The organism is Pseudomonas putida, assembly GCF_050989985.1.
Lineage (GTDB): Bacteria > Pseudomonadota > Gammaproteobacteria > Pseudomonadales > Pseudomonadaceae > Aquipseudomonas > Aquipseudomonas putida_AI.
On the sequence record NZ_CP158815.1, the window covers coordinates 5,297,489 to 5,757,668 of the forward strand.

415 protein-coding genes, 4 tRNA genes, 2 pseudogenes and 1 riboswitch (2 of these 422 cut by a window edge) are annotated in these 460,180 nt (G+C 60.0%); of the genes and pseudogenes, 187 read left to right on the forward strand and 234 right to left on the reverse strand.

The genetic code is table 11. The annotated features are described in order from the left end of the window. Positions 1-943, forward strand: the 3' portion of a protein-coding gene (gene nadB / locus ABTV29_RS24245; protein ID WP_433767146.1) for an L-aspartate oxidase. The gene continues 674 nt to the left of window position 1, outside the view; the window shows 943 of its 1,617 coding nt (coding positions 675-1,617); its start codon lies off the left edge, out of view; it ends in the stop codon at positions 941-943. Here nadB and ABTV29_RS24250 read toward each other — a convergent pair. After that, entirely contained in the window at positions 912-1,364 is a 453-nt protein-coding gene (locus ABTV29_RS24250) for a protein YgfX (RefSeq protein ID WP_433767147.1), read from the reverse strand. The genes nadB and ABTV29_RS24250 overlap by 32 nt on opposite strands. Then, positions 1,348-1,602: a succinate dehydrogenase assembly factor 2 gene (locus ABTV29_RS24255; protein ID WP_003184348.1), complete on the reverse strand. Its 255-nt coding sequence runs from the start codon at positions 1,600-1,602 to the stop codon at positions 1,348-1,350. The genes ABTV29_RS24250 and ABTV29_RS24255 overlap by 17 nt, the downstream gene beginning before the upstream one ends. Positions 1,603-1,751: 149 nt before the next feature. Between ABTV29_RS24255 and ABTV29_RS24260 the strand changes: the two genes are divergently transcribed. After that, complete coding sequence (locus ABTV29_RS24260; protein WP_433767148.1) at positions 1,752-2,693, forward strand: YgfZ/GcvT domain-containing protein; 942 nt, start codon at positions 1,752-1,754, stop codon at positions 2,691-2,693. A 49-nt stretch (positions 2,694-2,742) separates the two neighbouring features. Next, the gene (locus ABTV29_RS24265) at positions 2,743-3,564 is read left to right on the forward strand and encodes an HDOD domain-containing protein (protein ID WP_433767149.1); all 822 of its coding nucleotides are present in this window, start codon (positions 2,743-2,745) and stop codon (positions 3,562-3,564) included. Positions 3,565-3,581: 17 nt separating this feature from the next. Here ABTV29_RS24265 and ABTV29_RS24270 read toward each other — a convergent pair whose 3' ends face one another. Next, on the reverse strand, positions 3,582-4,970 hold the full coding sequence (locus tag ABTV29_RS24270) for a sensor histidine kinase (RefSeq protein ID WP_433767150.1): 1,389 nt from the start codon (positions 4,968-4,970) through the stop codon (positions 3,582-3,584). Beyond that, positions 4,963-5,634: a response regulator gene (locus ABTV29_RS24275; protein ID WP_150717781.1), complete on the reverse strand. Its 672-nt coding sequence runs from the start codon at positions 5,632-5,634 to the stop codon at positions 4,963-4,965. The genes ABTV29_RS24270 and ABTV29_RS24275 overlap by 8 nt, the downstream gene beginning before the upstream one ends. 433 nt (positions 5,635-6,067) lie before the next feature. Between ABTV29_RS24275 and ABTV29_RS24280 the strand changes: the two genes are divergently transcribed. Genes ABTV29_RS24280 through ABTV29_RS24295 form a run of 4 tightly spaced genes read left to right on the forward strand, consistent with a single transcriptional unit; the run spans position 6,068 to position 10,111 of the window. Further along, on the forward strand, positions 6,068-7,045 hold the full coding sequence (locus ABTV29_RS24280; protein WP_433767151.1) for a Bug family tripartite tricarboxylate transporter substrate binding protein: 978 nt from the start codon (positions 6,068-6,070) through the stop codon (positions 7,043-7,045). Positions 7,046-7,103: 58 nt separating this feature from the next. Further along, on the forward strand, positions 7,104-7,562 hold the full coding sequence (locus ABTV29_RS24285) for a tripartite tricarboxylate transporter TctB family protein (RefSeq protein WP_175390294.1): 459 nt from the start codon (positions 7,104-7,106) through the stop codon (positions 7,560-7,562). Between the two features lies 1 nt (position 7,563). After that, positions 7,564-9,078, forward strand: a complete 1,515-nt coding sequence (locus ABTV29_RS24290; RefSeq protein WP_433767152.1) for a tripartite tricarboxylate transporter permease — start codon at positions 7,564-7,566, stop codon at positions 9,076-9,078. Beyond that, positions 9,071-10,111 carry an AbrB family transcriptional regulator gene (locus ABTV29_RS24295; RefSeq protein ID WP_433767153.1) on the forward strand — a complete coding sequence of 347 codons (1,041 nt, stop codon included), beginning with the start codon at positions 9,071-9,073 and terminating at the stop codon, positions 10,109-10,111. The genes ABTV29_RS24290 and ABTV29_RS24295 overlap by 8 nt, the downstream gene beginning before the upstream one ends. 126 nt (positions 10,112-10,237) lie before the next feature. On the opposite strand, the gene ung is transcribed toward ABTV29_RS24295, so the two are convergent. Then, the gene (ung, locus tag ABTV29_RS24300) at positions 10,238-10,930 is read right to left on the reverse strand and encodes a uracil-DNA glycosylase (protein ID WP_433767154.1); all 693 of its coding nucleotides are present in this window, start codon (positions 10,928-10,930) and stop codon (positions 10,238-10,240) included. 132 nt (positions 10,931-11,062) lie between these two features. On the opposite strand from ung, the gene ABTV29_RS24305 reads away from it, so the two are divergent. Beyond that, the gene (locus ABTV29_RS24305; RefSeq protein ID WP_433771997.1) at positions 11,063-12,175 is read left to right on the forward strand and encodes an enoyl-CoA hydratase/isomerase family protein; all 1,113 of its coding nucleotides are present in this window, start codon (positions 11,063-11,065) and stop codon (positions 12,173-12,175) included. Positions 12,176-12,291: 116 nt separating this feature from the next. On the opposite strand, the gene ABTV29_RS24310 is transcribed toward ABTV29_RS24305, so the two are convergent. Both ABTV29_RS24310 and ABTV29_RS24315 read right to left on the reverse strand, forming a co-directional pair. Continuing rightward, complete coding sequence (locus ABTV29_RS24310) at positions 12,292-12,735, reverse strand: hypothetical protein (RefSeq protein WP_433767155.1); 444 nt, start codon at positions 12,733-12,735, stop codon at positions 12,292-12,294. Between the two features lie 167 nt (positions 12,736-12,902). Beyond that, complete coding sequence (locus tag ABTV29_RS24315; protein WP_433771999.1) at positions 12,903-13,148, reverse strand: hypothetical protein; 246 nt, start codon at positions 13,146-13,148, stop codon at positions 12,903-12,905. Between the two features lie 276 nt (positions 13,149-13,424). Further along, positions 13,425-13,525, forward strand: a riboswitch (guanidine-I (ykkC/yxkD leader). 61 nt (positions 13,526-13,586) lie between these two features. Here ABTV29_RS24315 and ABTV29_RS24320 point away from each other — a divergent pair. From ABTV29_RS24320 to ABTV29_RS24390, 15 genes are all read left to right on the forward strand, one after another. Beyond that, entirely contained in the window at positions 13,587-14,654 is a 1,068-nt protein-coding gene (locus ABTV29_RS24320) for a putative urea ABC transporter substrate-binding protein (protein WP_433767156.1), read from the forward strand. 15 nt (positions 14,655-14,669) lie between these two features. Beyond that, on the forward strand, positions 14,670-15,485 hold the full coding sequence (locus tag ABTV29_RS24325) for an ABC transporter permease (protein WP_433767157.1): 816 nt from the start codon (positions 14,670-14,672) through the stop codon (positions 15,483-15,485). Beyond that, a complete protein-coding gene (locus tag ABTV29_RS24330) occupies positions 15,482-16,270 on the forward strand; it encodes an ABC transporter ATP-binding protein (protein ID WP_433767158.1) in 789 nt (262 codons plus the stop codon). The genes ABTV29_RS24325 and ABTV29_RS24330 overlap by 4 nt, the downstream gene beginning before the upstream one ends. A 12-nt stretch (positions 16,271-16,282) precedes the next feature. Beyond that, positions 16,283-17,008, forward strand: a complete 726-nt coding sequence (locus ABTV29_RS24335) for an urea amidolyase associated protein UAAP1 (protein WP_433767159.1) — start codon at positions 16,283-16,285, stop codon at positions 17,006-17,008. Positions 17,009-17,019: 11 nt separating this feature from the next. Next, a complete protein-coding gene (locus tag ABTV29_RS24340; RefSeq protein ID WP_433767160.1) occupies positions 17,020-17,673 on the forward strand; it encodes an urea amidolyase associated protein UAAP2 in 654 nt (217 codons plus the stop codon). A gap of 282 nt (positions 17,674-17,955) precedes the next feature. Continuing rightward, complete coding sequence (uca, locus tag ABTV29_RS24345; protein WP_433767161.1) at positions 17,956-21,603, forward strand: urea carboxylase; 3,648 nt, start codon at positions 17,956-17,958, stop codon at positions 21,601-21,603. Between the two features lie 25 nt (positions 21,604-21,628). Continuing rightward, entirely contained in the window at positions 21,629-23,407 is a 1,779-nt protein-coding gene (gene atzF / locus ABTV29_RS24350; RefSeq protein ID WP_433767162.1) for an allophanate hydrolase, read from the forward strand. Between the two features lie 219 nt (positions 23,408-23,626). After that, a complete protein-coding gene (locus ABTV29_RS24355) occupies positions 23,627-25,120 on the forward strand; it encodes a sensor domain-containing diguanylate cyclase (protein ID WP_433767163.1) in 1,494 nt (497 codons plus the stop codon). After that, positions 25,107-25,325, forward strand: a complete 219-nt coding sequence (locus tag ABTV29_RS24360; RefSeq protein WP_433767164.1) for a cysteine-rich CWC family protein — start codon at positions 25,107-25,109, stop codon at positions 25,323-25,325. The genes ABTV29_RS24355 and ABTV29_RS24360 overlap by 14 nt, the downstream gene beginning before the upstream one ends. A 34-nt stretch (positions 25,326-25,359) precedes the next feature. Then, on the forward strand, positions 25,360-26,052 hold the full coding sequence (locus tag ABTV29_RS24365; RefSeq protein ID WP_433767165.1) for a pseudouridine synthase: 693 nt from the start codon (positions 25,360-25,362) through the stop codon (positions 26,050-26,052). Between the two features lie 312 nt (positions 26,053-26,364). Beyond that, the gene (locus ABTV29_RS24370) at positions 26,365-27,249 is read left to right on the forward strand and encodes an alpha/beta fold hydrolase (RefSeq protein ID WP_433767166.1); all 885 of its coding nucleotides are present in this window, start codon (positions 26,365-26,367) and stop codon (positions 27,247-27,249) included. Positions 27,250-27,420: 171 nt separating this feature from the next. Then, positions 27,421-27,494 (forward strand) — tRNA-Gly (locus ABTV29_RS24375). A 205-nt stretch (positions 27,495-27,699) separates the two neighbouring features. Then, a complete protein-coding gene (locus tag ABTV29_RS24380; protein ID WP_433767167.1) occupies positions 27,700-28,002 on the forward strand; it encodes a type II toxin-antitoxin system HigB family toxin in 303 nt (100 codons plus the stop codon). Then, positions 28,002-28,361 (forward strand): helix-turn-helix domain-containing protein, encoded by a 360-nt coding sequence (locus ABTV29_RS24385; protein WP_433767168.1) that lies wholly within the window; start codon positions 28,002-28,004, stop codon positions 28,359-28,361. Before ABTV29_RS24380 ends, ABTV29_RS24385 begins: the two co-directional genes overlap by 1 nt. A gap of 262 nt (positions 28,362-28,623) precedes the next feature. After that, on the forward strand, positions 28,624-29,352 hold the full coding sequence (locus tag ABTV29_RS24390; protein ID WP_433767169.1) for a class I SAM-dependent methyltransferase: 729 nt from the start codon (positions 28,624-28,626) through the stop codon (positions 29,350-29,352). A 262-nt stretch (positions 29,353-29,614) separates the two neighbouring features. On the opposite strand, the gene tam is transcribed toward ABTV29_RS24390, so the two are convergent. Beyond that, positions 29,615-30,385, reverse strand: coding sequence for a trans-aconitate 2-methyltransferase (gene tam / locus ABTV29_RS24395; protein WP_433767170.1), 771 nt, complete (start codon positions 30,383-30,385; stop codon positions 29,615-29,617). Positions 30,386-30,526: 141 nt separating this feature from the next. Here tam and ABTV29_RS24400 point away from each other — a divergent pair, with 141 nt between their 5' ends. Further along, entirely contained in the window at positions 30,527-30,937 is a 411-nt protein-coding gene (locus ABTV29_RS24400) for a low affinity iron permease family protein (protein WP_433767171.1), read from the forward strand. Positions 30,938-30,987: 50 nt separating this feature from the next. On the opposite strand, the gene ABTV29_RS24405 is transcribed toward ABTV29_RS24400, so the two are convergent. From ABTV29_RS24405 to ABTV29_RS24440, 8 genes are all read right to left on the reverse strand, one after another. Next, a complete protein-coding gene (locus tag ABTV29_RS24405; RefSeq protein WP_433767172.1) occupies positions 30,988-31,491 on the reverse strand; it encodes a DUF4142 domain-containing protein in 504 nt (167 codons plus the stop codon). A 72-nt stretch (positions 31,492-31,563) separates the two neighbouring features. Beyond that, on the reverse strand, positions 31,564-31,728 hold the full coding sequence (locus ABTV29_RS24410) for a stress protein (protein ID WP_433767173.1): 165 nt from the start codon (positions 31,726-31,728) through the stop codon (positions 31,564-31,566). A 118-nt stretch (positions 31,729-31,846) separates the two neighbouring features. Continuing rightward, complete coding sequence (locus ABTV29_RS24415; RefSeq protein WP_433767174.1) at positions 31,847-33,193, reverse strand: diguanylate cyclase domain-containing protein; 1,347 nt, start codon at positions 33,191-33,193, stop codon at positions 31,847-31,849. A gap of 87 nt (positions 33,194-33,280) precedes the next feature. Further along, positions 33,281-33,919, reverse strand: coding sequence for a LysE family translocator (locus ABTV29_RS24420; protein WP_433767175.1), 639 nt, complete (start codon positions 33,917-33,919; stop codon positions 33,281-33,283). Between the two features lie 409 nt (positions 33,920-34,328). Beyond that, a complete protein-coding gene (locus ABTV29_RS24425) occupies positions 34,329-35,660 on the reverse strand; it encodes an MFS transporter (RefSeq protein ID WP_433767176.1) in 1,332 nt (443 codons plus the stop codon). 191 nt (positions 35,661-35,851) lie between these two features. After that, positions 35,852-36,778 carry a hydroxymethylglutaryl-CoA lyase gene (locus tag ABTV29_RS24430; RefSeq protein ID WP_433767177.1) on the reverse strand — a complete coding sequence of 309 codons (927 nt, stop codon included), beginning with the start codon at positions 36,776-36,778 and terminating at the stop codon, positions 35,852-35,854. Continuing rightward, on the reverse strand, positions 36,775-37,968 hold the full coding sequence (locus tag ABTV29_RS24435) for a CaiB/BaiF CoA transferase family protein (protein ID WP_433767178.1): 1,194 nt from the start codon (positions 37,966-37,968) through the stop codon (positions 36,775-36,777). The genes ABTV29_RS24430 and ABTV29_RS24435 overlap by 4 nt, the downstream gene beginning before the upstream one ends. 223 nt (positions 37,969-38,191) lie before the next feature. After that, entirely contained in the window at positions 38,192-39,100 is a 909-nt protein-coding gene (locus ABTV29_RS24440) for a LysR family transcriptional regulator (protein ID WP_150769827.1), read from the reverse strand. Between the two features lie 232 nt (positions 39,101-39,332). Here ABTV29_RS24440 and ABTV29_RS24445 point away from each other — a divergent pair. The 3 genes and pseudogenes from ABTV29_RS24445 (at position 39,333) to ABTV29_RS24455 (ending at position 42,864) form a co-directional block, all read left to right on the forward strand. Continuing rightward, positions 39,333-40,567: pseudogene (locus ABTV29_RS24445) on the forward strand (aminotransferase class I/II-fold pyridoxal phosphate-dependent enzyme). Between the two features lie 17 nt (positions 40,568-40,584). After that, entirely contained in the window at positions 40,585-41,751 is a 1,167-nt protein-coding gene (locus ABTV29_RS24450) for a multidrug effflux MFS transporter (protein WP_433767179.1), read from the forward strand. Between the two features lie 93 nt (positions 41,752-41,844). Then, positions 41,845-42,864: a DUF4917 family protein gene (locus tag ABTV29_RS24455; RefSeq protein WP_433767180.1), complete on the forward strand. Its 1,020-nt coding sequence runs from the start codon at positions 41,845-41,847 to the stop codon at positions 42,862-42,864. 165 nt (positions 42,865-43,029) lie between these two features. Here the strand turns inward: ABTV29_RS24455 and ABTV29_RS24460 are convergent, their stop codons facing one another. The 3 genes from ABTV29_RS24460 to ABTV29_RS24470 all read right to left on the reverse strand — a co-directional run bounded on the left by ABTV29_RS24460 (position 43,030) and on the right by ABTV29_RS24470 (position 44,455). After that, positions 43,030-43,374 carry a YegP family protein gene (locus tag ABTV29_RS24460; RefSeq protein WP_433767181.1) on the reverse strand — a complete coding sequence of 115 codons (345 nt, stop codon included), beginning with the start codon at positions 43,372-43,374 and terminating at the stop codon, positions 43,030-43,032. Between the two features lie 178 nt (positions 43,375-43,552). Continuing rightward, on the reverse strand, positions 43,553-43,858 hold the full coding sequence (locus tag ABTV29_RS24465) for a ribbon-helix-helix domain-containing protein (protein ID WP_433767182.1): 306 nt from the start codon (positions 43,856-43,858) through the stop codon (positions 43,553-43,555). Positions 43,859-43,873: 15 nt separating this feature from the next. Next, positions 43,874-44,455, reverse strand: a complete 582-nt coding sequence (locus tag ABTV29_RS24470) for a DJ-1/PfpI family protein (RefSeq protein ID WP_433767183.1) — start codon at positions 44,453-44,455, stop codon at positions 43,874-43,876. Between the two features lie 326 nt (positions 44,456-44,781). Between ABTV29_RS24470 and ABTV29_RS24475 the strand changes: the two genes are divergently transcribed. Continuing rightward, positions 44,782-45,696 carry a DMT family transporter gene (locus tag ABTV29_RS24475; RefSeq protein WP_433767184.1) on the forward strand — a complete coding sequence of 305 codons (915 nt, stop codon included), beginning with the start codon at positions 44,782-44,784 and terminating at the stop codon, positions 45,694-45,696. Here the strand turns inward: ABTV29_RS24475 and ABTV29_RS24480 are convergent. The 4 genes from ABTV29_RS24480 to ABTV29_RS24495 all read right to left on the reverse strand — a co-directional run bounded on the left by ABTV29_RS24480 (position 45,686) and on the right by ABTV29_RS24495 (position 49,262). Continuing rightward, positions 45,686-46,912 carry a class I SAM-dependent methyltransferase gene (locus ABTV29_RS24480; protein ID WP_433767186.1) on the reverse strand — a complete coding sequence of 409 codons (1,227 nt, stop codon included), beginning with the start codon at positions 46,910-46,912 and terminating at the stop codon, positions 45,686-45,688. The genes ABTV29_RS24475 and ABTV29_RS24480 overlap by 11 nt on opposite strands. 210 nt (positions 46,913-47,122) lie before the next feature. Continuing rightward, complete coding sequence (locus tag ABTV29_RS24485; protein ID WP_433767187.1) at positions 47,123-47,740, reverse strand: TPM domain-containing protein; 618 nt, start codon at positions 47,738-47,740, stop codon at positions 47,123-47,125. A gap of 28 nt (positions 47,741-47,768) precedes the next feature. Further along, positions 47,769-48,539, reverse strand: coding sequence for a TPM domain-containing protein (locus tag ABTV29_RS24490; RefSeq protein ID WP_433767188.1), 771 nt, complete (start codon positions 48,537-48,539; stop codon positions 47,769-47,771). 117 nt (positions 48,540-48,656) lie between these two features. Then, a complete protein-coding gene (locus ABTV29_RS24495; RefSeq protein WP_433767189.1) occupies positions 48,657-49,262 on the reverse strand; it encodes a LemA family protein in 606 nt (201 codons plus the stop codon). Between the two features lie 271 nt (positions 49,263-49,533). On the opposite strand from ABTV29_RS24495, the gene bglX reads away from it, so the two are divergent. Continuing rightward, positions 49,534-51,825: a beta-glucosidase BglX gene (gene bglX / locus ABTV29_RS24500; RefSeq protein WP_433767190.1), complete on the forward strand. Its 2,292-nt coding sequence runs from the start codon at positions 49,534-49,536 to the stop codon at positions 51,823-51,825. Positions 51,826-51,957: 132 nt separating this feature from the next. Here the strand turns inward: bglX and ABTV29_RS24505 are convergent, their stop codons facing one another. The 9 genes from ABTV29_RS24505 to ABTV29_RS24545 all read right to left on the reverse strand — a co-directional run bounded on the left by ABTV29_RS24505 (position 51,958) and on the right by ABTV29_RS24545 (position 61,509). After that, positions 51,958-53,115: a phospholipase D-like domain-containing protein gene (locus tag ABTV29_RS24505; RefSeq protein WP_433767191.1), complete on the reverse strand. Its 1,158-nt coding sequence runs from the start codon at positions 53,113-53,115 to the stop codon at positions 51,958-51,960. A 1-nt stretch (position 53,116) separates the two neighbouring features. Next, complete coding sequence (locus tag ABTV29_RS24510; protein ID WP_433767192.1) at positions 53,117-53,707, reverse strand: YceI family protein; 591 nt, start codon at positions 53,705-53,707, stop codon at positions 53,117-53,119. A 176-nt stretch (positions 53,708-53,883) separates the two neighbouring features. Then, positions 53,884-54,654: an IclR family transcriptional regulator gene (locus tag ABTV29_RS24515; RefSeq protein WP_433767193.1), complete on the reverse strand. Its 771-nt coding sequence runs from the start codon at positions 54,652-54,654 to the stop codon at positions 53,884-53,886. 100 nt (positions 54,655-54,754) lie between these two features. Next, positions 54,755-56,179, reverse strand: a complete 1,425-nt coding sequence (locus ABTV29_RS24520) for an amidase (protein ID WP_433772001.1) — start codon at positions 56,177-56,179, stop codon at positions 54,755-54,757. Between the two features lie 20 nt (positions 56,180-56,199). Further along, on the reverse strand, positions 56,200-57,510 hold the full coding sequence (locus ABTV29_RS24525; protein WP_433767194.1) for a citrate-proton symporter: 1,311 nt from the start codon (positions 57,508-57,510) through the stop codon (positions 56,200-56,202). Positions 57,511-57,591: 81 nt separating this feature from the next. Continuing rightward, positions 57,592-58,767 (reverse strand): M20 aminoacylase family protein, encoded by a 1,176-nt coding sequence (locus ABTV29_RS24530; RefSeq protein WP_433767195.1) that lies wholly within the window; start codon positions 58,765-58,767, stop codon positions 57,592-57,594. A gap of 282 nt (positions 58,768-59,049) precedes the next feature. Then, entirely contained in the window at positions 59,050-59,373 is a 324-nt protein-coding gene (locus ABTV29_RS24535) for an amidase (protein WP_433767196.1), read from the reverse strand. Next, the gene (locus tag ABTV29_RS24540; RefSeq protein WP_433767197.1) at positions 59,370-60,464 is read right to left on the reverse strand and encodes a serine hydrolase domain-containing protein; all 1,095 of its coding nucleotides are present in this window, start codon (positions 60,462-60,464) and stop codon (positions 59,370-59,372) included. Before ABTV29_RS24540 ends, ABTV29_RS24535 begins: the two co-directional genes overlap by 4 nt. A 157-nt stretch (positions 60,465-60,621) precedes the next feature. Then, complete coding sequence (locus ABTV29_RS24545; protein ID WP_433767198.1) at positions 60,622-61,509, reverse strand: acyl-CoA dehydrogenase; 888 nt, start codon at positions 61,507-61,509, stop codon at positions 60,622-60,624. A gap of 155 nt (positions 61,510-61,664) precedes the next feature. Here ABTV29_RS24545 and olsB point away from each other — a divergent pair, with 155 nt between their 5' ends. Next, positions 61,665-62,420: an L-ornithine N(alpha)-acyltransferase gene (olsB, locus tag ABTV29_RS24550; protein WP_433767199.1), complete on the forward strand. Its 756-nt coding sequence runs from the start codon at positions 61,665-61,667 to the stop codon at positions 62,418-62,420. After that, a complete protein-coding gene (locus ABTV29_RS24555) occupies positions 62,420-63,211 on the forward strand; it encodes a lysophospholipid acyltransferase family protein (protein WP_433767200.1) in 792 nt (263 codons plus the stop codon). Before olsB ends, ABTV29_RS24555 begins: the two co-directional genes overlap by 1 nt. A 126-nt stretch (positions 63,212-63,337) precedes the next feature. Here the strand turns inward: ABTV29_RS24555 and ABTV29_RS24560 are convergent, their stop codons facing one another. Continuing rightward, complete coding sequence (locus ABTV29_RS24560; protein WP_433767201.1) at positions 63,338-63,916, reverse strand: ACP phosphodiesterase; 579 nt, start codon at positions 63,914-63,916, stop codon at positions 63,338-63,340. 170 nt (positions 63,917-64,086) lie between these two features. On the opposite strand from ABTV29_RS24560, the gene ABTV29_RS24565 reads away from it, so the two are divergent. From ABTV29_RS24565 to ABTV29_RS24575, 3 genes are read left to right on the forward strand one after another with little or no spacing between them, the layout of a single operon-like run. Beyond that, positions 64,087-64,389: an ArsR/SmtB family transcription factor gene (locus ABTV29_RS24565; RefSeq protein WP_110966785.1), complete on the forward strand. Its 303-nt coding sequence runs from the start codon at positions 64,087-64,089 to the stop codon at positions 64,387-64,389. A gap of 35 nt (positions 64,390-64,424) precedes the next feature. Then, entirely contained in the window at positions 64,425-65,591 is a 1,167-nt protein-coding gene (locus tag ABTV29_RS24570; RefSeq protein WP_433767202.1) for an MFS transporter, read from the forward strand. 20 nt (positions 65,592-65,611) lie between these two features. Beyond that, positions 65,612-66,661, forward strand: coding sequence for an alkene reductase (locus ABTV29_RS24575; RefSeq protein WP_433767203.1), 1,050 nt, complete (start codon positions 65,612-65,614; stop codon positions 66,659-66,661). Between the two features lie 375 nt (positions 66,662-67,036). Here ABTV29_RS24575 and ABTV29_RS24580 read toward each other — a convergent pair whose 3' ends face one another. Then, on the reverse strand, positions 67,037-67,669 hold the full coding sequence (locus ABTV29_RS24580; RefSeq protein WP_433767204.1) for a TetR family transcriptional regulator: 633 nt from the start codon (positions 67,667-67,669) through the stop codon (positions 67,037-67,039). A gap of 268 nt (positions 67,670-67,937) precedes the next feature. Here ABTV29_RS24580 and ABTV29_RS24585 point away from each other — a divergent pair, with 268 nt between their 5' ends. From ABTV29_RS24585 to ABTV29_RS24600, 4 genes are all read left to right on the forward strand, one after another. Further along, positions 67,938-69,095, forward strand: a complete 1,158-nt coding sequence (locus ABTV29_RS24585; protein WP_433767205.1) for an efflux RND transporter periplasmic adaptor subunit — start codon at positions 67,938-67,940, stop codon at positions 69,093-69,095. Between the two features lie 3 nt (positions 69,096-69,098). After that, positions 69,099-72,260 carry an efflux RND transporter permease subunit EmhB gene (emhB, locus tag ABTV29_RS24590; protein WP_433767206.1) on the forward strand — a complete coding sequence of 1,054 codons (3,162 nt, stop codon included), beginning with the start codon at positions 69,099-69,101 and terminating at the stop codon, positions 72,258-72,260. Next, positions 72,260-73,720, forward strand: a complete 1,461-nt coding sequence (emhC, locus tag ABTV29_RS24595; protein WP_433767207.1) for an efflux RND transporter outer membrane subunit EmhC — start codon at positions 72,260-72,262, stop codon at positions 73,718-73,720. The genes emhB and emhC overlap by 1 nt, the downstream gene beginning before the upstream one ends. A 431-nt stretch (positions 73,721-74,151) precedes the next feature. Then, positions 74,152-75,411, forward strand: coding sequence for an OprD family porin (locus ABTV29_RS24600; RefSeq protein WP_433767208.1), 1,260 nt, complete (start codon positions 74,152-74,154; stop codon positions 75,409-75,411). A 129-nt stretch (positions 75,412-75,540) separates the two neighbouring features. Here ABTV29_RS24600 and pcaC read toward each other — a convergent pair whose 3' ends face one another. The 9 genes from pcaC to pcaR form a co-directional block, all read right to left on the reverse strand. Continuing rightward, the gene (gene pcaC, locus ABTV29_RS24605) at positions 75,541-75,933 is read right to left on the reverse strand and encodes a 4-carboxymuconolactone decarboxylase (RefSeq protein WP_121103636.1); all 393 of its coding nucleotides are present in this window, start codon (positions 75,931-75,933) and stop codon (positions 75,541-75,543) included. Positions 75,934-75,944: 11 nt separating this feature from the next. Further along, positions 75,945-76,736 (reverse strand): 3-oxoadipate enol-lactonase, encoded by a 792-nt coding sequence (pcaD, locus tag ABTV29_RS24610; protein ID WP_433767209.1) that lies wholly within the window; start codon positions 76,734-76,736, stop codon positions 75,945-75,947. An 11-nt stretch (positions 76,737-76,747) separates the two neighbouring features. Next, the gene (locus ABTV29_RS24615; RefSeq protein ID WP_433767210.1) at positions 76,748-78,112 is read right to left on the reverse strand and encodes a 3-carboxy-cis,cis-muconate cycloisomerase; all 1,365 of its coding nucleotides are present in this window, start codon (positions 78,110-78,112) and stop codon (positions 76,748-76,750) included. A 44-nt stretch (positions 78,113-78,156) separates the two neighbouring features. Beyond that, complete coding sequence (locus ABTV29_RS24620) at positions 78,157-79,461, reverse strand: MFS family transporter (RefSeq protein WP_433767211.1); 1,305 nt, start codon at positions 79,459-79,461, stop codon at positions 78,157-78,159. A gap of 211 nt (positions 79,462-79,672) precedes the next feature. Continuing rightward, on the reverse strand, positions 79,673-80,878 hold the full coding sequence (gene pcaF / locus ABTV29_RS24625; protein WP_175376261.1) for a 3-oxoadipyl-CoA thiolase: 1,206 nt from the start codon (positions 80,876-80,878) through the stop codon (positions 79,673-79,675). Then, positions 80,875-81,654, reverse strand: coding sequence for a CoA-transferase subunit beta (locus tag ABTV29_RS24630; protein ID WP_433767212.1), 780 nt, complete (start codon positions 81,652-81,654; stop codon positions 80,875-80,877). The genes pcaF and ABTV29_RS24630 overlap by 4 nt, the downstream gene beginning before the upstream one ends. Beyond that, positions 81,654-82,511 (reverse strand): CoA transferase subunit A, encoded by an 858-nt coding sequence (locus tag ABTV29_RS24635; RefSeq protein WP_110966770.1) that lies wholly within the window; start codon positions 82,509-82,511, stop codon positions 81,654-81,656. Before ABTV29_RS24635 ends, ABTV29_RS24630 begins: the two co-directional genes overlap by 1 nt. Before the next feature lie 267 nt (positions 82,512-82,778). Next, positions 82,779-84,125 carry an MFS transporter gene (locus ABTV29_RS24640; RefSeq protein WP_433767213.1) on the reverse strand — a complete coding sequence of 449 codons (1,347 nt, stop codon included), beginning with the start codon at positions 84,123-84,125 and terminating at the stop codon, positions 82,779-82,781. A 126-nt stretch (positions 84,126-84,251) separates the two neighbouring features. Further along, positions 84,252-85,094, reverse strand: a complete 843-nt coding sequence (gene pcaR, locus ABTV29_RS24645; protein WP_110966768.1) for a pca regulon transcriptional regulator PcaR — start codon at positions 85,092-85,094, stop codon at positions 84,252-84,254. Positions 85,095-85,712: 618 nt separating this feature from the next. Here pcaR and ABTV29_RS24650 point away from each other — a divergent pair. Both ABTV29_RS24650 and ABTV29_RS24655 read left to right on the forward strand, forming a co-directional pair. After that, entirely contained in the window at positions 85,713-85,913 is a 201-nt protein-coding gene (locus tag ABTV29_RS24650) for a hypothetical protein (RefSeq protein ID WP_008056863.1), read from the forward strand. 376 nt (positions 85,914-86,289) lie between these two features. Then, positions 86,290-87,765 (forward strand): inorganic phosphate transporter, encoded by a 1,476-nt coding sequence (locus ABTV29_RS24655; RefSeq protein WP_433767214.1) that lies wholly within the window; start codon positions 86,290-86,292, stop codon positions 87,763-87,765. A 265-nt stretch (positions 87,766-88,030) separates the two neighbouring features. Here the strand turns inward: ABTV29_RS24655 and ccoM are convergent, their stop codons facing one another. The 3 genes from ccoM to ABTV29_RS24670 all read right to left on the reverse strand — a co-directional run bounded on the left by ccoM (position 88,031) and on the right by ABTV29_RS24670 (position 88,908). Beyond that, positions 88,031-88,147 carry a cytochrome c oxidase subunit CcoM gene (gene ccoM, locus ABTV29_RS24660; RefSeq protein ID WP_433767215.1) on the reverse strand — a complete coding sequence of 39 codons (117 nt, stop codon included), beginning with the start codon at positions 88,145-88,147 and terminating at the stop codon, positions 88,031-88,033. Between the two features lie 145 nt (positions 88,148-88,292). Continuing rightward, positions 88,293-88,466, reverse strand: a complete 174-nt coding sequence (locus ABTV29_RS24665) for a hypothetical protein (RefSeq protein WP_433767216.1) — start codon at positions 88,464-88,466, stop codon at positions 88,293-88,295. 100 nt (positions 88,467-88,566) lie between these two features. After that, complete coding sequence (locus tag ABTV29_RS24670; RefSeq protein ID WP_433767217.1) at positions 88,567-88,908, reverse strand: aspartate-semialdehyde dehydrogenase; 342 nt, start codon at positions 88,906-88,908, stop codon at positions 88,567-88,569. Between the two features lie 230 nt (positions 88,909-89,138). Here ABTV29_RS24670 and rapA point away from each other — a divergent pair, with 230 nt between their 5' ends. Beyond that, positions 89,139-91,985 (forward strand): RNA polymerase-associated protein RapA, encoded by a 2,847-nt coding sequence (gene rapA / locus ABTV29_RS24675; RefSeq protein ID WP_433767218.1) that lies wholly within the window; start codon positions 89,139-89,141, stop codon positions 91,983-91,985. Between the two features lie 183 nt (positions 91,986-92,168). Here rapA and ABTV29_RS24680 read toward each other — a convergent pair whose 3' ends face one another. Continuing rightward, entirely contained in the window at positions 92,169-93,518 is a 1,350-nt protein-coding gene (locus tag ABTV29_RS24680; RefSeq protein WP_433767219.1) for a spinster family MFS transporter, read from the reverse strand. 303 nt (positions 93,519-93,821) lie between these two features. Between ABTV29_RS24680 and ABTV29_RS24685 the strand changes: the two genes are divergently transcribed. Then, positions 93,822-94,187 carry a YkgJ family cysteine cluster protein gene (locus tag ABTV29_RS24685; RefSeq protein WP_433767220.1) on the forward strand — a complete coding sequence of 122 codons (366 nt, stop codon included), beginning with the start codon at positions 93,822-93,824 and terminating at the stop codon, positions 94,185-94,187. Positions 94,188-94,332: 145 nt separating this feature from the next. Next, positions 94,333-96,549, forward strand: coding sequence for a putative bifunctional diguanylate cyclase/phosphodiesterase (locus tag ABTV29_RS24690; protein WP_433767221.1), 2,217 nt, complete (start codon positions 94,333-94,335; stop codon positions 96,547-96,549). Here the strand turns inward: ABTV29_RS24690 and ABTV29_RS24695 are convergent. Beyond that, positions 96,506-97,402, reverse strand: a complete 897-nt coding sequence (locus ABTV29_RS24695; RefSeq protein WP_433767222.1) for an NAD(P)-dependent oxidoreductase — start codon at positions 97,400-97,402, stop codon at positions 96,506-96,508. The genes ABTV29_RS24690 and ABTV29_RS24695 overlap by 44 nt on opposite strands. 198 nt (positions 97,403-97,600) lie before the next feature. Here ABTV29_RS24695 and ABTV29_RS24700 point away from each other — a divergent pair, with 198 nt between their 5' ends. Further along, positions 97,601-99,802 (forward strand): hypothetical protein, encoded by a 2,202-nt coding sequence (locus ABTV29_RS24700; protein ID WP_433767223.1) that lies wholly within the window; start codon positions 97,601-97,603, stop codon positions 99,800-99,802. A gap of 315 nt (positions 99,803-100,117) precedes the next feature. Here the strand turns inward: ABTV29_RS24700 and ABTV29_RS24705 are convergent, their stop codons facing one another. After that, complete coding sequence (locus tag ABTV29_RS24705) at positions 100,118-100,423, reverse strand: DUF2288 domain-containing protein (RefSeq protein ID WP_433767224.1); 306 nt, start codon at positions 100,421-100,423, stop codon at positions 100,118-100,120. A 348-nt stretch (positions 100,424-100,771) separates the two neighbouring features. Between ABTV29_RS24705 and ABTV29_RS24710 the strand changes: the two genes are divergently transcribed. From ABTV29_RS24710 to ABTV29_RS24730, 5 genes are all read left to right on the forward strand, one after another. Then, the gene (locus ABTV29_RS24710; RefSeq protein ID WP_433767225.1) at positions 100,772-101,899 is read left to right on the forward strand and encodes a branched-chain amino acid ABC transporter substrate-binding protein; all 1,128 of its coding nucleotides are present in this window, start codon (positions 100,772-100,774) and stop codon (positions 101,897-101,899) included. A 233-nt stretch (positions 101,900-102,132) separates the two neighbouring features. Beyond that, on the forward strand, positions 102,133-103,056 hold the full coding sequence (gene livH / locus ABTV29_RS24715) for a high-affinity branched-chain amino acid ABC transporter permease LivH (protein ID WP_175390687.1): 924 nt from the start codon (positions 102,133-102,135) through the stop codon (positions 103,054-103,056). Continuing rightward, positions 103,053-104,309 (forward strand): high-affinity branched-chain amino acid ABC transporter permease LivM, encoded by a 1,257-nt coding sequence (locus tag ABTV29_RS24720; protein WP_433767226.1) that lies wholly within the window; start codon positions 103,053-103,055, stop codon positions 104,307-104,309. Before livH ends, ABTV29_RS24720 begins: the two co-directional genes overlap by 4 nt. Beyond that, a complete protein-coding gene (livG, locus tag ABTV29_RS24725; RefSeq protein ID WP_433767227.1) occupies positions 104,306-105,073 on the forward strand; it encodes a high-affinity branched-chain amino acid ABC transporter ATP-binding protein LivG in 768 nt (255 codons plus the stop codon). The genes ABTV29_RS24720 and livG overlap by 4 nt, the downstream gene beginning before the upstream one ends. After that, positions 105,074-105,775, forward strand: coding sequence for an ABC transporter ATP-binding protein (locus ABTV29_RS24730; protein WP_015093834.1), 702 nt, complete (start codon positions 105,074-105,076; stop codon positions 105,773-105,775). It abuts the gene before it with no gap. Between the two features lie 196 nt (positions 105,776-105,971). On the opposite strand, the gene ABTV29_RS24735 is transcribed toward ABTV29_RS24730, so the two are convergent. After that, a complete protein-coding gene (locus ABTV29_RS24735) occupies positions 105,972-106,880 on the reverse strand; it encodes a LysR family transcriptional regulator (protein ID WP_433767228.1) in 909 nt (302 codons plus the stop codon). A gap of 105 nt (positions 106,881-106,985) precedes the next feature. Between ABTV29_RS24735 and ABTV29_RS24740 the strand changes: the two genes are divergently transcribed. Further along, positions 106,986-107,582, forward strand: coding sequence for a short chain dehydrogenase (locus ABTV29_RS24740; protein ID WP_433767229.1), 597 nt, complete (start codon positions 106,986-106,988; stop codon positions 107,580-107,582). 35 nt (positions 107,583-107,617) lie between these two features. On the opposite strand, the gene ABTV29_RS24745 is transcribed toward ABTV29_RS24740, so the two are convergent. Beyond that, complete coding sequence (locus tag ABTV29_RS24745; protein WP_433767230.1) at positions 107,618-107,986, reverse strand: SecDF P1 head subdomain-containing protein; 369 nt, start codon at positions 107,984-107,986, stop codon at positions 107,618-107,620. A 176-nt stretch (positions 107,987-108,162) separates the two neighbouring features. Between ABTV29_RS24745 and ABTV29_RS24750 the strand changes: the two genes are divergently transcribed. Both ABTV29_RS24750 and ABTV29_RS24755 read left to right on the forward strand, forming a co-directional pair. Then, positions 108,163-108,828, forward strand: a complete 666-nt coding sequence (locus ABTV29_RS24750; protein ID WP_433767231.1) for a COG3650 family protein — start codon at positions 108,163-108,165, stop codon at positions 108,826-108,828. A 95-nt stretch (positions 108,829-108,923) separates the two neighbouring features. Then, a complete protein-coding gene (locus tag ABTV29_RS24755; protein WP_433767232.1) occupies positions 108,924-110,537 on the forward strand; it encodes an NAD(P)/FAD-dependent oxidoreductase in 1,614 nt (537 codons plus the stop codon). Between the two features lie 144 nt (positions 110,538-110,681). Here the strand turns inward: ABTV29_RS24755 and ABTV29_RS24760 are convergent, their stop codons facing one another. Then, positions 110,682-111,776, reverse strand: a complete 1,095-nt coding sequence (locus ABTV29_RS24760) for a PLP-dependent cysteine synthase family protein (protein ID WP_433767233.1) — start codon at positions 111,774-111,776, stop codon at positions 110,682-110,684. Between the two features lie 240 nt (positions 111,777-112,016). Here ABTV29_RS24760 and nhaA point away from each other — a divergent pair, with 240 nt between their 5' ends. Then, positions 112,017-113,204 (forward strand): Na+/H+ antiporter NhaA, encoded by a 1,188-nt coding sequence (gene nhaA / locus ABTV29_RS24765; protein WP_433767234.1) that lies wholly within the window; start codon positions 112,017-112,019, stop codon positions 113,202-113,204. Positions 113,205-113,280: 76 nt separating this feature from the next. Here nhaA and ABTV29_RS24770 read toward each other — a convergent pair whose 3' ends face one another. Continuing rightward, positions 113,281-113,745, reverse strand: coding sequence for a glycine zipper 2TM domain-containing protein (locus tag ABTV29_RS24770; protein ID WP_433767235.1), 465 nt, complete (start codon positions 113,743-113,745; stop codon positions 113,281-113,283). A 165-nt stretch (positions 113,746-113,910) separates the two neighbouring features. On the opposite strand from ABTV29_RS24770, the gene ABTV29_RS24775 reads away from it, so the two are divergent. Continuing rightward, positions 113,911-114,147, forward strand: coding sequence for a hypothetical protein (locus ABTV29_RS24775; RefSeq protein WP_433767236.1), 237 nt, complete (start codon positions 113,911-113,913; stop codon positions 114,145-114,147). A gap of 5 nt (positions 114,148-114,152) precedes the next feature. Here the strand turns inward: ABTV29_RS24775 and pdxH are convergent, their stop codons facing one another. From pdxH to dinG, 5 genes are all read right to left on the reverse strand, one after another. Continuing rightward, a complete protein-coding gene (pdxH, locus tag ABTV29_RS24780) occupies positions 114,153-114,800 on the reverse strand; it encodes a pyridoxamine 5'-phosphate oxidase (RefSeq protein WP_433767237.1) in 648 nt (215 codons plus the stop codon). Between the two features lie 24 nt (positions 114,801-114,824). Next, positions 114,825-115,820 carry an OmpA family protein gene (locus tag ABTV29_RS24785; protein WP_433767238.1) on the reverse strand — a complete coding sequence of 332 codons (996 nt, stop codon included), beginning with the start codon at positions 115,818-115,820 and terminating at the stop codon, positions 114,825-114,827. A gap of 112 nt (positions 115,821-115,932) precedes the next feature. Continuing rightward, positions 115,933-117,078 (reverse strand): serine hydrolase domain-containing protein, encoded by a 1,146-nt coding sequence (locus tag ABTV29_RS24790; protein ID WP_433772003.1) that lies wholly within the window; start codon positions 117,076-117,078, stop codon positions 115,933-115,935. 208 nt (positions 117,079-117,286) lie between these two features. Then, complete coding sequence (locus ABTV29_RS24795) at positions 117,287-119,782, reverse strand: beta-agarase (RefSeq protein ID WP_433767239.1); 2,496 nt, start codon at positions 119,780-119,782, stop codon at positions 117,287-117,289. Between the two features lie 95 nt (positions 119,783-119,877). Beyond that, positions 119,878-122,022 (reverse strand): ATP-dependent DNA helicase DinG, encoded by a 2,145-nt coding sequence (gene dinG / locus ABTV29_RS24800; RefSeq protein ID WP_433767240.1) that lies wholly within the window; start codon positions 122,020-122,022, stop codon positions 119,878-119,880. 99 nt (positions 122,023-122,121) lie between these two features. On the opposite strand from dinG, the gene ABTV29_RS24805 reads away from it, so the two are divergent. Beyond that, positions 122,122-122,586: a CopD family protein gene (locus tag ABTV29_RS24805; RefSeq protein ID WP_433767241.1), complete on the forward strand. Its 465-nt coding sequence runs from the start codon at positions 122,122-122,124 to the stop codon at positions 122,584-122,586. 105 nt (positions 122,587-122,691) lie between these two features. On the opposite strand, the gene ABTV29_RS24810 is transcribed toward ABTV29_RS24805, so the two are convergent. The 4 genes from ABTV29_RS24810 to ABTV29_RS24825 form a co-directional block, all read right to left on the reverse strand. Beyond that, positions 122,692-123,450, reverse strand: a complete 759-nt coding sequence (locus ABTV29_RS24810; RefSeq protein WP_433767242.1) for a collagen-like protein — start codon at positions 123,448-123,450, stop codon at positions 122,692-122,694. Continuing rightward, positions 123,443-123,721: a DUF1145 domain-containing protein gene (locus tag ABTV29_RS24815; RefSeq protein WP_433767243.1), complete on the reverse strand. Its 279-nt coding sequence runs from the start codon at positions 123,719-123,721 to the stop codon at positions 123,443-123,445. Before ABTV29_RS24815 ends, ABTV29_RS24810 begins: the two co-directional genes overlap by 8 nt. A 148-nt stretch (positions 123,722-123,869) precedes the next feature. Continuing rightward, positions 123,870-124,586, reverse strand: a complete 717-nt coding sequence (locus tag ABTV29_RS24820) for an OmpA family protein (RefSeq protein ID WP_433767244.1) — start codon at positions 124,584-124,586, stop codon at positions 123,870-123,872. A gap of 89 nt (positions 124,587-124,675) precedes the next feature. After that, on the reverse strand, positions 124,676-125,371 hold the full coding sequence (locus ABTV29_RS24825; RefSeq protein ID WP_433767245.1) for an OmpA family protein: 696 nt from the start codon (positions 125,369-125,371) through the stop codon (positions 124,676-124,678). Positions 125,372-125,561: 190 nt separating this feature from the next. Here ABTV29_RS24825 and ABTV29_RS24830 point away from each other — a divergent pair, with 190 nt between their 5' ends. From ABTV29_RS24830 to ABTV29_RS24845, 4 genes are all read left to right on the forward strand, one after another. Then, positions 125,562-126,059 carry a DUF6231 family protein gene (locus tag ABTV29_RS24830; protein WP_433767246.1) on the forward strand — a complete coding sequence of 166 codons (498 nt, stop codon included), beginning with the start codon at positions 125,562-125,564 and terminating at the stop codon, positions 126,057-126,059. Between the two features lie 4 nt (positions 126,060-126,063). Beyond that, positions 126,064-126,540, forward strand: a complete 477-nt coding sequence (locus tag ABTV29_RS24835; RefSeq protein ID WP_433767247.1) for a YchJ family protein — start codon at positions 126,064-126,066, stop codon at positions 126,538-126,540. Positions 126,541-126,654: 114 nt separating this feature from the next. Continuing rightward, positions 126,655-127,140 carry an LEA type 2 family protein gene (locus ABTV29_RS24840; RefSeq protein ID WP_433767248.1) on the forward strand — a complete coding sequence of 162 codons (486 nt, stop codon included), beginning with the start codon at positions 126,655-126,657 and terminating at the stop codon, positions 127,138-127,140. Positions 127,141-127,145: 5 nt separating this feature from the next. Beyond that, positions 127,146-127,352: an SEC-C metal-binding domain-containing protein gene (locus tag ABTV29_RS24845; RefSeq protein WP_110966731.1), complete on the forward strand. Its 207-nt coding sequence runs from the start codon at positions 127,146-127,148 to the stop codon at positions 127,350-127,352. A 133-nt stretch (positions 127,353-127,485) separates the two neighbouring features. Here the strand turns inward: ABTV29_RS24845 and ABTV29_RS24850 are convergent, their stop codons facing one another. After that, a complete protein-coding gene (locus ABTV29_RS24850) occupies positions 127,486-128,037 on the reverse strand; it encodes a cysteine hydrolase family protein (RefSeq protein ID WP_433767249.1) in 552 nt (183 codons plus the stop codon). A 220-nt stretch (positions 128,038-128,257) separates the two neighbouring features. Here ABTV29_RS24850 and ABTV29_RS24855 point away from each other — a divergent pair, with 220 nt between their 5' ends. The 6 genes from ABTV29_RS24855 to ABTV29_RS24880 all read left to right on the forward strand — a co-directional run bounded on the left by ABTV29_RS24855 (position 128,258) and on the right by ABTV29_RS24880 (position 135,220). Then, positions 128,258-130,708 (forward strand): penicillin acylase family protein, encoded by a 2,451-nt coding sequence (locus ABTV29_RS24855; protein WP_433767250.1) that lies wholly within the window; start codon positions 128,258-128,260, stop codon positions 130,706-130,708. A 295-nt stretch (positions 130,709-131,003) separates the two neighbouring features. Continuing rightward, positions 131,004-131,786, forward strand: a complete 783-nt coding sequence (locus tag ABTV29_RS24860) for a transporter substrate-binding domain-containing protein (RefSeq protein ID WP_433767251.1) — start codon at positions 131,004-131,006, stop codon at positions 131,784-131,786. A gap of 56 nt (positions 131,787-131,842) precedes the next feature. Continuing rightward, positions 131,843-132,571, forward strand: a complete 729-nt coding sequence (locus ABTV29_RS24865) for an ABC transporter permease (RefSeq protein ID WP_433767252.1) — start codon at positions 131,843-131,845, stop codon at positions 132,569-132,571. Continuing rightward, on the forward strand, positions 132,568-133,278 hold the full coding sequence (locus ABTV29_RS24870) for an ABC transporter permease (protein ID WP_433767253.1): 711 nt from the start codon (positions 132,568-132,570) through the stop codon (positions 133,276-133,278). Before ABTV29_RS24865 ends, ABTV29_RS24870 begins: the two co-directional genes overlap by 4 nt. Positions 133,279-133,305: 27 nt before the next feature. Continuing rightward, a complete protein-coding gene (locus ABTV29_RS24875; protein ID WP_433767254.1) occupies positions 133,306-134,442 on the forward strand; it encodes a succinylglutamate desuccinylase/aspartoacylase family protein in 1,137 nt (378 codons plus the stop codon). 13 nt (positions 134,443-134,455) lie between these two features. Continuing rightward, positions 134,456-135,220 carry an ABC transporter ATP-binding protein gene (locus tag ABTV29_RS24880; RefSeq protein ID WP_433767255.1) on the forward strand — a complete coding sequence of 255 codons (765 nt, stop codon included), beginning with the start codon at positions 134,456-134,458 and terminating at the stop codon, positions 135,218-135,220. Positions 135,221-135,354: 134 nt separating this feature from the next. On the opposite strand, the gene ABTV29_RS24885 is transcribed toward ABTV29_RS24880, so the two are convergent. Further along, complete coding sequence (locus ABTV29_RS24885; protein WP_433767256.1) at positions 135,355-135,564, reverse strand: hypothetical protein; 210 nt, start codon at positions 135,562-135,564, stop codon at positions 135,355-135,357. A gap of 107 nt (positions 135,565-135,671) precedes the next feature. Then, complete coding sequence (gene dcd, locus ABTV29_RS24890) at positions 135,672-136,238, reverse strand: dCTP deaminase (RefSeq protein ID WP_007940589.1); 567 nt, start codon at positions 136,236-136,238, stop codon at positions 135,672-135,674. 353 nt (positions 136,239-136,591) lie between these two features. Here dcd and ABTV29_RS24895 point away from each other — a divergent pair, with 353 nt between their 5' ends. Then, on the forward strand, positions 136,592-136,801 hold the full coding sequence (locus ABTV29_RS24895) for a cold-shock protein (RefSeq protein ID WP_002554837.1): 210 nt from the start codon (positions 136,592-136,594) through the stop codon (positions 136,799-136,801). Between the two features lie 163 nt (positions 136,802-136,964). Here ABTV29_RS24895 and ABTV29_RS24900 read toward each other — a convergent pair whose 3' ends face one another. Next, positions 136,965-137,972, reverse strand: coding sequence for a DUF481 domain-containing protein (locus ABTV29_RS24900; RefSeq protein ID WP_433767257.1), 1,008 nt, complete (start codon positions 137,970-137,972; stop codon positions 136,965-136,967). Between the two features lie 171 nt (positions 137,973-138,143). Between ABTV29_RS24900 and ABTV29_RS24905 the strand changes: the two genes are divergently transcribed. The 4 genes from ABTV29_RS24905 (at position 138,144) to ABTV29_RS24920 (ending at position 142,942) form a co-directional block, all read left to right on the forward strand. Next, the gene (locus tag ABTV29_RS24905) at positions 138,144-138,497 is read left to right on the forward strand and encodes an MGMT family protein (protein WP_433767258.1); all 354 of its coding nucleotides are present in this window, start codon (positions 138,144-138,146) and stop codon (positions 138,495-138,497) included. 44 nt (positions 138,498-138,541) lie between these two features. Further along, a complete protein-coding gene (locus ABTV29_RS24910; protein WP_433767259.1) occupies positions 138,542-140,101 on the forward strand; it encodes an AmpG family muropeptide MFS transporter in 1,560 nt (519 codons plus the stop codon). A gap of 154 nt (positions 140,102-140,255) precedes the next feature. Further along, complete coding sequence (locus ABTV29_RS24915; RefSeq protein WP_433767260.1) at positions 140,256-141,971, forward strand: proline--tRNA ligase; 1,716 nt, start codon at positions 140,256-140,258, stop codon at positions 141,969-141,971. Positions 141,972-141,988: 17 nt separating this feature from the next. After that, positions 141,989-142,942 (forward strand): hypothetical protein, encoded by a 954-nt coding sequence (locus tag ABTV29_RS24920; protein ID WP_433767261.1) that lies wholly within the window; start codon positions 141,989-141,991, stop codon positions 142,940-142,942. A 111-nt stretch (positions 142,943-143,053) separates the two neighbouring features. On the opposite strand, the gene dinB is transcribed toward ABTV29_RS24920, so the two are convergent. Continuing rightward, on the reverse strand, positions 143,054-144,115 hold the full coding sequence (gene dinB / locus ABTV29_RS24925) for a DNA polymerase IV (RefSeq protein WP_433767262.1): 1,062 nt from the start codon (positions 144,113-144,115) through the stop codon (positions 143,054-143,056). 301 nt (positions 144,116-144,416) lie between these two features. Here dinB and ABTV29_RS24930 point away from each other — a divergent pair. The 4 genes from ABTV29_RS24930 (at position 144,417) to ABTV29_RS24945 (ending at position 149,024) form a co-directional block, all read left to right on the forward strand. Next, a tRNA-Met gene (locus ABTV29_RS24930) sits at positions 144,417-144,493 on the forward strand. A 238-nt stretch (positions 144,494-144,731) separates the two neighbouring features. Next, positions 144,732-144,808 (forward strand) — tRNA-Met (locus ABTV29_RS24935). Between the two features lie 278 nt (positions 144,809-145,086). Continuing rightward, positions 145,087-147,729: a bifunctional lysylphosphatidylglycerol flippase/synthetase MprF gene (mprF, locus tag ABTV29_RS24940; RefSeq protein WP_433767263.1), complete on the forward strand. Its 2,643-nt coding sequence runs from the start codon at positions 145,087-145,089 to the stop codon at positions 147,727-147,729. Then, complete coding sequence (locus tag ABTV29_RS24945) at positions 147,729-149,024, forward strand: AcvB/VirJ family lysyl-phosphatidylglycerol hydrolase (protein ID WP_433767264.1); 1,296 nt, start codon at positions 147,729-147,731, stop codon at positions 149,022-149,024. Before mprF ends, ABTV29_RS24945 begins: the two co-directional genes overlap by 1 nt. A 178-nt stretch (positions 149,025-149,202) precedes the next feature. On the opposite strand, the gene ABTV29_RS24950 is transcribed toward ABTV29_RS24945, so the two are convergent. Beyond that, positions 149,203-151,104: a potassium transporter Kup gene (locus ABTV29_RS24950; RefSeq protein ID WP_433767265.1), complete on the reverse strand. Its 1,902-nt coding sequence runs from the start codon at positions 151,102-151,104 to the stop codon at positions 149,203-149,205. Between the two features lie 288 nt (positions 151,105-151,392). Here ABTV29_RS24950 and rimO point away from each other — a divergent pair, with 288 nt between their 5' ends. The 6 genes from rimO to tsaA all read left to right on the forward strand — a co-directional run bounded on the left by rimO (position 151,393) and on the right by tsaA (position 156,630). Next, the gene (gene rimO, locus ABTV29_RS24955) at positions 151,393-152,730 is read left to right on the forward strand and encodes a 30S ribosomal protein S12 methylthiotransferase RimO (RefSeq protein WP_110966713.1); all 1,338 of its coding nucleotides are present in this window, start codon (positions 151,393-151,395) and stop codon (positions 152,728-152,730) included. A gap of 127 nt (positions 152,731-152,857) precedes the next feature. Beyond that, positions 152,858-153,331 carry a GNAT family N-acetyltransferase gene (locus tag ABTV29_RS24960; RefSeq protein ID WP_433772005.1) on the forward strand — a complete coding sequence of 158 codons (474 nt, stop codon included), beginning with the start codon at positions 152,858-152,860 and terminating at the stop codon, positions 153,329-153,331. A gap of 191 nt (positions 153,332-153,522) precedes the next feature. Beyond that, the gene (locus ABTV29_RS24965; RefSeq protein WP_433767266.1) at positions 153,523-154,233 is read left to right on the forward strand and encodes an rRNA pseudouridine synthase; all 711 of its coding nucleotides are present in this window, start codon (positions 153,523-153,525) and stop codon (positions 154,231-154,233) included. A gap of 75 nt (positions 154,234-154,308) precedes the next feature. Continuing rightward, positions 154,309-154,779: a DUF1456 family protein gene (locus ABTV29_RS24970; RefSeq protein WP_433767267.1), complete on the forward strand. Its 471-nt coding sequence runs from the start codon at positions 154,309-154,311 to the stop codon at positions 154,777-154,779. A 204-nt stretch (positions 154,780-154,983) separates the two neighbouring features. Further along, the gene (locus ABTV29_RS24975; protein WP_433767268.1) at positions 154,984-155,754 is read left to right on the forward strand and encodes an SDR family oxidoreductase; all 771 of its coding nucleotides are present in this window, start codon (positions 154,984-154,986) and stop codon (positions 155,752-155,754) included. A gap of 177 nt (positions 155,755-155,931) precedes the next feature. Further along, on the forward strand, positions 155,932-156,630 hold the full coding sequence (tsaA, locus tag ABTV29_RS24980) for a tRNA (N6-threonylcarbamoyladenosine(37)-N6)-methyltransferase TrmO (RefSeq protein ID WP_433767270.1): 699 nt from the start codon (positions 155,932-155,934) through the stop codon (positions 156,628-156,630). A 63-nt stretch (positions 156,631-156,693) separates the two neighbouring features. Here tsaA and fpr read toward each other — a convergent pair whose 3' ends face one another. Then, the gene (gene fpr, locus ABTV29_RS24985; RefSeq protein ID WP_003443014.1) at positions 156,694-157,473 is read right to left on the reverse strand and encodes a ferredoxin-NADP reductase; all 780 of its coding nucleotides are present in this window, start codon (positions 157,471-157,473) and stop codon (positions 156,694-156,696) included. A gap of 133 nt (positions 157,474-157,606) precedes the next feature. Here fpr and ABTV29_RS24990 point away from each other — a divergent pair, with 133 nt between their 5' ends. Further along, positions 157,607-158,533 carry a LysR family transcriptional regulator gene (locus tag ABTV29_RS24990; protein WP_096513132.1) on the forward strand — a complete coding sequence of 309 codons (927 nt, stop codon included), beginning with the start codon at positions 157,607-157,609 and terminating at the stop codon, positions 158,531-158,533. Here ABTV29_RS24990 and ABTV29_RS24995 read toward each other — a convergent pair. The 3 genes from ABTV29_RS24995 to ABTV29_RS25005 form a co-directional block, all read right to left on the reverse strand. Then, positions 158,530-158,892 (reverse strand): diacylglycerol kinase, encoded by a 363-nt coding sequence (locus tag ABTV29_RS24995; protein ID WP_433767271.1) that lies wholly within the window; start codon positions 158,890-158,892, stop codon positions 158,530-158,532. The two genes, ABTV29_RS24990 and ABTV29_RS24995, sit on opposite strands and share 4 nt — an antisense overlap. A 77-nt stretch (positions 158,893-158,969) precedes the next feature. After that, entirely contained in the window at positions 158,970-159,620 is a 651-nt protein-coding gene (erdR, locus tag ABTV29_RS25000; RefSeq protein WP_433767272.1) for a response regulator transcription factor ErdR, read from the reverse strand. 188 nt (positions 159,621-159,808) lie between these two features. Continuing rightward, positions 159,809-160,552, reverse strand: coding sequence for a tRNA-uridine aminocarboxypropyltransferase (locus tag ABTV29_RS25005; protein ID WP_433767273.1), 744 nt, complete (start codon positions 160,550-160,552; stop codon positions 159,809-159,811). A gap of 189 nt (positions 160,553-160,741) precedes the next feature. On the opposite strand from ABTV29_RS25005, the gene ABTV29_RS25010 reads away from it, so the two are divergent. Next, positions 160,742-161,164 carry a PA3611 family quorum-sensing-regulated virulence factor gene (locus tag ABTV29_RS25010; protein WP_433767274.1) on the forward strand — a complete coding sequence of 141 codons (423 nt, stop codon included), beginning with the start codon at positions 160,742-160,744 and terminating at the stop codon, positions 161,162-161,164. On the opposite strand, the gene ABTV29_RS25015 is transcribed toward ABTV29_RS25010, so the two are convergent. After that, entirely contained in the window at positions 161,165-161,365 is a 201-nt protein-coding gene (locus ABTV29_RS25015; protein ID WP_433767275.1) for a hypothetical protein, read from the reverse strand. 480 nt (positions 161,366-161,845) lie between these two features. Here ABTV29_RS25015 and ABTV29_RS25020 point away from each other — a divergent pair, with 480 nt between their 5' ends. After that, positions 161,846-162,970: a TIGR00730 family Rossman fold protein gene (locus ABTV29_RS25020; protein ID WP_433767276.1), complete on the forward strand. Its 1,125-nt coding sequence runs from the start codon at positions 161,846-161,848 to the stop codon at positions 162,968-162,970. Positions 162,971-163,012: 42 nt separating this feature from the next. On the opposite strand, the gene recX is transcribed toward ABTV29_RS25020, so the two are convergent. The 25 genes from recX to ABTV29_RS25145 form a co-directional block, all read right to left on the reverse strand. Next, complete coding sequence (gene recX, locus ABTV29_RS25025) at positions 163,013-163,477, reverse strand: recombination regulator RecX (protein WP_433767277.1); 465 nt, start codon at positions 163,475-163,477, stop codon at positions 163,013-163,015. 8 nt (positions 163,478-163,485) lie between these two features. Then, positions 163,486-164,544, reverse strand: a complete 1,059-nt coding sequence (gene recA / locus ABTV29_RS25030; protein ID WP_433767278.1) for a recombinase RecA — start codon at positions 164,542-164,544, stop codon at positions 163,486-163,488. 83 nt (positions 164,545-164,627) lie between these two features. Continuing rightward, the gene (locus ABTV29_RS25035) at positions 164,628-165,128 is read right to left on the reverse strand and encodes a CinA family protein (protein ID WP_433767279.1); all 501 of its coding nucleotides are present in this window, start codon (positions 165,126-165,128) and stop codon (positions 164,628-164,630) included. Between the two features lie 80 nt (positions 165,129-165,208). Further along, positions 165,209-165,745: a lysis system i-spanin subunit Rz gene (locus ABTV29_RS25040; protein WP_433767280.1), complete on the reverse strand. Its 537-nt coding sequence runs from the start codon at positions 165,743-165,745 to the stop codon at positions 165,209-165,211. Continuing rightward, on the reverse strand, positions 165,727-166,290 hold the full coding sequence (locus tag ABTV29_RS25045; protein WP_433767281.1) for a glycoside hydrolase family 19 protein: 564 nt from the start codon (positions 166,288-166,290) through the stop codon (positions 165,727-165,729). The genes ABTV29_RS25040 and ABTV29_RS25045 overlap by 19 nt, the downstream gene beginning before the upstream one ends. Positions 166,291-166,293: 3 nt before the next feature. Next, positions 166,294-166,698, reverse strand: a complete 405-nt coding sequence (locus tag ABTV29_RS25050; protein ID WP_433767282.1) for a phage tail assembly chaperone — start codon at positions 166,696-166,698, stop codon at positions 166,294-166,296. A 9-nt stretch (positions 166,699-166,707) separates the two neighbouring features. Further along, positions 166,708-167,922 carry a carbohydrate-binding protein CenC gene (locus ABTV29_RS25055; protein ID WP_433767283.1) on the reverse strand — a complete coding sequence of 405 codons (1,215 nt, stop codon included), beginning with the start codon at positions 167,920-167,922 and terminating at the stop codon, positions 166,708-166,710. Positions 167,923-167,941: 19 nt separating this feature from the next. Beyond that, on the reverse strand, positions 167,942-168,508 hold the full coding sequence (locus ABTV29_RS25060) for a tail fiber assembly protein (protein WP_433767284.1): 567 nt from the start codon (positions 168,506-168,508) through the stop codon (positions 167,942-167,944). An 8-nt stretch (positions 168,509-168,516) separates the two neighbouring features. Next, the gene (locus tag ABTV29_RS25065; RefSeq protein ID WP_433767285.1) at positions 168,517-169,611 is read right to left on the reverse strand and encodes a phage tail protein; all 1,095 of its coding nucleotides are present in this window, start codon (positions 169,609-169,611) and stop codon (positions 168,517-168,519) included. Between the two features lie 136 nt (positions 169,612-169,747). After that, the gene (locus tag ABTV29_RS25070) at positions 169,748-170,263 is read right to left on the reverse strand and encodes a phage tail protein (RefSeq protein ID WP_433767286.1); all 516 of its coding nucleotides are present in this window, start codon (positions 170,261-170,263) and stop codon (positions 169,748-169,750) included. Next, positions 170,260-171,417, reverse strand: coding sequence for a phage tail protein (locus ABTV29_RS25075; protein ID WP_433767287.1), 1,158 nt, complete (start codon positions 171,415-171,417; stop codon positions 170,260-170,262). Before ABTV29_RS25075 ends, ABTV29_RS25070 begins: the two co-directional genes overlap by 4 nt. 11 nt (positions 171,418-171,428) lie before the next feature. Further along, positions 171,429-172,028: a YmfQ family protein gene (locus ABTV29_RS25080; RefSeq protein ID WP_433767288.1), complete on the reverse strand. Its 600-nt coding sequence runs from the start codon at positions 172,026-172,028 to the stop codon at positions 171,429-171,431. Beyond that, positions 172,019-173,059 (reverse strand): baseplate J/gp47 family protein, encoded by a 1,041-nt coding sequence (locus ABTV29_RS25085; protein WP_433767289.1) that lies wholly within the window; start codon positions 173,057-173,059, stop codon positions 172,019-172,021. The genes ABTV29_RS25080 and ABTV29_RS25085 overlap by 10 nt, the downstream gene beginning before the upstream one ends. Beyond that, positions 173,049-173,447 (reverse strand): phage GP46 family protein, encoded by a 399-nt coding sequence (locus ABTV29_RS25090; protein ID WP_433767290.1) that lies wholly within the window; start codon positions 173,445-173,447, stop codon positions 173,049-173,051. Before ABTV29_RS25090 ends, ABTV29_RS25085 begins: the two co-directional genes overlap by 11 nt. Beyond that, entirely contained in the window at positions 173,447-173,956 is a 510-nt protein-coding gene (locus tag ABTV29_RS25095) for a phage baseplate assembly protein V (RefSeq protein WP_433767291.1), read from the reverse strand. Before ABTV29_RS25095 ends, ABTV29_RS25090 begins: the two co-directional genes overlap by 1 nt. 152 nt (positions 173,957-174,108) lie before the next feature. Then, positions 174,109-175,152 (reverse strand): phage baseplate assembly protein, encoded by a 1,044-nt coding sequence (locus ABTV29_RS25100; protein WP_433767292.1) that lies wholly within the window; start codon positions 175,150-175,152, stop codon positions 174,109-174,111. Between the two features lie 3 nt (positions 175,153-175,155). Continuing rightward, on the reverse strand, positions 175,156-176,391 hold the full coding sequence (locus tag ABTV29_RS25105; RefSeq protein ID WP_433767293.1) for a DNA circularization protein: 1,236 nt from the start codon (positions 176,389-176,391) through the stop codon (positions 175,156-175,158). Next, the gene (locus ABTV29_RS25110; RefSeq protein WP_433767294.1) at positions 176,378-177,928 is read right to left on the reverse strand and encodes a phage tail protein; all 1,551 of its coding nucleotides are present in this window, start codon (positions 177,926-177,928) and stop codon (positions 176,378-176,380) included. The genes ABTV29_RS25105 and ABTV29_RS25110 overlap by 14 nt, the downstream gene beginning before the upstream one ends. 130 nt (positions 177,929-178,058) lie before the next feature. Further along, positions 178,059-178,355 carry a phage tail assembly protein gene (locus ABTV29_RS25115; RefSeq protein ID WP_433767295.1) on the reverse strand — a complete coding sequence of 99 codons (297 nt, stop codon included), beginning with the start codon at positions 178,353-178,355 and terminating at the stop codon, positions 178,059-178,061. Beyond that, complete coding sequence (locus ABTV29_RS25120; protein WP_175375039.1) at positions 178,352-178,699, reverse strand: phage tail tube protein; 348 nt, start codon at positions 178,697-178,699, stop codon at positions 178,352-178,354. Before ABTV29_RS25120 ends, ABTV29_RS25115 begins: the two co-directional genes overlap by 4 nt. Before the next feature lie 67 nt (positions 178,700-178,766). Then, entirely contained in the window at positions 178,767-180,263 is a 1,497-nt protein-coding gene (locus ABTV29_RS25125; RefSeq protein WP_433767296.1) for a phage tail sheath subtilisin-like domain-containing protein, read from the reverse strand. Beyond that, positions 180,263-180,445 (reverse strand): DUF2635 domain-containing protein, encoded by a 183-nt coding sequence (locus tag ABTV29_RS25130; protein WP_433767297.1) that lies wholly within the window; start codon positions 180,443-180,445, stop codon positions 180,263-180,265. The genes ABTV29_RS25125 and ABTV29_RS25130 overlap by 1 nt, the downstream gene beginning before the upstream one ends. Next, positions 180,442-181,026, reverse strand: a complete 585-nt coding sequence (locus ABTV29_RS25135) for a phage tail terminator protein (protein WP_433767298.1) — start codon at positions 181,024-181,026, stop codon at positions 180,442-180,444. The genes ABTV29_RS25130 and ABTV29_RS25135 overlap by 4 nt, the downstream gene beginning before the upstream one ends. A gap of 128 nt (positions 181,027-181,154) precedes the next feature. Continuing rightward, entirely contained in the window at positions 181,155-181,502 is a 348-nt protein-coding gene (locus ABTV29_RS25140; protein WP_433767299.1) for a phage holin family protein, read from the reverse strand. Positions 181,503-181,997: 495 nt separating this feature from the next. Beyond that, positions 181,998-182,741, reverse strand: coding sequence for an XRE family transcriptional regulator (locus tag ABTV29_RS25145; protein WP_433767300.1), 744 nt, complete (start codon positions 182,739-182,741; stop codon positions 181,998-182,000). 477 nt (positions 182,742-183,218) lie between these two features. On the opposite strand from ABTV29_RS25145, the gene ABTV29_RS25150 reads away from it, so the two are divergent. From ABTV29_RS25150 to ABTV29_RS25160, 3 genes are all read left to right on the forward strand, one after another. Continuing rightward, positions 183,219-183,539, forward strand: coding sequence for a hypothetical protein (locus ABTV29_RS25150; RefSeq protein WP_433767301.1), 321 nt, complete (start codon positions 183,219-183,221; stop codon positions 183,537-183,539). 223 nt (positions 183,540-183,762) lie between these two features. Further along, entirely contained in the window at positions 183,763-184,914 is a 1,152-nt protein-coding gene (locus ABTV29_RS25155; protein WP_433767302.1) for a PIN domain-containing protein, read from the forward strand. Positions 184,915-185,044: 130 nt separating this feature from the next. Then, positions 185,045-185,740 (forward strand): DUF4145 domain-containing protein, encoded by a 696-nt coding sequence (locus tag ABTV29_RS25160; protein WP_433767303.1) that lies wholly within the window; start codon positions 185,045-185,047, stop codon positions 185,738-185,740. A 3-nt stretch (positions 185,741-185,743) separates the two neighbouring features. On the opposite strand, the pseudogene ABTV29_RS25165 reads toward ABTV29_RS25160, so the two are convergent. Continuing rightward, positions 185,744-185,959 (reverse strand): annotated as a pseudogene (locus tag ABTV29_RS25165) (lysis protein); the annotation flags it as partial. Between the two features lie 8 nt (positions 185,960-185,967). Between ABTV29_RS25165 and ABTV29_RS25170 the strand changes: the two are divergent. Next, positions 185,968-187,221 carry an Arm DNA-binding domain-containing protein gene (locus ABTV29_RS25170; RefSeq protein ID WP_433772007.1) on the forward strand — a complete coding sequence of 418 codons (1,254 nt, stop codon included), beginning with the start codon at positions 185,968-185,970 and terminating at the stop codon, positions 187,219-187,221. On the opposite strand, the gene ABTV29_RS25175 is transcribed toward ABTV29_RS25170, so the two are convergent. Next, positions 187,218-188,501 carry a PIN-like domain-containing protein gene (locus ABTV29_RS25175; RefSeq protein ID WP_433767304.1) on the reverse strand — a complete coding sequence of 428 codons (1,284 nt, stop codon included), beginning with the start codon at positions 188,499-188,501 and terminating at the stop codon, positions 187,218-187,220. The two genes, ABTV29_RS25170 and ABTV29_RS25175, sit on opposite strands and share 4 nt — an antisense overlap. 165 nt (positions 188,502-188,666) lie before the next feature. Here ABTV29_RS25175 and mutS point away from each other — a divergent pair, with 165 nt between their 5' ends. Together mutS and fdxA are read left to right on the forward strand one after the other, a co-directional pair. Beyond that, positions 188,667-191,234 (forward strand): DNA mismatch repair protein MutS, encoded by a 2,568-nt coding sequence (gene mutS / locus ABTV29_RS25180; RefSeq protein ID WP_433772009.1) that lies wholly within the window; start codon positions 188,667-188,669, stop codon positions 191,232-191,234. A gap of 142 nt (positions 191,235-191,376) precedes the next feature. Beyond that, positions 191,377-191,700 carry a ferredoxin FdxA gene (gene fdxA, locus ABTV29_RS25185; protein WP_433767305.1) on the forward strand — a complete coding sequence of 108 codons (324 nt, stop codon included), beginning with the start codon at positions 191,377-191,379 and terminating at the stop codon, positions 191,698-191,700. 484 nt (positions 191,701-192,184) lie between these two features. Here fdxA and rpoS read toward each other — a convergent pair whose 3' ends face one another. From rpoS to ABTV29_RS25225, 8 genes are all read right to left on the reverse strand, one after another. Beyond that, positions 192,185-193,192: an RNA polymerase sigma factor RpoS gene (gene rpoS / locus ABTV29_RS25190; protein ID WP_110966678.1), complete on the reverse strand. Its 1,008-nt coding sequence runs from the start codon at positions 193,190-193,192 to the stop codon at positions 192,185-192,187. A 104-nt stretch (positions 193,193-193,296) separates the two neighbouring features. After that, positions 193,297-194,154 (reverse strand): peptidoglycan DD-metalloendopeptidase family protein, encoded by an 858-nt coding sequence (locus ABTV29_RS25195; protein ID WP_433767306.1) that lies wholly within the window; start codon positions 194,152-194,154, stop codon positions 193,297-193,299. A gap of 212 nt (positions 194,155-194,366) precedes the next feature. Next, a complete protein-coding gene (locus ABTV29_RS25200; RefSeq protein WP_172901226.1) occupies positions 194,367-195,002 on the reverse strand; it encodes a protein-L-isoaspartate(D-aspartate) O-methyltransferase in 636 nt (211 codons plus the stop codon). 41 nt (positions 195,003-195,043) lie between these two features. Then, the gene (surE, locus tag ABTV29_RS25205) at positions 195,044-195,793 is read right to left on the reverse strand and encodes a 5'/3'-nucleotidase SurE (RefSeq protein ID WP_433767307.1); all 750 of its coding nucleotides are present in this window, start codon (positions 195,791-195,793) and stop codon (positions 195,044-195,046) included. Further along, positions 195,781-196,839, reverse strand: coding sequence for a tRNA pseudouridine(13) synthase TruD (gene truD, locus ABTV29_RS25210; protein ID WP_433767308.1), 1,059 nt, complete (start codon positions 196,837-196,839; stop codon positions 195,781-195,783). Before truD ends, surE begins: the two co-directional genes overlap by 13 nt. Beyond that, on the reverse strand, positions 196,836-197,309 hold the full coding sequence (ispF, locus tag ABTV29_RS25215; RefSeq protein WP_096513149.1) for a 2-C-methyl-D-erythritol 2,4-cyclodiphosphate synthase: 474 nt from the start codon (positions 197,307-197,309) through the stop codon (positions 196,836-196,838). The genes truD and ispF overlap by 4 nt, the downstream gene beginning before the upstream one ends. Before the next feature lie 42 nt (positions 197,310-197,351). Then, complete coding sequence (fghA, locus tag ABTV29_RS25220; RefSeq protein WP_433767309.1) at positions 197,352-198,200, reverse strand: S-formylglutathione hydrolase; 849 nt, start codon at positions 198,198-198,200, stop codon at positions 197,352-197,354. An 89-nt stretch (positions 198,201-198,289) separates the two neighbouring features. Further along, positions 198,290-199,402: an S-(hydroxymethyl)glutathione dehydrogenase/class III alcohol dehydrogenase gene (locus ABTV29_RS25225; protein WP_175375049.1), complete on the reverse strand. Its 1,113-nt coding sequence runs from the start codon at positions 199,400-199,402 to the stop codon at positions 198,290-198,292. A 107-nt stretch (positions 199,403-199,509) separates the two neighbouring features. On the opposite strand from ABTV29_RS25225, the gene ABTV29_RS25230 reads away from it, so the two are divergent. Then, a complete protein-coding gene (locus ABTV29_RS25230; RefSeq protein ID WP_433767310.1) occupies positions 199,510-200,409 on the forward strand; it encodes a LysR substrate-binding domain-containing protein in 900 nt (299 codons plus the stop codon). Here the strand turns inward: ABTV29_RS25230 and ispD are convergent. The 23 genes from ispD to rpsB all read right to left on the reverse strand — a co-directional run bounded on the left by ispD (position 200,406) and on the right by rpsB (position 226,540). After that, entirely contained in the window at positions 200,406-201,113 is a 708-nt protein-coding gene (gene ispD, locus ABTV29_RS25235) for a 2-C-methyl-D-erythritol 4-phosphate cytidylyltransferase (protein ID WP_433767311.1), read from the reverse strand. The two genes, ABTV29_RS25230 and ispD, sit on opposite strands and share 4 nt — an antisense overlap. Further along, complete coding sequence (gene ftsB / locus ABTV29_RS25240) at positions 201,110-201,388, reverse strand: cell division protein FtsB (RefSeq protein WP_007907178.1); 279 nt, start codon at positions 201,386-201,388, stop codon at positions 201,110-201,112. The genes ispD and ftsB overlap by 4 nt, the downstream gene beginning before the upstream one ends. A gap of 170 nt (positions 201,389-201,558) precedes the next feature. Beyond that, positions 201,559-202,848, reverse strand: coding sequence for a phosphopyruvate hydratase (eno, locus tag ABTV29_RS25245; RefSeq protein ID WP_433767312.1), 1,290 nt, complete (start codon positions 202,846-202,848; stop codon positions 201,559-201,561). 157 nt (positions 202,849-203,005) lie between these two features. Next, positions 203,006-203,851 carry a 3-deoxy-8-phosphooctulonate synthase gene (gene kdsA, locus ABTV29_RS25250; protein ID WP_433767313.1) on the reverse strand — a complete coding sequence of 282 codons (846 nt, stop codon included), beginning with the start codon at positions 203,849-203,851 and terminating at the stop codon, positions 203,006-203,008. Positions 203,852-203,856: 5 nt separating this feature from the next. Beyond that, positions 203,857-205,488, reverse strand: a complete 1,632-nt coding sequence (locus ABTV29_RS25255; protein WP_433767314.1) for a CTP synthase — start codon at positions 205,486-205,488, stop codon at positions 203,857-203,859. 274 nt (positions 205,489-205,762) lie between these two features. After that, a complete protein-coding gene (gene tilS / locus ABTV29_RS25260; protein WP_433767315.1) occupies positions 205,763-207,091 on the reverse strand; it encodes a tRNA lysidine(34) synthetase TilS in 1,329 nt (442 codons plus the stop codon). Between the two features lie 133 nt (positions 207,092-207,224). After that, positions 207,225-208,172: an acetyl-CoA carboxylase carboxyltransferase subunit alpha gene (locus ABTV29_RS25265; protein WP_433767316.1), complete on the reverse strand. Its 948-nt coding sequence runs from the start codon at positions 208,170-208,172 to the stop codon at positions 207,225-207,227. Positions 208,173-208,311: 139 nt separating this feature from the next. Then, the gene (dnaE, locus tag ABTV29_RS25270; RefSeq protein WP_433767317.1) at positions 208,312-211,833 is read right to left on the reverse strand and encodes a DNA polymerase III subunit alpha; all 3,522 of its coding nucleotides are present in this window, start codon (positions 211,831-211,833) and stop codon (positions 208,312-208,314) included. 76 nt (positions 211,834-211,909) lie between these two features. Beyond that, positions 211,910-212,536, reverse strand: a complete 627-nt coding sequence (rnhB, locus tag ABTV29_RS25275; protein ID WP_433772011.1) for a ribonuclease HII — start codon at positions 212,534-212,536, stop codon at positions 211,910-211,912. Positions 212,537-212,547: 11 nt separating this feature from the next. After that, on the reverse strand, positions 212,548-213,678 hold the full coding sequence (gene lpxB / locus ABTV29_RS25280) for a lipid-A-disaccharide synthase (RefSeq protein WP_433767318.1): 1,131 nt from the start codon (positions 213,676-213,678) through the stop codon (positions 212,548-212,550). A 2-nt stretch (positions 213,679-213,680) separates the two neighbouring features. Next, entirely contained in the window at positions 213,681-214,457 is a 777-nt protein-coding gene (gene lpxA, locus ABTV29_RS25285; protein ID WP_433767319.1) for an acyl-ACP--UDP-N-acetylglucosamine O-acyltransferase, read from the reverse strand. Further along, positions 214,454-214,894, reverse strand: a complete 441-nt coding sequence (gene fabZ, locus ABTV29_RS25290) for a 3-hydroxyacyl-ACP dehydratase FabZ (RefSeq protein ID WP_433767320.1) — start codon at positions 214,892-214,894, stop codon at positions 214,454-214,456. The genes lpxA and fabZ overlap by 4 nt, the downstream gene beginning before the upstream one ends. A gap of 108 nt (positions 214,895-215,002) precedes the next feature. Further along, positions 215,003-216,058, reverse strand: a complete 1,056-nt coding sequence (lpxD, locus tag ABTV29_RS25295; protein ID WP_433767321.1) for a UDP-3-O-(3-hydroxymyristoyl)glucosamine N-acyltransferase — start codon at positions 216,056-216,058, stop codon at positions 215,003-215,005. Positions 216,059-216,061: 3 nt separating this feature from the next. Beyond that, entirely contained in the window at positions 216,062-216,565 is a 504-nt protein-coding gene (locus ABTV29_RS25300; protein ID WP_110966657.1) for an OmpH family outer membrane protein, read from the reverse strand. 45 nt (positions 216,566-216,610) lie between these two features. Further along, positions 216,611-218,998 (reverse strand): outer membrane protein assembly factor BamA, encoded by a 2,388-nt coding sequence (gene bamA, locus ABTV29_RS25305; protein ID WP_433767322.1) that lies wholly within the window; start codon positions 218,996-218,998, stop codon positions 216,611-216,613. Positions 218,999-219,070: 72 nt separating this feature from the next. Then, on the reverse strand, positions 219,071-220,423 hold the full coding sequence (rseP, locus tag ABTV29_RS25310) for an RIP metalloprotease RseP (protein ID WP_433767323.1): 1,353 nt from the start codon (positions 220,421-220,423) through the stop codon (positions 219,071-219,073). Positions 220,424-220,476: 53 nt separating this feature from the next. Continuing rightward, positions 220,477-221,667 (reverse strand): 1-deoxy-D-xylulose-5-phosphate reductoisomerase, encoded by a 1,191-nt coding sequence (gene ispC, locus ABTV29_RS25315; RefSeq protein WP_433767324.1) that lies wholly within the window; start codon positions 221,665-221,667, stop codon positions 220,477-220,479. Next, the gene (locus ABTV29_RS25320; RefSeq protein ID WP_433767325.1) at positions 221,664-222,470 is read right to left on the reverse strand and encodes a phosphatidate cytidylyltransferase; all 807 of its coding nucleotides are present in this window, start codon (positions 222,468-222,470) and stop codon (positions 221,664-221,666) included. The genes ispC and ABTV29_RS25320 overlap by 4 nt, the downstream gene beginning before the upstream one ends. After that, positions 222,470-223,225: a polyprenyl diphosphate synthase gene (uppS, locus tag ABTV29_RS25325; protein ID WP_433767326.1), complete on the reverse strand. Its 756-nt coding sequence runs from the start codon at positions 223,223-223,225 to the stop codon at positions 222,470-222,472. The genes ABTV29_RS25320 and uppS overlap by 1 nt, the downstream gene beginning before the upstream one ends. Positions 223,226-223,238: 13 nt before the next feature. Further along, on the reverse strand, positions 223,239-223,796 hold the full coding sequence (frr, locus tag ABTV29_RS25330; RefSeq protein ID WP_433767327.1) for a ribosome recycling factor: 558 nt from the start codon (positions 223,794-223,796) through the stop codon (positions 223,239-223,241). Beyond that, entirely contained in the window at positions 223,793-224,536 is a 744-nt protein-coding gene (gene pyrH / locus ABTV29_RS25335; protein WP_011332683.1) for a UMP kinase, read from the reverse strand. The genes frr and pyrH overlap by 4 nt, the downstream gene beginning before the upstream one ends. Positions 224,537-224,748: 212 nt before the next feature. After that, positions 224,749-225,612, reverse strand: coding sequence for a translation elongation factor Ts (gene tsf, locus ABTV29_RS25340; protein WP_433767328.1), 864 nt, complete (start codon positions 225,610-225,612; stop codon positions 224,749-224,751). 190 nt (positions 225,613-225,802) lie between these two features. Beyond that, a complete protein-coding gene (rpsB, locus tag ABTV29_RS25345; protein WP_175375070.1) occupies positions 225,803-226,540 on the reverse strand; it encodes a 30S ribosomal protein S2 in 738 nt (245 codons plus the stop codon). Positions 226,541-226,857: 317 nt separating this feature from the next. Here rpsB and map point away from each other — a divergent pair, with 317 nt between their 5' ends. The 3 genes from map (at position 226,858) to dapC (ending at position 231,805) form a co-directional block, all read left to right on the forward strand. Then, positions 226,858-227,697 (forward strand): type I methionyl aminopeptidase, encoded by an 840-nt coding sequence (gene map / locus ABTV29_RS25350; RefSeq protein WP_433772013.1) that lies wholly within the window; start codon positions 226,858-226,860, stop codon positions 227,695-227,697. A 46-nt stretch (positions 227,698-227,743) separates the two neighbouring features. After that, positions 227,744-230,446, forward strand: coding sequence for a [protein-PII] uridylyltransferase (locus tag ABTV29_RS25355; protein WP_433767329.1), 2,703 nt, complete (start codon positions 227,744-227,746; stop codon positions 230,444-230,446). A 159-nt stretch (positions 230,447-230,605) separates the two neighbouring features. Further along, positions 230,606-231,805 (forward strand): succinyldiaminopimelate transaminase, encoded by a 1,200-nt coding sequence (gene dapC, locus ABTV29_RS25360; RefSeq protein ID WP_433767330.1) that lies wholly within the window; start codon positions 230,606-230,608, stop codon positions 231,803-231,805. Positions 231,806-231,913: 108 nt separating this feature from the next. Here the strand turns inward: dapC and ABTV29_RS25365 are convergent, their stop codons facing one another. Then, entirely contained in the window at positions 231,914-233,545 is a 1,632-nt protein-coding gene (locus tag ABTV29_RS25365) for a Na+/H+ antiporter (RefSeq protein ID WP_433767331.1), read from the reverse strand. Positions 233,546-233,905: 360 nt separating this feature from the next. On the opposite strand from ABTV29_RS25365, the gene ABTV29_RS25370 reads away from it, so the two are divergent. The 4 genes from ABTV29_RS25370 to ABTV29_RS25385 all read left to right on the forward strand — a co-directional run bounded on the left by ABTV29_RS25370 (position 233,906) and on the right by ABTV29_RS25385 (position 237,013). Continuing rightward, positions 233,906-234,214: an arsenate reductase gene (locus tag ABTV29_RS25370; RefSeq protein ID WP_433772014.1), complete on the forward strand. Its 309-nt coding sequence runs from the start codon at positions 233,906-233,908 to the stop codon at positions 234,212-234,214. 32 nt (positions 234,215-234,246) lie between these two features. Next, positions 234,247-235,281 (forward strand): 2,3,4,5-tetrahydropyridine-2,6-dicarboxylate N-succinyltransferase, encoded by a 1,035-nt coding sequence (gene dapD, locus ABTV29_RS25375; RefSeq protein ID WP_175388981.1) that lies wholly within the window; start codon positions 234,247-234,249, stop codon positions 235,279-235,281. Between the two features lie 125 nt (positions 235,282-235,406). Then, positions 235,407-236,612 (forward strand): aminotransferase class V-fold PLP-dependent enzyme, encoded by a 1,206-nt coding sequence (locus ABTV29_RS25380; protein WP_433767332.1) that lies wholly within the window; start codon positions 235,407-235,409, stop codon positions 236,610-236,612. Continuing rightward, positions 236,609-237,013: a SufE family protein gene (locus ABTV29_RS25385; RefSeq protein ID WP_433767333.1), complete on the forward strand. Its 405-nt coding sequence runs from the start codon at positions 236,609-236,611 to the stop codon at positions 237,011-237,013. The genes ABTV29_RS25380 and ABTV29_RS25385 overlap by 4 nt, the downstream gene beginning before the upstream one ends. Before the next feature lie 123 nt (positions 237,014-237,136). Here the strand turns inward: ABTV29_RS25385 and tcdA are convergent, their stop codons facing one another. Continuing rightward, positions 237,137-237,955, reverse strand: a complete 819-nt coding sequence (tcdA, locus tag ABTV29_RS25390) for a tRNA cyclic N6-threonylcarbamoyladenosine(37) synthase TcdA (protein WP_433767334.1) — start codon at positions 237,953-237,955, stop codon at positions 237,137-237,139. Between the two features lie 271 nt (positions 237,956-238,226). On the opposite strand from tcdA, the gene ABTV29_RS25395 reads away from it, so the two are divergent. From ABTV29_RS25395 to ABTV29_RS25410, 4 genes are all read left to right on the forward strand, one after another. Beyond that, positions 238,227-240,818 carry a glycosyltransferase gene (locus ABTV29_RS25395; protein WP_433767335.1) on the forward strand — a complete coding sequence of 864 codons (2,592 nt, stop codon included), beginning with the start codon at positions 238,227-238,229 and terminating at the stop codon, positions 240,816-240,818. A gap of 213 nt (positions 240,819-241,031) precedes the next feature. Then, entirely contained in the window at positions 241,032-242,183 is a 1,152-nt protein-coding gene (gene dapE, locus ABTV29_RS25400) for a succinyl-diaminopimelate desuccinylase (RefSeq protein WP_433767336.1), read from the forward strand. Beyond that, complete coding sequence (locus tag ABTV29_RS25405) at positions 242,183-242,992, forward strand: putative RNA methyltransferase (protein ID WP_433767337.1); 810 nt, start codon at positions 242,183-242,185, stop codon at positions 242,990-242,992. The genes dapE and ABTV29_RS25405 overlap by 1 nt, the downstream gene beginning before the upstream one ends. A gap of 81 nt (positions 242,993-243,073) precedes the next feature. Continuing rightward, the gene (locus ABTV29_RS25410; protein WP_433767338.1) at positions 243,074-243,451 is read left to right on the forward strand and encodes a hypothetical protein; all 378 of its coding nucleotides are present in this window, start codon (positions 243,074-243,076) and stop codon (positions 243,449-243,451) included. Between the two features lie 124 nt (positions 243,452-243,575). Here the strand turns inward: ABTV29_RS25410 and ABTV29_RS25415 are convergent, their stop codons facing one another. Further along, on the reverse strand, positions 243,576-243,785 hold the full coding sequence (locus ABTV29_RS25415; RefSeq protein WP_110966634.1) for a cold shock domain-containing protein: 210 nt from the start codon (positions 243,783-243,785) through the stop codon (positions 243,576-243,578). A 233-nt stretch (positions 243,786-244,018) separates the two neighbouring features. On the opposite strand from ABTV29_RS25415, the gene plsB reads away from it, so the two are divergent. From plsB to ABTV29_RS25430, 3 genes are all read left to right on the forward strand, one after another. Then, positions 244,019-246,520 carry a glycerol-3-phosphate 1-O-acyltransferase PlsB gene (plsB, locus tag ABTV29_RS25420; protein WP_433767339.1) on the forward strand — a complete coding sequence of 834 codons (2,502 nt, stop codon included), beginning with the start codon at positions 244,019-244,021 and terminating at the stop codon, positions 246,518-246,520. A 120-nt stretch (positions 246,521-246,640) separates the two neighbouring features. Further along, positions 246,641-247,039 (forward strand): YbaY family lipoprotein, encoded by a 399-nt coding sequence (locus ABTV29_RS25425; protein ID WP_433767340.1) that lies wholly within the window; start codon positions 246,641-246,643, stop codon positions 247,037-247,039. 42 nt (positions 247,040-247,081) lie between these two features. Further along, a complete protein-coding gene (locus ABTV29_RS25430) occupies positions 247,082-247,771 on the forward strand; it encodes a DUF4197 domain-containing protein (RefSeq protein ID WP_433767341.1) in 690 nt (229 codons plus the stop codon). Between the two features lie 112 nt (positions 247,772-247,883). On the opposite strand, the gene ABTV29_RS25435 is transcribed toward ABTV29_RS25430, so the two are convergent. The 3 genes from ABTV29_RS25435 to ABTV29_RS25445 form a co-directional block, all read right to left on the reverse strand. Next, complete coding sequence (locus tag ABTV29_RS25435) at positions 247,884-249,230, reverse strand: Fic family protein (protein ID WP_433772015.1); 1,347 nt, start codon at positions 249,228-249,230, stop codon at positions 247,884-247,886. Between the two features lie 168 nt (positions 249,231-249,398). After that, positions 249,399-252,485 carry an efflux RND transporter permease subunit gene (locus ABTV29_RS25440; protein ID WP_433767342.1) on the reverse strand — a complete coding sequence of 1,029 codons (3,087 nt, stop codon included), beginning with the start codon at positions 252,483-252,485 and terminating at the stop codon, positions 249,399-249,401. 6 nt (positions 252,486-252,491) lie between these two features. Next, positions 252,492-253,592, reverse strand: coding sequence for an efflux RND transporter periplasmic adaptor subunit (locus ABTV29_RS25445; RefSeq protein ID WP_433767343.1), 1,101 nt, complete (start codon positions 253,590-253,592; stop codon positions 252,492-252,494). Positions 253,593-253,685: 93 nt separating this feature from the next. Here ABTV29_RS25445 and ABTV29_RS25450 point away from each other — a divergent pair, with 93 nt between their 5' ends. Beyond that, positions 253,686-254,321, forward strand: a complete 636-nt coding sequence (locus tag ABTV29_RS25450) for a TetR/AcrR family transcriptional regulator (RefSeq protein ID WP_433767344.1) — start codon at positions 253,686-253,688, stop codon at positions 254,319-254,321. A 127-nt stretch (positions 254,322-254,448) separates the two neighbouring features. Here ABTV29_RS25450 and ABTV29_RS25455 read toward each other — a convergent pair whose 3' ends face one another. Continuing rightward, complete coding sequence (locus ABTV29_RS25455) at positions 254,449-255,231, reverse strand: class I SAM-dependent methyltransferase (RefSeq protein ID WP_433767345.1); 783 nt, start codon at positions 255,229-255,231, stop codon at positions 254,449-254,451. A 93-nt stretch (positions 255,232-255,324) separates the two neighbouring features. Between ABTV29_RS25455 and ABTV29_RS25460 the strand changes: the two genes are divergently transcribed. After that, complete coding sequence (locus ABTV29_RS25460; RefSeq protein WP_433767346.1) at positions 255,325-255,945, forward strand: energy transducer TonB; 621 nt, start codon at positions 255,325-255,327, stop codon at positions 255,943-255,945. Between the two features lie 47 nt (positions 255,946-255,992). On the opposite strand, the gene ABTV29_RS25465 is transcribed toward ABTV29_RS25460, so the two are convergent. From ABTV29_RS25465 to ppc, 6 genes are all read right to left on the reverse strand, one after another. Next, positions 255,993-256,814, reverse strand: coding sequence for an isocitrate lyase/PEP mutase family protein (locus ABTV29_RS25465; protein WP_433767347.1), 822 nt, complete (start codon positions 256,812-256,814; stop codon positions 255,993-255,995). A gap of 34 nt (positions 256,815-256,848) precedes the next feature. Continuing rightward, on the reverse strand, positions 256,849-257,709 hold the full coding sequence (locus tag ABTV29_RS25470) for a DUF72 domain-containing protein (protein WP_433767348.1): 861 nt from the start codon (positions 257,707-257,709) through the stop codon (positions 256,849-256,851). Continuing rightward, complete coding sequence (locus tag ABTV29_RS25475) at positions 257,709-258,011, reverse strand: hypothetical protein (protein ID WP_433767349.1); 303 nt, start codon at positions 258,009-258,011, stop codon at positions 257,709-257,711. Before ABTV29_RS25475 ends, ABTV29_RS25470 begins: the two co-directional genes overlap by 1 nt. Positions 258,012-258,243: 232 nt before the next feature. Then, the gene (gene tsaB / locus ABTV29_RS25480) at positions 258,244-258,918 is read right to left on the reverse strand and encodes a tRNA (adenosine(37)-N6)-threonylcarbamoyltransferase complex dimerization subunit type 1 TsaB (RefSeq protein ID WP_433767350.1); all 675 of its coding nucleotides are present in this window, start codon (positions 258,916-258,918) and stop codon (positions 258,244-258,246) included. A gap of 107 nt (positions 258,919-259,025) precedes the next feature. Then, positions 259,026-259,673, reverse strand: a complete 648-nt coding sequence (gene adk / locus ABTV29_RS25485; RefSeq protein WP_433767351.1) for an adenylate kinase — start codon at positions 259,671-259,673, stop codon at positions 259,026-259,028. 288 nt (positions 259,674-259,961) lie between these two features. Beyond that, positions 259,962-262,592: a phosphoenolpyruvate carboxylase gene (gene ppc, locus ABTV29_RS25490; RefSeq protein ID WP_433767352.1), complete on the reverse strand. Its 2,631-nt coding sequence runs from the start codon at positions 262,590-262,592 to the stop codon at positions 259,962-259,964. 215 nt (positions 262,593-262,807) lie between these two features. Here ppc and ABTV29_RS25495 point away from each other — a divergent pair, with 215 nt between their 5' ends. The 3 genes from ABTV29_RS25495 (at position 262,808) to ABTV29_RS25505 (ending at position 264,744) form a co-directional block, all read left to right on the forward strand. Continuing rightward, a complete protein-coding gene (locus tag ABTV29_RS25495) occupies positions 262,808-263,152 on the forward strand; it encodes a pilin assembly protein (protein ID WP_433767353.1) in 345 nt (114 codons plus the stop codon). A gap of 321 nt (positions 263,153-263,473) precedes the next feature. Continuing rightward, positions 263,474-263,887, forward strand: a complete 414-nt coding sequence (locus ABTV29_RS25500; RefSeq protein ID WP_433767354.1) for a DUF4398 domain-containing protein — start codon at positions 263,474-263,476, stop codon at positions 263,885-263,887. 44 nt (positions 263,888-263,931) lie between these two features. Beyond that, complete coding sequence (locus ABTV29_RS25505; protein ID WP_433767355.1) at positions 263,932-264,744, forward strand: OmpA family protein; 813 nt, start codon at positions 263,932-263,934, stop codon at positions 264,742-264,744. Positions 264,745-264,864: 120 nt separating this feature from the next. Here ABTV29_RS25505 and ABTV29_RS25510 read toward each other — a convergent pair whose 3' ends face one another. The 15 genes from ABTV29_RS25510 to ABTV29_RS25580 form a co-directional block, all read right to left on the reverse strand. Then, positions 264,865-265,194: a hypothetical protein gene (locus ABTV29_RS25510; protein WP_056856280.1), complete on the reverse strand. Its 330-nt coding sequence runs from the start codon at positions 265,192-265,194 to the stop codon at positions 264,865-264,867. Continuing rightward, positions 265,191-266,105 carry an alpha/beta hydrolase gene (locus tag ABTV29_RS25515; RefSeq protein ID WP_433767356.1) on the reverse strand — a complete coding sequence of 305 codons (915 nt, stop codon included), beginning with the start codon at positions 266,103-266,105 and terminating at the stop codon, positions 265,191-265,193. Before ABTV29_RS25515 ends, ABTV29_RS25510 begins: the two co-directional genes overlap by 4 nt. A 150-nt stretch (positions 266,106-266,255) precedes the next feature. Then, entirely contained in the window at positions 266,256-267,533 is a 1,278-nt protein-coding gene (locus ABTV29_RS25520; protein WP_433767357.1) for a flavohemoglobin expression-modulating QEGLA motif protein, read from the reverse strand. Between the two features lie 26 nt (positions 267,534-267,559). Continuing rightward, positions 267,560-268,114 (reverse strand): hypothetical protein, encoded by a 555-nt coding sequence (locus ABTV29_RS25525; RefSeq protein ID WP_433767358.1) that lies wholly within the window; start codon positions 268,112-268,114, stop codon positions 267,560-267,562. A gap of 123 nt (positions 268,115-268,237) precedes the next feature. Continuing rightward, positions 268,238-268,954 (reverse strand): TetR/AcrR family transcriptional regulator, encoded by a 717-nt coding sequence (locus tag ABTV29_RS25530; protein ID WP_433767359.1) that lies wholly within the window; start codon positions 268,952-268,954, stop codon positions 268,238-268,240. Between the two features lie 102 nt (positions 268,955-269,056). Next, positions 269,057-270,559, reverse strand: coding sequence for a lysine--tRNA ligase (gene lysS, locus ABTV29_RS25535; RefSeq protein ID WP_433767360.1), 1,503 nt, complete (start codon positions 270,557-270,559; stop codon positions 269,057-269,059). Between the two features lie 113 nt (positions 270,560-270,672). Beyond that, positions 270,673-271,768, reverse strand: a protein-coding gene (gene prfB, locus ABTV29_RS25540) for a peptide chain release factor 2 (RefSeq protein WP_433767361.1) whose coding sequence is annotated in 2 segments (ribosomal slippage) — positions 270,673-271,695 and positions 271,697-271,768 — 1,095 coding nt in all. Because the reading frame shifts where the segments join, the coding sequence is not laid out codon by codon here. Between the two features lie 211 nt (positions 271,769-271,979). Then, entirely contained in the window at positions 271,980-272,981 is a 1,002-nt protein-coding gene (locus tag ABTV29_RS25545) for a diguanylate cyclase domain-containing protein (RefSeq protein WP_433767362.1), read from the reverse strand. Between the two features lie 48 nt (positions 272,982-273,029). After that, positions 273,030-274,040: a chemotaxis response regulator protein-glutamate methylesterase gene (locus ABTV29_RS25550; protein ID WP_433767363.1), complete on the reverse strand. Its 1,011-nt coding sequence runs from the start codon at positions 274,038-274,040 to the stop codon at positions 273,030-273,032. Beyond that, a complete protein-coding gene (locus ABTV29_RS25555; protein WP_433767364.1) occupies positions 274,037-276,343 on the reverse strand; it encodes a hybrid sensor histidine kinase/response regulator in 2,307 nt (768 codons plus the stop codon). The genes ABTV29_RS25550 and ABTV29_RS25555 overlap by 4 nt, the downstream gene beginning before the upstream one ends. Next, positions 276,340-277,023, reverse strand: a complete 684-nt coding sequence (locus tag ABTV29_RS25560; RefSeq protein WP_433767365.1) for a chemotaxis protein CheW — start codon at positions 277,021-277,023, stop codon at positions 276,340-276,342. Before ABTV29_RS25560 ends, ABTV29_RS25555 begins: the two co-directional genes overlap by 4 nt. After that, a complete protein-coding gene (locus ABTV29_RS25565) occupies positions 277,020-278,303 on the reverse strand; it encodes a CheR family methyltransferase (RefSeq protein ID WP_433767366.1) in 1,284 nt (427 codons plus the stop codon). Before ABTV29_RS25565 ends, ABTV29_RS25560 begins: the two co-directional genes overlap by 4 nt. Continuing rightward, a complete protein-coding gene (locus ABTV29_RS25570; protein ID WP_433767367.1) occupies positions 278,300-278,836 on the reverse strand; it encodes a chemotaxis protein CheW in 537 nt (178 codons plus the stop codon). Before ABTV29_RS25570 ends, ABTV29_RS25565 begins: the two co-directional genes overlap by 4 nt. Next, the gene (locus tag ABTV29_RS25575) at positions 278,836-280,458 is read right to left on the reverse strand and encodes a methyl-accepting chemotaxis protein (RefSeq protein WP_433767368.1); all 1,623 of its coding nucleotides are present in this window, start codon (positions 280,456-280,458) and stop codon (positions 278,836-278,838) included. Before ABTV29_RS25575 ends, ABTV29_RS25570 begins: the two co-directional genes overlap by 1 nt. A gap of 326 nt (positions 280,459-280,784) precedes the next feature. Beyond that, positions 280,785-281,465 (reverse strand): tellurite resistance TerB family protein, encoded by a 681-nt coding sequence (locus tag ABTV29_RS25580; protein ID WP_433767369.1) that lies wholly within the window; start codon positions 281,463-281,465, stop codon positions 280,785-280,787. A 204-nt stretch (positions 281,466-281,669) separates the two neighbouring features. Between ABTV29_RS25580 and ABTV29_RS25585 the strand changes: the two genes are divergently transcribed. From ABTV29_RS25585 to ABTV29_RS25620, 8 genes are all read left to right on the forward strand, one after another. Continuing rightward, positions 281,670-282,584 (forward strand): LysR family transcriptional regulator, encoded by a 915-nt coding sequence (locus ABTV29_RS25585; protein ID WP_110966601.1) that lies wholly within the window; start codon positions 281,670-281,672, stop codon positions 282,582-282,584. A gap of 101 nt (positions 282,585-282,685) precedes the next feature. After that, on the forward strand, positions 282,686-284,173 hold the full coding sequence (locus ABTV29_RS25590) for a gamma-aminobutyraldehyde dehydrogenase (protein ID WP_433767370.1): 1,488 nt from the start codon (positions 282,686-282,688) through the stop codon (positions 284,171-284,173). Between the two features lie 83 nt (positions 284,174-284,256). After that, on the forward strand, positions 284,257-285,408 hold the full coding sequence (ydcS, locus tag ABTV29_RS25595) for a putative ABC transporter substrate-binding protein YdcS (RefSeq protein ID WP_433767371.1): 1,152 nt from the start codon (positions 284,257-284,259) through the stop codon (positions 285,406-285,408). A gap of 188 nt (positions 285,409-285,596) precedes the next feature. Further along, the gene (locus ABTV29_RS25600; RefSeq protein WP_433767372.1) at positions 285,597-286,634 is read left to right on the forward strand and encodes an ABC transporter ATP-binding protein; all 1,038 of its coding nucleotides are present in this window, start codon (positions 285,597-285,599) and stop codon (positions 286,632-286,634) included. 1 nt (position 286,635) lies between these two features. Continuing rightward, the gene (locus tag ABTV29_RS25605) at positions 286,636-287,583 is read left to right on the forward strand and encodes an ABC transporter permease (protein WP_433767373.1); all 948 of its coding nucleotides are present in this window, start codon (positions 286,636-286,638) and stop codon (positions 287,581-287,583) included. Next, positions 287,573-288,382 carry an ABC transporter permease gene (locus ABTV29_RS25610; protein ID WP_110966596.1) on the forward strand — a complete coding sequence of 270 codons (810 nt, stop codon included), beginning with the start codon at positions 287,573-287,575 and terminating at the stop codon, positions 288,380-288,382. Before ABTV29_RS25605 ends, ABTV29_RS25610 begins: the two co-directional genes overlap by 11 nt. A 160-nt stretch (positions 288,383-288,542) precedes the next feature. Then, positions 288,543-289,967: a gamma-aminobutyraldehyde dehydrogenase gene (locus ABTV29_RS25615; protein ID WP_433767374.1), complete on the forward strand. Its 1,425-nt coding sequence runs from the start codon at positions 288,543-288,545 to the stop codon at positions 289,965-289,967. A 272-nt stretch (positions 289,968-290,239) separates the two neighbouring features. After that, on the forward strand, positions 290,240-291,724 hold the full coding sequence (locus ABTV29_RS25620; protein WP_433767375.1) for an APC family permease: 1,485 nt from the start codon (positions 290,240-290,242) through the stop codon (positions 291,722-291,724). A 59-nt stretch (positions 291,725-291,783) separates the two neighbouring features. On the opposite strand, the gene ABTV29_RS25625 is transcribed toward ABTV29_RS25620, so the two are convergent. Both ABTV29_RS25625 and ABTV29_RS25630 read right to left on the reverse strand, forming a co-directional pair. After that, positions 291,784-292,410 (reverse strand): RloB family protein, encoded by a 627-nt coding sequence (locus tag ABTV29_RS25625; RefSeq protein ID WP_433767376.1) that lies wholly within the window; start codon positions 292,408-292,410, stop codon positions 291,784-291,786. 2 nt (positions 292,411-292,412) lie between these two features. Beyond that, on the reverse strand, positions 292,413-293,666 hold the full coding sequence (locus tag ABTV29_RS25630) for an AAA family ATPase (protein WP_433767377.1): 1,254 nt from the start codon (positions 293,664-293,666) through the stop codon (positions 292,413-292,415). A 439-nt stretch (positions 293,667-294,105) separates the two neighbouring features. On the opposite strand from ABTV29_RS25630, the gene ABTV29_RS25635 reads away from it, so the two are divergent. Both ABTV29_RS25635 and ABTV29_RS25640 read left to right on the forward strand, forming a co-directional pair. Then, on the forward strand, positions 294,106-294,618 hold the full coding sequence (locus tag ABTV29_RS25635; RefSeq protein WP_433772017.1) for a BRO-N domain-containing protein: 513 nt from the start codon (positions 294,106-294,108) through the stop codon (positions 294,616-294,618). A 150-nt stretch (positions 294,619-294,768) separates the two neighbouring features. Next, a complete protein-coding gene (locus tag ABTV29_RS25640) occupies positions 294,769-294,963 on the forward strand; it encodes a hypothetical protein (RefSeq protein ID WP_433767378.1) in 195 nt (64 codons plus the stop codon). A gap of 10 nt (positions 294,964-294,973) precedes the next feature. Here the strand turns inward: ABTV29_RS25640 and ABTV29_RS25645 are convergent, their stop codons facing one another. Next, on the reverse strand, positions 294,974-295,159 hold the full coding sequence (locus ABTV29_RS25645; RefSeq protein ID WP_433767379.1) for a hypothetical protein: 186 nt from the start codon (positions 295,157-295,159) through the stop codon (positions 294,974-294,976). A gap of 415 nt (positions 295,160-295,574) precedes the next feature. On the opposite strand from ABTV29_RS25645, the gene ABTV29_RS25650 reads away from it, so the two are divergent. From ABTV29_RS25650 to ABTV29_RS25700, 11 genes are all read left to right on the forward strand, one after another. Continuing rightward, positions 295,575-297,200: a glucan biosynthesis protein D gene (locus ABTV29_RS25650; RefSeq protein ID WP_433767380.1), complete on the forward strand. Its 1,626-nt coding sequence runs from the start codon at positions 295,575-295,577 to the stop codon at positions 297,198-297,200. A 276-nt stretch (positions 297,201-297,476) separates the two neighbouring features. Next, complete coding sequence (locus ABTV29_RS25655) at positions 297,477-298,391, forward strand: glutamate/aspartate ABC transporter substrate-binding protein (protein WP_433767381.1); 915 nt, start codon at positions 297,477-297,479, stop codon at positions 298,389-298,391. Positions 298,392-298,584: 193 nt separating this feature from the next. Next, positions 298,585-299,331 (forward strand): amino acid ABC transporter permease, encoded by a 747-nt coding sequence (locus ABTV29_RS25660; protein ID WP_433767382.1) that lies wholly within the window; start codon positions 298,585-298,587, stop codon positions 299,329-299,331. After that, positions 299,331-300,002 (forward strand): amino acid ABC transporter permease, encoded by a 672-nt coding sequence (locus ABTV29_RS25665; RefSeq protein ID WP_433772019.1) that lies wholly within the window; start codon positions 299,331-299,333, stop codon positions 300,000-300,002. The genes ABTV29_RS25660 and ABTV29_RS25665 overlap by 1 nt, the downstream gene beginning before the upstream one ends. Beyond that, complete coding sequence (locus ABTV29_RS25670; protein ID WP_433767383.1) at positions 299,999-300,733, forward strand: amino acid ABC transporter ATP-binding protein; 735 nt, start codon at positions 299,999-300,001, stop codon at positions 300,731-300,733. The genes ABTV29_RS25665 and ABTV29_RS25670 overlap by 4 nt, the downstream gene beginning before the upstream one ends. A 162-nt stretch (positions 300,734-300,895) precedes the next feature. Next, positions 300,896-302,797 carry a sensor histidine kinase gene (locus ABTV29_RS25675; RefSeq protein WP_433767384.1) on the forward strand — a complete coding sequence of 634 codons (1,902 nt, stop codon included), beginning with the start codon at positions 300,896-300,898 and terminating at the stop codon, positions 302,795-302,797. A 44-nt stretch (positions 302,798-302,841) separates the two neighbouring features. After that, on the forward strand, positions 302,842-304,122 hold the full coding sequence (locus ABTV29_RS25680; RefSeq protein WP_433772021.1) for a sigma-54-dependent transcriptional regulator: 1,281 nt from the start codon (positions 302,842-302,844) through the stop codon (positions 304,120-304,122). Positions 304,123-304,130: 8 nt separating this feature from the next. Beyond that, on the forward strand, positions 304,131-304,460 hold the full coding sequence (locus tag ABTV29_RS25685) for a GlpM family protein (protein ID WP_433772023.1): 330 nt from the start codon (positions 304,131-304,133) through the stop codon (positions 304,458-304,460). Between the two features lie 183 nt (positions 304,461-304,643). Next, positions 304,644-305,564, forward strand: a complete 921-nt coding sequence (locus ABTV29_RS25690) for an arginase (protein WP_433767385.1) — start codon at positions 304,644-304,646, stop codon at positions 305,562-305,564. After that, the gene (locus ABTV29_RS25695; RefSeq protein WP_433767386.1) at positions 305,561-305,935 is read left to right on the forward strand and encodes an EamA family transporter; all 375 of its coding nucleotides are present in this window, start codon (positions 305,561-305,563) and stop codon (positions 305,933-305,935) included. Before ABTV29_RS25690 ends, ABTV29_RS25695 begins: the two co-directional genes overlap by 4 nt. A 10-nt stretch (positions 305,936-305,945) precedes the next feature. Next, on the forward strand, positions 305,946-306,344 hold the full coding sequence (locus ABTV29_RS25700) for a transporter (RefSeq protein WP_433767387.1): 399 nt from the start codon (positions 305,946-305,948) through the stop codon (positions 306,342-306,344). Between the two features lie 114 nt (positions 306,345-306,458). On the opposite strand, the gene ABTV29_RS25705 is transcribed toward ABTV29_RS25700, so the two are convergent. Next, positions 306,459-307,220, reverse strand: coding sequence for a MipA/OmpV family protein (locus ABTV29_RS25705; RefSeq protein ID WP_433767388.1), 762 nt, complete (start codon positions 307,218-307,220; stop codon positions 306,459-306,461). A gap of 230 nt (positions 307,221-307,450) precedes the next feature. Here ABTV29_RS25705 and ABTV29_RS25710 point away from each other — a divergent pair, with 230 nt between their 5' ends. The 6 genes from ABTV29_RS25710 to ABTV29_RS25735 all read left to right on the forward strand — a co-directional run bounded on the left by ABTV29_RS25710 (position 307,451) and on the right by ABTV29_RS25735 (position 314,906). Beyond that, the gene (locus tag ABTV29_RS25710; protein ID WP_433767389.1) at positions 307,451-308,164 is read left to right on the forward strand and encodes an MtnX-like HAD-IB family phosphatase; all 714 of its coding nucleotides are present in this window, start codon (positions 307,451-307,453) and stop codon (positions 308,162-308,164) included. Further along, positions 308,157-309,551: an aspartate aminotransferase family protein gene (locus tag ABTV29_RS25715; RefSeq protein WP_433767390.1), complete on the forward strand. Its 1,395-nt coding sequence runs from the start codon at positions 308,157-308,159 to the stop codon at positions 309,549-309,551. Before ABTV29_RS25710 ends, ABTV29_RS25715 begins: the two co-directional genes overlap by 8 nt. Continuing rightward, positions 309,548-310,438, forward strand: a complete 891-nt coding sequence (locus ABTV29_RS25720; protein WP_433767391.1) for an alpha/beta hydrolase — start codon at positions 309,548-309,550, stop codon at positions 310,436-310,438. Before ABTV29_RS25715 ends, ABTV29_RS25720 begins: the two co-directional genes overlap by 4 nt. Positions 310,439-310,614: 176 nt before the next feature. Continuing rightward, positions 310,615-311,742, forward strand: coding sequence for a GNAT family N-acetyltransferase (locus ABTV29_RS25725; RefSeq protein WP_433767392.1), 1,128 nt, complete (start codon positions 310,615-310,617; stop codon positions 311,740-311,742). Between the two features lie 10 nt (positions 311,743-311,752). Beyond that, complete coding sequence (locus ABTV29_RS25730; protein ID WP_433772025.1) at positions 311,753-313,525, forward strand: ATP-binding protein; 1,773 nt, start codon at positions 311,753-311,755, stop codon at positions 313,523-313,525. Next, positions 313,515-314,906: a sigma-54-dependent transcriptional regulator gene (locus ABTV29_RS25735; protein ID WP_433767393.1), complete on the forward strand. Its 1,392-nt coding sequence runs from the start codon at positions 313,515-313,517 to the stop codon at positions 314,904-314,906. Before ABTV29_RS25730 ends, ABTV29_RS25735 begins: the two co-directional genes overlap by 11 nt. 118 nt (positions 314,907-315,024) lie before the next feature. Here ABTV29_RS25735 and ABTV29_RS25740 read toward each other — a convergent pair whose 3' ends face one another. Together ABTV29_RS25740 and ABTV29_RS25745 are read right to left on the reverse strand one after the other, a co-directional pair. After that, on the reverse strand, positions 315,025-315,690 hold the full coding sequence (locus ABTV29_RS25740; RefSeq protein ID WP_433767394.1) for a DsbA family oxidoreductase: 666 nt from the start codon (positions 315,688-315,690) through the stop codon (positions 315,025-315,027). A 170-nt stretch (positions 315,691-315,860) separates the two neighbouring features. Further along, the gene (locus tag ABTV29_RS25745) at positions 315,861-316,892 is read right to left on the reverse strand and encodes an alpha/beta fold hydrolase (RefSeq protein WP_433767395.1); all 1,032 of its coding nucleotides are present in this window, start codon (positions 316,890-316,892) and stop codon (positions 315,861-315,863) included. Positions 316,893-317,097: 205 nt separating this feature from the next. Between ABTV29_RS25745 and ABTV29_RS25750 the strand changes: the two genes are divergently transcribed. After that, the gene (locus ABTV29_RS25750) at positions 317,098-322,680 is read left to right on the forward strand and encodes a dermonecrotic toxin domain-containing protein (protein ID WP_433767396.1); all 5,583 of its coding nucleotides are present in this window, start codon (positions 317,098-317,100) and stop codon (positions 322,678-322,680) included. A 131-nt stretch (positions 322,681-322,811) separates the two neighbouring features. Here ABTV29_RS25750 and metE read toward each other — a convergent pair whose 3' ends face one another. Continuing rightward, positions 322,812-325,124 (reverse strand): 5-methyltetrahydropteroyltriglutamate--homocysteine S-methyltransferase, encoded by a 2,313-nt coding sequence (metE, locus tag ABTV29_RS25755; RefSeq protein WP_433767397.1) that lies wholly within the window; start codon positions 325,122-325,124, stop codon positions 322,812-322,814. 110 nt (positions 325,125-325,234) lie between these two features. Here metE and metR point away from each other — a divergent pair, with 110 nt between their 5' ends. Further along, the gene (gene metR, locus ABTV29_RS25760; protein WP_433767398.1) at positions 325,235-326,152 is read left to right on the forward strand and encodes a transcriptional regulator MetR; all 918 of its coding nucleotides are present in this window, start codon (positions 325,235-325,237) and stop codon (positions 326,150-326,152) included. 120 nt (positions 326,153-326,272) lie between these two features. Here metR and ABTV29_RS25765 read toward each other — a convergent pair whose 3' ends face one another. The 5 genes from ABTV29_RS25765 to ABTV29_RS25785 form a co-directional block, all read right to left on the reverse strand. Then, complete coding sequence (locus tag ABTV29_RS25765; RefSeq protein ID WP_433767399.1) at positions 326,273-326,770, reverse strand: N-acetyltransferase family protein; 498 nt, start codon at positions 326,768-326,770, stop codon at positions 326,273-326,275. 2 nt (positions 326,771-326,772) lie between these two features. Continuing rightward, positions 326,773-327,411: a LysE family translocator gene (locus ABTV29_RS25770; RefSeq protein ID WP_433767400.1), complete on the reverse strand. Its 639-nt coding sequence runs from the start codon at positions 327,409-327,411 to the stop codon at positions 326,773-326,775. 22 nt (positions 327,412-327,433) lie between these two features. Then, complete coding sequence (locus ABTV29_RS25775) at positions 327,434-327,868, reverse strand: NUDIX hydrolase (protein WP_433767401.1); 435 nt, start codon at positions 327,866-327,868, stop codon at positions 327,434-327,436. A 148-nt stretch (positions 327,869-328,016) separates the two neighbouring features. Next, positions 328,017-329,342: an APC family permease gene (locus ABTV29_RS25780; RefSeq protein ID WP_433767402.1), complete on the reverse strand. Its 1,326-nt coding sequence runs from the start codon at positions 329,340-329,342 to the stop codon at positions 328,017-328,019. A 191-nt stretch (positions 329,343-329,533) separates the two neighbouring features. Then, positions 329,534-330,355, reverse strand: coding sequence for a carbon-nitrogen hydrolase family protein (locus ABTV29_RS25785; protein WP_433767403.1), 822 nt, complete (start codon positions 330,353-330,355; stop codon positions 329,534-329,536). A 119-nt stretch (positions 330,356-330,474) separates the two neighbouring features. Between ABTV29_RS25785 and ABTV29_RS25790 the strand changes: the two genes are divergently transcribed. Next, the gene (locus ABTV29_RS25790; protein ID WP_433767404.1) at positions 330,475-331,275 is read left to right on the forward strand and encodes a response regulator transcription factor; all 801 of its coding nucleotides are present in this window, start codon (positions 330,475-330,477) and stop codon (positions 331,273-331,275) included. 162 nt (positions 331,276-331,437) lie between these two features. Then, the gene (locus tag ABTV29_RS25795; protein WP_433767405.1) at positions 331,438-333,057 is read left to right on the forward strand and encodes an FMN-binding glutamate synthase family protein; all 1,620 of its coding nucleotides are present in this window, start codon (positions 331,438-331,440) and stop codon (positions 333,055-333,057) included. 24 nt (positions 333,058-333,081) lie between these two features. Here the strand turns inward: ABTV29_RS25795 and ABTV29_RS25800 are convergent, their stop codons facing one another. Genes ABTV29_RS25800 through ABTV29_RS25810 form a run of 3 tightly spaced genes read right to left on the reverse strand, consistent with a single transcriptional unit; the run spans position 333,082 to position 335,904 of the window. Then, positions 333,082-334,590, reverse strand: a complete 1,509-nt coding sequence (locus ABTV29_RS25800) for a glucosyltransferase domain-containing protein (protein WP_433767406.1) — start codon at positions 334,588-334,590, stop codon at positions 333,082-333,084. Between the two features lies 1 nt (position 334,591). Further along, positions 334,592-335,533 carry a glycosyltransferase family 2 protein gene (locus ABTV29_RS25805; RefSeq protein WP_433767407.1) on the reverse strand — a complete coding sequence of 314 codons (942 nt, stop codon included), beginning with the start codon at positions 335,531-335,533 and terminating at the stop codon, positions 334,592-334,594. Next, positions 335,530-335,904, reverse strand: coding sequence for a GtrA family protein (locus tag ABTV29_RS25810; protein ID WP_433767408.1), 375 nt, complete (start codon positions 335,902-335,904; stop codon positions 335,530-335,532). Before ABTV29_RS25810 ends, ABTV29_RS25805 begins: the two co-directional genes overlap by 4 nt. A gap of 239 nt (positions 335,905-336,143) precedes the next feature. Between ABTV29_RS25810 and ABTV29_RS25815 the strand changes: the two genes are divergently transcribed. The 4 genes from ABTV29_RS25815 (at position 336,144) to ABTV29_RS25830 (ending at position 346,708) form a co-directional block, all read left to right on the forward strand. Continuing rightward, positions 336,144-337,271 carry an OpgC family protein gene (locus ABTV29_RS25815; protein ID WP_433767409.1) on the forward strand — a complete coding sequence of 376 codons (1,128 nt, stop codon included), beginning with the start codon at positions 336,144-336,146 and terminating at the stop codon, positions 337,269-337,271. 267 nt (positions 337,272-337,538) lie between these two features. Beyond that, the gene (locus tag ABTV29_RS25820; protein WP_433767410.1) at positions 337,539-337,997 is read left to right on the forward strand and encodes an REP-associated tyrosine transposase; all 459 of its coding nucleotides are present in this window, start codon (positions 337,539-337,541) and stop codon (positions 337,995-337,997) included. Positions 337,998-338,266: 269 nt separating this feature from the next. Then, the gene (locus ABTV29_RS25825) at positions 338,267-341,386 is read left to right on the forward strand and encodes a transglycosylase domain-containing protein (protein ID WP_433767411.1); all 3,120 of its coding nucleotides are present in this window, start codon (positions 338,267-338,269) and stop codon (positions 341,384-341,386) included. Between the two features lie 189 nt (positions 341,387-341,575). Further along, positions 341,576-346,708, forward strand: a complete 5,133-nt coding sequence (locus tag ABTV29_RS25830) for a dermonecrotic toxin domain-containing protein (RefSeq protein ID WP_433767412.1) — start codon at positions 341,576-341,578, stop codon at positions 346,706-346,708. A 134-nt stretch (positions 346,709-346,842) separates the two neighbouring features. On the opposite strand, the gene ABTV29_RS25835 is transcribed toward ABTV29_RS25830, so the two are convergent. The 5 genes from ABTV29_RS25835 to ABTV29_RS25855 form a co-directional block, all read right to left on the reverse strand. Continuing rightward, on the reverse strand, positions 346,843-347,343 hold the full coding sequence (locus ABTV29_RS25835; RefSeq protein ID WP_433767413.1) for a CS1 type fimbrial major subunit: 501 nt from the start codon (positions 347,341-347,343) through the stop codon (positions 346,843-346,845). Between the two features lie 33 nt (positions 347,344-347,376). Next, positions 347,377-348,120, reverse strand: coding sequence for a molecular chaperone (locus tag ABTV29_RS25840; protein WP_433767414.1), 744 nt, complete (start codon positions 348,118-348,120; stop codon positions 347,377-347,379). Positions 348,121-348,162: 42 nt separating this feature from the next. Then, the gene (locus ABTV29_RS25845; protein WP_433767415.1) at positions 348,163-349,386 is read right to left on the reverse strand and encodes a hypothetical protein; all 1,224 of its coding nucleotides are present in this window, start codon (positions 349,384-349,386) and stop codon (positions 348,163-348,165) included. A 3-nt stretch (positions 349,387-349,389) separates the two neighbouring features. Beyond that, complete coding sequence (locus ABTV29_RS25850) at positions 349,390-351,912, reverse strand: CS1-pili formation C-terminal domain-containing protein (RefSeq protein WP_433767416.1); 2,523 nt, start codon at positions 351,910-351,912, stop codon at positions 349,390-349,392. Positions 351,913-352,020: 108 nt separating this feature from the next. Then, positions 352,021-352,518 carry a CS1 type fimbrial major subunit gene (locus ABTV29_RS25855; RefSeq protein WP_433767417.1) on the reverse strand — a complete coding sequence of 166 codons (498 nt, stop codon included), beginning with the start codon at positions 352,516-352,518 and terminating at the stop codon, positions 352,021-352,023. Between the two features lie 510 nt (positions 352,519-353,028). Between ABTV29_RS25855 and ABTV29_RS25860 the strand changes: the two genes are divergently transcribed. Together ABTV29_RS25860 and ABTV29_RS25865 are read left to right on the forward strand one after the other, a co-directional pair. Beyond that, on the forward strand, positions 353,029-353,604 hold the full coding sequence (locus tag ABTV29_RS25860; protein ID WP_433767418.1) for a PadR family transcriptional regulator: 576 nt from the start codon (positions 353,029-353,031) through the stop codon (positions 353,602-353,604). Then, positions 353,601-354,392: a siderophore-interacting protein gene (locus ABTV29_RS25865; RefSeq protein ID WP_433767419.1), complete on the forward strand. Its 792-nt coding sequence runs from the start codon at positions 353,601-353,603 to the stop codon at positions 354,390-354,392. Before ABTV29_RS25860 ends, ABTV29_RS25865 begins: the two co-directional genes overlap by 4 nt. A 112-nt stretch (positions 354,393-354,504) precedes the next feature. On the opposite strand, the gene ABTV29_RS25870 is transcribed toward ABTV29_RS25865, so the two are convergent. Next, the gene (locus tag ABTV29_RS25870) at positions 354,505-355,149 is read right to left on the reverse strand and encodes a Pr6Pr family membrane protein (RefSeq protein WP_433767420.1); all 645 of its coding nucleotides are present in this window, start codon (positions 355,147-355,149) and stop codon (positions 354,505-354,507) included. A 2-nt stretch (positions 355,150-355,151) separates the two neighbouring features. Further along, positions 355,152-355,382: a VF530 family DNA-binding protein gene (locus ABTV29_RS25875; RefSeq protein WP_007903672.1), complete on the reverse strand. Its 231-nt coding sequence runs from the start codon at positions 355,380-355,382 to the stop codon at positions 355,152-355,154. A 244-nt stretch (positions 355,383-355,626) separates the two neighbouring features. Here ABTV29_RS25875 and lon point away from each other — a divergent pair, with 244 nt between their 5' ends. The 5 genes from lon (at position 355,627) to cmoB (ending at position 361,176) form a co-directional block, all read left to right on the forward strand. Next, complete coding sequence (gene lon / locus ABTV29_RS25880) at positions 355,627-358,044, forward strand: endopeptidase La (protein WP_433767421.1); 2,418 nt, start codon at positions 355,627-355,629, stop codon at positions 358,042-358,044. Positions 358,045-358,260: 216 nt separating this feature from the next. Next, positions 358,261-358,653, forward strand: coding sequence for a protease inhibitor I42 family protein (locus ABTV29_RS25885; protein WP_433767422.1), 393 nt, complete (start codon positions 358,261-358,263; stop codon positions 358,651-358,653). Between the two features lie 2 nt (positions 358,654-358,655). After that, a complete protein-coding gene (locus tag ABTV29_RS25890) occupies positions 358,656-359,291 on the forward strand; it encodes a lysoplasmalogenase (protein ID WP_433767423.1) in 636 nt (211 codons plus the stop codon). A gap of 188 nt (positions 359,292-359,479) precedes the next feature. Then, entirely contained in the window at positions 359,480-360,223 is a 744-nt protein-coding gene (gene cmoA / locus ABTV29_RS25895; RefSeq protein ID WP_433767424.1) for a carboxy-S-adenosyl-L-methionine synthase CmoA, read from the forward strand. Beyond that, positions 360,220-361,176, forward strand: a complete 957-nt coding sequence (gene cmoB / locus ABTV29_RS25900) for a tRNA 5-methoxyuridine(34)/uridine 5-oxyacetic acid(34) synthase CmoB (RefSeq protein WP_433767425.1) — start codon at positions 360,220-360,222, stop codon at positions 361,174-361,176. The genes cmoA and cmoB overlap by 4 nt, the downstream gene beginning before the upstream one ends. A gap of 132 nt (positions 361,177-361,308) precedes the next feature. Here the strand turns inward: cmoB and tadA are convergent, their stop codons facing one another. Further along, positions 361,309-361,806, reverse strand: coding sequence for a tRNA adenosine(34) deaminase TadA (gene tadA / locus ABTV29_RS25905; protein WP_433767426.1), 498 nt, complete (start codon positions 361,804-361,806; stop codon positions 361,309-361,311). Further along, a complete protein-coding gene (locus tag ABTV29_RS25910; RefSeq protein WP_433767427.1) occupies positions 361,806-363,182 on the reverse strand; it encodes a multicopper oxidase family protein in 1,377 nt (458 codons plus the stop codon). The genes tadA and ABTV29_RS25910 overlap by 1 nt, the downstream gene beginning before the upstream one ends. A gap of 197 nt (positions 363,183-363,379) precedes the next feature. Between ABTV29_RS25910 and ABTV29_RS25915 the strand changes: the two genes are divergently transcribed. Further along, the gene (locus ABTV29_RS25915; RefSeq protein ID WP_433767428.1) at positions 363,380-366,472 is read left to right on the forward strand and encodes a membrane-targeted effector domain-containing toxin; all 3,093 of its coding nucleotides are present in this window, start codon (positions 363,380-363,382) and stop codon (positions 366,470-366,472) included. A gap of 84 nt (positions 366,473-366,556) precedes the next feature. Here the strand turns inward: ABTV29_RS25915 and guaA are convergent, their stop codons facing one another. The 8 genes from guaA to ABTV29_RS25955 form a co-directional block, all read right to left on the reverse strand. Further along, entirely contained in the window at positions 366,557-368,134 is a 1,578-nt protein-coding gene (guaA, locus tag ABTV29_RS25920) for a glutamine-hydrolyzing GMP synthase (RefSeq protein WP_110966537.1), read from the reverse strand. Positions 368,135-368,232: 98 nt separating this feature from the next. Further along, positions 368,233-369,702 carry an IMP dehydrogenase gene (guaB, locus tag ABTV29_RS25925; protein ID WP_433767429.1) on the reverse strand — a complete coding sequence of 490 codons (1,470 nt, stop codon included), beginning with the start codon at positions 369,700-369,702 and terminating at the stop codon, positions 368,233-368,235. A gap of 239 nt (positions 369,703-369,941) precedes the next feature. Further along, entirely contained in the window at positions 369,942-370,490 is a 549-nt protein-coding gene (locus ABTV29_RS25930; protein WP_433767430.1) for a sugar ABC transporter ATPase, read from the reverse strand. A 196-nt stretch (positions 370,491-370,686) separates the two neighbouring features. Then, a complete protein-coding gene (purT, locus tag ABTV29_RS25935; RefSeq protein ID WP_433767431.1) occupies positions 370,687-371,868 on the reverse strand; it encodes a formate-dependent phosphoribosylglycinamide formyltransferase in 1,182 nt (393 codons plus the stop codon). Positions 371,869-371,968: 100 nt separating this feature from the next. Further along, complete coding sequence (locus ABTV29_RS25940) at positions 371,969-372,436, reverse strand: VUT family protein (RefSeq protein WP_110966532.1); 468 nt, start codon at positions 372,434-372,436, stop codon at positions 371,969-371,971. Between the two features lie 210 nt (positions 372,437-372,646). Beyond that, positions 372,647-372,862 (reverse strand): DUF1289 domain-containing protein, encoded by a 216-nt coding sequence (locus ABTV29_RS25945; protein ID WP_433767432.1) that lies wholly within the window; start codon positions 372,860-372,862, stop codon positions 372,647-372,649. Next, complete coding sequence (locus tag ABTV29_RS25950) at positions 372,859-373,383, reverse strand: gamma carbonic anhydrase family protein (RefSeq protein WP_027924900.1); 525 nt, start codon at positions 373,381-373,383, stop codon at positions 372,859-372,861. Before ABTV29_RS25950 ends, ABTV29_RS25945 begins: the two co-directional genes overlap by 4 nt. Positions 373,384-373,431: 48 nt before the next feature. Next, positions 373,432-374,031, reverse strand: a complete 600-nt coding sequence (locus ABTV29_RS25955) for a CoA pyrophosphatase (protein ID WP_433767433.1) — start codon at positions 374,029-374,031, stop codon at positions 373,432-373,434. A 147-nt stretch (positions 374,032-374,178) separates the two neighbouring features. Here ABTV29_RS25955 and ABTV29_RS25960 point away from each other — a divergent pair, with 147 nt between their 5' ends. The 7 genes from ABTV29_RS25960 to nagE all read left to right on the forward strand — a co-directional run bounded on the left by ABTV29_RS25960 (position 374,179) and on the right by nagE (position 382,905). Continuing rightward, positions 374,179-374,727 carry an NUDIX hydrolase gene (locus ABTV29_RS25960; protein ID WP_110966528.1) on the forward strand — a complete coding sequence of 183 codons (549 nt, stop codon included), beginning with the start codon at positions 374,179-374,181 and terminating at the stop codon, positions 374,725-374,727. A 49-nt stretch (positions 374,728-374,776) separates the two neighbouring features. After that, positions 374,777-375,280: a L,D-transpeptidase family protein gene (locus ABTV29_RS25965; RefSeq protein WP_433767434.1), complete on the forward strand. Its 504-nt coding sequence runs from the start codon at positions 374,777-374,779 to the stop codon at positions 375,278-375,280. A gap of 295 nt (positions 375,281-375,575) precedes the next feature. Then, positions 375,576-376,307, forward strand: a complete 732-nt coding sequence (locus ABTV29_RS25970) for a GntR family transcriptional regulator (protein WP_433767435.1) — start codon at positions 375,576-375,578, stop codon at positions 376,305-376,307. A 63-nt stretch (positions 376,308-376,370) separates the two neighbouring features. Then, the gene (gene nagA / locus ABTV29_RS25975; protein WP_433772026.1) at positions 376,371-377,477 is read left to right on the forward strand and encodes an N-acetylglucosamine-6-phosphate deacetylase; all 1,107 of its coding nucleotides are present in this window, start codon (positions 376,371-376,373) and stop codon (positions 377,475-377,477) included. Beyond that, positions 377,458-378,480, forward strand: a complete 1,023-nt coding sequence (locus ABTV29_RS25980) for an SIS domain-containing protein (protein ID WP_433767436.1) — start codon at positions 377,458-377,460, stop codon at positions 378,478-378,480. Before nagA ends, ABTV29_RS25980 begins: the two co-directional genes overlap by 20 nt. A 162-nt stretch (positions 378,481-378,642) precedes the next feature. Further along, a complete protein-coding gene (ptsP, locus tag ABTV29_RS25985; RefSeq protein WP_433767437.1) occupies positions 378,643-381,159 on the forward strand; it encodes a phosphoenolpyruvate--protein phosphotransferase in 2,517 nt (838 codons plus the stop codon). A 30-nt stretch (positions 381,160-381,189) separates the two neighbouring features. After that, positions 381,190-382,905, forward strand: coding sequence for an N-acetylglucosamine-specific PTS transporter subunit IIBC (gene nagE / locus ABTV29_RS25990; protein ID WP_433767438.1), 1,716 nt, complete (start codon positions 381,190-381,192; stop codon positions 382,903-382,905). A gap of 184 nt (positions 382,906-383,089) precedes the next feature. Here the strand turns inward: nagE and ABTV29_RS25995 are convergent, their stop codons facing one another. Further along, a complete protein-coding gene (locus tag ABTV29_RS25995) occupies positions 383,090-383,401 on the reverse strand; it encodes an NGG1p interacting factor NIF3 (protein ID WP_433767439.1) in 312 nt (103 codons plus the stop codon). Between the two features lie 5 nt (positions 383,402-383,406). Next, positions 383,407-387,303: a phosphoribosylformylglycinamidine synthase gene (gene purL, locus ABTV29_RS26000; protein WP_433767440.1), complete on the reverse strand. Its 3,897-nt coding sequence runs from the start codon at positions 387,301-387,303 to the stop codon at positions 383,407-383,409. 286 nt (positions 387,304-387,589) lie between these two features. On the opposite strand from purL, the gene mltF reads away from it, so the two are divergent. Next, positions 387,590-389,050, forward strand: a complete 1,461-nt coding sequence (gene mltF, locus ABTV29_RS26005) for a membrane-bound lytic murein transglycosylase MltF (RefSeq protein ID WP_433767441.1) — start codon at positions 387,590-387,592, stop codon at positions 389,048-389,050. 84 nt (positions 389,051-389,134) lie between these two features. Here mltF and pdxJ read toward each other — a convergent pair whose 3' ends face one another. The 8 genes from pdxJ to lptF form a co-directional block, all read right to left on the reverse strand. After that, entirely contained in the window at positions 389,135-389,881 is a 747-nt protein-coding gene (gene pdxJ, locus ABTV29_RS26010) for a pyridoxine 5'-phosphate synthase (RefSeq protein ID WP_433767442.1), read from the reverse strand. 49 nt (positions 389,882-389,930) lie between these two features. After that, positions 389,931-390,614, reverse strand: coding sequence for a DNA repair protein RecO (gene recO, locus ABTV29_RS26015; protein WP_433767443.1), 684 nt, complete (start codon positions 390,612-390,614; stop codon positions 389,931-389,933). A gap of 165 nt (positions 390,615-390,779) precedes the next feature. Beyond that, complete coding sequence (era, locus tag ABTV29_RS26020) at positions 390,780-391,682, reverse strand: GTPase Era (protein ID WP_433767444.1); 903 nt, start codon at positions 391,680-391,682, stop codon at positions 390,780-390,782. Continuing rightward, on the reverse strand, positions 391,675-392,364 hold the full coding sequence (rnc, locus tag ABTV29_RS26025) for a ribonuclease III (protein WP_110966515.1): 690 nt from the start codon (positions 392,362-392,364) through the stop codon (positions 391,675-391,677). The genes era and rnc overlap by 8 nt, the downstream gene beginning before the upstream one ends. A 185-nt stretch (positions 392,365-392,549) precedes the next feature. After that, positions 392,550-393,404, reverse strand: a complete 855-nt coding sequence (gene lepB / locus ABTV29_RS26030) for a signal peptidase I (protein WP_110966514.1) — start codon at positions 393,402-393,404, stop codon at positions 392,550-392,552. 5 nt (positions 393,405-393,409) lie between these two features. Continuing rightward, positions 393,410-395,209 carry a translation elongation factor 4 gene (lepA, locus tag ABTV29_RS26035; RefSeq protein WP_433767445.1) on the reverse strand — a complete coding sequence of 600 codons (1,800 nt, stop codon included), beginning with the start codon at positions 395,207-395,209 and terminating at the stop codon, positions 393,410-393,412. 171 nt (positions 395,210-395,380) lie between these two features. Beyond that, the gene (gene lptG, locus ABTV29_RS26040) at positions 395,381-396,442 is read right to left on the reverse strand and encodes an LPS export ABC transporter permease LptG (RefSeq protein ID WP_433767446.1); all 1,062 of its coding nucleotides are present in this window, start codon (positions 396,440-396,442) and stop codon (positions 395,381-395,383) included. Next, on the reverse strand, positions 396,435-397,553 hold the full coding sequence (gene lptF / locus ABTV29_RS26045; RefSeq protein WP_433767447.1) for an LPS export ABC transporter permease LptF: 1,119 nt from the start codon (positions 397,551-397,553) through the stop codon (positions 396,435-396,437). Before lptF ends, lptG begins: the two co-directional genes overlap by 8 nt. A gap of 371 nt (positions 397,554-397,924) precedes the next feature. Here lptF and ABTV29_RS26050 point away from each other — a divergent pair, with 371 nt between their 5' ends. The 3 genes from ABTV29_RS26050 to ABTV29_RS26060 are packed head-to-tail and all read left to right on the forward strand — an operon-like array spanning position 397,925 to position 400,302. Beyond that, complete coding sequence (locus ABTV29_RS26050; protein ID WP_433767448.1) at positions 397,925-399,415, forward strand: leucyl aminopeptidase; 1,491 nt, start codon at positions 397,925-397,927, stop codon at positions 399,413-399,415. Positions 399,416-399,475: 60 nt separating this feature from the next. Next, entirely contained in the window at positions 399,476-399,904 is a 429-nt protein-coding gene (locus ABTV29_RS26055) for a DNA polymerase III subunit chi (protein WP_433767449.1), read from the forward strand. Positions 399,905-399,912: 8 nt separating this feature from the next. After that, the gene (locus tag ABTV29_RS26060; protein WP_433767450.1) at positions 399,913-400,302 is read left to right on the forward strand and encodes a DNA polymerase III subunit chi; all 390 of its coding nucleotides are present in this window, start codon (positions 399,913-399,915) and stop codon (positions 400,300-400,302) included. Between the two features lie 125 nt (positions 400,303-400,427). Here ABTV29_RS26060 and ABTV29_RS26065 read toward each other — a convergent pair whose 3' ends face one another. After that, on the reverse strand, positions 400,428-401,195 hold the full coding sequence (locus ABTV29_RS26065; RefSeq protein WP_433767451.1) for a sulfite exporter TauE/SafE family protein: 768 nt from the start codon (positions 401,193-401,195) through the stop codon (positions 400,428-400,430). Positions 401,196-401,378: 183 nt separating this feature from the next. Between ABTV29_RS26065 and xseA the strand changes: the two genes are divergently transcribed. After that, on the forward strand, positions 401,379-402,758 hold the full coding sequence (gene xseA / locus ABTV29_RS26070; protein ID WP_433772027.1) for an exodeoxyribonuclease VII large subunit: 1,380 nt from the start codon (positions 401,379-401,381) through the stop codon (positions 402,756-402,758). A 3-nt stretch (positions 402,759-402,761) separates the two neighbouring features. Beyond that, complete coding sequence (locus ABTV29_RS26075; RefSeq protein ID WP_433767452.1) at positions 402,762-403,583, forward strand: peptidoglycan DD-metalloendopeptidase family protein; 822 nt, start codon at positions 402,762-402,764, stop codon at positions 403,581-403,583. Positions 403,584-403,702: 119 nt separating this feature from the next. Here the strand turns inward: ABTV29_RS26075 and ABTV29_RS26080 are convergent, their stop codons facing one another. Beyond that, complete coding sequence (locus ABTV29_RS26080) at positions 403,703-404,059, reverse strand: hypothetical protein (protein WP_433767453.1); 357 nt, start codon at positions 404,057-404,059, stop codon at positions 403,703-403,705. Between the two features lie 392 nt (positions 404,060-404,451). Between ABTV29_RS26080 and leuA the strand changes: the two genes are divergently transcribed. Next, positions 404,452-406,131 (forward strand): 2-isopropylmalate synthase, encoded by a 1,680-nt coding sequence (leuA, locus tag ABTV29_RS26085; protein ID WP_433767454.1) that lies wholly within the window; start codon positions 404,452-404,454, stop codon positions 406,129-406,131. A 200-nt stretch (positions 406,132-406,331) separates the two neighbouring features. Here the strand turns inward: leuA and ABTV29_RS26090 are convergent, their stop codons facing one another. The 21 genes from ABTV29_RS26090 to trmJ all read right to left on the reverse strand — a co-directional run bounded on the left by ABTV29_RS26090 (position 406,332) and on the right by trmJ (position 425,282). Then, complete coding sequence (locus ABTV29_RS26090; protein ID WP_433767455.1) at positions 406,332-407,123, reverse strand: amidohydrolase; 792 nt, start codon at positions 407,121-407,123, stop codon at positions 406,332-406,334. Next, positions 407,111-408,259 carry a pyridoxal phosphate-dependent aminotransferase gene (locus ABTV29_RS26095; RefSeq protein WP_433767456.1) on the reverse strand — a complete coding sequence of 383 codons (1,149 nt, stop codon included), beginning with the start codon at positions 408,257-408,259 and terminating at the stop codon, positions 407,111-407,113. Before ABTV29_RS26095 ends, ABTV29_RS26090 begins: the two co-directional genes overlap by 13 nt. Positions 408,260-408,482: 223 nt before the next feature. Beyond that, entirely contained in the window at positions 408,483-409,952 is a 1,470-nt protein-coding gene (der, locus tag ABTV29_RS26100) for a ribosome biogenesis GTPase Der (RefSeq protein ID WP_433767457.1), read from the reverse strand. Positions 409,953-410,169: 217 nt separating this feature from the next. Beyond that, the gene (bamB, locus tag ABTV29_RS26105) at positions 410,170-411,321 is read right to left on the reverse strand and encodes an outer membrane protein assembly factor BamB (protein ID WP_433767458.1); all 1,152 of its coding nucleotides are present in this window, start codon (positions 411,319-411,321) and stop codon (positions 410,170-410,172) included. Then, positions 411,314-411,955, reverse strand: a complete 642-nt coding sequence (locus ABTV29_RS26110) for a tetratricopeptide repeat protein (protein ID WP_433767459.1) — start codon at positions 411,953-411,955, stop codon at positions 411,314-411,316. The genes bamB and ABTV29_RS26110 overlap by 8 nt, the downstream gene beginning before the upstream one ends. A 42-nt stretch (positions 411,956-411,997) precedes the next feature. Next, positions 411,998-413,287 carry a histidine--tRNA ligase gene (gene hisS, locus ABTV29_RS26115; RefSeq protein ID WP_433767460.1) on the reverse strand — a complete coding sequence of 430 codons (1,290 nt, stop codon included), beginning with the start codon at positions 413,285-413,287 and terminating at the stop codon, positions 411,998-412,000. Positions 413,288-413,324: 37 nt separating this feature from the next. Beyond that, a complete protein-coding gene (gene ispG, locus ABTV29_RS26120) occupies positions 413,325-414,434 on the reverse strand; it encodes a flavodoxin-dependent (E)-4-hydroxy-3-methylbut-2-enyl-diphosphate synthase (protein ID WP_020795607.1) in 1,110 nt (369 codons plus the stop codon). A gap of 3 nt (positions 414,435-414,437) precedes the next feature. Beyond that, the gene (locus ABTV29_RS26125) at positions 414,438-415,487 is read right to left on the reverse strand and encodes a RodZ domain-containing protein (RefSeq protein ID WP_433767461.1); all 1,050 of its coding nucleotides are present in this window, start codon (positions 415,485-415,487) and stop codon (positions 414,438-414,440) included. Beyond that, positions 415,487-416,245, reverse strand: a complete 759-nt coding sequence (gene pilW / locus ABTV29_RS26130; RefSeq protein ID WP_433767462.1) for a type IV pilus biogenesis/stability protein PilW — start codon at positions 416,243-416,245, stop codon at positions 415,487-415,489. Before pilW ends, ABTV29_RS26125 begins: the two co-directional genes overlap by 1 nt. Before the next feature lie 16 nt (positions 416,246-416,261). Next, complete coding sequence (gene rlmN, locus ABTV29_RS26135) at positions 416,262-417,407, reverse strand: 23S rRNA (adenine(2503)-C(2))-methyltransferase RlmN (RefSeq protein WP_433767463.1); 1,146 nt, start codon at positions 417,405-417,407, stop codon at positions 416,262-416,264. Positions 417,408-417,436: 29 nt separating this feature from the next. Continuing rightward, positions 417,437-417,862, reverse strand: coding sequence for a nucleoside-diphosphate kinase (gene ndk / locus ABTV29_RS26140; RefSeq protein ID WP_110966494.1), 426 nt, complete (start codon positions 417,860-417,862; stop codon positions 417,437-417,439). An 88-nt stretch (positions 417,863-417,950) separates the two neighbouring features. Further along, positions 417,951-418,151 (reverse strand): Fe-S cluster assembly protein IscX, encoded by a 201-nt coding sequence (gene iscX, locus ABTV29_RS26145; RefSeq protein ID WP_110966493.1) that lies wholly within the window; start codon positions 418,149-418,151, stop codon positions 417,951-417,953. A 14-nt stretch (positions 418,152-418,165) separates the two neighbouring features. Beyond that, entirely contained in the window at positions 418,166-418,507 is a 342-nt protein-coding gene (gene fdx / locus ABTV29_RS26150) for an ISC system 2Fe-2S type ferredoxin (RefSeq protein ID WP_085715824.1), read from the reverse strand. A gap of 2 nt (positions 418,508-418,509) precedes the next feature. Beyond that, positions 418,510-420,372, reverse strand: a complete 1,863-nt coding sequence (gene hscA, locus ABTV29_RS26155; RefSeq protein WP_433767464.1) for a Fe-S protein assembly chaperone HscA — start codon at positions 420,370-420,372, stop codon at positions 418,510-418,512. Positions 420,373-420,423: 51 nt separating this feature from the next. Continuing rightward, positions 420,424-420,945, reverse strand: a complete 522-nt coding sequence (gene hscB, locus ABTV29_RS26160) for a co-chaperone HscB (protein WP_433767465.1) — start codon at positions 420,943-420,945, stop codon at positions 420,424-420,426. Positions 420,946-420,953: 8 nt separating this feature from the next. Next, positions 420,954-421,277, reverse strand: a complete 324-nt coding sequence (gene iscA / locus ABTV29_RS26165) for an iron-sulfur cluster assembly protein IscA (RefSeq protein ID WP_003227904.1) — start codon at positions 421,275-421,277, stop codon at positions 420,954-420,956. 34 nt (positions 421,278-421,311) lie between these two features. Continuing rightward, complete coding sequence (gene iscU, locus ABTV29_RS26170) at positions 421,312-421,698, reverse strand: Fe-S cluster assembly scaffold IscU (RefSeq protein ID WP_007974006.1); 387 nt, start codon at positions 421,696-421,698, stop codon at positions 421,312-421,314. Positions 421,699-421,781: 83 nt separating this feature from the next. After that, a complete protein-coding gene (locus ABTV29_RS26175) occupies positions 421,782-422,996 on the reverse strand; it encodes an IscS subfamily cysteine desulfurase (protein ID WP_433767466.1) in 1,215 nt (404 codons plus the stop codon). A 50-nt stretch (positions 422,997-423,046) separates the two neighbouring features. Then, the gene (iscR, locus tag ABTV29_RS26180; RefSeq protein ID WP_007903581.1) at positions 423,047-423,538 is read right to left on the reverse strand and encodes a Fe-S cluster assembly transcriptional regulator IscR; all 492 of its coding nucleotides are present in this window, start codon (positions 423,536-423,538) and stop codon (positions 423,047-423,049) included. Between the two features lie 194 nt (positions 423,539-423,732). Next, on the reverse strand, positions 423,733-424,509 hold the full coding sequence (cysE, locus tag ABTV29_RS26185) for a serine O-acetyltransferase (protein ID WP_433772028.1): 777 nt from the start codon (positions 424,507-424,509) through the stop codon (positions 423,733-423,735). Between the two features lie 2 nt (positions 424,510-424,511). Then, entirely contained in the window at positions 424,512-425,282 is a 771-nt protein-coding gene (gene trmJ / locus ABTV29_RS26190; RefSeq protein ID WP_110966487.1) for a tRNA (cytosine(32)/uridine(32)-2'-O)-methyltransferase TrmJ, read from the reverse strand. Between the two features lie 146 nt (positions 425,283-425,428). On the opposite strand from trmJ, the gene suhB reads away from it, so the two are divergent. Continuing rightward, the gene (suhB, locus tag ABTV29_RS26195; RefSeq protein ID WP_085724358.1) at positions 425,429-426,247 is read left to right on the forward strand and encodes a type III secretion system regulator SuhB; all 819 of its coding nucleotides are present in this window, start codon (positions 425,429-425,431) and stop codon (positions 426,245-426,247) included. 257 nt (positions 426,248-426,504) lie between these two features. On the opposite strand, the gene ABTV29_RS26200 is transcribed toward suhB, so the two are convergent. The 6 genes from ABTV29_RS26200 to queA form a co-directional block, all read right to left on the reverse strand. Further along, complete coding sequence (locus ABTV29_RS26200) at positions 426,505-427,056, reverse strand: glycine zipper 2TM domain-containing protein (protein WP_150769544.1); 552 nt, start codon at positions 427,054-427,056, stop codon at positions 426,505-426,507. 133 nt (positions 427,057-427,189) lie between these two features. After that, complete coding sequence (gene secF / locus ABTV29_RS26205; protein ID WP_433767467.1) at positions 427,190-428,104, reverse strand: protein translocase subunit SecF; 915 nt, start codon at positions 428,102-428,104, stop codon at positions 427,190-427,192. Between the two features lie 9 nt (positions 428,105-428,113). Then, positions 428,114-429,982 (reverse strand): protein translocase subunit SecD, encoded by a 1,869-nt coding sequence (secD, locus tag ABTV29_RS26210; protein ID WP_433767468.1) that lies wholly within the window; start codon positions 429,980-429,982, stop codon positions 428,114-428,116. Positions 429,983-430,047: 65 nt separating this feature from the next. Next, the gene (gene yajC / locus ABTV29_RS26215; RefSeq protein ID WP_110966483.1) at positions 430,048-430,386 is read right to left on the reverse strand and encodes a preprotein translocase subunit YajC; all 339 of its coding nucleotides are present in this window, start codon (positions 430,384-430,386) and stop codon (positions 430,048-430,050) included. A 43-nt stretch (positions 430,387-430,429) separates the two neighbouring features. Beyond that, positions 430,430-431,545: a tRNA guanosine(34) transglycosylase Tgt gene (tgt, locus tag ABTV29_RS26220; protein ID WP_168185069.1), complete on the reverse strand. Its 1,116-nt coding sequence runs from the start codon at positions 431,543-431,545 to the stop codon at positions 430,430-430,432. A 14-nt stretch (positions 431,546-431,559) separates the two neighbouring features. Then, positions 431,560-432,609, reverse strand: coding sequence for a tRNA preQ1(34) S-adenosylmethionine ribosyltransferase-isomerase QueA (gene queA / locus ABTV29_RS26225; protein ID WP_433767469.1), 1,050 nt, complete (start codon positions 432,607-432,609; stop codon positions 431,560-431,562). Between the two features lie 107 nt (positions 432,610-432,716). Here queA and ABTV29_RS26230 point away from each other — a divergent pair. The 11 genes from ABTV29_RS26230 (at position 432,717) to ABTV29_RS26280 (ending at position 441,752) form a co-directional block, all read left to right on the forward strand. Continuing rightward, positions 432,717-432,801: transfer RNA gene (locus ABTV29_RS26230), tRNA-Leu, on the forward strand. A 164-nt stretch (positions 432,802-432,965) separates the two neighbouring features. After that, the gene (locus tag ABTV29_RS26235; RefSeq protein WP_433767470.1) at positions 432,966-434,207 is read left to right on the forward strand and encodes a tyrosine-type recombinase/integrase; all 1,242 of its coding nucleotides are present in this window, start codon (positions 432,966-432,968) and stop codon (positions 434,205-434,207) included. 264 nt (positions 434,208-434,471) lie between these two features. After that, positions 434,472-435,335 carry a hypothetical protein gene (locus ABTV29_RS26240; RefSeq protein ID WP_433767471.1) on the forward strand — a complete coding sequence of 288 codons (864 nt, stop codon included), beginning with the start codon at positions 434,472-434,474 and terminating at the stop codon, positions 435,333-435,335. Between the two features lie 84 nt (positions 435,336-435,419). Continuing rightward, positions 435,420-435,668 carry a helix-turn-helix domain-containing protein gene (locus tag ABTV29_RS26245; protein WP_433767472.1) on the forward strand — a complete coding sequence of 83 codons (249 nt, stop codon included), beginning with the start codon at positions 435,420-435,422 and terminating at the stop codon, positions 435,666-435,668. After that, entirely contained in the window at positions 435,665-435,934 is a 270-nt protein-coding gene (locus tag ABTV29_RS26250) for a helix-turn-helix transcriptional regulator (RefSeq protein ID WP_433767473.1), read from the forward strand. Before ABTV29_RS26245 ends, ABTV29_RS26250 begins: the two co-directional genes overlap by 4 nt. Further along, positions 435,931-436,539 carry a hypothetical protein gene (locus ABTV29_RS26255; protein ID WP_433767474.1) on the forward strand — a complete coding sequence of 203 codons (609 nt, stop codon included), beginning with the start codon at positions 435,931-435,933 and terminating at the stop codon, positions 436,537-436,539. Before ABTV29_RS26250 ends, ABTV29_RS26255 begins: the two co-directional genes overlap by 4 nt. Continuing rightward, positions 436,536-436,841 carry a hypothetical protein gene (locus ABTV29_RS26260; protein WP_433767475.1) on the forward strand — a complete coding sequence of 102 codons (306 nt, stop codon included), beginning with the start codon at positions 436,536-436,538 and terminating at the stop codon, positions 436,839-436,841. The genes ABTV29_RS26255 and ABTV29_RS26260 overlap by 4 nt, the downstream gene beginning before the upstream one ends. A gap of 531 nt (positions 436,842-437,372) precedes the next feature. Continuing rightward, positions 437,373-437,654, forward strand: coding sequence for a hypothetical protein (locus ABTV29_RS26265; RefSeq protein ID WP_433767476.1), 282 nt, complete (start codon positions 437,373-437,375; stop codon positions 437,652-437,654). After that, on the forward strand, positions 437,651-437,923 hold the full coding sequence (locus ABTV29_RS26270) for a DUF3077 domain-containing protein (protein WP_433767477.1): 273 nt from the start codon (positions 437,651-437,653) through the stop codon (positions 437,921-437,923). The genes ABTV29_RS26265 and ABTV29_RS26270 overlap by 4 nt, the downstream gene beginning before the upstream one ends. Beyond that, the gene (locus ABTV29_RS26275) at positions 437,920-440,802 is read left to right on the forward strand and encodes a DUF927 domain-containing protein (RefSeq protein WP_433767478.1); all 2,883 of its coding nucleotides are present in this window, start codon (positions 437,920-437,922) and stop codon (positions 440,800-440,802) included. The genes ABTV29_RS26270 and ABTV29_RS26275 overlap by 4 nt, the downstream gene beginning before the upstream one ends. A gap of 95 nt (positions 440,803-440,897) precedes the next feature. Then, positions 440,898-441,752 (forward strand): hypothetical protein, encoded by an 855-nt coding sequence (locus ABTV29_RS26280; RefSeq protein ID WP_433767479.1) that lies wholly within the window; start codon positions 440,898-440,900, stop codon positions 441,750-441,752. Between the two features lie 473 nt (positions 441,753-442,225). Here ABTV29_RS26280 and ABTV29_RS26285 read toward each other — a convergent pair whose 3' ends face one another. Both ABTV29_RS26285 and ABTV29_RS26290 read right to left on the reverse strand, forming a co-directional pair. Beyond that, positions 442,226-444,145, reverse strand: a complete 1,920-nt coding sequence (locus ABTV29_RS26285) for a hypothetical protein (RefSeq protein WP_433767480.1) — start codon at positions 444,143-444,145, stop codon at positions 442,226-442,228. Next, positions 444,138-448,571: an esterase/lipase family protein gene (locus ABTV29_RS26290; RefSeq protein ID WP_433767481.1), complete on the reverse strand. Its 4,434-nt coding sequence runs from the start codon at positions 448,569-448,571 to the stop codon at positions 444,138-444,140. The genes ABTV29_RS26285 and ABTV29_RS26290 overlap by 8 nt, the downstream gene beginning before the upstream one ends. A gap of 653 nt (positions 448,572-449,224) precedes the next feature. Between ABTV29_RS26290 and ABTV29_RS26295 the strand changes: the two genes are divergently transcribed. The 5 genes from ABTV29_RS26295 (at position 449,225) to ABTV29_RS26315 (ending at position 453,884) form a co-directional block, all read left to right on the forward strand. After that, positions 449,225-450,205 (forward strand): ATPase, encoded by a 981-nt coding sequence (locus ABTV29_RS26295; RefSeq protein WP_433767483.1) that lies wholly within the window; start codon positions 449,225-449,227, stop codon positions 450,203-450,205. 252 nt (positions 450,206-450,457) lie between these two features. Further along, positions 450,458-450,787 carry a hypothetical protein gene (locus ABTV29_RS26300; RefSeq protein ID WP_433767484.1) on the forward strand — a complete coding sequence of 110 codons (330 nt, stop codon included), beginning with the start codon at positions 450,458-450,460 and terminating at the stop codon, positions 450,785-450,787. Between the two features lie 542 nt (positions 450,788-451,329). After that, on the forward strand, positions 451,330-452,007 hold the full coding sequence (locus ABTV29_RS26305) for a hypothetical protein (protein WP_433767485.1): 678 nt from the start codon (positions 451,330-451,332) through the stop codon (positions 452,005-452,007). Then, positions 452,000-452,824 (forward strand): ImmA/IrrE family metallo-endopeptidase, encoded by an 825-nt coding sequence (locus ABTV29_RS26310; RefSeq protein WP_433767486.1) that lies wholly within the window; start codon positions 452,000-452,002, stop codon positions 452,822-452,824. Before ABTV29_RS26305 ends, ABTV29_RS26310 begins: the two co-directional genes overlap by 8 nt. Continuing rightward, a complete protein-coding gene (locus tag ABTV29_RS26315; protein ID WP_433767487.1) occupies positions 452,817-453,884 on the forward strand; it encodes a beta family protein in 1,068 nt (355 codons plus the stop codon). The genes ABTV29_RS26310 and ABTV29_RS26315 overlap by 8 nt, the downstream gene beginning before the upstream one ends. Here the strand turns inward: ABTV29_RS26315 and ABTV29_RS26320 are convergent. Then, entirely contained in the window at positions 453,865-454,431 is a 567-nt protein-coding gene (locus ABTV29_RS26320) for a sce7726 family protein (protein WP_433767488.1), read from the reverse strand. The two genes, ABTV29_RS26315 and ABTV29_RS26320, sit on opposite strands and share 20 nt — an antisense overlap. Positions 454,432-455,308: 877 nt before the next feature. On the opposite strand from ABTV29_RS26320, the gene ABTV29_RS26325 reads away from it, so the two are divergent. Continuing rightward, a complete protein-coding gene (locus ABTV29_RS26325; RefSeq protein WP_433767489.1) occupies positions 455,309-455,620 on the forward strand; it encodes a DUF3077 domain-containing protein in 312 nt (103 codons plus the stop codon). A 286-nt stretch (positions 455,621-455,906) separates the two neighbouring features. Here the strand turns inward: ABTV29_RS26325 and ABTV29_RS26330 are convergent, their stop codons facing one another. Next, positions 455,907-456,275 (reverse strand): PH domain-containing protein, encoded by a 369-nt coding sequence (locus tag ABTV29_RS26330; protein ID WP_095193791.1) that lies wholly within the window; start codon positions 456,273-456,275, stop codon positions 455,907-455,909. Positions 456,276-456,733: 458 nt separating this feature from the next. Between ABTV29_RS26330 and ABTV29_RS26335 the strand changes: the two genes are divergently transcribed. The 3 genes in view from ABTV29_RS26335 to fdhF are tightly spaced (each overlapping or abutting the next) and all read left to right on the forward strand, a layout consistent with a single transcriptional unit that may run on beyond the window. Beyond that, a complete protein-coding gene (locus tag ABTV29_RS26335; protein ID WP_175388693.1) occupies positions 456,734-457,210 on the forward strand; it encodes a formate dehydrogenase subunit gamma in 477 nt (158 codons plus the stop codon). Next, on the forward strand, positions 457,210-458,766 hold the full coding sequence (locus ABTV29_RS26340) for a formate dehydrogenase beta subunit (protein WP_433767490.1): 1,557 nt from the start codon (positions 457,210-457,212) through the stop codon (positions 458,764-458,766). Before ABTV29_RS26335 ends, ABTV29_RS26340 begins: the two co-directional genes overlap by 1 nt. Beyond that, on the forward strand, positions 458,763-460,180 hold the start of the coding sequence (gene fdhF / locus ABTV29_RS26345; protein ID WP_433767491.1) for a formate dehydrogenase subunit alpha. The gene runs 1,480 nt beyond the window's last position; the window shows 1,418 of its 2,898 coding nt (coding positions 1-1,418); the start codon lies at positions 458,763-458,765; its stop codon lies beyond the right edge, outside the window. The genes ABTV29_RS26340 and fdhF overlap by 4 nt, the downstream gene beginning before the upstream one ends.

Sequence of the window (460,180 nt, forward strand, 5' to 3'; positions counted from 1 at the left end):
CGCCATGGCCTGGCGTTCCGGCTGCCGGGTGGCGAACCTGGAATTCAACCAGTTCCACCCCACCTGCCTGTATCACCCGCAAGCCAAGAGTTTCCTCATCACCGAAGCCCTGCGCGGTGAAGGCGCCCACCTGAAACTGCCCAATGGCGAACGCTTCATGCAGCGCTTTGACCCGCGGGCCGAACTGGCGCCACGGGATATCGTCGCCCGGGCCATCGACCATGAAATGAAGCGCCTGGGCGTCGATTGCGTTTATCTGGACATCAGCCACAAGTCCGAATCGTTCATCAAGACGCACTTCCCGACCGTGTACGAACGCTGCCTCGAGTTTTCCATCGACATCACCAAGGAACCGATTCCAGTGGTGCCAGCAGCGCACTACACCTGCGGCGGCGTCATGGTCGACCAGAACGGTCGGACCGATGTACCGGGGCTGTACGCCATCGGTGAAACCAGCTTCACCGGCCTGCACGGCGCCAATCGCATGGCCAGTAACTCGTTGCTGGAATGTTTTGTCTACGCTCGTTCGGCAGCGGCGGACATTCTGCAGCAGTTGCCTCAAGTCTCGGCCCCCGTCGCCCTGCCCGTCTGGGATGCGAGCCAGGTCACTGACTCCGATGAAGACGTGATCATTGCGCACAACTGGGATGAACTGCGGCGGTTCATGTGGGACTACGTCGGCATCGTGCGCACCAACAAGCGCCTGCAACGGGCCCAGCATCGCGTGCGCCTGTTGCTCGATGAGATCGACGAGTTCTACAGCAACTACAAAGTCAGCCGGGACTTGATCGAGCTGCGCAACCTGGCCCAGGTGGCGGAGCTGATGATCCTGTCAGCCATGGAGCGCAAGGAAAGCCGGGGCCTGCATTACACCCTCGACTATCCGAAGATGCTGCCGGTCGCCCTGGACACTATTCTGGTGCCGCCCACCTACGCCGACTGAACTTGAGTCGAACCCGCAGGCGGCGATGCACGTCCGCCGCCTGCGAATCCCGGGGCACGCAGATGGCCCGGACGCGCCGCTCACCCCGCAAGCGAAAACGCAGCACCACGATCAACGGCAGCGCCAGACTGTCCGGCCGCAACTGCACCGGTTGCCATCCTGCTGCCTCGTTCCATAACTGCCAGCCGTCGGCATCGCGCCGCAAACCGCGGTATGCCTGTGGGTGAGTCAACAGTATTTGACGCGGCAGGGCCCAGGCGGCATGCAGAAGACAGCCGAATGCGCCAAGCAGGCTGGCCCAAAACGTAATGGAGAGAAAAAACAGAGACCCCAACGCGAACAGCTGGGCCAGCAGATACGCCGCCAGCAACTGCCGTGAGGCATGCCAGCGGCATTCAAACGAATTACTTGGGCTGGACACGATCCAGGATCATGCGAACCATGCGCTGCAGCTCAGGATCTTCCGATTCGCTGCGTTCCATGAACCAGCCGAACATGTCCTGATCTTCGCATTCGAGCAACCTGACGTAGCAGGCGCGATCAACCTCGTTGAGGTGCGGATAAACCTCTTTCACAAACGGCACCAGCAACACGTCAAGCTCAAGCATGCCGCGGCGGCTGTGCCAGTAGAGGCGATTCAGTTCAACATCTTCGACCATGGAGCGCTCCTCAAATAGGCCGCAAGTATACAGCCCTGTGCCTGATCGAACAGTCGGCTTTGGTCGGTCACCGGCGATCCTTTGTGAACTACCCATTTCAAGGGCGCCCCCTTATCATGTCCGCCAGACTCTTTACCCTGCGATGACCCATGGCCGATTCTGCTTTTTTCTGCACGCTGTCTCATGAAGGTGTTCTGGCGGTCCGCGGCGCGGACGCCGCCAAGTTCCTGCAAGGTCAACTGACCTGCAACCTCAACTACCTGAGCGATACCCAAGCCAGCCTCGGCGCGCGCTGCACGCAAAAAGGCCGGATGCAATCGAGTTTCCGCATCCTGCTCGAAGGCGACGGCGTATTGCTGGCCATGGCCAGCGAGTTGCTGGAACCACAACTGGCGGACCTGAAAAAGTACGCGGTGTTCTCCAAGTCCAAACTGACCGATGAAAGTGCCGCCTGGGTCCGCTTCGGCGTCGACCACGGTGATGCTGCGCTGATCAGCCTGGGCCTTGAACTGCCGGCCGACACCGACAGTGTCGTTCGTAATGCCGGGCTGATCGCCATTCGCGTTTCGCCCGATCGCGCAGAACTCTGGACCGCCGCCGATCAAGCCGATGCCATCAAGGGCAAGCTCGGCGCCCTGCTGGCCGAAGGCGATCTGAATCAATGGTTGCTGGGCCAGATCCGCGCCGGGATTGGCCAGGTGATGCCCGGTACTCGCGAGCTGTTCATCCCGCAGATGCTCAATCTGCAAGCCGTCGGCGGCGTGAGCTTCAAGAAAGGCTGCTACACCGGCCAGGAAATCGTCGCGCGGATGCAGTACCTGGGCAAACTCAAGCGCCGCCTGTATCGCGTGCAACTGGACGCCAGTGAATTACCCGAGCCCGGCACCCAGCTGTTTTCCCCGGCTCACTCCAGCTCGATCGGCGAGGTCGTACTGGCTGCCCGTGCCGAACAGAACATCGAACTGCTGGCGGTCCTGCAAGCCGAAGCCGCCGAAACCGGTGACCTGCACGTGGGTGCACTCGACGGTCCGGCCCTGCACTTGCTCGATCTGCCTTACGAACTCGACCGCGACCGCGAAATCCAGCGCTAAACACGGCACTTTTCAGCGACACCTTTTTAGCAACACCTAGAGAAACGAAATGAGCGAGCTGGCGGAAAAGGTCCAAAGGGATTTGGTTGAGGCCATCGATAACGATGACCTGGTTCTGCCAACACTGCCGGAAGTGGCGTTGCAGATTCGCAAGGCCGCTGAAGACCCTGACATCGGCATCGGCGACCTGAGCAAAGTGATCGGTCGCGACGCGGCGCTGTCGGCGCGGCTGATCAAAGTGGTCAACAGCCCGCTGCTGCGCGCGACCCAGGAAGTCACCGACCTGCACACGGCGATCACCCGCCTGGGTATCAACTACAGCAGCAACCTGGCCATCGGACTGGTCATGGAGCAGATTTTCCATGCCCGCTCCGAGGTGGTGGAACAGAAGATGCGCGATGTCTGGCGCAAAAGCCTGGAAATCGCCGGTGTCAGCTACGCGTTGTGCCGCAGCTACACCCAGCTCAAGCCTGACCAGGCGGCGCTCGGCGGGCTGGTGCATCAGATCGGGGTACTGCCGATCCTCACCTATGCCGAAGATCACTATGAGCTGCTGTCCGACCCGGTCAGCCTCAACCACGTGATCGACCACATTCATCCGCTGCTTGGCGACAAGCTGCTCAGGGTCTGGGAATTTCCGGACATGCTGGTGCAGGTGCCGCAGCTGTACCTGAATTTCAAGCGGGAATCGGCGCAGGTTGATTACGCCGACCTGGTGCAAGTGGCCAGCCTGTATTGCCACAAGGACACCGACCACCCGATTGCGCGCATCGACCCGTTCAGCGTGCCGGCCTTCAACAAACTCGGGATCGATCCCGAGAACAAGGCGATGTGTGCCGACCTGGAAGAAAACCGATCGATGTTTTACTGATCGGCCAGAAAGCGCTCTCACTCCCCCGCGACAAAACTCACCCGCACCTTCAACCCCGCCTGCTCACCATCGTGCAGGCTGATCTGCGCCAGATGCGCGCGGCAGATTTCCCCGACAATTGCCAACCCCAGGCCTGAGCCGGCCACGTGCTGATTGCGTCGGTAGAAGCGCTCGAACACCCGATCTCGCTCATCCAGGGGAATGCCCGGCCCATCGTCCTCGACCTCAAGCACCGCCGGTGCCGACACCCGCAAAATGACGTTGCCGCCCGGTGGTGTATGGGCCAGCGCGTTATCCACCAGATTGCTCAACAGCTCGTTCAACAACGTCGGCTCGCCCCGCAGCCAGACCGGTTCGTCGGCTTCCAGCGCCAGCGCCACGCCGCGCTTGTGGGCCAGCGGTGCCATGGCCATGCCCAGTTCCCGAGCCAGCTGACTCAGATCCAGCAACTGTGCGCCACCCTCGGCAATCGCCCGCGCGCCATTTTCGACCCGCGCCAGCGAGAGCAATTGATTGGCCAGATGGGTCAGGCGATCCGTCCCCTGGGCCGCGGTTTCCAGGGTGTCGCGCCAGGTTTGCGGCTCGGTCGAACGCAAGCCCAGTTCCAGTCGTGCCTTGAGCGCCGCCAACGGGGTACGCAGCTCATGGGCGGCATCGGCAATGAACTGCGCCTGACGCTCGAACTGCCCGCGCAGGCGTTCGGTAAAGTGATTGAGCGCGCGAACCAGCGGCCACAATTCGTGCTGGACTTCCACCAGAGGCAGTGCGCGCAAATCGTCCGGCTGGCGCTCCTCCACCGCCGTGCGCAAGCGCTCCAGCGGACGCAACGCCGCACTCACCGCAAACCACACGATCATCAGCGCCCCCACGGCGAGCATGCCCAGACGCAGCAACGTGTCCGCCGCCAGGCTGCGGGCCATGCTGACGCGGGCCTCATCGGTTTCCGCCACGCGGATTTCCGCCATGCCGTTCATGTTCGGCTCACTGACGGGTTTGAGCAGGCTGACCACGCGAACATTCTGTCCTCGATAGGTCGCGTTGTAGAAACGCGCCAGCGCCGGATAGTCATCGGTACGCGGCGTGCCCGGCGGTGGCGCTGGCAAGTTTTCGTATCCGGAAATCAGCTTCTGGTTGATGTCGTTGACCAGATAGAAAATCCGCCCGGCGCTGTCGTAGGCGAAGGTATCGAGCGCCACATAAGGCACATCGGCGCTCAGCGTGCCGTCGCGCTGGGTAACGCCGGCGGCGATGGTTCGCGCCGACGCGAGCAAGGTTCGGTCATAGGCCGTGTCCGCCGCCTCGCGACCGTTCCAGTAGGCGCTCAAACCACTGGCCAGCATCAACACCACCAGCAACAGCGCCAGGTTCCACAGCAAGCGCCAGCGCAGGCTGCTGGGCTTATGCATCACGGCTTTCCAGCAGGTAACCCAGGCCACGGAAGGTCACGATAGCCACCGGCTGCCCGTCGAGTTTCTTGCGCAAGCGATGCACGTAGATTTCGATGGCGTCGGGGCTGGCTTCCTCGTCGAGGCCGAAGACCTGGGAGGCCAACTGCTCCTTGCTCATTACCCGACCGGGACGGGCGATCAGCGCTTCGAGCACCGCCTGTTCGCGGGACGTCAGGGTCAGCAGTTCTTCACCCAGGGTGAAGCGCCGGGTTTCGAGGTCATACGCCAGCACTCCGCAGCGCTGAATGCGCTCGCCACCCAGCACGCTGCGACGCAACAAGGCTTTGACCCGGGCCTCGAGTTCAGTGAGTTCGAAAGGCTTGGCCAGGTAATCGTCAGCGCCAAGGTTGAGGCCATGGACACGATCCTTGACGTCGCTGCGGGCCGTCAGCATCAGCACCGGGAGGTTCTTGCCCCGGGCACGCAAGCGCGCCAGCACTTCAAAACCATCCATGCGCGGCAGGCCGACATCAAGGATCGCCATGGCGTAATCCTCGCTGCCCAGCGCCAGGTCGGCCGCCACCCCATCGTGCAGCACATCCACGGTCAGACCGGTGCTCTTGAGCGCCTGGGCGACGCTTTCGGCGAGCTGCAGATGGTCTTCGACGAGCAGGACACGCATGGATTTTTACCTCGTTCAGGAGATGGTCGACGCCATTCTTTGGCGCGGAGTTTACAGCGGCATCCGCTGCTGTGAAGCCCGAAAACCCTTGAAAGCCCGATGAAAGGTTAGCGAAAGGTTCGCTGGTTAGAGTCGAGATACGGAATGTTTCGACCTGAGCATTCCACCCGCCGTTTGCTTTCTGTTCGTGAATGTAGCGCCCGAAAAACGCCATGAAGCGTTTTCACCAATAAGAACAATAAACGAGGTACTGCAGCATGCTGCCCACACAGCTCCAGGTTTGCCCTCCCCCGCAACGTCCGATGTCTACGCTTGCCAGCGCCGAAGCCGGCTGCCCGTCGTTCTGCCCCGGCAGAGTTGAACACGACGGCGCCTCGCGAAATCGTCGCATCTGAATCATCCCGAAAAACAATAACTCCGAAGGAGACAAAAAATGAATCGATCACTGCGCCGTTTCGCCCTCGCCGCCAGCTGCGTGCTGTTTGCCGGCCAACTAATGGCCGAGCCTAAACGCCCGGAATGCATTGCCCCGGCCTCGCCCGGTGGCGGCTTCGACCTGACCTGCAAACTGGCGCAAAGCGCGCTGGTCAACGAAAAACTGCTGACCAAACCGATGCGTGTGACCTACATGCCCGGCGGTGTCGGCGCGGTGGCCTACAACGCGGTGGTCGCCCAGCGCCCGGCGGATGCCGGCACGCTGGTGGCCTGGTCCAGCGGTTCGCTGTTGAACCTGGCGCAGGGCAAGTTCGGTCGCTTCGATGAAACCAACGTGCGCTGGCTTGCCGCCGTCGGCACCAGCTACGGCGCCATCGCGGTGAAAAGCGATTCGCCCTACAAGAACCTCGACGACCTGGTACAGGCGCTGAAGAAAGATCCGAGCAAAGTGGTGATCGGATCCGGCGGCACCGTGGGCAGCCAGGACTGGATGCAAACCGCGCTGATTGCCAAGGCCGCCGGGATCAACCCCCGTGACCTGCGCTACGTCGCCCTCGAAGGCGGCGGTGAAATCGCCACCGCCCTGCTCGGCGGTCACATCCAGGTCGGCAGCACCGACATCTCCGACTCCATGCCGCACATCCTGAGCGGTGACATGCGCCTGCTAGCGGTGTTCTCCGACAAGCGCCTGGACGAGCCGGAAATGAAAGACATTCCAACCGCCCGCGAGCAGGGCTACGACATCGTATGGCCGGTGGTACGCGGCTTCTATCTCGGGCCGAAAGTCAGCGACGAAGACTACGCCTGGTGGAAAGGTGCCTTCGACAAACTGCTGGCCTCTGAAGACTTCGCCAAGCTGCGCGACCAGCGTGAACTGTTCCCGTTCGCCATGACCGGTCCGGAACTGGACACCTACGTGAAGAAGCAGGTCGCGGACTACAAAGTGCTGGCCAAAGAGTTCGGCCTGATCCAGTGATCCTCTCTGTCTAGCGGCCACGGTCCCGTTTCGCGGGGCCGTGGCACAGGAGTTTCCCATGCTCTTACAACGCCTTTTTGCTTCGGTGCTGTTGCTGGCCTGCCTCAGCCTGGTGCTGATGGCCTGGCCCTACCAGGCACCTTTTTCCTACGAACCGATCGGCCCACGGGCATTCCCACTGCTGATGCTGGGGCTGATGGGCCTGGCGCTGGTGTACATGGTGTACCGCCCCTCGCCGATCAAGCACACCGACGAAGATCCGCCGATGGATCGCGAAACCCTGACCAAGATCGGCGTTTGCGTGCTGTTGCTGCTGGTCTTCGCCGGACTGTTCGAACCGCTGGGTTTCATCCTCAGCAGCATGCTGGTCGGCATCCCGATGGCGCGCCTGTACGGCGGGCGCTGGTTGCCGGGCGCGGTGATCATCAGCCTGATGAGCGTCGGCCTGTACCTGCTGTTCGACAAAGTCATGGACGTGCCACTGCCTCTGGGCCTGCTCGACGTTCTGGAGAACTGATATGGATACGCTTGGTTATTTGAGTCACGGCTTCGGCGTCGCACTGACCCCTTACAACCTGGTGACCGCGCTCAGCGGCACCCTGATCGGCACCATCGTTGGCCTGTTGCCGGGGCTGGGACCGATCAACGGCGTGGCGTTGCTGATCCCGATCGCCTTCGCCCTGGGCCTGCCGCCGGAATCGGCGCTGATCCTGCTGGCGGCGGTGTACCTGGGTTGCGAATACGGCGGCCGGATCAGCTCGATCCTGCTGAACATCCCGGGCGAAGCCTCCACCGTGATGACCACCCTCGACGGCTACCCGATGGCCCGCCAGGGCCTGGCCGGTGTGGCGTTGTCGCTGTCGGCCTGGAGTTCGTTCATCGGTGCTTTCATCGCGACCTGCGGCATGGTGGTGTTCGCGCCGATGCTGGCGAAGTGGGCGATTGCCTTCGGCCCGGCGGAATACTTCGTGCTGATGGTGTTTGCAATTGTCTGCCTCGGCGGCATGGCGGGCGACCGTCCCCTGAAAACGTTCATCGCGGCGTTGATCGGGCTGTTCCTGTCGACCGTCGGCATCGATGCCAACAGCGGCGTGTACCGCTTCACCGGCGATAACATCCACCTCACCGACGGCATTCAATTCGTGGTGCTGGTGCTGGGCCTGTTCTCCATCAGCGAAATCCTCCTGCTGCTGGAAAAAACCCACCGTGGCCAGGAAGCCTTCCAGGCCACCGGGCGGATGCTGTTCAACTTCAAGGAAGCCGCGTCGGTGTTCTGGGTGAACATGCGTTGCGGTGTGCTCGGTTTCATCATGGGCGTGCTGCCGGGTGCCGGTGCGACGCTGGCCAGCGCCGTGGCCTACATGACCGAAAAACGCATTGCCGGGCCGAACGGCAAATTCGGCCAGGGCGACAAGCGTGGCCTGGCGGCTCCGGAAACCGCCATCGGTGCCGAAGCCTGCGGCGCGCTGGTGCCGATGCTGACCCTCGGCGTGCCGGGTTCGGGCACCACGGCGGTGATGATCGGCGCCCTGTCGCTGTACAACATCACCCCGGGCCCGCTGCTGTTCCAACAGCAACCGGACATCGTCTGGGGCCTGATCGCGTCGTTGTTCATTGCCAACATCATGCTGGTGATCCTGAACATCCCGATGATCCGCATCTTCACCAAAATCCTCGCCGTGCCGAACTGGGCGCTGGTGCCGATGATCGCGATCATCACCGCCATCGGCGTGTACGCGGTGCATGCCACCACCTTCGACCTGTTCCTGATGATCGGCATCGGCATCTTCGGCTACATCCTGCGCAAGCTGGACTTCCCGCTGTCGCCCGTGCTACTGGGCTTCATCCTCGGTGGCTTGATGGAGCAGAACCTGCGCCGGGCCTTGTCGATCTCCAACGGTTCGCTGGATATTCTCTGGTCGAGCGGAATCACTGTCGGTGTCTGGGGGTTGATCGTGGTCATGTTGTTGGTACCGATTGTGCGGATCTGGCGCAAACGTTCGGTTTCACGGCGCGTTATCGCCGATGTCTGATCGAACACCCTTCAAAGCCTGGTGGGGCACACCACTGGTCGGCCTGCTGGGCGGTTACCTCGCCAGCCAGGTCGGCTGGCCGCTGCCATGGATGGTCGGCTCGTTGCTGGCGATCATCCTGGTGCGCTGCCTGACACCCTGGCAATTGGCGGAAATCCCTGGCGGGCGCAAGTGCGGCCAGTGGATCGTCGGTATCGGCATCGGCCTGCACTTCACCCCCCTGGTGATGGAGCAGGTGCTGAGTCATTTCGGTTTGATCTTCTTCGGTGCGTTGGTCACCAGCCTGTCCGCGGTGGTCGGGGTCTGGCTGATGCGCCGCACCGGGGAGGATCGCGCCACCGCGTTTTTCTCCAGCATGCCCGGCGGTTCCGGGGAGATGGTCAACCTCGGCGCGCGCAACGGCGCAGTGCTCAGTCGCGTGGCGGCGGGCCAGAGCCTGCGGGTGCTGGTGGTGGTGCTCTGTGTGCCGGCGGCGTTCAAATACCTGTTGGGCGACGGCGCGCCGATTTCCCACGCCGGCAGCATCGATTGGCGCTGGCTGGCGGTGCTGTTTCCTGCAGGTGCACTGGCCGCCTGGATCTGGGAACGCCTGCGTCAACCCAACCCCTGGTTGTTCGGACCGCTGCTGGTCAGTGCCGCTGTGAGCATCGGCTGGGACCTGCATATCGGTCTGCCCAATGGCGGCAGCCAGATCGGCCAATGGCTGATCGGCAGTGGCCTGGGTTGTCATTTCAACCGGCAGTTTTTCCGTCGCGCGCCCTCGTTCATGGGCCGGACCTTGATCGGCACGGTGTTGACCATGTTGATCGCGACTGCGGCGGCATTGGGCCTGAGCGCCCTGACCCACCTGGATTTGCGTTCGCTGACCCTGGGCATGATGCCCGGCGGTATCGCGGAGATGAGCCTGACGGCGGAGACCTTGCAATTGTCGGTGCCGCTGGTGACGGCGATGCAAGTGATGCGACTGTTGTTTGTGCTGTTTCTGGCGGAGCCGTTGTTCAAGTACTGGAACCGGAATCCGGATTCGGACTGAAAAACCGCGTCAACTTCATCGCGAGCAAGCTCGCTCCCACAGATTTTTGGGGTGTACACATAATTTGTGGCACCAACAGGAACCTGTGGGAGCGGGCTTGCCCGCGATGGGGCCCTCAGGCCCACATCAAACCGGTGGCAACCGCCAATCGATCGGCGTCTCGCCGTTCTGCTCCAGGAACTTGTTGGTCCGGCTGAAATGCCCGCATCCCAGGAAGCCGCGATAGGCCGACAGCGGTGACGGATGCACCGAGGTCAGCACCAGGTGCTTGGTGGCATCGATCAGCTTCTGTTTGCTCTGGGCATGGGAGCCCCACAACATGAACACCAGATGCGGCTGCTGCTGGCTGACCACTTCAATGATGCGGTCGGTAAAGAACTGCCAGCCCTTGTCCTTGTGCGCGTTGGCGTTGGCGCGTTCCACGGTCATGGTGGTGTTGAGCATCAACACACCCTGATCAGCCCAGCTTTGCAGGTAGCCGTGGTTGGGGATGTCGATGTTCAGGTCGCGTTTCAATTCCTTGTAGATGTTCACCAGCGACGGTGGCGTCGGCACTCCGGGCTGTACCGAGAAGCACAGGCCATGGGCCTGGCCCGGGCCGTGATACGGGTCCTGACCGAGGATGACCACCTTGACCTTGTCCAGCGGCGTCGAGTTGAGCGCGTTGAAGATCAACGGGCCCGGTGGATAGATTTCCTTGCCGGCCGCCCGCTCCTGTTGCAGGAAATTGCGCAACTCCGCCATGTAGGGCTGGTCGAATTCGGCACGCAGTGCCTCCTTCCAGCTCGGTTCGAGTTTGATACGGTCATCAGCAGTCATGGTTAGTCCCGGCAAAAACAATGGGGCGAACCCTAAGAAGGCCCATCGCGCTTGTCAATTGATCTGACACGGATCCGGCACTTTCCCACACAGCGATCATACTTAACCCTCAAATTCCCGATCGAGGTCATGATGAATCTGCACTTCGAAGAACTCACCGGCACCGACGGCGCCCGCATCGGCATTGCCAGTCTGGATGCCGAACAATCACTCAACGCCCTGTCCCTGCCAATGATCAACGCCCTGCGCGACCGGATGGGCGCCTGGGCCAAGGATCCGCAAGTCGTCTGTGTCCTGCTGCGCGGCAATGGCGCCAAGGCCTTTTGCGCCGGCGGTGAAGTGCGCAGCCTGGTACAGGCCTGCCGCGCCAACCCGGGGCAAGTGCCGCCTTTGGCCGCGCAATTCTTCAACGCGGAATATCGCCTGGACTTCAGCCTGCACACCTACCCCAAACCGCTGATCTGTTGGGGCCACGGCTATGTGCTGGGCGGCGGCATGGGCCTGCTCCAGGGGGCGAGCATCCGGATTGTCACGCCGAGCAGTCGACTGGCGATGCCGGAAATCAGCATCGGCCTGTACCCGGACGTCGGCGCCAGCTGGTTCCTGTCGCGCCTGCCCGGCAAGCTCGGCCTGTTTCTCGGCCTGACCGGCGCGCACATGAACGGTCGCGATGCGATCGACCTGGACCTGGCCGACCGTTTCCTGCTCGATGAACAGCAGCAGGATCTGATCGAAGGCTTGTTGCAGCTGAACTGGCAGGAGCAGACGCCCATGCAGCTCAACAGCCTGCTCAAGGCCCTGCAGCAGGAAGCTGTCGCGCAGATGCCGGAAGCCCAGTGGCTGCCTCGGCGCCAGCGCATCGATGAGTTGCTGGATGTCAGCGATGTGCGCTGCGCCTGGAAAGCCATCAGCGCGCTGCGCGATCACACCGATCTCTTGCTCGGCCGCGCGGCGCGGACCATGAGTGAAGGCTCGCCGCTGACCGCGCATCTGGTGTGGGAACAGATCATCCGCGCCCGGCATATGTCGCTGGCGCAGGTTTTCCAGATGGAATACACCCTGAGCCTCAATTGCTGCCGTCATCCGGAATTCAGCGAAGGGGTGCGCGCGCGCTTGATCGACAAGGATCAGAAACCACACTGGCATTGGCCGGATATCAACAATGTGCCGGATGCGGTGGTCGAGGCGCATTTCAAAAAGGTCTGGGAGGGCCGGCATCCGTTGGCCGATCTTTCCGAATACTGAACAAAACAACTGTAGGAGCGAGCCTGCTCGCGATGGTGTGTCAGTCACAGTGGAGTCAACTGACACTCCATCGCGAGCAGGCTCGCTCCTACAGGAAAGATCGCGTTCAGGTCAGGCTAGCGGTGATTCCACTGCCCATTATGATTACCGCGCCCATTGCGGTCGCCTCGACGGTCGTAATTGTTATTGCGTCCGCCACGATGATCGTTATCCCAGTTGCCACGGTTGCGACCGTCCCAACCATGATTCTGATGCGCCCGATAGTCTGGGCGTGACTGGTAGTAACGCGGGGCCGACTGGTAATAGCGCGGCGCTGGCTGATAGACCCGCGGCTGGTAGTAATAGCGCGGAGTCGGCTGGTAGTACCGGGCCGGCGGTGCGTAATACCGGCGAGGTGGCGAATAGTAGCTGTCGTTCGTGTAGTAAGCGCCGCTGGAGTAATAAGCAGGCGCTGGCGAGGTGTAGACCTCGGAACTGTAGTAACTGACTCCTTCATCGGAATAAGGCACGCATCCACCCACGGACAAACCCAACACAGCAATCAGTAGAATTCTATACATGGCGGCCTCCTGGACCGCGAGTGAGCCACACCAGCGACGCTGGCAGGCGGCAGTCGATGAATCGGTGACTGTCGAAATATCTGACACTGGATTCGGAATCTGGTGCGTTCCTGAAACAAGTTGAAACATCTCGCCGATGAAAGGTTTTTCATCTATTCACGCGCCGATTAATGGTGGCCATGGCGATATCCACCGCCGTAATAACGCGACCCGTGCCCGCAGCAGTAGTAATAGCGATAGCCCCCATAAAACCGCGGGCCGCCGTAGTAATAACGCGGGCCGTAGTAGTAGGAATAAGGCGAATAGTAGGGGTAGTAGTAAGGCGAGGAGTAGGAATCATAGTCACCGGCGTAGTAGTAGCAGCCGGACAAACCAAGACCCAGTACAGCAGCGAACAGCAATCGACGAAACATGGCGGCCTCCTGAAAGACCTCCAGCCGGCACAGGCCGACCGATACCTGTTTTGACTCACAATCGGCGATCAAGTGCACCGCACCGGCAACCTTCAGATCAGCGGCCGACACGTCCCATTGCAGTGCGTCCACGCACCATCAAAAGGCAACACGGCCTTCCCTTCCCGGGGCATCAAGCGCCCGATCCCCGCGCCAGAGCGTTTTCGTCGACTTGGCACGGCTCTCGCTTTAGTAGAACCGTGCAGGAGTCATCACAGGTTCGCGGCACCACAATTTGCAATGGCTGACTAGGGTTCCGGCTCGCAAGCGCGAGTGACTGGTCCGAGAGTTGGCGACCTCCAGTTGAGGTTACACGGCGGGATAAAAGCCCGGGAGACAAGCCACCGTTCGCGGTGCCGCTGCCTTCCTGCCCGCCCTTGATCAACTGGAGAATCCGATATGTCCCGACTACGTTTCCCCGCCCTCCTCGCCGCCGCGTTTACCGCGCTGCTCGCCACCCAATCCCAGGCCGCACAGAAAGACCACTTCAGCGTCTGCTGGACCATCTATGCCGGCTGGATGCCCTGGGAATATGCCGGCAGCCAGGGCATCGTCGACAAATGGGCGAAGAAGTACGGCATCAAGATCGATGTGGTGCAGCTCAACGACTACGTCGAATCCATCAACCAGTACACCGCCGGCCAGTTCGACGGCTGCACCATGACCAACATGGACGCGCTGACCATCCCGGCGGCCGGTGGCGTCGACAGCACCGCGCTGATCGTCAGCGATTTCTCCAACGGCAACGACGGCATCGTGCTCAAGGGCGAAGGCAAGAAAGTCGCCGACCTCAAGGGTATGGACGTCAATCTGGTGGAGCTGTCGGTCTCCCACTACCTGCTGGCCCGGGCCCTGGATTCGGTGGACCTCACCGAGAAAGACCTGAAGGTGGTCAACACCTCCGACGCCGACATCTCGGCCGCCTTCAACACCGATCAGGTCAACGCCGTCACCACCTGGAACCCGATGCTCTCGGACATCAAGGCCAAGCCTGCGGTGACCGAAGTCTTCAACTCCAGCCAGATCCCCGGCGAAATCATGGACATGATGGTGGTCAACTCCCAGACCCTTAAAGACAACCCGGCCCTGGGCAAGGCGCTGACCGGCGCCTGGTTCGAAGTGGTGGAGTTGATGAACGCGAAAAACGCTGCCAGCAAATCCGCCCTCGAACACATGGCCAAGGCCTCGGGCACCGACCTGGCCGGCTTCCAGGCGCAACTGGACACCACCAAACTGTTCGCCACCCCCAAGGAAGCCCTGGCATTCAGCACCAGCAAGCAACTGCCGGAAACCATGCGCAAGGTCGCCGAGTTTTCCTTCCAGCACGGTTTGCTGGGTGAAGGCGCCAAGGACACCAGCGCGGTGGGCATGGCCTTCGCCAACGGCGTGACCAGTGGTGACAAGGGCAACCTCAAGCTGCGTTTCGACCCCAGCTACGTACAGATGGCCGCCGACGCCAAGCTGTAACAAGAGGACTTGGCCATGCGCCTGATCAATCGCCACCCGGATCGCCCGAGTCGCCTGTTGCTGGTGATCCTGCCGTTCGCCCTGGTGCTGTTCGCCTACCTCATGGGCTCGGCCGAGCGGCTGACGGAAAACCCCAACGACAAGCTGTTGCCCAGCGTCGTGCAGATGACCGACGCGGTGAAACGCCTGGCCTTCGTCGCCGACAGCCGCACCGGTGAATACGTGCTGTGGCAGGACACCGCCTCCAGCCTGCGCCGCCTGGCCATCGGCCTGGGCATCAGTGCGCTGGCCGGGCTATGCCTGGGCATCGCAGCCGGCACCCTGCCGCTGTTCGGCGCGCCGTTGTCGCCGTTGCTGACGGTGCTGTCGATGGTGCCGCCGCTGGCGATCCTGCCGATCCTGTTCATCGTCTTCGGCCTCGGTGAGTTGTCGAAAGTGATGCTGATCGTGATCGGCATCACCCCGGCCCTGGCCCGGGATCTGGAACAGCGCGCCCGGGAGATTCCCGTGGAGTTGTTGATCAAGGCCCAGACCCTCGGCGCCTCGACCTGGACCCTGATGCTGCGGGTGGTGCTGCCGCAATTGCTGCCGCGCCTGTTGATCTCGCTGCGGTTGATGCTCGGCTCGGCGTGGCTGTTCCTGATTGCCGCCGAAGCCATCGCCTCCACCGACGGTCTCGGCTACCGGATTTTCCTGGTGCGCCGCTACCTGGCGATGGACGTGATCCTGCCCTACGTGGTGTGGATCACCCTGCTCGCCTGGCTGATGGACTGGGGCCTCAAGCGTCTCACTCAGCGTTCGTTCCCCTGGTATGAAGGAGCACGGGCATGAGCTTCATCACGGTGAACAACGTCTGGCAGCAATACGCCGATCAGGTGGTGCTCGAAGGCCTGAACCTGAGCGTCAACGAGGGTGAGTTCTGCACGCTCGTCGGCGCCTCCGGTTGCGGCAAATCGACCTTCCTGCGCTTGTTGCTCGGCCAGGAAAAAGCCAGTCGCGGCGAGATCCTCCTCGACGGCCAGCCACTGAACGCAGAACCGGACGCCAGCCGCGGCGTGGTGTTCCAGCGCTACTCGGTGTTCCCGCACCTGAGCGTGCTGGACAACGTCGCCCTGGGTCTCGAATTGCCGCGTTCGCCGCTGTTGGGCCGGCTGTTCGGCAGCGCGAAAAAGCAGGCCCGCGAACAGGCCTCGGCACTGCTGCACAAGGTCGGCCTCGGCCACTCGCTGGACAAGTACCCGGCGCAGCTCTCCGGCGGCATGCAACAACGCCTGGCCATTGCCCAGGCGCTGATCATGAAACCCCGCGTGCTGCTGCTCGACGAACCGTTCGGCGCCCTAGATCCGGGCATCCGCAAAGACATGCACGCCTTGCTGCTGGAGCTGTGGCGCGAGACGCAACTGACGGTGTTCATGGTCACCCATGACCTGTCCGAAGGCTTCAGCCTCGGCACCCGCCTGCTGGTGTTCGACAAGGTCCGCGTCGACCCGCACGCCCCCGGCGCCTATGGCGCGCGCATCACCTACGACATCCCTTTGAACAGCGACCGCCGCGCCAGCCGTGCCGCCGTCGACGCCCTGCCGGCACCAGCGGCAGGCACGCTTCGTATCGCTTAGAGGAATTTTGCAATGACTGATTCGACTCAACTGTTCCCGCCCTTCGCCGAAGAAATGCTCCCCGGTGGCGGCCACCGTTCATTCGTGCTCAAACGCGGCCAGTTGCTGCGTCTGACCGACATTCGCGGCGGCGCCAACGTCAGCCTGACACTGCTCAACGCCAACGAAAAAACCGAGCGCCTGAACCTGCCCGACAGCCTCAAATGCCAGCACACCGCCAAGCTCACCGCCGGCCATTGCCTGTACTCGGACATGGGCCGCGTGCTGGCGGCGATCACTGCCGACACCTGCGGCTGGAGCGACAGCCTCGGCGGCGTGCTCTGTGCCGAGGAAGTGGCGGAAAAATACGGCGCCGGGCGCTATCAGGAACTGCGCAACGGCTTCTTCCGCAACGGCACCGACAACCTGCTGGTGGAACTGGGCAAGTGGGGCCTGGGCCTGTCGGACCTGTTGATGACCCTCAACCTGTTCAGCCGGGTGAACGTCGATGAAGACGGGCGCTTCCACTTCGTCGAAGGCAACTCGAAGGCCGGCGACTACATCGAGCTGTACGCGCCGATGGACACCCTGGTGGTGCTCACCGCCCTGCAACACCCGATGGACCCGTCGCCGCAATACGCGCCGAAACCGCTGAAGCTCAGCTGGATGAACGCCGACCCCAGCGTCGCCGAACACTGCCGTACTTCGCGCCCGGAAAACGAGCGCGGCTTCATCAACACCGACCGTCTGTTCGCCTGAGGATCGCTGCCATGTCACTCGCCATCGCTACTGCTGCCGTCGCTACCAACAGACAGCCTGAAACAGCGGTCTACCGCGCCACCATCCCCGCCGGCGAACCCTGGCTGATGGAGGTCAAGGCCGGCCAGACCTTGCGCATCCTCGACCTGGAAGGCAACCAGGCGGTCGATACGCTGTTCTACAGCGTCGCCAACCCCAAGGAGCGCTACGACGTGCAGCGCACCCTGCGCCGGCAGAACAGCGTGTACCTGAGCACCGGCAGCGTGCTGTATTCCAACCTCGGCAAACCGATGCTGACCATCGTCGGCGACACCTGCGGTCGCCACGACACCCTGGGTGGCGCCTGCGCGCAAGAGAGCAACACCGTGCGCTACGCCCTGGAAAAACGCTACATGCACAGCTGCCGCGACAACTACCTGCGCGCCTGCGTCCACGATGGGCGACTGGGCAAGGGTGATATCGGACCGAACATCAATTTCTTCATGAACGTACCGGTCACCGCCGACGGCGGGCTGACCTTCGAAGACGGGATTTCCGCACCGGGCAAGTACGTCGACCTGCGCGCCGAAATGGACGTGATCGTGCTGATCTCCAACTGCCCGCAACTGAACAACCCGTGCAACGCCTACAACCCGACCCCTGCGGAGCTTTTGGTATGGAACTGAAATTCGCGCAGTTGCGCCGCTGGCTGTTCGCCTTGTGCCAGGCCCGTTCGGGGCAGTGCATCAAACCTCAAGAACACCACCACACACTGTAGGAGCGAGCCTGCTCGCGATGGCGTCAGCACATTCACCACTGATGTCGACTGATAGAACGCAATCGCGAGCAGGCTCACTCCTACAGGGGTTCGGCGGTGTGTTGAAGAGAATGGTTTTTTCCGCCGGGGACGACCCCGGCGCTCATCGAAAAACTGCGGGACGGCCCGCATCCCCTCCAGGGGTTTTGCCATGTTCGAAAAAGTCCTGATCGCCAACCGTGGCGCCATTGCCTGCCGCATCCTGCGTACCCTGCGCGAACTGCAAGTGCGAGGCGTCGCCGTCTACTCCGAAGCCGATGCCGCCAGCCTGCACATCCTGAAAGCCGATGAAGCCCATAGCCTGGGTGAAGGGGCCGCCGCCGGTACTTATCTGGCAGTAGAAAAGATCCTCGCCATCGCCAAAGCCAGCGGCGCCACGGCGATTCACCCCGGCTACGGTTTTCTCTCGGAAAACGCCGCGTTCGCCCAAGCCTGTGAAGCGGCCGGCATTGCCTTCATCGGCCCGACTCCCGAGCAACTGCGGGTGTTCGGCCTCAAGCACACGGCCCGCGCCCTGGCCAAAAAACACGGTGTACCGATGCTCGAAGGCACCGAGCTGCTCGACAGCCTCGACGCAGCGCTGATGGCCGGCGAACAGGTCGGCTACCCGGTGATGCTCAAGAGCACCGCCGGCGGCGGTGGCATCGGCATGCGCGTGTGCCGCAACGCGACCGAGTTGAGCGAATCCTTCGAAGCAGTGAAGCGCCTGGGCCAGAACAACTTCAGCGACGCCGGCGTGTTCATCGAGAAGTACATCCAGCGCGCCCGGCATCTGGAAGTACAGGTGTTCGGCGACGGCCAGGGCGAGGTGATCGCCCTCGGAGTCAGGGATTGCTCGGTACAACGCCGCAATCAGAAAGTCCTCGAAGAAACCCCGGCACCCAACCTGCCCGACGGCATGGCTGACGAACTGTGCGCAGCGGCGATCAAGTTGGCCAAGGCCGTGAACTATCGCAGTGCCGGCACCGTGGAATTCGTTTTCGACAGTGAAGATCAGCGTTTCTATTTCCTGGAAGTGAACACCCGCCTGCAGGTGGAACACGGCGTCACCGAACAAGTCTGGGGCGTCGACCTGGTGCGCTGGATGGTCGAACTGGCGGCAGGCGATTTGCCGCCGTTGAACGTACTGAGCCAGGGTTTGAAAGCCTGCGGCCATGCGATTCAGGCGCGACTGTATGCCGAGGATCCGGGGCGGGATTTCCAACCCAGTCCCGGCCTGCTCACCGCCGTGAATTTTCCCGTCGCCGATGGCAAGCGACTGCGCATCGACACTTGGGTCGAGGCCGGTTGCGAGATTGCGCCGTATTTCGACCCGATGATCGCCAAGGTCATCAGTTGGGCGCCGACCCGCGAAGAAGCCCGCGCCGATCTGCACCAGGCGCTGGGCGACAGCCTGCTCTACGGGGTGGAAACCAACCGCGATTACCTGCGGCAGATTTTGCTCGATGCACCGTTCGCCAGCGGCCAGCCGTGGACCCGTTGCCTCGAAGACCTGGTCTATCGCGCCAACACCTTTGAAGTGCTCAGTGCGGGCACCCAGACCAGCGTTCAGGACTACCCCGGCCGCCTCGGTTATTGGGCCGTGGGCGTGCCGCCTTCGGGGCCGATGGACAGTCGCGCCTTGCGCCTGGGCAATCTGTTGCTCGGTAACGATGAAGGCGCCGCCGCGCTGGAAATCACCATGAGCGGGCCCTTGCTGCGCTTCAATTGCGCGGCCGTGGTGGCAGTGACCGGCGCGGCGATCCCGCTGACGCTGAACGGTGAAAGCGTCGCCATGAACACCGCGCTACTGGTTCCCGCCGGCGCGACCTTGAGCCTCGGCACCATCGCCGGCGCAGGCGCCCGCAGCTATCTGTGCCTGCGCGGGGGCCTGCAAGTACCGGATTACCTGGGCAGCAAAAGCACCTTTACCCTCGGCCAGTTTGGCGGCCACGGCGGCCGCGCCTTGCGCACCGGTGATGTGTTGCATGTGCCGGCCTTGAGCGACTTTGGCGCCGGGCAACAACTGCCTGAAGAACAGCTCGGCGCGTTGCCGGCCGTGCGGCAGATCCGGGTGATTTATGGCCCCCACGGCGCCCCGGAATACTTCACGGAAAACTACATCGGCACCTTCTTCGCGACCCAGTGGGAAGTGCATTTCAACTCCAGCCGCACCGGCGTGCGCCTGATCGGACCGAAACCGGAATGGGTACGGGCCGACGGTGGCGAGGCGGGGCTGCATCCGTCGAACATCCATGACAATCCCTACGCGATTGGTGCCGTGGATTTCACCGGTGACATGCCGGTGATCCTCGGTCCGGACGGGCCGAGCCTGGGCGGGTTCGTGTGCCCGGTGACGGTGATCGAGGCGGATCTCTGGCAGTTGGGGCAGCTCAAGGCCGGGGACAAGGTGCAGTTCCAGCCCGTCGATCTCAAGACCGCCCGCACCCTCGCATTGAAATGGAATTCCCCCTGTGGGAGCGAGCCTGCTCGCGATGGGGCCATGTCAGTCGCCATCGATGAACCTGATGCACCGCAATCGCGAGCAGGCTCACTCCTACAAGGGATTGTGTCGCCTGTGGTGTTGGATATCGGTCAGGACGATACGAGGTTGGTGGCAAGGCTTTCCGGCGACACTCACCTGCTTCTCGAAATCGGCGCACCGGAACTGGATCTTGTTTTGCGCTTCCGCGCACACGCCCTCATGCAGGCTCTGGAAAGCAAGCACCTGCATGGCGTGATCGACCTGACACCCGGCATCCGCTCGCTGCAAGTGCACTACCAGCCAGAGCAATTGCCGCTGGCCGATCTGCTGGGCATCGTCGCCGGTGAATGGGACGCGGTGTGCGCCGCCAGGGACCTGCAAGTGCCGTCGCGCATCGTCCACTTGCCGCTGTCCTGGGACGACCCGGCTTGTCAGTTGGCGATCGAGAAATACATGACCACCGTGCGCAAGGACGCGCCGTGGTGCCCGAGCAACCTGGAATTCATCCGTCGCATCAACGACCTGCCGAACCTCGATGAAGTGCAGCGTACGGTGTTCGACGCCAGCTATCTGGTCATGGGCCTGGGCGATGTCTACCTCGGCGCACCGGTGGCCACGCCCCTCGATCCCCGGCACCGTCTGGTGACCACCAAATACAACCCGGCGCGCACCTGGACCGCGGAAAACTCCGTGGGCATCGGCGGCGCCTACATGTGCGTCTACGGCATGGAAGGACCCGGTGGTTATCAGTTCGTGGGCCGGACCTTGCAGATGTGGAACCGCTATCGCGAGGTCGCCGCATTCGATGGCAAACCCTGGCTGCTGCGCTTCTTCGATCAGATCCGCTTCTACCCGGTGAGCGCCGATGAACTGCTGCGCATCCGTCGGGATTTCCCCCTCGGTCGCTTCGATCTGAACATCGAGCACAGCCAGTTGAACCTCGCCGATTACCAGGCATTCCTGGCAAAAGAAGCCGAGGCGATAACCGCCTTTCGCCAGCAGCAACAGGGGGCGTTCAATGCCGAGCGCGAGCGCTGGATCGCCAGCGGCCAGGCGCATTTCGAGAGTGAAGAAGCAGCCGCGCCAACCACCGAAGATGCCCCCTTGGCCAGCGGTGAAATGAGCGTCGACAGCCACATCGCCGGCAACCTCTGGCAGGTGCAGGTGGACATCGGCAGCCGTGTCGAGGCCGGTGATGTGCTGGTGATTCTGGAGTCGATGAAGATGGAAATCCCGGTGCTTGCGCCCATGGCCGGCGTGGTCCGCGAAATCCGCGTGCAACCGGGTTCGGCGGTGCGCGCCGGACAGCGCGTCGTGGTGCTGGCAATCGACTGAACCCATTTTGAAAAGGACACACGCCATGAACATCAATCTGCAACTCGACGCCCTGCGCAGCGCCTACCGCGACGCCCGCATCACGCCCCGGCAATTGCTGCCTGCACTGCGTGACAAAGCCGCGGCGTTGAACCCGGACTATCACCTGTTCATTCATTTGCTCAGCGCCGAAGAACTGGAACCCTATCTCGCCGCCCTCGATGGCCGCGACATCGACAGCCTGCCGCTGTACGGGGTGCCGTTTGCGATCAAGGACAACATCGATCTGGCCGGCATACCGACCACCGCGGCGTGCCCGGCATTCAGCCATGTGCCACAGCGTTCGGCCACCATCGTCGAGCAATTGCTGGCCCTGGGAGCGATTCCGCTGGGCAAGACCAATCTTGACCAGTTCGCCACAGGCCTCAATGGCAGTCGCTCGCCCTACGGCGCGTGCCGCAACAGCGTGCTGCCCGAGTATCCGTCGGGTGGTTCCAGCGCAGGTTCTTCGCTGGCGGTGGCACTCGGCGTGGCGAGCTTTGCCCTTGGCACCGACACCGCAGGTTCCGGGCGCGTGCCGGCGGCGCTGAACAATCTGGTCGGGATGAAAGCGACCAAGGGGTTGATCTCCACCGCAGGTGTGGTGCCGGCCTGTCGCACCCTCGATTGCGTCACCACCTTCACCGCCACCGCACGGGAGGCCAGCCAGTTGCTGGCGCTGACCGCACGCCTCGACCCACGGGATGAATACAGCCGCAGCAACCCGCTGTGGAATGACGGCTCGGCGTTTGGTGCGGTGCGTCCTTTCCGCTTTGGCGTGCCTCGGACACAGGACCTGGAGTTCTTCGGCTGCACCCAGGGGCCGGCGTTGTTCGCGGATGCCATCGAGCAGCTCAAGACCCTTGGCGGCGAGCCGGTGGAACTCGATTTGTCGCCGTTCCTTGAGGCGGCACGTCTGCTCTATGAAGGCCCATGGGTGGCCGAGCGCTACAGCGTGGCCGGTGAATTGATGGAGCAAAATCCTGAAGCTGTGCTGCCGGTGATTCGCGCAGTCCTGGCCAAGGCGCCGGCGGTCAGTGGCGTGCAAACCTTCCGCGCGCAGTACCGCCTGCAGGCACTGAAAGCCTTGTGCGACAAGGCGCTGGAAAACCTTGATTGCGTGATTACGCCAACCATCGGCCGCCCTGTCACCCTGGCCGAGCTGGAAGCCGAGCCCGTGTTGCGCAACTCCGAGCTGGGTTACTACACCAACTTCATGAACCTGCTCGACTACGCCGCCATCGCCGTGCCCAGCGGTTTCATGGAAAGCGGCTTGCCCTGGGGCGTAACGCTGTTTGGCCGGGCGTTCACTGATCAGTATCTGTTGAGCGTGGCAGCAGGCCTGCAGCGCCAGCAAGGTTTGCCGCTGCCCGCGCCAACGGCCGTTGCTCGTAACGATCAGGCGCGACTGGTGGTCTGCGGTGCGCATCTGGATGGCCTGGCGTTGAACTGGCAGCTCAAGCAGCGTGGCGCGCGGTTGCTGGAAACGACCCTCAGCTCCCCCGACTATCAGCTCCATGCCCTGGCGGGCGGCCCGCCGTTTCGTCCGGGCATGGTGCGGGTCAAGGAAGGCGGCGTGGCGATTGCCGTGGAAGTCTGGGAATTGCCCAGCAGCGAGCTGGGCTCGTTCCTGACCGGCATTCCGGCGCCCCTAGGGCTGGGCAAGGTGCAACTGGCGGACGGGCGTTGGGAGAGCGGGTTCATTTGCGAGGCGTATGGGCTGGAGGGCGCGGTGGACATCAGTCATCTGGGGGGATGGCGGGCGTACCTGAAAACCCTGGGTTGACTCAGAACCTGTGGGAGCGAGCCTGCTCGCGATAGCGGTATATCAGTCGACATCAAATTTGAATGTGCTGACGCCATCGCGAGCAGGCTCGCTCCCACAGGGTCCACCAACAACCTTCATATTGTGTGGGAACGACCATTCGCGGCGCACATGGAGCAGCTATTTCCCGGCAGTTACCACTAGAATGCATGCCATCGGATTATTGCCAATGGAATTGCCATGCCGCTCCGCTCGCCGCTGTACTCTCAACGCTCGTTGATCCTCACACTGGTCGCATTGTTGGGCGCGGGTTTCCTGGCCACTTCCTTCCTCAGTTACTACGCATCGCGGGCGTCGATCCGCGACAACATCGTCAACACCGAACTGCCGCTGACATCGGACACCGTCTATTCGGAAATCCAGAAAGACCTGGTCCGGCCGATCCTGATTTCCTCGATGATGTCCCGCGATACCTTCATGCGCGACTGGGTGGTCAACGGCGAGCGCGACACCGACCAGATGACCCGCTACCTCAACGAGGTCATGACCCACTACGGCGCCTACACCGCCTTCTTCGTCTCCAACACCAGCCTGACCTACTACCACGCCAAGGGCGTGCTCAAGCAGGTCAAGGCCACGGAACCCCGCGATGCCTGGTACTTCCGCGTGCGCGACATGCAGGCCCCCTACGAGATCAACGTCGATCCGGACCTGGCCAACAAAGACAACCTGACCGTCTTCATCAACTACAAGGTCTTCGACTACAACAATCGCTTCATCGGTGCTGCCGGTGTCGGGCTGACGGTCGATGCGGTGATCAAGCTGATCGACAAGTACCAGCAGCATTACCAGCGCAGCGTGTACTTCGTCGATACGTTCGGGCGCCTGGTGCTGACCGGCGCCGAGGGCGGTCCGCAAGGCGCTCTGGCCGGGCAGCCGCTGAGCGATCTTGAAAGCATGAAAAACCTGGTCAGCCAGCTGCCCAAGCCCCACAGCGGCAGCTACGAATATTCCGGCCAGGGGCAGGGGCATTTCCTCAACGTGCGCTTCATTCCGGAACTGAACTGGTACCTGTTCGTCGACAAACTCGAAGATGGCGACCTCAGTGACATCCGCCGCTCGCTGTACCTCAACCTGCTGATCTGCCTGATCGTCACCCTGACCGTGCTGGTCCTGATCAATCAGGTGATCAAGCGTTATCAGGGCAAGATCCACGCCCAGGCCACCCTCGACAGCCTGACCGAACTGCCCAACCGGCGTGGCTTCGATCTGCTGGCCGCGCAGGCCATGCACGAGGCCCAGCGCGAGCCCAAACCGCTGACGGCATTGCTGCTGGACCTGGACCATTTCAAGGCCCTGAACGACACCTACGGCCACATGGCCGGCGACCAGGTGCTGATCGGTTTCGCCCGGGACCTGGAAAGCTGCCTGCGCCATTCCGACATCGTCTGCCGCTGGGGCGGCGAAGAGTTCATCGTGCTGCTCAAGGACACCGATGGCGAAACCGGCCTGATGATTGCCGAGAAAATTCGCCAGCATGTGGAACAACAGGCCTATGCCTACAACGGCAGCAGCCTGCATCTGACGGTCAGCATCGGCCTGACCACCCTGCAGAACGACGACACCTTGCACACTTTGCTGTCCCGGGCCGATCATGCGATGTATCGGGCCAAGCAAAGTGGCCGCAACCGTACCTGTGTGGAAAAGCCTCACTCCAGCTATGAGCCAGCCTGACCTCTGCCCCGCCTGCGGCGCCCCCAACGACTGCGCCCTGGCCGACCCCCGCACCGCCGATCGGGCGTGCTGGTGCTACGGCGTCAGCATCGACCCGGCGGTGCTGCAGGCGCTGCCGGCCGAACTGCGCAACGCTGCCTGCCTGTGCCCTCGTTGCGCCGAAGTCGAGGCGCAGTTGCAAGCAGCCGCCCAGCCGATCAAGTAAGATACGCGGCCTTTTCTTCATCGATCCTCAAGCCATGCGCGTCGACCGTTTCCTCAGCAATCTGCCCCGTTTCAACCGCAAACAGGTGCGTCTGTTGCTGGTGGAAAAACGCGTCAGGATTGACGGATCGATCATCAGCGACCCGCACGCCGAAGTTCGTGAGTTCAGCCGCGTCGAAGTCGACGACGAGGTGCTGCAGACCGGCAAGCCGCTGCGGCACTTCATGCTGCACAAACCCGCCGGTTGCGTCAGCGCCACTCGTGACCCGCAACACCCGACCGTGCTCGACCTTATCCATGAACCGGACAAGGATGAACTGCACATCGCCGGGCGCCTGGATTTCAACACCACCGGCCTGATGCTGATCACCAACGACGGCAGTTGGTCACGCCGCCTGACCCAGCCGCAGACCAAACTGCCGAAGGTTTATTACGTCGAGACCGAGCAGGAAATCGGCCCCGAGTACGCCCTCAAATTCACCGAAGGCCTGTACTTCGCCTTCGAAGACCTCACCACTCAACCGGCCGGGCTAGAGCTGCTGGGGCCGAAATCCGCACGGCTGAGCATCGTCGAGGGCCGCTACCATCAGGTGAAGCGCATGTTCGGCCACTTCGACAACAAAGTGCTGCGCCTGCACCGCGAACGCATGGGCCCTCTGGTGCTCGACGAAAGCCTGAAACCGGGCGAATACCGCCCACTGAGCGACGAAGAGATCCAATCGATCTAAGCAGCCTACCGCTGAGCAGAAGTTGTCGAACAATTTACCAACGGCACTTGCGCAATGATGTGACCCCTGCTTGAATCAGGACGTCGGCCGAAATGTGACCGACGAGTCACAACATACTTCTAAGAAACTTTTTGCCGGTAGGAACCCATGGGTTCCGGCCTCACCCGGCAGACTGCCCGCCAATAACAATACCCGTCGACCGGCTGCACTGGATCGACATGGGCCTCCAAAAATTCCAGGCATATGCCTACCTGTCACAAAGCTCGTGCAATCTCCATTGCGCGCATACCCGCTTGCCAGGAGTCTTATGACATGAGGCCAGAAATCGCTGTGCTGGATATACAGGGTCAATATCGGGTTTACACGGAGTTCTATCGCGCAGGCGCCGCAGAGAAGACCATCATTCTGGTCAACGGCTCGATGTCCACGACTGCGTCGTTTGCTCAAACCGTGAAAAATCTCTATCCACAGTTCAACGTGGTCTGCTACGACCAGCCCTACGCGGGCAAGTCAAAAGCCCACAACCGGCATGAAACGATGCTGACCAAGGAAATCGAAGGGCAGATCCTCCTGGAGCTGATCGACCACTTCGCAGCCGAACACGTGCTGTCGTTTTCTTTCGGTGGTGCCGCGACGCTGGTCGCACTGTCGCAACGGCCTCGCCGGATCGAAAAGGCCGTGATCAGCTCGTTCTCCCCGGTGGTCAACTCGCACATGCTCGACTACCTCGAGCGCGGCGTCGATTACCTCGGCAGCCGGGACGGCGACCGGGTCGGGCATCTGGTGAACGACACCATCGGCAAGCACTTGCCCTCGCTGTTCAAGCGCTTCAACTACCGTCACGTCAGCAGCCTGGCGGAACACGAATACGGGCAAATGCACTTCCACATCAACGACGTGCTCAACAGTGATCGGCAGTGCTATTTGAACGCGGCGCAGAAAATCAATGTGCCGGTGCTGTTCATGAACGGTGAATGGGACGAGTACACCGCAGCGGAAGATGCCCGCCTGTTCGCCGGTCACGTGCAACACAGTGCCTTCACCACCCTGCAGGCCACCGGCCACTTTCTCGACATGGAACACAAAGCCGCCTGCCGAGACAGCCGCAACGCACTGCTGGGGTTCCTGAAGCCGGCGCAGCATGAAAGCCGACCGCGTTTCCAATACGCCCAGGACCACCATGCATCGGCCATCTGAAACAGCGTCATCGCGAGCAAGCCGCGCTCTACAGCTTTAAACGCATTGCTGTATGAGCGAGGCTTGCCCGCGAACGACCGTCACCGCTGTTTCATTCAACGCCTGAGCCAACTGCCACAAAGAAAAACTTCATTTCCACCGCCACATCTGGTACAAAGTCAGCCGCTCCGAGCGGGTGTCGTATAATGGCATTACTCCAGCTTCCCAAGCTGATAACGAGGGTTCGATTCCCTTCACCCGCTCCAATCAAATTTCAGTCTCACGTTGTTCTTTGACGGGGGATGCAGGTACAGAAAAAACCGGCCTTGATGGCCGGTTTTTTTGTGGGAAGAATTTGAGTTTATGAGCCATTTCCCATCTCCCTCCTTTCTCTGCTGATCGCTGGACCACATCAGAGATTGCATCCCTCCTAAGCGAGGACTACCATCTCCCAAAACGGGAGGATGCGCGGTGCGAGTAATTGCAAAAGGGACTTTGCGGGAATTCTGGGAGAGCAGCCCAGCTTATGCTGACGCCGAAATACCGCTTGTTGAATGGTATCGACATATGGAAAGGGCCATCTATCGCACACCGCAAGAGGTCAAAGCGGAACTGAGGACGGCCAGCATTCTCAAAGGAGGCAGAGTTGTCTTCAACATCGGCGGCAACAAATACCGAGTGATCCTGGCAATCGACTATCAACGACAGCTTGGCTTCATACGGTTCGTCGGCTCCCATGCCCAATATGATCAGATCGACGCGGAGACCGTGTAATGAACATTAAACCTATTCGCAGCCAGGAAGATCTGAGCGCAGCATTTGCTCGCGTCGAGCAATTGTGGGGGGCAGAAATCGGATCGCCTGAAGGTGATGAGCTGGAAATTTTGGCGCTGCTCATTGAAAAGTACGAAGACGAGCATTACCCAATGCCACCCTCCGACCCGATTGAAGCCATCAAGTTTCGCATGGAACAGCAGGGATTAACCCCTCGTGACCTGGAACCCTTTATTGGTACGAGCGGGCGCGTATCCGAAGTTCTGAACCGCAAGCGCAAATTGAGCTTGTCGATGATCAAACGCCTGCATGACGGGTTGCGAATTCCATACGAGAGCTTGCTTGCAGGCGTTGCCTGAGGCATTAGGCCTGATTCAGTTTCAGCAGATGCAGCAAAAACCGGCCCGTTGTGGCCGGTTTTTTTGAGGTGAGATTTGGTAAGACTCCAGATCTCATGCGATGCAATGTCTAAACAAACGCAACGTTCTACCGAAGGTTATCGCTCGACACATGGATGCAGAACTGCCCTGACGCCACACCCCAAGAGTGAGCACGCTTGCACCGAAAAGTTTTGCAGTGTTTAAAGGCACATCAAACGATTTCGACAGAGCACTTGCGACCATGACCCAAAACATCTACGACGATCCCCAATTCTTCCAGGGCTACAGCCAGATGGCCCGTTCCATTGACGGCCTCGACGCCGCGCCGGAATGGCCTGCGCTCAAGGCCATGCTGCCGCCCACGCAAGGCTTGAAAGTCGTGGATCTCGGCTGCGGCTATGGTTGGTTTTGCCGCTGGGCCAGTGAGCAAGGCGCACAAAGCGTGCTCGGCCTGGATGTGTCGGAAAAAATGCTCGAGAAGGCGCGCGGCACAACGTCCAACAGCAACATCCGCTACGAACGCGCCGATCTGGAACAGCTCGACCTGCCCGTCGCCAGTTTCGATCTGGCCTACAGTTCCCTGGCCCTGCACTACATCAAGGACTTGCCGGGGCTGTTCAGCAAGCTCCACGCCGCCCTCAAGCCTGGCGCGTGCTTCGTGTTTTCCATCGAACATCCCATCTTCATGGCACCGCGCAACCCCGGCTGGATCACCGATGCCGAGGGCCGCAAGAGCTGGCCGGTAGATAACTATCAACTGCAAGGCGAACGCGTGACCAACTGGCTGGCGGATGGCGTGATCAAGCAGCACCGCACCCTCGGCACCTTGCTCAACACCCTGATCGCCGCCGGTTTCAGCATCCGGCATGTCAACGAATGGGGTCCGACCGATGCCCAGGTCGCGGCGCAACCGGCGCTGTCCGAAGAGCGCGAGCGCCCCATGATGCTGCTGGTCGGCGTTCAGTGCTGAGCCTGCATTCGTATGGTTTGCGTATAGATCGGAGCACGCCCGTAAAGATGTCGTAGCGCTGCGCTCAGCCCGACGAGAGTTGCCCTATTCTGCCGGCTCACCTTTCATTTTGGGGTCAGCATGGACAGTTCGGAGTTGGGGATCATGATCATTTCAATGATCGGGTTGTTCGGCTTTGCTTCGTTTGTATTTGAATACCTGAGCGCCAGGCGCGCAAAAAAAGGGGCGGATGACACCATCGTCATCCGCCCCTTTTTGCTCATCAGCGAGTCGCCACCAGAAACAGCCGCGGAAACGGTAGCAACACCGAACCATCGGGCAACGCCGGATAGGCCTGTTCGATGGCCGCCAGATACTGTTTCAGATACTGCGCCCGCTGCGCCTCATCCAGCGGATCGAGAAACGGCCGCAGACCGCTGCCCTTGAACCACTCGACCACGCCCGACGCACCACCCACCAGCGGATGATGGTAAGTGGTGCGCCACACGTCGACGCGGCTGCAACGGGCCTTGAGGATCGAGTAGTAACCGCTGGCACTTTCCATCTCGGTTCGCTGGCCGGCAGCGCCTGACAGCTTGCCTGCCCAGGGACCGTCAGCAGCCACTTCACGCATCAACCGGTGCGAAGGCTCATTGAGGTTGTCCGGCATCTGGATCGCCAGGCTGCCACCGGGCGCCAGTTTGTTCACCAGCGAAGGCAGCAAGGTGGCGTGATCGGGCACCCACTGCAACACCGCGTTGGCGAAGATCACGTCGAAGGGGCCCGTGTCCTTCCAGGTGTCGATGTCGGCGATATCGAACTGCACCTGCGGCAAGCGCTTGCGCGCGGCTTCGATCATGTCGGCCGAACTGTCCAGCCCGCGCACCGAGGCACCGGCAAAGCGCTCCACCAGCAATTCGGTCGAGTTGCCCGGACCACAGCCGATATCGACGGCCGAGCGCACCTCCCCGGGGGGTATCGCCGCCAGCAGGTCACGGGCGGGACGGGTGCGTTCATCTTCAAAAGCGACGTATTGCTTGGCGGACCAGCTCATTGCGTTCTCCTGTCGTGGATGCCGAAGCATCTTACTCCATGGCCGACCAAGGCTTTTGTCAGTGAAAGCGTAAATGTAAGTAGAATTTTCATCGCGCCGTCACTGTCTGAAATTCAGGCACCTCTCATAAGGAAAACGGCCATGAAATTCGCAAAAATCGCGCAGAAACTCGCCCTGTGGACCGGGAGTCCCGGGACGTTCCTGGGGGCGATCATCCTGATTTTTCTGTGGGGGTTGAGCGGGCCGATTTTTGGGTTCGATGACACCTGGCAACTGATCATCAACACCTCGACCACCATCATCACTTTCCTGATGGTGTTCCTGATCCAGAACACGCAAAACCGCGACACCGACATTTTGCATTTGAAGGTCGATGAGTTGCTGCGGGTAACGAAGGAAGCGCAGAACGCGATGCTGGGGCTTGAGGCCCTGGACCTCAAGGAACTGGAAGCACTGCGCAAGCACTATCGCGCCCTTGGCGAAGGCCAGACCGTTTCCATCGACGGCACCGTCGTCGAGGAAAAAGGCAAGCACGGCCTGAATGATTGCTGAGAGTTCGTGCGCGGGTGAGCCATGCGTTGCTCACCCGCGCACGCAATGAACTAGCGGCTGGCCTGCAAAGCCCTGGCCATTTGCAGGTGATTCTGCAGCTTGGGCAGGGTTTCCTCGGCGAACGCCTTGATCTCGGGCACGTCGGTGGTCTGTGCTGTTTGCTCAAGCTGTTCGATGGCTTGCTGGGTGGTTTTCACCTGACTGGCCGCGTAGGCCTCATCGAAGTTGCTACCGTCCATGACTTCGGGCATCAAGGCCTTGGCCTTATCCACCACCTCTTCGCGCGGGGCCACCGGTAGATCCAGCTGTTTAGCGATTTTCGCCAGGTGCTGATTGGCGGTGGTGCGGTCATTGATCACCATGATGGTGTAATCCTTGACCTCTCTGGATTCGGATTTCTGGTGTGCCAGACGGCTGGCTTCAATTTCGGCGACACCTTGCACCGAGGCATCATTGATGAATTCAGTCGGTGTCTGGGCCAAAGCGCTGCCAGCGAACAGGCCCAGTAGAGTGACAAAAACGCTGCTGCGAAAACGGGTGGCCACAGGGTTCATGGTCGCGCCCTCCTTTAACAATTCAAACGGGAGCTTTCGCCCCCGCTTCTCAATCAAAACCACCTGCAGCCACTAGCGGGATTTCTGCCCGCTCTGTCCACCTTTACGGTTCATATCGGTTTTTGGCTCTTTGTCGACAGTTGTGGTGGTGGTTTTCCCACCCTTGCGACTGGCTTCAGACGTTTTGGTTCGATCGTTGGCCATGTGGTCCGAGCCCGAGTTTCTTGAGTTAGGCATGATTCTCTACCTCTTGGTGATGATCTTTGGCGAACTTGCGCCCGCATAGATTCTGAATTTGCGCTGACCAAAAGGTTTAGAAAATTGCGTCGATACCGCGACGAACGGCAGCCGGCACTCAGACCAGGCGCAAGTGGTGCGCGCGCTTGGCGGTGTACATCGCCTCGTCGGCGTGCCGGAACAGCTGCTTTTCTTCCGTGCCGTTTTCCGGGTATTGCGCCACGCCGATGCTGGGCTGGATGAGCAGGCTGTGCCCGTCCAGGCGCAACGGCTGGGCCAGGACCTGGCGGATTTTGAGGGCCACCGTGTCGGCATCCCCCGAGGCGTGGATGCTGTGCAACAACACCACGAATTCATCGCCGCCAATACGCGCCACGGTGTCGGTTTCCCGCACGCAGCCCTTGAGCCGATTGGCGACGGTTTGCAGCAGCATGTCGCCTACCGCATGGCCGTGGGTGTCGTTGACCTGCTTGAACCGGTCGAGGTCGACATACAGCAGCGCCATGCGCCCACAGCCCTGGCGCGCCGCTTCCAGTGCAGCCTTGAGCCGGTCGCGCAGCAATTCGCGGTTGGGCAACTGGGTCAACTGGTCGTACTGGGCCATGCGTTGCAGCCGCGCATGCAACTGCTTGCGCTCGATCGCCGTCGCCACCTGGGCGCAGACATACTGCAACAGCTCTTTATCCTGCTCGGTGTAGCGCTCACCGCCTGGGATGCTTTTGACGATCAGCGCGCCGATGGTGCCGTTTTGCGAATTCAACGGCACCCCCAGCCAACAGGGCGAATTCTGCCCGGTCACCAGCGCCTCGAAACCCATGGGTGGCGTGTCCTGATCCGGCGTCAGCAAGATCGGCAAGCCCGTGTTAATCACCTCGGCACACAGGCGCCCGGTGATGGTGCCGGGCTGCTCGGGCTGCGGCTCGTGATCGTCGACGTGATAGGGAAAATTCAGCTGCGCACAGTGTTCGTCATACAGCGCCACGGAGAAATTCATGGCCGGCAGCCACTCGCCGATGATCAGGTGGATGCGCTTGAACAGCGCCAGCAAATCTTCCGCCGCATGGGCCGCTTCGGAAATCGCATACAGCGCCGCCTGACGGGATTCGGCCTGCTTGCGCTCGGTGATGTCGCGGGCCACGGCGATGCGCAACTGATCGACCTCCGACCAGCGCGCCGACCAGAGGATGTTCACCACCCGGCCATCCTTGCGCAGATAGCGGTTTTCGAAATTGAGCTTGGGCTCACCCCCCATGATCTCCCGCGCGGCATCGAGGGTGCGTTGACGATCGGCCGGGTGCACCAGGTCGATCATCTGGCGCCCGATCAACTCATCAGGGCTGTAACCGAAAATGCGCTCGCAAGCCGCACTGACAAATACGAAGCGACCTTGTTTGTCGACTGCGCAAACGGCGTCCAGCAACAAGTCGATGAAGCTCGCCAACGGAGCGGAATTACTGATGGTCATGGTGCCGAGAGCGTGTCCGAACGATGCCGCAAAAAGAAACCATCCCTGACCGAAACCCGTGCCACTGATGCAATCCTGCGATCAGCTTCAAGCCTTGTTCGTCACCAATCCCGGCAATGCATGCGCCAGGGCGTTGATGGCGAAACCGATAAACATCACCCCGCACAAGCGGGTAATCGCCAGCTCATGGCGTTGATACAGGGTGCGCACCCGGCGCGCCCCGACGATGCCGATGAGGATAGCGTAGGCGAAAAGCCCTCCGACGAAACTCAGGAAGATCAACCACGGCAACATCGACCAGGTCAGCAACTCGGCGCGGCTCGACAACAGGGCCGTGAACGTGGCGACCGCCACCGGGTACGCCTTCGGATTGGTCAGGCCAAACAGGATGCCATGCCAGAACGGCTGACGCGCCGGCCCTTGTGGCGCCTCTTCGGCACTGCGACGGGCCCGTACCGCACGCCAGCCAAGCCAGAACAGATACAGACCGCTGAGCATGCCCAGCACATCGAATGCGGTGCTGCCGATTTCCCGCGCACCGACAATCGCCACCAACGCCGTGCTGCACCAGATCACATCGCCCAGCAAGTGCCCGCAGAGAAACCCCGCCCCTGCCCGCCGCCCATGGGCCGCGCCAATTCCGAACACCGCCAGCACACCCGGCCCCGGGGTAATGCCATAGATGAAACCCGAGGCAAGAACGGCCATTAGCAGCGATGGGGTCATGGGAAGTCCTTTTGAACCGTTTGGTGAATGGTGGCCAGTCTATATCAGGTCACTGGGCATTGAATGACTGATCGTCGAAGAACTTTATCCCGACATGGGCTTCGAGGATCAAGGGAAGACACTGCCGGAGGCCCGGCAGAGAAAGGAAGGTATCCGCGTTAGTGATGGCGGGTGGAGGGAAAAGCAGACAGTGCGATGGCGATTGTTAGTCAGTCTTCGCGAGCAGGCTCGCTCCCACAGTGGTTTTGCGGCGAATGTACAGTTTGTGTCTGCCGCAGTCCCTGTGGGAGCGAGCCTGCTCGCGAAAGCAATCTACCTGTCCCGCAGATTTCAGTAGCTTGATCGCAGGCTGCACCAGCGCCTACAGGAATGCGTGGTCCCTGTAAGCGCTGGTGCGACATGCGAACCTTTAAATCTTGTCCAGCGTGCGCAGCTTCTGCGGCAGCCCCCACATCAACAGCGCCACGGCGATCAGTGCGCAAACGCCGATGACATACAGCGCTGGCGTAGTGCTGCCGGTCATGTCCTTGATGCGCCCGACCATGACCGGGCTGACGATCCCGCCGAACTGGCCGAGGGTGTTGATCACCGCGATCCCACCCGCAGCACCTGCACCGGCGCCGGCAAGCAGTTTCGGCGGCAGGGTCCAGAAGCTCGGGATCGAGGCGATGATCCCGGCGCCGAGCAGGCCCAGCGCGATAATCAGGAACGTCGTGTGGCTGGCGAAGATCCCCGCGCTGAAGAAGCCGAGCGCGCCCACCGCGACCAGGCCGGCAACAAACTTGCGTCGCTCGCCCGTGGCGTCGGACAAGCGCCCGATCACCACCATGCTGATAGCCCCGCAGATGTAGGGGATGGCGGTCAGCAGACCGATCATCACCGGGCTCTCGGTACCGGCGCTGCGGATCAGCTGCGGTGCCCAGAAGTTCAGACCGTAGGACGCCACCTGGATCAGGAAGTAGATCAGGCCCAGGGTCAGGAAGCCCGGGATCTTCAGGGCCGCGAGCAGCGAGCCGCCGGATTTGTGCGGCTCATGGTGCGCGATACGGCTGGCCAGCAGCGTCTTCTCCGAAGGCGTCAGCCAATGGGCGTCTTCGATGCGGTCCTTGAGCAGGGTCAGCACCAGCAGACCCAGGCCGATACAGGGCACGCCACCGAGCAGGAACAACCAGTGCCAGCCGCGCATTTGCAGCACGCCATCAAGGTGTTGCAGCACCAGCCCGGAGAACGGCGCGCCCACCAGCCCGGCGAAGGCCGAAGCCAGGAACAGCATCGAGGTGATGCGTCCGCGATAGTGCTGCGGGAACCACAGCGTCAGGTAGTACAGCACGCCCGGGGCAAAGCCGGCTTCCATCGCACCGATCACGAAGCGCAGCGCGTAGAACTGCCATTCGCTGTTGACGAACACCATCAAGGCGGTGGCCAGGCCCCAGGACATCATGATCCGGGCGATCCAGCGGCGAGCGCCGACCTTGTACAGCATCATGTTGCTGGGCACTTCGAAGATCACGTAACCGACCACGAACAACCCGGCACCGAGGCCGTAGGCGGTGTCGCTCAGGCTCAGGTCCGTCTGCAGCTGGAACTTGGCGAAGCTGATGTTGATGCGGTCGAAAAAGGCGAACAGGTAACAGACCATGATCAGTGGCATCAACCGCCAGGCGACCTTGCTGACCAGGGCTTTTTCTTCGTCGTGGCTGACGGCCGGGCTCGCCCCGGCCTCCATTGCATTCAGGCTCATTGCGTTTCTCCAGGCGGACTTCCCGTGGGGTGTCCGATTGTTTTTGTTGTCTGGTAAATGTTCGTTTACTGGCTTTCTGTAGGAGCGAGCATGCTCGCGATGAGCCTGAGAACGCCGCGGGGTATCTGGCATTCAGCGTTATCGTTAACGTCCATCGCGAGCATGCTCGCTCCTACAGGGGGCTGTGTGGGTCAGGTGGGGATCGGATGCAAATCGCAATTGCGTCCGGCCTTGGCCAGTTGGCCGGGCACTTCGTGACCGAGCAACGCCGGCAATCCTCGGGACAATTTCAGCAACAGTGGCAGGTCGATGCCGGTGTGGATGCCGACTTCATCGCACAGGTTGACCAGGTCTTCGGTGCAGATATTTCCCGATGCCCCCGGTGCGAAAGGGCAACCGCCGAGCCCGCCCAGTGCCGCGTCGAAGCGACGGGCGCCGGCCTCGTAGGCCGCCAGCACGTTGCACAGGCCCAGGCCACGGGTGTTGTGGAAATGCAGGGTCAAGTCCGCGGGCGATACCCGCTGCAAGACCCGTCGCACCAGGCGATCCACCTGTCGCGGGTTGGCCATGCCGGTGGTGTCGGCCAGGGTGATGCCCCGGATGCCGAGTTCCTGGTAGGCCTCGACGATCTGCAACACCCTGTCCTCATCGATCCTGCCTTCGAACGGGCAACCAAAGGTGGTGGCGATGCTGGCGTTGAGTCGCACCGACGAGCCCTGCACGAACCGGACGATTTCACCGAACGCGGCCAGCGAGTCTTCACAGCGCATGCGCATGTTCGCCAGGTTGTGGGTCTGGCTGGCGGACATCACCAGGTTCAGCTCATCGGCGTTGCAGGCCAGCGCCCGTTGCGCGCCCTTGAGGTTGGGGATCAGCGCAACATAGATCACCCCCGGTTGGCGGGTGATGCCCTTGAACACCAGCTCGCCATCGCGCAGCGCCGGAATGGCCTTGGGCGACACGAACGAACCGCCTTCGATACGGCTGAACCCGGCGAGGGACAATTGATCGATCAGGGCGATCTTGTCGACGGTCTCGACCCAGGTCGGCTCGATCTGCAAGCCGTCGCGCGGCGAGACTTCCTGCACGATGAGGCTATCGGAATAGTCGGTGATCATTGCACCACTCCTTCGACTTTCAGGCGCTCGATGTCAGCCAGCGTCAAACCAAGCTGCGTGAGGATTGCGTCAGTGTGCTGGCCAAGCCCCGGGCCTGACCAGTTCACACCGCCGGGGGTTTGCGAGAGTTTCGGCACGATGCCGGGCATTTTCACCTTGGCGCCGCCCGGCAGCTCGGCAGTGAGCAGCATGTCCCGCGCCTGATAGTGCGGATCGGCCACGATGTCGGCCACCGAATAGATGCGCCCGGCGGGTACTTCGGCTGCTTCCAGCGCTGTCAGCACGTCGTCGATCGGCAGGCTGCTGGTCCAGTGGGTGATGGCGGCATCGAGCAGGTTGCTCTTGGCGGCACGCCCGTCGTTATGGGCGAACTCGGGATCTTCGGCCAGATCCGCGCGACCGATGGTGTGCATCAGGCGACGATAGATCGGGTCACTGTTGCCGGCGATCACCACGTAGGCGCCGTCCGCCGTGAGATAAGTGTTGGAAGGGGCGATGCCCGGCAAGGCGCCGCCAGTGCGTTCACGGACATGGCCGAGCATGTCGTATTCCGGCACCAGGCTTTCCATGACGTTGAACACGCTTTCGGCTAGGGACACATCGACGATTTGCCCTACGCCCTGCCCGGTCTTGACCCGCAGCAGCGACATCAGCGCACCGATCACCGCATGCAGCGACGCCAACGAATCGCCAAGGCTGACGCCCACCCGTGCCGGCGGCGAACCCGGGGTGCCGGTGGTGTAGCGGATGCCGCCCATGGCCTCGCCAATGGCGCCGAACCCTGGACGATCGCGGTATGGGCCGGTCTGGCCGTAGCCAGAGATGCGCACCAGGGTCAGGTTGGGATTGAGCGCGTGCAGCACGTCCCAGCCCAGGCCGAGTTTTTCCAGCGCGCCGGGGCGCAGGTTTTCGATCAGCACGTCGGCGCTGGTCGCCAGTTGCTTGACCAGTTCGATGCCTTCGGCGGACTTGAGGTTCAGTGCCAGGGATTTCTTGTTGCGCGATTGCAGGTACCACCACAGCGAGGTGCCTTCGTGCAGCTTGCGCCATTTACGCAGGGGATCACCCTGCCCCATGGCTTCGATCTTGATCACCTCGGCGCCGAACTCGGCGAGCATGCGCGCGGCGAACGGCGCGGCGATCAGCGTGCCGATCTCGATCACTTTGATTGCACTCAAGGGGGCAGTCATCGCGGGGTACCTCTTGTTCTTGGAATATGTGCCAAGGCTAGAGGACCGGTGCCTGAGGAATCCAACCTTCAGTTGGCAACGAGCGTTCGCGAAACGCGAACGCTCCGGGAAATCACCGCGACCTCAAGGCCGCCATCGCGAGCAGGCTCGCTCCCACATTGGAATGCGTTCCCCTGTGGGAGCGAGCCTGCTCGCGATGAGGCCGGTCAAGACAACACAAATCTCAGACCTGCCCACGCAAATGCTCAAACAACATCCGGCTCACCGGCGACAACAGCGCCTCATCGCGCACCACCAGAATCAACGCCCGGTCCGACCAGTCATCGGTCAACGGCACCGCATGCAGCCCCAGCGCCCGGCCAAACAATTCATAGGCTCGTTGCGGCAGCACGCCAATGCCCATGTTGGCCTGGATCATGCGACACATGGCGTCGAAGCCCGGCACATGGATACGCACCCGCAAGACCCGGCCCGCCTGTCGCGCCGCGGCGTGGGTGCGCATATTGATCGAACTGGCCGCATGCAATCCGACGTAATCGCTGTCCAGCGTGTCGGCGAAAGCCAGGCTCGAACGACTGGCCAACGGATGATCCGGCAGCATCAGCACCATCAGCTTGTCCTGACGGTAGAGCACGCTGTGCAGGCCTTTGATGTCGCTGTCGATGGAACAGATCCCCAGGTCGGCCACGCCGTCGAGCACCCCTTGGATCACCCCGGAACTGGGTCGCTCCTCAAGGTCGGTTTTCACCTGCGGATGACGCTCGGAAAAGTCCCGCAGGTCTTCCGGCAGGAACTGGATGATCGCCGACAGGTTGGCGAGCATCCGCACGTAACCGCGCACACCGTGACTGTGCTCACCCAGTTCCAGGCCCATTTTCTCCACGTTGAACAGCATCTGCCGGGCATGGTGCAGCAAGGTTTCACCCGCCGGCGTCAGGGTCATGCCCTTGGCCTGTCGCACAAACAGGCTGATGCCCAACGCCTCTTCCAGCTCCATCAAGCGCTTGCTCGCCGCCGACACCGCAATCGCCTCGCGCGCGGCGGCACGGGTCAGGGTGCCTTCTTCATGGACGGCGACAAACAGTTGCAGGGTGATCAGGTCGAGGCGGCGGATCAGGCTTTTTTGCAGCATGGGGGGCTCGGCGGTGTCGGCTCAGGCAAGGTCGCAGCATAGCCCCGTATTCATGCGTCCCGTCAACGCAATCGACCCACAACTTCATAGGCATCCCCCTACACATTTAACTCTTGTAACACTCAGCATTGCCGGAATCCGCTGATACAAACCACCCTTTCCGCTCCGTAGAGTATGGAAGTGCACACGGTTTGCTTCAAAGCCAATGGATCTCTTTACTAAGGACAGACATATGAACCAGTCAGCGCGCGTAACAAATTCCTTCACAAATTATCGAAAAGTAATCTCACTAGCAGATCACGACTGGGAGACTGCCGAGGCAGGACGAATTGCGAGGCTCAATGTTGAGATCACCGGTACAAACCGAATGGTTGATCAGTTCGGGCGTTCGTTTCACCACTTCTGCACTACATCTTATTTAGGATTGGATCATCATCCCGACCTGCTTGATGGCGCCATAAATGCGCTTCGGGAAATTGGTACATTGCGCATCGCCAACTCGAAGAACCGCTGCAAACTCGCAGCGTTGGATCAGTATGAATACGAGCTTTCCGACCTGTTCGGTGCAAGTTGCCTGAGCACCTTGTCATGCAGTGCAGCGAGCTCTGGAATCTTGCCATTGCTAGCCAGCGGCGTATTCACACAAAACCGGCCCCCACTGATGGCTTTTGACAGACTGGCACATTACTCGATGAACCATCTGAAATCGGCGTGTGCAGACGAAACACGAGTGGTGACCTGCCCGCACAACGACATGGATCACCTCGAAAACTTATGTAAACAGCACGCCAAAGTTGCCTACATCGCTGACGGAGCCTACAGCATGGGTGGGGTAGCAGACATGGATGGCCTTTTGTACCTGAAAGAGCGCTACGGATTGTTTCTTTACCTGGACGATTCCCACGCACTTTCAGCTGTAGGAACTTTCGGTGCGGGTCTCGTACGCTCCAAGATCCAAGCCCTTGATGATGACAGTTTGATCGTCGCATCACTGGCCAAATCATTTGGCGCCAGTGGCGGGCTGGTGATGCTGGGCAGTGAACGACAAAAAAACTTATTCAGCGTTACGGCGGCCCAAGTAACTGGTCGCAAAGCCTGAACAGTGCAGCCATTGGTGCAGGCAGAGCCTCCATTCAACTACACCGAACACCGGAATTTGTCGCTTTACAGGAGAAGCTTCAAGTTAACATCCAGCTCTTTGACAGTTTGATCCGAACTGAACAATACGGCAGCAACATGGCGATTCGCCTTATTCACTGTGGTGAAGCCGAGCTAGCCAACAGTATTGCCATCACAATGGCAAATCTCGGTTTCTTTACTTCCGCAGTCTTTTTTCCGGTGGTAGCGCAAGGTAAGGCCTCCATCAGAATTACTCTACGTGCCGACATGGATTCCCTGCTCATCTGCCGCTTCTGTGAATTAGTCACCAACCTTTTACGTAAACACGCCGAAATCGTCAGAGATTGACGCCTAGAGAAGACTCCATGAAGAGCAGCACCACCCTCCTGATCACTTGCAGCACGGTTTTTCTAGCTCAATTAGGCATGAGTATTTACCTGCCAGCACTGCCGGAGATATCTCGGAATCTATCCACTGATGCCTCGCTGGTTTCGTGGGGGCTGGCGGTGTATTTGATCGGCATGGCACTACCGATGCTGTTCTGGGGCAGCCTCGGTCAGCGCCTTGGCCGAAAACCGGTGCTACTTGCTGCGCTCGGTATCTATGGCGTGGGCAATCTCACGCTTCCATTGAGCCAAACAATCGAGTCATTCCTGCTGTTTCGACTGATTCAGGGCATTGGTGCCAGTGGCATTTCCGTCATGGCGCGGGTACTGATTCGCGACAGCTTCAGAGGAGAATTTCTCGCCAAGGCACTGTCCTGGATTTCGATATCTTTCGTAGTGGCGTTGGGTATAGGCCAATACCTGGGTTCGATCATTCAAGTCGTGCTGGGTTGGCAAGCGATTTTCTGTCTGCTGGGTGGTGTGAGTCTATTGATGGCGGGGCTCGTAGCGCAGGTCACGTTCCCGGTTCTGACCGAGCACAACTTGCCCTCATCCGCCTTTTCCAATTACTGCCGCATCCTGCGTGATCGAGCCTTTCTGCTGCCAGCTCTCACCGGGGGTTTGGGTTACGGTGTGATCATCGCGTTCAACACTGCTGCACCGCTGATCCTGCAAGGACCGTACAACTGGTCTGTCGTGGAATATGGATTGCTGGGTTGGCCGATCAGTGCGGCGTATTTTCTGGGAGCGTTGGGGGTCAACAGGTTCGTTCTGCGTACCGGACAACGCTGGCTGATGACACTGGGTGTGGGGATTGTGTTGGCAGGGAGCGCGGTGATGTTGCTGGGTAGCCTCGCTGGAACCACCATCGCGTTGATGCTCTGGCTACCCTATTGCTTTGCCGTGTTTGGCCAATCATTGAATTACCCGATCAGCCTGTCCATGGCCAACGACGGCTCTCCGGTCGGCGGTGCTTATGCGATGGCTTTAAGTGGCTTCATTCACCAACTGATGGCCGCCGCCATTGGAGCAATTGCCAGTCTAATTGCCAGTGAGCAAGCCTGGCCACTTTCGCTGTTGTGCACTTTGCTGGCGGTGGGAGCAATGCTCTGTGTAGTGCTCACACCTGGCCGCAAACCCGCTTAAAGCGCGATGCAGCAATCTCGTTAATCAGGCTCAACCTGCGCACGTGATAAAGTCGCCGCCCATCAGACCTTTTGCTTTGAGACTGTGATCGCAATGACCGATTTCCTGGATGTCGACGCCCACCTTGAAGACTGGAACACCTTGCGCAGCAGCGCGGCGTTCGCCGGCTTGCTGGTGGGCAACGGCGCCAGCCGCGCGGTGTGGGACGATTTTGGCTACGACTCGCTGTTCGAGAACGCCCGCACCGTTGAAGAAAAGCCCCTGAGCCCATCCGAGCTGAGTGTTTTCGACGCGCTGCAGACACGCAGTTTCGAGCAGGTGCTGGGCGCGCTGAAGACCACCAGCCGGGTCAACAAGGCCCTGGCAGTCAGCTCCGCCGCCCCGCGCAACCGTTACTACGCGATCAAGGAAGCGCTGATCAACACCGTGCATGCGGTGCACATTCCATGGCGGCTGGTCGAAGCCTCGACCCTGGCGACGATCAATCGGGAACTGGCCAGCTATCGCACGGTATTCACCACCAATTACGACTTGCTCAACCACTGGGCCATCCAGCATCAGGCCGACACGATCAGCGACCTGTTCGAGGGCAGCGAGCCGTCTTTCGAGCTGAGCGCCAGCGCCACCGACAAGACCCGCCTGCTGTACCTGCACGGCGGCCTGCATCTGGTGCGCAATCAGGACGGTACGGCGCGTCGGCTGATGTCGACCGAAGGCACGCTGCTGGGCAACTTCGCCATCAACAACACCATCAAGACCCTCGACGACGTGCCGTTGTTCGTCAACGAAGGGCCGAGTGCGGACAAGCTCAAGACCATCCGCAGCTCGGATTACCTGTCGTTCTGCTACGCGCAATTGCTTGGTCATGGCGACGGCTTGTGCATTTTCGGCCACGCACTGGGCGAACAGGACAGCCATATCGCGCATGCCTTGCGCCAGGCGAAGCCGAAGGTCGTGGCGATCTCGATTTATCCGCGCAGCCAGGCGTTCATTCAGCATCAGAAGCGGCATTACGCGAAGGTGTTTGAGGGGACGGGGGTCGAATTGCGGTTTTTTGATTCGAAGACCCATGCGTTGGGTAGCCCGAGGTTGTCGGTTCCAGTCGAAGTTTAGTGTTGTTCGAGCTGACGCCATCGCGAGCAGGCTCGCTCCCACAGGTTCAGCGTGATTTCTGTGGGAGCGAGCTTGCTCGCGATGGCCGCCGGACAGTCAACATCTGCGTTGAATGTTATGGCCTCATCGCGAGCATGCTCGCTCCTACAGGGAAAGGTGTTGAGTTCAGAGGACGGGAAGGGTCTTGTCCTTGATCACCTTGGTCGGCCCATTGGCCTTGACACTGGCGATGCCTTTTTCCATCGCAGCCGCCGAGGAATAGGACTCGCTGCTGCCAATGATCTCGTGGTTTCCGGCCTTGAGATTGAAATAAGGGTGACCATCCTTGGTGGCTTTTTTCTCGTAGCGCTCATCCAGCGGGCTGTTGGCCTGGACCGATGCGATGCCTTTGTCGGCGGCCGCGCGGGTGGTGTACAGCTCACTGGTCAGAATGGTTTCGGCGTTCGCCGCCTTCAGCACAAATCTGAATTGACCATTGCTGCTTTTGCTCACTTCGTACCATCCGGACATGCTCTTTCTCCTTGGCGATTGAGAGGTTGTGCGCTTCAGAGTAAAGACCAGCCGGGGATTTCTGTCGCCTGAACCGCCGCCATCGCGGGCAAGCTCGCTCCCACAGTGGATATGTGTACACCAATCCATTGTGGGAGCGAGCCTGCTCGCGATGGGGCCCGAAAGGACATCGAGAAACTTACTTCACCAAACTCTTTACCACCGACAACTCCGGCGCCGCCACCCGCCGCTGGCTCAAATACCGCGTACAACTCACCCGCAGGAACGAGGCGAAGTTCACCACCTCGCCGCGGTAGTCCATCACCTCTTCATACAGCTTGGCGATCAATTGGTTGGTGGTCATGCCGTCGACCTCGGCGATTTCGCTGAGGATGTCCCAGAACTGATTCTCCAGGCGCAGGGTGGTCACCACACCGCAGATGCGCAGCGAGCGGGAGCGCGATTCGTAGAGAATCGGGTCGGCTTTGACGTAGAGCTCGCACATGAACAGGGTTCCTCGTTACAGGGTGATTTTGGTGCCCAGCAACCCGAGAAAACCCGCCAGCCAGCTCGGATGGGCGGGCCAGGCCGGCGCCGTGGCCAGATTGCCTTGAACATGGCCGTCCGTCACTGGAATGTCGATATATGTACCGCCGGCCAGGCGTACTTCCGGCGCACAGGCCGGATAAGCGCTGCACTCACGGCCTTCCAGAACCCCGGCCGCGGCGAGCAATTGCGCGCCATGGCAGACGGCGGCGATCGGCTTGCCGGCCTTGTCGAAGGCGCGCACCAGCTCCAGGACTTTTTCGTTCAGACGCAGGTACTCCGGTGCACGACCACCGGGGATCAGCACGGCGTCGTAATCCTCGGCCTTGACCTTGGCGAAGTCGAAGTTCAGGGCAAACAGGTGGCCGGGCTTTTCGCTGTAGGTCTGGTCGCCTTCGAAGTCGTGGATGGCCGTACGCACGGTCTGGCCGGCGCTTTTGTCCGGGCAGACGGCGTGCACCGTATGGCCGACCATCAACAGCGCCTGGAACGGCACCATCACTTCATAGTCTTCGACGAAATCGCCGACCAGCATCAGAATCTTTTTAGCGGCCATGGGGAGGACTCCTCTGGGAAATGCACAGGCATGCAGGAGTATTCAAGGTAGTCCTAATCCGGGAGGTCGGGTAACAGCCGGCTATTACTGAGGGGTACCCGATCCCTGTAGGAGCTGCCGAAGGCTGCGATCTTTTGATCTTGATCTTTTCTGCATCGGTCGAGGAGCAAAAGCAAAATCAAAAGATCGCAGCCTTCGGCAGCTCCTACGTTGGGGGCATTACCCCCAACTGTACGGATAACTCTGCACCTAGCTGTAACAGCGCGAAACTGCGGTTTGTGGCTAGATGAAGGCTCTTCCAATCACAACAAATTCCGGTTGCCATCATGTCCTCCCGCGAAAACACCGGCATGGCCCTGGGCCTGCTTGGCGTCGTCATCTTCAGCCTCACCCTGCCCTTCACGCGAATCGTCGTACAGGAGCTTCATCCGCTGCTCAATGGCCTGGGCCGCGCCTTGTTCGCGGCGGTGCCGGCGGCGATTCTGTTGCTGTGGCGTCGGGAAAAGTGGCCGACCTGGAAACAGGTCAAGGGCCTGGCCCTGGTCGCCGCCGGGGTGATTCTGGGTTTCCCGGTGTTGTCGGCCTGGGCGATGCAAACCCTGCCGGCGTCCCACGGCGCCCTGGTCAATGGCCTGCAACCGCTGTGCGTGGCGCTGTACGCCGCGTGGCTGTCCCACGAGCGCCCGTCGAAAGCCTTCTGGGCCTGCGCGGCGCTGGGCAGTGCGCTGGTGCTCGGTTATGCGCTGATCAGCGGTGCCGGCAGCATTCAGGTCGGTGATTTGCTGATGCTTGGGGCCATTGCCGTGGGCGGTTTGGGTTATGCCGAAGGCGGCCGGTTGGCCAAGGAGATGGGCGGCTGGCAGGTGATCTGCTGGGCGCTGGTGCTGTCGACGCCGCTGTTGATCGGCCCGGTGGCGTATCTGGCACTGCAACATCAGGGTGAGATATCCAGCAAAACCTGGTGGGCCTTCGGGTACGTCTCGCTGTTTTCGCAGTTCATCGGCTTCTTTGCCTGGTATGCCGGGCTGGCCATGGGCGGCATTGCCCGGGTCAGTCAGATCCAGTTGCTGCAGATCTTCTTCACCATCGCGTTTTCAGCACTGTTTTTCGGTGAGCACGTCGCGCCGATCACCTGGCTGTTCGCGGCGGGCGTGATCCTGACCGTGATGTTGGGGCGCAAGACCAGCGTACGCCCCGCACAACCAGGCACATTGCCGCAAGGTGTTCAGCTCAAGCCTTAGCGCCGAGCAATCCGTCGGCCCGCAGCAGGGTTTCCAGGCAATGTTCGGTGATGTGGTAGAAGTCCTTCAGCTCCTGGATTTTCGCCAACAGCTGGGTCGGGTCGATTGGCTCGGCGCGCTTGACCGCCAGGATCATCTTGTTCTTGTTGGTGTGGTCCAGTGAGATGAACTCGAACACCTTGGTTTCGTAACCGCAGGCCTCGAGGAACAGCGCACGCAGACTGTCGGTGACCATTTCCGCCTGCTGGCCCAGGTGCAGGCCGTATTGCAGCATCGGCTTGAGCAGCGCCGGGCTCTGGATTTGCAGGCGGATCTGCTTGTGGCAGCACGGCGAGCACATGATGATCGACGCCCCGGAACGGATGCCGGTGTGGATCGCGTAATCGGTGGCGATGTCGCAGGCGTGCAGCGCGATCATCACTTCCAGTTCGCTCGGCGCCACGCTGCGCACGTCACCACACTTGAACACCAGCCCCGGGTGCTCAAGCTTGGCCGCCGCCGTGTTGCACAGGGTGACCATGTCTTCACGCAGCTCCACACCGGTCACTTCGCCTTCGGCCTTCAGGGTGTTGCGCAGGTAGTCATGGATGGCGAAGGTCAGGTAGCCCTTGCCCGATCCGAAGTCCGCCACCCGCACCGGTTTGTCCAGCGCCAGCGGCGATGACGTCAGCGCATGGCTGAACACCTCGATGAACTTGTTGATCTGCTTCCACTTGCGCGACATGGCCGGGATCAGCTCATGCTGCTTGTTGGTCACCCCAAGGTCGGCGAGAAATGGCCGATTCAAATCAACGAAGCGGTTTTTCTCGCGGTTGTGCTCGGCGGACGGCGCTTCACGCAATTGCTGGGGTTTGCTCTTGAACAGTGAACTCTTGCCCTTTTTGCTGTATTCGAGCTGGGCTTCGTCGGTCAGCGCCAACAAGTGCGCATTCTTGAACGCCTCTGGCAACAGCCCGGCAATGGTCGCAACGCCTTCGGCTACCGGCAGGTTCTTGGTGATATCGCGGGTTTTATAGCGATAGACGAAGGACAGGCACGGCTGCGCCTTGACCGTCACCGGCTTGATGATGATGCGCTGCAGGTCCGCTTCTTCGCCGACATACTTGGCCAGCACCAGTTTGATAAAGGCGTTTTGCTCGAGACTGGTTTGCAGAAGATCGATGAACTGGGCGTGATGATCCGGCGCGAGGCTGGCGGGAGTAGCGGTAGCAGACATGGAAAAAACGGCCTCAGGGCGGTGCGGATCGGGAATGGCGGGTATTTTAGGGGGGATGGTCGTTCAGGACACGCAGTTATTTACGAACGGCGCCGCCCCTGTAGGAGCGAGCCTGCTCGCGATGGACTCAAGAACACCGCATTTATCCTGAAACCCCGCGTTATCGTTGACGACCATCGCGAGCACGCTCGCTCCCACAGGGGATAGGGTTCAGCCCAGGACCACCAACCGGTTCGGCAATTCATTGCGCACATGGGTCACCGGCACATGCACCTTGAGCAATTCGCCACAGGCCTCGACGCAGCGGACGAAGCCCTGCAAGGTCTGCCCCTGCCGTACCTGCCGGGTGAATTCGGCGACAATCGCGTCCCAGTTCCTGTTGTCGAGGCGGCTGGAAATGCCCTCATCCACCAGGATTTCCACATAACGCTCCGCTTCGGAGACGAAAATCAGAATACCGGTGCCGCCCACCGTGTGGTGCAGGTTCTGTTCGAGGAACTGCCGGCGCGCCAGGTTCGAGGCGCGCCAGTGACGCACTGAGCGCGGGATCAGGTGGGTGGTGATTTTCGGCAGCCGGAACACCAGGCACAGCACGATGAAGCTGATCCATTGCACCAGCAACAGGCTGTGCATGGTCAACCAGCCTGTCAGGTAATGCACGATACCCGGCACCACCAGCGCCAGCAGGCTGGCCCAGAGCAGCGGGATGTACGCATAGTCGTCGGCGCGGGCCGCGAGCACGGTCACCAGTTCGGCGTCGGTGTCGCGTTCGACCCGGGCAATCGCCTCGGCGACTTTGCGTTGTTCGTGTTCAGTCAGTAATGCCATGTCGTGAAGTGCCTGCTCATTATTATTGTTACCAGCCGCCGGACGAACCACCGCCCCCGAAACTGCCTCCGCCGCCGCTGAAGCCCCCGCCCCCGCCGCCACCAAAACCACCACCGCCGAAACCGCCTCCGCCGCCAAAACCGCCCCCCGAACCTCCGGAGCCGCCGCGACCGGCGGGAAGGATACCGAGCATCTGGCAGACAAACACCGTCAGGATGAACAACAACAGCAAAAACACGAACACCCCCGGATGCCGTGAAACGAAATCGTCATCTGGATCTCCGTGGGACTCATACACCGTCGACGGCTCGTCCAGGGGATTGCCGCCCAACACCACCAGCATCGCCGCCACGCCGTCGCTGATGCCCTTGCTGTAGTTGCCGGCCTTGAACGCCGGGGTGATCACCTGATTGATGATCACCGAACTCTGCGCATCGGTCAGGCGATCTTCCAGGCCATAACCGACTTCAATCCGCAATTTGCGCTCGTCACGGGCGACGATCAGCAATGCACCGTTGTTTTTGTCTTTCTGGCCGATGCCCCAATAGCGGCCAAGTTGATAGCCGAAGTCGGCAATGTCGGTGCCCTGCAGGTCCGGCAAGGTTACGATCACCAGTTGTTCACCGGTGACTTTCTCATGGGCCTGAAGTTGTTGCGTCAGTTGATCGCGCACCGATGGCTCGATCATCCCGGCGTTATCCACCACCCGCCCCGTCAACGCCGGGAACTTCAATTCCGCCTGGACCGCCAGGGCCAGCACCCACAGCAACAGCACCAGGCCCATCTTCATCACGCGCATTTGGCGACCTCATCCATCCCTGTAGGAGCTGCCGAAGGCTGCGATCTTTTGATTTTCAAAATATCAAGATCAAAAGATCGCAGCCTTCGGCAGCGCCTACAGGGTTATTCATCCAGATCAGAATTTGACTTCAGGCGGCTTCTCCGAGCCCGGCGTGGCCTCGAACGTCTCGCGAACCGGCAGATTGCTGTACATCACGCTGTGCCACAGGCGGCCGGGGAAGGTACGGATTTCGGTGTTGTACTTCTGCACCGCGAGGATGAAGTCGCGCCGGGCCACGCTGATACGGTTCTCGGTGCCTTCAAGCTGCGATTGCAGCGCGAGGAAGTTCTGGTTGGCCTTGAGGTCCGGATAGCGTTCGGACACCACCATCAAGCGGCTCAAGGCGCCACTGAGCTGATCCTGGGCCTGCTGGTATTGCTTGAGCTTCTCCGGGTTGTCCAGGGTGGAAGCGTCGACCTGGATCGAGGTGGCTTTGGCCCGGGCCTCGATGACGGCGGTCAGGGTGTCTTTTTCGTGGGCGGCGTAGCCCTTGACGGTTTCCACCAGGTTGGGGATCAGGTCGGCACGACGCTGATACTGGTTCTGCACCTGCCCCCAGGCGGCCTTGGCCTGCTCATCGAGGGTCGGGATGTTGTTGATGCCACAGGCGGTCAGCAACGTGGCCATCACCAGCAAGGTGGCGATCTGCAGCCTCGACCGGTAGGACTGTCGTACATTCATCACAGTGATGCTCCCTTCACATTTCATGGAAAAAACACCCGGCAACCCTCTCGGCGGGCTCTTGGGGCATAATCGGCCGCGCCACTGGATTGCATCGGGACAATGGGCTAAAAGATGCCCTGCGCAGAAAACGTCCGGCAGGCAGCTGCCGTTTTCGGCTCAGGCTTTTTGCCGGCCGTATTTGGAAAGCCACCCGAACAACAATAGACGCTCCCTAACTTTTGGCTGACCGGCGCCTCGAACGCCGTTTGGGCCCTTGAGAAAACTATTCATGAAGAAGCTGTGTTTGCTGGGTCTGCTCGTCAGCCTGGCCAGTCATAACGTATTGGCCGCTACGACACCCCCGCCGCTGGAAAACAAGGACGCCTTCATCAGCAACCTGATGAAGCAGATGACCCTCGATGAAAAAATCGGCCAGTTGCGCCTGATCAGCATCGGCCCGGAAATGCCCCGGGAGCTGATCCGCAAGGAAATCGCCGCCGGCAACATCGGTGGCACGTTCAACTCGATCACCCGCCCGGAAAACCGTCCGATGCAGGACGCGGCCATGCGTAGCCGCCTGAAGATCCCGATGTTCTTCGCCTACGACGTGATCCACGGCCACCGCACCATTTTCCCGATCCCGCTGGCCCTGGCGTCGAGCTGGGACATGGACGCCATTGGCCTGTCCGGGCGCATCGCCGCCAAGGAAGCCGCCTCCGACAGCCTCGACATCACCTTTGCGCCGATGGTCGACATCTCCCGCGACCCGCGCTGGGGCCGGACGTCCGAAGGCTTCGGCGAAGACACCTACCTGGTGTCGCGCATTGCCGGCGTGATGGTCAAGGCGTTCCAGGGCACCGGCGCCAACGCCGCCGACAGCATCATGGCCAGCGTCAAGCACTTCGCCCTGTACGGCGCGGTCGAGGGTGGTCGCGACTACAACGTCGTCGACATGAGCCCGGTCAAGATGTACCAGGACTACCTGCCGCCCTACCACGCCGCCATCGACGCCGGTGCCGGCGGGGTGATGGTTGCGCTGAACTCGATCAACGGCGTGCCGGCCACCGCCAACACCTGGCTGATGAACGACCTGCTGCGCAAGGAGTGGGGCTTCAAGGGCCTGGCCGTGAGCGATCACGGGGCGATTTTCGAGCTGATCAAGCATGGCGTCGCCGCCGACGGTCGCGAAGCGGCGAAGCTGGCGATCAAGGCCGGCATCCACATGAGCATGAACGACACCCTGTACGGCAAGGAGCTGCCGGGGCTGCTCAAGTCCGGTGAGATCAAGCAGAGCGACATCGACAACGCCGTGCGTGCGGTGCTGGGCGCCAAGTACGACATGGGCCTGTTCAAGGACCCGTACCTGCGCATCGGCAAGGCCGAGGATGATCCGGCCGACACCTACGCCGACAGCCGCCTGCACCGCGCCGAGGCCCGCGACGTGGCCCGCCGCAGCCAGGTATTGCTGAAGAACAGCAACGAAACCCTGCCGCTGAAGAAAACCGCGAAAATCGCCCTGGTCGGTCCACTGGCCAAGGCGCCTATCGACATGATGGGCAGCTGGGCCGCCGCCGGCAAACCGGCACAATCGGTGACGCTGTTCGATGGCATGAGCAATGTGATCGCTGACAAATCGACGCTGATCTACGCCCGTGGCGCCAACATCACCAGCGACCCGAAAATTCTCGGTTACCTGAACTTCCTCAACTTCGACGCCCCGGAAGTGGTCGATGACCCGCGTCCGGCCAAGGACCTGATCGATGAAGCGGTAAAAGCGGCCAAGGACGCCGACGTGGTGGTCGCCGCCGTGGGTGAATCCCGTGGCATGTCCCACGAGTCGTCGAGCCGTACCGACCTGAACATCCCGGAAAACCAGCGTGAACTGATCCGCGCTCTCAAAGCCACCGGCAAACCGCTGGTACTGGTGCTGATGAACGGCCGTCCGCTGTCGATCCTCGAAGAGAACGAACAGGCCGACGCAATCCTGGAAACCTGGTTCAGCGGCACCGAAGGCGGCAACGCCATCGCCGATGTGCTGTTCGGCGACTACAACCCGTCGGGCAAATTGCCGATCACCATCCCGCGCTCGGTAGGCCAGATTCCGACCTACTACAACCACCTGACCATTGGCCGACCGTTCACCCCGGGCAAGCCAGGCAACTACACCTCGCAGTACTTCGATGACACCACCGGTCCCCTGTTCCCGTTCGGCTACGGCCTGAGCTACACCGACTTCAGCCTCAGCGACATGGCGCTGTCGTCGACCACGCTGAACAAGACCGGCAAGCTCGACGCCAGCGTCACGGTGAAGAACACCGGCAAGCGCGACGGCGAAACCGTGGTGCAGCTGTACATCCAGGACGTGGCCGGCTCGATGATCCGCCCGATCAAGGAACTGAAGAACTTCCAGAAAGTGATGCTCAAGGCCGGCGAACAGAAAGTCGTGCACTTCACCATCACCGAGGATGACCTGAAGTTCTACAACACCCAGCTCAAATACGCGGCGGAGCCGGGCAAGTTCAACGTGCAGATCGGCCTGGACTCCAGGGACGTGACGCAGCAGAGCTTTGAGTTGCTGTAACCCCCGAAACACCGCAATAAACCTGTAGGAGCGAGCCTGCTCGCGATGGCGGCCTGACAGTCAACAAAGATGTTGAATGTGATGGCCTCATCGCGAGCAGGCTCGCTCCTACAGTTGTTTTTGGTGTGACGACTATCCGCGTTTATCCAACAGATTCACCACCACACGATCCACCCATCCCCACACCCTCTGCTTAACCCGCCGCCACAACGGCCGGCGTCGCCACTCCTCCAGGCTGACTTCCTGGCTCAACGTGAAGTCGCGCTCGAAACTCGCCGCCACCGCCTGGGTCAGTCCGGGGTCCAGCGCTTCGAGATTGGCCTCCAGATTGAACCGCAGGTTCCAGTGATCGAAATTGCACGAGCCGATGCTCACCCAGTCATCGACCAGGACCATTTTCAGGTGCAGGAAACATGGCTGGTATTCGAAGATCTTCACCCCGGCCTTGAGCAGGCGCGGGTAGTAGCGATGCCCGGCGTAGCGCACCGAAGGGTGATCGGTGCGCGGCCCGGTCAGCAGCAGCCGCACATCGACCCCACGGGAGGCCGCGCGACGCAGGGAGCGGCGCACTTTCCAGGTCGGCAGAAAATACGGCGTTGCCAGCCAGATGCGCCGCTGGCCGCTGTTCAACGCCCGAACCAGCGATTGCAGGATGTCCCGATGTTGACGGGCGTCAGCATAGGCGACCCGGCCCATGCCCTCGCCCATGGACGGCAAGCGAGGCAAGCGCGGCAAACCGAAATGCGCGGCCGGTTTCCAGGCGCGGCGATGACGGTTGGCGATCCACTGGCGGTCGAACAGCAGTTGCCAGTCGAGCACCAGCGGACCAGTGATTTCCACCATCACTTCATGCCACTCGCTGAAGTCCTCTCCCGGCGTCCAGAACTCATCAGTGACGCCGGTGCCGCCGACCACTGCCAGGCTCTGGTCCACCAGCAGCAGTTTGCGATGGTCGCGATAAAAGTTGCCGACCCAACGCCGCCAGCTCAGGCGATTGTAGAAACGCAGCTCCACACCGGCGCCCATCAGGCGCTGACGCAATGCCAGGGTGAACGCCAGGCTGCCGTAATCATCGAACAGGCAGCGCACCCGCACCCCGCGCTCGGCCGCCTGAACCAGCGCCTGCACCATAGCTTCGGCACAGGCGCCCGCCTCCACCAGGTACAACTCCAGTTCGACCTGCACTTCGGCGCGGGCGATTGCCACCAGCATGCGCGGGAAAAACTGCGGGCCATCGATCAGCAGTTCGAAGTGGTTGCCTTCACGCCAGGGAAAAATCGCTCCGGCCATGTCAGCGCGCCGTGAAAATCAGCACCGCACCCACGGGTACGGACAAGCTGATGGCCGACAGCCCGACTATCTTGCGCAGCGCTTCCACACCCGGCGCCATGTCGAAGTCTTCGGCATTGATCACCAGCGGCTCCAGGGTCACCACCTGGAAGCGCCGGTCATCCAGGCGCGTAGCCAGCAGTTGAGCGTTGTAGGTGCGCTGGCGACCGTGCAGGTCGACGGTCAGGGGCAGGCGCAGTTCCAGTTGCGCGCCGGAGGCCAGGTCGTTGATCGGGCGCAGATCGATTTGCGTGGTGATCAAGGCTTCGGGAAATTTCTCGATCTCGAACAGTTCCTTGCGCATGCGCTCATCGCGCAGCGGGACACCGCTGTTGACCGATTCGAGCTCTACCTCCACCTGCGCCAGCCCGCTGGGTTCGACCTTGCCGTGCAACACCAGGAAGCGTTGCACCTCGGAAAGGTTGGCGTTTTTGGTGCTGACGAAAGACAGCCGCGAGGATTCGCCGTCCAGATACCAATCGGCATGGGCCGACAGGCACGCGCCGCTCAACAGCAGGATGGCGAGGGTTTGAGTGACAGACCGCTTGAACATAGAAACCCGTGGGGCAAATAAACCTGTGCTGAACCTTAACTGCCCGTGAGCCAATTGCAAACTTGTAGGAGCGAGCTTGCTCGCGATGGTCGTCAACGATAACGCGGGGTTTCAGGATAAACGCGGCGCTCTTGAGTTCATCGCGAGCAAGCTCGCTCCTACAGGTTAAGCGTCAATCAGGCCATCGCCTGCTGCACCTCGCCAATGGTGGCAGCGAGACTATTGAGGTGCAGGCTCAGCACCCGCTCCACCGGCGCCTGGTCCATCGGCCAGTGCAGCGCCATGCTGCCGACCAGGCGGCCATCGGTGCGGATCGGCAGCGCCACTGCGCGGATCAGGAATGGCAGGCGCACCGGGTATTCCCAGTGGCCTTCTGTACGTTGGCCGAAGCCCTGATGCAGTGATTGTCCGGTGACACGGAACAGGGACTCGTCGCTGATGCGCTCACGGGCGGCCAGGCGCTCCACTTCATGGCTTTGCAGCTCGCCCAGGCAGGCGCGGCCCATGGCGGAATGAAACAGGCTGGCGTTGTGACCGACGATCTGGCAGTTGTTCGGATAGCGTTTGCGCAATGCCGACGGGATCGCGCTTTCCATGACCTCCACCCGTTCGCCGTCGAAGCACGACAGGTCCGCCACCAGGCCGGTGCGCTCGCTCAGCTCCACCAGCAACGGCGCGGCGCTTTCCACCAGGCGCCGCTTGAAGCGTTGCTGACTGTCGCCAAACAGGCGCTTGGCGCACAGTCGGTATTGCCGGTCGCTCAAGCCGCGATAGACCCAGCCCTGCTCCTGCAAGGTCAGCAACATGCGCGACACCGTGGCTTTGGGCAAGGCGGTCAGGTAATGCAGCTGCTCAAGGCCCAGCGCCTGATGCTCGCCGAGCAACTCGACGATCGCCAGGGCGCGCTCCACGGAACGTACGCTGCCGGTTTCTGCCTTGCTATCCATGTGTGCCACCTCCCAGAGCCCGGATTGGATGAACATTTGCTCCTGACGAACATAGGCTCTTTTTGCAAGTTACAGCAAGTTACAGGCCCATCCGGAATCCTCAAGCCAGTTGCAGACAAGCGGGCGGCCGACGCTTGACCCATTGCGTCAGTTGCTCATGGGCGTAAGCCAGTTGCAGCACCGCCAGGTCGGCCTGGGCCGGGCCAATGATTTGCAGCCCCATCGGCAGGCCGGCCGGGTTGAATCCCACGGGCACGTTCATGCTCGGCAAGCCGGCCAGGGTCGGGCCGATCACCACTTCCATCCAGCGGTGATAAGTGTCCATGTCCCGCCCTGCGACAGCCCGCGGCCATGGGGTTTGTGCATCAAAAGGGAACACCTGGGCGGTGGGCAACAGCAGGAAGTCGTAACGCTCGAACAGCTCGTTCAAGGCGCGATACCACTCGCTGCGACTGACCGAGGCCTGGTAAATATCCGCGGCGCTCAGGCGCAAGCCGCCTTCGATTTCCCATTGGGCTTCGGGCTTGAGCTGCTGGCGTTTGTGCGGATCGGCGTACAACCCGCCGAGGCTGCCCTGCACCAGCCAGTGCCGATGTACCAGCCAGGTCTGCCACAAGCGTTCCATGGAAAAATCCGGCTGACAGGCTTCGACCTTGCAACCCAGCGCCGCGAAGTCCTGCAACGCCGATTCGCAAAGGCTCATCACGCCGGGTTCCATTGGCAGGTAGCCGTTGTAATCGCCGAGCCAGCCGAGCCGGACCTCGCTGAAATCCTGCGCCAGTGACTGCTGGAAAATCTCCGGATTGCCGGTCAGCGACAGCGGCACGCGCGGGTCGTAGCCGGCCTGGGTGCCGAGCAAACGGGCGACGTCAGTGACAGTGCGGCCCATCGGCCCTTCGGTGGCCAGTTGCTGGACGAACACCTCCGGCGCCGGCCCGTGGGGCACGCGTCCCAGGGACGGACGAAAACCAAAGACGTTATTGAAGGCGGCCGGATTGCGCAGCGAGCCCATCATGTCGCTGCCATCGGCCACCGGCAGCATACGCAGCGCCAGCGCCACCGCCGCCCCACCGCTGCTGCCACCGGCGACTCGCGTTGGGTCGTAGGCATTGGTGGTGGTGCCGAACAGGGTGTTGTAGGTCTGCGAGCCGAGGCCGAATTCCGGGACGTTGGTCTTGCCAATGATGATCGCCCCGCTCTGGCGGACACGCGCCACACTGATCGCATCCTGTGCCGGCACCTGCTCGGCGAACAGCGGCGAGCCCATGGTGGTGCGCAAACCGGCGGTAGCCGCCAAATCCTTGATCGCCTGCGGCATGCCGTGCATCCAGCCACGGGACAGCCCCTGATCCAGTTGTCGGTCACAGGCATCGGCTTCGGCCAGCAGTTCCTCCTGCGGACGCAGGGACACCAGCGCATTGACCTGCGGGTTGAAGCGCTCGATCTGCGCCAGATACGCCTGCATCACTTCACGGCATGACACGTCCCTGGCATGAATGACCCGGGACAACGCATCGGCGTCCATTTCAACGATCGGATGGGTGCTCAAGATTTCACCTCAAGGTTCAGTGCGACAGAATGCTTTGCGCGCGGCTTCTCCTGCATGCAGTAAGTACTCAATAGCGTCAGCAGGCAAGTGAACAGCACATAGAAGGATGGGGCCACCGGCGTCGCCAGTACCTTGCTCAGCCAAGTGACGATCAACGGGGCAAACCCGCCGAAGACCATGACCGCGACGTTGTAGGCCACCGAAACGCCGGTGGAGCGCACTTCCACGGGGAACTGCTCGGCCAGCGCCGTCGGTGCCGGGCCGAAGAACCCGCCAATCGCGCTGCACAACAACAGTTGCATCACCAGCAGGCGCTCCACCGAAGGCGCTGCCGCGACCCACACGTACAGCGGATAGACCATCAGGAAGAACGCCAGGGTGAACGCCATCAATACCGGACGACGGCCGAGGCGATCGGACAGCGCGCCGGACAGCGGGATCACGACCGTCATCAGCGCCACCGCAAGCATCTGCACCAGCAGCACTTGGTCCAGGGGCAAACCGAGGTTCTTGTGGGCGAAGGTCGGCATGTTCACCAGCACCACGTAGAACGACACGGTCGCCCCACAGGCCAGCCCCATGGACACCAGGATCGCCTGCCGATGTTCGCGGATCACTTGCAGCAAACCGGGGCCTGCGCCTTTGGCTTGTTTGCGCGCTTCGAGGAATTCCTCCGGCTCTTCCATGTGTTTGCGAATCCACAAACCCACCGGGCCGATCAGCAGGCCGATCATGAATGGAATCCGCCAGCCCCAGCTGTCCAGCGCCTCGGGCGACAGCAGATGGGTGAACAACGCCACCATCCCCGCCCCGGAAAACACCGCCAGGCATTGCCCCACCAATTGCCACGAACCGTACAGCCCCTTGCGGTGCGCCGGTGCGCTTTCCACCAGGAACGCCGTGGCGCTGGCGTACTCACCGCCCGTGGCGAAGCCTTGCAGCATCCGCGCGACCACGATCAACAGCGGCGCCCCCATGCCGATGGCGGCGTAGTTCGGCGCTAAGGCGATCAGCGCGATGGACACCGTCATCAGGCGGATGATCAGCTGCATCGCCGCCTTGCGCCCTTTGCGGTCGGAATACATGCCCAACAGGATGCCGCCCACCGGGCGCATGAAAAAACCGACGCCGAAGGTCGCCAGCGCCATCAACAGCGAGGCGTACTCGTCGTCGGAGGGGAAAAATTGCCGGGCGATAATGCTCGCCAAGAAGCCGTAAACAATGAAGTCATACCATTCCAGCGCATTGCCGATAACGGCGGCGACCACCTGCCGGGTGCGCGAAACGCCTGTGCTTGAAGTGTGCATGGGGAACTCTCCAAAAACCTGTTGGGTGAGTGCGGGCGCGACTTGGCGCGCCCGGTCCAGCGGCAGTAGAAAGTGGGAAGGTCAGGCCGGCTTGAGCCAGCTCTCGGTGAGCGCGCCCCAATACGCCGCGCCAGTGATGAGGATGTCGTCGTTAAAGTCGTAGGCCGGGTTGTGCACCATCGGCCGCGACACGCCGTTGCCGATAAACAGATAGGCGCCGGGACAGCGTTGCAGCATCCAGGCGAAATCTTCGCTGCCCATGAGTTTGGCGGTGTTGCCGTCCACGGCGTCTTCGCCAACCAGTTCGACACCGACCTGGCGGGCGAACTCAGTTTCGGCGGCGTGGTTGACCAGCACCGGATAGGCCGGGCGGTGTTCGATGCGTGAGGTGCAGCCGAAACTGGCGGCCTGGGATTCGATGATCGCGCGCACGCGTTCGAGGGTCTGTTCACGCACCCGGGCATCGAGCGCCCGCAGGCTCAGGCGCAAGATGGCCTGCTGTGGAATCACATTGGCCGCTTCCCCGGCTTGCAACGCGCCCACTGTGACCACCGCCGCCTGCTGTGCATCGATGTTGCGCGCGACCACGGTTTGCAGGGCCATGACCACGCTGGCCGCCGCCACCAGCGGGTCCACCGCCAGATGGGGCATCGAGCCGTGGCCGCCGACGCCTTCGATGGTGACGGTCAGCAGGTCCTGGGACGCCATCATCGGGCCTGCGCGAAAACCCAGGTGCCCCGCCGGCAGACCCGGCATGTTGTGCATGCCGAACAGCGCATCGCAGGGGAATCGTTCGAGCAAACCATCAGCGAGCATTGCCTCGGCACCGCCCTGGCCTTCTTCGGCGGGCTGGAAAATCAGGGTCAGGGTGCCGTCGAACTGGCGGGTCGCCGCCAGGTAGCGCGCAGCCCCCAGCAGCATGGTGGTGTGGCCGTCATGCCCGCAAGCGTGCATGCAGCCCTGATGCTGGCTGCTGTAGGCCACGCCGGTGTTTTCGATGATCGGCAGCGCATCCATGTCGGCGCGTATCCCGAGCTTGCGCGAGCTGCTGCCGTTGCGCAGCACGCCAACCACACCGGTCTTGCCGATGCCGGTGTGTACTTCATAGCCCCATTCTGCAAGCGAGCGGGCGACCAGTGCCGAGGTGCGGTTTTCCTCGAAGCCGAGTTCCGGGTGGGCGTGAATGTCGTGGCGTGTGGCGTGCAGATCGCTGGCCACGTCGTTGAGCCAGGCAAGGATGTGCTGGTGTCGGGTCATGAAGTTGTCCTCGTGCCGGGTGAATTCCCGTTCTTTTTGTTCGCGGCGATTTCGCGACACATCAAGGCAGGTCGCGCTCACCGCCAGATAACCGCGAGTCGCGCACGAGGACAATCGAATGTGGTTCCACGGTGTGGAACCAGAGAGGCCGAAGATTTGAAACTCACCTGAAACCCTGTGGGAGCGAGCCTGCTCGCGATAGCAATTGCAGCCTCACTGCTTGTGTTGCGTGTGCCGACGCTTTCGCGAGCAGGCTCGCTCCCACAGGTGTTGTATCTGGTGTCAGGGGTTCAGGCGACAGCCCTGATGTTCGCCAATCCACACCGCACTGTTGCTGCGCCCCATGCCGCTGACGGTGACGCGCTTGCCCGCACTGTCATCGGTAAAACCACTGAACGGCAGCCACTGCTTCACATAGCCACGGCAATACTGCTCGTCGTTATTCATCACATACCGACACGAACAATATTCCTTGGCGGTGTAGGCGCTGATGATGTCGGGGAATGCCCACAAGGCCACTCGCTCGTGCCAGATCCAGCCGAGCAACGCGAGTAGCAGGATCAGCAGCAGCGAACGGATCGGATGGCGACGCAGGAAACCGCTCATGGCTGCACCTTCCCGGCGAACGCGTTGCGCGCGAGCTTGAGCAGTTCGTTGTGCCGATAACTGTCATCGCGGTCATCGGCGTAACGGACGATCACCAGGTTTTCGCTGGGGATCACGAACATCGCCTGGCCCCAATGACCCAGCGCGGCGAAGGTGTCGGCGGGTGCATCGGGCCAGGGTCGAGCCGCGCCATCCGCAGCGCGATTGAGCCACCAATGGCCACCCGGCACCGCGTCATCCTGATCGGCCCGGTAATGCGCGAACGGCTCGCGGTTGAATGCGACCCAATCCCTGGGCAGCAACTGTCGATCCCCCCAGCGACCGTCGCGGGCCATCAACAGACCGATGCGGGCCAGATCGCGCGCGGTGAGGTAGGCGTAGGACGAGGCCACGAAGGTGCCCGTGGCGTCGCTTTCCCAGACCGCATGGCGGATGCCCAGCGGCTCGAACAGTGCGGTCCACGGATAGTCGGCATAGCGCTGCGGACCGACGATGGTTTTCAACGCGGCGGATAACAGATTGCTGTCACCGCTGGAATAACGAAACGCCTGCCCGGGCGCGGCGTAGCTGTCATGACCGGCGGTGAACGCAGCCATGTCCGGGTGCCCACGGGTATAGAGCATGGCCACCACCGAGGATTTCAGCGGCGCGTATTCGTAGTCTTCCTGCCAGTCCAGGCCCGAGGCCCAGTGCAGCAGGTCGGCCATGGTCAGGTTCGGGTGTTTTTTCAGCGGCGGGTAATAGTTGGCCGCCGGGTCCTGCAGCTTGAACCGGCCTTCGCCATAGGCCACGCCGAGCACCGTGGCCATCAGGCTCTTACTGATCGACCAGGTCAGGTGCGGGGTGTCGGCGGAGGTTGGGCCGGCGTAACGTTCGTAGATCAACTGGCCGTCGCGAATCACCAGCAAGGCGTCGGTGCGGATGCCTTTGCGGGTGCTGTCTTCGCGGGGTGGGAAGGCGTAGGTCTCAAGTGCCGCAAGCGCCGGGCCGGTGATGGTCGGGGCGGTGGCCCATTGCTCGGCGGGCCAGTTTTCGGCCTGTGCCGAGAGGCTGAGCAGCAGGATGAAAAACAGGGACAAGCCTTTGAACATGGCGTGGGCTCTTGGGGATTAACCCGCTGAGCCTAGTCGAGGTTGATGACAGTTCCGGGATTTGTGTTGTCTGTCAGGCCGCCATCGCGAGCAGGCTCGCTCCCACAGGGGAATGCATTTCAAACTGTGGGAGCGAGCCTGCTCGCGATGGCGCCAGTCAATTCAATGAAGAGCCAGCCAGTGCCTTGGCCAACCGCTTGCCCCGCGCCCCCGCCGCCAGATCCATCACCGCCTGGTCGCGCTGCCACATCGTCGCCCACTGCGGCGCCCCCCCGGCCAGCGCTTGATTGATCTCACCCTTGAGCGCCTCGAACTGCGCAAACAACCCACCCAGCAACACATGCCCGGCCGGATTATTTGGCGCCTGCCGACTGGCTTCCGCACAACCGGCCAGCAATGCCAGCAAGCGCAATTGCAAAGTCTGCGGCCAGTCGCACTCCTGACCAACGCCATACAACCAGGCCGTCATCGCGCTCAGCACATAGATGTCTTCCAGGGTGCGGAACGGCTTGACGTAAGCATCCCAACCATCCCCCGCCAGCAACTCGCACAGCGCGTTATCGAGAAACACCCGGCCGTGGCTGATGTCTGGCATCAGCGCAATGGCCGGCAGCTTTTCCAGGCGCACGCCTGGCTCACCGGGATAGACCACGGCAAGGCTCAGGCGCGGATCCTCGCCGGGTTGCTCACAACGGGCGGCCACCAGCAGCCAGTCGGCCGCGTCCCCCGCGGTGACGAAATCCTTGCGCCCACTCAGGCGCAAACCATTCAGCCGGGTCTGCATGTCAGCCGGTCGCACGCTGCGTTGCTCGGTGGCGCACAGGGCGCCAAGGCTGGGTGGCGCGCTCGGCCAGAGCATGCGCAACGCCGCCTGATAGCCCACCAGAAACGCCAGCCCCGGCGTCGCCATCAAGCGTGCGCCAGCCACCGCCAGTTCAAACGCAGTGACGTTGCCCAACTGCTGCAACAAGGTCGCGAACCCCTCTCCCAGATCCGGGTCGGCGGGCAGGCGATCGCGGCGGTTCAACAGGGTTTGCCAGGGCATAAGAGGCTCCTTGTGGGCTGTCATATAAGCATCACCAAAGCTTAACGGCGATGACACCGGGGCTACATAGCCTGACTTTGCACAACAAGGCTGGATAAAGAAAGTCGATCCGCTGTAACCCACAGACGGGTGAGCAGCCCGCACGGAGAATCGCCATGACTCAGATCGCCCGCATCAGTGACACCGGCAATGAACGCCGCCTGCAAGCCGAACGCCTGGTTGGCGCCCAGGCTTTGCAAGAAGCACAGGCCTTGCGTTTCAACGTATTCAGCGGCGAATTTAACGCCAAGCTGAAGGGCGCGGAGCTGGGTCTGGACATGGATGACTACGACATTCACTGCTTCCACATCGGCGTGCGCGACCTGAATACCGGACGTCTGGTGGCGACCACCCGCCTGCTCGACCACGCGGCCGCCAGCACCTTGGGCAAGTTCTACAGCGAAGAAGAATTCAGCCTGCATGGCCTGGTCCATCTGAAGGGCCCGATCCTGGAAATCGGCCGTACCTGCGTCGACCCGGCCTACCGCAACGGCGGCACCATCGCCGTGCTCTGGGGCGAACTGGCCGAAGTCCTGAACCAGGGCGGCTACAGCTATCTGATGGGTTGCGCGAGCATTCCGATGCAGGACGGCGGCATCCAGGCCCACGCCATCATGCAGCGTCTGCGCGAACGCTACCTGTGCACCGAACACCTGCGCGCCGAGCCGAAAAAGCCGCTGCCCGCGCTGGACATCCCTTCCAACGTCATCGCCGAAATGCCACCGCTGCTCAAGGCCTACATGCGCCTGGGTGCGAAGATCTGCGGCGAGCCGTGCTGGGACGAAGATTTCCAGGTGGCCGATGTGTTCATCCTGCTCAAGCGCGACGAGCTTTGCCCGCGCTACGCCAAACACTTCAAGGCGGCTGTCTGATGAGTCGGTTGCGCGTTTACGCGCGAATCGCCCGGGTTCTGCTGGTGGTCGTGCTGGGCCTGTGCATGGCCAGTGTGTTCGGTGTATTCGAACGCCTGGGCCTGGCCCATTCGATGGTGCGACGCCAGCGCTGGTCGCGGTTTTTCATGGCCCGCCTGAGCAATGCCCTGCCCTTCGACATCAGGGTGCAAGGCGAGCTGCCAAAGACCCCGATGCTGTGGGTCAGCAACCACGTTTCCTGGACCGACATCCCGCTGCTGGGGATGCTCACGCCGCTGTCGTTCCTGTCCAAGGCCGAAGTGCGCACCTGGCCCGTCGCGGGCTGGCTGGCGGCCAAGGCCGGCAGCCTGTTCATTCGCCGCGGTTCGGGCGACAGCCAGTTGATCCGCAAACAGATGACGCGCCACCTGCAACAGGAGCATCCACTGCTGATGTTCCCCGAAGGCACCACCACCGACGGCCGCTCCCTGCGCACCTTCCATGGTCGCCTGTTGTCGGCGGCGATCGATTCCGAGGTGAAGTTGCAGCCGGTGGCGATCCGTTACCTGCGCAACGGCGAGCCCGATACGCTGGCGCCGTTCATTGGCGACGACGACCTGCTCTCGCACCTGATGCGCCTGTTTGCCAATGATCGGGGTGAAGTAGAGATCCACCTGCTCAAACCGATTGCCTGCGAAGGTCGTGAGCGCGCGGCACTGGCGTTCGAAGCGCAACAGGCGGTGCAGAAGGCGTTGTTCGGGGTGATTCCGGAAACCCAACGGGCGCCGATGCGTCCTGCGATTGCGGCCTGACGCAATTCTCCATGTAGAAATGCAAAACCCTGTGGGAGCGAGCCTGCTCGCGATAGCGGTTCAACATTCAATGAGGATGTTGAATCGAACACCGCAATCGCGAGCAGGCTCGCTCCCACATTGGTTTCATGCGCTTGGCGGGTTCTGGGCAAACGCCTGAAGCTGCGGATAGAACAACCGGAAGTCTTCACTCAACGGCTCATACAACACCCGCAATTCCTGCATCGCGGCCGCCAGTTCCTCCGGCCGGGTCAAGCGCCGCGAAATCCCCCCCAGCACCTGCTCCAGCACTTCAAATTCCCGATAAGACCCCAACCAGTCATTGGCCACCATGTGCGGCGCAATCCTCGCCAGGCGCTCCGGCAATTGCCGTTGGCTGGACAACACCCGGTACACGTCCGAAGTGAACTGCTCCAGCGGACGGTCGGCGTACAGCCGCCAGTCGCGGGCCAGGCAGTGGTCGAAAAACACGTCGAGGACGATCCCCGCGTAACGCCTGCGGGTCAGGGAAAAGCGCGACAGGGACGCATCCACCAGCGGATGGCGGTCAGTGAATACGTCGATGCTGCGATGCAACTGGATGGCCGTTTCGATCTCCGGCTCGAACTGCCCTTGCAGCCGTCCCTTGACGAAATCGCCATACAGGCTGCCGAGCAATTGACCGGGGCGCTGGCCACCGAGGTGAAGATGTGCGAGATAGTTCATCCGCGCAGCTTAGCACTGCCCCCTTGTAACGTTACAGCCAATGTATCGTTATAACCCGATATACCGATTTGCTCGGTCGTGAGATCGAAATCATATTTGTATATCGCGAAATAACGATTTAAATTTCGCCTCATCGCGATATAGCGTTTTACACATCACGAGCCCACATCATGACCATCAATCTCGACGAAATAATAAAAGCCCTGGCGCACCCGGTACGGCGAGAAATCCTGCACTGGCTAAAAGACCCGGACGTCGAATTCCCCGATCAGAGCCACAGCAATGAGCACGGCGTTTGTGCCGGGCAGATCGACCAACGTTGCGGTTTGTCGCAGTCCACGGTGTCCGCCCATTTGGCGACCCTGCAACGCGCCGGCCTGATCAGCAGCCGCAAAGTCGGCCAGTGGCACTTTTTCAAACGTAACGAGGAAACCATCCAGGAATTCCTCAAAACATTCAGCAAAGAGCTCTGACCCTTAACGTCAGCAAGCCGACAAGGAACAAACCCATGCCCCTCTCGCTACTCATACTGGCGCTAAGCGCCTTCGCCATCGGCACCACCGAATTCGTCATCATGGGCTTGCTGCCCAACGTGGCGGCCGACCTTGGTGTTTCGATCCCCGGCGCCGGCTGGCTGGTGACGGGCTATGCGTTGGGCGTGGCCATCGGTGCACCGTTCATGGCACTGGCGACCGCCAAACTGCCGCGCAAGGCCGCGCTGGTGGTGTTGATGGGCATCTTCATTGTCGGCAACCTGCTCTGTGCGGTGGCCACTGATTACAACGTACTGATGTTCGCCCGGGTGGTGACTGCCCTGTGCCACGGTGCGTTCTTCGGCATCGGTTCGGTGGTGGCCGCCAGCCTGGTGCCCGCCAACAAGCGCGCCTCGGCCGTGGCCCTGATGTTCACCGGCCTGACCCTGGCCAACGTGCTGGGTGTGCCGCTGGGTACTGCCCTCGGTCAGCAAGCCGGCTGGCGCTCGACCTTCTGGGCGGTGACCGTGATTGGTGTGATCGCCCTGATCGGCCTGATTCGTTTCCTGCCGGCCAAGCGCGATGAAGAAAAACTCGATATGCGCGCCGAACTGCGTGCCCTCAAAGGCGCCGGCATCTGGCTGTCCCTGAGCATGACCGCAATGTTCGCAGCCTCGGTGTTCACCCTGTTCACCTACGTCGCGCCGCTGCTGGGCGACGTCACCGGCGTCTCCCCTCGCGGTGTGACCTGGACCCTGATGCTCATCGGCCTGGGCCTGACCGTCGGCAACATCATTGGCGGCAAGCTGGCCGACAAAGGCCTGGCCGCAACGCTGATCGGCGTATTCATCGCGATGGCCGTGGTGTCCACGGTGCTGACCTGGACCAGCGTCGCGCTGATCCCGACCGAAATCACCCTGTTCCTCTGGGCCACCGCGTGTTTTGCCGCTGTGCCTGCCTTGCAGGTCAACGTGGTGACCTACGGCAAGGCCGCCCCGAACCTGGTCTCGACCCTGAACATCGGCGCCTTCAACGTCGGCAACGCCCTGGGCGCCTGGGTCGGCGGCAGCGTCATCGCCCACGGCTACGGCCTGACCAGCGTGCCTCTGGCGGCTGCCGCACTGGCGGTATTCGCCCTGGTCCTGACCCTGATCACTTTCCGTCAGAGCGGTAATCCCGAACTGGCTCCTGCTACCAACTGATACCTCACAAGGGTTTAGAAATGACGACTATTTTCGATCCGATCAAACTGGGCGACCTCGAGCTGTCCAACCGCATCATCATGGCTCCGCTGACCCGCTGCCGCGCCGACGAAGGTCGCGTGCCCAACGCACTGATGGCCGAGTACTACGTACAACGCGCCTCCGCCGGCCTGATCCTCAGCGAAGCCACCTCGGTCACCCCGATGGGCGTCGGCTACCCGGACACCCCGGGCATCTGGTCCAACGACCAGGTACGTGGCTGGACCAACGTCACCAAGGCGATCCACGGCGCGGGCGGCAAGATCTTCCTGCAACTGTGGCACGTCGGCCGTGTTTCCCATGAGTCGTACCTGAACGGCGAAAAGCCGGTCGCTCCGAGCGCCATCCAGCCTAAAGGCCACGTCAGCCTGGTTCGCCCGCTGGCCGACTACCCGACGCCACGCGCCCTGGAAACCGCTGAAATCGCCGACATCGTCGATGCCTACCGCGTCGGCGCGGAAAACGCCAAGGCCGCCGGCTTCGACGGCGTGGAAATCCACGGTGCCAACGGCTACCTGCTCGACCAGTTCCTGCAAAGCAGCACCAACCAGCGTACCGACCAGTACGGCGGCTCCGTGGAAAACCGTGCGCGCCTGTTGCTGGAAGTGACCGACGCCGCCATCGAAGTCTGGGGCGCCGGCCGTGTCGGCGTACACCTGGCACCACGCGCCGACTCCCATGACATGGGCGACGACAACCTGGCCGAAACCTTCACCTACGTCGCTCGCGAACTGGGCAAACGCGGCATCGCCTTCATCTGCTCCCGCGAGAAAGAAGGCGCCGACAGCCTCGGCCCACAAATCAAGGAAGCCTTCGGCGGCCCGTACATCGTCAACGAACGCTTCACCAAGGACAGCGCCAACGCCTGGCTGGCAGCGGGCAAGGCTGATGCAGTGGCCTTCGGCATCCCGTTCATTGCCAACCCGGACCTGCCCGCTCGCCTGAAAGCCGATGCACCGCTGAACGAAGCGCGTCCGGAGCTGTTCTACGGTAAAGGCCCGGTCGGTTACATCGACTATCCGACGTTGTAATCGTCAGCCGTTGAAATGCAGAAGCCCCGGACTCGTGAGAGCCGGGGCTTTTTGTTTGTTGCGGGTTTCACGCATCCCCCTGTAGGAGCGAGCCTGCTCGCGAAAAAACCAAGCTCGGCGCGGGGTATCTGGCTTTGCGCGTTATCGTTGACGACCATCGCGAGCAGGCTCGCTCCTACAGGGATCGACTCCGACCCTGGCATTCGCGCTTTCTCACAAGGGCGACACAAAATCCCTACAAAATACTGAGCTAACTGCCTGTCAACCGGTCAAACCTAAGTATATAAAAGCCCCCCACTGCCGCTGCGCCCGTGAAGAACTGTTCATCTACGGCTTCAGCGATTGACACCCGTGGAGCCGATTACGCATGTTGTTTCATTTACGCAGGCTGGGGCTCAGACGCAGCATGTCGATCGCGATATCGACCCAGCGCTCGGCCTCGGTGTGCAGTTCGAAGCTCTCGGGGGTCAGCAGCCACTGGTACAGCAGGCCGTCGATGTAGGCATGAATGCTGATGGCCGCCCGGGCAGTGTCGAGGTCTGCCGGCAGCTGCCCACGATTCACGGCATTACGCAGGGTCAGGCCAATGCGCATGTTGCAATCGAGGCTGGCGGTCTGGCGCTGCTGGCGCAGGTCGCACATTTCATCGGTGAATTCGCACTTGTGAAACAAAATTTCATTGATGCGCCGGGTCTTGGGGTCCAGTGCAACTTCATGAAACAAATGGATCAGCAACCTGCGCATACAGCCCAGGGGGTCGAGTTCGTCTTCGCTCTCGGCGGCCTTGGCCAGCTCGTCCAAAGGCTCATGCAGGGTGTCGAGCATGGCCTGGACCAGGTCGGCCTTGTTGCTGAAATGCCAGTAGATGGCCCCGCGAGTGACGCCGGCCAGAGTCGCGATATCCGCCAGCGTGGTACGGGCCACGCCCCGCTCGTAAAAGGCTTTTTCAGCCGCTTCGAGTATCTGGTTGCGGGTTTCTTGAGCTTCCTCTTTGGTGCGACGGACCATGGCAGTACAACCTCAATCAGGGTGCTTCAGCGATGTCTGAATATCAGCTGAATAAAAGTGGGGCGAGCGTTCTGGGGTCCCGTCCCCGGGCCTACAATTCGAACCTTGCGGCGGCTTCTGTAACGGTGAGGATACATAGCCAAGGTATTTACAAACAACCATGAACGTAAGTATATTCCTTAGCAAGCTACTTATCCACCCAGCACCCATTTTTTAACCTTCCATCTTTTCTTGTGCGTTCCCCAACGCGCCTGACCCGAGGATTTTCATGCAATTCAAGCCAGCTGTTACCGCTCTGGTCGCCGCCGTCGCCCTGGCATCGCTGCTTAGCGGATGCAAAAAGGAAGAAGCGGCACCGGCCGCACCACCGCCTCAGGTCGGCGTCGTCACCCTGCAACCGCAAACGTTTACGTTGACCTCCGATCTGCCGGGCCGCACCAGTGCGTACCGCATCGCGGAAGTGCGCCCACAGGTCAATGGCATCATTCTCAAGCGCCTGTTCAAGGAAGGCGGCGACGTGAAGGAAGGCCAGCAGCTCTACCAGATCGACCCGTCGGTCTATGAAGCGACACTGAAAAGTGCCGAGGCCAACCTGCGCTCCACCAAGTCGATTTCCGACCGCTACCAGCAACTGGTCAACGAGCAGGCGGTGAGCCGCCAGGAATACGACACCGCCGTGGCCAACCGCCTGCAATCGGAAGCCGCGCTGCAAACCGCCCAGATCAATGTGCGCTACACCAAGGTCTACGCGCCACTGACCGGCCGTATCGGCCGCTCTGCGGTGACGGAAGGTGCGCTGGTCAGCAACGGTCAGACCGAAGCGATGGCCGTCATCCAGCAACTTGACCCGATCTACGTCGATGTGACGCAGTCCTCCGTGGAATTGCTGCAACTGCGCCGCGAACTGGAAAGCGGTCGCCTGCAGAAGGCCGGCGACAACGCCGCCAAGGTCAAGCTGACCCTCGAAGACGGCAGCCAGTACAAGCAGGAAGGCAAGCTGGAGTTCTCCGAAGTCTCGGTCGACCAGACCACCGGCTCCGTGACCCTGCGTGCAGTGTTCCCGAACCCTGAGCACACCCTGCTGCCGGGCATGTTCGTCCACGCCCAGTTGCAGGCCGGTGTGAACAGCGCGGCGATTCTGGCCCCGCAGCAAGGCGTGACCCGCGACCTCAAGGGCACGCCGACCGCACTGGTCGTCGGTCCCGACAACAAGGTCGAACTGCGCCAGCTCAAAGCCAGCCGTACCGTCGGCAACCAATGGCTGATCGAAGACGGCCTGAAGGCCGGCGATCGCCTGATCACCGAAGGTCTGCAATTCGTCAAGCCAGGTGTCGTCGTCAAGCCTACAGACGCGACCAACGTCGGTGCGAAGAATCCGGCCCCCGCCAAGGCAGCTGAACAGGCTTCCAGCGGCAAAGGGGAGTAAACCATGTCGAAATTCTTTATCGACCGTCCGATTTTCGCCTGGGTAATTGCCCTGGTGATCATGCTGGTCGGGGCACTTTCGATCCTGCGGCTGCCGATCAACCAGTACCCGAGCATTGCGCCTCCGGCGATCGCCATTTCCGTGACCTACCCGGGTGCATCTGCGCAAACCGTGCAGGACACCGTGGTGCAAGTGATCGAGCAACAGCTCAACGGTATCGACAACCTGCGTTATGTGTCCTCGGAAAGTAACTCCGACGGCACCATGACCATCACCGCGACCTTCGAGCAAGGCACCAACTCCGACACCGCGCAGGTCCAGGTACAGAACAAGCTGAACCTGGCCACCCCGCTGCTGCCGCAAGAAGTGCAGCAGCAGGGTATCCGCGTGACCAAGGCTGTGAAGAACTTCCTGCTGGTGATCGGCGTGGTGTCCCGCGACGGCAGCATGACCAAGGACGACCTGTCCAACTACATCGTGTCCAACATGCAGGACCCGATCTCGCGGACCGCCGGTGTCGGTGACTTCCAGGTGTTCGGTTCCCAGTACGCCATGCGTATCTGGCTGGATCCGGCCAAGTTGAACAACTTCAACCTGACCCCGATCGACGTCAAGACCGCCATCGCCGCGCAAAACGTGCAGATCTCCTCCGGCCAGCTCGGCGGCCTGCCTGCCCTGCCCGGCACCCAGCTGAACGCGACGATCATCGGCAAGACCCGCCTGCAAACCGCCGAGCAGTTCAACAAGATCCTGCTCAAGGTCAACAAGGATGGCTCCCAGGTTCGCCTGAAGGATGTCGCCGAAGTAGGCCTGGGTGGCGAGAACTACAGCATCAACGCCCAGTTCAACGGCGCGCCGGCTTCGGGCCTTGCAGTGAAACTGGCCAACGGTGCCAACGCCCTCGACACGGCAAAAGCGCTGCGCAAGACCATCGACAACCTCAAGCCGTTCTTCCCGCAAGGGATGGAAGTGGTGTTCCCGTACGACACCACCCCGGTGGTGACCGAGTCGATCAAGGGTGTAGTTGAAACCCTGGTCGAAGCGATCGTGCTGGTGTTCCTGGTGATGTTCCTGTTCCTGCAGAACTTCCGCGCCACCGTCATCACCACGATGACTGTGCCGGTGGTATTGCTCGGTACCTTCGGCATCCTCGCGGCCGCCGGTTTCAGCATCAACACCCTGACCATGTTCGGCATGGTGCTGGCCATCGGCTTGCTGGTGGACGACGCCATCGTCGTGGTGGAGAACGTCGAACGGGTGATGAGCGAAGAAGGCCTGTCGCCCAAGGAAGCCACCAAGAAATCCATGGGCCAGATCCAGGGCGCCCTGGTGGGTATCGCTCTGGTACTGTCGGCGGTACTGCTGCCGATGGCGTTCTTCAGCGGCTCCACCGGTGTGATCTACAAGCAGTTCTCGATCACCATCGTCTCGGCCATGGCCCTGTCGGTACTGGTGGCCTTGATCTTCACCCCGGCGCTGTGCGCCACCATGCTCAAGGCGATTCCCAAAGGCGAGCACGGCACGCCCAAACGCGGATTCTTCGGCTGGTTCAACCGCAACTTCGACCGTGGCGTACGCAGCTACGAGCGTGGCGTAGGCAACATGCTGGCGCAAAAGGCTCCGTACCTGCTGGCCTACATCATCATCGTCGTCGGCATGATCTGGCTGTTCACCCGCATTCCGACCGCGTTCCTGCCCGAAGAAGACCAGGGCGTACTGTTCGCCCAGGTGCAGACCCCGGCCGGTTCGACGTCCCAGCGTACCCAGGTGGTCGTGGACCAGATGCGTGAATTCCTGCTGCGTCCGGGCAAGGATGGCGGTGAAGGCGACGCGGTGAACTCGGTGTTTACCGTGACCGGCTTCAACTTCGCCGGTCGTGGCCAGAGCTCGGGTATGGCGTTCATCATGCTCCGTCCGTGGGACGAGCGTAACGCCGATAACAGCGTGTTCAAGGTCGCGGCCCGTGCGCAGCAGCACTTCTTTACCTTCCGCGATGCGATGGTGTTCGCCTTCGCCCCGCCTGCGGTACTGGAGCTGGGTAACGCCACCGGTTTCGACGTGTTCCTGCAGGACCGCGCCGGTATCGGTCACGACAAGTTGATGGAAGCCCGCAACCAGTTCCTCGGCATGGCCGCGCAAAGCAAGGTGCTGACGCAAGTGCGTCCGAACGGTTTGAACGACGAACCGCAGTACCAGCTGGAAATCGATGACGAGAAGGCCAGTGCCTTGGGCATTACCATCGCCGACATCAACAACACGCTGTCGATTGCCTTGGGCAGTAGCTACGTCAACGACTTCATCGACCGTGGTCGTGTGAAGAAGGTGTACGTGCAAGGCAAGCCCGGCGCGCGCATGAGTCCGGAAGACCTGCAGAAGTGGTACGTGCGCAACCGCGACGGCACCATGGTTCCGTTCACGGCGTTCGCCAAGGGCGAGTGGATCTACGGCTCGCCGAAACTGGCCCGATACAACGGCGTGGAAGCGATGGAAATCCTCGGTGCCCCGGCCCCGGGTTATTCCACCGGTGAAGCCATGGCCGAAGTCGAAGCCATCGCCAAGAAACTGCCAGCGGGTGTCGGCATCTCCTGGACCGGTCTGTCCTATGAGGAACGTCTGTCCGGCTCCCAGGCTCCGGCGTTGTACGCGTTGTCACTGCTGATGGTGTTCCTGTGTCTGGCGGCGCTGTATGAAAGCTGGTCGATTCCGATTGCGGTGATGCTGGTCGTACCGCTGGGGATCATCGGTGCGCTGATGGCCACCAGCCTGCGCGGTCTGTCCAACGACGTGTACTTCCAGGTGGGTCTGTTGACGACTATCGGTCTGGCGGCGAAAAACGCCATTCTGATTGTCGAATTTGCCAAGGAGCTGCACGAACATGGGCGCAGTCTGCGCGATGCGGCCATCGAAGCCTGCCGCATGCGTCTGCGACCGATCATCATGACCTCGCTCGCCTTCGTTCTCGGTGTGGTGCCACTGGCCATCTCCACGGGCGCAGGCTCCGGTAGCCAGCATGCAATCGGTACCGGTGTGATTGGCGGTATGATCACCGCCACCGTACTGGCGATCTTCTGGGTCCCGCTGTTCTTTGTCACCGTGTCGTCCATGGGCCAGCGCAAAATCGCCAGCCAGGACGATGCCATTGAACCTTCTAAAGAGGCTGGCTAATGAGCAAGTCGCTACTTTCCCTGGCAGTTGCCGCCTTTGTGCTCGGTGGTTGCTCGCTGATTCCCGATTATCAGCAGCCGCAAGCGCCGGTGGCCGATCAATACCCGCAGGGCCAGGCGTACTCGCCGGCCCAGGCGCCTGCACAGGCCGCCGCGGAGCAAGGCTGGAAGCAGTTTTTCCATGACCCGGCGCTACAACAGCTGATCCAGGTCGCCCTGGAAAACAACCGTGACCTGCGTGTCGCGGCCCTGAACATCGACGCCTTCGCGGCTCAGTACCGCATCCAGCGTGCCGATCTGTACCCGGCCGTTTCGGCCAATGGCAGCGGCAGCCGCCAGCGGGTTCCGGAAAACGCCACGCAATCGGGTCAGTCGGGCATCGTCAGTTCCTACTCGGCCACCGTCGGTATCAGCGCCTATGAACTCGACCTGTTCGGTCGGGTTCGCAGCCTGAGCGAAGAAGCGTTGCAGAAGTACTTCGCCACCGAAGAAGGCCGGCGCAGTACCCAGATCAGCCTGGTGGCCAGCGTGGCCAATGCCTACCTGACCTGGCAGGCCGACAAGGAACTGTACAAGCTGACCCAGGACACCCTCGCCGCGTTCGAGGAGAGCTACAAGCTCACCGCCCGCAGCAACGAAGTGGGTGTCGCCTCGGCCCTGGATCTGGCGCAGTCGCGGACCTCGGTGGAAAACGCCCGGGCGCAACTGGCCAAGTACACCCGCCAGGTCGCCCAGGATGAAAACAGCCTGGTGCTGCTGCTCGGCACCGGCATTCCGGCCAACCTGCAAGCGGCCCAACCGCTCAACGATGATTTGCTGAGCGAAGTACCGCCTGGCCTGCCATCGGACCTGCTGCAACGTCGTCCGGACATCCTGCAAGCCGAATACAACCTCAAGGCCGCCAACGCCAACATCGGCGCGGCGCGGGCTGCGTTCTTCCCGAGCATCAGCCTCACCGCCAATGCCGGCACCCTGAGCCCGGACCTGTCCGGCCTGTTCAAGGGCGGTTCGGGCACCTGGCTGTTCCAGCCGCAGATCAACCTGCCGATCTTCAACGCCGGCAGCCTGCGCGCCAGCCTGGATTACTCGAAAATCCAGAAGGACATTGGCGTGGCGAACTACGAGAAGTCCATTCAGACGGCCTTCCAGGAAGTCGCCGACGGCCTGGCCGCCCGCGAGACCTACACCCATCAGTTGCAGGCGCAGCGTGATTTCGTCAGCGCCAACCAGGACTACTACCGCCTGGCCGAGCGTCGCTACCGCATCGGTGTCGACAGCAACCTGACCTTCCTCGATGCCCAGCGTCAGCTGTTCAGCGCCCAACAGGCGCTGATCACCGACCGCCTGGCGCAGCTGGTCAGCGCCGTGAACCTGTACAAGGCGCTGGGTGGTGGCTGGAACGAACAGACGGCGAAGAACGAGCCATTGAAGGAAGAAGCGCCGAAGATGCGGATGTTCTGATAGCGCTGTAAATGCAAATAGCCCACCTATTGGTGGGCTTTTTGTTATCTGCCGCAAAGGTGTGGCGCCTGTTCTGGCCTCATCGCGAGCAGGCTCGCTCCTACAGTTGATCCGGTTTCTCCAGAAAGAATGCGATCCATTGTAGGAGCGAGCCTGCTCGCGATGAGGCCCGCATAGTCACTACAAAACCGAAGTTCATCTTATGTTCGATAATCGCCCAAAACCCTCTTTCCGAGATTGAACCATCTAGTACATTCACATCACCATCGAACCACAAAACCAATAACAACAGGTTCGACACCATGACCCCGCGCCCTGCCCCGTCCGGCTGATCCCCAGGCTTCATCCAAACCTGTCGACTACACGTCTGCACCCTTCCCGGCTGCGGCACTAACCCGTTTCACCCCCAAGAATTAGAGAGACCCGAGCCCATGACGCCTTCCACCGCGCAGTATTTCGTTCCCAGCCTGATCGCCGTCGCCCTGGCCAGCGCGGCCCTGCCCGCCCAAGCCGAGGAGACAGGCTTTGTCGAAGGCGCCAAGGTCAACTTGAACCTGCGCAACTTCTACATCAACCGCAACTTCACCAACCCGACCAAGGCTCAGGGCAAGGCTGAAGAGTGGACACAAAGCTTCATTCTCGACGCCAAGTCCGGCTTCACCCAAGGCACCGTCGGCTTCGGCATGGATGTGCTGGGGCTGTACTCGGTGAAACTCGATGGCGGCAAAGGCACCGGCGGCACGCAACTGCTGCCGCTGGACAGCGACGGTCGCCCGGCAGATAACTTCGGCCGCACCAACGTGGCATTCAAGGCGAAGTTGTCACAGACCGAAGTGAAGGTCGGCGATTGGATGCCGGTGCTGCCGATCCTGCGCTCCGACGACGGCCGCTCCCTGCCGCAAACCTTCCGTGGCGGGCAGATCACCTCGAAGGAAATCAACGGCCTGACGCTCTACGGCGGCCAGTTCCGGCAGAACAGCCCGCGTGACGACAGCAGCATGGACGACATGTCGATGACCGGCAAAGCCGCGTTCACCTCGGACCGCTTCAACTTCCAGGGCGGCGAATACCTGTTCAATGAAAAGCGCACCCAGATCGGCCTGTGGAACGCCGAGCTCAAGGACATCTATAGCCAGCAATTCATCAACCTGACCCACAGCCAACCCATCGGCGACTGGACCCTGGGCGCCAACCTCGGGTTCTTCTACGGCAAGGACGACGGCAGCGCCCGCGCCGGGGATCTGGACAACAAGACGATGTACGGCCTGTTCTCCGCCAAATACGGCGGCAACACCTTCTACGTCGGCCTGCAAAAACTCACCGGCGACAGCCCATGGATGCGGGTCAACGGCACCAGCGGCGGCACCCTGGCCAACGACAGCTACAACTCCAGCTACGACAACGCCCGGGAAAAATCCTGGCAGGTGCGCCACGACTACAACTTCGTCGCCCTCGGCGTGCCCGGCCTGACCCTGATGAACCGCTACATCAGTGGCGACAACGTACACACCGGCAGCATCACCGACGGCAAGGAATGGGGACGTGAAAGTGAACTGGGCTACACCGTGCAGAGCGGTGCGCTGAAGGATCTGAACGTGAAATGGCGCAACTCGACCATGCGCCGGGACTACAGCAACAACGAATTCGATGAGAACCGCGTGATCATCAGCTACCCGATCAGCCTGTTGTAAACCTCACCACCGCTATCGCGAGCAGGCTCGCTCCCACAGTCGACCGCATTCCTTCTGGAAAAACACGGTTAACTGTGGGAGCGAGCCTGCTCGCGATGGCGTCAGCTCAAGCATCGAAAATCCCGAAGCTTACTCCCGCGATTCAACCCCCAACTCATCCCACACCGACTCCGCCAGGTGGAACGTGGCGTTGGCCGCCGGGATGCCGCAGTAGATCGCGCTCTGCATGATCACTTCCTTGATCTCTCCCCGGCTGACGCCATTGTTGGCGGCGGCGCGCAGGTGCAGTTTGAGCTCGCCTTCGCGGTTCATGCCGATCAGCATGGCGATGGTGATCAGGCTGCGGGTGTGGCGCGGCAGGCCCGGGCGGGTCCAGATGTCACCCCAGGCGTGGCGGGTGATCATTTCCTGGAACTCCGAGTTGAACTCGGTCAGGGTGCTCAGGCTGCGGTCGACGTGGGCATCGCCCAGCACGGCGCGGCGAACCTTCATGCCTTCGTCGTAACGTTGTTTCTCGTCCACGAAAATTCCCCTCAACGAGCCGTCAGAAACGCCAGCACACGCTCGCTGAAAGCGTCGCCAGCCTGAACGTTGGACAAGTGCGCGGCATAGAACTCGGCGTACTCGGCCCCCGGCACGTGTTCCTGAATGAAATGCCCGCCGGACGGCGGCGTGACGGCATCCTGGGCACCGGCGATCACCAGCAGCGGCGCCTTGATCGAAGACAGCTGATCACGGAAATCGGCATCACGCACCGCCGCGCAGTTGGCCGCATAGCCTTGCGGTGAAGTGGCCGCCAGCATGTCGGTAATCTGCTTGGCCGCCGCCGGGTTGGCTTCGGAGAAGTCCGGGGTGAACCAGCGGGCAATCGATGCATCACGCAGCGCGACCATGGCCGCTGCACCGTCACGCAGAACCGTTTCAATGCGCGGGTTCCAGATCGACGGATCGCCGATTTTCGCCGCGGTGTTGCACACGATCAGCTTGTTCAGTCGCTCACCGGCGTTGATGCCCAGCCACTGGCCGATCAGCCCGCCCATGGACAGCCCGCAGAAATGCGCCCGTTCGATGTGCAAGGCATCCAACAGCCCCAACACGTCATGGCCCAATTGCTCGATGCTGTAAGGCCCTGGTGTCACCAGCGATTGGCCGTGGCCGCGGGTGTCGAAACGCAGCACGCGAAAATGCTCGGTGAACGCCGGGATTTGCGCATCCCACATGTGCAGGTCGGTGCCCAGGGAGTTGGACAGCACCAGCACCGGCGCATCCACCGGGCCGTCGAGTTGGTAATGCAGTTCGCCATCGGCGAGTTGTACGAAAGCCACAGCAATCTCCTTCAGGCAGTCAATGCAGAATGTTCAGCCACCGCTCGTTCGACCCAGGTACGGGCCTGGCCGAGGTAATGGGCGGGGTCCAGCAGATGATCGAGTTCGACCGCCGACAGCTGGGCAGTCACTTGCGGCTCGTCGCCGAGCACCGCGCGCAGATGCCGTTGTTCGGCCACGGCGCGCTTGCAGCATTGCTCCAACAGATGATGCGCGGTGTCGCGCCCTACCCGTTGCGCCAGGACAATGCTCACCGCTTCGGCGAGCACCAGCCCTTGAGTCAAATCGAGGTTGCGCGCCATGCGCTCGGCATCCACTTCCAGGCCGCCGGCCACCAGCAGCGCCTGCTTGAGGCTGCCGGACACCAGGCAGCAAATCTCCGGCAGGGTTTCCCACTCGGCATGCCACAGGCCCAGGCTGCGCTCGTGCTCCTGGGGCATGGCACTGAACAGGGTCGAGAGCAGGCCGGGCACGCGGGTCGCCGCGCCGATCAGCACGGCCGCGCCCACCGGATTGCGCTTGTGCGGCATGGTCGAGGAACCACCCTTGCCCGGCGCCGAAGGCTCGAACACTTCGCCCGCTTCGGTCTGCATCAGCAGGCTGATGTCGCGGCCAAGTTTGCCGAGACTGCCGGCGATCAACCCCAGAACAGAGCCGAACTCCACCAAGCGATCACGCTGGGTGTGCCACGGTTGGTCGGGCAAGGTCAGTTGCAGCTCTTCGGCCAACGCCTGGGCAATTGGCATCGCCTTGTCACCCAGGGCCGCGAGGGTGCCGGACGCGCCGCCGAATTGCAGCACCAGCAGGCGCGGCTTGAGTTCGTGCAAGCGCTGACGGCTACGGGTTACCGCGCCCAACCACCCGGCTATCTTCATGCCGAGGGTGACCGGGGTCGCATGTTGCAGCCAGGTACGCCCGGCCAGCGGTGTAGCCGCATGGCGCTGGGCCTGGGTCGCAAGCGTCTGTCCAAGCTGAGCCAGATCGCTGTCGATCAGCTCCAGCGCGCGGCGCAGTTGCAACACCAGGCCGCTGTCCATCACGTCCTGGCTGGTCGCGCCCAAATGCACGTAACGTTCGGCCTCGGCATCGTTGGCCGCAATCTGCTTGCCCAACGCCTTGACCAGCGGAATCGCCGAGTTGCCGGCGATGGCAATCGCTTCACCGAGGGCGGCAAAGTCGAAATGCCCGGCCTGGCAGGCGCCTTCGATGGAAGCCACGGCGCTCTGCGGAATCAGTCCGACCCGCGCTTCGGCCCGGGCCAGCGCCGCTTCGAAATCAAGCATGGCCTGGACCCGGCCCTGATCGCTGAAGACCTCACGCATATCGCGGGCAGTGAAATAGGCATCGAACAATTGATTGCCCGGTCGCTGGTTCATAAACAGTCCCTGGAGGCGCGGGCCGGTCAGGGCCCGCGGAAAGATCAAAGGTCGTGGTGCAGATATTTGGCCTGTTTCGGCAGGCGCAGGCTGAACAGGAAGGCAATCGCCATCATCACCGTCACGTACCAGTAGAAGGAGTTTTCCATGCCACCGGCCTTGAGGCTAAGGGCGACATATTCCGCCGAACCACCGAAGATCGCGTTCGCCACCGCATAGGCCAGGCCGACGCCCAGTGCGCGCACTTCCGGCGGGAACATCTCGGCTTTTACCAGGCCGCTGATCGAGGTGTAGAAACTGACGATCGCCAGGGCCAGGGTGATCAGCACGAAGGCCACGAACGGACTGCCGACGCTTTTCAGGCTCAACAGAATCGGCACGGTGCACAAGGTCCCGAGGGCACCGAACCAGAGCATCGAGTTACGCCGGCCGATCTTGTCGGCGAGCATGCCGAAAAACGGCTGCATGCACATATAAAGAAAGAGCGCGCCGGTCATGATGTAGCTGGCGGTCTTGGCGGGCATGCCGGCGGTGTTCACCAGGTATTTCTGCATATATGTGGTGAAGGTGTAGAAAATCAGCGAGCCACCGGCGGTGTAACCGAGCACGGTGATGAAGGCCGCCTTGTGATCGCGAAACAGTGCGCTGATGCTGCCGGCGTCCTTGTTTTCGCGCATTTCCTTGCTGGTGGTTTCTTTCAGCGAACGACGCAGGTACAGCGAAATCAGCGCCGCACAGGCACCGACCACGAATGGAATCCGCCAGCCGTAGGCGCGCAGCTCATCCTCGGTGAGGAACTGCTGCAAAATCACCACCAGCAACACCGCCAGCAATTGCCCGCCGATCAGAGTCACGTACTGGAAGGACGCGAAGAAACCGCGCTGGCCCTTGAGGGCGACTTCGCTCATATAGGTTGCTGTGGTGCCGTACTCGCCGCCCACCGACAGGCCCTGGAGCAAGCGGGCGAACAGCAGGAGAATCGGCGCCCAGACCCCGATGCTGTTGTAGGTCGGCAGACATGCGATGAGCAATGAGCCGAAACACATCATCAGAATCGAGATCAACATCGAATTCTTGCGGCCATGCCTGTCCGCAACGCGGCCGAAGATCCAGCCGCCAATCGGTCGCATCAGGAAGCCGGCGGCAAACACGCCCGCGGTATTGACCAGCTGTACCGTGGGGTTGTCGGACGGGAAGAAGGCCGGCGCGAAATAGATTGCGCAGAAGGCGTAGACGTAAAAGTCGAACCATTCGACCAGGTTGCCGGACGAGGCGCCGACAATGGCAAAGATCCGTTTGCTGCGCTCTTCGCCTGTGTAGAGGGCGGGTGTAGCGGTTGGCGTTGTCATTGTTTTTCACTCAATGGGGACAGTGAGAGTCTAGACATACTTTGCAACAGTCCCGTTCCACAGATGCATCTTGAACACCTATTCCCTGTGGGAAACCCCTCCCCCTGTAGGAGCGAGCCTGCTCGCGATGGCGGTGTGTCAGTGACATCAAAACTGACTGATACACCGCTTCGCGAGCAGGCTCGCTCCTACAGGGGGGGGGCGTAGCCCGTCAGACGCGTTCGATCGCCAGTGCCAGACCCTGGCCCACGCCGACGCACATGGTCGCCAGACCTTTCTTGCCGCCGGTTTTCTCCAGCTGATGCAGCGCCGTCAGTACCAGGCGAGCACCGCTCATGCCCAGCGGATGGCCCAGGGCAATGGCGCCACCGTTCGGATTGACCTGCGGCGCGTCGTCGGCGATCCCCAGTTCACGCAGCACCGCCAGACCCTGGCTGGCGAAGGCTTCGTTGAGTTCGATCACGTCGAAATCGCTGACTGCCACACCCAGGCGCTCGGTCAGTTTGCGCACAGCCGGCACCGGGCCGATGCCCATCACTCGAGGGGCAACACCGGCGCTGGCCATGCCCAGCACTTTGGCGCGGGCGGTCAGGCCGTGCTTTTTCACAGCTTCGGCCGAGGCCAGAATCAAGGCTGCCGCACCGTCGTTCACGCCGGAAGCATTGCCGGCGGTGACGGTTTTGTCCGGACCATTGACCGGCTTCAACTTGGTCAGGGCTTCCAGGGTGGTGTCGGCGCGAGGATGTTCGTCCTGGCTGACCACGGTTTCACCCTTTTTATGGGCAATGCGCACTTCGACAATTTCTTCGGCGAAGAAGCCGGCGGCCTGGGCAACGGCGGTGCGTTGCTGGCTGCGCAGGGCGAAGGCGTCCTGGTCGGCGCGGGAGACCTTGTAGTCGTCGGCCACGTTGTCGGCGGTCTGCGGCATCGCATCCACGCCGTACTGGGCTTTCATCAACGGGTTGATGAAGCGCCAGCCGATGGTGGTGTCTTCCAGCTTCATGTTGCGCGAGAACGACGCGTCGGCCTTGCCCATCACGAACGGTGCGCGGGACATCGACTCGACGCCGCCGGCAATCGCCAGCTCCATTTCGCCGCTGGCGATGGCACGGAACGCGGTGCCGATGGCATCCATGCCCGAAGCGCAGAGACGGTTGAGGGTCACGCCCGGAATGGTTTCCGGCAGCCCGGCCAGCAGCAGCGCCATGCGCGCCACGTTGCGGTTGTCTTCACCGGCCTGGTTGGCGCAGCCGAGGAACACCTCGTCCACGGCCGTCCAGTCCACCGACGGATTGCGCTCCATCAGGGCCTTGATCGGAACGGCGGCCAGGTCGTCGGCGCGGACCGCCGACAGGCCACCGCCGAAGCGGCCGATGGGGGTGCGAATCGCATCGCAGATATAAACCTCGCGCATCATGCTTCTCCCGGTGCTTGGCCGTGAGCCGCGGCGGTACGGGCTTCCAGGTCACGCAGCGCGGTCAGCTCGACCTCGGTCGGCTCGGCGGTGACGACAACGCTGTCGGCGAAACGGATCGGCCAACCGGTGGCGGCGATCACTTGCTCGCGGGTCACGCCCGGGTGCAGTGCGGTGACCACGAATTCATTGGTGCCGGTTTCCGGTTCCATGGTGCACAAGTCGGTGATGATGCCGACCGGACCGGCGCCTGGCAGGCCAAGACGCTTGCGCGAGTCGCCGCCTTCACCGTGGCCGACCGAGGTAATGAAGTCGAGCTTGTCGACGAACGAACGCGCCGATTGCTTGAGAATGATCAGCACGCTCTTGGCGGAACCGGCGATCTCCGGTGCACCGCCGGCGCCCGGCAGACGGACTTTCGGCGAGTGGTAGTCGCCGACCACGGTGGTGTTGATGTTGCCGAAGCGGTCGACCTGGGCCGCGCCGAGGAAACCGACGTCGATGCGACCGCCCTGCAGCCAGTAGCGGAAGATTTCGCCGGTCGGGACCACGGTGTCGGCGGTTTCCGCCAGTTCACCGTCACCGATCGACAGTGGCAGCACGCTTGGCTTGGCGCCGATCGGGCCCGATTCGTAGATCAGGACTACGTCTGGCGAGGACGTCAGGCGGGCCAGGTTGGCCGCTTTCGATGGCAGGCCGATGCCCACGAAGCACACCGAGCCGTTCTTCAGGCGACGGGCAGCGGCGACGGTCATCATTTCATTGGTGGTGTAAGTCATTACTTCGCCTCCGAAGCGGCGGCCAGCTTGGCCTTGAACTCGCTGAAGTCAGCGCTGCCGTGGATGAATTCGTTGATCCACGCGGTGAAGGTTTCACGGTCGCGGGCAATCGGGTCCCAGGCCTGGTAGAAGCGGTTGTCACGCTCGTTGTAACCGTGGGCGTAGGACGGATGCGCGCCACCCGGTACATGGCAGACCGCGCTCAGGGCCCAGGTCGGCAGGACGCAGGAGTTCATCGGCGCATTGAGGTCGTCGACGATTTCTTCAACGGTGACGATGCAACGCTTGGCGGCCAGCACGGCTTCTTTCTGCACGCCGAGAATGCCCCACAGCAGCACGTTGCCCTTGCGGTCGGCTTTCTGCGCGTGGATCACGGTGACGTCCGGACGTACCGAAGGCACGGCGGCCAGCACTTCGCCGGTGAACGGGCAGGTAACGGATTTGATCAGCGGGTTGACCTTCGGCAGGTCGGAACCGGCGTAGGCACGCAGTACGGCGAACGGCAGGCCGGAAGCGCCAGCGACATAGGCGTTGGCCAGGTCGGCGTGGCTGTGTTCTTCGATTTCCAGCGCGTGTGGCCACTGCTTCTCGACGGCGTCACGCAGACGGTGCAGGGAACCTACACCCGGGTTGCCGCCCCAGGAGAAAACCAGCTTGCGAGCACAACCGGCACCGATCAACTGGTCGTAGATCAGGTCAGGCGTCATCCGTACCAGGGTCAGGTCTTTCTTGCCCTGACGAATGATTTCATGACCCGCCGCCGTTGGGATCAGGTGGGTGAAGCCTTCGAGCGCGACGGTATCGCCGTCATTCACGAATTGCTTCACCGCGTCGTGCAGCGAAAGAATCTCAGCCATTTGGGGCAGGCTCCCATTTGTTGTTAACCGACAGTGGAAAAAGGCGCCGATGCGCAGCGCCGGATGACTGAAGATTAAGCCTGTGAAATACCTCAAACAATCCGATAATCGACTGAGCGTTCGATTATCGAACACATTGTTGCGCGCCTACCGATTCTAAAAGCTTCGCGGGCAAGCCCGCTCCCACAGGGTTAATCGTGGTCCCTGTGGGAGCGGGCTTGCCCGCGATGAGGCCTCCAAAATCACTGGAGATCCCGGATCAACCCGTCAGGTCGCATCCGCATGACTGACCACACCCTTGATCACCACCGCCGTGGTTGCCAGGGCCGCTGGTATCACCAGCGCTGTCAGTACCTGCTCGAAATTCCAGCCCAACCCCAGCAACGTCGCGCCCATCCAGGCGCCGAGGATGGCGCCGAAACGGCCGATCCCGAGCATCCACGACACACCCGTGGCGCGCCCCTGGGTCGGATAAAAGCGCGCGGCCAGTGATGGCATTGCCGATTGCGCGCCGTTGACGCACATCCCGGCCACCAGTACCAGGGTCGCCAGCAGTGTGATGTTGCCCAGGCTCTGCCCCACCGCGTAGGCAAACACCCCGGCCAGCAGGTAGAAAGTGCCGATCACCTTGTGCGGATTGAAGCGGTCCATGGCCCAGCCTACACCCACTGCGCTCAAGACACCGCCGAACTGGAACAACGCGCCGATGAACGCGGCCTGCTCCATGCTCGCGCCGCTGTCGCGCATCAGGGTCGGCAGCCAGCTGGTCAGCAGATAAACAATCACCAGGCCCATGAAATAGGTCAGCCACAGCAACAAGGTGCCAACGCTGTAGGTGCCGGAGAAGACCACGGCGAACACGTTGCGCGCCTTCACGGTTTTCTGTTCCGGCACACTGAACGCGGAGGCCTGGGCGACCAGGGTCGGGTCAATGGGTGCCAGGGTCTTGCGCACTTTGTCGGTGCCACGGTTACGGACGACAAGGAAGCGTGCCGATTCCGGCAGCCAGAGCAGCAGAACGACGGCAAGGATCAACGGCAAAATCCCGCCGATCAGCAGCAGGCTGTGCCAGCCGAATGCCGGGATCAGCTTGGCGGAAATGAAGCCACCACCCGCCATGCCCAGGTTGAAACCGCAGAACATGCTGGTCACCAGCAAGGATTTCTTGCGCTCGGGGGTGTACTCGGACAGCAGCGTGGTGGCGTTCGGCATGCCGGCGCCCAGCCCCAGGCCGGTGAGGAAGCGCAACACCAGCAACTGATCGACGCTGGTGCTGTACGCCGAGGCCAGGCTGAACGCACCGAACAACAGCACGGCGCCGACCAGTACGACTTTTCGCCCGAAGCGGTCGGCCAAAGGGCCCGAACCCAGTGCGCCGAAGACCATGCCGATCAACGCCGCACTCATGACCGGGCCCAGGCTGGCACGGTCAATGCCCCAGTCTTGCGACAGGGCCGGGGCGATGAACCCCATGGCCGCGGTGTCGAGGCCATCGAGGAACACAATCAGAAAACACAGGATCACTACACGCCACTGGTAGCGTGAAATGGGTTGAGCATTGATGAAGGTCTGTACGTCTAGGACGTTTCCTACAGCAGACTGAGGCTGGTTCATTATTTTTATTCCATGCGGTACGCAGTCGAACGGGTGCCAGCCCAAGCTGGCGCAGCCGCGACAGTATTAACCCGCAGGAAACAGCGTCAATTCACCGAAAACGACTCCGTGCGATTATCGAACAGCTTAGGCAAACAGTTGCGCGCTGAGGTCGCGACTGGCACTCAAAAGGCCCGGTAGGAAGCGTTGTTCCAGCTCGTTTCGACTGACCCGACCGGCATGGGTGCTAACGTTGAGGGCTGCGACCACCTGGCCTGACGCGTCGTACACCGGTACGGCAATCGAACGCAGGCCTTGCTCCAGCTCCTGATCGACGATGCACCAACCTTGTCTTCTCACTTCCTGCAGGCATTCGAGCAGGGCTTCGGGGGTGTGCAGGGTGCGGCTGGTCTTGGCCTGCAGGTCGGCGTGATCGAGGTATTCCTGTAGCGAGGTGTCATCCAGCGCCGCCAGCAGGATTCGGCCCATCGATGTGCAATAGGCCGGCAGGCGCCCGCCCACCGAGAGATCGACCGAGATCAGACGCTGCGTGGTCGCGGAACGGGCGATGTACAGAATGTCATCACCTTCCAGCGTGGCCATGTTGCAGGCTTCGTGCAATTGCTCGCTCATGCGGTCCAGGTAAGGCTGGGCCGATACCGCCAGCGGCGTCGAGGAGACGTAGGCATGGCCGAGGGTCAGCACTTTGGGCAGCAATGAATAGGTGCGGCCGTCGGTGGTGGCGTAGCCGAGTTTGATCAGGGTATGCAGGCAACGCCTTACGGCGGCGCGGGGAATTTCCGTGCGGTGGCTGATCTGGGCGATGGTCAGGTGCCGCTTGCGCTCCTGGAACGCTTGCACCACCGCCAGGCCGCGCGCCAGCGAAGTCATGAAATCCGGGTCGCCGGTCAGCGCCTGGATCCGCTTGGCAGGCGATGCCACGATTGGTGGCGCTACGGATGCGAAGGAATTGCGCAATTGATCATTCATTTAAGGTCCTTTCCTGTGCGGATCAGCGACTATTACAGGCGTCATGGGCCCCGCAAACAAGCCCGGCCAGGCGACATTGGGCGATTATCGAACCCTCGACCGATAATCGCAACCACCCGCCTTCTCCACCGGATGCGTCCTTCTCTATATGTATTCGCGCGCGCCTGATGTTGATTTAAGGCCGATGTAATTGCCTAAGTTGTTCGACTTAATGGCGTCAGAAATGCATCGCCGCACAATGGCTTCAGTCATACGCTAGTTGCCGGTAAAACTTGTGGGCAACAAAACATTCACGCAGCGATATTCACTTTTAAGTGTTTGGCGATAGAGTTCTGTGAATCGCTCGCTATAATACAAATCAGTAGCCCGGCGTTTTCTCATTCGCCGCTGCCGCTACTCGGTGACGCGACATTGCATTGCCAACGCGCTCGCCAAAACAGGAAACTGATGCTACGTCAGCTATTTATCTCTGGTGCCGTGGCCGCCTGCAACATGGACGTATTGATCACCCTGCCGTAAACGATGCCTGCATGGGCGTTGTCCTCTCGTCGAGCGTGATCAATACATTGAGCGCAGCGCGTTTCACCAGAATTTATCTCAACTCAATCAGGTAGCACTGTGACGAAAGACGAACTGCGCGCAGAACTTGAGCGCCAGGAACAACGTTACAAGGAAGTTTACGGCGGGGAAGTCACCACCTACGCCGCCCAACCCGAACCGGAACGCAAACCCTGGCGTAAACGCGCCACCGTTCAGGATCAGGTTTTCAAGCAGGAACTGGAAAAAATGGAAAAGGAACTCAAAGCCGAGGAGCCATGACGGCTTCGGCTTGATGCCTTCCAGGGTCTGTTTTTACCCCCGCTAAAAGCGGGAAGTATTGATGTTGCCTTTTGCGCCCGCCATGAGCGGGCTGCAGCTACCTTGCCCATCTGACAGGGTACGAGGCTCATTTCTGACCCTCCTTTCAGAAATTTCATACAAGCAGCCAGCCCACACCTCCAGGCAGGCGCAACCCTTGCGCCACCAGCGTTTGCGAAGAAATTCAATGACTTGCAAACCCCGAAAAATCGCCGGGGCCGAGGGTGCAACCGCAAAAAAATTCATTGAAGAATGTTACCGATGAGCAGCTAGTGCATCGATTCACTGTCTTTTCTGGCATAATCGCGCCCCCTTATGACCGGGTCAGAAAACCTTCATGATCGATTTATTCAGCGGACTGGATGCTTGGGTGCTTGTGAGCCTCTTGCTCGCCCTGGCTTTTGTTCTCGCCTTTGAGTTCATCAATGGATTTCATGACACCGCTAACGCGGTCGCCACTGTTATCTACACCAAAGCCATGCCGCCGCATCTGGCGGTGTTCTTTTCCGGCGTGTTCAATTTCCTCGGCGTGTTGCTGGGCGGCGTTGGCGTGGCCTATGCCATCGTTCACCTGCTGCCGGTAGAACTGCTGATAAACGTCAATACCGGCCATGGTCTGGCAATGGTCTTCTCGTTGCTCGCCGCGGCCATTACCTGGAACCTGGGCACCTGGTACTTCGGTATCCCTGCTTCCAGCTCCCACACGCTGATCGGCTCGATCCTCGGCGTGGGCCTGGCCAACGCCCTGATCAACGATATTCCGCTGGCCGACGGTGTGAACTGGCAGAAAGCGATCGATATCGCCATGTCGCTGGTGTTCTCGCCAATGGCAGGCTTCCTGGTCGCCGCGCTGGTGCTGATCGGTCTTAAATGGTGGCGTCCGCTGTCGAAGATGCACAAGACGCCGGAACAGCGCCGCAGCATCGACGACAAGAAACACCCGCCGTTCTGGAACCGCCTGGTACTGGTGATCTCGGCTATGGCCGTGAGCTTCGTGCACGGTTCCAACGATGGCCAGAAAGGTATCGGCCTGATCATGCTGGTACTGATCGGTATCGTACCGGCGCAGTTCGTACTTGACCTGAACAGCACCACCTACCAGATCGAACGTACCCGCGACGCGACCCTGCACTTGAGCCAGTTCTACAAGCGCAATGCCGACTCCCTGGGTGAATTCCTGGCGTTGGGCAAAAGCGTCGATGGCGACCTGCCGGAGAAATTCCGTTGCAACCCGCAGCAGACCGAGCCGACCATCAATGCCTTGCTCGGCACTTTGAAGGGTGTAGCCGACTACCACTCGCTGCCGTCGGAAAGCCGTATCGAAGTGCGTCGCTACCTGCTGTGCCTGGATGACACCGCGAAGAAAGTCGCCAAGCTGCCAGGCCTCGCCGCCCGTGAAAAGGCTGACCTGGACAAACTGCGCAAAGACCTGACCACCACCACCGAATACGCCCCGTTCTGGGTGATTCTGGCGGTCGCCCTGGCCCTCGGCCTGGGTACCATGATCGGCTGGAAACGCGTGGTACTGACCATCGGCGAGAAGATCGGCAAGCAAGGCATGACCTACGCCCAGGGCATGTCGGCGCAGATCACCGCCGCATGCATGATCGGGCTGGCCAACATCTTCAGCCTGCCGGTTTCCACCACCCACGTACTGTCTTCGGGTGTGGCCGGGACCATGGTCGCCAACAAGAGCGGCCTGCAAGGCGGCACCGTCAGAACCATCCTGCTGGCCTGGGTGCTGACCCTGCCGGCCACGGTGGCCCTGTCGGCCGGCCTGTTCTGGCTGGCGTCGAAGGCGCTGGGCAGCTGATACAAGACGCATTAAAAAAGGCGCGCTCCGTGAGGACCGCGCCTTTTTTATTGCTCATTCCTCTTGTCACCACATAACAAATGTGGGAGCGGGCTTGCTCGCGAATGCGGACAGACATTCAACAAATATGTTGATTGACCCACCGCTTTCGCGAGCAAGCCCGCTCCCACAGGGTTTTGTATTAACAGTTAGATTTTCGCAGGCAAAAAAAAGGGCAACCGAAGTTGCCCAAAATGCCTTGCGTGCTCATTACATCCAGAAAGAACTACGGTTTCTCCCGCTTGTGCGAATCCTTCCAGATAAAAACTCCTAATCCTGCAAAAAACATCAGCATGAGGCTGACGGTCAGCACTCCGGCGATCACCACGTTGTCGAAAAACATGACGCGTCTCCTGCGGTTGCCTTGTTGCGATGGAGCTAAGTTAACCAATCGGGCAGGAGAAAATATTGACCGGGATCAATGTTGCCCGGGAGCGGGAATAAAGGAGGGGAAAAACTGACCTGCATCAAACGATGCAGGGGGAGGATCAACGCTTTTTCGGCTTGTTCTTGGACTTGCTCTTCGGCTTTTTCTTCGCCGTGCCCAACGGCATGGCCTGCTCGAACGCCTGGCGCACTTCGTTAAGGCGCTTTTCATTGAGGTCATGAACACGCTTGGCGCGTTCAGCGTTGAGGTCGATCAGCTTGTCGTCTTGGCTCATGGCGCTCAGTGCATCGCTTGGAAAGGAATTCAGCCGCCGCATCATTGGGCAGGATTGCTCCAATAATGCGGTCTGGCGGCGACGCTGACCAGACGCGACCTCAAATCTCGATATCGACCCACAACCCCTGGCGCGGCTGATCTTCCATCAACGGCGCGACCGGCACGGTGTTGTCGGCATTGAGCTCAGTGCCGGGAATCGCCAGGTGGGCTTCGGGATCCTCATCGGCTTCACGACGGCGACGCCCGCGCTCCTGCTTTTTGCGTTGTTCTTCGCGCAACAGCAGGACGGCTTCTTCAGGATCGCGGTTTTTCAGGTCGATGGTGCTGTCGGTGGAACTCTCCTGCATCGGCACCACAGGTGCGATGTCCGGGCGCGGGCGAATCGGATCGTGCTGGGAAGTGACCGGCACGGCACTCAGGGGGAGCATCGGTGGCAGCATATTTTTTGGTCTCCTGTCGGCAGGATGTCGGCCGCGCTGGATGCGACTTGAGCCATCGGTCGCAAACTGTGACCCATTTGGCACTGTGCCAGGCGTCACCGACTACGATCTCTTGAGGTCTTTTCGATCAAAAGACCGCCATCTACAGCAGCTGCGGCACAGGTATTCCTTTGGTCTGGAGGCCCGTTCCGTTAACATAGCCCGCTTTTTCAAGGTGGGAGTCAGGCAGCATGGCGCAGCAGTATCAACCGGGGCAACGCTGGATCAGTGACAGCGAAGCGGAGTTGGGTTTGGGCACCGTTCTGGCACAGGACGGCCGCTTGTTGACCGTGCTCTACCCGGCCACTGGCGACACCCGCCAGTACGCGCTACGAAATGCGCCCCTGACCCGCGTGCGGTTTTCGCCGGGTGACACCATCACTCACTTCGAAGGCTGGAAACTGACCGTTCGCGAAGTCGATGACATGGACGGCCTGCTGGTTTACCACGGCCTGAACGCGCAGAACGAACCGGTCACCCTGCCGGAAACCCAACTGTCGAACTTCATCCAGTTCCGTCTGGCCAGCGACCGCCTGTTCGCCGGACAGATCGACCCGCTGCCGTGGTTCTCCCTGCGTTACCACACCCTGGAACACACCAGCCGCCAACTGCTGTCCTCCTTGTGGGGTCTGGGTGGCGTGCGTGCGCAACCGATCGCGCACCAGTTGCACATCGCCCGGGAAGTTGCCGACCGTGTCGAGCCACGAGTTCTGCTGGCGGACGAAGTGGGCCTGGGCAAGACCATCGAGGCCGGTCTGGTCATCCATCGCCAGCTGTTGTCGGGCCGCGCCAACCGCGTGCTGATCCTGGTACCGGAAAACCTCCAGCACCAGTGGCTGGTGGAGATGCGCCGCCGCTTCAACCTGCAAGTCGCGCTGTTCGATGAAGAGCGTTTCATTGAAAGCGATGCCTCCAATCCGTTTGAAGACACCCAGCTGGCGCTGGTTGCACTCGAGTGGCTGGTGGACGACGAAAAGGCCCAGGACGCGCTGTTCGCGGCCGGTTGGGACTTGCTGGTGGTCGACGAAGCGCACCACTTGGTATGGCACGAAGACCAGGTCAGCCCTGAATATTCGCTGGTCGAACAGCTCGCCGAGACCATTCCCGGCGTACTGCTGTTGACCGCAACCCCGGAACAACTGGGCCAGGACAGCCACTTCGCCCGTCTGCGCCTGCTCGATCCGAACCGTTTCCACGACCTGAACGCCTTCCGCGCCGAGAGCGAAAACTATCGCCCGGTAGCCGAGGCCGTTCAGGAATTGCTGGAAAAGGGGCGCCTGTCGCCGCAAGCCCACCAGACCATCAACGGTTTCCTCGGCAACGAAGGCGAAGCCTTGCTGGCCGCGGTCAACGACGGCGACACCGAAGCCAGCGCCCGCCTGGTGCGCGAACTGCTGGACCGCCACGGCACCGGTCGCGTGCTGTTCCGTAATACCCGCGCCGCCGTGCAGGGTTTCCCGGAGCGCAAGCTGCACCCCTACCCGCTGCCCTGCCCGGACGAATACCTCGAACTGCCGTTGGGCGATCACGCCGAGCTGTACCCGGAGGTCAGCTTCCAGGCCCAGCCGGATGCCAATGAAGAAGAGCGCTGGTGGAAATTCGACCCGCGCGTCGAATGGCTGATCGACCAGCTGAAAATGCTCAAGCGCACCAAAGTGTTGGTGATCTGCGCCCACGCCGAAACCGCCATGGACCTGGAAGACGCCCTGCGCGTACGTTCCGGCATCCCGGCCACGGTGTTCCACGAGGGCATGAACATCCTCGAGCGTGACCGCGCCGCCGCATACTTCGCCGACGAAGAATTTGGCGCGCAGGTGCTGATCTGCTCGGAAATCGGCAGTGAAGGCCGCAACTTCCAGTTCTCCCATCACCTGGTGTTGTTCGACCTGCCATCCCACCCGGACCTGCTGGAGCAGCGCATCGGCCGTCTGGACCGGATCGGCCAGAAGCACACCATCCAACTGCACGTGCCGTACCTGGAAACCAGCCCGCAAGAGCGCCTGTTCCAGTGGTACCACGAAGCGCTGAACGCGTTCCTCAACACCTGCCCGACCGGCAACGCCCTGCAGCATCAGTTCGGCCCGCGCCTGCTGCCGCTGCTGGAAGAAGCCGACGACGCTGAGTGGCAAGCGCTGATCAACGAAGCCCGCACCGAGCGTGAGCGCCTGGAAGCCGAACTGCACACCGGCCGCGACCGCCTGCTGGAGCTCAACTCCGGCGGCGCTGGCGAAGGTGACGCGCTGGTAGAAGCGATCCTCGAGCAAGACGACCAGTTCGCCCTGCCGATCTACATGGAAACCCTGTTCGATGCATTCGGTATCGACAGCGAAGACCATTCGGAAAACGCCCTGATCCTCAAACCGAGCGAAAAAATGCTCGATGCCAGCTTCCCGCTGGGCGACGACGAAGGCGTGACCATCACCTACGACCGCAACCAGGCGCTGTCGCGCGAAGACATGCAGTTCATCACTTGGGAACACCCGATGGTGCAGGGCGGCATGGATTTGGTGCTGTCCGGCTCCATGGGCAACACCGCCGTAGCGCTGATCAAGAACAAAGCGCTGAAACCCGGCACAGTGCTGCTGGAACTGCTCTATGTCAGCGAGGTGGTTGCGCCGCGTTCGCTGCAACTGGGCCGTTACCTGCCACCGGCGGCCCTGCGCTGCCTGCTCGACGCCAACGGCAATGACCTGTCGGCCCGGGTCGCATTCGAGACCTTGAACGATCAACTCGAAAGCGTACCGCGCGCCAGCGCCAACAAATTCGTCCAGGCCCAGCGCGATCAGCTGACGCCACGGATCAACGCCGGCGAAGACAAGGTCTTCCCGCGTCATGCCGAGCGTGTGGCGGAAGCGCAACGTCGCCTGGCTGCCGATACCGACGAGGAACTGGCGCGCCTGACCGCGTTGCAAGCGGTCAACCCGACCGTACGTGACAGCGAACTGGTCGCCCTGCGCAAACTGCGCGAGCAAGGCCTGGCCATGCTCGACAAGGCGGCGCTGCGACTGGAAGCGATTCGGGTGTTGGTGGCGGGCTAATCGCCCCCTGCTCTACCGGTAAAAAAGGCCCGCAGTGATGCGGGCCTTTTTGTTTGCTTCAATTTAGTGTTGCTGCTGATGACCTCTTCGCGGGCAAGCCCGCTCCCACAGGGGGTCGGTGTTGAACACAAGATTTGTGAACAACCGATATCACTGTGGGAGCGAGCTTGCTCGCGATAGCAATCAAGCAGTCGCCGCAGTTCCCTCAGGCTCAACCACAGCCACCAACCCATCCTTCATCCGCTTGGCATCCCTCACAAAACACCGCGACGCCAGCACCAGAAACACCATGGTGAAAAACAGCGCCACCGGGATCAGGTACATCGCGTCATGCAGGCCGACCGCCTTGAACGCCTCGGTCATTTGCTCCGCACCTGCCGAAAGCATGGCGGTGTGCGCGAAATGATCGGACAAGGCACCGACCACCACCGGCCCCAGGCCGCCGCCCAACAGATACAAGCCGGCGAAGAACAACGCCATGGCCGTCGCCCGCAGACGCGGCTCGACCACGTCCTGGATCGCTGTGTAAACGCAGGTGTAGAAGTTGTACGCAAACAGCCATCCGACACTGAACACCGCGACGAACACGCCGATCTCGATCCGTCCCGAATGCAGCGCCCAGGCCGTGCACACGGTGGAAATGATCAGGCTGAATGCAGCGAACAGCAGGCGACCATTGGCCACCCGCTGGTGAATCTTGTCCGCAACCCATCCACCCAGCGTCAGGCCTACCAGGCCGGTCACGCCGACGATCATTCCGGTTGCGACCGCAGCTTCCTGCAACGGCAACAGGAAATAGCGCTGCAGCATCGGCACCAGGAACGAGTTGCAGGCATAGGTGGCGAAGTTGAAGCACAACCCGGCCAGCACCAGCCACAGGAAAGTCGGCACTGCCAGGACGCGGCGGATCGGCCGGTCGACCTTCTCCTGCGACACCTGCACGCTTTCGGCGGCACCGCGCTTGGGTTCCTTGATGTAGAACATGAAGATCGCCAGGATCAGCCCCGGCACGGCGGCAATGAAGAACGGCGCACGCCAGCTGTCGAACGCCTTGACCATCGCGCCGATGGTGAAAAACGCCAGCAGCAGCCCCAGCGGCAGGCCGAGCATGAAAATCCCCATGGCCCGCGCCCGGCGATGAGCCGGAAACAGGTCCCCGATCAACGAGTTGGCCGCTGGCGCATAACTGGCTTCGCCGATGCCGATGCCCATGCGTACGATCAGGAAGCTCCAGAAACTGCCAACCATGCCGTTGACGGCGGTCAGCCCGCTCCACACCGCCAGCCCCCAGCCCATCAACTTGCTGCGCGAACCGGTATCGGCCATGCGCCCCAGGGGCAGGCCGGCGATCGCGTAGACAATGGTGAATGCAGTACCGATGATCCCCAGCTGAAAGTCGCTGAGATGCCACTCCATGCGGATCGGCTCGATGATGATGGCGGGGATGGTGCGGTCGAAAAAGTTGAACAGATTGGCCAGGAACAGCAGGAACAGAATGCGCCAGGCATTCGCCGCTTGGGTCGAGTTCTGCATGGGTCCGTCTCTTTTATTGTTATTGGGGCGTCGTTTCCCCGGAATCTGCAATCTAGACAGGCCCGCCACAACTGTCTGTAATTATTCGTAAGGCTGATACCAACCCATGGCGAACTCACGCCACAGGGCCCGAGCCTGCCCAGTGGCGAGGCCCAATGTTCGCCCGCCAGGGGCGATGGGTATGACCGCACGTCCAGCCGTTGAAAAATACCTTTGCGCCCCCCTTTCCAAGCCGCTGGCGAAGCCTAGAATAGCGACCTTGTCCGCCCCCCGGCCTCCCCATTCCTCCTTAGATCATTACCCATGTCCGATGTCAGTCCGTGTCTGAATTGCGGTGCCTGCTGTTCCTACTTTCGCGTGTCATTTTTTTGGGGTGAATGCGCTTCGTCCGGCGGGACCGTGCCCGATGAACTGGTCGAGCAAATCACCCCCAGCCGGGTGGCGATGCTGGGTACCAACTGCAAAACCCCACGCTGCACCAGCCTGGAGGGGGAAGTCGGCAGCGAAGTGAAATGTACGATTTATGAGCAACGCTCGACCCCTTGCCGGGAGTTCGAGGCCTCCTGGGTCGATGGCCAGGTCAATACCGACTGTGACGCGGCACGCGCGGCATTTGGTTTGACCCCACTGGAGCCAGCCACGCCCAAAGTCGAGCAACAAAGCGCCTGACCGTTAGCACTGATCGCTATTGGTTTAATAACAAAATGTTTGACCCTAAAGTGCCATCACCTCTTGCGCCCTGTGCACGCCCTCTATACTCCAAGGCACTCTCCGGTGTCCTTGCGCCGGTCAAGGCAACAACACGGGGCATGTTATGGAGTGGCTGGGTCTGCATTTCATTGCTGGGCTGCCAGAGGGCGGACAGGTCATACTCAATTGCATCCATGACCCTTTTCTGGTGCTACTGGCTTTTCTGGTCGCCTGTGCCGGCAGCTTCGCGACGCTGGACATGGCCGAGCGCGTCGCGCATGTGCAAAAGCCAGCGTCCCGTCGAACCTGGTGCTGGGTCGGTGCAGGATGCCTGGCCGGTGGCGTCTGGGCCATGCACTTCATCGGCATGCTGGCCTTCCAGGCCCCCATCAATCTGCACTACCAACTGCCCGTCACCCTCGCCTCCCTGTTCATCGCCCTGCTCGCCGCACGACTGGCGATGCAGACACTCAGTCGTCCTTCACTGAGCTTCTGGCATTGCCTGAAGGCATCGATCTGGGTCGGCCTGGGCATCGCCACCATGCATTACGTCGGCATGTCCGCCCTGCGCTCGCAGGCGGTTGTCTACTACCAACCCGCCTTGTTCGCCCTGTCCATCGTGATTGCGATCGGCGCCAGCCTGGCGGCCTTGCTGCTGTCGAGCTACCTGCGCAACGGCACCGGCATGTTTCATCAACTGCTCAAGTATTGCGCCAGCCTGGTACTCGGCACAGGTATCGTCAGCATGCATTTCACCGGCATGGCGGCCTTCGACCTGGTACTGCCAGCGGGCAGCGTCCTGACTCAGCCAGGGGAAAACAATCACTTTCAACTGGGCCTGACGGTCGCGGTCATGACCCTGTTGATCATCGGCAGCAGCATCAGCGCGGCGCTGGCAGACAAGAAGCTGCAACATAAAGAGAACGACCTGCAACGGGTCAATTCATTGCTCAGTCAACTGGATCAGGCTCGCGCATCACTGCAGCAGGTGGCGCACTTTGATCCGCTGACCAACCTGACCAATCGTCGTGGCTTCAACCAGCTCTTCGCCGAAAAGCTCATCGAGAAAACCCATACCGGCGGCATGCTGGCGGTGCTGTTCCTCGACATCGACCATTTCAAGCGCATCAATGACAGCCTCGGGCACGACGCCGGCGACGAACTGCTCAAAGTGCTGGCCGGCCACATCAAAAGCTCGATGCGCAGCCACGAAGACGTGGTGGCGCGCTTTGGCGGTGACGAATTCTGCATGCTGATCAACCTGCATGATCGCGAAGAGGCACGGCAGATGGCCCAGAGCATCATGTTGAAAATGAAGGAACCCATCGAGCTCGCCGGGCGGCGCATGGTCATGACCACCAGCATCGGCATCAGCCTGTTTCCCGAAGATGGCAAGACCTGCGATGAGCTGCTGAAAAATGCCGACCTTGCCCTGTATCAGTCCAAGGGCAGCGGTCGCAACGGCTTGAATTTCTTCAGCGCCAACCTCAAGGCCCGCGCCACCCTGGAACTGCAACTGGAAGAAGAGCTGCGCCATGCCCTGCGCGAAGACGCCGGCCTGACGCTCTATTACCAGCCGATCTACGACTTGAAAACCGGCGAGGTCAGCAAGCTTGAAGCCTTGATTCGCTGGCAACATCCGGTACACGGGTTGCTCGCTCCCGACCGCTTCATCCCCCTCGCCGAAGCCAATGGCCTGATCGCCGAACTGGACAACTGGGTCCTGCGCAAGGCCTGCGAAGACCTTGGGGAGCTATCGCGCCAGGATTGCGAAACATTGAAAATCGCCGTGAACTGCTCGCCCCTGAGCCTGGCCCGGGAGGAACTGGCTGGTGAAATCGAGCAGGCATTGCGCAGCGCCGGGGTTGCGCCGCAACGGCTGGAACTGGAGGTGACCGAAAACGCGCTGATGGGCAATATCGCCGACACCCTGGAGCTGCTGCGACATATTCGTGCCTTGGGCGTGGCGCTATCGATCGATGACTTCGGTACGGGATATTCGTCCCTGGCCTACCTCAAGCGCCTGCCACTCAACACGTTGAAAATCGACCGGTCGTTCATTCAGGACATTCCCAAGTCGACCCAGGACATGGAGATCGTCCAGGCGATCATCGCCATGGCCCACACCCTGCACCTGCAAGTGGTGACCGAAGGCGTCGAAACCTTCGAGCAATATCAGTTCCTCGAAGGCCACGACTGTGATTTCGCCCAAGGCTACCTGCTCAGCCGACCTGTACCGCTGGCCGACTTACGCCCGGTGCTGAACGAAATCAACCAGCGCAAAAACCGCTACAGCCTTACTTCGCTGAGTCTGGTTCACGGTACATCTGCACTAATGTAGAAGGGTCTTTTTCCAGATACCCCTGCCCGCCGTGCAGTCGCATCAGTTGCGCCGCCAGGCCGCTGATCGGCGTCGCCGAACCCTGTTCGCGAGAAAACTTCACCGCCGTATCCAGATCCTTGAGCAAGGTGCGCACGTGCCATTTCACCGGCTCAAAACGACTGTCGGCCATCTGCGGGGCGAGGATCTGCAAGGGTTTGGAGTCGGCAAAACCACCGGCCAGCGCCTCGGCGATCAGGCTGGCATCGACCCCGGAACGCTCTGCCAGTGCCACCACTTCAGCAATCACCAGCGCGTTGCAGGCCACGATCATCTGATTGCAGGCCTTGGTCACCTGCCCCGCGCCGACCGCCCCCATGTGCGTCACGCGTTGCCCCAGGCTCAACAGAACAGGTTTCACGCGCTCAAGATCGGCTGCATCGCCACCGACCATGATCGCCAGGCTGCCTGCCTCGGCGCCGACCACGCCACCGGACACCGGTGCATCGAGCCAGCCCATGCCGGTCTTGCCGAGCAACTGCGCCGCCATTTCCCGGGTCGCGGTGGGTTCAAGGCTGGAGAAATCCACCAGCAACTGGCCGCTTTTCGCGCCCTGGACAATGCCTGCCGCGCCAAACACCACTTCTTGCACCACCGAGGTGTCCGCCAGGCACAGCATCACCACGTCGGCGTGCTGGCACAGTTCGGCCGGGCTGGCGACCTGGCGGGCACCGGCCTCGACCAATGCCGCACACTTGGCCGGATTCCGGTTCCACACCGTCAGCGGATAACCCGCCGCCAGCAGGCGCCGACACATCGGCAGCCCCATCAGGCCGATTCCGGCAAACCCCAACGAAGGTAGCGTTGACATCATTTCGCCTCTTTTTGATTAAAGATCGCCGAATACTGGCCGATTCAACATGACTAGGAAAGGATTCCCCCGAGCGATGCCCAGGCCGTGACCCTGACGCTTGGACCCAATGCGCGCTGATAAAAGACGCGAGTTCTCATTCCGTGACGGTACGACGACAACCTGTCGTTCGACCCAAACAGCCCAGGTAGATGGCGAACAATGACTTCCAAAAACAATCCGGCCACTGTGGTTTCCGACCTGACCTTGAGCCCCGCGGCAAACACCCCTGTCCCGTCGAAGCCATTGCTCCCGTCACGCCCGTTGGCAACCCAGCAATATCTGTACTTCACCGAAACCAACACCGATCGCATCCTCGATAACCTCGACGGCCTGCGCGACATGGTGTTCCCGCGTCCGCCGCATCTGGAAGGCGACAACGAACAGCACAGCGACCAGGAATTCCCGTCGGTGTGCCTGATCGGCCTGGGGCGCTGTGGTTCGAACATCGCGCTGGATGTCGCGGAACTGGTGTACAACGCACGCAAGTTCTACCTCAACGAATTCAACAGCGAAGACCGCCTGTCGCCGGACAAGCGCTTCGCCGAAAAGGGCTACAGCCCCGCGCAGTGGATTCGCAACAACCTGCGCCTGATGCCGAACAAGGCCACCAAGCCTGTGTTCCTGGTCGAGCCGCTGGTCATGCTCGGCGACCTGGACAAAGACATTGCCGGGCGCATCCGCTTCTCGCGCAAGGGTGAAAAGAGCGGCTTCCTGCGCGACTACAGCAAAATGAAAATCATGGACTTGTCGGAAGTCCACGCCGGTGGTGCCGGTAACGCACCGATTCTCGGCCAGTACCTGGCCAAGATCATCCTGAACAAGGACACCCAGCGTTTCTCCAGCCCCGACTGGAAGATGATTCACTCGTACCTGATCGACAGCTGCGGCATCAAGGCCAACCAGTCGCGCCTGTACTTCTCGATCTTCAGCGCCGGCGGCGGCACTGGTTCGGGCATGGCGTCAGAGTTCGGCCTGGCCCAGCAGCACTCGTACATGAACAAGACGTTCGACACCAAGCCGGTGGACGAGCATGACAGCAAGAGCGGTCATTCCTTCGTCTTCGAACCGATCTTCACCAGCGGCATCTGCGTGCTGCCGAACATTTCCGACCACCGCAGCGAAATGTCCGAAGCGCTGCACATCAACGCCGGTCGCCTGCTGTGCAAATACCTGTCGGAAGAATGGGACTTCTCCTACAACTTCGCCAACGAAGACAGTAGCGAAGCCAGTGTCATGGGCCGTATCCGCCCGTGGAACGCGATGATGCTGATCTCCAACGACATCATGCGTTACGCCGAGGAAAACGATGACGGCAACATCCAGAACATTGATGTCAATGCCATGGAGAAGCATGCCAACCAGTACATCTCGCAGCAGATCTTCAACATTCTGACGGCGCAGGCGGTAACGACCGACTACGACCAGAACTATTTCCGTCGCGCCGGCATCGACATCGGCGAAACCATTCGCCTGGACGCCAACGACCTGTTCATGAGTCTGGCCGGCCCGGTGGCGATTGCCTACGCCGAGTCCGTAGTCCCGGAAACGCCTGCGCCGACCAGCGACAAGTTCAAGGTATTCGAGAAAGAGCAGCAGCGCCTGAACATCGACGACCTGTTCTTCCGCTCCATCGACCTGCCGCACTTCAACAAGGTGACCCAGGCCATCGAAGGCATCAGCCTGCTGCCGATCGAGTCCAAGCGTTATCGCGCGTCGCTGGAGCAGTACAAGAACTCGGGTTACGACGCCGCCGCCCTGCACGACCTGCACTTCTTCAAGAACTGTTCGTCGGTGGTGTCGATCGTGTCCCTGCCCAAGGACTACAAGCTGTCCTACATGGACCTGAACCGGTTGAAGACCCACCTCAACAGCCTGTTCCCCAACACCACGCTCAAGCGTTATGCGCTGGTGATCGGTGCCTCGGCCAACCTGTCGCTGACCACCCTGATCGCCAAGAGCCCGTGCCTGTCGGATGACTTCCTGACCCTGATCGTGGCCTTCATCAAGCGCTGCTTCGCCCGCAACCCTTACCGCTTCGATGACACCCTGGACCATTCGATCCTGGACTTCATCATCAACGAAGAATTCGATGAAGCACGCATCGACGATCTGCTCAACGAGTTCGAGAACCCGGCGAAGATCCTCGATACCAACTGGTACGCGATCAAGCCGATGTACGAGAAGAAGTACCGCGAACTGATCAACGACAAGGACAAGTTCGTCTCGATCAACGACATCCGCCTGTCCCGGGATTGCGTGAAGAAGGCGATCAAATACCTGCGCGAGATCTACCGTCACCGCATTGGCAAGACCAAGGTTATTTCTTTGAATAATCATACGGGCAAGACCTACTCGGCCTGACACAAGGCCGAGTCGCCGCCAATCGTCGGATCGCCGCCCGGAGCAAGCTCGCTCCCACAGTGATCGGGGTGAACACAAAATGTGTGAATACCCCGGCCCCTTGTGGGAGCGAGCTTGCTCGCGATGGCGCCCTCGAATTCAAGACATTTCCAGCAGCCAGAAACAATTGAGCAGCCCTCAGGCTGCTCCTTCAACTGTTCCCGTTACGTTTACGTCACCGTGAGGCTGTGGCCTTTCTCTACGGCAACGTGCCATCACGCTACTCGGCTACACACTTTTAGCCGCGGGCGATGCGCACCATGAAGGTGCGCGCATTCAATCCCTTGCTCTTTCCTGGATCATGATCCACGGCGAAACAACAACCGCCCACAGCTCGGGATCACGCTCGAAAAGATCCAGCGCCCGCGTTTCAGAGAGCTTGGCGACCTTGTCGGCGGCCAGCCAGGCGGCCACTTTCTCGCCATCATCGCTGGCTACGGCCTCGGCGGCGGCGATCAAATCCAGGGTCGGGTCGACCCACAATAGGGCACCCTTGGCGAAGAACGGCTCCAGTTCCTTCCACGAAATAGATGCGGTTTCACCAAGCAGCTTGGCATAGAGGGTGCTAGGTTCTTCGTTCATGGGTCTGTCCGGAAATGAAATTGACGCAATGATAACGTCGGTGGTCTGGCAGAAAAACCCGGTTGCAATTTGCAGTACCGAATGAAAAGAGCAGGAAAGCCAAGGAATGCACGGAATCTGGCTATAAGCCCGTCAAATACCCGCCGCAATTCTGTCTTTTTATTTCAAATAAGCGACACGCCCGAGTTTTGTCCCCCGGCGCCAGCTTCCCAGGCTGACAATCGGCGCTCTACACTGTACCGGTACAGTTGCCGAGGGGCTTTTCCGGGGAATGTCGTCGATACTGACCCGGTTCTGTTGCCCACGGCGCCAGGACTATAAAAATTACAACAGTAAGAGTGGAGCACTATGACTAAGGCTACTAAGCAGATTTCCAAACTGTTTGCCGCTATGGTTCTGGCCGGGGTTGCCAGCCATTCGTTCGCAGCTGACACCATCAAGATCGGCATCGCCGGCCCTAAAACCGGTCCTGTAGCCCAATACGGCGACATGCAGTTCAGTGGCGCCAAAATGGCCATCGAACAAATCAACGCCAAAGGCGGTGTAGACGGCAAGAAACTCGAAGCCGTGGAATACGACGACGCCTGCGATCCAAAACAAGCGGTAGCGGTAGCGAACAAAGTCGTCAACGACGGCGTCAAGTTCGTGGTCGGCCACCTGTGCTCCAGCTCCACCCAACCGGCTTCGGACATCTACGAAGACGAAGGCGTGATCATGATCACCCCGGCTGCCACCAGCCCGGACATCACCACCCGTGGTTACAAAATGGTCTTCCGTACCATCGGTCTGGACAGCGCCCAGGGCCCTGCCGCCGGTAACTACATTGCCGATCACGTAAAACCGAAAATCGTTGCTGTTCTGCACGACAAACAGCAATACGGTGAAGGCATCGCCACCGCCGTGAAGAAAACCCTGGAAGGCAAAGGCGTCAAGGTTGCCGTGTTCGAAGGCGTCAACGCCGGCGACAAGGACTTCTCCTCGATGATCGCCAAGCTCAAGCAAGCCAACGTCGACTTCGTCTACTACGGCGGCTACCACCCGGAGCTGGGCCTGATCCTGCGTCAATCCCAGGAAAAAGGCCTGAAAGCCAAGTTCATGGGTCCGGAAGGCGTGGGTAACGACTCCATTTCGCAGATCGCCAAGGACGCTTCCGAAGGCCTGCTGGTAACCCTGCCGAAGTCCTTCGACGCAGACCCTGCGAACAAGGCCCTGGTTGAAGCATTCAAGGCCAAGAAAGAAGACCCGAGCGGTCCGTTCGTGTTCCCGGCCTTCTCGGCTGTGGAAGTGATCGCCGAAGGCATCAAGACCGCCAAGTCCGAAGACACCGCCAAAGTGGCTGAAGCCATCCACAAAGGCACCTTCAAGACGCCAACTGGCGACCTGAGCTTCGACGACAAGGGCGACCTGAAAGACTTCAAATTCGTGGTTTACGAGTGGCACTTCGGCAAACCAAAAACTGAAGCTTCGCCTCAGTAAGGCGCTGCCTGACTGACTGCCAATAAAGCCCACGGCGTGCCGTGGGCTTTGTTTTACGAACGTACCTGGGCCGCGCTGGCGTGATCCGCTAGTCTCCCCACCTGAAAATCTCAAAACCGTCATCAGCGGTTCGCTGGCAAACCCCGAATTCGAAGTGGATGCAGATCCACGGGGCTCGGGCGGGAAAATGACTCCACCAGTGAAATGCGTATCAGGTTTTTAGGAGCGCTGTAATGCCTGACATCTATCACTTCTTCCAACAGCTGGTTAATGGCATGACCATTGGCAGCACGTATGCCCTGATCGCCATCGGCTATACGATGGTTTACGGCATCATTGGAATGATCAACTTCGCCCACGGCGAGGTGTACATGATCGGCTCCTACGTGGCGTTCATCGCCATTGCCGGGCTGGCCATGCTGGGACTCGACAGTGTTCCGCTGTTGATGACCGCCGCTTTCCTGGCGACCATCGTCGTCACCAGTGCCTACGGCTACAGCATCGAACGGATCGCCTACCGCCCCCTGCGCGGCAGCAACCGTCTGATCCCGCTGATTTCCGCCATCGGCATGTCGATCTTCCTGCAGAACACGGTTCTGCTGGCGCAAGACTCCAAGGACAAATCCATTCCCAACCTGATTCCGGGCAACTTTGCCTTCGGGCCAGGTGGCGCACATGAAGTGCTGATTTCCTACATGCAAATCGTGGTGTTCGTGGTGACCCTGGTCGCCATGCTCGGCCTGACCCTGTTCATCTCCCGCTCTCGCCTGGGCCGCGCCTGCCGCGCCTGTGCCGAAGACATCAAGATGGCCAACCTGCTGGGTATCAACACCAACAACATCATCGCCCTGACCTTCGTCATCGGTGCCGCACTGGCGGCCATCGCGGCCGTGCTGCTGAGCATGCAATACGGCGTGATCAACCCGAACGCCGGTTTCCTGGTCGGCCTCAAGGCCTTCACCGCAGCGGTACTGGGCGGTATCGGCAGCATTCCGGGCGCCATGCTCGGCGGGCTGGTACTGGGCGTGGCAGAAGCCTTCGGCGCCGACATCTTCGGCGACCAGTACAAGGACGTCGTGGCCTTCGGCCTCTTGGTTTTGGTGTTGTTGTTCCGGCCAACCGGCCTGCTGGGTCGTCCGGAGGTTGAGAAAGTATGACTAGGAATATTAAACAGGCGTTTTTCAGCGCCTTGCTGGTGTGGGCCGTGGCCTACCCGGTATTGGGTCTGAAGCTGACCATCGTCGGCATCAACCTCGAAGTGCACGGCACCAGCACCGCCACCCTGATCACCATCGCCGTCTGCTCGGTGCTGATGTTCCTGCGGGTATTGTTCGACCAGCAGATCAGCTCGGTCTGGCGTTCCACGCCGCGCATGCCGCTGGTTCCGGCCAAGGCCAGCAACTTCCTGACCCTGCCGGGCACCCAGCGCTGGATCATCATTGCGCTGATCGCCGGCGCACTGATCTGGCCGTTCTTCGGCTCCCGTGGCGCGGTGGACATCGCAACACTGGTGCTGATTTACGTGATGCTCGGCCTGGGCCTGAACATCGTGGTCGGCCTGGCCGGCCTGCTTGACCTCGGTTACGTCGGCTTCTACGCCGTCGGCGCCTACAGCTACGCGCTGCTGTCGCACTACTACGGTCTGAGCTTCTGGATCTGCCTGCCAATCGCCGGCCTGATGTCGGCGACTTTCGGCTTCCTGCTCGGCTTCCCGGTACTGCGTCTGCGCGGCGACTACCTGGCGATCGTGACCCTGGGCTTCGGTGAAATCATTCGTCTGTTCCTGCGCAACCTGACCGGCCTCACTGGCGGTCCGAACGGCATCAGCAACATCGAGAAGCCGACGTTCTTCGGCCTGACCTTCGAACGCAAGGCCGCCGAAGGGATGCAGACCTTCCACGAGTATTTCGGCCTGGAATACAACTCGATCAACAAGGTGATCTTCCTTTACCTGGTTGCGTTGCTCCTGGCACTGGCTGCACTGTTCGTCATCAACCGTCTGCTGCGCATGCCCCTGGGCCGTGCGTGGGAAGCGCTGCGTGAAGACGAAATCGCCTGCCGCGCACTGGGTCTCAACCCGACCGTGATCAAATTGTCGGCCTTTACCCTGGGCGCCAGCTTCGCCGGTTTCGCCGGTAGCTTCTTCGCTGCCCGTCAAGGCCTGATCACGCCGGAGTCCTTCACCTTCATCGAGTCGGCGATCATCCTCGCCATCGTCGTGCTGGGCGGCATGGGCTCGCAACTGGGTGTGATCCTGGCGGCCGTGGTCATGATCCTGCTGCCGGAAATGATGCGCGAATTCAGTGAGTACCGCATGTTGATGTTCGGTGCCTTGATGGTACTGATGATGATCTGGCGCCCTCAGGGTCTGCTGCCCATGCAACGTCCTCACATGGAGCTGCGCAAATGAGTCGCGAGATCCTGAAAGTAGAAAATCTGAGCATGCGCTTCGGCGGCCTGCTGGCGGTCAACGGCGTTGCCTTGAGCGTGAAAGAAAAACAAGTGGTTGCACTGATCGGCCCCAACGGCGCCGGCAAGACCACCGTGTTCAACTGCCTGACCGGCTTCTACAAGCCGAGCGGCGGCAGCATCAAGCTGGACGGCGAGCCGATCGAAGGCCTGCCGGGCCACAAGATCGCCCTCAAGGGCGTGGTGCGTACCTTCCAGAACGTGCGGTTGTTCAAGGACATGACCGCGGTCGAGAACCTCTTGATCGCCCAGCATCGCCACCTGAACACCAACTTCCTGTCCGGCCTGTTCAAGACCCCGTCGTTCCGCAAGAGCGAGCGCGAGGCCATGGAATATGCCGAGTACTGGCTGGACAAGGTCAACCTGCGCGAATTCGCCAACCGCCCGGCCGGCACCCTGGCCTACGGTCAGCAACGTCGCCTGGAAATCGCCCGCTGCATGATGACCCGCCCGCGGATCCTCATGCTCGACGAACCGGCTGCCGGTCTGAACCCCAGGGAAACCGAAGATCTGAAGGCGCTGATCAGCGTGTTGCGTGAAGAGCACAACGTCACCGTGCTGCTGATCGAACACGACATGAAACTGGTCATGAGCATTTCCGACCACATCGTCGTGATCAACCAGGGCACACCTCTGGCCGACGGTACGCCGGAACAGATCCGCGACAATCCTGAAGTGATCAAAGCCTACCTGGGGGAAGCGTAAATGCTGCAGTTCGAAAACGTTTCCACCTTCTATGGCAAGATCCAGGCCCTGCACAGCGTCAACGTCGAGGTCCGCCAGGGCGAAATCGTAACCCTGATCGGCGCCAACGGTGCCGGTAAGTCCACGCTGCTGATGACCCTGTGCGGTTCGCCACGGGCCCATAGCGGCAGCATCCGCTACATGGGTGAGGAACTGGTCGGCCAGGATTCTTCGCAGATCATGCGCAAGAGCATCGCGGTCGTTCCGGAAGGTCGTCGGGTGTTTTCCCGCCTGACCGTGGAAGAAAACCTCTCCATGGGCGGCTTTTTCACCGCCAAGGGCGACTATCAGGAACAGATGGACAAGGTCCTCGGACTTTTCCCACGCCTGAAAGAACGCTTCAACCAGCGCGGCGGCACCATGTCCGGCGGCGAACAGCAAATGCTCGCCATCGGCCGTGCGCTGATGAGCAAGCCCAAGCTGCTGCTGCTCGACGAGCCGTCGCTGGGCCTGGCACCGATCATCATCCAGCAGATCTTCGACATCATCGAACAGCTGCGCAAGGACGGTGTGACGGTGTTCCTGGTCGAGCAGAACGCCAACCAGGCGCTGAAAATCGCCGACCGTGCCTACGTGCTGGAAAACGGCCGGGTGGTGATGCAAGGCACCGGTGAAGCCCTGCTGACCGACCCGAAAGTGCGCGAAGCGTACCTCGGCGGCTAAGCCTTTGCGGTAAACAAAAAAACGGCCTTCGCGGGCCGTTTTTTTATGTCTGCCACAACCCCTCCAACAATCAGGGTCCCCTGTAGGAGCGAGCCTGCTCGCGAAGAACTGGAGGGCGCTGCGTTCATCCAGACAGCCCACGTCATCGTTGACGTCCATCGCGAGCAGGCTCGCTCCTACAGGTCGAACATGACGGCTACAACCTGTCCAACGCCTCCCCACTGCGCTTGAACCACCCCATCAAATAATCCGCCAGCACCTGCGTGCGTTTCGGCAATCCGCCCTGATACGGATGCACCAGGTACATCGGCATGCTTCGGGTCTGATAGTCGCGCAGCAACCAGCGCAAACGCCCATCAGCCAATTCCGCCGGCAGCAGGTAGGACGGCAACCGAGCGATACCGGCGCCCGCCAGCGCAGCCTTTTTCAGCAGGCTGTAATGGTTGCTGGCAAACGGCCCGGAGACACGCACCCGCAACAATTCGTGTTGCTGGTGATAGAGCCATTCCTCGCGACCGCTGTAGTGGCTGTTGAGCAGGCATCGGTGCTCGGCCAGCGCCTGGGGTGTCTGCGGCTCACCGTATTGCTCCAGATAGGCCGGGCTGGCGCAGGTCATTTCGTGCCAGGCCAGCAACGGGCGCGCCACCAGTCGCTGGTCACTGGCCACGTCGGCGCGGATCGCCAGATCGAAGCCATCGCGGGACAGATCGCGGTAATTGTTATTGAGCTCCAGCTCGATTTGCACCTGGGGGTATTTGGCGGAGAACTCCAACAGCAAGCCGTCGAAGAAGGTTTCCCCCAACGACACCGGAACCGTCATGCGGACAGGACCTGCCATGTCGTCCTTCAACCGGGCCAAAGCCTGGCGCGCCCGCTCGACCTGCACCACCAGAGCCTGCGCCTGCGGCAACAACGCCGCGCCGGCCGCTGTCAGGCTCAAACGCCGGGTGGTGCGCTGCAGCAGCACCACGGAAAACTGCGTTTCCAGCTGGCTGATGCGCTTGGACAGTTGCCCCTTGCTGCACCCGAGTTGCTGCGCAGCGAGGGTAAAACTGCCCGCCTCGACCAACACCGCGAACGCTGCCAGATCATCCATCTCGCTCATGGATTGTTTCCAATAGAAAACCAAACGTTGCCTATTAGCACGCTTATCAGTGGAAAAATCCACTCTAAACTGAACCCACATTCAACGCACTGGAGGCAAGACAGCATGAAAATTCTTTTGATCGGCGCAGGCGGCACCATTGGTTCGGCTATCGACAAGGAACTGTCCCCACGCCACGAAATCGTGCGCATCGGCCGTACCAGCGGTGATTTCCAGGTGGATATCAGCGACAGCGCTTCGATTCGCAAACTGTTCGAGCAAACCGGCAAGTTCGACGCGCTGATCTGCGCCGCCGGCAACGTCACCTTCGCCCCATTGGCTGAAATGACCGAAGAGAGTTTTGCCCTGGGCCTGAAAGACAAACTGATGGGCCAGGTCAATCTGGTGTTGATCGGCCGCGAATTTGCCAACGATGGCGCATCGTTCACCCTCACCACCGGTGTGTTGAGCCACGACCCGATTCGCAGCGGCGCTTCGGCGGCACTGGTCAATGGTGCGCTGGACAGCTTTGTCCGTGCCGCCGCCATCGAACTGCCGCGCGGCCTGCGGGTGAACTCGATCAGCCCGAACGTGCTGGTGGAAGCCATGGGCAAATACGCACCGTACTTCCGCGGTTTCAAACCGGTTCCGGCGGCCGATGTGGCATTGGCCTACGCCAAGAGTGTCGAAGGCTTGCAGACAGGCCAGACCTTTCACATCTGAACAGAGCCTGGGTGCGACGCTGACTCAGCGTCGCCTCAGGATGCCGGCGGCTCCAACAGCGTTGGCACCAGGTCGCCAGCTATCTCGCGGGGTACGGAGATACGCAGACTGGGGCCTCTGATCTCCGACTGAACCGTCGTGGTGGACACCAGCACTCCATTGATGAATAGCCGCACGCGTTGATGCATTTCCTGACGCGTCACTTGTGCTAACCGGCGCTGTGCATCGGGGCTCAGTGTGACGTTGAGCTCGATGGATTGCGGACTATGTTCATCGACTCGCCTAAGCTCCAGGTTCATGACGGTAAAGTCCGACCTGGACGTGAAAGTGATGTCTGCCGCCAGGCATTGCATCGCTGCCACCATTCCCAATGCCCCAAAAAACAGCTTGCCTGAGCCCTTCATAACACCTCCTGTAACGAAAAGGCCGACAAGGTTACGGCCAAATCCCTTTCGACCCGGCTCCTAAAGTAAAGCCGAATGTTACTTACCCGCCTTCAAATCCGAGGCGAGTCCCACTCACCGGTTGTGATGAACGGTCAGTCTGAGTAACGTGGCGGCACTTGTCAGGAGACCCCAAGATGCGTGTTGCCCGTTCCCTAGTCGTTGTTGCCCTGCTCCCCCTGTTCGCCGCCTGCCAGTTATTCGACGGATCCCGAGAAAGCGCCGCCCATGTGGGCCAGACCCGCATGCAAGGCCAGTTGAGCGCGGCCGACGGCAAGCTGCTGTTCCAGCCATGCGGCCAACCACAGCGTTATGCGGTCAACGACACGGGTGGCACCAGCGTCCTGCAACAGGCCGCGAGCCTGGCCAATGCCCAGGGCAAACTGTTTGCCGATGTGCGCGGGCGTATCGTTTCCGGTTCCGGCGACGGGCAACTGGACCTCGAACAGCTGTACCGCGTCGAGCGCTCGGGCAATGTCTGTGAAGATCCCGATTTCAAAAAGCTGATCCTGCGTGCTGCCGGCCACACCCCTGAGTGGAAAGTGAGTGTCAGCGGCAAAGGCATGGTCATCGACCGCGCCGGCCAGCCTCCCCTGGCGGTGCCCTATGTCGAAGAGCAACTGGGCGATGGCCGCTTCAACCTCAGCACCGAAGCCAACAATCAGCACATCGAACTGTGGGTCGCCCCGCAACGCTGTGTCGACAGCAGCAACGGCAGCGTCCAGCACATGAGCGCCGAGTTGCGGATCAACGGCCAGGTGCAACGCGGATGCGGGTATTTCGGCGGTTCGCGCGACGACTGATCGTTTAGGCCTCACGGGACCCGGCCTTTGCGGCTTATAATCGCCGGCTTCAAACGCCCTGGCGCAGTTGTGCGCCCCGCGAACCGGATCCCGTCATGTTACGAATCACCGAACTCAAGCTGCCGATCGACCATCCCGATGAAGACCTGCGCCCTGCCATCGTGCAGCGCCTGGGCATCGCCAGCGATGACTTGCTCGACTTCACCTTGTTCAAGCGCAGCTACGATGCGCGCAAGAAGTCTTCCGAACTGTGCTTCATCTACACCATCGACCTCAACGTGCGCGATGAGGCCTCGGTGCTGCGCAAGTTCGCCGATGACCGTAACGTCAATGTGGCGCCGGATGTCAGCTACAAAATGGTCGGCCAGGCGCCGGCCGACCTGAGCGCACGCCCGGTCGTGGTCGGCTTCGGCCCATGCGGGATCTTCGCCGGGCTGTTGCTGGCGCAAATGGGCTTCAAGCCAATCATCCTCGAGCGCGGTCCCGATGTGCGCCAGCGCACCAAAGACACCTGGGGCCTGTGGCGCAAGAGCGTGCTCAACCCCGAGTCCAACGTGCAGTTCGGCGAAGGCGGTGCGGGGACGTTCTCCGACGGCAAGCTCTACAGCCAGATCAAGGACCCGAAGTTCGTCGGTCGCAAGGTCCTGCACGAGTTCGTCAAGGCCGGTGCGCCGGAAGAAATCCTCTACGTCAGCAAACCGCACATCGGTACGTTCCGCCTGACCGGTGTCGTGGAAAACATGCGTGAAGAAATCCGCGCACTGGGCGGCGAAGTACGCTTCCAGCAGCGGGTTACCGATGTGCTGATCGAAGACGGACAGCTGGTTGGCGTCGAACTCGATGGCGGCGAGCAGATTCACTCCCGGCACGTGATTCTGGCCCTCGGCCACAGTGCCCGGGACACCTTCCGCATGCTGCACGGTCGCGGCGTGTACATGGAGGCCAAGCCGTTCTCGGTGGGCTTCCGTATCGAGCATCCGCAGTCGCTGATCGACCGGGCGCGCCTGGGCAAATATGCCGGCCACCCGAAACTTGGCGCCGCCGACTACAAACTGGTGCATCACGCCAGCAATGGCCGTTCGGTCTACAGCTTCTGCATGTGCCCGGGCGGCACGGTGGTGGCGGCCACGTCCGAGCCGAATCGCGTGGTGACCAACGGCATGAGCCAATACTCGCGTAACGAGCGCAACGCCAACTCCGGGATCGTCGTCGGGATCAGCCCGGAAGTCGACTACCCGGGCGGTCCGCTGGCCGGTATCGAGTTGCAGGAACGCCTGGAGTCCCACGCCTTTATCCTGGGTGGCAGCAACTACGAAGCGCCGGCGCAACTGGTCGGCGACTTTATCGCTGGCAAGCCGTCCACCGAACTGGGCAGCGTTGAACCGTCCTACAAGCCCGGTGTTGCCCTGGGCGATCTGGCGCTGGCCTTGCCGGCCTTTGCCATCGAAGCCATTCGCGAAGCCTTGCCAGCCTTCGAGAAGCAGATCCGCGGTTACTCGCTGCACGACGCCGTACTGACCGGGATCGAAACCCGCACCTCGTCGCCACTGCGGATCACCCGCAATGAGTCGATGCAGAGCCTGAACGTGAAGGGCCTGTTCCCTGCAGGCGAAGGCGCGGGTTACGCGGGAGGGATTCTGTCGGCGGGCGTGGACGGGATTCGGATTGCCGAGGCTGTGGCGCGGGACATCCTGGGCCTGGAAGCCTGACACGCAACGCCTGAAACAACACAACAACCTGTGGGAGCGAGCCTGCTCGCGATAGCGGTTCACCATTCAACGACAATGTTGATTGATCTGACGCCATCGCGAGCAGGCTCGCTCCCACATTGGTTTTTCAGTGTTTGAGAAAACTCAGATATTGGCCCGCAACACACTCGCCGGCAGCGGCTCACCGCGCTCGACCGTTGCGGCAACGGCCGCCATCAACCCGCTCAACTCATACCCCTCGGCCTTGAGCCATTTCTGATCGTAGTAAGTCGTGGCGTAACGCTCACCGCTGTCGCACAGGATTGCCACGATCGACCCCGTCTCCCCCGCTGTCGCCATCTGCTGCGCGGCCATCAGGGCGCCGATCAGGTTGGTACCGCTCGATCCTCCGACATGCCGTCCCAGTCGTTCGGCCAGGTAATGCATGGCGGCCAGCGACAACGCGTCCGGCACCTTGACCATCGCGTCGATCACCTTGGGCAGGAACGAGGCTTCCACCCGTGGCCGGCCAATACCTTCGATACGCGAGCCATGATCCAGGCGCAGACTGGCATCGCCGGTCTGGTAGTAATCGAAAAACACCGAACGTTCGGCATCGGCGCACAACACACGGGTGCAATGCTGCCGATAGCGTACATAGCGTCCCAGGGTGGCCGTGGTGCCGCCGGTGCCGGGGCTGGAGATCAGCCAGCTCGGCTCCGGATGCTTTTCAAAACGCATCTGCTGGAAGATCGATTCGGCGATGTTGTTGTTCGCCCGCCAGTCGGTGGCGCGCTCGGCGTAGGTGAACTGGTCGATGAAATGCCCATCGTGTTCCCGCGCCAGGCGCTCGGATTCGGCGTAGATCTGCGTGGGATCGTTCACCAAGTGAGTCTGGCCACCGTAGAAGGCGATCTGCGCGATTTTCTCCTTGGAGGTGCTGGCAGGCACTACAGCAATGAACGGCACACCGAGCAACCGGGCAAAGTACGCCTCGGAAATCGCCGTCGAACCGCTGGAGGCTTCGATCACCGGTGCGCCGGGCTTGAGCCAGCCGTTACACAGCGCATAAAGGAACAATGAACGCGCCAGACGATGCTTGAGGCTGCCGGTGGGGTGGCTCGATTCATCCTTGAAGTACAACTCGATGCCCGGAAAACCCGGCAGCGGCAAGGGGATCAGGTGGGTGTCGGCGCTACGCTGGAAGTCGGCCTCGATGATCCGGATGGCTTCGCGGGCCCACTGTCGGTTGTCGCTCATGGTGATTGTTCTCGTTGGATCGGGCGGGAGTCTGACTCAAACGTCAAGCTTAGGAAAAAACCTACATCGCGCACAGGTACAGCTGGGGCTCAATACGCCCGCCAACTGCTAGGCTCAGGTCGGTGCCAGCGGGACGTTCTGTAACGGCATATAACAAAAAAGAATATAACTTTTGTTTTAACAACTAAGACTACGGGTTAGGGTGTGCCACCTTTTGACCTTATCGATGGAGAGCGAACCTTGCCTCTGCGTAGCACTTTCACGCGTTTCTTTCAGTTGGAAGCTGCCAGCGGTCTGCTACTGATCGCCGCTGCCGTTCTGGCTCTAATCATCAACAACTCCTCGCTGTCCTGGCTGTACAACGGCCTGCTGGACACGCCGGTCGTGGCGCAGGTCGGCGCGTTGAAAATCGCCAAGCCGCTGCTGCTGTGGATCAACGACGGCCTGATGGCGCTGTTTTTCCTGTTGATTGGCCTGGAAGTGAAGCGGGAAGTCCTCGATGGACAACTGTCCAAGCCTTCGCAAATCGTCCTGCCTGGCGCCGCCGCCATCGGCGGCATGGTGGTGCCGGCCTTGATCTACTGGTTCCTCAACCGTGACAACCCGGCGGCCCTGGCCGGCTGGGCCATCCCCACCGCCACCGACATTGCCTTCGCCCTCGGCGTACTGGCGCTGCTGGGCAAACGGGTTCCGGTGTCGTTGAAACTGTTCCTGATGACCCTGGCGATCATCGACGACCTGGGCGCGATCATCATCATTGCGATCTTCTATTCCGGCGCCCTGTCCACCCTGTCCCTGGCGCTGGCCGCGGCCTGCATCGCGGCACTGATCGGCATGAACCGGCTGGGGGTGGTCAAGCTCGGTCCGTACATGATCGTCGGCCTGATCCTGTGGGTCTGCGTACTCAAGAGCGGCGTGCACGCCACACTGGCCGGCGTGACGCTGGCTTTCTGCATTCCCCTGCGTACCCGCAACGCCGAGTCGTCGCCGCTGCTGACCCTGGAACACGCGCTGCATCCGTGGGTGGCCTACGGCATCCTGCCGCTGTTCGCCTTTGCCAATGCCGGCCTGTCTCTGAGTGGCGTTACCGCTGAAAGCTTCACTCACCACGTGCCAATGGGCATCGCGATCGGCCTGCTGCTGGGCAAGACCCTCGGTGTGTTCGGCCTGACCTGGCTTGCGGTGAAAACCGGCATCGCCGCCCTGCCCCAAGGCGCGAACTGGGGTCAGGTGCTGGGCGTGGCGATCCTCTGCGGCATCGGCTTCACCATGAGCCTGTTCGTCGGCTCCCTGGCCTTCGTACCGGGCGCCAGCGAATACGCCGGTATGGACCGGATGGGGATCCTGACCGGTTCGATACTGGCGGCATTGATCGGTTATACAGTGACGTCGATGGCGAGCCGCAAGAGCGTGCTGCAAGCCGCATAGACCGGGCGGCATGCCCTGAAAAACCAAAAACCCCGACCAGTCACCTGATCGGGGTTTTCTTTATCCGTTTTCCCGCTTAGTGCGAGACGCGGCTGGTGCCGTCGACCGTGGCGATGCGTACACGCTCGCCAACGCGGAATACTTCGTTTTCCTGAACCTGTTGCACGTAGGCGCGCATGCTGCCGTCGTCTTCGCGCACGGTGATTTCGACGCCCTGGGTACGGGTCAGGCCTTCTTCGGCTGCCGAACCTACCAGGCCACCGGCGACTGCGCCGATGACTGCAGCGACGATGCTGCCTTTACCGCCACCGATGGCGCTGCCGCCAACGCCACCGACTGCGGCACCGGCGACGCTGCCGATCGGGGTCTTGGTGCCTTCGATTTTCACCGGACGCAAGGCTTCGATGGTGCCCATGCGAACGGTCTGCACGCGACGCGCTTCGTCACGGGAGTAGGAGTCACCGGTCAGGCTCGATTGGCAGCCAGTGAGCAACATCGCCATCGTGGAAAAGGAAGCAACCAGCAGAACAGACTTACGCATAGCATCAACTCCAAAGGACAGGTAATCATTAAACCCCGCGGCTTGACGCCTGTCACGGCATCGCCCGGATAAAAATGGTTTTATTCAGTTCCAGTACAGGCGCTCTCCGGACTCCCACACGTTAGCGGTAAAGTCGGCAATCTGCGCCGTTGGCCGAGGATTTTCATGGATTACTTTATCATTTTCGTCACGACCGTCGCCGGGCTGTACTTCCATTGGTGGCTGTACGTGCGGATCAGACGCTGGATGGATCGTGATCTGGCATTGGCGCTGGCCGGCGGCGACGAACGCAAAAAAGCGTTCATGCTCCAGCAACTGGCGAACGCTCAAGCGCAAAAAATCAAGCGTCGAGACCTGCCGCAGTGGCTGGAGGCCGCCGCGGCAGGTTATCCCGATCGGTAGACTGCTTAGGGTGCCAGACGTTCAAGAATCCAGTCGGCGCCCTGCTGACGATAGTTCAGGCGATCGTGCAGGCGGCTCGCACGTCCCTGCCAGAACTCGATGCGCTCCGGCAGCAGTCGATACCCGCCCCAGTGTTCAGGGCAGTGCGGCTGGCTGTCGCTGAAGCGTTGTTCGGTGTCCTTGAGTAGCGCTTCCAGCTCGGCGCGATCGGCAATCACCCGGCTTTGCGGTGAGGCCCAGGCCCCCAGACGACTGCCCAGCGGACGAACCTGATAGTAGGCATCAGACTCCTCAGGCGTGACCTTCACCACCCGCCCTTCGATGCGCACCTGGCGCTCCAGGGTCGGCCAGAAAAAAGTCATGGCGGCGAACGGGTTCAAGGCCAGGTGCTGGCCCTTGGCACTGTCGTAGTTGGTGAAGAACGTGAAACCCTGCGCATCCAGCCCCTTGAGCAGCAGGATGCGGCAATGCGGCCGACCGTCCTGATCGACAGTGGCCAAGGTCATGGCGTTTGCTTCCACCGGTGCCTGCTCGGTTTTCACCGCGTCGGCGAACCATTGGTGGAACAGCGCGAATGGCTCGGCCGGGGCTTGCGCCTCGGTCAGGCCATCACGGGTGTAATCGCGGCGCATATCTGCCAGGGCCTTGGTCATGGCGCATTCCTTTTGGTTAGCGAATCACTGCTTTGTGGTATCGGTGGCGACGGCTTTTTTCGTGTCGGCGGCGGCCTTGGCCGGTGCAGTCTTTTTCGCCGGGGTCGCGGTCTTGGCCGGTGCTTTCTTGGCTGGCGCCTTGGCGGCTTTCTTCGCCGGAGCCTTTTTCGCAGTGGCTGCAGCGGCTTTCTTCGCATCGGCAGGCGCAGGCGTCACCGGCTTGGCTGCAGGCTTGACGTCCGGGGTTGCGGCCACGCGCACTGGCGCCGGGGCTGGCATGTTGTATTTGCTCAGCAGCGCGACCATGGTCTCCTGCGGCGTCACCAGCAGTTCCACGCGACGGTTCAGGGCACGGCCTTCGGCGCTGTCGTTGGCGGCACGCGGAGCATCACCGCCCAGGCCGCGCAAACTCAGGCGATCACGTTGCAGACCGCTGAGACGGAAGATCGCCGCGACAGCTTGTGCACGCTCCTGGCTCAGTTTCACGTTGGCCGGTGCAGCGCCGGAAGTATCGCTATGGCCAAGCACCAGCACGGCAGTCTTAGGGTCGGCTTCGAGGATTTTGGCCACACGCGTGAACGGCCCAAGGGTCACCGGCAGCAGCATGGCCGGACGGTCCGGGTTGAAGGAGCCCTCGACCGGCGCAATCACCACCAGCACGTTTTCGCGGCGTTCGAGTTGCAGGTTGCTGTCCTTGATCGCTGTACGCAGGCGCGGCTCGTAGTCGTCGAGCCAGGCCTGGGTCACTTTCGGATCCGGCATCGGTACGGCTTTGGCGGTGCTCTTGTCTTTGCCACCGAACGGCCACCACCACTTGCTGCCCGAGTCGGCATCAGCCTTGGCCACAGGCGCCGCAGCAGGCTTCACCGGTGCAGGGGCTGGAGCCGGCTCTTTTGTCGCAACTTTGTCGGAGGAACTGAACGGCCACCAGCTGCCGCCATCCGCATCATTTTTAGGATTCTGCGCGCAACCAGTAACAGCGATGCACAGTGCCAAGACGAGGGTTGGTTTGGTTGACATTGGATATCCACAAAAATGAAGTAAAAAAATCAGGCTCGCTACGGCCCGTATAAACGCAGATTGGAAACTTAAAAGGCTTTCGGGTTCCGAATTCCGGACCTACGGACAGGATTTACAGACAAGTGGCCAGTACCCGCACAAGCTTTTGCGCGCGCGGATCCATCAAGACGTACGGCCCCAGTGTATTTGTCACAAACCCGAAGGCCACATCGTGCTCCGGGTCAGCAAAACCGATGGAGCCGCCGGCGCCAGGGTGCCCGAAAGCGCGCGGACCAAGACCGTATGTGGCGTTGGGCACATCCGGCTGATCGAGCATGCAGCCCAGGCCGAAACGGGTGCGGGTCAGCAGGGTCTTGTCCTCGCCGACACTGTGCTCGCGGGTCAGCTCGTCCAGCATTTCGCCTTCCAGCAGGCTGCCATCGAGCAGGCCGGCGTAGAACCCGGCCAGGCTGCGAGCGTTACCGTGGCCATTGGCCGCCGGTTGCTGCATGCGCCGCCATTCCGGCTTGTTGGTGCTGGTCAGCACCGAGGGTGGGTTAGTGAAGGCGCGGGTGGTCATGGCGGTCGGTTCGCGCATCGTCACTTGCAGCAGGCGCTGGGCCGCGGCATCGCCAGCGTTGCCCTTGCCACGGGCGATATGCGCCACGCGATGGAATTCTTCATCGGCCAGGCCGACATGGAAATCCAGCCCCAAAGGCTTGGCCACTCGCGCCACGATCGACTCACCCGGCCCGCGCCCGTCGGCTCGCCGCAGCAGTTCGCCGATCAGCCAGCCATAGGTGATTGCGGCATAACCATGGCCCTCACCCGGCGTCCACCAAGGAGCCTCGGCCGCCAGGGCGTCGACCATGGTTTGCCAGTTGTACAGCGCTTCAGGGGCCAGCAACTCGCGCAATGCGGGCAGGCCGGCCTGATGGCAGAGCAGCTGGCGCAGGGTGACGGATTCTTTGCCGGCGGCAGCGAACTCGGGCCAGTAGCGCGCAACCGGGGCATCCAGTTGCAGCTTGCCTTCGGCCACCAGTTGCAGCGCGGTAACGGCGGTGAAGGTCTTGGTGCAAGAGAACAGGTTGGCGATGGTGTCGCTGTGCCAGGCTTCGCTGCCATCCTTGTCGGAGGTGCCGGACCACAGGTCCAGTACGGTTTCGCCACCAACCTTGATGCACAACGCTGCACCACGTTCCTGAGGATCGTCGAACAGCGCCGCGAACGCCTCACGCACTGCCTCGAACTTAAGCTCGTAATGACCCTGAATCTGCACCCGTGACTCCCCGGAAAAACGCTCTACAAAGTGGCCCGCATTGTTCCAGCCCTTGAAGGTTTTGGAAACAGGTGCGGGCCGGGCGGTCAGGTTCTTCATGTAGGAGCTGTCGAGTGAAACGAGGCTGCGATCTTTTGATTTTCAAGATCAAGATCAAAAGATCGCAGCCTTCGGCAGCTCCTACCTTTGGGGATTGCGTCCTGCGCTTTTAATGGCCCTTGCCGGAATGCCCACCAGCGCCCTTCCCCGGCCCCTTGCCGGCCTCGGCCTGGCGCCCGCCTTCGGCGTCGTGGCTGGCTTTTTCGGCCCCGGCACTGGCCTTCGCTTCCTTGGCCAGCTGATCGACGGCCGCCAGGTTGCTCTTGCGCACGCTGTCGACAAAGCCCTGGAACGGCAGATCGGTGATGCCCACCAGACCGAAGTGACCGTTTTCGCCATCCAGCAGGCGCCCGGTGACAGGCTGATCGAGGTATTGGAACCAGTGCACGCCGACAATCGACGGTTCGCTTAGCGCCTGTTTCAGGAAGTTTGCGTAAGCCGGGCCACGGTCCTCTTCCTTCGCCACTTGCGTCACGCCGCCCCAGAACGGGCCGCGATCGGCCGAGCCGAAATTGAATTCGGTGATCAGCACCGGCTTGTCGAGGCTGCGCAGTTGGGCGAAGTCATAGCCGTCCTGCGGTTGCAGGGTGTACAGGTTGAAGCTCAGCACGTCGCAGAACCGGGCGCAGGATTCGACAGCTTCCGGCGTACTGACGGCAAACCGGCCACCGAGCAACAATTGGTTCGGCGCGTGCCACTTGAGCGAATCGGAAATGGTCTTGAAATAGGTGTCGGCGAAAACCTTCTGGAAGTATTTGAAGTCGGCTTCGATTTCCGGATGTTCGGGGTTTGGCAGTGGCGGCACGAAGCCCGGGTCTTCCATCAGTTCCCAGGCTGGCAGATCAATGCCCCAGGCTTTGGACAGGCCTTCCTGGTTGCGATATTTGTCGCGAAGTTGCTTGAGGAACGCGCGCTTGGCCGGCACATCGGTGGTCATTTTCAGGGTGCCGTAGGCCAGGGCGTAGCGGGCTTTCGGATCGTCACCGGGACCGGCCCAGGCCAGTTCGTTATCGGCGTAATAGCCGATCAGCCATGGATCGTCACGATGGTCACGAGTGGCAATGGCCACGGCGCGTTCGGTCGCCATGGCAAAACGCGGGTCGAACGGGTCGGGCATGCCGCCCCACCAGTCGTTGCCGGTGCTGATGCTGGTGTAATCGCCGACGATCGACAGCGGCAAGGTGTACGGGACGCGCTCTGCTTCGCCCAGGACTGGCGCGCTCCAATTGCCGACCGTGTTGAACCCCCAGGCTTGCAGCCGATCGAGGGTTTGGCTCGCCCAGCGTTTTTCATCGACAACGGCCTTGCACGGCGCGACAGGCGCCGGCTCGGCCGCCTTCACCGCAGTCGCTTGTTCCGCATCGGCCTTGGCGGCTTCGGCAACACCTGCTTCAGCTGTCGCAGGCACCAACGGTTGCTCTGCGGCTTTTTCCACGGTTGCTTCTACTGCGTCGGCCTTGGCGGCTTCGGCCACCCCGGCCTTGTTATTACCCGACGCACAGGGATCGCCGTACAGGCGTTGAAGATTGGCGCCATAGAAGTCGTACCAGCGCCCGGCATTGAAGCCGCGCCCCTGATCGACGCCATTGCCGCCACGGTTGTCCCCCTCGCCAAAGTGGCTGGCCAGTGGCTCGCCTGCCTTGGGCAGGGATTCGAACATCCATTCACGTCCGGCGACGTAGGTCTGGTTGACGTCCGCCGCAACGGTATTGACGCCCAACGAGTAGAACGGATACCCCAACGGCGTGACCAGATACCAGCGACCGTCGCGTTTTTCAGTGCGGAAAAAACCGCTGCCCTTGAACGCTGGCCCTTGGGTCCAGCCACCAAACTTGTCCAGCGGTGCCTTGCTGCGTTCGGCCAGCCAGTTTTTGAGTTGCTGCTGTTCCTTGGCGGCCGCGCCTTTGAGCTGTTCATCGCTGCTGACTTTTTCCGGCCATTTGGCCCGGGTCGACTGGCCGTAGGCGTCCACCAGATTGCCGTAGGTCGCTTGGGTGGCCGCCTCGCCGCCCTCCACACCGAAGCGCTCGAGCAGAATGCTTTGGGCGGCCTTCGGCTGGTCCATCGACAGACTGACCGACACTACCTGGTTGCGATCGAGTTCACCGCTGCTGCTGGCCAGCAATACCCGCTGGCCATCGACCGTAACCGGCATCGGCGGGCCGGCTTTCATGCCCTGGCTCAGCGGCGAAGTCGCCACCAGCGGCACCAGCAATGTCTGCGCAGGCCCTGCCGGCAGGTCGACGCGGCTGATCAGTGTCTTGCCGTCGTTGCTCTGGATTTGCACATAGAGGGTGACCGCCCAGTTCATGGCGCTCTGGATACGCAGGCTCATCATTGCCGACTGCGACCAGTCCCAGGCACCGGTTTGCGGGCTCAGGCGCAAGGTCGGGCGGGCTACCGGATTGAAAGTCACCCGGCGCAGCACCTCGCCTTCGGGGGTTTGCTCGGCGTTGGCTTGTGGCAGGTCGGCGTTTTCGGTGGCCACCCGTACCACATCGGCAGGGCGAACGAAGTTGAACAGCGTCTGCTGAGCGCCAGGCGCTGCCAGCAATGGGGCCGCGAAGACCAGGGCAAAAACGGCGGGTAACGAACGGCGAATCATGAGAACGGAATTCTCCCTAACGACCTCGACAGGCCAGTGGAATAGCGATGACAGAGAGATAGACAACGCGGCGGGCAGATTTGCCCACCGGCGTATCAGGAAATTTCTCGGCGGAAGGGAGGCAACGCATTGAGGATCGCCTTGCCATAGCGCTGGGTGACCAGACGCCGGTCAAGCAAGGTGATGGTGCCGCGGTCTTCTTCGGTACGCAGCAGACGACCGCAGGCCTGGACCAGTTTCAGCGAGGCGTCCGGCACGGAGATTTCCATGAACGGGTTGCCGCCCCGGGCCTCGATCCATTCGGCCAGCGCCGCCTCGACCGGATCGTCGGGCACCGAGAACGGAATCTTGGCGATGACCACGTGCTCGCAATAGGCGCCGGGCAGGTCGACCCCTTCGGCGAAACTCGCCAGGCCGAACAACACGCTCGAATCCCCGCCATCGACCCGCGCCTTGTGCTTGTTCAGGGTTTCCTGCTTCGACAGGTTGCCTTGAATGAACACTTGTTTGCGCCAGTCGCGGTCCAGGCCGTCGAACACGTCCTGCATCTGTTTGCGCGAGGAAAACAGCACCAGCGTGCCCCGGGACCCTTCGACCAGCTCCGGCAGGTCGCGGATGATCGCCGCCGTGTGCGCCGCCGCATCACGGGGATCGGCGTTGAGGTTCGGCACCCGCAGCACACCGGCGTCGGCGTGATGAAACGGACTGGGCACCACGGCGGTGACTGCCTTTTTCGGCAGCCCGGCGCGCATGCGGAAACGGTCGAAGGTACCGAGGGCGGTCAAGGTCGCCGAGGTCACCAGACAGCCGTATGCAACGTTCCACAGATTGCGCCGGAGCATTTCCGCCGCGAGGATCGGGCTGGCGTTGACCTCGATATCGAACAGCGAACCGCTTTCGGCCAGGGTCAGCCAACGCGCCATCGGCGGGTTGTCTTCCGGGTCCTCGACGGTGAACGCAGTCCACAACTCCCAGTTGCCCGAGGCGCGGGACAACAGGCTGCCGAACAGCGGGTACCACTCTTCGGCCTGGTTGCTGGCAATGCCGATATTGACCTCGCCGTCCATGCCTTCCTTGAGCAGATCAGTGAGGCGGGTGAACAGGTCGGTCAGGCGGGCAAAGCCTTTCTTAAGCTCGATGCCCATCTCACGCATGTGCTCGGGAATCACTCCGCCGACGAAACGGTGACGCGGCCGTTCGCGGCCTTCGACGTCTTCGCCGGGCTTGAAATCGGCGACCTGCTCACAGGCGCTGAACATGAATTGCTGCTGGGTCTTGATCTCCCGCGCCAGCTCCGGCACTTGCTCGATCAGCTTGCCCAGATCCCCGGGCAGCGGGTGTTGGGCCAGCAGCTTGGTGAGGTTCTTGGCAGTGGTTTCCAGCCAGTCGGCGGTGGAACGCAGGCGCGTGTAATGAGCGAAATGGCCGATGGCCTTGTCGGGCAGGTGATGGCCTTCGTCGAACACATAGATGGTGTCGCGCGGGTCCGGCAGTACCGCGCCGCCGCCCAGGGCCAGGTCAGCCAGCACCATGTCGTGGTTGGTCACGATCACATCGACCTTGCCCATGCCTTCGCGGGCCTTGTAAAAGGCGCACTGGCCGAAGTTCGGGCAATGGCGGTTGGTGCACTGGCTGTGATCGGTGGTCAGGCGCGCCCAGTCGGCGTCCTCCAGGGCATTGGGCCAGCTGTCCCGGTCGCCGTCCCATTTATTGCCGGCGAGTTTTTCGATCATGCTGGTGAACAGTTTCTGGCTGGCTTCATCCACCTCGATCTTGAAGCCCTCCTCCTCGAACAGCTGCGCGGTGGCGGTCTGTGCGTGGCCTTCCTGGAGCAACATGTCGAGCTTGGACAGGCACATGTAACGCCCCCGTCCCTTGGCCAGGGCGAAGCTGAAATTCAATCCGCTGTTGCGCATCAGGTCCGGCAGATCCTTGTAGACGATCTGCTCTTGCAGGGCCACGGTAGCGGTGGCGATCACCAGGCGCTTGCCGGCGGCCTTGGCGGCAGGGATCGACGCCAGACTGTAGGCCACGGTCTTGCCGGTACCGGTGCCGGCCTCCACCGCGACAATCGCAGGTTCGCCACTGCGCCGGCCTTCGTCGTCGGTGTCGATGTCACCGAGGACCTTGGCGACTTCGGCAATCATCAGGCGCTGGCCGTAGCGTGGCTTGAGGCTCTTGGCTTCGAGAAAACGCGAATAGGCGCCCTGGATCGTGGTTTTGAGTTCAGTGCTGATCATGGATTGTCGGGCGCAAAAAACGCTGGATAAATTTTCAGTGGTTCGGATCGGCCGCTATCATACCCCGCTAATTAATCCCGCGCAGAACGGAGTAACCCAATGACCGCTTTTAGCCTCGTTTATAGCCTGCATGTCCTCGCCGCACTGGTGTGGGTGGGCGGCATGTTTTTCGCCTGGATAGTCCTGCGCCCCGCGGCGATCAAGGCACTGGAAGGTCCCGCCCGGCTGAAGCTGTGGGTAGAAGTATTTCAAGGTTTCTTCCGCTGGGTATGGGGTGCGGTCATTCTGCTGCCGGTCAGTGGCGTGGGCATGCTGAATCTGCACTTCACCGGCTTTGAGCATGCGCCGCGCTACGTGCAAGTGATGATGGGCCTTTATCTGGTGATGACTGCGCTGTTCATCCGGATCCAGGCGTTGATGCTGCCGGAGTTGCGCAATGCCGTGCAGGCGCAGGACTGGCCGACCGGGGCGTCGGTACTGGGGCGGATTCGCAAGGTGGTGGGGATCAATCTGCTGGTGGGGCTGGCTGTGGTAGCGATCGCGGCGGCCCGACCGACGTTCTAAAAGCATCGCGGGCAAGCCTTGCTCCCACAAGGACGGTGAAATTCTGTGGGAGCAAGGCTTGCCCGCGAAGACATTCGACCAGGCGGCACACTTTTCAGATATTGCTTACAACCGCTGCACCGTCACCGAGCCCGCAGCTCCCGCCGGCCCCGGTTGCCCGTCTGCTCCCGGCTTGCCGCCTTTTCCGCCATCGGTTGTGTAGATGATGCACCCCTTGGCCTTACCGCCAGCGCCTGGCTTGCCGCCAGGTCCGGCCAGGCCACCGGCACCGCCGGCCACTTGAACCTTGATCTGCTCCGCCGGGTAGTCGCGCGGCACGGCCAGCTTGACCAACGCTCCCGGAGCACCCGGTTGACCGTCACTGCCGTTGCTGCCATCGGCACCGCGACCGGCCTGGCCCCAAGCACAACCGGGCGCCTGGCCGTTAGCCCCATCCAGGCCGAAAAACCCCGGCGCGCCCGCGCCACCGCGCGCATCCACCTGCAATTGTGGTGCGTTCAGGGCTTTGATCTGCAGATTCAGGTTACGTCCGGAGCGGGCTGCCTTCTGGTAAGTACCGGGCGCACCGCGAGCAGTGATCTGGCTGCCTTCGGACAGGTTGGCGCGGCTGACCTTCAACTCAAGCGCCTGTTCGCCGGGCACGATGGCGATCCGTGCTTCACGCCCCAGATGCAGTTCACCCACGGTGAGTTCGGTCACGTTCGAAGGAATCAGCAAGGTGCCGTAGTCGGCCACTTCCAGGCGTTCCAGCTGCAGGGTGCTGGCGGTGTTGGGCAGGCGCATCAGCGAGTTGGTTTCGACACTCACCACCTGGGCGCAGGCCAATGGGCTGATGAATGCAGCGAGCAGACAGAGTTTACGCATGGGAAGCCTTAGATGCGGTAGGGGCAGGAATGGTTTGCAGGTGAAAAACGCCGAACAGGACAATCTTCAGACGATCACGCCAGGGATGCTCGCGCCCTCTGAGGCTGCGAAAACACAACAGCGCCTCGAGAAGATGCAGGCCCGCCAGCAGGGCGCCGGCCAGGTTGACCAGCAGGTGCAGCGGATAAACGAACGGCATGAGCAGATTGACCAGCACCACCAGCCAGAACAGCAGGGTCAGCAGCTTCCCCACTCCCCATAGCACTTTCATACACGCCCCCGGTGAGAATTATTATTTTGCCGCACAGTAACGGCTTCCGCGCGGGATAAGCCAGAGGGCAAGCGAAAAAATTTGATGAAGACCGCCGAATGGCCGTCGAGACGCTGCGAATCCGCGCCCGACGGCTCTATCTCGGTGCTCAACGATTGATGTGCAACTCCACGCGACGGTTTTTCGCGCGACCTTCATCAGTAGCGTTATCCGCCACCGGCTGGCTTTCACCCTTGCCTTCGCTGGTGAGCTTGGCCGGCGCCACGCCCTGGGTCAGCAGGTACTGCGCCACGCTGCTGGCCCGTCGCTCCGACAAGCCCTGGTTGTAGACATCCGAGCCGACGCTATCGGTATGCCCGACCACCTTGATACTGACCACGCTGTCGTCCTCCAGCTTGCCCATGATCGAATCGAGCTGGCTTTGCGCGGTAGGGGTCAGGTCAGACTGGTTGAAGGCAAACAGCACATCGCCGGCATCGCTCAGGGTGATGACTTCGGACTGCACGGGTTCGGGTTTCACGCTGGCCGGGTATTGCGGCAGCGGACAACCGTGATGTTCCACAGGGGTGTTGGCCGGGGTGTCGGGGCAGCGATCCCGTCGATCAAAAACGCCATCGCCGTCTTCGTCGCCGTCCTGGGCATAGCAGATCAAACCACCGGTCAAAATACCGAGCGCCGCTCCACCGGCCGCCCAACCGCCACTTTCGATAGCGCCCAGGCCTCCGCCGACCAGTCCGCCAATGACGCTGCAGATCGGCCAGGTACGTTGATTGAGGGGGGCAGTGCCATCGCTGTGAGTAGCGCAACCGGTCAACAGGCTGCTCAGCAGCAGAACCGGCAAGACGGTCCGTGTGAGATTGCTCATTTTGAAAGCTCCTGTGTCACCGGCCAATGCCGGTTACACAGGAGTAAAGACCCGCATCCGCGACTGCACAAGCCGCGGATGCGAGGGTTCTAGCGTTGGATTTTGATTTCCGTGCGACGGTTTTGCGCACGACCGTCAGCGGTTTTGTTATCGGCAACCGGCTGGCTTTCACCCGCACCGGTAACAGACACAAAGTTACTGCGCGGCACGCCTTCGTGGATGAGGTACTCAACCACCGAGTGAGCGCGTTTATCCGACAGTTTCTGGTTGTAAGTATCGCTGCCCACACTGTCGGTATGGCCAGTAACGGTCAACTGAGCAGTAGGAGCTTCCGCTTTCAAACGAGTGGCGATTTTGTCGAGTACTTGTTTGTCAGACGGTGTGAGTGTCGCTTTGTCGAACTGGAAGTGAACATCACGGATGACGATGGTTTCTTCCTTGACCACCACGGCTTCTTCAACCACAGGAGCTGGCGCTGGCGGTGGGCAACCGTCGGCATCGACTTTCACGCCATGAGGCGTGCCAGGGCACTTGTCACGGCTATCCGGTACGCCGTCGCCATCTTCGTCGCCATCACCATGAACCCAGCAATAGGCCGCTGCCGTACCACCGACAACCAGCGCACCCCAGCCTGCCCATGACGAACTCTCGGTGGCACCGAGTCCCGCGCCCACGACACCTCCGACTGCCGCACAGATCGGCCAGTCGGTCTTCTGCAAACCTGCGCAACCAGTCAAAACACTGGTTAGCAGAACCAGGGGTAATGCTGTCCGAACTATGCTCATCTAGTTATCTCCTGAATGATCGGCTTAGAACCGATTCAGGGAGTAAAGACCCGAGATTAAAACTCCGCCAGCAATAGGCCATTGCAGTTTTATCCAGCATTCACGGGCGATCGTCACTTTTAGCTTACACACGCTCTAGGCTCGGGCTTACGGGCAGGCTAGTCTTGGCAGATCAGAGTGAGGATCTTCAATGATTGCAGGTATTTCTTCGCGCACACCCCAGCAGGCGCTGGCCGCTTTGCTGGACCGTTACGCGCCTTCGCGCCTGTTGTTGATCGGCGCCAGCGAGTTCCCGGCACTTGAGGCCTTCAAGCTCGCGCACCCCGACAGCTGCGTGGCGCACGCGGCACCCGGGCCATTGCCGGAGGAACTGGCGGCACGCCGGTTTGACCTGGCGTTGGTGGTCGATTGCCTTGAGCACTTGCCCAAGCGCGATGGCCTGAATTTGCTTGGCGGCATCCGCAACCTCAACGCCAGCCGCATCGCGGTACTGGCCGACTTGCCCGCCAGCGGCTGGCAGGAAACGGATTTCTTCTCTCTGGCGCTGCAAGCCAGCGAGCGTTTTCAACGCGACGATCAGGTGCTGACCCTGTTCACCTACGATCTGCTTGAATACAAGCAAGTCCCCGACTGGCTCAACTCGAAGTTCTGGGCCAATCCGGAAAACTTCGGGAAATACTGGTGGTAACGCAATGAGTACATCCATTTGCCCTTGCGGCAGCGGCACGCTGCTCGATGCCTGCTGCGGTCATTACCATGCCGGCCACCCGGCACCTTGCGCCGAAGCCCTGATGCGTTCGCGCTACAGCGCTTATGTGTTGGGCCTGATCGATTATCTGGTGGCGACCACCCTGCCCGCTCAACAGGCCGGCCTCGATCGACAATCGATCAGTGACTGGAGCGCCCAAAGCACCTGGCTTGGCCTGGACGTGGAAAGCTCGGAAGTGCTCGGCGGCCAGCCGGAACACGCCTTCGTCACCTTCACCGCGCGTTGGCACGATGACAGCGGCGAGCACAGTCATCGTGAGCGCTCCTCCTTCGTGCAGAACGCCGGCCGCTGGTACTTCATCGACCCCACCGTGCCGCTCGACGTCGGACGCAACGACGCCTGTCCTTGTGCCAGCGGGCAGAAATTCAAGAAGTGCTGTTCGGGGTATTTCGGGGCGTGAGCCGATGCGCCAAAAAATTGCAGCCTTCGCCAACGCTGGCAGCGTCTGAAGAGGAGTTGGCGAAGGCTGCAATCTTTTAACGACTAGACTGGGGCTCAAGGAAGAGGAACGACCATGATCACCCGGCGACTCGCAAACTGTTTGTTCATCCTGGCTCTTTGTCTGGGGCTCGGCGGCTGCGCATCCTGGTTCAGCAGCGATGAACCGGACCCCGAAGTGCATCTGGTCAAGGTTGAAGTGGTGCGAGCCAAGCTGATGGAACAGCGCTTCGTGCTGCACTTTCGCATCGATAACCGCAACGACAGCGAACTGACCGTGCGAGGCCTGGAGTATCGCGTCCATCTGGGCGGCATCCTGCTGGCCGAGGGCGAACATGAACACTGGATCACGGTGAACCCGAAAAGTAGCCGTTTCTACAAAGTCCCGATCCGCACCAACCTGTGGCCCAACATGAAGGGCCTGGTCAAACAGCTGAAAAACTCCCCGCAGGGCATTCCCTATCGTCTGGAAGGTGAGATGGAAACCGGTTTATTCATCGCCCATTACGTGCACCTGGCGCGTAATGGCGTAATAATCCCCGCCGATCTAATTCCGGAGTAACCCCGATGACCCAGCAACCCCATGTCCATGGCCCAGACTGCAACCACGATCATGACCACCACGATCATGATCACGACCATGGCCATGTCCACGGCCCGCACTGCAACCACGCCCCTCAGGAGCCAGTACGAAACGCCCTGAAAGACGTCGGCCGCAACGACCCTTGCCCTTGCGGCAACGGCAAGAAATTCAAGAAGTGCCACGGCGCTTGATGATTCGGGCGCAACTGCTCTGCGCCTGATAGACCGCTATCGCGAGCAGGCTCGCTCCCACATTGGTTTTGTGCACGACACAGATTTAACTGTGGGAGCGAGCCTGCTCGCGATGAGGCCCGCAAAGTCACCATCAATTCAGAATTTGTGCCGTACTGACCACCGTCGCATATTCACCATGCAGGTTCCCCAGCGACATCCCGTGCACCTCCTCGGCTGATCGGGCATTTCCAAAGAAATCAGCCTTGTCGAAGGTGAAGCACGCATCCTCCGCCACCCAGGTATCAAATCCCAGGTTGCCCGCCGTGCGAGCCGTGGATTCCACCGAGTTGTGAGTGGCAACGCCCACGATGATCAACTGCTCGATCCCCGCTTCGCGCAACCATGCCTCCAACCCTGTCGAACAAAACGCATCCGGCACCTGCTTTTGAATCAGTTGCTCGCCAGACAATGGCGCAAACCGCTCCTGAAACTCCACCCCTGACTGCTGCGGCCAGAACACCGAATCTTCCGAGCGGGACAAGTGCTGTACATGCACGATCGGCCGCCCGCTGCGGCGCCAATGCGCCAACAGTTCAAGGATTCGCTCCTCAGCCTGGGGATTATTCCGGCGACCGAGCCTGGGGTGCAGGATGCCTTTCTGCTGGTCGATGATGATCAGTGCCGCGTTTGACTTGAGCTCCATGCCGGTGTTTCTCCATCACGATTGCTTGAAAACTGAAAAGATCGCAGCCTTCGGCAGCGCCTACAAGTGTCCGCCAATCAATGCAGGAGCTGCCGAAGGCTGCGATCTTTTTTGTATATCAGACAAATCCTGAAATAACCTCGTCCCCCGCTTGCGCGGCCACCGCCCGCTCACTAACGTAGCGGCTTTATTGCGCCCCCACCCCCGCAGGAGCTTTGCCATGGCCTCGCCAGCCCTTACACATTTTCTACCCCGGTTCGGCGTTGCCGCTGCAGTGGCGGGGGTTTTGAGCCTGACCGGTTGTCAGAGCTTCAATGCCCAGGACACCCTTCCCCCCACGACCGGCGTGCAGCCGCTCAAGGGTCTGGCGCAGAACGTTTCGGTGCGGCGCAATGCCATGGGCGTACCGCTGATCGAAAGCAGCAGCTTCCATGACGCGTTGTTCACCCTCGGCTACGTGCACGCCAGCGACCGCATCACGCAAATGCTCACCCTGCGCCTGCTGGCCCAGGGGCGCCTGGCGGAAATGCAAGGCGCCGACCTGCTCGATGCCGACCGCTACATGCGAGCCGTCAACCTGAAGAAAAGCGCCGGCGAGCTGTACAAGGCATCGTCCCCTCGCCTCAAGCGTTTCTTCGAGGTCTACGCCCGTGGGGTCAACGCCTACCTGTTCCGCTACCGCGACAAACTGCCGGCCGACCTCGCCGCCAGCGGTTACAAGCCTGAATACTGGCAACCGGAAGACTCGGCGCTGATTTTCTGCCTGCTCAATTTCAGCCAGTCGGCCAACCTGCCCGAAGAAATTTCCTCGCTGGTGCTGGCCCAGACGGTCACCACCGACAAGCTGCCATGGCTGACCCCTTCCGCCCCGGATGAAAAACTGCCGCTGGCCGAAAGTGAAAAGCTCCAGGGCATCAAGCTCACGGGACAAGTGCCGGGGCTGGCCGAGATCAGCAAAGCCACCAGCCAGCTGTCTGAGCTGAATCTGCTGGGCGCCACTTCATCGAACAACTGGGCCATCGCCCCGCAACGCAGCCGCAGCGGCAAGAGCCTGTTGGCCAGCGACAGCCATGGCCCGATGGGTGTGCCGTCGTTGTTCAGCTACGTGCAAATTCGCACCACGAAATATCAGGCGTCCGGCGTGACCATCGCCGGGTTGCCAATGGTCCTTGGCGGTTTCAACGGCAAGGTCGCCTGGAGCATGACCACTGTCATGGGCGACAACCAGGACCTGTTCCTGGAGAAAATCAAACGCCAGGGCAACGGCCTGGCCTACGAAACCAACGGCAAATGGACGCCTGCGATCGTTCGCAACGAAACCTATTTCGTCAAAGGCCAGCGGCCGATTCGCGAAGCGGTGTACGAAACCGCCCATGGCCCGTTGCTCAACAGCGCCCAAGGCCTGGCCCAGGGCAGCGGTTTCGGCCTGGCCTTGCAGACACCGAACTTCACCGACGACAAAACCCTCGACGCGTTTTTCGATCTGTCCCGGGCGCAGAACGTCGAACGCGCTTCGGACGCCAGCCGCGAGATTCGCGCCATCGCCTTGAACCTGGTCTTCGCCGATGCCAGCAACATTGGCTGGCAGGTCACCGGCCGCTACCCGAATCGCCGTGAAGGCGAAGGCTTGCTGCCTTCACCGGGCTGGGACGGTCGCTACGATTGGGACGGTTACGCCGACCCGATGCTGCACCCTTACGATCAGGACCCGGCCCAGGGCTGGCTCGGCACCGCCAACCAGCGCGTCATTCCCCACGGCTACGGCATGCAGTTGTCCAATTCCTGGTCGGCTCCGGAACGTGGCGAGCGCATGGCGGAACTGGCGGGCGCGGGCAAACATGACACCCGCAGCCTGATCGCCATGCAATACGACCAGACCACCACCTTCGCCGCCAAGCTGAAGAAAATGTTCGAAGCACCGGGCATGGCGCAACCGCTCAAGAAAGCCATCGACGCCTTGCCGGCGGCCGAACGCGACAAGGCGCGCGAAGCCTTTACCCGCTTGATGGCATTCGACGGCAAGCTCAACGCGACCTCCGCCGACGCAGCGGTCTACGAACTGTTCCTGCAAGAGAGCACGAAACAGATTTTCCTCGACGAACTGGGCCCGGAGAGCAGCCCGGCGTGGAAAGCCTTCATCGCCAACGGCAAATTGTCGTACGCCGCCCAGGCCGATCACTTGCTCGGCCGTGAGGACAGCCCGTTCTGGGATGACCTGCGCACCCCGCAGAAAGAAGACAAACCGGCCATCCTCGCCCGCAGCCTGGCAGCGGCGATCAGCGCCGGCGACAGTCAGTTGGGCGGCAGCCACAACGCCTGGCAGTGGGGCAAGCTGCACCGCTACGAATGGAAGAACAGCAGTGGCCAGACAGTGCGCGGGCCGCTACCGGCCGGTGGCGATCACACCACGCTCAACACCGCTGCGTTCGCCTGGGGCCAGGACTTCAACACGACGCTGGTGCCAGCGATGCGCTTCATCGTCGACTTCGGCCAGGCCGAACCGCTGACGGGCCAGATCGCCACCGGCCAGTCCGGCAACCCGGCCAGCCCTTACTACCTGAACAGCATCGACCCGTGGCTCAAGGGGCAATACATGAGCCTGCCGATGCAGCCGCAGAACTTTGACCGGATTTACGGCACCAAGCGCCTGACCCTGACACCGGGTAAATAAGAACCACCGCAAAACCCTGTGGGAGCGAGCCTGCTCGCGATTACGGAGGATCAGTCGAAATCAAAGTCGACTGACACACCGCTATCGCGAGCAGGCTCGCTCCCACCCAAAACAGTGCAGGCTTTTCACGGCGCCCATTTTCGTGCACTAATCCCATCCGGCAATTTCCTGAAAACCTTTTAAACGCTTGTTCGGCACTCTGGTTCGGAAATTGCTACCTTCATTAAGTCTTACGCTTACCAGTAACAATAATTCTGCGCCACAAGCGCTCATATTGGTTCTTAGGGATTGAATAATGAAAAAAGCATTGCTGACCCTGTCTGCACTGGCATTGTGCGTAGCTGCTGGCTCTGCGCTGGCGAAGGAATACAAGGAATTGCGCTTCGGTGTTGACCCTTCCTACGCTCCGTTCGAGTCGAAAGCGGCCGACGGCAGCCTGGTAGGCTTCGATATCGATCTGGGCAACGCAATCTGCGCCGAGCTGAAGGTCAAGTGCAAATGGGTCGAAAGCGACTTCGACGGCATGATTCCTGGCCTGAAGGCCAATAAATTCGACGGCGTGATCTCTTCGATGACCGTCACCCCGGCCCGCGAAAAAGTCATCGACTTCTCCAGCGAGCTGTTCTCCGGCCCTACCGCCTACGTGTTCAAGAAAGGTTCTGGCGTCACTGAAGACCCGGCCTCGCTCAAGGGCAAAACCGTCGGCTACGAGCAAGGCACCATTCAGGAAGCCTATGCCAAGGCCGTTCTGGACAAGGCTGGCGTGAAAACCCAGGCGTACGCCAACCAGGATCAGGTCTACGCTGACTTGACTTCCGGTCGTCTCGACGCCGGCATCCAGGACATGCTGCAAGCCGAACTGGGCTTCCTGAAGTCCCCACAAGGTGCCGACTACGATGTCAGCAAGCCAGTCGACAACGCATTGCTGCCAGCCAAAACCGCCGTCGGCATTAAGAAAGGTAACACCGAGCTGAAAGCGCTTTTGGATAAAGGTATCAAAGCGTTACACGATGATGGCACCTACGCCACCATTCAGAAGAAACACTTTGGCGATCTGAATCTGTACAGCGGCAAATAATGCCCGGCGCCCATCTCGCGATGGGCGCTTTTTTCTTTCGATCAGGTTGCTGATTTATGTTCGAAAACCTCTTACAAAATCTGGGGCTCTCAGCCTTCAGCCTCCAGGGCTTCGGTCCGCTGCTGATGGAAGGCACCTGGATGACCATCAAATTATCGGCGATGTCGCTGCTGGTGGCCGTGTTGCTCGGCCTGCTCGGCGCCAGTGCCAAGCTGTCAAAAGTCAAACTGCTGCGCCTGCCTGCCCAGTGCTACACCACGCTGATTCGCGGCGTGCCGGACCTGGTGCTGATGCTGCTGATCTTCTACAGCCTGCAAACCTGGCTGACGTCGCTCACCGATTACATGGAATGGGAATACATCGAGATTGACCCGTTCGCCGCTGGCGTCATTACCCTGGGCTTCATTTACGGCGCGTACTTTACCGAAACCTTCCGCGGCGCCATCCTCGCCGTGCCTCGCGGCCAGGTCGAAGCGGCCACCGCCTACGGCCTCAAACGCGGCCAGCGTTTCCGGATTGTGGTGTTCCCGCAGATGATGCGTTTTGCCCTGCCGGGTATCGGGAACAACTGGATGGTGATGCTCAAGGCTACCGCGCTGGTGTCGATTATCGGCCTCGCCGACCTGGTCAAGGCTGCCCAGGATGCCGGCAAAAGCAGTTATCAATTGTTTTACTTCCTGGTAATCGCCGCCTTGATCTACCTGGTGATCACCAGTGCCTCCAACGTCATTCTGCGCTGGCTTGAGCGCCGCTACGCAGCCGGCACACGGGAGGCCGTACGATGATTGAGCTCCTGCAGGAATACTGGAAAGCTTTCCTTTACACCGACGGCCAGAACATCACCGGCCTGGCCATGACCATGTGGCTGCTCAGCGCGTCGATTTTCTTCGGCTTCATCGTCTCGATTCCGCTGTCCATCGCCCGGGTCTCGCCGCACTTCTACATTCGCTGGCCGGTGCAGTTCTACACCTATCTGTTCCGCGGCACGCCACTCTATATCCAGCTGCTGATCTGCTACACCGGCATCTACAGCCTGGCCGCAGTGCGCGCGCAACCGCTGCTCGACAGCTTCTTCCGCGACGCGATGAACTGCACCATCCTGGCGTTCGCCCTGAACACCTGCGCCTACACCACGGAGATTTTCGCCGGGGCTATCCGCAGCATGGCCCACGGTGAAGTCGAAGCGGCCAAAGCCTATGGCCTGACCGGCTGGAAACTGTATGCCTACGTGATCATGCCTTCGGCACTGCGCCGTTCGTTGCCTTACTACAGCAACGAAGTGATCCTGATGCTGCATTCGACCACCGTCGCCTTCACCGCGACCATTCCGGACATCCTGAAAGTGGCTCGGGACGCCAACTCGGCGACCTTCCTGACTTTCCAGTCGTTCGGCATCGCCGCGCTGATCTACCTGAGCGTCACCTTTGCGCTGGTCGGCCTGTTCCGCCTCGCCGAACGCCGCTGGCTGGCCTTCCTCGGGCCGACCCACTAGGACCAATCCTGTTTCAGGGAACAAGAGATGCGCCACCAGATTCATGACCTGCTGTCCCCTCTGCCGGGGACCGCACGACAGATCCACAGCTTCCACTTCGGGCCAACGTCAGCGCCTACCGTTACAAGCGCCCGGGGCAAAATCTACATTCAGTCGTCCCTTCACGCCGATGAAATGCCCGGCATGCTGGTGGCCTGGCACCTCAAGCAACGCTTGACGGAGCTGGAAGCCGCCGGCCGCCTGCGCAGTGAAATCGTGCTGGTCCCGGTCGCCAATCCGGTCGGCCTGGAACAGGTGCTGATGGATGTGCCGCTGGGCCGCTACGAGCTGGAAAGCGGGCAGAACTTCAACCGCTGGTTCGTCGATCTGAGCGAAGAAGTCGGCAACGAGATCGAAGGCCAGCTCGGCGACGATCCGCAACACAATCTGCAACTGATCCGCAACAGCCTGCGCCAGGCCCTGGCACGGCAGACCGCCAGCACCCAGCTACAATCCCAGCGCCTGACCCTGCAACGGCTGGCCTGCGATGCCGACATGGTGCTGGACCTGCATTGCGATTTCGAAGCGGTCGCCCACCTGTACACCACCCCCGAAGCCTGGTCGCAGGTCGAACCGCTGGCGCGCTACATCGGTGCTGAAGCCAGCCTGCTGGCCACCGACTCCGGCGGCCAGTCGTTCGACGAATGCTTCACCTTGCTGTGGTGGCAATTGAAGGAGCGCTTCGGCGAGGACTTCGATATTCCGCTGGGGAGCTTTTCCGTCACCGTCGAACTGCGTGGCCAGGGCGACGTCAATCACCCGCTGGCCAGCCTCGACAGCCAGGCGCTGATCGATTACCTGACCCACTACGGCGCGATCGCAGGCGAACCGGCGCCATTGCCCGAGCTGCCCTACCCGGCCACCCCGCTGGCCGGCGTCGAGCCCGTCGCCACGCCGGTCGGCGGCTTGCTGGTGTTCACCGCGTTGCCGGGGGAATACCTGGAAGCCGGACAACTGATCGCCGAAATCATCGACCCCATTTCCGACAGCGTCACACCGGTCCGTTGCACCGCCAGCGGCCTGATGTACGCCCGCTCGCTGCGGCGCATGGCCACCGCCGGCATGGTGATCGCCCACGTCGCGGGCGCCGAAGCCTATCGCAGCGGCTACCTACTTTCGCCTTGAGGATGCTTGTTACATGTACAAACTGACCATTGAAGACCTGCATAAAAGCTATGGCGATCATGAGGTGCTCAAGGGTGTTTCGCTCAAGGCCAACACCGGCGACGTCATCAGCCTGATCGGCGCCAGCGGCTCGGGCAAAAGTACCTTCCTGCGCTGCATCAACTTTCTCGAACAACCCAACGACGGTGCGATGAGCCTCGACGGCCAGTCGATCCGCATGATCAAGGATCGCCATGGCATGCATGTCGCCGATCCCGATGAACTGCAACGGATCCGCACCCGCCTGGCCATGGTGTTCCAGCATTTCAACCTGTGGAGCCACATGACCGTGCTGGAGAACATCACCATGGCGCCACGCCGGGTGCTGGGCTGCAGCAAGCAGGAAGCCGAAGACCGTGCCCGCCGCTACCTGGACAAGGTCGGCCTGCCGGCCCGGGTGGCCGATCAGTACCCGGCGTTCCTGTCCGGCGGCCAGCAGCAGCGTGTTGCGATCGCCCGGGCGCTGGCCATGGAGCCGGAAGTCATGCTGTTCGACGAACCGACGTCGGCGCTGGACCCGGAGCTGGTCGGTGAAGTGCTCAAGGTGATCCAGGGCCTGGCCGAAGAAGGCCGGACCATGATCATGGTGACCCACGAAATGAGCTTCGCGCGCAAAGTGTCGAGCCAGGTGCTGTTCCTGCATCAGGGCCGGGTGGAAGAAGAAGGCGCGCCGGAAGACGTACTGGGTAATCCGAAGAGCGAGCGCCTGAAGCAATTCCTCAGCGGTAACCTCAAGTAACCGTCAAACCTTGTAGGAGCGAGCCTGCTCGCGAAGAACGTTAACGAAGACGAGTATTCCCTGGAAATACCCGTTGCCCTTACGTTCATCGCGAGCAGGCTCGCTCCTACAGCAATGGTGTTTTTTGGCGAAAATCAGACCACAGGCGCAGGAGGCGGCTCATCCGGCAGGGTGGGCTCACCAGGCTCGGTTGGCTGTTCATTGGGGGTATCGGGATCCGGCTGGCCAGGGATGCCCCCTGACATGCTGATCGGTGGGTGTGCCAACAAGGACCAGGCCAAAACGCCAACCTGATTGGGCTCAAGCCTTGCCAGTTCGGCACTTATTTTCGGGTCGATCTTCATAAAGCACTCCTGAGCGATGGCCCGACCCGCCTTGCGCGGACCGGAGCAGTACACTCCATAGAGTGTACGCTCGCCCAGGAATTCCCCGGTTTTGTCAGACGGCTGACTCAGGTCCGAGGCAGGGTCACGCCGCGCTGGCCCTGGTACTTGCCACCACGATCCTTGTAGGAAACTTCACACTCTTCGTCAGACTCAAGGAACAGCATCTGCGCCACGCCTTCGTTGGCGTAGATCTTCGCCGGCAGGTTGGTGGTGTTCGAGAATTCCAGGGTCACGTGCCCTTCCCACTCCGGCTCAAGCGGGGTGACGTTGACGATGATGCCGCAGCGGGCGTAGGTGCTCTTGCCCAGGCAGATGGTCAGTACGTTGCGTGGAATACGGAAGTACTCGACGGTGCTGGCCAGGGCGAAGGAGTTCGGCGGGATGATGCAGACGTCGCTATGGATGTCGACGAAGCTGCCGGCATCGAAGTTCTTCGGGTCGACGATGGCCGAATTGATGTTGGTGAACACCTTGAAATGATTGGTGCAACGAACGTCGTAGCCGTAACTCGACACGCCGTAGGAGATCACACGGCTATCGTCGCTGCCGCGCATCTGGCGTTCCACGAAGGGCTCGATCATGCCGTGCTCTTGCGCCATGCGGCGAATCCACTTGTCCGATTTGATGCTCATGGCAGTGTCCTGAAATAGCGAGGTGGAAAAAACTGTCCGGCATATTACCGGGCTGCGCCCCCGGGTTCAAAGCGCCGGGCACAATTCTCGACGATCACGCACGATTTACGGACCTTCGAAGCAATACGACGCACCGTCGATCATGAAAACCGAGAAACCTTCGCATGAAGCATTGGCACGTTCCGGAAAAAGGGTTAAGGTGGCGCCACTGTGTTGCTTGTGTCACTGAGAATCTCTGCACGATATGTTGAATTTCGATCCAACCATCTACAAGAATTTTTCCTGCTCTTTGCACTCAGTCTCGGCCAGGGTTCTTCCTGAGTCGCAGTTATCTTTGTTCAAGGAGTTACACCATGTCTAATCGCCAAACCGGTACCGTTAAGTGGTTCAACGATGAAAAAGGCTTCGGCTTCATCACCCCACAATCCGGTGACGACCTGTTCGTTCACTTCAAAGCTATCCAATCCGACGGCTTCAAAAGCCTGAAAGAAGGCCAACAGGTTTCTTTCATCGCTACTCGCGGTCAGAAAGGCATGCAAGCTGAAGAAGTACAAGTTATCTAACTTGTCCTTGCTTTAGTAAAAAGCCCCGCCCTCAACAGCGGGGCTTTTTTGTGCCCGTGTGTTTTTTTTTGCAGGCACAAAAAAGATCGCAGCCTGCGGCAGCTCCTACATGGATTGACGTACGCCTTGTAGGAGCTGCCGCAGACTGCGATCTTTTTAGGTTTTACCAAGTCACGCCAAACCCTGCGGTGTAGCGGGTCTTGTCCAGATCGGCATCGTCGGTGCCACTGATGATATCGCGCTCGGCCTTGAGATTGAGCGAAGCCCAGTCCGTCACCTTGTAGCGCAGGCCCACCTCCGAATCCAGCGCATATTCGGCCACGCCGGACAGCGGCTTGCCCACTTCGCCATTGGTGAAGAACTCCACCCTCTTGCCTATCAGGTAGCGGTTGTAGTCCCACTTCATGGCCACGGAATAGAAGTTTTCCTTGCTGCCATCGGCGAACTGATAGTCGGTGTGGTTGACCAGCGAACCAAGCGAGAACGCGCCGAGTTCGTCATCCCAGAACTGGTAGCCGGGACCGGTACCGACGGTGCGCTGGCGGGACAGGTCTTCAACCTTGTCGCGCTTGTAGACCAGCCGACCTTGCCAGAACCATTTATCCGTCAGGAAGCGATCAAGGGAATACTCGGCCCGCCAATTGTCGGTGGTCACCACATCGTCCTGGAATTCGCGGTTGTATTCGCCTTCCGCGGTATGCCGCCAGCGGCCGTGACGGGCCGTGGTCTTGAAGTCGATGTCGTAGTCGTCGGTGTCCTTGTCGGCCCGCTGGTAATCAAGGGCCGCATCAATATTGCCCTTCCACACCAGATCCTCGACCACCGGCTTGGGCTTGAGGATCTGCTGGACACTCGCCAGCTCGACAGTCTTCGGCGCATCGCCGTTGGCCAAGGTCACCTTGCCGTCTTCGGCGGCCTGCAGCGACTTGGCCTTCTCACCGGTATAGGCGTCCTGCTTGACCAGCAGCTCCTGATCACTCTCCAGTGTCTTGACCTGTTTCCAGTCGATCGGGACCGCTCCGGCGTATTCGGTCTGGACCAGCAATTTGCCACCATCGAACAGGATGATCTTGCCGCTCAACTTGTCACCGTTCTTCAGCCAGACGGTATCGGCAAGCAAGGGAGTGGAAGCACTGATAACAGCGAGGCACAGCAGTGTTCTGGACAACATAAGCAAAAACAGACTCGGTTTGCGAAAAAGTCGGCATTATCCGGGGAATAAAGCCCTGGCTACGACTGACCCGGCTATTTCTGTTGAGTTCATTTCTCATCTCGTGATCCACGATTTACTCTACAAACGGTAATGCGCTTTTTCAGGAACACTTTTTTCGGAAGCCTGGACGTGAACGAACCCACCGATGAAACCGAGAGCCCGGCACAAATCCGACGCACGGCGCTCTACCTGACCCTCGCGCAAGTGCCCGAAGGCAAGGTGGTGAGCTATGGTCAGTTGGCAGAACTCGCAGGACTGGGTCGCGCGGCCCGCTGGGTTGGACGGACGCTGAGCCAACTGCCCGGCGACAGTAAGTTGCCCTGGCACCGCGTGCTAGGGGCCGGCGGCCGCATCAGCCTGCCCGCAGGCAGCCCGTCCGGGGACGAACAACGCGCTCGATTGCGTATGGAGGGCATCAGTATCCTGAATAATCGTGTTGATATTCGGCGCCATGGGTGGCGCCCGGTAGAGCACAGCGGTTAGAGTGCGCGCTTTGTTTTCGTATTTCTTGAGGCAGACTCCAGCCCATGCCCCGTAAAACCTGGCGCGCCGCGCTTGCTGCCTATGCCAGCCCCTCGACGCTCGTACTGTTGCTGCTGGGTTTCGCTGCCGGCTTGCCCTACATGCTGGTGTTCTCGACGCTTTCTGTCTGGCTGCGCGAAGCCGGTGTGGCTCGCGAAACCATCGGTTATGCAAGCCTTATCGGTCTGGCTTACGCCTTCAAATGGGTCTGGTCACCGCTGCTCGACCAATGGCGCCTGCCGTTTCTCGGCAAGCTGGGACGACGACGTTCGTGGCTGGTGCTGTCCCAGGGCCTGGTGATCCTCGGCCTGGTCGGCATGGGTTTCTGCGACCCGCAAAAGCATCTCTCCTGGCTGATCGCCATTGCGGTGGTCGTCGCCTTCGCTTCAGCAACGCAAGACATTGCAGTCGACGCCTACCGCCTGGAAATCGCCGAGGACAACCGCCAGGCGGCCCTGGCCGCGAGCTACATGTCCGGCTATCGAATCGCGGCGCTGCTGGCCACCGCTGGCGCCCTGTATTTTGCCGAGGGCTTCGGCTCGACCGGTTTCAACTATCAACACTCCGCATGGGCCGGCACCTACATACTGTTCGGTGTCCTGATGGTTCCGGCGTTGTTGACCAGCCTGTTCATGCGCGAACCGCCGGTGCCACTGCGCACCCAACTGCAGGCCGGGCGCTACAGCTTCGTGCACCAGCTGGCCTCGGTTTTCGTACTGATTGTGTTGCTGGTGTCCGTACCGGCCATGTTCACCCAGCTCTACAACACCGATTTCGCCAGCGTGCTGTTCGACGGCGTGAGCCTGCTCGACCTGCTGCTCCAGGACCGCGCCTTCCTGCGCGCGATCCTCTACATCACGCTGACCGTGCTGTGCCTGTCATCCATGGGACGCCGCGGCCTGGCACCGGTCCTGACTCCGGTCAATGACTTCATTCTGCGTTACCGCTGGCAAGCACTGCTGCTGCTCGGCCTGATCGCGACATACCGGATGTCCGATACGGTCATGGGCGTGATGGCGAACGTGTTTTACATCGATCAGGGCTTCACCAAGGACCAGATCGCCAGCGTCAGCAAAATCTTCGGCCTGATCATGACCCTGGTCGGTGCCGGCATGGGCGGCCTGCTGATCGTGCGCTTCGGCATCCTGCCGATCCTGTTCATCGGCGGCGCCGCATCGGCGGGCACCAACATACTGTTCCTGATGCTGGCCGACATGGGCCCCAACCTGAAGATGCTGATCCTCACCATCTCCCTGGATAACTTCAGCTCGGGCCTGGCCACTTCGGCGTTCGTCGCCTACCTGTCGAGCCTGACCAACCTCAAGTTCTCCGCCACCCAATACGCCCTGCTCAGCTCGATCATGCTCTTGCTGCCACGGCTGATCGGCGGCTATTCGGGGGTCATGGTGGAGAAGTTCGGCTATCACCAGTTCTTCCTGATCACCGCCCTGCTGGGTGTTCCTACCCTGGTCCTGATCGCCCTGCACTGGTTCCAGGAAAGCCGCCGCGAAGGTCCGAAACCGACGCCGGAGCCTATTCCCACCCAGGTCGCGGAAGAATCGTAAAAGCGCTCGCGGATTGCATCCGCAGCAAACACGGAATAGGGCGTAGCGATATCCGCCCTCTTCCATACCACCGACCGCACGCCTGTACGACAGCGGATCTCGCCCGTACAATGCTCCGTCATTTCTCGTCATCAGCAATCGATAACGGCCAACCATGCGCACCAGTCAATTTTTGCTCGCCACACAGAAAGAAACGCCTTCCGACGCGGTCGTGATCAGCCATCAGCTGATGCTGCGCGCCGGCATGATCCGCAAACTCGCCTCGGGCCTGTACACCTGGCTGCCGATGGGCTTGCGAGTGATGCGCAAGGTCGAAGCCGTCGTTCGTGAAGAAATGAACGCCGCCGGCTCGCTCGAGGTGTTGATGCCGAGCACTCAACCGGCTGAACTGTGGCAGGAATCCGGTCGCTGGGAAGAGTACGGCCCTGAATTGCTGCGCTTCAAGGACCGCCATGGTCGCGATTTCTGCGCCGGCCCGACCCACGAAGAAGTCATCACCGATCTGATGCGCAACGAGTTGAGCAGCTACAAGCAGCTGCCAATCAACCTGTACCAGATCCAGACCAAATTCCGTGACGAGATCCGCCCACGCTTCGGTTTGATGCGCGGCCGCGAATTCATCATGAAGGACGCCTATTCGTTCCACGCTGACCAGGCATCGCTGCAGGTCACCTACGACCGCATGCACCAGGCCTACTGCAACGTATTCACCCGCCTGGGCCTGAAATTCCGTCCGGTTGAAGCCGACAACGGCTCGATCGGCGGTGCCGGCTCCCACGAATTCCACGTTCTGGCCGAATCCGGCGAAGACGATATCGTCTTCAGCAACGGCTCCGACTACGCGGCGAACATCGAGAAGGCGGAAGCCGTACCGCGCGAGACTTCCCGTCCTGCACCGACTGAAGAGCTGCGCCTGGTCGACACACCGGACACCAAGACCATTGCCGCGCTGGTGGAAAAATTCAATCTGCCGATTGAAAAGACCATCAAGACCCTGATCGTGCACGCCGAAGAAGAAGGCAAGCTGATTGCCCTGATCATCCGTGGCGACCACGAACTGAACGAAATCAAGGCGGCCAACCAGCCTGGCGTTGCCAGCCCGCTGGTCATGGCCAGCGATGCCGAACTGCGTGACGCCATCGGCGCTGGCGCCGGCTCCCTCGGCCCGCTGAACCTGCCGCTGCCGATCATCATCGACCGCTCCGTCGAGCTGATGAGCGACTTCGGCATCGGTGCCAACATCGACGACAAGCACTACTTCGGCGTGAACTGGGAGCGTGACCTGCCGGTTCCGACCGTTGCCGACCTGCGTAACGTGGTCAGCGGCGACCCTAGCCCGGATGGCAAGGGCACCCTGGAAATCAAGCGCGGCATCGAAGTCGGACACATCTTCCAGCTGGGCAACAAGTACAGCAAGGCGATGAAGTGCGAAGTGCTGGGCGAGAACGGCAAGCCGGTAACCCTGGAAATGGGCTGCTACGGCATTGGCGTTTCCCGCGTGGTCGCCGCTGCCATCGAGCAGAACAGCGACGACAAAGGCATCATCTGGAGTGACACCCTGGCGCCGTTCCAGATCGCCCTGGTACCACTGCGCTACGAAACCGATCTGGTTCGCGAAGCCACCGACAAGCTGTATGCAGAGCTGACCGCTGCCGGCTTCGAAGTACTGCTGGACGACCGCGACAAGAAAACCAGCCCGGGCATCAAGTTCGCGGACATGGAGCTGATCGGCATTCCTCACCGGATTGTGGTCAGCGACCGCGGCCTCGCCGAAGGCAACCTGGAATACAAGAGCCGTACCGAAGCCGAGCCGCAAGCGCTGCCGGTTGCCGACGTACTGTCGTTCCTTCAGGCCCGTATCCGCCGCTGAAACCAGATAGAGACGTCATGTTCAAGCGAAACACCTTAGGCCTCGGTGGTGCCGCCCTGTGCGGCACCCTGCTGGTCAGCGGCTGTGCCAATCACATGTCACAACGCAGCGAGCACGAGGAACGTGTCGAGCGCAAACTGCTTGATCACAGCCTGCAGATCGATGTCGGTGAGCCCAAGGTGCTTGAGCTGCCGCAACGTCGGGTGAAAATCCAGGAGCAGAAGACTTTCGAAGTCACCGAGTACGAAGTCACGCGCCATTACGATCGCTATACGCCCTACCAACCCTGGCGGGAGATCTACGAGATCCCGCTGGGCGCGGTGGCCGTGGTGGGCGGCATCGGCGCGAACGTGGTCAACGTGTTCGCCTTGGGCAACCTTCCCGATAGCATGACCAAGGACTGGTTCAACTATGGCTTCGCCGGGCTCAATCCGTTCATGAACGTGCAGTCTCACGGTCGTGCGCAGCAGAACCTGGCGGGGATCGACGAAGTCCAGCGCGACAAGCGCACCGAATACTCGAGCCTGCCCTGGAGCGAGCGTCCGGTGGAGGTCAAGGCCGGAAAGGAAACCTTCGAGCTGAGTACCGACAAGAATGGCGTCCTGCGCCTGAACCTGCTGGACAGTCCCTTCGCCGAATACGACCTGAATCATCTGAGCACACTGCAGATCCGCGTCGAGAACCCTACGGATGAGGTGCACACCGATTCGTCCCTGGCCCTCAGCAGCAAGCTGCGCAGCAAATTGCTCGAAGCTCATGGACTGATTTACGACGATCTGGAAGACGACGAAGTGAGCCAGTGGGTACACCGGGTCAAACGTCTGTCGGAGCTGGGCCTGGAAGAAGAAGCCAGCGAGCTGGAACAGAGCCTGATCGAACTGACCCGCAACGATCCTGAACTGCAGACCGAATTCCTCAAGTCCCTGACCAAGGACGCCGGGCGTTTGGTGGCGGATCCGGGGCCGAATTAAAGCCTGAAAGCATCGCGAGCAAGCTCGCTCCCACAAGGACGATGCAGTACCTGTGGGAGCGAGCTTGCTCGCGATGGGGCCTTCACATTCACCACCGTATCGAAACCTGCTCTAGCGCTCAAACAACTCCATCTGCTCAAAACCGCCCCGCAAATCCTCCAGTCTCACCCCCACCCCCAGCAACCGCACCGGCTTGCCTCCACGATTGAAAGCCTGGGTCAGCAGCAGCTGATAACTGCCCAAATCCCGCCCTGCTCCGGCCTGCTCCAATGTGGTCTGGGTGAAATCATGAAACTTTACTTTGACGAACGGCTTTCCCGGCCTGTAGCTGCTGTCGATCCGCGCCATGCGACCGGCCAGGGTATCGAGCAGCTCGGGTAATTTGTTGAGGCAACTCACCAGGTCCGGCAGGTCGACGTCATAGGTGTTTTCGACGCTGATCGACTGTCGGCGACTGTCGTTGTGCACCTGACGGTCGTCGATACCACGGGCCAGGCTCCAGAGCCGCTCGCCAAAACTGCCGAACTCACGCACCAGAGCCAATTTGTCCCACTGGCGCAGTTGCGCACAATCGGTGATACCGAGCTTGCCCAACTTGTCGGCGGTGACTTTGCCGACCCCGTGCAGCTTGCTCACAGGCAAACCGCTGACGAAGTCCTCGACCTGATCCGGCGTAATGACGAACAGGCCGTTGGGCTTTCTCCAGTCGCTGGCGATCTTGGCTAGAAACTTGTTGGGGGCCACGCCGGCCGAAACAGTGATGTGCAGCTGATTCGACACACGCCGTCGGATGTCCTGGGCGATGCGCGTGGCGCTACCGCCGAAATGGGCGCTGTCCGACACATCAAGGTAAGCCTCGTCGAGGGAGAGCGGCTCGATGATGTCGGTGTAGTCGCGAAAGATCGTATGAATTTCCCTGGACGCTTCTCTATAGGCATCCATACGCGGCTTGACGATGGTCAGGTCCGGACACAGCTTCAACGCATGCCCGGAAGACATGGCCGAACGCACGCCATAAGCGCGCGCCTCATAATTGCAGGTCGCAATCACGCCTCGGCGATCCGCAGCCCCGCCCACCGCCAGCGGTTTTCCGGCCAGTCGCGGGTCGTCACGCATCTCGATGGCGGCATAGAAGCAGTCACAATCCACGTGGATGATTTTTCGCTGGCTCATATCAAAGCGGTATTCGGAGGAAGAAAAGGCGAAAGGCCGTGTCAGGTCGGGAGTATCTCACTGACACCTGTATATAGCACCAGTAGTCTGCATGTTCTCCGATGGCCGTAGGAAAATGCACCTGGAAAATTTAATTTCTCAATCAAAAATGACCCGCTAATAGAGCCGCAGCCCTTGCCGGGCTTGCCTATCAGGCCGATCGATAAGCGCTGCAAAGAGCTAACCGATTGAACCTGAAGAGGTTTTATCGCCATTGAAGGTTGACACCCTGCCATTCCTCTGTAGAATGCCGCCACACAGACGCGGGATGGAGCAGTCTGGTAGCTCGTCGGGCTCATAACCCGAAGGTCGTCGGTTCAAATCCGGCTCCCGCAACCAAACATCAAAAAAGGCTACTCGAAAGAGTGGCCTTTTTTGTGCGCGTCTGTTTTTGCCCAGACCCTTTTGAGCTGGAACAACGGGAAGAATGGATGCTATTGGCGGAATGAGAATCCGTTCAGATTCCGAAACTTAAGCCGGCCCTGCGACCGCTCGCCGCACTTTTCCGTTTATTTGACCTGGTTCGAGATTAACGGTTGACACCCCGGCGTATCTCTATAGAATGCCGCCTCACAGACGCGGGATGGAGCAGCCTGGTAGCTCGTCGGGCTCATAACCCGAAGGTCGTCGGTTCAAATCCGGCTCCCGCAACCAAACATCAGAAAAGGCTACTCGAAAGAGTGGCCTTTTTTGTGTCTGTTGAAAAAGTCCTTTCGCAACAATGATCTGTCACTGTGTCGCCAATCATTGGTGGTCACCGAAGCGCCGAGTTCAGACTATGCTGAAATCGCGGCCGAACACCCCACGACTGATGATTCGCCATCGCCGAGACTCGGTGATAGGCGTTAATATTTGTGATTATTTTTTTCTACAGGGATTGGTAACTTGGCTGGATACCTCCATCCTGTCGCGCACAATCCAAGAGGTGATTGATGCGCGCCAACACGTCTGATGTACAAGACACTGCTACTGCAACGCAACCGATCAAGGCTGAACGGTTGCGCTTGCTTGATCGTATCAGCAAGTACCGACAGCCCATCGGCCTGGCGGTTACCCTGCTGTTGTTTGCCATCGCGCTGATTGCCTGTCGTCACCTGCTGAGCGAACTGGATCTGGATGCGCTGCACGACTCGATCCTCGAAGTCCCCAAACCCGCCCTGCTCGGTGCGCTGGGCGCGACCGTGGCCGGATTCATCATTCTGCTGGGCTACGAATGGTCGGCCAGCCGCTACGCCGGCGTGACGCTGGCTCCACGCACACTGGCACTGGGCGGCTTTACTGCTTTCGCGATCGGTAATGCCATCGGCCTTTCGATGCTCTCCGGTGGTTCGGTTCGTTATCGTCTATATGCACGTCATGGCCTGGGGGCTACCGAAGTCGCCCACATGACGCTGTTCGCCAGTCTCTCGCTCGGATGCGCCCTACCGCCTCTGGCCGCACTGGCAACCCTGAGCAACCTGCCCGGCGCCTCTGTGGCACTGGGCCTCTCGGAAACCTTGCTGGGCACCATCGCAGCCGCCGTGCTGCTGCTGTCCACCGTACTCGCGGTGGGTATCTATCGCCGACGCCTGCCGGAGCAACCTTATGCCGACAACCTGCTGGTCAAGGTCGGCCGCCGCACGTTGCGCCTGCCGGGGCGCCGCCTGACCTTCCTGCAACTGGTGATTACCGCGCTGGACGTGGCGGCCGCCGCTACCGTCCTCTATCTGTTGCTGCCGGAAGCACCGCCCTTCGGTGCGTTTCTGCTGGTGTACCTGCTGGCGCTGGCCGCTGGCGTGCTCAGCCACGTACCGGGTGGTGTCGGGGTGTTCGAGGCCATTCTGCTCGCCGCCTTTTCCGACACCCTCGGCGCCGCGCCCCTGGCGGCCGCCCTGCTGCTTTATCGCCTGATTTATGTCGTGCTTCCCATGCTGGTGGCCTGCCTGTTGTTGCTGATCAACGAAGGTCAACGCCTGTTCCAGACGCGCCAGACCCTGCGCGCCGCCTCGGGCCTGGCTGCACCGATCCTTGCAGTGCTGGTGTTCCTGTCTGGCGTGGTGCTGCTGTTTTCCGGCGCGACTCCGGAAATCGACACCCGCCTGGAGCACATCGGCTTTCTGATTCCCCATCGCCTGGTCGACGCCTCGCACTTCGGCGCCAGCCTGATCGGCGTGCTTTGCCTGCTGCTGGCCCAGGGCCTGCGGCGCCGTCTGTCGGCAGCGTGGATGCTGACCACCATTCTGTTGCTGGTAGGCGCCCTGCTCTCCCTGCTCAAGGGCTTCGACTGGGAAGAAGCCACCCTGATGACCCTGACCGCCGCCTTGCTGGGGGTTTTCCGGACTTCATTCTATCGCCCCAGCCGCCTGACCGAACTGCCGTTTTCACCGCTGTATCTGGTGGCCAGTCTTTGCGTGCTGGCCGCTTCGATCTGGCTGCTGCTGTTTGCCTATCAGGACGTTCCCTACAGCCATCAACTGTGGTGGCAATTCACCCTCGATGCCGACGCCCCCCGTGGCCTGCGCTCGCTGCTGGGTGCCGCAGTGCTGCTGGTGGTGGTATCCCTGACCTGGCTGCTGCGCACTGCGCGCCCGGTGATCCACTTGCCGACGCCCGACGAACTGGAGCGCGCGCACAAAATCCTCATGGCTTCGGCGCAACCCGACGGCGGCCTGTCGCTGACCGGTGACAAGGCCCTGCTGTTTCACCCCAACGACGAAGCGTTCCTGATGTACGCCCGCCGTGGCCGCAGCCTGGTGGCGCTGTATGACCCGATCGGTCCTGGCCAGCAACGGGCGGAAATGATCTGGCAGTTCCGCGACCTGTGCGACATCCACCATGCACGCCCCGTGTTCTATCAAGTCCGCGCCGAGAACCTGCCCTATTACATGGACATCGGCCTGACCGCGATCAAGCTCGGTGAAGAAGCCCGTGTCGATCTGCAGCGTTTTGATCTCGAAGCCAAGGGCAAGGAGATGAAAGACCTGCGCTACACCTGGAACCGTGGCACCCGCGACGGCCTGTCGCTGGAGATCCATGAACCGGGCCACGCCCCGATGGATGAGCTCAAGGTAATCTCCGATGCCTGGCTGACCGGCAAGAACGTGCGCGAGAAAGGCTTCTCCCTCGGCCGATTCAGCGATGACTACCTCAAGTATTTCCGCATTGCGGTGATTCGTTTCGAAGGGCGCCCGGTGGCGTTTGCCAACCTGCTCGAGACCTATGGCCATGACTTGGCCAGCCTCGACCTGATGCGCGCGCACCCGGACGCCCCCAAGCTGACCATGGAGTTCATGATGGTCGGCCTGATCCAACACTATAAGAGTCACGGATACGCGCGCTTCAGCCTGGGCATGGTGCCATTGTCGGGGTTGCAACCCCGCCGCGGTGCACCACTGACCCAGCGCCTGGGCTCGATGGTTTTCCGCCGTGGTGAGCAGCTCTACAACTTCCAAGGCTTGCGCCGCTTCAAAGACAAATTCCAGCCTGACTGGGAACCCCGTTATATGGCCGTGCCCGCCGGACTCGATCCGCTGGTTGCCCTGGCCGACACTGCCGCCCTGATCGCGGGCGGCTTGACTGGATTGGTGAAACGCTGATGATTCAACGCTCCTTGCGCTATGTACTGGGCACGCTGGTTGTGCTGGCCCTGATTCTCGGTGGTGGCTACTGGTACCTGAAACGCCCGGCTCCGGAGCCGACCCTGGAACAACTGACCCCGGCCGACGGCACTGTGATGACCCGCGTCATCCCAGGCAACACCCCACGCGCCCAGGTGCTGGTGGCGGTCAACGAAGACCAGAAGCTCAGCGACAAACAATTGCTGACCCTGAGCCGCAGCGGCTCCGCACAGATCGTTCAGGTGATCCTGCCCAAGGATTGCCTGCTGCAAAGCCGTGCCCTGCAAACGGGCATGCGCGAACTGAAAGGCCCGGCGACGCTGGTCAGCGGTATCGGCCCTGGCGCCGTGCTGGCATGGCGTTGGTTGTCCGAACAGAAGAACGACAAGGCCCAGGCCGTTTCGGTGGACCTGGCCCTGGAAAAACCCGGCTGCACCCACCTGCTGCCGAAAAGCGCAGCCCATGGCCACTGGCTGGTGGCCTGGAACGACAACCCGGACGACACCAGCGCCGGCTTCGTGCGCGACCAGCCGAACGCCGAAACCAGTATCAGCGACTACGACATCAACCTGCCGCAAGTGCTGAACAACGAACTGCGCAAGATTCTCGTCGGTGGCGACAAGGCCGCAGGCGGCCTGCAAATTCCGGTAGTCGAAGTTCCGGCCGGCCAGGCAAAGGACACCGTGACCCTGTTCCTGTCCGGTGATGGCGGCTGGCGCGACCTGGACCGCGACGTCGCGGGCGAAATGGCCAAGATCGGCTATCCGGTGGTCGGTATCGACACCCTGCGCTACTACTGGCAACACAAGAGCCCCGAGCAAAGCGCCCTGGATCTGACCGAACTGATGCAGCACTACCGGCAGAAATGGGGCACCAAGCGCTTCATCCTCACCGGCTACTCGTTCGGCGCCGACGTACTGCCGGCCATCTACAACCGCCTGCCCGAAGCCGAGCAGCAACGGGTCGACGCAATCATCCTGCTGGCCTTCGCCCGTACCGGCAGCTTCGAAATCGAAGTCGAAGGCTGGCTGGGCAACGCCGGCAAGGAAGCCGCCACCGGTCCGGAAATGGCCAAGCTGCCGCCGGCCAAAGTGGTGTGCATCTTCGGTGAGGAAGAAATCGACGAAAGCGGTTGTACCGACAAGACAGCCGTGGGCGAAGCCATGAAGCTGCCGGGCGGCCACCACTTCGACGAGAACTACCCAGCGCTGGCCAAGCGCCTGGTGGACGTGATCGAGAAGCGTCAGGCCAAGGAGACCGAGGCTCAGGAATGATCTGAACCCGGCCCATGAAAAAGCCCCCGCAACCTTGAGTTGCGGGGGCTTTTTCATTCTCACCCTTCTGTAGGAGCGAGCTTGCTCGCGATGGTCTTCAACGATAACGCTGAACACCTGGCAACCAGTGGTGATCTCAGGTTCATCGCGAGCAAGCTCGCTCCTACAGGAGAGGAGTTTACATCTCCACCTGCGTCCCCAACTCAATCACCCGGTTCAACGGCAGATTGAAGAAGCGCAAATTGCCGTTGGCGTTCTGCAACATGAAGGCAAACAGCGCCTCGCGCCAGCGGGACATGCCGACCAGCTTGGAGGCAATCACCGTTTCGCGGCTGAGGAAGTACGTGGTGCGCATCGGGCTGAAATCCAGTTCAGCGAGATGGCACAGCTTCAACGCCTGCGGCACGTCAGGCTCGTCGGTGAAACCGAAATGCAGGATCACCCGGAAGAACCCTTCGCCGTAGGAATCGACCTCGAAGCGCCGGTTTGGCGGGACCCGCGGAATGTCTTCGTAGACCACCGTCAGCAGCACCACTTGCTCGTGCAACACCTGGTTATGCAACAGGTTGTGCAACAGCGCATGGGGCACCGCGTCGGGCCGCGCGGTGAGGAACACCGCCGTGCCCTGCACGCGATGCGGCGGCTGCACGGCGATACTGCTGATGAAAATATCCAGCGGCAGCCCGCCCTCATCGATACGGTCCACCAGCAACTGCTTGCCGCGCTTCCAGGTGGTCATCAGCACGAACAGCGCGAGGCCGGCGATCACCGGGAATGCCCCGCCCTGGACGATTTTCGGCACGTTGGCGGCGAAGTACACACCGTCTACCAGCAGGAACCCGAGGCAGACCGGCACCGCGAGTACCGGCGGCCACTTCCACAGCAGCAGCATCACTGCCGACACCAGGATGCTGGTCATCAGCATGGTCCCGGTCACCGCCACGCCGTAGGCCGAGGCCAGCGCGTTCGAGGACTCGAAACCCAGCACCAGCAGCACCACGCCGACCATCAGAGACCAGTTCACCGCACCAATGTAGATCTGGCCCTGCTCGGCGCTGGAGGTGTGCTGGATGTGCATGCGCGGAATGTAACCGAGCTGAATCGCCTGGCGAGTCAGGGAGAACGCCCCGGAAATCACTGCCTGGGAGGCAATGACCGTGGCCAGGGTCGACAGCGCCACCAGCGGAATCAACGCCCAGTTCGGCGCCAGCAGATAGAACGGGTTGCGCGCGGCCTCCGGATCACCGAGCAGCAGCGCCCCCTGGCCGAAGTAGTTCAGCACCAGCGCCGGCAGCACCAGGATGAACCAGGCCCGGGCGATCGGCTTGCGCCCGAAGTGGCCCATGTCGGCGTACAGCGCTTCGGCACCGGTCAACGCCAGCACCACCGCGCCAAGGATCGCCACGCCCATGCCAGGGTGCACGATGAAGAAACGCACACCCCACACCGGGTTCACCGCCTTGAGCACTTCGGGGTGCTGCAGGATGCCGTAGACACCCAGCGCGCCAAGCACCACGAACCAGGTGACCATGATCGGTCCAAACAAAATGCCGATGCGCGCGGTGCCGTGACGCTGGATCAGAAACAGCCCCACCAGCACCACCAGCGACAGTGGCACCACCCAATGGTCGATGCCTTCGAACGCCAGTCCCAGGCCCTCGATGGCCGACAGGACGGAAATCGCCGGCGTAATCATGCTGTCACCATAGAACAGCGCCGCACCGATCAGCCCGCACACCACCAGCAGGGTGCGCAGCTTCGCACGCCCCGCCGCCGCTCGCCGGGCCAGCGCGGTCAAGGCCATGATCCCGCCTTCGCCCTGGTTGTCGGCGCGCAGCACGAACATCATGTATTTGATCGACACGACCCAGATCAGCGACCAGAAGATCAGCGCCAGAATGCCCAACACGCCGTCATGGTTGACCGGCACGCCATAGCCGCCGGAAAACACCTCTTTGAGGGTGTACAACGGGCTCGTGCCGATATCGCCATAAACCACCCCGACCGCCGCCACCAGCATGCCGATCGGCTTCGCCGCCGAATGCCCGGCGTCCGCCGCGTGACTACTTGCCTGACCCATCCAACACTCCTGATTCCCAGACCGGCTTCTTCGAATGAAGCACTAAGCTTTTTAATGCAGCATGCGCTGTTTTACCTGTTGTTACAGACGTTTTGTTGACTGTAAGAAATCGGTAAAGCCCAACGGCGCGAAGCATAGCGCAGCACTCGTCGTATTTCCCTGCATAAAGCTGGTCAAGTGAACGTCTCATCGATAGAATTGCGCACTTTTTGATCAGAGGCGCAAAAAAGCGTCCGTCTGTCGCCTTGCCCTTGTCGGCTGGAGGCGTCACAAATACCGAGGTTAGACATGTCCACCACTCCTGCGCCGGCCAATCCTAAAGTTGGCTTCGTATCCCTGGGTTGCCCCAAAGCACTGGTCGACTCCGAGCGCATCCTGACTCAGCTGCGCATGGAAGGTTATGACGTTGTGTCCACTTATCAGGACGCCGATGTCGTGGTGGTCAACACCTGCGGCTTCATCGACTCGGCCAAGGCAGAGTCCCTGGAAGTGATCGGCGAAGCGATCAAGGAAAACGGCAAAGTCATCGTGACCGGCTGCATGGGCGTGGAAGAAGGCAATATTCGCGACGTGCACCCGAGCGTGCTGGCCGTGACCGGCCCGCAGCAATACGAGCAAGTGGTCAACGCCGTGCACGAAGTCGTGCCGCCGAAGCAGGATCACAACCCGCTGATCGACCTGGTGCCGCCACAAGGGATCAAGCTGACCCCGCGCCACTACGCCTACCTGAAGATTTCCGAAGGCTGCAACCACAGCTGCAGCTTCTGCATCATCCCGTCGATGCGCGGCAAGCTGGTCAGCCGTCCGGTGGGTGACGTGCTCGACGAGGCCCAGCGCCTGGTCAAGTCCGGCGTCAAGGAACTGCTGGTGATCTCCCAGGACACCAGCGCCTACGGCGTCGACGTGAAATACCGCACCGGTTTCTGGAACGGCGCGCCGGTGAAAACCCGCATGACCGAACTCTGCGAAGCCCTGAGCACCCTCGGTGTCTGGGTTCGCCTGCACTACGTTTACCCGTACCCGCACGTCGACGAGCTGATCCCGCTGATGGCCGCCGGCAAGATCCTGCCGTACCTGGACATCCCGTTCCAGCACGCCAGCCCGAAAGTGCTGAAGTCGATGAAACGCCCGGCGTTCGAAGACAAGACCCTGGCGCGCATCAAGAACTGGCGCGAAATCTGCCCGGACCTGATCATCCGCTCGACCTTCATCGTCGGCTTCCCGGGCGAAACCGAAGAAGACTTCCAGTACCTGCTGGACTGGCTGACCGAAGCCCAGCTCGACCGCGTCGGCTGCTTCCAGTACTCGCCGGTTGACGGCGCTCCAGCCAACGACCTGGATCTGGAAGTCGTGCCGGACGACGTCAAGCAGGATCGTTGGGAGCGCTTCATGGCGCACCAGCAGGAAATCAGCTCGGCGCGCCTGCAAATGCGCATCGGCCGTGAAATCGAAGTGCTGGTCGATGAAGTCGATGAGCAAGGCGCGGTCGGCCGTTGCTTCTTCGATGCCCCGGAAATCGACGGCAACGTGTTCATCGACAACGGCAGCAACCTCAAGCCAGGCGACAAGGTCTGGTGCAAGGTGACCGACGCCGACGAATACGACCTCTGGGCCGAACAGATCTAAACGCTAAAATTATGAAAAGCCCCGCTCTTTTAACAAGATGCGGGGCTTTTTTACGGCTATCGTTTGGTGGACGGAAAGGACTCACGATGTGAACAAGACGGCAATCAATACCAAGGAGCAGCCGGCCATGCGCCAACATTCGGTCATACACACGCCGAAACTGAGCGACTACGAAGAACTGACCCGGGTCTGGGAAGCGTCAGTGCGCGCCACCCACGACTTTCTGCCGGACAGCTACATCGAGCTGCTGAAGAATCTGGTGCTGACCCGCTACCTCGATGCGGTGATGCTGATCTGCACCCGGGACTCGCGCCAGCGCATCACCGGGTTCGCCGGGGTCGCGGCGGGCAAGATTGAAATGCTGTTCATCGACCCGGCGCATCGCGGCCAGGGCCTGGGCAAGCAGTTGTTGCACTATGCGATGGAGCACCTGAACGCCGACGAACTGGACGTCAACGAACAGAATCCGCAAGCGCTGGGGTTTTATTTCAAGCAAGGGTTCGAGGTGATCGGCCGCTCGGAAGTCGATGGCATGGGGCAGCCGTATCCGTTGCTGCACATGCGTTTTCGGCAAAACCTGCAGCATTCGCAGCATGGCTGACACAGCAAGGAATCTATGTGGGAGCGAGCCTGCTCGCGATGGCGGTTTGTCAGTCAAAGATTGATGTTGAAGCTGATACTGCTATCGCGAGCAGGCTCGCTCCCACAAAAAAGCCCTGCGGCAAAATGGTTCCGGGATTAACCAGCGCCAGGCAGGTACAATGCCCACCCTTTTTTTGTTACGGCCCCGTCATGACTGACCCGATTCGACTTTCCAAGCGCCTCATAGAACTCGTCGGCTGCTCCCGTCGGGAAGCCGAGCTGTTCATCGAAGGCGGCTGGGTCACCGTTGACGGCGAAGTCATCGACGAGCCGCAGTTCAAGGTCGGCGACCAGAAAGTCGAACTCGACAAGGACGCCAAGGCCACCGCGCCGGAGCCGGTGACCCTCCTGCTCAACGTGCCCGCCGGCATGGACGCGGAGGCCGCCATGGCGACCCTCAGCGCCGAAACCTTGAGCGAAGAACACCGCTTCGGCAAACGTCCGCTGCGCGGCCACTTCCTGCGCCTGACGGCCAGTACAGACCTGCAACCCAATGCCAGCGGCCTCCTGGTTTTCACCCAGGATTGGAAGATCCTGCGCAAGCTCACAGCCGATGCCGCCAAAATCGAGCAGGAATACGTGGTCGAGGTCGAAGGCGACATGATTGAACACGGCCTCAATCGTTTGCAGCACGGCCTGACCTGGAAGGGCAAGGAGCTGCCGTCGGTCAAGGCGAGCTGGCAGAACGAAAACCGCCTGCGCTTCGCCCTGAAGAATCCACAACCGGGCGTGATCGCCCTGTTCTGCCAGGCCGTCGGCCTGAAGGTCGTTGGCATCCGTCGTATCCGTATCGGCGGCGTGTCCATCGGCAAGGTGCCATTGGGGCAATGGCGCTACCTGTCCGGCAAAGAGAAGTTCTAAGGCTTTTCACGCCGCCACACATTTCGGCACCGCGCCTGGCGGCGGTGCCCATAGCTGAATATCAGGACTGCACACATGATTCATAACGACGTAATGCGCAGCGTGCGCTACATGCTCGACATCAGCGACAAGAAAGTCGTCGAGATCATCAAGCTCGGCGGCATGGACGTGAAGCTGCAAGACGTGGTGGCGTACCTCGACAAGAAAGAAGAGGACGAGGAAGGTTTTGTGCGCTGCCCGGACGAAGTGATGGCGCATTTCCTCGATGGCCTGGTGGTCTTCAAGCGTGGCAAGGACGAAAGCCGTCCGCCAATGCCGATCGAAGTCCCGGTGACCAACAACATCATCCTGAAAAAGCTGCGGGTGGCCTTCGAACTCAAGGAAGACGACATGCACGCGATCCTCAAGGCCGCCGAGTTTCCGGTGTCCAAGCCAGAGCTGAGCGCGCTGTTCCGCAAGTTCGGCCACACCAACTACCGCCCGTGCGGCGACCAGTTGCTGCGTAATTTCCTCAAGGGCCTGACATTGCGCGTGCGCCCGCAATAAAAGGCCCCCTGTAGGAGCGAGCTCGCTCGCGATGGTCGACAACGATAACGCGTGCTTCCTGGATAAACGCGGCGTTCTCGAATCCATCGCGAGCAAGCTCGCTCCTACACGACCGAATGCCTCTGCATTCCGCACAAAAATAGTGGCTCCGCTTCCTGCGGCTGACGACTAGGGTGTAATGACCTTCAGTTCTCAGGATTTGCCATGCACCCCTACTTCTCCCTGCAAGGCCGCATCGCTCTGGTCACCGGCGGTACCCGCGGCATCGGCAAAATGATCGCCAAGGCCTTTGTCGAGGCCGGCGCCACCGTCTACGTCTGCGCCCGGGATGTCGAAGCCTGCCAGCAAACAGCCGACGAACTCGGCGCCTATGGCCGCTGCCATGGCATTGCCGCCAACCTGGCCACTGAAGAAGGCGTACTGCAACTGGTCGCGCGACTGAGTGAGCAGATCAGCCACCTCGACATTCTGGTCAATAACGCTGGCACCACCTGGGGCGCACCGCTGGAGAGCTACCCGATCAAGGGCTGGGAAAAGGTCATGCAGCTCAACGTTACGTCGGTTTTCAACTGCATCCAGCAATTCCTGCCACTGCTGCGCAAGGCCGGCTCACCGGCCAATCCCGCGCGGATTATCAATATCGGTTCGGTCGCGGGGATTACCTCCCACGGCGAACAGGCCTACGCCTACGGCCCCAGCAAAGCGGCGCTGCATCAGCTATCGCGGATGCTGGCGCGAGAACTGGTGAGCCAGCACATCAACGTCAACGTGATCGCACCGGGGCGCTTTCCGAGCAAAATGACCCAGCACATCGGCAATGATGAGCAGGCGCTGGCGCAAGATACGGTGCTGATCCCGATGAAACGCTGGGGCCGCGAGGAGGAAATGGCGGCGTTGGCGATCAGCCTGGCGAGCACGGCAGGGGCTTACATGACCGGGAATATCATTCCGCTGGATGGTGGTTTTAGCCTATAGGTTGGCGGTGTGGCCATCGCGAGCAGGCTCGCTCCCACAGGGATCTTCTGAGCTCACACTCATCACACATTCCCTGTGGGAGCGGGCTTGCCCGCGAAAAGGCCCTTCCAGTCACCAACGGCATCGAGGTCCTGTGGGTTATCATGCCCGCCCCTACCCAGTTTCGACCGCAAACTCATGACCTACAGCGTTTCCCCCATCGGCTTCGTGCGCTCCTGCTTCAAGGAGAAGTTCGCCATCCCGCGCCAACCCCAACTGGCCCCGGCCGCGCGCGGTGTCCTGGAACTGGTGGCACCTTTCGATCAGGGCGATGCCGTGCAGGGGCTGGAGCAGGTCAGTCACGTCTGGCTACTGTTCCTGTTTCACCAGGCCCTGGAAGAAAAGCCACGCCTGAAGGTCCGCCCTCCCCGTCTGGGAGGCAACAAATCCATGGGCGTTTTCGCCACCCGCGCGACGCATCGGCCCAATGGGATTGGCCAATCAGTGGTCAAACTGGACAAGGTCGAAGCCGATCGCCTGTGGATATCCGGCATTGACCTGCTCGATGGCACGCCGATTCTGGATATCAAACCCTATGTGCCTTACGCCGATATCATCGATACGGCCTCCAACAGCATCGCCAGCGGCGCTCCGCAGCTGATCTCAGTGCAGTGGGCCGATAACGCCCTGCAACAGGCCCACGGGCACGCTCAACGCCTTGCAGAGCCCCTGGTCGAGCTGATCGAGCAATGCCTGGCGCAAGATCCGCGACCGGCGTACCAGACGCCCGCACCGGAACGGGAATACGGCGCGCAATTCTGGGACGTGGATGTGCGCTGGCACTATCCGACGCCGGACTCGATCCGGGTCCTCGAAGTCATCCCGGCGAAGGTCTAAGCCCCGGAAACGAAAAAACCCGCATTGCCTTCTCAGGCAATGCGGGTTTTCTTCAATCGATGCTTACTTCTCGACGAACGCGCGCTCGATCAGGTAATCACCCGGCTCGCGCATACGCGGCGAAACTTTCAGGCCGAAGCTGTTGAGCACTTCGCTGGTCTCGTCGAGCATGCTCGGGCTGCCGCACAGCATGGCGCGGTCGTCCTGCGGGTTGATCGGTGGCAGGCCGATGTCACTGAACAGCTTGCCGCTGCGCATCAGGTCGGTCAGGCGGCCTTCGTTCTCGAACGGTTCACGGGTCACGGTCGGGTAGTAGATCAACTTGTCACGCAGCGCTTCACCGAAGAACTCGTTCTGCGGCAGGTGCTCGGTGATGAACTCGCGGTAAGCGACTTCGTTGACGTAACGTACGCCGTGGCACAGGATCACTTTTTCGAAACGCTCGTAGGTTTCCGGATCCTGGATGACGCTCATGAATGGCGCCAGGCCGGTACCGGTGCTGAGCAGGTACAGGTGTTTGCCAGGCTTCAAGTCATCCAGCACCAGCGTGCCGGTAGGCTTCTTGCTGATGATGATCTCGTCGCCTTCCTTCAGGTGCTGCAACTGGGAAGTCAGCGGACCATCAGGCACCTTGATGCTGAAGAACTCGAGATGCTCTTCCCAGTTCGGGCTGGCAATCGAGTAAGCGCGCATAAGCGGGCGGCCATTGGGTTGTTGCAGGCCGATCATCACGAACTGACCGTTCTCGAAGCGCAGGCCCGGATCACGGGTGCACTTGAAGCTGAACAGAGTGTCGTTCCAGTGATGAACACTGAGGACACGCTCGTGGTTCATGTTGCTCATGTACGGGGACTCCTGGAGATTATCTGCGCATGCTCCGCGCTCTATGGACGGCGCGCAATTGCATCGCATTCTAATAGCAGAGAGAATATCTGTTAAATGGATTATTAAGATAAGGGTTATCGGTTATATCGATATGCGATTTACTCTCCGTCAACTTCAAGTCTTCGTCGCCGTGGCCCAGCAGGAAAGCGTGTCCCGCGCTGCCGGGCTGCTTAACCTTTCTCAATCGGCGGCGAGTACTTCGATCACCGAACTGGAGCGCCAGTCGAGCTGCCAGTTGTTCGACCGCGCCGGCAAACGGCTGAGCCTCAACGCCCTCGGCAAGCAACTGCTGCCGCAAGCGGTGGCGATGCTCGACCAGGCCAAGGAAATCGAAGACCTGCTCAATGGCAAATCCGGATTCGGTTCATTGGCGGTGGGCGCGACCCTGACCATCGGCAACTACCTGGCCACCCTGCTGATCGGCGGTTTCATGCAGCGCCACCCGGAAAGCCAGGTAAAGCTCCACGTGCAGAACACTGCCAATATTGTGCAACAGGTGGCCCACTACGAAATTGATCTGGGTCTGATCGAGGGTGATTGCAGCCACCCGGACATCGAAGTGCAGAGCTGGGTCGAAGACGAGCTGGTGGTGTTTTGTGCCCCTCAGCATCCGCTGGCTCAACGCGGCATCGCGACCATGGACGAATTGAGCCATGAAGCCTGGATTCTGCGCGAACAAGGCTCCGGAACACGGCTGACATTCGATCAGGCCATGCGTCATCACCACAGCGCGTTGAACATCCGCCTGGAGCTGGAACACACCGAAGCGATCAAGCGCGCGGTGGAGTCCGGACTGGGGATTGGCTGCATTTCACGACTGGCACTGCGCGATGCATTCCGACGCGGCAGCCTGGTGCCGGTGGAGACACCGGACCTGGACCTGGCCCGGCAGTTTTATTTCATCTGGCACAAACAGAAGTACCAGACTTCGGCGATGCGCGAGTTTCTCGATCTGTGCCGCGCTTTCACCGCCGGGGTCCAGCGCAGCGACGAGATCGTATTGCCGACAATCGCTTAAAGCAGAATTACTGCCCACACCAGCACGATCATGGTCAGTGCCACCAATTGCGCGGCGCTGCCCATGTCCTTGGCGTTTTTCGACAGCGGGTGCCGCTCAAGGGAAATGCGATCGATCGCCGCTTCCACTGCCGAGTTGAGCAACTCGACAATCAAAGCCAGCAGGCAGACTGCAATCAGCAACGCCCGCTCGACGCGACTGACGCTCAGAAAAAACGACAAGGGGATCAGGATGACGTTGAGCAACACCAGTTGCCGAAAAGCCGCTTCGCCGGTAAAGGCAGCCCGCAGACCGTCAAAGGAATAGCCAGAGGCATTGAGGATGCGTTTAAGGCCGGTCTGGCCTTTGAAAGGGGACATAAGAGTAGGTAACTGACCAAAAAAGGAGTGAGGAAACTAGATTAACCCAAGTCAAAAAAGCGTGAAGATGCCACCCCTCAGTGGCCCGAAATTGACTCAAGTTGTTGCAGGAGCAGCGCAGCCTGAGTACGGGTTCGTACGTTCAGCTTACGGAAAATCGCGGTCACATGGGCCTTGATGGTCGCTTCGGAAACACCCAGCTCGTAGGCAATCTGCTTGTTCAGCAAACCCTCGCAGACCATGGTCAGCACCCGGAACTGCTGCGGTGTGAGGCTGGCAAGGCCTTCGCTGGCCGCCTTGGCCTCCTCGGAAACGCTGACCGCTTCGAATGCCTGTGCAGGCCAGTACACATCGCCATCCAGCACCGAGCGCACCGCTTTCTGGATCACGTTCAGGTCACTGGATTTGGGAATGAAGCCGCTGGCGCCGAATTCACGGGACTTGACCATCACCGAGGCTTCTTCCTGGGCCGAGACCATGACTACCGGAATCTGTGGGTACTGGCCGCGCAACAGCACCAACCCGGAAAAACCGTAGGCCCCCGGCATATTCAGGTCCAACAGCACCAGATCCCAGTCGGCCTTTTCGGTCAGGCGGGTTTCCAGTTCGGCAATGCTCGCCACTTCCACCAGACGGACATCCGGGCCGAGCCCCAGGGTCAACGCTTGATGCAAGGCGGAACGAAAAAGCGGGTGGTCATCGGCAATCAGGATTTCGTATGTCGCCATTTTCAAGTGATCCTGTTTTCAAACAACGCGAAGTGCAGCCACGGAGCTGCACCTACAGGGCACGTTCAACACCAATACATACGGTGTATCAAATTCAGGCCGTACCCTAATCGGCGCCCAGCATGCCCAGCGAAGCCGGGGTGGTCAAGCCGCATTCCCGGTACAGTTCTTTGCAGTATGGGCGACAATCAGCCCGTGACCGCCGCGCTGTTTTGCACAAATGGCAACAACTCGGCATGTGCCGGCGTTTCAACGTTCATTTCGAGTTGTCGCTTGGCATCGAGGTAATGCTGGCTGAACACATCGAAATAAGCGTCCAGTGCCGACGCAGCCTGCCCATCGCCCGCCAAATCCAGGCACAGCGCCGCGACCTCGGCAGTGCACAAGTGCTCACTGCGGGTAGACCGGCGCAACTGATAGCGGGAAAGTTTTTCGGGCAGCAGGCTGAGGATCGGCAGCGCATCGAAGTACGGGCTTTTGCGGAAGATCTTGCGTGCCTCGGTCCAGGTCGCGTCCAGCAGGATGAACAGCGGGCGTTTGCTGCTATCGGCAGTCACCGTATGGGTGACACGCTCCGGCTCGACGTACTCGCCCGGAAAGACCAGATAAGGCTGCCATTGCGGATCGGACAACAAGGCCAGTAACTGCTGATCGACTTCGGTTCGCGACCAGATGAACGCATGGTTGTCGCGCACCACATCGGCAATCAGCCAACCGGTGTTGCTGGGTTTGAACACTTCCTTGCTGGTCATGATCAGGCAAACCCCGGAACGGGTCTCGACCTGTGGGCGCCAGGCACACAGGCAATGGCTCTCGATCACCCTGCAGTCTCGGCAACGGGGCGCGCGCCAGCCTCGGGCCTGAAGCGGCTTGATACCTTCATCTTCGCGTTGATCACGCAGACGGGCTACGGCGTTGGGGGCGTGGTTCATTTAAGGCAACGCTGGCAGACAGGGAAACTCGACACGAACGGCACTCGGCAGGGCAATAAAGACCTGCAGTTTACCAGAGCATCCGGCGCAAGCCTGTACCGACCAGACGGGCTCCCCTATAATTCGCCGCCACTGAACGCACAGTCACGTGGCTGGTCGAACCACCAGTCACTGAACCAGGAGAGTTTCATGCTGCGCCTTATCGTCCCCACCGCTGCCATTCTGCTGGCGTCGTCCTTCAGCGCTCAGGCTGCATCACTGAGTGAGCAGAATCTGAACAAAGAGCTGCGCAATGTCGCCGTACAAAGCAGCGTTGGCACCCCTCGGGCGATCAATGAAGACATTCTTGATCAGGGTTACACCGTCGAAGGCAACACGCTGATCAACCACCTGAGCGTACAAAGCAGCCACGCCCAGAAAATGCGTGCCGATCCAAAAGCGGTGTATTTCCAGCTTGGCGCCTCGGTCTGCAACAACCCCGGTTACCGCAAGCTGATGGCAAAAGGCGCAGTGATGCGTTACGACTTCACCGAGGTCAAGTCCAATCGCCCGATCGGCTCGGCAAGCTTCCAGGAATCGGATTGCCCGAAAGCGCCGCAAAAGAAGAAATAATCAGTGGGATTTGGCGCGCCGCTGTTCATCCTCGGCGCGCAGTTCTGCCAGCAATGCCTGCAAGTAACGCGAACGTCGCTCACCGGCCTCCAGCCGCCGGCAGCACTCTTCTTCAAGACTCAAATGATTGGTCTCGGCCGATGACTTGAGCAATCGATACAGGTGCGTATCGATCTCTATTTCCAGAACGACTCTGGCCATGCTTCCCGCCTCCTTGCACCTCGCTCTCGTTGAGCGATCAATCCCTGTACCGCTTGTTCCGTAGCCCTGCCTTGACGCAAAGCTGTCGTATGACGCCTGTAAATTAGTAAATCAGAGTGGCGCAACCACGGCGCAGGTTCAGACGAGCGGTGAAACTACCTTGTAAATCGTCAATAAGCGGTTGCCAGGAAAGACTTTGCGGCGCAATGATCAAGTCAGCGCAAATCACCGCAAGGGTCTAGATTTCAAGATATCTACCGTTATGTTTCAGGGCTGAAGGGGGCTGCCCGTTTCCCGTTGTGTCATGCGAACGTTTCTTTCATCCAAGGGAAAAACAGAGCCTGTATGGATGACCCGATGCCTGTTCGGGTCGAGTGGATCGCCCAGGCATGGGCCTGGGCAGACAGCGATACAGGAAGTGTCGTGGCGTCGACGAATGCGTTGTCGACGCCTGGGGTTCTGTGCAGAAGGAGAAGTTGAATGCCTTACCAACCGAATGACCTCCTGAGCCGTCATTTTCAGGAAAGTGGCCACGACCTCATCAGCAAGGTCGAAGAACAACTCAACCTGGTTTCACCCAACAGCCCGAACATCCCCATCTACCGCGACATGATCCTGACCGTGCTGCGCATGGCCCAGGAAGACCACAATCGCTGGAATGCCAAGATCACGCTGCAGGCGCTTCGCGAACTGGAGCATGCGTTCCGTGTACTGGAACAGTTCAAGGGTCGGCGCAAGGTCACGGTATTCGGCTCGGCCCGCACACCGATTGAACACCCGCTGTATGCGATGGCCCGGGAGCTCGGCGCCGCGCTCGCGCGCTCGGACATGATGGTCATCACCGGTGCCGGTGGCGGCATCATGGCCGCAGCCCACGAAGGCGCCGGACGAGACAATAGCCTGGGCTTCAACATCACCCTGCCGTTCGAACAGCACGCCAACCCCACCGTCAACGGCACGACCAATCTGCTGCCCTTCCACTTCTTCTTCACCCGCAAACTGTTCTTCGTCAAGGAAGCTGATGCACTGGTGCTCTGCCCAGGCGGGTTCGGCACGCTGGATGAAGCGCTGGAAGTACTCACACTGATCCAGACAGGCAAAAGCCCGCTGGTGCCAGTGGTGCTGCTGGACGTACCCGGCGGTAAATTCTGGCAAGGGGCGCTGGACTTCATCCACCAGCAACTGGAGGAAAATCGCTACATCCTGCCCACTGACATGAAACTGGTGAGGCTGGTCTACAGTGCCGAGGAAGCGGTCGAACACATCAACCAGTTCTACAGTAACTTCCACTCCAGCCGGTGGCTCAAGCATCAGTTCGTGATTCGCATGAACCACAGACTCAGCGACCGAGCACTCGAACATATGCAGGAGGCGTTCGCGGACTTGTGCCTGAGCGATCATTTCCACCAGCATGCCTACAGCGGTGAGGAACACGATGAAGCGCAGTTCAGCCACCTGGCTCGACTGGCCTTCAACTTCAACGCCCGTGACCATGGCCGGTTGCGAGAGCTGGTTGACTACATCAACCTGCCGGAAAACCGGGAGCAGCCTCAACTCCAGCCCCTGGCACAACAACGCTCGCGGGAACCCTCCAAGGTAACCTGAGGTAAAAAAACGGCCCGCTATCGAAATAGCGGGCCGTTTCATTCAGTTGTCCATGCCTCGGCCACTGAGCAAGCGACTGATCATTTCCATGGAATATCCCCGATAGGCCAGGAACCTGCCTTGCTTGGCACGTTCCCGCGCATCTATTGGCAGCTCGGAAAACTTGCGCCGCCAGGTGTCTTCCAATTGCACCTGCCAGTCGATCCCACACTCACGCAAGGCCTGTTCGATATCGCTGCGTTGCAGGCCACGCTGGCTCAACTCTTCACGAATGCGTAAAGGGCCATAGCCGGAACGAGCCCGGTAGGAAACGAAGCTTTCGAGGTAACGGGTTTCGGAGAGCAAGCCCTCTTCCGTCAATCGGTCGAGTGCTGTTTCGATCATTTCTGGGGGAGCGCCGCGCTGACGCAGTTTACGCGTCAGCTCGACTCGACCGTGCTCGCGTCGCGCGAGCAGGTCCATGGCGGTTCGCCGCACCGCGACGAGTGTATCGAGTACGGCGGTCATCGGATCAATCAGATATCAGCGTCAGCCAGATCGTCTTCGGTCTCTTTAACCACCGCAGCCTTGGATTCAGCTACCGATGACGGGGACAGCAACTTGTCACGCAGTTGTTTCTCGAGCGCCGCTGCAACGTCCGGGTTATCCGCCAGGTACTTGGCCGAGTTGGCTTTACCCTGACCGATCTTGGTGCCGTTGTAGGCATACCAGGCACCGGACTTCTCAACGAAACCGTGCAGAACACCCAGGTCGATCATCTCGCCATTGAGGTAGATGCCCTTGCCGTAAAGAATCTGGAACTCGGCCTGACGGAACGGCGAAGCCACCTTGTTCTTCACAACCTTGACGCGGGTTTCGCTACCGACGACTTCATCACCTTCTTTCACCGCGCCAGTGCGACGGATGTCCAGACGAACCGAAGCGTAGAACTTCAGCGCGTTACCACCGGTGGTGGTTTCCGGGCTGCCGAACATCACACCGATTTTCATACGGATCTGGTTGATGAAGATCACCAGGCAGTTGGCGTTCTTGATGTTACCGGTGATTTTACGCAGCGCCTGGGACATCAGACGGGCTTGCAGGCCCACATGCATGTCACCCATTTCGCCTTCGATTTCAGCCTTTGGCACCAGTGCTGCCACGGAGTCGACGATGATCACGTCAACCGCGTTGGAACGCACCAGCATGTCGGTGATTTCCAGGGCCTGTTCACCGGTGTCCGGCTGGGAAACCAGCAGGTCGTCGACGTTGACACCCAGCTTGCCGGCATATTCCGGGTCGAGGGCGTGCTCGGCGTCGACGAATGCGCAGGTCGCGCCAGCTTTTTGAGCCTGGGCGATCACGGACAAGGTGAGCGTGGTTTTACCGGAAGATTCAGGACCGTAGATTTCAATGATGCGGCCTTTTGGCAGACCGCCAATGCCGAGAGCAATGTCCAGACCCAGAGAGCCAGTGGAGATGGCCGGGATCGCCTGACGGTCCTGATCGCCCATACGCATTACGGCACCCTTGCCGAATTGACGTTCGATCTGACCCAGGGCCGCAGCCAAGGCTTTCTTCTTGTTGTCGTCCATTAAAGTCCTCACGTAATCAATAAGGCCTGACGGCCAACACCTGTATAAGTAGCCAGTATTATTCCACAGCGTTCGAGGATCGCCTACCCCTGATTTGAGATTTCTGCCGCGGCATACCGAAGCAACCCCTCTAGCGCGGCCTTCACCGTTTGTCGGCGGACCTCGTCACGGTCACCGGTGAAGTGCTGCAGCTCGCTGAACACCTGCTCGCCCACGCCCCACGCAAGCCACACCGTGCCCACCGGCTTGCTCGGTGAACCACCGTCCGGCCCCGCCACGCCACTGACTGCCACGGAAAAAAACGCACGGCTTTTTTCCTGCGCACCCCTGGCCATTGCCTCGACCACCTCGCGGCTGACGGCCCCCACAGTCGTGAACAGTTCCACCGGAACATTCAATTGCATGTTCTTCTGCAGATTGGAGTAAGTGACATAGCCGGCCTCGAACCACGCCGAGCTGCCGGGAATACGGGTAATGGCCTCGGCGATCCCGCCACCGGTACAAGACTCGGCCGTGGAGACGTGGGCGTTGAGTATCTGCAAATGCCGGCCAAGGTCGGCGGCCAGTTGGGTGATTACTTTCACGGTCATCTCCTGATGGGGCGGAATAACACCTACCGTACACGAGCGCATAGCGCTTGCAAGTTACAGGGTCGACCAAAAGGTTAGCGGATGAGCGCCCTCACATAAGCCTGGCAAGCCTGCAAGGCGATCAGTCCGCGGTCGCCTGTATCGGTGATGGCGATAATTCGCTGAGCATGCGCCGGGTCAAGTCGGGCGCGTACGGCGCCAGGATCCACGCCGCCGGCGCTGGAGGCGGCTGGCACTGCACCGACGGAAGCTGCGTCACTGGCGTCGAGGAGGACTGACAGGCGCACATCAGCAGTGGCAAGACGATCGCGCAGGCGATCCTGATCACGTTGGACATCGCTCAACACTCGATAATGGTTTTGTTCGCTGGTCGACAGCTGCTGCTCGAGAGCCAGCCGTTTGCTCTGCTCATTTCGTTGCTGCGCCGCTGCAACCAGGCTCAGCTCATTCAGCGTTTCACTGTGCAATCGAGCCTGTTCCGCCAATTGCCGACCATATCGCCAATCCTGCACCCGCCAGGCCAGCGCCGCCGAGCCAAAGCTCAGTACGATCAGCACTGCAGCGCAACCAAACCATCGATAGGCCGAAGGCATCAAACCGAAGGCTGACATAACACCGCCCTCGCCCGCGCCCAGAGCTGCAAGCGCTCCTGCAGTCCACTCAAGCCTCCGTTGATTCGGCGGGTGATGCTGTTGAACTGGTCACGATCGGCCAGTTCGTTGAGTCCGTTCTGCTCCCAGAACCACGCAGCGGATTCAGCGGCCCATTGCGGTTGTTCCAGCAATTCAGGCAATGCCAGCAGACGCTCGTCTCCAAACAGTCCAAGGCTGCATTGGCGATAATTGGTGCGACCGGTGATCTGGATCAGGCCTCGACCACGATAACGCTGCCCATCGCCGTCCGGCTCCGGCGTGTTGCCCAGGCGCGCAGCCAGTGAGCCGGTATCGTACTTGCTCAAGTATTGATCGCTGCCCAGCTCACATACGTATCGCAACTGCCCCGACTCATGGCCGACTTGGGCGAGGAACGCGGCAATACGTTTGGGCGAGTTGATGTTGCGATGAGCCATGGCGACATTGAGTGCAGAAACAAAAACGCCCGCTTGGGTGCGGGCGTTGGGAAACAACTGCTGTAATTGTTCAGACGTAAGAGGCATGGATCACACTCCGCTTGCCGTTGCTTGCAACCAGACCGGTGCCGCAGGCTTGCTGAAGTCTTTTGGAAAGTTGCCGTTCAACGGCCAGTCACGCAAGTCCTGCCGGTAATCCAGCAGTTCGTGGTACTGGTGGGTGCTCAGGGTCATCGGTGTGCCGGCCGCTTGCTCATCGCGATCACGATCAACCAGCCATTGGCTGGCCGCCAGTTGCTGGTTGCGCCAGATACGCGCAAGAGTTGCCGGGTCGGTGTCGGCCACTGGAGCAATCCTGACCATGGCCGGCAATGGCGTGCCTCCACCCGCCAGCCATTGCTGATACTCGTCCCAGAACCGGTGATGCAGAGGCACGGTAGCACCGTCGGACAGGCGAATGACCGTGTCCGGATCTGTCGTCAATTGGTAGCTCATGGGGTCTCCTTAAAGCTCGGCATCGGCTATGGCATGGATGTAGTAAGTCTGCGTGACCAACGCGGTATCGAAGTTATCCACCCAAGCCCCGCGAGTTGATGCGCCAAGTACGCGCGCATTGGACGATGACACTTCATCGCTGCCGGAGCGCCATTGCCCCGGAGTACCCTTGGAGGTCGGGGCAAACAGACTGATACTCGGGACGGCTCTCTTCTCGACCTTGAAGGTCCACTGGGCCAAAGGTTGCGCGGAAAAGCTTGCCTGCCCCAGTTTCACCGTGGATATCAGTGATCCATTTGCCCCAGCGAAGGTTCCAGGCGGCACGTCCTGACTGTAGGTCTTTTCGTAAAAACGCTGGCACATCATCAATTCGTCCCCGGGACTGCGCAGCTCGAAGGGGGTCGAAACCGGCCCTTCCTCCAGCTGGATCTGAGCGAGATCGATGACCTGCAAGACGTTCAAAGGCAGGTCGAAGGACAGCCGCAAACAATCATTGCCGCCGCTGCCCAGTACCTTGCCGGCCAGCGAAGGCAGTTGGACTGTGGCACTGAACCGGGTCCATGACGTTTTGAGCTGGAAGCTGCCCACCGGCGTCACCGTCTCCCCTCCGCCGCCTCCCGAACCGGGAAACTGCCCCAAGGTCACATTCACCTGCCGTGTCGTGTCAGCCTTGGCCCAAAAGGTGAGCGTTGCGGTTTTACCCGCCAGGGTCCTGACCGATTCGATCGCCTGGGAAATCCTGTGGATGTTCGCCCCTGCTCCCGCCGTAACTTGCTGCCAACGCAAGAAATAACGCGGCTCATTTGGTACTTCCGTCTGCCCCAGGACAAAGTTCTGCCGCGAGATATTGACTCCCGCATTGCCGTTCCAGTCGCAACGAAAACGATCGGCAATGTAAGCACCACTATTCGGCGCCGCATTGGCTATACCACGCTGCCAGATATCGAAGTTGCCGTTGATGATCAGGTTCTTGCGATACACCTGAATCGGGAAGCGTTGTTGGGGATCGAGCTTGGCCAGTTCCTTGATTGCCAGACTCAACTGATCAGTCTGATTCTCGGAAGGTACGAACCCGGCAGCACTGATAGCGTTCAGGATTTCCTGGGTAACAGCGTTGCCCCAACTGGCGGGAATCAGGGAACCGGGGGTGCCTGTAACAGGGTCCTCGTCGACGAACCTCCCGTTTGCCAAGCCGGCGCCGGGGATATTTTTGGGATAGTCCATTACATCTCTCTCCGTGAAATCACGCGTCTGCGGTTGTGCCGGGCACAACAGGCCAAATGATCTCTCCGGGAAACCCACTCTGTTTTTCGACTCGATTGAGCTCCACGCTGTAGAGCTTCCACTCAAGCAAAGCCAGTTGCTCGTCATGAGAAGCGTCACCGATGTCTTCGGCATACTGAAGTGGCGCAATTCGCAGGACGGCATCACGAAGCAGGGTGTCGCGCCGAGCCAGGGACTCGGCCCTCAGACCGGACAACCGTGCCGCCTCGTCGGACTTCCAGGTGCTATCCACCCAGACAAAGTAGTCACCTGGCCACGGTTCAACCGTATAGATATCCGGCAACTCACCAAACTCGGACCACTCCCGCCGGGCACCGTTTTCCTTGAGAAAAACCGCGCCCCGTCGATCAACGAGCTCTCTGGGCACTCCGTTCACAAGCACCCATGTACGGCCTGCTTGCGCGGGCGGCAGTTCGAATGAAAGTTCGATGGCATTACCGGGTAATTGAACGCCTATGCCTGGCGTGACTGGAAACTCTACGGGGCCGGACAATGCCCCCGCACCATCAATCAGATAGTTGAACATGGAGCACCTCAGATAAGTTTGATACGGCCGGGATAGGCAATATTGCGGGGACGGGATTTGAAGGCGTACAGCAGCGTATTGGCAGTATCCGTCTGGAAAACAGTGCCTGCGGGAAAGATAGGGCCGCCATTCAACAATCCGCTGACGTATTGCGGCTCCTCCCGGGTTGTCGCACCGAATCCGGCAAGACTGTCGGACCAGCGTGAACCCACAGCACCTGCCCCGTTCGCGCCTTGTGCATAGGAGTGAATGGATCCCGACTGAGCACTACCCGGCTCTCGCCCACTGTCCACTCCGCGGCCCTCGTCCAGCACCCTCAGGAACTCGCCTCGTCCTTCAGGGCCGCGGAAAGTCAGCGCGCCATCGCCTGTCGTCCATTTGCCTTCGTTGCCGGCACGAGCGGCTTCAGTGCCAAGCATTCCCGATTGCTGAGCGTGATCCCACAACCAGGGCCATTGAGCCCGATTCATCACGGTGCCATTGAGTGCTCCATAGCCGCCGGGATTCAGTACTGAGGTCGTCTCAAAAAAGAAGCGCCCCAAAGGCGTGTTATCAAACCGCCCCACCGGCCACCAGTTGCCCGCGCCGTCGCTGCGCAGATGCCACCAGTCACCTGCGCCCATCAATACCAGGAAGGAATAGCCGGCCGCCGAAAGGTGGGTATGAAACCTGATTCGATCGGTACCGGCCGCCTGCACAACCAAGCGGTTGCCGCTGTTATCCAGCCGGCGGACGATGACATCACGAACCCCCAGACTGGCGTTGGCCGCCGGCAGGCTGATCGTGGCGGCAGCCGCACCGGCATCAATCAATACCAAGCCCAGTTCTTGAGCCGACAAAGCCTTCGATGCGGTCACCTGGGTAATCACTGAACGCATCGGGTTGTTCGTGCCGATGATTGCCAGAATCGACTTTAACAACTGGCCATTGTCCGACTCGGACGGGGTCAAACCACCGCCGGCAATGACGCTCACGATCTCCTGAGTGACCGCGTTCCCCCATACCGCCGGAATCAGCGACCCGGGTGTGCCTTCCACCGGGTTTTCATCGACAAACCGGCCATTGACCAAGCCGACGCTGGGAACACTCTTGGGATAGTCCATAGTTTTTCCGTTCCTCTGAATTAACAAATGAACCGTGCCCCGAAGTCGTCGCTGCAACATCGTTCACGGTCGGTTTTCTGAAAATAAAAAAGCCCACATGACGTGGGCTGTGTGAAGCAGGGCAAAGGCGTCGTGACTAGCCGGCCTGGCTGCCAACGAGTTCGCGAATCACCACCAGCGCCTCATCGCTGGCACTGCGTGCCAGGTCCATCTTGCCTTTGGCGGCCTGCGAGCGGATCTGTGCCTTGGCTTTCAGACGCAACGTACGCAGCGTCAGCAGATGCTCAGTGAGCTGGTGGGCTTTGCCGAGGATCTGCTCGGCTGCCTGTCTGGCCGTACGGCCCTTCACGACCCAGGCGGCAACCGACTGCGGCACCTCTTTTTTCGGGTATCCGGCGTCCTGATAGGCCTGGGCGTCAGCGGCGGCCTGGGCGTACTCCATGGCCTTGAGCGGGTCACCGGCCAGAGCGATGCGGGCGCTGTCCGCAGCGGCATCAACTTTGGCGCACAGGCGCTCGACTTCCTGTTGATCAAACCGCTCGGCATGGGCGGGATCGACCACCCAGTTTTCGCCATTCCAGTCATGGGCGGCGGATGGCTGCGGAGGACGTAGTTCACCATCGAATTGATGAAGCTCTTGAATAACGATCATCGAATAAGCTCCCAGGACAGTTGGACGTTCACGGCGTCCGAGAAATTGATCGGGATACCGATGCTGTAGTCAGTGATCGGATGGCTCTTGATACCCATACTGAGTAGCAGCTCATCGCTATCGGAATAGGCCTGCCCCAGGTTGTGTTCCGCCTGAAAAGACTGCCACAGCGAGCGAAGCTGGGTGTGATCAAAACTGGCCGTCAATGTGGACACCGTGACGTCATTGACACTGCCGTTGGTAAACACCACACAAGGCTGCACAGTTGCAGGATTCCAGCCGTTCGGATTGTTGGCGCTTGAAGGTGAAACCGGCGACAGAAAGCAATAATTGCCCCCCGCCCAACCTGCCGATGGAAAACCACCCGAGGTGACGGCAGTCGACGAAGGTGTTGGATTCCCTGCAACCAGGCGAGCAGCACGGGCATGCGGGTCCAACGGCAGGTACACCACACCATTACCATTGACAGTCTGCGTCCAAGTCAGGCGTGCCCGGTTGTAGATCGCGCGCACCGTCGGAACTGACCCCGGGGCACCGGTGGCGATCCAGGCCAGGCACATATCCAATACCGAGGACTGGAAACCACCACCGGATGTCCCGTTTACGGTTCCTTTCAACGACTCGGGCGTCGCGTCATAAATCGTGCCGCGCTGCGTGTAGAAGGTCAGCACCCCGCCGATCACCTGCGCCCGTAAAAAGTAGCTGGAACTGGGAAGCAGATCGCCACTGCTCCAGGCGGTCGTCAAACAGGTACGCGACCGTCCCAGTTGTCCGGTCACTACTTCCTGACCAATGCTGATGTACACACCCGCCGGAATCGACACGCGCCCGCCGCTGGTCGAGGCAGCTGCCGGCGTGATCGCCAGACGGGAATCGGCGGTAGCCACCGTGGGCAGCGGCAGTGCTGCCAGTGGCAAAGCCAGATCCTGGTTCCAGCCTTTGGCTGTCACGGACTGAATCGCCTGCAACAACTGATCGAACTTCGTCTCATTCGGCGTCAGGTCAGCGGCCTTGATGACGTTGACGATTTCCTCCGTCACACCATTGCCCCACGCCGCCGGAATCAACGACCCCGACGTTCCCGTGAGCGGGTTTTCATCGATGAATTTCCCATTCACCAACCCGGCGCTGGGCACACTTTTCGGATAATCCATATCACTGTTCCCTAGTCATAATTGATGTGCACCCGGGTATGCGCCGGTGCGCTTCGGTGGATCAGGCATTCCAGGGCGGAGCCCGGGTTCATGCCGAAGCGTTCGCCCCAGTAGCTCGCGCCAAAGCGCCGGCCCAGCAGCAGTCGCCCGCCAGTGTTGAGCGTCCACATGAACTGCGCTTCCCAGGTGCCGAAATGAGCCGTGCCGAAGCGTGATCGCCCCATGCGCGGCGCTTCGAGTTCGGTGATGGTGGCGTTCGGGTAGCCCTGGCCCCTGGCGATTTCAAGGTAATAACCGATGGCCTGACTGCCGACCGTCAACAATCGGCGGCGGACCGCGAGACGACGATCATCGAACAACGGCGTGGCGCCCAGGCAGGGGTCGGGCAGGTTCATCACCCGCTCCCAATCCGGCACCAGCTCGCTGATGCCGGCCGGATCCATCTCGTTGAGCAGGTCAATCGCACGGGCGTCGAGGCGGGCCAGTTCGACGGCAACGCCTTGCAGCACTTCCTCGAGTTCCGGTACTTGCTCCGGATCCCACGCAGGACCGCTGGGCAGCAGCGCGCGCAACTGCGTCTGATATTGCGCGGCGGTTCGTATCACCCCCATACGCAACCTCCGAACGTCAGCAGTTGATTGGCCGCGGCGTTGACATCGGCCACCGGCGAAGTCAGGACGTGATCGTTTTCACCGCTGGAACTGCTGATTGCCTCGCGGATGTGACTGATCAACAGTTTCTCGCCGAGGTCGGCCTCGCGGTTGTGCAGGTCGCGCAACTGCGCTTCGACGGCCGCGCGCACGGCGCTGGTGTCCGGGGTCAGTTTCAGTTGATAGACCACTGGCACCTGCACCGGCGCTTGCACATGCACCTCGGCAGTCACCGGACGTAGCGGGTCGATATAGGCCTGCACTTCGGCCAGTTGTTCAGCGTTCGGCACCGGTTGCGGATCATCGTCGCGCATGATGTAGACACCCACCGTACCCGGCCCGAGAAAGCCGCCACGACACCAGGCGCGAGTCACGCCCGGCACCTCCAGCGCCCAGGTCTCGTAGTCGCTGGCCGACCCGCCGTGGGGAATGACTCGATAGGAACGGATCACCCGCGAACGCAGCGACTCGAGGCTTTCCCGGGCCACGCCGCCGCTGAGGCCTGGCGCCAGCACCACGAAGCTGTTGCCGACAATACCGGCGATCGGCTGCACCAGCGTCAGCGCCAGGCCCGCGTCGGCGTTGCCCAGGCTGCCTGCCTCGAGCGCAGCAATGGTGGTGCTGTTGACGCCGTTGACGCTGGTACGCGCGGCAGTGACTTTGTAGGTGCGCCCATCGCTGGCTTGCAACAGCGTATCGACATCCAGCACCGCACCGGCGGTCGCATTGAAGCTGACGCTACCTATGGCGGCTTGCGCCGGTTTGCGCGGCTGGTTCAGACGCAACGCGGCGATCCGTTCCAGGGTCGATTCATCGGCCGTGTCCGGCAGGATCTGCTCGGCAATCCAGTCCAGATAGCCATAGAGACCGTAGGCGGCACCGCTCAAGGTGCGAGCCAGCACTTGCGCATCGGACTGGCGCAGCGAGTCGCTGGCCAGGTCGCTTTGGGTGCGCTTGATCAGCACCGGCAGCGAAGGGGTTTCAAACGGCATAGATCACCTGCCAACTGTTATCAGGGTTGATGTCCAGGCGCTCGCCGTCGGCCAGGGTCAGGACCGTGCGCAGGTTCAGGCGCTGGACGTCGAGGCGTTCGCTGATGATGTCGATGGCGCTGCAATGACCGTCATCGATCAACCATTGCAGTGCTTCGCGGGCATAGAACTCGGCGTCCATCCGGGTCTGGCGGGTCAGCTTGACCCGGCGCAGCAGCCACAGCCGCGAGCCGATACGGTCGTCAGCCACGGTGGGAAAGGTGTCGCCCCACCAGCCGTAACGTTCCTCGTCGTCGAGGGCATCGTCATCGGCCGCGCGACGCCAGGAGAACAGGCTGATCAGGACCGCGCGGGTCAACGCGGCGTGCAGGTTCTGGCTGATAAACATCAGGCACCTCCCACCGGCGCAGCCGTCTGGCCGCTGCCGCCCTGAACGCCGCCATGTACGTGTTTCATCTGGCTGATGCCACCAGCGATCTGATCGCCCTTGGAAACGAGCTTGCCCGTCTGGTTGATCAGCGGCGTGTCGAAGTTGACGGCGGTGCTCGCGCGGATATTGAGTGTGGCGGTTTCGATGTCGATGATCCGCCCGCGCTTGAAGTGAATCCTGTCGCCTTCGTCGGTGTAGATCGCCACTTCGCCAGCGGCCAGGGACTGCAAGCGATAGCGGCGGTCGGCGACCACCAGGGCGATAGCGTGGGAGCGGTCACCGCCGAGAAAGGTGACGACGCCCTCGGCGCCCGCCAGCGGATGGCTGGTGAAACCGTAGGGCTCAAAGTGCTCCATGTCGTCGTTCACTTCGCCGGCGGTGAGGCGCATTTGCAGCGATTGCAGCTTGGATGCCGAACTGGCGAGCACGACAGTGCCGCGCGCCAGGAGGCGTGTCAGTAGGCTCATGAATTGTCCTCAAGACTTTGCCAACACAAAACCTGTGGGAGCGGGCTTGCCCGCGATGGCGGTGTGTCAGGCAAAGAAGTGTTTGCGGTAACCACCGCTATCGCGGGCAAGCCCGCTCCCACAGTGTCCAGTGGTGTTTGCAGAGTTCGGACTCAGGTTTTTTTCGGTGGAACTGGATCGGGATCGAAGGTATGCGGCGGCGCCACCTGCAAGGTGGTCACCGAGCCCTGCGCCGACAGCGAATACGTCACTTTGGAAATCAGCATGTCGCCATCAAACCCGAGCACCGGGTCCTTGACCTTCACCAGCGTGTTGTGGCGCCACAGATCGCCGTTGGCCTGGCGCCAGCCCTGCACCTGATAGGTGGTGGTCAGCGCCTGGCCCATGCGGGTGGCGCTTTCCCATTGGGCCCGTTGTTGTGCCAGCTCGAAGGTCAGTTGCGTGCCTTCGTTGATGACTGTGGTGCGACGGCGCTTGAAGGACAGATCGGCAGCCACCGCCTCCACCTCGCTGACCGCCGCCCCGCTCTGCTTGTCGGTGCCTTTGTGCTGGCCGATCACCCGGTATTCGGAAAACACCTGGCTGTGATCCATCGGCGCATTGGCCGACAGGATGTTCTTGCCCAGCTCCAGCGCATCGCTGGCCCGGCCGGCGCTGCCCGGCTTGGCCAGCACCAGCCGCCCCTGCTCGTCATCAGTGGAAAACACCCTGAACAGCGACAACAGACGGTCGATCGACTGGAACACTGTTTCACCCGGCACGATGGTGTGCTTGGCCAGTCGCGTGGTCTCGGGGATTTCGTTCACCACGTACAGCGAATACTCCATGGCCAGCGCCTGGACGATCCCCAGCAAGGGTTGTTCCTGCCATTGATTGGGCCGGTTGGTTGCCGCGCAGTCCACCAGATCGCGGGTCCTGGAGCTGCCTTCGATTGTCAGGCTGATCTGCCGCCCGTCATATCGGATCGCAGCCTTGAACACGTACCCGGTGAGCACCAGGTCCTTGCCGATCTTCACCTCGCACGGGTCACCGGCCTTGATCCGCTGATCGACTGTCTGCCCGGGCCATTGCCAGGTGATCTCGAGTTTGAAGGTGCGGAACTGACGCTCCAGGTCGGCGGTGATTTCCACGCTTTTCCAGCCGCCATATTCGATCCCGTCGACCGTCAGCGTGACGCGGTTGTCCATCTCGTTCATGGCTCAGTTCCTGGAGACTTTCACATCGTTGGGCGAGAACACCGGATGGGCGATGCTGTTGCGCTGGGTCACTTCGGTGACCCGGGTCGCATCGGCAAATTGCCGGTAGGCCACGACCAGCGCCGGCAGGCTTTCCTGAAACGACTTGCTGACCAGTCGCACACCGGAAGAAGCCACGGCCTTGAGGTGCGCAATCAGCGCTTCCTTCACATCGCTGATGGCTTGGTAGTGCGCGGGATCAGCCTTGTTCTGCGCCCGCTGGAGGGCGTCGATCAATGCCTGTTGCAGGGTTTGCAAATCGTCGGTAACCGGCACCTCCTGACGGGCAATCGGCCGATTCGCCTGCTGAGAGACCGGCGGAGTCGAAACCGACTTTACCGGTACCGAGGCCACCGGCATGGAGGCGACCCATTGCGCCACTTTCACGATCAGTGTGTCCTGCACCAGATTGGCCAAGGCTTGCGCCGCAGCCGTGGTGTCCTTGCCGGTGGTGAGTTTCGGTGCATCAGCCTTGCGGATGGCTTCGATCTGTTGGGACACGTCGGCAATCACGCCACGGTAGCCCTCCTTCGCGAATGCCTTGAGCTCCTTGATATCACCCAGCAACCCCTTGAACTCGGCTGCCACCTCCTTGGGCAACTCCTTGACCGCCTTGACCAGCTCGGTGATCTGCCGGTACTGCTCGATCAGCGGTTTGAGCTGCTCCTTGATCACGCCATAGACCTCGGTGAGGCTGTTGCGCAGGTTGGCAATGCCGATCCGCGCAGCCTTGATCAGGGTCATGGCCTGCTCGAAGCGCGCTACCGCCGACCCGAGCAGGGTATCCGCCTTGGCCAGCAGGACTTTTTGCGTGCTGACAGTCGCGGTCGGAAACGGCAGGGGCAGATCGGGGTAGAACTTGAGCGAGAACGTCACCAGCCCGCCGTCCTGGCGTGTGTGGGTCATGTCGCATTCGCCGACCTTGACCTGCAGGCGCCCGAGCCACGGATGCACCAGCTCGCCACTGCCCTGCTCCAGCGCTCTGAGCAATTTGTCGCGCTGCTCCAGGCAATCGGGGCCGACAATAAATGCCGTCAGGTCGTGGGTCCTGGCTTGCTGGCCGAGATCCTCGAAAAACGGCAGGTCGCGTTGCGGATACTCGTGCAACTGACCTTTGCGGCCGACCGGTGTCTTGGCCTGGTCGACCCAAAAACCGACACCGCGAAAGGATGCCGGCACCAAACGGTCACGCCAGTTCATTGGAACCTCCCACGGACAGCGAGCGATAGCCGATGCGCGAAGACAGCGCCAGCCCCGGTTGATTGGTTTGCGGTTGATCAGTGCGCAGCCCCGCCGGCGCGTTTTCGAAGCGCACGGTCAGGCCGCCTTCGAGTTGCGTGCGATTGTTGGCGGCGCTTTGCTGGATCAGGGCACTGGAGGTTTGCGTCAGCGAGTTCGATGAGTGCGTCAATGCGCCGGCCGGCAGAGCGTTACTGGACGTAGAGTCAGGGCTGGCACCAAAGAATTGCGGTGCCAATCCACCCTTGCCTTCGGCATTGGTTCTTTCCTGGGCGCGGGTGAACACGTCGACCTTGGCCGACGCCTCGGCGGCGAGCTCACCGAGGCCGCCGTTGAAAAACGCCCTGACCGGTGCCAGAGCTTCGTAGAACTTTTCGCTCCACTTCTGAATCCACGCCGTGACCGGCTCCCAGGCCTGGATGATCATCTCCAGGGGAGACCAGCCCAATTTCTCGCGAATGATTGCGTACAGCGCCAGCACGGGCAGTTTGATCGATTCCACAAGGTCTTGAAAAAAGACTCCGACCGGCATCGACACCGCCCTGAGCAAATCCCATATCGATGCGAAAAGGCCCACCAGCGGCTGCCAGTTTTTCAGGATCAGCGCCTGGGGCGAGTACGCGAACAGCGTTGCATAGAGGTCGATGACCGGTGCGGCCAGCGCCTTGAGTACGTCCCACAGTGCAGCGAAGAACGTACTGACCGGTCCCCAATTGTTGATGAGCATGCCCATCGGGGTGTAGCCGAACATCGTTCGGAAAAATTCGGCCATCGGTATGACGACCGGGGCAATCTGTTGCCAGAGCCCGGCAAAAAAAGCCGAGATCGGTTTCCAGTTGGCGACGATCAGACCGGCCGCTACCGCTACCCCGGCAGCAAAAAGGCCGATCGGTGAAGCCAGTAAGGTCAGCACCGCACTGAACCCTGCCGCCGCTGTCGTCACGACCGTGAACGCCACGGCTGCCGCAGCCAGACCTTCGACCAGTTGCGGATGTTCGGCGACGAATTCACCGACCGACGTCATGACGGGCACCAGCGCCGTCACGAGGCCATTGACGGCAGGCAGCAACGCCTGACCGATCTTCAAAGAAATGTTGTCGAGTGAAAGGCTGAACTTCGCCAGGTTGGTGGAGGTTTCCCCCTTCACCAGCGCCGGCACCTGTGCCGTCGCAGGATTGGCCAACGGCGCGGGAATGACCGCATCCTTGCCCAGCGCCGGCGCTTTCAGGCTTTTGCTTTTTGTCGCCAGTTCGTCTTCGGCCTTGATCGCCTTTTTCAATCCCTCCTGAAAAGGCTTGAGCAAGCCGCCACCCGAAATGAAACCGGAAAGATCGAGCGGCTTGAGCCCACTGTTTTCCAGGCTTTTCTTGAACGCCGCGACTCTGGCCCCTACGCCCTTCATTTCGGTCTCCATTTTCTGCAGACCTTGCATCACCACGAACATGTTGACCGTGGCCTGAACGTTTTGCTGGATCGCGTTTATCTGTGTAATTGCCATCACTGCACCTGCTGCATCGCATTGATCCGTTGCGCGTGCTCCAGCGATTCGCGAAGCACATCCAGTGGCCTGGCCATCATCTGTTCGGGGTCAACCTTCCAGAACCAGGCCAGGTCATAGGCGACTGCGATCAGGTCGGTGATGGCTCCGACGCCGCACTCATGAAAAAACCCGCAACGGCCCAGCTCAGCGCGTTGAGGTCAGCCAGATCCAACTGGTTGACCGACGACGGCGGAATGCCGGCGCACACGGCGATGTATTTGGCGGCCACATCCATGTCGAGGCTGACCTCTTCGCTCTTGTCGATCCTGTACGGCAGCGCCTTGATCGCTCGCACTTCCTGCACCGTCGGGCGGCGCAGGACGAGTTCGGTCAGGGGCTCGCCGTGAGCTTCGATCGCAACTTGAAGCTTCACGGCGCCGCTCATTGCCAGGTCCCCTTGATGCCTTCGAATTTCAGTTCGATGGTGGCGTCATCGGCCTTGGAAACCGGTTCCTCCACCAGATAGGCACCCGCCAGAACGTAGACCTTGCCGTTACTGAATTCGCAGGTGACCGTGATATCGGTGCCCTCGATCAGCTTCTTCAGCGGGAAGTCCGCGGTGTGCAGCGCCGTCACTTTGAACGAAGGCGCGATATCGGTTTCCTTGTAGAAACCGGGTACGACGGTTTCCCGTTTCACGGCCATCAGCGGTGCTTCGCAACCACCGTTGATAGTCAGTTGGGCGCCGTCCACTTTGACGTAGCAGGTGCCCGCGATCAGTTGACCCATGGTGTTACTCCCTTCAAATAAAAAGCCCACGCAAGGTGGGCTGTAATCAAGCAGTCAGAGGCGGCGATCAGGCCACGTCGTCGTACTGCAGACGGAACTGGTTGAGCAGCGCGAATACGCGCAGGCCATTGATGTAATCCGGCGGGAACAGCACGTTCACGCGGCTCGGATCCTGGACGTCGCGCTCGACGATCAAGTGCTCGGCGAAGAGCTCGGCGTTTTCCACATGGCCTTCCAGTTCGAGCTTGGCGTACTGGGCGATCAACTCACCGCGCAGGGTGCTGGGGGTGACAATCGGCTGGCCGGCGCCGAAACGGGTGCCGTCGGAAGCCAGTTTGTGACGGCCGTACTTGCTGGTGATCACGCTTTGCAGACGACGCACGATGTACGCGGACTGGTGCATGGTTTCGCTGTCCAGGTAGGAATTGTCAGCCTGGCCATAAGCGTTCTTCTGGTAGGTGGTGATTGAACGCTGGATGCGCACATAGCCGCCTTCGTAGTAGGCCGTGGCGATGCCATAGTTGAGCAGCGACTGGCGCTCGGTCAACGTGAAGCGCTCGCTGGCCGGTGCCGGATCGACACCCGGCAGACTGCCGCTCTGGGTTGGACGGCTCGCATCGGCGGAGATGAACACCGAAGTGCGCGCAGCCAGGGCGGCGGCCTGCACCCAGACCGGTTGCGGTACGCCCGGTTCCAGCGCCTGAATGGTCATGTGCTGGTCGTTGCGCACCTGACCGGCCGCCACCAGAGTGCCGACTGTACCGCGCTTGGCGCTGTAGACGTGACCGAACAGTTGCTTGGCCCACGACCAGCGACCGGTGCTGTCATCCATCACCGCTTGCCAGGTGTTGAGGGTGCTCAGATCAGCCCAAGGCAGAGCGATGAATTCGAATGGTTCATCACCCAGCGCTGCAACCGCTTCAACCTGATCCGGCACACCGACGCCGCCGGTCATGGCGGTGATCGCGGTGGTCAGGCCGGCGGGGGTTTCTTCGCCATTGCTCTTGCCCTGGCGGTTGAATTGCAGGCTGATGTCATTGCCGCTCTCGCCGGTCCATTTGGCACTCAAGGTGACCACACCGTCGACTGCAGCCGCACTGACCGGCAAATCGGTCGCGGCGTTGACCTTCAACGCCAGGGCGGTGGCCGCTTGCGCCGCCGTGGCGCCATTGACGAGCGCGGCCTGCACCCGCACGCCACCCACATACAGATTGAGCACGCCGGCCTGGGTGGCCGTACCGGTCAACGTCACCACACCCTTGGCAATGCTGCCTTCGATATTGTGCAGCGGCAGGCACCAGATCTCGCCCACCGGATCGCTCTTGCGGAACGTTTCATACATGGAGGCCAGCATCGAGCCTTGGCCGCCAATGCTCCGGGCCAGCGCCACACTGGACACCAGCACCAGCTTCCCGACATCTGCCGGAGCAATGTTGTCGTTGACCTGGGCGACGATCAAACGGCGCATGGCCGACGACGCACTATTGGCCGCCGAATTGTCCATCTCGGCATAGAACAGCGGAACACGAATGTCCGCGGGGATATTGCTGAATCCGATCGCCATTACTTGGCTCCCTGTGGTTTTGCCGCTTTCACGGCTTTTGTAGTGATATCGCCGTCAGCCAGACGTCGACGCCACCAGGCGTTGTCCGGTACTTCACGGCCCTCGGCAGGCAACAGATCGCCCGCTTCCGGGTCCGGCACGGCGCGGCCCGGGGCCGGCAGTACGGTGATGCGTGTACTCATGGGGTTACATCTCCAGAGAAGGTCAATTCCAGGCGTCCATCGGGGCCTGGACGTTGCAGGTTGGGGTCCGCCGGATCGATTGCGTCGACCCGGACGGTCATCCCGGTAAAGGACGACAAGGCGTCCATTTCACGCTCTTGCCAGCTTTCGGCCGCATCGGTTGCCCGATTGCGGCCGAGCTGGAACTCGGCAAAAAAGCGCAGGCGATACAACGCCCGGCTTGCGCTGGCAGACGCCAGTTCACCGCCGTCGTAAGCAATGGATGAGTAATGGTCGCCGGGCCTGAAACCCACCAGCGCCCGCCACAGCTCTGCGCGCAGGTCGTGCAATAGATCCAGCGCTTTTGAGGCATCCGTGGAATCAAGCCCCAGGACAATGTCAAAACGATCGCGAACAATTTGCCGCGTGACGTTTTGCGCAAGATTCACGCCGGTGGTATCGGCGATCGATACGACAAAAGCGCAGGGCAATTGCAACGATGCATCGGCTTGCAGCGCGGCGAGGTCGACAGCCGCCGCAATACGGTTGCCCAGGGTTGGGCAGTGATCTCGCAAGTGCGTGATCAATGGAGTGATCTTCATGGTTTCACCGGGTATGAAAAAACCCGCCGATGCGGGTTTGAGTGAAAAGTATTGGCACTGGGAAACCCGCGTCCTTTTGAGGGCGGATGCCGGATCGCGGCGTTGCTCGCCAACCCTTCGGCCTGGGTTCACTGATTCTGGTCGGTGCCTCGGGGCGGCACCTCGCAAACCCCTATGCGCTTGGCCGCCCAGCGCTCGTAGAGCCCGATGGCCACATCCGCCCCCGCCATCGCGGTAAGGCATCCAAAAGCGCCCGCGACCCAGATCGACATCCCGGCGGCATACAGCAGCATGATGGCCGAGACCCCGCAAACCATGCAGGCACCGGAACGCAAGGCCAGGCGGCGTAGCAAGGACCAGCCGCGGGCGCCGTCCTTGTCGGCGCGCCACATTTCGCCGGATACCCCACCCACCAGGGCGAGGACGATGACGAGCCAGATCGGCATGTCCAGCAACGCTTGTTGCTCGTTTGTCATGTCACGCCTCCCGGAGTGATTGATGAAAAATGTGGAGACTTGATTCAAAAGTCGTTTGTTGAGGTAGGCATTCCAAAAAGCCCGGCGTGAACCGGGCTTTTCAGTAATGCGGTCCTTCGCATCGACCTTTCGGCGCTACTGGCGCGGTACGGGTCTGTTCAAATTGTTCCTCCGACCGCGGCCACCTGCCCGCCGGATAACTGCTTGTGGTGCTTTACGCTGCACACCCGGGTCAGTTGCCAACCCTCTGAACCGTTGAGGCCGGTTCATCGCTGCCTTTTTGGTGGAACTAAAGAGCTTCGTTTCGAGCCGCTTTGTGTAGCGGCTTGAGACAAAGAATATGCATGGATGCATATACAGTCAATGCACAAATGCATTTATTTATGCGCAACAAATGCACTTATGCATTGAAAGCCCCGTAAACAAAGGCGAAGACCGGTTTTGGAAGGCGAAAAAAAACCCGCCAGGGGGCGGGTTTTGTCAGATTGCAATGGATTAGCGGGCGTACATGCCCCACCAGAAAACGTGACCGAGGATCACGATTTGCTCTTCCTGCATTTCCTGGAAGCTGTAGTCCTCGTCGGGATGCTCATCGCGATTGAAGCTGCGCAGGCGAATGCCGGTCGGCAGGCGATAAAGTTGTTTCACCCGCAATTGACCGTTGTGGTTGATCGCATAAAGGTCGCCATCAATGATGTCGCCAATACCGGACTTGCCAGCATTGACCCCGACCGTGGCACCGTCGCGCAGCACCGGCAGCATGCTGTTGCCACGCACCGTCACGCATTTGGCCTGGTCGAACTGCACGCCGTTATGGCGCAGGCTGCGCTTGCCGAAGCGCAGGCTAGCACGCTCGCTCTCTTCGATGACGAATCTTCCTGATCCCGCGGCCAATTCAACCTCGCGAAGAAAGGGAACCGACACCTCGTCGTCATCGACGGGCGTATCGTCGTCCCACAGACTTATGTCCTTGAGTTCCGAATGCGATTGATCGCGTCCGCCAACAGCTGCCGACGCGACGTCCGCGCGGCCACGCAACTGGTCGGTGCTCACCGAGAAGTAGTCGGCGATTTTCGAAATATGTTTATCCGAGGGATCGACGATCTTCCCGCTGAGGATCCGCGAGAGAGTTGATTGAGGCACGCCGGTACGACGGTGAAGCTCCGTGGGGGAGATCCCGTGTTGGTCGAGCAGTGCTCTTAGGACGGTAGAAACATTGCGTTTTTGCATAACGCGCATATTGCTCGTTCCTTCGACAGAAGACAAATGCTCAATTGCATAAACAGCGCATAACCTGTGCATGGAACAGCAGAAAAGGACCACGCAGCGTTCATCTCTGCGTCCGGCAGAGCGCGCATGTTAATCTTGCGCCCATTGCGGAAAAGTCGGGCCGATGCCCCATTTTTGCCCCACACCTTTGAACGAGTTTTCCGATCGACAATGAATAAAGCCCTTACCGACCTGTCCTCCCACACGCCGATTGTGTTGGAGTATTAATGCAAAAAAGCCCTACACCTCCGGTTTATAAGGGCTGTAGGGCTTATTTGACAAATTCAGATTTACGCTTGTTGGGCATGAAATAGCATAGATTGGCGTACGATTTGCCCCATTTTTGCCCCAATGAAATCCATCGCATAGCAGTTCATCTTTTTTTTACTAGCCCTACTCAACCTACCTCGAATACTGTACATAAAAACAGTGCAAACGAGGCTAGCCATGGCCCCGTACGAAATCGAAGACACCAGCGACTGGCTCGGCACTCCGTCCAGACTGGAAACCGTCAAGCACTATGCGAGCATGCTCGAGGATGACATCCAAGAGCTGAAGCGCGAGCTACGCGCAGCCAGGGAGAATATTTCTGGTCTTGTCCAAATGAACGACCGTCTGTCCGCCGAGCTCGAAAGGAAACCGACTTGGATGGCGAACCTCGAAGCTGAAACCACCGAGCAGCTTTCCGAGATCCAAAGCCTCACATTGGTCCTCGACCAAAAGGAACGGATCATTCGTGAATTGCAATTGGGCAAAAATAGAACCTGAAAAGCTGAACATGTGTGAATATCTTTCACAGTAAAGCGGCAGCTACGACCTCGTGGCAGCGCTGAGCATGCCCAACCCCTTGGTCAACTCAAGTGGAGACTAAGCATTCGATCGCTACAATGCAGCCCCTTCCTTCCCCATACCTCTTGTCATCAGTAGTGGCTACCACCTAAGCTCAACGCTTGCTTAGTCGGACCACCAATCCACGTTGAAGGACCATCTGATGCCGGCTTTACATGTTTTTATCGACACCAACATTCTCCTCAACTTCTATTCATTTTCGGATGATAAACTCGAAATCCTCGACGAACTTATTGACCTTGTTAATCCTGGCAAGTTAACTATTCACTTACCAAAACAAGTTGAGAATGAACTTAAGCGCAATAGAGAGTCCAAACTTCAGTTCGCAATGACTGAGTTCAAGAATGCTAAGCTCGCGGCTGGCGTACCCCATCATATGCGCGGAACTGAAGCAGCCAAGCAGTACGATGAAGCAATAAAAAGTGCCGAAAAAGCAAAAAAAGTTTTAATTGCAAACGCTGTATCTCTAGCGCTCAGCAATCAGCTAGAGGTCGACGAGAAGCTCGCAAGGCTGTTCACTAAGGCGACCCGTCATCCTGAAGACGATGGAATATACAACCTAGCCTTAGCGAGGATGAACAAGGGCAACCCTCCCGGAAAACCCCAAAGCATTGGTGACCGATATATTTGGGAGACGCTTCTCGCACATGTTCCAGATGGAGATCTATTTATCATCTCGAAAGATGGCGACTATTCGTCACCTCTAACGATGGATAAAACCAGCCGCCCTCTCGCTTTCCTTTCTGACGAGTGGAGCGAGGCAAAGGATGGTGGAAAGCTTACTGTTTTTAAGACAATTAACGAAGTCGTTGAGTATTATAAAAATCTACAGACCCAACCTGAAAATATTGACGCTCCACCTGCCGAAGCACACATTGAAGCTGATACTCTAGAAGTTGTCGACGACGCAAGGATGCTCCCCGAGGCACCAGTTCCTGGACCGACTGTGGAGAATCCTGCACCAGTATCTCCAGCAATACCAGCCGCACAACGTGCACCTATCGATGAAGCTATTTTGGAGTTAGTGGAGAGCGGTAGTTTCTCTACTACCCACTGGGCAGTTGCAGAATTAAATAGCTATTTGTCACTACTGACGAAAGATGATGCAGAACGTTTATTCCAGGCTGCAATCGATAACAACCAAATACATTGGATTATGTCGGACGAAGACGTCAACGACTTCTACCTGTCATTATTTAACAATTGGGTTACAGAAATTGACGCAGAGCTCGCTGATGAAGTCATCGAGTTGCTCGGATTGACCCCCGATCCATCAGAGGAAGAACTGGCGTGAGGAATAAACCGACTGAACTTTCAAAGTTTTCTTCACTCACCCTGCGTATGCGGTAGATCTAAACCATGCAAACTATAACCAAAAGAGGCTGCAAGGCTTTGGCTAACGTGATGGTCTAACGGAACGAGAAATGAGCGAACTGGTAGCGAACTGCCCAAGATGTAAAACCCAAGCAATAACCTTCGACGTCGAGTCAGAAAATTACCTTGGCAAGTCTTATAACTGGCAGAGACATTATGAATTGTTTGCCATTTGCCGAGCCTGTAAAAAATCCACGACATTTTTGGCCTCGCAAAGGGATACGAACATCGATGAGCAATTTCGAAAGCACCTGCCCTCAAATATGCCCACTGCGTTAAATAGAGTTATGGTAGTAACTGATTTCGTATCCCAAAAAGACGCAGCTGCTGACCCTCCTCCTGAACATCTGCCCGAGAATATCGCCGCCGCCTTCAGTGAAGGCGCTGCTTGCATGGCAATAGGTTGCTACAACGCCGGAGCTACAATGTTTCGTTTGTGCCTGGATCTTGCAACCCGCGCAATGCTTCCAGAGGCTGATGAGGCGGGATTAAATTCTAAAATCCGGCGCAGCCTTGGGTTACGGCTTAATTGGCTATTCGAAAATAGCCGCTTACCTGAAGCACTTCGAGATCTGTCATCATGTGTAAAGGACGACGGTAATGATGGTGCACATGAGGGCATATTAAGCGAAGAAGATGCCAAGGATCTTTCTGAGTTCTCATTCATTATGCTCGAACGGATATATACCGAACCCAAGCGAATAGAAATCGCAAAGCAACGGCGTGCGGAACGCCATAATCATTGATGCTCAGAAACTAATAAGCTCTCTACTGCCAGATTTTACATATGACTGACAAGCCGCCAATGCAATCAATCCCCGGTCTCCTTCGTCGGTGATGCTGACAATTCGTTGAGCATGCGCTGGGTCAAGTGCGGCTCGTACGGCGCCATGAACCACGCCGCCGGCGCTGGGGGCGGCAGGCACTGAACAGCCACCGGCTGAATCCGCGTTGAGGAGGGCTGATACGGCTGCTGGGCCGAGAGCGCACCGCAGGAAGCGGCCTAGAGGCCGAGCTGGCAAAGCACAAAGGGCTGGAAATACACGGCGGTTACATACGTGTCGTATTTATGTGGCGACGAATTCGCTGCCGCGAATCACTCGGGTTGGTAGTTACTAAAGCCAACATCAAACATGCGGCCCTGCTCAGGGCGGCAATTACGCACGAGATCAAAATAGAAAAATTCGATTACGGCCGACACTTTCCCGATTCGAAGAACGCGACCAACTACAGCCAGGTAAAAGATGAGCGTCTTGTGGCTTTGATGGCACGCTACAAGCCATTGAAGGCCGTCGACTTGACCCCGATGACCGAAGAAAAATACAGCTACGCCCTCGACATCTGCATCGAATTGCTTGGGCCAGAACGTTTGGCTGGCATCATCTTGCCCGAGGACATTCAAAAGCTTAGAACACAACTGATTGCCGACCGCGCGCCATCAACAGCAAACCACTACCTGGCTACGTTTGCCGGACTCCTGACATGGTGCGAGAACAACAATTACTGCCGGAAGGGGCTGTCCACCGCTTGCACTCGATTCGCGATGACCGATCGTGAGCCGGATCCGCTGACCAAAGTCGAGTTTGAGCAACTATTGAGTAAAGGATGTCTTCATCCTCAGGACTCTGCCGCCGTCACTCTGGCCGTATATACCGGCCTTCGCCCGGGAGAGATGTGCGCCCTAGCAATCGAGGACATCGACCTTGAGGCCGGACTAATTAACATCACCAGGGCGATCACTGCCGATGGAACGTTCAAAGTTCCCAAGACAGGAAAGCCCAGGACAGTTCTCTTGATGCCCCCAGCGCTCGAAGCATGCAAAACTCTGATTGGTCTCGTAGCAAACCATGCACCACGCAAAATCAGAGTGCATATGAACCGCCATGAAAGCCGGTTGGAATCCGCTACTCCTCTATTATCACCGACGACGCAAGCCAGAAAGAAAATCATTAACTACTGGTATATCCCAACATCTTGGAACACAAAGTGGGCCGCTATTCAAAAGCGCTCAGGGATACGTCCACGTAGACCCTATCAGACTCGGCATACCTACGCATGCTGGTGCCTGACCGACCGCGGCAATCTCGCGTTCATAGCCAAACAAATGGGGCATAAAGACTTCACGATGCTGGTCGAAGTCTACGCGAAATGGATGGATGATGAATCGCCGCGAGAGCTAGACCTCATATGGACAAACATTCAACGCCACCAAATACATAAAAACTAGGACTTTCCATCACCATGCATGAAAGAGTTCAATACTTGTAAACGCCGTTGCTCATCCATAATTTGCAGCTCGATCTTAGCTAAATTTTCCGCAGCACGCTTTCTTTTGCGCACTTCTCTTGGATCATTTGGTTTTCTAGCTAATAGCACGCCCTGATAGGCCTGCCGTGCAACAATCAAGTTTGCTAGTGTTTGTTGTGCGGCTGCCCGAGCGGTGATAATGTTTTGATCAATATGGGAGCTCTGACCAAAATTGGTATTAATATCTTTAAAACCTTCAGGCAGCCATGTCTGATCCGTAGTTCCATCATCGTGTAAAAGCTGCCATTCGGCCGCATCATCCAAAGCCGCCTCCCGAACTTCTTCAATTACAGACTCCGAAGTCTTCTGATCGAGGTATTCGTTGGCAAAATTCAAAAAGCCATGATAACTGTAGAGATAAAAGTCCTGCCCTGTTAAAGCAGTAAATTCTTCTATTAATGAAGGGAGAGGCCCCAGCTTTTTACCAGACTGCTCAGCCCACCAATCGGGCTTCTGGTCGCCAGTAACCAAGATGACGGGCCGCTGTTCTTCCTTTGCTTTCTCGATAACCTGATACCAAATAATGAGGTCGCCGTATCGCTTCCTGATTTCTTCAGTAATAGTAGACCCTTTATGTTTTGTTTTATCCTCAAACCCAGGGGGTATATTTTGTGCATATCGCTCCTCACCCTCCTTAACTATCTCGGCGAGCCGCTTCTCGGTAAATGCTGAGCCTACTTTCCCTGAAAGGATTTCAGCCAAAACATCTTTCACATCATCATTAGTGATACGAGCATCGTGAAACTTGCGGCTACCCTCAAGTTCCTCAAGCACTTTCTGTGAAACAGCATGAAACTCACGATACACTTCAGAGGACAAAAAAGGATGTTTAGTCACGGTTTCAAACCCTGTCAGCATCCCTTGAAGTTCATTAATACTAGCCGCGTAGAGTTGCGCCTGATCATGCACTATCTTCGCGCGATTATCTAAAAACTCATAAATGACACGATGAGGAATCCACAGTCGATCGCCCAATCCACGCATTAATTTGTACTGCGCGTCACGTGCTTCTTCCGAGCGACGATATATACCCGTAAGAACATTCGTATCAAAGACGAAAAGACAGTTTTCCCAAAGCTTTACTCTGCGATCCTGATCGGTTGCAAAATGTTGCGAAAAAGCCTCTCTCATTTTCGTCCCTGGTTCGATGAAAAAATTGAGCCTTGATAGCACACGGCCATTCTTTTGACCATCCTGCACCTGATATCCACGAGTGAGTGTAGCGCCCCCCCTATGGTAACCTCCTCGCACATTTCCCAACCGTGCCGGCAACCCCGCCTTTCATTGATACTTCAGAAGATGAAATGCCCCATTTTTGCCCCACGCCCTTGCACAGACAACGCTAAGCCACTGATGAATAAAGCAATTTCTGACTTATCTAACCACACCCCGATGATGCAGCAGTACTGGCGCCTGAAGAACCAGCATCCGGATCAGTTGATGTTCTACCGCATGGGTGATTTCTACGAGATCTTCTATGAGGACGCGAAGAAGGCTGCCAAGTTGCTCGACATCACCCTGACCGCTCGCGGGCAATCGGCGGGCCAGGCGATTCCGATGTGCGGGATTCCTTACCATGCCGCCGAAGGTTATCTGGCGAAGCTGGTGAAACTTGGCGAGTCGGTGGTGATTTGCGAGCAGGTCGGCGACCCGGCCACCAGCAAAGGGCCGGTGGAACGTCAGGTGGTGCGGATCATCACGCCGGGAACGGTGAGTGACGAGGCGCTGCTGGATGAGCGTCGCGACAATCTGATCGCTGCCGTTCTCGGTGATGAGCGCCTGTTTGGCCTGGCGGTACTGGACATCACCAGCGGCAACTTCAGCGTGCTGGAAATCAAGGGTTGGGAAAACCTGCTGGCGGAACTGGAGCGGGTCAACCCGGTGGAACTGCTGATCCCGGATGACTGGCCGAAAGATCTGCCGGCGGAGAAACGTCGTGGTGTTCGTCGTCGCGCGCCTTGGGATTTCGAGCGTGATTCGGCGCTGAAAAGCCTGTGTCAGCAATTTTCCACTCAGGATCTGAAAGGTTTTGGCTGCGAGACCCTGACCCTGGCCATCGGCGCCGCCGGTTGCCTGCTGGCCTATGCCAAGGAAACCCAGCGCACCGCCCTGCCCCATTTGCGCAGCCTACGTCATGAACGCCTGGACGACACCGTGGTGCTTGACGGCGCGAGCCGTCGCAACCTGGAACTGGACACCAACCTGGCCGGAGGTCGCGACAACACGCTGCAATCGGTGGTCGATCGCTGCCAGACCGCCATGGGCAGCCGCTTGCTAACCCGCTGGCTGAATCGTCCGTTGCGCGACTTGACCGTTTTGCTGGCACGCCAGACGTCGATCTCCTGCCTGCTGGACGGCTATCGCTTCGAAAAGCTGCAACCTCAACTCAAGGAAATCGGCGACATCGAGCGGATTCTCGCTCGTATCGGCCTGCGTAACGCTCGCCCGCGAGATCTCGCCCGCCTGCGCGACGCCCTCGGCGCTCTGCCCGAACTGCAAGTGGCAATGACCGAACTGGAAGCGCCGCACTTGCAAAAGCTGGCGACAACCACCAGCACTTACCCCGAACTGGCCGCGCTGCTGGAAAAGGCCATCATCGACAATCCGCCTGCGGTGATTCGTGACGGTGGTGTGTTGAAGACCGGCTACGACAGCGAACTCGACGAACTGCAATCGCTCAGCGAAAACGCCGGGCAATTTTTGATCGACCTCGAAGCCCGCGAAAAAGCCCGTACCGGCCTGTCGCACCTGAAAGTCGGCTACAACCGCATCCACGGCTACTTCATCGAGTTGCCGAGCAAGCAGGCCGAGTCGGCGCCGGCGGACTATATCCGCCGCCAGACCCTCAAGGGCGCCGAGCGCTTTATCACGCCGGAACTCAAGGCCTTCGAAGACAAGGCGCTGTCGGCCAAGAGCCGTGCCCTTGCCCGGGAGAAGATGCTCTACGAAGCGCTGCTCGAAGACCTGATCGCCCAGTTGCCTCCACTGCAGGATACCGCTGGCGCCCTCGCCGAGCTGGACGTGCTGAGCAACCTGGCCGAGCGCGCGCTGAACCTCGACCTGAACTGCCCGCGTTTCGTCAGCGAGCCGTGCATGCGCATCAGCCAGGGTCGTCACCCGGTGGTCGAACAGGTGCTGACCACGCCGTTCGTGGCCAACGACCTGAACCTCGATGACAACACGCGCATGCTGGTGATCACCGGTCCCAACATGGGGGGTAAATCCACCTACATGCGCCAGACCGCGCTGATCGTGCTGCTGGCCCATATCGGCAGTTTCGTGCCCGCTGCCAGTTGCGAGTTGTCGCTGGTCGACCGGATTTTCACCCGGATCGGCTCCAGTGATGACCTGGCGGGCGGGCGCTCGACCTTCATGGTGGAAATGAGCGAAACCGCCAACATCCTGCACAACGCCACAGAGCGCAGCCTGGTCCTGATGGACGAAGTCGGGCGCGGCACCAGTACTTTCGACGGTTTGTCCCTGGCCTGGGCCGCGGCAGAGCGCCTGGCGCATCTGCGCGCCTACACCTTGTTCGCCACCCACTATTTTGAGCTGACGGTCCTGCCGGAAGCCCAACCGCTGGTAGCCAACGTGCACCTCAATGCCACCGAGCACAACGAACGCATCGTGTTCCTGCACCACGTACTGCCAGGGCCTGCCAGCCAGAGCTACGGCCTGGCGGTGGCGCAGCTGGCCGGCGTTCCGAGCGAGGTCATTCTGCGCGCCCGTGAGCATTTAAGCCGACTGGAAGACACCGCCCTGCCCCATGAAGCCCCCAAGCCCGCCAAAGGCAAACCGGCTGCGCCACAGCAGAGCGACCTGTTCGCCAGCCTGCCGCATCCGGTGCTGGATGACCTGGCCAAGCTCGATCTGGACGACATGACACCACGTCGCGCACTCGAAATGCTCTATACACTAAAGACACGGATCTAACGCACAGGCTTGCAAGCTGTTAGAATCTCGCGCGGTTTGGGATGCTGCTGGCTATTAGCCTGGCCAGCAGACTATCGCTCCCAAACCTTGCGACCCCCACGTGAAGGGGCGCAGCAAGCCGCGCCTGAGGAGAAAATTAGAAATGACCTTCGTCGTCACCGACAACTGCATCAAGTGCAAGTACACCGACTGCGTAGAAGTCTGTCCGGTGGACTGCTTTTACGAAGGCCCGAATTTCCTGGTGATTCACCCGGATGAGTGCATCGACTGCGCACTGTGCGAACCTGAATGCCCTGCTGTGGCCATCTTCTCCGAAGATGAAGTCCCAGCCGGTATGGAAAACTTCATCGAATTGAACCTGGAGTTGGCCGACATCTGGCCGAACATCACTGAGCGCAAGGATCCTTTGCCGGACTCCGCTGAGTGGGATGGCAAGCCAGGCAAGCTCGAACACCTCGAACGCTGATTACCCGCGCGTTCCCGAAAAAGGCCCCACAAGGGCCTTTTGCTTTTTTGCAGGCAAAAAAAAGGGGCGGTTTGACCCGCCCACTTTCTTTCCCTATTCCCTGCGTTTCCTTTTCATCTTCCTGATGAATCGCTTCCTGCGATGTCCTTTCCCTTCATCCTTGAAGGGTGTGTCTGTCCCTTTACACCCCCTCGATACTAACCCGATCCTGATTCAGAGCAACCGCGCTTCTGGACCCAAACACTCTGTCATACGACTTTAATCTTAAAAAAATTTCTTATTTATCAGTTACATAAGATCTTGTGGCGACACCACAGGCCGACAGTCTCACTGTAAAAATAACGAACACTTACGCAAAGTGTAAGCAAAGACTTACAACACTCGTCTGCAAACTTGAGCAATGCCAGATCCTGTATCGGTTTTCTCCCGGACAACAAAAAGCCCCGAACAGTCGGGGCTTTTTGTTGCCAGCCATACGAGCCTGTTATTGGAACAGTGACTCGCTCGACAGGCCATTTTTCTCCAGGATCTCCCGAAGACGCTTCAGGCCTTCTACCTGAATCTGTCTGACCCGTTCCCGGGTCAGGCCGATTTCCAGGCCTACGTCTTCAAGGGTGCTGCTTTCATGGCCACGCAGACCGAAGCGGCGTACAACCACCTCGCGCTGCTTGTCGGTCAGCTCAGACAGCCATTGATCGATGCTCTGGGACAGGTCGTCATCCTGCAGCAGTTCGCATGGGTCGGTTGGGCGATCGTCGGTGAGGGTGTCCAGCAGGGTTTTATCCGAATCCGGACCCAGCGAGACGTCGACCGAAGAAACCCGCTCGTTCAGGCCCAGCATGCGCTTGACCTCTCCCACCGGTTTTTCCAGCAGGTTGGCGATTTCTTCGGGTGAGGGTTCATGGTCGAGTTTTTGCGTCAGCTCCCGTGCGGCCCGCAGGTACACGTTAAGCTCCTTGACCACATGGATCGGCAACCGGATGGTCCGGGTCTGATTCATGATCGCGCGCTCGATGGTCTGACGAATCCACCAGGTTGCGTAGGTCGAAAAGCGGAAGCCGCGCTCAGGGTCGAACTTCTCCACCGCCCGGATCAGGCCCAGGTTGCCCTCTTCGATCAGATCGAGCAGCGACAAGCCACGATTGACGTACCGCCGGGCGATTTTCACCACCAGCCGCAGGTTACTTTCAATCATGCGTTTGCGCCCGGCCGGATCTCCACTTTGCGACAGGCGCGCAAAATGAACTTCTTCTTCGGGGGACAATAACGGGGAAAAGCCGATTTCATTGAGGTACAGCTGCGTGGCATCGAGCGCCCGAGTGTAGTCAATGTACTTGTGTTGCTTTAACGAAGCGGAGTGTTTGGATTTGGCACGAACGGAAGGTGAAGCCGCCCCTTCATCATTCGACATCGAATCCGTATCGATGCCGGTCTCCATCAGGAGAACCTCATCGTCGATGTCAAACTCCGGCACTTCTTTACTGAGAGCCATTGTTATAGTCCTTTGGTGAGTTCGACCCCAAGCTCAAGCGGCGCCTTTATCCTTGGCAACGCTGGAGCCTGTCCCCTCTACGCGACGGAACAGGCTGGTAGCAATCAACGGCGTGGCAGGAATTGCAGCGGATCTACAGGTTTACCTTGGCGGCGAATCTCAAAATGCAGTTTCACCCGGTCTGTACCCGTTGACCCCATTTCGGCAATTGTCTGTCCGACCTTGACCTGCTGCCCCTCCCGAACCAACAACCTGCGGTTATGACCGTAGGCACTGACGTAGGTTTCGCTGTGTTTGATGATGACTAATTCGCCGTAGCCCCTTAAGCCACTCCCGGCGTATACCACTGTCCCATCAGACGCAGCTAAAACAGGCTGTCCCAAATCTCCGGCGATATCAATTCCTTTATTCAAACTACCGTTTGAAGAGAATTTTCCAATCAAAATGCCATTAGAAGGCCATCCCCAGCCCGTCGGGGCTGGCCCGGGAGGCGGCAAAGGAGCGGGTGCCGGCTTGGTGGCGACGGACGGTACAACCGCCGGCGTGGTCGTCGTAGCACCGTCGACCGGACGACGAATCACCGTGGTTTTACTCGAGGACGACGGTGTTGAATTGGACGAACTGACGACCGCCGCCGGCGTTGAGCCGCTACGGCCATCGAAGCGAATCGTCTGACCCGGGTGGATCGTGTAGGGCTCGGAAATGTTGTTGCGCGCCGCCAGGGCCTTGTAGTCCCAGCCGTAGCGAAAGGCGATCGAGAACAGGGTGTCTTTCGGCCGGACGACGTACTGCCCCGTGGTCACTGCCGGGCGTTGGGCGACGGTATTGTTGCGGTCAACGACACGTACGTCGCTGGATTTATTGCTGGAACAACCGACCAGCAAGGTGCTCATGACAAGGCCAGTCACCAGGCGCTGAAAGCTCGTTTTACCCATACGCTGCGCAATGACTGTGAGACTCACCCGCCGCTCCCTTTGTGGTGGCTGAAAATTTGATTTGCCCATGTGTCGGCATGAAATGTCGCAAGTATAACGGCCCGTGCAGGCTTTACTCTTAATGAAGCGAAATGGCTTCACGCACACGTTTGCCGTTACACAAAACAGCCTGTTTAACTCAACGATGCCGGAGTAAGACAAAGGCCATCGAAGAGAATTCAGCGTGCTTGAATAAATGCTCAGGCCAGGGGTCCGTTGAGCAACGGGACGAAGCGAACCGCCCCCAGAACACGCCTGGAAAAACCCTGCTCCTCGCGAATGATCAACATCAATTGTTGCACCTCGCCGGACCCGACCGGGATCACCAGACGCCCCCCGGGCGCAAGCTGATCGAGCAACGCCTGAGGTACGTCAGTCGCCACAGCGGTCACGATAATGCCGTTGTAAGGCGCCAGCGCCGGCCAACCCTCCCAGCCATCGCCCCAGCGAAACACCACGTTGCGCAAATTCAACTCGACCAGGCGTTCCTTGGCCCGGTCCTGCAGCACCTTGATGCGCTCGACGGAGAAGACCCGCTCAACCAGCTGCGACAGCACTGCCGTCTGATAGCCCGAGCCCGTGCCGATTTCCATTACTTTGTCCAGCGGGCCCGCCTCCAGCAGCAACTCGCTCATGCGAGCCACCATATAAGGCTGGGAAATGGTCTGGTTATGTCCGATCGGTAGCGCCGTATCCTCGTAGGCACGGTGCGCCAGCGCTTCGTCGACGAACAGGTGACGCGGAGTACGCCGGATGACTTCCAGCACCTTGGCGTTGGAGACACCTTCCTCGTACAGACGCTGGATGAGGCGTTCGCGGGTCCGCTGCGAGGTCATGCCGATGCCGCGGCGCAGCATATCGTCTTGCTCACGAGACATTAGCGCAGTCCCTCCAGCCAGCCATCCAGGCTTCTGAACGCGTCATTGAAGGTGCGATCCAGTTGCAGTGGCGTGATGGACACATAGCCTTGCATCACCGCATGAAAATCGGTCCCCGGCCCGCCATCTTCAGCGTCCCCGGCGGCGGCAATCCAGTACCCCGCCTTGCCGCGCGGGTCGACCACTTTCATCGGCGCAGCAGCGCGGGCGCGATGGCCCAGGCGCGTGAGTTGCACACCGCGGATGTGCTCCAGCGGCAGATTGGGAATGTTCACGTTCAGAACCGTGCGCGGTGGCAGATTGAGATCCGCCTGGGCCTCGACCAGTTTTCGCGCAAAGTAAGCGGCCGTCGGCAGGTTATCGACCTGGCGCGAGACCAGCGAAAAGGCAAACGCGGGACGTGCCAGGAAACGCCCTTCGAGCGCCGCCGCCACGGTCCCGGAATACAGGACATCGTCCCCCAGGTTGGCGCCCAGGTTGATCCCGGACACCACCATGTCCACGTCACGCTCCAGCAAGCCATTGAGGCCCAGGTGCACGCAGTCGGTCGGCGTGCCATTGACGCTGATGAAGCCGTTGGCCAACGTTTGCGGATGCAACGGGCGGTCGAGCGTCAGCGAGCTGCTGGCGCCGCTTTTGTCCTGGTCCGGGGCGATAACCACGCACTCGGTGTAATCCGCCAGCGCAGCATGAAGCGCGGCGAGACCGGGTGCTGTTACCCCATCGTCGTTAGAAATCAGAATACGCATGGGCTGTCCGTCTGCCCCACCGGCACCAGATCAACAAGCTCGCGCACCAATACGGTGGCAAAGCATCCGGCCGGCAGGACGAATTCCAGTTGCAGAATGTCAGGCTCGGGATAATGCCACGTCAACCCGGCAATGGGCAGCCGCAGGATTCGACGTTCGTGACTCATTCCCGCGTTGATCAACCAATCGCGAAGGTCGGCTTCGCGAGCGGCGATAGCCTGCTCCAGTTCATGGACAGCGCCCGTGGCCGGCGAGTCACCTTCGCCCCACTGCGGCCCTGTCGGGTGCAGATCGAGAATCGCCAGGCGCGGATCACTGCACTCGGCCTCACCGGCCGGGAAAAAGCTGCGGCTGTCGGTGAACGCCAGCAGATCACCCACCTGGGCGCGCTGCCAGGTGCCGTCGGCGACACGCGCGGCCAATACCTGGTTGAACAGAAAACTGCGGGCGGTCGAGAGCAGGCGCGAGCGCACATTGCGCTGCTCCGGCAGGGCCTTGCGCGCCGCCCAGGCACGGGCGTCGACCACGTTGCCGCCGTCATGCCCGAAGCGCTGGGCGCCGAAATAATTGGGGATGCCGTGTTTGGCGATCAGTTGCAGGCGCGCGTCAATGGCGGCCTTGTCTCCTGCGAACTGGGTCAGGCGCAAGGTGAAGCCGTTGGCCGAATGGGCGCCGCGTTGCAGCTTGCGTTTATGCCGGCTGGTCTTGAGGATTTTCAGCGTGTCGTTTTCCGCCGTCGACAGGTCCGGGTCGGCCTTGCCCGGCAGTTGCACACTGAACCACTGGCGGGTCAGCGCCTGGCGATCCTTGAGCCCGGCGTAACTGACGGTGCGCAAGGGCACGCCTGCGGCCTTGGCGATACGCCGCGCCGCTTCCTCGGTGTTCAGGCCGCGCTTCTCCACCCAGATCCACAGGTGTTCGCCGTCACCGCTCAGGGGAATATCGAGGACTTCGTCGACCTGGAAATCTTCAGCGATGGCTTTCAGTACCGCCGTGCCGAGGGCCTCGCCATAGGCCCGAGGGCCGAGCAATTGCAATTCGTTCATGCGCGCAGCAACAAGGCAACGGAATGCACGGCAATGCCTTCCTCGCGACCGACAAAACCCAGCTTCTCGGTAGTAGTGGCTTTCACGTTCACTTGATCCAACTCAACTTGAAGATCCGCGGCAATCAGCGCGCGCATCGATTCGATATGCGGGGCCATTTTCGGCGCCTGGGCAACGATGGTGTTGTCGACGTTGCCGACCTTCCAGCCCTTGGCGTGGACCAATGCGACGACATGACGCAGCAGCACACGACTGTCGGCGCCCTTGAACTGCGGGTCGGTGTCCGGGAAATGCTTGCCGATATCGCCCAGCGCAGCCGCGCCGAGCAAGGCATCGCTCAAGGCATGCAGCAGGACGTCACCGTCGGAATGAGCGAGCAGCCCGAAGCCGTGTGCGATACGCACGCCGCCCAGAGTAATGAAATCGCCTTCAGCGAAACGGTGTACATCGTAGCCGTGGCCAATACGCATAAAAAAAACGCCCCGATTTTTGTCAGGGCGTGATTCTACCTGCTATTGAGCACCTAGAGCATGCGCGTGATGCCGCAAGTGATCTTCGATGAAACTGGCAATAAAGAAATAGCTGTGGTCATAGCCGGGTTGCAGGCGCAACGTCAGCGGATGACCGGCCAGCCGGGTCGCCTGTTGCAAAGCTTCAGGCTTGAGCTGAGTGGCGAGGAAGTCGTCGCGATCGCCCTGATCGACCAGCAGCGGCAGCTTTTCATCCGCCTCGGCGATCAACGCGCAGGCATCCCACTCGCGCCATTTCGAACGGTCTTCGCCCAGATACCGGGAAAACGCCTTTTGACCCCAGGGGCAGTCCATCGGGTTGTTGATGGGCGAGAACGCCGACACCGACAGATAACGTCCCGGATTGCGCAACGCACAAACCAGCGCGCCATGACCACCCATGGAATGACCGCTGATGCCACGCTTGGCCGATGCCGGAAAATGGCTTTCGACCAATGCCGGCAATTCCTGCACGACATAGTCATGCATCCGATAGTGACGCGACCAGGGTTCCTGGGTCGCGTTCAGATAGAACCCGGCACCGAGACCGAAATCCCAGGCACCGTCCGGATCACCCGGCACGTCGGCGCCGCGAGGACTGGTGTCCGGCGCGACAATAATCAGCCCCAATTCGGCAGCCACCCGCATGGCACCGGCCTTCTGCATGAAGTTCTCATCGGTGCAGGTCAGGCCCGACAGCCAGTAGAGCACCGGCAGTTTGCCGCCCTGCTCCGCCTGCGGCGGCAAGTAAACGGCGAACACCATGTCGCAACCAAGGGTTTCCGAGCGATGGCGATAACGCTTGTGCCAGCCACCGAAGCTTTTCTGGCAGGAGATGTTTTCCAGAGTCATAGGTCTGTTCAGCTGCCGGCTGCAAGCCTTGAGCTGCAAGAAGGCGCGAACCCGCTTGCAGCTGATGGCCTGAAGCTTTGCGCTGCTCCTTAGAAATGAATGACAGAGCGGATGCTTTTGCCTTCGTGCATCAGGTCGAATGCCTTGTTGATATCTTCCAGGCCCATGGTGTGGGTGATGAAGGTATCCAGCGGGATTTCACCGGTTTCGGACATTTCCACGTAGCTTGGCAGCTCGGTACGGCCACGCACGCCACCGAACGCCGAACCGCGCCACACGCGCCCGGTCACCAGCTGGAACGGACGGGTAGAGATTTCCTGGCCGGCACCGGCCACGCCGATGATCACCGACTCGCCCCAACCCTTGTGGCAGCACTCAAGTGCCGCACGCATCAGCTGTACATTGCCGATGCACTCGAAGGAGAAATCGACGCCGCCATCGGTCATGTCGACGATGACTTCCTGGATCGGACGGTCGAAGTCTTTCGGGTTTACACAATCGGTTGCACCCAGCTGTTTGGCAATTTCGAATTTGGCCGGGTTGATGTCGATGGCGATGATCCGGGCCGCCTTGGCCTTGACCGCGCCGATCACGGCCGACAGACCAATGCCGCCGAGACCGAAAATGGCCACGGTGTCACCCGGTTTCACCTTGGCGGTGTTCAGCACTGCGCCGATACCGGTAGTGACGCCACAGCCCAGCAGGCAGACTTTCTCCAGTGGCGCTTCCTTGGCAATTTTGGCCACGGAAATTTCCGGCAGCACGGTGTACTCGGAGAAGGTGGAAGTACCCATGTAGTGGAAAATCGTTTCGCCCTTGTAGGAAAAACGCGAAGTACCGTCCGGCATCAAACCCTTGCCCTGCGTGGCGCGAATTGCCTGGCACAGGTTGGTTTTGCCCGACAGGCAGAATTTGCATTTACGGCATTCCGGGGTGTACAGCGGAATCACGTGATCGCCCACTGCGACGGACGTCACGCCCTCGCCGATCGCCTCGACGATCGCTCCGCCTTCGTGACCGAGAATCGAAGGGAAAATACCTTCCGGGTCAGCGCCGGACAGCGTGTAGGCGTCGGTATGGCAGACACCGGAGGCCACCACGCGCAGCAACACTTCACCAGCCTTGGGCATGGCGACATCGACTTCAACGATTTCCAGAGGCTTCTTGGCCTCGAAGGCAACGGCGGCGCGTGACTTGATCATGGTGATTCTCCAATGAATAAAAACGAGACAGGGAGTGTAATACGGCGCTCCACAGTGAATAATCCGGGCAAAAGCAAAACATTATTGCTGTACAGGGATAATCGTCGATGTCTGAAAGCCGCTGGGAAGGTATAGATGAGTTCGTTGCCGTTGCCGAATGCAGCCAGTTCACGGCGGCCGCCGAACGGCTGGGCGTTTCCTCTTCCCATATCAGTCGACAAATCGCACGTCTCGAAGAGCGTTTACAAACGCGACTGCTCTACCGCAGTACTCGCCGGGTCACGCTGACCGAAGCCGGGCAAACGTTCCTGCAACATTGCCAGCGCCTGCAGGATGGTCGCGAAGAGGCGTTGCGAGCGGTGGGCGATTTGACCAGCGAACCCAAGGGCATGCTGCGCATGACCTGCGCCGTAGCATACGGCGAACGTTTCATCGTGCCCTTGGTGACGCGATTCATGGGGCTGTATCCGCAACTGCGGATCGACATTGAACTGAGCAACCGCCAACTGGACCTGGTGCATGAAGGCCTGGACCTGGCGATCCGCCTGGGGCGCTTGCAGGACTCGCGCCTGGTCGCGACGCGCTTGGCACCACGGCGCATGTTTCTGTGCGCATCGCCTTCCTACGTGGAGCGTTATGGTCGCCCACACAGTCTGTCGGAGCTAAGTCGGCACAACTGCCTTATTGGCAGTTCGGACCTGTGGCAACTGGAACAGAACGGGCGGGAATTTTCGCAACGGGTGCAGGGAAACTGGCGCTGCAACAGTGGGCAAGCAGTGCTGGACGCCGCGCTACAGGGTGTCGGCTTGTGCCAATTGCCCGATTATTACGTGCTGGAGCATCTGAAAAGCGGCGCGTTGATTTCGCTGCTCGAAGCGCATCAACCACCCAATACGGCCGTCTGGGCGCTGTATCCACAGCAACGGCATCTGTCGCCGAAGGTGCGCAAGCTGGTGGATTACTTGAAGGAAGGGTTGGCGCAGAGGCCTGAATACCGGGTGTGTTAGCGGCGGTTGGCCCAGCGCTGACGCAACCATTCGAGGTCCTCGGGGCGAGTGACCTTGAGGTTATCGGAGCGCCCTTCGATCAGGCGCGGCGACTGGCCCGCCCACTCCATGGCCGACGCTTCATCGGTGATCACCGCGTCCGCCACCAGACTGTCCGCCAACGCCCGATGCAAGGCACCGAGACGAAACATTTGTGGCGTGTAGGCTTGCCAGATCACGCTGCGGTCCACGGTTTCGACGACGCGACCGTGCTTGTCGACGCGTTTGAGCGTATCCCGTGCCGGCACCGCCAGCAGTCCGCCCACCGGATCATCCGCCAGCTCGGCGAGCAGGTTATCCAGATCCGCACGACTCAGGTTCGGTCGCGCCGCATCGTGGACCAGCACCCAATCTTCATCGCCTGCGCCCTGCCCGTGCAAATGCAGCAAGGCATTGAGCACCGAAGCGGAACGTTCGGCGCCACCTTCGACACGGGCAATGCGTGGATCGCTGGCACAGGCCAGGTTTGGCCAATAGGGATCATCGACAGCAAGACTGACCACCACGCCTTTGAGGCAAGGATGATCGAGGAAACAGCCAAGGCTGTGTTCGAGAATAGTGCGCCCGCCCAGTTGCAAGTATTGCTTGGGACGGTCCGCGGCCATACGGGCACCAACGCCCGCGGCAGGAATCACGGCCCAGAAGGCCGGCAGGGACTGGTTCATTGTGCCAACTGGTAAAGGGTTTCACCGTCCTTGACCATGCCCAGTTCATGACGAGCCCGTTCTTCAACGGTCTCCATGCCCTTTTTCAACTCGCTGACTTCAGCGTCCATCACCCGATTACGCTCCAGCAATGCCTCGTTCTCGGCATGCTGATCCGCAATCTGCTGCTTCAGCTCGGCCACTTGCGCCAGGCTGCCATTTCCCACCCAAAGGCGGTACTGCAGGCCAGCCAGCAGCAGGAGCAAGACGAGGAACAACCAATTGGGACTGCGCATCGAATATCAGGTATCCAGTGGAAAAAGACCGCCACACCAAAACATGAAGCTGCTGACAGCACGAAGCCTGGAAGACCCAGGCTTGTGCTTATAAGGCATCAGATTAGTGGCAAAAACGTCGCAGTAGCGATTTTTCCGACACAATCTGCCGACTTTTTTTCAGCCATCGATCAACCGCGGAATTCGCCGCGACCGTTGTACTTGGCTTTGCCGTTCAACTGCTCTTCGATACGCAGCAGTTGGTTGTACTTGGAAACGCGGTCGGAACGGCACAGGGAGCCGGTCTTGATCTGGCCAGCCGAAGTGCCCACGGCCAGGTCGGCAATGGTCGAATCTTCGGTTTCGCCCGAACGGTGCGAGATCACGGCGGTGTAACCGGCAGCCTTGGCCATCTGGATGGCTTCCAGGGTTTCGGTCAGGGTGCCGATCTGGTTGAACTTGATTAGGATCGAGTTGGCGATCTTCTTGTCGATGCCTTCTTTCAGGATCTTGGTGTTGGTCACGAACAGGTCGTCGCCCACCAGCTGAGTCTTCTCGCCGATCTTGTCGGTCAGGATTTTCCAGCCAGCCCAGTCGGACTCGTCCAGACCGTCTTCGATGGAGATGATCGGGTAACGCTCGGTCAGGCCTTTCAGGTAATCAGCGAAACCTTCAGCGGTGAACACCTGGCCTTCGCCGGACAGGTTGTACTTGCCGTCTTCGTAGAATTCGCTGGCTGCGCAGTCCAGGGCCAGGGTCACATCGGTGCCCAGCTTGTAACCGGCGTTGGCCACGGCTTCGGAGATCACTTTCAAAGCGTCTTCGTTGGAAGCCAGGTTAGGCGCGAAACCACCTTCGTCACCGACGGCAGTGCTCAGGCCACGGGCCTTCAGAACGGCTTTGAGGTGGTGGAAGATTTCGGTGCCCATGCGCAGGCCTTCCGAGAAGGACTTGGCGCCAACCGGCTGGACCATGAACTCCTGGATGTCGACGTTGTTATCGGCGTGCTCGCCACCGTTGATGATGTTCATCATCGGAACCGGCATCGAGTAGACACCCGGGGTGCCGTTCAGGTTGGCGATGTGAGCGTACAGCGGCAGGTCCTGGTCCTGTGCTGCTGCCTTGGCCGCTGCCAGGGAAACGGCGAGGATCGCGTTGGCGCCCAGGGTCGCTTTGTTATCGGTGCCGTCCAGCTTGATCATCGCCAGGTCCAGCGCTTTCTGGTCGCTTGGATCGGTGCCTTTGAGCAGGTCGCGGATCGGGCCGTTGATGTTGGCTACGGCCTTGAGGACGCCCTTGCCCAGGTAACGGCTCTTGTCGCCATCACGCAGCTCGAGTGCTTCACGCGAGCCAGTGGAAGCACCGGACGGCGCGCAGGCGCTGCCGATGATGCCGTTATCGAGAAGCACGTCCGCTTCCACGGTGGGATTGCCACGGGAGTCGAGAACTTCACGACCTTTGATGTCGACGATTTTAGCCATTGTTGTAAACACTCCAAAGTTGACGAAAACGACGCAGCTAGAGGAAATCTTTTACCGTCGGCAAGCGAGGTGCAGCGGGGCAGACTTGCGGACGATAACGCTCAGGCCCGAGGGCCTGAGCGTTAATTCGTGCGGTACTTTACCGGAGAAATGAGGATTACGCGGTTTCTACCGTCGGAAAACTCTTAACCAGTTCGTCCAGTGCTTTGAGCTGGGCCAGGAATGGCTCCAGTTTGTCCAGACGCAAGGCGCAAGGACCATCGCACTTGGCGTTGTCCGGGTCCGGGTGGGCTTCGAGGAACAGCCCGGCAAGAGACTGGCTCATGCCGGCTTTGGCCAGATCGGTGACCTGGGCGCGGCGACCACCGGCGGAATCGGAGCGACCGCCAGGCATTTGCAGGGCGTGGGTCACGTCGAAGAACACCGGGTATTCGAACTGCTTCATGATGCCGAAGCCCAGCATGTCGACGACCAGGTTGTTGTAGCCGAAACTCGAACCACGTTCGCAGAGGATCAGCTGATCGTTACCCGCTTCCACGCATTTGTTCAGGATGTGTTTCATTTCCTGAGGTGCGAGGAACTGGGCTTTCTTGATGTTGATCACCGCACCAGTCTTCGCCATCGCGACCACCAGGTCGGTCTGGCGCGACAGGAAGGCCGGCAACTGGATGATGTCGCAGACTTCAGCGACGACCGCGGCCTGTTCAGGCTCGTGGACGTCGGTGATGATCGGCACGCCGAAGGCTTGCTTGATGTCCTGGAAAATCCGCATGCCCTCTTCCAGGCCTGGGCCACGGAAAGAGGTCACGGAGGAGCGGTTGGCCTTGTCGAAGCTGGCCTTGAACACGTAAGGGATACCGAGTTTTTCGGTGACCTTCACGTACTCTTCGCAGACCTGCATCGCCATGTCGCGGCTTTCCAGCACGTTCATGCCACCGAACAGCACCATTGGCTTGTCGTTGGCAATCTCGATTTCGCCTACGCGGATGATCTTCTGCGCCATCAGGTTTACGCCTTCTTCTGGTGTTGAGCCAAAGCAGCTTTAACGAAACCGCTGAACAACGGGTGACCGTCGCGAGGCGTCGAGGTGAATTCCGGGTGGAACTGGCAAGCGACGAACCATGGATGATCCGGTGCCTCGACCACTTCAACCAGCGCGCCATCACCGGAACGGCCGGAGATTTTCAGGCCGGCTTCCATGATTTGCGGCAGCAGGTTGTTGTTCACTTCGTAGCGGTGACGGTGACGCTCGACGATCACGTCCTTGCCGTAGCAGCCGTGGACCAGGGAACCCTGCTCCAGCAGGCACTCTTGCGCGCCAAGGCGCATGGTGCCGCCCAGGTCGGACGCTTCGGTGCGCACTTCAACGGCGCCGGTGGCGTCTTCCCACTCGGTGATCAGACCCACGACCGGATGGCCGCTGGCGCGATCGAACTCGGTGGAGTTGGCGTCTTTCCAGCCCATGACGTTACGAGCGAACTCGATGACCGCCACTTGCATGCCCAGGCAGATGCCCAGGTAAGGAACCTTGTTCTCGCGAGCGTATTGAACGGCAGTGATCTTGCCTTCCACGCCACGCAGGCCGAAGCCGCCAGGGACCAGGATCGCGTCGACACCTTCCAGCAGCGCGGTGCCCTGGTTTTCGATGTCTTCGGAATCGATGTAGCGCAGGTTGACCTTGGTGCGGTTGCTGATGCCTGCGTGACTCATCGCTTCGATCAGCGACTTGTAGGCGTCCAGCAGTTCCATGTACTTGCCGACCATGGCGATGGTGACTTCGTGCTCAGGGTTGAGCTTGGCGTCGACCACGGCTTCCCACTCGGACAGATCGGCACCGCCACATTGCAGGCCGAAACGCTCGACGACGAAATCATCCAGACCCTGCGAGTGCAGGATGCCCGGGATCTTGTAGATGGTGTCGGCATCTTCCAGACCGATCACCGCACGTTCTTCAACGTTGGTGAACTGCGCGATCTTGCGACGGGAAGAGACATCGATCGGGTGATCGGAGCGGCACACCAGCACGTCAGGCTGCAGGCCGATGGAACGCAGTTCCTTGACCGAGTGCTGGGTTGGCTTGGTTTTGGTCTCGCCGGCAGTGGCGATGTACGGCACCAGCGTCAGGTGCATCAGCATCGCGCGCTTGGCGCCGACTTCGAATCGCAGCTGACGGATGGCTTCGAGGAACGGTTGCGACTCGATGTCACCCACGGTGCCGCCGATCTCGACCATGGCCACGTCGGCATCACCGGCGCCCTTGATGATACGGCGCTTGATTTCGTCAGTGATGTGCGGAATCACCTGGATGGTTGCACCCAGGTAGTCGCCACGGCGCTCTTTGCGCAGTACGTGCTCGTAGACGCGACCGGTGGTGAAGTTGTTGTTCTGGGTCATGGTCGTGCGGATGAACCGCTCGTAGTGGCCCAGGTCCAGGTCGGTCTCGGCGCCGTCGTGGGTGACGAACACTTCGCCGTGCTGGAACGGGCTCATGGTGCCCGGGTCGACGTTGATGTACGGGTCCAGCTTCAGCATGGTGACCTTAAGTCCCCGCGCCTCCAGGATGGCCGCCAATGATGCCGATGCAATGCCTTTCCCCAATGAAGAAACAACACCGCCCGTGACGAATATGTAGCGCGTCATGAAAAACCCTAGAAGTCTGCGTTAAAGCGGTCCGAGCCGCCGGGGAAAGCGAAGGAAGGCCGAAGCCCCCGATCACCTGCATTAATCACAGTGCACCTTTCAAAAAAACCGCCGCGTTGGGACAGACCGGAAGATGAAACACCGGTTCGTTGCTCGCTACACATTTTTTGGAATCGCCCAGCAAAGACTGCTTGGTAATCGGCAACTCCTGTAATTCAGGCGAATCCACAGAAGTTGTATCAAGAAGGGAGCGTAGTCTACCGGAATGCCCCTTTCATCTCAAACCTTGATCTTCGCCCCTGGGCTGCCAGTGCAAATTCCAACTGCCCGACGGGCCTCGATTGAGCCCTGCCAGATTGGCGACCGCCAGCAATTGCCCGCCTCCAAACAGCAGCGGCAATCTGCCGCGCACGAACAGCGGGACCCCGCTTTCGTTGAGCAAACGCTTCAGGTCGCGGTGCCCGCGCCCCGGAACATTCATTACCTCTCCCCCTTCACGATAGCGGATCTGCAAGGGCCCAGCGGGGATTTGCCCGGTGAGCGTGAGTACGCCATTGCCGGGTACCGTCAGCGGCAACGAAGGATCGGACCACTCTTGAGCCGCGGGCGCTGCATGCAACCAGATGCCCGACAGCCACCAGATCCGCCCGCCTGCCCGATGCAACTCTCCATCCGCCAGACGCCAGATCGGCCGGGCATCACCGGTGGCGTCGCGCAAATTCTCCCAACCCGACCAATGGTCGCTATCAGGCATTCGTGTACGCGGAGCGAGCCAGTGACTGAGCGCATTGCGCTGACGGGCGGCGGAAAGTTTTGCCAGTGACGCCAACTCCAGCGACGGCAAACCCAGCCAATCGAACTCACTGATATTGAGCGCCTGACTCAAGTCGATCTGTGCCAGTTCATCGAGCAGCCCCTGCGCCTCACTCAAATGCTCTGCACTGCGAGCCATAGTGGCCAGCGCCTGCGGCCAGCGCGAGGTCAATACAGGGAACACCTGATGGCGCAGGTAATTGCGCGAGTATTGGCGGTCCTGATTGGAGGGATCTTCGATCCAGCGCAACTGGTGCTCGGTAGCATAGGCCTCCAATTCGGCCCGGGTAATATCGAGCAATGGCCGCACCAGATGCCCGCGCCCCAGCGCGCGCTGACGTGGCATGCCGGACAACCCTCGCACACCGGCGCCACGCAGCAGGCGAAACAACAGGGTTTCCGCCTGATCGTCGCGGTGCTGGGCGGTCAGCAGCAGTTCATCGGTTTGAATGGCTTCAACGAAAGCGGCATACCGCGCATCCCGGGCCGCCCGCTCGAGGCTGGCGCCGGGTTGGACCTGAACACGAACGACCTGCAGAGGCACACCCAACGCATCACAGACCGTCTGACAGTGTTCCGGCCACGCATCCGCCACAGCCTGGAGGCCGTGATGGACATGGAGAGCGCTCAGCGCTGGCAGGGATTCGGTTTTGGCTCGTTGGGCGAGAAGGTGCAGCAGGACGGTGGAGTCGAGGCCGCTGGAGAAGGCGACGCGCCAGGTTTTGGCGTTGCGCCAGGGGGCGAGATTCTGCATGAGTCTGACGGCTAAATCAGGCATGGGCTGGCTCATATCGACCCTTTTGCACAAAACAAATGTGGGAGTGAGCCTGCTCGCGAAGGCTGTTTAACATTCAACAAATTTGTTGGCTGTCATACCGCTATCGCGAGCAGGCTCGCTCCCACATGGATGTAGCGAGGCCTGGTTAGAGACCGTAGCTCATCAGACGCTCGTAACGACGGTCCAGCAGCGCCTTGTGATCGAACTTCTTGAGCATCGCCAGCTGCGAACACAGCTCGGCACGGATCGAAGCAGCCGCAGCCGCAGGATCGCGGTGCGCGCCGCCCAGAGGCTCGTTGATCACCTTGTCCACGATGCCCAGGCCTTTGAGGCGCTCGGCGGTGATGCCCATGGCTTCTGCGGCATCCGGCGCCTTTTCCGCGGTTTTCCACAGAATCGAAGCGCAACCTTCCGGCGAGATCACCGAGTAGGTCGAGTACTGCAGCATGTTCAATTGATCGCAGACACCGATCGCCAGCGCACCGCCGGAACCACCTTCACCGATCACGGTAGCGATGATCGGGGTTTTCAGGCGAGCCATGACACGCAGGTTCCAGGCGATCGCTTCGCTCTGGTTACGCTCTTCGGCGTCGATACCTGGATAAGCACCTGGGGTATCGATGAAAGTCAGGATCGGCATCTTGAAGCGTTCGGCCATCTCCATCAGGCGGCAAGCCTTGCGGTAGCCTTCCGGACGCGGCATGCCGAAGTTGCGGCGAACCTTTTCGCGCACTTCGCGGCCCTTCTGGTGACCGATAACCATCACTGGCTGGTCTTCCAGACGCGCGATACCGCCCACGATGGCGGCGTCGTCGGAGAAGTGACGGTCACCGTGCAACTCGTCGAACTCGGTGAAGATGTGTTCGATGTAGTCCAGGGTATATGGACGTTTCGGGTGACGCGCCAGACGCGCGATCTGCCAGCTGGTCAGCTTGCCGAAGATGTCTTCGGTCAGCGTGCTGCTTTTGTCCTGCAGGCGGGAGATCTCATCGCCGATATTCAGCGAATTGTCATTACCGACCAAGCGCAACTCTTCGATCTTGGCTTGCAGGTCGGCGATCGGCTGTTCGAAATCAAGAAAATTCGGGTTCATAGGCGTCCGTCTTGGGTCGACGTCCAAGAAAGCTTGGGCCGGCCGGTTGTCTATTCGCGCCTTACCTTAAGGGAGAGGCGCGTTCAGGTCGAGATTAAAAATTCGGTCTTGGGTCAGGGCAAACTGATAGCACTGACCGTTAACGGTATTGGAGGAAGACGTTGTCTCGCCCGAACTGGTCACGCAGGGCTTGAATCAATGCATCCGCCGGATCGATTCGCCAGCCTTCGCCGAACTGCAACAAGGCTTTCGCATCGGGGCTGGTGTACTCCATGGTGATCGGGCACGCACCGCGGTGACGCTTGAACAGGTCGCCCAGCCAGCGTAGCTGATCGCCCTTGAGATCCTGGGTCTGAACCTTCAGACGCAGGCTCTCGGCAAGATTGGTGCGCGCATCTTCCATGCTCATCACCCGCTTGACCCGCAACCGCAGGCCACCGGAGAAATCGTCGTTACTGACTTCGCCTTCGACCACTACCATCGCATCGGTCTGCAACAGCGCCTGCGCCGAGTGGAACGCCTCGGCAAACAGCGACGCCTCGATACGCCCCGAGCGGTCATCCAGCGTGATGAACCCCATCTTGTCGCCCTTTTTGTTCTTCATCACCCGCAAAGCGATGATCATGCCGGCAACCGTCTGGGTATCACGGGCAGGTTTCAGATCGATGATGCGCTGGCGTGCGAAACGACGGATTTCACCTTCGTACTCGTCGATCGGGTGCCCGGTCAGGTACAGGCCCAGCGTGTCTTTCTCACCCTTGAGCCGCTCCTTGAGGGTCAACTCCCTGGCCTTGCGGTGATTGGCATACACGTCGGAATCTTCTTCGACGAACAGGCCGCCGAACAGGTCGGCGTGACCACTGTCAGCGGTGCGCGCGGTCTGTTCGGCCGCCTTGATCGCCTCTTCCATCGCCGCCAGCAGCACCGCGCGGTTGCGGTCGATGTTGGCCTGGTAAGCCTTGATCTCGTCATGGAAGTACGGCCCCAGACGATCCAGCGCGCCACTGCGCACCAGGGCGTCGAGGGTCCGCTTGTTGATACGCTTGAGGTCGACACGCTCGCAGAAATCGAACAGATCCTTGAACGGGCCGTCGGCACGGGCTTCGACAATGGCTTCAACCGGGCCTTCGCCCACACCTTTGATTGCCCCCAGTCCGTAGACGATACGACCATCGTTGTTGACCGTGAACTTGAAGTCGGAGGTGTTCACATCCGGCGCATCGAGGCGCAGCTTCATGCTGCGCACTTCCTCGATCAGGGTCACGACCTTGTCGGTGTTGTGCATATCCGCCGACAGCACCGCCGCCATGAACGGCGCCGGGTGGTGGGTCTTGAGCCACGCGGTCTGGTAGGACACCAGGCCATAGGCCGCGGAGTGCGACTTGTTGAAGCCGTAACCGGCGAATTTTTCCACCAGGTCGAAGATGTTACCGGCCAGGTCGGGATCAATATTGTTGGTAGCGCAACCTTCGATGAAACCGCCGCGCTGCTTGGCCATTTCTTCGGGTTTTTTCTTACCCATGGCCCGACGCAGCATGTCCGCACCACCGAGGGTGTAACCGGCCATGACCTGGGCAATCTGCATCACCTGTTCCTGATACAGGATGATGCCGTAGGTCGGCGCCAATACCGGCTTGAGGCCTTCGTACTGGTAGTCCGAGTGCGGGTAGGCCAGTTCGGCGCGTCCGTGCTTGCGGTTGATGAAGTCGTCCACCATGCCCGATTGCAGCGGACCGGGACGGAACAGCGCCACCAGTGCGATAAGGTCTTCCAGGCAGTCGGGCTTGAGCTTCTTGATCAGCTCCTTCATGCCCCGCGATTCAAGCTGGAACACCGCCGTGGTTTCGGCTTTCTGCAGCAGTTCGTAGGTTTTCTTGTCATCCAGCGGGATGAAGTCGATGTTCAGGTCATCCAGGCCTTTCTTGGCCTGCTCGCGGTTGATGGTTTCCATCGCCCACTTGATGATGGTCAAAGTCCGCAGGCCGAGGAAGTCGAACTTCACAAGGCCGGCCGCCTCGACGTCATCCTTGTCGAACTGGGTCACCAGGCCGCCGCCCTCTTCATCACAGGCGATCGGCGAGAAGTCAGTGAGCTTGGTCGGTGCGATTACCACACCACCGGCGTGTTTGCCGGTACCACGGCAGACGCCCTCGAGCTTGAGCGCCATGTCCCAGATTTCCTTGGCGTCCTCGTCGACCTTGAGGAAGTCGCGCAGGATCTCTTCCTGCTCGTAGGCTTTCTCCAGGGTCATGCCGACTTCGAAGGGAATCATCTTCGACAGGCGGTCGGCCAGGCCGTAGGACTTGCCCTGCACCCGCGCCACGTCACGCACCACCGCCTTGGCGGCCATGGTGCCGAAGGTGATGATCTGGCTCACCGCGTTACGACCGTAGGCGTCGGCCACGTACTCGATCACCCGGTCGCGACCGTCCATGCAGAAGTCGACGTCGAAGTCGGGCATGGAAACCCGTTCCGGGTTGAGGAAACGTTCGAACAGCAGGTCATAGGCCAGCGGATCAAGGTCGGTGATCTTCAGCACGTAGGCCACCAGAGAACCGGCACCCGATCCACGGCCCGGGCCGACCGGCACGCCGTTGTTCTTGGCCCACTTGATGAAGTCCATAACGATCAGGAAGTAACCGGGGAACCCCATCTGGATGATGATATCCAGTTCGAACTTCAGACGATCGAGGTAGACCTGGCGCTTCTCTTCGTAATTGGGTGTGGTGTCCTTGGGCCACAACACCGCCAGACGCTCTTCCAGGCCTTCATGGGAAACATGGCGCAGGTAATCGTCGATCCCCATGCCATTGGGTGTCGGGAAGTCCGGCAGAAAGTGTTTGCCCAGCTTCACATCGATATTGCAGCGCTTGGCAATCTCGACGGTATTTTCAATCGCGTCGGGAATGTCGCTGAACAGCTCGGCCATTTCCTCGGCGCTTTTGAGGTACTGCTGATCACTGTAATTCTTAGAACGTCGCGGATCGTCGAGGGCCCGGCCTTCGCCGATACAGACGCGAGTTTCGTGGGCTTCGAAATCGCCCTGCTTGATAAACCGCACATCGTTGGTCGCGACCAGCGGTGCACCGAGCTTGTCGGCCAGAGCCACCGCGCCGTGCAGTTGCTCTTCATCGTTGGGACGGTTGGTGCGCTGGATTTCCAGATAGAAACGGTCCGCAAAAACCGCCATCCACTCACGCGCCAGGGTTTCGGCCTCACCAGGATTACCGCTGAGCAGGGCCTGGCCGACCTCGCCCTCCTTCGCCGCCGACAGCATGATCAAGCCTTCATTGGCTTCAGCCACCCACTCACGCTCGACGATCACCAAACCATTGCGCTGGCCGTCGATGAAGCCACGGGAGATCAGCTCGGTCAGATTGCGATAGCCCAGGGGGTTCATCACCAACAGGCTGATCTTGCTCAGCGGGGCGTCCGGATCCTTGTTCGACAGCCACAGGTCGGCGCCGCAGATCGGCTTGATCCCGGCACCCATGGCGTTTTTATAGAATTTGACCAGGGAACACATGTTGTTCTGGTCAGTAACCGCGACGGCAGGCATGTTCATGCCGACCAGGGTCTTGACCAGCGGCTTGATCCGCACCAGACCGTCGACCAGGGAGTATTCAGTGTGCAGGCGTAGGTGAACGAATGAAGCCGGCATAGTGATCCTGTCTAGAACGTGAAGACAACAAGGCCCGGATTGTACCGGGCCTTGGTAAAAAAAATCAGCCTTGTGACTAACTGTCGATCAGGCTTTCGCGCGCCTCGTAAGCCAGGCGTACCGGGGCGAACGAGCGGCGATGAATCGGTGTGGGCCCCAGGCGGGCCAGGGCTTCCAGATGAACGGGCGTCGGGTAGCCCTTGTGACCACCGATGCCATAACCCGGATAAATCAGTTCGAACGCTGCCATTTCACGGTCTCGACTGACTTTGGCCAGGATCGATGCCGCGGCGATGGCTGGAACCTTGGCGTCCCCCTGTACCAACGCCTCGGCGCGCATCGGCAGTTTCGGGCAACGGTTACCGTCAATCATCGCCAGCTTCGGCTGGATGTGCAGCCCGGCCACCGCACGCTGCATGGCCAGCATGGTGGCGTGCAGAATGTTCAGCTCGTCGATCTCTTCGACTTCCGCACGGGCAATGCACCAGCTCAGGGCTTTTTCGCGGATTTCGTCGTAGAGCTTTTCGCGACGGGCTTCGGTGAGCTTTTTCGAATCGTTCAGACCAAGGATCGGACGGTTCGGGTCGAGAATCACCGCGGCCGTGACGACTGCGCCGCAGAGCGGGCCGCGACCGACTTCATCGACACCGGCAACCAACTCTTCAACCTCGGCGACCAGGGTGAAATCCAGCCCCATCTGCATATTCGTTTTACTCATTGAGTCGGGCCGATCAGGTTCAGTACCGCTTCCGCCGCCTGATTAGAGGCATCCAGGCGCAGGGTACGGTGGATTTCGTCGAAGCCGCGGGTTTGTTCCTGTCCGTCTTCGATCAGCGGTGACAGGGTCTGCGCCAAAGCATCAACCGTCGCATCATCCTGCAGCAACTCGGGCACCAGCAAACGCTGGGCCAGCAAGTTCGGCAAGGACACGTAAGGGCTTTTCACCATGCGCTTGAGAATCCAGAACGTCAGCGGTGCCAGGCGATAAGCGACCACCATGGGGCGCTTGTACAGCAAGGCTTCCAGCGTAGCGGTTCCGGAGGCGATCAGCACGGCGTCGCAGGCGGCCAGGGCCAGATGGGATTTGCCATCGAGCAGGGTCAGCGGCAGGTCGCGACCGGCGAGCATTTCTTCCAGCTGCGCGCGTCGTTCCGCGTTGGCGCACGGCATGACGAAACGTACGCCAGGACGCATGGCCCGCAGGCGCTGTGCGGTATCGAGAAACAGCGCACCGAGGCGACCGACTTCACCGCCACGACTGCCTGGCATCAACGCCACTAGCGGCCCTTCGGGTAAGCCCAGTTCGGCCCGTGCGGCGGCGCGATCGGCTTCCAGCGGGATGGCATCGGCCAGGGAGTGCCCGACAAACCGCACCGGCACGCCTTTCTCTTCGTAGAATTTCGCTTCGAACGGGAACAGCGTCAGCATCAGATCGCAACCCTCGCGAATCTTCAGCACCCGCTTCTGGCGCCAGGCCCAGACCGATGGACTGACGTAATGCACGGTCTTGATCCCGGCCTGACGCAGCTTGAGTTCGATATTGAGGTTGAAGTCCGGAGCATCGATTCCGATGAACACATCCGGCTTGGCCTCGATCAGGTCCGCTACCAGTTTCTTGCGACGTGCGAGCAGCTCGCGCAGGCGACCCAGCACCTCTACCAGGCCCATGACGGACAGTCGCTCCATCGGAAAGTACGACTGCAGGCCTTCAGCCTGCATCAGCGGACCACCGACACCGATGAACTCGATTGCAGGGTTACGGGCCTTGAGTGCGCGCATGAGACCGGCGCCGAGAATGTCGCCGGAAGCCTCACCTGCCACCAGCGCAATACGCAGATTGGCCATGATCAGCGGGTGATGCCGCGGGTCGACGACTGGATGGAATCGCGGAACACCGCAACTTCCGGGAACTGGGTCGACGGCTCGGCCAGCTCGGTGAGTGCCTGCTCTACCGTCAGGCCCTGGCGGTAAACAACCTTGTAGGCGCGACGCAGGGCGTGGATGGCATCTTCGCTGAAACCACGACGGCGCATGCCTTCGAAGTTCATGCTACGGGCCTCGGCCGGGTTGCCGAACACCGTGACATAAGCTGGGACATCCTTGCCAATGGCCGTTCCCATGCCGGAAAAGCTGTGGGCACCGATATGGCAATACTGGTGGACCAGGGTAAACCCGGACAGGATGGCCCAGTCATCCACGTGCACATGGCCTGCCAGCGCGGTGTTGTTGACCAGGATGCAGTGGTTGCCGATGACGCTGTCATGACCGATGTGTGCATAGGCCATGATCAGGTTGTGATCACCCAGGGTCGTTTCCGAACGATCCTGAACAGTCCCACGGTGAATGGTCACGCCTTCGCGAATGACGTTGTGGTCACCGATCACCAGGCGGGTTTCTTCGCCCTTGTATTTCAGGTCCGGAGTGTCCTCGCCTACCGAGGAGAACTGGTAGATGCGGTTGTGCTTACCGATTCGAGTCGGACCTTTGAGAATCACGTGTGGCCCGATGACGGTCCCCTCGCCGATTTCCACACCTGCGCCGACGATCGACCACGGGCCGACCTCGACACCGTCAGCCAGGACGGCCGTCGGATCGATGATTGCGCGAGGGTCAATCAAACTCATAGTTTGCGTTCCGCGCAAATGATCTCAGCGGAGCAGACCGGCTTGCCATCGACCGAAGCCTGGCACTCGAACTTCCAGATCTGGCGCTTGCAGCTGATGAACTTGGCTTCGAGAATCAGCTGGTCGCCCGGCAATACCGGCTGGCGAAAACGCAGCTTGTCGGAGCCAACGAAGTAGTAAAGCGTGCCATCGGCCGGCTTCACGTCGAGCATTTTGAAACCAAGGATCCCGGCTGCCTGAGCCATCGCCTCGATGATCAACACACCCGGCATGATTGGATGCGCGGGGAAGTGACCATTGAAGAACGGCTCGTTGATGCTGACATTCTTGTAGGCGCGAATGCGCTTCTCTTGCACATCCAGATCCACGACCCGGTCCACCAGCAGGAACGGGTAACGGTGAGGCAGGTATTCGCGAATCTCGTTGATGTCCATCATTTCGGGGGGAAGCCTATGTAAAGATTGGGAGCGCGCAACTGATGCACACTCCTCTAGCAAATCAAGAACGCAGTCTAGCGGCTGCGCACGCTTGATATGGAAATGGTATCAGCCATCTGATGAAGCATTACCGTCAGGGGTCACTTCCCCTGTCTGCTTTTCAAGCTGTCGCAAACGCCGCGCGATGTCATCGAGCTGACGTATACGTGCCGCGCTTTTGCGCCACTCGGCTGCCGGCTGCATCGCCGTACCGGAAGAATAGGCGCCCGGTTCGGTAATCGAATGGGTCACCATGGTCATCCCGGTGATGAATACGTTGTCGCAGATATCGATATGCCCTACCAGGCCGACACCCCCGGCGAGCATGCAGTGCTTGCCGATCTTGGTGCTGCCGGAGATTCCCACGCACGCCGCCATGGCCGTGTGATCACCAACCTGAACGTTGTGAGCGATTTGAATCTGGTTGTCGAGTTTCACGCCATTGCCAATGATCGTATCAGCCAGCGCACCGCGGTCGATGGCGGTATTCACGCCAATTTCCACGTCATCGCCGACCAGCACGCCACCGATCTGGGCAATTTTCTGCCAGATACCTTTTTCGTTGGCAAAACCAAAACCCTCGCCACCGAGTACGGCTCCGGATTGAATCACCACCCGCTTGCCGACGCGCACATCGTGATACAGGGTGACTCGAGGTGCGAGCCAGCCGCCTTCACCGATGGTGCTACGCGCGCCGATAAAGCAATGCGCGCCGATGGTGGCACCCGCGGCGATATGCGCCCCGCTTTCGATGACGACAAAAGCACCGATGCTCGCGGCCGGGTCAACCACCGCGTCCGCCGCAACCACCGCCGTCGGATGAATACCGGCAGCCGCCTTGGGCTTGGGATCGAACAGGTGGGACACCCGAGCGTAGGCCGCGTACGGATCAGGCACAACCAGTGCATTTCCGGCAAAACCTTCGGCGTCAGCAGCCTTGAGCAACAGAGCTGCCGCCTGGCTGCCTGCCAGATACTTTCGGTATTGGGGGTTTGCGAGAAAGCTCAACTGAGCTGGGCCAGCCTCCTGCAAGGTGGCTAGCCCAGTAATCGCTTTCTCCGGGTCGCCACGCAGGGTGGCGCCGAGGAACTCGGCCAATTGGCCGAGTTTAATGGTCGCTGTCATGGATTACTTCAGCTGATTCATGCGCTCGATAACCTGGCGCGTGATGTCGTACTGAGGTTTGACATCAATCACTGCGCCACGCTCGAAGACCAGGTCATAAGCACCTTTCTTGATGACTTCTTCCACAGCGCTGTCCAGTTTTGGCTTGAGCTGTTTCAGCATTTCCCGATCGGCAACGGCCTTGGCTTCGTTCAGCTCCTTGGACTGGAACTGGAAGTCACGAGCCTTTTGCTTGAACTCAAGCTCCAGACGCTCACGCTCGCCTTGTTGCATCTTGTCGCCACCGGCCATCAGGCGATCCTGAATACCCTTGGCGCTGCTTTCCAGAGACTTGAGCTTGGTCAGTTGAGGACCGAACTTCTTCTCTGCATCCACGGCGTACTTCTTGGCCGCATCGGATTCCAGCAGGGCCATCTGATAGTTCAGAACGGCGATTTTCATATCGGCAAACGCCGGACCTGCTACCAGTACGGAAGCCAGGAGAACCAATTGAGTCAACTTACGCACGATGCACTCCTACAAAATCCATTGTCGTTATCTTGGGTCAGGCGCTTAGAACGTCTGACCGAGGGAGAATTGGAACACTTGAGTGTCAGCATCATCCGGTTTCTTGACCGGCATGGCCAACGCGAAACTCAGAGGACCCAGTGCGGTGACCCAGGTCACACCCACACCGACAGAACTGGCCATATTGCTCAGACTGATATCGTTACACTGCGTATTGGACTTCGTGCCATCAGCGTTGGTGACATCAGAGCATTTGGAGTCGAATACGTTACCCACATCCCAGAATACCGAGGTACGCAGGGAGCGTTGATCCTTGACGAACGGCAGCGGGAAAAGAACTTCCACACCGCCCTGGATCAGGACGTTACCACCGAACGGCAGCGGATCCTGGTCCGGGTCAAACTGAGTACCGGCGTTACCTGTAATAGCCTGACCACGACTCGGGGTACTGCGTGGACCCAGAGTGCTGTCCTTGAAGCCACGAACCGAGTTGAAGCCACCGGCAAAGTAGTTTTCGTAGAATGGCAGGCCATCGGTCGATCCGTAACCATCACCATAGCCCAACTCTGTGTGCAGGCGCATGGTGTAGTTTTCGCTCAAAGGCTGGAACAACTGGCCACGGTAGTCGAGCTTGAAGAACGACAGGTCGCTGCCCGGGGTTGTGGTTTCCAGCACCAGGCTCTGGGAATGGCCACGAGTCGCCAGCACGCCCTTGTTCAGGGTGGACTCGGACCAACCGGCCGAAGCCTTGAAGTTCAGGTACTGATCGCCTTCACGGTTAACGAAGTCGAAGATCTCGTCGACGGTGTAGATACCGGTATTGATCTTGTCCTGCTGCGCAGTCAAGCCAAAGGTCAGGCGCGAAGTCTCGCTGATCGGATAACCGACGCTCACACCTGCACCCAGGCTGTCTACGGCGTAGCTGGCCACATCGACGTCGAGGTCTTTGTAGTCGGTGGTGCGGTAGAACGCGTTGTAACCCAGGCTCACGCCGTCGGCAGTCCAGTAGGGGTCGACATAACCGAAGTTGTAGCGGCTCTGGTATTGGCTGCGGGTCAAGCCGATGCTGACCTTGTTACCGGTACCGAGGAAGTTGTTCTGGGTGATCGAACCACCGAGGATCAGGCCCGCGCTCTGCGCGAAGCCGACGCTGGCGGTGATCGAACCGGAAGCCTGTTCTTCCACGCTGTAATTGACATCAACCTGGTCATCGACACCCGGTACGGCCGGGGTCTCAACGTTCACTTCCTTGAAGAAGCCCAGGCGTTCCAGACGGGTCTTGGACTGGTCGATCAGGTAGGTCGAAGCCCAGCCGCCTTCCATCTGGCGCATTTCACGACGCAGCACTTCGTCTTCCGACTTGGTGTTGCCACGGAAGTTGATGCGGTTGACGTAAGCACGCTTGCCCGGATCGACAGCGAAAGTGATGTCTACGGTGTGGTCATCATCGTGAGGCTGTGGCACGCCGTTGACGTTGGCGAAGGTATAACCTTCGTTACCCAGACGACGGGTGATCAATTCGGAGGTAGTGGTCATCAGCTTGCGCGAGAACACCTGGCCTTTCTGTACCAGCAGCAGGGACTTGACCTGGTCTTCCGGTACTTTCAAGTCACCGCTCAGCTTGACGTCACGTACGGTGTACTTGTCGCCTTCGTTGATGTTGACGGTGATGTAGACGTGTTTCTTGTCCGGTGTGATGGACACCTGGGTCGAAGCGATATCCATGTTGATATAGCCACGGTCCAGATAGTAGGAGCGCAGACGCTCCAGGTCGCCGGAGAGTTTTTCACGAGCATACTTGTCGTCGTTCTTGAAGAACGAGAGCCAGTTGGTCGTCTTGAGTTCGAACAGGTCGATCAGGTCTTCGTCAGGGAAGACGGTGTTACCCACCACGTTGATGTGCTGGATAGCTGCAACGGTGCCTTCGTTGATGTTTACCTTCAGGCCAACGCGATTGCGCGGCTGCGGCACCACTTCCGTGTCAACGGTTGCGGAGTAACGACCTTGCGCAACGTACTGGCGCTGCAGCTCGTTACGCACACCTTCGAGGGTGGCGCGCTGGAAGATCTCGCCTTCGGCCAGACCGGATTGCTTGAGGCCTTTCATCAGGTCTTCAGTGGAGATCGCCTTGTTGCCTTCGATCTCGATACTGGCAACTGACGGGCGCTCGACTACCGTAATGACAAGAACGTTGCCATCACGACCCAGCTGGATATCTTGAAAGAAACCGGTTTTGAACAATGCACGAGTGGCTTCCACCAGACGGTGATCATCCGCCTGTTCGCCGACGTTCAACGGCAAAGCACCAAAGACGCTACCCGCGGAGACCCGCTGGAGGCCATTAACGCGAATATCAGAGATAGTGAAGGACTCGGCGTGAACTTCGGCGATCATCAATACGGTGAGAACCGCAGTTAGCAGCAGACGTTTCATGAAGTCCTTTCTTATTCCAACTGGCAATAAACAAACTGCCGCAAAATGCGGCAGATTCGCAATTCAGCGACGTTACAGACGGCCTAGATCATTGACCAGAGCGAGCAACATCACTCCGACCACCAAACTGATACCGATCTGTATCCCCCAACCTTGCACCCGATCCGACAAGGGACGACCACGCGCCCACTCAATCAGATAAAACAACAAATGCCCCCCATCCAGCACAGGAATGGGCAGCAAATTCAGAACCCCCAGGCTAATACTCAGATAAGCAAGGAAATTCAGGAAATCAGCGACACCCGACTGGGCCGAAGCGCCCGCCACTTTAGCAATGGTTATCGGTCCACTCAAGTTTTTTACCGAGAGCTCGCCGAACAACATTTTCTTCAGTGAATCGAGGGTCAGCAGGCTCATGGTCCAGGTACGTCGAGCCCCCTCGCCAATCGCGGCCACGGGACCGAAACTGACCTCGCGAACCATCTCCGGCGGCCAATCCACCGCTTTCACCCCAGCCCCCAGGTAACCGCTCGGTGCTTTTTTCTCGCCGCGCGAAGCTAGCGTCACAGGAACGTCGACCTGAGCAGCATCGCGTTCGATTCGCAGCAGGATTTTGGTATCAGGTCGCAGACGGACGGTATCGACCACTTGCTGCCAGTCATCCAGCGACTTGCCATCAAGCGCCAGCAGACGGTCCCCAGCCTTGAGACCAGCGGCGTGCGCCGGACCGTTTGGATCGATCTCGGCCAGGACTGGCGGCAATGCCGGGCGCCATGGGCGAACCCCCAGCGAATGAATAGGATCGGGCTCTTCGGCCCCCTTGAGCCATTTGTCCAGCACCAGCTCATGAGGCACATCCACGGTGGAGCCCTGCTCACGGACCAGCACCTGCAGTGATCCGCTTTCCCCCAAGCGACGGACCAGTTGCAGATTCACCGCTGCCCAGCCGCTCGTTGGCTCGCCATCGATGGAGATAATTTCCTGACCTGCGCTCAACCCTGCTTTGGCGGCAATGCTGCCGGATTCCACGGCACCAATGACTGGACGCACCTGTTGACTGCCGAGCATGGCCAGGACCCAGAAGAAACCCAGGGCCAGCAGGAAGTTGGCAATCGGTCCGGCCGCCACAATGGCAATGCGCTGACGCACCGATTTGCGATTGAAGGAATGCTCGACCTGATCAGCCGGCACTTCGCCTTCACGCTCATCGAGCATCTTCACGTAACCGCCCAGCGGAATGGCGGCCACCACGAACTCGGTGCCCTGCTTGTCGTGCCAACGCAACAGTGGCATCCCGAAGCCCACGGAGAAACGCAGCACCTTGACCCCACAGCGACGCGCGACCCAGAAATGGCCGAACTCGTGGAAGGTAACCAGCACGCCCAACGCAACCAGGGTGCCGACAATCATATAGAGTGCGCTCATCTACTTTCTCCGCATTCCTGTCTAGTGCCGCATGGACCAACGCATCGCAGCACTTACCGCCCGTGACGACTCAACCACTGCTCGGCCAGCACACGCGCCTTGGCATCGGCCGTGAACACCGCTTCGAGATCATCCACAGCCACCACAGGCTCAAGATTCAGTGCTTCCTCGATGATACTCGCGATTTCCGGGTAACGAACCCGTCCGTCGAGAAACGCTGCTACAGCGACTTCATTTGCCGCATTGAGCATCGCCGGCGCACTGTTGCCAGCCTCGGCTGCCTGGCGGGCAAGGCGCAGGCAAGGAAAACGCTCCTCATCCGGAGCTTCGAAATCAAGGCGTGCAATGGCAAACAGGTCCAGCGGCGGCACGCCCGAATCGATTCGTTCTGGCCACGCCAGAGCGTTGGCGATCGGAGTGCGCATGTCCGGATTACCCAACTGAGCCAATACCGAACCATCGATGTAGTCGACCAGGGAATGAATCACACTCTGCGGATGAATCACCACTTCAACCTGGGACGGCTTGGCGTCAAACAGCCAGCAAGCCTCGATCAACTCCAGGCCTTTATTCATCATGCTGGCCGAATCGACCGAAATCTTGCGCCCCATGGACCAGTTCGGGTGGGCACACGCTTGCTCAGGGGAAACATGCGCCAGCTCTGCCATAGGCGTTTGCCGGAACGGACCGCCAGAGGCCGTCAGCAAGATCCTGCGCACACCGACCGCGCCGAGACCACGGGAGTAATCCTGTGGCATGCACTGGAAAATTGCGTTGTGTTCGCTATCGATCGGCAGCAGTACGGAGCCGCTCTTGCGTACGGCTTGCATGAACAGGGCGCCGGACATGACCAGCGCTTCTTTATTGGCCAAGAGGATCTTCTTGCCTGCCTCGACTGCCGCCAGCGTCGGACGCAAGCCCGCTGCACCGACGATAGCCGCCATGACAGCATCGACCTCCGGGTCGGAGGCCACCTGGCACAACCCCTCTTCACCCACCAGCACACGGGTAGACAGGCCAGCCGCACGCAAATCATCCTGCAAGCCACGGGCTGCGGCGACTTCAGGCACCACGGCAAATCGCGGTACGTGCCTTACGCACAGCGCCAACAACTCACTCAAACGGGTGAAACCGCTCAAGGCGAAGACTTGATAACGATTGGGATGGCGAGCAATGACATCGAGGGTGCTCAAGCCGATCGAACCTGTCGCGCCCAGAACAGTAATCTGCTGAGGGCGGCTCACGGTGCAGCCATCCACAGCAGCACGGCGAATACAGGGATTGCAGCCGTCAGGCTGTCGATCCGGTCCAGCACCCCACCGTGACCAGGCAGCAGATTACTGCTGTCCTTGATTCCAGACTGGCGCTTGAACATGCTTTCGGTGAGATCGCCGATGACCGAGACAAACACGATCAGAGCCGCACCGATCAACCCCTTGAACAACTCGGCAACAGTCCAGTCACGGACAAATCCGACAATCACGGTAATGACCAGGCACAGCGCCAGGCCACCGTAAACGCCTTCCCAGCTTTTGCCGGGACTGACCTGCGGCGCCAGCTTGCGCTTGCCAAATGCCCGACCCGAAAAGTAGGCGCCGATGTCAGCACCCCAGACCAGCACCATCACCGCCATGATCAGCCAGTTCCCCAAGGGCTGCTGCTTGATCTGGACCAGGCCTTGCCAGGCCGGCAACAGGATCAACAGGCCGATGACCAGCTTGCAGGCCGCGCTGGCCCAATGCTCACTGGAACGTGGATAAGTCAGCACCAGGTACGTTGCCACCGCCCACCAGAGCACGGACGCACCCAGTACCCACGGCGCGAGCCCGGGCAGGATGTACATGATGAAAAGCAAAAACGCGACCACCGCGGCAAAAGCCACGCGGAACGACTGCGCATTGAATCCGGCAAGCCGCGCCCACTCCCACGCACCAAGGGTCACGACCAGCCCGATGAACATGGCGAAACCGGAACCCTCGAGCAGGAAAAACCCGCACAGGGCAATCGGCAGCAGGATCAGCGCGGTGATGATTCGTTGTTTAAGCATTAAACCCGGGCTCCAGCCTCGACCTGCTCACTCGTTTTACCGAAGCGACGCTGGCGGGATGCGAAATCGGCCAGCGCGTTACGCATGGCATCGTGTTTGAAGTCCGGCCAGAACAGGTCGGAGAAGTACAACTCGGCATAGGCCAGTTGCCACAGCAGAAAGTTACTGATGCGATGCTCGCCGCCGGTGCGAATGCACAAGTCTGGCAACGGCAGATCCCCCGTAGCCAGGCAGGTTTGCAGCAGATCCGGCGTAATATCTTCCGGGCGCAAATGCCCAGCCTGGACTTCACGCGCCAATCGCTGAGCGGCCTGCGCGATATCCCACTGACCACCGTAATTGGCGGCGATCTGCAGGACGAAACGATTGGTACCGGCTGTCATGGCCTCGGCTTCACGCATGGCAGCCTGAAGCTCGGGATGAAAACGCGAACGATCGCCAATGATGCGCAAACTGATGTTGTTGTCATTCAGGCGCTTGGCCTCACGACGCAATGCCTTGAAGAACAGATCCATCAAGGCACTGACCTCATCGGCCGGGCGCTGCCAGTTCTCACTGGAGAATGCGAACAGGGTCAAGACTTCGACCCCGGACTCGGCACACACCTCGATAACCGCACGAACTGCGTCCACACCCGCTTTATGCCCGGCGACACCCGGCATAAAGCGTTTTTTCGCCCAGCGATTATTGCCATCCATGATGATCGCGACATGGCGCGGCACCGCGGACGGCGCAACCGACTTGGTCTTATCCATTAACACGTGACCCTTATACGGCCATCAGGTCTTTTTCTTTCTGCGCCAGATCGGCATCGATTTGAGCCACGAACTTCTTGGTCAAATCATCGATCTCGCCAGTCGCGCGACGCTCTTCGTCTTCGCTGATTTCCTTTTCCTTGGTCAGATCCTTGACCTGACCAATGGCGTCGCGACGGATGTTGCGCACGGCAACACGAGCGTCTTCAGCCACATCGCGAGCCTGCTTGGTGAAGCCCTTGCGGGTTTCTTCGGTCAGGGCCGGCATGGAGATCAGCAGCAACTCACCCAGGTTGGTCGGGTTGAGGTTCAGGCCGGCACTGCCGATGGCCTTGTCGACGGCGCCCAGCATGTTGCGCTCGAAGGCAACGACTTGCAGGGTACGGGCGTCCTTGACGGTAATGTTCGCCACTTGCTTGATCGGGGTGTCGGAGCCGTAGTACGGCACCATCACGCCTTCCAGAATGCTTGGGTGCGCCTGGCCGGTACGAATGCGGCCGAAGTTGTGCGCCAGCGATTCCACCGACTTCTGCATGCGCTCTTTAGCGTCTTTCTTGATTTCGTTGATCATTGTTGAACTTCCTCGATCAGGGTGCCTTCAGCGCCGCCATGCACGATGTTCAGCAGGGCGCCGGGTTTGTTCATGTTAAATACGCGCAGCGGCATTTTGTGGTCGCGGCACAGGCAAATGGCCGTCAGATCCATCACACCCAGCTTGCGATCCAGTACTTCATCGTAGGTCAGATGATCGAACTTCTCGGCATGCGGGTCTTTGAACGGGTCAGCGGTATAGACACCATCAACCTTGGTTGCCTTGAGCACGACATCGGCGTCGATTTCGATTGCACGCAGGCAGGCAGCCGAGTCCGTGGTGAAGAACGGGTTGCCAGTACCGGCCGCAAAAATTACCACGTCCTTGGAGTTCAGGTGGCGCATGGCCTTGCGGCGATCGTAGTGATCGGTCACGCCAACCATGGAAATGGCCGACATCACGATGGCCGAGATATTGGCACGTTCCAGCGCGTCACGCATGGCCAAGGCGTTCATCACAGTGGCCAGCATGCCCATGTGGTCGCCGGTGACCCGATCCATGCCTGCCTTGCTCAGGGCTTCCCCGCGGAACAGGTTGCCACCACCGATAACCAGACCGACCTGAACGCCGATGCCGACCAACTGGCCGACTTCCAGCGCCATGCGATCCAGAACCTTCGGATCGATCCCGAACTCTTCCGAGCCCATCAGGGCCTCGCCGCTAAGTTTGAGTAGAATGCGTTTATAGCGAGCCTGATAACCACTGCCCTGCTGAGCCATTGCGAATCTCTCCTGCGGCGTATATTAAAAAATTCTTTGCGAGCTGTTTTCAGCTGGCGTTCACTCTAGCGTGGCGCTGCTTCAGCGCCATCGGAACATGGCTTTGTAAGCCAGTTCCAAACGGAAACCAAATAAAAAATTGGTGCCCCATCTGAAAAGAGGCTGCGCGCGTGAGCGGGCAGCCTCTTCAGGGCGACAGTTAAAAAACCGTCTTATTGCTTGGCGGCAGCCAGTTGTGCAGCAACTTCTTCAGCGAAGTTGTCAACTGGCTTCTCGATGCCTTCGCCAACCTTGAAGTAGGTGAAGGAAACGATTTCAGCGCCAGCTTTCTTGGCCAGAGCACCAACGGTGACTTCCGGGTTCATCACGAAAGCTTGCTCAACCAGGCTGGCTTCGGCCAGGAACTTGGTGATACGACCAGCAATCATCTTCTCGACGATTTCAGCTGGCTTGCCTTTCATCTTGTCTTCGTTCAGCTGCAGGAATACAGCCTTCTCGCGCTCGATGGCTTCGGCGGAAACCTGCGATGGCAGCAGGAACTCAGGGTTGCTGGCTGCTACGTGCATGGCGATTTCTTTGGCCAACTGAACGTCGCCGCCTTTCAGGACAACAGCAACACCGATCTTGTTGCCGTGCAGGTAGGTGCCGACAACGTCACCCTCTACACGGATCAGACGACGGATGTTGACGTTTTCGCCAACTTTGGCAACCAGGGCTTCACGAGCCGATTCCTGAGCGGCGATCAGCGGAGCTGCGTCGGTCAGTTTTTCGTCGAAAGCTTTTTCTACGCTGGCAGCAACGAAGTTTTTGAAATCGTCTTGCAGGGCCAGGAAGTCGGTCTGCGAGTTAACTTCCAGCAGCACGGCGGACTTGTCGTCGGCCTTGATGGCGATAGCGCCTTCAGCGGCAACGTTGCCAGCCTTTTTAGCAGCCTTGATGGCGCCCGAAGCACGCATGTCATCAATGGCTTTTTCGATGTCGCCGCCAGCCTTGGTCAAGGCTTTTTTGCAGTCCATCATGCCTTCGCCGGTACGCTCGCGCAGTTCTTTGACCAACGCTGCAGTAATCTCTGCCATTTCAAAATTCCTCTTGGATAGGTTATCAACCATTCCACCCGATCGAACGGGCGTTCAATTCTTCCCGAACCACCTTTGTTAGCTGCCGCACGTTACAAATAAGGCAGTGGGCGCCGACAAATGGTTTTCAAGGTGGCAAAAAGGGGGCCAAGCCCCCTTTTTGCTTACTGAGTCAACGCCAGGGCGTCAATTACTCAGCTGCAGCTGCCGGAGCTTCTTCAACGAAAACTTCGGTGCCGCCAGCAACGTTGTTGCGACCACGGATGACAGCGTCAGCCATCGAACCCATGTACAGCTCGATAGCGCGGATGGCGTCATCGTTACCTGGGATGATGTAGTCAACACCTTCAGGGCTGCTGTTGGTATCGACTACGCCGATGACCGGGATGCCCAGCTTGTTGGCTTCGGTGATCGCGATGCGCTCGTGATCAACGTCGATAACGAACAGAGCGTCTGGCAGGCCGCCCATGTCCTTGATACCACCCAGGGAACGATCCAGCTTTTCCAGGTCACGGGAGCGCATCAGCGCTTCTTTCTTGGTCAGCTTGGCGAAAGTACCGTCTTCGGCTTGTACTTCAAGGTCACGCAGACGCTTGATGGAAGCACGGATGGTTTTGAAGTTGGTCAGCATGCCGCCCAACCAGCGGTGATCGACGTACGGCGAGCCGCAACGTGCTGCTTGTTCAGCAACGATCTTGCCAGCGGAACGCTTGGTGCCGACGAACAGAATCTTGTTTTTGCCCTGGGCCAGGCGCTCTACGAAAGTCAGAGCTTCGTTGAACATTGGCAGGGTTTTTTCAAGGTTGATGATGTGGATCTTGTTACGCGCGCCGAAAATGTATTTACCCATTTTCGGGTTCCAGTAACGGGTCTGGTGACCGAAGTGCACACCGGCCTTCAGCATATCGCGCATGTTGACTTGGGACATGATAGTTCCTTAATAAGTCGGGTTTGGCCTCCACGTACCCCAATGACCAACCAGTCAGCATCAGCTGAAGGCACCCAGGTCATCGTGTCGACACGTGTGTGGATTTAAGCCTTCCGGGGCATCCCCGGAAAGCGGCGCATTTTATATCACAGGGCCGAAAAAAACGGAACCCGGATTATGAAATCCAGGCGGTCGTGGCCGTTCAGCCCTTGGAATCCGCCCGGAATGCACCATTCTATAGAGAGAAGCGATGGACAGAGACGCGGTTTTGCTCCGATCGTCTGTTAGAATCGCGTTTTTCAGGGCTGCGATGTTCGATCGCGCAACGCCCGTCCAGTTTTAGAAGCGCCGTCGAGCGCAGAGAGAGAGCCTGTATGACCGTCACCCTCAAAACCCCCGAGGACATCGCAAAAATGCGCATTGCCGGCAAACTCGCCGCCGACGTGCTGGAAATGATTGCCGAACATGTCAAACCGGGCGTGACCACCGATCAGCTGAACCAGATCTGCCACGACTATATCGTCAACGAGCAGAAAGCCATCCCTGCCCCGCTCAACTACAAGGGCTTCCCGAAATCGATCTGCACGTCGATCAACCACGTGGTCTGCCACGGCATCCCGAACGATAAACCGCTGAAGGATGGCGACACCCTGAACATCGACGTAACCGTCATCAAGGACGGATACCACGGCGACACCAGCCGCATGTTCCACGTAGGCACCGTGCCTGTGTGGGCCGAGCGCCTGTCGCAAGTCACCCAGGAATGCATGTACAAGGCCATCGAGCTGGTCAAGCCCGGCTGCCGCCTGGGCGATATCGGCGAAGTGATCCAGAAGCATGCCGAAAAGAACGGTTTCTCGGTCGTTCGCGAGTTCTGTGGCCACGGTATCGGCAAGGTCTTCCACGAAGAACCGCAGATCCTGCACTACGGCCGTGCCGGCACCGGCATGGAGCTGAAGGCGGGCATGACCTTCACCATCGAACCGATGATCAACCAGGGCCGCGCCGACACCAAGGTGCTGGGCGACGGCTGGACCGCGATCACCAAGGACCGCAAGCTGTCGGCCCAGTGGGAACACACCCTGCTGGTGACCGAAACCGGTTACGAGATCTTCACCCTGCGCAGCGACGACACCATCGCCCGCGTTTCGGCCTGATCAGCAACAACGCACCCAGCTTTTATATAGACAGGAAAGCCAATCGATGCCGCAGGTGGACCCCGAACTCTTCGACCGCGGCCAGTTCCAGGCTGAGCTGGCCCTCAAGGCAAGCCCGATCTCGGCTTTCAAGAAAGCGATCCGCCAGGCCCGGGAAGTGCTCGACACGCGCTTTCGCAACGGCCGGGACATTCGTCGACTGATCGAGGATCGCGCCTGGTTCGTCGACAACATCCTGCAAAAGGCCTGGGACCAGTTCAGCTGGAGCAAAGACGCCGACATCGCGCTGGTCGCGGTCGGCGGCTACGGTCGTGGCGAGTTGCACCCTTACTCCGACATCGATCTGCTGATCCTGCTGGACAGCGCCGACCATGAAGTTTTCCGTGACTCCATCGAGCGTTTTCTGACGTTGTTGTGGGATATCGGCCTGGAAGTCGGCCAGAGCGTTCGCTCGGTCGAGGAATGCGCCGTCGAAGCCCGGGCCGACCTGACGGTGGTCACCAACCTGATGGAAAGCCGCACGATTACCGGTCCGGAGCACCTGCGCCAGCGCATGCTGGAGGTTACCAGCACGGCGCACATGTGGCCGAGCAAGGAATTTTTCCTGGCCAAGCGCGCCGAGCAGAAGGCCCGTCACCACAAGTACAACGACACCGAATACAACCTGGAACCCAACGTCAAAGGCTCGCCTGGCGGACTGCGGGATATCCAGACGATTCTCTGGGTTGCCCGTCGCGAATACGGGACCCTGAACCTGCGGGCACTGGCCGGCGAAGGTTTCCTGGTGGAGAGCGAAAACGCCCTGCTGGCTTCCTCCCAGGAATTCCTGTGGAAAGTACGCTACGCCCTGCACATGCTCGCCGGACGCTGCGAAGACCGCCTGCTGTTCGATCACCAGCGCACCATTGCCAAGCTGCTGGGTTTCGAAGGCGACGACGCCAAGCAAGCCGTCGAAAACTTCATGCAGCAGTACTACCGGGTGGTCATGAGCATCGCCCAGCTCAGCGACCTGATCATCCAGCACTTCGAGGAAGTCATCCTCGCCCCGGAAGACGAGGCGCCACCGCAGCCGATCAACTCCAGATTCCAGCTGCACGACGGCTATATCGAGGCGCGCAGCGACAACGTATTCCGCCGCACCCCGTTCGCCATGCTGGAAATCTTCGTGCTGATGGCCCAGCAGCCGGAAATCAAAGGCGTACGCGCTGATACCATTCGTCTGTTGCGGGAAAATCGCCACCTGATCGACGACGATTTCCGCAATGACATCCGCAACACCAGCCTGTTCATCGAGCTGTTCAAGTGCAAGATCGGTATCCACCGCAACCTGCGCCGCATGAACCGCTACGGCATCCTCGGACGCTATCTTCCCGAGTTCGGTTTTATCGTCGGGCAGATGCAGCATGATCTGTTCCACATCTATACCGTCGATGCGCACACCCTGAACCTGATCAAACACCTGCGTAAGTTGCAGTACACCCAGGTGTCGGAAAAATTCCCGTTGGCCAGCAAGCTCATGGGCAAGCTGCCCAAACCCGAGCTGATCTACCTGGCCGGTCTTTACCATGACATCGGCAAGGGCCGGCATGGCGACCACTCGGAAATCGGTGCGGTGGATGCCGAGGCATTCTGCCAGCGCCACCAGCTCCCGGTGTGGGACAGCCGCCTGATTGTCTGGCTGGTGCAGAACCATCTGGTGATGTCGACCACCGCCCAACGCAAGGACTTGTCCGACCCGCAGGTGATTCACGATTTCGCGCAGATCGTCGGTGACGAAACCCACCTCGATTACCTGTACGTATTGACGGTCGCCGATATCAACGCCACCAACCCGACGCTGTGGAACTCCTGGCGCGCCAGTCTGCTGCGCCAGCTGTACACCGAAACCAAGCGTGCACTGCGTCGCGGCCTGGAAAACCCGGTCGATCGTGAAGAACAGATCCGCCAGACCCAGAGCGCCGCCCTGGACATCCTGGCGCGCGGCGGCACCGACCCGGACGATGTCGAACAGCTGTGGACACAGTTGGGCGATGACTATTTCCTGCGCCACACTGCCGGCGATGTCGCCTGGCACACCGACGCGATCCTCCAGCAGCCGGTCGACGGCGGGCCACTGGTGCTGATCAAGGAAACCACGCAGCGGGAATTCGAAGGCGGCACGCAGATTTTCATTTACGCGCCGGACCAGCACGACTTCTTCGCCGTGACCGTGGCCGCGATGGACCAGCTCAACCTGAACATCCATGACGCCCGGGTCATCACCTCCAGCAGCCAGTTCACCCTCGACACCTACATCGTGCTCGACACCGATGGCGACTCGATCGGCGATAACCCGGCGCGGGTCAAGCAGATCCGCGACGGCCTGACCGAAGCCCTGCGCAACCCGGATGACTACCCGACGATCATTCAGCGCCGGGTACCCCGCCAGCTCAAGCATTTCGCCTTTGCGCCACAGGTGACGATCCACAACGACGCGCAGCGCCCGGTGACCGTACTGGAACTGACCGCGCCCGACCGCCCAGGCTTGCTGGCGCGGGTCGGCACGATTTTCCTGGAGTTCCACCTGTCGCTGCAAAACGCCAAGATCGCCACCCTGGGCGAGCGCGTGGAAGACGTGTTCTTCATCACCGACGCCAACAACCAGCCGTTGTCCGACCCGCTGCTGTGCAGTCGCCTGCAGGATGCGATCGTCGAGCAACTGAGCGTCAACCAGGAACCCGATATCAAACTGTCGCGCATCAGCATCTGACTTAACAACGGTCTGCCCTTTGTAGGAGCGAGCTTGCTCGCGATGGACTCAAATACGCTGCGTTGCTTTGGCAAACACGCGTTATCGTTGACGACCATCGCGAGCAAGCTCGCTCCTACAAGGGACCAGCGCCGCTCCTACACCGAACGAGATTTAACGATGAACAACGCTTTGTCCCAGCTGCAGCCCTACCCGTTCGAGAAACTCCGCGCCCTGCTCGGCAGCGTCACACCCAATCCGGACAAGCGCCCGATCGCGCTGTCCATCGGCGAGCCGAAACACCGTTCGCCCACCTTCGTCGCCGAAGCCCTGGCCAGTAATCTGGAAAAAATGGCGGTGTACCCGACGACCCTCGGTATTCCAGAGCTGCGTGAAGCCATTGCGGCCTGGTGTGAACGTCGTTTCAACGTTCCCCACGGCTGGATCGACCCGGCGCGCAACGTGCTGCCGGTCAACGGAACCCGTGAAGCGCTGTTTGCGTTCACCCAGACCGTGGTCAATCGTGGAGACGACGCGCTGATCGTCAGCCCGAACCCGTTCTATCAAATCTACGAAGGCGCGGCGTTTCTCGCCGGCGCCCAGCCGCACTACCTGCCGTGCCTGGACGAAAACGGCTTCAACCCCGATTTCGACGCGGTTTCGCCAGACATCTGGAAACGCTGCCAGATTCTGTTCCTGTGCTCGCCGGGCAACCCCACCGGCGCACTGATCCCGGTCGAGACCCTGAAAAAGCTGATCGCCCTGGCCGACGAACATGACTTCGTGATCGCCGCCGATGAGTGCTACAGCGAGCTATATTTCGATGAGCAAACCCCGCCACCAGGCCTGCTCAGCGCCTGCGCGGAACTGGGTCGCAAGGACTTCAAGCGCTGCGTGGTGTTCCACAGCCTGTCCAAGCGCTCCAACCTGCCGGGCCTGCGTTCTGGTTTTGTCGCCGGTGATGCGGACGTGCTCAAAGGCTTCCTGCTCTATCGTACCTACCACGGCTGTGCGATGCCGGTTCAGACACAACTGGCCAGCGTTGCCGCCTGGAACGACGAAGTACACGTTCGCGCCAACCGTGCGCTGTACCGTGAGAAGTTCGACGCCGTCCTGGAAATCCTCAGCCCGGTGCTGGACGTGCAGCGCCCCGACGGCAGTTTCTACTTGTGGCCGAACGTGGCCGGTGATGACGCAGCCTTCTGCCGCGATTTGTTCGAACAGGAGCATGTCACCGTGGTGCCGGGCTCCTACCTGTCGCGGGATGTGGATGGCGTAAACCCGGGTGCCGGCCGTGTGCGCATGGCATTGGTTGCGCCGTTGGCCGAATGCGTGGAAGCCGCCGAGCGTATCCGCGATTTCATCCAGCGCCGTAAATAAACACCGCCGTACGACCTGTGGGAGCACGGCTTGCCCGCGATAGCGATCTTGAGGATGCCATCGCGGGCAAGCCGTGCCCCCACAGGTTCCGGGGTTAAAGGTCAGAGGTTATTTCACCTGCCCAAGCTTCGCCTCGCTCAAATCCAGCTCCGCCAACACCTCCCGCAATACGTCATCGCCAATCTGGTGCTGCCGGCTGAGGCTGTACAGCTCCAGGCGCTGCGCCCGTAGCGCATTCAAGCGCAAGCGTCGCTCCAGCAAGTCCATCTGAAACGCCAGGGCCTGGGCCTCGGCGGAATCGTTGAACACCTCCAGTTGATGCCGGTATTCGGACATGATCCGCGCCTTGAGCTCTGCCGCCAGCGCCGCTTGAGCTGCATCCTGCGGGTTGACCTCCTCGGTTTCCAGCGCATGAATGGCCGCTTCGGCGGTCTTGCGCCAAGCCTCTCGAACTTCGTTGCGACGCTTGTCGTCGGGGCCTTTCTCGATCCCGCGCAGCAGCAACGGCAAGACGATGCACGCCGCGATCAACGACAACAGGATCACCCCGGCAGCGATGAAGATCAGCAAATCGCGCTCGGGGAAGGCGCTGGCCCCCATGAGCATCGGCACCGACATCACACCCGCCAGGGTCACCGCGCCGCGTACACCACCGACGGTCAGCAGCCCACAGGAACGCGCGCTCGGCACCCGGGTGATTGCCTCCTTGCCGCGCCAGCGGCGCATCAGGATCGCCAGGCGCCAGATGCTTTGCACCCAGACAAACCGCAACACCAACAGCACCAGGAAAATCGCCAGCACATCGAAGCCGCGATACAACAGTGTTGGCCACAGCGAATCTTCATGGCTGGCCACCGCCTTGATGATGTCGGGAAGCTGCAAACCCAGCAGCAGAAAGATCAGGCCATTGAAAGCGAACTCCAGCAACGCCCAGACGCTGCGGTTGAGCAGGCGGGTATTGGTCTGGCGTGGCAACAGATCAAGCCAGCTCTGCATCATCCCCGCCGCCACCGCCGACAGAATGCCCGATGCGCCCACACGCTCGGCCAGCACATAAGCGGCAAACGGCAGCAGCAACATGAATACGACATGGGTGGCCGGGTCATCCCAGCCTCGGGCGATCATCCATGAGCGCAAGCGCCCGACCAGCCAGCTCAAGGCTACGCCCAGGGCCAGGCCGCCGACCGCCACCAGTACGAAGGTCACACTGGCGTTGGCCAGCGAGAACACGCCAGTGACCGCCGCCACCAGTGCGAATTTGAACGTCACCAGGCCCGAGGCATCGTTCATCAACGCCTCGCCCTGCAACATGTGCATCAGGGGTGTGGGCAGGCGGTTCTGGGCGATCGCGCCGACCGCCACGGCGTCGGTCGGCGACAACACCGCCGCCAAAGCGAACGCCACCGCCAGTGGAATGCCCGGCAGTAACCAGTGAATGAAATAACCGGCGCCGACCACCGTAAACAGCACCAGCCCCACCGCCAGCGTCAGGATCGGCCCCCGCAGGCGCCAAAACTCACGCTTGGGCATGCGCCAGCCATCGGAAAACAACAACGGTGGCAGAAACAGAAAAAGAAACAATTCCGGGTCCAGCGCCACATGCAGCCCCAGTGTCGGCCACGCCAGCAATGCCCCCGCGGCGATTTGCACCAAGGGCAACGGCAGCGGGACAACCCGTCCGATCAGGCGCGAAACGCCCACCAGCATCAACAGAATCAGGACGGTGTAAGCGGTTTGCATAAAGCGTGGTTCCCGGACAATCGACAGCGTTGAAGTGCCATATTAGACGCTTAGACTGCGCACGACCCTTGCACCTATGTCGCACTCAATCCCTGAGGGAGCGAGCCAGCTCGCGAAGGCGGACTGACATTCAGCATCTCTGTTGGCTGGCACACCGCTTTCGCGAGCAGGCTCGCTCCCACAGGGACAGGCACAGGTTTTGTGTCATGGCACACATACAAACCCGACCACAGCCGCCGCGAAACCGTCCGGTCATGGCATAATCCGACACCTTTTTTCTCCAGCACCTGTAAAGGGGGCGATTCCTTGACCGTTTCAAGCAAAACGTTGCACCTTTTCGGCATCAAAGCCTGCGACACCATGAAAAAGGCGCGCACCTGGCTCGATGAACACGCTGTCAGCTATGACTTTCATGATTACAAGGCGGTCGGTATCGACCGTGAACACCTGACCCAGTGGTGCAACGAGCACGGCTGGGAAGTGGTGTTGAACCGTGCAGGCACGACCTTTCGCAAGCTCGACGACGAACGCAAAGCCGATCTCGACCAGTCGAAAGCCATCGAACTGATGCTCGCACAACCTTCGATGATCAAGCGCCCCGTGCTCGATCTCGGTGACCGAACCCTGATTGGCTTCAAGCCAGATATCTACGCGGCCGCGCTCAATTAAGCAGCCCGTTTCAATTTGTTAGAGGTATCAACATGTCCACTACCCTGTTCAGCCTGGCCTTCGGTGTCGGCACTCAAAACCGTCAAGGCGCCTGGCTGGAAGTGTTCTACGCACAGCCATTGCTCAATCCTTCGGCCGAACTGGTCGCGGCCATCGCCCCGATCCTGGGCTACAGCGAAGGCAACCAGGCCATTGCTTTCACCACCGCGCAAGCCTCGCAACTGGCTGAAGCCGTCAAAGGCGTCGACGCTGCCCAGGCTGCCCTGCTGACCCGCCTGGCCGAGAGCCACAAGCCGCTGGTCGCCACCCTGCTGGCCGAAGATGCCCAGCTGTCGTCGACCCCTGAGGCCTACCTCAAGCTGCACCTGCTGTCGCACCGCCTGGTCAAGCCACACGGCCTGAACCTGGCCGGTATCTTCCCTTTGCTGCCGAACGTGGCCTGGACCAGCCAGGGCGCCATCGATCTGGCCGAACTGGCCGAGCACCAACTGGAAGCCCGTCTGCGCGGCGAGCTGCTGGAAGTGTTCTCGGTGGACAAATTCCCGAAAATGACCGACTACGTGGTTCCGGCCGGCGTGCGTATCGCTGACGCCGCACGTCTGCGCCTGGGCGCCTACGTGGGCGAGGGCACCACAGTGATGCACGAAGGCTTCATCAACTTCAACGCCGGCACCGAAGGCCCGGGCATGATCGAAGGCCGCGTATCCGCTGGCGTATTCGTCGGCAAGGGTTCGGACCTGGGCGGCGGTTGCTCGACCATGGGCACCCTGTCGGGCGGCGGCAACATCGTGATCAAGGTTGGCGAAGGCTGCCTGATCGGCGCCAACGCCGGTATCGGTATCCCGTTGGGCGACCGCAACACCGTCGAGTCGGGCCTGTACGTCACCGCGGGCACCAAAGTGGCGCTGCTGGACGAGAAAAACCAACTGGTCAAAGTCGTGAAAGCCCGTGAACTTGCCGGCCAGACCGACCTGCTGTTCCGTCGCAATTCGGAAACCGGTGCCGTGGAGTGCAAAACCCACAAATCGGCGATCGAACTGAACGAAGCGCTGCACGCTCACAACTAAGTGCAGCATGACCTAATGTGGGAGCGAGCCTGCTCGCGATGGCGTCCTCAAGATCGCCATCGCGAGCAGGCTCGCTCCCACAGGGTTTGCCTTACATCCGCCCATGTTTATCAGGGCCAGACAACATGATGATTCTCTCTCCCTGGCGCGCCGACTTTCCGGCCATCGCCGCGCTGCAACGGCAAGCCCAGACCTATCTGGACAACGCCGCCACCACCCAAAAGCCCCAAGCCCTGCTCGATGCCCTGGCGCATTACTACGCCAACGGCGCGGCCAATGTGCATCGCGCGCAACACTTGCCCGGCGCCCACGCCACCCAGGCGTTCGAGGACAGCCGGCGCAAAGCCGCGCAGTGGCTCAATGCCGGCGACAGCGGGCAGATCATTTTTACCCACGGCGCGACGTCTGCGCTGAACCTCCTGGCTTATGGCCTGGAACCTCTATTCCAATCGGGCGATGAAATCGTCATCAGCGCCCTGGAGCATCACGCCAACCTGCTGCCGTGGCAGCAACTGGCACTGCGCCGCGATTTGAAACTGGTGGTGTTACCACTGGATGCCGACGGCGTGATCGATCTCGACGCAGCACACCGGTTGATCGGCCCACGCACGCGTCTACTGGCGGTCAGCCAGTTGTCCAACGTGATCGGTGCCTGGCAGCCGCTGCCGGCGCTGCTGGCCATGGCCAAGGCACACCATGCCCTGACGGTCATCGACGGCGCCCAGGGGGTCGTCCACGGCCGGCATGACGTGCAGGCACTGGGCTGCGACTTCTATGTGTTTTCCAGCCACAAACTCTACGGCCCTGACGGCCTTGGCGTGTTGTTCGGACGCAACGAAGCCCTGCAACAGCTACGCCCCTGGCAGTTCGGCGGTGAGATGGTGCTGGACGCCAACTACCACGACGCACGCTTTCGCCCGGCCCCGCTGGGTTTCGAGGCGGGTACACCGCCGGTTTCCAGCGTCATTGGCCTGGGTGCGACCCTGGATTACCTCAGCGGACTCGATCAATTCGCCGTGTCCGCCCATGAAGCGGCGCTGCATGACTGCCTGCTCAAGGGCCTGGAGTCACGCAGCGGCATCCGCCTGTTGGGCAAGCCGCAAGTGGCGCTGGCCAGTTTCACCGTCGAGGGTGTGCATAACTCGGATCTGGCGCACTTGCTGACGGAACAAGGGATTGCCGTACGCGCGGGTCATCACTGCGCCATGCCGCTGCTCAAAAGCTTCGAGCTGGCCGGGGCGATTCGGGTTTCGCTGGCGTTGTACAACGATTCCGAAGACCTGGAGCGATTCTTCGAAGCGCTGGATCAGGCGCTGGAGCTGCTGCGATGAGCCTGCCCGCCGAAGCCGTGGCCGCGCAGCAAGCCTTTCAGGGTCTGCCGGGCTGGGAACAACGGGCGCGCCTGCTGATGCAGTGGGGCGAGCGCCTGCCCGCTCTGAGCGAAGTGGAAATGTGCGACACCAACCGCGTGCATGGCTGTGAAAGCCAGGTGTGGCTGCTGGGCGAATTGCGCGATGGCCATTGGCAATTCAAGGCCGGCAGCGATGCACGGTTGATCCGTGGGCTGGTGGCGTTGCTGCTGGCGCGGGTCAACGGGTTGTCGGCGGCTGAGTTGCAGCAGGTGGATTTGGCGGACTGGTTCAACCAGTTGGGGCTGTGCCGCCAGTTGTCGCAATCGCGCAGCAATGGCTTGAATGCCGTTTTACAACGGATGCGTGAGTTGGCCGCCTGAATGATCGTTCCCACGCTCTGCGTGGGAATGCCTCAACGGACGCTCCGCTTTCGGCTCTTGATGTGGGACGCAGAGCGTCCCGGGCTGCATTCCCACGCGGAGCGTGGGAACGATCAACACCACTTAAGCCTGAGGTTTAACCCGATCCGCCGGCCGCCGAACACCGGCCACAATCTTGTCCACCGCCTTGGTCGCCGCGACCATGCCGAACGTCGCCGTCACCATCATCACCGCGCCAAATCCACCGGCGCAGTCCAGCTTCACGCCATCGCCGACAAAACTTTTCTGCAGGCAAATGCTGCCGTCCGGCTTCGGGTAGCGTAGTTGTTCGGTGGAAAACACGCACGGCACGCTGTAGTGGCGGGTCACGGTGCGGGAGAAGCCGTAGTCACGGCGCAAGGTGGAGCGCACTTTCGAGGCCAGCGGGTCGTTGAAGGTGCGGTTCAGGTCGCAGACCTGGATTAGCGTCGGGTCGATCTGCCCGCCCGCGCCGCCGGTGGTGATGATCTGGATCTTGCGGCGCTTGCACCAGGCGATCAGCGCCGCTTTCGCGTTGACGCTGTCGATGCAGTCGATCACGCAATCGATGTTCGGCGTGATGTATTCGGCCATGGTCTCGCGGGTGACAAAATCCGCCACCGCGTGCACTTTGCAATCCGGGTTGATCCCGCGCAGACGTTCGGCCATCACCTCGACCTTGGGCTTGCCGACGGTGCTGTCCAGCGCGTGCAGTTGACGGTTGGCGTTGCTGACGCAGACGTCGTCGAGGTCGAACAGCGAAATCTCGCCGACACCGCTACGGGCCATGGCTTCCGCCGCCCAGGAACCAACGCCGCCGACGCCGACGATCGCCACATGGGCCGCACGCAGGCGCTCCAGCCCTTCGATCCCGTACAAACGGGCGATGCCAGCAAACCGCGGATCTTCTGTACTCATGACCATCACCTCAAAAACCGGCGCGCATTATAGGGCCGTCGGCGCTCAAGAGCATCTTTGCGCTATGAACGGAGGGCTTTCCAGTTTCATTTCATCCGCAGCGAACGAAGATTCGCCCTACACGCTCTAATGAAAGAACTTAAATCGACTTGGATTGCCCAACGTCCGGCAATTCCCTGTCCGATGTACGTTCAGTGAACTGCCGGTGTAGGATGCGCGCCCCTTCGCGGCAGCCAACCGTTCCTTCGTTCCACAGCCTTTGGAACCCGAAATAACCATGTCATCCCGTAAATTTGGACTCAACCTGGTCGTGGTGCTCGCCATCGCGGCCTTGTTTACCGGCTTCTGGGCGTTGATCAACCGCCCGGTTACCGCCCCCAACTGGCCTGAACAGATCTCCGGCTTCTCCTATTCGCCGTTCCAGCAGGGGCAATTCCCGCAGAAACAGCAGTATCCGACTGACGATGAGATGCGCCGTGATCTGGAGATCATGAGCAAGCTGACGGACAACATCCGTATTTACTCGGTCGATGGCACGCTGGAAGACATCCCGAAACTGGCGGAAGAGTTCGGCCTGCGAGTGACCTTGGGGATCTGGATCAGCCCGGACCAGGAACGCAACGAACGGGAAATCACCCGCGCCATCGAACTCGCCAACTCTTCCCGCAGCGTTGTGCGTGTCGTGGTAGGTAACGAAGCGATTTTCCGCAAGGAAATCACCGCCCAGGAACTCAGCGTCCTGCTCGATCGTGTCCGCGCCGCCGTGAAGGTGCCGGTGACCACATCCGAGCAGTGGCACGTCTGGGAGGAACATCCGGAGCTGGCCAAGCACGTTGACCTGATCGCCGCCCACGTCCTGCCCTACTGGGAATTCATCCCGATGGACAAGGCCGGGCAGTTCGTCCTCGACCGCGCCCGCGACCTGAAAAAGATGTTCCCGAAAAAGCCGCTGCTGCTGTCCGAGATCGGCTGGCCGAGCAACGGTCGCATGCGCGGTGGCGCCGATGCGTCGCCGGCAGACCAGGCGATCTACCTGCGTACCCTGGTCAACAAGCTCAACCGCCAGGGCTTCAACTACTTCGTGATCGAAGCCTTCGACCAACCCTGGAAGGCCAGTGACGAAGGTTCGGTGGGCGCTTACTGGGGCGTGTTCAACGCCGCTCGCCAGCAGAAATTCAACTTCGAAGGGCCGGTGGTAGCAATTCCACAGTGGCGCGTGCTGGCCATTGGCTCGGTGGTCCTGGCGCTGCTGTCGCTGACCCTGTTGATGATCGACGGCTCGGCCCTGCGCCAGCGTGGTCGAACCTTCCTGACCTTTATTGCGTTCCTGTGCGGTTCGGTGCTGGTGTGGATCGGTTACGACTACAGCCAGCAATACAGCACCTGGTTCAGCCTGACGGTGGGCTTCCTGTTGGCGCTTGGTGCGCTCGGGGTGTTTATCGTGCTGCTCACCGAGGCCCACGAATTGGCCGAGGCGGTGTGGATACACAAGCGGCGCCGGGAATTCCTGCCGGTGGTCGGTGATTCGAACTACCGCCCGAAAGTCTCGATCCACGTGCCGTGCTACAACGAGCCGCCGGAGATGGTCAAACAGACCCTCAACGCCCTGGCCAACCTCGACTATCCGGATTTCGAAGTCCTGATCATCGACAACAACACCAAGGACCCGGCGGTCTGGGAGCCGGTGCGCGATTACTGCGAAACCCTCGGCCCGCGCTTCAAGTTCTTCCACGTCGCGCCGCTGGCCGGCTTCAAGGGCGGCGCGCTGAACTACCTGATTCCGCACACCGCCAAGGACGCCGAAGTGATCGCGGTCATCGACTCCGATTACTGCGTGCACCCCAACTGGCTCAAGCACATGGTGCCGCACTTCGCCGATCCGAAAATCGCCGTGGTGCAGTCGCCGCAGGACTACCGCGACCAGAACGAAAGCACCTTCAAGAAGCTCTGCTACGCGGAATACAAAGGCTTCTTCCATATCGGCATGGTTACCCGTAACGACCGTGACGCGATCATCCAGCACGGCACCATGACCATGACCCGTCGCTCGGTGCTCGAAGAACTGGGTTGGGCCGACTGGTGCATCTGCGAAGACGCAGAGCTGGGCCTGCGAGTGTTCGAGAAAGGCCTGTCGGCGGCGTATTACCACGACAGCTACGGCAAAGGCTTGATGCCCGATACCTTTATCGACTTCAAGAAACAGCGTTTCCGCTGGGCCTACGGCGCGATCCAGATCATCAAGCGCCACACCCGTGCCCTGTTGCGCGGCAAGGACACCGAACTGACCCGTGGCCAGCGCTACCACTTCCTCGCGGGCTGGTTGCCGTGGGTCGCGGATGGCATGAACATCTTCTTCACCGTCGGTGCGTTGTTGTGGTCGGCCGCGATGATCATCGTGCCGCAGCGGGTCGATCCGCCGCTGCTCATTTTCGCGATCCCGCCATTGGCGCTGTTCGTGTTCAAGGTTGGCAAGATCATCTTCCTCTACCGTCGCGCTGTCGGCGTGAACCTCAAGGATGCGTTCTGCGCGGCGCTGGCGGGGCTGGCGTTGTCGCACACCATCGCCAAGGCGGTGCTGTACGGCTTCTTCACCAGCAGCATTCCGTTTTTCCGCACGCCGAAGAATGCCGATAACCACGGTTTCTGGGTGGCGATTTCGGAAGCGCGGGAAGAGCTGTTCATCATGCTGTTGCTGTGGGGCGCGGCGCTGGGGATCTTCCTGGTCAACGGCATGCCGAGCAACGACATGCGCTTCTGGGTGACCATGTTGCTGGTGCAGTCGCTGCCTTACCTGGCGGCGCTGATCATGGCGTTCCTGTCTTCGTTGCCCAAACCTGCGGCCGAAGCGGAAACGGCACCAGCGGTCTAAATCTTCACCGATCCACTAAACGGCGGCCAATGGTCGCCGTTTTGCTTTAAGATAACGGCCATTTTGCGGGGCCTCGCCCCATTGGCCTGCCCCAATACCTGTGGGAGCGAGCCTGCTCGCGATGAGGCCGTCACATTCGACATTTATGGTGACTGTGATTGCGCCTTCGCGAGCAGGCTCGCTCCCACATATTTACAGCTTCCGGAGTTTTCCATGACGGCCCACGCCGACCTTTCGCCGACCCTCCAACTCGCCATCGACCTGATCCGCCGTCCGTCCGTGACGCCGGTCGACGCCGATTGCCAGAAGCAGATGATGCAGCGCCTGGGCGATGCCGGTTTTGCACTGGAACCGATGCGTATCGAAGATGTGGATAACTTCTGGGCCACCCATGGCAAGCACGACGGCCCGGTACTGTGCTTCGCCGGCCACACCGACGTCGTCCCGACCGGCCCGGTGACTGCCTGGCAGATCGACCCGTTCAACGCCGTCATTGATGAACACGGCATGCTCTGCGGCCGTGGCGCCGCGGACATGAAAGGCAGCCTGGCCTCCATGACCGTGGCCGCCGAGCGTTTCGTCGCCGACTACCCGGATCACAAGGGCAAGGTTGCGTTCCTGATCACCAGCGATGAAGAAGGCCCCGCGCATCACGGCACCAAGGCCGTGGTCGAGCGTCTGGCCGCGCGCAAGGAGCGCCTGGACTGGTGCATCGTCGGCGAACCGTCGAGCACCTCTCTGGTGGGTGACGTGGTCAAGAACGGCCGTCGCGGCTCCCTCGGCGCCAAGCTGACCGTGCGCGGCGTGCAGGGCCACGTGGCCTATCCGCACCTGGCCAAGAACCCGATCCACCTCGCCGCCCCGGCCCTGGCTGAACTGGCCACCGAGCATTGGGATCACGGCAACGACTTCTTCCCGCCGACCAGCTTCCAGATCTCCAACGTGAACTCCGGCACCGGCGCGACCAACGTCATCCCGGGCGACCTGGTGGCGGTGTTCAACTTCCGCTTCTCCACCGAATCCACCGTCGAAGGCCTGCAGAAGCGCGTCGCCGACATCCTCGACAAGCATGACCTGGACTGGCACATCGACTGGGCCTTGTCCGGCCTGCCGTTCCTCACCGAGCCGGGCGCGTTGCTGGATGCGGTGTCGTCGAGCATCAAGGACATCACCGGCCGCGAAACCAAGGCGTCCACCACCGGCGGCACTTCCGATGGGCGCTTCATCGCGACCATGGGCACGCAAGTGGTCGAGTTGGGTCCGGTCAACGCCACCATCCACCAGGTCAACGAGCGCGTACTGGCTGCCGACCTCGATGTGCTGACCGAGATCTACTACCAGACCCTCGTCAAGTTGCTCGCCTGATGCTGGCTTGCCCGATCTGCAGCGAACCGCTCAATGCGGTGGACAACGGCGTGGCCTGCCCCGCCGGGCACCGCTTCGACCGTGCGCGCCAGGGTTACCTGAACCTGTTGCCGGTGCAACACAAGAACAGCCGTGACCCTGGGGATAACCAGGCGATGGTCGAAGCCCGCCGCGACTTCCTCAACGCCGGGCACTATGCACCGGTGGCCAGGCGCCTGGCGGAACTGGCGGCAGGCTACGCGCCAGCGCGCTGGGTCGATATCGGCTGTGGCGAGGGTTACTACACCGCGCAGATTGCCGAGGCCCTGCCGGACGCTGATGGCTACGCCCTGGACATTTCCCGGGAAGCGGTCAAGCGCGCCTGCAAACGCAACCCGAAGCTGACATGGTTGATCGCCAGCATGGCCCGGGTGCCGCTGGCTTCAGGCAGCTGCCAGTTCCTGGCCAGCGTCTTCAGCCCGCTGGACTGGCAGGAGGCCAAACGCCTGCTCAGCCCAGGCGGCGGCCTGATGAAGGTCGGACCGACCAGCGGCCACCTGATGGAATTGCGCGAACGGCTGTACGACGAAGTCCGTGAATACACCGACGACAAGCATCTGGCCCTGGTGCCAGAAGGCATGGCGCTGGCGCACAGCGAAACCCTGGAGTTCAAACTGACCCTTGCCAGTGGCCAGGACCGGGCGAACCTGCTGGCCATGACGCCCCACGGCTGGCGGGCCAGCGCCGAGCGCCGGGCGGCCGTCATCGAGCAGGTGGAGCCGTTCGAGGTCACCGTCTCGATGCGCTACGATTATTTCGTTCTTCAATAGTTATCAATTTTGGTGTTGAGCAACGGCTCAGGACCGACAAAATCCGCGAATGGATTTTTCAGACACGCAGTGAGGACATCCATGCGCCAACCCGATATCGAGATTTACCTGAAAGACGCCGACGTCGACCACAAAGCCATCGCCGCCTGGCTCGGCGCCGCGTTGGGCCCGTGCAGCGACTGGGTGCAGAAAGGCCAGACCTACAAGTGCAAGGCCGGCAACGTGCCGGTGACCTGGTTGCCCAAGGCCGTAGGAAAATGGAACAGCCTGTACCTGGAAAGTGACCAGACCCCGTGGGAAGACGACATCGCCTGCGCCCGCGCTGCATTTGCCGCGCTGAACGTCGAAGTGCGCTGCGCGCCGGGCAGTTGGGTCGAGGAAGAAAGCGAAGAGACGGCGGATCGCTGGATTCGCATCAGCGCCGATGGTGAAGAAGAGATCACCTGGAAAACCGCTTAAAAACCGTACACAAAACCTGTGGGAGCGAGCCTGCTCGCGATTGCGGTGTATCAGTCGACATCATCGTCGGCTGACACTCTGCAATCGCGAGCAGGCTCGCTCCCACAGTTGTTCTGAGCGATGTTTACAGACCTACGACATCTTCAGCCTGCAAGCCTTTCTGCCCTTCCACCACCGCATACTCGACCTGCTGGCCTTCGGTCAGCGAACGGTGGCCTTCTCCGCGAATCGCGCGGTAGTGCACGAACACATCCACCCCGTCCGCACGCTGAATAAAGCCGTAGCCCTTGGCGTCGTTGAACCACTTCACGCTGCCGGTCTCACGTGTTGCCATCTGTTCATACTCCTTTTTTATTATTGATCGGGCTTTTCGCAGGAAAGCCTCGGGAACATCAGCCGCACATGCTGGCCTAATGCAGGCAGGCGACAGAGCGCCGAGTATATGACAGCCATTAAAACTCTCAACAAGAGTTTACTTACGCGCTTTTTTGCCGATTTTCGACGAATCCGGCACACTAACCAGCTCCCGAGCAAACGCTCGGTTTTATTCACTCATGCAGATGCCGTATGACCCGTTCCCCGTTCCGCCGTCTTGTGTTTGGCACCCTGCGCCGACTGCTGTACCTCTGGGTTCGCTCGGAGACGATCAACCAGTCGTCGTTCACCCTCAACCTCGACCGCAGTCGTCCGGTGTTCTATGTCCTGCAAAACCCTTCGCTGACCGACCTGGCCGTGGTCGACACCGAATGCAGCAAGGCCGGCCTGCCGCGCCCGGTGCTGCCGGTATCGGTGGGCAATCTGCTGGAACCCGCGGCGTTCTTCTACCTGACACCAGACCCGGACTGGCTCGGTCGCCAGGACAAGCGTGGCGCGCCGCCAACCCTGACCCGCCTGGTCAGCGCCCTGAGCCAGAACGCCGCCGAAGATGCGCAGATCATTCCGGTCAGCGTGTTCTGGGGCCAGTCCCCGGACAGCGAAAACAGCCCATGGAAACTCCTGTTTGCCGATAGCTGGGCTGTGACCGGGCGTCTGCGCCGCCTGCTCAGCATCATCGTGCTGGGGCGCAAGACCCGCGTGCAGTTTTCCGCGCCGATCCACCTGCGCGAGCTGATCGAGCACGACAAGGGCCACGAGCGCACCGTGCGCATGGCCCAACGCATCCTGCGGGTGCATTTCCGCAACCTCAAAGCCGCCGTGATCGGCCCGGACATTTCCCACCGTCGCAACCTGGTCAAGGGCCTGGTCAACCAGCCGCTGGTCAAGCAGGCGATCCTCGACGAAGCCGAGCGCGAAAACATCTCCCCGGACAAAGCCAAGGCCCAGGCCCTGCGCTACGGCAACGAAATCGCCTCGGACTACACCTACACCGCGATCCGCTTCATGGAAGTGGTACTGAGCTGGTTCTGGAACAAGATCTACGACGGCATCAAGGTCAATAACATCGAAGGCGTGCAGAAGGTCGCCCCGGGTTACGAAGTGATCTACGTGCCGTGCCACCGCAGCCACATCGACTACCTGCTGCTGTCCTATCTGCTATTTCGCAACGGCCTGACCCCGCCGCACATCGCCGCCGGGATCAACCTCAACATGCCGGGGATCGGCGGCCTGCTGCGCCGTGGCGGCGCGTTCTTCATGCGCCGCACCTTCAAGGGCAACCCGCTGTACACCTCGGTGTTCAACGAATACCTGCACACCCTGTTCACCAAGGGCTTCCCGGTGGAGTACTTCGTCGAAGGCGGCCGCTCGCGCACCGGGCGCATGCTGCAACCGAAAACCGGGATGCTGGCCATCACCCTGCGCAGCTATCTGCGATCCTCGCGCACGCCGATCGTGTTCGTGCCGGTGTACATCGGCTACGAGCGTGTACTGGAAGGTCGCACCTACCTCGGCGAACTGCGTGGGGCGAGCAAGAAGAAAGAATCGATCTTCGATATTTTCAAAGTCATCGGCGCCCTCAAGCAGCGCTTTGGCCAGGTGGCGGTGAACTTCGGCGAGCCGATCAAGCTGGCCGAATTCCTAGACAGCGAACAGCCGGACTGGCGCAAGCAGGAACTCGGCCCGCAGTTCAAACCGGCCTGGCTTAACGAAACCACCAACCGCCTCGGCGAGAAAGTCGCGCAGCACCTGAACGAAGCGGCGGCGATCAACCCGGTCAACCTGGTGGCACTGGCACTGCTGTCCACCAGCCGCCTGGCCCTGGACGACCGCGCCATGGCGCGGGTGCTCGACCTGTATCTGGCGCTGCTGCGCAAGGTGCCCTACTCGCCGCACACCACCCTGCCGGAGGGTGACGGCCGTGCCCTGATCGAACACGTCAAGGACATGGACCTGCTCTCCGAGCAAAGCGACGCGCTGGGCAAGATTCTGTATCTGGACGAGCAAAACGCCGTCCTGATGACCTACTACCGCAACAACGTGCTGCATATCTTCGCGCTGCCGGCCTTGCTGGCGAGCTTCTTCCAGAGCGCCTCGCGCATGAGCCGTGAACAGATTCTGCGCTACACCCGCGCGCTGTACCCGTACCTGCAAGCCGAGCTGTTCATTCGCTGGTCGCTGGAAGAACTGGACGGGGTGATCGATCAGTGGCTGGAAGCCTTCGTCGAACAAGGCCTGCTGCGTTTCGAGAACGACATCTACCTGCGCCCGGCGCCAAGTTCACGGCATTTCGTGCTGCTGACCCTGCTGTCGAAAAGCATCGCCCAGACCCTGCAGCGCTTCTACATGACCGTTTCCCTGCTGCTCAACAGCGGCCAGAACAGCATCAGCGCCGAAGAACTGGAAGACCTGTGCACGGTCATGGCCCAGCGCCTGTCGATCCTGCACGGCCTGAACGCGCCGGAGTTCTTCGACAAGAGCCTGTTCCGCCACTTCATCCAGACCATGCTCGACCTCGAGGTGCTCAAGCGCGACGAGGCCGGCAAGCTGGGCTATCACGAACTGCTGGGCGAACTGGCCGAAGGCGCGGCCAAGCGGGTACTGCCGGCGGAGATTCGCCTGTCGATCCGCCAGGTGGCGCTGCATCGCAGCGAAGATGCGGCAGATCAACCCGTTGCAACGTCACAGACCTGATGCAAGCACCTGTGGGAGCGAGCCTGCTCGCGAATGCGGTCTAACATTCAACATCACTGTTGACTGACACACTGCTTTCGCGAGCAGGCTCGCTCCCACATTTTTAAATGGAGTTCTCCAATGAAAAAACTCTCTCTATTGGCCATGACCGCACTTCTGGGAGCCTGCCAGTCAATGCAGCCTGCCGCCAAGGCTTCCCTCGACGGCGAAGTGTTCTACCTGCAACGTATCGCCCTGCCCCCGACGGCGACCCTCAGCGTCAGCCTGCAAGACATTTCCCTCGCCGATGCCCCGGCCAAGGTCATTGACGAACAGCGTGGCCCGATCAAAGGCCAGGTGCCGCTGCCGTTCCACCTGACCTACGACCCGCAGAAGATCGAGCCCAATCACCGTTACTCGATCAACGCACGCATCGAAGTCGATGGCAAACTGCTGTTCATCACCACCGAGAACCACGCCGTGCGCCTGGACGGCACTGACCCGCAACCCGTGAAGGTCCGCGTCGATGCGGCCCGCTAGGGCTTATTGAAACAAGTGTCTTTTTTGAAAAAGGAAGTTGCCATGCTCCGCCCTACCCTCCGCTTTGCCGGCCTGTGCGCAGGTTTGATGATCAGCGCCAGTGCGATGGCGCTGTCGCTCAGCGATCTGTCTCAAAAAGACGCCACCGGCGGCCTCAAGGACGCCCTGACCCAGGGCGCGCAACTGGCTGTGAAACAACTGGGCACGCCGGGCGGCTTCAGCAACAACCCGGACGTGAAGATCGAATTGCCGGGCAAGCTGGGCAAGGTCGCCAGCAAAATGAAGCAGTTCGGCATGGGTGATCAGGTCGACGAGCTGGAAGCCAGCATGAACAAGGCGGCAGAAACCGCCGTGGTCCAGGCCCAGCCGATCCTTGTCGATGCGGTGAAGAAAATGACCGTGGATGACGCCAAGGGCATCCTCAGCGGCGGCAACGACTCGGCCACCCAGTACCTGAACAAGACCAGCCGCGAACAGATCCGCGCCAAGTTCCTGCCGATCGTCAAGCAAGCCACCGATAAAGTGGGGCTGGCCCAGCAGTACAACTCCTTCGCCGGCCAGGCCGCGACCATGGGCGTGATCGACGCCAAGAGCGCCAACGTCGAAAACTACGTCACCGAGCAGGCGCTGGACGGCCTGTTCGAAATGATCGGCAAACAGGAAGAAGCCATTCGCAAGGATCCTGCGGCGGCTGCGACCAGCCTGGCGAAGAAAGTCTTCGGCACGCTCTAACCGGCGCAGCAAAACCCTGTGGGAGCGAGCTTGCTCGCGATGAGGCCGTATCAGTCGACATCAACGTTGACTGGTACACCGCCATCGCGAGCTTGCTCGCTCCCACAATGCTTCAGGCAGCCGATCCGACTCGTAGAAAAAACACCCACTCACGCCCGATCTTCCTCTTCTCGAACACATTCAACTCGACCAACCCGTTCAGGGTCGCCGAGGCCGTGTTGTATGAGCAATCCAGATGTTCCTTCACATTGCCAGCTGTAAATTCCTTGGCCATCCCGCTCTTGGCCACCTGGAATACGGCACGCTGCTTCTCGGTCAATCGGTAAAAAAAGCCCGAGTCCATTAGCCAGCGATCAAAGTGACCGGCGTTCGCCAGACTTTTCCGATACGCCTCGGTAAAAAAGCCGACAGCCCGAAGCACCACCGAGCACTGGAAATCGATGAAATAGGTAAGGTCCAGGTCATCCGCCTCGGTATTCAGATACGAACGACCGTATTTCACCGGCGCAGTGCGCAACAAAATGCTGATCGCAATGTAGCGGAATGCCGAAAAATCGTTCTTGAACATGAACCAATAAAACAACGCCCGTGCAACGCGGCCATTGCCGTCGCGAAAAGGATGCTCGTAGCCGAGTGCAAAATGCAGGGCGATGCCTTTAATCAATGGATGAAGGTACTCGGTTTTCTCAGGATCGTTGTGAGACTGGTTGATCCACTTCGACAGCACCTGCAATCGACCGGCCAGCCCACTCGCCGGAGGCGGGACATGCACCGTATGCCCCTCGCCATCCTGTACCACCACGTCATCTCTTTCCCGCAAAGCCCCCGGTGAATAGCGTCCATCATCGATACCCTCGACGCCTGTCCGGTGCATGGCGGTCATCAGCTCGACACTCAGGGGTTCGTGACGCTTTTCCCAGGCAAAATTCATCATTTTGTAGTTGCCAATCACCATCCGCTCATCCGGCGTGCGCGGCAGGCGTTTGCGTCTGAGCATTTCCTTGGCCACCTGCGTAGTCGTCGCTGCGCCTTCGAGCTGACTGCTGCTGATGGCTTCGTCCTCGATCAGATCGTTGAGCAGATAACTGAAGTGTGCGTGCTCGCCGATCTGACTGGTCATGAATTCCAGCGCCGCCGTAGTCGCTTGCCGGTCAACGGCAGAGATCGCCTTCTGCGCCAACGGAGTGAGCACGAATTGGCCCCATTGGAGCGGCTCACCCACAGGTAAAAGACTTGAGTACTGCGCTGTCCGGGCTTTCTTTACCAGCGCCCAGCAAAGATTCGAATCCAGCCCCGCCGGCCAGCGATAACGCAATTCGTTGAAGGGTCGATAGCGGCCTTGATCATCCAGCGGCTTGAGCAATGCAAGGTAATCGGCGAGCCGTTCTTTGTGGGGAGATTGCCCGAGCCGATCGAATAGCGGGTCAAGCCGGCCCTGTAGCCTGGGCGGTTTTCTCATCGGGTGTCTGTCTCTGAAGCCCTCAAAATCGAGGCTGGAGTACAGCACCGCAATCACCGCGCCTCAATATCAGACGTTTCCGAGATCGATGTAGGAGTTGCCGCTGGCTGCGATCTTTTGATTTTGATTGTAAAAACAAGATCAAAAGATCGCAGCCTGCGGCAGCTCCTACAGGGGATTGTGTACAGCTTGGGCCGGTTCTTTTTTGATCCTGAACCACGCCGCATACAACGCCGGCAGGAACAGCAGCGTCAACGCCGTCGCCACAATCAGCCCGCCCATGATCGCCACGGCCATCGGCCCGAAGAACACACTGCGCGACAGCGGAATCATCGCCAACACCGCAGCGAGCGCCGTCAACACGATCGGCCTGAACCGCCGCACCGTGGCTTCGATGATGGCCTGCCATGGCTTCAATCCGGCCGCGATGTCCTGCTCGATCTGATCCACCAGGATCACCGAGTTACGCATGATCATCCCCGACAAGGCGATGGTCCCGAGCATGGCGACAAACCCGAACGGCTGGCGGAACACCATCAGGAACAGCGTCACCCCGATCAAGCCCAGCGGCGCCGTCAGAAACACCATCGCCGTGCGTGAGAAACTGCGCAGTTGCAGCATCAGCAAGGTCAGTACAACCACGATGAACATCGGCACACCGGCGTTGACCGATTTCTGCCCACGCTCGGAATCTTCCACGGTGCCGCCGACATCCAGCAGATAGCCGTCAGGCAGTTCGGCGCGGATCGGGTCGAGAGTCGGCATGATCTGCTTCACCAGCGTCGCCGGTTGTTCCTTGCCGTAGATGTCGGCACGGACCGTCACGTTGGGCAGGCGGTTACGGTGCCAGATCACGCCCTCTTCAAAGCCATATTCCAGGGTTGCGATCTGCGACAGGGCGACGCTGCGACCGTTGTCCGTCGGCACCGCCAGGCTTGGCAGCAACGACAGCTCGGTACGCTCATGCACGGTGCCGCGCAGCAGGATCTCGATCAACTCGTTGTCTTCGCGATACTGGCTGACGCTGGAACCGGTCAACGAGCTCTGCAAGAACTTCGACAGGTTCGCCGTACTCACCCCAAGCGCCCGCGCACGGTCCTGATCGACGTTCAGGTAGACGACTTTGCTCGGTTCTTCCCAATCCAGGTGGACGTTGGCCACATGGGGGTTTTCCCGCACCTTGGCCGCGACTTTACGGGCCAGCGCGCGGACTTCCTCGATGTGCTCGCCGGTCACCCGGAACTGCACCGGATAGCCCACGGGCGGGCCGTTTTCCAGGCGCGTGACCCGCGAGCGCAGGGCCGGGAATTGCTCGTTGAGGGTGGTGATCAACCAGCTGCGCAGGGTTTCGCGTTCCTCGATGGATTTGGCCAGCACGACAAACTGGGCGAAGCTCGCCGCCGGCAGTTGCTGATCCAGCGGCAGGTAAAAACGTGGCGAACCGGTGCCGACGTACGCCACATAGTTGTCGATCCCGGCCTTGTCCTTGAGCAAGGCTTCGAGACGCTTGACCTCATCAGCGGTGTTGCTCAGGGACGCGCCTTCCGCCAGCTTCAGGTCGACCATCAGCTCCAGTCGGCCGGACGCCGGGAAAAACTGCTGCGGTACAAAACGGAAGAGGAACACAGAACCGATGAACAGAATCACCGTCGCCGCGATCACCGTCTTGCGCCGACGCACGCACCATTCCACCACGCGTCGGACCCGCTGATAAAACGGTGTTCCGTAAGGATCGGGCTGATCGGGGCCATGTTTCGCCGCATGAATTTTCGCCAGATCCGGCAGGAGTTTTTCCCCCAGATACGGTACGAAGACCACTGCCGCCACCCAGGACGCCAATAGCGCAATGGTCACCACCTGGAAGATCGAACGGGTGTATTCGCCAGTGCCCGATTGTGCGGTGGCAATCGGCAGGAACCCGGCGGCGGTGATCAGCGTACCGGTGAGCATCGGGAACGCAGTGCTGGTCCAGGCATAGCTTGCCGCCTTGATCCGGTCGAAGCCCTGCTCCATTTTGATCGCCATCATTTCCACGGCGATGATCGCGTCGTCCACCAACAGCCCCAGCGCCAGTACCAGCGCACCGAGGGAAATCTTGTGCAGGCCTATCCCCAGGTAATACATGGTGGCTAAGGTCATCGCCAACACCAGCGGGATCGCCAGAGCCACCACCATGCCGGTGCGCACGCCGAGGGAGAAAAAGCTTACCAGCAACACAATCGCCAGGGCCTCGACCAGCACCTGGACGAACTCGCCGACCCCGGTTTTCACCGCCGCCGGTTGATCGGAAACCTTGCGCAGCTGCATGCCCGCCGGCAGGTTTTTCTGGATACGGGCGAATTCGATTTCCAGCGCCTTGCCCAGCACCAGAATGTCGCCGCCGTCTTTCATGGCCACGGCCAGACCGATAGCGTCCTCGGCCATGAAGCGCATGCGCGGTGCCGGTGGATCGTTGAAACCCCGGCGCACATCAGCTACATCGGAGATGCGGAAGGTGCGATCGGCGACCCGGATCGGAAAGTTTTTTATCTCATCGACGGTCTGAAAATTCCCCGAGACCCGTAGCTGCAATCGCTCGCTGCTGGTTTCGAAGAAGCCGGCGGTGGACACCGCGTTCTGCTCTTCAAGTGCCTGCTGCACCGCCGCCAGGGGCAAACCGAGGGTGGCGAGTTTGACGTTGGACAGCTCGATCCATATCTTTTCGTCCTGCAAGCCGAGCAGCTCGACCTTGCCCACATCCTTGACCCGTTGCAGCTGGATCTGGATGCGATCGGCGTAATCCTTGAGCACGGCGTAATCGAAACCGTCGCCGGTCAGCGCGTAGATGTTGCCGAAGGTGGTGCCGAATTCGTCGTTGAAGAACGGCCCCTGAATACCCGGCGGCAAGGTGTGGCGAATGTCACTGACCTTCTTGCGCACCTGATACCAGAGCTCGGGAATCTCCACCGAGTGCATCGAGTCGCGGGCAATGAACGTCACCTGGGATTCGCCGGGGCGGGAGAACGACACGATGCGTTCGTACTCACCGGTTTCCATCAGCTTCTTTTCGATGCGCTCGGTGACCTGGCGCGAGACTTCCTGCGCCGTGGCGCCCGGCCAGTTGGTGCGGATCACCATGGCCTTGAAGGTGAACGGCGGGTCTTCGCTTTGGCCGAGCTTGGTGTAGGACAGCGCGCCAACGATGGCCAGCAACAGCATCAGGAACAGTACGATCTGGCGATTACGCAGCGCCCATTCGGAAAGATTGAAGCCCATCGGGGATTACTCCTTGTCCGCCAGATTGACCACGCGGTTCGAGCGATCCACCGGGCGCACCTGCTGCCCGTCGAGAAGTACATGGACGCCGGCGGCCACCACCCAGTCGCTGGCGTTGAGGCCTTCGAGCACCGGCACGGTTTTCTCACCGAAGGCACCGACCCGCACCGGGGTCTTTTTCAGGGTGTTATTGGCGCTGACGACCCAGACATAGGTCACGCCGTTTTCAGCGGTCAGCGCAGACAACGGCACCGACAGCGGCACGCTCTCGGCGCTTTGCACGAATACCCGGGCGCTCTGGCCCAGTTCGACCGGGACCTTGCCGGCGTTGAAGGCGATGCGCGCGGCGAAGGTGCGGGACTTCGGATCGGCAGAGGGAGACAGCTCGCGAATTTTCCCGGCGAAGCGCTGATTCGGCTGCGTCCACAGCTCCACCGAGACCGGCTCACCCACCTTGAAGCGGCCGAAGTTCTGTTCCGGCAGGCTGATCAGTACTTCACGCTCGCCATCGGTAGCCAGGGTGAACACGGTTTGCCCGGCGGCCACCACTTGCCCGACTTCCACCGCACGCTTGGCCACCACACCATCCTGGGGCGCACGCAACACGGCATAGCTCGCCTGGTTACTGGAGACGTTGAATTCGGCCTTGATCTGTTTGAGACGGGCTTCACCGGAACGGTAGAGATTTTCGTGGTTGTCGTACTGCGAGCGGCTGACCAGCTGACGTTCCATCAGGGTTTTGTAGCGGTCACGCTCGGCGCGCACCATATTCAGATTGGCTTCGGCGGCCGCGACCTGGGCACGGGTGGCTTCCAGTTGCAGGCGCACATCCTGGGGATCGAGTTCAGCCAGGGGCTGATCGGCCTTGACCCGCTGCCCTTCCTCAACCAGTCGTCGGCTGACTTTGCCGCCGATACGGAAGGCCAATTCCGGCTCGTAGCGGGCGCGGACTTCACCGGGGTAGCTCTCCGTCGCCTGGCCCGAAGGCTCTGGCTGGACCACCATGGCCGGGCGCACGCTGGTTTGCGGCGCTTCTTCGTGACCACACGCCGTCAACAAGAAAACCAGACTGACAGGCAACGCGAGGGGCAGGACATAGCGGAACATGGTGAAGGACCTTTCGCCAATGGTGCTAGGAATAATTATACTGGCCAGTATGTTATTAATAGCAAACTCACCAGTCCAGTAATAAAAGCGCATATGCCGAACAATCCTTCAGTACCCAACGGCCCAGGCCGCCCCAAGGATCTTGCCAAGCGCCAGGCGATCCTCGACGCGGCGAAGACGCTGTTTCTCACCAAGGGATATGCCAACACCAGCATGGACGCTGTCGCAGCAGAAGCAGGTGTTTCAAAGCTGACGGTCTACAGCCACTTCAATGACAAGGAGACGCTGTTCTCCGCCGCCGTGGTGGCCAAGTGCGAGGAGCAATTGCCGCCGCTGTTTTTTGAACTGCCCGATGGCGTGGCGGTGGAAACCGTGCTGCTGAACATTGCCCGCGGCTTTCACCACCTGATCAACAGCGACGAATCGGTGAACCTGCATCGCCTGATCATGGCCCTGGGCAGCCAGGACCCGAAACTCTCGCTGATCTTCTTCGAGGCCGGCCCGCAGCGCATGTTGCAGGGTATGGAGCGGCTGTTGAGCAAGGTGGACCAGAGTGGCGTCTTGAGCATCGACAAACCGCACAACGCGGCGGAGCACTTCTTCTGCCTGCTCAAGGGCGCGGCGAATTTCCGCTTGCTGTTTGGCTGTGGCGAACCGCTGACCGAGGAAGCGGCCGAGAGTCATGTGCGGGAGGTTGTGGGGTTGTTTATGCGGGCTTATCGACCTTAACCAGCCTGAAATGTTTTAGTCGTCTGGTCTGGCCCCTTCGCGAGCAGGCTCGCTCCCACATTGGATCTATGTAACACCTTAGATCCCCTGTGGGAGCGAGCCTGCTCGCGAAAAGGACGACTCGGTCTCAAGCCTTGAGTGCTTTTTTAGGATAAATGTCATACCGACTGGACTTGCCATCCAGCGCATGGCTGGGCTTGGGCCCTTCGATGCATGGCGCCTTGCGCGGGCGCTTGACCACAACCCGGTGGGTCGCCAAAGCCAATGCCGCCTGGAGCAATGCAGGTGCATCCGGGTCATCGCCCACCAGTGGCCGGAACAGGCGCATTTCCTTCTTCACCAGTGCGGTTTTCTCGCGGTGCGGAAACATCGGGTCGAGGTAGATCACCTGCGGCGGCTCGCCTTCCCAGTTGCTCATCACCTCGATCGAATTGCCCTTGAGCAAACGCATGCGCGCCACGATCGGCGCCACCTCGAAATCTTCCGCGCCCCGGGCCAGGCCATCTTCGAGCAAGGCACCGATCAGTGGCTGACGCTCGATCAGGCTCATCTCGCAGCCCAGGCTCGCCAGCACGAACGCATCCTTGCCCAGCCCCGCCGTGGCATCCAGCACCCGCGGGCGCACACCCTGGGCGATACCGACAGCCTTGGCGATCATCTGCCCGCTGCCGCCACCGTACAACCGACGATGAGCCGCGCCCCCCTCGACGAAGTCCACCCGCACCGGCCCAGGTGCATCCGGGCCGAGCTGTTGCAGCTGCAAGCCCTGCTCGCCTACCTGCAAGGCAAACTCACCGTCATCCACCTGCAGCGGCAGGCCCAGGCGCTCGGCCCAGTGCTCGGCCTGTGGCTGAAAAGTCTCGCCCAAGGCTTCGACACGGATGCGGCACGCCGCCGGTTGATCAATCATCAGAAAACACGCTCAAAAAATTAATGATCGGCAAAAACGGCCGATAACAAAACTATCGAGCATTTTGCCAGAGCTGAGCGTCGACCGAGAGAAATGTCAGACATTCAACCCACAATCACAGGTTTTATCTCGCCCTACGGCGACTACAACCTGCGAAACACCCAGGCACTGAGCGGCGTCAGCCACATCTGGCAGGATTTCTTTGCCCGAGCGCTGGCCGAACAGTCGGGTGAGGTGTTGCCTGAATCGTTGAACTTTCCACCGGTGGACCTGGAAAGCCCGGTCGAGCCCACCGTTGGCAGCGACCTGCTGGCGCACATCGTTGCCCAGCGCGAATGCGACGTGAAGGACAACGAAATTCGCCCGCCAGAGCCGCTGTTCCTGCCAATTGCCGAATTCGAAATGGACCTGGCCGACAAACCATTCCCACCGTTCCCCCCGGAAGAAATCGTCGCCCAGCAACGCCAGCAAAACTTCGACAGCGGCTGGGTACGTCCGATCGTGCTGACCGCCGGTCAACCGCTGCCCGAAGCCGGCCCCGCGCCGCAACCGCGTCCACTGCACCTGCCCATCGCCGAGTTCGAACTCGACCTGCTGGACAAGCCCTTCCCGCCGTTCTCGCCGGAAGAAATGGTGGAGCAGCAAAAAGCACTCGATTTCGATAGCCGCTGGGCGCGGCCGATCGTCCTGCAGAACCTGCGCCTCGCCGCCTGATTCTCAGCATCCCGCCCAACAACACAGCCACCCGCGAAACCGCATCGTCAGCCTTTGAAAAACTGATTGGCCTGACCGTAGGGCATCGAGCGCGAGGTGAAGCTGAAGGTGCCCGACGCCTTGATCTCTTCGGCGGCGCGGTAGAACTCGCCCAACGCTGCCAACGCCAGCGCCGAGCCGACGCTGACACGCCTGACGCCCATTTCGCCGAGCTGCTCGACCGTCAGCTTCAAGCCGCCGGACATCAACACATTGACGGGCTTGGGTGCCACGGCGCGGACCACGGCCAGGACTTCTTCGGCGTTACGCAGCCCAGGTGCATAGAGCACGTCGGCCCCGGCTTCGGCGAATGCTTGCAGGCGGCGAATCGTGTCGTCGAGGTCCGGATTGCCGTGCAGGTAATTCTCGGCCCGGGCGGTCAGGGTGAAAGGGAAAGGTAAGCTGCGCGCGGCGGCGACGGCGGCCTTGACCCGGGCCACGGCATGTTCGAAGCAATAGATCGGTGCGTCGGGACGGCCCGTGGCGTCTTCGATCGAGCCACCGACGGCCCCCGCGCCAGCAGCCAGCACAATGCTTTGCGCGCATTCGGCGGGATCATCGGCAAAACCGTTTTCCAGATCCACCGACACCGGCAGATCGGTGGCGGCAACGATCGCCCGGACGTTGGCCAGGGTGTCGTCCAGCGTCAGGCCGCCATCGGGGCGCGCCTGGGAAAAAGCGAGTCCGGCACTGGTGGTCGCCAGCGCCTCGAAACCCAGGCCGGCAAGCATTTTCGCCGAACCCGCATCCCACGGGTTGGGCATCACAAAAATCCCGGCGCGCTCGTGCAGGGCTTTGAACGCTTGGGCTCGAAGGGTTTGCGCATCCATTGGCAGGCTCCTGAAAAGGGGAACGAATCCGCCTTCAGAGCAGGCCAAGTTGCTCGGCGGCGGGCTCTCTGTATAGCTCAGGCAGCGCCGGCAAGCCAGGCAATCGCACCATCAATCGCGCGTGGAAACGCTGCGCCAGCTTCGCCGCCAGCACGTTGTCGGCAGTGTGCAGGAAGATATACGGCGTGCGACCTTCTTCGATCCACAGGGCGATTTTCTCCACCCAGGGCGTCAGGAACGTATCGTTGGCTTCCAGCTGCGGATGGCCGATGAAGCGCACTTGCGGGAACTGGGTGAAGGCCGCCGGACGCGGTGGAACCCTGGGCTTTTTCGATTGGGCGTGAAGCACCGAGGGCTCAGTGGAGGTGCAACTGAACAGCGCGCGTGGGTCGAGGCAGATGCGCTCGACGCCACGATCGAGCAACAGACGATTGAGCATCCGCTCACTGTCGCCCCTGGCGAAGAAATCGTCATGCCGCACTTCCACGGCCAATGGCCGTTGCAGGGCATCGATAAAGCCGGCGAGTTCGGGCAGGCGTTGGGGCGTGAAGCTTCTCGACAACTGCAACCACAACGGCGACACCCGTTCACCGAGCGGGCTGAGCAATTGGGTGAAGGTTTCGGCTGCGGTCAGTTGTTCGCGCAGGTCGCCGCCATGACTGATGTCACCGGGAAACTTTGCGGTAAAACGAAAATGCGCGGGAAGGATTTGCGCCCAGCGCTCCACGGTGCTGGCAGCCGGGCTGGCGTAGAAGGTCGTGTTGCCCTCTACGGCATTGAAGACTTGGGAATAGAGATCGAGAAACTCGGCGGGCTTGGCGTCTTGTGGATAGAGGTAATCGCGCCAGGCGTTTTCGCTCCAGGACGGGCAACCGAGGTAGTAAGGCAGCAGCATCAGATGTACAGATCGAGCCCCAGCACTTCCCCTTCCCAATCGACGAACCCGGCGGTGCTCAGGTAGCTGGCGAGGGCCATCGCCACGCTCTTGCTCATGGCGCGGTGATAGAGCATGTCCTGCTGACGGGCGGGAAGATTGCTCAGGCGTTGCGCAGCGGCTTTGGCGCGAGCAGCCAGTTGTTCCTCGGAGGGAAACTCCAGCTCACCTTCGATATCGACGGCCTCGTCCTCAACCACAGGGCCTTTGCGGGGCTTGCGCTTGATCGGGTAGGACTGAGAGGAAATGCCGTCTATACGCATAAGTGCATGCTCGGTATCAGTGATGGCAGTTTAGTGGCGCATAGGACACTTCGCAAACCGCCGAGTGATAACTAGAACACATAAAAGACAAAAGGTTTAAAAGCCGGGGTTAGAAACAGACGATCGGCAGCGGTCATGAGGTCGCCATCGCGAGCAGGCTCGCTCCCACAGGGACTGGCGTAGATCCTGTGGGAGCGAGCCTGCTCGCGATTGAACCAACTCGGTCTCGGGATTAACGTGCCTTTGGTGTGGCCACCTTGTCCCGCAGATAAACCGGCTGAGCCTCATCCGCGACGATCGCCTCGCCACGCTCCCAGGCAAACCGCGCCAGAGTCAGCAAATCCTCAGCGTGAGGCAGCATGCCCGCATCCTGCCCGCTCAGGCTGACGGCGATGCGCTCGCCATAACCCCAACCGGTGCCAGCACCGAACCATTCGCCGCTGGCGTCGGCCGGCAATGCAGCCACTTCCGGTGGCAGTACCGCTTCAGCGCCCACCAGTCGCATCTCCCCTGCCGTCTCGCGGTAGCAGCCCCAGTACACCTCGTCCATGCGCGCATCAATGGCGGCAGCGACCTGGCTGACGCCATGCTCGCGATAGGCACGCTGGGCCAACACAGCGAGGTTCGACACCGGCAACACCGGACGATCCAGGGCAAAGGCCAGCCCCTGCACCACGCCGATGGCAATGCGCACACCGGTGAATGCACCCGGCCCGCGCCCAAAGGCGATGGCATCGACTGCCTGCAAGGTGGTGCCGGCATCGGCCAGCAGTTGCTGGATCATCGGCAGCAACTTCTGCGCGTGCAGGCGCGGGATCACCTCGTAATGGCTCGTCACTTTGCCGTCATGCAGCAAGGCAACGGAGCAAGCTTCAGTCGCGGTGTCCAGGGCCAGCAAGGTGCTCATCGATGTTTCCACAAGAGGGTTGGTAAAAAGAGGTTCGGAAAAAGGGCGTCAGTATAAACAACTACGGCCCGCAAGCGGGCCGTGGATGATGCAGCGGATCAGGTTTTTCAGCTCAGGGCTGCAAGCACCTTGGCGGTGATCGCTTCAACCGAACCGACACCTTCGATGTGGCTGTACTTCGGCTTGCCGTTGGCAGCGGACAGCTTCTGGTAGAAATCCACCAGCGGCTTGGTCTGCGAGTGGTAGACCGACAGGCGATGACGCACGGTTTCTTCGGTGTCGTCCTTGCGCTGCACCAGGTCTTCACCGGTGACGTCGTCCTTGCCGGCAGTTTTCGGCGGGTTGTAGACAATGTGGTACACGCGGCCGCTGGCCTCGTGAACGCGACGACCGGCGATACGCTGGACGATTTCTTCGTCTTCGACCGCGATTTCAACGACCGCGTCCAGCTCGACACCGGCAGTCACCAGGGCTTCGGCCTGAGGAATGGTGCGCGGGAAACCGTCGAACAGGAAACCCTTGGCGCAGTCGGCCTGGGCGATACGGTCCTTGACCAGCGCGATGATCAGGTCATCGGACACCAGGCCGCCGGCATCCATGATGCTCTTGGCCTTGATGCCCAGCTCGGTGCCGGCCTTGACCGCGGCACGCAGCATGTCGCCGGTGGAGATTTGCGGAATGCCGAATTTCTCGGTGATGAACTTAGCCTGAGTACCTTTACCGGCCCCGGGAGCTCCCAGCAGAATGACGCGCATCGATGTGCTCCTCAATTTTTTATATGGATAACGTCAGATTCGCCTCGTGGGGCCAATCTCAAAAATAGGGTCGTGACCGCCCAAACGGCCAAAGGCTGATCAAGATACACAGCAGGCTGCGCCCACACAAGCCGCCAAAAGTCGGAGAAACCGCTGCCTGCTGCGACCATTTGGCGCGGTTCCAATGGTCGCAACCCCATCATTAACTGTCGCCTGGCCGTACTTTTTCAGCCCCCATCAATCGGCATCCGGCGCACACACCGGATGCCTCGCCCCACGGCAAAAACCTTAGCCGGTATTGCGCAAACCGGCGGCAATTCCCGCCACAGACACCAGCAGCGCCTGCTCCACCGGGCTGCCCTGCGCCACTTCCTGTTGTCGTGAGCGTGCCAGCAATTCGGCCTGCAATAGATGAAGCGGGTCCAGGTAAGTGTTGCGCAAGCGGATGAATTCGAGGGTGTCTGGGCTATGTGCCAGTAGCTGAGACTGACCGGTCATCCCCAGAACGATCGCGCATGCCTGCGACAATAGGTCGCGTAAGTGCGCGCCCAACGGCAACAGATCCGGCTCGACCAGACGCTCATCGTAGGACTGGGCGATTTCAGCGTCGGCCTTGGCCAACACCATTTCCAGCATATCGATGCGGGTGCGGAAGAACGGCCATTGCTCGCGCATTTGCCCCAGCAATTTGCCCTCGCCCCGTTCCAGCGCCTTGCTCAATGCCGCTTCCCAGCCGAGCCAGGCCGGCAGCATCAGGCGGGTCTGGGTCCAGCCGAAAATCCATGGAATCGCCCGCAGGCTTTCAATACCACCGGCGCGACGCTTGGCTGGCCGGCTGCCCAGGGGCAGGCGACCGAGTTCCTGTTCCGGGGTCGACTGGCGGAAGTACTCGACGAACTGCGGATTTTCCCGCACCACGGCGCGGTAGGCACTGACACCGTCGGCGGCCAATTCGTCCATCAGATGACGCCACTCGGGCGTAGGGGGTGGCGGCGGCAGCAAGGTCGCTTCGAGTACCGCGGCCAGATACAGGTTGAGGTTTTGCTCGGCGATGTCCGGCAGGCCGAATTTGAAACGAATCATTTCACCCTGCTCGGTGGTGCGGAAACGTCCGGCCACCGATCCCGGGGGCTGCGACAGGATCGCCGCGTGCGCCGGGCCGCCACCACGACCCACGGTGCCTCCGCGGCCGTGGAACAACAGCAGTTCCACCTGTTGCTCTCGGCAAATGTCCACCAGACGCTCCTGCGCCCGATACTGCGCCCAGGCCGCCGCCGTGGTGCCGGCGTCTTTGGCCGAATCGGAGTAACCGATCATCACTTCCTGCGGCCCTTGCAGGCGCGCTCGATAGCCTGGCAACAGCAACAGTTTTTCAATCACCGGCCCCGCGTTGTCGAGGTCGGCGAGGGTTTCGAACAGGGGCACCACGCGCATCGGCCGCAACACGCCGGACTCTTTGAGCAGCAGTTGCACCGCCAGCACATCGGAGGCGGCACCGGCCATGGAGATCACATAAGAACCGAGGGAAGCAGCGGGCGCGGCGGCGACTTCCCGGCAGGTCGCCAGGACTTCGGAGGTATCGGCGGACGGCTTGTAGTGGGCGGGCAGCAACGGCCGACGGTTGCTCAGCTCGCGGGTGAGGAAGTCGATGCGCTCTTCTTCACTCCAGTCCTCATAACGCCCCAGGCCCAAGTAGTCGGTAATTTCAGTCATGGCCGCGCTATGGCGCGACGAATCCTGACGCACGTCCAGACGCACCAGGAACAGGCCAAAGGTGACCGCCCGACGCAGGCAATCGAGCAACGGGCCATCGGCAATCACGCCCATGCCGCATTCGTGCAGCGAGTGGTAGCACAGCTCCAGCGGGTCGAGCAGGTCGCGGTTATCTTGCAGCACATCAGCGGTGGCCGGCACTGGCGCGGTCAACGCGGTGTGCGCCCAGTTGCGCGTGGCGCGCAGGCGTTCGCGCAACTGTTTGAGCACCGCGCGATAAGGTTCGGCACTGTCGCCCGCCCTGGCTTTCAAGGCTGCGCTGGCCTGCTGCATCGACAGGTCGGCAGCGAGCTGATCGACATCGCGCAAGTACAGGTCGGCCGCCATCCAGCGCGCCAGCAACAGCACTTCACGGGTGACGGGAGCGGTGACGTTGGGGTTGCCGTCGCGATCACCGCCCATCCACGAGGCAAAGCGAATCGGCGCGGCTTCCAGCGGCAGGCGCAGGCCGGTGGCGGCATGCAGGGCCTGGTCGGCCTTGCGCAGGTAATTGGGGATGGCGTGCCACAGCGAATGTTCGATCACCGCGAAACCCCATTTGGCTTCGTCGACCGGTGTCGGACGCGTGCGGCGGATTTCCTCGGTGTGCCAGGCCTCGGCGATCAGGCGCTGCAGCGTCGACTTGATCTGCGTGCGTTCGGCGGTGGTCAGGTCACGATGGTCCTGGGCCGCCAGTTGCGCGGCGATGGCGTCGTATTTCTGGATCAGCGTGCGGCGCGCGACTTCGGTCGGGTGCGCGGTGAGCACCAGCTCGATTTCCAGACGCCCCAATTGCCGGGCCAGGGATTCGGCACTATGGCCTTCGGCGCGCAAGCGCGCGAGCAGCTCCGGCAGCACGCGCGCTTCGAAGGGTGCCGGTTGCGACTCGTCGCGACGATGAATCAGCTGATATTGCTCGGCGATGTTGGCCAAGTTGAGAAACTGGTTGAACGCCCGCGCCACTGGCAGCAATTCGTCTTCGGTCAGCTGGTTGAGGCTGGCGCTCAGTTCGGCGTCCATGGAGCCACGACGATCAGCCTTGGCTCCCTTGCGGATCTGCTCGATCTTGTCGAGAAAGCCCTCCCCGTACTGTTCACGAATGGTGTTGCCCAACAGCTCACCCAACAGGTGAACGTCTTCGCGCAAGCGTGCATCAATATCGGTCATCAGCAGTTCTCCAGCAAAGAATCCGGGCGGCCAAGTAACTCATGCTCTTGGGCTAGAGAGTGCCGTTACAGGCCGTTACTTACAACCCAGACGACGAAGGGACTTTAAACCTGCAAGGCAGAAGCTAGGCTGAACAGTAGGCCGTAAAACGGCCTTCGCCGGCCAATACCGGATACTCACCAGCCTGCCACGAGCAGGCGTGTCATGAGGTCATTATGAAAATCCGCGAGCTTGCCCATCATTGGGAAGAAAACGCCAAGGGTCGCCTGACCGACACTGGCTACTCGATTCATCTGGACGTGGAGGCCGCTGCCAGGCTAGCGGCAATCATCGACATGTACCCCAAGCGGCAACCCGAAGAACTGCTCGGCGAACTGATCGGTGCCGCCCTGGAAGAACTGGAAAAAAGCTTTCCCTATGTGAAGGGCACGACCGTGGTAGCCACGGATGAGGAAGGCGATCCACTGTACGAGGACATCGGCCCCACTCCGCGTTTTCTGGCATTGTCACGCCGCCACTTGCATGACCTGTCGGCGGGGCACGGCAAGCAGAAACACTGAATTTCTCTCCTGTGATCCCCTGTGGGAGCGAGCCTGCTCGCGATGGACTTCAAGGCGCCGCGTTCATTCAGCATTAACGCGTTTTCGCTGACGACCATCGCGAGCAGGCTCGCTCCCACAACCATCAACTCCGCGTTCCAGAACCCTGTTTATTCGGTCTACAGCTTGCCGACGCAGGATCAATTTCTCTGAACTTTTAAAAAACGCCCCGGGTCAACCCAGTAAGCCCCCCTGGGACGGCCTTTCACAACACCTTGATTCATGATGCACGCGGCGCCTTGGCCCAGGGATGGATGTTTATGTAGTTCAGGAGTAAGCCCAATGGAGTTGAAAATCATGAAAACCCGCTCAGGCAAATCCTCGTTCACCCCACTGCACGGCCTGAAAATGGCAGCCCTGGCCATCGGCGGCAGTCTCGTGCTGGCCGGTTGCGCCGGCAATCCACCCACCGAACAGTTCGCCGTGACCGAATCTGCGGTCAACAGCGCGGTCAGCGCGGGCGGTACCGAATTCGCCGCGGTGGAAATGAAGACGGCTCAGGACAAGCTCAAACAAGCCGAAATCGCCATGCACGACAAGAAATACGACCAGGCCAGAACCCTCGCCGAGCAGGCTGAATGGGACGCTCGCGTGGCCGAGCGCAAGGCCCAGGCAATGAAAGCCAAACAGACTGTGAAGGACTCTCGACAAGGGGTTCAGGAACTGCGTCAGGAAAGCCAGCGCAGCGTTCAGTAACGGCGCGCGCGACGTATTTCTCAATCGACTAAAAGGACGAAGCCATGATTTCCAAAAACATCAATTCCAAACACTTGATGATCCCCGCCTTGCTGGCCGCGAGCATTGCGTTGGCAGCGTGTTCGACGCCACCGAACCCCAGCCTTGAGCAGGCCCGCACCAACTACAGCGCCCTGCAAGCCGACCCGCAAGCGAGCAAAGTCGCGGCCCTGGAAAGCAAGGACGCCAGCGATTATCTGGACAAGGCCGACAAGGCGTATCTGGATAAAGAAGACCCGGCCAAGGTCGATCAGCTGGCGTACCTGACCAACCAGCGTGTGGAAGTGGCGAAACAGACCATCGCTCTGCGCACCGCAGAGGCCCAACTGAAAAACGCCTCCGCACAACGTGCCCAGGCGCGGCTCGATGCCCGTGACCAGCAGATCAAACAGCTGCAAGCCAGCCTCAATGCCAAGCAGACCGATCGCGGCACGCTGGTGACCTTCGGTGACGTGCTGTTCGCCACCGACAAGGCCGAGCTGAAATCCAACGGTCTGATGAACATCAACAAACTGGCGCAGTACCTCCAGGAAAACCCGGACCGCAAGGTGATCGTCGAGGGCTATACCGACAGCACCGGTACGGCGTCGCATAACCAGTCGCTGTCGGAACGTCGCGCCGGCTCCGTACGCGCGGCGCTGGTGAAGATGGGTGTCGATCCGGCGCGCATCGTTGCCCAGGGTTACGGCAAGGAATACCCGGTGGCGGATAACAGCAGCGTGTCGGGACGCGCACAGAATCGTCGGGTGGAAGTGACGATTTCCAATGACAACCAGCCGGTGATTCCGCGTTCGGCGGTGAGTGCCAATACGCAATAAATCGTCGTTTCACAAACAACTGTGGGAGCGAGCCTGCTCGCGATGGCAGCGTGTCAGACAACAGAGATGTTGAAAATCAAACCGCCATCGCGAGCAGGCTCGCTCCCACATTGGACTGGTTTACTGCTCCAGCTTCTGCGGCGTTTCCTGCCCCATGCACCGCACTGCTTTTTTCCGGTCGTTGACCAGCACGCCGGTCAGGCCTTTCTGTTCGGTGTCGAACAGTACCAGCACGCCATCGATGCACTGGGCCACCTGCGCGGCCGGCTCCAGGGAGACTTTGTAGTCTTCGCCCGGCACGGTCTTGAGCATGGTGAATTCGTTGAGCAGCAACGCATCCTCCGGCTTGGCGAAGTGCAGGTAGCCGTACCACCACAGGGCACCCACGGTGCCGAGGATGCTGCAGATACCGGTGATGATCAGCGGGATGGCGTTACGTTCTTCACTCATTGCGGACTCTCTGGTGGTTCATCTTCAGAATTCGGGGGTGCCGGGTAGTTGGGCACTTCTGCGAGGCGGCGCAGGCCGTTGAAATGCTGCGGGTCTTCGAGATAACGCAGCATGACTTTGCGCCAGACCGGGTCGGCGAACGTCTGCACATGCCCGCCCCGGGTCAGTTGCAGGACGCGCGGCGGCGGCGCAGCTTGATACAGACGGATGCCGTTGGAAAGGGGCACGATCGGATCGTCGATGCTGTGGTAGATCAATTTCGGCACACCGTTCAGCTGCGCCATGGAGTTGATCGCACTGTCGCCGTCCGGCACCAACCAGGACAACGGCACCTGGAACGCCCACAACAGCCATGAATGGCTCAAGGCAAACTGGCCGACGCTGCGGTAACTGGCAGGCACGCCGTCGAGCACAAAAGCCTTGAGCTGTTTCTGCCGTTCGGGGTGTTGAACAAGGTAGTGCACGGCCATCGAACCACCAAGGCTCTGGCCGAGCAGGATCAACGGCTTGCCCTTGACCTCGGGCGCTGTGTCGAGCCATTTGAAGGCGGCATCGATGTCCAGATAAATCTCCGGCAGGCCTGGCTTGCCTTCGGACAAACCGTAACCGCGATAGTCAATCAACAGCACTTGGTAGCCCTGCTCCGGCAACCAGTAACTGCCCCCCAGGTGCATCGGCAGATTGCCGCCGTTGCCGTGCAGGTGCAGCACCGTGCCCTTGACCTCGACGCCTTTTTTCGCCGGCAGCCACCAGGCGTGCAGCCTGACGCCGTCGGCGGTGATCAGGGTGACGTCGCGGTATTCGAGATGGGCTTTTTCCGGGGTGAACAACTGGCCAGGTTCGGGGTAGAACAGGAACGAACTGCAACCGTTCAGGGCCAGGAGAAGGCAGAGGATGCCGAGGATTCTCATCCGATGAAACCTCGCAAGTGATGGGGAAGGCAATCACAAAACCTTGTGGGAGCGAGCCTGCTCGCGATAGCGGTGTGCCAGGCAACATCAATGCTGAATGTTAAGCCGCCATCGCGAGCAGGCTCGCTCCCACAATTGGCCTCACCGGCTTTAGAGGATGTTGGAGTAATCCGCCTCGATCCGGTCCAGGCTCAGGTGGTTGAGGAAGTTGGAGAAGCACATCCACGCCGACAACGCATTCATGTCGCGGAACTGCTCCGGCAGATACTTGGGCGGCACCACCATTCCTTCATCCACCAACTGACGCAGGGTGCGCATGTCCTCCAGCGTCGTCTTGCCGCAGAACAGCAGCGGGATCTGCTCCAGCTTGCCTTTGCGCACGGCCAACTGAATGTAGTTGTAAATCATGATGAAGCCCTTGAGGTAGGACAAGTCTTTGGTAAATGGCAGACCTGTCGGCGTCGAGCCGCGGAACACGCGACTGGCGTTGCTGTAGCTCTCGGGCATCTCGAAGCCTTGTTCGCGGAAGAACTCGAACACCTGCAGGAAGTCAGCGCCCTCCTCCACCATGTGAATCGCGCGGGTGCGGTTGGTCAGTTTGCGCAGGCGGCTCGGGTAGGAGGCGAAGGTGATGATTTCCATCAGGATCGCCAGGCCTTCCTGGGTCACTGTCGATGAGGGCGGGCCCTTGGCCAGGAAGGTGCAAATCGGCTGGTTCAGGCCGTTGAGGGTGGTGCCGACGTGCACCAGCCCTTCATGGACTTCAAGGGCGCGCACATCGCGCTGGTTGAACATCGCATCGGTGCGGATCTTGATGTAGTCGGCGCCGGCCGCCGCATCGGCGACAATTCCGTCCGACTCGAACACCCGGATGGTTTCTTCTGCCTCGCCGAACACCTTGTTCAAACGATGCTGCAGCATCTCGACCGCATCCTTGGCGGTCATCGTCTTCGGCTCATCCTTCAGGTCACCACGACCGTCGATGTTGTTCAGGTATTCAGACAGCATCATGCCCAGGTCGGACAGCGTCGGGTCGCCGGCATGGAACGCGTCGGAGGCGGCGCCATACAACTCCTGGGATATCAGGCCGAAATCCTCGGTGCCGCGCGCTTCGAGCATGCGCACCACCATTCGGTATTCCTTGCACATGCGGCGCATGATCTGGCCGACCGGATTGAACTGGCCGAGCTGGCGGGTGATGTCGCGCTCGATGTTCTGGAACTCCAGCTTCACTTTGCTGGAATCGAACGCCAGCGGTCGGTTGAGGTAGTAGTCGCGATCCACCGCCGGCATTTCCTTGCCCTTGGCCTTGAGGAAACCCTTGCGGATGCTCTCGTCCCACTTGACCGCATCGAGGACACGGATCGGCGTCTGCGCCAGCACAATGCGATCGGACAAAACGCGTATCGACTGCTGGTAATCGTCCACCGGAAACTCCTGAAAAAACGTGATGGTTATTTGGCCTTGGCCTGGCGCTGGTAGCGTACCGCTTCGACGAACACATCGGAATTGGCCGGATCATCAAGATAGGCGCTGACCTGGTCCATATGGCTGTCGATCAATACGCCATCGCCATCGTCGGTGTGGAAGCTTTCGCCATCGAGCGCGCTCTGCCCAAGTGCCTGCCTGATCTGTTCAAGGTCGAGGTTGTAGACCACCAACTCATGTTTGTCGGTGAGTTCGAAGCCGGCAATGGTGAAATGCCCGCCGAACTGCGCCGGCACCTTCGCCGACAGATACCAGCGGTTGCCGTGGCGCGACACCGTGAACGGATAGGCTTCGCGCTCGTGGGGATTGGCCCTGAAATAGCTGACGGCCTGATAACGATTGTCGCCGACGCGGGTCAGTTCCAGGTTGACCGGCTCGCCCCAGGCGTTGGTGCTGGTCCATTTGCCGAGCAAACCCTTGGGCGCGGGTTCGCTGGTGGGCAGCGGCTCCTTGAAGGTCACCAGGCAGCCACTGAGCAGCAGGAACGACAAGGCGATCGCTACGACACGCCAGGCTTTCATTCAACACTCCCTTTTGAACACAACGCCGGCCTCTGTAGGAGCGAGCCTGCTCGCGATGGCGGTGTGTCAGACAACAAACATTTGAATGTCAGACCATCGCGAGCAGGCTCGCTCCTACAGGGATTAGACCGAAGCCAGCACCAAATGCATATAACGCGTAAGTATGCCGAGCATTTCCTCTTCGGCGGCCGGCTCGGCGTCGTTGAGCAGCCCTTGATATTCCATCCGTCCGATTATAGCCGTCAACACTTTGGCATCCTGCTTTGGCTCGCGCGAACCCAATACCTCGAAAAGCTGGCAGGAGCCCTGCAGCAGGATTTGCTGATGGGAACGCACCAGCTGGGCCAGACGCGGGTTGAGCAGCGCTTCCTGGCGGAAGGCCTGTTCGGCCATCAAGTGCTCGCGACGGGTCACCAGTTGCCGGTGAACGTAGTCGGTCATCAGTCGCGCCAGCTCGTCCGCCAGGTGTTTGCGCGCCTGCGGGCTGCCATCGCCACGGGCGATCATCTCGCGCAGCAGGCCCTGGTTGTTATCCCACAGCTTGGCCATGTACGCCGCACTGCGCTCCACGTATTGAGCGAAGGTGTCGGTGAGCAGGTCATCGATGTCCTTGAAGTAGTAAGTGGTCGCCGACAGCGGCACATTGGCCTCAGCGGCCACGGCCCGGTGGCGCACCGCACGCACGCCGTCGCGCACGACAATGCGCATCGCCGCATCGAGAATGTCCTGCCGACGCTGTTCGCTGCCCTGCCGGCTGGCCTTGCGACCCTGGTACTGAACACTTTCAGCGACCGCAGTGGCGATACCTGCTGCACCTTCTTGAGCCCTTGCATGGATCACGACGGGAATTCCTCTCTCTACTTCAAAATTAACCATTTGATACGTTTGTACCAGACAGGCAATAAAAAACCGCCAATTCAGGCGGTTTTTTTATTGAAACATTTACGCTTGCGGTCGCATGTGCGGGAACAGGATCACATCGCGGATCGACGGAGAGTTGGTCAGCAACATCACCAAGCGGTCGATGCCGATGCCTTCACCCGCCGTTGGCGGCATGCCGTACTCCAGCGCGCGAACGAAGTCGGCGTCGTAGTGCATGGCTTCGTCGTCGCCGGCGTCCTTGTCGGCCACCTGTGCCATGAAACGCTCGGCCTGGTCTTCCGCGTCGTTCAACTCGGAGTAGGCGTTGGCGATTTCACGGCCGCCGATGAACAGTTCGAACCGGTCGGTGACGTTCGGGTTGTCGTCGTTACGACGGGCCAGCGGCGACACTTCGAACGGGTACTGGGTGATGAAGTGCGGCTGTTCCAGCTTGTGCTCGACCAGCTCTTCGAAAATCATCACCTGCAGCTTGCCCAGGCCTTCGAAGCCCAGCACCTTGGCACCGGCTTTCTTGGCGATTTCGCGAGCCTTGTCGATGTCGTTCAGGTCGTCAGCGGTCAGCTCGGGGTTGTACTTGAGGATCGAGTCGAACACCGACAGACGCGCGAACGGCTCGCCGAAGTGGAACACCTTGTCGCCGTACGGCACGTCGGTGCTGCCCAGCACCAGTTGCGCCAGCTCACGGAACAGTTCTTCGGTCAGGTCCATGTTGTCTTCGTAGTCGGCGTAAGCCTGGTAGAACTCCAACATGGTGAATTCAGGGTTGTGACGGGTCGAAACGCCTTCGTTACGGAAGTTGCGGTTGATCTCGAACACTTTTTCAAAACCACCAACCACCAGGCGCTTCAGATACAGCTCCGGAGCGATACGCAGGAACATTTCCATGTCCAGCGCGTTGTGGTGGGTTTCGAACGGCTTGGCTGCCGCGCCGCCCGGGATGGTTTGCAGCATCGGCGTTTCCACTTCCAGGAAGTCGCGCTTCATCAGGAAGCTGCGGATGTGGGCGATGACTTGCGAACGCACGCGGAAGGTCTGGCGCACGTCTTCGTTGACGATCAGGTCAACGTAGCGCTGGCGATAGCGCTGCTCGGTGTCGGTCAGGCCGTGGTGCTTGTCCGGCAGCGGGCGCAGGGATTTGGTCAGCAGGCGCACGCTGGTCATTTCGACGTACAGGTCGCCCTTGCCGGAACGGGCCAGGGTGCCTTCGGCGGCAATGATGTCGCCCATGTCCCAGGTTTTCACCGCGGCCAGGGTTTCTTCCGACAGGGTCTTGCGGTTGACATAGACCTGGATGCGACCGGTCATGTCCTGGATCACCATGAACGAACCACGGTTGAGCATGATGCGACCGGCAACCTTGACCGGGATTGCAGCCTCTGCCAGCTCTTCCTTGGTCTTGTCCGCGTACTGTTTCTGCAGTGCATCGCAGTAGTTTTCACGGCGGAAGTCGTTCGGGAAGGCATTGCCCTTGGCGCGCTCGGCAGCAAGCTTTTCCTTGCGCAGGGCGATCAGGGAGTTTTCTTCCTGTTGCAGGGCTTGCGGGTCGAGTTCTAGGTCGCTCATGTCTTTAAAAATTCCATCACGGGTTCGTTGCCCCCGGCCTGCGGCCGGGGATCGCCAGCAAGCTGGCTCCTACAGGGGATCGCAGTGTTTCAGGCGATCCGGTGTTGCATCGTTTACAGCCCGGACTTCAGGCTGGCTTCCAGGTATTCGTCGATATCGCCGTCGAGCACCTTGTCGCAGTCGCTGCGTTCGATGTTGGTACGCAAATCCTTGATCCGCGAAGCATCGAGCACGTACGAACGGATCTGGTGACCCCAGCCGATATCGGACTTGGTGTCTTCCAGCGCCTGGGAAGCGGCGTTGCGCTTCTGCATTTCCTGCTCGTACAACTTGGCCCGCAGCATTTTCATGGCGGTGTCCTTGTTGGCGTGCTGGGAACGTTCGTTCTGGCAGCTGACCACGGTGTTGGTCGGTACGTGGGTGATACGTACGGCCGAGTCGGTGGTGTTTACGTGCTGACCACCGGCACCGGAGGAACGATAGGTGTCGATCCGCAGGTCTGCCGGGTTGATCTCGATTTCCACCTTGTCGTCGATCTCGGGCGAGACGAACACGGCGGAGAACGAGGTATGACGACGGTTGCCGGAGTCGAACGGGCTCTTGCGCACCAGACGGTGCACGCCGATCTCGGTGCGCAGCCAGCCAAAGGCGTATTCGCCCTTGATGTGCACGGTGGCACCCTTGATCCCGGCGACTTCACCGGCCGACAGCTCCATGATGGTCGCGTCGAAACCGCGTTTGTCGGCCCAGCGCAGGTACATGCGCAGCAGGATGTTGGCCCAGTCTTGGGCTTCGGTACCGCCGGAGCCTGCCTGGATGTCCAGGTAGGCGTTGTTCGGGTCCATTTCATGGCTGAACATGCGGCGGAATTCCAGCTTGGCCAGGGACTCTTCCAGGCGGGCCAGCTCAGCGATCACATCGTCGACCGCACCTTCGTCGTTTTCTTCGACAGCCATGTCCAGCAGGTCGCGGCAATCGGCCAGACCACTGGACAGCTCGTCCAGGGTCTCGACGATCTGCGCCAGCGCAGAGCGCTCGCGGCCCAGTTCCTGGGCGTATTCAGGCTTGTTCCAGACACTCGGATCTTCAAGCTCGCGATTGACCTCAGTCAGACGCTCATGCTTTTGATCGTAGTCAAAGATACCCCCGAATGGTTTCGGAGCGCTCGGACAGGTCCTTGATGGTGTTCAGGATCGGGTTGATTTCCATGGCGGGCAGCACTCGTAGGCGAACTTTTGAAAGCCGGCGAGTATAACGTAATCAGACTGTGACGGCAGCCCGCCTGGCGGCTTTAGCGGCGAATGGTTTTGGTGAAACCTGTAGGAGCTGCCGAAGGCTGCGATCTTTTGATCTTGTTTTTAGAACCTAAAGTCAAAAGATCGCAGCCTTCGGCAGCTCCTACAGGGAATCATCCGGCGAATTAGCCGATCCCCACCTGATTACGCCCATTGTGCTTGGCCAAGTACAAGCCCTTGTCCGCCGCCGAGATCAATTCCCGGCAATTGCTGCCGGCTGTCGGGGTGATGGTCGCCAGGCCGATGCTGATGGTCAGGCTCGAGCCCTCGGTCGGGGCGATGTGCGGGACTTTCAGGGCCTCGACGGTCATGCGCAGTTTCTCCGCCACCAGCCGTGCTCCGCCCTGCGTGGTGTTGGGCAGAACCAGGGCGAATTCTTCGCCGCCGTAGCGGGCCGGCAGGTCGGAAGGTCGGGCACAGGCGTCGCGGATCGCCGCGGCGACCTTGCGCAGGGCTTCGTCGCCCTCCAGGTGGCCGAAGGTGTCGTTGTAGGTCTTGAAATAATCCACGTCGATCATCAGCAGCGACAATTGGCTCTGTTCGCGCAGCGAGCGCCGCCACTCCAGTTCCATGTACTCGTCGAAGTGCCGGCGGTTCGACAGCCCTGTCAGGCCGTCGGAGTTCATCAGGCGTTGCAGCACCAGGTTGGTGTCGAGCAATTGCTGCTGGCTGACCCGCAGCGCACGGTAGGCCGCGTCGCGCTGCAACAGGGTCATGTAGGAGCGCGAGTGATAGCGGATGCGCGCCACCAGTTCGATGTTGTCCGGCAGCTTGACCAAGTAATCGTTGGCCCCGGCCGCGAACGCCGCGCTCTTGATCAGCGGGTCTTCCTTGGTCGACAGCACGATGATCGGGATATCCTTGGTCGCCGGGTGATTGCGGTATTCGCGCACCAGGCTCAGGCCGTCAAGACCGGGCATAACCAGATCCTGCAGGATCACCGTCGGCTTGATCCGCACCGCATGGGCAATGGCCTGATGCGGGTCGGCGCAGAAGTGGAAATCGATGTTTTCTTCGTTCGACAACCCGCGTCGAACGGCCTCGCCGATCATCGCCTGATCGTCCACCAACAGCACCATGGCGGCATTTTCGTCAGTCTTGAAGTCGTCGAGCTGTAATTCATTCATGTGCGTTCACCTGAAAACTGCATAAGCCAGGATTGCTGCTAATAGTAGTCACTTTGCAAAGATCTCCAGCAATCGTGGCGCTATCTTCTCCAGCGGGCGAATTTCCGTGGCAGCATCGATGGCCGCGGCCGCCTTGGGCATGCCGTACACCGCACTGCTGCTCTGGTCCTGTGCGATGGTCAGGTAACCTTGCTGGCGCAGGAGTTTAAGCCCCTGCGCGCCATCTCGTCCCATGCCGGTCAGCAAAACGCCGACCGCATCACCGTTCCAGTAATTGGCCACGCTCTCGAAAAAAACGTCGATTGAAGGGCGATAGATTTCGTTGACCGGTTCTGCGGTGTAGGCCAGCGTGCCGTTCTTCAATAATCGAATGTGGTGATTGGTCCCCGCCAGCAGCACGGTGCCGCTTTGTGGTGGCTCGCCCTCCTGGGCCAGGCGCACGTTCAGGCCGCTGGCGCTGGCCAGCCATTCGGCCATGCCGGCGGCAAACACCTGGTCTACGTGCTGCACCAGCACGATGGCTGGGGAAAAATTGCGCGGCAGCCCCTTGAGCAGAACTTCCAGCGCCGCCGGCCCACCGGCGGACGAGCCAATGGCGATCAGGCTCTGCCGTGAGCCGGAACTGCGCAACGGACCAGGGTCGCGGCGTTCACGATGGCTCTTGTCGCCGATCAGCCAGCCGATGTTCATGATCTTGCGCAACAACGGCGCCGCCGCGTCCTGGGCATTGCCGGCGCCAAGGGCCGGGGTATCGACCACGTCCAGCGCGCCGTGGCCCATGGCTTCGAACACCCGATGCACGTTCTGCTGGCGATCCACCGTGACAATGACGATGGCGCAAGGCGTTTCGGCCATGATCCGGCGGGTGGCTTCCACCCCGTCCATCACCGGCATGATCAAGTCCATCAGAATCAGGTCAGGCGTCTGTTCGGCACACTTTTGCACCGCTTCGCGGCCATTGCCGGCCACCCAGATCACCTGGTGCGCCGGCTCGAAGGCCAGCGCCCGGCGCAGGGCCTCCACGGCCATGGGCATATCGTTGACGATTGCGATTTTCATGCCCGCGCTCCTCCTATGAGCTCATCGACTGCATCGAGCAAGGCGTCGTCATGAAAACTGGCCTTGGCTAGATAATAGTCGGCCCCGGCATCCAGTCCACGGCGGCGATCCTCCTCACGATCCTTGTAGGACACCACCATCACCGGCAACGATTGCAGGCGGTTGTCCCGACGCAGCAACGACACCAGTTCGATGCCATCCATGCGCGGCATGTCGATGTCAGTGATCAACAGGTCGAAGGTTTCCGAGCGCAGGGCATTCCAGCCATCCATGCCGTCGACCGCCACTGCCACGTCGTAGCCGCGATTGAGCAGCAGCTTGCGTTGCAGCTCGCGCACGGTGAGGGAGTCGTCCACCACCAGAATCCGCTTGCGAGCCGCCTCGGCAGCCTGATTGCCCTGGCGGGCGATGCGCTCCAGGCGTCCGGTGTTGAGCAGCTTATCCACCGAACGCAGCATGTCTTCGACATCGACGATCAAGACCACCGAACCGTCGTCGAGCAAGGCCCCGGCGGAAATGTCCTGCACCTTGCCCAGGCGCTCATCCAGCGGCAACACCACCAGGGTGCGCTCGCCGATAAACCGCTCGACCGCTACGCCATAGGCCGTATCGCGTTCGCGGATGACCACGACCTTCAGGCTCTGCTGATTGCCCTGGCTTGCCGGGCGTTGCAACAGCTGGCTGGCGGCGACCAGGCCGACATGCCGGCCCTCATGCCAGAAGTGCTGGCGGCCCTCGACCTGCACAATGTCCGCAGGCTCCAGATCGCACATGCGTTCGATGTGGGCCAGCGGGAAGGCATAGGCCTCGCCCCCCACCTCCACCACCAGGCTGCGCACCACCGACAGGGTCAGCGGCACTTCAAGATGGAAACGACTGCCCTGGCCCGCCGTCTGCTCCAGCACCACCGCGCCACGCAACTGGCGCACCATGTGCTGCACCGCGTCGAGGCCGACACCGCGTCCGGAAACCTCGGTGACGGTGTCGCGCAGGCTGAACCCCGGCAGGAACAGGAACGTCAGCAGTTCCTCTTCGCTCAACTGCGCGGCGGTTTCCGGCGGAGACAATTGGCGTTCGACGATGCTGCGGCGGACCTTCTCCAGATCGACACCATTGCCGTCATCGCTGAGTTCCAGCACCAATAATCCGGCCTGATGGGAGGCGCGCAGACGAATCAGGCCCTCCTCCGGCTTACCGGCCAGCAGCCGCTGCTGCGGGGTTTCGATACCGTGATCCACCGCATTGCGCAGCAGGTGGGTCAGCGGCGCTTCGAGCTTTTCCAGCACATCGCGGTCGACCTGGGTTTTCTCGCCCTCGATCTCCAGCCGCACCTGCTTGCCAAGGCTGCGGCCCAAATCGCGGACCATCCGCACCTGGCCGGTCAACACATCGGCGAACGGCCGCATGCGGCACGCCAGGGCGGTGTCGTACAGCACCTGCGCGCGCTGGCTGGCCTGCCAAGCGAACTCGTCGAGCTCGGCGTTTTTCTCCGCCAGCAATTGCTGGGATTCGGCCAGCAGCCGCCGCGCATCTTCGAGGGCTTCCTGGGCTTCGAGGCTCAGGGCATGGTCCTTGAGATGAACGTTGAGATTTTCCAGCGCCCGCAGGCTGTTGTTCTGCATGCGCTTGAGGCGCTGCATGGTAGCCAGGTGCGGCTTGAGCCGCAGGGTTTCCACCAGGGATTTGCTCGACAGGTCGAGCAGACTGTTGAGGCGCTCGGCGGTGACCCGCAGCACGCGCTCGCCGGTTTCCGTGGTGCGCTTGGATTTCTTGGGGGCGACTACGGGCTCAGCCGGTTGTGACTCAACGACGGGGGCCGTTTCCAAAGTGACGGGCGCTTCGACCTTGGGCGCTTCAAGCTGCAACTCCGCCATGACCGGCGCGGTGGTCGGCAGGACGGGAATCGCAGCGGCCGCCGGATCGAGCAAGCGCGCCATCAAGGCGACATAGGCTTCGATGTCCGCCGGCTGCGGTGCGGTGGCCGGCGTGGCGATGCGCATCAGCAGATCGGTACCCTGCAGCAAGGCATCGATGTGCTCGGGACGCAGGTACAGCCGCCCTTCCTGGGCGCTGACCAGGCAATCCTCCATGACATGCGCCACGCTGACGCCGGCATCGATACCGACGATGCGCGCCGCGCCCTTGAGCGAGTGCGCCGCACGCATGCACGATTCGAGTTGATCGGCCTGGGTCGGGTCGCGCTCCAGGGCCAACAGACCCGCGCTCAGCACCTGGGTCTGGGCTTCGGCTTCCAGGCTGAACAGTTCAAGCAAAGAGGCGTCGCGCATTTGCTCGGGGGTCATGTGAGGCTCCGGGTCACGGCGGACAACAGCTGTTCTTCATCCAGCCAGCGCAGGCTGCGACCTTTGAATTGCAAGACGCCACGGGTGTATTTGGCATTGGCCTGGGTACCCGAGCGCGACGCCGCGTCCAGGATGCGCTCGTCGATGGCGTGAATGCCGTCCACTTCATCCACCGGCACCACCACCGGCCCGCCGTGGGCGGCGATGATCAACATGCGCGGCATGACCCGCGCGCCGCCCGCAACGCCAGCGACACTCTCCAGCCCCAGCAACTCGGACAATGAAAGACATGCCACCAACGCGCCGCGTACGTTGGCCACCCCGAGCAGCGCCCGGGAACGTTGATGCGGCAGCGAGTGAATGGCTTGCTGCGGCGACACTTCCACCAGACTGCGTGTCGCCAGGCCCAGCCATTCTTCGCCGAGGCGGAACATCAACAGCGAGCGGGTCTTTACCTCGTCTTCGACCGCACCGGAAACTTGCGCGCGATCTTCCTGCTGCAATGCATAACGATCCAGCAGGCGCGTCGCCGCCGCCGAGTACACCGCGCAATTGCGGCAATGGATGTGTTCAACCAGCAGCGGGCAGGACTTGTCGCCATGGATACCGATGCGGTTCCAGCAATCGTCGATGGCCTGGGCATCTTCACGGGTGACGCTAAAGGTGTCGGAGGCAATCATCGTTTACGCTCACTGTCGGCGGCGCGCTCGCTGCGCGCGGCGCGGTCCTGCAATCGTCTGGCACCGGCGCTATCGCCCTGGGATTGCAGCAAGGCTGCCAGGTGCATCAACGCGTCGGGATGTTGCGGTTCAAGGTATAGCGCCTTGCGGTAAAAGCCCTGGGCTTCCAGCACATTGCCACCCACATCGCTGAGCAACCCCAGCCAATAGAACACCTGGGCCACGGGTTCGTGGTTGCGCAGGTAGCGTTCGCACGCGGCACGGGCGTCGGCGCTTTTGCCTTCGTTGGCCAGTTCGGCAATGTTTGCCAGCAATGCCGCGGTATCGGCGCTGGCGGTTTTTTCTGTAGGCACGGGTCGCGCAACGCTGGCAAACGGACGCCGGGGCACAGGCGATGGCGCGACATGACGCGCCGGTTGCCGCACGGGCGTGGGCGTGGGGACTGGCGTGGGAACGAATGTCGGCAACGGTTCCGGCTCCACATCGCTGTGGCGACTGAAGGCAAAGGACTGCGGGATACCGATCGAACGCATGCCCAGGCGCCCCAGCAGGCTGCCTTCGGCGGGGCCGATGAACAGCACGCCATCGACATGGGTCAGGCGCTTGAGCACTTCGAACACCTGCTTTTGCGTCGCCAGATCGAAATAGATCAGCAGATTGCGGCAGAACACAAAGTCATAGGGCGGCTCGTTGGCGAGCAGGGCTGGATCAAGGACATTGCCGACCTGCAGGCGCACCTGATCCAGCACGCGGTCGCTCAGGCGATAGCCGTCATTTTCGGCAGTGAAATAACGGTCGCGATAGGCGATGTCTTCGCCGCGAAAGGAGTTCTTGCCATACAGCGCACGCCGGGCCTTTTCCACCGACAGCGGGCTGACGTCCATGCCTTCGACCTTGAACTGGTGCGGCTTGAACCCGGCATCCAGCAGCGCCATGGCGATCGAATAGGGTTCTTCGCCGGTGGAGCACGGCAGGCTGAGAATCCGCAGGGCACGCAGGTGGTTGATCTCGGCCAGGCGCCGGGTCGCCAGTTTCGCCAGGGTGGCGAAGGATTCCGGATAACGGAAAAACCAGGTTTCCGGAACGATCACCGCTTCGATCAGCGCCTGCTGCTCATCGCTCGAACCCTGGAGGGTGCGCCAGTATTCATCGGCCGTCTGCGCATTGGAGGCGATGCTGCGTTGGCGCACCGCACGCTCGATGATCGCCGGGCCCACCGAGGTCACGTCGAGACCGATGCGCTCCTTGAGGAAATCGAAAAAACGCTGGTCGCTGTTCATGACTGTTCCTCAAGCAGCGCGAGGTCCAGCGGTGGCGACGGAAACAACAGCGCGCGGACTCGCTCATCCAACAGATCGGCGACCCGCACCCATTGCAGCAGCCCCTGTTCGTCCTTGCGCACCGGCCCCAGATAAGGTGCCCGGGGATTGTCCAGGCCATACGGCTGGAAATCCGCGGGATCGCAGCGCAAGGTGCCGGTGGCCTGCTCCAGGATCAGTCCGAGCAGTTGCGCGGGCGTACCTTCATCCGACTGGTAGTGCACCAGCACCAGCCGCGTACTGGTGCGCGCCTGGGCAGGCGTGCCAAAGGTCAGCGCACTGAGGTCGATCACCGGCACCACCGCGCCACGCCAGGCGAACACCCCGGCCACCCAGTGTGGTGCGTGGGCAATCGGCTTCAGGGCTACCCGTGGCAGCACTTCCGCCACCTCGGTCGCGCGCAGCGCGTAGCGCTCGCTGCCGATGTGAAACACCAGAAACAGCACCTGCAATGGCTGTTTCACGGCGGTGCGTTTGGCAGTGAGCTCGCTCATCAGACTTTGAATCGCGAAACGCCGCTGCGCAGCCCGACGGCCACCTGGCTCAGCTCATCGATGGCAAAGCTGGCCTGGCGCAGGGACTCGACGGTCTGGCTGCTGGCATCACCCAACTGCACCAGCGCGTGGTTGATCTGCTCGGCGCCGGTGGCCTGGGCCTGCATGCCTTCGTTGACCATCAATACGCGAGGCGCCAGTGCCTGCACCTGATGGATGATCTGCGACAGCTGCTCGCCAACCTGCTGCACCTCGGCCATGCCGCGACGCACTTCCTCGGAAAACTTGTCCATACCCATCACGCCGGCCGACACCGCCGACTGAATCTCGCGCACCATTTGCTCGATGTCGTAGGTGGCGACAGCGGTCTGGTCGGCCAGGCGTCGTACTTCGGTGGCGACCACGGCGAAACCGCGACCGTATTCACCGGCCTTCTCGGCCTCGATGGCGGCGTTGAGCGAAAGCAGGTTGGTCTGGTCGGCGACCTTGACGATGGTCACCACCACCTGATTGATGTTGCCGGCCTTCTCGTTGAGGATCGCCAGTTTGGCATTGACCAGGTCGGCCGCACCCATCACCGAGTGCATGGTTTCTTCCATGCGGGCCAGGCCCTGCTGCCCGGAGCCGGCGGCCACCGAGGCCTGATCGGCAGCGGTGGAAACCTCGGTCATGGTGCGCACCAGATCCCGCGAGGTGGCGGCAATTTCCCGGGAAGTCGCGCCGATTTCGGTGGTGGTGGCCGCCGTTTCGGTGGCGGTGGCCTGCTGCTGCTTGGAAGTCGCGGCAATCTCGGTGACCGAGGTGGTGACCTGTACCGACGAGCGCTGGGCCTGGGACACCAGAGATGTCAGCTCGGTCATCATGTCGTTGAAGCCGGTTTCCACGGCGCCGAACTCGTCCTTGCGGTCCAGATTCAACCGGCGGCTCAGATCCCCCGTGCGCATCACTTCAAGAATCTGCACGATGCGATTCATCGGCGCCATGATCGCGCGCATCAACAACAGGCCGCAGAGACCGGCCGCCAGCACGGCGATCAGCAGGGAAATGCCCATGATGGTTTTGGCGGTCAGCACCGCGTCGTCGATGGCCGCGATATCCCTGTCGGCCACGGCTTTGTTGTGGCGCAGGATGTCACTGAGTTTCGCTCGCCCATTGGTCCAGGTCGGCGTCAGCTCGTCGTTGAACATTTTGATGGCGTCGGCATCCAGGTTGCGCTTGTGCAGGTCGATCACGGCCGCCAGGATCCGGTGGTAGTCCTCATGGAATTTCAAGAACGCGGCGTATTCGGTCTTGTCATCGTCGTCGGTGATGGTCCCGCGATAGAGGTCCATCTGCTCTTGCAGGCGGGCGGCGTAAGTACTGAAATCCGTTGCATCCTTGGCGTTGAAGCCCTGCCCTTCTTCAAGGCCGAGCATGGCTTGCATCCGCAGATAGCTGTCAGACCAGGCACCACGAATCAATGAGCTGTAGTACAACCCTGGCAGCGCATCTTCACGCACGCTGGCTTCACTGCTTTCAATCTTCAACAGCCGCGAATACGAGACGACCACCATCAACAGCATGATGGCGATGATGACTGCAAAACTCGCCAAAATGCGTTGGCGCAACGTCCAGTTCTTCACAGGCTGTCCTCGGGTTGTTTCCAAATGTGGGGGAGTATAGCCGAGGGCGGTGTTCCATTTATAAGACGGTTGCGCACCGCGTCTCATCCCGTAGGTAAAAAGCAGGGATTGGCTTTGGGCGGGGACTGTCGGCTATCGCGGGGGATTTGTGCCAGTGGTGATTTGGCAGAAAGGGGCCGTGGAATGGTCATTGAGGGGTGTGGTGTAGCGCAGTACGCCATCGCGAGCAGGCTCGCTCCCACATGGGGTCTTCGGCGAACACGGCATTTATGTTCGACTCAGATCCCCTGTAGGAGCGAGCCTGCTCGCGATAGCGGTTTAAGGCCTTACACAGAAGCCAACCGCACCTGTTTCTCCAACTCGGCCTTCAACCCCGGCTCCAGCTTGAGCTGACGCGCCAGCTCATCGAGGTAGGACTTCTCCATGAAGCTCTCTTCATCTACCAGCATCACGCTGGCGATGTACATCTCGGCCGCCATTTCCGGCGTGCTGGCGGCGCGGGCGACGTCGCTGGGGTCCAGGGGTTTGTTGAGTTCGGCGTGCAGCCAGTGCCGTAGTTCCTGATCGTTGTCGAGACGGGTGAATTCACCTTCGATCAGCTCGCGCTCACGCTCGTCGATGTGACCGTCCGCCTTGGCCGCCGCCACCAGGGCCTTGAGAATCGCCTGGCTGTGTTGCTCGACTTGCGCGGCGGGCAGGCGGTCGAGAGTCTGCGGCTGGTTTTTCGGGGTTGCGCCTTGCTGGGCCTGCCAGTTGCCATAGGCCTTGTAGGCCAGGACGCCCAACGCGGCGAGACCGCCATACACCGCGACCTTGCCGCCGACTTTGCGCGCCTTCTTGCTGCCCAACAGCAGCCCCATCGCACCCGCCGCCAAAGCGCCGCCGCCCGCCCCCGACAGCAGGCTGCCAATTCCGCCGGCACTCTTGCTCGGCGTGCCTCCGGTCTTGTTTTGCAACAGCTCCTGACCCGATTTCAACAGTTGATCGAGCAATCCACGGGTGTTCATTTGCGCCTCCGTAACAGGGTTTGTCCGGCTAATAAGGCCCCCAGCCTAGATCGAAAGTGCCCGGTGCCCGCCCGCGAGATTGCTTCCAGATGTTGCTTCGCCGCCCCTCACTTGCCGCTTGAAGCTCGCGGTTTGCAGCGGCTTTCAGAAAATTAGATATACACTCGACCAAATCGATAAAAACAGCCCACCGGGTGCCCTTCCATGATGACCTTGCGTCAGATCCGTCATTTCATCGCCGTGGCCGAGACCGGCTCGATCTCCGCCGCCGCGCAAACCGCGTTCATTTCCCAGTCCACCCTGACCCTGGCGATCCAGCAACTGGAAGAAGAGATTGGCGTCAGCCTGTTCAGCCGCCACGCCAAGGGCATGACCCTGACTCACCAGGGCCATCAGTTCCTGCGCCAGGCGCACCTGATTCTCGCCACCGTCGATAACGCCAAGCGCAGCCTGCAACAAAGCACCGATCAGGTGGCCGGGCAGTTGATCGTCGGCGTGACGAGCCTGGTGGCCGGTTATTACCTCGCGGATTTGCTCACTCGTTTCCAGCGCGCCTACCCCAACGTGGAAATCCGCGTAATGGAGGACGAACGCCCGTACATCGAGCATTTGCTGGTCAGCGGCGAGATCGATGTCGGCGTGCTGATCCTGTCCAACCTCGAGGACCGCCACGCGTTGCAGACGGAAGTCCTGACCCATTCGCCCCACCGGCTGTGGCTGCCGGCCCAGCATCCGCTGCTGGAACACGACAGCATCAACCTGGCCGACGTCGCCCGCGAGCCGTTGATCCAGTTGAACGTCGATGAAATGGATCGCAACGCCCAGCGCATGTGGACGGCCGCCTCGCTGCAACCACGCATTACCTTGCGCACGGCCTCGACCGAAGCAGTGCGAAGCCTGGTGGCCGCCGGCCTCGGGGTGTCGATCCAGCCGGACATGACCTACCGCCCGTGGTCGCTGGAGGGCGACATCATTGAAGCGCGACCGATCGCCGACCTGAGTCAGACCCTGGACGTGGGCCTGGCCTGGCGTCGCGGCACCGCGCGTCCGGCCCTGGTGGACCCGTTCCTGACGGTGGCTCGCGAGCAACCCCACGGCGGCCGCAAGCCATCTATTTAATCGAACGCCACCTTCAGTATTTAGTATTTGTCGACCTCGGGTCCGCGCACTAGTCTTGATCCATCTATATAAGACGGCCGGTCCCAGTCACAGGGAGCAACATGGCCATACAAGAAAAGAGAACCCGAAAAATGGCTGGCGCGCAGACCCCGCTGTTCACCGCGTTGTTGATCGATGGCGAATTGGTCGCGGGCCAGGGTTTTGTCGAGCCAATCCTCAATCCGGCCACCGGTGAAGTCCTGACGCAGATTGCCGAAGCCAGCACCGAACAAGTCGAAGCCGCCATCCTCGCCGCCCACCGTGCCTTTACCGACTGGTCGCGCACCACGCCGCAGCAACGTTCGAACCTGTTGCTCGACATCGCCAACGCCATCGAAAAAAACGCCGACCTGCTCGCCCGCCTCGAAGCCCTCAATTGCGGCAAACCGCTGCACCTGGCCCGTCAGGATGACCTGACTGCCACGGTCGACGTGTTCCGCTTCTTCGCCGGCGCCGTGCGTTGCCAGACTGGCCAGCTCAGCGGCGAGTACCTGCCGGGCTACACCAGCATGGTGCGTCGCGATCCGATTGGCGTGGTGGCGTCGATTGCGCCGTGGAACTACCCGATCATGATGGCCGCGTGGAAAATCGCCCCGGCCCTGGCCGCCGGCAATACGCTGGTGTTCAAACCCTCCGAACACACGCCGCTGTCGATCCTCGCCCTGGCACCGGCGCTGGCCGACATCCTGCCGCCCGGTGTGATCAATATCGTGTGCGGTGGCGGGGAAGGCGTCGGCAGCCATCTGGTCAGCCATCCCAAGGTACGCATGGTGTCGCTGACCGGCGATATCGTCACCGGGCAGAAAATCCTCCAGGCCGCGGCCAAGACCCTCAAGCGCACGCACCTTGAACTGGGCGGCAAGGCCCCGGTGATCGTCTGCAACGATGCCGACATCCAGGCCGTGGTCGAAGGCGTGCGTACCTACGGTTACTACAACGCGGGCCAGGATTGCACCGCGGCCTGCCGGGTGTATGCCCAGGCCGGGATTCACGACCGCCTGGTGGCGGAACTCGGCGCCGCGGTCAGCAGCCTGCGTTTCGCCGGCAAGCGCGACGCCGATAACGAAATCGGCCCGCTGATCAGCACCCGCCAGCGCGACCGCGTGGCCAGCTTCGTCGAGCGCGCCCTCGGTCAACCGCACATCGAGCGGGTCACCGGTGCGGCCGTTCATTCCGGCGCCGGCTTCTTCTACCAGCCGACCTTGCTCGCCGGTTGCAAACAGAGTGACGAAATCGTCCAGCGCGAAGTGTTCGGCCCGGTGGTCACCGTGACCCGCTTCGATCAACTGGAGCAGGCGGTGGACTGGGCAAACGACTCGGAATACGGCCTGGCGTCCTCGGTCTGGACCCAGAACCTGGACAAGGCGATGCAGGTCGCCGCGCGCTTGCAGTACGGCTGCACCTGGATCAACAGCCATTTCATGCTGGTCAGCGAAATGCCCCACGGCGGTCTCAAGCGCTCGGGCTACGGCAAGGACCTGTCCAGCGATTCATTGCAGGACTACAGCGTGGTGCGGCACATCATGGCGCGCCACGGACAACATCTCTGACTACGCTAATAACAAGCCGACAACGGCATGCTTCACCACGTTCAAAACTGCCCCGACCATAATTTAAAGAAGAGGGAATTCCCATGTTCGTGCACAAGACCGCACTGCTCAGTGCAATCACCACCGCGCTGCTGGCCAGTGCCTGTGTCCAGGCCGCCGAGCCGCTGAAGGCTGTCGGTGCCGGCGAAGGCCAGCTGGATATTGTGGCGTGGCCCGGCTACATCGAACGTGGCGAAAGCGACAAGGCCTATGACTGGGTCACCGGTTTCGAGAAGGAAACCGGCTGCAAGGTCAACGTGAAAACCGCCGCCACTTCCGATGAGATGGTCAGCCTGATGGCCAAGGGCGGTTATGACCTGGTCACCGCGTCCGGCGACGCCTCCCTGCGCCTGATCGTCGGCAAGCGTGTGCAGCCGATCAACACCTCGCTGATCCCGAACTGGAAAAACCTCGACCCGCGCCTCAAAGATGCGCCGTGGTACGTGGTCAACAAGCAGACCTACGGCACCCCGTATCAGTGGGGCCCGAACGTGCTGATGTACAACACCAACGTATTCAAGACCGCGCCGACTAGCTGGGGCGTGCTGTTCAATGCCGAAAACCTGCCGGACGGCAAGCCGAACAAGGGTCGCGTACAGGCCTATGACGGCCCGATCTACATCGCCGACGCAGCGCTCTACCTGAAGACCGCCAAGCCGGAACTGGGGATCAAGAACCCCTACGAACTGACTGAAGAGCAATACAAGGCGGTGCTCGATCTGTTGCGCGCCCAGCAGCCGCTGATCCACCGCTACTGGCATGACACCACTGTGCAAATGAGCGACTTCAAGAACGAAGGCGTGGTCGCGTCCGGTGCCTGGCCGTATCAGGTCAACGGCCTGGTGAACGAGAAACAGCCGATTGCCTCGACCATCCCGAAAGAAGGCGCCACCGGGTGGGCCGACACCACCATGATGCACACCGATGCCAAGCACCCGAACTGTGCCTACAAGTGGATGGACTGGTCGCTGCAACCGAAGGTCCAGGGTGATGTGGCGGCATGGTTCGGCTCATTGCCAGCCGTGCCGGCGGCGTGCAAGGAGAGCGAACTGCTCGGCGCCGAAGGCTGCAAGACCAACGGTTTCGACAACTTCGACAAGATCGCCTTCTGGAAAACCCCGCAGGCTGAAGGCGGCAAGTTCGTGCCATACAGCCGCTGGACCCAGGATTACATCGCGATCATGGGCGGCAGATAACACACACATCTCGTTCCCACGCTCCGCGTGGGAATGCAGCCAGTGACGCTCTGCGTCACACGCCGAAGCGGACGCGGAGCGTCCGGGGAGGCATTCCCACGCGGAGCGTGGGAACGATCATCAATGAAGATTTCAGAAGTCCAGGCAGGGCCGCTGCGACGGCCCTCGCCTTTTTGGAGCACCGCACCATGACGCTTGCAGTCCAGTTCACCAACGTTTCCCGTCAGTTCGGCGAAGTGAAAGCCGTTGACCGGGTTTCCATCGACATCCAGGACGGCGAGTTCTTCTCCATGCTGGGCCCTTCGGGCTCGGGCAAAACCACCTGTCTGCGCCTGATCGCCGGTTTCGAACAACCGAGCGCAGGCTCCATCCGCATTCATGGCGAGGAAGCCGCCGGGCTGCCGCCGTATCAGCGTGACGTGAACACCGTGTTCCAGGACTACGCGCTGTTCCCGCACATGAACGTACGCGACAACGTCGCCTACGGTTTGAAAGTCAAAGGCGTGGCCAAGGGCGAACGCCTCAAGCGCGCCGAAGAAGCCCTCGACATGGTCGCCCTCGGTGGCTACGGCGAGCGCAAGCCGGTGCAACTTTCCGGCGGCCAGCGCCAGCGTGTGGCCCTGGCCCGCGCCCTGGTCAATCGCCCGCGCGTCCTGCTGCTCGACGAACCCCTCGGCGCACTGGACCTGAAGCTACGCGAGCAAATGCAAGGCGAACTGAAAAAGCTGCAACGCCAGCTCGGCATCACCTTCATTTTCGTCACCCACGACCAGACTGAAGCGCTGTCGATGTCCGATCGCGTCGCGGTGTTCAACAAGGGCCGCATCGAGCAGGTCGATTCGCCGCGCAACCTGTACATGAAACCGGCGACCACCTTCGTCGCCGAATTCGTCGGCACCTCCAACGTGATTCGCGGCGACCTGGCCAAACAGTTGAGCGGCAATCCGCAGCCGTTTTCGATTCGCCCCGAACACGTGCGTTTCGCCAACGGCCCGCTGGCCAGCCACGAGATCGAAGTCAGCGGCTTGCTGCACGATATCCAGTACCAGGGCAGCGCCACCCGCTATGAACTGAAACTGGAAAACGGCCAGACCCTGAACATCAGCCAGGCCAACAATCAGTGGCTCGACACCAGCGCCCAGCACCAGACCGGGCAACGCATGACGGCGCGCTGGGCCCGTGAAGCCATGATCCCTCTGCACGACACCCTGGCGAGCGGGGTGTGAGATGAACACCATGGCTATCTCTCAAACCACGGCAGGCGGCTCGGCGCTACGCAGGTTTTCCAACCTGCTGTACCGTCGGCCGAACCTGTACCTGTCGATGCTGCTGGTACCACCGTTGCTGTGGTTCGGCGCGATCTACCTCGGCTCGTTGCTGACGCTGCTGTGGCAAGGCTTCTACACTTTCGACGACTTCACCATGGCGGTCACTCCCGACCTGACCCTGGCGAACTTCGCCGCGCTGTTCCAGCCCTCGAACTTCGACATCATCCTGCGCACCCTGAGCATGGCGATTGTCGTATCCATTGCCAGCGCCATCGTCGCGTTCCCGATCGCCTACTACATGGCGCGCTACACCACCGGCAAGACCAAGGCGTTTTTCTACATCGCGGTGATGATGCCGATGTGGGCCAGTTACATCGTCAAGGCCTATGCCTGGACCTTGCTGCTGGCCAAGGGCGGCGTGGCGCAGTGGTTCGTCCAGTACATGGGGCTGGAGTCGCTGCTGCATTTCGTGCTGGGCATTCCGGGCGTGGGCGGCAGTACCTTGTCGACCTCGCACCTGGGTCGTTTCATGGTGTTCGTCTACATCTGGCTGCCGTTCATGATCCTGCCGATCCAGGCCTCGCTGGAACGCCTGCCGCCGTCGCTGTTGCAAGCCTCGGCAGACCTTGGCGCCAAGCCGCGCCAGACCTTCATGCAGGTGATTCTGCCGCTGTCGGTGCCGGGGATCGCCGCCGGTTCCATCTTCACCTTCTCCCTGACCCTGGGCGACTTCATCGTGCCGCAACTGGTGGGGCCGCCGGGCTACTTCGTGGGCAGCATGGTCTACGCCCAGCAAGGCGCGATCGGCAACATGCCGATGGCCGCCGCGTTCACTCTGGTACCGATCGTGCTGATCGCCATCTACCTGTCCATCGTCAAACGACTGGGGGCCTTCGATGCACTCTGAAAAGGCTTCACTCGGCCTGAAAATCGCAGCCTGGGGCGGGCTGGTGTTCCTGCACTTCCCGATCCTGATCATCTTCATGTACGCCTTCAACACCGAGGACGCGGCATTCAGCTTTCCGCCCAAGGGCTTCACCCTGAAGTGGATCGGCGTGGCGTTCGCGCGGCCCGACGTGCTGGAAGCGATCAAGCTGTCGCTGCAAATCGCCTCCATCGCCACGCTGATCGCCCTGGTGCTGGGGACCCTGGCTTCGGCAGCGTTGTACCGCCGGGACTTCTTCGGCAAGCAAGGCATCTCGCTGATGCTGATCCTGCCAATCGCCCTGCCGGGGATCATCACCGGGATCGCCTTGCTGGCGACCTTCAAGACGCTGGGTATCGAACCGGGGATGTTCACCATCATCGTCGGCCACGCGACCTTCTGCGTGGTGATCGTCTACAACAACGTCATCGCCCGCTTGCGCCGCACCTCCCACAGTTTGATCGAGGCCTCGATGGACCTCGGCGCCGACGGCTGGCAGACCTTCCGCTACATCATCCTGCCGAATCTCGGCTCGGCGTTGCTGGCCGGCGGCATGTTGGCGTTTGCGCTGTCGTTCGACGAAATCATCGTCACCACCTTCACTGCCGGCCATGAACGCACCCTGCCGCTGTGGCTGCTCAACCAGCTCAGCCGCCCTCGGGATGTACCAGTGACCAACGTCGTGGCGATGCTGGTGATGATGGTGACCATGCTGCCGATTCTCGGCGCCTATTACCTGACCCGGGGCGGTGAAAGCGTCGCGGGCAGTGGCGGGAAATAAATCAATAACAGACAACAACTATCCCCTGTAGGAGCGAGCCTGCTCGCGATGACTGACTGGCATTCAACACTGATGTCGCCTGTCAGACCGCTATCGCGAGCAGGCTCGCTCCTACAGGGGCCGGTTTCAAAACAAGAACTGCTTTGAAGAGGACGATGTCATGCAAACCCAACTCCTGATCAACGGCCAACTGCTCGACGGCGAAGGCCCCGCCCAACCGGTGTTCAACCCGGCGCTGGGCAGCGTGCTGGTGGAAATCAACGAAGCCAGCGAAGCCCAGGTCGATGCCGCCGTGCGCGCCGCCGATGCCGCGTTCGACAGCTGGTCGCAGACCCCGCCCAAAGAGCGTTCGTTGCTGTTGCTAAAACTCGCCGACGCCATCGAAGCCCACGGCGAAGAGCTTGCCAAACTGGAGTCGGACAACTGCGGAAAGCCCTTCAGCGCTGCGCTGAACGACGAGATCCCGGCGATTGCCGACGTGTTCCGCTTCTTCGCCGGCGCCAGCCGTTGCATGAGCGGTTCGGCCGGTGGCGAATACCTGCCAGGCCACACCTCGATGATTCGCCGCGACCCGGTGGGTGTGATCGCCTCCATCGCGCCGTGGAACTACCCGCTGATGATGGTCGCCTGGAAGATCGCCCCGGCCCTGGCCGCCGGTAATACCGTGGTGCTCAAGCCGTCGGAGCAAACCCCGCTGACCGCACTGCGCCTGGCGCAACTGGCGTCGGAAATTTTCCCGGCCGGCGTACTCAACCTGGTGTTTGGTCGTGGTCCCACCGTCGGCAGCCCCCTGGTGACCCACCCGAAAGTACGCATGGTGTCGCTGACCGGTTCGATCGCCACCGGCTCGAACATCATTTCCAGCACCGCCGACACCGTCAAACGCATGCACATGGAATTGGGCGGCAAAGCCCCCGTGATCATCTTCGACGACGCCGATATCGATGCGGCCGTGGAGGGTATCCGTACCTTCGGCTTCTACAACGCCGGCCAGGACTGCACCGCCGCATGCCGCATCTATGCGCAAGCAGGCATCTACGAAAAATTCGTCGAGAAGCTCGGTGCCGCTGTCAGCAGCATCAAGTACGGCGTGCAGGATGACCCGAGCACCGAACTCGGCCCGCTGATCACCGCACAACATCGCGACCGCGTGGCCGGCTTCGTCGAGCGCGCCGTGGCCCAGCCGCACATCCGCCTGATCACCGGCGGCAAGGCGGTGGACGGCAATGGCTTCTTCTTCGAACCGACGGTGCTGGCAGACGCGCAGCAGGACGACGAAATCGTCCGTCGCGAAGTATTCGGGCCTGTGGTGTCGGTGACCAAATTCAGCGATGAAGCACAGGTGCTGGGCTGGGCCAACGATTCGGACTACGGCCTGGCGTCGTCGGTATGGACCGCCGATGTCGGCCGTGCCCACCGCCTCTCGTCGCGCTTGCAGTACGGCTGCACCTGGGTGAACACCCACTTCATGCTGGTCAGCGAAATGCCCCACGGCGGTCAGAAACTGTCCGGGTATGGGAAGGACATGTCGATGTATGGGTTGGAGGACTACACCGTCGTTCGCCATGTGATGTTCAAGCACTAAAAAAGCATCGCCTGTAGGAGCGAGCATGCTCGCGATGGACGTCAACGATGACGCGGGGTTCCTGATACCCCGCGGTGTCCTCAGGTTTTTCGCGAGCATGCTCGCTCCTACAGAGATGGCGTCACCTCGGTTTCAGGGTCGAAACCGGCATTAGGCACCACCAGGTTTCAAAGCCAACAAAACAACAATAACCACCGATCCTGGCGGCGCCCCCAAAGCCCCGCCACGGCATCGGACATCCGAAATCTGCCGATTTTCCGGAGAAAACACATATGAGTGCATCACCCGATCTCTCTACAGCCATTGCCGACAGCGATGCCGAGCAACTACGCAAACTGGGTTACACCTCCAACTTCAATCGCAGCATGAGCCTGTGGGAAAACTTCGCCCTGGGCTTCACCTACCTCTCCCCGGTCGTCGGGGTCTATACCCTCTTCGGCCTGTGCCTCGCCGCCGGCGGGCCACCGATGTTCTGGGCTTATCTGCTGGTGGGTATCGGCCAGCTGCTGGTGTGCCTGATCTTCGGTGAAGTGGTTTCGCAGTTCCCGATTTCCGGGGGCGTATACCCATGGGCCCGTCGTCTGGTGGGCAAGCGCTGGGCGTGGATGGTCGGCTGGATCTACTCCATCGCCCTGTGCGTGACCATCGCCGCCGTTGCGGTCGGCGCCGGCCCTTATCTCGCGGCGATGCTGGGTTTTGAACCGAGCAACAACACCAACATCGTCATCGCCCTGGTGTTGACGCTGTTCGCCACCCTGGTCAACCTCAGCGGCACCAAGGTGCTGGCACGCATTGCCATGTTCGGCTTCCTCTGCGAACTGGTAGGCGCGGTGATCGTAGGTGTTTACCTGCTGATTTTCGAACGTCATCAGTCGATCAGCGTGCTGTTCAACACCTTCGACATCAGCGTCGACGGCTCGTACCTGCCGGCCTTCCTCACCGCCTCGCTGGCGGGGATGTTCCTGTACTACGGCTTCGAGGCCTGCGGCGATGTGGCCGAGGAAACCCCGAACCCGAGCAAGCGAATCCCGGTGGCCATGCGCATGACCATCTACATCGGCGGTGTCTCTGCGATGTTCGCCTGCCTGGCGCTGATCCTCGCCGTGCCGGACATGCAAGCGGTGATCAACGGCACCGACAAGGACCCGGTAGGCACCATCCTCAACAACGCCTTCGGCCCGGTCGGTTCGAAAATGGTGATGGGCGTGGTGATGATTTCCTTCATCTCCTGCGTCATCAGCCTGCAAGCGGCGGCGAGTCGCCTGCTGTACTCCTACGCCCGGGACGAAATGGTCATCGGCAGCCGACTGCTGAAAAAGATCTCGCCTCACACCCAGGTTCCGGTCGCCGCACTGTTCGTCTCCGGCGTGCTGCCGGCGCTGATCATCATCCTCGGCTTCTTCCTGCAGGATGCGGTCGCCACCATCGTCAGCTTCGCCGCCATCGGCATCTACCTGGCGTTCCAGATGATCGTGCTCGGCGCCCTGTATGCGCGCATGAAAAGCTGGAAACCCAGCGGCAAATTCACCCTCGGCGCCTGGGGCTGGCTGGTGAACATCGGCGCGCTGGCCTACGGCATCGGCGCCATCATCAACATGGCCTGGCCGCGGACCCCAGACGCCGCGTGGTACATCAACTACGCCATGGTCCTGAGCACCGCCATCGTGATTGGTTTGGGCTTGCTCTACATGTGGATTGCCAAGCCGTATGACCACGGCTCGGCGCCTGCGGGGGATGCGTGGAAGGTTAGTCGGTAACCATTTCGTCTTCTGGTCAAACGCCCTGCCCGCAGAGATGCGGGCAGGTTTTGATAACGTCAGATGAGTTGCGGTTTCGAGAGCGCTTCGAATTCGTCCATGAGTAGGTGGATTTCGGTACTCGGGTTGGGCTCACCACTGATAACGACGTCATCAAGAATCCTCGGCGCCAGCGCTCTCGCCATTAGAAACGGCTCACCCAGCAGTTGAGCGAAACAACGGGTGCCTTTGCCCTTGTCGTACTGATCCATGTTGGGTCTCTCTCTCAGGCTCTTGACTACCAAATCACCCGGTGAATATTTTCCGACAGCTCTGAAAGGCTTTCGGTTGAAACCGAAGTGCAAGAGAAGCCAAAACTCGAAGCAGGGATACGACGCAATGACTCTGATCTTCGGGTGAGACTTGGCAATGCTCATCGCGCGTCCAAAGCAAAGGTGCGTATCGCGATCCAAAACACAAAATACTTTGTCGAAACTTTTTTGCCGGATAACGGCTCGTTCAACAATACCGCTCGGGTGCGTGACTCCGCAGTGAACAATTTCAACCTGCGCCTTTGCCCGAAAATGAAAGGCAGCGTCTTCCAGATACCGCCTCCCTGATTGACTGTCCTCACAGAGCACCAACACTTTAGGTTGAGGCTTGAATCGGGATGCCTTGCGATCAAATGACTTGCTCGACCTCGCCATGCTCAGCCCTGCCTTATCAGCGGTAATCCGCGATAACGACCTTCAAAGTAGCGCTTCTCCACATCCTCACTCTCCCGCCCCACAAAGTCATGAACAGAAAAAAGACTTGTGGCGCCATGAGCATCACGTTCAGCAATCCAGAACTGATCGCGACGCAAAATCTTTTCATTCATAAGATGCGTATCGTGAGTGGTGAAGATCAACTGAGTATCCAGACCACTGTCCAAATGTTTGCCGATCAAATCAGCAACGATTTCAGGGTGCAGGCTACTGTCCAGTTCATCGACACAAAGGACACCACTACCACCCGCCTGATTCATCATGAACCAGGGCAACCAAAAGCCGATCAGGTTCTTTGTCCCGCACGACTCCTCGGAAAAATCGAAATCCGCATCGCCCGAAGCACTGGTATGCGTCAGGGTCAATTTGTCCTTCTGCGCAGCTGCCAAAAAATCTTTCAACGTGAGTTTTCCATTCCGTTGAATCGAAACGGATTCGTGTGAGTTCAGTTCAATGGAAGACACCGGAATATCCAACGCACTCAGAAAGTCCCTCAGATCATTTTTGTAGTCCGATACCATCTGAAGAAACCTGATAGAAGCAGTCGACAACCCCATCATGTTGTTCTGGTCAACGACAAGAAGGCCGGTTTGAAACCAGCTGAACGGAGCTCGCAACTGACTTAGCTCCTCGCTGCTGTTCATAACGGCTTGCGCGAGAAACAGCATTTTGGGGCTCGTCAAACGCCGCCATGCACAATGCACCTCTTTGCCACCCTCCAGCGTTTTACCGAAAACATAGTGTTCGCCATCAGCATCGAAGTGGCGGTCATAAAGGAGCGTTTCTTTTCCTCTTGGGTACGCAACCAATTGTTCTTGAAAAATTCTTTGGCTGGTCAATCCGAGCACAAACCGATAGCGCAGCCCCGCTTGAATAAAGTTGTACTCAAAAACACTGGGGGCATCTTTCAATGCGCGATCAAAACGAAAAGGCGAAACCGGCAGCGGTTCGCCATTGGAGCCTGAAGGTATGGCCAGCAAGCGGCCGACTATCCCCATCGCCCGGATCAACGAGGATTTACCAGAGGCGTTCGGGCCGTAAATTGCAGCGACCTTCAATAGGTCAGGAAGCCTCTCTGAGTTCGTGGACGATGTGAAAAGGTTGCGCGTCTTGCTCAGACGAGGAGTCGCCGCCATGGACAGGGTTTGCCTGTCACGGAACGAGCGGTAATTGGAAACCGAAAATTCGATCAGCATGGAGAAAACCTGCAGTTAATTCCTTGGTTTCGAATAGATAAAGGAAAAACAGCGGATTGGGTGTCGTTTGACTGCACGCCGTGCAAAAACAGGAAATTCCTACAGATGCAGCCTTCCGGCGAAGACTCTCATTCCTACGACAAGCGTCGCCGGAGTAGACTTGGCGCCGCGAGCGCCTGACCGATAGGCTTTTCCCCGTCGCTGACAAATCAGCGACCCGGGGTCGAAGCCGGTAACTCATCAACATGGCGCATCCGCGCCCCCATATGAACTGGGGCATTGTTTTGCCTTTCAGTTTCACTCTATGGTGGGCCGTGTGGCGCGGGCCTCTCATGGCTTCCATGTTGAACGAGAATGTCCCGACTTCGAACGCCACACGGTCCGCCACCCAATCTGTCGAAGGATTAGTGGCGGCTCCTTTTTCAACATGGAGTCGAAAATGCACAAACACTCATCAAATCCGTCTGAAATTCATCCCTGCTTCACCCCCACCGCCTTCACACGCCACAACCGCTTCCTCCACGCTTTCATGCAGGACCATCAAGCCTGGTTCTGCGTCCAGGATCTTGGCCGTTTGATGGGAAAACCGCTGAACGAACGGCTCATCCAAAAGCTCGATCCCGATCAGCGTCGTCATGTCTGGTTGTTGAAAAACGGCAAGACCCTCGAATCGCTGATGGTCAGCGAATCGGGGGTATACGCGTTGCTGGTTCACCACTTCATCCCGGAAAACCGCAACTTGAGGCAATGGTTGAGTCACGAGGTGGTTCCGATGCTGCGAAATGCACAGACACCGGCGGTGGAAAACTTGCCGAGCCTGAGTGCCTTGAATTGGGCCGGCATTACGGTGCCTTTGCTGCATTACCAGCAACACGCGTGGATCAAATGGCGGGATATGCCTGATTTGATGCAGGTGCAGCGACCGTTCCCTGTTGTTGGCACCTGCAACTGAAGAAATCGACCCGGTCCCCTGTAGGAGCGAGCATGCTCGCGATGGTTTCAAGAACGCCGCGTACATTCAGAAAATACGCGTCATCGTTGACGACCATCGCGAGCATGCTCGCTCCTACAGGGGACCACATTCGAATGGGGCACTCTCATCATGAGCAAAACTCGTAACGCCGAACGAAGCGTCGTTGAAATCATTCCAAGTAACAGCTCGTATGCAGAAAATTACCCCCAGTTGATCATTCGACAATTGGCCCTTCGCCAAGCAATCGACCTCGGCATTGCCGACGCCGATGCAGGAAAATTGACCGACCTGACCACCGTAAAAGCCAAATGGCCCTCACGGTAGCCAGTTCTGCTCAAAACCGCGAAACACTCCTCATCGCATCCACCAGATACCGCATCGCTATCCGGTCACTCTCCGACAGCTCTCGATAGCGCTCCACCAGCTTCATTTCCTCGCTATTGAGCCGACGCCTTCGCCGCCCGATCCCCAGGCATGGAAAGATTCCCAATATTTCGGTGATGCCTTGTACTTTCGACATGGACGATGTCCTTCTCTACGTCAAAGAAAACTTCAGAAACCGCATCGCCCTCAATCCCTTTTCCGGCAGCGCCGCATGGCTACTAAACCGTACCGGCCCGAAGGGCATAAGCCGGTCATGCCCACAGAATAGAAATAATCCCGGCGCTGAAAAGCGGTTTTTAGAGTAATTAGTCAAAAAAAGCAGAAATGCCCTGTAAATCAGACCGGGCTGTCGGAAATGTTTCCAGACACGTCTTGTTTCATTCGCGAGCTAGCGTCTTGCCATCAACCATTTTTGCTCTGCAATCGAACGGTTTAAGCTATCCGGCATCTGTTTAAAGTCCGTCGCGTTTGGCCGAAGGCATGTCCGAACCGTAATTTCTGATCCAGTACGTGCCAGGAACGGCGCGGGATTGTCACGACAGGTTGTATTTATGCACCGCAGGAACTTGCTCAAAGCCTCCATGGCCATTGCGGCCTACACCGGTTTGTCCGCTACCGGCCTGCTCGCCGCCCGCGCCTGGGCCGCTCCAGGGACCGCCGATGGCGAGGCCAAGGCCTTCGACTTCGATGCCCTGAAAATCCAGGCCAAGCAACTCGCCAGCAACCCCTACCAGGACACCAAGCAAGTGTTGCCACCGACGCTTGCGACCATGACCCCGCAGAATTTCAACGCGATCCGCTACGACGGCGATCATTCGCTGTGGAAAGACAACAAAGGTCAGCTGGACGTGCAGTTCTTCCACGTCGGCATGGGTTTCAAGCAACCGGTGCGCATGTACAGCGTCGATCCCAAGACCCGCATGGCCCGCGAAGTGCACTTCCGTCCATCACTGTTCAACTACGAAAAAACCACGGTCGACACCAAGCAGCTGACCGGCGACCTGGGCTTTTCCGGCTTCAAGTTGTTCAAGGCGCCGGAGCTGGACAAGCACGACGTGGTGTCGTTCCTCGGCGCCAGCTACTTCCGCGCGGTGGATGCCACTGGCCAATATGGCCTGTCGGCCCGCGGCCTGGCCATCGACACCTACGCGAAAAAACGCGAAGAATTCCCTGACTTCACCAAGTTCTGGTTTGAGACTCCGGACAAGGACAGCACCCGCTTCGTGGTCTATGCCCTGCTCGACTCCCCGAGCGCGACCGGCGCCTACCGCTTTGATATCGACTGCCAGGCCGAGCGCGTGGTGATGGAAGTCGATGCCCACGTCAACGCACGTACCGCCATCGATCAACTGGGTATCGCGCCGATGACCAGCATGTTCAGCTGCGGCACCCACGAGCGCCGGATGTGCGACACCATTCACCCGCAGATCCACGACTCCGACCGCCTGGCGATGTGGCGCGGCAACGGCGAGTGGATCTGCCGCCCGCTGAACAACCCGGCCACCCTGCAATTCAATGCCTTCGCCGACAACGATCCGAAAGGTTTCGGCCTGGTACAGACCGATCACGAGTTCGCCAGCTATCAGGACACCGTCGACTGGTACAGCCGCCGCCCGAGCCTGTGGGTCGAGCCTACGACGCCATGGGGCGAAGGCTCGGTAGACCTGCTTGAGATCCCGACCACCGGCGAGACCATGGACAACATCGTCGCCTTCTGGACGCCGAAAAAACCGGTGGCCACCGGCGACTCGCTGAACTACGGCTACAAGCTGTACTGGAGTGCGCTGCCACCGGTTGGCACACCGCTGGCCCGGGTCCATGCGACCCGCTCCGGGATGGGCGGTTTCACCGAGGGCTGGGCGCCCGGCGAGCATTACCCGGAAGTCTGGGCTCGCCGCTTTGCCGTGGATTTCACCGGCGGTGGCCTGGACCGCTTGCCCGAAGGCGCCGGCATCGAGCCTGTGGTCACCTGCTCAAACGGCCAGGTCAAGGATTTCAGCGTGCTGGTGCTCGATGACATCAAGGGCTTCCGCATCCTGTTCGACTGGTATCCGACCAATGACAGCGTCGACCCCGTCGAGCTGCGGCTGTTCATTCGCACCAATGACCGCACGCTCAGTGAAACCTGGTTGTACCAGTATTTCCCGCCGGCACCGGACAAGCGCAAATACCCCTGATAGCGGATTGCGCCCCTGATCCATTCGGTTTTCCGAACGCGACCTTTGGGTCGGTTCGGATTACCGGATTTTCCAGCGCTGAAAAAACCGCCATAAATATTTAATCCCCTTATAAATCAACGCTTTGACCAGCAGCGACTGGTCTGGCACGAGTCATGCTCTACACTTCTTCGACGAATGCCTGTTGCGCCAACACTTCAGGAGCCGTCAGGCATTCGAAGCACAAAAGGGCCGATGAACTGGCTCCATAAAAAAAACAATGTCGAGGAAAATTTGATGCGCATCGTTCCCCATATCCTGGGCGCAGCCATTGCTGCAGCTCTGATCAGCACTCCAGTTTTCGCCGCCGAACTCACCGGCACCCTGAAGAAAATCAAAGAGTCCGGTGTTATCACCCTCGGACATCGCGACGCCTCCATTCCTTTCTCCTACATCGCCGATGCATCCGGCAAACCGATGGGCTACTCCCACGACCTGCAACTGAAAGTCGTCGACGCCCTGAAGAAAGAACTGGACCTGCCTAACCTGCAGATCAAATACAACCTGGTGACCTCGCAGACCCGTATCCCGCTGGTGCAGAACGGCACCGTGGACCTGGAATGCGGTTCCACCACCAACAACGTCGAGCGTCAGCAACAAGTTGACTTCTCCGTCGGTATCTTCGAAGTCGGCACCCGCCTGCTGGCCAAGAAAGACTCCGCCTACAAGGATTTCGACGACCTCAAAGGCAAGAACGTCGTGACCACCGCCGGCACCACGTCCGAGCGCATCCTCAAGGCAATGAATGCCGATAAGCAGATGGGCATGAACGTCATCTCCGCCAAAGACCACGGCGAATCCTTCCAGATGCTGGAAAGCGGCCGCGCAGTGGCTTTCATGATGGACGACGTATTGCTGGCCGGTGAAATGGCCAAGGCCAAGAAGCCTGCCGACTGGTCCGTGACCGGCACTCCACAGTCGTACGAAATATACGGCTGCATGGTTCGCAAGGGTGACGAGCCGTTCAAGAAGGTCGTGGATGACGCCATCAAGGCCACCTACGCATCGGGCGAGATCAACAAGATCTACGACAAGTGGTTCCTGCAGCCAGTCCCGCCTAAAGGCGTGAACCTGAGCTTCCCGATGAGCAACGAGCTCAAGGCCCTGATCGCCACGCCGACCGATAAAGCGGCTGACGACAAGAAATCCTGATTTCTGACTAACCTTATCTCCTGAAAGGGCCGTTGCCCTTTCAGGAGTTGTCACCTCCTGCTGGCATATCTGGAAACACTCGAACCGGTGGCTATCGAGCCGTTCGCGTGTGCCTGTTCGACACGATCAGGCGGGGACGGAGCTTCCCCCAGGCGGGTACTTGTACATCGATTGATCTCAAGGGGAGACCCTAATGAATTACAACTGGGACTGGGGCGTGTTCTTCAAGTCCACCGGCGTGGGCAGCGAGACCTATCTCGACTGGTTCATCGCAGGTTTGGGCTGGACCATCGGCATCGCCGTCGTGGCCTGGATCATCGCTCTGACACTGGGCTCGGTCCTGGGTGTCATGCGTACCGTGCCGAACCGCATCGTATCGGGCATCGCCACCTGCTACGTCGAACTCTTCCGTAACGTGCCGCTGCTGGTTCAGCTGTTCATCTGGTACTTCCTGGTACCCGACCTGCTGCCGCCTGACCTGCAGGAGTGGTACAAGCAGGACCTGAACCCGACCACCTCGGCCTTCCTCAGCGTCGTCGTGTGCCTTGGCCTGTTCACCGCCGCCCGGGTTTGCGAACAGGTGCGTACCGGCATCCAGGCCCTGCCGAAAGGCCAGGAATCCGCGGCCCGCGCCATGGGTTTCACCTTGCCGCAGATCTACTGGAACGTACTGCTGCCCCAGGCTTACCGGATCATCATTCCGCCGCTCACCTCGGAATTTCTCAACGTCTTCAAGAACTCGTCCGTGGCCTCGCTGATCGGCCTGATGGAGCTGCTCGCGCAGACCAAACAGACCGCCGAGTTCTCGGCCAACCTGTTCGAAGCGTTCACCCTGGCCACACTGATCTACTTCACCCTGAACATGAGCCTGATGCTGCTGATGCGCATGGTCGAGAAGAAGGTTGCCGTACCGGGCCTGATCTCCGTAGGGGGTAAATGATGGAATTCGACTTCTCGGGCATCGTCCCGTCCCTGCCGGGCCTGTGGAACGGCATGATCATGACCCTCAAGCTGATGGCCATGGGCGTCGTCGGCGGGATCATCCTTGGCACCATCCTGGCGCTGTGCCGTCTGTCCCACAACAAGCTGCTGTCGAACCTGGCCGGCGCCTACGTCAACTACTTCCGTTCGATTCCGCTGCTGCTGGTGATCACCTGGTTCTACCTGGCGGTACCGTTCGTGCTGCGCTGGATCACCGGCGAAGACACCCCGATCGGCGCGTTCACCTCGTGCATCGTGGCCTTCATGATGTTCGAAGCGGCCTACTTCTGCGAAATCGTCCGGGCCGGCGTGCAGTCGATTCCCAAGGGCCAGATGGGTGCCGCGCAAGCGCTGGGCATGACCTATGGCCAGATGATGCGCCTGATCATCCTGCCGCAAGCCTTCCGCAAGATGACCCCGCTGTTGCTGCAACAGAGCATCATCCTGTTCCAGGACACCTCGCTGGTCTACGCCGTCGGCCTGGTGGACTTCCTCAATGCTTCGCGTGCCAGCGGCGACATCATCGGCCGCTCCAATGAGTTCCTGATCTTCGCGGGGCTCGTTTACTTCACCATCAGCTTTGCCGCCTCGCAGTTGGTCAAGCGTCTGCAAAAAAGGATCACCGTATGATCTCTATCAAGAACATCAACAAGTGGTATGGGGACTTCCAGGTGCTGACCGATTGCAGCACCGAGGTCAAAAAAGGCGAAGTGATCGTGGTGTGCGGGCCATCCGGTTCCGGCAAATCGACCCTGATCAAATGCGTCAACGCGCTGGAACCGTTCCAGAAAGGTGACATCGTGGTCGATGGCACGTCCATCGCCGACCCGAAAACCAACCTGCCCAAGCTGCGTTCGCGCGTCGGCATGGTGTTCCAGCATTTCGAACTGTTCCCGCACCTGACCATCACCGAAAACCTGACCATCGCGCAGATCAAGGTGTTGGGCCGCAGCAAGGAAGAAGCGACCAAGAAAGGCCTGCAACTGCTGGACCGCGTCGGTCTCTCGGCCCACGCCCACAAGCATCCGGGCCAATTGTCCGGTGGTCAGCAGCAGCGTGTGGCGATTGCCCGTGCGCTGGCGATGGACCCGATCGTCATGCTGTTCGACGAACCGACCTCCGCGCTGGACCCGGAAATGGTCAACGAAGTACTGGACGTGATGGTGCAACTGGCCCACGAAGGCATGACCATGATGTGCGTGACCCACGAAATGGGCTTCGCCCGTAAAGTGGCGGACCGGGTGATCTTCATGGACAAGGGCATGATCATCGAGGACTGCAAGAAAGAAGAGTTCTTCGGCGACATCAGCCACCGCGCCGAGCGTACGCAGCACTTCCTCAACAAGATTCTGCAGCACTAAGAAAAGAAGACACCGCTCCCCTCTGTGGGAGCGAGCCTGCTCGCGATGGAGTATCAGCTACATCTGTGTCGACTGACACACCATCGCGAGCAGGCTCGCTCCTACAGAGGGATTGGCGGTGATATTGAGATTTGTGTTGTGGTTTGACCCAAGGCATCTGTGATGAAATGCGACCCCAATCCCTATCGCGACACGTCGCCATCACTCGCCGTGAAACCCCGCCTGATTCGTCATCTGTTCCTGCCGCCGCTGATCATCGTCATGATGATCGGACTGGGTTACATCGGCTTCTGGACCAGTGAGCACTACGGCATCCGCAGCCTCGGCGAAAACGGCCAGCGCCAGCTGGAATTGCATGCCCGCGCCGTCGAAAGCGAAATCAGCAAATACACCTACCTGCCCAGCCTGCTGGAACTCGAAACCAGCGTCTCGATGCTGCTGGACGACCCGACGCCGGAACACCGGCAAACGGTCAACGAATACCTTGAAGGCCTGAATCGACGCAGTCGCAGTCGGGCCATTTACGTGATGGACACCACCGGTCGTGTCATGGCCACCAGCAACTGGCGCGATGTCGACAGTTACCTGGGCGAAGACCTGTCCTTTCGCGCCTATTTCCAGAACGCTGTGCGCGGCCAGCCGGGGCGGTTCTACGGCATCGGCAGCACCAGCGGCGAACCCGGCTACTACCTGGCCCATGGCCTGGAGGAACACGGCAAGATCATCGGCGTCGCCGTGGTCAAAGTCCGCCTCGAAGCCATGGAGGAACGTTGGCAGCGGGCGCGCCTGGAAGCCTTCGTCAGCGACGAAAACGGCATCATCATCCTGTCCAGCGACCCTTCGCGACGCCTGAAATCCGTGGTGCCACTGAGTGAAGAAACCAAGGAAAAACTGGCCCGCAGCCTTCAGTACTACTGGTTCCCGCTCAACGAATTGCAACCGCTGGCCCGGGAAGTCCTGTCCGAAGGCGTGGAAAAGCTGACCTTCCCCGCCAACAGCGAAGTGGTTTCCGACGAAGAAAACATCAGTTACCTGTCGCAAACCCGGCAATTGAGCGATACCCCCTGGAATTTCACCCTGCTGACGCCGCTGCAGGACTTGCGCCGCGAAGCGATCAATCAGGGGATTCTGGTGGCGGTCGCCTTTGGCCTCGTGGCGTTCCTGCTGATTGCCTGGAACGAGCGACGCAAGGTGATCGCCACCCGCCTCGCCGCCCGGGAAGCCTTGCAGGAAGCCAACAGTCAACTGGAGCGTCGGATTACCGAACGCACCGTTGACCTGCGCGCCAGCAACGAACGGCTCAAGGGCCAGATCCGCGAACGGCGGCATGCCGAAGAGACCTTGCGCCGCGCCCAGGATGAACTGGTGCAGGCCGGCAAACTCGCGGCCATCGGCCAGATGTCCACCAGCATCGCCCACGAACTGAACCAGCCGCTGGCGGCGCTTCGCACCCTGTCCGGCAACACCGTGCGCTTTCTCGAGCGCGGTCAGCTGGACGTGGCCAGCACCAACCTCAAGACCATCAACGAACTGATCGACCGCATGGGCCGGATCACCGCCAGCCTGCGCTCGTTCGCCCGCCGCGGTGACGACAAGGGCCAGGCCTGTCTCGGTAAAGGCGTGGACGCGGCCTTGCAGCTGCTCGGCTCGCGGGTGGAAAACGCCCACCTGCAACTTCATCGCCACTTCGAAGACGTTCAGGTGCAGATCGACCAGACGCGCCTGGAGCAGATTCTGGTCAACCTGATCGGCAACGCCCTCGATGCCATGCAGGCGCAGCCGCAACCGGTGCTGTGGCTTGAAGGCGACGCGATCGATGGCAAGTACCGGCTGCGCGTCAGGGACAACGGCCATGGCATCGACGCCGAAGCGCGCAAGCATTTGTTCGAACCCTTTTTCACCACCAAGCCCGGCGAGCAAGGCCTGGGCCTTGGCCTGACCCTGTCCGCGAGCCTGGCCGCCGCCACCGGCGGTCACCTGGGTGTCGAGCACCCGGCCAGCGGTGGTACCGCATTCGTCCTCAGTTTACCGTTGGTAAGCCCCATTCCCGCCGAGCCAATATGAACAACGACCTTAGTGTATTGATCGTCGAAGACGACCCCCATGTGTTGCTTGGCTGCCAGCAGGCGCTGTCTTTGGAGGACATTCCCTGCATCGGCGTGGGCAGTGCCGAAGAAGCGCTGGAGCGGGTTGGCGACAACTTTGCCGGTATCGTCATCAGCGACATTCGCCTGCCGGGCATCGATGGCCTGGAACTGCTCAATCGCCTCAAAGCCCGCGACCGCAGCCTGCCCGTGGTGCTGATCACCGGTCACGGCGACATTTCCATGGCCGTCGGCGCGATGCAAAAAGGCGCCTATGACTTCATGGAGAAACCCTTTTCACCGGAGCGCCTGGTGGACGTGGCCCGCCGCGCACTGGAGCAGCGCAGCCTGGCGCGCGAAGTCTCGTCGTTGCGAAGGCAACTGGCGGAGCGGGATTCCCTGGAAGGACGGATCATCGGTCGTTCGCCGGCCATGCAGAACTTGCGTGAACTGATCGCCAACGTCGCCGATACCTCGGCTAACGTGTTGATCGAGGGCGAAACCGGCACCGGCAAGGAACTGGTCGCCCGTTGCCTGCATGATTTCAGTCGCCGGCATACCCGAGCATTCGTGGCTCTGAACTGCGGCGGCCTGCCGGAGAACCTCTTCGAAAGCGAGATTTTCGGCCACGAAGCCAACGCCTTCACCGGTGCCGGCAAGCGGCGCATCGGCAAGATCGAACATGCCGACGGCGGCACCCTGTTCCTCGACGAAGTGGAAAGCATGCCCCTGCCCTTGCAGATCAAACTGCTGCGGGTGTTGCAGGAACGCACCCTGGAACGTCTCGGTTCGAACCAGAGCGTGGCGGTCGATTGCCGGGTGATCGCCGCGACCAAATCCGACCTCGACGAATCGAGCAAGGCCGGCGAGTTCCGCAGCGACCTGTACTACCGCCTCAACGTGGTCACCTTGGAACTGCCGCCACTGCGCGAGCGCCGCGAAGACATCCTGCAACTGTTCGAATACTTCCTGCAGCAGTCGTCCCTGCGCTTCGACCGCGCCGCGCCGGAACTGGATAACCAGACGGTGTCGAACCTGATGAGCCACGACTGGCCGGGCAACGTGCGCGAGCTGCGCAACGTCGCCGAGCGTTTCGCCCTCGGTCTGCCGGCGTTCAAGAAAACCGGCGTGGGCGGCAGCGCCCAGGACCTGACGTTCGCCGAAGCGGTGGAAGCCTTCGAACGTAACCTGCTCGGCGACGCCCTGCAGCGCAGCGGCGGCAACCTGACCCAGGCCAGCCAGGAATTGGGCATGGCCAAGACCACACTGTTCGACAAAGTGAAAAAGTACGGCCTGAGCCACTAATGGACCTGATTCTCAAGGCAACCCTGGGCGCGGCGGTGGTGGTGATCCTCGCCACCCTGGCCAAAACCAGAAACTATTACATCGCCGGCCTGGTGCCGCTGTTTCCGACCTTTGCCCTGATCGCCCATTTCATCGTCGGCAAAAGCCGTTCGCTGGATGACCTCAAGACCACCATTATGTTTGGCATGTGGTCGATCATTCCGTACTTCATCTACCTGGCGACCTTGTACGTGATGGTCGACCGGATGCGGCTGGAGGCTTCACTCGCCGTGGCGGCGGTGGCGTGGTTGATGGCCGCCACGGTGCTCGTCAGCATTTGGGTCCGCCTGCAGGTTTAAATCAAAAGATCGCAGCCTTCGGCAGCTCCTACAGGTGTACGCAGCCCCTGTAGGAGCTGCCGAAGGCTGCGATCCTTCTACGGCTGGCCCATCCCTTGCATTTACCCCCAAAAGCCCCCCGGCTGGACTTCATGATCGATGAGGCCGGTGTCTGGGAGGGTCTGCCAAGGGTGAATTGCGACCTTGAACATTCTGGATCTCGACCACAGCCTGACTGCCCAGGCACCGATCGCGCGATTGCTCGACAGCGGCCGCGCCACACGCCTTGACCTGCTCGACCTCGGTCCGAAACTGAGACTGTGGTCCAGTGAACGCACCTGGCGTCGGTTCACCGAACGCTTGCAACGACGACCTCGACACACAGGCCCACAGCCGGAAATTTTCTTCATGGGTTCCGGCGACTTTCATCATTTGACCCCCGCCCTGCTGAGTGAACTGCCGGAACCGGTCAGCCTGATCCACTTCGACAACCACCCCGACTGGGTCCGTTTCGCCCCCCGTCGACATTGCGGTTCGTGGGTCAATCAGGCGCTGAAGCTGCCCAATGTCCGGCGTATCGTCACCCTCGGCCCGTGCAGCGATGACCTGGAGAATCCGCAGTTCAAGGGCGGCAATCTGCGCGCGCTCAAGCGCGGTGATCTGCAGCTGTTTCCCTGGCAGCGGCCGCCCTCGAAAATCTGGGGCATGATCGGTGATGGCGCCGGGCATCGGCAGCAGGAGAATCTGCTGCACTGGCGCAATCTGTCCGGGCTGGACTGGTCGCAATTTCTTCACCAACTGGTCGTCGGCCTGCCCACCGAAGCGGTGTGGATCACTATCGACAAGGACGTGCTGGCCAGCGAAGACGCCGCCACCAACTGGGACCAGGGCGGCATGCGCCTGAGTCATCTGTTGCAAGCGATCCGTGTGCTGGCGACCGGCAAGCGCATCCTGGGCATCGACATCTGCGGCGAGTACGCCCAACCGACCTTCAGTAATGCCTTCAAACGCTGGGAAGCCAGGTCCGACCAGCCCCCGGCCGAGCGCTGGAGCGAGGCGGATCTGCTGCGCAATGCCTCGACCAATCAGGCCCTGATCGATTTGTTCGAGGAACTGTTCCCATGAACTTGACCGTCATCGTCCTGGTGGCGATATCCATTGTGCTGGATATCATCGGCCAGCTCTGTTTCAAGCTCGGCCTGGACCGTTTGCCCGAACTGGAGGGCAGCTTTCGCCTGAACGCGTTCTGGGGACAGGTGTTCAATGCGCCGTTGTTGTGGTGTGGGATCGGCGCCTATGTGATCGAATTTTTCGTCTGGCTCGAAGCCCTGTCACGGGCACCGCTGAGCCTGCTGTTTCCGGCGGCGGCGCTGGCTTATTGCGGTGTGGTGCTGGCTGGCAAGGTCATCCTGGGCGAAACCGTCAGCCGCCGGCGCTGGCTCGGCACGATGGTGATTACGGCGGGCGTGATGCTCGTGTGTGTCGCCCATGGCTGAAGGTCAATCGATGATCAGTAGCAAAACCGCCTGGCTGCACGAACGCCTCGGCACCATCGTCCTTTGGGCGCTGCTGATCGGCTTCGAAAGTGCCGGCCAGATCGCGACCAAGGTGGGCGGCGATCAACTGGGGCAAATGGATTTCAACCTGCAATGGTTGATGGCGGTAGCGGTCAATCCCGGCGTGTGGCTGGCGATTGCCTGCTACATCGGAGCGTTTTTCGTGTGGATGCTGATTCTACGGCGCAGCAGTCTGTCGCTGGCATTTCCCTTGAGCTCACTGGTGTTTGTCGGGGTGCTGCTGGGATCGTGGCTGGGGTTGGGGGAGCAGATCAGTGTGCTGCACTGGGTGGGTGTGGCAGTGATCATGGGCGGGATTGCGTTGTTGGCCGAGGGTGAAGAACAGTAGATTCTTGGTGAGTTCAATGGCCCCATCGCGAGCAGGCTCGCTCCTACAGATGACCGAGATCCCCTGTAGGAGCGAGCCTGCTCGCGATGACGTCAGCCCAGCCAACAAATTTCTCTAGTCGAACTTGTAGGCAATCGCCACCTGCGCTTCCCCCTGATCGGCCCGCCCGACCTCTTTGACAATGCTGCTATCGGCCGCAGACCCCGTCAGGTGAATCCAGCTGGCGCTGGTCAGCAACGACCAGTGCGGCGCCAGGGGAAACTCGAAGCTCTGGGTCAAAGCCACGTTCTGCAACCCACCGCCAGCGTTGTAGCGGCGAATGCCCGAGGCCTGTGATTCATCGGCACTGACGCCGAAATAGGTCTGTGCCTGCCGGGCATCGGCGAAATGAGCGGTGAGGTTGGTGCTGCCAATCACACCGCCACCCACCGGATATCCCACTTCCCCACCGACCCGCCCCAGTACTCCGCCTTGCCCGCTGCCCCCGCCGACCGCCTGGCCAACCGAGGCAAACACCCGCCAGAAATCAGCCGGCGCGTACTGCACGAAACCACCCACCTCGCCCATGTCCGGCACGTCGCGCAGGCCTTGCAACTGGCCGTTCGCGGTCCGCCCCGGCAGGTAATTCAAGTACGGTCCGGCACTGAAACCATTGGCCTTGAACGCATTCCAGGTCAACCCGTCATCGGTACTCAGGCTGACATCGCCCCAGTCCAGATCGAGGTACGGCACGGGCCGGGTTTCGTAGCGACTGCCGCTCGGATCACGGGGTTGATAGCTCAGGCCGAGCCCGGCTTCACCGGTGATGCCATCGGCTTGAGCGTTGATGGAAAGGCAGGTCAGCGCAGCACATAGCGCAATGGCAATCCTCGACATGAGGTGACTCCTTGAACGGGACATGCGCGCATCAATCCTCCGTTTGCCACGCACGCGCAAGCACTCATGTTGTTTGTAGCGAGCTACAAAAATTGTAGCTCCGCCACCCCCGGAATCCGCCAGAACCCCGGCCCTGCCGGGCCCGACACGCTTGGCACAGTCCCTGCTCTACCCCCTTTGCAGCGCAGTCAGCACGCAACGCGCACTTTTTTTACAAGCAGGTAAAACAGATGATTGACTGGCATATCGTGTGTGATTTCGACGGGACCATCACCCGCACCGACGTGATCGACGGCATCCTCCAACGATTCGCCGACCCGAGCTGGGAAGCGATCGAAGACGAATGGCTGGCGGGCCACATCGGTTCCCGTGAATGCCTCAGCCGCCAGCTCTCGCTGGTCAAGGCGACACCCGCCCAATTGCTCGGGTTCTTCGACAGCATCGAGATCGACCCGGACTTCCCCGACTTCGTCGACCACGTCATTGGCCTCGGTGCCTCCCTGGAAGTGGTGAGCGACGGCATCGTGCAGGGCATCGCCCGGATCCTGTCGCGCCACTACGTGAGCCTGCTGCCGATCCTCGCCAATCAATTGCGCCAGGTCGATCACGACAGCTGGCGCATCGACTTCCCCCACGCCAGCGATGCCTGCCGCTCCGCCGCCGGCAACTGCAAATGCAAGTCCACGCCCAAGGCCAAACGGGTGCTGGTGATCGGTGACGGCCAGTCCGACATGTGCGTGGCCGCCACCGCCGATTTCGTGTTCGCCAAGGACCGCCTGGCCGAGCACTGCGAGCGCAACGGCATTGCCTATGCGCGCTTCGACAGCTTCGCCGAACTTCCCGCCCTGCTGGCCCAACTGCCAAACGCCAGCGCCGCCAACGCCACCTCTTTCACTCTCGAAACTATCAACGCCGAAAAACAGGAACTCTTCCACCATGTCTGATATTCGAATCGCGACCGCTGAAGACCAGGTTCTGCTGGAAAAAGAAGCCAGATACTGCTCCTACGGCGACACCGTCCACTACATCGAACCTCCGCGAATCTTCGGTCGTTGCGAAGGCTCCTACGTCTGGGACACCAGCGACCAGGCCTACCTCGACCTGCAAATGTGGTACTCGGCGGTCAACTTCGGCTACGCCAACCCTCGCCTGAACAACGCGCTGAAACAGCAGATCGACACCCTGCCGCAGATCGCCAGCCAGTACCTGCACAAGGGCAAGATCGAGCTCTCGGAAATGATCGCCGTGGACGCGAAGAAGAAATTCGGCCTTGATGGTCGCGTGCACTTCAACGTCGGTGGTTCGCAATCCATCGAGGACTCGCTGAAGGTGGTGCGCAACGCCAGCAATGGCAAAAGCCTCATGTTCGCCTTCGAGGGCGGCTACCACGGTCGCACCCTCGGCGCCTCGTCGATCACCTCCAGCTACCGCTATCGCCGTCGCTACGGCCACTTCGGCGAGCGCGCCAACTTCATCCCGTTCCCGTACCACTTCCGCGGCCCCAAAGGCATGACCAAGGAAGAGTACGGCAGCCATTGCGTGCAGCAGTTCGCCCGCCTGTTCGAGACCGAATACAACGGCGTCTGGGACCCGAAAGTCGGCCAGAGCGAATACGCCGCCTTCTACGTCGAACCGATCCAGGGCACCGGCGGCTACGTGATTCCGCCGATGAACTTCTACAGCGAACTCAAGCATGTGCTGGACCAGCACGGCATCCTGATGGTGGTGGACGAAATCCAGATGGGTTTCTACCGCACCGGCAAGTTGTGGTCGATCGAGCACTTCGACGTCAAACCGGACGTGATCGTCTTCGGCAAGGCGCTGACCAACGGCCTCAATCCGCTGGGCGGCATCTGGGCCAGGGAAGAGCTGATCAACCCCAAAGTCTTCCCGCCGGGCTCGACGCACTCGACCTTCGCCTCCAACCCGCTGGGCACGGCGGTCGGCCTGGAAATGTTCAAGATGACCAGTGAAATCGACTACGGCGCGATGGTCATGAACAAGGGCAAGTATTTCCTCGAAGGCCTGAAGGACTTGCAAAAACGCTACCCGATCATCGGCGACGTCGACGGCCTGGGCCTGGCCCTGCGCTGCGAAATTTGCGGCCCGGATGGCTTCACGCCGGACAAGGCGACCCTGGACTTCATGGTCGAAGAAGGCATGAAGGGCGACATTGAAATCGACGGCAAGCGCCTGGGGCTGATTCTCGATGTGGGGGGTTACTACAAGAACGTGATCACCCTGGCGCCATCGCTGGAGATCAGTTACCCGGAAATCGACCTGGGCATCGCCCTGCTCGACCGCCTGCTGCACCGGGCGATGAAGCGATGAGCGCCCTGCTTTCACCCGATACCATCGACATGGGCGAAGGCAGCGCCGGATTCATTCTGGGCAGCGGGGAGGTCGCGGTGCTGTTGATCCACGGACTCACGGGCACTCCGACGGAGCTGCGCCGGGTCGCCATGGGGCTAGCCAAGGCCGGGTACACCGTCTACGTGCCCACACTGGCCGGCCACTGCGGTGACAACGCGGACCTGCAAGCCACGGGCTGGCGTGACTGGTACGAGAGCGCGCGCAACACCTTCGTCGGCGTGCGGCGCAAGCATGCGCACGTGTTCGTCGGCGGCCTGTCCATGGGGGCGGTGCTGTCGATGTACCTGGCAGCCGAACATCCGGGGCAGGTCGAAGGCTTGTTGCTGTACTCCACGACACTGCGTTACGACGGCTGGAACATGCCCTGGGTCGCGAAGCTGAGCAGCCTGGTGATGTCGATTCCGTTTGGCGTGCACCTGTGTCGCTTCAACGAAAAATCGCCCTACGGCATCAAGGACGAACGCCTGCGGGCAATTGTCGAGCGCCAGATGAAGGCCGGTGAAAGCAGCAACGCCGGGCTGTTGACCATGTCTGGCGTGAGTGTTCGAGAGTTGCATCGACTGGTGGCGGCGGTGAAAAAGCGCATGCCGCAGATCACCACCCAGGCGCTGGTGCTGCACTCGCGCGAAGACGACATCACCAGCTGCTGGAACGCCGATTACGTGGAGCGAAAGCTAGGTGGGCCAGTGGTCAAGGTCTTGCTGGACGACTGCTATCACATGATCACCGTCGACCTGCAATACCGCCGCGTGGTGGAGTTGAGCGCGGACTTCATCCAGCACCGTTTCATTCAACAACGCAGTGCCCCACGGCCTTTGCACCAGGAATATCGACAACTGGCCTGAACACATTGATGAAACTATGCGCCCCCCACTGTAGGAGCGAGCCTGCTCGCGATGGACTCAAGGGCGCCGCGGTTAACCTGAAATCCCGCGTTATCGTTGACGACCATCGCGAGCGAGCTCGCTCCTACAGGGGGTCGGGTAATGGCCGCAATTGTGAACAATCCCAAGGAACCGAAGTGATCACTGCCCTCGCCCTTTCGACGATCGAAGCCCTCGACCGCGACGCCTGGAATGACTGTTTCCCCGACGAACTGGAGGACTGGGATTACTACCGGGCCGTTGAACGCTCGGCCATCGCCGGCTTCCAGTGGCGCTATCTGGCGCTGTTCGAAGGCGAAGTATTGATTGCCGCCGCCGTGGCATTCACCACCGCTTACTCGCTGGACACCACGGTTCAGGGCTCAAGCAAACGTATCAGCGAGCGGCTGCGGCGCCATTGGCCGGGGCTGCTCGATGTGCGCCTCTACGCCCTTGGTTCCCCGGTGGCCGAGCAGTGCCATGTTGGCACGGCCCGGCACATCGCCGCGGGTCGGCGTCCGGCGCTGCTCGAACAATTGCTGGTCCTGGCGCGCAGGGATGCTAATCAGGCCGGCATCGGTCTGTTGGCGGTCAAGGACGCCTCGCACCGTGATCCGCAGTGGTTGCAGGCCTGTCATGACGCCGGCCTGCAAAGCATGTACGGCCTGCCCGCTGCCGAGCTGCCGATTACCTTCGGCTCCGTCGACGCCTATCTCGGCACCCTCGGCAAGTCCACCCGCAAGGACTTGCGCCGCACGCTGCGCGGCCAGGGCCCGCGCATCGAATGGCGTCGTTCGGTGCACGACTTGCTCGAACAAATGATGCCGCTGTACGAAGCCACGCTCGCGCGCAGTGACCTGACCTTCGAACGCCTGCCCGCGGCTTACTTCCGGCAGGTCCTTGAACACCTCGATAAACGGGCCGCTTGTGTGCTCTATTGGCTGGGCGATGAGCTGGTGGCGTTCAATCTGGTGTTGCTGGACGAGCGGCGCCTGGTGGACAAGTTCTTCGCCCACGACCTGGGCAAAACCCGCGATCACAACCTCTATGCACGCAGCTGGCTGGCCAATGTCGACTACTGTATTGAGCACGGCCTTGCAATCTACGAGTGCGGCCAGGCCGGTTATGCCAGCAAGCTGCGCCTGGGGTGCTCGTTCCGTGGCAACACCGTGTTTTTCCGCCATCGCAACCCTCTGCTCGACAGTCTGTTGCGGCTGGTGAAAATGTTTATCCGTCCGGATCGCTCCGACCCTGCCATGGCAGCCGCGATCAGCGAGCTGCAATAAGCGAAGCATGATGACCCAAGACCCGCGCCCCACCGCCCGACCTTTCGCCCTTTCCGGCTGGAGCCTGCAGCGCAAGCTGGTGCTGGCGTTCTGGCTGGTGAGTGTGATCCCGACCATGATCGCCGCCGAACTGGCGGCCACCACGCTGTCGCAGATCTTCGACAGCAACGTGCGTATATGGCTGCAGGAGTCGACCAAGATCATCGAAGACGAAATCAGCGAGATACTGCGCGACAATGCCCGCGCCGCGCAGTTGTTCCTGCGCTATACGCGCCCGCCCACCGACCGGTTGTCGACCCGCAACGACAAGCTGACCAGCGACATCGCCGACTCCATGGGCATCGATGTGGTGGCGCTGGTGCGCAACAGTGATCACCAAGTGTTGTTCAGCACCGTCGCCGACGACATCGTCAGGCAGATCAGCACCGCGCCCAAAGCCGTGCTGCAGACCCTGCAAGTCGGTGGCGTGGCCACCGGCACGGTGGTTTCGACCTTCGAGACCGAGCAAGACGGCGTCGGCTACAAGCTGGTGATCGGCACCTACCTGGACAGCAGCTTCCTCACCAGCGTGGCCGACGTGCACTCCCTCGACTTGCGGCTGTACCTGGCCAAGGCCGATGACTTCTCGGAGATTTTCTCTACCCAACGCTTTGAGGACCATCCGGCGGCCGTGCCGGAAAAAATCGAACAGATCCTGCGCAGCACCAAGCAGCCGATCGAGCAATTCACCAGTCGCTACAGCGGTATCTACCGGCCGATCCTCAACGAGAACGGAGAGCTGCAAGGGGTGATCTTCAGTGGCTTGCTGCGTCATAGCAGCCTGTTGGGACTGGTCAACCAGAGCAATCTGTTCATCGTGATTTTCCTGCTCAGTTCGGCGGCGTCCCTGACTGTCGGCTGGCTGGTTTCCCAACGCCTGACCAAGCCGTTGCGCGGCCTTTCCCATGGCGTCCAGGCAGTGATCGCAGGGGATTATCGCCAGCGCCTGCCAGTGGCCGGCGGTGACGAGCTGGCGGAACTGAGCAGCACCTTCAACCACATGAGCGAACGCCTGGGTGAGTTGCAGCATCTGGAATCGCAACTGCGCCGGCGCGACCGTTTGCATGCGCTGGGCGAAGTCGCCATGGGCCTGGCCCATGAAATCCGCAACCCGCTGGGCATCATCAAGACCGCCACGCAGTTGCTGCATCGACGTGCCGACCTGCCCGAGAGCGACAAGCGACATCTGGAATATGTGGTCAGTGAAGTCAGCCGCATCAACGACCTGATCACCGAATTCCTCGATTTCGCCAAACCCAGCGCACCGATGCGCTCGACGCAACCGGCGCGGTCGCTGGTGGATGAACTGGCCGGTTTTTGCGCCCCCGAACTGGCCAGCCACAACATCGACGTACGCATCGACGATCAGGCCCCGGGGGCCACGGTTCATGCCGACGCCCGGCAGCTCAAGCAGGCCGGGCTGAACCTTATCGTCAACGCCATCGACGCCATGCCCGGCGGCGGTCGCCTGACCCTGAGCATCACCCGTGACGGACCTTTCACGGTGATCGGCATCGCCGACACCGGCCAGGGCATCGAACCGGACATGCGCGAACGCATCTTCACGCCGTTCGTCACCACCAAGGCCTCCGGCACCGGCCTGGGCCTGGCGAAGGTATTCTCGATCATGGAAAGTCACGACGGACGCATCGAATGCGCCAGTGTGAAGGGAGCCGGGGCCACGTTCAGCCTGTACATTCCGGCCAATGGCGAAGATTTCGACGAGGGCAGCAATGACACATAACATTCTGGTGGTCGACGACGAGCCCAAACTCTGCGACCTGCTTGCCTCGGCCTTGAGTCAGAACGCGGTGACCGTGTTCACCGCCGGCAACGGACTGCATGCGCTCAAAGTGCTGGAGGTCGAAGACATCGATCTGGTCATCAGCGACTGGCGCATGCCCGGCATGGACGGCCCGCAATTGCTGGCGGAAATCAAAAGCCGTTATCCGCAGTTGCCGGTCATCGTCATGACCGCCTACAGCACGGTGAAAAACGCCGTGCAGTCGATGCGCAACGGCGCCTTCGACTACATCGCCAAGCCGTTCGACATCGATGAGCTGGACATCACCGTCAGCAAGGCCCTGCAATTTCGCGACATCCTCAAAGACAACCAGCGCATGCGAGCCGAACTGGACGAGCACCAGCAGATCGATAGCCTGGTGGGTGACAGCCCGAGCTTCCGACGGGTGCTGCACGCCATCGATTCGGTGCGCGAAAGCAACGCGACGATTCTGCTGACCGGCGAGAGCGGCACCGGCAAGGAGATGGTCGCGCGGGCGATCCACAAGCACGGCAATCGCGCCGATAAACCCTTCGTGGCGGTGAACTGCGCGGCCATCCCCGAAGGTTTGCTGGAAAGCGAGATGTTCGGCCATCGCAAAGGCGCCTTCACCGGGGCCGTGGCCGACCGGGTCGGGCGCTTCCTGCAAGCCGACAAGGGCACGCTGTTTCTCGACGAAATCGGTGAAATGCCGCTGCCGTTGCAGGCGAAAATCCTCCGCGCCCTGCAAGAGCGCGTTATCGAACCGGTGGGTGATCCCCGGGAGCGTAAGGTCGATGTGCGCGTCATCGCCGCCACCAACAAAAACCTGCTGGAAGCGGTAGCCGCCAGGGAGTTTCGCGAAGACCTCTATTACCGCCTCAATGTGTTCCCGATTCCCCTGCCGGCCCTGCGTGAACGGGTCGAGGACATCGCGCCGCTGGCTCGCCATTTCGCCCACACCCTGGGCGCGACGGCAGGCAAGCGCATCACCGGCTTCAGCCCGGAAGCGTTGCAGGCCATGGCCGGTTATTCGTGGCCGGGCAATATCCGCGAGCTGCAAAACTGCGTGGAGAGGGCAACCATCGTCGCCTCAGGCGCGGTGATTGAAGAGCATGATCTGCCGGCCTATCTGTTCGCTTCGTCGCCAGCCGCCAACCAGGCCGTCCTCAGTGAGGGCACCAGCGTACCGTCGGACCTGGAAGCGGCGTTGGCGGAGGTGGAAAAGGCCTACATTCTCGCCGCCCTTGCGCAAAGCAACGGCGTGCAGGCCGCGGCGGCGCAGTTGATCGGGATTTCCGAGCGCAGCTTCTGGTATCGCCTTAAAAAATTGGGGATTCACGTCGACAAGATCGTGCGCTGAATTTCATCTGTAGGAGCGAGCATGCTCGCGAAGAACGCCCAGGTTAATGCGATCACCCAGGCAGGGCGCGTTATCGTTGACGTCCATCGCGAGCATGCTCGCTCCTACAGGGGGAATGTCAGTTGACGGTTCCGCCCTTGGCTTCGCTCATGATCTGGCGAATCGCTGCGACGAAACTTTCCACCGGCTGCCCGCCCGTCACCGCGTACTGACTGTTGAACACCACGGTCGGCACCGAACTGACGCCGCGAGATAGCCACAGCTGTTCTTCATGACGAACCTCATCGGCAAACTCATCCGACGCCAGAATCGCTTCGGCCCGCTGCCGGTCCAGCCCGACGCTTTCGGCGATCTGCGCCAGTTGTGCAAGATCGGATGGATTTGCGCCGTCAGTGAAATACGCCTTGAACAACGCTTCTTTCAGTGGCAGTTGCAGCCCTTCCAGACCTGCCCAATGCAACAGGCGGTGTGCATCGAAAGTGTTGTAGATGCGACTGTTGCCATCGGTACGAAACGCAAACCCGACCTCGGCGCCACGCGCGCGGATCATCTCGCGGTTCTTTTGCGATTGCTCCGGCGTCGAGCCGTACTTCTCGGTGATGTGCTCGGTAATGTTCTGCCCTTCGGGCCCCATCTTCGGATTCAGTTCAAATGGCTGAAAGCGGATTTCGGCGCGGACCTCGTCGCGCAGAATCTCCAGGGCCCGGGTCAGGCCGTACAGACCAACGACGCACCAGGGGCAGGATACGTCGCTGACGAAATCGATTTTCAGTGGGGAACTCATTGCACACCTCGCTGGCCCGAAAAATCCTGACGATACACCCACCGAGCCTGAACGCGCAGCAGATCCCCTGTAGGAGCGAGCCTGCTCGCGATAGCGGCGTGCCTGTTACGGCAATGGTGACTGTGCTGCCGTCATCGCGAGCAGGCTCGCTCCTACAGGGAATTTGAGTGTTAAAGGAGATTCGGTTCTGCCACCGGCTCGATCTGCGCCCAATGCGAAGTGTCCTCCCGATGCTCGCGCAAATACGGCAACACCGCCGCCAGCAACGGCGCCTTGAACGCCTCCTGAAAACGATGGGCCAACCCGGGAATCAACCTCAGCTGGCTGCCACGCAGATGGGCCGCCAGATGCACACCATGCATCACCGGCAACAGCGGGTCGGCCGTGCCATGCACCACCAGTGCCGGCACTCGCAGCTGATTGAGCAAGGCCACGCGGCTTGGCTCGGCGAGGATCGCCATGATCTGGCGCTTCACGCCTTCGGGATTGAACGCGCGGTCATAGGACAGCGCCGCCTGATGCAGCAGCGCCTGGCGATCATCGGTGACCGTCGGGCTGCCCAGCGCGGCCAGCAGATCGGCCTGTTGTTCCAGGGCAACTTCGCGGTTGGGCGCGCCGCGTCGGGCGAGCAGCTGTACCAGCGCCGCACTGGGCGCCGGCAGCCCCTCGGCACCGGAGCTGGTCATGATCAGCGTCAGGCTCTCGACCCGCTGCGGTGCCATGGCCGCCATATGCTGCGCAATCATGCCCCCCATGCTCGCACCCAGTACGTGGAACTGGTCGATGTGCAACGCATCCATCAAGCCGAGCGCATCGTCCGCCATGTCGGTCAGGGTGTAGGGTGCCGACACCGGCAAACCGAGTTTGTAGCGCAGCACTTCGTAGGTCAGGTTGGCGTCGGCCGGTGCTTGCCGCCAGGTCGAGAGGCCGACATCGCGATTGTCATAGCGAATGACTCGAAAACCTTGCTGGCACAAGGCGACGACGACTTCGTCTGGCCAGTGAATCAACTGCCCGCCCAATCCCATCACCAGCAGCAATGCCGGATCCGACGCACGACCGATGCTCTGGTACGCCAGGCTCACCTGCGCCAGATCGACCCGCTCGGTCGGAACATTCACATCGCAACGAGACGCCGCCAGGGACGGAAAGCTGAACAAAGTGGCCAGAAAAATGGCCCCAGCAAAAAACAAAGCACGCATGAAAAAACACCAAAACGCAGAACCCCAGTAGAGCGCGAGTCTGATGAAGTTTGTTCAAGCGCGCTGCCACAGTTCCATGACAGTTTGATGAACACTGCCGAGTGGTCATCGAGATAACTATCTAGCGCCAATGACCGTCGGGTCACCCCTTCAATGGCTCGCTCAAGGAGCGGACTCACCGCTCCCTTTCACCGAGCCATGCCCCATGACCGATAAACGCTTTTTCGACCTCCCCGTCCCCACCTCCATCAACCTCCCAGCCTCCTGGAATCTGCCAAAAAACAACGACGACAGCTTGATGCTCAGGGCTACGACCCGTTGGCGCGAATGCAACGAGGGCTTGCATGAACTGTTCGCCGGCGTACCGGACACTCGCGCTACGCTCGAGCATTTGCTCAAACAACAGCTGGACCTGGACGGCCACGCCGCAGGCCTGCAATTTTTCGCCACGCAAGAACAGGGTGAACGGTTCATCCTGCTCACCGATGCCCTGGCTTTCGTCTTCCAGCACCCTGAACTGGAGAGCACGCTGGACCAGCGTTGTCGCGTCACGGGCCTGACCTCGACCCACGCCCTCTTCCCCCTCACACCGCTGCAACTGCTCACCCGCCTCAAGGCGCTGGGGGTGGAGCAAGCCATGACCGAACGCTGGAATGCCTACTGGGACGCGCGCGCACCCGGCACTTCAGTGTCGCGCCGTGAACGTGCCAGCCAGTTGTACCTCAATCACCTGGAGGCGACGGCTCAAAGGGCATTCGCCCAACGCACCCTGAGTGCCAGACAACTGAAACCGCTGCTGTTGCTGATGGATGCTGGCACGACCGGCGCACGCCTGGATAACCAGCCGGTCAAATGCGAACAGCTTGAGCTGGAACTGAGCAACAACGCTCGAGTGAAGCTTCCCGAGGCCTGGGTGATCAGCGTCGGTGACAACGCACCGGTCGAACAATTGTTGTACCTTCCGTGCCGCCCGGTAGCGCTGCAAGCCTTCGCCCAGCGCAGTGACATGCAGACTTGGTTGACGCAACAGGCGCTCGTCCCCGGCGGACTGCCCGACACTGACATCGCCTTTCAGTACACCACCCGAGACCTGCCGCTGTCGGCGGGTATGACCAACCTGCTGGCCCATCAGCAAATGGCCCAGCTCGAGACCTTGCGCAACGGTTCAGCGGCAAAGCCCGGACTGGCCGAACAGGGCGCCAGGGCCTTGGTGGACTCGGACAGACTTGACCGGCAGCGCAGCCAAAGCCCGGTGTTCGCCGCACCGCCAAGTATGGAACCGTCGCCCGTCGACACTGCTTTCGATACCCATGACGAACAGTTCTTGTTCGGCAACCTGCATGCCGATATACCCTGGCCACTGCGTCAGGCAGCCCTGAATGAGCAGCGCAATGCGCTCGAAGCGTTACGCCGGGAGGCTGGCCAAAACGACCACCTGAAATCTCTCAAGGATCTGCAAGCAAAACTGGAAGCCGCCGAGCAAGCCGCCGATAAGGCTGCTTCCACGATGCTCTACCGTGAACCTTCGCCTGACCCCATCACCTTGAATCGGCAACTCACTGCGCTGCACCAGGCCCACAAGGATGGCCTGCACGCCGAGGCCGGGTTGCAATTGACGCTCAAGCAACTGACCGATGAAGAATCCAGTCTGCTCAAGGCGCTGCTCGACACGCCCGAAGTCCCCGGAGACAACAGGGTGGCGGCCAGCCTGACCCTGGCGTTGACCGAACAGGACGGCGCACAACCCAAGGTCAACACCCAGGCACTCAACGGCGTTTTTGTGATGACCCACCCGGACGCACTGCTGGATGCTTCGTCTTCCCACAGCGTGTTGCTTTATTGGCCCGGAACTGGCGGCGGGCTGCAACGCTTTGCCAACCGACGGGAGCTTGAACGACAGCTGTTCAAAATGGGCGAAACCGACAGCGATCTTGCACTGCAACTGAACAAAATCAGCGGCGATGCGCTGCAATACGCGCTCAATCAGATCAACGATGATTTTGAAGCCAAGGCGGCCGGGATACGTCAACGCAATGCCCGGATAGACCAGCAAACACAACTGGCCGAACAACTGGAAGCGCTACGCACCCGAACCCTTGCTGCCTTGCAGGTACCGGTAAATGCCGCGCGAAACCTCGCTTTCGCACATGACCTGGAACAGGACCGTAGCGCCACCCTGGCCGCCCGTCTTCCGGACATGCTCGCCAAACTGTCACAGACCGATCGCAGCGTACTCAAGAATCTGATCCAGGCGTACATCGGGGCCATGCACCGCAGTCATGAGTTGATGACCGCCAACCTCGAGCCGCGCGATGACTTCACTCGGCGACACCTGCACGCCCGACTGCGCAAGGACTTCAACATCAAGGGCGATTTCGATGTGCAACTGCAACTGCCCGATGCCGTCACCTGGGAAAAGCGCTACTCCACAACGCCAGCCGGAAAGGTCGAAACGACGGTCATGGTGCCCGGTGCCAAGTACAGCAAAATGTCGCTTGAGGACCTGGCCCAGCTCAACATCGATAACGTCCATTCGGTGCAACAGGACGATCTGTCGCAGCGGCTGGTGTTCATGCGGCTGGAAGTGACGGCGACGGTTGCGCAGGAACGTTTCACGCTACTCAATGGCATCAACCTGATTTACCTGCGCAAGACCCTCCCGGATCTGGATCTGCCCAAGGCCTACGAAAGGCAGATCCACCGCGCATTCATGGGCTCGGCAGACGACTCGGCCTTCGTGAATGCACATCGTCGCGAATGCCTGATCGAACCCTGGCAACTGATGCTCAAGTTGCAGGGCGAGTTTGCGCGCCTGCAAAAACAGATCAACCACGACGATTTGCAGATCCTGAACGTCGCCATCGATGCCAGTACCCCCGAAGCCTGGCGCGCCGGCGGCAAGCGCGTGGTGCTACTGCCGGTCCACCTCAGCGCAGGTGGCAAGGACACGCCGAACGAAGGCGGGGTCACCCTGTCCGGCGTGACCTTCATTCAGGAACAGATCAGCGGCGTAACCCTGCTTTACACGCCGGACAGCCCTGATGACCGCTTTCTGCGTCGATACGACAGCCTGGAGGATGCGCGCAAGGCGCTGTTCAACCTGTGCTCACAAGACTCGATGATCAACTACCTGGCCAGTCGCGCCCTGCAAGGCAGCGTCCGGGCCCATGTCAGCCGGATCAATGACGCGCAGCTCAAACGCTTCGACGCCATGATCAGTGTCGGAGCCGCCTGGCCGGCCACCACTTCATTGGCCGCCCATCTGCTCAATGCCCATATGGGGCGCCTGATCGAAGCCCATCGGGGCACGTCGCGTTCCAACGATGCGTTGTACCTGGAGCGTTACGCGTTGCAAGGTCCGCGCGCCTTCGCATACATCAAAATGGCCCTCGGGTTGCTGCCCTTTATTGGTACGGCAGTCGCCCTCTACGATGCCTGGACCGCGGCAAACCAGGCGGTGGCTGCGTTTTTGCGCGGCCAGGCCGGGGACGGGGTGGACGAGCTGGGTTCGCTGCTGTTGTGCTTGATCGATGCAGCGATGGACCTGCTGCCGGGGGAGGCCATCACTTCCTCACTGGCCTCGGGCGCGCGCACCTTGACTCGCACCCGCCAGTTTCGTGCGCTTACCGCCAGTGCCGCCGCCTTGCAGGCGCCGTCCATGCGCCAGGCCCGGCATGTCGTCGCTCGCTTCGCCGGCTATGAATATGAGAAGCCCCTTTCGCTGGCGGGGCTGCAACCGGCGACCCATGGCACTTACCGCAATGTCTACCGGCATGCCGACGGTGATTTCATCATCCGCCAGGGCCGCGTGTTCCAGGTCGAATGGAGCACCGACTCGCGCAACTGGCGCCTGACCGGCAACAGCCGCAAAACCTACAAGCAACCCATTGCCCTCGACGAAGCAGGCGAGTGGGATACCTGGTTCGGCGTCTATGGAACCACCTTCGAAGGCGGCGGCCTCGGCGGTGGGCAAGTACTCGGGCACCTGGCCGATACACTGGATCCGCTATGGCCCGCCGCCATTCGCGAACGGCTGCCGCGCTGGTGGGTTGATCGGGCTCTTCGCCGTCATCACGCTTTGACCGAGGCGATCGATGACTTTGGCAGCCAACTCGATCAACAGGTAGCGCGTACAGACGCCGCTCTGAAGACCTACAACGCCACGCCCGCAGATCAGCGTGCAAGCCTGATGCAGGCAACCGACTCGGCCTGCATCGGCGATATCGAGATGGCCCGGCGACACCTGCAAACAGCGTCCGATCTATTACCACTGACCCACGGCAACAAGCGGCATGAACTGCGCAAGATACAGAGCAATGGCGCCTTGATCGTGGCCGACCGCTGCAAGCATCGGCTGTTCATGTCCAATTACCGGGTCCTGGCCTTGTTGGACCGTATCGATGCGCAGACGAACAGCCTTGATGAACTGCTTCAATCTCCCCTCGCCGAACGCCTGCGTGTCCTGGAGGACATCCGCAAACTGCGGCTGGAAATGCTCAAGGAGTTCGACACGATCGAATCCCTCATGCGCGACCTTAACCTCTGGTATCAGCGCATCAGCGAGCGTGTTCAAAAAACCCAAATGACCGACGAAGTCGCCATGCTGAACAGGCGCCTCAGTGAGGCGAACCTGCTGAACCTGAGAACGGGCAACTTGTTGGAAACGGTGACACGCTTTGACACCATCAACGATGTGTCCTGGTTCTTTCTTCAAACCCAGACGCAAGTCCAGAGAACCCAACTCGACCGAGCGTTGTTCAAGCAATTCAACCTGCCGGAAGTGACCGCCACCAAGGCTCAACGCAATCGGATTCTTCAAGACTGCATTGAGCAATACGATCAATTTCGTCGCGCAATGAACGCCTGGACCATCAGTTATCCGCAGCATTTCCATCTGGAAAACGTGCCCCCCTTGCTGGACGGCCTCGAAACATTGACCCAGCGAGCACGCAAGGCACTCGACATTCCGCCACCGCCTGCCCCGGCGGGTACTAGCACCAGAAGAGTGTTTACCACCGAAAACGACGAATTGCTGATTGGGGTGGAGCACTGGGAGCTGGCGACGCAACAGCGCCAATACACATTGACCAGCCAAGATGGCTACACGGAGATCTGGGAGCCCACTGCAAACAACAGGTTTCGCTTGCGAAACCCCAGGCCACAGCCGGTCGCTCCCACTCGAAGGGACGTTGCAGCATCAGTGGCCGAAGCCCGTCAGAAGCTGGCGATGCAAGACGCCTATAAAACCAGGGTTCAGTCCTACGCCAATCAGGGCATGCTCCCCGTCGACCTGGAAGACATGATGCTCAAGGAAGCAAACGAACTCACGCATCGCGCTCGCGACATCGAAGCACTTTCACCGCAAAACGCCGTGATCGCACAACTGCGCGACAAGGCCAGCGAACTGGTCGCCACCGGGCGTGCCATGCGAACCCGACAGTCGCTGCTGAGCAAAAAGCCCACCGATGGCATGCTGGACGACCTCGTCACGCAAGGGGTTGTCGAGGTTCGTAAAACCAGCCCGCTGAAAAACCTCGGCAAACGCCCGGATGGCCGACTCGACTATATGCAGGAATATGAAGTGTGGGACCTGACCGCCAATCCCCCAGGGGTGCTGTGGTACGCCCACTTCCACTATTCCAAGGCAGCGCCGCGTTTCAGCGAATTCGAGAAAGCCCATTTGAAATTGCCGGAACATCGCTACCTGACCCATGCGGACAACGCCGACCTGCCTTACGCCGATATAGGTAAAAGGTCGGCGGTGTTGCCGCATTTCGAAAATCTCTGATACCAAATGGGTGCAGGTTGCCCTAACCCATGTGGGAGCGAGCTTGCTCGCGATAGCAGAGTGTCAGTCAACATAGATGTTGAATGTTAAGCCGCCATCGCGAGCAAGCTCGCTCCTACAGGGGTTGTGTATCAGGCCAACTGGCTACGCAGCTGGCGAGCCGCCGCCACCATGTTGACCAACGCCGCCTCGGTCTCCGGCCACGCCCGGGTCTTCAACCCGCAATCGGGGTTGACCCACAGGCGCTCGGCCGGAATCCGCTTCACCGCCTTGCTCATCAACTTGACCATCTCGGCGGTATCCGGCACCCGTGGCGAATGGATGTCGTAGACACCCGGGCCGATGTCGTTCGGGTAATCGAACGCCTTGAAGGCCTCCAGCAATTCCATGTCCGAACGCGAGGTCTCGATGGTGATCACGTCGGCGTCCATCGCCGCGATGGCTTCGATCACGTCGTTGAATTCGCTGTAGCACATGTGCGTGTGGATCTGGGTTTCGTCACGCACACCGCTGGCACTCAAGCGGAACGCTTCCACCGCCCAGTCCAGATATTCGCGCCATTGCTCCCGACGCAGCGGCAACCCTTCACGGAACGCGGCTTCGTCGATCTGCACGATCTTGATGCCCGCGGCCTCCAGGTCCAGCACTTCATCACGCAGGGCCAGCGCCAACTGCTGCGCCTGGACCTTGCGCGGCACATCTTCGCGGGGGAACGACCACATCAGCATGGTCACGGGACCGGTGAGCATGCCTTTCATGACCTTGTCGGTCTGGTTCTGCGCGTAAGTGATCCAGTCGACGGTCATGGCTTTCGGGCGGCTCAGGTCACCGTAGATGATCGCCGGTTTCACGCAGCGCGAACCGTAGCTTTGCACCCAGCCGAAGCGGGTGAAGGCATAACCCTCAAGCTGCTCGGCAAAGTACTCGACCATGTCGTTGCGTTCGGCTTCACCGTGCACCAGCACGTCCAGCCCCAGGCGCTCTTGGATCTGCACCGCGTGGCGGATTTCGTGGTGCATGGCGTCGTTGTAATCGTTGGCCGACAGCTTGCCCTGCTTGTAGGCCTGGCGCGCCAGGCGGATCGAACCTGTCTGTGGGAACGAGCCGATGGTGGTGGTCGGGAATGCCGGCAGTTTCAGGCGTGCACGCTGTTGCTCGATGCGTTTGGCGAACGGTGACTGACGTTGGCTGTGGGTGGCGTCGATGGCGTTGACGCGTGCCTGCACCTCGGCTTTATGAATGCGCGGCGATTGCGTGCGGCTGGCAGCAATGGCGCGGCTTTCGGCCAGCGCGGCCTGCACTTTCGGCGCTTGCGGATCGTTGAGCGCATCGCGCAGCACAGCGATTTCGCCACACTTTTGCACAGCGAACGCCAGCCAGCTTTTCAGCTCGGGGTCGAGTTTGTCTTCGCGCTCAAGGTCCACCGGGCTGTGCAACAGCGAGCAGGAACTGCTGACCCACAGGTTGTCGCCAAAGCGTTCCTGGGCAAATTGCAGTTGTTCGAGCACCGGTTCCAGCTCACAACGCCAGACGTTGCGGCCGTTGACCAGGCCCACCGAGAGAATCTTGTAGATCGGCAGGCGATCGAGCACGTGCAGCAGTTGATCCGGGGCGCGCACCGCATCGATGTGCAGGCCTTGCACCGGCAGGCCGACAGCCAGGCCGAGGTTGTCTTGCAGGCCACTGAAGTAGGTGGCCACGAGCTTTTTCAGCGGCGAATATTGCAGGATGTGATAGGCCCGTTCGAAGGCGTTTTTCCATTCCTGCGGCAGGTCGAGGATGAGGATCGGCTCATCGATCTGCACCCACTCCACACCCTGGGCGGCAAGGCGGCCGAGGATTTCACCGTAGATCGGCAGCAGGCGCTCCAACAGGTCGAGTTTGTCGAAGTCGTTGCCTTTCGCCTTGCCCAACCACAGGTAAGTCAGCGGGCCGATGATCACGGGCTTGACGTTGTGGCCCAGGGCACGGGCTTCCTCAACTTCATCGAACAGCTGTTCCCAGCTCAGCCTGAACTGTTGGTCAGCGGTAAATTCCGGGACCAGATAGTGGTAGTTGGTGTCGAACCACTTGGTCAGTTCCTGGGCGTGCTGTGTTTTGTCATGGTCGCCGCCACAGCAGTTGGCGCTGGCACCACGGGCCATGGCGAACAGGGTGTCGAGGGTCGGCAGGCCGCGTTCGTCGCGGGTGCTGGCGAAACGCTCTGGGATCACGCCGAAAGCCAGGGAATGGCTGAGCACCTGGTCGTACCAGGCGAAGTCGCCGACCGGCAGCAGGTCGATGCCGGCGTCTTTCTGCAATTGCCAGTGGGTGGCGCGCAATTGGCGGCCGACGCTTTGCAGCGCGCTCTGGTCGAGGTCGCCCTTCCAGTAGGCTTCGAGGGCTTTTTTCAGTTCGCGGTCGGCGCCGATGCGCGGGAAACCCAGAGTGTGTGCCACGGCCATGTCGAAGGTGCTCCTGTGTAAAAGATGGCGCTATTGTCGACAGCCAGGCCATCATGAGACAAACTCAACCTTTTCGTGTTGATCACAAGTTTTCCTCATGGAGCCCTCCGGTGCTTGAACTCCGTCATCTGAAAACCCTGCACGCCCTGCGCGAAGCCGACAGTCTGGTGGATGCCGCCGACCGCCTGCACCTGACCCAGTCGGCGCTGTCCCACCAGTTCAAGGAGCTGGAAGAGCGCATGGGCATGCAGTTGTTCGTGCGCAAGACCAAACCGGTGCGGTTCACCAGCGCCGGCCTGCGCTTGCTGCAATTGGCCGACGCGACCCTGCCGCTGCTGCGCGCTGCTGAACGCGACATCGCGCGATTGGCCGGTGGCACCGCCGGGCGCCTGCACATGGCCATCGAATGCCACAGCTGCTTCCAGTGGCTGATGCCGACCATCGACCAATTCCGTGATGCCTGGCCGGAAGTCGAACTGGACCTGGCCTCGGGCTTCTCCTTCGCACCGCTGCCGGCGCTGGCCCGTGGCGACCTGGATCTGGTGGTGACCTCCGACCCGGTGGATTTGGTGGGGATCACCTATGTACCGCTGTTCACCTATGAAGCGATGCTCGCGGTGGCCAACCAGCACCGATTGGCGGGCAAGGCCTACATCGTCCCCGAAGACTTGCTCACCGAAACCCTGATCACTTACCCGGTGGAACGTGATCGACTGGACATCTTCACCCGCTTCCTCGAACCGGCCGATGTCGAACCGGCGCAGGTTCGCACCTCGGAACTGACGGTGATGATGATGCAACTGGTGGCCAGCGGACGCGGCGTGTGCGGCATGCCTCATTGGGCGCTGCATGAATACAGTTCACGGGGATATGTGAAAGGCAAGCGGCTGGGCGAGAAGGGATTGTTCGCAACGCTGTACGCGGCGATCCGCGCCGACATGCTGGATGCGCCCTACATGCGCGATTTCCTGCTGACGGCGAAAGACACGTCGTTTTCGACGCTGGATGGGGTTAGCGCGGTTCGCTAACAACACACATCCCCTGTAGGAGCGAGCCTGCTCGCGATGGCGGCGGGCCAGTCAGCATCGATGTCGACTGACACTCCGTCATCGCGAGCAGGCTCGCTCCCACAGGGTATTGCGGCGGCTTCAGATCTCGCGCCACATATGAATCTTGTCGAAGTACTCCTCCCCCACCCGCACAGCCATCGGCTCCAGGCCGAACTGGATGAAGCCGCAGCGCCGGTAAAGGTTGAACGCGGTGTCATTGCCGGCGGTGACGGTCAGCTTCACCAGGCGCAATCCCTGATGGCTGCGCGCTTCGGCCAACACGGCCTCTACCAGTTGCCGGCCAAGCCCGAGCTGGCGCGCGTTCGCCGATACGTACATGCCAAACAGCGTCGCCTTGTGCCGGGCCTTTTCCCGGGGTTCGAAGGCGAGCCCGGCGATGCCCGCCAGCCGCCCCTCCACGAACCCGCCGAACACCACGTCCAGCTTGCCGCTCAGGCGCGACTCCCACCAGTGCAGCGGCATTGACGCACGCTCGCGTACGCTGGAGGTAAAGGCCTGCGGATGCCGGTCATAGGCTTCGAGCATCAGCGCCCGGTAGTCGAGGGCATGGCTGGCATCCAGACGCTCGATCCACATGCTCAGGCCATCCGGCGTTGTTCTAGCATCAGCCGCAGCGCCAGCGCCGACAGCACAAAACCCATGAAATAACGCTGCATGGCCAGCCAGGTCGGGTTGTTGACGAACCACGAGGCGATCCCCGCGGCAAACAGGGCGATCAGCAAATTGACGCAAAAGCTGACGCTGATCTGGGTCAGCCCCAGCACGATGCTCTGGGTGAACACCGAACCGTGCTCGGGCGAGATGAATTGCGGGAACACCGACAGGTAGAACACCGCGATCTTGGGATTCAGGGCGCTGGTGAGAAAGCCCATGGTGATCAGCTTGCGCGACGAGTCCGGCGGCAACTGTTGTGCCTCGAACGGCGAACGCGCGCCGGGTCTGACCGCCTGCCAGGCCAGCCACAACAGGTACAACGCACCGGCCCACTTCAGCACTTCGTAGGCCATCGGCACCGCCAGGAAGACCGCTGTCAGACCGGCAGCAGCGGCAAACACGTGGACGAAGAACCCGGCCACCACCCCCAGCAACGAGGTCACGCCGGCCTTGCGTCCCTGGCAGATCGAACGGGAAATCAGGTAGATCATGTTCGGCCCCGGCGTCAGTACCAGCAGCAACGCGGTGGCGGCGAAAATCAGCAAGTCTTGAAGGGGGATCATGGCGGGTCCTTGCTAAGGATGATCAGGCGGTTGCGGTGAGCGAAGCCCGATAAAACGGCAGGATCAGGTCCCGTGTCAATGGCGCCAGGACGAGATCGCCATCCCCGGCCGGGTCGATCCAGATCACCTCTTCGATCTCGGCCGCAGGGGTGACGCTGGCATCAATGCTGAGCAGGAAGATCTCGGCCTTCACGACACATCCGGGCTCGTTGGCAGCGGGTGCCGAGAACTGGCCAAGAAAGGTGGCGTGCGTCGGATCGATGACCAGCCCCAGCTCTTCTTCCAACTCGCGGGCCAGGGCGTTGACCGGTTGCTCATGGGCTTCGATCTTGCCACCCGGTTGCATGAACGCCTCGGTGCCACGCTTGCGCACCAGCAGGGTTCGACCGTCAGGGCCGATCAGCAGGGCGGCGGCGATGTGGATAAGTCCGGTGGGCTGGGCAGGAAACGTCGACATGAAAAAGGCCTTTGACTCAAAAGCGGCAAGGATCCCATGTCATCGAAAACGACGCAAAAACTGTAGGAGCTGCCGCAGGCTGCGATCTTTTGATTTTGAGGATCAAGATCAAAAGATCGCAGCCTGCGGCAGCTCCTACAGTGGGTGACTATGTGGCTTCCTGGAAATCCATCTCAGGTGGCTGACGACGGAAACCGCTGGTCAACACGGCCAGGTACACCACGCCAATCGCCAGCCAGCTCAGGCCAAGGTAGATCGCCAGATGATCGAGGCTGACCATCAGCCACAGGTCGGCTACCAGGCCGATGAACGGGAAGATCAGGAACAGCACCATCTCGCGCAGGCCTTTCTTTTCGCCGCCGATCCAGTAATGAAAGATCACCGACAGATTGACGAGGCTGAACGCCAGGAACGCGCCGAAGTTGATGAACGAGGTCGAGGTGGTGACGTCGAGTTTCAGCGCCAGCAAGGCCACCACGGCGCACAGCAGAATGCTGTTGATCGGGGTGCCGAAGCGTTGGTGCAGGGTGCCGAAAAACGACTTCGGCAGCACACCGTCACGGCCCATGGCATACAGCAGGCGCGAACCGCTGGCCTGGGCCGACAGGCCCGAGGCGAACTGGCCGACGATCAGGCCGATCAGGAAGATCGAGACGAACAGGTCGCCGCCGATGTTGCGGGCAATTTCATAGGCCGCCGAATCCACGCTGTCGAACTGGAACGAAGGGTGGGCGATCTGCACGAAGTAGGACACACCGACGAAAATCAGCCCGCCGATCAGGGTGATCAGCATGATCGCCCGTGGGATGGTGCGGCGTGGGTCACGGGTTTCTTCAGTCAGGGTGCTGACCGCGTCGAAACCGAGGAACGAATAACAGGCGATGGCCGCGCCGCTCATGATCAACGGCATCTGCATGTCGCCATTGAAGAACGGTTTGATCGACCACAACGGCGTGCTCGCATCACCGGCCACGTAGTGCACGCAGAGGGCGACGAAAGCCACCAGCACCAGGAACTGCACCAGCATCAGCAAGGCGTTGACGCCATTGGCCAGTTTCAGGCCGACGATGTTGATGGCGCTGGTGATGCCGATGAACGCCAGCACCCAGATCCACTGCGGTACTGCCGGGAACGCGGAATTGAGATAAGCGGCGCCGATCAGCCAGATGGCCATGGGCAGGAACAGGTAATCGAGCAGCACCGCCCAACCGGCGATGAACCCGAGTTTCGGGCTGATGGCCTTGCGCACGTAGCTGTAGGCGGAACCGGCAACCGGGAAGGCCGAGGCCATGCGCCCGTAGCTCAGGGCGGTGAAGAACATCGCCACCAGCGCCGCCAGATAAGCGGCCGGTACCATGCCAGCGGTGGATTGAGCGAGGATGCCAAAGGTGCCGAGCACAATGATCGGCGTCATGTAGGCGATGCCAAACAGCACCACCGAGCCTAATGACAGGGTGCGTTGCAAACGAGCCATGGGCGACTACTCCGGATGTTATTGGATTTATGGCAGAGCCGAGTTCGGCGCAGGGTTTTCGGGTGTGATCGTTCCCACGCTCCGCGTGGGAATGCAGCCAGGGACGCTCCGCGTCCCAAATCAAAAGCCGAACGCAGAGCGTCCGTTGATGCGTTCCCACGCAGAGCGTGGGAACGATCGGTTAATTCGGATCAGCCCTTGGGAATCATCAGCTCGCGCAGTCCACTGGCATGTTCGACGAGCTCCCCCGGCAACTTCAGCCGCTGATCATCCAGATACCGATAATCCTGACGCGCCGCCGTCAGCCGGTTCAGGTCCAGCTCCACTGCAAACTGCCCTTCCTCGCGGCCAGCCTCGAACAACAGCGTGCCCAGCGGATCGACCAGCGCACTGCCGCCGGCAAACAGCAGCCCGCCGTCGCCCGCTTCCACCCGGTTGACCATCAGTGCAAACGCCTGGTTTTCCTGGGCGCGGGCCATGATCGCGGTGCGGTGGGTCGGGCCGTAGGGGTCCATGTTGCCGTTGGTCACCAGCAGCAATTCGGCCCCCAGTTGCGCCAGGGCGCGGGCGGATTCGGGGAATTCGATGTCGTAGCAAATCAACAGGCCCACGCGCACGCCATTCCACAGGCAGGTGGCGTAGCGATCGCCGGCTTCATAGACGCCGCGATCCGACGCCCACAGGTGCGTCTTGCGGTATTTGAGCGCAATGCCTTCAGGGGTGATCAGCAGCGTGGTGTTGAAGAAACGGCCGTTGTCGTTCTCGGCGGTGCCAATGACCACGGCGATATTGCGATCACGGGCGGCGGCAACAATTGCGCTGACAGTCGGGCCGTCCAGCGGCTCGGCGACATCGGCCACGGATTCGGCGGAAGGGAAACCCATCAAGTGGCTTTCCGGAAACATGATCAGTTGCGTGTCGGCGGCACAGGCGTTGATCGCCATCAGGGCGCGTTCGAGGTTGTAAGCCGTGTCGTTGTCACGGCCCGCCAATTGGGCAAGTTCGACTTTCATGGGTGGTCCTTGTTCTGAACGCCGGAAAGATTGCCCGGTCGCTGTCTGTGCGCCAGTATGCGCAGCAAGCTGGCGGCCTGGAAATTACGCCGCCGGGGTAACACGATAGGGGTAGATGCATGACACTCTCGTTGGACGACATCGCCTGGCACCGTTCGGTGGGGCAACTGATCGACGCCCTGGACAAGCCCAACTTCTGGACGCAGCTTGTCCGATTGCTGGATCAATACGTGCCCTGCGACAGCTGGGTCGCCCTGCTGTTCAGCGCCGACCAGCACCCGCAAGTGTTCGCCGAATGCCCGGGCGAAGACGGCAGCCCCGACCAATTGTTCCAGGATTACCTGCGCGGCCTGTACCTGCTCGACCCCTTCTACATCGCCTGCCGCGAGCAATCGCGCACCGGTCTTTACCGCCTGTCGGAGGTGGCGCCGGAGCATTTCGAACTCACCGAATACTATCAACGCTACTTTCGTGTGAATGTCGTGGCCGACGAAATCCAGTTTAATTGTCAGCTGGAGGGCGACCGCACGCTGTGCCTGTCCCTGGGCAGCAAGCAGCGTTTCACGGCCGGGCAGATTGCCCTGTTGTCACTGGTTGCCCCATGGGTGCTGGGCTTGTTGCGCCAGCGCCTGCCCTACGAGATCAATGAAGTGGTGGCCCTGGCACCCGCGCCGGTTCCCGCGGACTGGCGGGTGCAGCTGGAAGCCTCGGTACAGCAACTCAAGGGCGCGCAACTGACCGCCAGGGAGCTGGATGTCGGGCGCCTGATGCTCAGCGGCTGCTCCAGCAAGGAAATCGCCCGCAAACTGGAAATCTCCATCGAAACCGTGAAAGTCCACAAGAAACACATGTACAGCAAGCTGGGGATCAAGTCCCAGTCGGAGCTGTTTTCGATTTTTCTGCAGGCGCAGAATGCCTGACGACCCTGTGAAATGCTTTTAACTGTGGGAGCGAGCCTGCTCGCGAAAGCGGTCTTACATTCAACATTGATGTCGACTGAACCACCGCCTTCGCGAGCAGGCTCGCTCCTACAGTGGTTGGTGTGTAGCCAAAAAATTTGAGTCCGAACCCAAGGAAACCGTATGAGCCTGTCACTCCTGAGCCGCTACGCCTTCTTTGCCGTCTGCGTGATTTTCACCCTCGCCAGCCTGCCCTTTCTCGAACACGACTGGCTCTGGCCGATCACCGCCATTACCGGCGTGCTGAGCCTGATCGGCGTGTTCGATCTGCTGCAAAGCCCCCATGCCGTGCGACGCAACTATCCGATCCTCGGCAACATCCGCTACCTGGTCGAAGGCATTCGCCCGGAAATTCGCCAGTACCTGCTCGAATCCGACAGCGACGCCCTGCCCTTTTCCCGGGCTCAACGCTCGCTGGTCTACTCCCGTGCGAAGAACGAAAGCGCCGACAAACCCTTCGGTACCCTGATCGATGTGTATCAGTCGGGCTTCGAATTCATCGGCCACTCGATGCGCCCGGCGCCGTTGAGCGACCCCAACGGTTTCCGCGTCACGGTCGGCGGCCCGCAGTGCACCCAGCCGTATTCGGCGTCGGTGTTCAACATCTCGGCCATGAGCTTCGGTTCCCTCAGCGCCAACGCCATCCGCGCATTGAACCAGGGCGCCAAGCTCGGCAACTTCGCCCACGACACCGGCGAAGGCAGCATCAGCCCTTATCACCGGGAGAACGGTGGTGACCTGACCTGGGAGCTGGGCAGCGGCTATTTCGGCTGCCGTACCGCCGACGGTCGTTTCGACCCGGAACGTTTCGCCGCCCAGGCGCAAACGCCGCAAGTGCGGATGATCGAAATCAAGTTGAGCCAGGGTGCAAAACCCGGCCACGGCGGGATCCTGCCCAAGCACAAAGTCACCCGGGAAATCGCCGACACCCGTGGCGTTCCGATGGGCGAAGACTGCATCTCGCCGTCGCGACACAGCGCGTTCTCCACGCCGATCGAGATGATGCATTTCATCCGGCAACTGCGTGAACTGTCCGGCGGCAAACCGGTGGGCTTCAAGTTCTGCCTGGGTCATCCGTGGGAGTTCATGGGCATCGCCAAGGCCATGCTGGAAACCGGCATCCTCCCCGACTTCATCGTGATCGATGGCAAGGAAGGCGGCACCGGCGCCGCGCCGCTGGAGTTCACCGACCACATCGGCGTGCCGATGCGCGAAGGTCTGTTGTTCGTGCACAACACCCTGGTGGGCCTGAACCTGCGGGACAAAATCAAGCTCGGCGCCAGCGGCAAGATCGTCAGTGCGTTCGATATCGCCAGCGTCCTGGCCATTGGCGCCGACTGGGCGAACTCGGCGCGGGGCTTCATGTTCGCCATCGGCTGCATCCAGTCGCAAAGCTGCCACACCAACAAATGCCCGACCGGCGTCGCCACCCAGGACACCCTGCGCCAGCGCGCACTGGTGGTGCCGGACAAGGCCCAGCGCGTCTACAACTTCCACCGCAACACCCTCAAGGGCCTGGCCGAAATGCTCGCCGCCGCCGGCCTCGAACATCCGTCACAGTTGTCGGCCAAGCATCTGGTGCGGCGCATGTCGGCGACCGAGATCAAGCTGTTCTCGCAGCTGCATGTGTTCCTCAAGCCCGGTGAATTGCTGACCGGGGAAGTGAACGGCGAGTTCTATTCGCGGATGTGGCAGATGGCGCGGGCGGATAGCTTCGAGCCCAATGAAATCGCTGCAGCCTGATTCTCGCGGCCCCGCCTTGATGCTTCACCAGCGAAGCGTCTTGATCGGGGCCGGCTCTTTCATGACGATGAAACCGTAATCGCCCAAAAGAAAAATCCGGTAGTACGGGCTCTCCACCAACGGCGTGAAATGCTGGTACCCCACCCGCGTCGCATTGCGCCGTTCCCTCTCTGCCACCACATTGGTGATGCCCACCTTGGGCAGGTTTTCCGCCAGCATGTAGAAGTCGATGTTCAGCAGATAGTGCAACACCGGCATCTGCTTGAACGAGCCCGCGGCCCCCAGCAGCCAGTGGTCGGAGTAAGTCACCGACATGTAGATGCGCTTTGCTTCGCGCAACGCCTGATGACTGCTGATATCCCGCTCGAGGCTGAACAGCGCACTGGTGGCGAAGGTCTTCTGCACCGTCAGTACCCGGCCATAGGCAAACGACAGCGACAGCATCGCCAGCAGCGGCACCAGCAACAGCAACGGCAATCGCTCGTGCACAGACGCCAGCGCCAGGTGGCTCAGATAGAACAGAAGCACCAGCAGCACCGCAAAGCCCATCAGGGTCCTGGCGCCTTCATTGAAATCACGGAAGAACAGCGCCACCCCCGAGACCAACAGCAGCACCAACGGCACGGCCAGCAAGCACAGCACGCCTATCAGGACTCTCTTCGGCCCGCTCTCCCGGCGCTCGACAATGATTCCCCCCAGGCGAACCGCACCGGCAATGGCACACAGCAATAACCCGGCGAATACCCAAACGAATCCGCCATGAAACAGCAACACGACTTTCTCCAGCACCCGACCGATGTTGACGCCGACTTGCAGCAAAGGCTGCGCCGACCAGTTCAGCAACAGCGCCCGGTTCTGCTCCATGTACGCAAAGGCCGTGGCCCAATAAATCAACCAGCCCAGCACAACCTGCGCGATTTTCCAGCCGATCATGGCGCCCCATTGTGGCCAGGGCATTTTGTTGGCGGCAGCCCGCAGCAGTTCAAGGCAACAGAGCCCCAGAAACACGTTCAGGCTGATCTGATACAGCCCCAGTGCCAGCGCAATCAGAAACGAAGGCACCAGCCACTGCACATTGCGCGACGGATGGCGAAACGTGATGGCGTAGATCACCGCCACCAGGCTCAAGGCCATGGGCGCGCCGTCATACTGATAGGAAAGGTTTTGCAGGAAGAACGGGTTGTACCAGAGCGGCAACAGCACCAGGCAGCAGGCGAAGGTCGGTTGGCGGAAGTGATGAAGCGTCAGGCTGGTCAGCGCGCAGGCCATGGCCAACGTGGCAATCAACAGCGGCAAGGGATAGATATTCGGTGCCGCGCCGGTGAATGTCAGTGCGTTGAAGAACAGTTGGGCGAACAAGCGCCCCTGCTCTGCCCAGGCCATGCCCGCCGAGAGCGAACGCCAGTTGTCATCGATGTAGGGATAGTCCGCGAGGATCAGCGGCAGGACGTACACCAAGGTCGCGAGCAGGAAAAACAGCCAGACCTGGCGCCGGCCCAACTCCTTTACGAAAAAATCGCTGAGCCTGCCCATGTCAGGCCCCACGTTGCGGCTTGCCGCCGACGATATCCTTGACCACGTATCGCGGCCGGTGCTTGGCCTCGATGTAAATCCGACCGATGTATTCCCCCAGAATGCCGATGCCGATCAGCTGTACGCCGCCAAGAAACAGAATGGCGGTCATCAGCGACGGATAGCCGGGCACACTGTTACCGAAGAAAATCTTGTCCAGCACCATGTACACCGCGTAGAGCACCGCGAAAATCGACACGAACCCGCCGACGTAAGTCCAGAGGCGCAATGGCACGGTGCTGAACGACGTCACGCCTTCCAGTGCCAGGTTCCAGAGTTTCCAGCCATTGAACTTGCTGCTCCCCGCCACGCGCCGGGCCCGCTCGTATTCCACCACCACCGTGTTGAACCCGGCCCAGGACAGCACGCCTTTCATGAACAATTGATGCTCGGGCAAGGTGCGGATCACGTTGACCACCTTGCGATCCATCAGGCGAAAGTCCCCGACATTCTCCTCGATGCGGGTGTACGAAATGCGATTCAACAGGTGGTAGAACAATGAGGCACTGTGGCGTTTGAGATAGCTGTCGGTGTGGCGGTCCTTGCGCTTGGCGAGCACCACATCCGCACCTTTTTGCCATTGCTCGACCAGTTTCGGGATGACACAGATGGGGTCCTGCAGGTCGACGTCCATCGGTATCACGGCATCACCGGTGGCATATTCCAGACCGGCGAACAGCGCCGGTTCCTTGCCGAAGTTGCGGGAGAAATTGATCAGCATGACCTGATCGTCCGCCTGTGCCAGCACAGCGGCTCGCTCGGCGGTGCCGTCGGTACTGCCATCGTTGATGAAAACGATTTCCACCTCGGCATCGCCAAGTTTCAGCTCCTGGCGTACGGCGCGATAGAACAGATCGATCGCCTGCTCTTCGTTGAACACCGGGACGATCAGCGAAACCTTCATGCCTCACGCTCGCGAAACACCACGTACTTGGAAAACAGGAACCCCAATACCAGGCTCAATGCGGAAAACAACGCCACCGTCAGCAAACCGTGCAGGCGCCACTGGTCACCGACATGGCCAACACCGAAGCTCAGCGCCCCCATCGCCGCCATGAACAGCAGGTAACCGCCGACCGAGAGCTTGCCGTCGAAGGTGTAGAGCCCATTCATGTAGAACGAAAACGAGGCGGCCACGCAGAACGCGGTCAGATTGCTGACCGCCTGGCGCAGCCCCGCCGCCACGCTCAGCAGGAAAAAAATCTGCCAGTGAATGAGGGTATTGGCGACACCGATCACCGCGTAACTGGAAAAGCCTTTCCACAACCGTCTCATTTTCAAGTCCCTGATTGCGCGCGTTCGCCTCACAAACATTGGAGCTTGTCTACTGTCAGAAATCGCAGGTGGCGCCACCTTTCAGACTAGCGGTTAAACGCTTTATCAACATCCCGTAATACCCCGACTTTGCAATTACCGACGAATCGGGCCACCCTGCGCGCCGCCGATGTGCGGCGCGCAACCTTTCGCGCCTTCGGCTACTCCTTTGTTCAACACCCGTTTACGAGCTTGCCGTCATGACCTCAGCGCGCGATCACCGGATCGATTTTTTTCGCGGCCTGGCACTGATCTTCATCTTCTGGGATCACGTGCCTCACAACCCGTTGGGCCAGATCACCCTGCGCAATTTCGGCTTCAGCGACGCCGCCGAAGTCTTCGTGTTCCTGGCCGGCTTTGCGGCGGTACTGGCCTACGGCAAAGTGCTGGCCCGGGAAGGTTTCCTGATCGCCTGCCTGAAAATCCTGCGCCGCGCCTGGGTGCTGTACGTGGTGCACATCTTTTTGCTGGCGATGCTCATGGGCATCGTGTTCTTCGCCAACAGTCACGTGGAAACCCGGGACCTGGTTGAAGAAATGGGCATGCACCACTTCATCAGCGACCCTCAACAAGCCTTGATCGATGAACTGCTGTTGCGCTTCAAGCCCAACCTGATGGACCCGCTGCCGCTGTACATCGTGCTGCTGGCGGGCTTGCCGCTGGCGCTGCCGTTGCTGGTGCGCAAGACCTGGGTGGTCGTCGCACTGTCCTTGGCGCTGTATCTGATGGTGCCGCTGGCCGGCTGGAACCTGGCCGCCATCAAGGACGGCGTGTGGTACTTCAACCCCGTTGCCTGGCAATTGCTGTTCGTCCTGGGCGGCGCCGCCGCGATCCACGCCCAGCGCCCACGCCAGCCCGATACCCGGCCGTTGCTGCGCCAGCCGCTGTTCGTGGCCGCGGCGGTGTATGTGCTCGCCGCCGGGGTGATTACCCTGGCGTGGCGCTGGCCACACATCCATGACGCACTGATGCCGGCCAGCCTGAGCAATCTGCTGTATCCGATCAGCAAGACCAACCTGTCGCCCGTACGCCTGCTGCACTTCCTGGCACTGGCCTACGTCGCGGCGAAACTGCTCCCCGATACCGGCTGGACGCAAAACTGGCTGGCCCGGCAAAGCTGCCGCATGGGGCGTTTTTCCCTGGAAATCTTCTGCCTGGGCGTCTTGCTGGCGCCCTTGGCGGACATGATCAATGCCATGGCCGACGACGCGTTCGCCATGCAAATTTTCACCGCTCTGGTGGGTGCAGGGTTGATGGCATTGATGGGCGCCTGGCTGGAGTTCAACAAGCGGTTGAATCGGTCACTGCAAACCGCACCCGCAACTTGATTGCCTCTGTGGCGAGGGAGCTTGCTCCCGCTCGGCTGCGCAGCAGTCGCAAAACCCGTCACCCCGTTAGTTCAGGCGGTTCGCAATTACTGGAAATGAGGCCGCTTCGCGGCCCAGCGGAGCAAGCTCCCTCGTCACAAAAAGCTCCGGCTCACCTACTCTCGAAATCTTTGATTAATCTCGGAATTTTCACTCAGACGTTATCGCCGCGTGTAGGCAGCTTCTTGACTAGGGTTGAAGCGGATTAACTGCCAAAGGATGCAAGGAATGCTTCCACGCCCTAACTCACACCTACTGCGCCATGGACGTTACTCGGAAACGGGTCGAGCCTATCTCATCACTGCCGTCGTATATCAAAGACAGCCTGTTTTCAGCGATTGGACGCTCGGACGTTTGCTGGTTGCTGAATTCAGGCGCGCCCATGAACAAGGCTGGGTCAGTTCGATTGCTTGGGTCATCATGCCTGACCATTTTCATTGGCTGGTTCAACTGGAACAGTCCACCCTGGCGCGACTCATGCAGGCCGCCAAGTCTCGCAGCACATTGACCATCAATCGAAGGCTGAACCGCGAAGGCGCATTTTGGCAAACCGGCTATCACGACAGGGCAATCCGTGATGGAGAAGATCTTCTGCCTTTCGCTCGTTACATCGTCGCTAACCCACTACGCGCAGGGCTGGTCGAGAAAATCGGCGACTACCCACTCTGGGACGCCTCTTGGCTCTAACGCCGCTCTGACGGTTTACACACCACCTGTGGCGAGGGAGCTTGCTCCCGCTCGGCTGCGCAGCAGTCGCAAAACCCATCACTCCTTCGCTCAGGTGGCTCGCAATTACTGGAAATGGGTCCGCTTCGCGGCCCAGCGGGAGCAAGCTCCCTCGCCACAAGGGCCGGTCTTTAATCGATGATTGGGGCTTCACAATTTTTTCACCATCGCCATCCACCGTCTAAGCTTCAGACAAGTCAGATCAATACGTGTGAATGGATCAGTCGACTATGGGCGCTTTATGGCAAACCGATTCGAGTAAAACCGTGGTCCCGACTGAAGATGTGGATGAGCAAGCGCCGCCCCCTGAAAAACCCCCTCGCACCCGCTCCCGGCACGGCTGGAAAGCTTTCTGGCTACTGCTGCTGATAATTGCGATTGTTGTGGGGCTGGCTGCGCAAAAGGAGATGCGTACCTCAAGGTTTCAGGCCCGGGAACTGAGCAAGTTCGCCAAGACCTTGAGTTATGAGCTCAAACCCGGTCCCAGTGATGCGGTCCGTTATCCGGGCGCGGGCCCGTTCGACCTGCGTCTGGGCTATAGCTCGATGGGTGAGTTCCTGCCGCGCCTGCTCAAGCGCGATTTTGTGATTTCCGCCCAGACCCGCTTTTCCCCGGAGCTTTTGAAGTACAGCGACAAAGGGTTGTTCGTACCCTATTCGGAAAAGATTCAGGCCGGTTTGTCGATTACCGATTGCAAGGCGGCACCGCTGTATCAGTTCAACTACCCGCAACAGCTCTATTCCAGCTTCGAATCGATCCCGCCGGTGGTGGTCAGCAGCTTGCTGTTCATCGAGAACCGCTTCCTGCTCGACCCGCGCCAGCCCCTGGCCAACCCGGCGGTAGACTGGCCGCGGTTCGGCATGGCGGCCTATACCCAGATCGCCAAGATGTTGCATTTGCCCGGTCAATCGGCAGGTGGCAGTACCCTGGCGACGCAACTGGAGAAGTACCGGCACTCGCCCGACGGCTTGACGGTCTCGGGCGGGGAAAAAATCCGCCAGATGATCTCCGCCAGCGTGCGTGCCTATCAGGATGGGCCGGACACCCTCAAGGCCCGGCAGAACGTGGTGCGCGACTACCTCAACAGCGTGCCGCTGTCGGCGGTCCCCGGTCATGGTGAAGTGCATGGCATGGCCGAAGGTTTGCGCGTGTGGTACGGCGCGGACTTCAACAAGGCCAACGAAATCCTGGCCAGTGACGCGACCGATCCACAAAGCCTGTCGGAAAAAGGCCTGGCCCTGCGCGAGATGCTGTCCTTGATGATTGCCCAGCGCCGCCCTTCCCATTACCTGACCAAGGGTCACGATGAGCTGGCCGACCTCACCGACAGCCACATTCGCCTGCTGGCACAGAACGGTGTGATCGATAAACCCTTCGCCGATGCGGCATTGGCCAGCAAGGTCACCTACCGCGACTGGCTGACCCAGCCGACCATTCAACCGATCGAAACCAACAAGGGCATCAGCGTGGCCCGCAGCCGCCTGGCCGGCCTGCTCAATCGTCCGCTGTATGACCTGGACCGCCTCGATCTCTCGGCCACCAGCACCCTGCAAGGCGATCTGCAGACCCAGGCCACGGCGTACCTGAAAAGGCTCGCCGACCCGGCGTTTGCCACAGAAATCGGCCTGATGGGCGAACGCCTGTTGACCCCCACCAGCACCACCCAGGTGCGCTACAGCTTCACCCTGTTCGAACTGACCCCGGACGGCTCGCGGGTGCGGGTACAGACCGACAGCACCGACCAGCCGTTCGACATCAACGAGGGCAGCAAACTGGAGCTGGGCTCGACCGCGAAAATGCGCGTGCTCACCACTTACCTGCAAATCATCGCCGAGCTGCACGACAAATATGCCGGCATGAGCGTCCCGGAGCTGAAGAAAGTCGAGGTGCCGGAGCTGGACCGCCTGAGCCAATGGGTCATCGAATACCTGATCCAGAACAAGGACCACAGCCTGCCGCCGATGCTCGGTGCCGCGCTGGACCGCAAATACTCGGCCAGCCCCGGCGAAGCGTTCTTTACCGGCGGCGGTCTGCACACGTTCCATAACTTCCGCAAGGAAGACAATGGCCGCATGCCGACCCTGCGCGATTCGATCCGGGAGTCGATCAACCTGCCGTTCATTCGCCTGATGCGCGACATCGTGCGCTACACCACTTATTCCGGCCCCAACAGCAGCGCGGAACTGCTCAAGGACGACCGCGATCCGCGGCGTCAGGAATACCTGGCCTCGTTCGCTGATCGCGAGGGGACTTCGTTCCTGCTCAAGTTCTGGAAGAAATACCGCAACAAGGACACCCAGGAACGACTCGAAACCTTCCTCGACAGCATGCGTCCGACGCCGATCCGTTTGGCGGCCGTTCACCGTTACTTGCTGCCACGGGCCAGTCAGGAAAGCTTCAACACCTTTGTGCGGTCACACCTGGCGGGTACCCAGCTCACCGAAAAACTGACCGACGATCGCCTTATTCGACTTTACGAGGCCTACGGCCCCGGCATCTACGACCTGCCGGACCAGGGCTTCATCGCCAAGGTGCACCCGCTGGACCTGTGGATGATGGGCTACCTGCTCAACCACCCGGATGCCACGTTCAAGGACATCGTCAAAGCCAGCCAGTTCGAACGCCAGGAAGTCTACAGCTGGCTGTTCAAGAGCCGGCACAAGGGCGCCCGCGATAACCGTATCCGCACCATGCTGGAGATCGAGGCGTTCCTCGACATTCACCAGCGCTGGCAGAAAGTCGGCTATCCGTTCGATCACCTGGTGCCGTCGCTGGCGACCGCCATCGGCAGCTCCGGCGACCGCCCCGCCGCCCTCGCCGAGCTGATCGGCACGATTCTCAACGATGGCGTGCGGATGCCGACACTGCGTATCGACAGCCTGCACTTCGCAGCCAATACGCCTTACGAAACCAAGTTGATCAACGACCCGGACGTCGGCAAACGGGTGATGCCTTCCGAAGTCGCCACGGCCATGCGCGAAGCCCTTTCGCAGGTGGTGGATGCCGGTACGGCCCGGCGTGTTTCCGGCAGCTTCACCACCCCGGACGGCAAACCGCTGGCCATGGGTGGCAAGACCGGTACCGGCGATAACCGCATCGAGGCCATCGGTTCCGGTGGGCGGATCCTGAGTTCCAAGTCCCTCAACCGCACGGCCACCTTCGTGTTCTACATCGGCGATACCCATTTCGGCACGCTGACCGCGTTCGTGCCGGGCCGCTCGGCGGAGAACTTCACCTTCACCTCGGCGTTGCCGGTGCAAGTGCTCAAGGGCATGGCGCCGATTCTCACGCCGTATCTGCAACCGGGCACCCATACACAGTGTTTGCCCGTGGACGTCGTCCGGCGTTGATGGCGCTGTCCGAAAGGACAACGCCATAGCGTTATTCAGGTCTTTCGCAGGTATATATCGTTATAACTTCCATTCAAATTCAAACGTATTGCGCCCTGCAAACCCTCTATCATCGATCAGGAATAACGACTTTAATTTGAAGTTCGACTAATTAGACTTTTATCTTCCCAACACGAAAGATAACTTCCAATGTCGAACTTCAATCAACACCCTTCTAAACTTACTTCCACCAACCGCCCATTCAAAGGTCATCATTACGACCATATAAAAAAAACAGTCAGCAAAGAACTGGCAACGACATCACTGCATCGAGCCTACGCGCTGGGCGCCACTGCATTAAAAACTGAAAGCTGGTACGAAAACGGCGAACAAGATGCACTGAAAGCCGCCAACCTGAAGGCCAGGAAAGCACAGAACGAAGCCGACGCGTTGTTCGCAAAACTCAAAGATGTTTACGCCTTCGCCGAACCCTTGCTCAAGGCCAGACTGCAACAGGCCTTCGGCGTGGAAGTGGATGTGAAGTCTACTTGTCTGCGCCTTTACTTCCCCAGGCAAACCCCGTGGTATGTGATTGATACACAACTGGGCCATGCCAGTAGAACCGTGTCCCTGCTTGATGCAGCACTGCATAACTTTGCCACTTCGGAAACATTTACCGCTGACTCCGACTTCATCAGTAAACCCGATGCCAATGGCCACTTCGATATCGTTCCAGTCAGAACAAAGATGTCCATTGAACAGTTCAAGAATCTGTGCCGGGAACTGGACATCGGCGGCCAATACAACCGATACCTCAGAGCCTTTCTACTGACCAAAGAGCCTGTCTCCCAAGCGCTGCTCGAGCTCAGGGCAACCGCCGCCCAGAAAGCGGCACTTGAAGTCGCTGCGCATCTGGCGCTGAAGAAAAAAGATATCTCCGCCGATGCATTCGACGTCGTGCTTGGAATGATCGAAGGGCGAACGGGCCTCACGCTGGACGGTAAAGTGATGCAGTGCTGCGAACTGTCGATACTGGATGCGTCGTTGACCGGAGTCGTGTTGTTCACCGCCGCCAAAGAAAGTCGTGGCATCGACAAGTTGATTGCCTACGTTCCCCACGACCCCGAACACCCGCTCAAAGAATATGCCTCGGGGCTTGCATTCCTGCAGGAATTGACCCGCCAGCTGCGTGACAACAAAACCATCCCTTCAACCAGGACCAACTATTGGCAGTTCTTCAGCCAATTCATCGATCAGCAACAGCGCGGGCATTTTTTCGCCGGCCTAGAGCAACGCCTCAGCGTAGTGAAATGGCATGAAAAGGATCGCCTTGATCCGGGGCCCTCCTGGCGGGCGATCCCCGTGGATAAGCCTAATCATCTGGAGTTTCGGGTCACGCCCATCGGCAGGGATCTGTGGCAGCACCTCTACCAGAGGAAGATCAACAAACTCATCAATGACGCCCAGGACATCGCCGTGTCGACCGCCAGGACCGACCAGGCGGCACGCTGGGCCTGGTGGGACAACTTCACAAAGATGCTCTCGGACATCTTCAACGCAGCCTTGTTGGTGGCGACCCCCTTCGTACCGGGGTTGGGCGAACTCATGCTGGCCTATACCGCCTATCAATTGGCGACCGAAGTTGTCGAAGGCGTCGTGGACCTGGCCGAAGGGCAGTTCGTCGAACTGGCCGAGCATGTGGTGGGCGTGGTGACCGATGTCATTCAACTGGCGGCGTTCGGTGCCGGTGTGGCCATAGGCAGTGAGTTTCGCCTGAAGCTTTCGCCCCTCGTCGAAGGGATGAAGCCGGTGACCTTGCCCGATGGCAAGACGACGTTGTGGCACCCCGACCTCAAGCCTTACGAGCAAACCGGTGTAACACTGCCCGATGCGTCGCAACCTGATGCCCTCGGCCTGTATCGGCACCTCGATCAACACATGCTCGCACTGGAAGGCAAGGTGTACGCCATCGAGAAACCCGCCGCGACTGATGCGGACACAACGCACCGGATCAAACACCCCAATCGCCCGAATGCCTACTCGCCCAAGCTCGACCATAACGGTCACGGCGCCTGGGTCCATGAAGGCGAGAATCCGGCTGACTGGCAAGGTGAAACCCTGATGCGTCGCCTGGGCCACAGTGTCGAGCGATTCACACCAATTGAACACGAGCAGATCCGCATCAGCAGCGGCACCGACGATAATCAATTGCGGCGGATGCATATCGACCATGCACCACCACCGCCCCTGCTGGCCGACACTCTCCTGCGCTTCAGCGCGCTCGACGAGGTGCGCATCGCCAGTGCCAACCTGCGCGGCGGGCGACCGCTGGCGCCCGAATCCGTCTGGTTCGAGCCGCTGCTGACCGAGCTGCCGGGCTGGCCGACGGCAAGGGCGTTGAAGGTTTATGAAGGGGCTGACTTGAGCGGTCAGTCGCGCGCCTACGGCAACGCCCAAGCGACTGCCGCCAATACCCTGAGCGTAGGCCTGCCTGAGCTGCTGTCCGGCCGGTTTGCCGAGCGCGTCATGGCTTTTTTGAGCGAGACCGAAATCAGCAGCCTGCTCGGTCGGGACGTACCGCGTGCCGAACGCGCCCAAGCCTTGCGCAATAAACTGGCGGATGTCGTTGACCGGCGCCGCGGCGACATATCCCGCTTCATCTACCAGGCGGGACAAAGGTCGGACAAAGCGGATGTGCAGGTGCTGAGACAGACGTTTACCGACCTGCCGCTCACGCTTGCGGAAAAAGTGTTGGCGCAGGCCACGCCAAACGAACTGCGGCGGATAGTCGATGAAAAACGCTTGCCCTTGCGCCTCAAAACACTGGCCCGCGAAGTGGACTTCGAAGTACTCACTACACGCGCCTATGACGGCTTTTATCACGAGGCACTGCTGAGCCCCGACACCGAGAGACTGGCGCTCAATACCATGAGATTCTTCAGTGACAGCTTCGGCGACCTGCGCATGGAAGTGCGCAGTGGCAATCACGACGGCCCATTGCGCTGCAGCGTCGGCCCGGACGATGCGTCGACGGTGAGGCTGTTGATCCGTGATGAGCGCGGCCGCTACGAAGTACTCGATGACAACAACCGCCCACTACACCCCGCTGGCGATTTCTACGAAGCGATCCTGCACGCCCTGCCGGTGGAAAAGCGCGCGCAACTGGGCTACCAGACCGGTCAGGGGCGCCTGCTCGAACTGTGGATCATGGAACGCTCCGCGCCACCGGCCCAGCGCCGCGTTGTGTTGGCGCAGCCGCCGATTCGTTCGGTGGCCAGTGTTGAAACGAACGATCTGGTGCGCACCCCTTGGTGGTTCTTCGGCACAAGGACTCCCGAGCAAAGGGTCCAGGAACTCTATCCAAAACTGAGCGATCGACAGGTGACATCCTTTGTCGAGAACTTGCGCGTCAAAGGTGATCCCGACAAGGCCATCGACCGGCTCAAGAGTGACCTCGAGCAACTGCGCAACACCCTCCAGGCATGGCGGAACAACCAGCCTGTCCAGTTTGATGACAACGGGGAGCAGATCTTTGGCGTAAATGGGGTGTTCCTGCGAACCGGTGGCAGCCATATCGAGCGCCGGCTGCTGGAATGCTTCGAGCGCAAAAGCAAAGCCTTCGGTGAACGCAGCGTGCACCCGGCCGGTGGTTATACGCTGGATCTGTCTTCCGAAACCCTGGGCCCGGATCTGGAACGCTGGTGGAAAGAGTTGCGTGAGCTGCCCGACATCAGGAAATTCCTCAACCAGATCACCACCCTGAATCTGAACAATGCACGGTATTCCACCCGCGCCGGCGGCCTGTTGAGCGACCTGCCCAACCTGCGTCAGCTGAGCGCCCGCGACGGCAGTTTGACCCTGATCCCCCCGGTTATCGGCGATCTGCATCAGCTCAGGGTCCTCGACCTTGCCGACAATAGAATCGTCATGTCGCCCCATTCCCGTGAACTCTTGGGTCATCTCACCCGCCTGGAAACACTGAGGCTGGACGGCAATCCACTGCGCCAGCCTCCGGATGTCAGCGCCATGCCCGGGTTGAAAGTGCTTCGCTTGGCCAATACCGGTATCGAGGACTGGCCGCCTGGCCTGTTCACGGCCGGGGCTGCCGTGCAGAACCGTCCGCGCCACTTCTTGCTCGACATGCGCCGATGCCCGATCAACAGTTTGCCGCAGGTCACATCCGGCTCGGATCAGGCATTCGTGCTGGCGCGCTCGCGCTTCAGTACCACCCGCCTGTCCGACCCCGATCGGGCGCGTTTTGGCGACTATCGCGAGTCCGTGGGTTTTGCTCGCCAGCAGGTGTACGTCGAGGCGGTTGTAGATGAATTGGCCCATTGGAAAATTTCCTCGACTGATACTTCGTTTTTCAGTCCCTCGGAAAGTTACAGGGCCCAGAGGGAGGAGTCCTGGCACGATGTGTTGGCGGAACACGGCGCCTTCGAGTTCTTCAAAGTCATTCGCCGGCAGCGAGACAGCCAGGATTACCAGAACCTTCGGTCGCGCCGGCAACTCACCCATCGCGTCTGGCAGATGGTCGAAGCCATGGCGGTGGACAGCGACTTGCGCGAGGAACTGTTCATGCAAGCCGGCGAACCCGAGACCTGCGCCGATGCCGGGTCGCAGCTGTTCAACCGCATGGGAATGAAGGTACTGGTGTCTCAGGCCTACATGGAGTCGACGTCTGCCAGCCAGCTTGAAAACAACCTGGTCAGACTGGCCCGCAGCGCCGCTCGCCTGGACATGGTGGGTGACATCGCCAGAGCCGAGATCAGCCACCAGCAACAGCAGCACCTGATCAATCCGGCAGGTAACAACGCACCGGATGATGTGGAAGTGCATATGGCCTTCGAAACCGGGCTGGCGAAAAAGATGGATCTGCCCTGGAGGTCCGAGGACATGCTGTCTGAAACCCGTTCGGGCGTCGATCAGGCCAAAATCGAAACGGCCTGGAAAACCATTATCGAACGCGAGCGCGGCGACGGACTGGTCAACGGGATGATCGATCTATTCGAACATCCGTTCTGGGAGGAGTATCTACGCAAGACCTACCCGGACCAGTTCGAGACGAACGATCGTCTTTATGCAACCAAGCACGCGCAGCTCGAAACGCTGCGCGAGACTCAAAAGGAATGGGCTCACCACCAGGATCGGGAACAGACCAACCAGATATTCAAGAAACTGGAAGATCTGGCCAAGGCGCTGAACATTCCCGAGCAAGACGTGTTCACTGGCGAAGAAATGACCCCGTGGTTTTACAAACGGCAGATCACCGACATGGCCTATGCACGAAACTGGCTGGCCAGGGAACTGACCCACGCGGCGCTGACAAGGGCCGGGCTTTAAATCCTCGCTCGACCTGACACTGGGTTCAGGGCGCCCTGGCGTTGCAAGATGACATCCGGTCGCCGCAGCCATTGACCGGCCGCAATCCGGCCGGTTTCACCCTGATCCACTCCCGCAGCTCGGATATTCCTGCCTTACGCTCCAGGCGCCCTGGCGTTGAACAGCAACAGGACGTTGCCGTCATAGTCCCCGGGTTTGTACCCGCCCGACGGTTTCACCGGCTGTATCTCCAGTAATACACGGGTGCCCACGGCCGCCTCTGCCTGGGTCACCACTTCCCGTGGGCGGATATCCGGGCTCAATTCCACACCGTTGAAACTCACCCGCAGCGGGATTTCCTCTCCCGGCCTGCCGTTCGACAGGTAAGGCGCACTTTCAAGGCGCGCTTCTATGGCACTGGTGTCATGCCGAACATCGAAATGCTTGCGCAAACCGCCCATGGTCGAAGAGGGGTAGTCCCATTGGAGTCGTTGAGGACGATGGATCCAGTCCGGCTCGGCCGGGATGATGTAAAACGGTCGACTGGGGATGGTCAGGCTGACCTCGAAATTGAGCTCCTCCCGGGCCGCCCAGGTCGGGACACTCATCAGTGCGGTGAAAGCCACCAGTGTGGCGACGGCGCATTGCTTGTTCATGTTCGATACCTACCGCGTCTATGGGAGCGACCGTTAGCGGCTCGCCACCTTCAGGTCTTTTTTGCTGTCGCCTTCGATCAGTTTGAAACGGTATTCACGGCCCGGCTCCTTGTCGAAAGCGAACGCCTTGCCGGCCATGACGTGATGTTTGGTGGTCGCGCCACAGTCGGTTTCCCTGGCCAGTGAGCAGCTTTTGAACTCATCGACCACCAGCACCGTGTTGCCGTTGTTGCGCAACTCATAACGGTCAGCCGTTTCATTGATCAGCGTGTCGTAGCGGGCATCCTTGGGCCTGACAAAGAACACGATGCCAAAACCGGTCATCACGTTGACGCCGGCGGACAGTGTCTTTTTGTAGTCTTCGCGCTCTTCGCTGCTGACCAGGAACTCGTCTTCCTTTTCCGGCACCACCGGCACGAAACGCACCCGGAAGTACCGTTCGCGGTCACGCTCGCCCATGTACAGCAAGCGCGTGCCCTGCATGCCCTGGGCCGGGATGATCAGCCGCGCCGGACTGGCCATCAAACCGTTGCGCGACGCGCCATCGGCCGCGGCCACGACCGGTATTTCCTTGGGCATACCTTCGCTGTCATAGACGATTTCCAGCACGTTGACCTTGACGAATGCGGTGCTGTCACCGCTGTTGAATATGCGTTTAAGGTAGGTGCTTTTGTCGCCATCCAGATAGTCGTACACGGTGCCTACATTGATCTGCGGCCCGGCCTGAAGCCCCCCGCAGAACACACCCATCACGCAGAGCAAAAACAGACGTTTCATCGCCTTGTACCTCATAAAAAAATTAAGCACGGTGAAGGATGCTCAGGCTTCCGAGTCCCAGATGATGGTGATGTCGCCAATGAACGTGTCGCTCACGCCGGGCTTGAGTATCTGATCGATGTGGACTTTCAACATCTCGAAGCGAAGCGAGCCCGCTTTTCGATCGACGTAATGTCCAGGCTGAAAGGGACCAGCCCATTCCTTGTGTCGCAACGCGAGATAGGTGACGGCTCCCCCTCCTCCGGGACCTTCAATTCCGGAAGGCAAGCTGAGTTGCACGGTGGTGGCCGTGCGCACTCCCGAAGTCGGACTGCGCAAATTGCAATGGGCCAGAGAAAACGTCTCGCCGCACTCCATCATCACTTTGAAGCGCGACGACGCGGAGAGATAGAACGCTTGATCGCGATAAATCCTGCTCGGCTTTTGACCGCTGTTGATCCAGCGTTGCCAGCCGCCTTCAGGCTCCAGCACCACTTTGTTGCCGCCCGGTGGGAGGTCGACCTTCAAGGTGTGCTGCACGTCGAGGACGAAGTCCAGGGTCAGGTTGTTGTCATCCGGCACCATCATGGTCCCCATCTGAAAATCACCGCCGGGGCCGAGGTGGTAAGACAACGATCCGCTATACAGCCCGGAGGACATGCCCAACGGATTGGGGGTGCGCAATTCATAAGCGAAATCGATGGCGTTGAAGTACATCGACGGGATCCGGTAAGCGGCCACCTTGATGCAGGGTGCCTCGACCGGCGCCTTCCAGAAGAATTTGTAGGTCGCGGGGGTGTAGGCCCCGACGCCGCTGTACTGGCAGGGGGACGGGGCATACACCCAACTGCTGCTGGTCCAGAGTTTTTGATGACCCTCGAGGATGTTCGATACCCCTACCAGGTTGGCCGCCGTATCGCTGAGGAAGAAGCTGGAACCGATGCCGATGATGCGCACCTCGACGGTTTCGGTTTCCTGAGTATCCCGGTTGGTAACGGTCAGTTGCCGCCAGTTGGCTGGCACCTTCAATCCCAGGCCGTCGCCGGGCATGAGGGCGCGCGTGGAGTCGAACCGTACCGGAACGTGAATGCTGAACATGTTGTTGTCCGCGCACTCACTGGGATAACTGGCGCAATAGCCACTGTTGGGCGTCTTGTTGATAAATACGTTCCTGTTCGGCTGCGACGGATCCGGCTGGAACAACGCCCTGATTTCCCGATTCACCGCCTCTGCCGCCGGCATGCTCAGCGCCGCGAGCAAACCCAACCCATACGCAAATCCATTCATGACTCAACCCGCCTTCTGATCGGTAATGGTTGCATCGGCCAGGGTGTCCGGCGTGCAGCGCAGATCCCCGATCATCAACACGTTGTTTTCGCTGCGATGTTCATTGGCGTTGAGGCGGAACTGGCACAGCAGGCGGTTATCCTGGCGCACTTCCAGGGTCGGCGAGCCGGCATTCATTTCCATCGAGAAGAACCCGTCGACCTCCGTCACCCCGCGACTGGCGTGGTTGATCACGTGGTGGCCCTTGAGCGGCTGCCCCTGTTCATTGACCAGCCGTCCCAGCACCGTCAGGGTTTTCATCACGCGGATCTTGCGGTAGTCCACCCCGCCCTTGTTCAGGTGATAACGGGTGCGCGCCGGCTCGATGGTGGCCGCCGGCACATGGTTGCCCTCGAAGTCGAAACTCACCGAGCTGTTCTGGTACGCGGTGATCGGGATGAAGTTGCGCCCCGGTTTCAACGCCGCGCTGCCACCGCTGTAGTCATCGGCGCGCAGGGCAATGCCATCGATGTCCGATTCGACATCGACGATCATGCCGGCGCCGCGCATTTCATACTGGCTGGTCATGAGCATTTGCTGACCGCCCAGCACCAGGGTGCTGTCCAGGTTCAGGCCGCCGGTGAAGTTGCCGTTGTAGGACGAGCGCTGGATGAACCCATCGCCATTGATCGCGTCGGTGCGGAAGTTGCCCAGGCTGGACACGCCCACGCCGTAGGTGTCGGTCAGGGCGGTGACCGAGACGTTTTGCAGCACGTGATCCTTGAGATCCTTGCGCCAACCGATGGATGCATTGTTGTCGCGGCCCCCTTCGCGTGCAGTGCGTGAGCCGATGCTGCCGGTGATCTGCTCGCCGGGCGCGCCCAGTGCCACACTGACGCTCAGGTCAACCCCGCGATTGCGATCATTGCCGCTGCTGAAACTGCCCGGCCGGTCGAACAGCGACAGGCGCCAGTTGGCATCGCTGCCGAACAGCGTGGTGCGCTGGGTCCAGCCCAGGTCCACGCCGACGCCTTCGACGTTGCCCTCGCTGTGGGACACCCGCGCATTGACCGAATTCTTGTTGCTCAACCGATGGTTGACCGCCAGTGACGAGTTGGTGGTTTCGCCCTTGAAGACATTGCGCTGCCGTACGCGGGTGCCGTCAGGTAGCGTTTCGTACAGGTCTGTGGTGTCCAGCCAACTGCGGTTGTGACTGATCACCAGACTGCCGGCGCCATAGTTGTAGAGGCTTTGCAGGTCCAGACCGGTGCCGTGGTCCTCGGTTTTGTAGACGTTGGCGTACAGGCTGATGTGGTTGGCCAGGGTCCAATCGATGGATGTGCCGTATTGCAGTTTTTCCCGGATCTGCCGCGCCGACAGGCCGAGAATCACCCGCGGGTGCATCAGGTAGTTGACCGAGGCCCCCGCCGTGGGACTGCCGCTGGCCTGTTGATCCCAGTTGCTGAGCAGTTTGCTTTCTTCACCGGCAAACAGGTTGTAGCGCCAGCGTTCGTCGAGGTTGCGCCAGTTGCCGGGTTTGTACACCAGTTCCTGGGTGCTGGAGGTGATCTGCCCGTCCTCGATCAGGCGCACTTCCACTTCATAGATGCCGCCCGGCAACGGACGGGTGTCGAGGGTCTGCAAGCCGGCCGGCACCGATTGGGTGTTGAGCAACAGGCCGTCGCGGTAGATCTCCACCGAGCCCTGGCGGTTGGCGGTCACGTAGATCGGATAAACGCTGGGCATCGGGCTGTTGATGGCCAGGCTGTCGGAGCTGCCATACATGACACCGACGGCCGTATCGGGGCTAGTGCCGAACGTGCGCGGTTGGCGGGTCAGCCCTTCGGAATTGGGGGTGAAATAGCCCAGGCGGAAGAAGTTGCCTTGCAACTCGCGCTGGGTGTAGAGCTCGTGTACAGCGTGATAAAGCTTGTCGTCCGGACCGCCGAGGCGGGCCAATTGCATGTTGAACGTCTGGCTCCAGTTGCCCAGGCTGCCGCTGGCTTCAAGGCCAAAGCGACCGCCCAGATCCTGATCCTCGCCACCATTGAGATTGAGCTGGTTACGCACCATCAGGCCGCTGCTGCCACCTTCGGGCTGTTCGTAATAACGCTTTTCTTCAACGTCACGCTCGGCGTTTTCGGTGAGGATGGAGACCAGCGAGTTTTCCAGGTTGTAATGCACCGCCAGCACCTGGTCCGGGCAGGAACCGGTGCAAGCGCCCAACGGTACGCCGGGCTTGAGGTAACTGGCCCACTTCTCCCGCTCGGCCGGGCCGTAGCGGTTTTCGCTGGTGTCGGTGAATTCCACAAGCGTGATGCGATCATCGCGGGACAGCACCACCATGGCCTCGCCCAACGGTTGTTGATCAAGCTCGACCCGCACAGCCAGCGGCACATCAAAAAAATGCTCCTCGAAATCCGCCGGCAAACCTTTGGCCTGGGCCAACAGACTTCGCGGTGTGGTGCCGGCGGATTCGGGAGCCGCCACGGCACCGGCACAAAACAACAGCGCAAGCGCTGCCGCGATGGGTGTCATCGGGAACATGAACTCGTACTCTGATTTCGAACAAGTTGAAGTCCGGCGGACAAGCCATGTGGATTGCCCGCCGGATAACGCCGCTTCAATAACTAGCGTTTATTGCTGATCGTTCGATCAAGGCGCGGGGGCGACAGGAGGCACAGCGTCGAAGGTCATGGCGACCACACCGGTGTAATCACCCGGTTGGAAAGTTGTACCTTTGGCGCTAATTTTCAGCGGTGCGCGATAGTTCACGTCAGACTCGGCTTCGCCCACAACCAGTTGTGGCGTCAGGGTCAGTTCCTTGTTGTTGAACTCAACTTTCAAATCAATGGCTTCGGCGCCAGAGATCAGTTTCGGTGCACTTTCCAGGCTGGCGTGAACCGAACCGTTGTTGTTGCGCACGTCGAAGAAACCGTTGACTTCACGCATCTTGCCGGTGCTCGGCTGGAAGCTCATGTCCTGATCCTTGTTGACCAGGTCGGCGTCAGTCGGCACCACGTAGAAGCCATTGGTCGGCACGTGAGCAATGAGGCTGATGGAGTGAGCCGCTTCGCCCGCAGCGAAGGCCATGGAAGAGTTGAGTGCCAGAACAGCCAGTGGAGCAGCGATTGCGAATTTCTTGAACATCATTGAGTACCTGTTTTCTTGAAAGGATCAGTTCATTGAAAGTACAAGCAACGCCTACCCGTTGAGGGGTGTGTTGGTTTGGACTTTCAACGCCGGGGCATGATCGACTGTTCGTTCTGGAAAGTAAGCAGGCAACTTCCGATGATCGCGTAGTTAAACTACTTCATAGCTGGAAAGAAAAAAGAACAAATAATGGAAAATCAAAACAGCAACTGTAAGTTCCATACTACATACAGTTTTCAACTAAAAACCATACAGCAATATCGACTATTGAATACGGGTAAATGAAGCGAATCTAGAATATAAGCTCCATTTAAATAGAGTCATAGCTTTAACTTTTGAGATTGTCCTTATGAAAGAAAAAATCCTGGTGGGTGCGATGGATTGATTCATGATTTTCACCACCTGCCGACCACCATCCGCCGACAAATGACACTAATTCTCAACAAAACCCTTGCGCACCTCACAAGATATATCTTAAGTTGTATCTAAACGTGAAGAGAGCAAGCAAAAATGAGAGACCATCATTCCCCCCACCGTGAACACGGTGACAGCCACGACGGCTTCGAAAGGCGCCCAGGCCGCGAACGCGGCGGCCGCGGCCCCCGTGTGTTCGCCCCAGGCGACCTGAAATTGTTGCTGCTGGCGTTGATCGCCGAGCAGCCATGCCACGGCTACGACCTGATCCGCCAGATCGAAGGCATGTTCGACGGCGCCTACAGCCCCAGTCCCGGCGTGATCTACCCGACGCTCACCTTCCTCGAAGAAAGCGACCTGATCCAGGGCGATGCCGATGGCGGAAAAAAGCGCTACAGCGTGACCGACGCCGGGCGTCTTTCCTTGAGTGATCAGGCGATTGCGCTGGATGGCGTGCGCATGCGCATCGAGGTCAGCAAGCGCTCGTTGCGCGGACATGACCGGCCGCCCGAAATCCATGAGGCGGTGCATAACCTGCGGCATGCCTTGCAAATGCACCACGGTCGCTGGAGCCCGGAAGAAATCCTGCGGGTACGCGACCTGCTCAATAACACTGCCAAAGCCATTGTCGACGGCCCTGCCGTTACAGCTGTCCAGGAGTCCGCCGAATGACCGATGTAATCGACCCCTCCCAAACCATTCACCGCGTCATGCATGAAATCAAACGTCGTCGCCTGGAGGTGCTGCGTGTGGTCGATCTGACGCCGCGCATGCGCCGGATAACCCTGGGCGGACCGGAGCTGGCAGGCTTCGTCAGTCTCGGTACGGACGATCACGTCAAACTGCTGTTCCCGCAGAACGCCGCCGAACAAGCGGCACTGGAAACTTTGGTGCTGGGTCCCGGCAAAACAGAGGGACCGATGCCTGCGATGCGCGACTACACGCCCCGCCGCTATGACCTGGAGACGCTGGAGCTGGACATCGATTTCGTCATCCACGGCGACGGCCCTGCGTCGACCTGGGCCGAACAGGCCGAACCCGGTCAGTTCCTGCACATCGGCGGGCCCCGGGGTTCGATGATCGTGCCGGACATCTTCGACAGCTACCTGCTGATCGGCGACGAAACCGCCCTGCCCGCCATCGCCCGGCGCCTGGAAGGCCTGGCGGCCAATCGGCGGGCGCTGGTGATCGTCGAAGTGGAGAACGGCAAGGAGCAGCAAGTGCTGGAGAGTGCGGCCCAGGTCAATGTGATCTGGGTACTGCGAGAAGGTGGCAAGGATCATTTGCTGACTACGGTTCGGCAGATCCAGGTGCCGGGTGGCAGCCTGTATGCCTGGGTGGCGACCGAGAGTAAAACCTCGCGGCAGATCCGCCGGGTGCTGCTCGATGAACACGGGCTGGATGAGCAGTTCGTCAAGGCGGTGGGCTACTGGCGGTTGGGTGACAGCGACGAGGAGTGAGAGGACTTCAGGCCCCCATCGCGAGCAGGCTCGCTCCCACAAGTTCAGTGTGATTTCTGTGGGAGCGAGCCTGCTCGCGATGGCGATGCCGAAAACACTACAAATGCATGTCTTAACTACGACGCCCGAGCCACCGATCCAGCCCGATCAGCACCAGTGAAATCCCCACGAATCCCACCAACAATCCCCCGGCATTGATAAACACCTGTGGATAACCCAGCTTCGCCACGTCAATGAACGGATACGGATAGCTCGCAAGCAAATGCCCGCGCAGCAACGCATAGGCGAAGTACGCCAACGGGTAAATCACCCACAGCGCAATATGCTTGAGCCGCAACGTGCCCTTGGGTACGCAGCAGCACCAATAGACCAGAAACAGCAGCGGCATCACGTCATGCAACAACTCATCGGCCAGCCATTGCCAGCCTTCGGGATGCCAGAGATGGCGCAGCAACAGGCTATACGCCAGGCCGACCACGGCGATGCTCACCGCAATGCCGCTGCTGACCCACGGCTGCAAAAACCAGCGGTGCGCGGCGGATTCGCGGGACGTCAACTCACAGGTCAGCACCGTCGCCACCAGGGTGTTGCTGAGCACGGTGAAGTAGCTGAAGAAGCTCACCAGCCCGGCCAGCAGGCTGGCTGCGAATGTCCAGCGCGAGTAGAAGATCAGGTACAACTGAATGCTCAATCCGGCCCAGCCCAGAACGGCAGCCACCGTCACCAGACGACGCCGCGTGACGGAAGGGATCGCCATGTTCAGAGCGGGCGCTTGGTGCGCATCAGCTTCACGTACAAGCGTTCGACCTTCTCCCGCGCCCATGGGGTTTTGCGCAGGAAGGTCAGGCTCGACTTGATGCTCGGATCACTCTTGAAGCAGCGGATATCGATGCGTTCGGCCAGCCCCGACCATTCGTAGTGTTCAACCAGGGCGTTGAGGATTTGCTCCAGCGTCACGCCATGCAGCGGGTTGTTGTTCTGTTCGGTCATGCCGGGCCTTCAAACAGGGAAAGTATGGGAAGCCGCGCACCTTAGCCGAGGGCTTCGCCCGGGGGAAGCGGTCTGTTAAATGTAGATGAACCGGTCGCTCCTGCGCAGGCGCCAGCGTCCAAAATCCAGCTAACCTGAATCCCTGCTGAATACACTTTCGAATGATCCATTAACCCCCAGGCATCATTGAAACCACCGCCAACCTGCCCCATCTAAGACCCATACCCATTGCGCAGGTGCCCAAATGAGCGACCAGCAGGAATTCCCCGAAGACCCGAGCGAATACGCCGATCCGCAAAATGCCCCGCACCACACCCCCGGCAAGGGCCTGGCCCTGCCCGGGCAGAATCTGCCGGACAAGGTCTACATCATCCCGATCCACAACCGACCGTTCTTCCCCGCCCAGGTGCTGCCGGTCATCGTCAATGAAGAGCCGTGGGCGGAAACTCTGGATCTGGTGGCCAAGTCCGACCACCACTCCCTGGCCCTGTTCTACATGGACACGCCCCAGGAAGACCCTCGCCACTTCGACACCTCGGCCCTGCCGCTGTACGGCACGCTGGTCAAGGTGCACCACGCCAGCCGCGAAAACGGCAAGCTGCAATTCGTCGCCCAGGGCCTGACCCGCGTGCGCCTCAAGACTTGGCTCAAGCACCATCGCCCGCCGTACCTGGTGGAGGTCGAATACCCGCACCAGCCCACCGAGCCGACCGACGAGGTCAAGGCCTATGGCATGGCGCTGATCAATGCGATCAAGGAATTGCTGCCACTCAATCCGCTGTACAGCGAAGAACTGAAGAACTACCTCAACCGCTTCAGCCCCAACGATCCGTCACCATTGACCGACTTCGCCGCCGCCCTCACCTCGGCTACCGGCAATGAGTTGCAGGAAGTGCTCGACTGCGTGCCGATGCTCAAGCGCATGGAAAAAGTGCTGCCGATGCTGCGCAAGGAAGTCGAAGTGGCGCGCCTGCAAAAGGAAATCTCCGCCGAGGTGAACCGCAAGATCGGTGAGCACCAGCGTGAGTTCTTCCTCAAGGAACAACTCAAGGTCATCCAGCAGGAACTGGGGCTGACCAAGGACGACCGCAGCGCCGACCTCGAACAGTTCGAGCAGCGGCTGGTGGGGAAAGTCCTGCCGGCGCAGGTGCAAAAACGCCTCGAAGAAGAAATGAACAAGCTGTCGATCCTCGAAACCGGCTCGCCGGAGTATGCGGTGACCCGCAACTACATCGACTGGGCCACTTCGGTGCCATGGGGCGTGTACGGCGAGGACAAACTCGACCTCAAGCACGCACGCAAGGTGCTGGACAAGCACCACGCCGGCCTCGACGACATCAAGGACCGCATCCTCGAATTCCTCGCGGTCGGCGCCTACAAGGGCGAGATCAGCGGTTCCATCGTACTGCTGGTGGGCCCGCCGGGCGTGGGCAAGACCAGCGTCGGCAAGTCCATCGCCGAATCCCTGGGGCGGCCGTTCTACCGCTTCAGCCTTGGTGGCATGCGAGATGAAGCCGAGATCAAGGGCCACCGCCGCACCTACATCGGCGCGCAGCCGGGCAAACTGGTGCAGGCACTGAAAGACGTCGAAGTGATGAACCCGGTGATCATGCTCGACGAGATCGACAAGATGGGCCAGAGCTACCAGGGCGACCCGGCCTCGGCGCTGCTGGAAACCCTCGATCCCGAGCAGAACGTCGAGTTCCTCGACCACTACCTCGACCTGCGCATGGACCTGTCGAAAGTGCTGTTTGTCTGCACCGCCAACACCCTGGATTCTATCCCAGGCCCATTGCTCGACCGCATGGAAGTGATCCGCCTGTCGGGTTACATCACCGAAGAAAAAGTCGCCATCGCCAAGCGTCACCTCTGGCCCAAGTTGCTGGAAAAGGCGGGTGTGTCCAAGGGCAGCCTGAGCATCAGCGATAACGCGTTGAAGGCTTTGATCGACGGCTATGCCCGCGAAGCAGGCGTGCGACAGCTGGAAAAACACCTGGGCAAACTGGTGCGCAAGGCGGTGATGAAGCTGCTTGATGACCCCAACGCGGTGATCAAGCTCGGCCCGAAAGACCTCGAAGCCTCCCTCGGACATCCGGTGTTCCGCAACGAACAGGTATTGTCCGGCACTGGTGTCATCACCGGCCTGGCCTGGACCAGCATGGGCGGCGCCACGCTGCCGATCGAGGCGACGCGGATTCATACCTTGAACCGTGGCTTCAAACTCACCGGGCAACTGGGTGATGTGATGAAGGAATCCGCGGAAATCGCCTATAGCTACGTCAGCTCCAACCTGAAGTCGTTTGGCGGCGATCCGAAGTTCTTCGACGAAGCCTTCGTGCACCTGCACGTACCGGAAGGCGCAACGCCAAAAGACGGCCCGAGCGCCGGCGTGACCATGGCCAGCGCCCTGTTGTCACTGGCGCGCAACCAGCCGCCGAAAAAAGGCGTGGCCATGACCGGCGAACTGACCTTGACCGGGCATGTGCTGCCGATTGGCGGCGTGCGCGAGAAGGTGATTGCGGCGCGACGGCAGAAGATTTTCGAGCTGATTCTGCCGGAGGCGAACCGGGGCAACTTCGAGGAACTGCCGGAGTATCTGAAGGAAGGCATTACCGTGCACTTCGCCAAGCGGTTTGCGGATGTGGCGAAGGTGTTGTTCTGACAGTCTTGTAGTGCCTATGCCGACGTCATCGCGAGCAGGCTCGCTCCCACAGTGATTGGGGGGGGCACGTACATTTTGTGATCGACTCAAACCCCCTGTGGGAGCGAGCCTGCTCGCGATGGCGTCAGCACTCACACCACCTCCCTGCTGCTGTCACATTTTGTCTCATCTCGGTTATGCTCGCCGTTCGTCGTGAACGCCGGAGCCCCTGACCTCATGTCCCCCACTCGCCTGTTCGTCCCCCTCGCCTTCGCGCTGCTGGCCGCTTGCGCCACGCAACCGAAACACAACGTGACCGTGGAAAAACAAAGCGAATGCCCGGTGAAACTCACCAGCGGGCAAAACCTGATCCTGACCCTGCCGAGCAACCCGACCACGGGTTATCGCTGGTCCATCCAGGATTCGGCCGGTGGCGTACTGCGGTCGTTGGGCCCTGAGGTTTATCGCAATCCGGAAGATGCGGGAGTCGTCGGCGCTGCCGGTGTCTCGACCTGGCGTTTCCAGGCGTTCGCCCCCGGCACCGGGCGTTTGCGCCTGACCTCGCAACAGCCTTGGGCACCGGAAGTGCTGCCGGTGGACGCCTTCGACTGCGCCATTTCGGTTAATTGATCGTGGGCTGGCTGATCCTGGCGCTGATGGGCGCGGTGACCTTCCTCTACGGTCTCAGCGTGCACGCCTCGCTGCTCTGCCTGCTGGTCAAGCCACTGCCTGTCCTGGCCCTGCTCGGCTGGCTGCATGACGCGCCACCCGGCGACTATCGGCGCTGGATCAGCCTCGGCCTGATTTTTTCCCTGATCGGCGATGTGCTGCTGGCGCTGCCGGGGGATTTGTTCGTGTTTGGCCTGGGGGCGTTTCTGGTCGCGCACCTGGCCTATCTGAAAGCCTATCTCAGCGATTGCCGGCGCCTGGCGCTGTTGCCGCTGCTCATTGCCTTGAGTGTTGGCGTCGTGCTGCTTGGGGTGCTGATTTCTCATGGATTGGGACCACTGCTGATCCCGGTCATCGTCTACGGCCTGACCATCAGCGCCATGCTCTGGCGAGCGTTGGCGCGGCTCGGCACCGAGGTGCCCCGGCGCTCGGCGCTGCTGGCGGCAGCGGGCGCGGTGGCATTCGTATTCTCGGACAGCGTGATCGGTATCAGCCGCTTTGTGGCGCCGTTCGATGCCGCGCCTTATGTGATCATCCTCAGTTACTGGCTGGGGCAATGGGGGATTACAGCGTCGGCTTTCACCCAGAAACCGCGCTGACCCCATCGCGAGCAGGCTCGCTCCCACAGGTACAGCGCAAACCCTGTGGGAGCGAGCCTGCTCGCGAAAGCAATATCACTGACGACAACAATTGCGGATCCTGCCCGCCGGTTTATCAGACAATCCGCGCATCCGCGCGCCAACTTGGCTAAAATGCCGGCCTTTTCATCGACACCGCCGGAACCGCCGTGAGCAAAGAATCCGATCGCCTTTTCGCCCAGCCATTGGCCCAGGTGCCTGACTTCGCCTTTAACGAGGACGTGGTACGGGTGTTCCCGGACATGATCAAGCGCTCGGTGCCGGGGTATCCGACCATTGTGGAAAACCTTGGCGTGCTCGCCGCGCAATTCGCCCAGCCCAACAGCGTGCTCTACGACCTCGGCGCGTCCCTGGGTGCGGTGACTCAAGCGCTGCGTCGGCATGTGCGCACCGACGGCTGCCGGGTGATGGCTGTGGATAACTCCGCCGCCATGGTCGAGCGCTGCCGCGAGTACCTCAACGGTCAGGATTCGATGTTCCAGGAGTTGCTGCCGGTCGAGGTGATCGAAGGCGACATCCTCGCCCTGCAATTCCAGCCGGCCTCGGTGGTGGCGCTGAACTTCACCCTGCAATTCATCGCCCCGGATCAGCGCACTGGATTGCTTTCGCGCATCCGTCAGTCGTTGTTGCCCGGCGGCGCGCTGATTCTCTCGGAAAAGCTGCGCTTTGAAGACGAACAGGAGCACGCCCTGCTCACCGACCTGCACATCGCCTTCAAACGCGCCAACGGCTACAGCGAACTGGAAATCGCCCAGAAGCGCAGCGCCATCGAAAACGTCATGAAGCCCGACAGCCTCGAAGAACACCGCGAACGCCTGCTGGCCGCCGGGTTCTCGAAAGTCGTGCCGTGGTTCCAGTGTCTTAACTTTGCCTCGTTGATTGCCTTGCCATGATTGATCTGTCCCCCCTCGCCCGCCGCCTGGCAGGCACACCGCTGGCCGATTGGGCCAACACCCTGCAAGTGCAACTCGACAAGAAGATGGAAAAGGGTCACGGCGACCTGGAGCGCTGGCAAAGCGCGCTGGATGCCCTACCGAAGATCCAGCCTAGCGAGGTCGATCTGCTCAACGGCCTGAAGCTGGACACCGATTGCGACGATGAAACCCGCGCACAAATGCGCACCGCCCTGATGGGCCTGTCGCCGTGGCGCAAGGGGCCGTTCGACCTGTTCGGCGTGCACGTCGACACCGAATGGCGTTCGGACTGGAAATGGTCGCGGGTTTCCCCGCACCTGGACCTGAAGGGCAAGCGCATCCTCGATGTCGGTTGCGGCAACGGCTACTACATGTGGCGCATGCTCGGCGCCGGCGCGGACAGTGTGATCGGCGTCGATCCGAACTGGCTGTTCTTCTGCCAGTTCCAGGCGGTGCAGCGTTACCTCTCAGAGCCGAACGCCTGGCACCTGCCGTTTCCTTTCGAAGACTTGCCGCCGAACCTCGAAGGCTTCGACACCGTGTTCTCGATGGGCGTGTTCTACCACCGCCGCTCGCCGATCGAGCACTTGCTGGCGCTGAAGGATTGCCTGGTCAAGGGCGGTGAGCTGGTGCTGGAAACCCTGGTGGTCGAGGGCGACCAGCATCAGGTGCTGGTGCCGGAAGATCGCTACGCGCAGATGCGCAACGTGTGGTTCCTGCCGTCCGTGCCGGCGCTGGAACTGTGGCTACGTCGTGCCGGGTTCACTGACGTGCGTTGCGTGGACGTGAGCACCACTACGGTGAAAGAACAGCGTGGGACGGAGTGGATGAAGTATCAGTCGTTGAGCGATTTCCTCGATCCCGAGGATCACAGCAAAACCATCGAAGGGCTGCCGGCGCCGATGCGGGCTGTCATCGTGGCTCGTAAGTAACAACCCGGTCTCTCAAACACCGGATAAACCTGTGGGAGCGAGCCTGCTCGCGATAGCGGCCTGTCTTTCAACATCATCGTTGACTGTCAGGCCCTCATCGCGAGCAGGCTCGCTCCCACAGTGGTTCGGTGTTTAGTCAGCTGGCTTGGCGCGCCGGGCCTTGAAGAACTCACTCAAAACAGCCCCACACTCCTCCGCCAACACCCCGCCCTCATACAACACCCGATGATTCAAGAAACCCTGGGTAAAAAACTGCCCCTGGCTCTGCACAATCCCGGCCTTGGGCTCCAGCGCGCCATACACCACCCGCGTAATCCGCGAATGCACGATCAGCCCGGCGCACATGCTGCATGGCTCCAGGGTCACGTACAGCGTGCTGCCCGTCAGGCGATAGTTGCTCACGGCCTGGGCGGCGGCGCGGATCGCGACCATCTCGGCATGGGCACTCGGGTCGTTGCCACTGATCGGGCAATTGAAGCCGCGGCCGATGATTTCTCCGTCCTGAACCAGCACCGCGCCTACCGGCACCTCGCCAAGAGCAGCGCCTTGCGCGGCGAGGGCCAGGGCTTCGCGCATGAAGTCGCGATCACGACTGCGGTCGATGATTGCGGCAGGTCGAATCTGACGCATCACGCCACCTCGATGGCGGCCATCAGGCCGGTTTCCATGTGATCGATCACGTGGCAATGGAACATCCATACACCAGGGTTATCCGCCACCAGCGCCACTTGCGCGCGCTCGTTCTTGCCCAGCAGGTAGGTGTCGGTGAAGTACGGAATGACCTTGTGCCGGTTCGAGGCAATCACCTTGAAGCTCATGCCGTGCAGGTGGATCGGGTGCTGATACTGAGTCATGTTCTTCAATTCGAAAATGTAGCTCTTGCCCTTTTCAAGCTTGGCAATCGGGCGGTCGGCGCAGGTCTTGTCGGTGATGTCCCAGGCCTTGCCGTTGATCTGCCACAGGCTTGGCGGCTTGCCGTTGTCGACGTTGACCGATACCGAGCCCACCCATTCGAAATTGAAGTTGAGTTTCTCGGCATTGGCCAGGTCCGGCTCGGCCACCGGGTTGGCGGGCAGCGCCGGTGGCCACTGGGTCAGCGCATCGGTATTGGCCACCGAACGGAAGGTGCCCAGGCGTACCGGGCCGTTGCGCAGGGACAGCTCTTCACCCGCCGGCGGTGCCTTGATCGCCAGGCAAATGCGCATGCCAGGGCCGAGCCAGTACTCCTTGCCGAGCGGGCGCGGTTCGACGGGGTTGCCGTCCAACGCATAGATCTGCGCTTCGACGCCGGGAATGTTGAGGCGATAGGTCAGGGTGTTGTCCAGATTGAGCAGACGCACCCGGGTGATCTGCCCGGCCGGCAGGTCGATGACCGCCTGTGGCACGCCGTTGATCGTTGCCAGCCGCCCCGCCGTACCGCCACGGGCCGCTTCTCGGGGAATGCTGAACTCGACGAAATTGCCCACGTCATCGACATGCCAGCTCTTGAGGCTCAAGGTCTTCTCGTACTTGAAACCGGTCGGCTCGCGCTCTTCGACGATCAGCGGCCCCACCAGTCCACGGCCCAACTCTTCGCTGCTGTTCACATGGGGGTGATACCAGTAGCTCCCGGCATCCGGCACCCGGAATTTGTAGTCGAAGTACTCCCCCGGCAGCACTGGCAGTTGCGACACGTAAGGCACGCCGTCCATTTCCAGCGGCAGGCGAATGCCGTGCCAGTGAATGGTGGTCGCGACCGGCAAGTGATTGATGAAGCGCACCCGCAGCCATTCGCCCTGGCGCACGCGTAACTCGGTGCCCGGTGCCGACGGGCCGAACGCCCAGGCTTGGGTCTTGTGCCCGGCCACCAGTTCCACGTCCAGCGGCGCGGCGATCAGTTCGTAGTCGTGCCCCGCCTCGGCATCCGCCATCTTGCCCAGCCAGTAACGCGACGCGCCCCCCGCACCGACGCCAACGACAACAAGACCGGCCAGGCCACCGAGGATTTGGCGACGGGTAAAGGACATGAACTCAACTACCTCACGTATCAGCGACAGGCCAGGGGCCAGCAAAAGGCGAATACGATACACCTGCGATTGCGAAACAGTAAGGGCTGCGCGGCGGATGGACGCAGCCTGGCACGCCGCAGTGCGGTACATATGCAGTGCACTGCCCTTGAGCGCCGGGGCCATCCTCGGCGCCCCTCACTCAAGGAACAGAGCCTATGAACCCGATAGAAACCCGTTCACTGCCCAACGCAGCCGACAAGGCTGCCCTCAAGAACATCGCCGCGCAGGTGGTCAAGGCTTGTCCGAGTCTGCAGGACACTGCACATGAGGTCGCCGCGCAATTGCTGGAAAAATACGGTGTCGCAGGCCTCGACCCCGACAAAGTCTGGTTTCACCGATTCAAGACCGCTCAGAATCTGGGGACGTCGTTCACCGGTTGGCAGCATTACGACGAGAAGCCCTACGAATCCCTGACCCTGACGCAACTGGTCATTCACCGCTTTCGCGCGACCGATCAGGACAATGCCGATCTTCTGGACTTGTACGGCGGCTTCTATAGCGCAGGACCGGACGAAAGAAACTTCGATGCAACCAATGAAGTACGCCTGCATGGCAACGAGGTATTGAAGGACCTCTGGGCTATCGACTTCAGTGACCTGTACCGCAACAAACTGCAGACGTTCTGGAACGACTATGCCAGTGATTTCCGAACGCTGGCCAAATGCAATTTCCTCGGCAAAGCCGTTGAAGCCCGAGAAAATGGCCATCTGAATGAGGAGGATTTTCAAACCGTTCTCAATGCAGTCATCGGCCCACTGACCTGGCCGGTCAGCCTGGCCATGCTGCAATCGGAGTCGCCCGCAGGCCAGGGATCGCAGGTGTATGCCCTGGATGTGGACGGCCATGTGACAACGAATATCCTGCGCATCGTAGACGCCAAGGGCCGTCAGATCCTGTACGTACCGGGTGATAACAACGCCTTTCAGGTGCTGGAAACCACCACCGATATGCACTGGTGGATCCTGCAAAAAATGAACGAAAAAGCGCCACGCGCTCAGTTCCTCGAGCATTTCCCGATGGCTGATCGACAGCAGATCACCGAAAACATCACTGATCTGATGAATCGACTGGTCAGCACCTGGGGCCATTCCGACCATCACCTGATCAACCAGAACAATCAGGCGGTGACCGGGGACGCGTTCAGCTGGCTGCGCGACTCGACCCGCACAGCGATGTTCGCCGAGGCCGACCTGTCCCTCACGTCCAACGCCGATCTGCGGAAAAAACTGTGGATCGGTTACTTGAGCGCCGGTTTGAAGGTGTTCGGCCCGATGGCGGCCGTAGGCTGGCCAGTGGCGTTGCCGGTTATCGGCGCCAGCCTCGCCAACATGGGGCTGAACATCGATCAGGCCGTCAATGGCAAGACCGCCGCCGAGCGCAAGGCGGGGGTTACCGGGGCGATACTCAGCGGCATTGATGCGCTGTTCAACCTGCCGTTTTTGAAAGGCACCGGAGCGCTGGCGGAAATTGGCGCACCATCGGAAGCCGTCGAGGCAGGCGAATTGGGTGAGTCGGGCACCCTACCTGAATTGGAGACCGAAGAGCCAAGCGAGATACTGCCGCCGCTGGAGGAACTGCCCCCTTTAACGTCAGAAACGGGACAGGTTCCCGAGATCCCGCAAACCTATCAATCCAATGAAATACTGGACGGGCTGACTCCAGGTACGGAAACAGGGAAATACCAAGGGATCTACAGGCTGGAATCCGACCCTCCCTTTGCCATCCTGATGAACGACACGGCCTATTACGTGCGCTACTTCACGGATTCGCAGGGCGGCGGTTTCTGGGCGATTGTCGATCCGGCGAGGCCCAACCAGCTGATTCATTCATTGCCGGTGCGCTTGAATGACGAAGGCCTCTGGGAGCGGATGACCCAGTTGGGCCTCAAGGGTGGCGGCCAGTGCGTGGGCAAGCCATGCACGGTAGAGCTGGAACTTGACGCCCGCGAACCGGTCCCCATCGAACCGGAGCAACCTGCAGTTGAGCCCGGCTCGCCGCCCACTCCGCCTGTCACCGAACCTCAGCCCTCGCCCTCTAACGATATCAGCCTCGTAAAAACGCCCTACGACGTTGAACCAGCCCGTCGGCTTGAACTGAAAAAATGGGCCATGGGACTGCGCGAGACACACATTCAAGTGCAGATCGGTCCGAACGGCGGGCTGATCGCTCCCGATCGATATGCCCTGCATTTCGCCAACAAGGCCAGGACGCTTTTGATTTCCGCCCGACGTTTCTATGAAAACCTCCCATGGGCCAATCTGCCGCCGCGTCCGGCAATTCCGGCCGTCAACGCCTCAACGACCTTCCCGGATCTCATCGCACAGGTATTCGAATCCGCCCCCGGTCTGGTCATCAGTGAAACGCCGGGGCGCATTTCCAGCATGCGATTGATGATTGAAAACATGGCCGCCCTGGCGCGGCAAGGCGTCAAGACCCTCTATGTACGTCGACTGCTCAGCGACTTTGCCCAGGCCGACCTGAACGCCTACTTCAAGGACGGCGTCATGTCCGAGGACCTGGAAAAGTATCTGACTCGCCTCGGCACCGATCCGTCAGGACAGTTCAATGAACTGGAACTGGTGAAAACCGCCCGGCAAAACGGCATTCGTATCCAGGCTACCGATTGCGCGGCGACCTACAGAAAACCCGTTTCGCTGACACGGATTGAAGAGCAAATCAGTACCAATCACCTGACAGCCGACATCATGTTTCTTGATAAAACCATCAATGACACAGGCAAGTGGGTCGTGCTGACCGGCGTTGAAAGTACAAATACTTTCAGGGGGTTGGCCGGCATCAGCGAATTGGAAGGCGGCATCGGTTTGCGCATTGAAGAAGTCAATCCGGGACAAGGCGAGAGTATCGTCGTAGATCCGGGTGTCGAGATCGAAAGAGGGCCTTCCGTGCAGGCCGAGACCATGCGCGGGACCGTCGACCCCCAATACGCCGATCTGCTCCTGCGCATGGAAGCTGCGCCAGTCAGCCGCACCGAGACGCAAATCCACAGACTGCTTTATCGCGCGGGCATGTATGTGTTTGAACGCTCCCAGGGCGCTATCACATTGTTTCACCGCAGTCAGAATGGCGAGCTGGTGCAAACCGCGGTGCAGAGCTTTGCCGATGGACGCTATTACATCGATCGCCCATCGTGGGGTCCGGTCAACCGGGTTCCCTACGACAGCCTGCAAGAGTTATCCAGCGCGCTGACGCAGATGGGCCTGAATCTTCAAAGTCGCCTTCCTGTCTGATCCGGCCTTACAAGCCACACAAAAAAAACCCTGGCCGAGGCCAGGTTTTTTTCTTGGTGCGTCACTGCAACCTGTGTCGCGGGATCATTCCCACTCAATGGTCGCCGGTGGCTTGCTCGACACGTCGTAGGTGACGCGGGAGATGCCTTCGATTTCATTGATGATGCGGCCGGAAACGGTTTCCAGCAGCTCGTAAGGCAGGTGAGCCCAACGCGCGGTCATGAAGTCGATGGTCTCTACGGCACGCAGGGCGACGACCCAGGCGTAACGACGGCCATCGCCAACCACGCCTACCGATTTCACCGGCTGGAACACCACGAATGCCTGGCTGACCTTGTGATACCAGTCGGCCTTGCGCAGCTCTTCGATGAAGATGTGGTCGGCGCGACGCAGCAGGTCGGCGTATTCCTTCTTCACTTCACCGAGGATCCGCACGCCCAGGCCAGGACCCGGGAACGGGTGACGGTAGACCATGTCGTACGGCAGGCCCAGCTCCAGGCCCAGACGACGGACTTCGTCCTTGAACAGCTCACGCAGCGGTTCAACCAGCTTGAGGTTCATTTCTTCCGGCAGGCCGCCAACGTTGTGGTGCGACTTGATCACGTGAGCCTTGCCGCTTTTCGCGCCAGCCGACTCGATCACGTCCGGGTAGATGGTGCCCTGGGCCAGGTACTTGATGTTGTCCAGCTTGCAGGATTCGGCATCGAACACGTCGATGAAGGTACGGCCGATGATCTTGCGCTTCTTCTCAGGGTCGGCTTCGCCGGCCAGGTTGTTGAGGAACTGGTCCTCGGCGTTGGCGCGGATCACCTTGACGCCCATGTTCTCGGCGAACATGGCCATCACTTGCTCGCCTTCGTGCAGACGCAGCAGGCCGTTGTCGACGAAGACGCAGGTCAGCTGGTCGCCGATTGCCTTGTGCAACAGCGCAGCAACCACGGAGGAGTCGACACCGCCGGACAGGCCGAGCAGCACGTTGTCGGTGCCGACCTGGGCGCGAACCTGGGCGATGGCGTCTTCAGCGATTTTCGACGGAGTCCACAGTGCTTCGCAGCCGCAGATATCGAGGACGAAGCGCGACAGGATGCGACCGCCCTGCTTGGTGTGGGTCACTTCCGGGTGGAACTGCACGCCGTAGTAAGCGCGTTCGTCGTTGAACATGCCGGCGATCGGGCAGCTCGGGGTGCTGGCCAGGATGTGGAAGTCGCCTGGCATTTTGGTGACCTTGTCACCGTGGCTCATCCACACGTCGAGGCCGAACAGGCCGTCGGCGTCGACGTGGTCTTCGATACCGTCCAGCAAGCGGCTCTTGCCGACCACGTCGACACGGGCGTAACCGAACTCACGCAGTTCGGAGCCTTCTACCTTGCCGCCCAGCTGTTCGGCCATGGTCTGCATGCCGTAGCAGATACCGAAAACCGGTACGCCCAGGTCCCAGACCGCCTGTGGTGCGCGCGGGCTGTCCGCCACGTGTACCGACTCCGGGCCGCCCGCGAGGATGATCCCCTTTGGCGCGAATTCGCGGATCGCTTCGTCATCCATGTCGAACGGGTGCAGTTCGCAGTACACGCCGATCTCGCGTACGCGGCGAGCGATCAGTTGGGTGTACTGGGAACCGAAGTCGAGGATCAGGATGCGGTGAGCGTGAATATCGAGGGCCATGATTCAGTCTCGTCTAAGTCATTCAGAAACAGTCGTGATTCAGAAACAACTCGGGGCTGAATCAAACAGCCCCGGTCGTTAACTTTTTACTTGAAGGCTCAACCTACGCGGTAGTTCGGCGCTTCCTTGGTGATCTGCACGTCGTGGACGTGGGACTCGGCCATGCCAGCGCCGGTGATCCGCACGAACTCAGGCTTGGTGCGCATTTCTTCGATGTTGGCGCTACCGGTGTAGCCCATCGAGGAACGCAGGCCGCCCATCAACTGGTGGATGATCGCGCTCAGGGTGCCCTTGTACGGAACACGCCCTTCGATGCCTTCCGGAACCAGCTTCTCGGCGCCTGCCGAGGAATCCTGGAAGTAACGGTCGGAGGAACCTTGAGCCTGGGACATGGCGCCCAGCGAACCCATGCCACGGTAAGCCTTGTACGAACGGCCCTGGAACAGTTCGATTTCGCCCGGAGCCTCTTCGGTACCGGCGAACATCGAGCCCATCATCACGCAGGAAGCACCGGCAACGATGGCTTTGGACAGGTCACCGGAGAAACGGATGCCGCCGTCGGCGATCAACGGAACACCGGTGCCTTCAAGGGCAGCGGCGACGTTGGCGATGGCACTGATCTGAGGAACGCCGACACCGGCGACGATACGGGTGGTGCAGATCGAGCCAGGGCCGATACCGACCTTGACGGCGTCAGCGCCGGCTTCGGCCAGGGCCTTGGCGGCAGCGCCGGTGGCGATGTTGCCGCCGATGACCTGCACTTCAGGGAAATTCTGTTTGACCCAGCGAACGCGGTCGATCACACCCTTGGAGTGACCGTGAGCGGTGTCGACCACCACCACGTCAACGCCGGCATTGACCAGGGCGGCAACGCGGTCGCCGGTGTCTTTACCGGTACCGACGGCGGCGCCAACGCGCAGACGACCTTGATCGTCCTTGCTGGCCAGCGGATAAGCCTTGGCTTTTTCGATGTCGTTGACGGTCATCATGCCCTTGAGGGCGAACTTGTCGTCGACGATCAGCACGCGTTCGATGCGGTGCTTGTGCAGCAGCTCGCGAACGTCGTTCTTGTCGGCGCCTTCCTTGACAGTGACCAGACGCTCTTTAGGCGTCATCACTTCGCGGACACTGGCGTCCAGACGGCTTTCGAAACGCACGTCACGGGAAGTGACGATGCCGACCAGGTCGCCATCGTGCAGCACCGGAACGCCGGAAATATTGTGCAGGCGGGTCAGTTCGAACAGGTCACGAACCGTGGCGTCAGCCTCGATGGTGATCGGGTCCTTGACGACACCGGCTTCGAACTTCTTGACCTTGCGCACTTCGGCAGCTTGCTGCTCGATGGTCATGTTCTTGTGGATGATGCCGATGCCACCTTCCTGAGCCATGGCGATTGCCAGACGGGCTTCAGTAACGGTGTCCATGGCGGCAGAAACCAGAGGAATGTTCAGCTCGATGCCACGGGTAAGGCGGGTTTTCAGACTGACTTCGTTAGGAAGTACCTCGGAATAACCGGGCACGAGGAGAATGTCGTCGAATGTCAGAGCTTCTTGGCTGATACGCAGCATCGCGGGGGCTCCCGAGCGGGAAAATGGAAGCGCGCCATTATAGTCAGACACCCCTTCGGGTTCAATGTAAAACTCTGTCTATTATTGGCATTACTGATATACGGAGATTACATTCGCCAGATTGCTGCTTTTTTGTAGGAGCGAGCCTGCTCGCGATGAACTTGAACGCGACGCTTGTCTCCAGACAGCCCGCGTCATCGTTCACGACCATCGCGAGCAGGCTCGCTCCTACAAGGTCATCAGAGTTCGACTTTGACCCAGCTGACGGGTTGATCGAGCCAATCGGCGAATTCGTCGAGAAAGCTCTGCTTGAATCCGGCTTCGGCCCAGTTGTTGAAGATGAAGCCCAGATTGGAGAAGCCGCATTCCTGCAGGTACAGGAAGCCGTTGATGTCGTCTTCATGCCCGCATTCCGGGCAGGTGAAGTTATCGGTGCGCCCGGGCATCCAGTCTTCCAGGCTTTCAAACAGCGCTTCGCCGATTTCCTGGCGGCACTCGGCACACCCCGCCTCGCCCAGGAAACCCTTGGCAGGCGTATAGATGCAGCGCTTGGTGATGATTTCCAGGCCATTGATCTGTTCACCGAACGGCAGCGCGTCGGGGTGCAGGACCACGGCACGGGCACCTTCGCCAATGGCGTGGGCCATGCGGTTACCGGTGCGACCGCATGTCGTGAGCTCTTCCTGGATGATGTTCTTGCGCACCAGCCAACGCACGATCGCCCGGGCCCGGGGCTCGTGCACCGGCAGTGTGGAGATTTTCGGGACGATGATGCTTTGGGAGTTCATGGGGGGACAGGCCTGGAGCGTTGATAAATGATCGGACGCGAATTACCTGTAGGAGCGAGCCTGCTCGCGATGGTCGCTAACGATAACGCGTAATCCCTGATTAAACGCGTTGCCCTCTGGTCCATCGCGAGCAGGCTCGCTCCTACAAGGTTCAGCCGACGAGCCTTTAGAAGGTATAGGCCCGCCGCAGCTGTTTTTACAGCTCGACGACAACCGCCTGAGAAGCACGGGTCGCCTTGGCGCGGGCAGCTTCGATCGACTCGTCGCGCGCCAGGGCCACACCCATGCGGCGCTGGCCGTTGACCTCAGGCTTGCCGAACAGGCGCAGCGCGGTATCCGGCTCGCTCAGCGCGGCGCCCAGGTTGGCGAACGCAGTCTGGGTCGACTGCCCTTCCACCAGAATCACCGCCGAAGCCGAAGGCCCGAACTGGCGCACCACCGGGATCGGCAGGCCGAGGATCGCTCGTGCATGCAGGGCGAACTGCGACAGATCCTGGGAAATCATGGTGACCATGCCGGTGTCGTGCGGGCGCGGCGACACTTCGCTGAACCACACCTGATCACCTTTGATGAACAGCTCGACGCCAAACAGACCACGGCCGCCCAGGGCCTCGGTGACGGCCTTGGCCACGCGCTCGGATTCCGCCAGGGCAACCGGGCTCATGGCTTGTGGCTGCCAGGATTCCTGGTAGTCGCCTTTTTCCTGACGGTGGCCGACCGGCGCCAGGAACGTAGTGCCGCCGACGTGACGCACGGTCAGCAGGGTGATTTCGTAGTCGAAATCGATGAAGCCTTCGATGATCACCCGGCCTTTACCGGCACGGCCGCCTTCCTGTGCGTAGTCCCAGGCCTTCTGCACGTCATCGGTGCTGCGCAGCAGGCTCTGGCCTTTGCCCGAGGAACTCATGACCGGCTTGACCACACACGGGAAACCGAGGTCTTCGACGGCCTTGCTGTAGTCCTCGAAGGTATCGGCGAAGTGGTAAGGCGAAGTCGGCAGGTCCAGCTCTTCGGCAGCCAGGCGACGGATGCCTTCGCGGTTCATGGTCAGCTGCGTGGCACGGGCGGTCGGGATCACGGTGAAGCCTTCGGCTTCCAGTTCCACCAGGGTCGCGGTGGCGATGGCTTCGATTTCCGGCACGATGAAGTGCGGCTTCTCGGCCTCGATCACCGCACGCAGAGCGGCACCGTCGAGCATGTTGACCACGTGGCTGCGGTGGGCAACCTGCATGGCCGGGGCGTTGGCGTAACGGTCCACGGCAATCACTTCAACGCCCAGGCGTTGCAGCTCGATCACCACTTCCTTGCCCAACTCGCCACAGCCACACATCAATACGCGGGTCGCGGTGGGCGACAATGGGGTTCCGATACGGGTCATCTGAAGGTCCTCAAGGAAGCGGATCATCGAGGGAAGCAGCGTCTTGCGCGCATCCCGTGGGAGAAAGCGCGGCATTTTACATGAACCGCAGGCTTTGGCTTCAGCTGACGACGGCCTGTTTACGCAGGCGCCAGGCCATGATCAGCCACACGGCAGTGACCCCGGCGAACTTCGAGCCCAGGGCGGTGAGGATCACGCCGGGGGTCAGCGCATCGATCATGCCGAAAAAGATGAAGGTATCGAGGGGAATGCTCAGGGCCGAACTTATCCACAGGCGGTCATGCAGCGGGCGCTTGGTGATGCTGAACACCAGCCAGTCGATGCATTCGGACACGGCGAACGCCGTGGCACTGGCCAGGGCGATGGAGGGATCGGAGGTGATATAGGAAAGCACCAGCGCCACCAGCATGGCCACGATGGCACCGTGGCCGAAGCGGGTTTGCACCATGTCGCGCAGGATAAACACCAGCCCGCCCCAGGCCGACCAGATGATGTCCAGGTGCGGGGCAGTGGAAAAAGCGAAGTTGATCAGCACGACGCTGCTGATGTAGGCGATGAGGAAGAGCATGGGGGCACCTGTCAAATTGGAGCACAGGATACTGTAGGAGCGAGCACGCTCGCGATGGTCGTCAACGATAACGCGGGAAATCTGGTTCCCCGCGGTGTTATGTAGGAGCGAGCCTGCTCGCGATGGTCGTTAACGATAACGCGGAGGATCTGGTTCCCCGCGGTGTTCTTGAGACCATCGCGAGCGTGCTCGCTCCTACGGGGGGCGCCCTTATTTCCCCGGTTTTGCCCCGATCATCCACACCAACCCGCTGGACTTGGCCCGCTCATGACACAACTCCAGCACCTTGCGGCGTTCTGCGTTGTCCATCCGGCTCCAGCGGGTGATTTCTTCCACCGTGCGCTGGCAACCGGTGCAGATGTCATCGTCGTCCAGCGCGCAAATATTCACGCAGGGCGATAAAACCGGACGTTCTGGCGTGGTCATTCTTCTTGCTCGGCCAGGTCGCGGGCGTAACGCTGGGAGTTATGCACGTAGTGGGCGGCGCTGGCTTCCAGCATCTTTTTCTGCGGCTCGGTCAGCTCGCGCACCACTTTGCCGGGCGAGCCCATGACCAGCGAACCGTCCGGGATTTCCTTACCTTCGCCGATCAGCGAATTGGCGCCGATGATGCAGTTCTTGCCGATCTTCGCGCCGTTGAGAATCACTGCGTTGATGCCGATCAGGCTGTAGTCGCCGACCGTGCAGCCGTGAAGCATGGCGTTGTGGCCGATGGTCACGCCGGTACCGATGGTCAGCGGGTAGCCCATGTCGGTGTGCATCACGGTGCCATCTTGCACGTTGCTGTTCTTGCCGATCAGGATCAACTCGTTGTCGCCGCGCAGCACGGCGTTGAACCAGACGTTGGCGCCCTCTTCCAGTTTGACCTTGCCCACCAGCACGGCGTTGGGTGCGACCCAACTCTGCGGATGGGTCTCGACACGGGCGTCGCCCAGGCGGTATTTCATGTGTTTGTCCTCAGGGCATCACGTGTTCAGGCCATTCGAATGATGGCTTCAGGTGTTGATAAAGCTTTTGGGAGGCTGGTGCAGGCTGATCCTGGCGTCATAGAGCAGGTTGATCAACTCGACCACCATGATCGCCGTCAGCCCCCAGATCTTGTACTCGCCATAGCGATAGCTCGGCACGTACCAGCTGCGGCCCTGATAATCGATACGGTGGGTGTGTTCGCGCGGGTCCTCGCGGAAAAACTCCAGCGGAACGCTGAATACCGCGGCGATTTCAGCATCGTTGGCCTGGTATTCGACAAAATCCGGAATCACGCCCACATAGGGGGTGACCTTGATGCCGTGCAGGGAGATCAACGGGCTCAGCGGGCCGATCACTTCGACCAGTCCCGGCGGCAGGCCGATCTCTTCTTCGGCCTCGCGCAGGGCGGTGAACACCAGGTCCGGGTCTTCGGGGTCGCGGCGACCACCGGGAAAGGCGACTTCGCCGCCATGGGTCGAAAGCCCGCTGGCGCGCAGGGTCAGCACCAGCTCCGGCTTATCACTACGAGTGATGGGCACCAGTACGGCAGCCTCGGGGAAACGACGGTCAGTCTCCAGCGTGCGCGGTGTGTGGTTACTTACCCGATGCAGTAGCTCATCCAGCATGAGTGTTCTCGATCTGTGCCTTACCCCGCATCATGCACCAATCGCTTCAGTCGCCCAACCCCCCGCAGAACGGTGTGTCGCTAAACGACAACTTGCCGACAGACACCGCCGCACGCCAAGATAGGCACAGCATTCAGGAACCCAAGCATGAAATTTTGCAGCCAGTGCGGTAACCCGGTAACCCAGCGCATTCCCGAAGGCGATTCGCGCCTGCGTTTTGTCTGTGACAGTTGCCAGGCCATCCATTACCAGAACCCCAACATCGTCGCCGGCTGCGTCGCGACCTGGGGCTCCAAGGTCCTGCTGTGTCGCCGCGCCATTGAGCCGCGCCTGGGTTACTGGACCCTGCCCGCCGGTTTCATGGAGAACGGTGAAACCATCGAACAGGCGGCCATTCGCGAAACCGCCGAGGAAGCCTGCGCCCGGGTGCGCAACCTGAGCATCTATACCCTGATCGATGTACCGCACATCAGCCAGGTGCATGTGTTTTTCCGCGCCGAACTGGCGGACCTGGACTTCGCCCCCGGTCCCGAGAGCCTCGAAGTGCAATTATTCGACGAAGCGGACATCCCTTGGGACGAGCTGGCTTTCCGCACCGTGGGCCGTACCTTAGAATGCTTCTTCGCTGACCGGCGGGCCGAGGTCTATCCCGTAAGGTCCGAATCGATCCCGCCGCTGGCTCAGCCTGCCAACTAAAAACATCTATAAATACATAAGTCGCGACACCTTCTGGGGAATCGTTTCAATGCGCTGGTTGCTTGCCCTGTTCTGCTTGTCGTTTGCTGCGCTCTCACAGGCTTCCACCGTGGGAATGTACGACGGCAAGGTCATCGAGAAAGTCCTGGTTCTCAAATCCGCCCACCAATTGCAATTGATCAATGACGGCAAGCCGCTCAAGACCTATCGCATTTCCCTGGGCCGCAACCCCAGGGGACAGAAACTGATGGAAGGCGACCGCCGCACCCCTGAAGGTTTCTATTGGATCGACTGGCGCAAGGTCAGTGACAAATTCAACCTGGCGATGCACATCTCCTACCCGAACATCAGCGACTCGGCCCGCTCCCGTCGCGAAAATGTCGACCCTGGCGGCATGATCATGATCCACGGCACCCCGGACACTGAAGAAAACCCCGAATCCCTGTTCCACACGCTGGACTGGACCGACGGTTGCGTGGCCATGCGCAACGTCGACATGCGCGAAGTCTGGAACCTGGTGCCCGATGGCACCATGATCGAAATCCGCCCGTAACGACGACCTTTCGTCGCTCTCGAAAAAATAAACTAAAAAAATCGCAGCCTTCGGCAGCTCCTACAGGGTGAATACCACTCCCACCTGTAGGAGCTGCCGAAGGCTGCGATCTTTGCTTTAAAAAATCCAACCTCTAATACCACTTCAAACCAGACCCCATCCTGCCCCTCCACAACGGCCGGTTTTACTGCACCTGACGCCCATCTCATGCGTTGACATGGTATTCAAGTGGTATTAGTTTTTTGTCCAACAACCGTGCGACAACAATCCTATATCCGCATCGGACCATGCCTGCATGAACGACCTCAGCGCCCTACGCCCCGACGATACCCAGCCGACGCCCCTGTACCTGCAACTGGCGCGCAATCTGGAAGCGGCCATCCATGCCGGCCAGTGGAAAGCCGAGCAGGCAATGCCATCGGAACGCAGCCTGAGCGAAACCCTGGGCATCTCCCGCGTCACCGCACGCAAGGCGCTGGAAGTGCTGTTCGAACAAGGCCTGATCCGGCGCAACCAAGGCTCTGGCACCTTCATCACTCCACGCCTGGAACAGCCGCTGTCACGCCTGTCCGGCTTCAGCGAAATGTTGCGTCTCAAGGGCTTTGTGCCGGGCTCGCAATGGCTGGAACGGGAAATCACCCTGCCCACCCATGAAGAGCTGATCCGCCTGGGCCTGTCACCCAACGACAAGGTGGCGCGCATGAAACGCCTGCGCAAAGCCGACGACACGGTGATGGCCATCGAGATGAGCACCCTGCCCGCTTCGATCATTCCCAAACCGCAGGCGGTGGGCGATTCCCTTTACGAATACCTCGATGGCATTGGCAAGCCGGTGGTCCGCGCCCTGCAGCACATCCAGGCGATCAACGCCTCGGACGAGTTCGCCGCACTGGTGGGCATCGCCCCCGGCACTGCCATGCTGCTGATGACACGGGTCGGCTACCTCGAAGACAACACGCCCATCGAAGTCACCGACACCTACTGCCGCAACGATTACTACGATTTTGTCGCAGAGCTTCGTAGATAAAGAGCTTCGCAGATGAAGAGCTTCGTCGATAAAGAACGCGCCGCCAAACACCGAGATTCGATCATGTCCGAAGACAACATCCTCACCGCCCAGGGCTGGGTTCGCGGCCGGCTGCACCACGAACACGGCAAGATCCTGTCCATCGAAGGCGTGCCCTGCGATCCGGCGGACAATGACCTGCCCTATCTACTGCCGGGTTTCATCGACCTGCACGTTCACGGCGGTGGCGGCAAGGACATCATGGAGGGCGCGCCCGCCTTCGAAACCATCTGCAAAACCCATGTGCGCTTCGGCACCACGTCGCTGCTGGCCACCACCATGACGGCGCCGAGCGAGGAAATTTCCAAAGTGCTCGAGGCTGTAGGCCAATTCTGCGAGCAACGTTCACCAGGCAGCGCCCGGATCCTGGGTGTGCATCTGGAAGGGCCCTACATCAATCCGGGAAAACTCGGCGCACAACCCAACTTCGCCCACACGGCGATGCTGGCCGAAGTCGAAGCCTACCTGGCCCTGGCGCCGATCCGGGTGATCACCATCGCCCCGGAAATCGCCGGTCACGATGCACTGATCCGCACCCTGAGCAGCCGAGGCATACGCATGCAGATCGGCCACACCCTGGGCAGCTATGAAGAAGGCGTCGCGGCCCTGGAAGCCGGCGCCACCAGCTTCACTCACCTGTACAACGCCATGAGCCCGTTGCATCACCGCGAACCCGGGATCGTCGGCGCGGCACTGGCCCATGCCCGATACGCCGAACTGATTCCGGATTTGCTGCACGTGCACCCCGGCGCGATCCGCGTGGCCCTGCGCTCGATCCCTTGCCTGTATTGCGTGACCGACTCCACCGCCGCCGCGGGCATGCCCGACGGTGAATACAAGCTCGGCAGCCACACCGTGACCAAGTGCCTGGGCGGCGTGCGCTTGCCCGACGGCACCCTGGCCGGCAGCACCCTGACCATGGATCAGGCCTTGCGCAACCTGGTGAAGATCGGCCTGCCCATCGCCGAGGCGTCGCAACGCCTGTCGCAATTTCCCGCCGATTACCTCGGCCTCAACGAACGCGGACGCCTGCAACCGGGCGCCTGGGCCGACTGCGTGCGGCTGGATCGCTCACTGAAACTGACCGCCGTCATGGTCGAAGGAGAAGACATTGACTTCAAAAATGCTTGAAGAGGCGCTGTCCTCGTTCGAGGCCGTGCAAGCTCAATTGCAGCAGCTCGACGCGCCAATGATCGAGATCGCCGGGCGCCTGCGCCGTCAGCCGCCTCAAGTGGCCATGACCGTGGCCCGCGGCAGCTCCGACCACGCCGCCAGTTACTTCGCCTACCTGACCATGCAGTTGCTGGGCATCCCGGTGGCCTCGTTGCCGATGTCGGTGGTGACCATGCAACAGGCACCGTTGAAGGTCAGTGGCCAGGTGGCGTTCGCCTTTTCGCAGTCGGGCCAGAGCCCTGATCTGGTCAACAGCCTGCGCTTGCTGCGCAAACGCGGCGCGCTGAGCATCGCCATGGTCAATGCCGCTGACTCGCCACTGGAGGCGGCTTGTGAATTCAGCCTGCCGCTGCTGGCCGGCATTGAAAGCAGCGTCGCCGCGACCAAGAGCTTCATCGCCACCCTCAGCGCCAGCGCCCGCTTGATCGGCCACTGGAAAGAAGACGCCGAACTGCTGGAAGCCGGCCGCGCCTTGCCCGAAGGCCTGCGCGAGGCCGCGCAACAGGACTGGAGCCTGGCCATCGAGGTCCTGCGCGATTGCCAGCGTTTGATGGTGATCGGCCGTGGCGCCGGGTTCGCCATCGCCCAGGAAGCGGCGCTCAAGTTCAAGGAAACCTCGGCGATCCAGGCCGAAGCCTTCAGCAGCGCCGAAGTGCGTCATGGCCCGATGGCCCTGATCGGCGAGCAATACCCCTTGCTGATCTTCGCCCCGCGCGGTGCCGAGCAGGCCGGCCTGCTGAGCCTGGCGGCGGACATGCGCCAGCGCGGCGCCCGGGTTTTGCTGGCGGCGCCGGACGACGTCACCGAGCGCGACCTGACCCTGACCCGCGCCGAACACCCGGCCCTCGATCCGATCCTGGCGATCCAGAGCTTCTACGTGATGGCCGCCGGCTTGGCCGTTGCACGGGGCATGGACCCGGATCAGCCACGGCACCTGAGCAAAGTGACGCGTACCCATTGAAGACACACCCCCCTGTAGGAGCGAGCCTGCTCGCGATGGTCGTTAACGATGACGCCGGCAGCCTGACACCCCGCGGTGTTCTGTCGTTCTTCGCGAGCAGGCTCGCTCCTACAGGGTCCGGGCGAATTTCTGAACCGTTGTTTCTCCTGATGAGACCGAGCCATGCACAACAACAATAAAGAGCTGACCCTCAGCGCCCCGCTCAGCGGCCCGGTGCTCACGCTCGCCAAAGTCCCGGATGCGGTGTTCGCCAGCGGCGCCATGGGCGACGGGATCGCCATCGACCCACTCAACGACACCCTGCATGCGCCCTGCGCCGGCGTCGTGGTGCATGTCGCGCGTACCGGCCACGCCGTGACCTTGCGCGCCGACAACGGTGCCGAACTGCTGCTGCACCTGGGCCTGGACACGGTGGAGCTGCAAGGCCAGGGCTTTTCGATGCTGGTCCAGGAAGGCGCGCGGGTTGCCAACGGCCAGCCGCTGCTGCGCTACGAACAGGACCGGGTCGCGCAACAGTGCAAAAGCCTGGTCAGCCTGTTGATCCTCACCAACAGCCAGGATTTCCAGGCCCGCCCCATCACGCTCAAATCGGTAAAAGTCGGCGAGCCGTTGCTGCACATCATTCGCCGCCATGGCGCTGGTGCGGCGGCGGACGTGGAAGGCGTCGGCGAAGAACAGCTCGGTCACATCCGCATTGCCCACCGTGGCGGTTTGCATGCACGGCCCGCGGCGCTGATTCGCCAGACGGCACAAGGCTTCAAGAGCAAATCACAGCTGCATTTCGCCGGCAAATCGGCTAGCTGCGACAGCTTGATCGGACTGATGGGCCTGGCCATCGGCGAGCAGGACGAAGTGCAAGTCAGCTGCCAGGGCCCGGACGCCGAGGCCGCGCTCCAGGCGCTGTTGATCGCGTTGTCCACGGCTCTGCCGGAAGAGCATCACGCCGCCGCGCCGACGCCGGTGTTCCAGCGTAACCGGGTGGCTGAAGCCGGCGTGCTGCACGGTGTCTGCGCCGCACCGGGGCTGGTCGGCGGGCCATTGGTGCGCCTGAGCGCGATCAGCCTGCCGGTGGATAGCGGGGATAATGATCCGGCGCAACAACGGCAGGCCCTCGACACCGCACTGGCCCAGGTGCGCAGTGAAATCGCCGGCACCCTGACCCAGGCCAGAAAACTGAAGAACACCGACGAAGAAGCGATCTTCGCCGCCCATCTCGCGCTGCTTGAAGACCCGGCCTTGCTCGACGCCGCCAGCCTGTCCATCGACCAGGGCGGCGCCGCGACCCACGCCTGGAGCCAATCGATCGAGGCCCAATGCGAGGTGTTCCAGCAATTGGGCAGTTCGCTGTTGGCCGAACGCGCCAACGACCTGCGCGATCTCAAGCAACGGGTGCTGCGCGCCCTGCTCGGTGAAGCCTGGCATTACGACATAGCGCCGGGGGCCATCGTCGCCGCCCACGAATTGACCCCGTCCGATCTGCTGCAACTGTCCGAACAGGGCGTCGCCGGGTTGTGCATGGCCGAAGGTGGCGCGACCTCTCACGTGGCCATCCTCGCTCGAGGCAAAGGCTTGCCGTGCCTGGTCGCGCTCGGTTCGACACTGCTGGATCTGCCACCAGGCCAGGCGGTGGTGCTGGACGCCGACGGTGGTCGCCTCGAACTGACGCCGAGCGCCGAACGCCTGGCTCAGGTGCATCAGGCGCAGTCTGATCGGCAGCAACGCCGCGCCGAGCAACAGCGCCAGGCGCACACTCCGGCGCAGACCCGGGACGGCCAACGCATCGAGGTCGCGGCCAATGTCGCCTCCAGTGTCGAAGCCGCCGATGCCCTGGCCAACGGCGCGGACGGCGTCGGCCTGCTGCGCACCGAGTTCCTGTTCGTCGACCGCCAGACTGCACCGGACGAACAGGAGCAACACCGCGCCTATCAAGCCGTGCTCGACGCCATGGGCGACAGGTCGGTGATCATTCGCACCATCGACGTCGGCGGCGACAAGCAACTCGATTACCTGCCGCTACCCGCCGAAGCAAACCCGGTGCTCGGCCTGCGCGGGATCCGCCTGGCCCAGGCCCGCCCGGAGCTGCTCGACCAGCAGCTGCGCGCCCTGCTGCATGTCACGCCGCTGTCCCGTTGCCGGATCCTGTTGCCGATGGTCACCGAAGTCGATGAGCTGCTGCACATCCGCCAGCGCCTCGATGCCCTGTGCACCGAACTGGGCCTGAGCGAGCGCCCTGAACTCGGCGTGATGATCGAAGTGCCGGCCGCCGCGCTGTTGGCGGAACAGCTGGCCGAGCACGCGGACTTCCTGTCCATCGGCACCAACGATCTGTCGCAATACACCCTGGCCATGGACCGCGACCACGCCGGCCTCGCCTCGCGGGTCGATGCCCTGCACCCGGCGCTGCTGCGACTGATCGCCCAGACCTGTGCCGGTGCCGCGCAGCACGGACGTTGGGTCGGCGTATGCGGCGCACTGGCCTCCGACCCGCTGGCCACGCCGGTGTTGATCGGGCTGGGAGTCAGCGAACTGTCGGTAAGCCCGGTGCAGGTCGGCGAAATCAAGGATCGAGTGCGTCACCTCGATGCCAGCGAATGCCGGCGTATCAGCCAAGGTCTGCTCAAGCTGAGCAGCGCCAGCGCGGTGCGTCACGCCTGTCATCAACATTGGCCTCTGAGCTAAAGAACAATAAAAAATCCAGGGAGAACCGCCATGTACCAATACTTCATCGAAGGCCTGCAGCGCCTCGGCCGCGCACTGATGCTGCCGATCGCGATCCTGCCGATTGCCGGCTTGCTGCTGCGCCTGGGCGACACTGACCTTTTGAACATCGCCATCATCCACGATGCCGGCCAGGTGATTTTCGCCAACCTGGCGCTGATCTTCGCCATCGGCATCGCCGTGGGCTTCGCCAGGGACAACAACGGCACGGCGGGTCTGGCCGGGGCCATTGGTTATCTGGTGATGGTCTCCACGCTCAAGGTGCTGGATACGAGCATCAACATGGGCATGCTCGCCGGGATCATCAGCGGCCTGATGGCCGGTGCGCTGTACAACCGCTTCAAGGACATCAAGCTGCCGGAGTACCTGGCCTTCTTCGGCGGTCGGCGTTTCGTGCCAATCGTCACCGGTTTCAGCGCGGTCGGGCTGGGCGTGGTATTTGGCCTGATCTGGCCGCCGATCCAGCATGGCATCAACAGCTTCGGGGCCCTGCTGCTGGAGAGCGGCAGTTTTGGCGCGTTCGTTTTCGGCGTGTTCAACCGCCTGCTGATCGTCACCGGCCTGCACCACATCCTCAACAACATGGCGTGGTTCGTGTTCGGCAACTTCACCGACCCGAGCACCGGCGCCCTGGTCACCGGTGACCTGTCGCGCTACTTTGCCGGCGACCCGAAAGGCGGCCAATTCATGACCGGCATGTTCCCGGTGATGCTCTTCGGCCTGCCTGCCGCTTGCCTGGCGATGTACCGGAACGCCCTGCCGGAACGGCGCAAGATCATGGGCGGGATTTTCCTGTCGATGGCCCTGACCTCGTTTTTGACCGGCGTTACCGAGCCCATCGAATTCGCCTTCATGTTCCTCGCGCCGCTGCTCTTTCTGCTCCACGCATTGCTGACTGGCCTGTCCATGGCCGTCACCAATCTGTTGAATATTCACCTCGGATTCACCTTCTCCGGCGGCTTCATCGACATGATTCTCGGCTGGGGCAAATCCACCAACGGCTGGCGGGTCATTCCGGTGGGCCTGGCTTATGCGGTGGTGTACTACCTGGTGTTCGACTTCTGCATCCGCCGCTTTAACCTCAAGACGCCGGGACGCGAAGACAGTGCCACCGTCGAGAAAACCACAGTGGCCGAAAGCGACCGCGCCGGGGCCTATATCAAGGCATTGGGTGGCGCAGAAAACCTCATTACCGTCGGCGCCTGCACCACGCGCTTGCGCCTGGACATGGTCGATCGCAACAAGGCCTCGGACGCGGACTTGAAAGCCCTGGGCGCCATGGCCGTGGTGCGACCGGGCAAGGGCGGCAGTTTGCAGGTAGTGGTCGGACCGATGGCTGACAGCATTGCCGATGAGATTCGCCTGGCGATGCCCGCATTGGGCCGCGCATTGATCTCTACCCCGGCTGTCGTTGTCGACGCGCCGCCCACTGCCTGCGTGCCGACATCTGAAGCCCAGCAGTGGCTGCACGCCATCGGCGGTGGCGACAATGTGCTGCAACTGGACTGCGTGGCCATGACCCGCATTCGCCTGCAACTGGCCGATGGTAAGGCGTTGTCGGAGTGCGATCTGAAGGCGCTGGGGTGTCAGGGTGTGAGTCAGCTTGAGGGCGGGATCTGGCACCTGTTGGTGGGCGACAGGGCGGCGAGTTTGAGTGGCGCGCTGGAGGTGCTGGTCAATCGCAGTGAGGTGAGTGCCAAGGTTTAGATTGAGGGTGTCTGATAGTCCGTCATCGCGAGCAGGCTCGCTCCCACAATGGATCTGCGTATACCGGATCACTGTGGGAGCGAGCCTGCTCGCGATGGGGCCCTCACTTACACCACAAATCCCGGGCATTAAAAAACCCGCTGAAATCACTTCAGCGGGTTTTTCATTTCAGCAGCCTGGCGGATCAGAAATCCTCCAACCGCCACACCTCATAAGCCGGTGTCTCGTAGGGATGACTCTGTTTCAGAGCCGCCACCACCGAGCGAATCAACTCATCGGCCACGACCAGCTCAACCTTCCACTCCTCGACCCGTTCGACCTGCCCCGCTTCGCCAATGAACGGCTGACTGCCGTCCAATGGTCGAAACTGGCCCTGGCCGAACACCTGCCAGGCGCAATGATCGTAAGCAGCGATCCGTCCGCCACCGGCGGCGAATACGGCGCTCTTCACGTCTTCGACGTGACTGGTTGGAACAAAAAAGCTGAGCTTGTACACGACTCTTAGTTCACCCACACACGAGCATTACGGAACATGCGCATCCATGGCGCGTCTTCGTTCCAGTCGTCCGAACGCCACGAGTTCTGCACCGCGCGGAACACACGCTCCGGGTGCGGCATCATGATGGTCACGCGACCGTCGCGGCTGGTCAGGCCGGTGATCCCGCGCGGCGAGCCGTTCGGGTTGGCCGGGTAGTTCTCGGTGACCTTGCCGTGGTTGTCGACGAAACGCATCGCCACGCAACCGGACAGATCGGCTTCCAGCAGTGCTTCTTCGCTGGCGAACTCGGCATGGCCTTCACCGTGGGCGATGGCGATCGGCATGCGCGAACCGGCCATGCCTTGCAGGAAGATCGAGTTCGACTCCTGGATCTGCACCATGGCTACACGGGCTTCGAACTGCTCGGAACGGTTACGCACGAAGTGCGGCCAGAACTCGCTGCCCGGAATCAGCTCGTGCAGGTTGGACATCATCTGGCAACCGTTGCACACGCCGAGGGTGAAGCTGTCGTTACGTTCGAAGAAACCCTGGAACGCATCGCGGGCACGGCTGTTGAACAAGGCCGACTTGGCCCAGCCTTCGCCGGCACCCAGTACGTCGCCGTAGGAGAAACCGCCGCAAGCGACCATGCCCTTGAAGTCGTTCAGGTCGACACGGCCGGCCAGAATGTCACTCATGTGCACGTCGATCGCGTTGAAGCCGGCGCGGTCGAACGCGGCCGCCATTTCCACCTGACCGTTGACGCCCTGCTCACGCAGCACGGCAACCTGTGGGCGAATGCCTTTCTTGATGTAAGGCGCGGCGACGTCCTGGTTCACGTCGTAGCTGAGCTTGAAGTTCAGGCCCGGGTTGTCTTCTTCCAGCAGGACATCGAATTCCTGATCGGCGCAGTCGGCGTTGTCACGCAGGCGCTGGATCTGGTAGCTGGTCTCGGCCCACTGGCGTTGCAGCAGACGACGCTGGCCTTCGAACACGGTGTCGCCGTTGAAGGTGATGTTGATCTCGCCATTGTTGATCGGCTGACCGATCACCGATACGCAATCGCCCAGGCCGGCAGCGCTGAACTGCGCGAGGATGTCCGGGGTAGAGTCCTGGCGAACCTGGATCACGGCACCCAGTTCTTCGTTGAACAGGATCGCGGCGATGTCGGCGGAAGTATCCGCCAGGCTGTCGAGGTTCAGGCTCAGGCCGCAGTGGCCGGCGAACGCCATTTCCACGACGCTGGTCAGCAGACCGCCGTCGGAACGGTCGTGGTAAGCCAGCAGGTGGCCGTCGGCGTTGAGGCCCTGGATCACGGCGAAGAAGGCTTTCAGGTCTTCAGCGTCATCGACGTCCGGCGCCTGCTTGCCGAGCTTGCCGTGAACCTGGGCCAGGATCGAGGCGCCCATGCGGTTCTGGCCACGGCCCAGGTCGATCAGGATCAGATCGGTGGTGCCCTTGTCCATGCGCAGTTGCGGGGTCAGGGTCTGACGGATGTCAGTCACTGGCGCGAAACCGGTCACGATCAGGGACATTGGCGAGGTGACGGACTTCTCCACGCCTTCTTCGTTCCAGCGAGTGGCCATGGACATCGAGTCCTTGCCCACCGGAATGGTGATGCCCAGTTCAGGGCACAGTTCCATGCCGACCGCTTTCACGGTGTCGTACAGACGCGCGTCTTCGCCCGGGTGACCGGCGGCGGACATCCAGTTCGCCGACAGTTTGATGTCGGAGATCTTGCCGATGCGCGATGCAGCCAGGTTGGTCAGGGTTTCGCCGATGGCCATGCGGCCCGACGCCGGAGCGTCCAGCAGCGCCAGCGGAGTGCGCTCGCCCATCGCCATGGCTTCACCGGTGTAGACGTCGAAGCTGGTGGCGGTGACGGCAACGTCGGCCACCGGAACCTGCCACGGGCCGACCATCTGGTCGCGAGCCACGAGGCCGGTGATGGTGCGGTCGCCGATGGTGATCAGGAAGCTCTTGCTGGCCACGGCCGGGTGATGCAGGACGCGCTCGACGCTGTCGGCGATGTCCAGGGTCGACGGATCGAAGTCGTCGCCCAGCTCGGCTTCGCGTTTCACCGAACGGTGCATGCGCGGAGGCTTGCCCAGCAGTACTTCCAGTGGCATGTCCACCGGGCTGTTGCCGAAGTGGCTGTCGGTGACAGTCAGTTGCGGCTCGGCAGTGGCTTCGCCGACCACGGCGAACGGGCAACGCTCGCGTTCGCAGATCGCCTTGAAGCGCTCGAAGTCGGCCGGGCCGACAGCCAGCACGTAACGTTCCTGGGATTCGTTACTCCAGATTTCGTGCGGGGCCATGCCCGGCTCGTCGTTTGGAATGTTGCGCAGTTCGAAACGGCCACCGCGGTCGCCGTCGTTGACCAGTTCCGGGAAGGCGTTGGACAGGCCGCCCGCGCCCACGTCGTGGATGAAGCTGATCGGGTTCTTGTCGCCCAGCTGCCAGCAACGGTCGATGACTTCCTGGCAGCGACGTTCCATTTCCGGGTTTTCGCGCTGTACCGAAGCGAAGTCCAGGTCCGCCGAGCTGGTGCCGGTGGCCATGGAGGAAGCAGCGCCGCCGCCCAGGCCGATCAGCATCGCCGGGCCGCCGAGCACGATCAGCTTGGAGCCAACGACGATTTCGCCTTTCTGCACGTGTTCTTCACGGATGTTGCCCATGCCGCCAGCCAGCATGATCGGCTTGTGGTAACCGCGGACTTCGTCGCCGTGAGGGGTGGTGATCGACTGCTCGAACGTACGGAAGTAGCCGGTCAGCGCCGGACGACCGAATTCGTTGTTGAACGCAGCGCCGCCCAGCGGGCCTTCGATCATGATGTCCAACGCGGTGACGATGCGCTCGGGCTTGCCGTACGGCACTTCCCACGGCTGTTCGAAGCCAGGGATCTGCAGGTTGGACACGGTGAAACCGGTCAGGCCCGCTTTTGGCTTGGCGCCACGACCGGTTGCACCTTCGTCGCGGATCTCGCCACCGGAACCGGTGGACGCGCCCGGGAACGGGGCAATCGCGGTCGGGTGGTTGTGGGTCTCGACTTTCATCAGGATGTGCACCGGCTCCTGCACCGCACCGTACTGGCGGGTTTCAGGGTCCGGGAAGAAACGACCGGCCACGGAACCGACGATCACCGAAGCGTTGTCCTTATAAGCGGACAGAACGCCTTCGTTGTGCATCTGGTACGTGTTCTTGATCATGCCGAACAGGCTTTTTTCCTGGCTCTCGCCGTCGATGTCCCAACTGGCGTTGAAGATCTTGTGACGGCAGTGCTCGGAGTTCGCCTGGGCGAACATCATCAGTTCGATGTCGTGCGGGTTGCGCTTGAGGCCGACGAAGGCGGCGACCAGGTAGTCGATCTCGTCTTCGGCCAGGGCCAGGCCCAGTTCGACGTTGGCTTTCTCCAGCGCGGCACGGCCGCCACCGAGCAGGTCGATCGCGGTCAGTGGCTTGGGTTCGGCGTGGCTGAACAGGCCGGCAGCCTGCTCCAGGTTGCCCAGCACGATCTGGGTCATGCGGTCGTGCAGCGTATCGGCGATCACCTGGGCGTCAGCGTCGCTGAACTGGCCTGCCACATAGAAGGCAATGCCGCGCTCCAGGCGCTGGATTTTGCTCAGGCCGCAATTGCGAGCGATGTCGCTGGCCTTGCTCGACCATGGCGAGATGGTGCCGAAACGCGGCAGCACCAGGAACAGACGACCGGTCGGCTCCTGGACCGGAACGCTTGGACCGTACTTCAGAAGGCGCGCGAGCACCTGCTGTTCGTCGCCGGTCAGGACGCCGGTAACTTCGGCGAAGTGAGCGAATTCAGCATACAGGCCATTGACAGCTGGAACCTTCTGGCTCAGTTGCTCAAGGAGTTTGCTGTGGCGAAAGGCAGAAAGGGCAGGAGCGCCGCGCAGGATCAACATCTTCGGGACAGCCTCGGGAAGGGGGTGTGCTTTGAGGCCGTGCATTCTAGCCTAAACAGCCCGCGACATCACCCGAAACGCTACACACGGTTGCATTCGAGTACCAATCTGTGTTTCTGCCTCCAAAGTCAGGTTAATCGAGCGTGTGACGACAGCTTATTTTTACGCCGACAAAACCCAGACAAGACCCATTCCTGCGGGGTTGCGGCCGCCTTTGTGATCGCTAGCAGACTCGCCCTTTGCTGTCGAGATATGGCGCTCGTGGTCCTTTGCGTATACTGCGCAAATGTTTTCCCCAACGGCTTTGCGTCCGCGATATGCCAAATGGCTGATCGCAACCGGACTCTTCCTGATGCTCAGTGGCTGTGTTGATAAACCCAACACGCTGGAGCGCGTAAAGGAGGATGGTGTGCTGCGGGTGGTTACCCGAAACAGCCCCGCCACCTACTTTCAGGATCGCAACGGTGAAACCGGCTTCGAATACGAGCTGGTGAAGCGTTTCGCCGACGATCTGGGGGTGGAGCTCAAGATCGAGACCGCCGACAACCTCGACGACCTGTTCAACCAGGTCGGCAAGCCCAATGGACCGGTCCTCGCCGCCGCCGGCCTGGTCAGCAGTGAAGAACGCAAGAAGCAGGTGCGGTTCTCCCACTCCTACCTGGAAGTCACCCCGCAGATCATCTATCGCAACGGCCAGTCCCGCCCGACCGACGCGAAGGATCTTGTGGGCAAGAAGATCATGGTGCTCAAGGGCAGCACCCACGCCGATCAGCTGGCGCAACTGAAACAGAAATTCCCCGGCATCGAATATGAAGAGTCCGACGCGGTCGAGGTCGTTGATCTCCTGCGCATGGTGGATGAAGGTCAGATCGACCTGACCCTTGTGGACTCCAACGAAGTCGCGATGAACCAGGTGTATTTCACCAATATCCGGGTCGCCTTCGACCTGGGTGATGCCAAGGACCAGAGCTGGGCGGTGGCAACCGGCGATGACAACAGCCTGCTCAACGAAATCAACGAGTACATCGACAAGGTCAAGAAGAACGGCATGCTGCAACGCCTGAAGGACCGCTACTACGGGCACGTCGACGTTCTCGGCTACATGGGCGCCACCACCTTCGCCCAGCACTTGCAGCAACGCCTGCCCAAGTACGAACAGCACTTCAAGGCCTACGCCAAAAAAGAGAAGGTCGACTGGCGCCTGCTGGCGGCGGTCGGGTATCAGGAATCCCTGTGGCAACCGGCCGTCACTTCCAAGACCGGCGTGCGCGGCCTGATGATGCTGACCCAGAACACTGCGCAGGCCATGGGCGTGTCCAACCGCCTGGACCCCAAGCAAAGCATCATGGGCGGGGCGAAGTACCTGGCTTATATGAAGGATCAGCTGGACGAGTCGATCCAGGAACCGGATCGCACCTGGTTTGCCCTGGCGGCCTACAACGTGGGTATTGGCCATCTGGATGACGCGCGTAAGCTGGCGGCCAAGGAAGGGCTGAATCCGGACAAATGGCTGGACGTGAAGAAGATCCTGCCGCGCCTGTCCGAGAAGAAGTGGTACAGCAAAACCCGTTACGGCTACGCCCGTGGCGGCGAGCCTGTGCATTTCGTGGCGAACATCCGTCGCTACTACGACATCCTGACCTGGGTCACGCAGCCGCAGCTGGAAGGCGACCAGGTGGCCGAGGGCAAACTGCTGGTACCTGGGATCGACAAGACCAAACCGGCGCAGGAAAGCCCGCAGCTCTAAAAGCAAAGATCGCAGCCTTCGGCAGCTCCTACAGGGTTTTGTGTACACCTGTAGGAGCTGCCGAAGGCTGCGATCTTTTAATTTTTAGCCCTTGAGTGCGGCTGCCAAAATCAGCGCCTTCATCTCCGAAACCGCCGACTTGAAGCCCACAAACAGGGCATGGGCCACCAGCGCATGGCCGATGTTCAGTTCGTTGATGCCCTTGATCGCCGCCACGGCTTCGACGTTGTGATAGTGCAGGCCGTGGCCGGCATTGACGATCAGCCCCTGGGCCAGACCGAAGGCCACGCCGTCCGCGACACGCTTGAGCTCTTCGGCCACTTCGGTCGGTGTCTCGGCATCGGCGTAACGCCCGGTGTGCAGTTCGATGGCCGGTGCGCCAACACGGCGGGAAGCTTCGATCTGCCGCTCATCGGCGTCGATGAACAGCGATACTTCCGAGCCGATCTTCGACAGGCGCTCCACCGCCGCCTTGATCCTCGCCTCCTGCCCCGCCACGTCCAGGCCGCCTTCGGTGGTCAATTCCTGACGGGTTTCCGGGACCAGGCAAATGTGCGCCGGGCGAATGCGCTCGGCGAACGCCATCATTTCCTCGGTGACGCCCATTTCGAAGTTCATGCGGGTTTGCAGCACATCCTTGAGCACCAGCACATCGCGCTCCTGAATGTGCCGGCGGTCTTCGCGCAGGTGCACGGTGATGCCGTCAGCGCCCGCCTCTTCTGCGTCCAGGGCTGCCTTGACCGGGTCCGGGTAGCGTGTACCCCGGGCCTGACGCAGGGTGGCAACGTGGTCGATATTCACGCCAAGAAGAATGCGGGTGCTGGTGGTCACGGAAGCGCTCCAGAAGAAGAGAAAGTTCGGTGCACAGCATACGGGGTGATCAGGGCTTGCGAAACAGCTCGCGACTGACAAGTGGCCGGCCGCCCAGGTGAACGGCCAACGCCTGACGCATCAAGCGCTTGGCTGCGGACAGCGCGCCGGGCGCAGACCAGTCGGCTTCGGCCATGGCCAGCAACTCGATGCCATTGAACAGGCCCGGTTGCAGCAGGTAGACCCGCTCCAGCCCGGCATCCACTTGCAAGCGATAGAGACCGTCCGGGGCGATGGGCTCGCCATGAATGTCGCTGTTGAGGGCAAAGCCGTAGCCGAGGTCATCCAGCAACCGCCACTCGAACGAACGCAACAGTGGCTCCAGCGGCCGGCCTTCGGCCAGTGCCAGCAAGGTTGCGGCGTAGTGATCGAATACACCGGGATGGGGATCTTCGGCGGGCAGCAGGCGAATCAACAACTCGTTGAGATAGAGGCCACTGAACAGTGCTTCGCCGTTCAACCAGGTGGAAACACCGGCACTTTCCATGCGCCCGACATTCTTCAGCTCGCCACGCCCGCGAAACTCCACTTCCAGCGGCACGAAAGGCCGCGCCAGCGTCCCGGCCTTGCCCCGCGCACTGCGCAACACCGCCCGCAGCCGCCCTTGCGGCGTGAGGAAGTCCACCAGCGCACTGCTTTCGCGGTAGGCGCGGGAGTGGAGGACGTAGGCGGGTTGGCCGATTGGCTGGGACATGGAGCTCTCAATGACGGAACGCGGTTTTACAAACAACCCAAAACCACTGTGGGAGCGAGCCTGCTCGCGATTGGCCCTGTCAGCCAACATTATGTCGACTGACAGACCGCTATCGCGAGCAGGCTCGCTCCCACAGTGGGTATCGGTGTCCTAGGGATCCTGAAATTACAGGTCGCCGTAACCCAACGAACGCAACGCACGTTCATCATCGGACCAGCCACCCTTAACCTTCACCCAGAGGTTAAGCATGATCTTGGAGTCGAACAGCAGCTCCATGTCCTTGCGCGCCTCGGTGCCGATGCGCTTGATGCGCTCGCCCTTGTCGCCAATGATGATTTTCTTCTGGCCGTCACGTTCGACGAGGATCAGCGCATGAATGTGCAGGGTTTTCCCCTGCTGCTTGAACTCTTCGATTTCGACGGTGATCTGGTACGGCAGCTCGGCGCCCATCTGGCGCATGATTTTTTCACGTACCAGCTCGGCGGCGAGGAAGCGGCTGCTGCGGTCGGTGATCTGGTCTTCCGGGAAGAAGTGATCGTTTTCCGGCAACTGCTCGGCAATCACACGCTCCAGCGCGTCGAGGTTGTGCCCGTGCTGCGCCGAAATCGGGATGATCTGTGCGTTTGGCAGCTGTTCCTGCAACCAGGACAGGTGCGGCATCAGCTCGGCCTTGTCCTCGATGCGGTCGGTCTTGTTCAGCGCAACGATCAGCGGGCCGGTGACGTACTGCACACGCTCGAGGACCATCTGGTCTTCTTCGGTCCACTTGGTGCGATCAACCACGAAGATCACCACGTCGACGTCTTTCAACGCCGCCGAAGCGGTCTTGTTCATGTAGCGGTTCAGGGCCTTCTCGCCACCCTTGTGCATGCCGGGGGTGTCGACGTAGATCGCCTGCACATCGCCTTCGGTCTTGATGCCGAGCATGTTGTGGCGGGTGGTCTGCGGCTTGCGCGAGGTGATCGCCAGCTTCTGACCCAGAATGTGGTTGAGCAACGTGGACTTGCCCACGTTCGGACGGCCGACGATGGCAACATAGCCACAGCGAGTTGCGTTTGAATCAGTCATTGCCATTCTCCACACCCAGGGCAATCAGTGCTGCGGCGGCCGCTACCTGTTCGGCAATACGACGACTCACACCCTGACCTCGGCTTTTTTCATTCAGTAGGATGATTTCGCATTCGACGAAGAACGTCCGGCAATGCGGCTCACCCTGGATATCCACCACTTCGTAACGTGGCAGCTCGCACCCACGGGACTGCAGGAATTCCTGCAGGCGGGTTTTCGGGTCCTTGTTGGTATCGACCAGCGTCAGTCCTTCGAACTCGCCGGCCAGCCACGCCAGTACGCGCTCACGGGCGACTTCGATGCCCGCGTCCAGGTAGATCGCACCGATCAGCGCTTCCAGGGCATCGGCCAGAATCGACTCACGACGAAAACCGCCGCTTTTCAATTCGCCGGAACCCAGGCGCAGGTGTTCGCCCAGATCGAAACCACGGGCCAGTACGGCCAGGGTCTCACCTTTGACCAGGCGTGCGCGCAAACGCGACAACTGGCCTTCGCGGGCCAGCGGGAAGCGGTCGAACAGCGCCTCGCCGGCGACGAAGTTGAGGATGGCGTCACCGAGGAATTCCAGGCGCTCGTTGTTGCGCCCGGCAAAGCTGCGGTGAGTCAGGGCCAGGACCATCAGTTCCTGATCCTTGAAGGTGTAGCCGAGCTGACGCTCGAGACGGCTTAGGGAGGCGCTCACGGTTTACCCACGCTGAGTTCGTGGTTGGATTCCACCGCCATCGCCGGGATAAGGCGCAGGCTTGGGACAATTAACGCTGTGTTCAAAAATAACGTCCTGAATATCATTGGCTTCATGCTTCCGGCCCCGAAATCCGTCGGTTCCAGAAATGCATTCGGCGCTGTGTTCAACAGCGCCGTGTTTGATTACTGAATCAGGCCAACCCGCGAGAAATTCGGCAAGTGACTGAGTTTGGGTTCCGGCCAGCTCATCCAGACTGCAAAGGCCTTGCCGACGATATTCTTGTCGGGAACCATGCCCAGCAGGTCCTTGGGAATGTTCGGATCATCCCAGTAGCGACTGTCGTTCGAGTTGTCGCGGTTGTCGCCCATCATGAAGTAGTGCCCGGCAGGCACGGTCCATGTACGGTCCGGCGTTGCGCGGTAGCGGCTCATTTCCTTGCGGATCAGGTGCTCGGCGGCGCCGAGTTTTTCCTTGTAGAGCTCGGCGCTGCCCAGGGTGCCCGGCTCGGAGCCAATCAACTGCTCGGCAATCGACTGCCCGTTGACGAACAGACGCTTGTCGGCGGTGTAACGAACCTGATCGCCCGGCAAACCAACGACACGCTTGATGTAGTTGACGTTCGGGTCGCTTGGATAACGGAACACCATCACATCGCCGCGTTGTGGCTCACCGACTTCGATGATCTTCTTGTCGATCACCGGCAGGCGGATCCCGTAGGAAAACTTGCTCACCAGAATGAAGTCGCCGACGTCCAGGGTCGGTTTCATCGAGCCGGACGGAATCTGGAACGGTTCCACCAGGAACGAACGCAGCACCAGCACGATGAACAACACCGGGAAGAACGATTTGCCGTACTCGACCAGCAATGGCTCCTTGTTCAGTTTCTCGACCACCACCACATCAGGCTGGCTGACGCTGCCCTCATAGGAAGCAATGGCGGCCCGCCGACGCGGCGCCAGGAACAGCAGATCGAGCAACGCCAACAGGCCGCAGACGAACACGGCGATGACCAGCAACAGCGGGAAATTTAGTGACATAGGACCTAACTATCCAACCTGAGCACGGCAAGGAAGGCTTCTTGTGGAATTTCCACGTTGCCGACCTGCTTCATGCGTTTTTTACCGGCCTTTTGCTTCTCCAGCAGTTTCTTCTTACGGCTGACGTCACCACCGTAGCATTTGGCCAATACGTTCTTTCTGAGTGCCTTGACGGTTGTACGCGCCACAATCTGACCGCCAATGGCGGCCTGGATTGCCACGTCGAACATCTGCCGCGGGATCAGGTCTTTCATCTTCTCGGTCAACTGGCGACCTTTGTAGTGCGAGTTGTCACGGTGCACGATCAACGCCAGGGCGTCGACCTTGTCGCCGTTGATCAGCACGTCCAGTTTCACCAGATTAGCCGATTGGTAACGATCGAAATGGTAATCCAGCGAAGCATAGCCGCGGCTGGTGGATTTGAGACGGTCGAAGAAGTCCAGGACCACTTCGTTCATCGGCAGGTCGTAGGTCACTTGCACCTGCGAGCCGAGGAACAGCATGTCGACCTGAACACCGCGTTTTTCGATGCACAGGGTGATGACGTTGCCCAGGTGCTCCTGCGGCACAAGGATATTGGCGCGCACGATCGGCTCGCGCATGTCTTCGATCGACGATAGATCCGGCAGCTTGGATGGGTTGTCGACGTAGATCGTCTCGCCGGTCTTGAGCAACAGCTCGAAGATTACCGTCGGCGCCGTGGTAATCAGGTCCAGGTCGTACTCGCGCTCCAGGCGCTCCTGGATGATTTCCATGTGCAACATGCCGAGGAAACCGCAACGGAAACCGAAGCCCAGGGCATCGGAGCTTTCCGGCGTGTACTGCAGCGACGAGTCATTGAGGGTGAGTTTCTGCAGTGCCTCGCGGAAATCCTCGAAATCGTCGGAGCTGACCGGGAACAGACCTGCATACACCTGCGGCTGGATGCGTTTGAAACCAGGCAGAACCTCGACGTCCGGCGTGGAGGCGAGAGTCAGGGTGTCACCCACCGGTGCACCGTGAATATCCTTGATGCTCGCGATGATGAAGCCCACTTCGCCAGCCTTGAGGTCGGCAGTAGCGGTGTGTTTCGGGTTGAATACACCGACGCTGTCCACCAGGTGGACCTTGCCGGTGGATTTGACCAGGATCTTGTCGCCTTTCTTCACGCGACCGTGACGCACACGTACCAGGGACACAACGCCCAGGTAGTTGTCGAACCAGGAGTCGATGATCAACGCTTGCAGCGGATATTCGATATTGCCGGTCGGCGCAGGAATGGTAGCAACCAGACGCTCCAGCACTTCGTCGACACCCAGGCCGGTCTTGGCGCTGCAGGTGACGGCGTCGGTGGCGTCGATACCGATGATCTTCTCGATCTCTTCCTTGACGCGCTCAGGCTCGGCCTGTGGCAAGTCGATCTTGTTCAGCACGGGCATTACTTCCAGGCCCTGCTCGATCGCCGTGTAGCAGTTGGCAACCGACTGCGCTTCAACACCTTGACCCGCATCGACCACCAGCAGCGCGCCTTCACAGGCCGCCAGCGAGCGGCTGACTTCGTAGGTGAAGTCAACGTGGCCGGGGGTGTCAATGAAGTTCAGCTGGTAGTTGATACCATCTTTGGCTTTGTAATAGAGAGTAACGCTGTGAGCCTTGATGGTGATCCCGCGCTCACGCTCAAGGTCCATGGAATCCAGTACCTGGGCTTCCATTTCACGCTCGGCCAGGCCGCCGCACATCTGGATGAAACGATCGGCCAGCGTCGACTTGCCATGGTCAATGTGGGCGATGATGGAGAAATTGCGGATATGACTCAAATCACTCACGGATCAACACTCAAAAAGGCTGCAGGCATAGCCCGCCGAAAAATAGCCGGGAATTGTACCTGATCCACGACGCAAGCGTCACGTTCGCAGGTCAGACGGCACATACAAAAACGCCCCGGTCTTGCGACAGGGGCGTTTTCAAATGAGGCATAAGCCGCAAATGGCTGATTCTTAACCGGCTCGGCGCAACAGCCAGAGCCCCGCCACGGCGCAAATACCGGCCGGCACCAGTACCGCAAACAACGGCGAAAAGCCAAACACCAGGCTAGACGGCCCCAGCAAATCCTGGGCGATGCGGAAGGTGAAACCCACCAGCACGCCGGTAAACACGCGCTGACCGAGGGTTACCGAGCGCAACGGACCGAAGATGAAGGAAATCGCCATCAGCACCAGGGCGGCGGTGACCAGCGGCTGCAACACCTTGACCCAAAAAGCCAGCCAGTAACGGCCGTTATTCAGGCCCTGATCCGCCAGATAGTGGATGTACCCCCACAGCCCCGAAATCGACAGCGCTTCGGGCGCCATGACCACCGTACTCAGCAATTGCGGGCTCAACGCCACATCCCAGCGCTCGACCGGTGTGTTGACCACTTCAGTGCTGCGTTCGTGAAACACCGTGGTGGTGACATCGCTCAACTGCCAGTGATCCGTCTGGAATTCGGCACGCTTGGAGAAGCTGGACGACAGCATGTGCCGTTCCTTGTCGAAGTGATAACGCGTCACGCCGTACAGAATACCGTTGGGTTGCACGGAGTTGACGTGAATGAACTCGTCACCCTGACGGTGCCACATGCCGTGCTTGGCACTTTGTGCGTCGCCACTGCCCTGGGCCAGCGAACGGTTGGCTTGCGCCATGCTTTCGGTGGCCGGCGCAACGTATTCGCCAATCAACACCCCCACCACCATCAGCACCAGCATCGGCTTCATCACTGCCCAGACGATCCGCCCAACCGAAACCCCGGCCGCACGCATGATGGTCAGTTCGCTGTTGCTGGCCAGACTGCCGAGACCGATCAGGCAACCAATCAGCGCGGCCATCGGCAGCATGTCGTACAGACGGCGCGGCGCAGTCAGCAATACATAACTGAGGACATCGACCAGGGTGTAGGTACTACTGGCTTCGCCCATCTCATCGATGAACGCAAACAAGGTCGCCAGACCGAGAATGATCCCCAGCACCGCAAGGATCGCCATGAACACGCTGCTACCGATATAGCGGTCGAGCTTAACCACGGGCCACCTCCAGCGCGGCGCGACGGCTCGCCAGCTTCAACTGCAAGGGTTCCCAGTAGAGCAGACCCAGGCCGATGACCAGGAACAAGCTGTGTACCCACCACAGACCGAGCGCGGCTGGAATCTTGCCCTTTTCGAGGGCGCCGCGAGCGGCAATCAGGATGGTCAGGTAAGCCATATAAAGAAGAATCGCCGGTAGCAGCTTGAGGAAACGGCCCTGACGCGGATTGACCCGCGACAGCGGCACCGCCATCAGGGTCACGATGAACACCAGCAACGGCAAGGACAGGCGCCACTGCAGCTCGGCTCGCATACGGATGTCCTGGCTGGCCATCAAGGTCGCGGTCGGCATGGCATCACGGTCGGTGACTTCTTCGCTGACTTCCGGCTTGGGCAGCAGAACGCCGTATTCCTGGTAATGGATCGCGCGGTAATCGGCCTGCCCCGGGTTTCCGTCATACCGGTAGCCGTTGTCGAGAATCAGGTAGCGATTGCCGTCAGGGCGGATTTCCTGGCGCCCCTTCTCAGCCACCAGCACCGAAATCCCGCGGTCCTTATTATCGGAAGAGAGGTTTTTTTGCGAAATGAATACACCGGAGAGATTGATGCGGTCATCCGACAGCTGCTCGGTGTAAGTCACCCGGGTACCGTCACGCAGGGCCTGAAAACGGCCTGGCTCAAGGGTATCGAATTCGGTCAGGGCATCCTGCTTGTTCAGCAGCAGCTGGAACTGATTGGCCCCTTGCGGTGCCAGGCCCAGGCTCAACCATGCAACCACCAGTGCCACCAGGGTGGCCGGGAACAGGGTCATGCGAAACAGTCGTTGCTGGCTCATGCCCGTGGCCGACAGCACGGTCATTTCGCTTTCGAGGTACAGGCGACCGTAGGACAACAGGATCCCGAGGAACAGGCCCAGCGGCAGGATCAGCTGTAAAAATCCCGGCAGGCGATAGCCCATGATGAGGAACAACGAGCTCGGATCCAACTGGCCAGAAGCCGCTTGCGCGAGGTATTTGATGAAGCGTCCGCTCATGATGATGACCAGCAGCACGGCGCTGACAGCGCTCAAGGTCAACAGGACTTCGCGGGATAGATAACGGAAGACGATCAAACCAGACACTCCAGGGTTGTCAGGCTAAGGCGGCCAAACAAGCAAACACATCAGACAGCCCGCAGGGCAGAGCTGCTGAAAAAAAGATGGCGCATTATCCTGTGATTGGGTGCGCCTGTCACTTCGCAATGCATTGGCGAGCGCGTCGCCGACAATAACGCGGCAAGCCGCAAACCCCGTGACAGCCTCGGGTTCTTCACAGGCAAGCCCGCCCCCACAATCGTATTGACGAGGGTTGTCAGGCGCCATTGGCGAGGTTCAAACTGCGGCCTTCGCCGTCGGCCATTGCTGGCGCCTATCTATTTATAAGCAAGCGACGCACACCCAGTAGCGAGCGCTTGCGAGTTGACCATCAATTCAGGGATCCGGACATGGAACTGGTTGTAAAAAGTGTTAATGCGCAAACGTTGAAGACCGCCACGCTGGTGGTCGCCGTCAGCGAAGGCCGCAAGCTCGGCGCCACAGCCACACAACTCGACGAACTCAGCGGCGGCGCGATCAGCGCTGTTCTCAAGCGCGGCGACCTGTCCGGCAAAGTCGGCCAGAGCCTGCTGCTGCACAGCCTGCCAAACCTGAAGGCCGACCGCGTCTTGCTGGTGGGTGTAGGCAAGGATGAAGAATTGGGCGACCGCCCGTTCCGCAAGATCGTCGCCGGCGTGCTCAATACCCTCAAAGGCCTGGGTGGCAGCGATGCGGTACTGGCCCTGGACGAAATCGTGGTCAAGGGTCGCGACAGCTACGGCAAGACCCGCCTGCTGGCCGAAACCCTGGTGGACGGCGAATACCAATTCGACCAGTTCAAGAGCCAGAAGGCCGAACCACGCGCCCTGAAGAAAATCACCCTGCTGACCATCAAGGCCGCTCAGGCTGAAGTGCAGCGCGCCGTGACTCACGCCACCGCGATTGCAAACGGCATGGCCTTCACCCGCAACCTGGGCAACCTGCCGCCGAACATCTGCCACCCGACCTTCCTCGGCGAGCAGGCGAAAAACCTCGGGAAGGAATTCAAGGATCTGAAAGTCGAAGTCCTCGACGAGAAGAAGATCAAGGCACTGGGCATGGGCTCGTTCTACGCCGTTGGCCAGGGCAGCGCCCAGCCGCCGCGCCTGATCGTCATGCAATACAACGGCGGCAAGAAATCCGAGAAGCCGTACGCACTGGTCGGCAAGGGCATCACCTTCGACACCGGCGGCATCAGCCTCAAGCCGGGTGCCGGCATGGATGAAATGAAATACGACATGGGCGGCGCCGCCAGCGTGTTCGGCACCCTGCGTGCCGTGCTCGAACTGAAGCTGCCGATCAACCTGGTGTGCATCCTGGCCTGCGCCGAGAACATGCCGAGCGGCACCGCTTCGCGTCCGGGCGACATCGTCACCACCATGAGCGGCCAGACCGTGGAAATCCTCAACACCGACGCCGAAGGCCGTCTGGTGCTGTGCGACGCCCTCACCTACTCCGAGCGCTTCAAGCCACAGGCAGTGATCGACATCGCCACCCTGACCGGCGCCTGCGTGGTTGCACTGGGTTCCCACACTTCGGGCCTTCTGGGCAACAACGACGAACTGATCGGCCAACTGCTGAGCGCCGGCAAGGCCGCCGACGACCGCGCCTGGCAACTGCCGCTGTTCGATGAATACCAGGAGCAACTGGACAGTCCGTTCGCCGACATCGCCAACATCGGCGGTCCGAAAGCCGGCACCATCACCGCGGCCTGCTTCCTGTCGCGTTTCACCAAGAACCTGAACTGGGCGCACCTGGACATCGCCGGCACGGCCTGGACCAGCGGCGGCAAGGACAAGGGCGCCACTGGCCGTCCGGTTCCCCTGCTGACCCAATACCTGCTGGACCGCGCCAAAGCCTGAAACCGATGACCTTGGGCGGCGTTGCCTTCGGGCACCGCCGCCCTTGGCTCAGGAACCGCAATGACCAAAGTCGACTTCTATATCCTGCCCAGCGCCGATCCTTCGGCACGCCTGGATTTTGCCTGCAAGCTCACGGAAAAGGCCTGGCGCATGGGCCATCGTGTCTACCTGCACTGCAGCGACGCCGCCCAGCGCGATGATCTCGATGCACGCCTGTGGGCATTCAAGGGCGAAAGCTTCGTGCCCCACGGCCCAGCCGAAAGCGAACCGGACAGTTTGATCGTGTTGGGGCTGGGCGATGACTGCGGTCAACATGAGGATTTGCTGGTCAACCTCGACCTCAAGGTCCCGGCCTTTGCCCAACGCTTTGCCCGTGTGGCGGAAGTGGTGGTCGAAGATCCGGTGATCCGCCAGGCCGCGCGGGAGAGTTTCCGTTTCTACCGCGAACAGGGCTATCCTCTGCAAGATCACCGTTTACAGCGACTCTGAGCATTCCGATGGACACTCCAAAACCGCTGCAAAAGTCCGCGCACCTGCTGGACGACCTCGAGTCGATCCGCCAATTGCTCGGCGATGACAACCTGCAACCGCCGCTGCTGACCGACACGGTCGAAGCGGGCGACCAGGAACAGATTCCGATGCTGTTCGACGCCGTCAGCGAACCCGCACCGACCGTCGCACCCGCCCCGCCCAAGCCCGCTGCCGAACCGGCACCGAGCGCCAACAAAAACGCCGATGCGCAGCTGTACCTCGACACCGAACTGCGCGCCGCTGCGCAGCTGATCATGCAAGACGTGATCGACGACTTCGCACCGCACATCGAAACCGAGATCAAGCGCCGCCTGAGTGCGCGGCTTGAACGGTTGTTGAGTCAGTACAACGATTGAGCTTTGACTTGTAGGAGCGGGCTTGCTCGCGAATAACCTGAACGATAACGCGTAAAACCAGATGCCCAGTGGCGCTCCTGGTTTCTTCGCGAGCAAGCTCGCTCCTACAGAACAGCCGATCTCGCTCAAATGCTCAAATAACGACCGATCAACGCAACCCCGCTCGCCAGCACCAACCACGTCACCAGCCGCACAAAAGCTTCGCGCGACAAGCGCCTGGTCAAACGCCGGCCGCCCCACAGCCCCAACGCCATGGCCGGCAGCAAGCACGCCGCCAGCACCAGCAAAGGCAAATCGGCATACACCCCCGCAACAGCGAACAGACTCAAGCGCACCACCGTGCTGCAACTGATCAGCGCGCTTTGGGTCGCCCGGGCTTCGTCCTTGGGCAGTCGACTGTTCAGATAAATCGCGTACAAAAAGCCGCCACTGCCAAACAAGGCGCCGAACATCCCGCCCACCGTGCCCATTGGCACCGCCCAAACAGCCGACAACTGCGCCGGACGGGCTTTTATCCACAGGCTGTAAATCGCATAGGCGCTGATAAACAGCCCCATCAACAGCAGCAAAAGGTCAGATTTCAGATTCAGCAGAAAAATCACCCCCAGAGTGCAGCCAACCGCCATGCACGGCAGCAGCCGTAGCAGCTCGGGCCTGGCCACATCCCGGCGCGAAGGAAGCAGATTGCCGAACGCCGCCACGAAATCCAGCAGCACAAGCAACGGCACGATTTTCGACAAGGGCATGAACAGAATCAGAATCGGCCCGGCCACCAGCGCGGTGCCGAAACCAGCGATACCGAACACGATGTAGGCCAGGGCGATGCCTAGCCCGATCACCAGCCAATCCACGGTGCCGAAAGGCCATTGGCTCAACAACTCAAGCACACTCACTCCCCCTCTTCCCTGAGTACCGTCGACGACTTTACCCCTGTGGGAGCGAGCCTGCTCGCGAATACCGATTAAAATTCAACGCAGCAGCGACTGACACTACGCTTTCGCGAGCAGGCTCGCTCCCACAAGGGATTTGCGCGGGCTCATGGAGATTGATCATCGAATGCCTTTATCATGCGCCCCATGATTAAAGATCCCTTTGCAAGACTCGGCCTGGACCGCGAAGTCCTGACCGTCAGCCAACTCAACGGCCGCGCGCGGGTGTTGCTCGAAGACGTGTTCAGCAATATCTGGGTCGAAGGCGAAATCTCCAACCTCGCCCGCCCGGCGTCCGGCCACGTGTATTTCACCCTCAAGGACAGCGGTGCCCAAGTGCGTTGCGCACTGTTCCGGCAGAACGCCGCACGGGTGCGCCAGGCGCTGAAAGACGGCCTGGCGGTCAAGGTGCGGGGCAAAGTCTCACTGTTCGAGGGACGCGGCGATTATCAGCTGATCCTCGACACCGTGGAGCCAGCCGGCGATGGCGCCCTGCGCCTGGCCTTCGATGCCTTGAAGGAAAAGCTCAACGCCGAAGGCCTGTTCAGTGCAGAACGCAAAGTGCCACTGCCAGCGCATCCGCAACGCATCGGCATCATCAGTTCGCCAACCGGCGCGGTGATCCGCGACATCATCAGTGTGTTCCGGCGCCGTGCGCCTCAGGTGCAATTGACGCTGATCCCCACTGCGGTACAGGGCCGCGAAGCCACGGCACAGATTGTCCGTGCACTGAAACTGGCGGACGCCCGTGGCTTCGACGCGCTGATCCTGGCCCGGGGTGGTGGTTCGCTGGAAGATCTCTGGTGTTTCAACGAAGAAGCCGTGGCCCGCGCCGTGGACGCCTGCGTGACGCCAATCGTCAGCGCTGTCGGCCATGAAACCGATGTGTCGATCAGCGACTTCGTCGCCGACGTTCGCGCTCCCACGCCTTCTGCTGCCGCCGAACTGCTGGCCCCGGACTCCAGCGATCTGGTGCGCAGGGTCGAAAGCCTCCACCGTCGGCTGGTGATGCGCATGCGCGACCGCCTGATGCGTGATCGGCTGCGTCTGGAGGGCATCTCCCGCCGGCTGCGGCATCCCGGCGAACGCCTGCGCCAGCAAGCGCAACGCCTGGACGATCTGGACATGCGCCTGCGCCGGGCCTTCGAGCGCAACCTCAATACCCGTCGCGAACGCTTGATCCGCCTGGAAACCCGCCTGACGGGACAGCACCCGGGCCGGCAACTGGCGATGCTGCGTCAACGCCTGGACAGCCTTGCCGAACGCCTGCCCCGGGCCATGCGCGAGGGCCTGAAAAGCCGGCGCCTGCAACTGCAAAGCCAGATGCAGACGCTGCATGTGGTCAGCCCGCTGGCGACGCTCGGTCGTGGTTACAGCATTCTGCTGGACGAGCGTGGCAACGCGATTCGCAACGCCGGGCAAACCCATACCGGCCAGCGCCTGAAGGCCAAGCTGGGTGAAGGCGAACTGCAAGTGCGGGTCGAAGACAATCACCTGACACCCGTCACCCTTTCTCTACTGGATTAATCCATGCCGCGCTTTCTAGCTTCGCTTCTATTGCTGTGCCTGACGCTAAACGCCCACGCCGACAGCTACATTACGCGCCTGTTGAACAAACCGGTGCCGGGTGGCGTAGCCGTGGTGGATCTGGGCGCTGCGGCGCAGGCACCGAAAACCAGCTACCAGGGCAAGCCGGTGCTGGTGGTCAAGGAGCAGAACAACTGGCTGGCCATTGTCGGCGTGCCATTGACGGTCAAGCCGGGTGCACAGTCCATCAGCAGCGGCGGCCGAAACCTCAGCTTTACCGTCGGCAACAAGAAATACCCGGAACAGCGCATCACCCTGAAAAACACCCAACAGGTCAATCCCGACCCGGACAACCTCAAGCGCATCGAGCGAGAACTGGCCGAGCAGATCGCTGCTTACCGCACGTTCAGCCCGAATACGCCGAGCAATCTGCTGCTGGACAAGCCCGTCAACGGGCCACTGTCGAGCAAGTTCGGTGTGCGCCGTTTCTTCAACGGTGAAGAGCGCAATCCCCACTCGGGCCTGGATTTTGCCGTTCCCGCCGGTACACCGATCAAGACCCCGGCAGCGGGCAAGGTGATCCTGATCGGCAATTACTTCTTCAACGGCAATACGGTTTTTGTCGACCACGGCCAAGGCTTCATCAGCATGTTCTGCCATATGTCGAAAATCGATGTGAACGTCGGCCAGCAACTGGCCCGCGGTGCCGTGGTCGGCAAGGTCGGGGCGACGGGCCGGGCGACCGGGCCGCATATGCACTGGAACGTGAGCCTTAACGATGCGCGGGTGGATCCGGCGATTTTCATCGGGGCGTTTCAGCCTTAGTTTTTCGGCGAGGCTGTTGGCCTCTTCGCGGGCAAGCCCGCTCCCACATTTGATCTGTGGCGTTCACAAAACCAATGTGGGAGCGGGCTTGCTCGCGAAGGCGGCATCACTGACACCGCCTATTCCGCCTCCAGATCCTCAATCCCGTGGACTTCCCGATCCGCCAGACAATGCCTGACCCACTCCTGCGTCTCCGCTGAAAACCACGTCAACTCTTCAGCCGTAATCAACTCCCGCGCACAAAGCCCGAGCAGATGCGAGCGCGCTTCATGGCGTGAAAACCTGAACACGCCAAACGCCCAATACAGCTCTTTTTGCCCGCTTTTGAGCAACTCCTCGCTGGCTTCGATCCGTTCGTAAGGCGCAATACTCTGGTCCAGCACGATCTTTTCGACCTCCGCCAGGATCCGGGTACACATTCGCTCGTGAGCCACCGGGCGCAACACGCAATACTGTTTCCAATCGGATTCGTTCATTGCCGTCTCCCGCTTGCCAATCGAGGCTTTCAAGAAGAATAGCCCCGGCTGCAAGGCAGGCGGCGCTCAAACCACCGATTGCGCATCGTCCAATCCGCGCGCAAGCAACCTGAAGATCAGACTTGTTTAGAGCAATAAAATCTCGATAAACAGATCACAGCGAGTATTCCTCTCATTTTTTTTTGACTGCTTGCCATCCTCCCCCCTCAAGGTTAGGGTTGAAGACATGAAAACCTCTCACACCCTCATCCAGCTCCGTCAGCATCGCAGCCTGTGCCTTGTCAGCGCACGACTGCCGGGCTGAATCGCGGCACCTCGTCCTACGCTTTATCCAGAACATTCGATCCACCGGCAGGCCGCCTTTTTTCGGCCCACACAATAAGGATTTCCCGATGAGCATGCTCAAAGACCCGTCTTCGAAATACCGCGCGTTCCCGACCATCAATCTTCCGGATCGCACCTGGCCGTCGAAAACCATCACCGCCGCCCCGATCTGGTGCAGCTCCGACCTGCGTGATGGCAACCAGTCGCTGATCGAACCGATGGACTCTGCCAAGAAGCTGCGCTTCTGGAAAACCCTGGTGCAGGTCGGCGTGAAAGAAATCGAAGCCTCCTTCCCGTCCGCCTCGCAGACCGATTTCGACTTCGTTCGCACCCTGATCGAAGACGGTCATATCCCGGACGACACCACCATCCAGGTATTGACCCAGGCACGTGAAGATTTGATCGCGCGTACTTTCGAATCCCTGCGTGGCGCGAAAAAAGCCATCGTTCACCTGTACAACGCCACTTCTCCTTCTTTCCGCCGCATTGTCTTCAACCAGGACCTGGAAGGCGTCAAGGAAATCGCCGTGAACGCGGCCAAGCTGTTCGTCAAATATGCCGCCCAGCAGCCGGAAACCGAGTGGACCTTCCAGTACTCCCCGGAAACCTTCAGCGCCACCGAACTGGAGTTCGCCAAGGAAGTCTGCGACGCGGTGATCGAAGTCTGGAACCCGACGCCCGAGCGCAAGATCATCCTCAACCTGCCGGCCACCGTCGAATGCGCGACCCCGAACATCTATGCCGACCAGATCGAATGGTTCGGCCGTCACATCAATCGTCGTGACAGCGTGATCATCAGCCTGCACACCCACAACGACCGTGGCACCGGCGTGGCCGCCACCGAACTGGGACTGATGGCCGGCGCCGACCGCGTCGAAGGCTGCCTGTTCGGCAACGGCGAGCGTACCGGTAACGTCGACCTGGTGACCGTGGCACTGAACATGTACACCCAGGGCCTCGACCCTCAGCTGGACTTCTCCGACATCGACGGCGTGCGCAAGGTCGTCGAAGAATGCAACCAGATCCAGGTACACCCACGTCATCCGTACGTCGGCGACCTGGTCCACACCGCGTTCTCCGGCTCCCACCAGGATGCGATCCGCAAGGGCTTTGCCCAGCAGAAACCGGACGCCCTGTGGGAAGTGCCGTATCTGCCGATCGACCCGGCCGACATCGGTCGCAGCTACGAGGCAGTCATCCGCGTCAACAGCCAGTCGGGCAAAGGCGGTATCGCCTACCTGCTGGAGCAGGAATACGGTATCAGCCTGCCGCGTCGCATGCAGATCGAGTTCAGCCAGGTCGTGCAGCGTGAAACCGATCGCCTGGGCCTGGAAATGACCGCCCAGCAGATCCACGCCCTGCTGCACAGCGAGTACCTGCAAGCCAACGCCCCTTACGCGCTGGTCAGCCACCGTCTGCAGGAAGAAAACGGCCACAGCGCCGTCGAAGTGGAAGTCGCCAGCCAAGGCCAGGGTGAAACCAACCTGCACTGGCGCGGCAAGGGCAATGGCGCCCTGGAAGCGCTCGTTGCCGGCCTGCCGGTACCGGTGGAAATCATGGACTACAACGAACACGCCATCGGCGCGGGCACCAATGCCAAGGCTGCGGCCTACATTGAACTGCGTGTGAACGGCGAACGTGCAGTGCACGGCGTTGGCATCGATGAAAACATCACTACCGCCAGCTTCAAGGCGCTGTTCAGTGCACTGAACCGCTCCCTGAGCCAGCCGGAAGCGAAAGCGGCGTAACCTTCGCTGCAATACAAAAGGCCCCGGGGTGTAAACCTCGGGGCCTTTTTGCTTGTCCGCCCTTTTGGGCTGCCTGTGCCGCCCTCTTCGCGGGCAAGCCCGCTCCCACAGGTTTTCTGGTGGACACAAAATTTGAGTACACAGCGATCACTTTGGGAGCGGGCTTGCCCGCGAAGAGGCCAGTTCAGACAGTAGAGATATCAGGTGAACTCGAAAGTATCCGCATCCAGATTCGCCGGAAACCTTGTGCGATAAGCCGCCAGTTCCGCCGCATCCAGTTCCACCTTGAACACCCCGTCCGCGTCTCCGGCGCTGAGCAGCGTCTCACCCTGGAAATCCAGCACCTGACTGTCGCCGGTATAGGCAAAACCTTTCCCGTCAGTCCCGACGCGGTTCACTGCCGCCACATAACACAGGTTTTCAATGGCCCGCGCCGGCAACAGACGATTCCAGTGCTGGCGACGCGCCCCCGGCCAGTTGGCGGTGTACAGCAGAAGGTCCGTGTCCTGGGCATCACGGCTCCACACCGGGAAGCGCAGGTCGTAGCAAATCAATGGCCGCACCCGCCAGCCCTTGAGTTCGAACTGCACCTGACGCTCGCCGGGGGTGTAGTGATTGTGCTCACCGGCCATGCGGAACAGATGGCGTTTGTCGTAGTGCAAGACCTCGCCATCCGGCCGCGCCCACAGCAGGCGGTTGCGATGACTGCCATCGGCGGCCTGCACGATGACGCTACCGGTGATCACTGCATCCAGCTTCGCCGCCTGAACCCGCAGCCATTTGCTGGTGGGGCCGTTTTCCGCCTCGGCCAGCGCCTCGGATTCCATCGAGAAACCGGTGGTGAACATCTCCGGCAGGATGATCAGGTCAGCCCCCCGAGCCTGTTCCAGCAACGGCTCGAAATGCGCCAGGTTGGCTTGACGGTCGTGCCACACCAGGGTCGTTTGCACCAGCGCGACGGTCAATTTCGGCAAGGCACTCAAATCACGCATAGTTTTTCCGCTGCTTCACGCAGGGTCTCCTCGCGTTTGGCGAAACACAGCCGTACAAGGCGCTGGCCGGCCGGCGGCGTCTGGTAGAACACCGAAATCGGAATGCTCGCCACGCCGTGCTCACGGGTCATCCACAGCGCCATTTCGACGTCATTGAGGTCCGGACGGATCTGCGAGTAATCGACCAACTGGAAGTAGGTGCCGGCGACACGGGTGAAACTGAAGCGCGACGGCACCAGCAGATCGCAGAACAGGTCGCGCTTGGCCTGATAGAACGCGGGCAACTCTTTCACGTGCTCCGGATGCTCGGCCATGAAGTCGGCCAGAGCGTATTGCAGCGGTGTCACGCCGCAGAAGCTCACGTACTGGTGCACCTTACGCAGCTCCGCCGTCAGGGCCGGTGGCGCGACCACGTAGCCGGTTTTCCAGCCTGTGACGTGGTAGGTCTTGCCGAACGAGCTGACCACGAAGGCGCGCTGATACAGCTCCTCATGATTCAACACACTGACATGAGGTACACCGTCGAATACCAGATGTTCGTAGACCTCATCGCTGACCAGATAAATATCGCGATCACGAATCAGGTCCGCCAGCTGATCCAGCTCGGCGCGGCTGATCAGTGCCCCGCTCGGGTTGTGCGGGGTGTTCAGCACAATCATCCGCGTGCGCGGTGTGATGGCCTCGGCCAGCTTCTGGAAGTCGATGGAGAAATCACTCAGCCCCAGTTGCACATGCACGCAACGACCGCCGGCCAGCTCAACAGACGGCTCGTAACTGTCGTAGGACGGATCGAACACGATCACTTCGTCGCCGTTGTGGATAACGGCCTGGATCGCGCAGAAGATCGCTTGCGTGGCGCCGGGGGTGATGGTCACTTCGTTGTCGGCATCGACAGCTACGCCGTAGCTGCGGGCGATCTTCGCCGCCACTTGTTGACGCAGCAATGGCAGGCCGGTCATCGGTGAGTACTGGTTGTGGCCATTGGCAATGTGCTTGCCGACGGCATCGCACAGCGCCTGCGGGGCATCGAAATCAGGGAAACCCTGGGACAGATTGATCGCCCCGCTCGAAGCCGCGAGCTGAGACATCTGAGTGAAGATGGTGATGCCGACATTCGGCAACTTACTGGTGATCATCGGTGATTCCCTGCTCTACACCCGGCTCTGACGCGGCGCGGGAGAGCCCGAGGATAGCCCAAACGGCAGGCATGAAAAAGGGCGCATAAAGCGCCCTTTGTTCAACCCGGATCCTGTGGGAGCGTGGCTTGCCCGCGATGAACGATAACGCGGTACATCTGATGCACCGCAGCGTTGCCATCGCCAGCAAGCTCGCTCCCACAGGAGCCGCTAAAGTCGTGGATCAGCGCTTGTCGCGGCGCTTCTTCTCGGCTTTCTTGTGGTGCGACATCAAGCGACGCTTCTTGTTGACCTGGCGGTCGGTCAGCGTGTTCTTGTTGCCTTCGTACGGGTTCTCGCCGCCCTTGAACTCGATGCGGATCGGCGTACCGACCAGCTTCAGGACACGACGGTAAGTGTTTTCCAGGTAACGGACGTAGGACTTCGGCACCTTCTCGATCTGGTTACCGTGAATCACGATGATCGGCGGGTTCGCGCCCCCCAGGTGGGCATAACGCAGCTTGATCCGGCGACCGTTGACCATAGGCGGCTGGTGCTCGCTGACCGCGTCTTCGAGGATCTGGGTCAGACGGCTGGTCGGCCAGCGGGTAACCGCCGACTTGAACGAGTTCTGCACCGAAGCGTAGAGGTTGCCCACGCCCGTGCCATGCAAGGCCGAAATGAAGTGGATGTCGGCAAAGTCGACGAAGAACAGCCGGCGTTCCAGCTCGATCTTCACATAGTCACGCTCGCCCGGGGTCATGCCGTCCCACTTGTTGAGCGCGATGACCAGTGCACGACCGGCCTCGAGGGCAAAGCCCAGCAGGTTGAGGTCGTGGTCCACCACGCCTTCGCGGGCGTCCATCACGAAGATCACCACGTTGGCGTCTTTGATCGCTTGCAGGGTTTTGACCACGGAGAACTTTTCGACTTCTTCGTGGATCTTGCCGCGCTTGCGCACACCGGCGGTGTCGATCAGCGTGTACTTCTCTTCGTTACGCTCGAAGGGGATGTAGATACTGTCGCGAGTGGTGCCGGGCTGGTCATAAACGATGACTCGCTCTTCACCGAGCATGCGGTTGACCAGGGTCGACTTGCCGACGTTCGGACGGCCGATGATGGCGATCTTGATCCCGTCTTTTTCGCTTGGGCCAGGAATGCGCTTGGCTTCTTCGCCTTCGGCAACTTCCTCTTCCTCGCCCTCTTCCGGCTCATCGTCGTCTTTCGGGAAGTCGCTCAGGGCGATTTCCAGCAACTGGGTGATACCACGACCGTGGGCGCCGGCGATCGGGATCGCATCGCCCATACCCAGCGGGGAGAATTCGGCACGGGCCATTTCAGGATCGATGTTGTCGACCTTGTTCGCGACCACGTGGGAACGCTTGTTACGCTTGCGCAAGTGCTCGGCGATCATCTGGTCGGCGGCGGTGAAACCGGCCTTGGCATCTACCAGGAACAGAACGACATCTGCTTCTTCAATGGCCAGCAGCGACTGCTCGGCCATTTTTTCGTCCATACCATGCTCGTCACCGGAGATACCGCCGGTGTCGATCAGAATGTAGGAACGCCCTTGCCACTTGGCCTCACCGTACTGGCGATCACGGGTCAGACCGGACAAGTCGCCGACGATGGCGTCACGAGTCCTGGTCAGGCGGTTGAACAAGGTGGACTTGCCGACGTTCGGTCGACCCACCAGGGCGATTACGGGAACCATGCGGCTCTCCACTTCGTTATTTCAGAAAATACAAAAGCCGCTGCGTGGCAGCGGCTGGTGCTCGGGGCAATCACTGTAGGAGCGAGCTTGCTCGTGAAAAACGCAAAAGCACCGCGTTTATTCAGACAGCAAACGTATTCGTTGACGTCCATCGCGAGCAAGCTCGCTCCTACAAGTGAAGCAGCCTGGGGGATTAACCCCAAGCATAGTCAAACCTTTACTTAATGGTCAGGGCTTCCAGTTTGCCGCTGTTGCCATACACATAAATCGTGTCACCCACCACCAGCGGACGGGCACGCAGGCCGTCGCTGTCGATGCGTTCACGGCCGACGAAACGACCGTCCACCTGACTCAGCAGGTGCAGGTAACCTTCCAGGTCACCCACTGCAACGTAGCTGGAGAACACTTCCGGTGCCGACAGTTGACGGCGGGCCAGCGAGTCGTTGCTCCACAGGGCAGTGGTGGAACGCTCATCGACGCCTTCAACGGTGCCCGAAGCCAGGCTCACGTAAACGCTGCCGAAACCCTGGGCGACACCGGCGTAGCTGGAGGCATCACGCTGCCACAGCTGACGGCCGCTTTGCAGATCGAGCGCCGCAACGCGACCCTGATAGCTTGCGACATAGATCGTCTCGCCGGACAACAGCAAGCCGCCATCGATATCGACAACACGCTCCAGCTCCGAACGACCTTGCGGGATGGCTACACGCTGTTCCCACACCGGCACGCCGTTGGAAATGTTGAGCGCGACCACTTTACCGGTCGAAAAGCCAGCCACCGCCAGGCGGTTGGTGACGATCGGCGCACTGGTACCACGCAGGGTCAGTACGGCAGGCGTGTTGTCATACAGCCAGCGCTGGTTGCCGGTGGCAGCATCCAGGCCGATCAGACGATCGTCCTGGGTTTGAACCACCACCACGTCACCGTTGTTGGCCGGTGGCGCGAGGACTTCGCTGGACACGCGAGCGCGCCATTTCTCTTCGCCGTTGATGGCATCCAGGGCAACGATTTCACCCTTGATCGTACCGATCGTCAGCAGGCCGTAACCGACGCCGACGGCACCGGAAACAGGCAGTTCGAGATCTTTTTTCCACTTGACGTCGCCGCTGCTGCGATCCAGCGCCATCACCACACCGGTCACGTCGGCAGCGTAGATGGTGTCGCCATCGATCGCCGGAACCAGCATGTTGTAGGTTTCGCCCTGACCGTCACCGATCGAACGACTCCACTGCTTCTTCAGAACCACTTCTTCCTTGAAATCGGTCAGTTCGGCCGGCGGCAGTTCTTTCTTGCTGTTGCTGCTGCAACCCGCGGCCAGAATGGCCAGAGCCAGCAATGCTGCATGTTTCCAACGGATCACGTCACGCATCCCCTTTGGCCAGGTCGTCCAGCTTGATTTGTAGGCCACCGACCGCCGCTTCATCCGACAGTGCCGCCTTGGCTTTTTGATAGGCCGCGTGCGCTTCATCGGTACGACCCAACTGAACCAGCAGGTCGCCCTTGAGTTCTTCGCGAGTAGCCAGGAATGCCTTGTCGGCATCGCCTTCCAGCAGTTTCAAGGCTTCATCGACCTTGTTCTGCGCAGCCAGCACCTGAGCCAGGCGCTGACGGGCGATTTCGCCCAGTGCTGCGTTGGCCGGCTTGGCAGTTATGGCTTTCAGCTCGCTGGCTGCGTCATCCAGCTTGCCGCTGTCGACGGCGACTTTCGCCACGAACAGGCTGCCGTACTGCGCATAGGCGCTGCCGGCGAACTCACTGTTGAGCTTGCCCGCCAGATCCGAGACGCGGGCCGCATCCGGCTTGCCGTCAGGCGTCAGTGTGGTTTCCAGCAATTGCTGATAGAGCATCGAGGCGCCTTGCGACTGGTTGCTCTGATACTTCTGGAACGCCTGCCAGCCGAATACGATGACCAGCGCCAACAGGCCGCCAGTAACCAGGGGCTTGCCGTTGCGTGACCACCATTCCTTCAAATCCGCCAGCTGTTCCTCTTCGGTACTCGACACCCCAATACTCCTTAATCGCTAATTCGGCTGTTTATGACAGCTTCAACCCTGCACGACGCAGGTGGCCAGGTGTGCAGCAAGCGCATCCCAGGCAATGCTTTGTTGTTCGCCCTGGCCACGCAGGGGTTTGAAACCTACCACTTGCTGGGCCATCTCGTCGTCACCGAGGATCAGTGCATACAGCGCACCGCTCTTGTCGGCTTTCTTGAACTGGCTTTTGAAGCTGCCGGCGCCGGCGTTTACTTGCAGACGCAGGTTGGGCAACTGGTCACGCACACGCTCGGCCAACGCCAGACCGGCCAGTTCGGCCGCTTCACCGAAGGCACAGAGATAGACATCGACCTGACGGGAAATCTCTTCCGGGATCTGCTCCAGGGTTTCCAGCAGCAGGACCAGGCGTTCGATGCCCATGGCGAAACCCACGCCGGCAGTCGGCTTGCCGCCCATCTGCTCGACCAGGCCGTCGTAACGACCACCGGCACACACGGTGCCCTGGGCGCCGAGTTTGTCAGTGACCCATTCGAAAACGGTTTTGCTGTAGTAGTCCAACCCGCGAACCAGCTTCGGGTTGATGACATAAGGAATGCCGGCAGCGTCCAGACGAGCCTTCAGACCCTCGAAGTGCACGCGGGACTCTTCGTCGAGGTAATCGGCCATCTTCGGCGCATCGACCAGGATCGCCTGGGTTTCGGCGTTCTTGGTGTCGAGTACGCGCAGCGGGTTGGTCTTCAGGCGGCGCTGGCTGTCTTCGTCCAGTTTGTCCAGGTGCTGCGACAGGAACGCGACCAGTGCTTCGCGATAACGGCCACGGGACTCGCTGGTGCCCAGGCTGTTGAGCTCGAGCTTGACCGCATCACGGATGCCCAGCTCGCCCCAGAGGCGCCAGGTCAGCACGATCAGTTCGGCATCGATGTCCGGACCGTCGAGGTTAAACACTTCGACACCGATCTGGTGGAACTGGCGATAACGGCCTTTCTGCGGACGCTCGTGGCGGAACATCGGGCCGATGTACCAGAGCTTCTGCACCTGGCCACCACCGGTGATGCCGTGTTCGAGCACGGCACGCACGCAGGCAGCGGTGCCTTCAGGGCGCAGGGTCAGGGAGTCGCCGTTGCGATCGTCGAAGGTGTACATCTCTTTTTCGACGATGTCGGTCACTTCACCGATGGAGCGCTTGAACAGCTCGGTGAACTCGACGATCGGCATGCGGATCTGCTTGTAACCGTAGTTATCCAGCAGACGCGAAACGGTGCCTTCGAAATGACGCCACAGGGGAGTCTGTTCGGGCAGGATGTCGTTCATGCCACGAATGGCTTGCAGAGACTTGCTCACTTTAAATCCTTAAATTCGTTCGGCTCGTTAGTCCGGCTCAGCCACGCGCGATGACGGCAGCGTCAGCTTCGACCTTTTCGGCCGCTTTCTCGCGGATCAAGCGTTCAAGCTCATCCACCAGATTGTCATTCGTCAGTTTCTGCGACGGCTTGCCGTCGATGTAAATCAGGTTTGGTGTGCCGCCGGTCAAGCCGATATGGGCTTCCTTGGCTTCACCCGGGCCGTTGACCACGCAACCGATCACCGCGACATCCAGCGGCACCAGCAGGTCTTCGAGGCGCCCTTCCAGTTCGTTCATGGTCTTGACCACATCGAAGTTCTGCCGCGAGCAGCTCGGGCAGGCGATGAAGTTGATGCCACGGGAACGCAGGTGCAGGGATTTGAGAATGTCGTAGCCGACTTTCACTTCCTCGACCGGGTCGGCCGCCAACGAGATGCGAATAGTATCGCCAATCCCTTCGGCGAGCAGCATACCGAGGCCCACCGCGGATTTCACCGTGCCTGAGCGCAAACCACCGGCTTCGGTGATGCCCAGGTGCAACGGCTGGACGATTTCCTTGGCCAGCAGGCGATACGCCTCGACCGCCATGAACACATCGGAAGCTTTCACGCTGACCTTGAAGTCCTGGAAGTTCAGGCGCTCAAGGTGCTCGACGTGACGCAGGGCAGACTCGACCAACGCAGCCGGAGTCGGCTCGCCGTATTTCTTTTGCAGGTCTTTTTCCAGGGAGCCGGCGTTGACCCCGATGCGAATCGGAATCCCGCGATCACGGGCGGCATCGACCACGGCGCGTACACGATCTTCACGACCGATGTTGCCCGGGTTGATGCGCAGACAGTCGACGCCAAGCTCGGCGACGCGCAGCGCGATGCGGTAGTCGAAATGGATATCGGCTACCAACGGCACCTTGACCAGTTGCTTGATCTTGCCGAAGGCCTCGGCGGCGTCCATGTCCGGTACGGATACCCGAACGATATCGACGCCGGCCGCTTCCAGCCGATTGATCTGCGCCACGGTGGCAGCAACATCATTGGTATCGCTGTTGGTCATGCTCTGCACAGCGATAGGCGCATCGCCACCGACAGGCACATTACCGACCCAGATCTTGCGCGACTCGCGACGTTTGATTGGAGATTCGCCGTGCATGACTTATTGACCCAACTTCAGGCGAGCAGTCTCGCCACTGGTGAAAGGAGCAACATCAACCGCCTGGCCGTTGTAGCTGACCTGCGCGCCACGGGCGTAGCCCAGGCGGACGGCGAACGGTGGCTTGCCATTGACGGAAAGGCTGTCGCCTTTGCGCTTGAGACCGCTGAACAGCACCTTGCCGCCACCGTCTGTCACTTGCGTCCAGCAATCGGCAGTGAATTGCACTTGTACTTGACCCTGGCCGGCAACCGGAGCTGCTGGAGCAGCGGCAGGGGCTGGCGCCGGGGTAGCAGGAGCAATCGGAGCGGTGACGGCCGGTGCTGGTACGGCGGGAACCGCCGGGGCCGGAGTTGCAGGTGTCGCAGCAACCGCAGGAGTGTTGTGCACTGGAGCCGCAGGCGCTGGAGCAGGAGCGACGGGCGCTGCCGGTGCCGGAGCTTGTTGAGATTGAGCTTCCGCTGGTGCCTCAGTCGAGGTCTCGGCCTTCGGCAAAGCCAACGCAGTCGAGTTGTCAGCCTCGCCCTCGGCGACCGCCTGATCTTCCGGCTCGTCCAGCGGATGAATCTGGGTGGTGCCGTCAGCGCCTTCGACTTCAACGTGCTCGGGGCTCAGGCTGACCAGATCCTTGGTGCGCAGCGAGGTCTGGTCCTGCCACCAGACAAAGCCGCCACCAATCACTGCAACCAGCAGCAACAGGCTGACGATGCGCAAAATAGTGTGGGAAACCCGCACCGGCTCTTCGATACGCCCCAGGCTATGGACGTTGCTGCCCTGGGAGTCGGTGCCGGTGGATTGGTCGAATTGCTGAACCAGAACGGCCTGGTCCATGCCGAGCAATTTGGCATAGGCGCGAATATAGCCGCGGGCGAAGGTATGCCCTGGCAGCTTGTCGAAAGCGCCGGCTTCCAGATTACTCAGGGAATTGACGGTGAGGTTGAGCTTGAGGGCCACTTCGGCCAGCGACCAGCCATTGCTTTCGCGGGCCTGGCGCAAGGTCTCACCGGGGTTAACGCGATTCGCTGCTACAACTTCGGGATGCGCCGCTTTCATCATTGCTCCGACAGGTATTGCTGATATTCCGGTGTACCCGGATAGAGTCGTTTTAGTTGCAGGCCATAACTGGCGGCCTTGTCGCGATCTTCGAACACTTTTGCCAGCCGAACGCCGAGCAATAGACTACGTGCATTTTGCTCGGCAAGCAGGCTGAAACGATCGTAATAGTCACGCGCGGGCACATAATGCCTGTCTTCGTAAGACAACTCAGCCATTTCCAGCAAGGCACGTGGCTGTTGTCGATTCAAACGCAGGGCTTTTTCCAGTTGCTGCTGCGCAAGGTCACGCTGGCCCAGCATCGCAGCGGTCATGCCGAGGTTCTCGAACACCCGCGAACGCTCAGGATACAGGGTATCGGCAGCGGCCTGCTCAAAGCGCTCGTAGGCTTCCTTGTAACGTTTCTGCTCGTAAAGAAAACTGCCGTAGTTATTGAGGATTCGTGCATCGGCGGGACGGGAGGACAGCGCCTTGCGGAAGTGTTGGTCAGCCAGTTCCGGCTCCATCTCGGCCTGGAACACCAGCCCCAGTGCCGCATTGGCATCCGCATCCGCGTCATCCAGCTCCAGCGCCTTCTTCAGCGGTACTTTCGCCCGCTCGGTCATGCCCTGCTGCAGATAACCGATGCCCAGTTGCACATACGCCTCACGCGCTTCGTCGCGGCCCTTGCTGGTCTTCATGGGGTTGTAATCACCCGAAAGAACACAGCCAGCACACAGGCTGGCCAATAACAAAAGCAGCGCAAAGCGCAGGGACATAGAGATCCTCTCTTGATTACTTGTTCGCGGCGTTCACGGCCATATCGTTGTCGGCGCTCAACTCGCGCACGGCGATATAACGTTCGCTGCGACGGGTGCGATCCATCACCTGCCCTACCAATTGACCACAAGCGGCGTCGATGTCTTCACCACGGGTGGTGCGGACGGTGACGTTGAAACCTGCATGATGCAGCTGATCCTGGAACCGACGAATGGCATTGTTGCTCGGCCGCTCGTACCCGGAGTGCGGGAACGGGTTGAAAGGAATCAGGTTGATCTTGCACGGGACGTTCTTGAGCAATTCGATCATTTCGACCGCGTGCTCGACCTTGTCGTTCACGTCCTTGAGCAAGGTGTATTCGATGGTCAGTACACGCTTTTCGCCCAGGGACGACATGTAGCGCTGGCACGATTCGAGCAGCATCTTAAGCGGATACTTCTTGTTGATCGGCACCAATTGGTTACGCAATGCGTCATTCGGTGCGTGCAGCGACAACGCCAGGGAGACGTCGATGTGCTTGGCCAGCTCATCGATCATCGGCACCACGCCCGAAGTGGACAGGGTCACGCGGCGCTTGGAAATGCCGTAGCCCAGGTCATCCATCATCAGATGCATGGCGGCAATGACGTTGTCGAAGTTCAGCAGCGGCTCACCCATGCCCATCATCACCACGTTGGTGATGGCACGGTCGACGGTCGCCGGGACGCTGCCAAAGGATTTGTTGGCAATCCACACCTGGCCGATGACTTCGGCGGCGGTGAGGTTGCTATTGAAGCCTTGCTTGCCGGTGGAGCAGAAACTGCAGTCCAGGGCACAGCCTGCCTGGGACGAAACGCACAAGGTGCCGCGCTTGCCCTGGGGAATGTACACGGTCTCGACGCAGCTGCCGGACGCCACGCGCACGACCCACTTGCGGGTACCGTCGCTGGAGATGTCCTCGCTGACCACTTCCGGACCACGAATTTCGGCAACAGCCTTGAGCTTCTCGCGCAAGGCCTTGCCGACGTTCGTCATGGCGTCGAAATCATCGACGCCAAAGTGGTGAATCCATTTCATTACCTGACCGGCACGGAAACGCTTCTCCCCGATTGAGTCGAAGAATTTTTCCATTTCCGGCTGGGTGAGCCCCAGCAGGTTGGTTTTAACAGTCGATGTAGTCATGGATTCACCTTCACTCTTTAAGCCAATGCTTAGCGAGTGGTTACTTCAGTAGCTGCGAAGAAGTATGCGATTTCGCGAGCGGCAGCGGCTTCGGAGTCCGAACCGTGTACAGCGTTGGCGTCGATGGATTCAGCGAAGTCAGCACGGATGGTGCCGGCAGCAGCTTCTTTAGGGTTGGTAGCGCCCATCAGCTCACGGTTGCGAGCGATAGCGTTTTCACCTTCCAGAACCTGAACGACAACCGGACCGGAAGTCATGAAGGCAACCAGGTCACCGAAGAAACCACGCTCTTTGTGCTCAGCGTAGAAACCTTCGGCTTCGGCTTTGGACAGTTGCTTGATTTTCGAAGCGACGATGCGCAGGCCAGCGTCTTCGAAACGAGTGGTGATCTTGCCGATCACGTTTTTGGCAACGGCGTCAGGCTTGATGATGGAGAAAGTACGTTGAACAGCCATGGTGTAACTCCAGAAACGGTAATGTGCGAAAAATTAAACCCGCGAATTATACGCGGGTTCTCGGGTATTGCCTAACCTGCGGCGTGGCTCAGTCGCGTTCTTCGATCCAGTGGGCCTGAATGGCCTCCAGAATCTTTTCGCCACAATGCTCAGGCTTGTCGCCGAACTCGGGCAATTCCATCACCCACTTGCGCAGATCGACGAAGTTGACCGACATAGGATCTACATCGGGCTTGGTTTCAGCCAGCTGGATTGCGATTTCCAGCACATCAGTCCACATGAGACTCATGACAATTCCTTGAATCAGTGCGGCGCTTCGGCTGCGTGGTTGAGCGAGTACTTCGGAATTTCGACGGTCAGGTCTTCAGTCCCGACCTTGGCCTGGCAACCCAGGCGCGACTGGGCTTCCAGACCCCAAGCCTTGTCAAGATAGTCCTCTTCCAGCTCGTCGGCCTCTTCCAGCGAGTCAAAGCCCTCACGAATGATGCAGTGACAGGTGGTGCAGGCGCAGACGCCGCCACAGGCACTTTCCATCTCGATATGGTGCTCATGGGCCAGCTCGAGGATGGACGTACCGGTCTCAGCCTCCACGACCATGCCTTCCGGGCAAAACTTTTCGTGTGGCAGAAAAATGACCTGCGGCATCGTTATTCCTCAATCTCATTCAGGTTGCGCCCCGCCAGCGCGGCTTTCACCGTCGAGTCCAGGCGGCGGGCAGCAAAGGCATCGGTCACTTGCGACAGACGCTTGGTCTGCTGCTCGATGGCGTAGCCATCGGTACCTTTCATCAGTTCGGTCAGTTCCTGCACCTGCATCTCGATGACCATGCGTTCGTCGGCATCGAGCAGGCGCTCACCGTCAGCTTCCAAGGCAGCCTGCACCGCTTCGACCAGGCGCTGGGCATCGACCTGGTGCTCGCGCAGGACGCGGGCCACCTTGTCATCGTTGGCGTACTGGAACGAGTCCTTGAGCATCTTGGCGATTTCACCGTCGGTCAGGCCGTAGGACGGCTTGACCTGGATGCTGGCTTCGACGCCCGAACCCAACTCGCGGGCGGAGACACTCAGCAAACCGTCGGCATCGACCTGGAAGGTCACGCGAATCTTCGCCGCGCCCGCCACCATCGACGGGATACCGCGCAATTCGAAACGTGCCAGCGAGCGGCAGTCGCTGATCAGTTCGCGCTCACCTTGCAGCACATGGATAGCCATGGCCGACTGGCCGTCTTTGTAGGTAGTGAAATCCTGAGCGCGAGCGACGGGGATGGTGGTGTTACGCGGAATCACCTTCTCCATCAGGCCGCCCATGGTTTCCAGACCCAGGGACAACGGAATCACGTCGAGCAGCAACAGCTCTTCGCCGTCACGCTTGTTGCCGGCCAAGGTATCGGCCTGGATCGCAGCCCCGATGGCTACCACTTGATCCGGATCGATTTCGGTCAATGGCTGACGACCAAAGGCTTCGGCAACGGCTTCGCGAACACGCGGCACGCGAGTCGAACCACCGACCATGACCACTGCATGAACCTCATCCAGCTCGACACCGGAGTCACGCACAGCACGGCGGCAGGCTTTCAGGCTGCGAGCGATCATCGGCTCGATCAGCGCATTGAAGGCCTCGCGAGTCAGCTCGGCTTTCCAGTCGCCATAAACAACTTCAACAGAAGCGGCGTTGGTCAGCGCTTCCTTGGCCGCACAGGCGGTTTGCAGCAGATTGCGTTGCGCACCCGGATCGAGGTCGGCGGACAGACCGGCGCTCTCGATGATCCAGCCAGCGATTGCATGGTCGAAGTCGTCACCACCCAGGGCGCTGTCGCCACCAGTGGCCAGTACTTCGAACACGCCACCGGTCAGGCGCAAGATCGAAATATCGAAGGTGCCGCCGCCCAGGTCGTAAATCGCCACCAGACCTTCGGCGTGCTGATCCAGACCGTAAGCCACGGCCGCGGCGGTTGGCTCATTGAGCAAACGCAGCACGTTGAGGCCGGCCAGCTTGGCAGCGTCCTTGGTGGCTTGACGCTGAGCGTCGTCGAAATAGGCCGGAACCGTGATCACCGCGCCCACCAGTTCTCCACCCAGGGTGGCTTCGGCACGCTGGCGCAAGACCTTGAGGATATCGGCGGAGACTTCGACCGGGCTTTTCGGGCCCTGGATCGTGTCGATGAACGGCATGTGCGATTCGCCACCGACAAAGCGGTATGGCAGTTGATCGCCCAATTGCTTGACGTCGGACAGACCACGACCCATCAGGCGCTTGACCGACAGCACAGTGTTCAAGGGATCGGTGGCGGCCGCCAGCTTGGCGGACTCGCCCACTTCGACGCGATCGGCGTGATAGCGCACGGCAGACGGCAGGATCACCCGCCCTTCTGCGTCGGCCAGAGGCTCGGAGAGACCACTGCGCAAGGCAGCGACCAGCGAATTGGTAGTGCCCAAGTCGATCCCCACAGCCAGACGACGCTGGTGCGGTTGAGGACTTTGGCCGGGTTCGGCGATCTGCAGTAGGGCCATCGTTATCAGGACTTATCTGTATATCAGGCGTGCGACCGGAGCGGCACTGGGTTAATCGTCGAGGCGCTCTTCTAACTGGCGCACTTCGTAGGTGAGCTTGTCGAGGAACTGCATGCGTCGCATCAGGCGTTCGGCCTGTTCACGTTGCGCTGCATCATTCCAACAGGCTGCGAAACTGTCGTTCAGTTTTTCCTGAGCAACTTTCAAACGGCGCTTGAAGACGGCAACGCCATTCAGGTCGGCGCTGTCCTGCAGGTCTTCGAGCTCTTCGCGCAATTCCATCTGTTGCAGAAGAAACTCCGGATCATGCACCGTGACCTCCAGCGGCAGCTCGCCACCATTCAAGGCGAGCAGGTATCGCGCGCGCTTGGGTGGACTCTTGAGCGTCTGGTAGGCCTCGTTGAGGCTCGCGGATTGCTCTAGCGCCAGCCGCTGCTCACGCTCGGAGGCGTCGGCAAAGCGGTCCGGATGAACGCTGCGCGCCAACTCACGGTAGCGCGTAGCCAGCTGATCGAGGTCCAGATTGAAGCCCGGTTGCAGCTGAAATAAAGCGAAATGACAAGGAGTACCCACAAATAGCCTCAGATGTTGAAGCTTTCGCCGCAGCCACACTCACCGCGTACGTTGGGGTTGTTGAACTTGAAGCCTTCGTTCAACCCTTCCTTGACGAAATCGAGCTCGGTGCCGTCCAGGTAGGCCAGGCTTTTCGGGTCGATGATCACTTTCTCGCCGTGACTCTCGAACACCTGGTCCTCTGCAACCACCTCGTCGACAAACTCCAGCACGTAGGCAAGACCGGAACAGCCTGTGGTGCGAACACCCAGACGAATCCCTTCACCCTTGCCGCGCCCGTCGAGGGAGCGTCGCACGTGTCGAGCAGCCGCTTCTGTCATGCTGATAGCCATCGGTGACTCCTTACTCGTCGCCAAATCTTGAAAGTCAGATCAAGCCTTTCTTCTGCTTGTAATCGCGAACAGCAGCCTTGATGGCGTCTTCAGCGAGTACCGAGCAGTGAATTTTCACTGGCGGCAGGGCCAGTTCTTCGGCCAGCTGAGTGTTCTTGATGGTTTCTGCTTCGTCCAGGGTCTTGCCCTTCATCCACTCGGTGGCGAGGGAGCTGGAAGCAATGGCGGAACCGCAGCCGTAGGTCTTGAACTTGGCATCTTCGATGATGCCGGCGTCGTTGACCTTGATCTGCAGGCGCATGACGTCGCCGCAAGCCGGGGCGCCGACCATGCCGGTGCCGACATCAGGGTCTTCCGCGTCCATCTTGCCGACGTTGCGCGGGTTTTCGTAGTGGTCGATGACCTTTTCGCTGTAAGCCATGATTCTTAATCCTCACTCATCAGAGAGTCGCTCTTTGAGCCCCGGGACCTGAGTCCTCGGGGCCGGTTCGCGGCGACTTGAAATCAGTGTGCCGCCCACTCGATTTTCGAAATGTCGACACCGTCTTTGTACATGTCCCACAGCGGCGACAGAGCGCGCAGCTTGGTAACGGCCTCGCAGACTTTCTGCGCGGCGTAGTCGATTTCTTCTTCGGTGGTGAAACGGCCGAAGGTGAAACGAATCGAGCTGTGTGCCAGTTCGTCGTTGCGGCCCAGGGCGCGCAGCACGTACGAAGGCTCAAGGGATGCCGAGGTACAGGCCGAACCGGACGATACCGCCAGATCCTTGAGGGCCATGATCAGCGACTCGCCTTCAACGTAGTTGAAGCTCAGGTTCAGGTTGTGCGGAACGCGGGAGGTCAGGCTGCCGTTGACGTACAGCTCTTCCAGGTGCTCGACCTGCTTGAAGAAGCGATCGCTCAGGGCCTTGATACGCACGTTCTCGGCAGCCATGTCTTCCTTGGCCACGCGGAAGGCTTCGCCCATGCCGACGATCTGGTGAGTTGCCAGGGTGCCGGAACGCATGCCGCGCTCGTGACCGCCGCCGTGCATGGTCGCTTCGATGCGCACGCGAGGCTTGCGGCTCACGTACAGCGCGCCGATGCCTTTAGGGCCGTAGGTCTTGTGGGCGGAGAAGGACATCAGGTCGACTTTCAGTTTCTGCAGGTCGATCTCGACCTTGCCGGTGGACTGAGCGGCGTCGACGTGGAACAGGATGCCTTTGGAACGCAGCAGCTCGCCGATGGCGGCGATGTCGTTGACGGTACCGATCTCGTTGTTCACGTGCATGATCGATACAAGGATGGTGTCGTCGCGCAGTTCAGCTTCGACCATCTCAGGAGTGACCAGGCCGTCTTCACGAGGCTCGATGTAGGTCACTTCGAAACCTTCACGCTCCAGTTGGCGCATGGTGTCGAGGACAGCCTTGTGCTCAATCTTGGTGGTGATCAGGTGTTTGCCTTTGGTGGCGTAGAAATGTGCCGCACCCTTGATTGCCAGGTTGTCGGATTCGGTGGCACCGGAAGTCCAGACGATTTCACGCGGGTCGGCGTTGACCAGGTCGGCCACCTGACGACGGGCGTTTTCGACGGACTCTTCAGCTTTCCAGCCAAACACGTGGGAACGGGACGCCGGGTTACCGAAGTTTCCGTCGACCAGCAGGCATTCACTCATCTTTTGCGCGACACGCGGATCAACCGGGGTAGTCGCAGAGTAATCAAGGTAAATCGGCAATTTCATGGACTATCTCCTAAATCAGGCTGGCTGGCGCGCCGTTAGCTCTGTGGCTGTCATTCGACGGCGGACGCTTCAATCTTGTCCAGGCGTGGCGCCTTGCTGTTGCAACGGCGTTGATCCTGGCGCTGGGCTACTTCTTGCACCTCACGGCGAGTGACAAGGTCAGCCAAGCTGATACCGCTCAGAAATTCGTGAATCTGCAGGCTCAGGTCGCACCACAAGTGGTGGGTCAGGCAGGTATCGCCCTGATGGCAATCACCCTGCCCCTGGCATTTGGTGGCATCGACCGATTCGTTCACCGCATCGATCACCTGGGCGACCTGGATACCCTGCATGTCGCGTGACAGCTGGTAGCCGCCGCCCGGACCACGAACGCTGGACACCAGATTGCTGCGGCGCAATTTGGCGAAAAGCTGCTCGAGATAGGACAGGGAGATGCCTTGGCGCTCGGAGATATCGGCCAGGGACACGGGCCCGTGCTGCGCGTGCAACGCCAGGTCAAGCATGGCGGTCACGGCGTATCGGCCTTTTGTAGTCAGTCGCATGGACAGTTACCACGGAGTTCGGAATGGGTGCGAGTATGCGATTCCCGAGTATTTAAGTCAACTATAAGACCTAGTACTTTAGTCAGGTTTACCCGCAAAAGAGCGCGCGAATGATATCAGGGTCTGCGGCTTAATGGCACACCGCTTAGCGCTGCGCCATTGCCTGAAAGCGACTTGCGACCCCTGCACAGGGATCAGCCGGCCCTGGATTGATCCTTGTCCTTCACACAGGCGAAGTCTTCTTCGCGCAGCTCAGGCAGCTCCTTGGCACAGTAATTACTGCCCAGATCCTTCAGCGCCCCGCACATCCCCTCCAGACGGCCATCGACGGCCTGCAGGTGATCGAGCAGTTGATTGATGGCACGCGCCACCGGGTCCGGCATGTCTTCGCTGACGCCGTAGGCATCGAAGCCGATCTTCTCGGCCATGGCCTTGCGCTTGGCGTCCTGCTCTTCATCGGACTTGACGATGATCCGCCCGGGAATGCCCACCACCGTTGCTCCGGCCGGCACCGCCTTGGTGACCACCGCATTGGAACCGACCTTGGCCCCGGCACCGACGGTGAACGGACCCAGCACCTTGGCGCCCGCCCCGACCACCACACCATCTTCAAGGGTCGGGTGACGCTTGCCCTTGTTCCAACTGGTGCCGCCCAGGGTCACACCCTGATAAATGGTCACGTCATCGCCGATTTCGGCGGTCTCACCAATGACGATGCCCATGCCGTGGTCAATAAAGAAGCGTCGCCCCACCTTGGCACCCGGATGAATCTCGATCCCGGTCAGCCAGCGACCGAAGTTCGAGACCAGCCGCGCCAGCCATTTCAGGTCCGCATGCCACAAAACCGAAGACAGGCGGTGGATCCAGATGGCATGCATGCCCGGGTAGCACGTCAGGACTTCAAATGCATTGCGTGCCGCCGGGTCACGGTGGAAAACGCTCTGGATATCTTCACGCAAACGCTCGAACATCATTAATCCTTCCGCTTCAGGAGCTCACCACGGGCCGCTTTTTGGGTTTCCGTGAGGATGCCACGCAAAATATTCATTTCCGCCCGGCTGACCGAGCTGCGTCCGTACAACCGGCGCAGGCGCGCCATCAAGTGCCGTGGCTTTTCCGGATCGAGGAATTCAATGGCCACCAGGGTCTGCTCCAGGTGCTCATAGAATCGCTCCAATTCGTCCATGGTCGCCAGCTCCATGCTTTTGACCGACGCCACTTCGTCCTTCTCGACCTTGCTCGGCTGGCCTTGGGCCGCGAGCCAGGACATGCGCACTTCATAGCTCAACACCTGCACCGCCGCCCCCAGGTTCAGCGAGCTGAACTCGGGGTCGGAAGGGATGTGCACGTGATAGTGACATCGCTGCAGCTCTTCGTTGGTCAAACCGGAATCTTCGCGACCGAACACCAGCGCGATCTCGGCGCCCTGCCCAGCTTCCTCGACCACTTTCGCGCCGCATTCGCGGGGATCGAGCAGCGGCCAGGGAATCCGCCGGTCGCGGGCACTGGTACCCAGCACCAGGTTGCAGCCGACCAGGGCATCTTCCAAGGTGGCGACGACTTGCGCTTTTTCAAGGATGTCCCCGGCACCGGATGCACGGGCATCAGCTTCGTGATGCGGAAACAGGCGCGGTTCGACCAGCACCAGCCGCGACAGACCCATGTTTTTCATGGCGCGCGCAGTCCCGCCGATATTGCCCGGATGGCTGGTATTGACCAGGACGACACGAATGTTTTGCAGCAAGGGAGGCGCTCTCGAACATATATAGGGGGAGCAGAATCTTACAGCCCAAACTACCGTTAAGCCATGAAAGCGAACGTCGTCCTTCTCCTGTAGAAACTTTCTGATAGAATGCCCGGCTTTCTTTAACAACCTTAGGTGACACATCCATGCAGCCCATGCTGAATATCGCGCTGCGCGCCGCCCGCGCCGCCAGTGAATTGATCTTCCGCTCCATCGAGCGCCTGGATACCATCAAGGTCGACGAAAAAGACGCCAAGGATTACGTATCCGAGGTGGATCGCGCCGCCGAACAGAAAATCATCGACGCCCTGCGCAAGGCGTACCCGAACCACTCGATCATGGGTGAAGAGACCGGCCTGCACGCCGGCACCGGGATCGAAGGCGAAGAGTACCTGTGGATCATCGACCCACTGGACGGCACCACCAACTTCCTGCGCGGCATCCCTCATTTCGCTGTCAGCATCGCCTGCAAATACCGCGGTCGCCTGGAACACGCCGTTGTTCTGGACCCGGTTCGCCAGGAAGAATTCACCGCCAGCCGTGGCCGTGGCGCCCAACTGAACGGTCGTCGCCTGCGCGTCAGCGGCCGCACCAGCCTGGACGGCGCCCTGCTGGGTACCGGCTTCCCGTTCCGTGACGACCAGATGGACAACCTCGACAACTACCTGGGCATGTTCCGCGCCCTGGTTGGCCAGACCGCCGGCATCCGCCGCGCCGGCTCCGCCAGCCTGGACCTGGCCTACGTGGCTGCCGGTCGTTTCGACGCATTCTGGGAGTCGGGCCTGTCCGAGTGGGACATGGCCGCAGGCGCCCTGCTGATTCAGGAAGCAGGCGGCCTGGTGAGCGACTTCACCGGCGGTCACGACTTCCTCGAAAAAGGCCACGTCGTTGCCGGCAACACCAAATGCTTCAAGGCAGTACTGACGGCGATCCAGCCGCACCTGCCGGCTTCGCTGAAGCGCTAAGCTTCCAGCGACAGAGAAAAGCACCCTTCGGGGTGCTTTTTTTATGCCTGGAATTTGATGCCCCGAAAACACCACAAATCCCTGTGGGAGCTGGCTTGCCTGCGATAGCGTCGGCACACACAACATCAATGCGTCAGACAGATCGCTATCGCGGGCAAGCCCGCTCCCACAGGATCTATAAGTGGCCTCAGTTCAGTATTTCAGGCACAAAAAAAAGCACCCCGCAGGGTGCTTCTTTTTGAATCGGCTTCAGCAGATCACTGACCCTGCTGGTTCTCCGACAAGATCAACTTGCCCTCTTTATCCACAGGAATCTGATTCCCGGGATCGCGATCCATTCGCACTTTCCCCTCTTTACCGTCCAGCGAGTACCGCACGTCGTAACCCACCACCTTGTCACTGATGTCATTCACCGTATTACAACGGGTTTGAGTCGTGGTGTAGGTATCACGCTCCTGCATACCCTCCTGAACCTTGTTACCGGCGTAACCACCACCGACCGCGCCTGCAACCGTGGCAATTTTCTTGCCGGTGCCGCCGCCGATCTGGTTACCCAGCAGACCACCTGCCAGTGCACCGACCACCGTACCGGCGATCTGGTGTTGATCTTTCACCGGCGCTTGCCGGGTGACGGTTACATCCTTGCATACTTCACGTGGAGTCTTGATTTGGGTCTTGACCGGCTCAACGGCGAGTACTTGCGCATACTCGGGGCCGTTATTTTTAACCAGGCTGTAGGTGGCCACAGCACCCCCGGCAGTCACACCGACAGCACCCAGTACAGCACCAACCAGCATCGACTTGTTCACATGAACCTCCTGACCATCACAGACGGGATAAACCCGCGCTTCTCCCAGCCTTGGAGCATAAAAAAAGGCGCGAGTTCAACTCGCGCCTTTTTAGACTACATCGCTGGAGGAACTGCTCTGGATTAGAGAGCCTTCAAGGACGGTCGTCGACTTCCTTATCGGTACTCACCGTTGGAATCAGGTCTTCGGAGTTCAGATTCAGCCAGATCAACACCACGTTGGCGATGTAGATCGACGAATAAGTACCGGCCAGAACACCTACCAGCAGCGCCAGGGAGAAGCCGTACAGGTTGTCGCCACCGAAGAACAGCAGCGCCGCGATCGCCAGCAGAGTGGACACCGAAGTCGCGATGGTCCGCAGCAGGGTCTGAGTGGTCGAGATGTTGATGTTCTCGATCAGGCTGGCCTTGCGCAGTACGCGGAAGTTCTCACGAACCCGGTCGAATACCACGATGGTGTCGTTGAGCGAGTAACCGATGATCGCCAGCACCGCCGCCAGCACCGTCAGGTCGAAGGTGATCTGGAAGAACGACAGGATACCGATGGTCACGATCACGTCGTGGATCAGGGACACGATCGCACCGATGGCAAATTTCCACTGAAAGCGGAACGCCAGGTAGATCAGGATGCCGCCCAGCGCCATCAGCATGCCGAGGCCGCCCTGGTCGCGCAGTTCTTCACCCACCTGCGGGCCGACGAACTCGACGCGCTTGACCGTCGCCGGGTTCTCGCCGCCGACCTTCTGCAGCGCCTCAGCCACCTGGTGACCCAACTGTGGATCTTCACCCGGCATACGCACCAGCAGGTCGGTGGTTGCACCGAAGTTCTGCACGATGGCCTCGTGATAACCGGCGGTCACCAGCTGCTCACGCACCTTGGTGACGTCGGCCGGACGCTCGTAGGTCAGCTCGATGAGCGTACCGCCGGTGAAGTCCAGGCCCCAGTTCATGCCCTTGTGGAACACACTGAAAATGGCCAGTGCGGTCAGGAACAATGTGACGCCGAACGCGAAGTTGCGAACGCCCATGAAGTTGATTGTACGTAACATGGCAGCCCCTTAAATCCACAACTTCTTGAAGTCACGACCGCCGAAGATCAGGTTGACCATCGCGCGGGTGACCATGATGGCCGTGAACATCGAAGTCAGAACCCCGAGGGACATGGTTACAGCGAAGCCCTTGACCGGACCGGTACCCATGGCGAACAGGATGCCGCCCACCAGCAAGGTGGTCAGGTTGGCGTCGAGAATCGCGGTGAATGCCCGGCTGAAGCCTTCGTTGATTGCCCGCTGCACGGTCATGCCCGCGGCGATCTCTTCACGAATCCGCGAGAAGATCAGTACGTTGGCGTCGACCGCCATACCCATGGTCAACACGATACCGGCGATACCCGGCAGGGTCAGCGTTGCACCCAGCAGCGACATCAGGGCCAGCAGCATCACCATGTTCACTGCCAGCGCGACAGTGGCGATGATGCCGAAGAAGCGGTAGATGGCGATGATGAACAGCGAGACGAACAGCATGCCCCACAGCGATGCATCGATACCCTTGGTGATGTTGTCCGCACCCAGGCTCGGGCCGATGGTGCGTTCTTCAGCAAAGTACATCGGCGCCGCCAGGCCACCGGCACGCAGCAGCAGCGCCAGTTCGGACGACTCGCCCTGGCCGTTCAGGCCGGTGATGCGGAACTGAGCACCCAGCGGCGACTGAATGGTCGCCAGGCTGATGATCTTCTTCTCTTCTTTAAACGACTGAACCGGTACTTCTTTCTCGACGCCATCGACCACTTGCTTGGTGTAAGTGGTGACCGGACGCTGTTCGATGAAGATCACCGCCATGCTGCGACCCACGTTCGAACGGGTCGCACGGCTCATCAGCTCGCCGCCGTGACCGTCCAGACGGATGTTCACTTCTGGCGTGCCGTGCTCGCCGAAGCCAGCCTTGGCGTCAGTCACCTGGTCGCCCGTGATGATCAGGCCACGCTCGATGAGCGCCGGAGGACGCTTGCCTTCACGGAACTCGAATTCCTCGGAAGTGGCTTTCGAAGCACCAGGCTCTGCGGCCAGACGGAACTCCAGGTTGGCCGTCTTGCCCAGGATACGCTTGGCTTCTGCGGTGTCCTGCACGCCCGGCAGCTCAACCACGATGCGGTTGGCGCCCTGACGCTGGACGATCGGTTCGGCAACACCCAGCTCGTTGACGCGGTTACGTACCGTGGTCAAGTTCTGCTTGATGGAGTATTCGCGGATTTCCGCCAGCTTGGCCGGGGTCATCGCCAGACGCAGCACCGGTTGACCGTTCAGGTCGGCCGGAACAATGTCGAAATCGTTGAAGTTCTTGCGTACCAGCGCACGGGCCTGTTCGCGGGTCGCTTCATCGCTGAAGCCCAGCTGAATGGCGCCATTGAGTTGCGGCAGGCTGCGATAGCGCACTTTCTCTTTGCGCAGCAGGCTCTTCACGTCGCCTTCGTAGACTTTCAGGCGTGCGTCGAGGGCTTTGTCCATGTCCACTTCCAGCAGGAAGTGCACACCACCGGACAAGTCCAGACCCAGCTTCATCGGGTGCGCAGCGAGGTTGCGCAGCCATTGCGGGGTGGTTTGTGCCAGGTTCAGCGCGACGACGTAGTCATCACCCAACGCCTTGCGCACAACGTCCTTGGCAGGCAACTGGTCTTCAGCCTTGACCAGGCGAACCAGACCGCCCTTGCCACCGGCCGTCAGCGAAGTTGCCTTGACGTTGATCCCGGAGGCCTTGAGCGCAGCGCTCACGCGATCCAGATCGGCCTCGGTGACCTGCAGCGCAGTACTGGTGCCGCTGACCTGAATGGCCGGGTCATCGGGATATAGATTGGGAGCGGAATAAATCAGACCGATCGCCAGCACCGCCAGGATCAGAATGTATTTCCACAGAGGATATTTGTTCAGCATCACGCCGCCCGTTTATGACGCGGGGCGCCTTGCGCGCCCCGTCGATTGAGAATGAAGTTGAAACTTTAGATCGCTTTGAGCGTGCCTTTTGGCAGCGTGGCGGCGATAGCGCCTTTCTGGAACTTCATTTCGACAGTGTCGGACACTTCCAGCACCACGAAATCGTCGGCAACTTTGGTGATCTTGCCGGCAATACCGCCGGTGGTCACAACTTCGTCACCCTTTTGCAGGCTGCTCAGCAGGTTTTTCTGCTCTTTGGCGCGCTTGGCCTGTGGACGCCAGATCATCAGGTAGAAGATGACCAGGAAGCCGACCAGGAAAATCCACTCAAAACCGCCACCCATAGGGGCTGCAGCTGCCGGCGCAGCGCCGTCTGCCATGGCATTAGAGATAAAAAAGCTCATTTAGCACTCCAGTTGCAAATGTTGAATCTTGGGGTCAGAAAACTCAGTCCAAGGGCGGAACAGGCAACCCGCGCTTGGCGTAGAAGGCATCGACAAAGGCGGCCAATGTACCCTGTTGAATAGCCTCGCGCAAACCAGCCATAAGCACTTGATAATGGCGCAAGTTATGGATGGTATTGAGCATGCTTCCCAGCATTTCGCCGCACTTGTCCAGGTGATGCAGATAAGCGCGGGAGAAGTTCTGGCAGGTATAGCAATCGCAGGTCGGATCGAGCGGCGAATCATCATGGCGATGGAACGCGTTACGGATCTTCAGCACGCCGGTATCGATGAACAGATGCCCATTGCGGGCATTACGGGTTGGCATCACGCAATCGAACATGTCCACACCGCGGCGCACACCCTCCACCAGATCTTCCGGTTTGCCAACGCCCATAAGGTAACGAGGTTTGTCAGCCGGCATCTGGCCCGGCAGATAATCCAGCACCTTGATCATTTCGTGCTTGGGCTCGCCCACCGACAAACCGCCAATGGCCAAACCGTCGAAGCCGATCTTGTCCAGGCCTTCCAGGGAGCGCATGCGCAGGTCCTGGTGCATGCCGCCCTGAACGATGCCGAACAGCGCCGCCGTGTTGTCGCCATGGGCGTTCTTCGAGCGCTGGGCCCAACGCAGCGACAACTCCATGGATACGCGGGCGACGTCTTCGTCGGCCGGGTACGGCGTGCATTCGTCGAAAATCATCACGATGTCGGAGCCCAGGTCGCGCTGGACCTGCATCGACTCTTCCGGGCCCATGAACACTTTCGCGCCGTCGACCGGCGAGGCGAAGGTCACGCCCTCCTCCTTGATCTTGCGCATGGCGCCCAGGCTGAACACCTGGAAACCGCCGGAGTCGGTCAGAATCGGGCCTTTCCACTGCATGAAATCGTGCAGGTCGCCGTGCTTCTTGATCACTTCGGTGCCAGGGCGCAGCCACAGGTGGAAGGTGTTGCCCAGAATGATTTCAGCGCCAATCGCCTCGATATCCCGCGGCAGCATGCCCTTGACCGTGCCATAGGTGCCGACTGGCATGAAGGCCGGGGTCTCGACGGTGCCACGGGGGAAGGTCAGGCGACCACGACGAGCCTTGCCATCGGTGGCAAGCAGCTCAAACGACATGCGACATTCGCGACTCATACTGTTTCCTCTGGGCCGCTTGGAGCGGGATTACGGGTGATGAACATCGCATCACCGTAGCTGAAAAAGCGGTATCCGTTGTCGACCGCGGCTTTATAGGCGGCCATGGTTTCCGGATAACCGGCGAACGCCGAAACCAGCATCAACAGCGTGGATTCGGGCAAATGGAAGTTGGTGACCAGGGCATCGACCACATGAAACGGCCGGCCCGGGTAGATAAAGATGTCGGTATCGCCACTGAACGGCTTGAGCACGCCATCGCGGGCGGCGCTTTCCAGGGAACGCACGCTGGTAGTCCCCACCGCCACCACCCGACCGCCGCGCGCGCGGCAGGCCGCCACCGCATCCACCACGTCCTGGCCGACTTCCAGCCATTCGCTGTGCATGTGGTGGTCTTCGATCTTCTCCACGCGCACCGGCTGGAAAGTGCCCGCGCCAACGTGCAGGGTCACGAACGCCGTCTCGACGCCCTTGGCCGCGATGGCCTCCAACAGCGACTGATCGAAATGCAGCCCTGCCGTCGGCGCCGCCACCGCGCCCAGGCGCTCGGCGTACACCGTCTGATAGCGCTCGCGATCGGCGCCTTCATCCGGGCGGTCTATATAAGGAGGCAACGGCATGTGCCCGACGCGGTCGAGCAGCGGCAAGACTTCTTCGGCGAACCCCAGCTCGAACAGCGCATCGTGACGCGCCAGCATCTCGGCCTCGCCACCGCCATCGATCAGGATCTTCGACCCAGGCTTTGGCGACTTGCTGGACCGCACATGGGCCAGCACGCGATGAGTGTCCAGCACCCGCTCCACCAGGATTTCCAGCTTGCCGCCGGAAGCCTTCTGGCCAAACAGCCGCGCCGGAATCACCCGGGTATTGTTGAACACCATCAAGTCGCCCGGGCGCAAATGCTCAAGCAAATCAGTGAATTGACGGTGTGCCAGGGCGCCGCTGACCCCATCCAGGGTCAACAGACGACTATTGCGACGCTCGGCCAGTGGATGGCGGGCGATCAGCGAATCAGGGAGCTCGAAAGTAAAGTCAGCAACGCGCATGATGGGGTTCGTCTAGCAGGGCCGGGAAGTCTAGCGGAATTATCAAAAATTCTCCATGTACCTGATTGACCAGCGGTATTCACCTCTCTATACTTCGCCGCCATTGAGCCCTGATGGCGGAATTGGTAGACGCGGCGGATTCAAAATCCGTTTTCGAAAGGAGTGGGAGTTCGAGTCTCCCTCGGGGCACCACATAGCAGTATCTGAGAGTCTCTACCAGCCTCTCAGACCCAGAGAAACCGGCCTCTTGGCCGGTTTTTTTGTGCCTGCCTGTCTACCCCTGTCTCCCCTTATCCGTTGTATCCCTGTATCCCTGCTTGTATCCTGAGAAAAATACCGAACTTTGGGATACAAGGATGAAACGCGCAGACATCAAGCGCCGCCCCCTCGCCGATACCACGCTCGCAGGGCTTGAGCCTGAAACAAAGGAATATCGAGAGCTGGATGGAAACGGCTTATATTTCCGGGTCAAACCGGACGGGGGCAAGTCATGGCAACTCCGATACAAGCGGCCTGCAGGTAACTGGGCATGGATGGGCCTCGGCGGCTATCCAGAAGTCAGCGGCGCACTTGCCCGCGAAAAAGCAGCCGATCTACGAAAGGTTGTCAGTAGCGGTGCCGACCCTCTTGAACAAAAGCGCTCGGCAAAAGCAGCAATCGATGCCGCTCGAACTCGAACCTTTAGAGCAGCTGCGGAAGCTTGGCTAAAGGCAAAGGAGGAGAAAGGTCTCGCTCCCTCCACCCTCAATAAAATCCGCACCTACCTCGACAAAGACATTCTTCCAGCGCTTGGTAATAAACCCCTAGACGAAATAACCCGAACCGATTGTGCAAATCTCCAGGCCTCCCTCGAAGCTCGGGAGGCGCATAACGTAGCGGAAAAGTGTCGGACTTGGGTCAATCAGATCTTCGGTAGAGCGATTGGCTTAGGACTGACAGAAAACGATCCGGGTAGCCGTTTACGCGACATCGCAGCTCAAGCACCGAAGACTCAACAACACCCTCATTTGCTAGAGCCAGAACTCGGCGAATTCCTCACCGCTTTGAAGAACACTCCTAGCAGACTCACCGCTCGAACAGCAGCATGGCTTTGCATTTGGACAGCCTCGAGGCCGGGAATGGTTCGTCTGGCGGAATGGAAAGAGTTTGATTTAGACAAAGCTATTTGGACTACACCAGCATCGAAGATGAAGATGCGCCGAGACTTCGTATGCCCCCTTCCCCGCCAAGCGCTCGTCGCATTGAAAGAGCTGCATTCTTTAACCGGGCGTAGCCGTTGGCTGTTTCCCGGAGTCGGTGCGAAGAACCCGACTATCAGCGAAAACACCATCAACAAAGTGTTCGCCACCATAGGCTACAAAGGGCGTCTTGTTGGGCACGGCACTCGACATACAGCGAGCACACTGCTCCGTGAACATGGATGGCCGAAGGAGCATGTCGAGGCGCAATTAGCTCATAAAGAAGAGGGCATCTCGGGGATATACAACAAGGCCCAATATCTTGAACAGCGGATTGCCATGATGCAGTGGTACGCCGATCACCTAGATAGATTACAGACAGGAAACGTCGTGCAGGGCCAATTCGGACAGGCAATTTGATCGTGCAATCCCTAACTACTCACAAAGCAGGTGTTCCGCGTGTTCCATGTGTTCCAAAACCGCTGAAAGCCTTTAAACCCGCGGCTTGCGAGACTGGAACACAACAGGCGATTAGCTGGAACACTTCGTCGATGGCACACAAAAGGTGTTCCAGAATCGGCAACACCTCCGGGCTAAATGGCCCGCTCTTCACTGACGGCTTCCTAGCTTCGCCGGGCGCAGGTGGTCGCGTTTTTTCGGTCCCGGGAATGGGGCGAGGGGGGAATGATGAATAACAGATTTTATTTAAACGCCCCCCTCGACGTCGAAGACTGGGAGAACATCGAGGCGCTGGAATATCTGACGCTGTACGAAGAATTTGCGGAGCGCATCGATAACATTGTTGAACTCATACGAGAGGGGCAGCAGCATTGGGCGGACCATCAGAACGAAGCAGGTGAATGGTCCGCCGACGCTGTCCGCGTACTCGGGGAAGTCAGGCGTCGTTCTTATAATATTCACCAGCGCATTGGGCTGTTTCAGGACGATTTAGCTCGCACCATTCGCTGGATTATCAGCGAGTCGTCCGAGTCAGCTGTTACCGATTGCCAATACGTCGCTGCACTGGCGATAGATCGCGCGTGTTGTGCCATAGAGGTACTGGGGCGCTGGTTGAGAGAGTTTAATGAAAACCTTTACTCCGGTGACCGGGAAAACGTGATTGTCTTGGCTGAAGAATACCCGGCCAGCTTCGACGTGCTTGTGAACGAGATACGCCAAGAGCAGGCTTCTCTTGAAGCTGATGATCGAGAATATGCGGCAGACTTGCTAGGTGCGGCCCGGCACTACATGATTCTCGCGAGGGTGTATGCCTCGCCGGTGTTGAGCAGCAGCGAGAAGATGCGGATCAGTGCTAACGCGAGCAAAGGGGGTAATAGCTCGGCTGCGGTCCGCCAAGAGGCCATTGCAGACCGCGATGAGGACATCCGCAAATACGGCAGACGGCTTCGCGACAGCGGCAGGACGAAGTCAGAAGCGCTGGATGCCATCCTGCAGAGTAACGCCGCACTAAAATCTCCCGGTGCAAGCGATAAGCTTTCCAGAAGACAACTCAGCAACATTTTGGTCAAGGGCAAAGTTTTTTCATAGAAACCTGGAAATGAACCACCGTTCATTTCCGCCCCCCCATTTAGCGTTAGCCCTGTAACTCTCCACGACTACAGGAAACGCTAAATGACTGCGACAACGCTCCAATCCATCACCCCGCTTTCACCCTGCTCCACTGATTTGCTCACCCCCGATCAAGTCGCGGCCACTCTCGGTCTGTCGCACCGCACGCTCGCCGCCTGGCGCAGTTCGCGCCGCAATCCGCTGCCGTATGTGAAAGTTGGAAGCCGCGTGCGTTATCGGCCTAAAGATGTGTCCACGTGGCTCGAAAGCCGCACACACAGCTCTCCCGCAGGTGCGAGGAACGAGAAATGAAAACCTCTCGCCTCCACTCCTCTGCAAACGACTCCACGCCAATCGATCCATCGGTGACGCTCATCCGCATTGCCGAGGTAATGGCCATCGTTGGCCTCGCTCGCCCTACCATCTACAAGCTGATGAATGAGCCTGAAAGTGGCTTTCCAAAAACCGTAAAGCTCACCAACAGCAACGCTCGCGGCGCCCCGGTCGCCTGGGTTTTGTCCGAAGTCCAAGCGTGGGCACGCGGTCGCATTGAAGCCCGTGATGAGGTGGCCGCATGAAGCGTAATTACTGCCCATTCAAAGGCGCCTTCCACGACTCTTACAGCATCGGTTTTCAGCTCTACGCTGAAGACGGCATCAATTGGCGTCACCGCACCATCGCCGGCGTTAGCTGGAACGGTGAAGAAAAAGAAGCATTCTTTTTCGATCCTGACGGCCTCGTTTTGCCGCTCACACCCAATCCATGGGAACTGCCGGAGATCATCCGCAAACACGCCGTTCGCCGCGAATTTTCCAGCGTTCATGGCCACGGTCATTTCGCGATGAAAGAAGGCCGCCACGCAGAGCTGAGTCAATCAGGACTGAACAACTGGGTCACCTACTGGCTAATCGATCAGAAAAACGGCTACTCGAACGATCCTCAAGTCTGGAGCCAGTTCGTTGAGAAGGACATTGAACAAGAAAAGATCATCAACGAACGGCTCTACACAGATCTGCGCATCACGTCCGATCTCAGCCAATACATGGAAACGTGCCTGAACGAGCGGCGCAATGTGCTCGCCGAGCAGTACCGTCGCCGCTGCGCAGAAGACAGCAAGATAGCCGCGTGGCTCAAAGGTGAAACTCCATCCCCGTTGTTCGCCAACGTGCAGGAGGCAGCATGAGCCGTTCGATTGCTAATCAGGCCTTGATGCATCCCTTTTCAGTGCTGCGTCGCATCGGTTTTTCATCCGCCACGATGCAGCGCCTCGAGCGCTATCGCAGCCGACAGGACAAACAGGGTCGCGTAGTCAGCGTACTTAGCTGGGCCGACGGCACCTGGTGCGCCCTCACGCTCAACTGCGAGAACCTCGGTGCGGTGATCGCCGACGAAGGCCAGCAAACGGAAGCCTACGAAGACGCCCGGTCGATGCTCGATGACGGCTTCCTGCCCCTGCTCAATCTGCGCTGGGAAGCCCACGCCTGAAACGAAAACGCCCCCGGCGGCAACCGGGGGCGTTTGAGGTCAATCTGTATGTCTGGTCAATTTATGTCGCATCAAAAAAATGCGCAAGGCTTCGTGCCGGTTGCGCTTGTAAAAACTCGGAGTTATCCTGCCCCCGTCGCTGCAAATTCAGCGACCGGGTTTGGCGACCCGAGTTTAAGAAGGCGCACAGGCGCCACCATATCGATTGCAGGCGCTTTTTTTGTGCCCGCATTCCTGCTTTATGGCGGCTGTGCGTGGGAGACCTTCGGGTCTGCCGGGTTCCTTCTTACCCGGTTCGCCAACCTGCGCACAGCTGCCACCCCAATTCGTTTGGCGACGAATCGTGGCAGTTCCTACTTAAGAAGGAGCTCCACCCATGCACGCTCTCATTCCGTCCAAAAATCGCGCCGCTGCACACCGTGCAATGGCTCTCGCCGCTCTACACGCCAACTCCAGTCTTGCCACACGTCTTGCCCGCTACAACGCCCATATGGCCAAAGCTCGCGCTCTCGAAGCCGCAGGCGGTGCCCAATGAACAACGCCCTGAGCTTTGCGTTGCCCGAAGACATCCTTACCGTCAGCCATCGCGCTGGGGCCGGTGTACCGATTGATGCCATCACCTGCGCGATTGATCGCGCCGATTCGGTGCTGACGCTGCTTGAGGACCACTTCGAAGGCGAATCACGACTAGCCAATCATGTCATCGCCGCCGTCATTTGGGACGTTCGCGGCACCCTCGGCCTGATCAAAACCCTCGCTATGCATGGTGATACCACTTCTGTCCCGGTGGACCAGAAAGGCGGTGCGCTATGACCACTTTGACCACGCTTGGCCGTACTACTTTCTCGCGGGCCGACTCCTCCGACCTTAAGCTGTTCCGGGTCAATGCTGGCATCCCAGTGGAGACCGCGCTGGAGATGGTTTCTCAGCTGCAGCATCACGCCAACCAACTCAACCTCGATGCCGCCATGAGCGACCAAGGCGAACGCTTCAGTTGGCCAGCCTTGTACCTCGGTGAAATGGCAAAAGCGCTGATCGATGAGGTCACTGACACACTGTTTCTGCCGAGGGCCGACACATGAGCCAGCGCCTCAGCAACGCGAAACGTCCGAGCTTCGCCGACGTGAAAGCCGCCTCGCTCAAAGAGATCGAGCGTGTCCTCGCCAACTGGTTGCCCAATGGCAAGCGCGTCGACGGTGGCAAGGAATACACCGCCCCAAATCCGACCCGCAGCGACAAACGTGCCGGTTCGCTCAAGGTCAACCTGAGTAAAGGCACGTGGGCCGACTTCGCCACGGGCGACAAGGGCGGTGACCTCATTGATTTGGTGCGTTACCTAGGCGGCGGCACCGATGTCGAGGCCTGTGCCAAGCTGACCGAGCTGCTGAACGTGACAGCAGGTGCAGCGCAATCGGCGCCACCTTCCAGCAAGGACAAAGCGCCGACGTGGTTGGCCATACAGCCGATCCCAGCCGAAGCCATGAAACGCTGCCCCGTAAGGCATCGACAGCACGGCGCTCCTTCAAAGGTCTGGATCTACCGGGATGCAGACGGTCAGCCACTCATGGCCCTTTACCGCTTCGACCTTGGCCTGGACGAGGACGGTAAGCCGAAGAAGGTCTTTGCTCCGCTAACTTGGTGCCAGCGCTCCGACGGCCAAACCACGCAATGGCGCTGGCAAGGCCTGCCAGATCCGCGCCCACTGCTGCGCCTGGAAGAACTGGCTCAGCGCAACACCGCAACAGTCGTGTTGTGCGAAGGCGAGAAAGCCGCCGACGCGGCAGGCGAACTGATGCCGGACTACGTGGCCACGTGCTGGCCGAACGGCTCGAACTCTTGGCACAAGGCTGACCTGACACCGCTCAAAGGTCGCTCGGTAGTTCTTTGGCCGGACAACGACAGCAGCGGCAAAACGTGTATGGAAGACGTCGCCAGAACATTGCACGAGATCGGCGCCGAGTCGGTGCGGTTCATTGCTCTCGATGTATTCAAGCGCAAGCCCACACTGAAGAACGATCGCGCAGCCTTCACCAAAGGTGGTCAATGGGACGAAGGGGACGACGCTGCCGACGCGCTCGTTAAGGGCTGGACGGCGGCGCACGTCGCGGAGCTGGAGCGCGACGGCTGTCTTTTCGTCTCTCCTGCTGACGAATCAACCGCCGAGCCCGCACAACCGAAAGTCGCAGCTAAGCAACCGGCAAAATCAAAAACCGATTTGCTGCCCGGCGGCTTTCGATTGGCCCCCGAAGGTGTGTTCTATACCGGCGATGATGGTGAGTCGCGACCGGTTTGCTCATCCTTGGAGATCCTCGCTCGTACCCGTGACGACAAGGGCCACAACTGGGGTTTGCTGGTTGAGTTCGACGACCCGGACGGAGCTAAAAAACGCTGGAACATTCCCGCTCGCAACATGACCGGCGACTTCGGCAAGGATGTCTTGGGACCACTGGTAGATATGGGTTTGCGTCTGCCAGGAACCCGCTCCGGCCGCAATGCCCGCAACGATCTTCAAAGCTATCTGCAAGGGTTCGACAGCAACGAACGGGCGCGCTTGGTCACTCGCCTGGGATGGCACGGACCTGCGTATTTGCTGCCAGACCAGCAGATCGGCAACAGCCACGAGCATCTTTTTTTCTGCGATTCCGGGGCCCAACTGCCACCTATCAACGAGGCAGGGACGCTCGAACAATGGCAGCAGCAAATCGGTGCACTTTGCGTTGGTAATCACCGATTGGCGTTTGTCGTCAGCGTGGCCTTTGCCGGTCCACTGCTGCACTTGCTAGGTCATGAATCAGGTGGTTTCCATCTTTATGGCGACAGCTCCGGCGGCAAGACGACACACCTACAAGTCGCCGCGTCAGTTTACGGCGGGCCACGATTGGTCCGGTCGTGGCGCTCCACTGACAACGCGTTGGAGTCGATTGCCGCCGCGCATTCGGACGGTGTCCTGGTACTCGACGAAATCGGTATGTGTGATCCGCGCATCATCGGTGAAACGGTGTACATGCTCGGCAACGGTACGGGCAAAGCTCGCGCCAATGATCGAGGGCAAGCAGGCCGCCAGGTGCAAGAGTGGCGTTTGCTGTTTCTTTCGACCGGTGAGAAGACGCTCGCGCAGCACATGGCCGATGCGAACAAGGAGCTAAAGGCGGGAATGGAAATCCGCATGCTCGCCGTGCCTGCTGATGCGAGCAAAGGGCTGGGCATGTTCGACGTGCTGAACGGATTCGAAGATGCCGCCGCTTTGTCGGACGCGCTCAAAGCACGCGTAGGCAAGTACTACGGTACGCCGCTTAGCGCGTTCCTGTCAGCGCTGTGCAAGCCCGGTGAAATGGTCGGCTGGACCGCCATCCTGCGGCGCACGGTGGAGCGCTTCATTGCCAAGGCGCTCCCCGCTTCCGCCAGCGGTCAGGCGCATCGTGCCGCTGCTCGCTTCGGTCTTGCCGCTGCCGCTGGTGAACTGGCAACTGCACTTGGTGTAACAGGCTGGCCGGAAGGCACCGCGACCACAGCGGCGCAGGTTTGCCTCAATGCTTGGCTCGAAGAGCGCGGCGGCGCCGGGAACATGGAAGGTGACGCCATTGTGAGTCGGTTGCAGCAAGTCATCGAGCGATTCGGTGAAAGCCGCTTCACCCGCTGGGACGGACTTGCCGCCAAAACCGACGATCACGCACCGCGGACCACAGACCGACTCGGCTTCCGGCGCACAGTTGAACACGGTATGGGCGATGGCGTTTACACGCTAGTCACCTACTACTTCTTGCCCACTGCGTGGAGGGCTGAGGTGTTCAAAGGCATGAGCCTAACTCTGGTCAATCGGGAGCTGATCGAGCGCGGGATTCTGGAAGCCAGCGCGGAAGGTCGTGCAGCGCAATCGGTGCGGCTCCCTGGGCTCGCCAAAACAAGAGCGTACGTGGTGCATGCCAACGCCCTCCTCTCCTCTGAAACCGAAGCCGCGTGAAGTTGGCGGATCGAGGAGAGCTGCCGGCCGCTTCGGGTCTGGCCCGCCCGGAATCCAATCGAACGAATATCAAAATCTGAAATGGAAGACATCTAATGAGCGACTACCAAAAGCAAATCAAGCAACACCAAATCGAGATGGAACAACTCGAAAAGCAACTGCCGAAACTCACTACAGCGGCCAAGGAAGCCAAGAGCCTCTATGCGCAGACGCGTCACAATCGTGCTCCATATCCACATGACGTGATCAATGCTCTCAGCAACGCGAAATCCGAAATAGCTCGCCATGCTTCCGAGATCAGACGGCTGCAAACGTTGATCGATTGGGAAGACGGAATTCGATCTGCCGGTAGCAACATAAAAAAGGCGCAGAAAGAAATCAGCCAGATGCAGAACGATCTGCGAAAGCAGCAAGACAAACGCGCCAAGCTTTCGAGCAAACTCGAAAGACTGGAAGAAGAGAAACGTACTGAAATTGAAAAGGCTCAATATGTCGAAAAGCAAGCGGCAGCGAGCTACTCCGTAGCGTTGAGCGATGGGGATGACGCGGAAGAACAACGAGCGGAAAAGGCGCTCAGACAAGCCTCAGAGGCGCTTGCAGAAGCAACTCGTGACAAGCGGGGCATTGCAACTGCAACGCAAGCTTTGAAAGATGAAGTGAAAAAGCTCGAAGCAGCAATTGCAGAGAGTAACCAGACCTTGAAAGATCTGCGACACCAGCAGCTACGTGCAGCACGGTTCATGTGGGCCGATCGCCTAGACAAGGCAGCTCAGGACTTCGCCGCCATCGCAGCACACCTGCACGCGACGGAAAAGGCGATGGGGCGTTCGAGCTCTCTAACTGACCTCTACGTACCACTGCATGTACCGTTCGGACCGAGGTCAATCAATGTAGATACGGTCACTGCGAAGGCAGGTGAAATCTCCGTTGAGCAACTGATCGCCGCTTGATTGCCCGCGTCGCGACTATCAGTCGTGACGCTCCTCCTCCCTAAACCGGAACATCACTCGCGGAACACCAAACGTGTTCCGCGTAGCTGGTGTTCCGGTTTATCGCATTTGGTGTTCCACCTCCGAGAGCCTTTATTTACTTGGCGTCCAGCGTTTCTGGAACACATGGAACACATGGAACACCGTGTTTTCGCTACCTATGGATTATCGTTCCCCTCGCCCCTTTTCACGGAGTGAACCTTCAGCGCGAACGGACGCGACGGATCGCTCCAGATCCGCCAATCTGATGTGTCCGACTCCTCCCAGGCGAAGGAGTCGTACGGTCAGATTTTACGGGTCCTCCCTGAGGGGGGCCCCTACACGGGTTACCAGACTCGCAGGTTTCCTCTAGCTGAAGTTTCTGCAGAAATGTCCGTCTTTATTAATTAAACACTTAATAAAGAACCACCATAACAACTAGACCCCAAAAAAATTCAACAAGAGCTGATAGATAATGATGCCTCAGCTTTAGAACACGTGATCGCGAGACTTGGCATTAGACCAATAATTACTTGGAGACTAGCTAACAAACGAGAGGATTGCGCACCGACTTCTGCCTCATAAGAAATTTCCGTTAACCAATCACCCAAAAAGCTTGACCACTCATCAAGATCCGAAACTGAAGCCACAGCTACAAGAGCTATTCTTAATTCATCTTCTGCAGATATCTCTGAATCTTTCCGCCTTCTTGTAACCCTACTCAATATTCTAACTTCGCCTGCAAGCTCTTTACTTCTAGTCACAGCAGCAACAGTAGCGAGGCCACTTATAAGAGCGAAGATATTATTTCGACTTCCTGACTGCTCCAGTTGATACTTAACTTTTCTTAGCGCCGTTGCTGCAAGTCGCGCATGATCAGCAGTGATATTGAAAATTAAGGAACTATTAACCAGCGAATTAAAAGAATCAAGGCTAATGCTATCAGACGTAAGCTGATCTTCCAGACCTGCCAATACCTCTTCTGGCATTTGCAAAATGGAAGAAACGCCGCCTTCTAAGGGACCAGGAAGAAAAGATTCAGGAAATTTTAAAATCGTACTCTTACCCTTAACCTCCTCTACTGCTAAAGCTGTCAAGCGTGGCAAATTGAGATTTTCTTGACTAAGCCTTAACGCACTTGCGACTCGCCCCAAAAGCTCAAACTTAAGTTGCGCCGGGGAAACAAAATCAGGCTGCCACCTAGGTTCCAGCCGCATATCTAGAAGCGACTGCATAAAAAAATACAGCCCTCGAGACTCAAATACAAAACTTTGAAAATTTTCTGGCATTGCTTGAGCAGCGACGTAGACCCTTTCAATTTGAGATGCATGTGCTATTGCAGCAAGACGCACCCAGAATGGAGGCTTACCTGAAAAAGCCTTAGTCCTCGCCAGTTCCCCTATCACTAGTACAACAAGTGAAGAGATAAATGTAAATCGCCCGCGCAAATCTTCTGGATCATCATTGATCAACTCATCAATAATACTCAGTATGAACGGTTGAACCTCGGGCCACCTTTCAACATTTGCGAGACCAAGCTCGACCGCACCAACTTTAGAAAAAATATCCCCTTCATTCTTAACAAACTCTAATACCGACAAAAAATCCTTTAACTCAAAACCCGTAAGATCAATATTTGAAACAAAACATGAATGACAGGAAAAGAGCAACGAATACTGCAGGCCTTGTATAGAGTCCCAATTCAATAGCTGATCTAGCTGTGGTTTTACCTCTCTTTCAGAGTAGCTCGAAAGATCCTCACCCTCAAACGGCAAACCAACTAACGCTTCGTAATACGCAAGATCTAGAGGAACCAAGTCGGTAATACTGCAATCATCACGAACCAGTTTCGCGGCTAATGACTCAGCAAACCGTAATGGAGTTAAAGAAATGTCATGTCGAAAAGAATTGAAATCATCGAGACTTAGAGGCGCAGCGTCGATTAGTTCCTTCCAATATTGCAACACCGACCCTTTCAGATTAATTAATTTAGCCTCCTTTTCAAGCCCAGCCCTACGAATAGGTGCGTTAGGCGATATCGGCCAAAAATAAGGAAGCCTCGCCCTTCTTTCACCACATGACAGCAACGTAAACTCAACACCCTCATCTACTTCGACACTCAATGCCCACTCATTACTCTCTGAGTCATACACTGTTGATTTTGAACCCGGCTCTGAAAGAACAGAGGAAACAGCGCCGAAGAAAATCTTACTATCAAAAGACACCCCAAGATCGCTTAAAGAAAGTCGCGAGGTAGTTTCAACACTCAGACGATCAGTGAATTCCGAGCAATCTAAAAGTGATCTTTTTATAATTGATGGGAATAGATTCAAAGCGGCTTGAACCATTAAGGGAGAATATTTTTCACTACTCATGGCTTTCCCCCTGATGGTGTTGTTGCTTGACCCCATGCTCAATAACTTTTGAGGCCCGATTTAGCAAACTATTATAGAGATCCGACTCCTCCTCTTTCAGCTTTCGCAATACTCGCCCTTCCAACCAATTTGAATATTTTTCACGGACAGAGGAGGATTTATGATTTGGAAGAATCATTAGAGCCATCATCTGCGCTTCAAACCGCCCTCTGACATCGAGGTCAACCACTGAAAGTCGATGCGACCACTTTCTTATATCCATTAATTCAAAAAGCCAATTTGAACAAGCAATAGAAATGATCTGATCCGCATCTTCATCCCATAGCGATCTCATCACTGCATAGCACTCTTCGAAAATTGCATTTAGCCAAGGCAGCTCCTTAGGAAGCTGCAAAATGTCAGACATTCGTACTCTAAGCAAAGCTTCTCTAATGGCTTTTAAACCAGCATTTTCCATTACCTGGCCATCGACAACTTTTGACTCCGATAAGTGGTACTTCAATTCAAAGCCATCAACAGGAATTAACGCCATCCCCATACGACGCAACTGGGTTTTAAACTCAGAAACTTGAATATTAGTTAGTATCCCGCGCAAAGAAAAAATTTGTAGAATGTCAATTGTTGTAAGAACACTATGCGACACACCACCGTCTTCCAAGGCAAGAAACTTATTTATATATCTATCATCAGATATGATCGCATCAGCTACACCCGTTAGCTTAAGAACATCCAAGCACGGATGAGCACGCATCGATTCATCATTTTGATCTTCCGCACCCCGAGAAATCGGACCCACAACAATTTTCCCGGAGTTTATTCCATCTCTAATTCTTAATCGGAGATTTTCAAGTACCGAAATAGCATGTAAAGCTTGATTCTCATAACTAATCAACTCATCAGACTCAGAAACTTCACGAGACGAGACAAACACAGTAAGGCCAGACCGGGACAATTTTGGCAGTAACTTTAAATGTTGAAAGTAAGAAACCGCCAAATCATCTAAATACAAATGAGCTGCGTCCGCTATTTCCGTTGCCTGAGGCCAAGTTTGTTCACGAGATGAGAAAAAGTTTTTTGAGACGCTTGCCTCTGTTGCGGTTAAGACCCCATGCGCCACCAGCTTGTCGATTACCGCCTGACAGTTACAAAGATACGCCGAATAGTCCGTAAGATTCGCTGCCTCTTGTACGAGACTACCGACCCGATGTACTGGGCCGGGGTGGACCACAATACGCTGTGGGACACCACTCGGAAGTTCAGCAGATGCCACGGCTAGCATTGACGCCAACCCCTCCCCAACTTCTGCTGAGAGGGACGTCGACGCTCTCATAGTCGGTTCGAAATGCTTAATTCTCCCTGCAGCTATTAATTGTCTTAGATCATGCGCCTCTCGCACTTTACTTGGTTGATGAAACGACAAACTGCGTTTCTCATCAAATATCAACCTTAATGTTCCATGAGCAATCACGACAACGCTGAAGGAGCCAATAATCAAATCCAGCATCCCTAACAATTCAGATGTTAGCAGTGCAGTAACATCCATTACAACGCGATCAGGATTCGACGTATTTACGGGCCGCGCCCCGGAAAATGAGAAAATCACACTGCGCTTCCTAGCATCAATCTGATCTAAATTATTAAGCGCTGGAGCGAGATAGAAATTCAATAGATTCCTATTATGAAGCTTTGCAGCTGCAAATATCGGCACCTCACCCTCAATCATTTTTTTGTATGCTTGTTTGGTTTGCTCCTCCCAATCAGGCTGCCTGTCCATCACTTCTTGCAAAGACATTGCAATTACCGGCCCGTCCTCATCTGACAGCTCACTAGCAGCCTGCATCCACCCGAATGCTACATCCCCGTCCTCCCATCCACACTCAGTCCAAATCCCATAACAAGCTAATAAAATTTTCGGATCATCTTCGCCTTTACGCGCAGCTTCAAACACCAGCTCTTTCAATCGAGGTGAAACTATAAGTTGAGCAAGTTTTGCCGCGCGAATTAAATCCATCGCAGATCGACTATCTCTCGACCGCCACTCTTCCTCGACATTAACTTGAAGGGACTCCCAATCGCCTGATGCTACAGCGATGCTAATCGTGAGTGCACTTTGCTCCGACTCCTTGAAACTGCTTTTAAGCAAGTACAGCGCATTGCGCGCTTCAACCAGCCGACCACTCTCATAAAGACTCCAACAGCGAATTTTCTGAAGCTCTTCTGACTGATCTAAAAATATAGAATATTCGTCACAGAACTCTAGAACATCATTAATTCTTCCAGAATTATATAGCGCCCGACCGTAACGCCTTGCGTCCTTAATATCGCGAGTAAGCCAAAGTAATTCACGAGAATAATTTGCTAATCTATCCCAGTCTTGTTGCTCCTCCAAAATTGAAACAATGTTGTGTAAATCAGTAATTGACCTGCTTGACTCATACAAAGAAATACGCTGCGCGACCAAATCAGTATCGGAGGCTTCAAAAACTAACCGCTCAACTCTCTTCCTTTCAAAGTCTGTCAAACCAGCTTCTATGAGGTCCTTAATCCGAGCTTCCGCAGCTGTTTTTTGCCCCGATTGAACTAACATATCAATCTCTAAAAACCCAACAGATTTGTAGTTTAAATGCTCACTCAACTGGGCTCTATGTCGATCAATATATAAGGCAACCTCCCTCGGACTATTTTGCTTGAATGCTAATGCAAATCGTGCAACTGCAGCGTCAGATGACTTCCCACCGCTCAATGTAGTTCTTCGCTCGATTTCCCGCTCTACAGCAACTACGTCTACATTCAAACCAAACTGAATCGCCAGGGGCACGCGCCTAAGAGACGCATCTCGATCTCTCATACTCTTTTCAAGCTCTACACGAGCTTGATCCGAGCACTCTGCATCTCTAAGCGCTAGCCATAGCGCACTATCACTTGCCACCTCTGCTATAAAACTCAGATTCAAAGTGGTTGCGTAGCGAGTGACTTTCTCAAAAAAATCCTGCGACTTCCGTCTGAATAGTAATGCCTGTTGGTCACCCGCCAATGGAAACGTCCGGGCCTCAAAAGGAGGGGTCTGATGTACTAAAATTCTTAACTCTGAAGGGACCGCTTGAGCTAGATAAACAAGAGCAGCTAAGTATGCTAATGCCGGGGTAGAGTTGTAATCTTCTTCAGTCAGACTATCAACCATTTTCAATGCATCATCCCAAGATTCAATCTCGACGAAGCTTTGAACTAAAAAAAATCTCCCATCTGAATCCAGATCACTCAAAGTCATCTCTGACTTTTCAAGCCACTTTAGTGCCTCAGCAGCCCCACTAATGTTCCGCATCAAAATAAATGCGGCCGACCTTGACACTGGCGTCGTTAAATCATTTAAAAGCGCTAAAGCGGATGCTATATCACCCGTCTGCCCTGCTATAAATGCTTTGGCAATAATGGTCTCATCAATAGCATACGTATCACCGATTACTTCTAGCAGGTCACGCGCTAACTGTATATCAAATACTGAGAGAAAACGGGCGCACCAACTCAGAATCTCAACTTTCACTATAGCTGAAACCCCAACCAAATCCCCAAACCGCACACTTTCTGCCAACTTTTTCGATTGTAACTCTGATTTATACCCGACAAACAATCGCGACTTCTTAATGGTATCAAGCCTACCATTGGCTTCACCATCAACTATTTTCGACGCCCCAAGTGCGACTTTATTATTTGAGACAATACTCTCAACGGAGCTTATTACCCTTCCCACATCTTCAATCGCTTTGGTTTGGCTTTCTGTTTTCTCAACGAGAACCCCAATAACCTCAACTTGCTCTCGCACACTTTGGGTGATGATGGAGCCGCTATGTAGCCGCTCAAAATTTCTATTAACAAACTCTCCAATATGGACGTAAACTTCCGATGCTCTGCTAGCAGGCTTAGATATTTGAATGTGGTCTGCATCGATGGGTATAGGTGTAACACCCACTCCTGGATCAGAACTATCCGGAAGAACAATTTGACCTAAATATTCTGGTAAACTCACCCCAAGAATTCGTATTGGCCTTGTTTCAACAAGTACTAAATTCTCTATATTACTTTCAACGCAGAATTTCCTGTACCAATGGTTCAAATCACGCAGATTCGGATCATTGCGTTCGAGCGCTTTCGTAGAGGAGGAGCGCCGAAACAGCGGAGTAATTAATTTTGCTAGTTGTGCCAGCCCTGCGCCAAGATGCGGCGTCCCAAGAAACGCTACACGTCTCACACGATGTAAAAACGACTCGACCTTATGGTTATTTAATGCATCTCGTTGAGCACTTCTTAGTATTTGTTTTATTACAAGCCCGCCAAGACTATGACCAATAAAAATCAGATTTCCATCCTGGAGCCGACGCTCGGCGAGCATAAGTGCTAAAACATTCTCAGCTCTATCTGGTAGATGCATGCTAGCACCCCGCCATTTTGTTGCCGATGACTCATAGCCAACACTCCAAACGCCGATGTGCGCAAAGTCTGCTGCTAGCCAACGCGGCCACAGCTCACTTGGTTTGCTGCTTGAAAGCCACGTTTTCACTTTGTCACCATCCAAACCGTGAAAAAAAATCACATGGGTGGTTACTCCATCATAGCTATCCGACAACGCTAATAACTCTGCCAGACCATCCTCCAGGTGCTCAACTTGAGCTAGAAACGGAGCTAAGCGCTAACCATTCACAATGGCTCGCTGGCTGCTCTTCTTTTAAAATTCAGACGAGTCATAGGTACACGTCCACATTAAATTCTCAAGGACCTATGTCGCCCCATAATCGATAGTGCTTTCAATGGTCTTTGACTTGCCCAAGCACTGGTACGCATTACATCCGCGATACATCGGCTTGGTTTTGCCATCTGAGCGGGCACTGCCTCGTTTCAGCTCTGCTTTTTCGATAACTCGTGCGGTGCAGAATTCGACAAGAAATGGAACGGTGATCGCTCCTTCCGACTCTCTGCCCCCAATAGTCGTCCTTTCACTCTAGCTCTCATAGGTTCACTGCGTTAGCTTCAGCTCAAGGCTAAAGCACCAATAGAGGCGATGACCGTTCAAGGAATGTTACTCGAATGAAAACGAATAAACGCATTACACGCGCTTACTGCGTCGAACTCGAAAGGGAAATGTCGATTGTCGCTGCACGACGGGAGTACCTTTCACTGGAGCCACCACGCGCACGTTTCACATTCCTCTGCACAACTGAAGAATGCAGAGTGCTCGAAGCCAAGATCACGGGTGTGAGCTACGACGTGAATCCCCAAGAAACTACGATACTGCAAGCTGCGCATTTCCGTGCCAACCCAAAGGATGAACACTCTCCCACCTGTGAGTGGATTGAATATGGTTCAAGTGGGGACCTAGACAGTAGCCGCCCAGGGGAGACGGAGGAAGAAGCGAGCGTTCGAGAATCCAAACGCAAGCTGGACGACTACATCGACATCTTCGATCCGAGCCTGAAAGAAAAGAAACCGAGAGGCGAACGTCCAGGTATGGGCGGTGATGAGATAGATGGAGATGGTCAGGGGATAGGGGCTCGTAGAACTAGCAGTGAACCAAACGACAAGCTCCGGGGACCTACGAAAACTACAGACCTGGAGCGTTTGGTGGAGAGTTACAGAAACGCTAAATCTGAACTGTCTAAGGAAGTGTTCGATCTTTTGACGTTGCAGGTTTCAGGATCTGGCGTGATCCCGCTTCGCTCGTACTTCCGTCACATTACAGCGGCCAACATTGGTGAAAACGGCTGTGTCTTGTTCGGTGGTGGCACTATAAAGCGCTACGGAGAAGGATTTAGCTTCAATTTCTACGATCCGCTCAGGGAAAAGCGCGTTTCCCTTTACGTACCGGCAGATCAAATGAACGCTTATCGCTACCGCCGGTACCTAAAAGAGCTGATCATCCAGGCCGATGAAGTGAGATATGTCACGCTTTACACCCTTGGGCATCTTGAAGAAAATCTAAAGGGCAAAGGAATCGATCTGAAGGTGGAAGATCTGAGGCAGATAGCTCTCGTTCTCGGTCCTCCAAAGACTCAAACAGAGACGGCATAGCGAAGCAGCGTAGATTCTGTATCCCTGCTTGTATCCCTGATAGTATTACTTGCCTGTAAGCCTTTATTTATATGGTGCCCTCCAGTCTCCCTCGGGCACCAAAATTAAGAAAGGTCTTGCTTAGCAAGGCCTTTTTTTTCGCCTGCAGAAAAGTGATCCACCGCGCCGCCCTTGGTAGGAGCTGCCGAAGGCTGCGATCTTTTGACCTTTTTTACCCTTCACCCCGCCTGACCCTTTCACAAGGACTCATCCATGGAATTGCAACTGGAAACCGTCGCCCTCTTCTCCCTGAAACTGGCTTATGAAACGGAAGGTTCAAGCCCGATTTTGCGGGATGATTTGGTGATGGGTGATTACCAGCGGGATGTGTTTGAGTTGCTGGTGCGGCGGGGGGATGTTGAGGGGATTCAGGTGAAGGTGGGTGAGTGTGTGGGGTTGGCGTTGGAGGCTGTTGGGGGTGTGGATAAGCCGTTGGGGCGGGAGTTGCGGAGGTTGGCGGGGGAATTTGCCAGTGCTCAGACGATAGAAAAGTTTGATGCATCGCTAATCGCGCTTAGGGACTACTTGAAAGATATTCAATGAAGAAAACGGGCGCCTTAAAGCGCAGTGCCCAGCCGGGCCGGGCTAGCCGCCGCGTCTTAACCGATAAAAATCGGCCTCCTTTTTCGGCCGTTCGGCATCATCTTGGCCATCACAGCACCCGACTTAGTAAATGCCTAGTTGATTGCCAAGGATTTTCCTACAAAAAAACAGGCCGTTTCAGTCATGACTTACCAGATGAGCCTCAAATCACCCGAGCCCGCCGGGTACGACGCAACACGACTGCAAATTCCCGTCTATCCTGCCTAGCTAGATAGGCATAGCAGGAGTTATTTGCTGATGTGTAAAACAACCTATCAGCAAATCACACTTGGCCGTAGACACCCGCTTCACCAAGGCAATACTATAATGCCACTACGCTGGTAGATTTCGGTATGGCTATATAGCCAGCTGATTGAAAATTTTTGAAGGCTAAGAAATGGACTTCGTACCCTTTTCATCACGCTGGACACACTGTGCCGTCGCCAGGATAGAACTCCCGTCTATTCCCAACAAACTCCATAATTTTTGAAGCGCGGTGCTATATGGATATAAACAGTATTAAATCTCTTATCGCTTCGTCACCCCCTGCCTCCGCTTTTGTTTCCGGGGTTAAAACGAACACAGTAGGCGATAGCGTATCATTTCAACTATTGCACGGTTGGGATATTGCGCTAGCCAGCAAATGTGATACGGAGTGGACCGCAAAAAACGTTGAAATACTCTATTGCGTAAAGAACTCGACATCTAGCGAAGCAGAGCTTTTAAAAAAAATATCGGAACTGCACATGGAGGATGCTCACTGGAGATGGACCGCTAAAGCAATCCATCATAGTACAGAGGAGTATGATTGGTTTTTCTATTTGGCTGAGGATGCAGTCCAAGCTGCCTGCCTCATATATCACCCTAAAGATAGCATAATAGATGGACAAGGCATTTTCTACATAGAATACGTCGCAGTAGCGCCATGGAATAGGCCTAACCCACTGAGCACGGCGCGTTTCAAAGGCATCGGCTCTGATCTTATAAGGTATGCATCTAAATATGCCACTGAAACCTTAGGCTTACGTCCTGGATTTTCGTTACACTCACTACCAAAGGCCGCAGCTTACTACCACAAAATCGGCATGACCTGCTTCCCAGAAAGAAAAAAAGAGAGTCTTGATTATTACGAGATGGCTAAAGAAGCCGCTCAAGAATTCGGAGCAGCAGCAAATGGATGACAATAATGAGCTCGAAGACTTTTTCGTCTCAACATCTGACTGCACTCCTGAAAGCCTTTTGGAGGCACTCAACGCATATTCCGAAATCTCTAAAAAACTGCGAACTAATGACCCTCTGATATTCAAAGATCTTCTTTCTGGAACTGCGAGCACCGCTCTTTTCAGGCGCAGCGGCACAGATAAAGAAACCGAGGTATTCATCTGGCTTTCTCAGGTTCAACGCTTTGCTGAGATAGTGGTTTCCACCGGAAAAGTTCAAAAATTTCAAGGTCTAACCCGGGAATCATTGAAGGAGATTTCTAAATTATCTTTAAATGTCGAAAATATAAAATCGATATCTAGTTTGCTTTGGCAGCATGGCGTCGTGCTTATATATTTGCCTCAAACTGCCGGCATGAAAACTGACGGGGTATTCTTTAAGCTCCCATGTGGGACGCCTATAGTCGGCATGACATTACGATACGATAGATATGATTATTTTTGGTTCACCCTAATGCATGAACTTGCTCACATCTCAATTCATTATAATCAGCTTAATGATCCTCACTTTGATTGCCTCGAGGATCTTGGCGAAGACACTCTTGAGCTCGAGGCAAACCAGCTAGCTAAAGAGACCTTTATCAGTCGTAGCGATTGGCGATCTGCTTCGGTACGGAGGCATCGCAATGAACAAGACTTGTTTAAAGATGCGGAAAAGCTATCTATACACCCTGCAATCTTGGCAGGTTTCGTAAGGCATGACTTAGGAAACTATACTATTTTCAATGCTGTTATTCATGGGACAAGTGTCAAAAGGATGATCAGCACAGATGCCTAAGTACATGCCATTCCTAAAAGCCAAAGCTAATGAATTTGGTGCGATTAAATCTCTTAGCAAGGAAAGAAAACAGCTTATCGTCCCTTTTTTCGATCTACCGCTAAAAAAGGACATAGATGATTCGACATTAACGAAAATCTTAGAGACTGCCGCTCGAAAATTCTGCCTAAACATGAAGGGCGTACCTGAGTACTTCGTGGATGACTATGATATTCCAGACTCAATCCTCATCGGAGGACGCCCCGGATATGAGTATTTCGCAGTTTGCATGCATGCTCAGAACCTGAACTTTAATCCAGTTGTTGGAGTAGATCGTACAAATGATCGAAATGCGTGTGTATTTACTCCTGCGATTACTAGGATTGTAAAAAACAAACGAATCGCTTTACGCATCTCCAGCGAAGACCTCATCAGCTACAACTTAATCAGAACAGATATTTTGCATCTAATATCGATGGGGAATGGCATTTACGATCGTTGGGTCCTTATCATAGACAATAGGGTTTGCAAAGGAGTTGATGCGCTGGCCCGTTCTGCTCAAATAAGAGCCTTTTGCATAGCAGCAACTGCAGATCACGCATATGAAGCTATTATCATCACGGGTTCTACACTTCCTCCTGTAGCTGGTGACGTGCTCTCAACCAATAATGAGATACACCTAACTCGCAACGAAATTGCCATCTACCGCAACTCCATTACTGGTCTCCCTGAGCATCAAATAATTTTCGGAGACTACACCATTGTGAGCCCCGACTACTCGGACTCTGACATTGACCCGCGCAACATGCTGAACGTTACCGCACCTAAGGTGATTTACTCTTACGAAGACAAACACTATATAGTACGTGGCGGAGGAATTAAGACGCACCCGCGGGGTTTCAAACAATACAACGATATCGCCTCAACTATTGTAGCGAAGGCTTTTTTCCGACACGGCAACTCAGAAGGCGATTTGTATTTGGTTGAAAAGGCAGCTGGACTCGGATCGACGGTTATGCCCGGCAGCATTTTGAAACCTACAATAAACTCCCATATCTCCTTCATGCTTGATCTTTTGTAAGACTTCTAAGAACAAGAGCTTTGCTTATCGTAAGGCTGAGCTCTTGTGCCCCGAAAGCCTGGGAAATGAGAACAGACAAAGAGTCTCTATTTATCTTATTTTGAATTTTATCTTCAATCCCGCTTGCAATATCAAACAACTCATTTCGCCAGAGCGTTAACAGCGCTATCTGTTTGTCAAATGCCACGCTCTTCTGAGCCTGACGAACTGGCTTAAAAACAACTTTCCCCGCAGAATTGCACTTTGCTTCAAGCATTCCCCAGTGACTTGGCGCGATTTTAACTGCTTTGGCTATATGCCTCGACGTAGTTACTAAAGTAACTTTACGGAAGGCGAGATCATAATAAAGACCTTGCTGAGCAATCCGCTCAACCTTATCGCCATCGCCCTTAATCTCATAACAATGGGCTTCTCTATGGATTGCGACCACATCCGCAATAGCGTTGCCATTATGAACTCGCAATTCTTCAATAAGAGCTTTAGGCTGAGGATGAGCACTTCTGAGCCGATCCATCAATGCCGCACGAATTAATGAGTCGTTCAACATTCCAATTATACACCCACAACAAATCTAAACTTTATAACCAAAAATAAATGCAAAATCTAATCCCTATAGCTGTATAGCACTAAAACTCAACACTATTCTAAAATGCTATTTATGGGTCGTTCACAACCTGTTCAAACTGTGTGGTGTCAGATTTATGGCTTGGGCACCTCAGGCCGAGCAGACTCCATTGTATCATCGACATCAAAAAATCGCTTAAGCGCGGGCAGTGCGAATCACCACTTCCAGACCACAGCAACGGCCAATCAAACCATCCCGTCGGCTCACCACTTGGGGTGCAAGGAGAGCTTAGTCGTGAGCGATAATTACGACATGACAATCCACGTTAAAAATTTAATCCCCCTGATTTCTGGACTCATCCAGCTGACTCCTTTTGGCCCCAAAAAAAGGTGACTATGAGGGTAGCGGTTGTCACACGCGCAATGAACAAATCGAGGACGCAACACATTTTTCGTCTCGGATGGTTTGTGATCGAGGCCTTTGAAGGTTGCAGGAAAAGGATCTGGACGATACCCTCCCACCCGTCGCTGCCAATTCAGCGACCGGGTGTGGAAACCCGTGTAATTCAAGGCGCAACAGCGCCCCCATCACGTCTGCCGGCGCTTTTTTTATGCCTGCGGCGTGAGTTATGGCGGCTGTGCGTGGGACGTCTTCGGGCGTGCCGGTTTCCTTGATTCCCGGTTTTCCACCCTGCGCACAGCTGTCACCCATTCGTGTGGAAACGGACGTGGCAGCTCCTCATATCAAGGAGTTGGATAATGCGCAGTATCAAACCGTTTGAAGTTTGGCTTTTCCCTCTACGCAATTCCCAATCACGTAACCCCCTCCCCCATTGCCTCTCCATCCTCGGAGGTGGCCAATGACCGAACAACCCGAACTCAAAACCATCGGTTTAACTCCCGCCATCTACTGTTCCGATCAACCGCTATTCCACGTCACTCGCGATGTCCCGCTCGGCGATGCGTTAGCCATGGCTTCTGATTTTCTGTTTCTCGCCAAGGCGCTGACCAAGGATGCGGCTTATGCCAGGGACACGGATTACCACGCTTGGGCTGCGCATTATTTGACGGCGATGAGTAAGGCAGTGGTGGATGATGCGGTGAAGGTGCTGACTCGGGATCGGGCTTCTGAGCAGGTATCCGAGCGGGCGGCGGCGGAGGCTGGAGAGTAGTTGTTGGTGTCTGTGGGGTTGGGTTGCTTGTGATTTTGGTGGCTGGTTCAGATTGATGTTGGCTGGGCTGGCGCTATCGCGGGCGAGCCCGCTCCCACAGGGGTTGGGGTGAGTTGGCTGGCATTGTTTGGCTTGGGTGGGTGGGCTGCTTATGCAGCTCTGCATTCGGGATTGGTGTTTGCTGGGCTGGCGTTATCGCGAGCAGGCTCGCTCCTACAGGGGTTTTGTGTGTTGGTGGGTATTTGGGATTAGCCCCGGGGTTTCGGGGCTTTTTATTGGGTGGTGGTTAGAGCAAATGCTGGGAAATCAGCTTCGAAACTTCCACCATCGACGTCTTGCCGGTGAACTCGAATTTCACTTTGCCCAGCGATGAGAAGTAGATCTCCAGCTCGGAATCCAGGTCGAACGTGCCTGAGGTTTCGACCGAGTACGCGACGATGTTTTTGTACGGCAATGAGGTGAAGTCTTTTTTGCTGCCGGTGATGCCCTGGACGTTGACCGAGATGATGCGTTTGTTGGTGAACACCACGCCGTCGCGCATGGATTTGTAGGCGTCGATGACGTGTTCGCCGTCGATCAACAGGGCGGAAACGCGTTCGGCGTATTCGTCGTTTTGCTTGAGTTTGAAGAATCCCTTGTTGTTGAAATCAATCATCGGTCTTTCCCTGTTTATCAAATGAACGGCTTGTGCCTGACTTCATACTCGATCGAGATTGCAGAGTCAGCCCCCCTGCATCTGCTCCGTAGAATTGCCCAGGGTTCTGATGCTTCTTCCCGCCTGTAATGCTTGCTATACATCCACCACGACAAGCCCATAGAGGCATTAAGCCACTGGCCGAGGCTCCCGTGCCCCGCTCAACTAGACTTAATGGAGAGTCGTAGGCAGAACCGAGCACGTCGCTTTGGTGCAGTTCAATCAATAGCCGCGTGGCAAGCTGCCCTTTATGCCCGGTAGAGGTGCGACGCAGATCGCATCGGGCGCAACAAGATGCCCGCCAAGGGTGCCCTGGCCAACGGCCTGCCACGATACCGTGACGTGGTGTGAATGCCGCAGCCGACACTTTCGGACAACCGACAACCACCAGGTTTGTCCGTGACCGTGAGGATTGCTGAATGCCTGATGAGAGTTTGCACCTGTCTGTGGTCAACACTCTGCTGGAGCGCCATAAGGGCACTCCCGGAGCGCTGTTGCCGATTCTTCATGATATTCAGGAGCGCATCGGCTATATCCCCGATGCGGCCATCCCCGAGATTGCCCACGCGCTGAACCAGAGTCAGGCCGAGGTTCGCGGGGTGATCAGTTTTTACCATGACTTCCGTACCTCGCCGCCGGCCCGCCATATTCTGCGTTTGTGCCGCGCCGAGTCGTGCCAGAGCCGTGGGGCCGAGCAGTTGGCCGCGCAGTTGCGCGATCGCCTGCAACTGGATGACCACGGCAGCAGCGCCGACGGCAGCATCAGTTTGCGTCCCGTTTATTGCCTGGGTGCCTGCGCCTGTTCGCCCGCTCTGGAGCTGGATGGCCGGGTGCATGCGCGGCTCAGTGCCGAGCGTCTGGATGCCCTGCTTGATGCTTGCCGGGAGGACGCGTGATGCCGACTCTTTATCTGCCCTGTGATTCGCTGGCCCGTGCCGTGGGCGCCGATGAGGTGTCCACGGCGCTGATCACCCAGGCCAGGGAACGCAATTTACCGTTGGAGCTGCAACGCACCAGCTCGCGCGGCCTGTACTGGCTGGAACCGCTGCTGGAAGTGGACAGCCCGCAAGGCCGAATCGGCTTCGGTCCGCTGACTGCAGACGATGTGCCGTCCGTGCTCGATGCGCTGCAAAAAGACGCCAGCCATCCCCTGGCCCTAGGCCTCGTCGAAGAGCTGCCTTATCTCAAGACTCAACAACGCCTGCTGTTCGCACGCGCCGGTATCACCCGGCCCTTGTCGCTGGACGATTACCAGGCGCACGGCGGTTTCGAGGGCCTGAAACGGGCCATCGCCATTGGCGGTGAGCAAACCGCCACCGCCGTGTTCGATTCCGGCTTGCGTGGCCGTGGTGGTGCAGCCTTCCCCGCCGGGATCAAATGGCGCACGGTGCGCGGCACCCAGGCGGCGCAGAAATACGTGGTGTGCAACGCCGACGAAGGCGACTCCGGCACCTTCGCCGACCGCATGTTGATGGAAGGCGACCCCTTCCTGCTGATCGAAGGCATGGCCATTGCCGGGCTCTGCACCGGCGCCACCTTCGGCTACATCTATGTACGTTCGGAATATCCGGATGCCGTGGCTACCTTGCGCCAAGCGCTGAACATCGCCCGTGACGCCGGTTACCTGGGCGCCAATGTCGGCGGCAGCGGTCTGGCTTTCGATATGGAAGTTCGGGTCGGGGCTGGTGCGTACATCTGCGGTGAAGAAACCGCGCTGCTGGACTCTCTCGAAGGCAAACGCGGGATCGTCCGCGCCAAGCCGCCGATCCCTGCGTTGCAGGGCCTGTTCGGCCAGCCGACGCTGGTGCACAACGTGCTGACCCTAGCCTCGGTGCCACTGATTCTGGCCAAGGGCGCGCAGTTCTATCGTGACTACGGTATGGGTCGTTCCCTGGGCACCATGCCTTTCCAATTGGCCGGCAATATTCGTCACGGTGGCCTGGTGGAACGAGCCTTTGGCCTGACCCTGCGCGAGCTGGTGGAAGACTACGGTGGCGGTACTGCCAGTGGCCGTCCGCTGAAGGCTGCGCAGGTGGGCGGTCCGCTGGGCGCCTGGGTGCCGCCTTCGCAATTTGATACGCCGCTGGATTACGAAGCCTTCGCCGCCATCGGCGCGATGCTCGGTCACGGGGGTGTGGTGGTGGCTGACGACAGCCTCGACATGGCGCACATGGCGCGCTTCGCCTTGCAGTTCTGCGCCGAGGAATCCTGCGGTAAATGCACGCCGTGCCGCATCGGCTCGACCCGTGGCGTGGAGGTGATCGACCGCCTGCTCGCCGCGCCGGATCAGGCCGGTCGTGATCAGCAGGTGATCATCCTCAAGGACCTGTGCGACACGCTGCAATACGGTTCGCTCTGCGCATTGGGCGGCATGACCTCCTATCCGGTCGCCAGCGCCCTCAAGTACTTCCCCGCCGACTTCGGTCTGCAAGCCTCGGAGGCCGAGCAATGATCACTTACTTCGATCCGAAAACCGATATGGCTTTGGGCGCTCTCGACCTGGGTACACCGGCCCGCGAAAGCGATGTGCAGATCACCCTGAACATCGACGGCCGCAGCATCACCGTGCCTGAAGGCACCTCGGTGATGCGCGCGGCGGCGCTGATGGGCACCACCATTCCCAAGCTCTGCGCCACCGACAGCCTGGAAGCCTTCGGATCCTGCCGCATGTGCCTGGTGGAGATCGACGGCATGCGCGGCTACCCCGCGTCCTGCACCACGCCTGTCACTGAAGGCATGACCGTGCACACCCAGACGCCGAAGCTCGCGACCCTGCGCCGCAACGTCATGGAGCTGTACATCTCCGATCACCCTCTGGACTGCCTGACCTGCTCGGCCAACGGCAACTGCGAGCTGCAAACCGTGGCCGGCCAGGTCGGCCTGCGGGAAGTGCGCTACGGCTATGAAGGCGAGAACCATCTGGAGGACGTGAAGGACACCTCCAACCCTTATTTCGACTACGACCCGAGCAAGTGCATCGTCTGCAACCGCTGCGTGCGCGCCTGTGAAGAAACCCAGGGCACCTTTGCCCTGACCATTACCGGTCGCGGTTTCGAATCCCGCGTGGCCGCTGCTGGCGGTGATAACTTCCTCGATTCGGAATGCGTGTCCTGCGGCGCCTGTGTACAAGCCTGCCCCACCGCGACCCTGATGGAAAAAAGCGTGGTCGAACTGGGCCAGCCGGAACGCAGCGTGATCACCACCTGCGCCTATTGCGGTGTGGGCTGCTCGTTCCGCGCCGAGATGAAAGGCAACCAGCTGGTGCGCATGGTTCCGGACAAGAACGGCCAGGCCAACCACGGGCACTCCTGCGTCAAGGGGCGCTTTGCCTGGGGCTACGCCACCCACCCGGATCGCATCACCAAACCGATGATCCGCAAAAACATCAGCGACCCGTGGCAGGAAGTCAGCTGGGACGAAGCGGTGACCTACGCCGCCAGCGAATTCCGCCGCTTGCAGCAGAAATACGGCCGCGACTCCATCGGTGGCATCACCTCCAGCCGCTGCACCAACGAAGAAACCTATCTGGTGCAGAAACTGGTACGCGCCGCGTTCGGCAACAACAACGTCGACACCTGTGCGCGGGTCTGCCACTCGCCGACCGGTTATGGCCTGAAACAAACCCTGGGCGAGTCCGCCGGTACCCAGAGCTTCGACTCGGTGATGCAAGCCGATGTGGTGCTGGTGATGGGCGCCAACCCCAGCGACGCGCACCCGGTGTTCGCCTCCCAACTCAAGCGCCGCCTGCGTGAAGGTGCACGGCTGATTGTCATCGACCCGCGTCGCATCGATCTGGTGGACACGGTACACGCCCGCGCCGAATACCACTTGGCCCTGCGCCCCGGTACCAACGTCGCCATGCTCAA

What these genes read in the sequence shown, in the direction of transcription:
- ABTV29_RS24255 (WP_003184348.1), bottom strand. Translation starts at nt 1,602, where the DNA reads ATGGTCGAAGATGTTGAACTGAATCGCCTCTACTGGCACAGCCGCCGC.
- ABTV29_RS24260 (WP_433767148.1), top strand. Translation starts at nt 1,752, where the DNA reads ATGGCCGATTCTGCTTTTTTCTGCACGCTGTCTCATGAAGGTGTTCTG.
- ABTV29_RS24265 (WP_433767149.1), top strand. Translation starts at nt 2,743, where the DNA reads ATGAGCGAGCTGGCGGAAAAGGTCCAAAGGGATTTGGTTGAGGCCATC.
- ABTV29_RS24270 (WP_433767150.1), bottom strand. Translation starts at nt 4,970, where the DNA reads ATGCATAAGCCCAGCAGCCTGCGCTGGCGCTTGCTGTGGAACCTGGCG.
- ABTV29_RS24275 (WP_150717781.1), bottom strand. Translation starts at nt 5,634, where the DNA reads ATGCGTGTCCTGCTCGTCGAAGACCATCTGCAGCTCGCCGAAAGCGTC.
- ABTV29_RS24280 (WP_433767151.1), top strand. Translation starts at nt 6,068, where the DNA reads ATGAATCGATCACTGCGCCGTTTCGCCCTCGCCGCCAGCTGCGTGCTG.
- ABTV29_RS24285 (WP_175390294.1), top strand. Translation starts at nt 7,104, where the DNA reads ATGCTCTTACAACGCCTTTTTGCTTCGGTGCTGTTGCTGGCCTGCCTC.
- ABTV29_RS24290 (WP_433767152.1), top strand. Translation starts at nt 7,564, where the DNA reads ATGGATACGCTTGGTTATTTGAGTCACGGCTTCGGCGTCGCACTGACC.
- ABTV29_RS24295 (WP_433767153.1), top strand. Translation starts at nt 9,071, where the DNA reads ATGTCTGATCGAACACCCTTCAAAGCCTGGTGGGGCACACCACTGGTC.
- ung (WP_433767154.1), bottom strand. Translation starts at nt 10,930, where the DNA reads ATGACTGCTGATGACCGTATCAAACTCGAACCGAGCTGGAAGGAGGCA.
- ABTV29_RS24305 (WP_433771997.1), top strand. Translation starts at nt 11,063, where the DNA reads ATGAATCTGCACTTCGAAGAACTCACCGGCACCGACGGCGCCCGCATC.
- ABTV29_RS24310 (WP_433767155.1), bottom strand. Translation starts at nt 12,735, where the DNA reads ATGTATAGAATTCTACTGATTGCTGTGTTGGGTTTGTCCGTGGGTGGA.
- ABTV29_RS24315 (WP_433771999.1), bottom strand. Translation starts at nt 13,148, where the DNA reads ATGTTTCGTCGATTGCTGTTCGCTGCTGTACTGGGTCTTGGTTTGTCC.
- ABTV29_RS24320 (WP_433767156.1), top strand. Translation starts at nt 13,587, where the DNA reads ATGTCCCGACTACGTTTCCCCGCCCTCCTCGCCGCCGCGTTTACCGCG.
- ABTV29_RS24325 (WP_433767157.1), top strand. Translation starts at nt 14,670, where the DNA reads ATGCGCCTGATCAATCGCCACCCGGATCGCCCGAGTCGCCTGTTGCTG.
- ABTV29_RS24330 (WP_433767158.1), top strand. Translation starts at nt 15,482, where the DNA reads ATGAGCTTCATCACGGTGAACAACGTCTGGCAGCAATACGCCGATCAG.
- ABTV29_RS24335 (WP_433767159.1), top strand. Translation starts at nt 16,283, where the DNA reads ATGACTGATTCGACTCAACTGTTCCCGCCCTTCGCCGAAGAAATGCTC.
- ABTV29_RS24340 (WP_433767160.1), top strand. Translation starts at nt 17,020, where the DNA reads ATGTCACTCGCCATCGCTACTGCTGCCGTCGCTACCAACAGACAGCCT.
- uca (WP_433767161.1), top strand. Translation starts at nt 17,956, where the DNA reads ATGTTCGAAAAAGTCCTGATCGCCAACCGTGGCGCCATTGCCTGCCGC.
- atzF (WP_433767162.1), top strand. Translation starts at nt 21,629, where the DNA reads ATGAACATCAATCTGCAACTCGACGCCCTGCGCAGCGCCTACCGCGAC.
- ABTV29_RS24355 (WP_433767163.1), top strand. Translation starts at nt 23,627, where the DNA reads ATGCCGCTCCGCTCGCCGCTGTACTCTCAACGCTCGTTGATCCTCACA.
- ABTV29_RS24360 (WP_433767164.1), top strand. Translation starts at nt 25,107, where the DNA reads ATGAGCCAGCCTGACCTCTGCCCCGCCTGCGGCGCCCCCAACGACTGC.
- ABTV29_RS24365 (WP_433767165.1), top strand. Translation starts at nt 25,360, where the DNA reads ATGCGCGTCGACCGTTTCCTCAGCAATCTGCCCCGTTTCAACCGCAAA.
- ABTV29_RS24370 (WP_433767166.1), top strand. Translation starts at nt 26,365, where the DNA reads ATGAGGCCAGAAATCGCTGTGCTGGATATACAGGGTCAATATCGGGTT.
- ABTV29_RS24385 (WP_433767168.1), top strand. Translation starts at nt 28,002, where the DNA reads ATGAACATTAAACCTATTCGCAGCCAGGAAGATCTGAGCGCAGCATTT.
- ABTV29_RS24390 (WP_433767169.1), top strand. Translation starts at nt 28,624, where the DNA reads ATGACCCAAAACATCTACGACGATCCCCAATTCTTCCAGGGCTACAGC.
- tam (WP_433767170.1), bottom strand. Translation starts at nt 30,385, where the DNA reads ATGAGCTGGTCCGCCAAGCAATACGTCGCTTTTGAAGATGAACGCACC.
- ABTV29_RS24400 (WP_433767171.1), top strand. Translation starts at nt 30,527, where the DNA reads ATGAAATTCGCAAAAATCGCGCAGAAACTCGCCCTGTGGACCGGGAGT.
- ABTV29_RS24405 (WP_433767172.1), bottom strand. Translation starts at nt 31,491, where the DNA reads ATGAACCCTGTGGCCACCCGTTTTCGCAGCAGCGTTTTTGTCACTCTA.
- ABTV29_RS24410 (WP_433767173.1), bottom strand. Translation starts at nt 31,728, where the DNA reads ATGCCTAACTCAAGAAACTCGGGCTCGGACCACATGGCCAACGATCGA.
- ABTV29_RS24415 (WP_433767174.1), bottom strand. Translation starts at nt 33,193, where the DNA reads ATGACCATCAGTAATTCCGCTCCGTTGGCGAGCTTCATCGACTTGTTG.
- ABTV29_RS24420 (WP_433767175.1), bottom strand. Translation starts at nt 33,919, where the DNA reads ATGACCCCATCGCTGCTAATGGCCGTTCTTGCCTCGGGTTTCATCTAT.
- ABTV29_RS24425 (WP_433767176.1), bottom strand. Translation starts at nt 35,660, where the DNA reads ATGAGCCTGAATGCAATGGAGGCCGGGGCGAGCCCGGCCGTCAGCCAC.
- ABTV29_RS24430 (WP_433767177.1), bottom strand. Translation starts at nt 36,778, where the DNA reads ATGATCACCGACTATTCCGATAGCCTCATCGTGCAGGAAGTCTCGCCG.
- ABTV29_RS24435 (WP_433767178.1), bottom strand. Translation starts at nt 37,968, where the DNA reads ATGACTGCCCCCTTGAGTGCAATCAAAGTGATCGAGATCGGCACGCTG.
- ABTV29_RS24440 (WP_150769827.1), bottom strand. Translation starts at nt 39,100, where the DNA reads ATGCTGCAAAAAAGCCTGATCCGCCGCCTCGACCTGATCACCCTGCAA.
- ABTV29_RS24450 (WP_433767179.1), top strand. Translation starts at nt 40,585, where the DNA reads ATGAAGAGCAGCACCACCCTCCTGATCACTTGCAGCACGGTTTTTCTA.
- ABTV29_RS24455 (WP_433767180.1), top strand. Translation starts at nt 41,845, where the DNA reads ATGACCGATTTCCTGGATGTCGACGCCCACCTTGAAGACTGGAACACC.
- ABTV29_RS24460 (WP_433767181.1), bottom strand. Translation starts at nt 43,374, where the DNA reads ATGTCCGGATGGTACGAAGTGAGCAAAAGCAGCAATGGTCAATTCAGA.
- ABTV29_RS24465 (WP_433767182.1), bottom strand. Translation starts at nt 43,858, where the DNA reads ATGTGCGAGCTCTACGTCAAAGCCGACCCGATTCTCTACGAATCGCGC.
- ABTV29_RS24470 (WP_433767183.1), bottom strand. Translation starts at nt 44,455, where the DNA reads ATGGCCGCTAAAAAGATTCTGATGCTGGTCGGCGATTTCGTCGAAGAC.
- ABTV29_RS24475 (WP_433767184.1), top strand. Translation starts at nt 44,782, where the DNA reads ATGTCCTCCCGCGAAAACACCGGCATGGCCCTGGGCCTGCTTGGCGTC.
- ABTV29_RS24480 (WP_433767186.1), bottom strand. Translation starts at nt 46,912, where the DNA reads ATGTCTGCTACCGCTACTCCCGCCAGCCTCGCGCCGGATCATCACGCC.
- ABTV29_RS24485 (WP_433767187.1), bottom strand. Translation starts at nt 47,740, where the DNA reads ATGGCATTACTGACTGAACACGAACAACGCAAAGTCGCCGAGGCGATT.
- ABTV29_RS24490 (WP_433767188.1), bottom strand. Translation starts at nt 48,539, where the DNA reads ATGCGCGTGATGAAGATGGGCCTGGTGCTGTTGCTGTGGGTGCTGGCC.
- ABTV29_RS24495 (WP_433767189.1), bottom strand. Translation starts at nt 49,262, where the DNA reads ATGAATGTACGACAGTCCTACCGGTCGAGGCTGCAGATCGCCACCTTG.
- bglX (WP_433767190.1), top strand. Translation starts at nt 49,534, where the DNA reads ATGAAGAAGCTGTGTTTGCTGGGTCTGCTCGTCAGCCTGGCCAGTCAT.
- ABTV29_RS24505 (WP_433767191.1), bottom strand. Translation starts at nt 53,115, where the DNA reads ATGGCCGGAGCGATTTTTCCCTGGCGTGAAGGCAACCACTTCGAACTG.
- ABTV29_RS24510 (WP_433767192.1), bottom strand. Translation starts at nt 53,707, where the DNA reads ATGTTCAAGCGGTCTGTCACTCAAACCCTCGCCATCCTGCTGTTGAGC.
- ABTV29_RS24515 (WP_433767193.1), bottom strand. Translation starts at nt 54,654, where the DNA reads ATGGATAGCAAGGCAGAAACCGGCAGCGTACGTTCCGTGGAGCGCGCC.
- ABTV29_RS24520 (WP_433772001.1), bottom strand. Translation starts at nt 56,179, where the DNA reads ATGGACGCCGATGCGTTGTCCCGGGTCATTCATGCCAGGGACGTGTCA.
- ABTV29_RS24525 (WP_433767194.1), bottom strand. Translation starts at nt 57,510, where the DNA reads ATGCACACTTCAAGCACAGGCGTTTCGCGCACCCGGCAGGTGGTCGCC.
- ABTV29_RS24530 (WP_433767195.1), bottom strand. Translation starts at nt 58,767, where the DNA reads ATGACCCGACACCAGCACATCCTTGCCTGGCTCAACGACGTGGCCAGC.
- ABTV29_RS24535 (WP_433767196.1), bottom strand. Translation starts at nt 59,373, where the DNA reads ATGAGCGGTTTCCTGCGTCGCCATCCGATCCGTTCGCTGCTGCTGATC.
- ABTV29_RS24540 (WP_433767197.1), bottom strand. Translation starts at nt 60,464, where the DNA reads ATGTTCAAAGGCTTGTCCCTGTTTTTCATCCTGCTGCTCAGCCTCTCG.
- ABTV29_RS24545 (WP_433767198.1), bottom strand. Translation starts at nt 61,509, where the DNA reads ATGCCCTGGCAAACCCTGTTGAACCGCCGCGATCGCCTGCCCGCCGAC.
- olsB (WP_433767199.1), top strand. Translation starts at nt 61,665, where the DNA reads ATGACTCAGATCGCCCGCATCAGTGACACCGGCAATGAACGCCGCCTG.
- ABTV29_RS24555 (WP_433767200.1), top strand. Translation starts at nt 62,420, where the DNA reads ATGAGTCGGTTGCGCGTTTACGCGCGAATCGCCCGGGTTCTGCTGGTG.
- ABTV29_RS24560 (WP_433767201.1), bottom strand. Translation starts at nt 63,916, where the DNA reads ATGAACTATCTCGCACATCTTCACCTCGGTGGCCAGCGCCCCGGTCAA.
- ABTV29_RS24565 (WP_110966785.1), top strand. Translation starts at nt 64,087, where the DNA reads ATGACCATCAATCTCGACGAAATAATAAAAGCCCTGGCGCACCCGGTA.
- ABTV29_RS24570 (WP_433767202.1), top strand. Translation starts at nt 64,425, where the DNA reads ATGCCCCTCTCGCTACTCATACTGGCGCTAAGCGCCTTCGCCATCGGC.
- ABTV29_RS24575 (WP_433767203.1), top strand. Translation starts at nt 65,612, where the DNA reads ATGACGACTATTTTCGATCCGATCAAACTGGGCGACCTCGAGCTGTCC.
- ABTV29_RS24580 (WP_433767204.1), bottom strand. Translation starts at nt 67,669, where the DNA reads ATGGTCCGTCGCACCAAAGAGGAAGCTCAAGAAACCCGCAACCAGATA.
- ABTV29_RS24585 (WP_433767205.1), top strand. Translation starts at nt 67,938, where the DNA reads ATGCAATTCAAGCCAGCTGTTACCGCTCTGGTCGCCGCCGTCGCCCTG.
- emhB (WP_433767206.1), top strand. Translation starts at nt 69,099, where the DNA reads ATGTCGAAATTCTTTATCGACCGTCCGATTTTCGCCTGGGTAATTGCC.
- emhC (WP_433767207.1), top strand. Translation starts at nt 72,260, where the DNA reads ATGAGCAAGTCGCTACTTTCCCTGGCAGTTGCCGCCTTTGTGCTCGGT.
- ABTV29_RS24600 (WP_433767208.1), top strand. Translation starts at nt 74,152, where the DNA reads ATGACGCCTTCCACCGCGCAGTATTTCGTTCCCAGCCTGATCGCCGTC.
- ABTV29_RS24615 (WP_433767210.1), bottom strand. Translation starts at nt 78,112, where the DNA reads ATGAACCAGCGACCGGGCAATCAATTGTTCGATGCCTATTTCACTGCC.
- ABTV29_RS24620 (WP_433767211.1), bottom strand. Translation starts at nt 79,461, where the DNA reads ATGACAACGCCAACCGCTACACCCGCCCTCTACACAGGCGAAGAGCGC.
- pcaF (WP_175376261.1), bottom strand. Translation starts at nt 80,878, where the DNA reads ATGATGCGCGAGGTTTATATCTGCGATGCGATTCGCACCCCCATCGGC.
- ABTV29_RS24630 (WP_433767212.1), bottom strand. Translation starts at nt 81,654, where the DNA reads ATGACTTACACCACCAATGAAATGATGACCGTCGCCGCTGCCCGTCGC.
- ABTV29_RS24635 (WP_110966770.1), bottom strand. Translation starts at nt 82,511, where the DNA reads ATGGCTGAGATTCTTTCGCTGCACGACGCGGTGAAGCAATTCGTGAAT.
- ABTV29_RS24640 (WP_433767213.1), bottom strand. Translation starts at nt 84,125, where the DNA reads ATGAACCAGCCTCAGTCTGCTGTAGGAAACGTCCTAGACGTACAGACC.
- pcaR (WP_110966768.1), bottom strand. Translation starts at nt 85,094, where the DNA reads ATGAATGATCAATTGCGCAATTCCTTCGCATCCGTAGCGCCACCAATC.
- ABTV29_RS24655 (WP_433767214.1), top strand. Translation starts at nt 86,290, where the DNA reads ATGATCGATTTATTCAGCGGACTGGATGCTTGGGTGCTTGTGAGCCTC.
- ccoM (WP_433767215.1), bottom strand. Translation starts at nt 88,147, where the DNA reads ATGTTTTTCGACAACGTGGTGATCGCCGGAGTGCTGACCGTCAGCCTC.
- ABTV29_RS24665 (WP_433767216.1), bottom strand. Translation starts at nt 88,466, where the DNA reads ATGAGCCAAGACGACAAGCTGATCGACCTCAACGCTGAACGCGCCAAG.
- ABTV29_RS24670 (WP_433767217.1), bottom strand. Translation starts at nt 88,908, where the DNA reads ATGCTGCCACCGATGCTCCCCCTGAGTGCCGTGCCGGTCACTTCCCAG.
- rapA (WP_433767218.1), top strand. Translation starts at nt 89,139, where the DNA reads ATGGCGCAGCAGTATCAACCGGGGCAACGCTGGATCAGTGACAGCGAA.
- ABTV29_RS24680 (WP_433767219.1), bottom strand. Translation starts at nt 93,518, where the DNA reads ATGCAGAACTCGACCCAAGCGGCGAATGCCTGGCGCATTCTGTTCCTG.
- ABTV29_RS24685 (WP_433767220.1), top strand. Translation starts at nt 93,822, where the DNA reads ATGTCCGATGTCAGTCCGTGTCTGAATTGCGGTGCCTGCTGTTCCTAC.
- ABTV29_RS24690 (WP_433767221.1), top strand. Translation starts at nt 94,333, where the DNA reads ATGGAGTGGCTGGGTCTGCATTTCATTGCTGGGCTGCCAGAGGGCGGA.
- ABTV29_RS24695 (WP_433767222.1), bottom strand. Translation starts at nt 97,402, where the DNA reads ATGATGTCAACGCTACCTTCGTTGGGGTTTGCCGGAATCGGCCTGATG.
- ABTV29_RS24700 (WP_433767223.1), top strand. Translation starts at nt 97,601, where the DNA reads ATGACTTCCAAAAACAATCCGGCCACTGTGGTTTCCGACCTGACCTTG.
- ABTV29_RS24705 (WP_433767224.1), bottom strand. Translation starts at nt 100,423, where the DNA reads ATGAACGAAGAACCTAGCACCCTCTATGCCAAGCTGCTTGGTGAAACC.
- ABTV29_RS24710 (WP_433767225.1), top strand. Translation starts at nt 100,772, where the DNA reads ATGACTAAGGCTACTAAGCAGATTTCCAAACTGTTTGCCGCTATGGTT.
- livH (WP_175390687.1), top strand. Translation starts at nt 102,133, where the DNA reads ATGCCTGACATCTATCACTTCTTCCAACAGCTGGTTAATGGCATGACC.
- ABTV29_RS24720 (WP_433767226.1), top strand. Translation starts at nt 103,053, where the DNA reads ATGACTAGGAATATTAAACAGGCGTTTTTCAGCGCCTTGCTGGTGTGG.
- livG (WP_433767227.1), top strand. Translation starts at nt 104,306, where the DNA reads ATGAGTCGCGAGATCCTGAAAGTAGAAAATCTGAGCATGCGCTTCGGC.
- ABTV29_RS24730 (WP_015093834.1), top strand. Translation starts at nt 105,074, where the DNA reads ATGCTGCAGTTCGAAAACGTTTCCACCTTCTATGGCAAGATCCAGGCC.
- ABTV29_RS24735 (WP_433767228.1), bottom strand. Translation starts at nt 106,880, where the DNA reads ATGAGCGAGATGGATGATCTGGCAGCGTTCGCGGTGTTGGTCGAGGCG.
- ABTV29_RS24740 (WP_433767229.1), top strand. Translation starts at nt 106,986, where the DNA reads ATGAAAATTCTTTTGATCGGCGCAGGCGGCACCATTGGTTCGGCTATC.
- ABTV29_RS24745 (WP_433767230.1), bottom strand. Translation starts at nt 107,986, where the DNA reads ATGAAGGGCTCAGGCAAGCTGTTTTTTGGGGCATTGGGAATGGTGGCA.
- ABTV29_RS24750 (WP_433767231.1), top strand. Translation starts at nt 108,163, where the DNA reads ATGCGTGTTGCCCGTTCCCTAGTCGTTGTTGCCCTGCTCCCCCTGTTC.
- ABTV29_RS24755 (WP_433767232.1), top strand. Translation starts at nt 108,924, where the DNA reads ATGTTACGAATCACCGAACTCAAGCTGCCGATCGACCATCCCGATGAA.
- ABTV29_RS24760 (WP_433767233.1), bottom strand. Translation starts at nt 111,776, where the DNA reads ATGAGCGACAACCGACAGTGGGCCCGCGAAGCCATCCGGATCATCGAG.
- ABTV29_RS24770 (WP_433767235.1), bottom strand. Translation starts at nt 113,745, where the DNA reads ATGCGTAAGTCTGTTCTGCTGGTTGCTTCCTTTTCCACGATGGCGATG.
- ABTV29_RS24775 (WP_433767236.1), top strand. Translation starts at nt 113,911, where the DNA reads ATGGATTACTTTATCATTTTCGTCACGACCGTCGCCGGGCTGTACTTC.
- pdxH (WP_433767237.1), bottom strand. Translation starts at nt 114,800, where the DNA reads ATGACCAAGGCCCTGGCAGATATGCGCCGCGATTACACCCGTGATGGC.
- ABTV29_RS24785 (WP_433767238.1), bottom strand. Translation starts at nt 115,820, where the DNA reads ATGTCAACCAAACCAACCCTCGTCTTGGCACTGTGCATCGCTGTTACT.
- ABTV29_RS24795 (WP_433767239.1), bottom strand. Translation starts at nt 119,782, where the DNA reads ATGATTCGCCGTTCGTTACCCGCCGTTTTTGCCCTGGTCTTCGCGGCC.
- dinG (WP_433767240.1), bottom strand. Translation starts at nt 122,022, where the DNA reads ATGATCAGCACTGAACTCAAAACCACGATCCAGGGCGCCTATTCGCGT.
- ABTV29_RS24805 (WP_433767241.1), top strand. Translation starts at nt 122,122, where the DNA reads ATGACCGCTTTTAGCCTCGTTTATAGCCTGCATGTCCTCGCCGCACTG.
- ABTV29_RS24810 (WP_433767242.1), bottom strand. Translation starts at nt 123,450, where the DNA reads ATGCGTAAACTCTGTCTGCTCGCTGCATTCATCAGCCCATTGGCCTGC.
- ABTV29_RS24815 (WP_433767243.1), bottom strand. Translation starts at nt 123,721, where the DNA reads ATGAAAGTGCTATGGGGAGTGGGGAAGCTGCTGACCCTGCTGTTCTGG.
- ABTV29_RS24820 (WP_433767244.1), bottom strand. Translation starts at nt 124,586, where the DNA reads ATGAGCAATCTCACACGGACCGTCTTGCCGGTTCTGCTGCTGAGCAGC.
- ABTV29_RS24825 (WP_433767245.1), bottom strand. Translation starts at nt 125,371, where the DNA reads ATGAGCATAGTTCGGACAGCATTACCCCTGGTTCTGCTAACCAGTGTT.
- ABTV29_RS24830 (WP_433767246.1), top strand. Translation starts at nt 125,562, where the DNA reads ATGATTGCAGGTATTTCTTCGCGCACACCCCAGCAGGCGCTGGCCGCT.
- ABTV29_RS24835 (WP_433767247.1), top strand. Translation starts at nt 126,064, where the DNA reads ATGAGTACATCCATTTGCCCTTGCGGCAGCGGCACGCTGCTCGATGCC.
- ABTV29_RS24840 (WP_433767248.1), top strand. Translation starts at nt 126,655, where the DNA reads ATGATCACCCGGCGACTCGCAAACTGTTTGTTCATCCTGGCTCTTTGT.
- ABTV29_RS24845 (WP_110966731.1), top strand. Translation starts at nt 127,146, where the DNA reads ATGACCCAGCAACCCCATGTCCATGGCCCAGACTGCAACCACGATCAT.
- ABTV29_RS24850 (WP_433767249.1), bottom strand. Translation starts at nt 128,037, where the DNA reads ATGGAGCTCAAGTCAAACGCGGCACTGATCATCATCGACCAGCAGAAA.
- ABTV29_RS24855 (WP_433767250.1), top strand. Translation starts at nt 128,258, where the DNA reads ATGGCCTCGCCAGCCCTTACACATTTTCTACCCCGGTTCGGCGTTGCC.
- ABTV29_RS24860 (WP_433767251.1), top strand. Translation starts at nt 131,004, where the DNA reads ATGAAAAAAGCATTGCTGACCCTGTCTGCACTGGCATTGTGCGTAGCT.
- ABTV29_RS24865 (WP_433767252.1), top strand. Translation starts at nt 131,843, where the DNA reads ATGTTCGAAAACCTCTTACAAAATCTGGGGCTCTCAGCCTTCAGCCTC.
- ABTV29_RS24870 (WP_433767253.1), top strand. Translation starts at nt 132,568, where the DNA reads ATGATTGAGCTCCTGCAGGAATACTGGAAAGCTTTCCTTTACACCGAC.
- ABTV29_RS24875 (WP_433767254.1), top strand. Translation starts at nt 133,306, where the DNA reads ATGCGCCACCAGATTCATGACCTGCTGTCCCCTCTGCCGGGGACCGCA.
- ABTV29_RS24880 (WP_433767255.1), top strand. Translation starts at nt 134,456, where the DNA reads ATGTACAAACTGACCATTGAAGACCTGCATAAAAGCTATGGCGATCAT.
- ABTV29_RS24885 (WP_433767256.1), bottom strand. Translation starts at nt 135,564, where the DNA reads ATGAAGATCGACCCGAAAATAAGTGCCGAACTGGCAAGGCTTGAGCCC.
- dcd (WP_007940589.1), bottom strand. Translation starts at nt 136,238, where the DNA reads ATGAGCATCAAATCGGACAAGTGGATTCGCCGCATGGCGCAAGAGCAC.
- ABTV29_RS24895 (WP_002554837.1), top strand. Translation starts at nt 136,592, where the DNA reads ATGTCTAATCGCCAAACCGGTACCGTTAAGTGGTTCAACGATGAAAAA.
- ABTV29_RS24900 (WP_433767257.1), bottom strand. Translation starts at nt 137,972, where the DNA reads ATGTTGTCCAGAACACTGCTGTGCCTCGCTGTTATCAGTGCTTCCACT.
- ABTV29_RS24910 (WP_433767259.1), top strand. Translation starts at nt 138,542, where the DNA reads ATGCCCCGTAAAACCTGGCGCGCCGCGCTTGCTGCCTATGCCAGCCCC.
- ABTV29_RS24915 (WP_433767260.1), top strand. Translation starts at nt 140,256, where the DNA reads ATGCGCACCAGTCAATTTTTGCTCGCCACACAGAAAGAAACGCCTTCC.
- ABTV29_RS24920 (WP_433767261.1), top strand. Translation starts at nt 141,989, where the DNA reads ATGTTCAAGCGAAACACCTTAGGCCTCGGTGGTGCCGCCCTGTGCGGC.
- dinB (WP_433767262.1), bottom strand. Translation starts at nt 144,115, where the DNA reads ATGAGCCAGCGAAAAATCATCCACGTGGATTGTGACTGCTTCTATGCC.
- mprF (WP_433767263.1), top strand. Translation starts at nt 145,087, where the DNA reads ATGCGCGCCAACACGTCTGATGTACAAGACACTGCTACTGCAACGCAA.
- ABTV29_RS24945 (WP_433767264.1), top strand. Translation starts at nt 147,729, where the DNA reads ATGATTCAACGCTCCTTGCGCTATGTACTGGGCACGCTGGTTGTGCTG.
- ABTV29_RS24950 (WP_433767265.1), bottom strand. Translation starts at nt 151,104, where the DNA reads ATGGGTCAGGCAAGTAGTCACGCGGCGGACGCCGGGCATTCGGCGGCG.
- rimO (WP_110966713.1), top strand. Translation starts at nt 151,393, where the DNA reads ATGTCCACCACTCCTGCGCCGGCCAATCCTAAAGTTGGCTTCGTATCC.
- ABTV29_RS24960 (WP_433772005.1), top strand. Translation starts at nt 152,858, where the DNA reads ATGCGCCAACATTCGGTCATACACACGCCGAAACTGAGCGACTACGAA.
- ABTV29_RS24965 (WP_433767266.1), top strand. Translation starts at nt 153,523, where the DNA reads ATGACTGACCCGATTCGACTTTCCAAGCGCCTCATAGAACTCGTCGGC.
- ABTV29_RS24970 (WP_433767267.1), top strand. Translation starts at nt 154,309, where the DNA reads ATGATTCATAACGACGTAATGCGCAGCGTGCGCTACATGCTCGACATC.
- ABTV29_RS24975 (WP_433767268.1), top strand. Translation starts at nt 154,984, where the DNA reads ATGCACCCCTACTTCTCCCTGCAAGGCCGCATCGCTCTGGTCACCGGC.
- tsaA (WP_433767270.1), top strand. Translation starts at nt 155,932, where the DNA reads ATGACCTACAGCGTTTCCCCCATCGGCTTCGTGCGCTCCTGCTTCAAG.
- fpr (WP_003443014.1), bottom strand. Translation starts at nt 157,473, where the DNA reads ATGAGCAACATGAACCACGAGCGTGTCCTCAGTGTTCATCACTGGAAC.
- ABTV29_RS24990 (WP_096513132.1), top strand. Translation starts at nt 157,607, where the DNA reads ATGCGATTTACTCTCCGTCAACTTCAAGTCTTCGTCGCCGTGGCCCAG.
- ABTV29_RS24995 (WP_433767271.1), bottom strand. Translation starts at nt 158,892, where the DNA reads ATGTCCCCTTTCAAAGGCCAGACCGGCCTTAAACGCATCCTCAATGCC.
- erdR (WP_433767272.1), bottom strand. Translation starts at nt 159,620, where the DNA reads ATGGCGACATACGAAATCCTGATTGCCGATGACCACCCGCTTTTTCGT.
- ABTV29_RS25005 (WP_433767273.1), bottom strand. Translation starts at nt 160,552, where the DNA reads ATGAACCACGCCCCCAACGCCGTAGCCCGTCTGCGTGATCAACGCGAA.
- ABTV29_RS25010 (WP_433767274.1), top strand. Translation starts at nt 160,742, where the DNA reads ATGCTGCGCCTTATCGTCCCCACCGCTGCCATTCTGCTGGCGTCGTCC.
- ABTV29_RS25015 (WP_433767275.1), bottom strand. Translation starts at nt 161,365, where the DNA reads ATGGCCAGAGTCGTTCTGGAAATAGAGATCGATACGCACCTGTATCGA.
- ABTV29_RS25020 (WP_433767276.1), top strand. Translation starts at nt 161,846, where the DNA reads ATGCCTTACCAACCGAATGACCTCCTGAGCCGTCATTTTCAGGAAAGT.
- recX (WP_433767277.1), bottom strand. Translation starts at nt 163,477, where the DNA reads ATGACCGCCGTACTCGATACACTCGTCGCGGTGCGGCGAACCGCCATG.
- recA (WP_433767278.1), bottom strand. Translation starts at nt 164,544, where the DNA reads ATGGACGACAACAAGAAGAAAGCCTTGGCTGCGGCCCTGGGTCAGATC.
- ABTV29_RS25040 (WP_433767280.1), bottom strand. Translation starts at nt 165,745, where the DNA reads ATGTCAGCCTTCGGTTTGATGCCTTCGGCCTATCGATGGTTTGGTTGC.
- ABTV29_RS25045 (WP_433767281.1), bottom strand. Translation starts at nt 166,290, where the DNA reads ATGCCTCTTACGTCTGAACAATTACAGCAGTTGTTTCCCAACGCCCGC.
- ABTV29_RS25050 (WP_433767282.1), bottom strand. Translation starts at nt 166,698, where the DNA reads ATGAGCTACCAATTGACGACAGATCCGGACACGGTCATTCGCCTGTCC.
- ABTV29_RS25055 (WP_433767283.1), bottom strand. Translation starts at nt 167,922, where the DNA reads ATGGACTATCCCAAAAATATCCCCGGCGCCGGCTTGGCAAACGGGAGG.
- ABTV29_RS25060 (WP_433767284.1), bottom strand. Translation starts at nt 168,508, where the DNA reads ATGTTCAACTATCTGATTGATGGTGCGGGGGCATTGTCCGGCCCCGTA.
- ABTV29_RS25065 (WP_433767285.1), bottom strand. Translation starts at nt 169,611, where the DNA reads ATGGACTATCCCAAGAGTGTTCCCAGCGTCGGCTTGGTCAATGGCCGG.
- ABTV29_RS25070 (WP_433767286.1), bottom strand. Translation starts at nt 170,263, where the DNA reads ATGATCGTTATTCAAGAGCTTCATCAATTCGATGGTGAACTACGTCCT.
- ABTV29_RS25075 (WP_433767287.1), bottom strand. Translation starts at nt 171,417, where the DNA reads ATGGATTATCCGAAAAGTGTGCCCAGCGCCGGGTTGGTGAATGGGAAA.
- ABTV29_RS25080 (WP_433767288.1), bottom strand. Translation starts at nt 172,028, where the DNA reads ATGGGGGTGATACGAACCGCCGCGCAATATCAGACGCAGTTGCGCGCG.
- ABTV29_RS25085 (WP_433767289.1), bottom strand. Translation starts at nt 173,059, where the DNA reads ATGCCGTTTGAAACCCCTTCGCTGCCGGTGCTGATCAAGCGCACCCAA.
- ABTV29_RS25090 (WP_433767290.1), bottom strand. Translation starts at nt 173,447, where the DNA reads ATGTTTATCAGCCAGAACCTGCACGCCGCGTTGACCCGCGCGGTCCTG.
- ABTV29_RS25095 (WP_433767291.1), bottom strand. Translation starts at nt 173,956, where the DNA reads ATGAGCCTACTGACACGCCTCCTGGCGCGCGGCACTGTCGTGCTCGCC.
- ABTV29_RS25100 (WP_433767292.1), bottom strand. Translation starts at nt 175,152, where the DNA reads ATGAACGAGATGGACAACCGCGTCACGCTGACGGTCGACGGGATCGAA.
- ABTV29_RS25105 (WP_433767293.1), bottom strand. Translation starts at nt 176,391, where the DNA reads ATGAACTGGCGTGACCGTTTGGTGCCGGCATCCTTTCGCGGTGTCGGT.
- ABTV29_RS25110 (WP_433767294.1), bottom strand. Translation starts at nt 177,928, where the DNA reads ATGGCAATTACACAGATAAACGCGATCCAGCAAAACGTTCAGGCCACG.
- ABTV29_RS25115 (WP_433767295.1), bottom strand. Translation starts at nt 178,355, where the DNA reads ATGAGCGGCGCCGTGAAGCTTCAAGTTGCGATCGAAGCTCACGGCGAG.
- ABTV29_RS25120 (WP_175375039.1), bottom strand. Translation starts at nt 178,699, where the DNA reads ATGGGTCAACTGATCGCGGGCACCTGCTACGTCAAAGTGGACGGCGCC.
- ABTV29_RS25125 (WP_433767296.1), bottom strand. Translation starts at nt 180,263, where the DNA reads ATGGCGATCGGATTCAGCAATATCCCCGCGGACATTCGTGTTCCGCTG.
- ABTV29_RS25130 (WP_433767297.1), bottom strand. Translation starts at nt 180,445, where the DNA reads ATGAGTACACGCATCACCGTACTGCCGGCCCCGGGCCGCGCCGTGCCG.
- ABTV29_RS25135 (WP_433767298.1), bottom strand. Translation starts at nt 181,026, where the DNA reads ATGAAGATCACTCCATTGATCACGCACTTGCGAGATCACTGCCCAACC.
- ABTV29_RS25140 (WP_433767299.1), bottom strand. Translation starts at nt 181,502, where the DNA reads ATGACAAACGAGCAACAAGCGTTGCTGGACATGCCGATCTGGCTCGTC.
- ABTV29_RS25145 (WP_433767300.1), bottom strand. Translation starts at nt 182,741, where the DNA reads ATGCGCGTTATGCAAAAACGCAATGTTTCTACCGTCCTAAGAGCACTG.
- ABTV29_RS25150 (WP_433767301.1), top strand. Translation starts at nt 183,219, where the DNA reads ATGGCCCCGTACGAAATCGAAGACACCAGCGACTGGCTCGGCACTCCG.
- ABTV29_RS25155 (WP_433767302.1), top strand. Translation starts at nt 183,763, where the DNA reads ATGCCGGCTTTACATGTTTTTATCGACACCAACATTCTCCTCAACTTC.
- ABTV29_RS25160 (WP_433767303.1), top strand. Translation starts at nt 185,045, where the DNA reads ATGAGCGAACTGGTAGCGAACTGCCCAAGATGTAAAACCCAAGCAATA.
- fdxA (WP_433767305.1), top strand. Translation starts at nt 191,377, where the DNA reads ATGACCTTCGTCGTCACCGACAACTGCATCAAGTGCAAGTACACCGAC.
- rpoS (WP_110966678.1), bottom strand. Translation starts at nt 193,192, where the DNA reads ATGGCTCTCAGTAAAGAAGTGCCGGAGTTTGACATCGACGATGAGGTT.
- ABTV29_RS25200 (WP_172901226.1), bottom strand. Translation starts at nt 195,002, where the DNA reads ATGACCTCGCAGCGGACCCGCGAACGCCTCATCCAGCGTCTGTACGAG.
- surE (WP_433767307.1), bottom strand. Translation starts at nt 195,793, where the DNA reads ATGCGTATTCTGATTTCTAACGACGATGGGGTAACAGCACCCGGTCTC.
- truD (WP_433767308.1), bottom strand. Translation starts at nt 196,839, where the DNA reads ATGAACGAATTGCAATTGCTCGGCCCTCGGGCCTATGGCGAGGCCCTC.
- ispF (WP_096513149.1), bottom strand. Translation starts at nt 197,309, where the DNA reads ATGCGTATTGGCCACGGCTACGATGTACACCGTTTCGCTGAAGGCGAT.
- fghA (WP_433767309.1), bottom strand. Translation starts at nt 198,200, where the DNA reads ATGACTCTGGAAAACATCTCCTGCCAGAAAAGCTTCGGTGGCTGGCAC.
- ABTV29_RS25225 (WP_175375049.1), bottom strand. Translation starts at nt 199,402, where the DNA reads ATGATCAAGTCACGCGCCGCCGTTGCCTTCGAGGCCAAGAAGCCTCTG.
- ABTV29_RS25230 (WP_433767310.1), top strand. Translation starts at nt 199,510, where the DNA reads ATGTCTGAAAGCCGCTGGGAAGGTATAGATGAGTTCGTTGCCGTTGCC.
- ispD (WP_433767311.1), bottom strand. Translation starts at nt 201,113, where the DNA reads ATGAACCAGTCCCTGCCGGCCTTCTGGGCCGTGATTCCTGCCGCGGGC.
- ftsB (WP_007907178.1), bottom strand. Translation starts at nt 201,388, where the DNA reads ATGCGCAGTCCCAATTGGTTGTTCCTCGTCTTGCTCCTGCTGCTGGCT.
- eno (WP_433767312.1), bottom strand. Translation starts at nt 202,848, where the DNA reads ATGGCTAAAATCGTCGACATCAAAGGTCGTGAAGTTCTCGACTCCCGT.
- kdsA (WP_433767313.1), bottom strand. Translation starts at nt 203,851, where the DNA reads ATGGCGCAGAAGATCATCCGCGTAGGCGAAATCGAGATTGCCAACGAC.
- ABTV29_RS25255 (WP_433767314.1), bottom strand. Translation starts at nt 205,488, where the DNA reads ATGACGCGCTACATATTCGTCACGGGCGGTGTTGTTTCTTCATTGGGG.
- tilS (WP_433767315.1), bottom strand. Translation starts at nt 207,091, where the DNA reads ATGAGCCAGCCCATGCCTGATTTAGCCGTCAGACTCATGCAGAATCTC.
- ABTV29_RS25265 (WP_433767316.1), bottom strand. Translation starts at nt 208,172, where the DNA reads ATGAACCCGAATTTTCTTGATTTCGAACAGCCGATCGCCGACCTGCAA.
- dnaE (WP_433767317.1), bottom strand. Translation starts at nt 211,833, where the DNA reads ATGCCGGCTTCATTCGTTCACCTACGCCTGCACACTGAATACTCCCTG.
- rnhB (WP_433772011.1), bottom strand. Translation starts at nt 212,536, where the DNA reads ATGCAGATGGGGCTGGATTTCACCCTGGTCGCCGAGGTTGAAGAGTTG.
- lpxB (WP_433767318.1), bottom strand. Translation starts at nt 213,678, where the DNA reads ATGGCCAATCTGCGTATTGCGCTGGTGGCAGGTGAGGCTTCCGGCGAC.
- lpxA (WP_433767319.1), bottom strand. Translation starts at nt 214,457, where the DNA reads ATGAGTTTGATTGACCCTCGCGCAATCATCGATCCGACGGCCGTCCTG.
- fabZ (WP_433767320.1), bottom strand. Translation starts at nt 214,894, where the DNA reads ATGATGGACATCAACGAGATTCGCGAATACCTGCCTCACCGTTACCCG.
- lpxD (WP_433767321.1), bottom strand. Translation starts at nt 216,058, where the DNA reads ATGACAGCGACCATTAAACTCGGCCAATTGGCCGAGTTCCTCGGCGCC.
- bamA (WP_433767322.1), bottom strand. Translation starts at nt 218,998, where the DNA reads ATGAAACGTCTGCTGCTAACTGCGGTTCTCACCGTATTGATGATCGCC.
- rseP (WP_433767323.1), bottom strand. Translation starts at nt 220,423, where the DNA reads ATGAGCGCACTCTATATGATTGTCGGCACCCTGGTTGCGTTGGGCGTG.
- ABTV29_RS25320 (WP_433767325.1), bottom strand. Translation starts at nt 222,470, where the DNA reads ATGCTTAAACAACGAATCATCACCGCGCTGATCCTGCTGCCGATTGCC.
- uppS (WP_433767326.1), bottom strand. Translation starts at nt 223,225, where the DNA reads ATGGATAAGACCAAGTCGGTTGCGCCGTCCGCGGTGCCGCGCCATGTC.
- frr (WP_433767327.1), bottom strand. Translation starts at nt 223,796, where the DNA reads ATGATCAACGAAATCAAGAAAGACGCTAAAGAGCGCATGCAGAAGTCG.
- pyrH (WP_011332683.1), bottom strand. Translation starts at nt 224,536, where the DNA reads ATGGCTCAGCAGGGCAGTGGTTATCAGGCTCGCTATAAACGCATTCTA.
- tsf (WP_433767328.1), bottom strand. Translation starts at nt 225,612, where the DNA reads ATGGCAGAGATTACTGCAGCGTTGGTCAAAGAACTGCGCGAGCGTACC.
- rpsB (WP_175375070.1), bottom strand. Translation starts at nt 226,540, where the DNA reads ATGTCCCAAGTCAACATGCGCGATATGCTGAAGGCCGGTGTGCACTTC.
- ABTV29_RS25355 (WP_433767329.1), top strand. Translation starts at nt 227,744, where the DNA reads ATGCCGCAGGTGGACCCCGAACTCTTCGACCGCGGCCAGTTCCAGGCT.
- dapC (WP_433767330.1), top strand. Translation starts at nt 230,606, where the DNA reads ATGAACAACGCTTTGTCCCAGCTGCAGCCCTACCCGTTCGAGAAACTC.
- ABTV29_RS25365 (WP_433767331.1), bottom strand. Translation starts at nt 233,545, where the DNA reads ATGCAAACCGCTTACACCGTCCTGATTCTGTTGATGCTGGTGGGCGTT.
- ABTV29_RS25370 (WP_433772014.1), top strand. Translation starts at nt 233,906, where the DNA reads ATGAAAAAGGCGCGCACCTGGCTCGATGAACACGCTGTCAGCTATGAC.
- dapD (WP_175388981.1), top strand. Translation starts at nt 234,247, where the DNA reads ATGTCCACTACCCTGTTCAGCCTGGCCTTCGGTGTCGGCACTCAAAAC.
- ABTV29_RS25380 (WP_433767332.1), top strand. Translation starts at nt 235,407, where the DNA reads ATGATGATTCTCTCTCCCTGGCGCGCCGACTTTCCGGCCATCGCCGCG.
- ABTV29_RS25385 (WP_433767333.1), top strand. Translation starts at nt 236,609, where the DNA reads ATGAGCCTGCCCGCCGAAGCCGTGGCCGCGCAGCAAGCCTTTCAGGGT.
- tcdA (WP_433767334.1), bottom strand. Translation starts at nt 237,955, where the DNA reads ATGGTCATGAGTACAGAAGATCCGCGGTTTGCTGGCATCGCCCGTTTG.
- ABTV29_RS25395 (WP_433767335.1), top strand. Translation starts at nt 238,227, where the DNA reads ATGTCATCCCGTAAATTTGGACTCAACCTGGTCGTGGTGCTCGCCATC.
- dapE (WP_433767336.1), top strand. Translation starts at nt 241,032, where the DNA reads ATGACGGCCCACGCCGACCTTTCGCCGACCCTCCAACTCGCCATCGAC.
- ABTV29_RS25405 (WP_433767337.1), top strand. Translation starts at nt 242,183, where the DNA reads ATGCTGGCTTGCCCGATCTGCAGCGAACCGCTCAATGCGGTGGACAAC.
- ABTV29_RS25410 (WP_433767338.1), top strand. Translation starts at nt 243,074, where the DNA reads ATGCGCCAACCCGATATCGAGATTTACCTGAAAGACGCCGACGTCGAC.
- ABTV29_RS25415 (WP_110966634.1), bottom strand. Translation starts at nt 243,785, where the DNA reads ATGGCAACACGTGAGACCGGCAGCGTGAAGTGGTTCAACGACGCCAAG.
- plsB (WP_433767339.1), top strand. Translation starts at nt 244,019, where the DNA reads ATGACCCGTTCCCCGTTCCGCCGTCTTGTGTTTGGCACCCTGCGCCGA.
- ABTV29_RS25425 (WP_433767340.1), top strand. Translation starts at nt 246,641, where the DNA reads ATGAAAAAACTCTCTCTATTGGCCATGACCGCACTTCTGGGAGCCTGC.
- ABTV29_RS25430 (WP_433767341.1), top strand. Translation starts at nt 247,082, where the DNA reads ATGCTCCGCCCTACCCTCCGCTTTGCCGGCCTGTGCGCAGGTTTGATG.
- ABTV29_RS25435 (WP_433772015.1), bottom strand. Translation starts at nt 249,230, where the DNA reads ATGAGAAAACCGCCCAGGCTACAGGGCCGGCTTGACCCGCTATTCGAT.
- ABTV29_RS25440 (WP_433767342.1), bottom strand. Translation starts at nt 252,485, where the DNA reads ATGGGCTTCAATCTTTCCGAATGGGCGCTGCGTAATCGCCAGATCGTA.
- ABTV29_RS25445 (WP_433767343.1), bottom strand. Translation starts at nt 253,592, where the DNA reads ATGTTCCGCTATGTCCTGCCCCTCGCGTTGCCTGTCAGTCTGGTTTTC.
- ABTV29_RS25450 (WP_433767344.1), top strand. Translation starts at nt 253,686, where the DNA reads ATGCCGAACAATCCTTCAGTACCCAACGGCCCAGGCCGCCCCAAGGAT.
- ABTV29_RS25455 (WP_433767345.1), bottom strand. Translation starts at nt 255,231, where the DNA reads ATGATTGATCAACCGGCGGCGTGCCGCATCCGTGTCGAAGCCTTGGGC.
- ABTV29_RS25460 (WP_433767346.1), top strand. Translation starts at nt 255,325, where the DNA reads ATGTCAGACATTCAACCCACAATCACAGGTTTTATCTCGCCCTACGGC.
- ABTV29_RS25465 (WP_433767347.1), bottom strand. Translation starts at nt 256,814, where the DNA reads ATGGATGCGCAAACCCTTCGAGCCCAAGCGTTCAAAGCCCTGCACGAG.
- ABTV29_RS25470 (WP_433767348.1), bottom strand. Translation starts at nt 257,709, where the DNA reads ATGCTGCTGCCTTACTACCTCGGTTGCCCGTCCTGGAGCGAAAACGCC.
- ABTV29_RS25475 (WP_433767349.1), bottom strand. Translation starts at nt 258,011, where the DNA reads ATGCGTATAGACGGCATTTCCTCTCAGTCCTACCCGATCAAGCGCAAG.
- tsaB (WP_433767350.1), bottom strand. Translation starts at nt 258,918, where the DNA reads ATGAGCACCTTGCTGGCCCTGGACACCGCGACTGAAGCTTGCTCCGTT.
- adk (WP_433767351.1), bottom strand. Translation starts at nt 259,673, where the DNA reads ATGCGCGTCATTCTGCTGGGAGCTCCCGGGGCCGGTAAAGGTACTCAG.
- ppc (WP_433767352.1), bottom strand. Translation starts at nt 262,592, where the DNA reads ATGACCGATATTGATGCACGCTTGCGCGAAGACGTTCACCTGTTGGGT.
- ABTV29_RS25495 (WP_433767353.1), top strand. Translation starts at nt 262,808, where the DNA reads ATGAAAATCCGCGAGCTTGCCCATCATTGGGAAGAAAACGCCAAGGGT.
- ABTV29_RS25500 (WP_433767354.1), top strand. Translation starts at nt 263,474, where the DNA reads ATGGAGTTGAAAATCATGAAAACCCGCTCAGGCAAATCCTCGTTCACC.
- ABTV29_RS25505 (WP_433767355.1), top strand. Translation starts at nt 263,932, where the DNA reads ATGATTTCCAAAAACATCAATTCCAAACACTTGATGATCCCCGCCTTG.
- ABTV29_RS25510 (WP_056856280.1), bottom strand. Translation starts at nt 265,194, where the DNA reads ATGAGTGAAGAACGTAACGCCATCCCGCTGATCATCACCGGTATCTGC.
- ABTV29_RS25515 (WP_433767356.1), bottom strand. Translation starts at nt 266,105, where the DNA reads ATGAGAATCCTCGGCATCCTCTGCCTTCTCCTGGCCCTGAACGGTTGC.
- ABTV29_RS25525 (WP_433767358.1), bottom strand. Translation starts at nt 268,114, where the DNA reads ATGAAAGCCTGGCGTGTCGTAGCGATCGCCTTGTCGTTCCTGCTGCTC.
- lysS (WP_433767360.1), bottom strand. Translation starts at nt 270,559, where the DNA reads ATGAGCGACCTAGAACTCGACCCGCAAGCCCTGCAACAGGAAGAAAAC.
- ABTV29_RS25545 (WP_433767362.1), bottom strand. Translation starts at nt 272,981, where the DNA reads ATGAATGAATTACAGCTCGACGACTTCAAGACTGACGAAAATGCCGCC.
- ABTV29_RS25550 (WP_433767363.1), bottom strand. Translation starts at nt 274,040, where the DNA reads ATGAAAATCGCAATCGTCAACGATATGCCCATGGCCGTGGAGGCCCTG.
- ABTV29_RS25555 (WP_433767364.1), bottom strand. Translation starts at nt 276,343, where the DNA reads ATGACCCCCGAGCAAATGCGCGACGCCTCTTTGCTTGAACTGTTCAGC.
- ABTV29_RS25560 (WP_433767365.1), bottom strand. Translation starts at nt 277,023, where the DNA reads ATGATTGCCTCCGACACCTTTAGCGTCACCCGTGAAGATGCCCAGGCC.
- ABTV29_RS25565 (WP_433767366.1), bottom strand. Translation starts at nt 278,303, where the DNA reads ATGAACAGCGACCAGCGTTTTTTCGATTTCCTCAAGGAGCGCATCGGT.
- ABTV29_RS25570 (WP_433767367.1), bottom strand. Translation starts at nt 278,836, where the DNA reads ATGAGCGAGCTCACTGCCAAACGCACCGCCGTGAAACAGCCATTGCAG.
- ABTV29_RS25580 (WP_433767369.1), bottom strand. Translation starts at nt 281,465, where the DNA reads ATGAACACCCGTGGATTGCTCGATCAACTGTTGAAATCGGGTCAGGAG.
- ABTV29_RS25585 (WP_110966601.1), top strand. Translation starts at nt 281,670, where the DNA reads ATGATGACCTTGCGTCAGATCCGTCATTTCATCGCCGTGGCCGAGACC.
- ABTV29_RS25590 (WP_433767370.1), top strand. Translation starts at nt 282,686, where the DNA reads ATGGCCATACAAGAAAAGAGAACCCGAAAAATGGCTGGCGCGCAGACC.
- ydcS (WP_433767371.1), top strand. Translation starts at nt 284,257, where the DNA reads ATGTTCGTGCACAAGACCGCACTGCTCAGTGCAATCACCACCGCGCTG.
- ABTV29_RS25600 (WP_433767372.1), top strand. Translation starts at nt 285,597, where the DNA reads ATGACGCTTGCAGTCCAGTTCACCAACGTTTCCCGTCAGTTCGGCGAA.
- ABTV29_RS25605 (WP_433767373.1), top strand. Translation starts at nt 286,636, where the DNA reads ATGAACACCATGGCTATCTCTCAAACCACGGCAGGCGGCTCGGCGCTA.
- ABTV29_RS25610 (WP_110966596.1), top strand. Translation starts at nt 287,573, where the DNA reads ATGCACTCTGAAAAGGCTTCACTCGGCCTGAAAATCGCAGCCTGGGGC.
- ABTV29_RS25615 (WP_433767374.1), top strand. Translation starts at nt 288,543, where the DNA reads ATGCAAACCCAACTCCTGATCAACGGCCAACTGCTCGACGGCGAAGGC.
- ABTV29_RS25620 (WP_433767375.1), top strand. Translation starts at nt 290,240, where the DNA reads ATGAGTGCATCACCCGATCTCTCTACAGCCATTGCCGACAGCGATGCC.
- ABTV29_RS25625 (WP_433767376.1), bottom strand. Translation starts at nt 292,410, where the DNA reads ATGGCGAGGTCGAGCAAGTCATTTGATCGCAAGGCATCCCGATTCAAG.
- ABTV29_RS25630 (WP_433767377.1), bottom strand. Translation starts at nt 293,666, where the DNA reads ATGCTGATCGAATTTTCGGTTTCCAATTACCGCTCGTTCCGTGACAGG.
- ABTV29_RS25635 (WP_433772017.1), top strand. Translation starts at nt 294,106, where the DNA reads ATGCACAAACACTCATCAAATCCGTCTGAAATTCATCCCTGCTTCACC.
- ABTV29_RS25640 (WP_433767378.1), top strand. Translation starts at nt 294,769, where the DNA reads ATGAGCAAAACTCGTAACGCCGAACGAAGCGTCGTTGAAATCATTCCA.
- ABTV29_RS25645 (WP_433767379.1), bottom strand. Translation starts at nt 295,159, where the DNA reads ATGTCGAAAGTACAAGGCATCACCGAAATATTGGGAATCTTTCCATGC.
- ABTV29_RS25650 (WP_433767380.1), top strand. Translation starts at nt 295,575, where the DNA reads ATGCACCGCAGGAACTTGCTCAAAGCCTCCATGGCCATTGCGGCCTAC.
- ABTV29_RS25655 (WP_433767381.1), top strand. Translation starts at nt 297,477, where the DNA reads ATGCGCATCGTTCCCCATATCCTGGGCGCAGCCATTGCTGCAGCTCTG.
- ABTV29_RS25660 (WP_433767382.1), top strand. Translation starts at nt 298,585, where the DNA reads ATGAATTACAACTGGGACTGGGGCGTGTTCTTCAAGTCCACCGGCGTG.
- ABTV29_RS25665 (WP_433772019.1), top strand. Translation starts at nt 299,331, where the DNA reads ATGGAATTCGACTTCTCGGGCATCGTCCCGTCCCTGCCGGGCCTGTGG.
- ABTV29_RS25670 (WP_433767383.1), top strand. Translation starts at nt 299,999, where the DNA reads ATGATCTCTATCAAGAACATCAACAAGTGGTATGGGGACTTCCAGGTG.
- ABTV29_RS25675 (WP_433767384.1), top strand. Translation starts at nt 300,896, where the DNA reads ATGAAATGCGACCCCAATCCCTATCGCGACACGTCGCCATCACTCGCC.
- ABTV29_RS25695 (WP_433767386.1), top strand. Translation starts at nt 305,561, where the DNA reads ATGAACTTGACCGTCATCGTCCTGGTGGCGATATCCATTGTGCTGGAT.
- ABTV29_RS25700 (WP_433767387.1), top strand. Translation starts at nt 305,946, where the DNA reads ATGATCAGTAGCAAAACCGCCTGGCTGCACGAACGCCTCGGCACCATC.
- ABTV29_RS25705 (WP_433767388.1), bottom strand. Translation starts at nt 307,220, where the DNA reads ATGTCGAGGATTGCCATTGCGCTATGTGCTGCGCTGACCTGCCTTTCC.
- ABTV29_RS25710 (WP_433767389.1), top strand. Translation starts at nt 307,451, where the DNA reads ATGATTGACTGGCATATCGTGTGTGATTTCGACGGGACCATCACCCGC.
- ABTV29_RS25715 (WP_433767390.1), top strand. Translation starts at nt 308,157, where the DNA reads ATGTCTGATATTCGAATCGCGACCGCTGAAGACCAGGTTCTGCTGGAA.
- ABTV29_RS25720 (WP_433767391.1), top strand. Translation starts at nt 309,548, where the DNA reads ATGAGCGCCCTGCTTTCACCCGATACCATCGACATGGGCGAAGGCAGC.
- ABTV29_RS25730 (WP_433772025.1), top strand. Translation starts at nt 311,753, where the DNA reads ATGACCCAAGACCCGCGCCCCACCGCCCGACCTTTCGCCCTTTCCGGC.
- ABTV29_RS25735 (WP_433767393.1), top strand. Translation starts at nt 313,515, where the DNA reads ATGACACATAACATTCTGGTGGTCGACGACGAGCCCAAACTCTGCGAC.
- ABTV29_RS25740 (WP_433767394.1), bottom strand. Translation starts at nt 315,690, where the DNA reads ATGAGTTCCCCACTGAAAATCGATTTCGTCAGCGACGTATCCTGCCCC.
- ABTV29_RS25745 (WP_433767395.1), bottom strand. Translation starts at nt 316,892, where the DNA reads ATGCGTGCTTTGTTTTTTGCTGGGGCCATTTTTCTGGCCACTTTGTTC.
- ABTV29_RS25750 (WP_433767396.1), top strand. Translation starts at nt 317,098, where the DNA reads ATGACCGATAAACGCTTTTTCGACCTCCCCGTCCCCACCTCCATCAAC.
- metE (WP_433767397.1), bottom strand. Translation starts at nt 325,124, where the DNA reads ATGGCCGTGGCACACACTCTGGGTTTCCCGCGCATCGGCGCCGACCGC.
- ABTV29_RS25765 (WP_433767399.1), bottom strand. Translation starts at nt 326,770, where the DNA reads ATGTGGATCGAGCGTCTGGATGCCAGCCATGCCCTCGACTACCGGGCG.
- ABTV29_RS25770 (WP_433767400.1), bottom strand. Translation starts at nt 327,411, where the DNA reads ATGATCCCCCTTCAAGACTTGCTGATTTTCGCCGCCACCGCGTTGCTG.
- ABTV29_RS25775 (WP_433767401.1), bottom strand. Translation starts at nt 327,868, where the DNA reads ATGTCGACGTTTCCTGCCCAGCCCACCGGACTTATCCACATCGCCGCC.
- ABTV29_RS25780 (WP_433767402.1), bottom strand. Translation starts at nt 329,342, where the DNA reads ATGGCTCGTTTGCAACGCACCCTGTCATTAGGCTCGGTGGTGCTGTTT.
- ABTV29_RS25785 (WP_433767403.1), bottom strand. Translation starts at nt 330,355, where the DNA reads ATGAAAGTCGAACTTGCCCAATTGGCGGGCCGTGACAACGACACGGCT.
- ABTV29_RS25790 (WP_433767404.1), top strand. Translation starts at nt 330,475, where the DNA reads ATGACACTCTCGTTGGACGACATCGCCTGGCACCGTTCGGTGGGGCAA.
- ABTV29_RS25795 (WP_433767405.1), top strand. Translation starts at nt 331,438, where the DNA reads ATGAGCCTGTCACTCCTGAGCCGCTACGCCTTCTTTGCCGTCTGCGTG.
- ABTV29_RS25800 (WP_433767406.1), bottom strand. Translation starts at nt 334,590, where the DNA reads ATGGGCAGGCTCAGCGATTTTTTCGTAAAGGAGTTGGGCCGGCGCCAG.
- ABTV29_RS25805 (WP_433767407.1), bottom strand. Translation starts at nt 335,533, where the DNA reads ATGAAGGTTTCGCTGATCGTCCCGGTGTTCAACGAAGAGCAGGCGATC.
- ABTV29_RS25810 (WP_433767408.1), bottom strand. Translation starts at nt 335,904, where the DNA reads ATGAGACGGTTGTGGAAAGGCTTTTCCAGTTACGCGGTGATCGGTGTC.
- ABTV29_RS25815 (WP_433767409.1), top strand. Translation starts at nt 336,144, where the DNA reads ATGACCTCAGCGCGCGATCACCGGATCGATTTTTTTCGCGGCCTGGCA.
- ABTV29_RS25820 (WP_433767410.1), top strand. Translation starts at nt 337,539, where the DNA reads ATGCTTCCACGCCCTAACTCACACCTACTGCGCCATGGACGTTACTCG.
- ABTV29_RS25825 (WP_433767411.1), top strand. Translation starts at nt 338,267, where the DNA reads ATGGGCGCTTTATGGCAAACCGATTCGAGTAAAACCGTGGTCCCGACT.
- ABTV29_RS25830 (WP_433767412.1), top strand. Translation starts at nt 341,576, where the DNA reads ATGTCGAACTTCAATCAACACCCTTCTAAACTTACTTCCACCAACCGC.
- ABTV29_RS25835 (WP_433767413.1), bottom strand. Translation starts at nt 347,343, where the DNA reads ATGAACAAGCAATGCGCCGTCGCCACACTGGTGGCTTTCACCGCACTG.
- ABTV29_RS25840 (WP_433767414.1), bottom strand. Translation starts at nt 348,120, where the DNA reads ATGAAACGTCTGTTTTTGCTCTGCGTGATGGGTGTGTTCTGCGGGGGG.
- ABTV29_RS25845 (WP_433767415.1), bottom strand. Translation starts at nt 349,386, where the DNA reads ATGAATGGATTTGCGTATGGGTTGGGTTTGCTCGCGGCGCTGAGCATG.
- ABTV29_RS25850 (WP_433767416.1), bottom strand. Translation starts at nt 351,912, where the DNA reads ATGTTCCCGATGACACCCATCGCGGCAGCGCTTGCGCTGTTGTTTTGT.
- ABTV29_RS25855 (WP_433767417.1), bottom strand. Translation starts at nt 352,518, where the DNA reads ATGATGTTCAAGAAATTCGCAATCGCTGCTCCACTGGCTGTTCTGGCA.
- ABTV29_RS25860 (WP_433767418.1), top strand. Translation starts at nt 353,029, where the DNA reads ATGAGAGACCATCATTCCCCCCACCGTGAACACGGTGACAGCCACGAC.
- ABTV29_RS25865 (WP_433767419.1), top strand. Translation starts at nt 353,601, where the DNA reads ATGACCGATGTAATCGACCCCTCCCAAACCATTCACCGCGTCATGCAT.
- ABTV29_RS25870 (WP_433767420.1), bottom strand. Translation starts at nt 355,149, where the DNA reads ATGGCGATCCCTTCCGTCACGCGGCGTCGTCTGGTGACGGTGGCTGCC.
- ABTV29_RS25875 (WP_007903672.1), bottom strand. Translation starts at nt 355,382, where the DNA reads ATGACCGAACAGAACAACAACCCGCTGCATGGCGTGACGCTGGAGCAA.
- lon (WP_433767421.1), top strand. Translation starts at nt 355,627, where the DNA reads ATGAGCGACCAGCAGGAATTCCCCGAAGACCCGAGCGAATACGCCGAT.
- ABTV29_RS25885 (WP_433767422.1), top strand. Translation starts at nt 358,261, where the DNA reads ATGTCCCCCACTCGCCTGTTCGTCCCCCTCGCCTTCGCGCTGCTGGCC.
- cmoB (WP_433767425.1), top strand. Translation starts at nt 360,220, where the DNA reads ATGATTGATCTGTCCCCCCTCGCCCGCCGCCTGGCAGGCACACCGCTG.
- tadA (WP_433767426.1), bottom strand. Translation starts at nt 361,806, where the DNA reads ATGCGTCAGATTCGACCTGCCGCAATCATCGACCGCAGTCGTGATCGC.
- ABTV29_RS25910 (WP_433767427.1), bottom strand. Translation starts at nt 363,182, where the DNA reads ATGTCCTTTACCCGTCGCCAAATCCTCGGTGGCCTGGCCGGTCTTGTT.
- ABTV29_RS25915 (WP_433767428.1), top strand. Translation starts at nt 363,380, where the DNA reads ATGAACCCGATAGAAACCCGTTCACTGCCCAACGCAGCCGACAAGGCT.
- guaA (WP_110966537.1), bottom strand. Translation starts at nt 368,134, where the DNA reads ATGGCCCTCGATATTCACGCTCACCGCATCCTGATCCTCGACTTCGGT.
- guaB (WP_433767429.1), bottom strand. Translation starts at nt 369,702, where the DNA reads ATGCTGCGTATCAGCCAAGAAGCTCTGACATTCGACGACATTCTCCTC.
- ABTV29_RS25930 (WP_433767430.1), bottom strand. Translation starts at nt 370,490, where the DNA reads ATGAACTCCCAAAGCATCATCGTCCCGAAAATCTCCACACTGCCGGTG.
- purT (WP_433767431.1), bottom strand. Translation starts at nt 371,868, where the DNA reads ATGACCCGTATCGGAACCCCATTGTCGCCCACCGCGACCCGCGTATTG.
- ABTV29_RS25940 (WP_110966532.1), bottom strand. Translation starts at nt 372,436, where the DNA reads ATGCTCTTCCTCATCGCCTACATCAGCAGCGTCGTGCTGATCAACTTC.
- ABTV29_RS25945 (WP_433767432.1), bottom strand. Translation starts at nt 372,862, where the DNA reads ATGACCACGCCAGAACGTCCGGTTTTATCGCCCTGCGTGAATATTTGC.
- ABTV29_RS25950 (WP_027924900.1), bottom strand. Translation starts at nt 373,383, where the DNA reads ATGAAATACCGCCTGGGCGACGCCCGTGTCGAGACCCATCCGCAGAGT.
- ABTV29_RS25955 (WP_433767433.1), bottom strand. Translation starts at nt 374,031, where the DNA reads ATGCTGGATGAGCTACTGCATCGGGTAAGTAACCACACACCGCGCACG.
- ABTV29_RS25960 (WP_110966528.1), top strand. Translation starts at nt 374,179, where the DNA reads ATGAAATTTTGCAGCCAGTGCGGTAACCCGGTAACCCAGCGCATTCCC.
- ABTV29_RS25965 (WP_433767434.1), top strand. Translation starts at nt 374,777, where the DNA reads ATGCGCTGGTTGCTTGCCCTGTTCTGCTTGTCGTTTGCTGCGCTCTCA.
- ABTV29_RS25970 (WP_433767435.1), top strand. Translation starts at nt 375,576, where the DNA reads ATGAACGACCTCAGCGCCCTACGCCCCGACGATACCCAGCCGACGCCC.
- nagA (WP_433772026.1), top strand. Translation starts at nt 376,371, where the DNA reads ATGTCCGAAGACAACATCCTCACCGCCCAGGGCTGGGTTCGCGGCCGG.
- ptsP (WP_433767437.1), top strand. Translation starts at nt 378,643, where the DNA reads ATGCACAACAACAATAAAGAGCTGACCCTCAGCGCCCCGCTCAGCGGC.
- nagE (WP_433767438.1), top strand. Translation starts at nt 381,190, where the DNA reads ATGTACCAATACTTCATCGAAGGCCTGCAGCGCCTCGGCCGCGCACTG.
- purL (WP_433767440.1), bottom strand. Translation starts at nt 387,303, where the DNA reads ATGTTGATCCTGCGCGGCGCTCCTGCCCTTTCTGCCTTTCGCCACAGC.
- mltF (WP_433767441.1), top strand. Translation starts at nt 387,590, where the DNA reads ATGTTTTCCCCAACGGCTTTGCGTCCGCGATATGCCAAATGGCTGATC.
- recO (WP_433767443.1), bottom strand. Translation starts at nt 390,614, where the DNA reads ATGTCCCAGCCAATCGGCCAACCCGCCTACGTCCTCCACTCCCGCGCC.
- era (WP_433767444.1), bottom strand. Translation starts at nt 391,682, where the DNA reads ATGACTGATTCAAACGCAACTCGCTGTGGCTATGTTGCCATCGTCGGC.
- lepB (WP_110966514.1), bottom strand. Translation starts at nt 393,404, where the DNA reads ATGTCACTAAATTTCCCGCTGTTGCTGGTCATCGCCGTGTTCGTCTGC.
- ABTV29_RS26050 (WP_433767448.1), top strand. Translation starts at nt 397,925, where the DNA reads ATGGAACTGGTTGTAAAAAGTGTTAATGCGCAAACGTTGAAGACCGCC.
- ABTV29_RS26055 (WP_433767449.1), top strand. Translation starts at nt 399,476, where the DNA reads ATGACCAAAGTCGACTTCTATATCCTGCCCAGCGCCGATCCTTCGGCA.
- ABTV29_RS26060 (WP_433767450.1), top strand. Translation starts at nt 399,913, where the DNA reads ATGGACACTCCAAAACCGCTGCAAAAGTCCGCGCACCTGCTGGACGAC.
- xseA (WP_433772027.1), top strand. Translation starts at nt 401,379, where the DNA reads ATGATTAAAGATCCCTTTGCAAGACTCGGCCTGGACCGCGAAGTCCTG.
- ABTV29_RS26075 (WP_433767452.1), top strand. Translation starts at nt 402,762, where the DNA reads ATGCCGCGCTTTCTAGCTTCGCTTCTATTGCTGTGCCTGACGCTAAAC.
- ABTV29_RS26080 (WP_433767453.1), bottom strand. Translation starts at nt 404,059, where the DNA reads ATGAACGAATCCGATTGGAAACAGTATTGCGTGTTGCGCCCGGTGGCT.
- leuA (WP_433767454.1), top strand. Translation starts at nt 404,452, where the DNA reads ATGAGCATGCTCAAAGACCCGTCTTCGAAATACCGCGCGTTCCCGACC.
- ABTV29_RS26090 (WP_433767455.1), bottom strand. Translation starts at nt 407,123, where the DNA reads ATGCGTGATTTGAGTGCCTTGCCGAAATTGACCGTCGCGCTGGTGCAA.
- ABTV29_RS26095 (WP_433767456.1), bottom strand. Translation starts at nt 408,259, where the DNA reads ATGATCACCAGTAAGTTGCCGAATGTCGGCATCACCATCTTCACTCAG.
- der (WP_433767457.1), bottom strand. Translation starts at nt 409,952, where the DNA reads ATGGTTCCCGTAATCGCCCTGGTGGGTCGACCGAACGTCGGCAAGTCC.
- bamB (WP_433767458.1), bottom strand. Translation starts at nt 411,321, where the DNA reads ATGCGTGACGTGATCCGTTGGAAACATGCAGCATTGCTGGCTCTGGCC.
- ispG (WP_020795607.1), bottom strand. Translation starts at nt 414,434, where the DNA reads ATGCACGGCGAATCTCCAATCAAACGTCGCGAGTCGCGCAAGATCTGG.
- ABTV29_RS26125 (WP_433767461.1), bottom strand. Translation starts at nt 415,487, where the DNA reads ATGAAAGCGGCGCATCCCGAAGTTGTAGCAGCGAATCGCGTTAACCCC.
- pilW (WP_433767462.1), bottom strand. Translation starts at nt 416,245, where the DNA reads ATGTCCCTGCGCTTTGCGCTGCTTTTGTTATTGGCCAGCCTGTGTGCT.
- rlmN (WP_433767463.1), bottom strand. Translation starts at nt 417,407, where the DNA reads ATGACTACATCGACTGTTAAAACCAACCTGCTGGGGCTCACCCAGCCG.
- ndk (WP_110966494.1), bottom strand. Translation starts at nt 417,862, where the DNA reads ATGGCTGTTCAACGTACTTTCTCCATCATCAAGCCTGACGCCGTTGCC.
- iscX (WP_110966493.1), bottom strand. Translation starts at nt 418,151, where the DNA reads ATGAGTCTCATGTGGACTGATGTGCTGGAAATCGCAATCCAGCTGGCT.
- fdx (WP_085715824.1), bottom strand. Translation starts at nt 418,507, where the DNA reads ATGCCGCAGGTCATTTTTCTGCCACACGAAAAGTTTTGCCCGGAAGGC.
- hscA (WP_433767464.1), bottom strand. Translation starts at nt 420,372, where the DNA reads ATGGCCCTACTGCAGATCGCCGAACCCGGCCAAAGTCCTCAACCGCAC.
- iscA (WP_003227904.1), bottom strand. Translation starts at nt 421,277, where the DNA reads ATGGCTATCAGCATGACAGAAGCGGCTGCTCGACACGTGCGACGCTCC.
- iscU (WP_007974006.1), bottom strand. Translation starts at nt 421,698, where the DNA reads ATGGCTTACAGCGAAAAGGTCATCGACCACTACGAAAACCCGCGCAAC.
- ABTV29_RS26175 (WP_433767466.1), bottom strand. Translation starts at nt 422,996, where the DNA reads ATGAAATTGCCGATTTACCTTGATTACTCTGCGACTACCCCGGTTGAT.
- iscR (WP_007903581.1), bottom strand. Translation starts at nt 423,538, where the DNA reads ATGCGACTGACTACAAAAGGCCGATACGCCGTGACCGCCATGCTTGAC.
- cysE (WP_433772028.1), bottom strand. Translation starts at nt 424,509, where the DNA reads ATGTTCGAGCGTTTGCGTGAAGATATCCAGAGCGTTTTCCACCGTGAC.
- suhB (WP_085724358.1), top strand. Translation starts at nt 425,429, where the DNA reads ATGCAGCCCATGCTGAATATCGCGCTGCGCGCCGCCCGCGCCGCCAGT.
- secF (WP_433767467.1), bottom strand. Translation starts at nt 428,104, where the DNA reads ATGTTACGTACAATCAACTTCATGGGCGTTCGCAACTTCGCGTTCGGC.
- secD (WP_433767468.1), bottom strand. Translation starts at nt 429,982, where the DNA reads ATGCTGAACAAATATCCTCTGTGGAAATACATTCTGATCCTGGCGGTG.
- yajC (WP_110966483.1), bottom strand. Translation starts at nt 430,386, where the DNA reads ATGAGCTTTTTTATCTCTAATGCCATGGCAGACGGCGCTGCGCCGGCA.
- tgt (WP_168185069.1), bottom strand. Translation starts at nt 431,545, where the DNA reads ATGTCGTTTGAGCTGCTTGCCACCGATGGCAAGGCTCGTCGTGGTCGC.
- queA (WP_433767469.1), bottom strand. Translation starts at nt 432,609, where the DNA reads ATGCGCGTTGCTGACTTTACTTTCGAGCTCCCTGATTCGCTGATCGCC.
- ABTV29_RS26235 (WP_433767470.1), top strand. Translation starts at nt 432,966, where the DNA reads ATGAAACGCGCAGACATCAAGCGCCGCCCCCTCGCCGATACCACGCTC.
- ABTV29_RS26240 (WP_433767471.1), top strand. Translation starts at nt 434,472, where the DNA reads ATGATGAATAACAGATTTTATTTAAACGCCCCCCTCGACGTCGAAGAC.
- ABTV29_RS26245 (WP_433767472.1), top strand. Translation starts at nt 435,420, where the DNA reads ATGACTGCGACAACGCTCCAATCCATCACCCCGCTTTCACCCTGCTCC.
- ABTV29_RS26250 (WP_433767473.1), top strand. Translation starts at nt 435,665, where the DNA reads ATGAAAACCTCTCGCCTCCACTCCTCTGCAAACGACTCCACGCCAATC.
- ABTV29_RS26255 (WP_433767474.1), top strand. Translation starts at nt 435,931, where the DNA reads ATGAAGCGTAATTACTGCCCATTCAAAGGCGCCTTCCACGACTCTTAC.
- ABTV29_RS26260 (WP_433767475.1), top strand. Translation starts at nt 436,536, where the DNA reads ATGAGCCGTTCGATTGCTAATCAGGCCTTGATGCATCCCTTTTCAGTG.
- ABTV29_RS26265 (WP_433767476.1), top strand. Translation starts at nt 437,373, where the DNA reads ATGAACAACGCCCTGAGCTTTGCGTTGCCCGAAGACATCCTTACCGTC.
- ABTV29_RS26270 (WP_433767477.1), top strand. Translation starts at nt 437,651, where the DNA reads ATGACCACTTTGACCACGCTTGGCCGTACTACTTTCTCGCGGGCCGAC.
- ABTV29_RS26275 (WP_433767478.1), top strand. Translation starts at nt 437,920, where the DNA reads ATGAGCCAGCGCCTCAGCAACGCGAAACGTCCGAGCTTCGCCGACGTG.
- ABTV29_RS26280 (WP_433767479.1), top strand. Translation starts at nt 440,898, where the DNA reads ATGAGCGACTACCAAAAGCAAATCAAGCAACACCAAATCGAGATGGAA.
- ABTV29_RS26285 (WP_433767480.1), bottom strand. Translation starts at nt 444,145, where the DNA reads ATGAGTAGTGAAAAATATTCTCCCTTAATGGTTCAAGCCGCTTTGAAT.
- ABTV29_RS26290 (WP_433767481.1), bottom strand. Translation starts at nt 448,571, where the DNA reads ATGCATCTACCAGATAGAGCTGAGAATGTTTTAGCACTTATGCTCGCC.
- ABTV29_RS26295 (WP_433767483.1), top strand. Translation starts at nt 449,225, where the DNA reads ATGAAAACGAATAAACGCATTACACGCGCTTACTGCGTCGAACTCGAA.
- ABTV29_RS26300 (WP_433767484.1), top strand. Translation starts at nt 450,458, where the DNA reads ATGGAATTGCAACTGGAAACCGTCGCCCTCTTCTCCCTGAAACTGGCT.
- ABTV29_RS26305 (WP_433767485.1), top strand. Translation starts at nt 451,330, where the DNA reads ATGGATATAAACAGTATTAAATCTCTTATCGCTTCGTCACCCCCTGCC.
- ABTV29_RS26310 (WP_433767486.1), top strand. Translation starts at nt 452,000, where the DNA reads ATGGATGACAATAATGAGCTCGAAGACTTTTTCGTCTCAACATCTGAC.
- ABTV29_RS26315 (WP_433767487.1), top strand. Translation starts at nt 452,817, where the DNA reads ATGCCTAAGTACATGCCATTCCTAAAAGCCAAAGCTAATGAATTTGGT.
- ABTV29_RS26320 (WP_433767488.1), bottom strand. Translation starts at nt 454,431, where the DNA reads ATGTTGAACGACTCATTAATTCGTGCGGCATTGATGGATCGGCTCAGA.
- ABTV29_RS26325 (WP_433767489.1), top strand. Translation starts at nt 455,309, where the DNA reads ATGACCGAACAACCCGAACTCAAAACCATCGGTTTAACTCCCGCCATC.
- ABTV29_RS26330 (WP_095193791.1), bottom strand. Translation starts at nt 456,275, where the DNA reads ATGATTGATTTCAACAACAAGGGATTCTTCAAACTCAAGCAAAACGAC.
- ABTV29_RS26335 (WP_175388693.1), top strand. Translation starts at nt 456,734, where the DNA reads ATGCCTGATGAGAGTTTGCACCTGTCTGTGGTCAACACTCTGCTGGAG.
- ABTV29_RS26340 (WP_433767490.1), top strand. Translation starts at nt 457,210, where the DNA reads ATGCCGACTCTTTATCTGCCCTGTGATTCGCTGGCCCGTGCCGTGGGC.